Annotated in this window: 435 protein-coding genes, 3 tRNA genes and 10 pseudogenes (2 of these 448 only partly in view); 201 read left to right on the top strand and 247 right to left on the bottom strand. The window is 63.6% G+C overall.

What is annotated here, in order from left to right; genetic code table 11:
- Positions 1-1,292, bottom strand: partial view of an alkaline phosphatase family protein gene (locus tag ACSMXN_RS05825; RefSeq protein WP_196811407.1) — the 5' portion only. 352 nt of this gene lie to the left of the window's left edge; only the first 1,292 of its 1,644 coding nucleotides appear in the window; its start codon is at positions 1,290-1,292; the stop codon falls past the left edge of the window.
- A gap of 81 nt (positions 1,293-1,373) precedes the next feature.
- Positions 1,374-3,041: a hypothetical protein gene (locus ACSMXN_RS05820; RefSeq protein WP_022914961.1), complete on the bottom strand. Its 1,668-nt coding sequence runs from the start codon at positions 3,039-3,041 to the stop codon at positions 1,374-1,376.
- An 804-nt stretch (positions 3,042-3,845) separates the two neighbouring features.
- On the opposite strand from ACSMXN_RS05820, the gene ACSMXN_RS05815 reads away from it, so the two are divergent.
- Complete coding sequence (locus ACSMXN_RS05815) at positions 3,846-4,049, top strand: DUF1918 domain-containing protein (protein WP_081649300.1); 204 nt, start codon at positions 3,846-3,848, stop codon at positions 4,047-4,049.
- Between the two features lie 95 nt (positions 4,050-4,144).
- Here the strand turns inward: ACSMXN_RS05815 and ACSMXN_RS05810 are convergent, their stop codons facing one another.
- The 4 genes from ACSMXN_RS05810 to ACSMXN_RS05795 are packed head-to-tail and all read right to left on the bottom strand — an operon-like array spanning position 4,145 to position 8,080.
- The gene (locus tag ACSMXN_RS05810; RefSeq protein WP_022914964.1) at positions 4,145-4,897 is read right to left on the bottom strand and encodes a phosphatase PAP2 family protein; all 753 of its coding nucleotides are present in this window, start codon (positions 4,895-4,897) and stop codon (positions 4,145-4,147) included.
- A 15-nt stretch (positions 4,898-4,912) separates the two neighbouring features.
- A complete protein-coding gene (locus ACSMXN_RS05805) occupies positions 4,913-5,623 on the bottom strand; it encodes a phosphatase PAP2 family protein (protein ID WP_196811408.1) in 711 nt (236 codons plus the stop codon).
- Between the two features lie 20 nt (positions 5,624-5,643).
- Positions 5,644-7,257: a phospholipase D family protein gene (locus ACSMXN_RS05800; protein WP_022914966.1), complete on the bottom strand. Its 1,614-nt coding sequence runs from the start codon at positions 7,255-7,257 to the stop codon at positions 5,644-5,646.
- A 10-nt stretch (positions 7,258-7,267) separates the two neighbouring features.
- Positions 7,268-8,080, bottom strand: a complete 813-nt coding sequence (locus tag ACSMXN_RS05795) for a DUF1206 domain-containing protein (RefSeq protein ID WP_022914967.1) — start codon at positions 8,078-8,080, stop codon at positions 7,268-7,270.
- Positions 8,081-8,355: 275 nt separating this feature from the next.
- Between ACSMXN_RS05795 and ACSMXN_RS05790 the strand changes: the two genes are divergently transcribed.
- Entirely contained in the window at positions 8,356-8,511 is a 156-nt protein-coding gene (locus ACSMXN_RS05790) for a hypothetical protein (RefSeq protein ID WP_022914968.1), read from the top strand.
- Between the two features lie 67 nt (positions 8,512-8,578).
- A complete protein-coding gene (locus ACSMXN_RS05785) occupies positions 8,579-8,938 on the top strand; it encodes a hypothetical protein (RefSeq protein WP_022914969.1) in 360 nt (119 codons plus the stop codon).
- A gap of 31 nt (positions 8,939-8,969) precedes the next feature.
- On the opposite strand, the gene ACSMXN_RS05780 is transcribed toward ACSMXN_RS05785, so the two are convergent.
- Together ACSMXN_RS05780 and ACSMXN_RS05775 are read right to left on the bottom strand one after the other, a co-directional pair.
- Complete coding sequence (locus ACSMXN_RS05780) at positions 8,970-9,605, bottom strand: DUF1345 domain-containing protein (RefSeq protein WP_022914970.1); 636 nt, start codon at positions 9,603-9,605, stop codon at positions 8,970-8,972.
- A gap of 140 nt (positions 9,606-9,745) precedes the next feature.
- A complete protein-coding gene (locus ACSMXN_RS05775) occupies positions 9,746-10,342 on the bottom strand; it encodes a TIGR03086 family metal-binding protein (RefSeq protein ID WP_022914971.1) in 597 nt (198 codons plus the stop codon).
- A gap of 171 nt (positions 10,343-10,513) precedes the next feature.
- On the opposite strand from ACSMXN_RS05775, the gene ACSMXN_RS05770 reads away from it, so the two are divergent.
- A complete protein-coding gene (locus ACSMXN_RS05770; protein WP_022914972.1) occupies positions 10,514-10,996 on the top strand; it encodes a hypothetical protein in 483 nt (160 codons plus the stop codon).
- A 13-nt stretch (positions 10,997-11,009) separates the two neighbouring features.
- A complete protein-coding gene (locus ACSMXN_RS05765; RefSeq protein WP_022914973.1) occupies positions 11,010-12,002 on the top strand; it encodes a hypothetical protein in 993 nt (330 codons plus the stop codon).
- A 61-nt stretch (positions 12,003-12,063) separates the two neighbouring features.
- On the opposite strand, the gene ACSMXN_RS05760 is transcribed toward ACSMXN_RS05765, so the two are convergent.
- A complete protein-coding gene (locus ACSMXN_RS05760) occupies positions 12,064-14,892 on the bottom strand; it encodes a LuxR family transcriptional regulator (RefSeq protein ID WP_022914974.1) in 2,829 nt (942 codons plus the stop codon).
- Between the two features lie 444 nt (positions 14,893-15,336).
- Between ACSMXN_RS05760 and ACSMXN_RS05755 the strand changes: the two genes are divergently transcribed.
- Positions 15,337-16,002: a hypothetical protein gene (locus tag ACSMXN_RS05755; protein WP_022914976.1), complete on the top strand. Its 666-nt coding sequence runs from the start codon at positions 15,337-15,339 to the stop codon at positions 16,000-16,002.
- 99 nt (positions 16,003-16,101) lie between these two features.
- Here the strand turns inward: ACSMXN_RS05755 and ACSMXN_RS05750 are convergent, their stop codons facing one another.
- Positions 16,102-17,055 (bottom strand): HAD family hydrolase, encoded by a 954-nt coding sequence (locus ACSMXN_RS05750; protein ID WP_035944521.1) that lies wholly within the window; start codon positions 17,053-17,055, stop codon positions 16,102-16,104.
- Between the two features lie 507 nt (positions 17,056-17,562).
- Between ACSMXN_RS05750 and ACSMXN_RS05745 the strand changes: the two genes are divergently transcribed.
- The 9 genes from ACSMXN_RS05745 (at position 17,563) to ACSMXN_RS05705 (ending at position 23,198) form a co-directional block, all read left to right on the top strand.
- Complete coding sequence (locus ACSMXN_RS05745) at positions 17,563-18,261, top strand: YhjD/YihY/BrkB family envelope integrity protein (RefSeq protein WP_455407709.1); 699 nt, start codon at positions 17,563-17,565, stop codon at positions 18,259-18,261.
- A 248-nt stretch (positions 18,262-18,509) separates the two neighbouring features.
- Entirely contained in the window at positions 18,510-18,968 is a 459-nt protein-coding gene (locus ACSMXN_RS05740; protein ID WP_022914979.1) for a DUF6325 family protein, read from the top strand.
- A 2-nt stretch (positions 18,969-18,970) separates the two neighbouring features.
- Positions 18,971-19,129: a hypothetical protein gene (locus tag ACSMXN_RS05735; protein ID WP_196811409.1), complete on the top strand. Its 159-nt coding sequence runs from the start codon at positions 18,971-18,973 to the stop codon at positions 19,127-19,129.
- A 49-nt stretch (positions 19,130-19,178) separates the two neighbouring features.
- Entirely contained in the window at positions 19,179-19,502 is a 324-nt protein-coding gene (locus tag ACSMXN_RS05730) for a hypothetical protein (RefSeq protein WP_155958507.1), read from the top strand.
- Between the two features lie 507 nt (positions 19,503-20,009).
- A complete protein-coding gene (locus ACSMXN_RS05725; RefSeq protein ID WP_022914981.1) occupies positions 20,010-20,951 on the top strand; it encodes a protein NO VEIN domain-containing protein in 942 nt (313 codons plus the stop codon).
- A gap of 568 nt (positions 20,952-21,519) precedes the next feature.
- A complete protein-coding gene (locus ACSMXN_RS05720; RefSeq protein ID WP_081649303.1) occupies positions 21,520-21,855 on the top strand; it encodes a metallophosphoesterase family protein in 336 nt (111 codons plus the stop codon).
- On the top strand, positions 21,830-22,129 hold the full coding sequence (locus ACSMXN_RS05715) for a hypothetical protein (protein ID WP_022914984.1): 300 nt from the start codon (positions 21,830-21,832) through the stop codon (positions 22,127-22,129). The genes ACSMXN_RS05720 and ACSMXN_RS05715 overlap by 26 nt, the downstream gene beginning before the upstream one ends.
- Entirely contained in the window at positions 22,117-22,488 is a 372-nt protein-coding gene (locus tag ACSMXN_RS05710; RefSeq protein WP_455407708.1) for a hypothetical protein, read from the top strand. Before ACSMXN_RS05715 ends, ACSMXN_RS05710 begins: the two co-directional genes overlap by 13 nt.
- The gene (locus ACSMXN_RS05705) at positions 22,485-23,198 is read left to right on the top strand and encodes a DUF4386 domain-containing protein (protein ID WP_455407707.1); all 714 of its coding nucleotides are present in this window, start codon (positions 22,485-22,487) and stop codon (positions 23,196-23,198) included. The genes ACSMXN_RS05710 and ACSMXN_RS05705 overlap by 4 nt, the downstream gene beginning before the upstream one ends.
- 480 nt (positions 23,199-23,678) lie before the next feature.
- Here ACSMXN_RS05705 and ACSMXN_RS05700 read toward each other — a convergent pair whose 3' ends face one another.
- Complete coding sequence (locus tag ACSMXN_RS05700; RefSeq protein ID WP_022916032.1) at positions 23,679-23,834, bottom strand: hypothetical protein; 156 nt, start codon at positions 23,832-23,834, stop codon at positions 23,679-23,681.
- A gap of 174 nt (positions 23,835-24,008) precedes the next feature.
- Here ACSMXN_RS05700 and ACSMXN_RS05695 point away from each other — a divergent pair, with 174 nt between their 5' ends.
- The 4 genes from ACSMXN_RS05695 (at position 24,009) to ACSMXN_RS05680 (ending at position 26,370) form a co-directional block, all read left to right on the top strand.
- Positions 24,009-24,317, top strand: a complete 309-nt coding sequence (locus ACSMXN_RS05695) for a hypothetical protein (RefSeq protein WP_155958613.1) — start codon at positions 24,009-24,011, stop codon at positions 24,315-24,317.
- A 348-nt stretch (positions 24,318-24,665) separates the two neighbouring features.
- Positions 24,666-25,370 carry a GAF and ANTAR domain-containing protein gene (locus ACSMXN_RS05690; protein ID WP_081649413.1) on the top strand — a complete coding sequence of 235 codons (705 nt, stop codon included), beginning with the start codon at positions 24,666-24,668 and terminating at the stop codon, positions 25,368-25,370.
- Between the two features lie 114 nt (positions 25,371-25,484).
- The gene (locus ACSMXN_RS05685) at positions 25,485-25,796 is read left to right on the top strand and encodes a hypothetical protein (protein WP_022916035.1); all 312 of its coding nucleotides are present in this window, start codon (positions 25,485-25,487) and stop codon (positions 25,794-25,796) included.
- 382 nt (positions 25,797-26,178) lie between these two features.
- Entirely contained in the window at positions 26,179-26,370 is a 192-nt protein-coding gene (locus ACSMXN_RS05680; protein WP_022916036.1) for a hypothetical protein, read from the top strand.
- A 242-nt stretch (positions 26,371-26,612) separates the two neighbouring features.
- Here the strand turns inward: ACSMXN_RS05680 and ACSMXN_RS05675 are convergent.
- Both ACSMXN_RS05675 and ACSMXN_RS05670 read right to left on the bottom strand, forming a co-directional pair.
- A pseudogene (locus ACSMXN_RS05675) lies at positions 26,613-27,766 on the bottom strand (IS30 family transposase).
- A gap of 220 nt (positions 27,767-27,986) precedes the next feature.
- Positions 27,987-28,244, bottom strand: coding sequence for a MerR family transcriptional regulator (locus tag ACSMXN_RS05670; protein WP_196811486.1), 258 nt, complete (start codon positions 28,242-28,244; stop codon positions 27,987-27,989).
- A gap of 285 nt (positions 28,245-28,529) precedes the next feature.
- On the opposite strand from ACSMXN_RS05670, the gene ACSMXN_RS05665 reads away from it, so the two are divergent.
- Entirely contained in the window at positions 28,530-28,730 is a 201-nt protein-coding gene (locus tag ACSMXN_RS05665; RefSeq protein WP_022916038.1) for a hypothetical protein, read from the top strand.
- Between the two features lie 1,114 nt (positions 28,731-29,844).
- A complete protein-coding gene (locus ACSMXN_RS05660) occupies positions 29,845-30,066 on the top strand; it encodes a hypothetical protein (protein ID WP_022916040.1) in 222 nt (73 codons plus the stop codon).
- A 391-nt stretch (positions 30,067-30,457) separates the two neighbouring features.
- Here the strand turns inward: ACSMXN_RS05660 and ACSMXN_RS05655 are convergent, their stop codons facing one another.
- Positions 30,458-30,628 carry a hypothetical protein gene (locus tag ACSMXN_RS05655; RefSeq protein ID WP_155958615.1) on the bottom strand — a complete coding sequence of 57 codons (171 nt, stop codon included), beginning with the start codon at positions 30,626-30,628 and terminating at the stop codon, positions 30,458-30,460.
- 281 nt (positions 30,629-30,909) lie between these two features.
- On the opposite strand from ACSMXN_RS05655, the gene ACSMXN_RS05650 reads away from it, so the two are divergent.
- On the top strand, positions 30,910-31,089 hold the full coding sequence (locus tag ACSMXN_RS05650; protein ID WP_455407706.1) for a helix-turn-helix domain-containing protein: 180 nt from the start codon (positions 30,910-30,912) through the stop codon (positions 31,087-31,089).
- A gap of 273 nt (positions 31,090-31,362) precedes the next feature.
- Here the strand turns inward: ACSMXN_RS05650 and ACSMXN_RS05645 are convergent, their stop codons facing one another.
- The 3 genes from ACSMXN_RS05645 to ACSMXN_RS05635 all read right to left on the bottom strand — a co-directional run bounded on the left by ACSMXN_RS05645 (position 31,363) and on the right by ACSMXN_RS05635 (position 32,702).
- Entirely contained in the window at positions 31,363-31,503 is a 141-nt protein-coding gene (locus ACSMXN_RS05645; protein ID WP_022915956.1) for a hypothetical protein, read from the bottom strand.
- Between the two features lie 230 nt (positions 31,504-31,733).
- Positions 31,734-31,916, bottom strand: a complete 183-nt coding sequence (locus tag ACSMXN_RS05640; RefSeq protein WP_022915954.1) for a hypothetical protein — start codon at positions 31,914-31,916, stop codon at positions 31,734-31,736.
- 477 nt (positions 31,917-32,393) lie between these two features.
- Positions 32,394-32,702, bottom strand: coding sequence for a hypothetical protein (locus ACSMXN_RS05635; RefSeq protein ID WP_022915760.1), 309 nt, complete (start codon positions 32,700-32,702; stop codon positions 32,394-32,396).
- Between the two features lie 232 nt (positions 32,703-32,934).
- On the opposite strand from ACSMXN_RS05635, the pseudogene ACSMXN_RS05630 reads away from it, so the two are divergent.
- The 3 genes and pseudogenes from ACSMXN_RS05630 to ACSMXN_RS05620 all read left to right on the top strand — a co-directional run.
- Positions 32,935-33,248, top strand: a pseudogene (locus ACSMXN_RS05630) (DUF1345 domain-containing protein); the annotation flags it as partial.
- Positions 33,249-34,017: 769 nt separating this feature from the next.
- Entirely contained in the window at positions 34,018-35,664 is a 1,647-nt protein-coding gene (locus ACSMXN_RS05625; RefSeq protein ID WP_155958581.1) for a hypothetical protein, read from the top strand.
- A 4-nt stretch (positions 35,665-35,668) separates the two neighbouring features.
- Positions 35,669-37,279, top strand: a complete 1,611-nt coding sequence (locus tag ACSMXN_RS05620; RefSeq protein WP_155958582.1) for a hypothetical protein — start codon at positions 35,669-35,671, stop codon at positions 37,277-37,279.
- A 341-nt stretch (positions 37,280-37,620) separates the two neighbouring features.
- On the opposite strand, the gene ACSMXN_RS05615 is transcribed toward ACSMXN_RS05620, so the two are convergent.
- Positions 37,621-38,556, bottom strand: a complete 936-nt coding sequence (locus tag ACSMXN_RS05615; RefSeq protein WP_022915765.1) for a DUF1254 domain-containing protein — start codon at positions 38,554-38,556, stop codon at positions 37,621-37,623.
- 166 nt (positions 38,557-38,722) lie between these two features.
- Between ACSMXN_RS05615 and ACSMXN_RS05610 the strand changes: the two genes are divergently transcribed.
- Positions 38,723-38,986: a hypothetical protein gene (locus ACSMXN_RS05610; RefSeq protein ID WP_022915766.1), complete on the top strand. Its 264-nt coding sequence runs from the start codon at positions 38,723-38,725 to the stop codon at positions 38,984-38,986.
- Between the two features lie 611 nt (positions 38,987-39,597).
- Here the strand turns inward: ACSMXN_RS05610 and ACSMXN_RS05605 are convergent.
- Entirely contained in the window at positions 39,598-40,107 is a 510-nt protein-coding gene (locus tag ACSMXN_RS05605; RefSeq protein ID WP_027140043.1) for a cupin domain-containing protein, read from the bottom strand.
- Positions 40,108-40,185: 78 nt separating this feature from the next.
- Between ACSMXN_RS05605 and ACSMXN_RS05600 the strand changes: the two genes are divergently transcribed.
- The 8 genes from ACSMXN_RS05600 to ACSMXN_RS05565 all read left to right on the top strand — a co-directional run bounded on the left by ACSMXN_RS05600 (position 40,186) and on the right by ACSMXN_RS05565 (position 49,941).
- A complete protein-coding gene (locus ACSMXN_RS05600; RefSeq protein WP_022915768.1) occupies positions 40,186-40,800 on the top strand; it encodes a TetR/AcrR family transcriptional regulator in 615 nt (204 codons plus the stop codon).
- A 323-nt stretch (positions 40,801-41,123) separates the two neighbouring features.
- Positions 41,124-43,619: a hypothetical protein gene (locus ACSMXN_RS05595; protein ID WP_022915769.1), complete on the top strand. Its 2,496-nt coding sequence runs from the start codon at positions 41,124-41,126 to the stop codon at positions 43,617-43,619.
- A 592-nt stretch (positions 43,620-44,211) separates the two neighbouring features.
- Positions 44,212-44,433 carry a hypothetical protein gene (locus ACSMXN_RS05590; RefSeq protein WP_022915770.1) on the top strand — a complete coding sequence of 74 codons (222 nt, stop codon included), beginning with the start codon at positions 44,212-44,214 and terminating at the stop codon, positions 44,431-44,433.
- A 452-nt stretch (positions 44,434-44,885) separates the two neighbouring features.
- Positions 44,886-45,350 (top strand): response regulator transcription factor, encoded by a 465-nt coding sequence (locus ACSMXN_RS05585; protein WP_022915772.1) that lies wholly within the window; start codon positions 44,886-44,888, stop codon positions 45,348-45,350.
- A 60-nt stretch (positions 45,351-45,410) separates the two neighbouring features.
- Complete coding sequence (locus tag ACSMXN_RS05580) at positions 45,411-45,881, top strand: excalibur calcium-binding domain-containing protein (protein WP_022915773.1); 471 nt, start codon at positions 45,411-45,413, stop codon at positions 45,879-45,881.
- A gap of 280 nt (positions 45,882-46,161) precedes the next feature.
- A complete protein-coding gene (locus ACSMXN_RS05575; RefSeq protein ID WP_022915774.1) occupies positions 46,162-46,449 on the top strand; it encodes a hypothetical protein in 288 nt (95 codons plus the stop codon).
- 225 nt (positions 46,450-46,674) lie between these two features.
- A complete protein-coding gene (locus ACSMXN_RS05570; RefSeq protein WP_022915775.1) occupies positions 46,675-49,002 on the top strand; it encodes an arylsulfatase in 2,328 nt (775 codons plus the stop codon).
- A gap of 258 nt (positions 49,003-49,260) precedes the next feature.
- A complete protein-coding gene (locus tag ACSMXN_RS05565; RefSeq protein ID WP_022915776.1) occupies positions 49,261-49,941 on the top strand; it encodes a GAP family protein in 681 nt (226 codons plus the stop codon).
- A 231-nt stretch (positions 49,942-50,172) separates the two neighbouring features.
- On the opposite strand, the gene ACSMXN_RS05560 is transcribed toward ACSMXN_RS05565, so the two are convergent.
- Both ACSMXN_RS05560 and ACSMXN_RS05555 read right to left on the bottom strand, forming a co-directional pair.
- Positions 50,173-50,673 carry a hypothetical protein gene (locus tag ACSMXN_RS05560; RefSeq protein ID WP_022915777.1) on the bottom strand — a complete coding sequence of 167 codons (501 nt, stop codon included), beginning with the start codon at positions 50,671-50,673 and terminating at the stop codon, positions 50,173-50,175.
- Between the two features lie 158 nt (positions 50,674-50,831).
- Positions 50,832-51,611, bottom strand: a complete 780-nt coding sequence (locus tag ACSMXN_RS05555) for an alpha/beta fold hydrolase (protein ID WP_022915778.1) — start codon at positions 51,609-51,611, stop codon at positions 50,832-50,834.
- Positions 51,612-51,765: 154 nt separating this feature from the next.
- Here ACSMXN_RS05555 and ACSMXN_RS05550 point away from each other — a divergent pair.
- Together ACSMXN_RS05550 and ACSMXN_RS05545 are read left to right on the top strand one after the other, a co-directional pair.
- Positions 51,766-51,945: pseudogene (locus ACSMXN_RS05550) on the top strand (site-specific integrase); the annotation flags it as partial.
- A gap of 449 nt (positions 51,946-52,394) precedes the next feature.
- Positions 52,395-52,601 carry a helix-turn-helix domain-containing protein gene (locus ACSMXN_RS05545; protein WP_081649389.1) on the top strand — a complete coding sequence of 69 codons (207 nt, stop codon included), beginning with the start codon at positions 52,395-52,397 and terminating at the stop codon, positions 52,599-52,601.
- 699 nt (positions 52,602-53,300) lie between these two features.
- Here ACSMXN_RS05545 and ACSMXN_RS05540 read toward each other — a convergent pair.
- The 3 genes and pseudogenes from ACSMXN_RS05540 to ACSMXN_RS05530 all read right to left on the bottom strand — a co-directional run.
- Positions 53,301-53,363 (bottom strand): annotated as a pseudogene (locus ACSMXN_RS05540) (hypothetical protein); the annotation flags it as partial.
- A gap of 2 nt (positions 53,364-53,365) precedes the next feature.
- The gene (locus ACSMXN_RS05535) at positions 53,366-54,301 is read right to left on the bottom strand and encodes an ANTAR domain-containing protein (protein WP_022915781.1); all 936 of its coding nucleotides are present in this window, start codon (positions 54,299-54,301) and stop codon (positions 53,366-53,368) included.
- 945 nt (positions 54,302-55,246) lie between these two features.
- Positions 55,247-55,423, bottom strand: coding sequence for a hypothetical protein (locus ACSMXN_RS05530; RefSeq protein WP_155958583.1), 177 nt, complete (start codon positions 55,421-55,423; stop codon positions 55,247-55,249).
- Between the two features lie 136 nt (positions 55,424-55,559).
- Here ACSMXN_RS05530 and ACSMXN_RS05525 point away from each other — a divergent pair, with 136 nt between their 5' ends.
- Complete coding sequence (locus tag ACSMXN_RS05525; RefSeq protein ID WP_022915784.1) at positions 55,560-55,784, top strand: hypothetical protein; 225 nt, start codon at positions 55,560-55,562, stop codon at positions 55,782-55,784.
- Positions 55,785-55,917: 133 nt separating this feature from the next.
- On the opposite strand, the gene ACSMXN_RS05520 is transcribed toward ACSMXN_RS05525, so the two are convergent.
- A complete protein-coding gene (locus ACSMXN_RS05520; protein ID WP_455407705.1) occupies positions 55,918-56,652 on the bottom strand; it encodes a GAF and ANTAR domain-containing protein in 735 nt (244 codons plus the stop codon).
- A gap of 144 nt (positions 56,653-56,796) precedes the next feature.
- On the opposite strand from ACSMXN_RS05520, the gene ACSMXN_RS05515 reads away from it, so the two are divergent.
- Complete coding sequence (locus ACSMXN_RS05515) at positions 56,797-57,270, top strand: MarR family winged helix-turn-helix transcriptional regulator (protein WP_455407704.1); 474 nt, start codon at positions 56,797-56,799, stop codon at positions 57,268-57,270.
- Positions 57,271-58,035: 765 nt separating this feature from the next.
- Positions 58,036-58,134, top strand: coding sequence for a helix-turn-helix domain-containing protein (locus tag ACSMXN_RS05510; protein WP_455407769.1), 99 nt, complete (start codon positions 58,036-58,038; stop codon positions 58,132-58,134).
- Positions 58,135-58,776: 642 nt separating this feature from the next.
- On the opposite strand, the gene ACSMXN_RS05505 is transcribed toward ACSMXN_RS05510, so the two are convergent.
- From ACSMXN_RS05505 to ACSMXN_RS05485, 5 genes are all read right to left on the bottom strand, one after another.
- On the bottom strand, positions 58,777-58,959 hold the full coding sequence (locus ACSMXN_RS05505) for a hypothetical protein (RefSeq protein WP_022915954.1): 183 nt from the start codon (positions 58,957-58,959) through the stop codon (positions 58,777-58,779).
- A gap of 822 nt (positions 58,960-59,781) precedes the next feature.
- A complete protein-coding gene (locus ACSMXN_RS05500) occupies positions 59,782-60,234 on the bottom strand; it encodes a Mov34/MPN/PAD-1 family protein (protein ID WP_022915953.1) in 453 nt (150 codons plus the stop codon).
- Between the two features lie 11 nt (positions 60,235-60,245).
- The gene (locus ACSMXN_RS05495) at positions 60,246-61,394 is read right to left on the bottom strand and encodes a hypothetical protein (RefSeq protein WP_022915952.1); all 1,149 of its coding nucleotides are present in this window, start codon (positions 61,392-61,394) and stop codon (positions 60,246-60,248) included.
- Complete coding sequence (locus tag ACSMXN_RS05490) at positions 61,391-62,992, bottom strand: hypothetical protein (RefSeq protein WP_022915951.1); 1,602 nt, start codon at positions 62,990-62,992, stop codon at positions 61,391-61,393. The genes ACSMXN_RS05495 and ACSMXN_RS05490 overlap by 4 nt, the downstream gene beginning before the upstream one ends.
- Positions 62,993-63,482: 490 nt before the next feature.
- Positions 63,483-64,358 carry an SDR family NAD(P)-dependent oxidoreductase gene (locus ACSMXN_RS05485; protein ID WP_027140071.1) on the bottom strand — a complete coding sequence of 292 codons (876 nt, stop codon included), beginning with the start codon at positions 64,356-64,358 and terminating at the stop codon, positions 63,483-63,485.
- Between the two features lie 664 nt (positions 64,359-65,022).
- Here ACSMXN_RS05485 and ACSMXN_RS05480 point away from each other — a divergent pair.
- Complete coding sequence (locus ACSMXN_RS05480) at positions 65,023-65,322, top strand: hypothetical protein (protein ID WP_155958607.1); 300 nt, start codon at positions 65,023-65,025, stop codon at positions 65,320-65,322.
- Between the two features lie 171 nt (positions 65,323-65,493).
- On the opposite strand, the gene ACSMXN_RS05475 is transcribed toward ACSMXN_RS05480, so the two are convergent.
- Positions 65,494-65,745 carry a hypothetical protein gene (locus tag ACSMXN_RS05475; protein ID WP_155958606.1) on the bottom strand — a complete coding sequence of 84 codons (252 nt, stop codon included), beginning with the start codon at positions 65,743-65,745 and terminating at the stop codon, positions 65,494-65,496.
- 279 nt (positions 65,746-66,024) lie between these two features.
- Between ACSMXN_RS05475 and ACSMXN_RS05470 the strand changes: the two genes are divergently transcribed.
- Positions 66,025-66,234 carry a hypothetical protein gene (locus tag ACSMXN_RS05470; protein WP_022915946.1) on the top strand — a complete coding sequence of 70 codons (210 nt, stop codon included), beginning with the start codon at positions 66,025-66,027 and terminating at the stop codon, positions 66,232-66,234.
- Between the two features lie 415 nt (positions 66,235-66,649).
- Positions 66,650-66,874: a hypothetical protein gene (locus ACSMXN_RS05465; protein WP_155958605.1), complete on the top strand. Its 225-nt coding sequence runs from the start codon at positions 66,650-66,652 to the stop codon at positions 66,872-66,874.
- A gap of 571 nt (positions 66,875-67,445) precedes the next feature.
- Here the strand turns inward: ACSMXN_RS05465 and ACSMXN_RS05460 are convergent.
- The 3 genes from ACSMXN_RS05460 to ACSMXN_RS05450 form a co-directional block, all read right to left on the bottom strand.
- Positions 67,446-67,637, bottom strand: a complete 192-nt coding sequence (locus tag ACSMXN_RS05460; RefSeq protein WP_155958604.1) for a hypothetical protein — start codon at positions 67,635-67,637, stop codon at positions 67,446-67,448.
- A 9-nt stretch (positions 67,638-67,646) separates the two neighbouring features.
- Positions 67,647-67,859, bottom strand: a complete 213-nt coding sequence (locus ACSMXN_RS05455) for a hypothetical protein (protein WP_027140070.1) — start codon at positions 67,857-67,859, stop codon at positions 67,647-67,649.
- Positions 67,860-68,295: 436 nt separating this feature from the next.
- A complete protein-coding gene (locus tag ACSMXN_RS05450) occupies positions 68,296-68,469 on the bottom strand; it encodes a hypothetical protein (RefSeq protein WP_022915942.1) in 174 nt (57 codons plus the stop codon).
- A 1,010-nt stretch (positions 68,470-69,479) separates the two neighbouring features.
- On the opposite strand from ACSMXN_RS05450, the gene ACSMXN_RS05445 reads away from it, so the two are divergent.
- Positions 69,480-69,614 (top strand): DUF6221 family protein, encoded by a 135-nt coding sequence (locus tag ACSMXN_RS05445; protein ID WP_455407703.1) that lies wholly within the window; start codon positions 69,480-69,482, stop codon positions 69,612-69,614.
- Positions 69,615-70,624: 1,010 nt separating this feature from the next.
- Here the strand turns inward: ACSMXN_RS05445 and ACSMXN_RS05440 are convergent.
- From ACSMXN_RS05440 to ACSMXN_RS05375, 14 genes are all read right to left on the bottom strand, one after another.
- Positions 70,625-72,277: a thiamine pyrophosphate-binding protein gene (locus ACSMXN_RS05440; protein ID WP_022915936.1), complete on the bottom strand. Its 1,653-nt coding sequence runs from the start codon at positions 72,275-72,277 to the stop codon at positions 70,625-70,627.
- Positions 72,278-72,291: 14 nt separating this feature from the next.
- Positions 72,292-74,517 (bottom strand): CoA transferase, encoded by a 2,226-nt coding sequence (locus tag ACSMXN_RS05435; RefSeq protein ID WP_455407702.1) that lies wholly within the window; start codon positions 74,515-74,517, stop codon positions 72,292-72,294.
- 90 nt (positions 74,518-74,607) lie between these two features.
- Positions 74,608-76,026: an aldehyde dehydrogenase family protein gene (locus tag ACSMXN_RS05430; protein ID WP_022916048.1), complete on the bottom strand. Its 1,419-nt coding sequence runs from the start codon at positions 76,024-76,026 to the stop codon at positions 74,608-74,610.
- Between the two features lie 147 nt (positions 76,027-76,173).
- The gene (locus ACSMXN_RS05425; protein ID WP_022916047.1) at positions 76,174-76,920 is read right to left on the bottom strand and encodes a GntR family transcriptional regulator; all 747 of its coding nucleotides are present in this window, start codon (positions 76,918-76,920) and stop codon (positions 76,174-76,176) included.
- Positions 76,921-77,055: 135 nt separating this feature from the next.
- Complete coding sequence (locus tag ACSMXN_RS05420) at positions 77,056-78,456, bottom strand: MmgE/PrpD family protein (RefSeq protein WP_022916046.1); 1,401 nt, start codon at positions 78,454-78,456, stop codon at positions 77,056-77,058.
- Positions 78,456-79,757 carry a hydroxyacid-oxoacid transhydrogenase gene (locus tag ACSMXN_RS05415; RefSeq protein WP_022916045.1) on the bottom strand — a complete coding sequence of 434 codons (1,302 nt, stop codon included), beginning with the start codon at positions 79,755-79,757 and terminating at the stop codon, positions 78,456-78,458. The genes ACSMXN_RS05420 and ACSMXN_RS05415 overlap by 1 nt, the downstream gene beginning before the upstream one ends.
- Entirely contained in the window at positions 79,754-81,142 is a 1,389-nt protein-coding gene (locus tag ACSMXN_RS05410) for an MFS transporter (RefSeq protein WP_022916044.1), read from the bottom strand. Before ACSMXN_RS05410 ends, ACSMXN_RS05415 begins: the two co-directional genes overlap by 4 nt.
- On the bottom strand, positions 81,142-81,996 hold the full coding sequence (locus tag ACSMXN_RS05405) for a hypothetical protein (RefSeq protein WP_022916043.1): 855 nt from the start codon (positions 81,994-81,996) through the stop codon (positions 81,142-81,144). The genes ACSMXN_RS05410 and ACSMXN_RS05405 overlap by 1 nt, the downstream gene beginning before the upstream one ends.
- A gap of 56 nt (positions 81,997-82,052) precedes the next feature.
- Positions 82,053-84,257, bottom strand: coding sequence for a CoA transferase (locus tag ACSMXN_RS05400; protein WP_455407701.1), 2,205 nt, complete (start codon positions 84,255-84,257; stop codon positions 82,053-82,055).
- Positions 84,258-84,283: 26 nt separating this feature from the next.
- Complete coding sequence (locus tag ACSMXN_RS05395) at positions 84,284-86,464, bottom strand: CoA transferase (RefSeq protein WP_022915807.1); 2,181 nt, start codon at positions 86,462-86,464, stop codon at positions 84,284-84,286.
- A complete protein-coding gene (locus tag ACSMXN_RS05390) occupies positions 86,461-87,618 on the bottom strand; it encodes an acyl-CoA dehydrogenase family protein (RefSeq protein WP_022915808.1) in 1,158 nt (385 codons plus the stop codon). The genes ACSMXN_RS05395 and ACSMXN_RS05390 overlap by 4 nt, the downstream gene beginning before the upstream one ends.
- A gap of 36 nt (positions 87,619-87,654) precedes the next feature.
- On the bottom strand, positions 87,655-88,848 hold the full coding sequence (locus ACSMXN_RS05385; RefSeq protein WP_022915809.1) for a CaiB/BaiF CoA transferase family protein: 1,194 nt from the start codon (positions 88,846-88,848) through the stop codon (positions 87,655-87,657).
- Positions 88,832-90,079: an MmgE/PrpD family protein gene (locus ACSMXN_RS05380; RefSeq protein ID WP_035944952.1), complete on the bottom strand. Its 1,248-nt coding sequence runs from the start codon at positions 90,077-90,079 to the stop codon at positions 88,832-88,834. Before ACSMXN_RS05380 ends, ACSMXN_RS05385 begins: the two co-directional genes overlap by 17 nt.
- The gene (locus ACSMXN_RS05375; protein WP_022915811.1) at positions 90,076-91,524 is read right to left on the bottom strand and encodes an aldehyde dehydrogenase family protein; all 1,449 of its coding nucleotides are present in this window, start codon (positions 91,522-91,524) and stop codon (positions 90,076-90,078) included. The genes ACSMXN_RS05380 and ACSMXN_RS05375 overlap by 4 nt, the downstream gene beginning before the upstream one ends.
- A 411-nt stretch (positions 91,525-91,935) precedes the next feature.
- On the opposite strand from ACSMXN_RS05375, the gene ACSMXN_RS05370 reads away from it, so the two are divergent.
- The 8 genes from ACSMXN_RS05370 to ACSMXN_RS05335 all read left to right on the top strand — a co-directional run bounded on the left by ACSMXN_RS05370 (position 91,936) and on the right by ACSMXN_RS05335 (position 98,142).
- Positions 91,936-92,718, top strand: a complete 783-nt coding sequence (locus tag ACSMXN_RS05370; RefSeq protein WP_027140051.1) for an SDR family oxidoreductase — start codon at positions 91,936-91,938, stop codon at positions 92,716-92,718.
- Complete coding sequence (locus tag ACSMXN_RS05365; RefSeq protein ID WP_022915814.1) at positions 92,708-93,847, top strand: hypothetical protein; 1,140 nt, start codon at positions 92,708-92,710, stop codon at positions 93,845-93,847. Before ACSMXN_RS05370 ends, ACSMXN_RS05365 begins: the two co-directional genes overlap by 11 nt.
- Before the next feature lie 103 nt (positions 93,848-93,950).
- Positions 93,951-94,328, top strand: coding sequence for a cupin domain-containing protein (locus ACSMXN_RS05360; RefSeq protein ID WP_022915815.1), 378 nt, complete (start codon positions 93,951-93,953; stop codon positions 94,326-94,328).
- The gene (locus ACSMXN_RS05355; protein ID WP_022915816.1) at positions 94,325-94,936 is read left to right on the top strand and encodes an SRPBCC family protein; all 612 of its coding nucleotides are present in this window, start codon (positions 94,325-94,327) and stop codon (positions 94,934-94,936) included. The genes ACSMXN_RS05360 and ACSMXN_RS05355 overlap by 4 nt, the downstream gene beginning before the upstream one ends.
- Position 94,937: 1 nt before the next feature.
- A complete protein-coding gene (locus ACSMXN_RS05350; protein ID WP_022915817.1) occupies positions 94,938-95,684 on the top strand; it encodes an aldolase/citrate lyase family protein in 747 nt (248 codons plus the stop codon).
- Positions 95,681-96,508 (top strand): alpha/beta hydrolase, encoded by an 828-nt coding sequence (locus tag ACSMXN_RS05345; RefSeq protein WP_022915818.1) that lies wholly within the window; start codon positions 95,681-95,683, stop codon positions 96,506-96,508. Before ACSMXN_RS05350 ends, ACSMXN_RS05345 begins: the two co-directional genes overlap by 4 nt.
- Positions 96,505-97,335 carry a hypothetical protein gene (locus tag ACSMXN_RS05340; protein WP_022915819.1) on the top strand — a complete coding sequence of 277 codons (831 nt, stop codon included), beginning with the start codon at positions 96,505-96,507 and terminating at the stop codon, positions 97,333-97,335. Before ACSMXN_RS05345 ends, ACSMXN_RS05340 begins: the two co-directional genes overlap by 4 nt.
- Before the next feature lie 78 nt (positions 97,336-97,413).
- Positions 97,414-98,142, top strand: coding sequence for a YoaK family protein (locus ACSMXN_RS05335; protein ID WP_022915820.1), 729 nt, complete (start codon positions 97,414-97,416; stop codon positions 98,140-98,142).
- Positions 98,143-98,145: 3 nt separating this feature from the next.
- On the opposite strand, the pseudogene ACSMXN_RS05330 reads toward ACSMXN_RS05335, so the two are convergent.
- Positions 98,146-98,406: pseudogene (locus tag ACSMXN_RS05330) on the bottom strand (transposase); the annotation flags it as partial.
- Positions 98,407-98,802: 396 nt separating this feature from the next.
- Entirely contained in the window at positions 98,803-101,094 is a 2,292-nt protein-coding gene (locus tag ACSMXN_RS05325) for a tripartite tricarboxylate transporter permease (protein ID WP_155958588.1), read from the bottom strand.
- A gap of 273 nt (positions 101,095-101,367) precedes the next feature.
- Here ACSMXN_RS05325 and ACSMXN_RS05320 point away from each other — a divergent pair, with 273 nt between their 5' ends.
- From ACSMXN_RS05320 to ACSMXN_RS05300, 5 genes are all read left to right on the top strand, one after another.
- Entirely contained in the window at positions 101,368-101,973 is a 606-nt protein-coding gene (locus ACSMXN_RS05320; protein ID WP_196811469.1) for an RraA family protein, read from the top strand.
- Complete coding sequence (locus tag ACSMXN_RS05315) at positions 101,970-103,559, top strand: thiamine pyrophosphate-dependent enzyme (RefSeq protein WP_022915826.1); 1,590 nt, start codon at positions 101,970-101,972, stop codon at positions 103,557-103,559. The genes ACSMXN_RS05320 and ACSMXN_RS05315 overlap by 4 nt, the downstream gene beginning before the upstream one ends.
- A 5-nt stretch (positions 103,560-103,564) precedes the next feature.
- A complete protein-coding gene (locus tag ACSMXN_RS05310) occupies positions 103,565-104,485 on the top strand; it encodes an HpcH/HpaI aldolase/citrate lyase family protein (RefSeq protein WP_022915827.1) in 921 nt (306 codons plus the stop codon).
- Positions 104,486-104,611, top strand: coding sequence for a hypothetical protein (locus tag ACSMXN_RS05305; RefSeq protein WP_022915828.1), 126 nt, complete (start codon positions 104,486-104,488; stop codon positions 104,609-104,611). It begins immediately after the preceding gene.
- An 83-nt stretch (positions 104,612-104,694) separates the two neighbouring features.
- Complete coding sequence (locus ACSMXN_RS05300) at positions 104,695-104,985, top strand: hypothetical protein (RefSeq protein WP_155958589.1); 291 nt, start codon at positions 104,695-104,697, stop codon at positions 104,983-104,985.
- A gap of 37 nt (positions 104,986-105,022) precedes the next feature.
- Here ACSMXN_RS05300 and ACSMXN_RS05295 read toward each other — a convergent pair whose 3' ends face one another.
- A complete protein-coding gene (locus tag ACSMXN_RS05295) occupies positions 105,023-105,565 on the bottom strand; it encodes a hypothetical protein (protein ID WP_022915830.1) in 543 nt (180 codons plus the stop codon).
- Positions 105,566-106,105: 540 nt separating this feature from the next.
- Between ACSMXN_RS05295 and ACSMXN_RS05290 the strand changes: the two genes are divergently transcribed.
- From ACSMXN_RS05290 to ACSMXN_RS05275, 4 genes are all read left to right on the top strand, one after another.
- On the top strand, positions 106,106-106,228 hold the full coding sequence (locus ACSMXN_RS05290; protein WP_022916094.1) for a hypothetical protein: 123 nt from the start codon (positions 106,106-106,108) through the stop codon (positions 106,226-106,228).
- 463 nt (positions 106,229-106,691) lie between these two features.
- Positions 106,692-107,588, top strand: a complete 897-nt coding sequence (locus ACSMXN_RS05285) for a hypothetical protein (RefSeq protein WP_022916096.1) — start codon at positions 106,692-106,694, stop codon at positions 107,586-107,588.
- Between the two features lie 115 nt (positions 107,589-107,703).
- Positions 107,704-107,958 (top strand): hypothetical protein, encoded by a 255-nt coding sequence (locus ACSMXN_RS05280; protein ID WP_022916097.1) that lies wholly within the window; start codon positions 107,704-107,706, stop codon positions 107,956-107,958.
- Positions 107,955-108,311: a hypothetical protein gene (locus ACSMXN_RS05275; RefSeq protein WP_022916098.1), complete on the top strand. Its 357-nt coding sequence runs from the start codon at positions 107,955-107,957 to the stop codon at positions 108,309-108,311. Before ACSMXN_RS05280 ends, ACSMXN_RS05275 begins: the two co-directional genes overlap by 4 nt.
- Positions 108,312-109,640: 1,329 nt before the next feature.
- Here the strand turns inward: ACSMXN_RS05275 and ACSMXN_RS05270 are convergent.
- Together ACSMXN_RS05270 and ACSMXN_RS05265 are read right to left on the bottom strand one after the other, a co-directional pair.
- Positions 109,641-109,961 (bottom strand): hypothetical protein, encoded by a 321-nt coding sequence (locus tag ACSMXN_RS05270; RefSeq protein WP_022916099.1) that lies wholly within the window; start codon positions 109,959-109,961, stop codon positions 109,641-109,643.
- 765 nt (positions 109,962-110,726) lie between these two features.
- A complete protein-coding gene (locus ACSMXN_RS05265) occupies positions 110,727-110,978 on the bottom strand; it encodes a hypothetical protein (protein ID WP_022916101.1) in 252 nt (83 codons plus the stop codon).
- 671 nt (positions 110,979-111,649) lie between these two features.
- On the opposite strand from ACSMXN_RS05265, the gene ACSMXN_RS05260 reads away from it, so the two are divergent.
- The 13 genes from ACSMXN_RS05260 (at position 111,650) to ACSMXN_RS05200 (ending at position 123,159) form a co-directional block, all read left to right on the top strand.
- Positions 111,650-112,126, top strand: a complete 477-nt coding sequence (locus ACSMXN_RS05260; RefSeq protein WP_196811294.1) for a hypothetical protein — start codon at positions 111,650-111,652, stop codon at positions 112,124-112,126.
- Positions 112,123-112,878: a DUF5677 domain-containing protein gene (locus tag ACSMXN_RS05255; protein ID WP_022913532.1), complete on the top strand. Its 756-nt coding sequence runs from the start codon at positions 112,123-112,125 to the stop codon at positions 112,876-112,878. Before ACSMXN_RS05260 ends, ACSMXN_RS05255 begins: the two co-directional genes overlap by 4 nt.
- A gap of 12 nt (positions 112,879-112,890) precedes the next feature.
- A complete protein-coding gene (locus ACSMXN_RS05250) occupies positions 112,891-113,178 on the top strand; it encodes a hypothetical protein (protein WP_022913531.1) in 288 nt (95 codons plus the stop codon).
- Between the two features lie 227 nt (positions 113,179-113,405).
- A complete protein-coding gene (locus tag ACSMXN_RS05245) occupies positions 113,406-114,206 on the top strand; it encodes a hypothetical protein (RefSeq protein WP_155958382.1) in 801 nt (266 codons plus the stop codon).
- Positions 114,207-114,346: 140 nt separating this feature from the next.
- Entirely contained in the window at positions 114,347-115,108 is a 762-nt protein-coding gene (locus ACSMXN_RS05240) for a YfbU family protein (protein ID WP_196811287.1), read from the top strand.
- Positions 115,109-115,154: 46 nt separating this feature from the next.
- Positions 115,155-115,826 (top strand): hypothetical protein, encoded by a 672-nt coding sequence (locus ACSMXN_RS05235; protein WP_155958381.1) that lies wholly within the window; start codon positions 115,155-115,157, stop codon positions 115,824-115,826.
- 73 nt (positions 115,827-115,899) lie between these two features.
- The gene (locus tag ACSMXN_RS05230; RefSeq protein WP_022913527.1) at positions 115,900-116,628 is read left to right on the top strand and encodes a hypothetical protein; all 729 of its coding nucleotides are present in this window, start codon (positions 115,900-115,902) and stop codon (positions 116,626-116,628) included.
- Positions 116,625-117,080: a hypothetical protein gene (locus ACSMXN_RS05225; protein ID WP_022913526.1), complete on the top strand. Its 456-nt coding sequence runs from the start codon at positions 116,625-116,627 to the stop codon at positions 117,078-117,080. The genes ACSMXN_RS05230 and ACSMXN_RS05225 overlap by 4 nt, the downstream gene beginning before the upstream one ends.
- 339 nt (positions 117,081-117,419) lie before the next feature.
- On the top strand, positions 117,420-118,340 hold the full coding sequence (locus tag ACSMXN_RS05220; RefSeq protein ID WP_022913525.1) for a tyrosine-type recombinase/integrase: 921 nt from the start codon (positions 117,420-117,422) through the stop codon (positions 118,338-118,340).
- 163 nt (positions 118,341-118,503) lie between these two features.
- Positions 118,504-119,094, top strand: a complete 591-nt coding sequence (locus ACSMXN_RS05215; protein ID WP_022913524.1) for a hypothetical protein — start codon at positions 118,504-118,506, stop codon at positions 119,092-119,094.
- Positions 119,095-120,326: 1,232 nt separating this feature from the next.
- The gene (locus tag ACSMXN_RS05210; protein ID WP_455407700.1) at positions 120,327-120,995 is read left to right on the top strand and encodes a DUF5677 domain-containing protein; all 669 of its coding nucleotides are present in this window, start codon (positions 120,327-120,329) and stop codon (positions 120,993-120,995) included.
- A 155-nt stretch (positions 120,996-121,150) separates the two neighbouring features.
- On the top strand, positions 121,151-121,906 hold the full coding sequence (locus ACSMXN_RS05205; RefSeq protein ID WP_027139492.1) for a DUF429 domain-containing protein: 756 nt from the start codon (positions 121,151-121,153) through the stop codon (positions 121,904-121,906).
- Positions 121,907-122,079: 173 nt separating this feature from the next.
- A complete protein-coding gene (locus tag ACSMXN_RS05200) occupies positions 122,080-123,159 on the top strand; it encodes a hypothetical protein (RefSeq protein WP_022913520.1) in 1,080 nt (359 codons plus the stop codon).
- 195 nt (positions 123,160-123,354) lie between these two features.
- Here ACSMXN_RS05200 and ACSMXN_RS05195 read toward each other — a convergent pair.
- The 8 genes and pseudogenes from ACSMXN_RS05195 to ACSMXN_RS05160 all read right to left on the bottom strand — a co-directional run.
- Positions 123,355-123,660: pseudogene (locus ACSMXN_RS05195) on the bottom strand (hypothetical protein); the annotation flags it as partial.
- A 2-nt stretch (positions 123,661-123,662) separates the two neighbouring features.
- Complete coding sequence (brxL, locus tag ACSMXN_RS05190) at positions 123,663-125,798, bottom strand: BREX system Lon protease-like protein BrxL (RefSeq protein ID WP_022913518.1); 2,136 nt, start codon at positions 125,796-125,798, stop codon at positions 123,663-123,665.
- Positions 125,799-125,815: 17 nt separating this feature from the next.
- Positions 125,816-128,323, bottom strand: coding sequence for a BREX-1 system phosphatase PglZ type A (pglZ, locus tag ACSMXN_RS05185; RefSeq protein ID WP_022913517.1), 2,508 nt, complete (start codon positions 128,321-128,323; stop codon positions 125,816-125,818).
- Entirely contained in the window at positions 128,316-131,807 is a 3,492-nt protein-coding gene (pglX, locus tag ACSMXN_RS05180) for a BREX-1 system adenine-specific DNA-methyltransferase PglX (RefSeq protein WP_022913516.1), read from the bottom strand. Before pglX ends, pglZ begins: the two co-directional genes overlap by 8 nt.
- Complete coding sequence (gene brxC / locus ACSMXN_RS05175; protein WP_027139491.1) at positions 131,807-135,292, bottom strand: BREX system P-loop protein BrxC; 3,486 nt, start codon at positions 135,290-135,292, stop codon at positions 131,807-131,809. Before brxC ends, pglX begins: the two co-directional genes overlap by 1 nt.
- A gap of 5 nt (positions 135,293-135,297) precedes the next feature.
- Positions 135,298-135,897 (bottom strand): DUF1788 domain-containing protein, encoded by a 600-nt coding sequence (locus ACSMXN_RS05170; protein ID WP_022913514.1) that lies wholly within the window; start codon positions 135,895-135,897, stop codon positions 135,298-135,300.
- Positions 135,894-136,514, bottom strand: coding sequence for a DUF1819 family protein (locus ACSMXN_RS05165; protein ID WP_027139490.1), 621 nt, complete (start codon positions 136,512-136,514; stop codon positions 135,894-135,896). The genes ACSMXN_RS05170 and ACSMXN_RS05165 overlap by 4 nt, the downstream gene beginning before the upstream one ends.
- 65 nt (positions 136,515-136,579) lie before the next feature.
- Entirely contained in the window at positions 136,580-136,786 is a 207-nt protein-coding gene (locus ACSMXN_RS05160; protein ID WP_027139489.1) for a helix-turn-helix domain-containing protein, read from the bottom strand.
- Positions 136,787-137,145: 359 nt separating this feature from the next.
- Here ACSMXN_RS05160 and ACSMXN_RS05155 point away from each other — a divergent pair, with 359 nt between their 5' ends.
- The 5 genes and pseudogenes from ACSMXN_RS05155 to ACSMXN_RS05135 form a co-directional block, all read left to right on the top strand.
- Positions 137,146-137,730: a hypothetical protein gene (locus tag ACSMXN_RS05155; RefSeq protein WP_196811286.1), complete on the top strand. Its 585-nt coding sequence runs from the start codon at positions 137,146-137,148 to the stop codon at positions 137,728-137,730.
- Positions 137,731-137,877: 147 nt separating this feature from the next.
- A complete protein-coding gene (locus ACSMXN_RS05150) occupies positions 137,878-138,132 on the top strand; it encodes a prevent-host-death protein (RefSeq protein ID WP_022913511.1) in 255 nt (84 codons plus the stop codon).
- The gene (locus ACSMXN_RS05145) at positions 138,125-138,529 is read left to right on the top strand and encodes a type II toxin-antitoxin system VapC family toxin (RefSeq protein WP_022913510.1); all 405 of its coding nucleotides are present in this window, start codon (positions 138,125-138,127) and stop codon (positions 138,527-138,529) included. The genes ACSMXN_RS05150 and ACSMXN_RS05145 overlap by 8 nt, the downstream gene beginning before the upstream one ends.
- 165 nt (positions 138,530-138,694) lie before the next feature.
- The gene (locus ACSMXN_RS05140) at positions 138,695-139,003 is read left to right on the top strand and encodes a helix-turn-helix domain-containing protein (protein WP_022913509.1); all 309 of its coding nucleotides are present in this window, start codon (positions 138,695-138,697) and stop codon (positions 139,001-139,003) included.
- 58 nt (positions 139,004-139,061) lie between these two features.
- Positions 139,062-140,090: pseudogene (locus ACSMXN_RS05135) on the top strand (tyrosine-type recombinase/integrase); the annotation flags it as partial.
- 197 nt (positions 140,091-140,287) lie between these two features.
- Here the strand turns inward: ACSMXN_RS05135 and ACSMXN_RS05130 are convergent.
- Positions 140,288-140,360 (bottom strand) — tRNA-Ala (locus tag ACSMXN_RS05130).
- A gap of 267 nt (positions 140,361-140,627) precedes the next feature.
- On the opposite strand from ACSMXN_RS05130, the gene ACSMXN_RS05125 reads away from it, so the two are divergent.
- Positions 140,628-140,903 carry an HU family DNA-binding protein gene (locus ACSMXN_RS05125; protein WP_022913508.1) on the top strand — a complete coding sequence of 92 codons (276 nt, stop codon included), beginning with the start codon at positions 140,628-140,630 and terminating at the stop codon, positions 140,901-140,903.
- Between the two features lie 113 nt (positions 140,904-141,016).
- Here the strand turns inward: ACSMXN_RS05125 and ACSMXN_RS05120 are convergent, their stop codons facing one another.
- The 6 genes from ACSMXN_RS05120 to ACSMXN_RS05095 are packed head-to-tail and all read right to left on the bottom strand — an operon-like array spanning position 141,017 to position 146,932.
- A complete protein-coding gene (locus ACSMXN_RS05120) occupies positions 141,017-142,399 on the bottom strand; it encodes a MauE/DoxX family redox-associated membrane protein (protein ID WP_022913507.1) in 1,383 nt (460 codons plus the stop codon).
- Positions 142,400-142,409: 10 nt separating this feature from the next.
- On the bottom strand, positions 142,410-143,045 hold the full coding sequence (locus ACSMXN_RS05115; RefSeq protein WP_455407699.1) for an SCO family protein: 636 nt from the start codon (positions 143,043-143,045) through the stop codon (positions 142,410-142,412).
- Between the two features lie 53 nt (positions 143,046-143,098).
- Positions 143,099-143,605: a copper chaperone PCu(A)C gene (locus tag ACSMXN_RS05110; protein WP_022913505.1), complete on the bottom strand. Its 507-nt coding sequence runs from the start codon at positions 143,603-143,605 to the stop codon at positions 143,099-143,101.
- Positions 143,602-144,330 (bottom strand): YcnI family protein, encoded by a 729-nt coding sequence (locus tag ACSMXN_RS05105; protein ID WP_035943934.1) that lies wholly within the window; start codon positions 144,328-144,330, stop codon positions 143,602-143,604. Before ACSMXN_RS05105 ends, ACSMXN_RS05110 begins: the two co-directional genes overlap by 4 nt.
- 11 nt (positions 144,331-144,341) lie before the next feature.
- Positions 144,342-146,264, bottom strand: coding sequence for a copper resistance protein CopC (locus ACSMXN_RS05100; RefSeq protein ID WP_022913503.1), 1,923 nt, complete (start codon positions 146,262-146,264; stop codon positions 144,342-144,344).
- Complete coding sequence (locus tag ACSMXN_RS05095; protein WP_051148880.1) at positions 146,261-146,932, bottom strand: zf-HC2 domain-containing protein; 672 nt, start codon at positions 146,930-146,932, stop codon at positions 146,261-146,263. The genes ACSMXN_RS05100 and ACSMXN_RS05095 overlap by 4 nt, the downstream gene beginning before the upstream one ends.
- A gap of 178 nt (positions 146,933-147,110) precedes the next feature.
- Between ACSMXN_RS05095 and ACSMXN_RS05090 the strand changes: the two genes are divergently transcribed.
- On the top strand, positions 147,111-147,623 hold the full coding sequence (locus tag ACSMXN_RS05090) for a sigma-70 family RNA polymerase sigma factor (protein WP_035943931.1): 513 nt from the start codon (positions 147,111-147,113) through the stop codon (positions 147,621-147,623).
- On the opposite strand, the gene ACSMXN_RS05085 is transcribed toward ACSMXN_RS05090, so the two are convergent.
- Positions 147,615-147,974, bottom strand: a complete 360-nt coding sequence (locus ACSMXN_RS05085; protein WP_022913500.1) for a DUF3817 domain-containing protein — start codon at positions 147,972-147,974, stop codon at positions 147,615-147,617. The two genes, ACSMXN_RS05090 and ACSMXN_RS05085, sit on opposite strands and share 9 nt — an antisense overlap.
- On the bottom strand, positions 147,971-148,375 hold the full coding sequence (locus ACSMXN_RS05080; protein ID WP_022913499.1) for a metalloprotease: 405 nt from the start codon (positions 148,373-148,375) through the stop codon (positions 147,971-147,973). The genes ACSMXN_RS05085 and ACSMXN_RS05080 overlap by 4 nt, the downstream gene beginning before the upstream one ends.
- Positions 148,376-148,569: 194 nt before the next feature.
- On the opposite strand from ACSMXN_RS05080, the gene ACSMXN_RS05075 reads away from it, so the two are divergent.
- Together ACSMXN_RS05075 and ACSMXN_RS05070 are read left to right on the top strand one after the other, a co-directional pair.
- On the top strand, positions 148,570-149,151 hold the full coding sequence (locus tag ACSMXN_RS05075) for a class I SAM-dependent methyltransferase (RefSeq protein WP_027139485.1): 582 nt from the start codon (positions 148,570-148,572) through the stop codon (positions 149,149-149,151).
- A gap of 27 nt (positions 149,152-149,178) precedes the next feature.
- Complete coding sequence (locus ACSMXN_RS05070; RefSeq protein ID WP_022913497.1) at positions 149,179-149,850, top strand: DUF1345 domain-containing protein; 672 nt, start codon at positions 149,179-149,181, stop codon at positions 149,848-149,850.
- An 11-nt stretch (positions 149,851-149,861) separates the two neighbouring features.
- Here ACSMXN_RS05070 and ACSMXN_RS05065 read toward each other — a convergent pair whose 3' ends face one another.
- Positions 149,862-151,187 (bottom strand): aspartate aminotransferase family protein, encoded by a 1,326-nt coding sequence (locus tag ACSMXN_RS05065; protein ID WP_022913496.1) that lies wholly within the window; start codon positions 151,185-151,187, stop codon positions 149,862-149,864.
- A 103-nt stretch (positions 151,188-151,290) separates the two neighbouring features.
- Between ACSMXN_RS05065 and ACSMXN_RS05060 the strand changes: the two genes are divergently transcribed.
- A complete protein-coding gene (locus ACSMXN_RS05060) occupies positions 151,291-152,460 on the top strand; it encodes an MFS transporter (RefSeq protein ID WP_196811285.1) in 1,170 nt (389 codons plus the stop codon).
- 143 nt (positions 152,461-152,603) lie between these two features.
- A complete protein-coding gene (gene aqpZ / locus ACSMXN_RS05055) occupies positions 152,604-153,374 on the top strand; it encodes an aquaporin Z (protein ID WP_027139483.1) in 771 nt (256 codons plus the stop codon).
- Between the two features lie 128 nt (positions 153,375-153,502).
- Here the strand turns inward: aqpZ and ACSMXN_RS05050 are convergent, their stop codons facing one another.
- On the bottom strand, positions 153,503-154,426 hold the full coding sequence (locus ACSMXN_RS05050; RefSeq protein WP_022913493.1) for an EamA family transporter: 924 nt from the start codon (positions 154,424-154,426) through the stop codon (positions 153,503-153,505).
- Between the two features lie 71 nt (positions 154,427-154,497).
- On the opposite strand from ACSMXN_RS05050, the gene ACSMXN_RS05045 reads away from it, so the two are divergent.
- The gene (locus tag ACSMXN_RS05045) at positions 154,498-155,865 is read left to right on the top strand and encodes a magnesium transporter MgtE N-terminal domain-containing protein (protein ID WP_022913492.1); all 1,368 of its coding nucleotides are present in this window, start codon (positions 154,498-154,500) and stop codon (positions 155,863-155,865) included.
- Positions 155,858-156,538: a DUF1003 domain-containing protein gene (locus ACSMXN_RS05040; RefSeq protein ID WP_051148879.1), complete on the top strand. Its 681-nt coding sequence runs from the start codon at positions 155,858-155,860 to the stop codon at positions 156,536-156,538. The genes ACSMXN_RS05045 and ACSMXN_RS05040 overlap by 8 nt, the downstream gene beginning before the upstream one ends.
- Before the next feature lie 34 nt (positions 156,539-156,572).
- On the opposite strand, the gene ACSMXN_RS05035 is transcribed toward ACSMXN_RS05040, so the two are convergent.
- The 3 genes from ACSMXN_RS05035 to ACSMXN_RS05025 are packed head-to-tail and all read right to left on the bottom strand — an operon-like array spanning position 156,573 to position 158,120.
- The gene (locus ACSMXN_RS05035) at positions 156,573-156,899 is read right to left on the bottom strand and encodes an AzlD domain-containing protein (RefSeq protein ID WP_022913491.1); all 327 of its coding nucleotides are present in this window, start codon (positions 156,897-156,899) and stop codon (positions 156,573-156,575) included.
- Positions 156,896-157,639: an AzlC family ABC transporter permease gene (locus ACSMXN_RS05030; RefSeq protein WP_022913490.1), complete on the bottom strand. Its 744-nt coding sequence runs from the start codon at positions 157,637-157,639 to the stop codon at positions 156,896-156,898. Before ACSMXN_RS05030 ends, ACSMXN_RS05035 begins: the two co-directional genes overlap by 4 nt.
- 4 nt (positions 157,640-157,643) lie before the next feature.
- Entirely contained in the window at positions 157,644-158,120 is a 477-nt protein-coding gene (locus ACSMXN_RS05025; RefSeq protein ID WP_455407698.1) for a MarR family winged helix-turn-helix transcriptional regulator, read from the bottom strand.
- 180 nt (positions 158,121-158,300) lie between these two features.
- Between ACSMXN_RS05025 and ACSMXN_RS05020 the strand changes: the two genes are divergently transcribed.
- The gene (locus tag ACSMXN_RS05020; RefSeq protein WP_035943922.1) at positions 158,301-159,455 is read left to right on the top strand and encodes an Mrp/NBP35 family ATP-binding protein; all 1,155 of its coding nucleotides are present in this window, start codon (positions 158,301-158,303) and stop codon (positions 159,453-159,455) included.
- 50 nt (positions 159,456-159,505) lie between these two features.
- Here the strand turns inward: ACSMXN_RS05020 and ACSMXN_RS05015 are convergent, their stop codons facing one another.
- From ACSMXN_RS05015 to sigE, 4 genes are all read right to left on the bottom strand, one after another.
- The gene (locus tag ACSMXN_RS05015; protein WP_022913487.1) at positions 159,506-159,928 is read right to left on the bottom strand and encodes a sec-independent translocase; all 423 of its coding nucleotides are present in this window, start codon (positions 159,926-159,928) and stop codon (positions 159,506-159,508) included.
- 21 nt (positions 159,929-159,949) lie between these two features.
- Positions 159,950-161,521 (bottom strand): trypsin-like peptidase domain-containing protein, encoded by a 1,572-nt coding sequence (locus ACSMXN_RS05010; protein WP_022913486.1) that lies wholly within the window; start codon positions 161,519-161,521, stop codon positions 159,950-159,952.
- 271 nt (positions 161,522-161,792) lie between these two features.
- Entirely contained in the window at positions 161,793-162,686 is an 894-nt protein-coding gene (locus ACSMXN_RS05005; RefSeq protein ID WP_022913484.1) for a hypothetical protein, read from the bottom strand.
- Positions 162,687-162,689: 3 nt separating this feature from the next.
- Positions 162,690-163,394: an RNA polymerase sigma factor SigE gene (gene sigE, locus ACSMXN_RS05000; protein WP_455407697.1), complete on the bottom strand. Its 705-nt coding sequence runs from the start codon at positions 163,392-163,394 to the stop codon at positions 162,690-162,692.
- 169 nt (positions 163,395-163,563) lie between these two features.
- Between sigE and ACSMXN_RS04995 the strand changes: the two genes are divergently transcribed.
- Complete coding sequence (locus tag ACSMXN_RS04995) at positions 163,564-164,934, top strand: aminotransferase class V-fold PLP-dependent enzyme (protein ID WP_022913482.1); 1,371 nt, start codon at positions 163,564-163,566, stop codon at positions 164,932-164,934.
- 36 nt (positions 164,935-164,970) lie between these two features.
- On the top strand, positions 164,971-165,609 hold the full coding sequence (locus ACSMXN_RS04990) for an O-methyltransferase (protein WP_022913481.1): 639 nt from the start codon (positions 164,971-164,973) through the stop codon (positions 165,607-165,609).
- 79 nt (positions 165,610-165,688) lie between these two features.
- Here the strand turns inward: ACSMXN_RS04990 and ACSMXN_RS04985 are convergent, their stop codons facing one another.
- Entirely contained in the window at positions 165,689-166,663 is a 975-nt protein-coding gene (locus ACSMXN_RS04985) for a LysR family transcriptional regulator (protein WP_022913480.1), read from the bottom strand.
- Between the two features lie 185 nt (positions 166,664-166,848).
- Here ACSMXN_RS04985 and ACSMXN_RS04980 point away from each other — a divergent pair.
- Together ACSMXN_RS04980 and amaB are read left to right on the top strand one after the other, a co-directional pair.
- Positions 166,849-167,951: pseudogene (locus ACSMXN_RS04980) on the top strand (saccharopine dehydrogenase family protein).
- Positions 167,948-169,522: an L-piperidine-6-carboxylate dehydrogenase gene (gene amaB / locus ACSMXN_RS04975; protein ID WP_022913478.1), complete on the top strand. Its 1,575-nt coding sequence runs from the start codon at positions 167,948-167,950 to the stop codon at positions 169,520-169,522. Before ACSMXN_RS04980 ends, amaB begins: the two are co-directional and overlap by 4 nt.
- A 74-nt stretch (positions 169,523-169,596) precedes the next feature.
- On the opposite strand, the gene ACSMXN_RS04970 is transcribed toward amaB, so the two are convergent.
- The 7 genes from ACSMXN_RS04970 to glgC form a co-directional block, all read right to left on the bottom strand.
- Complete coding sequence (locus ACSMXN_RS04970) at positions 169,597-170,688, bottom strand: aminotransferase class I/II-fold pyridoxal phosphate-dependent enzyme (RefSeq protein WP_022913477.1); 1,092 nt, start codon at positions 170,686-170,688, stop codon at positions 169,597-169,599.
- 67 nt (positions 170,689-170,755) lie between these two features.
- Positions 170,756-173,605 carry an FAD-binding and (Fe-S)-binding domain-containing protein gene (locus ACSMXN_RS04965; RefSeq protein ID WP_022913476.1) on the bottom strand — a complete coding sequence of 950 codons (2,850 nt, stop codon included), beginning with the start codon at positions 173,603-173,605 and terminating at the stop codon, positions 170,756-170,758.
- 84 nt (positions 173,606-173,689) lie between these two features.
- Positions 173,690-174,862, bottom strand: coding sequence for an FAD-dependent oxidoreductase (locus ACSMXN_RS04960; protein WP_022913475.1), 1,173 nt, complete (start codon positions 174,860-174,862; stop codon positions 173,690-173,692).
- Positions 174,859-175,611, bottom strand: a complete 753-nt coding sequence (locus ACSMXN_RS04955) for an amino acid ABC transporter ATP-binding protein (protein ID WP_035943913.1) — start codon at positions 175,609-175,611, stop codon at positions 174,859-174,861. Before ACSMXN_RS04955 ends, ACSMXN_RS04960 begins: the two co-directional genes overlap by 4 nt.
- 23 nt (positions 175,612-175,634) lie before the next feature.
- Entirely contained in the window at positions 175,635-176,579 is a 945-nt protein-coding gene (locus ACSMXN_RS04950; RefSeq protein ID WP_022913473.1) for an amino acid ABC transporter permease, read from the bottom strand.
- Positions 176,580-176,585: 6 nt separating this feature from the next.
- The gene (locus tag ACSMXN_RS04945; protein ID WP_027139475.1) at positions 176,586-177,473 is read right to left on the bottom strand and encodes an ABC transporter substrate-binding protein; all 888 of its coding nucleotides are present in this window, start codon (positions 177,471-177,473) and stop codon (positions 176,586-176,588) included.
- Between the two features lie 229 nt (positions 177,474-177,702).
- A complete protein-coding gene (glgC, locus tag ACSMXN_RS04940; protein ID WP_027139474.1) occupies positions 177,703-178,920 on the bottom strand; it encodes a glucose-1-phosphate adenylyltransferase in 1,218 nt (405 codons plus the stop codon).
- Between the two features lie 76 nt (positions 178,921-178,996).
- Between glgC and glgA the strand changes: the two genes are divergently transcribed.
- The gene (gene glgA, locus ACSMXN_RS04935; RefSeq protein WP_022913470.1) at positions 178,997-180,163 is read left to right on the top strand and encodes a glycogen synthase; all 1,167 of its coding nucleotides are present in this window, start codon (positions 178,997-178,999) and stop codon (positions 180,161-180,163) included.
- A 40-nt stretch (positions 180,164-180,203) separates the two neighbouring features.
- On the opposite strand, the gene ACSMXN_RS04930 is transcribed toward glgA, so the two are convergent.
- Both ACSMXN_RS04930 and ACSMXN_RS04925 read right to left on the bottom strand, forming a co-directional pair.
- On the bottom strand, positions 180,204-181,658 hold the full coding sequence (locus ACSMXN_RS04930) for a M17 family metallopeptidase (RefSeq protein WP_022913469.1): 1,455 nt from the start codon (positions 181,656-181,658) through the stop codon (positions 180,204-180,206).
- A gap of 178 nt (positions 181,659-181,836) precedes the next feature.
- Positions 181,837-182,004: a DUF3117 domain-containing protein gene (locus tag ACSMXN_RS04925; RefSeq protein WP_022913468.1), complete on the bottom strand. Its 168-nt coding sequence runs from the start codon at positions 182,002-182,004 to the stop codon at positions 181,837-181,839.
- A gap of 247 nt (positions 182,005-182,251) precedes the next feature.
- Here ACSMXN_RS04925 and ACSMXN_RS04920 point away from each other — a divergent pair, with 247 nt between their 5' ends.
- Positions 182,252-183,040 (top strand): enoyl-CoA hydratase-related protein, encoded by a 789-nt coding sequence (locus tag ACSMXN_RS04920; RefSeq protein ID WP_022913467.1) that lies wholly within the window; start codon positions 182,252-182,254, stop codon positions 183,038-183,040.
- A gap of 35 nt (positions 183,041-183,075) precedes the next feature.
- On the opposite strand, the gene ACSMXN_RS04915 is transcribed toward ACSMXN_RS04920, so the two are convergent.
- From ACSMXN_RS04915 to dapE, 8 genes are all read right to left on the bottom strand, one after another.
- A complete protein-coding gene (locus tag ACSMXN_RS04915) occupies positions 183,076-183,636 on the bottom strand; it encodes a GNAT family N-acetyltransferase (protein ID WP_035943911.1) in 561 nt (186 codons plus the stop codon).
- A 78-nt stretch (positions 183,637-183,714) separates the two neighbouring features.
- The gene (locus tag ACSMXN_RS04910; RefSeq protein WP_022913465.1) at positions 183,715-184,149 is read right to left on the bottom strand and encodes a MarR family transcriptional regulator; all 435 of its coding nucleotides are present in this window, start codon (positions 184,147-184,149) and stop codon (positions 183,715-183,717) included.
- Positions 184,146-184,577, bottom strand: coding sequence for a polyketide cyclase (locus tag ACSMXN_RS04905; RefSeq protein ID WP_022913464.1), 432 nt, complete (start codon positions 184,575-184,577; stop codon positions 184,146-184,148). The genes ACSMXN_RS04910 and ACSMXN_RS04905 overlap by 4 nt, the downstream gene beginning before the upstream one ends.
- 70 nt (positions 184,578-184,647) lie before the next feature.
- Positions 184,648-185,241 carry a DNA-3-methyladenine glycosylase I gene (locus ACSMXN_RS04900; RefSeq protein WP_022913463.1) on the bottom strand — a complete coding sequence of 198 codons (594 nt, stop codon included), beginning with the start codon at positions 185,239-185,241 and terminating at the stop codon, positions 184,648-184,650.
- Positions 185,242-185,694 carry a hypothetical protein gene (locus ACSMXN_RS04895; RefSeq protein WP_022913462.1) on the bottom strand — a complete coding sequence of 151 codons (453 nt, stop codon included), beginning with the start codon at positions 185,692-185,694 and terminating at the stop codon, positions 185,242-185,244.
- 1 nt (position 185,695) lies between these two features.
- On the bottom strand, positions 185,696-186,247 hold the full coding sequence (locus ACSMXN_RS04890) for a TIGR00730 family Rossman fold protein (protein WP_022913461.1): 552 nt from the start codon (positions 186,245-186,247) through the stop codon (positions 185,696-185,698).
- Positions 186,248-186,320: 73 nt separating this feature from the next.
- A complete protein-coding gene (locus ACSMXN_RS04885; protein ID WP_455407768.1) occupies positions 186,321-187,079 on the bottom strand; it encodes an LOG family protein in 759 nt (252 codons plus the stop codon).
- 197 nt (positions 187,080-187,276) lie between these two features.
- Complete coding sequence (gene dapE / locus ACSMXN_RS04880; protein WP_022913459.1) at positions 187,277-188,359, bottom strand: succinyl-diaminopimelate desuccinylase; 1,083 nt, start codon at positions 188,357-188,359, stop codon at positions 187,277-187,279.
- Positions 188,360-188,434: 75 nt separating this feature from the next.
- On the opposite strand from dapE, the gene dapD reads away from it, so the two are divergent.
- Positions 188,435-189,385 (top strand): 2,3,4,5-tetrahydropyridine-2,6-dicarboxylate N-succinyltransferase, encoded by a 951-nt coding sequence (gene dapD, locus ACSMXN_RS04875; RefSeq protein WP_022913458.1) that lies wholly within the window; start codon positions 188,435-188,437, stop codon positions 189,383-189,385.
- A gap of 63 nt (positions 189,386-189,448) precedes the next feature.
- Positions 189,449-190,267, top strand: a complete 819-nt coding sequence (locus ACSMXN_RS04870; RefSeq protein WP_022913457.1) for a hypothetical protein — start codon at positions 189,449-189,451, stop codon at positions 190,265-190,267.
- Between the two features lie 85 nt (positions 190,268-190,352).
- On the opposite strand, the gene ACSMXN_RS04865 is transcribed toward ACSMXN_RS04870, so the two are convergent.
- Positions 190,353-190,916 (bottom strand): histidine phosphatase family protein, encoded by a 564-nt coding sequence (locus ACSMXN_RS04865; protein WP_035943838.1) that lies wholly within the window; start codon positions 190,914-190,916, stop codon positions 190,353-190,355.
- A gap of 6 nt (positions 190,917-190,922) precedes the next feature.
- On the bottom strand, positions 190,923-191,249 hold the full coding sequence (gene fdxA, locus ACSMXN_RS04860) for a ferredoxin (protein WP_022913455.1): 327 nt from the start codon (positions 191,247-191,249) through the stop codon (positions 190,923-190,925).
- A 47-nt stretch (positions 191,250-191,296) separates the two neighbouring features.
- On the opposite strand from fdxA, the gene ACSMXN_RS04855 reads away from it, so the two are divergent.
- Positions 191,297-192,289 carry a GNAT family N-acetyltransferase gene (locus ACSMXN_RS04855; RefSeq protein WP_196811282.1) on the top strand — a complete coding sequence of 331 codons (993 nt, stop codon included), beginning with the start codon at positions 191,297-191,299 and terminating at the stop codon, positions 192,287-192,289.
- Here ACSMXN_RS04855 and ACSMXN_RS04850 read toward each other — a convergent pair.
- From ACSMXN_RS04850 to ACSMXN_RS04800, 11 genes are all read right to left on the bottom strand, one after another.
- Complete coding sequence (locus ACSMXN_RS04850; protein ID WP_022913453.1) at positions 192,286-192,780, bottom strand: DUF6113 family protein; 495 nt, start codon at positions 192,778-192,780, stop codon at positions 192,286-192,288. The genes ACSMXN_RS04855 and ACSMXN_RS04850 overlap by 4 nt on opposite strands.
- Positions 192,777-193,682, bottom strand: coding sequence for an N-acetyl-1-D-myo-inositol-2-amino-2-deoxy-alpha-D-glucopyranoside deacetylase (gene mshB / locus ACSMXN_RS04845; RefSeq protein ID WP_027139470.1), 906 nt, complete (start codon positions 193,680-193,682; stop codon positions 192,777-192,779). The genes ACSMXN_RS04850 and mshB overlap by 4 nt, the downstream gene beginning before the upstream one ends.
- Before the next feature lie 162 nt (positions 193,683-193,844).
- Positions 193,845-194,954 (bottom strand): dipeptide ABC transporter ATP-binding protein, encoded by a 1,110-nt coding sequence (locus tag ACSMXN_RS04840; RefSeq protein WP_081649128.1) that lies wholly within the window; start codon positions 194,952-194,954, stop codon positions 193,845-193,847.
- A 14-nt stretch (positions 194,955-194,968) separates the two neighbouring features.
- Positions 194,969-195,994: an ABC transporter ATP-binding protein gene (locus ACSMXN_RS04835; protein WP_035943904.1), complete on the bottom strand. Its 1,026-nt coding sequence runs from the start codon at positions 195,992-195,994 to the stop codon at positions 194,969-194,971.
- Between the two features lie 66 nt (positions 195,995-196,060).
- The gene (locus ACSMXN_RS04830; protein ID WP_022913449.1) at positions 196,061-197,074 is read right to left on the bottom strand and encodes an ABC transporter permease; all 1,014 of its coding nucleotides are present in this window, start codon (positions 197,072-197,074) and stop codon (positions 196,061-196,063) included.
- A gap of 130 nt (positions 197,075-197,204) precedes the next feature.
- Positions 197,205-198,941 (bottom strand): ABC transporter substrate-binding protein, encoded by a 1,737-nt coding sequence (locus ACSMXN_RS04825; RefSeq protein ID WP_022913448.1) that lies wholly within the window; start codon positions 198,939-198,941, stop codon positions 197,205-197,207.
- A gap of 80 nt (positions 198,942-199,021) precedes the next feature.
- The gene (locus tag ACSMXN_RS04820) at positions 199,022-200,029 is read right to left on the bottom strand and encodes an ABC transporter permease (protein WP_022913447.1); all 1,008 of its coding nucleotides are present in this window, start codon (positions 200,027-200,029) and stop codon (positions 199,022-199,024) included.
- 322 nt (positions 200,030-200,351) lie between these two features.
- A complete protein-coding gene (locus tag ACSMXN_RS04815) occupies positions 200,352-200,804 on the bottom strand; it encodes an NUDIX domain-containing protein (RefSeq protein ID WP_081649126.1) in 453 nt (150 codons plus the stop codon).
- A gap of 173 nt (positions 200,805-200,977) precedes the next feature.
- Positions 200,978-201,766 carry a carbon-nitrogen family hydrolase gene (locus ACSMXN_RS04810; protein WP_022913445.1) on the bottom strand — a complete coding sequence of 263 codons (789 nt, stop codon included), beginning with the start codon at positions 201,764-201,766 and terminating at the stop codon, positions 200,978-200,980.
- Positions 201,763-202,947: a pyridoxal phosphate-dependent aminotransferase gene (locus ACSMXN_RS04805; protein ID WP_022913444.1), complete on the bottom strand. Its 1,185-nt coding sequence runs from the start codon at positions 202,945-202,947 to the stop codon at positions 201,763-201,765. The genes ACSMXN_RS04810 and ACSMXN_RS04805 overlap by 4 nt, the downstream gene beginning before the upstream one ends.
- Before the next feature lie 53 nt (positions 202,948-203,000).
- Positions 203,001-203,483: a hypothetical protein gene (locus ACSMXN_RS04800; protein WP_155958379.1), complete on the bottom strand. Its 483-nt coding sequence runs from the start codon at positions 203,481-203,483 to the stop codon at positions 203,001-203,003.
- 243 nt (positions 203,484-203,726) lie between these two features.
- Between ACSMXN_RS04800 and ACSMXN_RS04795 the strand changes: the two genes are divergently transcribed.
- From ACSMXN_RS04795 to ACSMXN_RS04785, 3 genes and pseudogenes are all read left to right on the top strand, one after another.
- Positions 203,727-204,431: a hypothetical protein gene (locus ACSMXN_RS04795; protein WP_455407696.1), complete on the top strand. Its 705-nt coding sequence runs from the start codon at positions 203,727-203,729 to the stop codon at positions 204,429-204,431.
- A gap of 166 nt (positions 204,432-204,597) precedes the next feature.
- A pseudogene (locus tag ACSMXN_RS04790) lies at positions 204,598-204,738 on the top strand (type IV toxin-antitoxin system AbiEi family antitoxin domain-containing protein); the annotation flags it as partial.
- 264 nt (positions 204,739-205,002) lie between these two features.
- Positions 205,003-205,551, top strand: coding sequence for a hypothetical protein (locus ACSMXN_RS04785; protein WP_455407800.1), 549 nt, complete (start codon positions 205,003-205,005; stop codon positions 205,549-205,551).
- A gap of 68 nt (positions 205,552-205,619) precedes the next feature.
- On the opposite strand, the gene typA is transcribed toward ACSMXN_RS04785, so the two are convergent.
- From typA to ACSMXN_RS04740, 9 genes are all read right to left on the bottom strand, one after another.
- Positions 205,620-207,503: a translational GTPase TypA gene (typA, locus tag ACSMXN_RS04780; RefSeq protein ID WP_022913439.1), complete on the bottom strand. Its 1,884-nt coding sequence runs from the start codon at positions 207,501-207,503 to the stop codon at positions 205,620-205,622.
- 77 nt (positions 207,504-207,580) lie between these two features.
- Complete coding sequence (locus ACSMXN_RS04775) at positions 207,581-208,162, bottom strand: hypothetical protein (RefSeq protein ID WP_022913438.1); 582 nt, start codon at positions 208,160-208,162, stop codon at positions 207,581-207,583.
- 21 nt (positions 208,163-208,183) lie between these two features.
- The gene (locus ACSMXN_RS04770) at positions 208,184-209,602 is read right to left on the bottom strand and encodes a DEAD/DEAH box helicase (RefSeq protein WP_022913437.1); all 1,419 of its coding nucleotides are present in this window, start codon (positions 209,600-209,602) and stop codon (positions 208,184-208,186) included.
- Between the two features lie 314 nt (positions 209,603-209,916).
- Positions 209,917-210,336, bottom strand: a complete 420-nt coding sequence (locus ACSMXN_RS04765) for a DUF6941 family protein (RefSeq protein WP_022913436.1) — start codon at positions 210,334-210,336, stop codon at positions 209,917-209,919.
- 57 nt (positions 210,337-210,393) lie between these two features.
- On the bottom strand, positions 210,394-211,692 hold the full coding sequence (locus ACSMXN_RS04760; protein WP_022913435.1) for a UDP-glucose dehydrogenase family protein: 1,299 nt from the start codon (positions 211,690-211,692) through the stop codon (positions 210,394-210,396).
- A 3-nt stretch (positions 211,693-211,695) separates the two neighbouring features.
- Positions 211,696-213,282 carry a glycosyl hydrolase gene (locus tag ACSMXN_RS04755; protein WP_081649115.1) on the bottom strand — a complete coding sequence of 529 codons (1,587 nt, stop codon included), beginning with the start codon at positions 213,280-213,282 and terminating at the stop codon, positions 211,696-211,698.
- The gene (locus tag ACSMXN_RS04750) at positions 213,266-214,846 is read right to left on the bottom strand and encodes a glycosyltransferase family 2 protein (RefSeq protein WP_022913433.1); all 1,581 of its coding nucleotides are present in this window, start codon (positions 214,844-214,846) and stop codon (positions 213,266-213,268) included. Before ACSMXN_RS04750 ends, ACSMXN_RS04755 begins: the two co-directional genes overlap by 17 nt.
- Positions 214,847-214,907: 61 nt before the next feature.
- A complete protein-coding gene (locus ACSMXN_RS04745; protein WP_022913432.1) occupies positions 214,908-217,010 on the bottom strand; it encodes an acyltransferase family protein in 2,103 nt (700 codons plus the stop codon).
- On the bottom strand, positions 217,007-217,207 hold the full coding sequence (locus ACSMXN_RS04740; protein WP_022913431.1) for a hypothetical protein: 201 nt from the start codon (positions 217,205-217,207) through the stop codon (positions 217,007-217,009). Before ACSMXN_RS04740 ends, ACSMXN_RS04745 begins: the two co-directional genes overlap by 4 nt.
- A gap of 142 nt (positions 217,208-217,349) precedes the next feature.
- Between ACSMXN_RS04740 and ACSMXN_RS04735 the strand changes: the two genes are divergently transcribed.
- Positions 217,350-218,363: a glycoside hydrolase gene (locus tag ACSMXN_RS04735; RefSeq protein ID WP_022913430.1), complete on the top strand. Its 1,014-nt coding sequence runs from the start codon at positions 217,350-217,352 to the stop codon at positions 218,361-218,363.
- 186 nt (positions 218,364-218,549) lie between these two features.
- Positions 218,550-219,419 (top strand): LLM class F420-dependent oxidoreductase, encoded by an 870-nt coding sequence (locus ACSMXN_RS04730; RefSeq protein WP_022913429.1) that lies wholly within the window; start codon positions 218,550-218,552, stop codon positions 219,417-219,419.
- A 3-nt stretch (positions 219,420-219,422) separates the two neighbouring features.
- On the opposite strand, the gene ACSMXN_RS04725 is transcribed toward ACSMXN_RS04730, so the two are convergent.
- The 4 genes from ACSMXN_RS04725 to ACSMXN_RS04710 form a co-directional block, all read right to left on the bottom strand.
- Positions 219,423-220,487 carry a TIGR03617 family F420-dependent LLM class oxidoreductase gene (locus tag ACSMXN_RS04725; protein ID WP_022913428.1) on the bottom strand — a complete coding sequence of 355 codons (1,065 nt, stop codon included), beginning with the start codon at positions 220,485-220,487 and terminating at the stop codon, positions 219,423-219,425.
- 2 nt (positions 220,488-220,489) lie between these two features.
- On the bottom strand, positions 220,490-221,371 hold the full coding sequence (locus ACSMXN_RS04720; protein WP_035943893.1) for an aldo/keto reductase: 882 nt from the start codon (positions 221,369-221,371) through the stop codon (positions 220,490-220,492).
- Between the two features lie 96 nt (positions 221,372-221,467).
- The gene (locus ACSMXN_RS04715; RefSeq protein WP_027139467.1) at positions 221,468-223,039 is read right to left on the bottom strand and encodes an AMP-binding protein; all 1,572 of its coding nucleotides are present in this window, start codon (positions 223,037-223,039) and stop codon (positions 221,468-221,470) included.
- 199 nt (positions 223,040-223,238) lie between these two features.
- Positions 223,239-224,093, bottom strand: coding sequence for a MaoC/PaaZ C-terminal domain-containing protein (locus tag ACSMXN_RS04710; RefSeq protein ID WP_196811281.1), 855 nt, complete (start codon positions 224,091-224,093; stop codon positions 223,239-223,241).
- A gap of 74 nt (positions 224,094-224,167) precedes the next feature.
- On the opposite strand from ACSMXN_RS04710, the gene ACSMXN_RS04705 reads away from it, so the two are divergent.
- The gene (locus tag ACSMXN_RS04705; RefSeq protein ID WP_022913424.1) at positions 224,168-225,034 is read left to right on the top strand and encodes an isocitrate lyase/PEP mutase family protein; all 867 of its coding nucleotides are present in this window, start codon (positions 224,168-224,170) and stop codon (positions 225,032-225,034) included.
- Between the two features lie 142 nt (positions 225,035-225,176).
- The gene (locus ACSMXN_RS04700) at positions 225,177-225,959 is read left to right on the top strand and encodes an SDR family NAD(P)-dependent oxidoreductase (protein WP_022913423.1); all 783 of its coding nucleotides are present in this window, start codon (positions 225,177-225,179) and stop codon (positions 225,957-225,959) included.
- A gap of 59 nt (positions 225,960-226,018) precedes the next feature.
- On the opposite strand, the gene ACSMXN_RS04695 is transcribed toward ACSMXN_RS04700, so the two are convergent.
- A complete protein-coding gene (locus ACSMXN_RS04695) occupies positions 226,019-226,315 on the bottom strand; it encodes a YciI family protein (protein ID WP_022913422.1) in 297 nt (98 codons plus the stop codon).
- Between the two features lie 94 nt (positions 226,316-226,409).
- On the opposite strand from ACSMXN_RS04695, the gene ACSMXN_RS04690 reads away from it, so the two are divergent.
- Positions 226,410-226,802 carry a pyridoxamine 5'-phosphate oxidase family protein gene (locus tag ACSMXN_RS04690; protein ID WP_022913421.1) on the top strand — a complete coding sequence of 131 codons (393 nt, stop codon included), beginning with the start codon at positions 226,410-226,412 and terminating at the stop codon, positions 226,800-226,802.
- A 1-nt stretch (position 226,803) separates the two neighbouring features.
- Here the strand turns inward: ACSMXN_RS04690 and ACSMXN_RS04685 are convergent, their stop codons facing one another.
- Complete coding sequence (locus ACSMXN_RS04685) at positions 226,804-227,271, bottom strand: nucleoside deaminase (RefSeq protein ID WP_027139466.1); 468 nt, start codon at positions 227,269-227,271, stop codon at positions 226,804-226,806.
- 38 nt (positions 227,272-227,309) lie between these two features.
- Positions 227,310-228,647: an ATP-dependent 6-phosphofructokinase gene (locus ACSMXN_RS04680; protein WP_022913419.1), complete on the bottom strand. Its 1,338-nt coding sequence runs from the start codon at positions 228,645-228,647 to the stop codon at positions 227,310-227,312.
- Positions 228,648-228,680: 33 nt separating this feature from the next.
- Here ACSMXN_RS04680 and ACSMXN_RS04675 point away from each other — a divergent pair, with 33 nt between their 5' ends.
- Entirely contained in the window at positions 228,681-228,842 is a 162-nt protein-coding gene (locus ACSMXN_RS04675; protein WP_155958378.1) for a hypothetical protein, read from the top strand.
- Between the two features lie 21 nt (positions 228,843-228,863).
- Positions 228,864-229,388 carry a hypothetical protein gene (locus ACSMXN_RS04670; RefSeq protein ID WP_022913417.1) on the top strand — a complete coding sequence of 175 codons (525 nt, stop codon included), beginning with the start codon at positions 228,864-228,866 and terminating at the stop codon, positions 229,386-229,388.
- An 18-nt stretch (positions 229,389-229,406) separates the two neighbouring features.
- Here ACSMXN_RS04670 and ACSMXN_RS04665 read toward each other — a convergent pair whose 3' ends face one another.
- Complete coding sequence (locus ACSMXN_RS04665; RefSeq protein WP_022913416.1) at positions 229,407-230,828, bottom strand: DUF2252 domain-containing protein; 1,422 nt, start codon at positions 230,826-230,828, stop codon at positions 229,407-229,409.
- A gap of 127 nt (positions 230,829-230,955) precedes the next feature.
- Here ACSMXN_RS04665 and ACSMXN_RS04660 point away from each other — a divergent pair, with 127 nt between their 5' ends.
- A complete protein-coding gene (locus ACSMXN_RS04660; RefSeq protein WP_022913415.1) occupies positions 230,956-231,600 on the top strand; it encodes an ion channel in 645 nt (214 codons plus the stop codon).
- Between the two features lie 65 nt (positions 231,601-231,665).
- On the opposite strand, the gene ACSMXN_RS04655 is transcribed toward ACSMXN_RS04660, so the two are convergent.
- The 4 genes and pseudogenes from ACSMXN_RS04655 to ACSMXN_RS04640 all read right to left on the bottom strand — a co-directional run bounded on the left by ACSMXN_RS04655 (position 231,666) and on the right by ACSMXN_RS04640 (position 233,572).
- Positions 231,666-232,019: an SHOCT domain-containing protein gene (locus ACSMXN_RS04655; RefSeq protein ID WP_051148886.1), complete on the bottom strand. Its 354-nt coding sequence runs from the start codon at positions 232,017-232,019 to the stop codon at positions 231,666-231,668.
- Between the two features lie 206 nt (positions 232,020-232,225).
- On the bottom strand, positions 232,226-233,128 hold the full coding sequence (locus tag ACSMXN_RS04650; protein WP_022913413.1) for a YhjD/YihY/BrkB family envelope integrity protein: 903 nt from the start codon (positions 233,126-233,128) through the stop codon (positions 232,226-232,228).
- A gap of 143 nt (positions 233,129-233,271) precedes the next feature.
- Positions 233,272-233,373 (bottom strand): annotated as a pseudogene (locus tag ACSMXN_RS04645) (SHOCT domain-containing protein); the annotation flags it as partial.
- Positions 233,372-233,572 (bottom strand): DUF6325 family protein, encoded by a 201-nt coding sequence (locus tag ACSMXN_RS04640; RefSeq protein ID WP_022913411.1) that lies wholly within the window; start codon positions 233,570-233,572, stop codon positions 233,372-233,374. The pseudogene ACSMXN_RS04645 and the gene ACSMXN_RS04640, both read right to left, overlap by 2 nt.
- A 328-nt stretch (positions 233,573-233,900) precedes the next feature.
- Between ACSMXN_RS04640 and ACSMXN_RS04635 the strand changes: the two genes are divergently transcribed.
- Positions 233,901-236,111 (top strand): MMPL family transporter, encoded by a 2,211-nt coding sequence (locus ACSMXN_RS04635; RefSeq protein ID WP_022913410.1) that lies wholly within the window; start codon positions 233,901-233,903, stop codon positions 236,109-236,111.
- Positions 236,112-236,253: 142 nt separating this feature from the next.
- Here ACSMXN_RS04635 and ACSMXN_RS04630 read toward each other — a convergent pair whose 3' ends face one another.
- The 3 genes from ACSMXN_RS04630 to ychF form a co-directional block, all read right to left on the bottom strand.
- The gene (locus ACSMXN_RS04630) at positions 236,254-236,655 is read right to left on the bottom strand and encodes a PIN-like domain-containing protein (protein WP_022913409.1); all 402 of its coding nucleotides are present in this window, start codon (positions 236,653-236,655) and stop codon (positions 236,254-236,256) included.
- A gap of 7 nt (positions 236,656-236,662) precedes the next feature.
- On the bottom strand, positions 236,663-237,367 hold the full coding sequence (locus tag ACSMXN_RS04625) for a DUF433 domain-containing protein (RefSeq protein ID WP_022913408.1): 705 nt from the start codon (positions 237,365-237,367) through the stop codon (positions 236,663-236,665).
- A 142-nt stretch (positions 237,368-237,509) separates the two neighbouring features.
- The gene (ychF, locus tag ACSMXN_RS04620) at positions 237,510-238,583 is read right to left on the bottom strand and encodes a redox-regulated ATPase YchF (RefSeq protein WP_022913407.1); all 1,074 of its coding nucleotides are present in this window, start codon (positions 238,581-238,583) and stop codon (positions 237,510-237,512) included.
- 108 nt (positions 238,584-238,691) lie between these two features.
- On the opposite strand from ychF, the gene ACSMXN_RS04615 reads away from it, so the two are divergent.
- Positions 238,692-239,849: a DNA recombination protein RmuC gene (locus ACSMXN_RS04615; RefSeq protein ID WP_022913406.1), complete on the top strand. Its 1,158-nt coding sequence runs from the start codon at positions 238,692-238,694 to the stop codon at positions 239,847-239,849.
- 33 nt (positions 239,850-239,882) lie between these two features.
- Positions 239,883-240,389, top strand: coding sequence for a DUF6542 domain-containing protein (locus tag ACSMXN_RS04610; RefSeq protein ID WP_022913405.1), 507 nt, complete (start codon positions 239,883-239,885; stop codon positions 240,387-240,389).
- 40 nt (positions 240,390-240,429) lie between these two features.
- On the opposite strand, the gene ACSMXN_RS04605 is transcribed toward ACSMXN_RS04610, so the two are convergent.
- Positions 240,430-241,410, bottom strand: a complete 981-nt coding sequence (locus tag ACSMXN_RS04605; protein WP_022913404.1) for a 4-hydroxy-3-methylbut-2-enyl diphosphate reductase — start codon at positions 241,408-241,410, stop codon at positions 240,430-240,432.
- Positions 241,411-241,509: 99 nt separating this feature from the next.
- Here ACSMXN_RS04605 and ACSMXN_RS04600 point away from each other — a divergent pair, with 99 nt between their 5' ends.
- The 3 genes from ACSMXN_RS04600 to ACSMXN_RS04590 all read left to right on the top strand — a co-directional run bounded on the left by ACSMXN_RS04600 (position 241,510) and on the right by ACSMXN_RS04590 (position 243,645).
- A complete protein-coding gene (locus ACSMXN_RS04600; protein ID WP_155958377.1) occupies positions 241,510-242,142 on the top strand; it encodes a hypothetical protein in 633 nt (210 codons plus the stop codon).
- Positions 242,139-243,353: an exodeoxyribonuclease VII large subunit gene (xseA, locus tag ACSMXN_RS04595; protein ID WP_022913402.1), complete on the top strand. Its 1,215-nt coding sequence runs from the start codon at positions 242,139-242,141 to the stop codon at positions 243,351-243,353. Before ACSMXN_RS04600 ends, xseA begins: the two co-directional genes overlap by 4 nt.
- Positions 243,354-243,417: 64 nt before the next feature.
- Complete coding sequence (locus ACSMXN_RS04590; protein WP_027139462.1) at positions 243,418-243,645, top strand: exodeoxyribonuclease VII small subunit; 228 nt, start codon at positions 243,418-243,420, stop codon at positions 243,643-243,645.
- A 31-nt stretch (positions 243,646-243,676) separates the two neighbouring features.
- On the opposite strand, the gene ACSMXN_RS04585 is transcribed toward ACSMXN_RS04590, so the two are convergent.
- The 5 genes from ACSMXN_RS04585 to ACSMXN_RS04565 form a co-directional block, all read right to left on the bottom strand.
- Positions 243,677-244,210, bottom strand: coding sequence for a DUF4245 domain-containing protein (locus tag ACSMXN_RS04585; RefSeq protein WP_196811280.1), 534 nt, complete (start codon positions 244,208-244,210; stop codon positions 243,677-243,679).
- A gap of 80 nt (positions 244,211-244,290) precedes the next feature.
- Positions 244,291-245,517, bottom strand: coding sequence for an MFS transporter (locus ACSMXN_RS04580; RefSeq protein ID WP_022913399.1), 1,227 nt, complete (start codon positions 245,515-245,517; stop codon positions 244,291-244,293).
- Positions 245,518-245,523: 6 nt separating this feature from the next.
- Positions 245,524-246,750, bottom strand: coding sequence for a hypothetical protein (locus tag ACSMXN_RS04575; protein ID WP_022913398.1), 1,227 nt, complete (start codon positions 246,748-246,750; stop codon positions 245,524-245,526).
- Positions 246,747-247,949 (bottom strand): GNAT family N-acetyltransferase, encoded by a 1,203-nt coding sequence (locus ACSMXN_RS04570; protein WP_022913397.1) that lies wholly within the window; start codon positions 247,947-247,949, stop codon positions 246,747-246,749. The genes ACSMXN_RS04575 and ACSMXN_RS04570 overlap by 4 nt, the downstream gene beginning before the upstream one ends.
- A gap of 163 nt (positions 247,950-248,112) precedes the next feature.
- Positions 248,113-249,084: a DMT family transporter gene (locus tag ACSMXN_RS04565; RefSeq protein WP_022913396.1), complete on the bottom strand. Its 972-nt coding sequence runs from the start codon at positions 249,082-249,084 to the stop codon at positions 248,113-248,115.
- 368 nt (positions 249,085-249,452) lie between these two features.
- Between ACSMXN_RS04565 and glpX the strand changes: the two genes are divergently transcribed.
- The 4 genes from glpX (at position 249,453) to ACSMXN_RS04545 (ending at position 253,080) form a co-directional block, all read left to right on the top strand.
- Positions 249,453-250,469 (top strand): class II fructose-bisphosphatase, encoded by a 1,017-nt coding sequence (gene glpX / locus ACSMXN_RS04560; RefSeq protein WP_155958376.1) that lies wholly within the window; start codon positions 249,453-249,455, stop codon positions 250,467-250,469.
- Between the two features lie 25 nt (positions 250,470-250,494).
- Positions 250,495-250,944, top strand: coding sequence for a YbjQ family protein (locus ACSMXN_RS04555; protein ID WP_022913394.1), 450 nt, complete (start codon positions 250,495-250,497; stop codon positions 250,942-250,944).
- A 131-nt stretch (positions 250,945-251,075) separates the two neighbouring features.
- Positions 251,076-252,515, top strand: coding sequence for a class II fumarate hydratase (locus ACSMXN_RS04550; protein WP_022913393.1), 1,440 nt, complete (start codon positions 251,076-251,078; stop codon positions 252,513-252,515).
- A 10-nt stretch (positions 252,516-252,525) separates the two neighbouring features.
- Positions 252,526-253,080 (top strand): pyridoxamine 5'-phosphate oxidase family protein, encoded by a 555-nt coding sequence (locus tag ACSMXN_RS04545; RefSeq protein WP_022913392.1) that lies wholly within the window; start codon positions 252,526-252,528, stop codon positions 253,078-253,080.
- On the opposite strand, the gene ACSMXN_RS04540 is transcribed toward ACSMXN_RS04545, so the two are convergent.
- Together ACSMXN_RS04540 and ACSMXN_RS04535 are read right to left on the bottom strand one after the other, a co-directional pair.
- The gene (locus tag ACSMXN_RS04540; protein WP_455407695.1) at positions 253,077-254,456 is read right to left on the bottom strand and encodes a PhoH family protein; all 1,380 of its coding nucleotides are present in this window, start codon (positions 254,454-254,456) and stop codon (positions 253,077-253,079) included. The genes ACSMXN_RS04545 and ACSMXN_RS04540 overlap by 4 nt on opposite strands.
- A 333-nt stretch (positions 254,457-254,789) precedes the next feature.
- Positions 254,790-255,557 (bottom strand): isoprenyl transferase, encoded by a 768-nt coding sequence (locus tag ACSMXN_RS04535; protein WP_022913390.1) that lies wholly within the window; start codon positions 255,555-255,557, stop codon positions 254,790-254,792.
- 95 nt (positions 255,558-255,652) lie between these two features.
- Between ACSMXN_RS04535 and trhA the strand changes: the two genes are divergently transcribed.
- A complete protein-coding gene (gene trhA / locus ACSMXN_RS04530) occupies positions 255,653-256,345 on the top strand; it encodes a PAQR family membrane homeostasis protein TrhA (protein ID WP_051148877.1) in 693 nt (230 codons plus the stop codon).
- A gap of 299 nt (positions 256,346-256,644) precedes the next feature.
- Positions 256,645-257,784, top strand: coding sequence for a hypothetical protein (locus tag ACSMXN_RS04525; RefSeq protein ID WP_022913387.1), 1,140 nt, complete (start codon positions 256,645-256,647; stop codon positions 257,782-257,784).
- Here the strand turns inward: ACSMXN_RS04525 and ACSMXN_RS04520 are convergent.
- From ACSMXN_RS04520 to ACSMXN_RS04510, 3 genes are all read right to left on the bottom strand, one after another.
- On the bottom strand, positions 257,781-258,866 hold the full coding sequence (locus tag ACSMXN_RS04520) for a Gfo/Idh/MocA family protein (protein WP_027139456.1): 1,086 nt from the start codon (positions 258,864-258,866) through the stop codon (positions 257,781-257,783). The genes ACSMXN_RS04525 and ACSMXN_RS04520 overlap by 4 nt on opposite strands.
- Before the next feature lie 132 nt (positions 258,867-258,998).
- A complete protein-coding gene (locus tag ACSMXN_RS04515; protein ID WP_022913385.1) occupies positions 258,999-260,999 on the bottom strand; it encodes a thioredoxin domain-containing protein in 2,001 nt (666 codons plus the stop codon).
- Positions 261,000-261,032: 33 nt separating this feature from the next.
- A complete protein-coding gene (locus ACSMXN_RS04510) occupies positions 261,033-261,578 on the bottom strand; it encodes an anthrone oxygenase family protein (RefSeq protein ID WP_022913384.1) in 546 nt (181 codons plus the stop codon).
- 110 nt (positions 261,579-261,688) lie between these two features.
- Here ACSMXN_RS04510 and ACSMXN_RS04505 point away from each other — a divergent pair, with 110 nt between their 5' ends.
- The 3 genes from ACSMXN_RS04505 (at position 261,689) to ACSMXN_RS04495 (ending at position 263,498) form a co-directional block, all read left to right on the top strand.
- Entirely contained in the window at positions 261,689-262,621 is a 933-nt protein-coding gene (locus tag ACSMXN_RS04505; RefSeq protein WP_027139455.1) for an AraC family transcriptional regulator, read from the top strand.
- A gap of 77 nt (positions 262,622-262,698) precedes the next feature.
- Positions 262,699-262,962 carry a type II toxin -antitoxin system TacA 1-like antitoxin gene (locus ACSMXN_RS04500; protein ID WP_196811279.1) on the top strand — a complete coding sequence of 88 codons (264 nt, stop codon included), beginning with the start codon at positions 262,699-262,701 and terminating at the stop codon, positions 262,960-262,962.
- Complete coding sequence (locus ACSMXN_RS04495; RefSeq protein ID WP_022913381.1) at positions 262,959-263,498, top strand: hypothetical protein; 540 nt, start codon at positions 262,959-262,961, stop codon at positions 263,496-263,498. The genes ACSMXN_RS04500 and ACSMXN_RS04495 overlap by 4 nt, the downstream gene beginning before the upstream one ends.
- A 43-nt stretch (positions 263,499-263,541) precedes the next feature.
- Here ACSMXN_RS04495 and ACSMXN_RS04490 read toward each other — a convergent pair whose 3' ends face one another.
- The 4 genes from ACSMXN_RS04490 to ACSMXN_RS04475 form a co-directional block, all read right to left on the bottom strand.
- Positions 263,542-264,162 carry a dihydrofolate reductase family protein gene (locus ACSMXN_RS04490; RefSeq protein ID WP_022913380.1) on the bottom strand — a complete coding sequence of 207 codons (621 nt, stop codon included), beginning with the start codon at positions 264,160-264,162 and terminating at the stop codon, positions 263,542-263,544.
- On the bottom strand, positions 264,162-264,665 hold the full coding sequence (locus ACSMXN_RS04485) for an SRPBCC family protein (protein WP_022913379.1): 504 nt from the start codon (positions 264,663-264,665) through the stop codon (positions 264,162-264,164). The genes ACSMXN_RS04490 and ACSMXN_RS04485 overlap by 1 nt, the downstream gene beginning before the upstream one ends.
- A 4-nt stretch (positions 264,666-264,669) precedes the next feature.
- The gene (locus tag ACSMXN_RS04480; protein ID WP_027139453.1) at positions 264,670-265,011 is read right to left on the bottom strand and encodes a metalloregulator ArsR/SmtB family transcription factor; all 342 of its coding nucleotides are present in this window, start codon (positions 265,009-265,011) and stop codon (positions 264,670-264,672) included.
- A gap of 108 nt (positions 265,012-265,119) precedes the next feature.
- A complete protein-coding gene (locus tag ACSMXN_RS04475; RefSeq protein ID WP_022913377.1) occupies positions 265,120-265,983 on the bottom strand; it encodes a VOC family protein in 864 nt (287 codons plus the stop codon).
- A gap of 170 nt (positions 265,984-266,153) precedes the next feature.
- Between ACSMXN_RS04475 and ACSMXN_RS04470 the strand changes: the two genes are divergently transcribed.
- Together ACSMXN_RS04470 and ACSMXN_RS04465 are read left to right on the top strand one after the other, a co-directional pair.
- The gene (locus tag ACSMXN_RS04470) at positions 266,154-266,894 is read left to right on the top strand and encodes a dienelactone hydrolase family protein (RefSeq protein WP_027139452.1); all 741 of its coding nucleotides are present in this window, start codon (positions 266,154-266,156) and stop codon (positions 266,892-266,894) included.
- 52 nt (positions 266,895-266,946) lie between these two features.
- Positions 266,947-267,387 carry a VOC family protein gene (locus ACSMXN_RS04465; protein WP_022913375.1) on the top strand — a complete coding sequence of 147 codons (441 nt, stop codon included), beginning with the start codon at positions 266,947-266,949 and terminating at the stop codon, positions 267,385-267,387.
- Here the strand turns inward: ACSMXN_RS04465 and ACSMXN_RS04460 are convergent.
- Entirely contained in the window at positions 267,356-268,027 is a 672-nt protein-coding gene (locus tag ACSMXN_RS04460) for a TetR/AcrR family transcriptional regulator (RefSeq protein ID WP_022913374.1), read from the bottom strand. The two genes, ACSMXN_RS04465 and ACSMXN_RS04460, sit on opposite strands and share 32 nt — an antisense overlap.
- 82 nt (positions 268,028-268,109) lie before the next feature.
- Here ACSMXN_RS04460 and ACSMXN_RS04455 point away from each other — a divergent pair, with 82 nt between their 5' ends.
- Positions 268,110-268,889 (top strand): maleylpyruvate isomerase family mycothiol-dependent enzyme, encoded by a 780-nt coding sequence (locus ACSMXN_RS04455; RefSeq protein ID WP_022913373.1) that lies wholly within the window; start codon positions 268,110-268,112, stop codon positions 268,887-268,889.
- A gap of 26 nt (positions 268,890-268,915) precedes the next feature.
- On the opposite strand, the gene ACSMXN_RS04450 is transcribed toward ACSMXN_RS04455, so the two are convergent.
- The 11 genes from ACSMXN_RS04450 to ACSMXN_RS04400 all read right to left on the bottom strand — a co-directional run bounded on the left by ACSMXN_RS04450 (position 268,916) and on the right by ACSMXN_RS04400 (position 280,217).
- Positions 268,916-269,551, bottom strand: a complete 636-nt coding sequence (locus tag ACSMXN_RS04450) for a hypothetical protein (protein ID WP_196811278.1) — start codon at positions 269,549-269,551, stop codon at positions 268,916-268,918.
- Positions 269,552-269,575: 24 nt separating this feature from the next.
- Positions 269,576-270,859: an Nramp family divalent metal transporter gene (locus ACSMXN_RS04445; protein WP_022913371.1), complete on the bottom strand. Its 1,284-nt coding sequence runs from the start codon at positions 270,857-270,859 to the stop codon at positions 269,576-269,578.
- A complete protein-coding gene (gene groL / locus ACSMXN_RS04440; protein ID WP_022913370.1) occupies positions 270,856-272,547 on the bottom strand; it encodes a chaperonin GroEL in 1,692 nt (563 codons plus the stop codon). The genes ACSMXN_RS04445 and groL overlap by 4 nt, the downstream gene beginning before the upstream one ends.
- 62 nt (positions 272,548-272,609) lie before the next feature.
- Complete coding sequence (locus ACSMXN_RS04435; RefSeq protein WP_022913369.1) at positions 272,610-273,635, bottom strand: NAD(P)-dependent alcohol dehydrogenase; 1,026 nt, start codon at positions 273,633-273,635, stop codon at positions 272,610-272,612.
- A complete protein-coding gene (locus ACSMXN_RS04430) occupies positions 273,632-274,342 on the bottom strand; it encodes an iron-sulfur cluster assembly protein (protein ID WP_022913368.1) in 711 nt (236 codons plus the stop codon). The genes ACSMXN_RS04435 and ACSMXN_RS04430 overlap by 4 nt, the downstream gene beginning before the upstream one ends.
- Positions 274,339-275,397 carry an amidohydrolase family protein gene (locus ACSMXN_RS04425; protein WP_022913367.1) on the bottom strand — a complete coding sequence of 353 codons (1,059 nt, stop codon included), beginning with the start codon at positions 275,395-275,397 and terminating at the stop codon, positions 274,339-274,341. Before ACSMXN_RS04425 ends, ACSMXN_RS04430 begins: the two co-directional genes overlap by 4 nt.
- A gap of 19 nt (positions 275,398-275,416) precedes the next feature.
- Positions 275,417-275,788: a propane 2-monooxygenase effector subunit MimD gene (gene mimD / locus ACSMXN_RS04420; protein WP_022913366.1), complete on the bottom strand. Its 372-nt coding sequence runs from the start codon at positions 275,786-275,788 to the stop codon at positions 275,417-275,419.
- Positions 275,785-276,951, bottom strand: a complete 1,167-nt coding sequence (locus tag ACSMXN_RS04415) for a toluene hydroxylase (RefSeq protein WP_022913365.1) — start codon at positions 276,949-276,951, stop codon at positions 275,785-275,787. The genes mimD and ACSMXN_RS04415 overlap by 4 nt, the downstream gene beginning before the upstream one ends.
- Positions 276,952-276,981: 30 nt before the next feature.
- Positions 276,982-278,022 carry a 2Fe-2S iron-sulfur cluster binding domain-containing protein gene (locus ACSMXN_RS04410; protein ID WP_022913364.1) on the bottom strand — a complete coding sequence of 347 codons (1,041 nt, stop codon included), beginning with the start codon at positions 278,020-278,022 and terminating at the stop codon, positions 276,982-276,984.
- 220 nt (positions 278,023-278,242) lie between these two features.
- Positions 278,243-279,895, bottom strand: a complete 1,653-nt coding sequence (locus ACSMXN_RS04405) for a methane monooxygenase (RefSeq protein WP_022913363.1) — start codon at positions 279,893-279,895, stop codon at positions 278,243-278,245.
- 82 nt (positions 279,896-279,977) lie between these two features.
- Complete coding sequence (locus ACSMXN_RS04400) at positions 279,978-280,217, bottom strand: hypothetical protein (protein ID WP_027139450.1); 240 nt, start codon at positions 280,215-280,217, stop codon at positions 279,978-279,980.
- A gap of 274 nt (positions 280,218-280,491) precedes the next feature.
- Here ACSMXN_RS04400 and ACSMXN_RS04395 point away from each other — a divergent pair, with 274 nt between their 5' ends.
- A complete protein-coding gene (locus ACSMXN_RS04395; RefSeq protein WP_022913361.1) occupies positions 280,492-282,282 on the top strand; it encodes a GAF domain-containing protein in 1,791 nt (596 codons plus the stop codon).
- Positions 282,283-282,325: 43 nt separating this feature from the next.
- Here the strand turns inward: ACSMXN_RS04395 and ACSMXN_RS04390 are convergent, their stop codons facing one another.
- Together ACSMXN_RS04390 and ACSMXN_RS04385 are read right to left on the bottom strand one after the other, a co-directional pair.
- On the bottom strand, positions 282,326-283,000 hold the full coding sequence (locus tag ACSMXN_RS04390; protein WP_022913360.1) for a GPR1/FUN34/YaaH family transporter: 675 nt from the start codon (positions 282,998-283,000) through the stop codon (positions 282,326-282,328).
- A gap of 218 nt (positions 283,001-283,218) precedes the next feature.
- The gene (locus ACSMXN_RS04385) at positions 283,219-283,440 is read right to left on the bottom strand and encodes a hypothetical protein (protein WP_022913359.1); all 222 of its coding nucleotides are present in this window, start codon (positions 283,438-283,440) and stop codon (positions 283,219-283,221) included.
- A 250-nt stretch (positions 283,441-283,690) separates the two neighbouring features.
- On the opposite strand from ACSMXN_RS04385, the gene ACSMXN_RS04380 reads away from it, so the two are divergent.
- Complete coding sequence (locus ACSMXN_RS04380; protein WP_022913358.1) at positions 283,691-284,023, top strand: putative quinol monooxygenase; 333 nt, start codon at positions 283,691-283,693, stop codon at positions 284,021-284,023.
- A 62-nt stretch (positions 284,024-284,085) separates the two neighbouring features.
- Here the strand turns inward: ACSMXN_RS04380 and ACSMXN_RS04375 are convergent, their stop codons facing one another.
- The 3 genes from ACSMXN_RS04375 to ACSMXN_RS04365 are packed head-to-tail and all read right to left on the bottom strand — an operon-like array spanning position 284,086 to position 287,802.
- Complete coding sequence (locus tag ACSMXN_RS04375) at positions 284,086-284,622, bottom strand: glutathione peroxidase (protein ID WP_022913357.1); 537 nt, start codon at positions 284,620-284,622, stop codon at positions 284,086-284,088.
- A gap of 54 nt (positions 284,623-284,676) precedes the next feature.
- Positions 284,677-285,552, bottom strand: a complete 876-nt coding sequence (locus ACSMXN_RS04370; RefSeq protein WP_022913356.1) for a metallophosphoesterase — start codon at positions 285,550-285,552, stop codon at positions 284,677-284,679.
- Between the two features lie 3 nt (positions 285,553-285,555).
- Positions 285,556-287,802, bottom strand: a complete 2,247-nt coding sequence (locus ACSMXN_RS04365) for an AAA family ATPase (RefSeq protein ID WP_022913355.1) — start codon at positions 287,800-287,802, stop codon at positions 285,556-285,558.
- A 150-nt stretch (positions 287,803-287,952) separates the two neighbouring features.
- On the opposite strand from ACSMXN_RS04365, the gene ACSMXN_RS04360 reads away from it, so the two are divergent.
- Positions 287,953-289,803: a DNA polymerase gene (locus ACSMXN_RS04360; RefSeq protein WP_022913354.1), complete on the top strand. Its 1,851-nt coding sequence runs from the start codon at positions 287,953-287,955 to the stop codon at positions 289,801-289,803.
- 7 nt (positions 289,804-289,810) lie between these two features.
- On the opposite strand, the gene ACSMXN_RS04355 is transcribed toward ACSMXN_RS04360, so the two are convergent.
- Positions 289,811-291,106: an EAL domain-containing protein gene (locus ACSMXN_RS04355; protein WP_022913353.1), complete on the bottom strand. Its 1,296-nt coding sequence runs from the start codon at positions 291,104-291,106 to the stop codon at positions 289,811-289,813.
- A 313-nt stretch (positions 291,107-291,419) separates the two neighbouring features.
- Between ACSMXN_RS04355 and ACSMXN_RS04350 the strand changes: the two genes are divergently transcribed.
- From ACSMXN_RS04350 to arfB, 4 genes are read left to right on the top strand one after another with little or no spacing between them, the layout of a single operon-like run.
- Positions 291,420-292,976: an aminopeptidase P family protein gene (locus tag ACSMXN_RS04350; RefSeq protein ID WP_022913352.1), complete on the top strand. Its 1,557-nt coding sequence runs from the start codon at positions 291,420-291,422 to the stop codon at positions 292,974-292,976.
- Entirely contained in the window at positions 292,973-293,542 is a 570-nt protein-coding gene (locus ACSMXN_RS04345; protein ID WP_022913351.1) for a MarR family transcriptional regulator, read from the top strand. Before ACSMXN_RS04350 ends, ACSMXN_RS04345 begins: the two co-directional genes overlap by 4 nt.
- Before the next feature lie 58 nt (positions 293,543-293,600).
- Positions 293,601-294,611, top strand: a complete 1,011-nt coding sequence (locus ACSMXN_RS04340; RefSeq protein ID WP_022913350.1) for a DMT family transporter — start codon at positions 293,601-293,603, stop codon at positions 294,609-294,611.
- Positions 294,596-295,009, top strand: a complete 414-nt coding sequence (gene arfB, locus ACSMXN_RS04335; RefSeq protein WP_081649122.1) for an alternative ribosome rescue aminoacyl-tRNA hydrolase ArfB — start codon at positions 294,596-294,598, stop codon at positions 295,007-295,009. Before ACSMXN_RS04340 ends, arfB begins: the two co-directional genes overlap by 16 nt.
- Here arfB and ACSMXN_RS04330 read toward each other — a convergent pair.
- Together ACSMXN_RS04330 and mca are read right to left on the bottom strand one after the other, a co-directional pair.
- Positions 294,972-295,307 carry a hypothetical protein gene (locus ACSMXN_RS04330; RefSeq protein WP_022913348.1) on the bottom strand — a complete coding sequence of 112 codons (336 nt, stop codon included), beginning with the start codon at positions 295,305-295,307 and terminating at the stop codon, positions 294,972-294,974. The two genes, arfB and ACSMXN_RS04330, sit on opposite strands and share 38 nt — an antisense overlap.
- On the bottom strand, positions 295,304-296,173 hold the full coding sequence (mca, locus tag ACSMXN_RS04325) for a mycothiol conjugate amidase Mca (RefSeq protein ID WP_035943866.1): 870 nt from the start codon (positions 296,171-296,173) through the stop codon (positions 295,304-295,306). Before mca ends, ACSMXN_RS04330 begins: the two co-directional genes overlap by 4 nt.
- A gap of 296 nt (positions 296,174-296,469) precedes the next feature.
- Between mca and greA the strand changes: the two genes are divergently transcribed.
- From greA to ACSMXN_RS04280, 9 genes are all read left to right on the top strand, one after another.
- Entirely contained in the window at positions 296,470-296,961 is a 492-nt protein-coding gene (greA, locus tag ACSMXN_RS04320; RefSeq protein WP_022913346.1) for a transcription elongation factor GreA, read from the top strand.
- A 65-nt stretch (positions 296,962-297,026) separates the two neighbouring features.
- Positions 297,027-298,499, top strand: coding sequence for a sigma 54-interacting transcriptional regulator (locus tag ACSMXN_RS04315; protein WP_051148884.1), 1,473 nt, complete (start codon positions 297,027-297,029; stop codon positions 298,497-298,499).
- Between the two features lie 38 nt (positions 298,500-298,537).
- On the top strand, positions 298,538-300,502 hold the full coding sequence (locus ACSMXN_RS04310) for a VWA domain-containing protein (RefSeq protein ID WP_022913344.1): 1,965 nt from the start codon (positions 298,538-298,540) through the stop codon (positions 300,500-300,502).
- A gap of 23 nt (positions 300,503-300,525) precedes the next feature.
- Positions 300,526-300,957: a DUF2269 family protein gene (locus tag ACSMXN_RS04305; RefSeq protein ID WP_022913343.1), complete on the top strand. Its 432-nt coding sequence runs from the start codon at positions 300,526-300,528 to the stop codon at positions 300,955-300,957.
- Positions 300,954-301,415: a GNAT family N-acetyltransferase gene (locus ACSMXN_RS04300; protein ID WP_022913342.1), complete on the top strand. Its 462-nt coding sequence runs from the start codon at positions 300,954-300,956 to the stop codon at positions 301,413-301,415. Before ACSMXN_RS04305 ends, ACSMXN_RS04300 begins: the two co-directional genes overlap by 4 nt.
- A gap of 48 nt (positions 301,416-301,463) precedes the next feature.
- Positions 301,464-302,219 (top strand): hypothetical protein, encoded by a 756-nt coding sequence (locus tag ACSMXN_RS04295; protein WP_155958374.1) that lies wholly within the window; start codon positions 301,464-301,466, stop codon positions 302,217-302,219.
- Between the two features lie 209 nt (positions 302,220-302,428).
- A complete protein-coding gene (locus ACSMXN_RS04290; protein ID WP_455407767.1) occupies positions 302,429-302,995 on the top strand; it encodes a class I SAM-dependent methyltransferase in 567 nt (188 codons plus the stop codon).
- Between the two features lie 390 nt (positions 302,996-303,385).
- Positions 303,386-305,029, top strand: a complete 1,644-nt coding sequence (locus tag ACSMXN_RS04285; RefSeq protein WP_035943833.1) for an esterase-like activity of phytase family protein — start codon at positions 303,386-303,388, stop codon at positions 305,027-305,029.
- 47 nt (positions 305,030-305,076) lie between these two features.
- Positions 305,077-305,745 (top strand): NAD(P)H-dependent oxidoreductase, encoded by a 669-nt coding sequence (locus tag ACSMXN_RS04280; protein WP_022913338.1) that lies wholly within the window; start codon positions 305,077-305,079, stop codon positions 305,743-305,745.
- Here the strand turns inward: ACSMXN_RS04280 and ACSMXN_RS04275 are convergent.
- Positions 305,742-306,344, bottom strand: a complete 603-nt coding sequence (locus ACSMXN_RS04275) for a universal stress protein (protein WP_081649111.1) — start codon at positions 306,342-306,344, stop codon at positions 305,742-305,744. The two genes, ACSMXN_RS04280 and ACSMXN_RS04275, sit on opposite strands and share 4 nt — an antisense overlap.
- Before the next feature lie 109 nt (positions 306,345-306,453).
- Positions 306,454-310,323 (bottom strand): Ig-like domain-containing protein, encoded by a 3,870-nt coding sequence (locus tag ACSMXN_RS04270; RefSeq protein ID WP_022913336.1) that lies wholly within the window; start codon positions 310,321-310,323, stop codon positions 306,454-306,456.
- 339 nt (positions 310,324-310,662) lie between these two features.
- Here ACSMXN_RS04270 and ACSMXN_RS04265 point away from each other — a divergent pair, with 339 nt between their 5' ends.
- Both ACSMXN_RS04265 and ACSMXN_RS04260 read left to right on the top strand, forming a co-directional pair.
- Positions 310,663-311,541, top strand: coding sequence for a patatin-like phospholipase family protein (locus ACSMXN_RS04265; protein ID WP_196811276.1), 879 nt, complete (start codon positions 310,663-310,665; stop codon positions 311,539-311,541).
- Positions 311,542-311,596: 55 nt separating this feature from the next.
- The gene (locus ACSMXN_RS04260; protein WP_022913334.1) at positions 311,597-312,379 is read left to right on the top strand and encodes an NRDE family protein; all 783 of its coding nucleotides are present in this window, start codon (positions 311,597-311,599) and stop codon (positions 312,377-312,379) included.
- Between the two features lie 12 nt (positions 312,380-312,391).
- Here the strand turns inward: ACSMXN_RS04260 and ACSMXN_RS04255 are convergent, their stop codons facing one another.
- Together ACSMXN_RS04255 and ACSMXN_RS04250 are read right to left on the bottom strand one after the other, a co-directional pair.
- Positions 312,392-313,375, bottom strand: a complete 984-nt coding sequence (locus tag ACSMXN_RS04255; RefSeq protein ID WP_035943831.1) for a MerR family transcriptional regulator — start codon at positions 313,373-313,375, stop codon at positions 312,392-312,394.
- 75 nt (positions 313,376-313,450) lie between these two features.
- Positions 313,451-314,449 (bottom strand): MerR family transcriptional regulator, encoded by a 999-nt coding sequence (locus ACSMXN_RS04250; RefSeq protein ID WP_155958373.1) that lies wholly within the window; start codon positions 314,447-314,449, stop codon positions 313,451-313,453.
- A gap of 274 nt (positions 314,450-314,723) precedes the next feature.
- Here ACSMXN_RS04250 and ACSMXN_RS04245 point away from each other — a divergent pair, with 274 nt between their 5' ends.
- Positions 314,724-315,566: an ANTAR domain-containing protein gene (locus ACSMXN_RS04245; RefSeq protein ID WP_081649108.1), complete on the top strand. Its 843-nt coding sequence runs from the start codon at positions 314,724-314,726 to the stop codon at positions 315,564-315,566.
- Between the two features lie 21 nt (positions 315,567-315,587).
- Here the strand turns inward: ACSMXN_RS04245 and ACSMXN_RS04240 are convergent, their stop codons facing one another.
- Both ACSMXN_RS04240 and ACSMXN_RS04235 read right to left on the bottom strand, forming a co-directional pair.
- Positions 315,588-318,236, bottom strand: coding sequence for a bifunctional acetate--CoA ligase family protein/GNAT family N-acetyltransferase (locus ACSMXN_RS04240; RefSeq protein ID WP_455407766.1), 2,649 nt, complete (start codon positions 318,234-318,236; stop codon positions 315,588-315,590).
- 74 nt (positions 318,237-318,310) lie between these two features.
- Positions 318,311-319,507 carry an acetoin utilization protein AcuC gene (locus ACSMXN_RS04235; RefSeq protein ID WP_022913329.1) on the bottom strand — a complete coding sequence of 399 codons (1,197 nt, stop codon included), beginning with the start codon at positions 319,505-319,507 and terminating at the stop codon, positions 318,311-318,313.
- 385 nt (positions 319,508-319,892) lie between these two features.
- On the opposite strand from ACSMXN_RS04235, the gene ACSMXN_RS04230 reads away from it, so the two are divergent.
- The 6 genes from ACSMXN_RS04230 (at position 319,893) to ACSMXN_RS04205 (ending at position 324,848) form a co-directional block, all read left to right on the top strand.
- Positions 319,893-320,198, top strand: a complete 306-nt coding sequence (locus tag ACSMXN_RS04230; RefSeq protein WP_022913328.1) for a hypothetical protein — start codon at positions 319,893-319,895, stop codon at positions 320,196-320,198.
- Positions 320,195-321,052 carry a hypothetical protein gene (locus ACSMXN_RS04225; protein ID WP_022913327.1) on the top strand — a complete coding sequence of 286 codons (858 nt, stop codon included), beginning with the start codon at positions 320,195-320,197 and terminating at the stop codon, positions 321,050-321,052. Before ACSMXN_RS04230 ends, ACSMXN_RS04225 begins: the two co-directional genes overlap by 4 nt.
- Positions 321,053-321,143: 91 nt before the next feature.
- Complete coding sequence (locus ACSMXN_RS04220; protein ID WP_022913326.1) at positions 321,144-323,123, top strand: fumarate reductase/succinate dehydrogenase flavoprotein subunit; 1,980 nt, start codon at positions 321,144-321,146, stop codon at positions 323,121-323,123.
- Positions 323,120-323,869, top strand: a complete 750-nt coding sequence (locus tag ACSMXN_RS04215) for a succinate dehydrogenase/fumarate reductase iron-sulfur subunit (RefSeq protein ID WP_022913325.1) — start codon at positions 323,120-323,122, stop codon at positions 323,867-323,869. Before ACSMXN_RS04220 ends, ACSMXN_RS04215 begins: the two co-directional genes overlap by 4 nt.
- A 61-nt stretch (positions 323,870-323,930) precedes the next feature.
- Entirely contained in the window at positions 323,931-324,431 is a 501-nt protein-coding gene (locus tag ACSMXN_RS04210) for a histidine phosphatase family protein (RefSeq protein ID WP_022913324.1), read from the top strand.
- A gap of 15 nt (positions 324,432-324,446) precedes the next feature.
- Complete coding sequence (locus ACSMXN_RS04205; protein ID WP_022913323.1) at positions 324,447-324,848, top strand: DUF2237 domain-containing protein; 402 nt, start codon at positions 324,447-324,449, stop codon at positions 324,846-324,848.
- A 267-nt stretch (positions 324,849-325,115) separates the two neighbouring features.
- Here the strand turns inward: ACSMXN_RS04205 and ACSMXN_RS04200 are convergent, their stop codons facing one another.
- Positions 325,116-325,628 (bottom strand): hypothetical protein, encoded by a 513-nt coding sequence (locus ACSMXN_RS04200; RefSeq protein ID WP_155958372.1) that lies wholly within the window; start codon positions 325,626-325,628, stop codon positions 325,116-325,118.
- 16 nt (positions 325,629-325,644) lie between these two features.
- On the opposite strand from ACSMXN_RS04200, the gene ACSMXN_RS04195 reads away from it, so the two are divergent.
- Positions 325,645-326,427 (top strand): aggregation-promoting factor C-terminal-like domain-containing protein, encoded by a 783-nt coding sequence (locus tag ACSMXN_RS04195; RefSeq protein WP_196811273.1) that lies wholly within the window; start codon positions 325,645-325,647, stop codon positions 326,425-326,427.
- Between the two features lie 118 nt (positions 326,428-326,545).
- On the opposite strand, the gene ACSMXN_RS04190 is transcribed toward ACSMXN_RS04195, so the two are convergent.
- The 3 genes from ACSMXN_RS04190 to ACSMXN_RS04180 form a co-directional block, all read right to left on the bottom strand.
- Positions 326,546-326,731 (bottom strand): hypothetical protein, encoded by a 186-nt coding sequence (locus ACSMXN_RS04190; RefSeq protein WP_022913320.1) that lies wholly within the window; start codon positions 326,729-326,731, stop codon positions 326,546-326,548.
- Positions 326,732-326,861: 130 nt separating this feature from the next.
- A complete protein-coding gene (locus ACSMXN_RS04185; RefSeq protein ID WP_022913319.1) occupies positions 326,862-328,019 on the bottom strand; it encodes a cystathionine gamma-synthase in 1,158 nt (385 codons plus the stop codon).
- Positions 328,020-328,197: 178 nt separating this feature from the next.
- Positions 328,198-329,586 (bottom strand): cystathionine beta-synthase, encoded by a 1,389-nt coding sequence (locus ACSMXN_RS04180; protein ID WP_027139442.1) that lies wholly within the window; start codon positions 329,584-329,586, stop codon positions 328,198-328,200.
- 186 nt (positions 329,587-329,772) lie between these two features.
- On the opposite strand from ACSMXN_RS04180, the gene ACSMXN_RS04175 reads away from it, so the two are divergent.
- The gene (locus ACSMXN_RS04175) at positions 329,773-330,870 is read left to right on the top strand and encodes an SGNH/GDSL hydrolase family protein (RefSeq protein ID WP_022913317.1); all 1,098 of its coding nucleotides are present in this window, start codon (positions 329,773-329,775) and stop codon (positions 330,868-330,870) included.
- Between the two features lie 109 nt (positions 330,871-330,979).
- Positions 330,980-332,200, top strand: coding sequence for an acetyl-CoA C-acetyltransferase (locus ACSMXN_RS04170; protein ID WP_022913316.1), 1,221 nt, complete (start codon positions 330,980-330,982; stop codon positions 332,198-332,200).
- A gap of 104 nt (positions 332,201-332,304) precedes the next feature.
- On the opposite strand, the gene ACSMXN_RS04165 is transcribed toward ACSMXN_RS04170, so the two are convergent.
- On the bottom strand, positions 332,305-333,192 hold the full coding sequence (locus tag ACSMXN_RS04165; RefSeq protein ID WP_022913315.1) for a Bax inhibitor-1/YccA family protein: 888 nt from the start codon (positions 333,190-333,192) through the stop codon (positions 332,305-332,307).
- Between the two features lie 294 nt (positions 333,193-333,486).
- Here ACSMXN_RS04165 and ACSMXN_RS04160 point away from each other — a divergent pair, with 294 nt between their 5' ends.
- Positions 333,487-333,669 carry a hypothetical protein gene (locus ACSMXN_RS04160; protein ID WP_022913314.1) on the top strand — a complete coding sequence of 61 codons (183 nt, stop codon included), beginning with the start codon at positions 333,487-333,489 and terminating at the stop codon, positions 333,667-333,669.
- Positions 333,670-333,739: 70 nt separating this feature from the next.
- On the opposite strand, the gene ACSMXN_RS04155 is transcribed toward ACSMXN_RS04160, so the two are convergent.
- The 4 genes from ACSMXN_RS04155 to ACSMXN_RS04140 all read right to left on the bottom strand — a co-directional run bounded on the left by ACSMXN_RS04155 (position 333,740) and on the right by ACSMXN_RS04140 (position 339,010).
- The gene (locus tag ACSMXN_RS04155; protein ID WP_022913313.1) at positions 333,740-335,251 is read right to left on the bottom strand and encodes an MFS transporter; all 1,512 of its coding nucleotides are present in this window, start codon (positions 335,249-335,251) and stop codon (positions 333,740-333,742) included.
- 66 nt (positions 335,252-335,317) lie between these two features.
- Positions 335,318-336,031, bottom strand: coding sequence for a TetR/AcrR family transcriptional regulator (locus tag ACSMXN_RS04150; protein WP_022913312.1), 714 nt, complete (start codon positions 336,029-336,031; stop codon positions 335,318-335,320).
- A 111-nt stretch (positions 336,032-336,142) separates the two neighbouring features.
- The gene (locus tag ACSMXN_RS04145; protein WP_455407694.1) at positions 336,143-336,958 is read right to left on the bottom strand and encodes a winged helix-turn-helix domain-containing protein; all 816 of its coding nucleotides are present in this window, start codon (positions 336,956-336,958) and stop codon (positions 336,143-336,145) included.
- Between the two features lie 165 nt (positions 336,959-337,123).
- Positions 337,124-339,010, bottom strand: a complete 1,887-nt coding sequence (locus ACSMXN_RS04140; protein WP_455407693.1) for an aminotransferase class I/II-fold pyridoxal phosphate-dependent enzyme — start codon at positions 339,008-339,010, stop codon at positions 337,124-337,126.
- Between ACSMXN_RS04140 and ACSMXN_RS04135 the strand changes: the two genes are divergently transcribed.
- Entirely contained in the window at positions 338,942-339,481 is a 540-nt protein-coding gene (locus tag ACSMXN_RS04135; protein WP_022913309.1) for an ABATE domain-containing protein, read from the top strand. The genes ACSMXN_RS04140 and ACSMXN_RS04135 overlap by 69 nt on opposite strands.
- Before the next feature lie 440 nt (positions 339,482-339,921).
- Here ACSMXN_RS04135 and ACSMXN_RS04130 read toward each other — a convergent pair whose 3' ends face one another.
- Complete coding sequence (locus ACSMXN_RS04130) at positions 339,922-340,788, bottom strand: acyl-CoA thioesterase domain-containing protein (protein ID WP_155958371.1); 867 nt, start codon at positions 340,786-340,788, stop codon at positions 339,922-339,924.
- 199 nt (positions 340,789-340,987) lie between these two features.
- Between ACSMXN_RS04130 and ACSMXN_RS04125 the strand changes: the two genes are divergently transcribed.
- Positions 340,988-341,263, top strand: a complete 276-nt coding sequence (locus ACSMXN_RS04125; RefSeq protein ID WP_155958370.1) for a hypothetical protein — start codon at positions 340,988-340,990, stop codon at positions 341,261-341,263.
- 6 nt (positions 341,264-341,269) lie between these two features.
- On the opposite strand, the gene ACSMXN_RS04120 is transcribed toward ACSMXN_RS04125, so the two are convergent.
- Both ACSMXN_RS04120 and ACSMXN_RS04115 read right to left on the bottom strand, forming a co-directional pair.
- Positions 341,270-341,342, bottom strand: a tRNA-Leu gene (locus tag ACSMXN_RS04120).
- A gap of 98 nt (positions 341,343-341,440) precedes the next feature.
- Positions 341,441-342,883, bottom strand: a complete 1,443-nt coding sequence (locus ACSMXN_RS04115; protein ID WP_022913305.1) for an FAD-dependent oxidoreductase — start codon at positions 342,881-342,883, stop codon at positions 341,441-341,443.
- Between the two features lie 226 nt (positions 342,884-343,109).
- Here ACSMXN_RS04115 and ACSMXN_RS04110 point away from each other — a divergent pair, with 226 nt between their 5' ends.
- On the top strand, positions 343,110-343,436 hold the full coding sequence (locus tag ACSMXN_RS04110; protein ID WP_022913304.1) for a DUF4235 domain-containing protein: 327 nt from the start codon (positions 343,110-343,112) through the stop codon (positions 343,434-343,436).
- A 51-nt stretch (positions 343,437-343,487) separates the two neighbouring features.
- On the opposite strand, the gene ACSMXN_RS04105 is transcribed toward ACSMXN_RS04110, so the two are convergent.
- The 7 genes from ACSMXN_RS04105 to ACSMXN_RS04075 form a co-directional block, all read right to left on the bottom strand.
- Positions 343,488-344,519, bottom strand: a complete 1,032-nt coding sequence (locus ACSMXN_RS04105) for a Ppx/GppA phosphatase family protein (RefSeq protein ID WP_022913303.1) — start codon at positions 344,517-344,519, stop codon at positions 343,488-343,490.
- Positions 344,509-345,093, bottom strand: a complete 585-nt coding sequence (locus tag ACSMXN_RS04100; protein WP_022913302.1) for a DUF501 domain-containing protein — start codon at positions 345,091-345,093, stop codon at positions 344,509-344,511. The genes ACSMXN_RS04105 and ACSMXN_RS04100 overlap by 11 nt, the downstream gene beginning before the upstream one ends.
- On the bottom strand, positions 345,090-345,584 hold the full coding sequence (locus tag ACSMXN_RS04095) for a septum formation initiator family protein (protein ID WP_155958369.1): 495 nt from the start codon (positions 345,582-345,584) through the stop codon (positions 345,090-345,092). The genes ACSMXN_RS04100 and ACSMXN_RS04095 overlap by 4 nt, the downstream gene beginning before the upstream one ends.
- A 7-nt stretch (positions 345,585-345,591) precedes the next feature.
- Positions 345,592-346,878, bottom strand: a complete 1,287-nt coding sequence (gene eno, locus ACSMXN_RS04090; RefSeq protein ID WP_022913300.1) for a phosphopyruvate hydratase — start codon at positions 346,876-346,878, stop codon at positions 345,592-345,594.
- A gap of 93 nt (positions 346,879-346,971) precedes the next feature.
- A complete protein-coding gene (locus ACSMXN_RS04085) occupies positions 346,972-347,478 on the bottom strand; it encodes a DinB family protein (RefSeq protein ID WP_022913299.1) in 507 nt (168 codons plus the stop codon).
- Positions 347,479-347,507: 29 nt separating this feature from the next.
- Entirely contained in the window at positions 347,508-348,251 is a 744-nt protein-coding gene (locus tag ACSMXN_RS04080) for a MazG family protein (RefSeq protein WP_022913298.1), read from the bottom strand.
- A gap of 12 nt (positions 348,252-348,263) precedes the next feature.
- On the bottom strand, positions 348,264-348,893 hold the full coding sequence (locus ACSMXN_RS04075) for a hypothetical protein (protein WP_155958368.1): 630 nt from the start codon (positions 348,891-348,893) through the stop codon (positions 348,264-348,266).
- A gap of 131 nt (positions 348,894-349,024) precedes the next feature.
- On the opposite strand from ACSMXN_RS04075, the gene ACSMXN_RS04070 reads away from it, so the two are divergent.
- The gene (locus ACSMXN_RS04070; RefSeq protein ID WP_022913296.1) at positions 349,025-349,387 is read left to right on the top strand and encodes an MmcQ/YjbR family DNA-binding protein; all 363 of its coding nucleotides are present in this window, start codon (positions 349,025-349,027) and stop codon (positions 349,385-349,387) included.
- Between the two features lie 46 nt (positions 349,388-349,433).
- Here ACSMXN_RS04070 and ACSMXN_RS04065 read toward each other — a convergent pair whose 3' ends face one another.
- Entirely contained in the window at positions 349,434-350,030 is a 597-nt protein-coding gene (locus ACSMXN_RS04065; RefSeq protein WP_022913295.1) for a YdeI/OmpD-associated family protein, read from the bottom strand.
- Positions 350,031-350,078: 48 nt separating this feature from the next.
- Positions 350,079-353,666 carry a transcription-repair coupling factor gene (mfd, locus tag ACSMXN_RS04060; RefSeq protein WP_022913294.1) on the bottom strand — a complete coding sequence of 1,196 codons (3,588 nt, stop codon included), beginning with the start codon at positions 353,664-353,666 and terminating at the stop codon, positions 350,079-350,081.
- A 190-nt stretch (positions 353,667-353,856) separates the two neighbouring features.
- Here mfd and ACSMXN_RS04055 point away from each other — a divergent pair, with 190 nt between their 5' ends.
- Entirely contained in the window at positions 353,857-354,528 is a 672-nt protein-coding gene (locus ACSMXN_RS04055; RefSeq protein ID WP_022913293.1) for a hypothetical protein, read from the top strand.
- 43 nt (positions 354,529-354,571) lie between these two features.
- On the opposite strand, the gene ACSMXN_RS04050 is transcribed toward ACSMXN_RS04055, so the two are convergent.
- Positions 354,572-354,835 (bottom strand): hypothetical protein, encoded by a 264-nt coding sequence (locus tag ACSMXN_RS04050; protein ID WP_022913292.1) that lies wholly within the window; start codon positions 354,833-354,835, stop codon positions 354,572-354,574.
- On the opposite strand from ACSMXN_RS04050, the gene ACSMXN_RS04045 reads away from it, so the two are divergent.
- The gene (locus ACSMXN_RS04045; protein WP_022913291.1) at positions 354,822-355,250 is read left to right on the top strand and encodes a hypothetical protein; all 429 of its coding nucleotides are present in this window, start codon (positions 354,822-354,824) and stop codon (positions 355,248-355,250) included. The two genes, ACSMXN_RS04050 and ACSMXN_RS04045, sit on opposite strands and share 14 nt — an antisense overlap.
- A 173-nt stretch (positions 355,251-355,423) precedes the next feature.
- On the opposite strand, the gene ACSMXN_RS04040 is transcribed toward ACSMXN_RS04045, so the two are convergent.
- Both ACSMXN_RS04040 and ACSMXN_RS04035 read right to left on the bottom strand, forming a co-directional pair.
- The gene (locus ACSMXN_RS04040; RefSeq protein ID WP_155958365.1) at positions 355,424-355,981 is read right to left on the bottom strand and encodes a hypothetical protein; all 558 of its coding nucleotides are present in this window, start codon (positions 355,979-355,981) and stop codon (positions 355,424-355,426) included.
- 3 nt (positions 355,982-355,984) lie between these two features.
- Entirely contained in the window at positions 355,985-356,644 is a 660-nt protein-coding gene (locus tag ACSMXN_RS04035) for a polysaccharide deacetylase family protein (protein ID WP_022913289.1), read from the bottom strand.
- Positions 356,645-356,700: 56 nt separating this feature from the next.
- On the opposite strand from ACSMXN_RS04035, the gene ACSMXN_RS04030 reads away from it, so the two are divergent.
- From ACSMXN_RS04030 to ACSMXN_RS04010, 5 genes are all read left to right on the top strand, one after another.
- Complete coding sequence (locus ACSMXN_RS04030) at positions 356,701-357,633, top strand: glycosyltransferase family 2 protein (protein ID WP_022913288.1); 933 nt, start codon at positions 356,701-356,703, stop codon at positions 357,631-357,633.
- A gap of 73 nt (positions 357,634-357,706) precedes the next feature.
- A complete protein-coding gene (locus ACSMXN_RS04025; RefSeq protein ID WP_022913287.1) occupies positions 357,707-358,579 on the top strand; it encodes a hypothetical protein in 873 nt (290 codons plus the stop codon).
- 29 nt (positions 358,580-358,608) lie between these two features.
- The gene (locus tag ACSMXN_RS04020; protein WP_022913286.1) at positions 358,609-360,183 is read left to right on the top strand and encodes an acyl-CoA ligase (AMP-forming), exosortase A system-associated; all 1,575 of its coding nucleotides are present in this window, start codon (positions 358,609-358,611) and stop codon (positions 360,181-360,183) included.
- On the top strand, positions 360,180-361,406 hold the full coding sequence (locus tag ACSMXN_RS04015) for a pyridoxal-dependent decarboxylase, exosortase A system-associated (RefSeq protein WP_022913285.1): 1,227 nt from the start codon (positions 360,180-360,182) through the stop codon (positions 361,404-361,406). The genes ACSMXN_RS04020 and ACSMXN_RS04015 overlap by 4 nt, the downstream gene beginning before the upstream one ends.
- 47 nt (positions 361,407-361,453) lie before the next feature.
- A complete protein-coding gene (locus tag ACSMXN_RS04010) occupies positions 361,454-361,699 on the top strand; it encodes an acyl carrier protein (protein ID WP_196811271.1) in 246 nt (81 codons plus the stop codon).
- 49 nt (positions 361,700-361,748) lie between these two features.
- Here ACSMXN_RS04010 and ACSMXN_RS04005 read toward each other — a convergent pair whose 3' ends face one another.
- Positions 361,749-362,924 carry a hypothetical protein gene (locus ACSMXN_RS04005; protein WP_022913283.1) on the bottom strand — a complete coding sequence of 392 codons (1,176 nt, stop codon included), beginning with the start codon at positions 362,922-362,924 and terminating at the stop codon, positions 361,749-361,751.
- 137 nt (positions 362,925-363,061) lie between these two features.
- Between ACSMXN_RS04005 and ACSMXN_RS04000 the strand changes: the two genes are divergently transcribed.
- From ACSMXN_RS04000 to ACSMXN_RS03980, 5 genes are all read left to right on the top strand, one after another.
- On the top strand, positions 363,062-364,402 hold the full coding sequence (locus ACSMXN_RS04000) for an MFS transporter (protein ID WP_022913282.1): 1,341 nt from the start codon (positions 363,062-363,064) through the stop codon (positions 364,400-364,402).
- Positions 364,399-365,415 carry a PD40 domain-containing protein gene (locus ACSMXN_RS03995; protein ID WP_022913281.1) on the top strand — a complete coding sequence of 339 codons (1,017 nt, stop codon included), beginning with the start codon at positions 364,399-364,401 and terminating at the stop codon, positions 365,413-365,415. Before ACSMXN_RS04000 ends, ACSMXN_RS03995 begins: the two co-directional genes overlap by 4 nt.
- A 72-nt stretch (positions 365,416-365,487) precedes the next feature.
- Positions 365,488-365,796, top strand: coding sequence for a hypothetical protein (locus tag ACSMXN_RS03990; protein WP_155958364.1), 309 nt, complete (start codon positions 365,488-365,490; stop codon positions 365,794-365,796).
- Between the two features lie 294 nt (positions 365,797-366,090).
- On the top strand, positions 366,091-366,483 hold the full coding sequence (locus ACSMXN_RS03985; protein WP_455407692.1) for a PqqD family protein: 393 nt from the start codon (positions 366,091-366,093) through the stop codon (positions 366,481-366,483).
- Positions 366,480-367,289: a hypothetical protein gene (locus ACSMXN_RS03980; protein ID WP_022913278.1), complete on the top strand. Its 810-nt coding sequence runs from the start codon at positions 366,480-366,482 to the stop codon at positions 367,287-367,289. The genes ACSMXN_RS03985 and ACSMXN_RS03980 overlap by 4 nt, the downstream gene beginning before the upstream one ends.
- A gap of 41 nt (positions 367,290-367,330) precedes the next feature.
- Here ACSMXN_RS03980 and ACSMXN_RS03975 read toward each other — a convergent pair whose 3' ends face one another.
- Entirely contained in the window at positions 367,331-368,143 is an 813-nt protein-coding gene (locus tag ACSMXN_RS03975; RefSeq protein WP_081649107.1) for a polysaccharide deacetylase family protein, read from the bottom strand.
- A gap of 546 nt (positions 368,144-368,689) precedes the next feature.
- Here ACSMXN_RS03975 and ACSMXN_RS03970 point away from each other — a divergent pair.
- The 8 genes from ACSMXN_RS03970 (at position 368,690) to ACSMXN_RS03935 (ending at position 379,893) form a co-directional block, all read left to right on the top strand.
- Positions 368,690-370,180: a DUF4082 domain-containing protein gene (locus tag ACSMXN_RS03970; RefSeq protein WP_455407691.1), complete on the top strand. Its 1,491-nt coding sequence runs from the start codon at positions 368,690-368,692 to the stop codon at positions 370,178-370,180.
- Positions 370,181-370,419: 239 nt separating this feature from the next.
- A complete protein-coding gene (locus ACSMXN_RS03965; RefSeq protein WP_455407690.1) occupies positions 370,420-371,979 on the top strand; it encodes a DUF4082 domain-containing protein in 1,560 nt (519 codons plus the stop codon).
- A gap of 187 nt (positions 371,980-372,166) precedes the next feature.
- Complete coding sequence (locus tag ACSMXN_RS03960) at positions 372,167-373,162, top strand: glycosyltransferase family 4 protein (protein ID WP_455407689.1); 996 nt, start codon at positions 372,167-372,169, stop codon at positions 373,160-373,162.
- A gap of 68 nt (positions 373,163-373,230) precedes the next feature.
- Positions 373,231-374,550 (top strand): glycosyltransferase family 4 protein, encoded by a 1,320-nt coding sequence (locus ACSMXN_RS03955; RefSeq protein ID WP_081649326.1) that lies wholly within the window; start codon positions 373,231-373,233, stop codon positions 374,548-374,550.
- A gap of 4 nt (positions 374,551-374,554) precedes the next feature.
- A complete protein-coding gene (locus ACSMXN_RS03950; protein ID WP_022915250.1) occupies positions 374,555-375,724 on the top strand; it encodes a nucleotidyltransferase family protein in 1,170 nt (389 codons plus the stop codon).
- 166 nt (positions 375,725-375,890) lie between these two features.
- A complete protein-coding gene (locus tag ACSMXN_RS03945) occupies positions 375,891-376,709 on the top strand; it encodes a hypothetical protein (protein ID WP_155958535.1) in 819 nt (272 codons plus the stop codon).
- Complete coding sequence (locus ACSMXN_RS03940) at positions 376,706-378,679, top strand: O-antigen ligase family protein (RefSeq protein ID WP_022915248.1); 1,974 nt, start codon at positions 376,706-376,708, stop codon at positions 378,677-378,679. Before ACSMXN_RS03945 ends, ACSMXN_RS03940 begins: the two co-directional genes overlap by 4 nt.
- Entirely contained in the window at positions 378,676-379,893 is a 1,218-nt protein-coding gene (locus ACSMXN_RS03935) for a glycosyltransferase (RefSeq protein WP_022915247.1), read from the top strand. Before ACSMXN_RS03940 ends, ACSMXN_RS03935 begins: the two co-directional genes overlap by 4 nt.
- Here ACSMXN_RS03935 and ACSMXN_RS03930 read toward each other — a convergent pair whose 3' ends face one another.
- The 8 genes from ACSMXN_RS03930 to ACSMXN_RS03895 form a co-directional block, all read right to left on the bottom strand.
- Positions 379,894-381,528, bottom strand: coding sequence for a lipopolysaccharide biosynthesis protein (locus tag ACSMXN_RS03930; RefSeq protein WP_022915246.1), 1,635 nt, complete (start codon positions 381,526-381,528; stop codon positions 379,894-379,896).
- A 19-nt stretch (positions 381,529-381,547) separates the two neighbouring features.
- A complete protein-coding gene (locus tag ACSMXN_RS03925) occupies positions 381,548-382,663 on the bottom strand; it encodes a DegT/DnrJ/EryC1/StrS family aminotransferase (protein WP_022915245.1) in 1,116 nt (371 codons plus the stop codon).
- Between the two features lie 2 nt (positions 382,664-382,665).
- On the bottom strand, positions 382,666-383,922 hold the full coding sequence (locus ACSMXN_RS03920; protein ID WP_022915244.1) for a glycosyltransferase family 4 protein: 1,257 nt from the start codon (positions 383,920-383,922) through the stop codon (positions 382,666-382,668).
- On the bottom strand, positions 383,919-384,560 hold the full coding sequence (locus tag ACSMXN_RS03915) for a NeuD/PglB/VioB family sugar acetyltransferase (RefSeq protein ID WP_022915243.1): 642 nt from the start codon (positions 384,558-384,560) through the stop codon (positions 383,919-383,921). The genes ACSMXN_RS03920 and ACSMXN_RS03915 overlap by 4 nt, the downstream gene beginning before the upstream one ends.
- A 12-nt stretch (positions 384,561-384,572) precedes the next feature.
- Complete coding sequence (locus ACSMXN_RS03910) at positions 384,573-385,715, bottom strand: DegT/DnrJ/EryC1/StrS aminotransferase family protein (RefSeq protein ID WP_022915242.1); 1,143 nt, start codon at positions 385,713-385,715, stop codon at positions 384,573-384,575.
- Positions 385,712-386,704, bottom strand: coding sequence for an NAD-dependent epimerase/dehydratase family protein (locus tag ACSMXN_RS03905; RefSeq protein ID WP_022915241.1), 993 nt, complete (start codon positions 386,702-386,704; stop codon positions 385,712-385,714). Before ACSMXN_RS03905 ends, ACSMXN_RS03910 begins: the two co-directional genes overlap by 4 nt.
- Entirely contained in the window at positions 386,701-387,759 is a 1,059-nt protein-coding gene (locus tag ACSMXN_RS03900) for a Gfo/Idh/MocA family protein (protein WP_022915240.1), read from the bottom strand. The genes ACSMXN_RS03905 and ACSMXN_RS03900 overlap by 4 nt, the downstream gene beginning before the upstream one ends.
- Positions 387,760-387,931: 172 nt before the next feature.
- Positions 387,932-394,234, bottom strand: coding sequence for a DUF4082 domain-containing protein (locus ACSMXN_RS03895; RefSeq protein WP_081649325.1), 6,303 nt, complete (start codon positions 394,232-394,234; stop codon positions 387,932-387,934).
- Between the two features lie 236 nt (positions 394,235-394,470).
- Here ACSMXN_RS03895 and ACSMXN_RS03890 point away from each other — a divergent pair, with 236 nt between their 5' ends.
- Entirely contained in the window at positions 394,471-395,028 is a 558-nt protein-coding gene (locus ACSMXN_RS03890) for an N-acetyltransferase (RefSeq protein WP_022915238.1), read from the top strand.
- 47 nt (positions 395,029-395,075) lie between these two features.
- On the opposite strand, the gene ACSMXN_RS03885 is transcribed toward ACSMXN_RS03890, so the two are convergent.
- A complete protein-coding gene (locus tag ACSMXN_RS03885; protein ID WP_196811430.1) occupies positions 395,076-396,626 on the bottom strand; it encodes a sugar transferase in 1,551 nt (516 codons plus the stop codon).
- A 562-nt stretch (positions 396,627-397,188) separates the two neighbouring features.
- Between ACSMXN_RS03885 and ppc the strand changes: the two genes are divergently transcribed.
- Complete coding sequence (gene ppc, locus ACSMXN_RS03880; RefSeq protein WP_035944621.1) at positions 397,189-400,026, top strand: phosphoenolpyruvate carboxylase; 2,838 nt, start codon at positions 397,189-397,191, stop codon at positions 400,024-400,026.
- Between the two features lie 51 nt (positions 400,027-400,077).
- Here the strand turns inward: ppc and ACSMXN_RS03875 are convergent, their stop codons facing one another.
- From ACSMXN_RS03875 to ACSMXN_RS03865, 3 genes are all read right to left on the bottom strand, one after another.
- Positions 400,078-401,115 carry a L,D-transpeptidase family protein gene (locus tag ACSMXN_RS03875; protein WP_155958534.1) on the bottom strand — a complete coding sequence of 346 codons (1,038 nt, stop codon included), beginning with the start codon at positions 401,113-401,115 and terminating at the stop codon, positions 400,078-400,080.
- Between the two features lie 97 nt (positions 401,116-401,212).
- Positions 401,213-401,794 carry an aminoacyl-tRNA hydrolase gene (gene pth / locus ACSMXN_RS03870; protein WP_022915234.1) on the bottom strand — a complete coding sequence of 194 codons (582 nt, stop codon included), beginning with the start codon at positions 401,792-401,794 and terminating at the stop codon, positions 401,213-401,215.
- 42 nt (positions 401,795-401,836) lie between these two features.
- Positions 401,837-402,469: a 50S ribosomal protein L25/general stress protein Ctc gene (locus tag ACSMXN_RS03865; RefSeq protein WP_022915233.1), complete on the bottom strand. Its 633-nt coding sequence runs from the start codon at positions 402,467-402,469 to the stop codon at positions 401,837-401,839.
- 276 nt (positions 402,470-402,745) lie between these two features.
- Between ACSMXN_RS03865 and ACSMXN_RS03860 the strand changes: the two genes are divergently transcribed.
- The 3 genes from ACSMXN_RS03860 (at position 402,746) to ACSMXN_RS03850 (ending at position 406,066) form a co-directional block, all read left to right on the top strand.
- Positions 402,746-403,720 carry a 4-(cytidine 5'-diphospho)-2-C-methyl-D-erythritol kinase gene (locus ACSMXN_RS03860; protein ID WP_051149050.1) on the top strand — a complete coding sequence of 325 codons (975 nt, stop codon included), beginning with the start codon at positions 402,746-402,748 and terminating at the stop codon, positions 403,718-403,720.
- 71 nt (positions 403,721-403,791) lie between these two features.
- Positions 403,792-405,612 (top strand): ABC-F family ATP-binding cassette domain-containing protein, encoded by a 1,821-nt coding sequence (locus tag ACSMXN_RS03855; protein WP_022915231.1) that lies wholly within the window; start codon positions 403,792-403,794, stop codon positions 405,610-405,612.
- A 58-nt stretch (positions 405,613-405,670) separates the two neighbouring features.
- Positions 405,671-406,066 carry a hypothetical protein gene (locus tag ACSMXN_RS03850; RefSeq protein WP_196811429.1) on the top strand — a complete coding sequence of 132 codons (396 nt, stop codon included), beginning with the start codon at positions 405,671-405,673 and terminating at the stop codon, positions 406,064-406,066.
- Positions 406,067-406,162: 96 nt separating this feature from the next.
- Here the strand turns inward: ACSMXN_RS03850 and ACSMXN_RS03845 are convergent, their stop codons facing one another.
- The 19 genes from ACSMXN_RS03845 to ACSMXN_RS03755 form a co-directional block, all read right to left on the bottom strand.
- Positions 406,163-406,654 carry a hypothetical protein gene (locus tag ACSMXN_RS03845; RefSeq protein ID WP_022915229.1) on the bottom strand — a complete coding sequence of 164 codons (492 nt, stop codon included), beginning with the start codon at positions 406,652-406,654 and terminating at the stop codon, positions 406,163-406,165.
- Positions 406,655-406,755: 101 nt separating this feature from the next.
- Positions 406,756-407,229, bottom strand: a complete 474-nt coding sequence (locus ACSMXN_RS03840) for a hypothetical protein (RefSeq protein ID WP_022915228.1) — start codon at positions 407,227-407,229, stop codon at positions 406,756-406,758.
- Between the two features lie 128 nt (positions 407,230-407,357).
- Positions 407,358-408,323, bottom strand: a complete 966-nt coding sequence (locus ACSMXN_RS03835; protein ID WP_196811428.1) for an FKBP-type peptidyl-prolyl cis-trans isomerase — start codon at positions 408,321-408,323, stop codon at positions 407,358-407,360.
- A 30-nt stretch (positions 408,324-408,353) separates the two neighbouring features.
- Positions 408,354-408,656: a hypothetical protein gene (locus tag ACSMXN_RS03830; protein WP_455407688.1), complete on the bottom strand. Its 303-nt coding sequence runs from the start codon at positions 408,654-408,656 to the stop codon at positions 408,354-408,356.
- Positions 408,657-408,783: 127 nt separating this feature from the next.
- The gene (locus tag ACSMXN_RS03825) at positions 408,784-411,654 is read right to left on the bottom strand and encodes an Ig-like domain-containing protein (RefSeq protein ID WP_022915225.1); all 2,871 of its coding nucleotides are present in this window, start codon (positions 411,652-411,654) and stop codon (positions 408,784-408,786) included.
- 166 nt (positions 411,655-411,820) lie between these two features.
- Entirely contained in the window at positions 411,821-412,708 is an 888-nt protein-coding gene (locus ACSMXN_RS03820) for a hypothetical protein (protein ID WP_022915224.1), read from the bottom strand.
- The gene (locus tag ACSMXN_RS03815) at positions 412,705-413,979 is read right to left on the bottom strand and encodes a hypothetical protein (protein WP_155958533.1); all 1,275 of its coding nucleotides are present in this window, start codon (positions 413,977-413,979) and stop codon (positions 412,705-412,707) included. The genes ACSMXN_RS03820 and ACSMXN_RS03815 overlap by 4 nt, the downstream gene beginning before the upstream one ends.
- Before the next feature lie 148 nt (positions 413,980-414,127).
- Positions 414,128-415,906 (bottom strand): Ig-like domain repeat protein, encoded by a 1,779-nt coding sequence (locus ACSMXN_RS03810; protein WP_027139911.1) that lies wholly within the window; start codon positions 415,904-415,906, stop codon positions 414,128-414,130.
- Positions 415,907-416,032: 126 nt separating this feature from the next.
- Positions 416,033-417,316: a substrate-binding domain-containing protein gene (locus ACSMXN_RS03805; RefSeq protein WP_155958532.1), complete on the bottom strand. Its 1,284-nt coding sequence runs from the start codon at positions 417,314-417,316 to the stop codon at positions 416,033-416,035.
- A gap of 184 nt (positions 417,317-417,500) precedes the next feature.
- Complete coding sequence (locus tag ACSMXN_RS03800) at positions 417,501-418,487, bottom strand: sortase domain-containing protein (protein ID WP_081649324.1); 987 nt, start codon at positions 418,485-418,487, stop codon at positions 417,501-417,503.
- On the bottom strand, positions 418,484-421,288 hold the full coding sequence (locus ACSMXN_RS03795) for a hypothetical protein (protein WP_022915219.1): 2,805 nt from the start codon (positions 421,286-421,288) through the stop codon (positions 418,484-418,486). Before ACSMXN_RS03795 ends, ACSMXN_RS03800 begins: the two co-directional genes overlap by 4 nt.
- Positions 421,285-422,961, bottom strand: a complete 1,677-nt coding sequence (locus ACSMXN_RS03790; protein WP_022915218.1) for a substrate-binding domain-containing protein — start codon at positions 422,959-422,961, stop codon at positions 421,285-421,287. The genes ACSMXN_RS03795 and ACSMXN_RS03790 overlap by 4 nt, the downstream gene beginning before the upstream one ends.
- Positions 422,958-424,100, bottom strand: coding sequence for a phosphate ABC transporter permease PstA (gene pstA / locus ACSMXN_RS03785; protein ID WP_022915217.1), 1,143 nt, complete (start codon positions 424,098-424,100; stop codon positions 422,958-422,960). The genes ACSMXN_RS03790 and pstA overlap by 4 nt, the downstream gene beginning before the upstream one ends.
- 19 nt (positions 424,101-424,119) lie before the next feature.
- Positions 424,120-425,163, bottom strand: coding sequence for a phosphate ABC transporter permease subunit PstC (gene pstC / locus ACSMXN_RS03780; RefSeq protein WP_022915216.1), 1,044 nt, complete (start codon positions 425,161-425,163; stop codon positions 424,120-424,122).
- Positions 425,160-425,924, bottom strand: a complete 765-nt coding sequence (locus ACSMXN_RS03775; protein WP_455407765.1) for a phosphate ABC transporter ATP-binding protein — start codon at positions 425,922-425,924, stop codon at positions 425,160-425,162. The genes pstC and ACSMXN_RS03775 overlap by 4 nt, the downstream gene beginning before the upstream one ends.
- Positions 425,925-426,164: 240 nt before the next feature.
- Complete coding sequence (locus ACSMXN_RS03770) at positions 426,165-426,659, bottom strand: hypothetical protein (protein ID WP_022915214.1); 495 nt, start codon at positions 426,657-426,659, stop codon at positions 426,165-426,167.
- Positions 426,656-427,180, bottom strand: coding sequence for a hypothetical protein (locus ACSMXN_RS03765; protein WP_022915213.1), 525 nt, complete (start codon positions 427,178-427,180; stop codon positions 426,656-426,658). Before ACSMXN_RS03765 ends, ACSMXN_RS03770 begins: the two co-directional genes overlap by 4 nt.
- A 155-nt stretch (positions 427,181-427,335) precedes the next feature.
- Complete coding sequence (locus ACSMXN_RS03760) at positions 427,336-427,734, bottom strand: hypothetical protein (RefSeq protein ID WP_022915212.1); 399 nt, start codon at positions 427,732-427,734, stop codon at positions 427,336-427,338.
- 138 nt (positions 427,735-427,872) lie between these two features.
- A complete protein-coding gene (locus ACSMXN_RS03755; RefSeq protein ID WP_081649323.1) occupies positions 427,873-428,532 on the bottom strand; it encodes a TetR/AcrR family transcriptional regulator in 660 nt (219 codons plus the stop codon).
- Positions 428,533-428,620: 88 nt separating this feature from the next.
- On the opposite strand from ACSMXN_RS03755, the gene ACSMXN_RS03750 reads away from it, so the two are divergent.
- A complete protein-coding gene (locus tag ACSMXN_RS03750) occupies positions 428,621-429,490 on the top strand; it encodes an NAD(P)-dependent oxidoreductase (protein WP_022915210.1) in 870 nt (289 codons plus the stop codon).
- 27 nt (positions 429,491-429,517) lie between these two features.
- Here the strand turns inward: ACSMXN_RS03750 and ACSMXN_RS03745 are convergent, their stop codons facing one another.
- Positions 429,518-429,961, bottom strand: a complete 444-nt coding sequence (locus tag ACSMXN_RS03745) for an Lrp/AsnC family transcriptional regulator (RefSeq protein WP_022915209.1) — start codon at positions 429,959-429,961, stop codon at positions 429,518-429,520.
- Positions 429,962-430,079: 118 nt separating this feature from the next.
- On the opposite strand from ACSMXN_RS03745, the gene ACSMXN_RS03740 reads away from it, so the two are divergent.
- From ACSMXN_RS03740 to ACSMXN_RS03730, 3 genes are all read left to right on the top strand, one after another.
- Positions 430,080-430,901: a tryptophan 2,3-dioxygenase family protein gene (locus tag ACSMXN_RS03740; RefSeq protein ID WP_022915208.1), complete on the top strand. Its 822-nt coding sequence runs from the start codon at positions 430,080-430,082 to the stop codon at positions 430,899-430,901.
- Positions 430,891-432,204: a kynureninase gene (gene kynU / locus ACSMXN_RS03735; protein ID WP_022915207.1), complete on the top strand. Its 1,314-nt coding sequence runs from the start codon at positions 430,891-430,893 to the stop codon at positions 432,202-432,204. The genes ACSMXN_RS03740 and kynU overlap by 11 nt, the downstream gene beginning before the upstream one ends.
- A gap of 218 nt (positions 432,205-432,422) precedes the next feature.
- On the top strand, positions 432,423-434,315 hold the full coding sequence (locus ACSMXN_RS03730; RefSeq protein ID WP_022915206.1) for a hypothetical protein: 1,893 nt from the start codon (positions 432,423-432,425) through the stop codon (positions 434,313-434,315).
- A gap of 7 nt (positions 434,316-434,322) precedes the next feature.
- Here ACSMXN_RS03730 and ACSMXN_RS03725 read toward each other — a convergent pair whose 3' ends face one another.
- Positions 434,323-435,390 (bottom strand): acyl-CoA desaturase, encoded by a 1,068-nt coding sequence (locus ACSMXN_RS03725; RefSeq protein ID WP_022915205.1) that lies wholly within the window; start codon positions 435,388-435,390, stop codon positions 434,323-434,325.
- Positions 435,391-435,639: 249 nt separating this feature from the next.
- Here ACSMXN_RS03725 and ACSMXN_RS03720 point away from each other — a divergent pair.
- From ACSMXN_RS03720 to ACSMXN_RS03710, 3 genes are all read left to right on the top strand, one after another.
- Positions 435,640-435,715 (top strand) — tRNA-Gln (locus tag ACSMXN_RS03720).
- Positions 435,716-435,831: 116 nt separating this feature from the next.
- Entirely contained in the window at positions 435,832-437,376 is a 1,545-nt protein-coding gene (gene glmU, locus ACSMXN_RS03715; RefSeq protein WP_455407687.1) for a bifunctional UDP-N-acetylglucosamine diphosphorylase/glucosamine-1-phosphate N-acetyltransferase GlmU, read from the top strand.
- Positions 437,376-438,353, top strand: coding sequence for a ribose-phosphate diphosphokinase (locus tag ACSMXN_RS03710; protein ID WP_022915203.1), 978 nt, complete (start codon positions 437,376-437,378; stop codon positions 438,351-438,353). The genes glmU and ACSMXN_RS03710 overlap by 1 nt, the downstream gene beginning before the upstream one ends.
- Positions 438,354-438,359: 6 nt before the next feature.
- Here the strand turns inward: ACSMXN_RS03710 and ACSMXN_RS03705 are convergent, their stop codons facing one another.
- The gene (locus ACSMXN_RS03705; protein ID WP_196811427.1) at positions 438,360-439,556 is read right to left on the bottom strand and encodes a phosphotransferase; all 1,197 of its coding nucleotides are present in this window, start codon (positions 439,554-439,556) and stop codon (positions 438,360-438,362) included.
- A gap of 59 nt (positions 439,557-439,615) precedes the next feature.
- Between ACSMXN_RS03705 and ACSMXN_RS03700 the strand changes: the two genes are divergently transcribed.
- Entirely contained in the window at positions 439,616-440,098 is a 483-nt protein-coding gene (locus tag ACSMXN_RS03700) for a MarR family transcriptional regulator (RefSeq protein WP_022915201.1), read from the top strand.
- A 22-nt stretch (positions 440,099-440,120) separates the two neighbouring features.
- Here the strand turns inward: ACSMXN_RS03700 and rsmA are convergent, their stop codons facing one another.
- The 6 genes from rsmA to rsmI all read right to left on the bottom strand — a co-directional run bounded on the left by rsmA (position 440,121) and on the right by rsmI (position 447,348).
- The gene (rsmA, locus tag ACSMXN_RS03695) at positions 440,121-441,005 is read right to left on the bottom strand and encodes a 16S rRNA (adenine(1518)-N(6)/adenine(1519)-N(6))-dimethyltransferase RsmA (RefSeq protein ID WP_022915200.1); all 885 of its coding nucleotides are present in this window, start codon (positions 441,003-441,005) and stop codon (positions 440,121-440,123) included.
- Positions 441,006-441,119: 114 nt separating this feature from the next.
- A complete protein-coding gene (locus ACSMXN_RS03690; protein ID WP_027139907.1) occupies positions 441,120-442,265 on the bottom strand; it encodes an aggregation-promoting factor C-terminal-like domain-containing protein in 1,146 nt (381 codons plus the stop codon).
- Positions 442,266-442,347: 82 nt separating this feature from the next.
- Positions 442,348-443,496, bottom strand: a complete 1,149-nt coding sequence (locus ACSMXN_RS03685; protein ID WP_022915198.1) for a resuscitation-promoting factor — start codon at positions 443,494-443,496, stop codon at positions 442,348-442,350.
- 159 nt (positions 443,497-443,655) lie between these two features.
- On the bottom strand, positions 443,656-444,507 hold the full coding sequence (locus ACSMXN_RS03680) for a TatD family hydrolase (protein WP_022915197.1): 852 nt from the start codon (positions 444,505-444,507) through the stop codon (positions 443,656-443,658).
- Positions 444,508-444,595: 88 nt separating this feature from the next.
- On the bottom strand, positions 444,596-446,401 hold the full coding sequence (gene metG / locus ACSMXN_RS03675) for a methionine--tRNA ligase (protein ID WP_022915196.1): 1,806 nt from the start codon (positions 446,399-446,401) through the stop codon (positions 444,596-444,598).
- Positions 446,402-446,439: 38 nt separating this feature from the next.
- On the bottom strand, positions 446,440-447,348 hold the full coding sequence (gene rsmI, locus ACSMXN_RS03670) for a 16S rRNA (cytidine(1402)-2'-O)-methyltransferase (RefSeq protein ID WP_051149043.1): 909 nt from the start codon (positions 447,346-447,348) through the stop codon (positions 446,440-446,442).
- Positions 447,349-447,633: 285 nt separating this feature from the next.
- Here rsmI and ACSMXN_RS03665 point away from each other — a divergent pair, with 285 nt between their 5' ends.
- The 3 genes from ACSMXN_RS03665 (at position 447,634) to ddaH (ending at position 450,933) form a co-directional block, all read left to right on the top strand.
- Complete coding sequence (locus ACSMXN_RS03665; RefSeq protein ID WP_022915616.1) at positions 447,634-449,385, top strand: phospholipid carrier-dependent glycosyltransferase; 1,752 nt, start codon at positions 447,634-447,636, stop codon at positions 449,383-449,385.
- Between the two features lie 206 nt (positions 449,386-449,591).
- Positions 449,592-450,095: a general stress protein gene (locus tag ACSMXN_RS03660; RefSeq protein WP_022915617.1), complete on the top strand. Its 504-nt coding sequence runs from the start codon at positions 449,592-449,594 to the stop codon at positions 450,093-450,095.
- Positions 450,096-450,156: 61 nt separating this feature from the next.
- A complete protein-coding gene (ddaH, locus tag ACSMXN_RS03655; protein WP_027140006.1) occupies positions 450,157-450,933 on the top strand; it encodes a dimethylargininase in 777 nt (258 codons plus the stop codon).
- Positions 450,934-450,948: 15 nt separating this feature from the next.
- On the opposite strand, the gene ACSMXN_RS03650 is transcribed toward ddaH, so the two are convergent.
- The gene (locus tag ACSMXN_RS03650; protein WP_022915619.1) at positions 450,949-451,560 is read right to left on the bottom strand and encodes a TetR/AcrR family transcriptional regulator; all 612 of its coding nucleotides are present in this window, start codon (positions 451,558-451,560) and stop codon (positions 450,949-450,951) included.
- 161 nt (positions 451,561-451,721) lie between these two features.
- Here ACSMXN_RS03650 and ACSMXN_RS03645 point away from each other — a divergent pair, with 161 nt between their 5' ends.
- The 4 genes from ACSMXN_RS03645 to ACSMXN_RS03630 all read left to right on the top strand — a co-directional run bounded on the left by ACSMXN_RS03645 (position 451,722) and on the right by ACSMXN_RS03630 (position 456,339).
- Positions 451,722-452,753 carry an aldo/keto reductase gene (locus ACSMXN_RS03645; protein ID WP_022915620.1) on the top strand — a complete coding sequence of 344 codons (1,032 nt, stop codon included), beginning with the start codon at positions 451,722-451,724 and terminating at the stop codon, positions 452,751-452,753.
- Positions 452,753-453,706: an aldo/keto reductase gene (locus ACSMXN_RS03640; protein ID WP_022915621.1), complete on the top strand. Its 954-nt coding sequence runs from the start codon at positions 452,753-452,755 to the stop codon at positions 453,704-453,706. The genes ACSMXN_RS03645 and ACSMXN_RS03640 overlap by 1 nt, the downstream gene beginning before the upstream one ends.
- A 29-nt stretch (positions 453,707-453,735) precedes the next feature.
- Positions 453,736-454,617 (top strand): LLM class F420-dependent oxidoreductase, encoded by an 882-nt coding sequence (locus ACSMXN_RS03635; RefSeq protein WP_022915622.1) that lies wholly within the window; start codon positions 453,736-453,738, stop codon positions 454,615-454,617.
- Positions 454,618-454,743: 126 nt separating this feature from the next.
- The gene (locus ACSMXN_RS03630; RefSeq protein WP_035944841.1) at positions 454,744-456,339 is read left to right on the top strand and encodes an MFS transporter; all 1,596 of its coding nucleotides are present in this window, start codon (positions 454,744-454,746) and stop codon (positions 456,337-456,339) included.
- 47 nt (positions 456,340-456,386) lie between these two features.
- Here the strand turns inward: ACSMXN_RS03630 and ACSMXN_RS03625 are convergent, their stop codons facing one another.
- Positions 456,387-456,983 carry a TetR/AcrR family transcriptional regulator gene (locus ACSMXN_RS03625; protein ID WP_022915624.1) on the bottom strand — a complete coding sequence of 199 codons (597 nt, stop codon included), beginning with the start codon at positions 456,981-456,983 and terminating at the stop codon, positions 456,387-456,389.
- Between the two features lie 36 nt (positions 456,984-457,019).
- Positions 457,020-458,279: an amidohydrolase gene (locus tag ACSMXN_RS03620; RefSeq protein WP_022915625.1), complete on the bottom strand. Its 1,260-nt coding sequence runs from the start codon at positions 458,277-458,279 to the stop codon at positions 457,020-457,022.
- Between the two features lie 104 nt (positions 458,280-458,383).
- On the opposite strand from ACSMXN_RS03620, the gene ACSMXN_RS03615 reads away from it, so the two are divergent.
- Positions 458,384-458,752 carry a VOC family protein gene (locus ACSMXN_RS03615; protein ID WP_022915626.1) on the top strand — a complete coding sequence of 123 codons (369 nt, stop codon included), beginning with the start codon at positions 458,384-458,386 and terminating at the stop codon, positions 458,750-458,752.
- Here the strand turns inward: ACSMXN_RS03615 and ACSMXN_RS03610 are convergent.
- Positions 458,683-459,105 (bottom strand): antibiotic biosynthesis monooxygenase family protein, encoded by a 423-nt coding sequence (locus tag ACSMXN_RS03610; protein ID WP_022915627.1) that lies wholly within the window; start codon positions 459,103-459,105, stop codon positions 458,683-458,685. The genes ACSMXN_RS03615 and ACSMXN_RS03610 overlap by 70 nt on opposite strands.
- 42 nt (positions 459,106-459,147) lie before the next feature.
- Between ACSMXN_RS03610 and ACSMXN_RS03605 the strand changes: the two genes are divergently transcribed.
- Positions 459,148-459,864 (top strand): TetR/AcrR family transcriptional regulator, encoded by a 717-nt coding sequence (locus tag ACSMXN_RS03605; protein ID WP_081649368.1) that lies wholly within the window; start codon positions 459,148-459,150, stop codon positions 459,862-459,864.
- Between the two features lie 45 nt (positions 459,865-459,909).
- A complete protein-coding gene (locus ACSMXN_RS03600) occupies positions 459,910-460,491 on the top strand; it encodes a GtrA family protein (RefSeq protein WP_022915629.1) in 582 nt (193 codons plus the stop codon).
- 52 nt (positions 460,492-460,543) lie between these two features.
- Here the strand turns inward: ACSMXN_RS03600 and ACSMXN_RS03595 are convergent, their stop codons facing one another.
- Both ACSMXN_RS03595 and ACSMXN_RS03590 read right to left on the bottom strand, forming a co-directional pair.
- Positions 460,544-461,317: an SDR family NAD(P)-dependent oxidoreductase gene (locus ACSMXN_RS03595; RefSeq protein WP_022915630.1), complete on the bottom strand. Its 774-nt coding sequence runs from the start codon at positions 461,315-461,317 to the stop codon at positions 460,544-460,546.
- 51 nt (positions 461,318-461,368) lie between these two features.
- Positions 461,369-461,373, bottom strand: partial view of an NAD(P)-dependent oxidoreductase gene (locus ACSMXN_RS03590; RefSeq protein ID WP_022915631.1) — the 3' end only. Its footprint extends 826 nt past the window's final position; only the last 5 of its 831 coding nucleotides appear in the window; the start codon falls outside the window, past its right edge; the stop codon is at positions 461,369-461,371.

Below are 461,373 nucleotides of genomic sequence, written 5' to 3'. Positions count from 1 at the left end.
GGCGGCGACCAGGCATCCCTCGCAGTCAGCGGAGACGCGTCCGGCGCGAACAGAGCACGCAGGGTCGACGGCACGCTCGCATGATCGTGGATCCGGCTCACCAGCGTGCCAGCCGGAATAAGCGGAGAGACGAGAACGGTCGGTACCCGTGGGCCGAGCAGGGTGAAGTCGAACGGATGCACCGAGCGATGCCACAGTGCGTGCAGCAGTCGACCCAGTCCGCTGCGCCCGTCACCGGGTGCTGGCACGCCGTCCGGCGGTGGGACGTGGTCGAACAACCCGCCGTGCTCGTCGTAGGTGATGACGAGCAGCGTGCGTGCAAAGAGGTCCGGATTGCCGCGCAGGGCTTCGTAGACGTTGGCGATCAGGCTTTCACCGCGGGCAAAGTCGGTATCGGTAGCAGGATCGAACTCGTCGTAGGCCGCATTGGACACCAGGTTGTTCTCAGGGTGTTGGCTCGTGCTCACGTCTGGGCCCTCGCCGAGCAACGGCTGATGATCCAGAGTGTGAAACGGGGGCCGGTGGTTGGGCTCGATGAAGGAATACGCGGCCAGTTGGCCCGCCGCGACATGCTCGGCGAACCGGTTGCTGGGATACCACTTCGCGTGGCGCTCGGGGGTATCCCACAGTTTGGGGAAGGCCCACACCTGGGGCGTGTCGTCGTGATAGATGTGCCAGGTGTGGCCATGTTCCTCGAGCAGTTCAAAGATGGTCGGGTTGAGATAGGGGCGTGGCTCGATGTCGGTCTCGCCATCAGAAGTGGCCGCGTGCAGGTAGTTTCGGTTGGGCCATGTCTCGCCAGGCACCGAGCAGAACCAGTGATCGCACACCGCGAAGTCGAGCGCAAGGCGGCTGAGCACCGGTACGTTCTGCATTGGCTGGCAGAGCATCGCGAGCGGTCCGCGTCCGCTCCCCGTCGCCTGGCTCTTGACCTTGAGGGCCGAGAGCCGATTGAGGATCGGGGCGAAGATGCCGCTCATCCTTGGCGGGGCGAGGCCGCGGGCCTTGCGCTCATAGCTCGTCACGAAACCCTGGTTGGTCGGGCGCCACTCCGGCCCGGACCGATTCACCGAGAGCTGCTCCATGACGGCGTCGTGCGAGTGGTCCGGCCCGAACGGGAGCACCTTCTTGGCATCGGGAGAAGCGGCCACCCGCGGCCCGCCGTCCCACCCCGGGTTGTCATAGCTGCCTAGAAGTCCCTCGAAATCGGGCGATGGATGATCGAGATAACCGAGCATGTGGTCGAAAGACCGGTTCTCAAGACATAGGACGACTACATGATCGATTACCACGCCCCGACTCAATCACCGAACCCCGCCAGCCGCCAGCCCTGACTCGCTAGCGGATGACGCGGACGGTGTGAGCCTGCACGGCTAACGGACGCGGCAGGGGTTGGCCTTGTCGCCGCTATTGAAGTTGTTGTATCGGGTGACCGTCGTGAATCCAGCCGCCGGGTAGACGGTTTTCAGCAGCGGTCCGTATTCGGTCTTTGAGCTTCCGCCGAAGGTGTTGGTGGTGCCAGGGATGAAGGCGCCGCCCTGCTGCCAGGTGCACGTCCCGAGGACGTTGCGCGTCGTAAAGAGCGGATAGAACTTCGCGCCGTTGGGCGGGTTAACGCAGTTGGCTCCGGTGGACGTGTCGCAGAACGGCGGGTTGTCCTGCGAGTCGGCCGCCTCGATTCGAGGTAGATCAGTCTCGAACGCGATCGTCGAGAAGTTCGTTCGTCCGTTCGCCAGCGGGCTGGTAAACAGTACTGGCGACGGGTGCAGTAACCGGTCGCGCAACACGTTCCGATCTGTGCCAGGCCAATCCTTCTGATAGGACTGGCCGTCGAAATCCTCATCTGAGCTAAGGCAACCGTTGATCTTTATGAGCGTAGAATCCTCAGCGGGGACACAGAAATTGTTTCCATCATCTTCGTCCAGCCCGCCACGATCCTGCGCGCCGGGCACCGCACAATTGAAATCCGCATCGAGTTGCAAGCAATTCTCGAAGTGCCCGATCTCATCTGACATCGCCACGTTGTAGGTGTGCGCCGACCAGGTGTTACCTCGCGGGTTGGCCGTCGAGTACTCGGGGTGGAACGCATAGGGGCTCTGCTGACAGGTGCTGGCTCCAGGCGTGTAGAGGATGTGTCCGAACCCGTTAGCGATCGATGCGGTCATCGATCCGCGCTGGCCGGTCGACAAATCATTCAGGTCGATGCGCAAGCCGGCTCGGGTGTCATACATGTGTATGCGAACCCGGTCTCCGGGGCTCATCAGCAGGTCCTTGTTCAGATCCGGATTCACTGCGCTCAGGTTAGGACTCGAGAGGGTTCCGGTGAACAACGGGTTCGCCGGTGCCTGCGACTGACCATTCTTGGTGATGTAGGCCCAGTTGATCGGTTCAGGGCCGCCGAGGACGTAGTTGTTGCAGGCGGCGGTGTTTTCCGTACCCGTATTTTGGTTGACCGTACGGCTGTCGATGGTCATGGCCGCGCAGTACTGATGGGCGGTGCAGCCGAATCCCTCGAACTGCGGAACGTAGCCGGGGCCGTAGAACTGCAATTCCATGAAGGCGTTTCCCGGATGCTTTCCGATGTAGTCCGCCGCGGCCGGGTTGGTCCCGACCAGGTCGTTGGCATCGGAATCAGGCACGCAAGTCTTGCTGAACTCCGGTGCGGACTCGCTGTCGCAGAGCGTCAGGCCGAACCAAAATGTCGGCCTGAGCTGGAAGTTCCATGTGCCACCGCCCGCGCCGCTCGGGGTGGGTTTAACCACAGGTTCAGTAGGCAGTGTCATGGTGTAAGTGATGTCGTTGCCCGAGCCTCGCACGCCGGACTTGAACTCGATCGATGGCTCATCATGTCCGACATACTCACCGCCCGGGCTGTCGTAAGGGTCGGCGCACAGTGACGAGTGTCCGACACACAGGGGATCTTCCACAGCCTGCGAGACAGGCGCGGACCTCTGCGCAACGTGCGCCGTCACGGTGCTCTTCATCGCATTTGCGGGCAACGCGATGGCAGTCGCAGCCAACGCGCAGGAAACACCAACCATCAACCTCGCGACACGTTTCAACGACCTGCCCTTTCGTCCATTCGCGGGCCTCGGTTACCGAACCAGCGCCCGCACGAGGGCTGACAGGTCGAACAATTGGCCTGAAACTCAGCCCAGGCTTCAAGAAATTGTGTGGAGCAGATACCCCCTCACCGACATGCCTCAGTGCGGACTCCGCGGTGGCCTTGGCGCTCGTCGATCGCGCCGGGTCAGACGCAAGCCCAGCTACCTGGATTGGATTCTCGCTGCTGCGCAACAGAAAAGCATACGCTGCACGGCCAGAGTCGCAAGACCTGCTCGGCGCCGCGTGAGGTGCTGTGATTCATGCGGCCGGCCGGCGAGACTCGGCTGCCTCAAGGAGGCGCTCCGCCTCGTTCAGCTCGAGCACCGCGTCGTGCAGGCGATCAGATGCCGCCGAGATCCAGAAGTCAACGCCAGTCTGGTGCGCAATATGGAGGGCGCATTCAGCGTCATACAGATGTCGAGCAGCGTCGCACACACGTTGAGCCGGGCTCAGGCTAGATGCATCGGTTAGGGATTCGTACGTTTTGTTACCTGTCTGGTTGGCCATGATGTGCTCGCTAGGGAAGGTGGATTGGCTCTACCTAGTGTTGGCGATTCAGCTCGTGTGCGGATCCGTAGATCTACGCAGCTGTGTGCGTAACTCGCACACTGTTTACGCGTACGGGCTAGTCGAGCCTCCTCGGCGGGTGGTGTGGCGAGACGGTGCCAGACTGGCCCGCTGAAGCCAGGTATCAACCGGGGCCGTGGCGCGCATACTGGTTGGTGTCGCTGGAGGTGGCTATGAGGGCACACGTGGGAGACCGGCTGCATGTACATGGGCGCGTTGTGGGCGAGGCTGAACATTCTGTTCAGATAGTTGAGATCCGTGATTTTGGGGCTGAGCAATCGATCTTCACCGTCCGCTACGCAGACGGCAGAGAAACAGAGATCTGTCCTGGGCCGGGCGCTGTCGTCGAACACCAGGCCGACTGCCCAGCGAGCTAATCGCCCCCATGGTTGGCTGAGAACCGGTCAGCTAAGGGCGGACTCTCGGTGAGCCCTGAGCAGCTCCACCACGCCGCACGGGCGTGCTGCGGTGGTCATGGCGAATCGGGTTTCAACCGTTCGGAGTTTTCTGGCTCAAGGCCGTCGGCGGGCGTGACGGGCGGCAACTGCCGGTCGCGGCGCCAGGCCGAAAACGCTGCAGTCATGGCGAGCAGCCAGGCGGCTCCGATGATGATCCCACCGACTACATCGGAGACGTAGTGCACGCCGAGCGCGACTCGAGAGAAGCCGATCAGGCCGACCATGATCGACGCAACGACGATGATGAGAGGTCGCCAGCGTCGGCTTACAACCGGCAGGAAGACCAGCAGCAGAATCCCATAATTCACCATCGCTGACTGGGTATGCCCGCTTGGAAAGGATTTGCCAGTCGCGGTGGCGATCGGATTTACGAGCACCGGGCGCGTGCGGCCCACTGCCTGTTTGATGGCGCCGTTCAGCAATGAACCGCCGATCGCGGTAACCGCGAGGAATGCGGTGAGCCGGTAGAGCTTTCGGTATAGCAGCCACAGCCCGGCAAGGGTCAAGACGATCAGCCAGACCAGTGAGGACCCCGAGTTCGTGATCACTTTCATCGTGGTCACAAAACCGGGGTGTCGCTCGTCGAAGTCGTGCAGGTTCGCTGCGGCGGTCAAGTCAATCCTGCGCAACCAGGCGACTTTCTGCCGCAACAGAAGGACCAGCGTGCCGAATGGCACTGCTATCAGAAAGACAGCAGTGAAGGCCAGCAAACCCCGGACGCCGAACCGTCGGGCTGCATCGTCGCTCTGAAGGCCTGGCTGGTTCATTGGGGCACGTCGACGTCAGCCACGATGTTCAGTGGTGTTTGTCGGTAGCAGGACCAGCGATGTCGCAGCGGCCCAGAGCAAGCCCAGCATCACACCGCCGAGTACATCGCTCGGGTAGTGCATTCCTCTATAGAGGCGAGACAGTCCGATCGACAGCACGATAAACGCGGCCAGGGCGACGGCGAGCGCGCGCCAGGCTGCCCGCGTAGTGCAGGTGAAGACCACGATGACCAGCACTGTGTAGAGCGTTGTGGATGCGGCGGTATGGCCAGAGGGGAAGCTCGACGTCGGTGGGGATCCGTCCAGGTGGGCGACGGCTGGGCGGTTGCGCCCGACGACGATGGTCGTACTGGAAAAGATGCACACCTCCCCGATCATCGCCACCGCAAGCAGGATTGCCTCCGCCCATCGGTGCAGCAGCAGGCGCAATGTGATAAACGCGAGAACCGTTATGCCGATCGCTGCGGGCGTGTCACCAGCCAGGCTGGCGAAGTTGGTGATGCTGTTCCAGGTGGCGCTGCGATGATGGGCGAACCAACGGTCCGCGCCCCCCTCCCAATTGGTGAATCCGGCACGGGTCAACGGATGCACTAGCAGATAACCGACGCTGCACATCACGAGCCAGACCAGAACCGCTGCCGGCACCAACCGAAATGCGGCCCTTCTGACGTCGGGCCAGCTGCGCCTGCTGCCGTCTCTCGTGCGGTTGACCGGTGGTGCGGTCATCGGTACCTCCAGGCCAAATGTCAGGGACGGCGACGGACGCGGTCGCGAATCGACCGCCCGTCCGGGTCGTACAGCCATCGATAGACGGGGACCGCCCACGGTCGATGTCGCGCTGGCAGACGCTCGGGGACGTGCGGTCGCAGCCGCCCAGGTGGACGAGGTCCCACACTGCCAGCGTCGTACCAGGCTTGCAGTGTCTCCGCGCTGTGCTGCATGACCGCGAATGCCTTTGCCGGGTCGAGCACATCGTCGAGTTCGTCGTGCGCCTCGCGATCCAGGTGCTCGCGCCACAGGCTCAACCTGAGCTCGCGCGCGAACTTTCGTGCTCGGTCGCCGAGGCCGCCAGGATCGTGCGGTTCTCGAGGGTCGTATTCGCTGTCCAGTACCGCGCAAGACAATTCGCTGTCGTGAGTCCAAGACCGCCGGTTGAGGTTGTCCGATCCGATCATGGCCCAGGTGTCGTCGATGACAACGACTTTCGCGTGCACATACACGGGATTTCCGCTCGGGTTCTCCACATCGAAGATCGCGAACCTCTCATGTCCCGCTGCGCGGCAGAGCTTGATGGCCTGTTCGCGGCCGACCAGGCTGGGTAACCTGGCGGCGCCGGCCTTGTCGGGATATCGGGGAACTACCGCGATCAGGTGCAAGTCGGGGTTGTTCCGCAGCGCCGAGGCGAGCAGCTCGGCAACGAACGGAGCCCACAGATACTGATCCTCGATATAGATCAGCCGCTTCGCGCGCGCGAACACCTTTCGGTACGCATGGGCGATGCTCCTTTCACCCAATGGAGCAAAGGGATATCGACGAAGACGGGCTGGGTAGGTGCGGAGGACTTGAACCGCGTGTGATCCCGCGGACGGCGGGTCGGGTAGCTGTGCGGGCAACTCACGGCCGACGAGTTTGCCGGCGTGGTAGGCCCGGTCGATGAGCATCCGAAGCGGGCTGGACAGGTCAAGGGCGGTGCTGCCGTACCACCGTTCACGAAACGTATGTTCAACATCATTGACGGCCGGCCCGTGGATCGCTGCCTGAACGTCATGCCAGGGCGGCCGATCGCCGTACACTTCAGGAAATGCCATGACTTGCGGGTCACCCCCGTGCTCACGGCTGTCGTGGCGACTGAAGCCCAAATCGATCCCACCGATGAACGCCACATCGCCCGTGGGCGTATCGGGATGGCGAATGATCACGAACTTCTGGTGATGGGACCCGGCCCGTCTCGTCCTCGAGTCGAGCAGCATCTCTCCGCCCGCGTCAGACACAACCCGGACGAGTTCGGCATTAGCGCCCTCGCTCTGATCGAGCCAATCGGGCTGAGAGCGCCAGATCAGGCCAAACACCAGCGCCCCGCGTCTGGCCAGTTGAGAGAGCACGAACCCGACAGCGGTCCCGGGGCCGTTCAGCCGCTCAGCCGTATCCCCGCGGAAGTCGGCCACATAGACATGATCCGCACGCCCAGCCGTGGACAATTCCTGGTACAGCCGCGCAAAGTACGTTGCCCCATCTACGAGTGGCTCGACCAGATTTCCGGTCGTCCACGGCCTGATATCAGAGGCGTCGTTGCGCCGCTCGCCGTCTGTCAGAAACCATTTGGGCAATGCATGGTCGCTGGTGTGGCTATCCGTCGACATTCGTGCCCGCTCAGACTTTCGCGAATCGCGCAGCGGCCAGGCCGTACACGCCGAAGGCGATGAGGCCGATCGCAAGCGCACCGAGAATCCACGGCCCGTAGGCTTGATCAGCCAGCGTCCGCAAAGCGCCGTCCAATCCCGTCGACTCCTGAGGTTCGTAATTCACCGCGGCTTCAACGACGAGGCCACCGGCGACCGCGAACACGATGCCTCGCGCAGTCGTGCCGATCGTCCCGAGGGCAACCACAGCTGTTCGGCCCATCCCGTGAAGTTCACCCATCCGAAGCTGCTTCTGGAACTTCTGCCGCAACCCTTCTACGACCATGCCGAGTCCGATGATCACCACTACCAGACCGATCGCGCCGACCAGCCACCGGCCGACGTCGTGTTTCATCAGCTTCGCGGTTTCGGTCACTTGCTGCTGTCGCTGCGTCTGGTGGGAATTGCCGGCAATGAACGCGAAAGTCGTGACCGCGAAGGTGGCGTAAATGATTGCCCTGACAAGGGATTGCAACCGCGGCCCGGCCTTTCGCCCTTCGCTCGCGGTCCCAAATGCCGCCTCGCTCAGCCTCCACAACGCGTACGCCGCAAAACCGAACCCGAGGAGCCACAGCAGGACGCGTCCGGCAGGCTGATGGGCGACAGTCGCCAACGCGCCCCGTTGATTTGCCTCCTGCGAATGGCGCCCGCGCGCGATCTGCACAGCCAGCCAACCGATGACAAGGTAGACAATTCCGCGTACGGCGAGTCCGAAACGAGCTAACCACTCCATCGCTCGACTGTCGCTGGCCTGCTTGACGGAAAACTCAATCTGGTCGGTCACGCCGTCGCTCCTTCCGCGCGCCGTCGAGTAGGCAACGCAGCGAGAAGGTGGTTGTTCACCGTCCAATGGACCCTAGCGCAGATTCTGCGCGACTCCTACGGCTATCGTAGTAGACGCCATGGTGTGCAAGACTGCCGACGGTCGATCCTACTTTCCGATTTTCGCGGTAAAGCCCATTTGGGTATGGCGCATCCGCCGTAGTAGTGGTTATGTTTGGACGTCGTGCGTCGCACCCACAACAACCGGGTTGCCCGCCGTTGCCGCCGGAGATCCTCATGATCGTTCTCGGACTCATCCTGCTCATCATCGGTTTCGTGGCCGGAATCCCGATCCTCTGGACCATCGGGATCGTCCTTGTCGTCATCGGTGTGATTCTTGCGCTACTCGGCATGGCCGGACGCGAGATCGGCGGCCGCCGCTACTGGTACTAAGCGCGGCCCACATCGAAGATACGGCTCACGTCGAGGAGCCAACACTCCGAAGCAAGAAGGAGTAACTATGAAGATCGTAATCATCGTCATTGTCGTTGTCATTGTGGTTCTGGCCATCGGTGCGCTCGTTCTGCTGCCACGGATGCGAGCGCGTACCACCGAACGCAACCAGGCCCAAGCCCAGGAGCACTTAGCGGAATCCGAGCAGCGGGCCGTCAAGGCGCGCGCGGCCCACGCGGCCGCCGACGAGCAAGTCGCTCTAGCGCAACGCGAACGGGCCGAAGCCGAATTGCGTGCCGCCGACAGGGAGCAGGAGGCCCGCGAACGCCTGTCCGAAGCCGAGACTGAGAACGCGGAAGCCCAACGGCTGCATGAACGCGCCGCCGACCTCGACCCACGACTGCAAGGCCCTGCCAGCGATTCGTGAAAGCTGGCTGCCATCGCCCAAGGGGTGCTGGTCAGCCGCCACTGCTGCTGGCTAGGCCTGCGACAAGGTTGATGGTGGTGGCGAGGATGACTGCGCCGAACAGGTAGGACAGCAACGCCTGGCGCAGGACGGTGGCGCGGATGGCCGGAGTTTTCAGGTCGGTGTCAGACACTTGGAACGTCATGCCGATGGTGAACGCCAGGTAGGCGAAGTCGCTGTAGCAAGGCTGCGCCTGTTGATTGAAGTCCACGCCACCGTCTCTGCCGGTGTAATACAACATCGCGTAGCGCAGCGTGAAAACAGTGTGGACGACAAGCCAAGACAACGCGACCGTGAGGACCCCTACCCCCGCGAGGAAATCCTGAGACGCCCCTTTCGCCGAACCGGCTTGCAGGAGGAAGAAGCCGACGGCAGCCAGGCTCACGACCGCGGCACCGAGCAGAAGAGGATCGCTGACGGCGCGGCTGGGGTCCTCCCGAGTGGCGTTCGCCGCTGTCTGCTCACTGCCCATCGGCCACACGGTGAACCACACCCACGCCAGCAACGTGAGTGCGGCGGCATCCCATCCGACCGCGGGAGCGTATTTGGCCGAGCCAGCAAGCAACACGATCACAGCGATCGCCAAACCGACTGCGACCGATATGCCCAGCCGGAACCCGGTGCTCACACCGCTGAGCGAATGTCGCCTCGTCCTCCCCGGACCCGGTGCAGCCATCTCGTCACTGTCCACCACCAGAAGCGATGCAAGGACACGGCGCGCCGACTCGGCGACGCCGGAGCCGCAAGACCTCGTCGCCGGTTGGCCCTTCAGCAGGGTGCCCAGGCGGGGTCTCGTCCCAGCATCCCTAACGTTTCATCCAGCATCGAGGCGTCGTTGGGCACCGGCACTGCCGGTTGGAAGGCTGGCCCGCGTGCCGCCGGGTCCGATGCCGGGCCGAAGACCTGACAGATCAGGTCGTGGAGAGGCACCAACGTGGCCGCGTCGACGTCGAACGCCAATCCGGCGCCGCGCGACAAGTCCCAGCCGTGCACGACCAGTTCGCCGAGCAGGATGATTCCGGTTATGTCTCCTGGCTGTTCCTGACCGCCGACCCGAGCCGTCCCGGTCCATGCTTCGCTATTGCGCCACGCTGTGGCCAGGTCCCGCAGCTGCTGCGGTAGCACCGTGCGCCAATCCGGATCGAGGTGCGACGCATCGCCCCAAGGCGCCATCGTCGAGGACTCACCGCTCGACTTGACCGCGGCACCGCCGAAGGCGACCGTGACCCCGGCGAGATGGTCAAGCAGATCACCGACCGTGTACTCGGTGCACGGCGTCGGCCGGCTGAGATCCTGCTCGGGCAGATCCTCGATGAGCGTGCACAGCCGCTCAGTCGTCGGATCGAGATCGGTCATCGTGGTCATCGCTACCTGCCTTACGCTTGGTCGCTAGCGCGACACCGCTACGACGATAGTCGCGATAGCTGGTCCGGCGAGAACTCCTTGCTGAGGTGCGTCGGTCCGAGACATTGCGTTGAGCAACCGGTGCCGCGCATACTTCCGGTAACTGACTGATCGTGTTCGAAGGGGCGCCGTATGGACGGCAACAGCCAATTCTCGCAGGAGGTTAGCCGGTTACGTGCCATCGTCGAGCAGAACGGTGACGCCCGACTGTCCGCCCTGCTTGTGGCCGTTAGCGATGAGACAGTGAGCGAGCTGCTCGTCCGGCGAGCGGGTGAGGGACACGAATACGGCGGCGCGCTGATCAGCAACCGCGGTGACTTGGTCGACGTCGTATTCACCTTCAGCCGAAAGGCGGGCGTGTTCGGGATTCTGCCGCTATCGATCCTGGTTCGGGTCAATCGAAGCGAGCAGAGCGTGACCGAACTAGTTGACGGGTATTTGCCACCGCCTCCGCCGGACCCCACGCAGGTACAGGCCGACCTTGAGATCCGTGCCGCGGACTTCGAAGAAGAAGGTTTCGGTGACGAGCAGATCACTGCCGAGGATGAGGACGGGGACGGCGCTGATGCAGCCCCCAAGGTCGCGCCTCCTCCCAAGAAAAGCCTCTGGATCTAACTCCCCACGCCAGGTGTCTGCGGAGGAGAACTGGGACCGCGCGATCGACAACTTCACGCAATACCTCCCACCCGGAATCACCCGGTGGCTCGTCGCACTGGAACTGCCCGCCCATCGCACTATGCGTCGTCGGCTCCTGCCGAAACTGGGTTCGACCCAACTTTTCGTTCTCGGCCAAACCTCACCGGCACTTGTGGAGAAAGCTGGACTGGCATTACGCACCGATCCAAGCGTCGGCTTCCTCGAGTTCGCGGTCCACGATGGGCGCGCCGACCACCAGGGCGTCGACTACCAAACGGCTCTGATGGCGTACGCACGCTGGCCGAGTTCACGGTTGCGTATCTGCTTCGACGTGTGGGACGACACGTTTCCCGTCCTGTTCGCCGAGGCGCCCGCTGACGTCAAACTCAGGTGCCAGCGAACGCGATACACGGTCGCTAGCGCCGAGATGCTGACCTACCGGTCCCGTCCTGAATCGGCTGCTGAGCTGATGATCGACTGCGCCAACAGTCGATGGGTCGAGTACAGCGGATTGGAGGACTACGACTACATGCTGCCCAGCGGCGAAGTCGCCTGCCGACCCCGATCGGTCGATGGCGTCCTTGACCTCGACGGTTGGCTCATCGGGACGCTGCCCTTCGGCCTGAAGTACGGCCGCATCCGCCCCGGGGAACTTCAACTCACCTTCAACAACGGCCGACTGGACGAGGTCGAAGGCGCACGGCGCGAGCTCGTCGCCGATCTACGAGCCGTCATCACCGCCGTGCCGGCGCTCAGGACCGTAATCGAAACCGGGCTCGGCCAGTCGATGGCGGTGCCGGCAGCCGTACCACTCTGCCAACCGGGCTACCAATGGCACGAACGTCACTACGGCCTACATCTCGGTCTCGGCGCCGAACTACCGGAGACGCTCGGCCGAAAGCGCCGACCCACCAACCACCATCTCGACATCGTTCTGGCCTCCGGCAGACTTGACCTCGACGGACACCATTGGCGACGTTGGTGATCCAGCAATTCGCTGCAGGTGTTGCGAGCCGTTGCCATCCGGTCAGAATGATCATCCGTGGCTATTGCGGCGGGTCGACGCCCCGCTCGTCGGACACCAATCCTCCAGCGAAGCGCGGTCCCACTCCTGATTGTGCAAGCGCGTCCTGAAGCTCTCGGCGAGAGGCGATACCGAGCTTGGTGAACACCTTGCCGAGGTGCCATTCGATGGTGCGGGGGCTGAGAAACAGGCGCTCACCGATCTGCGGGTTGGAGAGCCCGTCACGAGCGTAGCGAGCGATCTGTATCTCCTGCGGCGTCAGTTTGCCCTGAGGCTCGGCGCGTCGGTTGGGCACCTTTTCGCCGGTCGCACGCAACTCGCGTACAGCCCGAACGGCGAAGGCGTCGATCCCCTGGTCGGTCATCATGGCGGCGGCAATGCGCAACTGTTCGCGGGCCGGGGTGCGTCGCTGCTGCCGTCGTAACCACTCGCCGTAGACGAGGTGGCCCCTGGCGAGCTCGGCCCGCATCCGGGTCCGGCCTAGCCGGTCGATCGCCTCGCGATAGGCATCTTCGGAGTCCGTGACAAGCGCGCGGGAACGCGCCTCGATCCCGAGCGCCCAATCGCTCTGCACGCTCTGCGTCACGCTCGACAACCGCTCCAACGCTTCGCGGGCTTGTTCGACCGACCCGCAACGAACCGCCGCCTCGATGAGCTCGACGAGTCCCCAGCAGCTCGAGCTCAGCTCAGCGGGATACGCGGTCGAGAGCTCGGCCGCGGCTTGCGCCTCCTCGTAGCGGCCAAGTCCGTTGTTCAACAGGGCGAGCGCCCAATACGCGACCGTCAGTCGGCTACCCTCCCCGTGTTCTCCGTGCTCTGCGACGTCGGCGATGCAGGTCGCAGCGATGGCCCGCGTCTGCTCCTCGCGACCCTGCCACGCCGCAAGCGCCGCCCGCGCGGCGTCCGGCGTGAGCAAGCTCCCCGTCGCCTCGATGATCGCCGTTGCCTCATCGATGAGTTCTGCTGCGGTCGTCAACTCGCCGGCGAACGCGAGGACAACGCTGCGGTGATGCAGGCAGAACGGAAGGTCGCTGAGCGCGCCGCTGTCCCGGACGACGTCGACGTAGCGCGCGGTGTCCTGATACCACCCTTCGTCGTCCCATAGCTCCATACTCGCGGTGCAGGAGATGGGTAACCATCGCACTTGCTCCTCGTGCGGAAGCTCGGGATCGCGGACGGCCTTGATCGCGCGTTGCAGCACAGGTCGGGCCGCCGCGTGTCCTTCGGTGAACAAGCGCGCCATGCCGTCGAGCAGTAGGTCCGCGGGACGTGGGGAGGATGGCCGGGGCAGTTGGGCGGCGGCGCTCGCGACCTCGACGACTCCGGCGCCCACCGCAAGGCGGCCGGCGAACAGGCCGGCCATGAGCGCCTCGAGATAGGTCTCGCGGGCGGCGAGGGCGTCGAGCGGCTCGAACCGCCGAGCGGCCGCGAGTAGCAGCGAGGCCGCCTCGCTGCCGCGTTTCGTCGCGAAGGCGATGTGCCCGAGGAGCAACTGGGATCGAGCCTGTAACAAGTCGTCGTCCGGGCCGGTGTTGACGACGGCCAACAACCTTGCTGCGTCCTTGAGTGCACCGGCCTGAACCTTCATCTCCGCGGCGCTGAGCGCCCGGTCGCGACGCCTGAGCGGGTCGAGGGAGAGCGTGGCTGCCCGCTCCAGGAACGCTGCCGCAGCAGCGACCCCGCCGCGTGCCCGCGCTCGGCTCGCCGATCGCTCGAGCTCGTCCGCAACCTGGTCGTCCGGACCGTCGGCGGCGTTCGCGCGGTGCCACGCTCGCCGGTCGGCGTCGGTCTCGCCGTCGGTCGCGTCCGCGAGGGCGCGGTGCACCCTGCGCCGCGCCTCGGGCGAGGCCGCCTGATAGATCGTTGAGCGGACAAGGGGATGGCGGAACTGGACGCGCGCTTCGACCTCCAAGAGTCCTTCCGTCTGGGCGGGTCGAAGAGCATCGACCTCGACGCCGAGTGCGTCGGCGGCACGCATCAGCACCTGCACGTCACCGACCGGTTCGGCAGCGGCTGCCAGTACCAGCAGCTGTGAGTCGTCGGACAACGAGTGGAGGCGGCGCAGAAAGCTTCGCTCGATCGCGAGTGATGTCGGTCGGACATCGGGCACGGCAAAGCCGCCGGCGAAATCGGCCGGCATCAGCGCCCGAGGCAGTTCCATCAATGCGAGTGGGTTGCCCCGCGCTTCGGCGATGATGCGCTGCTGCACTTGCTCGTCGAGACGCCCATGCATTGTGGACAACAGGACTCGGCGGGCGTCACCGTCGCCTAGTGGGGATAACCGCAACGTCTGCAGATCAGTCAGGTCGAGATGGCCTTCCATACCGTCCCGCCAGGCGAGGACGACCGCAATCGGCTCGGCCACCAGGCGGCGCGCGGCGAAGGTCAGTACCTCCAATGACGCACGGTCGAGCCATTGGGCATCGTCGACCAGGCAAAGCAGCGGCAGCTGCTCGTCGGCGGCGTCGGCGAGCAACGTGAGGACGGCGAGCCCGGTCAGGAACCGATCGGGCGCCGCCTCGTCGCGCAGGCCGAACGTCACTTCCAACGCTCTTCTTTGCGGCGGTGGCAACCGCTCGAGCCGATCAAACAGCGGCGCGCACAGCTGCTGCAGACCAGCAAAAGGGAGCTCCATCTCCGACTGCACACCTGCGAACCCGACGGTTCGAAAGTCGCTCACGTTCTCGCGGGCATAGCGCAGAAGCGCCGTTTTGCCGCAACCCGCGTCGCCTCGCAGCACCAGCACCCCGCTGCGGCTGGCCCGAGCCTCGTCCAGCAGGCCCAGCACAGCGGCGCACTCGCGGTCACGACCGAACAACCGCGTGCTCTCCGAGCCGCTTGCCGAAGCCATGCTGGATCGTAACCCGGGTAGGACGCGACTAGCAGGCTCGCTATCGGAGCTGCTCGTGTCTAAGTCGCGTTGCTCGCGGACGGATGTGGCGGGAAGACCGTCGCCCAGTCGTTCTTCATACTGAGGACGGTCCAGTCGTCGGTTTAGGCGAAGGTGCTGCTGCTGCCGATGACCCGCTCACGCGGGATGCCGTACATGTCTTGGGTAATGGGGCGCATGAAGTCGCGGCCCCCAATCGTGAAGGCCGGCTGCGATCGCCCAAGAGGCGCAAGTCAGCCGTCACCGCTGTTGCCTAGGCCTGCGACAAGGTCGATGCTGGTGGCGAGGATGACCACGCCGAACAGGTACGACAGTAACGCCTGACACCCGAACGCCTCAGCACGGCGGCGCTGAGGACTCGGCCAAACGATCTGCCAGAGACCTAGCAACCAGCAGGAGGGCATCGTGAACGCGCACACCCGCAAGACTTACGAAGCCATCACCGAAGGCCGCGCACCCCGAGCGTTGGAATGGACCGAGTTCGTCACCTTCTGGAACGACGTCGCTGACGACGTGGAAAGGGAGAGCGGCGACCGTCTTGTCGTCCACCTCAACGGACGCCGCGAGGTGTTCCGGCGCCAACATGACGGGCGCGTCTCGCTCGAGGACATCGAACGCGCGCGACACCTGCTTGCCGAGACCCCGCCTGCACGCGATACCGGCGAGATTGTCGTCGTGGCCATCGACGACGAACAAGCCCGCATCATCACCTACGAGCTGGGCGACGGCCCCACCACCGAGCGGCAATCGCGCACGATCCACGACACCGAGCCGACCGCGCGACGCCTGCGCACCGTCGAACGCCGTCGTGGGCGGGACGACGTTCACGACCTCACCGGCTTCTTCGATGACGTCGCCACCGAACTTGTGTCCTTTCCCGCTGAGCTGCCCCTAGTGGTGTTGGGTGCCGGCCACGGGAAGTCGGCCGCGGCAGAGGGGTTCGCCCAACGACTGCGCACCCACCACAGCGTGCTCAGAGATCGCCTGCGCGGAGTCGGCCGCATCGACCTCAGCGCCGCCACCGACACTGACCTCGAAGCCGCCGCGCTGGCGGTGTTGGAAGACGATTGACCCGCGCGGAGACGATGCGTCGTCCCGGTCCATAGCCATGCTGGATCGTAGCCCGGCCAGAACCCGACTCGCAGGCTCGCTATCGGGAGCTGCTCGTGTCTAAGTCGCGTTGCTCGCGGACGGTCGTGGCGGGAAGACCGTCGCCCAGTCGTTCTTCATGCTGAGGACGGTCCAGTCGTCGGTTTCGGCTTGCTTGAGTGCCTGTTCCGCGCCGCCAGTGTAGGCAAACTCGCGTTCCGCGTCATCGTGCAGGACCAGCAGGCGTAAGGACGCTTTGTCGGGGTGATACGTGAAGTCGAGCATCGGCAGGTCGCCGTTGGAGTTCCCAGCCGCAAGCAGCGGGCGCCGTCCCGTGCGGTTCCAGATGCGCACGGGCTTCTCCGGTCCGTCGTCGAGATAATCGGCCTCAGGCTGGTGGGTAATCGTGCCGCCTCTCACGTCCCCGCTGTAGGCGAAGGTGCTGCTGCTGCCGATGACCCGCTCACGCGGGATGCCGTACATGTCTTGGGTAATGGGCCGCATGAAGTCGCGGCCCCCACCGGAAACGATGTAGTTGGAGAACCCGTTCGCCTCCAGATAGGCGAGGAGTTCGACCATCGGTAGGTAGGCGCATTCCAGATAGCCCCGGTCAAGGGTCGGGTGCTGAGCGCCTCGTATGAAGGCGTCAGATTGCTTCTCGAAATCTTCGACGCTGATCCCGGCGTAGGCGGCGAGGATGCCACCGGCCAAGGTCTTGACGTTGGTGTCATTGCCGGCGTAATGCTCCGTCATCAATGCACCCAGCCACACGTAGTCGCGGTCGTAGGCGGCCTTCCAGGGCTGCCGCTCACGCAACTCCGGTTGCGCCTGGGCCATCTCCACAAAGCGGCGCAGGATGAAATCAAGCTGGATAGGCATCGGCTTCTCACACCAAAGCGTGCCGTCGTTGTCGAACACGGCCACCCGCTCCTCGACCGGCACAGCATCCGACCCGTCAGCTCCAGTAACACGTTCGACGAACTCGACAATTGCCCTCTTTGCCGACCCATCCCGCCAGCTCGACATCGATTCCATGCTTATCCAATCGCCCTTCGTCGCGCCCAGGAGCTGCCCGTACCCGACAAATATCCGATTCGACGTCGAAGCTGTCATCGTCCCCGGAGGATGACGAGAACCGATGCGACGCCGAGGGCGCCACATCGACGGACCGGGACTGTCACAGGCAGCCCGCGGATCATTCGTTCTGAGTCATGCCCCGCCGCCGCTTCACGATTAGCGTCAGATCACGTCAGGTCAGCCCTGACGGCTGATGGTGGCGGCACAAGCTCGGGGAGGCAAAGTTATGACCGAGACGCCGACCGGTGACGAAATCGGAGGCTCGACAGACCGCTCAGCGGCTGGCGACAGATTGAGCATCGCAGACTTCGACAGCAGTCGATTGCCACGCTTCGCGCAGGGCCCGGCTCGCCACGTTCAGCGGTTTCTCGTCCGCTATCAAGATCACACGGTCGTCGCGATTGCCCAACGATTCTCGGCAATTCTGGGTACTGACAGAGCCCTTTCGATGGTGCACATGCCTTTGTGGCCGTCGTACCCCTGGTCTTACTGCTTACCAGCAAGGTCAACGTGCAGGGCGATTCGCTCCTGGCGCACCGCTTCATAACGACGTACCACCTCACCGGTGACTCCGCGGCCGCGATGCGGGCGCTGTTCGACACCCCTGCAGCCACGAGCAAGCAAGGCTGGGTCGCGTTCATCCTGTCGATCCTCGCGGCCGTGGTGACGGCGTTGGCCCTTACGCAGGCTATGCAACGCACATTCGAGGCCGCCTGGGGCCTGAAATCGATCGGCCTGAAGGGACGTGTCTTCGGGCTGGGCGGCCTCGCGGCGATCCTGACAGAAATAGTCCTGCTGTCGCTAGTGGGGACGGTTGTCAAGGGCGTCGGCGGCGGCATACTCCACCTGCTACTTCGGCTGGTGGTCGCGTCCCTCTTCTGGTTGATCCTCTCGTGGATGTTGCTCGGGCGCCGGATAAGTTTGCGGCGGCTCGTACCTGGCGCGATCGTGTCCGGCGTGGGGGGTGTCCTCGTCCACTTCGGCTCGGGCATATACATGCCGCGGGTCATCGCCACGAACGCGGCTCGCTACGGAGCGATTGGCATTACCTTTGCGATCATGACGTGGCTCTACGTTCTGGGACTCGTCCTCGTCATCGGTGCCGTGACCGGCGCCCAACTCGGTGGCGCTCGGCTGGTCCGGCGCAGCGAATCCAACGACTGAGCGGGTTAAGGGCGGAGACATCCGAATTGTGTTAGAGGCACCCGGAATTGGTCCTTCATGCGGTAAGGATGACCTCGGGTCGGCGAAATTTTGCGAGGCTCGGTCGGCGGGCATCGTAGATCTCGGGCGCAGCGCAGGTACATCATCGAGCCGGGCGCATCACCTTCAAACGACCGCGCGCTGAATGTTTCTGGTGTGTCGTTGATGTGCCCATCGAGCAATCCTTGTGCACGGACGGGAGAGACTCCATGACCGCTGTATCGCTCGACGAACTAGGTCCAATTGACTACGTCATCGTCGAGTTCCCGGCAGGAGCCAGCAACTTCACCGGCGAGATGGCCGCTGAACTGTTGGCACTGGTCGATGCCGGAACCATCCGGGTGATCGACATCCTGATCTTGACCAAGAACGCTGACGGCAGCGTCGACGCCGTGGACCTTTCCGAACTCGATGACCTCGGCGAATTGGAGGTCCTGGCGGCCGATTTAGCCGAACTGCTCGCTGCAGAGGACGTCGATAACCTCGCCGCCGCGATGGAGCCGGGCAGCACCGCTGGCGTGCTGGTCTGGGAAAACCTCTGGGCCGCTCCGTTCGCCGCAGCCGCGCGCCGCTCGGGTGGCCAGCTCATCGCTGACGGACGGATACCCCTCCAAGCGATCATCGCCTCCATTGAGGCCGACGAAACAAGCGAAACCGAAGGAGACTGACAATGCGACCAGGACGGGTAGGACGGGTCGGCGTCATTCGAGCGCCAGTTGCCAAGACGGCCGTTGTTGCGTCAGCCGTGACACCGGGTAGGGGTGCCCCGATCGCCAAGACGGCGGTGGTTGCGGCCGCGGTCAGGCCCGGTAGGCGCCGACGGATCTGACTGCAACCTCGGCGGGCTCCAACGGTTCTACGTCGAAGTCGAATCCACGGTGCCAGCCGGAACCCACCAGGTACGAATGGAATTCGCCTACGACGGCGGCGGGTTGGCCAAGGGCGGAACGACGACGCTATACCTCGACGGCACGAAGATCGGCGAAGCCCGCATCGGGTCCACCGTGCCGATGATCTACTCCGGAGACGAAACCTGCGACATCGGCTACGACACCGGCACGCCCGTCAGCGAGGACTACCCCCTGAAGACCGCACCCTTTACCGGACGGGTGAAATGGGTTCAACTCGACGCCGGCGTCGATGAGGTGGACCACCTCATCACCCCCGAAGAACGCCTCCGCGTCGCCACCGCCATCCCGTAGCCTCCATTCGGCCAGCGTCTTTTCGGCCGCCAGTATCACGGGATTCGTGGCCGACCGTCCTTGCTGAATCACTCTGGTTGAGTCTGTCCGTATATTTTCGACGTGCGGGAGGGTTCGCGAGTTTCCTATCTCCGAGACAGGACGAGGGTGGAGCTGGGTGGACTCCACCCCAATCTGCCAGGCCCGTTCTGAGGCATATACAGGGCCCCGGAAACCGAGGCTCGTTAGCCTCCAGGCCCAAATTTGCTGGCTTCATGCGCTGGTAGACGATCGCAGAACCAACGCGTCGCAACTTTAGGTCGCGAAGCGACGGCTCATTACCCCGACTTGTTGGGGGCTGAACGACAATGCGTGCTGTGGCATCGTGTCTCGTGAAACAGTGACTGTCCAACAGGACTGGGCATACTGCGCCAGCGGACGACAATCGAACTGTCGAACCCATCGAATAGGCTCTGGCTCATAAGGTTGACCGATCGAGTCGACCCGATCGAAATAACTGGAGACCCAATGGCACAGGCAATAACGGACGAAAACTTCGGCGCGTGGCTCTTGAAGTGCAATCCGAAAGTGTGGGGTCTGCAGGCTTTCTTGGACGACGGAAACGACTGGATTGACAACTGGTCCGTACAGGACAACTACCGCTCCGAACGCATGGCACCCAATGATCCAGTGGTTCTCTGGGTAACCGGATCTAAAGGATCAACTCCAGAACCGGGCATCTGGGGCGTTGGCCGTGTAACAGATTATCTGGACATAGAGGCTTCGACACCTGGTATTGACGGTTCCGAAGACGGCGACACCGGCTATTGGCTTGACGAAGATGCGTATGCCCAAGCACGGTTTTTCATTCCGCTCGGCCTAGGTGTACTAGAGACTCCCATTCCCCGCGATCTTGTTCTCTCCACGCCAGGCTTAGCAGGCATGGAGGTTTTTCGGGCGCCGCAGAACGGAAACCCGAACTGGCTAACCGCGGACGAGTGGTCGATAATTTCAAATCTGCTTGGTGAGCAAGCGATCGAGCCGCTCCGTGACGGCGAGATCTCCGCATCAGAGCAGCGTCCGCAGGCGCAGGACACTGACCCGTTGATCCGATTGGCCGTTGAATTGGCTGCGGTCGAGGCCGTGATTTCCACTCTGGAAGGCGACGGCTGGAAGATTCTCGACCTCCAGGCGGAGAAGGTTGGTTGGGATTTGACCGCGACGCGCGCAGACGAAGTGCGACACGTTGAAATCAAGGGCAGAGGAACATCACGTCGGATTGTCAACGTGACTGCGAACGAACTGCGAGCTGCCGCTCAAGATCCCGACTGGGTCCTAGCTGTCGTGACATCGGCGCTGAAGAAGCCCGAACTCACGTGGCATCGTGCGTCGACAGTCGTTGCGTTAGCCCTACCAATCACGTACAGGGTTGAGCTAGCCGAGGGAGAAGAATTCCATCGACTCCCCTGACCTCGCTGTTGCGCACTAGGGTCTCAGGCCGAAACCCACAGCGCTCGAATGGGCGTCCTCAGTGACGCATGATTGACGTGTCAGGTTGAGCGCTCTCAACAGTGACCCCCACACTGCCAGCACCGCAAAGCCCGGTTCGCGACGAGTCGCTCCAGGTCGAAAATCCCGTAAAACAAGGGGCACGAGTAGTTGAGTGAACCTACGGAATCCGCAGCGAACGACCGCGAATGACGACGTTGGCAACCAAGCTGGCAACCAGAACGTTGATCTTGTTGGCGGTAAATCTGACCGTCTGCATCCGGGAAGGGTTCACCGTCAGAACGAGATCCGGATGAGGATTCTCAGCATGATAAGGGCGATTCTGGGAATGATGCGACCTTGATGTCCTTCCACGGACAGCGGCGAACGCCTACGGACCGGACCAGACCAGCTCGAGGGTGGTCCGAGCTCGCGTCCGCCCGAAAATGCCCACGGTACAAACAGATTCACCTTATAGAACAGGAGTATTGGCCACTGCAAAATGTGTATATAGGCTTGCGGACCGCCGCGGAGTCGCTGTTCTGGAGCGATCCCGGGTGGACCGGGTCCGCAAACCCAACATGAGTTCTCCCCCCATTGCGATACTGGAGAGACGAGCCCGCAGAGCCCCCTCGTCATCGCGATCGCCGGCGACTGGCACGGCAACTCCTGGTGGGCGCTTCGAATGCTCCCGATCATCAAGGAAGTCGAAGCTGACGTCATCGTCCAGCTCGGTGACTTCGGCTACTGGCGCGACGATCCATCAACGCGCAAGTACCTCCGTCGGCTCGAGCGTGCACTTGCCGCCCTCGAGCTGCCACTGTTCTGGATCGACGGCAATCATGAAAGACCATGCCCGCATGCAGTCCCTGCCGCGCGACAATGATGGCTCCCGGGCGATCACTGACCACATCACCCACCTTCCCAGCGGACACCGCTGGATCTGGCCGGACCTCGACGGCTCGTCCCGAACCTGGCTCGCACTCGGTGGCGTTGCGTGTGCCATGTGCTTCTTCGCGCTACTTGGCTTGGCGGGTATCTATGCGCGGCAGGCCGTGAAGTCCGGCTGGCTGGGACTCGCGGGATATGTCTTGTTGAGCCTCTGGCTGGTGCTCATCACGGCTTCAGCTTTGTCGAGGCTTTCATCTTGCCGCATCTGACGAAAGCCGCGCCGACGCTTGCCGACGGTTGGATGAAGATGTTCAACGGCGGCACCAGCCAGATCGACCTCGGTGTCCTCCCGACGTTGTGGACGCTGTCTGGACCCCTATACATCGGCGGCGGTGTCCTGTTTGGCATCGCCACGTTCCGAGCCCGTATCTTGCCGCGAGGCGCAGCGGTGCTGCTCGTCCTCGGCACGGCGCTAGCTCCTGTCGGTGCGTTGCTCTCCCTTGCGGCGCAGCCGAAAACTGCCATCCCAACAGGACTGGCCATTGCGTGGTTGGGTTACGCGCTGATGACCGAGCGGCACGAGCCGGCCGTAGCGCGTATTGAGCAACCGGTCGCGGCAGCCCTATGAGCAGTGAGGGCGAGTGGCCACATCGACGGATAGCGCTCGCGGCGGGGATCGCTTACGTGCTGACCTTCGTCTCGATACCGACCCTTGCTCTATACACATCCGTGAAGGGCGCGAACTACATTCTCGGCTCCGGCTCCGACACGGCCGCGATCGTCGGGGCACTCCTAGAGATCGTTGTAGCGCTCGCAGGAATCGCCACCGCCGTCATCCTGTTTCCGATGCTCAAGAAACAGAACGAGACCTTCGCGCTCGGTCTCGTCGCCGCCCGCATCCTCGAATCCGGCACCATCTTCGTCGGCGTCGCCTTCATCCTGTCGATCGTGACTCTCCGGCAGGACGGCGCCGGAGCTGGTGCGCTGATTACCAGCCACACGCTCGTCACGCTTTACGATCGCATTTTCCTACTCGGACAAAGCTTCATGCCAGCAATCTGCGATCTGCTCCTGGGATACATGCTGTATCGGTCGCGGCTGGTGCCGCGACGTTTGTCGATCATCGGTTTGGTCGGGGCGCCCCTTCTCGTTGTTGGCTACCTCGCCATCCTGTTCGGCGGGATCGAACAGCACGGCGCTCTTGCTGGTCTGTCCGCCCTTCTTGTCGCCGTTTTCGAGTTCTCCCTCGGCATCTGGCTCATCGTCAAAGGATTCAACCCGGCGGCCGTCGCCGACCTTGAACGCAACGCCAGTCACAACGAGACGGTCAACGCCTGAGCAGCGACACAAAGGCGATGAGATCCGACCACGCGGCCGACCCGTGATCAGCGCGAACCTCCCGCTCCTGCCGCTGACGTGATCGTTTCCGACGCCCTTATCTGTCGATGACAGTGCGGCAAGCGACCACCGGGGTGAGTAGCGGCGATGCTCGACGAAGGCCTCGCAGCGGCGTTAACGTATCCCCGGAACACCCTCGTTGGCCCGGGCATCATGGATGGATGCTCGAGCCGAACCATGTTTCAGGGCGCTGAGGCGTACTTCATTCTGTTAGGACGAGGTCAGCGGATGTATTCCGGGAGTTAACTCGGTGTATGCCTAACCATGCTGTTCGCCAAACGTGGGTCTGCCGCCACTGCCGCGAGCTTTGTAAGCACCACATAGACCGTAGGACGTGTGAACCGTGCGCGGCCGGGTGCAAGCTGGACGGCCAGATACCGCTGGGCCAGATCCCCCGGGTGTCGCAATGAACCGCGGCAGTCAGCCGGCCGCAATTGTGGACAGCTCAGGGCAAAAACAGCCGATCGAGTCTCTGACCGACTTGCCGGCGATGCCGCTGAGCGTCGATCCGAACGGGATATCGCCCTCGAACGGGAACGGCAGATCGACCTTCGCGCAGCTGAGGCCCTCGCCCATGGCCGCCTACAGGCGTGGAATCAAGATCACCCAGATGAGTGACGCCCTAGGTGGGTAACGACTGTTTCCGTTCGAGAGGTCTCCGAGCCTAGCCACGTGCTGGCCCTCTCGACTTCGGTACAAACCGGTCACAGAGCGATCATTTTCCCCGGCGCCGCGAATACGATGCGCAGCATGACGGATGATCCGATTTGGTATCTCACGCCGGTTCGCGATCACGTCTACGCCCTCGTGAACAACACCGGCAGTGCGGCCTTCGCCATCGAGGTGACGGCGCACGGTACGACCCTGATCGGACCCAACCGGCATGCAGTACACAGACGGGACCGCGTCGACGCAGGCGAGCAAATTGAGTTCCCGATTCGAACCGAGATATGGGGAGCGAACCCGATCGATCAGGGCGTCAACGTGGGCTGGAACGACGACGAGACCAACCCTCAGTTCCGCAAACATGCTGTCTGTCTGATAGCACGTACTGTCTGATAGCACGTGTTTAGCGGGCCGAACCACGTTATGACGGAAGGCCGGAGGGTCAGTTGACCGCGACTCACAGTGTGTTCATTGCACAATTGCGCAAAACGGAGCAGTGTGGAACACGCGGCGCTTCGGGCCTTAGACAGCCAGGGAGTCCGCTAAACAGCCAGCGTCTCGGAGTGTCCCCCAAAGCAAGGCGCCAATCCCTCGGGTTCACCGCGCAACGGGCGACATCTAGCTCTTTTCAACGAACGAGGTACAGTCGCCGTACTCGATATCGCAGCCTCAAACAGGTGGGCCTCGATTCGCCCAGAGCGCGAAGCAGAGGTCTGTCATGGTCAAGATAGTTGGTGTGTGATGCCGTATCGCGGTATGGCCGACGACTTCGCTGAGATCGCCCGGACCATCGCCCGGCAACCCAACCTCCCCGCGACCTTGAACGCAATCGTCGCCCACGCCGCCCACACGATCCCGGGCGCAGAAGAAGCGGCCATCACCATCAAGCCAGGCCGAGGCAGATACCAAACCGTGGCGTCAACCGGAGAACTACCCAACACGGTCGACGCCATCCAGTACGAGACAGACGAAGGCCCGTGCGTCGACAGCCTCCGCGAGCACCAGGTCTTTCACACCGACGATCTAGCACTCGATGCCCGCTGGCCGGTCTTCAGTCGTCTCGCCGCGCGACAGACCCCGGTGATGAGCATGCTGTGTCACCCGTTGTACCTCGAAGACGATGACACCCTGGGCGCATTAAACCTGTACTCCACCAAACCGGCCGCGTTCACCGCACCCAGCGTCCAGGTCCTCAACACCTTCGCCACCCACAGCGCGATCGCCTTGGCCAAAGCGAACGCCGAGCAACAAAGCGAACACCTCCAGGTCGCGCTCGCCACCAGCCGCACCATCGGCACCGCGATCGGCATCCTGATGGCGACCTACAAAATGACCGAACAACAGTCGTTCGACATCCTGCGGATGGCCAGCCAAAACAACCACCGCAAACTCCGTGATGTTGCCATGGACGTGGTCGAAACCGGGACCCTCGACCTTCGGCCCTGAAGCGTTTAGGCATTCAGCCGTCCAACGGCGTCTATCGCCTGTGGATCGCCTGTGCCGTCAACACCCATCCCGAGCTGTGGCTACGGCTGACCGGCCAGTGAGAGGGACGACAAGATGGCGACGGTGAACGGAACGCTTTCTAAGCCTCTGGAGGCCGCGAGCATCGCGATTCGAAAGGCCGCCGCCGCCCAGGGTTGGTCCCTCGCTGAGGGCGACAGCGCGCCGCCAGCCGCATTGGTCTTCAAAAAGGGACTGACCGTGTTCAGCTGGGGCAGCCGCCTCCGTGTGCGGCTGTCACCCAGATCTGTCGCCGAGACCGAGGTAACGATTAGGACCGCGGAGAGGTACGCGTTCACCAGTTGGGGACGTGGTAAGAGGGCCGCCCAGAAGCTCCTCGCACAAGCAGGCGCGCACACAACTCCGTAGGCGCCAGCGATTGGGCGCCCCTCGCGCGAACGCACCAGGTTGCATAGGTTCACGGAGGCGGTCGCGGCCCGGCGTGCGTCCCGGCTCGCTAACATTCGCGTATGCCTAGTCGCGCTGTGCGACGCACTGAGGTGTGCCGCCATTGTCGAGAGTTGTGCAAGCACCGCAACGGCAGTAGGACGTGTGAACCCTGCGCCGATGGGGCAAGCTGCGCCATGAGCCGCTAGCGCGTTCCAGCAAGGTGCTGTGGGGACGATCCAAGCACGAGCGGTTGAATTCAACCGGTTAAGAGATCTGCTTGGGAAGGGTTCCGGACATCGGCCGGCGTTCCGCGACCGGGTCGCCAGTCGATAATACCTATACCCAACAACGGGAGTACGTCATGTCTGCGACAACCACCAGCGCCGCGGAAATCGCGATCGCGGCGATGACGGGCGTCATAACCAGTGCGCTCGCGGACAGGAATCCGAACATCGTCGTCACCCGCGACCGGCAGCCCCTCGACACCGTCCTTGTCGATCTTGGCGATCCCGGACAGGTCTTCCTGATCACCGTCACCGCGGAACTCAGATAGGCGTTCATTTCCACCGAGTGTGATCTTGAGAGTCGTCGGTGTGCGGTGGCCGGAACCAGACAGCTCCGCATTCGACACAGATGACCGTACGGTGGCCGTTCCTGTCAGGGGTGCAACTACATGGCACCCAGCCGAGCCGGTGGGTGCCTCGGGTCAGCCGGTGACCGTTCACGCAGATGTTCGGCAGCCACTCCGTCACGCGCGAAGCGTTGACATCCGCTCATGTCTGCGGGTTCAGGCGGTCAACGCAACACTTCGGCTAGTGCTTGGGATGGTGTCTTGAAGTCGAGTGTTTGTCGAGGCCTGTCGTTGAGTTCGGCTGCGATGGTGTCGAAGTCGGCTTGGGTGAGCCGGCGGAAGTCCAGGCGTCGGGGCAGGTATTGGCGCAGCAGGCCGTTGGTGTTCTCGTTGCTGCCGCGCTGCCACGGGATTTTGGATCGCAGAAGTAGACGGTCATTCCGGTCTGCCCGCTGATGCGTTGGTGCTGGGCCATCTCGTGGCCCAGATCCCACGTCAGTGACTTGGCCAGATGGCTCGGAAGTGTCTGCACCGCCGTCGCGAGCGCATCGGCGACGGCATCGGCTTTGTGGTTGCCCTCGGGCAGCGCGACCAGCATCAGGTAGCGGGTCGAGCGCTCAACCAGCGTCGCGACTGGACTCATCCCCTTACCGAACACGAGATCCCCCTCCCAATGACCCGGGACCGCCCGGTCCTGAGCCTCGGCCGGCCGTTCGGAGATATGCAATGTGTTCGGGCGGCCACCGCGGCCGTCGGGCAGCCGCACCCCCTTTGGGCGGCGCAGCACTCGACCGGTCCGCAAATACTGGGTCAGCTCCTGCTTCAGAGCACCACGCGACTGCACGAACAAGGTGCGGTAGATGCTCTCATGCGACACCTGCATCTCCGGGTCGTTGGGGTAGGTGCGTTTGAGCCACCCGCTGATCTGCTGCGGCGACCACCGTCGGCGAAGCTTCACCTCCACGATGTCACGCAGCTCCCCACGCTCAGCCAGCCTGCACCGCTTCGGACGGGTGGCTGATTGCCAGGCCGGCACGTCAGCACGTGCGGCCCGATAGGACTTCCGCCCGCCGTGCGCCGCCACCTCCCGACTGATCGTCGAGGGAGCGCGGCCCAACCCGGCCGCAATCACCCGCAGCGACAGCCCGGCGGCCAACCCTCGAGAGATTTCCTCCCGCTCGAGCAGGCTGAGTCGTCCGATAGCACGCCGACGGGCGACCGGCGCGATGCCACCACACCGGATCAGATAGCTGCGGATTGTCCCGGTCGACAGACCCAACTCACGAGCAGTCGGCTTCGCCGCCTGCCCAGCCTTCAGCCGCACCCATATCGCCTCGACCTCCGCCGGCGTCAAAGCCGAATACGCCACACGACCCACCGCAACCTCCTCCAGTCAACGGAAGTGTTGCGCTGACACATTGAGACCGCCGGGACGCCCGGATGTTGCGCTTCATCGCGATACCTGGGGGATGTGCCCCAGCGGTAGCCGGCCATCCAGCTTGCACCCGACCGTGCACGGTTCACACGTTCTACCGTCTATGTGGTGTTTACACAGCTCGCGGCAGTGGCGGCAGAGCCAGGTTCGGCGGATTGCGCGGTTAGGCATCCTTGGACGCTTCCCTGAGCCGCTCGCGGGTTCGTCGATAGTCGCTGTCGCGACTGTGCGCGTCATTCGCTGCGCGCAGGACGTCGATGAGCCTGTAGACGTGGACGCGGCGACCGTTCCGGATGTCGATGCCCGCTGATGTAAGGTATCCGCGGTGAACCCAGTTGCTCACTCCAGAAAGGCTCACACCGCAGCGCTTTGCGGCTTCGGTGTTTGTCAGCATTGAGCCGAGATGTTCGGGAAGGTTCATCTGTCGCCGCCCTGGTTCGCGTGCGTCGCCACGTGACACACAGGTGATACTAAGCGGCCAGGTAGGCGCATCGGCTCGCCCTAACAGGATGACCTTGTGCATTGCGCCCTTCAACGTGGTTCGGCCCGTCTATCGTTGAACGGTTGCGCTCCAGATCAGCGTGTGCCGCGGTAACCAACCAGGTAAGGGTGGATCGTCCCTGTTGCCGACCATTCGTACCTACGGTAACTGTAAGATTACGCTGCGTTTATGAGACGCAGGTCTCATCGGGCGTACGTTCGTCTCGTGACATTAGGACACTACGAAATTTCAGTCGCAGGCCAGATCGACACAGCCATCATCGGAGCGCCCTGGATTGATAGCGTTGAGGGAACCCAAGCTGTCACGCACTTCGTCACCTCGAGCATCGAATCTGGACTCCTCTACGAACTACTCGACCACCTGGCAGCGAATAGCGTGGACGTCATCCGCCTTCACCGCCTTTGACTTCATCTGAAGCCACCCAACCGCTTCCTGCGGATGAGTGCGGGTCAGTGGCATGAAGGGACCCATCTTGGCGGTCGCGTGTCGTGATGGATGCTCGCGATGGTCGCTTCGAAAGTGGCCTCCCGTGAGCAGATCCGCAGACTTGGATCAGCGAAATGATCTCACCCGCCCTGCGGGTATCCCTCACCAGCGAAAGCGCCCACACTATGGGCGAACCAACCGGGGAACGGAATGAGGATCAACAGAATCGAAACCGTCATTGGATGCGCAGCGTGCGCGGATGCTCACCAACACCTCTGCCGTGGAGCACGCGTGTGAATATTGCGGCGCGACCATCGGCGAGAAAACGCAACGGGCTCTTGAGTCAGAGATCCGTCGCCTCGTCTGGTGAGTTCCTGGACGAGCCCTGGCGCGCCGCGACTCACAAGATCACATGTACAAGATCACATGTGTTGGAAATGACGATGGCCAGGCGGCCTTGGCGACCGCGGCGGGCTTCCAGTTTCCGTCTAGCGCCTCGTGCTTGGGCTAGTAGCGGCGGACGCAGGGATATTGAGAAACGTGATCGCAGGCACGCGCATCGGCGCATACCTGACTTCCCTGACGTTGATGATTGACGGCGGGTCAAATCCATCAACACCACGGATACAGGTAGACCTACCCTTCAATTGCGATCGCGGCTAGCTCGTCTGCTTCGTCCACTTGGGCACGGGCTCTGCTAAGACTAGGTCTGCAACAATACTGACCCCTCCCGCCATGACGTCTGCTTGTTCCTGCCCCTAGTCAAGTGTGGCGTGCTTACTTGCGCGAGCGCGAGTAGCCCCGACCATCCTCGGGGCGCCCTGGATAGATAGCACCGAGGGCACCGAGGTGGTCACACACTTCCTCACCGCGAATATCGAGGAACCCGTCCTCTACGAACTACTCGACCACATGTCGGCCCGACACGTCACACTCATTCGCCTATATCGGCTCGATCCCCGTCACCCTTCGCGTAGCTGATACACGCCGCCTGACCTGCCCGCCCGAGCCCCCGAGGGAGACCAGGCGGGCATCCAACCTCAACCTCGCCGCATCCTGTTCTCGGCGCCGCGAAATTGGTACAACAGGAACTATGCCGCTCATCGAGACACCAAACGCCGACGCCGCGTACCCGATCGTGACGGCCGCGCTCAGGGCGGACGGCAGCTTCGACGATGAGACCAAGAACGTTCTACTGCGAGCGCTCGAACTCCAGGCCCTGGGCCGACTTGACCAGGACCTCTTCAGGAACACAAACCCACGCACACGCAATGAGGTAAGCCGCGTGTTGGACGAGATGGGAACGCAGGGTTAGTTGACAGGCTCAAGGCGTTCGCCCGACAGCGGTGTGCCGTTTCTGCCGCGAGTGACCATCCGTTTCTGCCGCTGTCGTGTTCGTTTCTGACGGCACGGCGTCGCGTCTCGGGATTCGTCGAGCTAGCCCTTCGTTCATGGACCAAACAGCCGATCCAGTCTCAGACCGATTAACCCGTGATGCCGCTGAACGCCGAGCCGAACGTGACGCCGCCTTCGCGCGGGACCACCTGACGGATCAAGACCAACTAGATCAGTGATTGCCCCGGGGGCGCTACGGGATCGGCGGCTGGGGCATCCCGAGCAATATCTATCCGGCCTCAACGCTGGGCGCGACGAACCGATAGGTCCACTCACGTTTCGGTGTGGGATACATCGACCGTTGGTGCCTTTCAGTATTCGGGCGCGCTCGGCACGCCGATGGCATGGGTGTCCGGTAACACGTTTACCTTGACGACGGTGACGGTCGGAATCACACCGCAGGCCGCCTTGCCCTGAACTACGCCGCCCACCGTCTCACGGAGAGTTGGTGGGCGGAGTTCTGTCTTTCGAAACCCCGACACCTAGCCACCTTTGGCCTTCATCTAGCCATTCCGCTTCAAAGTCCGCAGGGTCTCTTTCCGGCAGAGGCCTGACGACGAAGTAGCGTCCCATACCCTTTACGCCGCCCGGATCGATGAACCCATCGCTCGGCACTGAATCGAAGGTTCGGATTTCGTTTTTCCAGGGGCCTCTCACAAATCGGATTCGGGTCACCCGTTCAGTGTGCCGAAAACGGGTAGCGTTGAGTCCGGGCGACGATTCAGGGGCTACTTGCTGAAGCATCGACGAACGGCGACGAACGATGGCGGTCACATACAGCAAGGGCCTTGACGGCAAGTCTCGGCCAACCCGGCGATTCGACACCTCGGAGCGAGATGACCGCATCCGAGAGTGTCGAGCGGCAGGAATGAGCTACCGAGCAATAGCCACTGAGGTGCGCTGTTCGGTAGGCACCGTTTATCGCGTAATGAACAAGACCTGACGAAACCACCCCGCACCGGGCATCGGTGCCGGGTGGTTTCGTTCCTCGGTGCTACCTGCCTCTACCGGCGCCGTTCTTTGCGGTCCATCCATCACGTACGTCTGACCAGACTTCGGCGTCGGTGGGAGTGGCCCGCCCTGCACAACGGTACGTTTGCTTGCTCGTTGCGCCCCCGTACAGCAAACCTGAGGGAACGCCGAAGTACGCTTTGCGGCCCGATTTGCGCGGGGTCGCTTTCCTCATGGACCAATAGTCGATCCAATCGCAGACCGATTAACCCGCGATGCTGCCGAGCGCCGAGCTGAACGTGATGCCGCCCTCGCGCGGGACCGAATTAGCGATATCCCTGTGAGCGAGGCGCTCGCTCAAGCTGCCGACCGACGCCGGATCAAGTCCACCTAGATCAGTACTCACCAGGCGATGCGACGGATCTCTGACTCAAGCGCGCGTTGCGCTTTCTCCCCGATGGTCACGCCGCAATATTCGCAGGCACGTTCTACGGCTGAGGTGTTCGTCAGCATCCGCGCACAGGCCGCGCACCCGATGACGGTTTCAATTCTATTGATCCTCATTCGTTCCCCCGATTGGTTCGCCCACAGTGTCGGCGCTTTCGCCGGTGAGGGATACCCGCAGGGCGGATGAGATCATTTCGCTGATCCAAGTCCGCGGATCTGGTCGCGAGTGAGGCCGGTAGCGCGGGCCACGTCGTCCAGGCTCACCCCACGTGCGAGCGCTTCGAGGATGGCCAATGCTAGCTCGGTGCGGGTCTGCTCAAGTCGGTTGAGCGCGCGTTCGTGCGCGGCGACAGCGCTGCCCAGTCTTCGCATCGAAGCTCCGGCGTAAATGACCTCGCGCGCAGGGTGGTATTGATCCGACGTCGCGGGGGGCGTGATCAGGGCGTCCCGTGACGTCAGGTTCGATCTTGGCGCCACGGAAACGCTGACCTGCAGCGCGGCTCCCTGCTTTCTAAGGCCCGCAACGATCCGGATGCAGTCTCGCACGGTTGCACCGCATTGAACCGAGCCGAGGCCGAATCAGTTCACGGACTGTCCACGCTTAACGGTGAGGGATTCTTGGAGGCCGTTCTATGAGGGGTCCCGGTGCATTACCGTGTCGATAGTTCATCGAGGTGTCGCGGCTCGCGCTGGACTGAAACTTGAGGTTTGCGCTCCCCGAGGACGGAACCCCGAGGTATCACGACGTCGGGGAGCACGCAAAGCCTGCGGTTGTCGCCGGAGACAGAACAGGCCCGCCATTCGAATCACCGAATGGCGGGCCTCTTCTATGGTCGGTGCGGTTCAGCGCTAGGCCTTGCCCTCCGCGATGTCACACAGCCGCAGTAACGCCAGGCCCAAGATCCGCGCCTGATCGACCTTCATCGCGCACTCACCGCTGCCGAGCACGATGTCATCGGTCACCGTGACGACCTCACCCGTGTCGCCGTCGTACACGTGCCGAGATAGATAGGGCGCGAGGTCGTCAGACTCGATCGTGGTCACCTCGACATCTGTGCGATAACTCCAGAAGCCGTTGACGTACTCCCCTGGCCCGTAGTGGTCAGGCTGTGTTCTGTGGCCCAGCTCGGTCGGGGTGTGCTCGAAACGCTCCGGCACATCGGCGAGGTTCGGGTGGCGCTGAATTCGACGGTCATGGTCATGATGATTTCCTGTCTGGCAGTGCCCACCGGATCGCACGTGCATCGCACGCCTCAGGAGTGACCCTCTGAGAACAGAACGGCGGCCCCGTATTCCGGGGCCTCCGATGGTGGGCGTTACTGGGATTGAACCAGTTTGGCAGTCAAGCTCGCGAGTCCCGGAAACATTGATGTAGGACCGTCTGTGGACGCTATTCGTTGTCGCCCTCTCCTGGCTGGTGGTGCACACTACCTACACTCTGCGCTACGCCAACTTGTATTGCACAGGCAAGGACGGCGGCGTGAGCTTCAATCAGCCGACCCCGCCGCGGTACAGCGATTTCGCCTATCTCGCGTTTACGATCGGCATGACCTTCCAGGTCTCAGACACCGACCTGGAGACACCGGCGATCCGAGCCACGCCTTGCGGCACGCGATCTTGTCCTGCCTGTTCGGGGCAGTCATCCTCGCCACCACCATCAACCTGGTCGCCGGTCTGGCCAACAGCAGCGGCAGGGGCGGCTGAGTGCCGATGATCCTGCGCTGGCTCCGTGGTCAGCTGCAGCGCCGGGCCGGGTCGGCGTGAATCGCCCCCGGCGTGGTGACTGGCTCTCGATTGAGGCTTTTTCGTTGGTGCGCCTTTTTTCGAAGCTTCGATATCGAGAAAGGGAAGAGTTTTTACCTGGATAGCACTCCGGGAGCATGCCTACCGCCACGAAGAACGGGACACTTCAAGATCATTTAGAGGGTAGGAGACGCTCACCAGATGTGGGACGGCTCAGGTGGCTCGGGTGGCTCATCGGTACGACGCGGGCACCAATCGTTAGCTCAATTCGGAAACTTCGAGCGACCAACTTCTCGCTGCGGCAGTTAATGAAGACGTTCCGTTGTGGTGCGACCGCACTCCGGCGTGGACCTGAGCGCGATGATCATCGTAGGGAGCCAGATGCGATCCGCGAGCTCCGACAGCGGGGCTAAGGTTGACTATGGCTCCTCGCCAGCGTGTGCCGACTGTGCCGCGCAACCGCCCAGCAGGGTCCTCAACTCGTCGCGGGCGGCGAGGCTCTGGCGGCGATGCCCCGCTCGTGGGCGCGGAGACAGTGCCAAGTTGGGATGGGTTCGTCGCCGTGCGCATGGCGAGTGTAGTCAGCGACCAATGCCAGGCAGGCAACATCTGCGGTGTCGCCAGGACCGCCGGTGCAGGCCCAGCGGCGAGGACACTCCGGTTTCCGGTGGGCATGTCCGAGGACCACGGCAGCGAGGGGAAGCGTCAGGGCCAAGGCCAGCCTGCCGGAATGGAGCAGCAGCCACAGGCTGACATCGTCAACACATCTTCGGCGACTACCGGTGGAGCCGTGCGACTCGGCTGGGCGTATCGGGCGCCGATCAAGGGTGAGTTGCAGCGACACGGCCCGCTGATTGCGGCACTCATTGGCATAGCCGTCGTGGCGTTTCTACACCTGCCGGTGGCCGATTTGCAGGCCGCGAACGCTCGCGCCACCGCGTACGGACTCGGTGCGAGAACATACTGGTTCTCTTGGTTCGGCGGTGATTCACCCGGCAAGTACTCGATGTTTGCTCAGGCGATCACGTCCTGGCTGGGAGTGATGACCAGTGGGTGCGTGGCTGTGCTGGTGATCGCGGTCGCTGCCCGAGCACTTTTGAAAGGCGTTAGGAAGTCAACTTCTACGCATTACTTGATCGTTAGTGCTGCCCTGGCTAATCTCGTGTCAGGCCGGATCGCGTTCTGTCTCGCTGCAGCTGTCGCGTTGGCGGCCATTGCTTCGCTGCGTGAAGGTCATCCACTGATCGGTGGCCTGATGAACGCGTTCGCCGCGCTCGTTTCACCGCTTGCGACCGGCTTCGCCCTGCTGGCGCTGGTCGGCTTCTTCCTCACGGGCTCGTCTCGAAAAGCGATCGGCGCGTTCGCCGGAGTGAGCCTGCTTGGTCCTGCCGCGAGCGTCGCCCTATTCGGTGCGCCAGGGCCGATGTCCTTCGATGCTTTCACATTACTGCGACTGGCTATCGTCTACAGCGCGCTCCTGTTGGTTGCCCGCTTACCAGCTGCTCGCGTCGCAGTGGTGCTCGCTGCGATCGTCAGTGGCGCGCTCTTCGTTATCGATAGTGGCGTCGGCGCGAACATCGACCGTTACGTGTTCTATGTCCTGGTGCCGCTGGTGTGGGCGCTGACCCCGGCGCGCCGGGTTACCTTGTGTCTGGCCATGGTGCCGGCAGTGACTTTCAGCGGCGCGCAACTCGTTCGAGAGGTACGTGCAGCTGAGAGACCGTCTGCGCGAGCCTCCTACTTTGCCTCGCTGGTCGGCGAGCTCCGATCACTTCCAGAGGTGCGAAACCATCGAGTCGAGGTACTGGATACTCCGACACATCGCGCGTCGGCCGAACTCGCGACAAGTGTGGCGTTGGCTCGCGGCTGGGAATCGCAGACCGATCGAGCTGATAACCCGCTCTTCTTCCTTCCGAATCAGCTAACGGCGGTCAGCTACCGGAATTGGCTGGACCAACGGGGTGTCGGCTGGGTCGCGGTGCCTGATGACCTGAATTCCGCGAACACCAACGAGGCCGCGCTCATCGCCGGTTCACTTCCGTATCTTAAAGTGTTGGACCGACAGGTGCACTGGACGATCTATGCGGTGGTCAGACCTCAGGAGATCGTTGAACCCCCTGCGCAGCTGGTACGAGCGAGCCCTGCGGCACTGGAGCTGGTAATGCCGGCAAGAACCTACGTGTTGATCAGGGTTCGGCCCTCGCCATACCTTCAGCTTCAGTCTGGCGGTGCGAAAGTCTCTGGCGGCTCCGGGGCCGATGGAGTCGTTGTCGCTGCTGGTACGACGGCGATCCGGGTCTGGGCGCCCGTCGCAGGTACCTACCGGCTGTCCGGTCGATTCAGTATGGCGGCAATGACAAAACGTGTGGAGGGCTGACGTCTTGGCCGAAGCAAGGTCGCACCGGCCCGCGCCTGGGTTCCGGGTGCTGCTGCGAAACCCATCGGCGGTCGCACTCGTCACCGCTGGCCTGCTTTCCGCGTTTTATCTTTGGCTTCAGCCACGTGCCCCGGACTTGGCCGCGCAACTGGCTCGTGCCGATGCGGTCCGCTACGGCGGCGTCAGTTCTTGGTGGACGGGGTGGTTCGGCGGCCTATCGCTGCCTAGTTACAGCTTCTTTGTGCCGTGGCTGATGGCGGCGCTAGGCGCCCAGACGGCTGGCATCGTCGCAGTGTTTATCGGCTCAGTTGGGGTTGCTCAGTTGTCGCACGCTGCGCTGCGTCCCCGCGCGACAGCAATCGCCTTTGCCGCGGCCGCTGCCGCCGATCTCGCGGACGGCCGGGTGACCTTCACTGTTGGCCTGTCGATGGGAGTCTGCGCCCTCCTCGCCTTGCGGCCAGGGCACCGAATACTCGGGGCCGGTCTCACCGTTCTCACGTACGCTGCAAGCCCGCTTGCCGGACTGTTCCTCGGGATTGTGCTGCTCGCCTGCCTTTATTGCGATCGCGCCCGGCTAGGACAGCTGGCGCCCAGCGTGTTGCTCCTGCTTGTGACCGCCGGTGCGACAGCGATTCTCTTCCCCGGAACCGGCACCATGCCATACTCGCTGCTGACCGACTGGCCAGCCGTAATGAGTTGCGTTGGCCTGATCGCGGTGTGCCGCTGCCGCGAGATCCGCGCCACCGCGGCGCTGCTGCTAGTAGCGATGCTGATCTTGCTGGTTTATCCGGGAGCCGTCGGCGACAACATCACTCGACTGGCCTGGGCATGCGCCGTGCCGGCCACGGTAGCATCGGTTCCGATGCGGGCTCGCACCGTCGGCCTGATCGCTGTATTGCTCTCGATCTGGCCTCTCACTGATCTTGGCGGGCAGTTGCGGGCGGCGAGCGGTCCCTCCGCGCAAGCTGCGTTCTATCAATCGGTCGCGGCCGAAGTCAGGGTGCAGCAACGACTGGCTGGGTCGGTGGCCGTCGGAGGACGAACTGAGGTAATCGACTCCACGGATCACTACGCCTCGGTTTACTTGGCCCCGTTGGGACTCGCCCGCGGGTGGGACCGTCAGGCCGACCGCGCCAACAACCCAATCTTCTACCTGCCCGGTCAACTGACGACCGGCAGCTATCGAGCTTGGCTTTCGCAACTGGCAGTTCGTTGGATCGCGCTACCTGATCGCCCGCTCGATTACGCATCGCAGGCAGAGGCCCGATTGGTCCGGGCGGGACTGCCATATCTTCATTTGATCTGGTCCAGCCACAGGTGGCGCCTCTATGAAGTGATCGACCCGACGCCATTGGTCAGCGGCGCGATGGTGAAATCGGTTAGCAGCGGCACGATCGCCATAGCCGTCGTCGCCGGTGTGACTGCCACCGTCCGAACGCGATGGTCTCCGTATCTGTTGACAGTCGATCCAATCACACATCAGCCCGTGTCGTCCTGCCTTACCAACGTATATGGATGGGTGCAGCTCATCCCTGAACGCAGCGGCATCATCGAAGTAACGAGTCACTTTCTCCCCGCCCGGCGCTGGACACCGATCGACTCGGACTGCGGTTGAGAGCACTGAGCCTCGATTAAAGCTGCTCGAGTACCACTCCGTTGTCCAGCGTGGGCTACCAATCTACGATCCGTCCTCAGCCGACCATCCGCCCAGAGCAGGCCGGCGGTTCCAGCCGCGGCCCGGCAGACTACACCGCGTTCGTGGTCTGGATCGACAACGAGCAGGTGCGAAGCAGTCGTCCGCAGCTAGTCGCCGACTTCTCAGACCCGCCGCACTATTCGATGTCGGTCCAGGCTTCTTCCGATGTCGGTCCGCCCTACTTCGCATCGCTACAACGCATCCGCACATGCTGCCGACAGGGCTCGTTCGACATTGGGAGATGCCGACGGGCAGCTGACTCAGACCTTGATGGGTGGAAAGGTCCAGTCGCCGTTGAGGACCTCTGGCCGGGGCCGGTAGAGGCGGACGAGATAGTTCCAGCCGTCCATGATGGGCAGCAGGTTCGGTGTGCCAGGTTCGCCGCCGAAGTTCACGGTGACTGAGCCGTCGGGCTCGCGTTCGGCGCTCAGGTTGTTGACGCTGACCGGTTGACCGTTGTCGGCGAGGTAGCCCCCGGCGTTGTAGAGCGAGATCGACCAGAAGCCGTCGACTGGGACGTCGCGCACGGTCAGCTCGTAGTGGCCAACCGGAAGGTCGGGCGCGACGTTGATGTAGTAGGCCTCCTGTTCGGGCAGGCCGCCCCACCCGGCTGCGCTCGCGATCAGGTGTCGTACCTGGTTAACGTCCTCCTTCCGCCCAAAGGCGTGGTCGAAACCGCCGAGTCCCTTGGCGAGGTCGAGTAAGGCGGTGCGGGTCGCGGACAGACTGGCCTGGTCGTAGGCGGGCGGCCGGAATTCGTTGGCCGATTTCGCCGTAAGCCCAATCTGATTCTGCAACGCGTTGACGGTGGCCACGTCGCCGTCGCGGGCCGGGTCGACCAAGATCCGAACGCCGACCAGGACATAGGGGGTGTCGAACTTGGCGACCGACAGCTCGTGATCCCCGGCCTTGTGGAAGACCTCGTTGATGTAGTGGTCCTCGTTCACGATCATCGCCGAGACGTAACGGTCACCGCCATCGGGCAGCGTCAGCGTCGCGCCTTCACTGAGGTCGACCACGGTGGCGCTGTAGAGGGTGTCCCGGTTCATCCGGATCACCGGCTGATGATCCAGCGGCGTCGGCACCCGGTTATGCATCCACTGATTCACCCCACCGCCGTCCTGCAGGATCGCCTCAAACATCCGGTCGGTCTCCGCGCGGACAAAGTTGTCAACGTTCACCGGTACATCGCTCATACGCCCACATTGGCTCGACGCCGCCTCCGAGGCCTCACCCGCCGCGAGTGAACATCCGCTTCTGCCGCCGCAGAGCATCCTCATCTGCCGCGATCTGCTTGAGAAGGCGTATACAGCGTAAGGGCGACGATAAGCGTAGATTGAGACCTGGATCACAGGAGGAGTCATGGCCGCGGACTTCGTCAAAATACGCCAGCTGGCAGAACTTATTCAGGCGGCGGCGCCGCTGGCCGCCGAGATCAACTCGGGCTACTACACGCCCGAACAGCGCTCGGAGCTGCGCCGACTCGTCGGCAAGGCAACGTTTCTCCATTTGACCGACGACCTCGGGCAGCTCTACGTCGGCCACGAGCGTACACGGGCAGCCGACGACGTCATCGACATGATCGAGTGGCGCCGCGAAAATCCGACGCAACACTACGATAGATGACTATCCGCGACAAAATGATCGTAAGGGATGATCGTGCAGGGTCACCCGGGGGGCCGCGGTCCACGAAAGTGCGCCACAGCGCGTGTCGCGATGCCGAGCGAGGATCCAACCTGATCGGAGAATCAGCGCGAGCACGCCTTGAGCGAATATCCGCGCCCCAAGGACTCGGATGAAGGCAACTATCTAAGGGACACGCATATGAAGCCTTCGGCGTCGCTCCTGGTCTCTGTGGGTCTGTCTCGCTAATGGGTGTTTGAGGCGGTCCCATCGCGAAGTCAAGCTCAGCGGGTGCGCAACGCCCTCGGAGGATCGCTGACGAGGTCGCGAGCTGCTGGGTGGCTCTTGGCGTGCGCCGTGTGGGCTGGTCCGCGAACTCTGCGCATCGGGCGGGCGAACGCAAGAACTTCCGTGTGAGGTCGCTGAATCGAACTGCTCGGCGTCAAGTTGGACCCACCAAGCGCTGGCAGGTGCGTGGGTGCGGGGCCGAGACCGGGCCCCCGCGCGTCGCTCCACGGATCAGTGCGAGCGAGCCCGACCGGGCACCGCCGCATTCGAACCAGCCACTGAGTCGATCTGTGGCGCTCTGGTTGTCTGAGGCAGTGGGGAGCCGTTCAGCGTGGCGGGGTCAGGTTGTAGCGCGAGATCAGTGAGGGCAGCCAGTCGGGTTCCCCGAACTGCAGGCCGTAGCGGTCAGCGAGGGCGGGTATCTGCGCAGACTCAGGCTGCGCGGCGGCCAACAGCTCAGCCAGCTCGCGGAAGAAGTTCTCGAACCCGGCCGGGCTGATGATCTCGATCATCCTGGCCGGCACAAGTCCCGCATTCCACATCGTATGCAGCTCGCCCCGCGGCTTGGTTACGTAGCCACCAGGGCCGAGTACGACCTCGCGGTCACCGGAACGGAACCCGATCTCGCCCTGCGTGACGATGGAGTACTCATCCTCGCGGGTGTGCAGATGCGGTGGCACCAGCGCACCGACCGGGAAGGGGTGCTCGACCACTGAAAGCGCGCCGCCGGTGTCTTGTCCCCAGAGCTTGAACTCCACACCGATTGAGCCAAGATCACCGCTATGGCCCTCCCCGGGTTGCACGACCGTCAGAGGTGGGGGGCTGGTCATAGTCATTCGGTTTGCCTGCTCTCGAATATGAGTGAACATGCATGTACGCTGAAAGATCCACCCCCGACAGCAGGATGTCAACAGTTGAGTGAACACACTCGTTCTTCCAATGTTCGGGACTACCGGATGAGCAAGCGCGCCGACGACATCGCCGAGACCCGGCGGCGAATCGTCAAGGCGGCTGTCCGACTGCACGGCAGCATCGGACCCGCGGCGACCACGATCTCCGCGCTTGCCGAAGAAGCGGGCGTCACTCGGCTCACCGTCTACCGACACTTCCCCGATGATGAATCGCTGTTCGCGGCCTGCAGCGCACACTGGGGCGCCGACCAAGTCATGCCTGACCCGGCGGCATGGGGCCGCATCGCCGACCCGCTAGAGCGGCTGCGCACCGCGCTGGCCGACCTCTACCGCTTCTACCGAAGCGCCGAACCGATGCTGACCAACGTCAACCGCGACCGGGCGGCATTACCCACCGCCATCCGGAAACGCAACGAAGCTACCGACGTCCGCTACCGCGACCTGCTCCTGCAGCCATTCACCGTTCGCGGCCGAGCCCGCGCGCGGCTCCGCGCCGTCCTCGGCCACGCCGTCGCGTTCAGCACCTGGCGCTCGCTGTGCGTGGACCAGCGCCTCTCCGACCGCGACGCTGCCCAAGCGATGACCGCCATGGCGCGAGCCACCGCCGATCCCGAGTAGGCCACCGCCAGGTTGCAGTTGGCCAGACCCCGAAGACAGCGCTGAGGTCTGTGAAACGCCGCATCAGCAACCCAACCTCGCCCGCGCTGACCGAGCGTTGACATCTCGCACGTTGAGGATCAGGCTGTCGCGGGGGCAGCGGCCTGACAATGCTTTTGTTCTGTCGGGCATTGCTCTTGACCTCGACCCGAGACGCGAGCGCTTGCTGTCGCGCGTGGCAGCTTGAAGGTGGCCGCCCGCGCCCCGCCGCCGGCCGATCCGGAGCGTTCGAGGATGGCAGACTCGGGTCGAGACCGGTTGGCCCGGTAGGGAGTCCACGTCCTATGGCTAAGCTAGCTGGCTTCGATGTCATTGGCGAAGTGTCGCTGGACACGGTCCGCGACTTGGTTAATCAACGGCCTGTTCTGGTGGATGGACAGTGGATCTACCTGCTCGGCGGTCCCTTCCAGCTGAGCCTGACGGTGCCGCTGCGCCTTCTGGGCAGCGGGTCGGTTCAGCTGGTTTGTCTGATGACGTTGGACGCGGTCCCCCGCACCTCGACCTGCGTGCTGACGGTCAACTTGTCGGCGGGTGGGGCCACATTCGGTGGGCGCGGCGTCTATCACCTGGGCGGTACGGGTTCGGTGACCGCGGCTATCGCTTTCGTGCCCGACTCCTCACCCACCGCGCCGGCGGGTCAAGTCATTCCCGGCGTGCTGCTGGGTTCAGCCGCGGCTGCAGTCGCGTTGGATAGCGACACGAAGTCACGGGTCGACGGCACGTTCGGCGCGGGCACCGGGCGTGACCTGGAGGTCGGGCTGCAAGCGGCGCTGCAGGACTTCATCCAGGCCCAAGGCACCCAGCCGGTGTCGGCGTTCGGCTTCCAGGTGGTTCCGGGCCGAGACAGCGTCACCCCGACGGTGGTGTCAGCCACCCCGCAGGTGATGTGGATCGACCAGAACACCCTGGGGGTCTTCGGTTACTACCGCGCCTCGGCGACCGGCGGAACCGCAGACGGTAAGCAAGACAGCGACATCGTGCAAGCCACTCAGGAGTTCCTCTACAACCAACCCGGGCTGTTCAGCGTCGTTCAGGCACGCCGGATCGCGGTGTTGCTGTCGCCGGAGGCGTTTCACCTGGTCGTGGGCTGCCCGCTGATCCGCCAGGCCATCGTCACGCCGCTCCTGCACGATGCCCTGATCGGCGGTTACCGCAGCCTGGTGCACGCCGCCTTTTATACCGCCTTCTACAACCAGGAGTCCGGCGCGCATCTGATCGACTTCATCGGGCAGGAACTACAACACAATCCCACCGAAGCGTTCATCGACGCGTACAACCACGCGCTGCAGAAAATCACGGATCTCGCCAACAACGACGTGAACGCCGAAGCCGAGAAGCAGCTTTCCGGCTGGTTGGCCACCCCACCAGGGCAGGCCGCGATCACCGCCGCGACACCGCCGTCCTGCGGGACGGGCACTGTGCAGGTGAACCGGCAACACATGCCAAACCCGTTCGGCGACGTCATCACCATGCTCAGAACCCTGACGATCGACCTCGATCTTGGGCACGTCACCATTCAACTCTCCGCGGGCGGCGATTTGCCGGTGTGCGGCTCGTTCACCGTCACCCAGCAGGGTCGACTCACGTTGGGCGTCACCGTCAACGGCGCGATCGTGCCGAGCTACTCCCTCGACCAGCCCCACGTCGATATCAACACCGACCTGCTGTGCAAGGTCGCTCTGGATCTGATCATTGCCTTCTTCGCCGGGATCACCTGGGGAACCAGCATCGCGTTCGGCGCGTTCGCGTTCGCCGAATCTATCGGCGAAAGCGTCGCCGCCGGCATCATCTTCAACCAAGAACAACAGCAGCTGCCGCCGGCGATCTCGGTCACGCCGCCCTTGCCGGCAAACGCGCAACTCAAAGACATCGTCGTTGATCCGACCGGCATCACCACGATCGCTCTCATCGCCCGCGAGCAACGCTTCAACGACTTCCGTCCCCGCTTCCAGATCGACGTGCAACCGGTCAGCAGGCAGTCGATCCGCAACGACGACGTTGGCCGCTTCCACGTTAACGCGACGAAGTGGGGCTGTCCCGCCGCCGACTTCACCTACACCCGCCGATATTTCGAATCCGCCTACGCCATCCAACTGACAGCAATCGACATACCGCTTCCGGTCACCGTCACCGGCTGGCAGATCGAACTCGGCAACTTCAGCTACGTCATGCCCGGCGTGCGCGACCCACGCCCGATCTGGAGCCTCGAGCCCCAAACCCTCACCACCCCTGGTGTCACGCTAGCGGGTCGAACCTGGACCCCGATCCCTTTGATGTATGGGCAATTCCAACACAGCGACACCGTGATCATCGCCGTCACCGGCCAACCGGACGGAAGTTGGCAGCTCACGGCACGAAGCCAAGACGGCAACTACTACCTCCAAGTCAGCGTCGAAGCCACTGACGGTGACGGCAACACCTACACGACATCGACCTTCTTCACCGTCTCCGGCGACGAGATCGAATTCGACACCGACTACCTAATCTGGAAGCAGGACTGCGATCGTCGCTACGCCCACTGGTGGTCCGAGATGTACCACGCGCTGCCACCATTAGTGACCAGTACGCCAGTGGCACCGGGCGTCGCCGTGGAGAACGAACAAGAAGCCATCGCCGTCCTCGTCGCCCAAGCCATCCGGTCGAGGGACCCCGCAGCCCACGCCCAACTACAGGCCGCCGTCGCCAGATACGGCCAAGGCATCATCACGACCATCGCGAACCTGCCCCCCATCCCGTCAACCACGACCGGAGCAGCCTTAGCAAACCAAAACCAGCGGTGAAACCCAGGCTCCCCGCGGCAGCCCCAGCAATCACGCGCACAAACTCTGTCTCTGACGGGTTGTCGTATCGCGGATAGCCGGCGACGTCGAGCAGCTGCCCGTTGGAGCGGATGCGGTCGATCACTTCGTTGTAGTTCGGCGGTGTGGCTGCACCGTAGCAGAGGTCGCGCATCGCTCATGTTCGACGCGCAGTTGGCTCGCGTGACACCAATCGGGGTTGCACGCCCCGCAGCCACCGAAACCTCCGCTGCTCGTCGCCCGCGTGCGCTCGTCCACGCCTACAACGGCCGCCAACACGCTAGACCGCCTGGGACCTGGACGCAGGACGGCTCACAGAGCAGGACTGAAGGCTTGGGCCACCGCCGTCGGGCCACATCGGGGCCACACCGGAACCATCGCCAGCCAACGCAACCAACGCTCACGTGGCCCCAGAACGGCCCGAGACATCCGTGGAAATAGCTGAACCCCCGGAATCCGGGGGGTTCATTGGTGGACGCTACGCGACGGTATTCCAACCTAGAGAAACGCCTTGAACAGATACGAATCACCGGCAGCGCGAGGCGGACAAAGCAGGCGAAGCGACGAACGAGAGATGCCCAGACGTGCGCATCGGATCGCCCAGCGGCTCGACGAGACCGTCATTGCGGAGCTCGTGCAGACCTACCGGGACGGTATTCCAACCACTCAGTTGACGGGCCGCTATGGGCTCGCTAAGGGCAGCGTGCTGAAGTTGCTACGCGCCCACGACGTGCAGATGCGTGGGCCAAGCAAAAGAGTGTCCGAGGCTGAGTCCGACCCAGCTGATCGGCGCTAGAACCGGTTGGTGCACGTGCTGCCGACAGCGGTCGGCATCGGGTCAGACTGTTCGCCGAACCGGCTGAGCGCCAGGGGCTGGCCGCCCGCGCGAAGTGATGGACGAACGTCGAGGATGGCGTCATATGTGAGCAAAATTCGAGCAGTTCGACTGCACGGCCCACCCATCAAGCCGGGTAGTCCTCGACAACTCCTCGACAATAAGGTGATCGCTGTGCAATGCGTGCGACGCTGGAGTAAGGATCCTCAGATGTGCCTCGTTGTCGTCGAGGGCGGCGAGCGCACGGGGGTGCTGCTCCGGAAGTGGGCCGCCAGGCGGTCGACTTCGCATCTGATGGGCGGCAGGCGCTCTGAATAGGACCGGAGAACGACGACAACGTGCGCCCGACATTGCAAGTTTTTCAACGCCGTGTACGCCCGCGACGGAGCGGTGAAGCTGATGGACGACGCGCCGTGAACCACCTTCTCATCGTCGAGGATGACGTGACCATCGGCGCTTCGCTACAAGCGGGACTTGTAGCACAGCGCTACTCGGTTGACTGGGCCAAAACTGGCGGCGAGGCGATCGCCCTCGCCAGCAAGAGTTTCTACGATCTCATTTTGCTGGACCTGGGGCTCCCCGACGTCGACGGTGTCGAGGTATGCCGAAGCGTGCGCGTCAGCCAAGCCGCCAGCGTCATCGTCATATTGACCGCCCGTGATGGGGAGATCGACGTCGTCGTCGGCCTCGAGGCCGGCGCTGATGACTACCTCACCAAGCCGTTCCGGCTCACCGAGTTGCTGGCTCGCGTCCGAGCGCACCTCCGGCGAGCAACCGCGAGGCCCTCAACACCGAGGTGGCTCCTCGGTGAGCTACTGGTCGACGTCGCCGCGCGTCGAGCCTGGCTAGGCGAGGAGGAACTAACACTCCGCTTTTGACCGCCAGGAGAACGCCTGGATCGTTGGCGAACATTTCGCGCTGTGGGTAGCTGAGTTGCTGTGCACCGGTCTGCCACGCGTCAAGGATCTCTCAACGAGCAAAAGGGCGACGCCGACGCCGCGTCCTGGCTGCCGCCGAACAAGTCCTACCGCTGCGCCTACGTCGCCCGCCAAGTCGCCATCAAGATCAAATACCGGCTGTGGATGACGACCGCCGAGAACCAGACCATCAGCCGGATCCTGGACGGATGCGGTAACGAGCCGCTGCCAGCGATCGGCAGCCAGCTCACGCCCGCAGCGCGAAGCACCACCCCCGCGCCGACCAGCCAGCCGCGCGTCGCCAGTCCACCGACTACATCGAAGCCCGCACCGCCAGTGCAACCAACGACAGCCGCTCCGCCGCCCACCGACGTCTACTACGCCAACTGCGCCGCCGTGCGGGCCGCCGGAAAAGCGCCGCTGCACACGGGCGATCCTGGCTACCGCTCCGGGCTAGACCGCGACAGCGACGGCGTCGCCTGCGAGAACTAACCAACGGAACGCCGGCCAAGCCACGCCAGAATCAGCCGAGCCGACACTATTTGCGGATCTTCGGGCCGTAAGGCAGGCGGTTACCGACCGCATTCAGCCATACAGGACAGGCGACGGGCGAGAGGCAAGCGCCTCCCAACGTTCGGTAGATCCATGCGCTGTGAAACGAGCATCATCGCTGCATGAGCCTGGCTGCAACGGAGTGGGGCGCCATACTCGACCGTGGGTAAGCACGGCGAGGCGGTATCCGAATCGGCACCGCGCAGGTCTGGAGGTAAGCGTGGGAGCGAGAGCCGACCGTTCGCGCGATTTGATGCTGTCGCTGATCGAATCGGCCTCGGCCTACTTGCCTGCCGACGTCGTGGTCTCGGTGGAGGAGCAGGGCGGCAGAAGCTGGTTAGTGGCCCGATACGAGCCGAAGCAAGGATCGACTCGGTCGGCGTTTGCGAACCACAACAGCGGCATGTCGCGAACGACCCTCGAGCTGGGCACTTGGGTTCCCTTCCTGCCCGCCAAGCGCAAACGTCATCTCAAGTTTACGGGCACCCTCCCGCTAACCCTGTTCTAGATCGAACCACCCGACGCCGGTTCGCCCTAACGAGCGTCATCGCGGCATGTGAGGATGTCCGGCCACCCCGGACCTTGGCTCGCATGTGTTGCGCTGGCTTAGTAGACGGCGAACCGTCCGCTTTGGATGAGTCGTCCGTCGTTGAGGGGGTGAAGGATCTGGCTATCTGACCTGCTAGACGGAGGTGTTGGCGTGGCGCGTTCTGAATTTCGCGGCGTGGTGAATATGGATATTCGGGACTCGGTTCCGGACTGGGCCCCGTATGAGCAACCGAAAGTGAAACCGGGCACGCCTAACGTCGTCTACATCGTCGTCGACGATGTTGGGTTCGCCGGGTTGGGCTGCTACGGAGGCCCGATCGAGACGCCAAACATTGATCGGATCGCCGCGCAGGGGCTGCGCTACACGCAATGGCATACGACCGCGCTGTGCTCACCGACCCGGTCGTGTCTGCTGACTGGGCGTAACCACACGACGAACGGAATGGCATGCATCACTGAGTGCGCGGCGGGTTTCCCGAACGGCAACGGACACATCCCGCCCGAATGCGCCACGGTCGCGGAGATGCTCGTCGAACGCGGATTCTCCACCTCAAGCGTGGGCAAGTGGCACCTGTGTCCGGAGGACGAGATGAACGTGGCCTCGACCAAACGGGATTGGCCACTCGGACGAGGTTTCGAAAGGTTCTACGGCTTCCTCGGTGCCGAGAGTAACCAGTGGTATCCAGACCTGTTCCATGACAACCATCCCGTCGACCCGCCAGCGACCCCGGAAGAGGGGTACCACCTCAGCGTTGACCTGACCGACCGGGCGATCGAGTTCATTGATGACGTTAAAGCGATCGCCCCGGACCGTCCGGTGTTCCTGTACTACGCGCTAGGCGCGGCGCACGCGCCGCATCACGTGCCGAAAGAGTGGGCCGACCGCTACAGCGGCAAGTTCGATATGGGGTACGAGCAAGCCCGCGTGCAGATCCTGGCCAGGCAGAAGCAGATGGGGATCGTTCCAGCCGACACCGAACTGCCGCCGCTCAACCCGCTCGGAACGCCGGAGAACCGGACAGGTCCGGACGGCAAGCCGTGGCCCCCTCTGGACTACACCAAGCCCTGGGACGGCCTGTCGGCAGATGAGAAGCGGTTGTTCGCACGAATGGCGGAGGTCTACGCCGGATTCCTGTCACACGCCGACCATCAAATCGGGCGGCTACTCGACTACCTGGAAGACACCGAACAGCTGGACAACACGATCATCGTCGTGGTGTCAGACAACGGCGCCAGCGGTGAGGGCGGCCCGGACGGCTCGGTGAATGAATGCAAGATCGCCAACGGCATCCCCGACGACCTGGCCCAAAACCTCTCGATGATCGACGAACTCGGCGGACCGAAGACGTATAACCATTACCCGACGGGGTGGGCAATGGCGTTCAACACCCCGTTCAAGATGTGGAAGCGTTACAGCCACAACGGCGGTACCTGCGACCCGTGCATCATCTCCTGGCCGGCCGGGATAGCGGCTCGCGGTGAGATCCGCGACCAGTACCACCACGCGACCGACATCGTGCCGACGCTGCTGGACTGCCTGGGCGTCGACGAGCCAGCGGTCGTGCGCGGGGTCACTCAGATCCCGGTGCAGGGCGTCAGCATGCGTTACAGCTTTGACGCGGCTTCCATCCCGACGGCAAAGCAGACTCAGTTCTTCTCGATGTTGGGTACGAGAGGCATCTGGCACGAGGGCTGGAAGGCCGTCACCACCCACCCCGCGCTCAGCGGTTGGAGTCACTTCGAGCAGGACACCTGGGAGCTATACCACACCGAGACCGATCGGTCTGAGCTACGTGACCTCGCCGCTGAAGAACCCGAGAGACTAAGCGAGATGATCGGGTTGTGGTTCTACGAGGCCGGGGTGAACCACGCATTCCCGCTGGATGATCGCGGGCCTATCGAGATCCTCACTACGCCACGGCCGCAGCTGGTCTCGCCACGAAACCGGTACCTCTACCGTCCCTCCGGCGCGGAAGTGCCCGAATCAGTGGCGGTGAATGTCCGCAACCGCTCCTACTCCATCGCTGCGGTGGTCGATATCGCCGGTCCCGGCGCACAAGGCGTGCTGTTCTCCCACGGAAGCCGGTTCGGCGGGCACGCTCTCTACGTCAAAGACAACCGCCTGCACTACGTCAACAACTTCGTCGGCATCACCGAACAGCACGTGTCCTCCACCGAGGACGTCCCCACCGGTGACAACGTCGTCCTGTCGGCCAGCTTCGACAAGGACGGCGAGGACCCGCCCGGCGTCGCGACGGGCACCCTAAGCCTTTACTACGGCGACAAGAAGGTCGGCGATGGCCGGATCAAGACCCAGCCCGGCAAATTCTCCATCGCAGGTGAGGGCCTCAATGTAGCCTGCGATCGCGGCGAGCCCGTGACCGACGACTACCCCGGCGGCCAGCCCTGGGCGTTCACCGGCGGCACCGTCAAGCGCATCGCCATCGATGTCTCCGGCGAACCCTACGTCGACCTCGAACGCGAAGCCGCCGCCATGCTGTCCCGCGAGTGAGCGGGTAGCTCGCGCACTGACGGTCGCTCCATTGCGGCAAAGGGAACCAGCGCGCGCTCACCTGAGCCATACGAGCGCGCGCTGGTTCAGCATCTCCGACAATCGATCAAGATCCTTTGCGATGACCGCAAATCGACAATTGCGGATGTATGCCAGGGTGGGCGTTGTCCGTTCCGGGCCGTGCCTCATCCATATCGGGTGAGTCCGCCGGCGGTCACTCCTGACAGCGTGGTCCGGTGAGAATCTCAGGAGGACCACGTGGGTAATGCGATCGGTCAGATTCTGCCCAGCGCTGTCGTCGTGGCCCTCACTCCGACGGGGATCATCGCTTTGGTTTTGATGCTCGTCAGTGCCCGTGGGCGGATCAACGGACCGGCATTTCTCTTAAGCTGGATGGCATCAGTCGCCCTGGTTGGCACGGTCGTGTTGTTGTTGGCCGGGAGTATCGGCTCGACAAGCAACAGCAGCCCCGCCACCTGGGTTGGCATACTCGAACTGGCCCTCGGTGCGCTCCTGTTATTGTTCGCAGCTAAGCAGTGGCAAGGTCGTCCGCGTCCCGATGCGCCCGCGGAACCACCACCTAAATGGATGAGCGCCCTGGACGAGTTCAGTCCGGTAAAGGCGGGCGGCATAGCTACGCTGTTTGGCGGGTTCAACCCCAAGAATCTGTTGATCACCGCGGCCGCCGCACTTGCGGTCGCCCAGACCGGGATCGCAGGCGGCGAACAGGCGCTGTCAATGCTGATCTTCGTGGTGATCGCCTCGCTGGGCGTCGGTACACCGGTAGTGCTCTATTACGTTCTGGGCGACCGTTCGAGGAAGATGCTGAACAGCCTCAAAATCTGGATGACCGACAACGCAACGGTGATCGTCGTCGTCATTCTGCTCGTCATAGGCGTGAAGATCCTCGGCGACGGGGTCAGCGCGCTCAGCAACTAAGGCAACGAAACGCCTCGCCGCGCAGTTGCGGTGCGGACGTCGATCAGACAACGTTCATCAGCAACGACAATGAACACCGGACGCACCAGCCGGGCATCCGCAATTCGACATGAGCGGGCGCTAGATCACTTCAGGCTTATTTCTTCGATTCCTTCGCGGCCTGCTCGGTAAGCGATGCGACGACGCGGTCATCACGTCGCCGAACCGGTTCTTCGCGAAAGCGGGCGAGCTTTAGTTGAGCAGCCTGGGGGTGTGGGTTCGCCACCATCGCCCGAAGCCCCAGTAGTTCGAGACGTGTAGCCACATCAGCAGGAAGATCACGAGACCGAAGGTGACGTGTTCGCCGTCGATGATGGGGTTGGTGGACGGCGGGAATGTCGAGAGCCAGAGCAGCAGGTTCAGCAGCAGCCCGCCCCAGCCGGCCACCACGGAAAAGATTCCGACGGTGAGCGCGACGCCGAGGCCGCCGAGCGCGATCATCCACCCGAGGTCGTCGAGTCCGGTGGGGAGCTTCTGCGGGATGAACGCCAGCGGGCCGTGCAGATTGTTGTTGACGAAGCCCGCGGTCGGTGAGTGTTGGAATCCTGAGGTGATCCAGCCTTTGCTGCTGTCTACCGTGAAAGTCCACACGTAGTGCGCCTTGACCGGGTCGGCGCTGTCTGGGGGCGGTGTTGCCTTGTTGGTGTAGCTGATGCCGAATCCCGCCGAAATGAACGCCCAAAGATAAACCAAGCCCAGCTCAACTGCGCAGGAAAGCGGCCGTGATCGCAGCGATCCTCGGGATCTGGATACGTCCCTGTAGGTCCATCACATAGCCCTGACCGCCGATCGAGACATCGGCACCTGAAGCAATACTCATCGCAACCCCTGGTGATGGTGGCCAAGAAGCCCTAGATCGTGGCGTGGAACGTTCGGAATGCGGTCGCAATATGTTCTGGTTGCTCGATCGGGGTGAAGTGGCCGGAATGAGGAATTTCGGTATACGGGGCCTGGGGAAGCATGGCGTGGATCGCGCGTCCCATCTCGAGGACCGCGATGGGATCTTCGGCGGCCCACGCGATCTGGAGCGGAGTTCGTTCGTTCTTCAGCGCGCCGATCCAGCGGTCCTGCATCAGGTAGCGTTCGCGGACGTAGCTGTAGATGTTGGTGAGTCTGCTGTTGCCGTGCTGGTAGGCCATCACCTCGGTCATGACTATCGCGTCCTCATCGGTGATGGCTTCCGGACGCACGATGGCGTCCTTGATCCGATCCACGTAATCGGGCATCAGGTTGTCACAGATTTGCTGGGCGCGGTCGAGCTGGGACGGGACTTCGAGCATCTTTTGAAAGTCGGTCAGGTGCGCCATCCTCTTGAGCATGCTTCCGTTGAGGAAGGTTGAGGAAAGCAGCTCGAAACGAAGCCGCCCCTCTTGATTTCGGGCGAGTAGCTCCGTGTGCAGGCTGGTGCCGACGTCATGGCTAATGACGTGTGCACCAGCGAAGCCGAGTGCGCTCGCGACACCCTCGACGACGTCGGCTTGCTGGAACAGCGAGTAGCTGTAGGCCCTGGGCTTATCCGACAGGCCGTAGCCGGGCAGGTCCACCGCGGCGCAGCAGAAACGGTCGGCTAGTAGCTCGGTGACCCGTTGCCAGTCATGCGACGACGTCGGGAACCCGTGGATGAGCAGCACCTTCGGCCCAGTCTCAGGGCCGGCCCCGGTGGACGAAGATCCGCTTACCCTCGATCTGGTGATATGTGCCGGTCCGTTCCCAACGAAGCGTGGCCTCAGAGAAGGTTTCTGTTGGTGCGTTCATGACGCCGCTCCCCGACCTGCGCGTAAGGCTTGGCACGACTTACGCCACACGGGCGCGGTACTCGCCGCGTCCACAGGCCCCACGCTCGCTGAGCTGATGAGCCGACTCGGACACTCGACACCGGCCGCCGCACTTAGATACCAGCACGCGGCTCAGGGCCGCGACACCGAAATCGCCAAGGCACTCTCAGACCTCGCCAGGAAGGGCTAAGCGCGGCTGATCGACACGCCGAAATTCTTGCGCTTACGCAAGGCTACGTTTGAGTTCTTGGCCACAAATACGGGCACCATACGAGAAAGCCCTTGCGTATACGCAAGAATCGCGATCGGAAAGGTTGCAACGTCGGTACTCGCTACCTTAAGTTCGTCCGTGTGGAGATGCGACAGAAAACAGCTCGAAGATCCGTCCAGTGGCGTTCTAGGCGGTTTTTTTGTGGGACCCGCACAGTAGACTAATGACACAGCTAGAAACGCTCGGAAGTAACCTGCCGTTAGGGTTAAGGCGCCCTTCTCGGTTTGACCGATCGGTTGCTCCGCGGTCGGAGTTACAACGCCCTCCCCAGGCACATGGGGGCGGTCGCACGGTAAAGGCAGCTCGCTACTGGACGGGCCGCGGACGCCGAGCCCCACTCGTCAAATCAGACACCCCGGAGTTGTGCTGTGCCACCAAATCGCCCATCCCCAAAACATGAATTCCTCGCGCTCGATGATGCCGCCAGTTATGCAGGCGTTCATCCGCGCACCATCCGCCGCCACGTTTCCTCAGGCAGGATAAGGGGATACCGATGCGGGCCTCGACTAATCCGCATCGACCGTTTCGAACTCGACGCCATGATCACCTCAATTCCGACAGCGGCAGCCGCATGAGGTTTAACCAGCCTTCGCGCATTGGTTGTACCGACTGGATTGCGCACGCTTTAACGAGACTGTGCGGCATGTCCAGGCCGTGGCCGACGAGGTCCTAGACACCGCTGGGCACCCAGATATCCCTGATCTCGCGGCCCGCCTTGACGCTGACGAGCGTGACATCCGGCGGACCGTTGCCGTTCTAAAACAACGAGGCTTTGTCCGCGATGCAGATGGCGGGCGCCTGCGCCGATCGATTCCGTTCGTCCCAATCGGTCGCAGATCTACGAGCGGTGCGATTTGAGACCCGTAACGCGTGCGAGAGCCGGGGGGTTACCCCGTATGCCCCTTGCGGGTCACCTATTCGTCATCGCACCTTCGACCACGTACGGGTTTCCATGCTTCGTACACCCCTGGTGTTTACCTACTGTTCATGACTGGTCCAGGTGTTTCGAGTCGGACCGCTGTGCCGGTGGCGGATGGTCGGGCTATGGGACACGTGCTGGCTGGCCTAGCAAGCGCCGCCGTTTTTCGTCTTAGTCGCTCGCTCGATAGGCAGGCTGTCGGGGAGGGCGACGAAGTCCATGCACAACCACCCTGCTCAGTATGGCGATGCTGGACGAAGGCATGCCAGCGGCGTTACTTCTCGCCGATGAGTCCAAGTTCTTGAGCGTGGGTAACAGCTTCAGCACGTGAGTGCGCGTCGAGCTTGCGGTAGATGGACTCAACGTGAGTCTTGATAGTGCTTCGAGATAGGTTGTGGCGGGCCGCTACCTGAGCCAAAGTTAGGTGTGTGTGGAGAGCAGCGGAAGGGTGCGCAATTCGGCCGCCGTCAGCGTCGATGGTCCGAAGGTATGCATCGGTTGCCCGTTCCGGCGGGCCCGCAGGTTTTCTACCCTAGGGACGAGGCTCCCGAGTCGTGGACGTCGATGGAGCATCAAGTCGATCTCATTCAGTATGGCGCTGGCGGCCGGTCGATCGTCCAGCTCGCCGTGGTCGATGACGTCGAGTGCGACGTCGAGTGCGACGTCGAGTGCGACGTCGAGTGCGACGTCGAGTGCGACGTCGCGGAGTTTTCGGTGGCTGTTTTGGCTGAGGACGCGCAGCAGATCGAAGGCTTGGTCTTTAGGGATCAGTAAGCCCTTCATGACGATACCGATCGCGACGCCGATGTCGCGGTTGGTGGCTAAGGCTTCCTGGAGGTTTGCGGTCTGATCTTCAGCGGCGGCCTTGGTTAGGGCGATGGCGGAGAGAGTGGCGAGCAGGTCGAGGGTGCTGAGATCGAGGGATGCGAACGCGGCGAGTTGTCGTGAGTAGAGGTTGAGTGTTCCGAGGGTGTCGTCATCTTCTAGGTACAGGCGGTGGGCCATCATGCTGAGCACTTCGGTGCTGGCTACTGCTTTCGGCCCGAACAGGGGCCACCGTGCATCGGTGGTGAGATCGTCGGAGCGAAACACGTGGTGGAGCTGCTGGGCATCGACACAGGGTCCTTCGCCCACCTCATACTGGATCGCGTCGACCTGCATGGGCAGGTCGCCGGTGGATGCGATGGTCCAGAAATGCCCGTTCGGTGCCTTGAGGGTGATACTGGCCTCTTGGGCGCCCTCGATGGTGGCGACGGCGTACTCCACGACGGCGTTGAGTGTGGATTCAAGGGTGGGTTGTCTGCCCAGTTCGCGGCCTAGCGTGGCGACGTTATCGGCGATCTTTCGGTACGGCATGAGACACCCGGTTTCCCTGAAAGCGAGACGGCGCGTGCGCCACCAGACCCACCTTCCGGAGCCGGGGCAAATGCTGACGAGGGTCAACGTTGAAGGCCAGGAACGGGTCTCCATACCTGGAGCATGGCGAGCGACGACGGTGCTGGCTGTTCAACTCCTCGCCGCGCGGCATCGAACCATTCGGCCGGCGACGACACCCCAACAGGCGAGCAGCGCAACAAGAATCCTGATCCTCACCACACGGTAGACCATCCCGATTGAATTAACCTGCTGTGAATCCCATGGGGGGCCATACCGTCTAAACCCACACAGCGGGAAGGACATAAGGCCTAAACCCACACAGCGGGAAGGACATAAGGCAGAGCGAGTCCGCCATGCCTTGGACAACGACCGCCCCAACGATGTAGGACGTCGCCATCGCGGCGAGGACAGGTGTCATGACGAGCTCGCTGGCGGATCGACGCCCCAGCATCCGCATCATCCGCGACCAATAGCCCGCCAACACAGTCCTTGTCGACCGTGGCGATCCCGATCGGGTCTTCGGCATCGCGACCACTGCAGAGCCCAGGTAGGCGTACTTCCACCGGCCGCACGGTCATCCATTCCGGATGAGGCGGCGCCGTCGATCTCAACCCTAATCTCTCATCCATATCGCCCCGTCGCGGTCGAGAGCAGGGCATATGAATGTTCCCGATCATCTCGGCTCCCTGGCGACAAAGGCCGAAGCGGCGACGCAGTGTGGGTTGAGCCGTTCCGGAGTGGGTACCTGGGTCCACCGCGGATACCTTCAGCGCGCTGGCGTCGGCTGCCGTAATGGTCGGGCCGTTCCCGTGTACTGTCTCGGTGACGTTCTGCGTGTGGCCCGCAACGCCCGCGCTCGCGATCCCTATCGACGTCGAACCACATGAGCGGCTGTGTCCATGTTCGTCGCCTGACGGCAGGACGCTACAAGTTTTCCGTAGAGGGCCAGATAGACCCGACCATTCTCGGGGCGCCTGGATTGACACCATCGAGGGCACCGAGGTAGTGACGCACTTCCTCACCGCGAGCATCGAGGACGGTGTCGTCTACGAGCTGCTCGACCACATGGCAGCTCAACACGTCGAACTCATTCGCGTTCATAGTCTTGATGCCCGATCACACGCTTAGCTGGCTAACGCCGCTTGACCTGCCCGCCTGGGCCCCGGGGAGTCCGGGCGGGCATCCAACCTCGACCGCATCACGTTCGCAGCGCCGCGAACTTGGTACAACAGGACCTATGTCGCTCATCGAGACACCAAACGCCGACGCCGCTTATCCGATCGTGACGGCCGCGCTCAGGGCAGACGACAGCTTCGACGATGAGACCAAGAACGTTTTGCTGCGAGCGCTCGAACTCCAGGCCCTGGGCCGATTTGACCAGGACCTATTCAGGAACACCAACCCACGCACACGCGATGAGATAAGCCGCGTGTTGGACGAGATCGAAGGCAGGCTTAGCTGACAATCTGAAAGCGTTCGCCCGACAGCGGTGTGCCGTCTCGGCCGCCGATGTGCTCGTTCCGACGTTCTGCACTGCCGATGAGCGAACGGTCTATAGCTTCCGGTCGCGTGTCAGGCGGACTGGCGGAGCAGGTTTATGCCGCGGAGATGGCGTGGGCTGAGGCGGGTTCGGGCACGAGACCGGTGAAGATGACTTCTTCGGCGACGTCGCGGAGCTTGCGGTGTGTGGTCTGGGATGCCTTCCGCAGCAGGGCGAAGGCCTGCTCGTCGGTGCAGCGGTCCTGACACATGATGACGCCGAGGGCGATGCCGATGCGCCGGTTCGAGCCGAGTGCTAATTCCATGTTCGCGGCCCTCTCGCCGGACGAGGCGGCGCTGAGGCTGAGCCCGGCGTGATCAGCCAGGATCGAGCCGATCGTTAGTAGCTCGTGGGTGAAGAACCCGGACTGAGCGGAACCAAGCACGAGGGCGTAGACGCCCGCGTCGGTGAGTAGCGGGAACGCCGTCATGGACAAAGCGGGCATGCCTAAGCCGAGCTGCGCCGCGCAGTAGTCCGGCCAGCGGCGTTCGGATCGAAGATCGTCGACTCGCACGGCCGATGATAGGTGCAGGCAGTCCCATTCGACGCCGGACCGCGAAGCACTCACGACTTCGTTGGTGTGCTCGGCCGCCTCCGGGTCTGTTGCGGCCCTCAGCCGCATCTGGTCGCCTGGTTCCAGCGTCCACAGCGCGGCCGAGTCGCAGCCGGTGATTGTCTTGGCCAACTCGACGATCCGCTGGCCTGCGGCGCTCAGGTCGGTCGCCGCCGACATTTCCTGAGCGATCCTCGCGAAAGTACGCGCGGCTTCGAATTCGTCTCTCATTCCCATCGCCTCAAGTTTCCCGGATGACGAGTGCGGCCTTTTTCTAGACCGGTCTTGCTGCGCTGCATGCCGAGAGAACCACTAATCAGCTCGATCGTCAAGTCAAGCGATCATCGAGCTTCTCGACGGGCGTTCTGGTAGTTTGCCGGAATGGAGCGTCACAATGCGGAAGAGCTGAAGAAGGCCACCGATGGGCTCCGCGAGCTCATCCTCGCCGCCGAGCACTACCGCCACGTCGTCGCCGACGACCTCGGGGTCGGTACCACCGAGTCGCAAGCCGTCAGCTACCTCTTCGTCCGCGGCCCCATGGGACAAGGCGAGCTGGGCGCTCTCTTGGCCTTGAACACGTCGAGCATGACCGCCCTCGTCGACCGGCTCGAACGCAGCGGCATCGCCGAGCGGCAGCCACACCCGTCCGACCGGCGCCGCTTCATCATCCGACTCACCGCCTCGGGACGGCAACGCGTGACCAGGACCAGCGATTGGCTCAGCAACGCCTTCAAGAGCATCCCGCCGGCACGCCTTGCCGAGGTCACCGCATCGCTGCACACCATCACCGACGACCTACGCAACAAGGCCATGCCAAACGCCGCATCCACCGAACGACGCCGAACCCAACAATGACCGTGATGCCGCTCTCCAGCGGGACCGTCTGATAGATCTCCGCCTGCCCCGGGGCCCTCACCCAGGCCGCCGAGCGACGCAAAGCCAAGACCACCTAGATCAGTGATTGCCCCGGGCGTTACGGGATCGGCGCCCGGGGCGTCACGGCCAAACGCCTAGCCAGCGTCAACGTTGGGCGGGCCGAGTCGATACATCCATTCGCGTCTTGGTGTCGGATACATGAACCGCTGGCGTCTTCAGCATTCGGGCCGCACTCGGCACGCCGCTCGCCTGGGTGTGCGGTAACACCCTAACCACGCTGACGGTCGGAATCACAGCTCATGCCGCCTAGCTCGCGCTGAACTCCGCCCACCATCTCACGCCGAGTTGGTGGGCGGAGTTTTGTCTTTCGGAACCTCGACACCTAGCCACGTTTGGCCTTCATCTAGCCATTCCGCTTCAAAGTCCGCAGGGTCTCTTTCCGGCAGAGGCCTGACGACGAAGTAGCGTCCCATACCCTTTACGCCGCCCGGATCGATGAACCCATCGCTCGGCACTGAATCGAAGGTTCGGATTTCGTTTTTCCAGGGGCCTCTCACAAATCGGATTCGGGTCACCCGTTCAGTGTGCCGAACACGGGTAGCGTTGAGTCCGGGCGACGATTCAGGGGCTACTTGCTGAAGCATCGACGAACGGCGACGAACGATGGCGGTCACATAAAGGAAGGGCCTTGACGGCAAGTCTCGGCCAACCCGGCGATTCGACACCTCGGAGCGAGATGACCGCATCCGAGAGTGTCGAGCGGCAGGAATGAGCTACCGAGCAATAGCCACTGAGTTGGGCTGTTCGGTAGGCACCGTTTATCGCGTAATGAACAAGACCTGACGAGACACTCCGCACCGGGCATCGGTGCCGGGTGGTTTCGTTCCTCGGTGCCACTTGCATCTACCACGCCGTTCTTTGCCGGTCGATCCATCACGTACGTCTGACCAGACTTCGGCGTCGGTGGGAGTGGCCCGCCCTGCACAACGGTACGTTTGCTTGCTCGTTGCGCCACCGTACAGCAAACCTGAGGGAATGCCGAAGTACGCTTTGCGGCCCGATTTGCGCGGGGTCGCTTTCCTCATGGACCAATAGTCGATCCAATCGCAGACCGATTAACCCGCGATGCTGCCGAGCGCCGAGCTGAACGTGATGCCGCCCTCGTGCGGACCGAATTAGCGATATCCGTGTGAGCGAGGCGCTCGCTCAAGCTGCCGATCGACGCCGGATCAAGGCCACGTAGATCAGTACTCACCAGGCGATGCGACGGATCTCTGACTCAAGCGCGCGTTGCGCTTTCTCCCCGATGGTCACGCCGCAATATTCGCAGGCACGTTCTACGGCTGAGGTGTTCGTCAGCATCCGCGCACAGGCCGCGCACCCGATGACGGTTTCAATTCTATTGATCCTCATTCGTTCCCCCGATTGGTTCGCCCACAGTGTCGGCGCTTTCGCCGGTGAGGGATACCCGCAGGGCGGATGAGATCATTTCGCTGATCCAAGTCCGCGGATCTGGTCGCGAGTGAGGCCGGTAGCGCGGGCCACGTCGTCCAGGCTCACCCCACGTGCGAGCGCTTCGAGGATGGCCAATGCTAGCTCGGTGCGGGTCTGCTCAAGTCGGTTGAGCGCGCGTTCGTGCGCGGCGACAGCGCTGCCCAGTCTTCGCATCGAAGCTCCGGCGTAAATGACCTCGCGCGCAGTGCATGACCAGCGGTATGCCCTGACCTCGCTGGTTGGCGCGCCGAAAAGGCACGCACACGATCTGGGGCGGTGACCGCCGAGCCGTGCTCAGCAGGACCTCGGCCGTGAGCGACGGACACGCCGGGCGGTGGCCTGCTCGTTCGGGTTCTGCTCGTGGCTGAATGGCTTAGTCGATCGGCAGAACGTTCGGCGCCTGCGGCGCTAGCTCGGACCGCTGCGCGGCCCACAGACGAACTCTTCGAAGCTCTCGTTCTGGCCTGCGGGATCAACGTGGCCGAGTCGACCCCCTCGATGCGCGGTGCCGTACTCGGAATAGTGCCGTTCCGCCTTTCCGACCTAACCGGCGCGGATGCCGGCCGGGACGCATGTGGTTCAGGCCACGGATTCGCTTACGCGCTTCGCGGTGCCGTACTGATAAGTCCAGGGATTGCGCACGATGAGGGTAGCGTTGCGGCGCGGCGGCTGCTAATAGTCTGCCAGTGGTCGAGTTTCCACTTATACAGTAGTGGGAAACGGCGGGCCACCAGATCCGGACTCAGGTCGACCAGTAGCGGTCGAGAAACCGCCTGCGCTCGATGACACCGCATAGGGCGCTGCTAGGACAGCCGTGCAGACGCTGCCTCGGCGCTATCCAGGCGTCGTCGGACGCTGCGTTGCTGGCGAGTGGCGCGGTGGAGTGCTGCTCGAACTGCGCCACCTCCCGTTGAAGATCACATCCCGCCTCCCTGCCCCCGCTCGCTGGATAGCGGGCATTCTCCTGCGGGAGAGTCAGGGGGCGGCTGTTTGGGCTTACTCCGGCGCATTGGTGACCTTCGGATTTGCATCGTCGGTAAATGTGAATCGCCAATCAACGCGGCAGGGCAGTCGTGCCGCATCACCAGGCTGGTAGGCAGCGAACTCTATGCCGGTCCGACTCACTCGCGTGACAACGCTCCACGGCCAGTCGGAATAACGCAGCGCCGCCTGGTCGGTCTCGCTCAGCCGGCTGTCGCCGCTGGGATGGGAGTGGACGAGCGCGACGATGTGCAGCCGCCGGTCCTGCGCCCAGGCCTGGATGCGGCTCACTTCATGGTCGGGGATGTCGAACTCGCCGCGCCCCCCGGCCGCACCCCGCGCGAGCACGAACTCGCTCGCCGCCATGTCGTCGCCGTGCCGAGCGCCTACCAGGAAACCGACGACCTCCAGCGGGAACGCCTGCTCGCAGGCCGCCGCCAGGGCATCTGCGGCCGAGCGCGCCACCACGAGCGTGCCACTCAGGGCGGCACCCCCCCAGGGTGGAAATCCGGGAAGATCTGCTCAGCCATGTTGGGGATCTCATTGAGGAGGAGCACCAACGCCACGCATCCGATAAACGCAACTGCCACCCCGTCGATGAAGAAGATGAGCGCGAGGGCTCCCAACACCATGAGGGCGAGGAAGACCATCACTCCGCCGGCCGTGCAGAGCCAATCGGGCTGCTCGACGGGTCCGGTGCTGTCGCAGAGTTCCAGGATGATCGTGCCCACCAGTGCGAGATAGATTCCGATCACCAGCAGGGCCACGATGAAGGAGAGGGGGTCATTGCCTTCGTAGGTGGCTAGCCCGGTGTCCTCGAGCTTACGCACATGCTCGGTCATATGCTGGCGTGCGGCGACGACACCGAAGGCGACAAGGTCGGGAGCTTGGTAGGCCGCGATGCCGGCGGCCGGCACGGCCTCGATATAGGTCGGCTGGCCAGTGGTCAGAGCCGCCATGACAGCGTCGAATTGGGAGTGGCGCAGCAGCTGCGACAGGTCCGCGGGCCGTGCGGCCAGCCCGAGCGCGACCCTCCGTGGCTCGCTCTCGCCGGCGACCTGCGTCTGGATGGTCACCTTGCCCTCGCGCACGGACACCGTGGCGTCCAACTTGCTCATGGCGTCGGTGATGGTTCCAGCGATCTCCGGTGACACGCCGTGGGTCGCCAGCGCAGTCCTGATCTGCTCGCTTCCCGTCAGTTCGGCCCACGTCGCTGCGGGCGTGGTCGGACCAGTGTCCGGCAACGATTGCGCGGCGCCGGCGAGCGTGCGGCTCCACAGGTCGGTCTGGTTCACCTGCTGGGTCATGCGTAACGCCGCTGCGGTGAAGGCGTCGAGGTCCTGGCGCGCCTGGCGCGCCTGGGCCAGCACGCTGCGCTCGAACGAGACCGAGGCACCCTTGCGCCTGCCCTTGACCGCCCGCGCAGCGGCCAGATAGCGCTGGTAAGAGAGCAGATTGCTGGCTTTGTCTACCACCACGTCTCGATCGACGGCGAACGCGGCGCCGTTGATCGGATCGAGATGCGGATGCGGGCCACCGGCGCCTGCCTTAGCAAAGGCCTCGACCAGCCCCGTCTTGGTCCGCCTCGTGGTGCGCGGTGCGGCTGCAGGCGTTGCTTTCTTCGTCATGAGTTTCCTAGGACTGCCGCAGGGGGAGGCGCGATGACATCGTCCCGCCAGGTCCGCAGCGTCCATCGCACCAGCAGCGTCTTCACGGCGGCCGAGCAGTAGCCCGAGACGCTCTGCATCCGGGCCGGGAAGGGCTCGAGCGTGGGAAACACCTGGATGGCCATTAGCTTGAGCAGGAGATCCCGGAAGTTCGGGTTGAGCGCGTCTGGCGTCCCACCATCGGTCTCGAACACGTTGATGGGCAGGATCGTCGTTTCATCGACCGGATTGGCCAGGTCGCCGACGTCGGTGATCTGGTTGCCGGCATGGTCCCACAGGCTCAGGAGTTGGACGTGCTGTTGGACCAGCAGCCTGACGGCATCGCCGTGCCCGGCTGTCGTCGCCTTGATCGATACGTCGTCGAGGGCATCGGCGAAGCTGGTCGATAACTGCGCCCGGCCGGTCGCCGTCACGTTCGGGTCATCGCCCACCGGCAACTCGACCGGCGTCTGGCCGACAAAGGCCACGCCGCTGGCGACAACGGTCCAGCACACCTGGTAGGCAAGCCGCAGCACGGCCTCGGAGACGGCATAGGCGAAGTCCTGGTCCGCCAGGAGAGCTGGGACCAGCCGCAAGACTCCGCCGGTCGAGCCCTCGAGCTGCGCGCACAGGCTGAGCACGAGATCGCCGCGCTGGTCGACAATAAGCGCATCGTTGACCGTGAAGCCCCGCAGATCGGCGCGTACGACCGACGCCGCCGCCAGCGCGCCAGCGGGCGCGATCGCCGGCGAAAGACGAACGCCGAATGCAGCCCGAAGCGGCGCAAGCGCCTGAACCAGGAGCGCCTTGCCGGCATCGGCTTGCAGGAACTCGAGGACACCTGTGGCCTCCGAGCTCACCGCCGCGACCGTATCGCCAAAGTCGAGGGTCAGGCCGAATCGCCAACGGCCGGCGGGAGCGTCGAGCGCAACCTTTGCCTCTGTTATCGCCTGACCCAATCCGAGGGTCAGTCGGTCCCAGGAGCCCTCGTCGCCGGCCGGTGGGTACTGTCCCGTTATCGCAACACCCGGTGCCGCAGCACCAGCGGTCCCTGCCATGTTGATCGGCGGACCGCCAGCAACCGGCAGCGTCGTCGATCGGTCAACCGCGGCGATGTCGGGACGCTGGCTTAGTAGATTGATCTCGACCCGCCAGCCGATGCCCGCCGTGCGCTGGTGAGTGCTCCCCGCGGTGAGGGTCGCCTTCATTGTCGAAACTCCGCCGCCGGGGCCACCACCCGTCATGTCGGTCGGCCACCGAAGCGTCGTTAGATAAGGTTGGGTCAGCCTTACCTCCAGCCGCGCCGGCATGGCCGAGAGCACGCCACGCAGGTGCTGGGGAAGCTGGGCCACGAGCGACGCCGGAAGTGCCGTGGTACCCCACGGCAGGTAGGCACGAAGGCCCGCGACGCCATGCTGGGCGAGTGAGCGTCGGACCTGCAGGTTCAGAAGACCATAACTGAACTGCGCCACGACGTCGAAGCCGGCAAGGGCATCGACCGGCGGGTCCTGGGCGAGCACGCCGCCCGTTCCGACCAGGATGTCGCCGATGGAGCCGATTCTCGTCCCCGAGGCCAGCATGGCTGAGATCTTCCTCGCATAGCCCGATCACGGCAACCCCGCCATGCGCGAGCCGACTTCGTCAATGGCTCTCAGCCGCAGTTCGACGTCCACGATGTGGCGTTATGGCCGCAGGCTGCTACCGGTTGCGGCACTTCTGGGTCGCGGTCGGCGAAGGTGTAGGGGTTTCGTCTTGGTCGGGCGACGGAATACGTTTCGTCACATCCAACCGTGCCCGTAATCGGGCGGGCATGACTCCGACTGAGCAAGGGCGATGTCAGTCTCGTAGCTGTCGCCCACGCCGCCGGTGTGAACCAGACCGGCGCTCGATGTTGTGACCGTAGACGGAATTGCTGTATGACCGGATGGCCTCGATGAGTCCATGGCCCTCCTCCGGGGTGACGAACATGCGACACGCGAGTGCTAGCTGCACCTGGACACCGACCGGGCAAGCGTGCTGGCCCGGTGCGGCCGCCGATCGACATAGTCAGCCGACTGCTCGATCCGCTGGTCAATGAGGCTGACTCGACAACCCAACGAGGTCGGCGCTGACGCGCCATAGCCGAGCGGCGACCTCGGTGTCGTGGCTGCGTTTGGACGATGGCCACGCCTTGCCGTTGGCGTAGTACTGACCCGAAGCCTGTTCGAAATCGCCCGAGCTGGCCAGACTGATGGCCATCGCGGCGCCTTGCGCCGGGCTCTTCAGAAACGGTTTCAGAACAGGAACGAACACCCGCTGCGCGCGCCCGGGATCCTCCGCGCCGAAGCTGCTGCGCACCACACCGGGATGCAACGCGGTTGCCGTGACGCCGCTCCCGCGATGCCTGCGGGCCAACTCGTAGGTGAACATGACGTTCGCGAGCTTGGATTGGTTGTACGCGCGAGCGCCGGAGTAGGACACGGCCCCCTGCAGGTCGGCGAAGTCGATGCGGCCTAACCGCTGCGCATTGGACGACACGGTGACAACCCGTGCCGGCGGTCCGAGGGTTGACCGGTCCAGGAGCAGGTTGGTCAGCAGGAACGGGGCCAGGTGATTGACCGCGAACGTACGTTCCAGCCCGTCGGCGGTGACATGACGAGAATTCCAGTACCCGCCGACGTTGTTCACCAACACGTCGATGCCGCCCAAACGGTGGCGTAAGTCCGCGGCCAACCCGCGAACCTCTGCCTGCGAAGACAGGTCGGCCAGAAACACAACCACCTCGCCATGGCGACCAACCTCGCGCGCTGCGTCCTCGGCCCGGACCGCGTCGCGGCCCGTGATGGCCACCCGCGCCCCCAGCCTGGCCAGGCCCACCGCGCATGCTCGGCCAATACCGCCGGTGCCCCCCGTCACGACCACCGTTTTGCCCGCCATCGGACCGGGAGGCGTCTGCTTGATATTCATGAGCCGAACCCTCCAGCAAGACAAGCGGAAAAACAACGAAGCGCTGACCACAAGCACTTGGTGCAGGTGGGCCATCGCAACACCGGAGACGTCGAAGGATGCCGGTTCGGCTGCCCAACAGGTTCAGACTCAACGTTGCCAGACGAGATATTCGGATGGATCGGCGACCATGTAACGGTGGCCGTAGGTCGACCTCGGCTGGACACCGTCGCCGGGTCGTCAGCGGGTAACCGGGAACGGATGCTGATGAGCTCCACTGCGTGGTGCTCGAAGACAGCTCGTCAAGTGACGTGGGTACAGCGACCGACCAACTCGTGCGGCCGCGCATATCGGCCCAGGCCGGCGGCTCGAGCCTTCAAACCAGCGACACCTACTCGGCGATCTGTACCGCTTCGGCGGAGCGCGGCAGGTCGCGTCCCTAGCTGGAAGTTGACCGAGACGACGACATCGGATTGGTTCTCCGATGCGCATGAAGAGCGCCGGAGAGTCAATCGAGGTCTCGGCTTGAGCGCTCGAACCGCAGGGACTCCGGGAGCGCCAGGCGCGCGAGAGGTGCGCGTTTACGGGCATATGGGTCACCGTGTCCCGAGAGCCGGGTGCAACGGGTGCGTCGGGGATACCGTCGAAGTGGACAGGCCCAGCCATTGGAGTGAAGGTGAGGCAGATGGCCAGACACGTAGTGCATCGCGGCAATGGTGAGGTCGGTGAGTACCAGGAACTGGATCATGCCGAGCATCTCGAGCCCGACTCGGTGACAGTGACGTTTCCTGACGGATCGCTGCGCACCTATCATGCCGAGGCCGGACTCGGTGGTATCGGCTTCGAATTCGCTGACGCAGGTATCTTGGTGCTCCGCTTTGAGGGCAGTGACCGTTTGCTGAGCGCCTTCGCGCCTTCGGCCTGGACCGCTGTCAGCGGTAGCGCGCTCGGGGACCGAGGGCGCAGATCTTCGACCGGTCGCTGAGGTCAGAGCACGTCTCGTTGGCCGGCGCATCCTGAGCCAGCCGGAGCCAAATCAGATGACCACACTCACTGAGCCATGTTTCGTGGTGCGAGATAGCTCGGACCCTCGGCCACGGGTACACGCTGCCGTGCACCCCCTGATGGAATCATGTCCGCGCCTCCCCGAAGATGATCAGTCGTCCGGATTAACCTCGTCCATCAAGGCAGCCGCGGCATCGGTGTCGCTCGGGTAATCGATCGGGCCGGCCATCTCCTCATATCGTTGCCGATCAGCTGCGGTCTCACCGGACAGGCGTTCCCGGATCAGGTGCCACGGCACCCCAGCCTCATGCGCCGCCGTCATGGCGAAGATGATCGCCAACTCCGCGTTGCGTTTCGCTTGGACCGCTTCGTCGATGGCTCTCAGCTCCGGTTCGAGGTCCATGACGTGACGATATCGCGACGCCAGCATCAGCGACCACGCGTCATTTCCGCCAGGCCTGGTGCAGAGCGAACGCGGTTACGCTCGAGGTTGACCCGGTCGCGGGCGGAGCCGGCCACTCTTACCGCCGCGGCCGGTTCCTGCGATCGTGGCATCCGTGCGAATGCGCCGGCGGCGACGGGCGACGCACCCACGGCTGCCGAGTCTGCGGCGGCACCCGCTACACCCCACCGGACACGCTGGGCGCTGGATTCTGGGAATCGACGGGCTAGCCTGACGGGTATGAGTCAACCCGGCTCGCTGGCTGACTTTCTCGAGGAGCGCGCCTTTGATCGGGACGTCAGCGAGGAAGACCGCGGGCGGGCGATCATGGCCGTGGTGGGCTACTACCTATCGCGTTCGCCAGTTGCGGCACAGGAAATGCGATCGGTCGCTGAACTGTTCAAAGCTCACCCGGACTATCGGCCCGAGTTCGGGAGGCAGAGTGAGTGAGAAACCCACTTATGACATAAGCCCGAATGTCAGATGCATCGTCGGCAAGACCTAGCTCGAGCGCGGCCTCCCGGTCGGTCATCACGCCTACCGGATCGTGGTGCGATCGGACCCGATTTCCTGCCAGGTGGTGGGTCACCGCCCGACCTGAAACAGGCATTCCGGGGGCTGAATGACAAGTCCCGGCCCGTACCCGCTAGATGGGTGCGGGCCGGTTCTTCTGCCAAACGATGCCCCGCCCGAGTCCCGGTGACAGCAACGACGTTGTCGCCACGGACGAAAGGAGGCTCACCTGACCCATCTCACGATACGCCGGTTCGGTTCAGGCGGAGGTCACGATCAGCCTGTCGGCATGGCCGCTGAGTGCTGAAATTAGAGCGACCACCTCCGCTCCCGGCGGGACTAAACTCCAGAGATGCGGCACATCTCGTTTTCCGAGATTCGAGCTGGCGACGTCATCGAACTCCCGGCCGAGGAAGGCGACTACGCCGGCGATCTTGCCGAGGTCGAATCCGTCCTCACCAACAGGGGCGGTAAGCACCGCATAGCGGTAACACAGCGCCACCGCACCCCAACCGGCTCGGCGGACTTCCACCGGATCATTCTGTTGCCCGCTAACGGATCCCTCCGTCGCCTTTAGCGCCTCGGGACCATCGGCGCACCGCTGGGCGGGCCGGAGCTCTTCCTGTTGTCCAGCTCGGCCGCGGTGACCGGAACAAGTTCCGAGTGAGTCAGCAATCGGCCGCTGGCTTGTCAGCCGTCACACTTCGGGCAAACGTCGGTGACGTTCCACAGCATCTCGCCGTTATTGCCGGAAGCATCGCCAATTGGCGCCTTGAACCTCTCGCGCGTGCCCCCGCATTGAAGGCATGCAGCCAGCCGAGGTATTCCGCTCGTCACGTAGTCCCTGCGGGTCAGACATCGCCGACATGCACGGTCTGCCTGTAGGCCTTGCCGGTAATGACCTCGTTGCCACCGATGATCGCCACCACCTACCCGTCGGGGAGCGTCACATGCTCTCCGACCCTCGAGAGGTCGTTCGGATTCGAAGGTCCTCAGCATTTCGCCACCGTCATCGGTGACCATAGCGACGTCTCGGCCATTCGTCCGTCGCGCACGGTGACCTCGATTCCGCTCAGGGGCCGAGACATTAGCGCGGCCGAACGCGATGACCGAGCGGGCATAGGCCGAACCATGTTCGAAGCCTCCGCTCAGATTGTCGCCCGGTATCTGCGTGCATCGATGGCATACTCAAAGGAAACCTGCCAGGAATCGTCTCGCCGCTGTATGAGCGCTTCGATGCTCATTTCGGCAACCGGTTCGGCTGAGATTTTGAAGTCCTTCGCTGGGCTCATGCCGATGGCGATGAATAGCGATGTCTGACCGCCGAAGCTGACGGGCATGCCAGCGGTTTAGACAATCGTCAGTAACGCCTCGGTCGGCGTCCCATCAATGATGGACCCGAAGCGCCAGGCCGAGCTCACAAAGGGATCTTGATCGGGCTGCTGGTGAACGACAGAAACGAGGGAGTGCGCCCGCTTGGTCTCATGCACATCCGCGATGGCTACGCTCAGCCGGTAGGGGTCCTCTCCTGGCACCGGGAGGAGCCAGGTTTTCGCGGGCACGAGTGTGCCTTGCTGCGCGCAGGACGTGATTCGGTCGGATGTCACCGGCCGTGTGGCCGCTGAAACGGTCTGCCACCTTGCTGACGGACAACGGCGCGTCGATCGCTGGCTCTCCGTAGGCATCGATGAGCGCCGACAGTTGCTCTCGAACGAAATCACTGGGCATCAGCGGAGAGTAGCCCGCCGATCCCGTCCACCGGACGTGATCCTGACTGTCGTCAAGGTGCGGTGCCCGGTAACCAGGTCGCGCCGCAGGTCGGAACCCGCCGGGTGGACTGTCTTGCCCGTTAACATTGGCACCGTGCCCAGCGGAGCGATCCGGTGAACGACAGCCTGTCGGCACTGTCGCGAGCTCTGCAAACACCACACCGCCGGCTGGAGATGCGCGGCCTGCGCCGGGGTGCGAGCTCCTAAGCGAGGCGGCCAGCCCAGCCGATCAAGAGCTTTGGGGAAAATCCAACGACTGGGCCGGCGGCGTTTCCCAGCGGATCACGGTGTCGATGATGGCCTCCAGATGGCGGATGGCTCGATCCCGTTGGGACCGCTCCTCATACGGGTCGCGCCCGATAGCGTCCAGCAATGATTCGACGCTGTCATCCGGATCGGACATGGGAACCACGGTACGAGTGCCAGACGAATTCGGCAGCGATCTGGCCTTGAACCCATGTGCGTTTCTTGTGAGAGATTCGGCGTGGCTTCCTACCATAAGCGACGTTGGTGACCGAAAGTAACCGTATGGCTACCAAACGTCGATCGAGCTGCGCCAACTGTGGGCGTCGGATCGCTAATGTCAGCATGACCAGCGACGCCTACCCGATCATCGTGCAGCGCCACGCCGATCACGCAGACCTCGGCCCCGACCCGGTCAATGACCGCTGCGCGCGCGAACCTGTCATCGAGTAGCCCAAGCACGACGGCCGGCGCTGGTCACGTCACATGGTCCTGCTTGCACGACAGGCGCCTCGGCCAGCGCGGTGTTAGCCACGATCCCGCTGAGAGGCGTTCGCCCTGGACGGACGGACGGACGAGCGATGATGGGTAGTGGGTCGACGTGTGCGCCTGGCGTGCTGGCATCGCACCCACGGAGATGGCAGAACGTCGATGAGCAAGATTCTCGGGCATCCAGTAATGGCTCGTTGTGAGGGCGATGGCCATTTGACCGTCTGGTGCGCCTGCGGTTGGCAGGTATGCACGGTGTCCTTGCAGGCCTTGAGCGACGCTGTGGGCCAGCACCTATTCGATGTGATCGAGGATCGTCATACGTCCAGCCGGTCGGCGCCCGATGGCGCGCGCAACCCTCGAATCGAGCAGCACTGCGCCTGAGCCTTCAGGCTGACGTTAGCTGAGATCGCGAAGTTCAGGGGGTTCGATCGGCCACTCTGCTGTCAGGCGAAGTGCTTGCTCGCGACACCGCGAGCGGGCTATCGATCGCCTGTAGGCGCCGATAGCCTCAAGCCCATGACACTGGCCGAATTCCTGCTCGCGCGAGTAGCCGAGCGGGAGTCTGCCGAGCGTGCGTACCTGGACATTCGACCTTCATGCGTTCGCTGAGATGGACGCGACGCGGCGCCTGATCGCGTTGTGGGCCGGCCAGGAAACACACGCACCCGAGGTCGATGGATGGCGGGAACGCTTGCGGGACGCCACCCTGGCCGGCGCTGCCCGTTCTATATGGCCGTCCTCGCCCAGCCCTACGCCGATCATCCTGACCACCGCGCAGAGTGGCGACCCCAACCAGCCCGCAGGACCCGCTAACCCGGTTGGTTTCCACCGCGTGCGGTCCTGCGTGTCGTCGATATGCGGCGGCCGGAAGCAGGTCGTCGCCGCATTCGACACACGTCACCGAGGCAGAGCTCGACATCTTGATCACTGCTCAGGCGGTTTACATGACTCCAAATGCACCAGTTCCAAACCGGACACAAGGCAGGCAAGTCACCACGGGGTTCCTATCTCCTGAGACAGGACATTTGGTGCGCTCGGAGGTGCCTGGGTTCACGAGATCGGGCCGCGAAGCCGTTGCCGATCCTACGTAGCGATTCTTGATTGGTCTCGTCCGTCTCGGCCTGCGCGGCGACAGGCTGAGGCACGGTGCGAACAAGCCGTTCATGCACCGCCTCCCAGTCCGGCAGTTTCAAGAACATCGTTGGTGCATGTGACGATGCCAAACCTGCAACGAGCATTTGTTAGTCCTCTGTCGACGGTGGTTGTCCGCGCTCTCTAACGAGAACCGCCGCCACCTTGATTGATGAAACCACCGACTCACGATGGATCCGGAAATCTGGCTGGCCGCGTCCGACATCAGAAACACCACCTCATTCGCGACATCATCGGCACTCACTGGACGCCCGGCAGCCGCATTGCTCCCACCGGCCTGCCAACAGACAACGAAGTGAGCGCCGAACTGCCCACGCGAAAGTTCAGAGTCTTGAGAAGCTGTACGGGTGCACGCCGGAGATCTTCGACGAAGATCCTCTCGCGACGCTGAAGCGCTCCCTCTACTTCGATCCTCTTTTATAAGAGGACGTGTTGGCCCTGGTCGACCTGGTGGGCGCCGACGATGCCGTGTTGGTTCTGACCATCCGCATCCCGAAGCAATGTTCGACCGGGTTACTTTCGTCGACGATCGCGAGGACCTGCAAACTGGCGATCGGGCCAAGATCATGGGCGGATACCTCACCCGGGCCGCCGGTGTAGACCCGACGGCCAAGGCGCTGAGCTCGTGCGAAGCCGCCCGCGACGTTGCGGCGGTCAGATCCGCGATCAGCTCAGATTTCCTGGTCGCCGTACCAGAGCCGCCGATACTGCACGGCGACAACCTTTTGCGAAACCCGGGCATCGATGATCATTGGTCGCGGCGAGGCTAGGTACTCTTCAATCGCCTTGGCCAGATCTTCCGGCGTCCGCACGAGTCGACCATCGCCACCCAACGCGACACCGACGGTGCCGAGATCGGGTGTGCTGATCTTGCCGAGGTTCTCGTCGAGCCCTTTCACGCGGGCCTTCTGAACCTCCATGCCGAGCGCCTGGTCGTTCAGCACGATCACCAGAATCGGAATCCCATAGCGCACTGCTGTCTCGAACTCACCGACATGCATCATGAACGCACCGTCACCCTCGACGATCAGCGTCGGCCTGTTGCCCGCCGCGAGCGCCGCGCCGATACCGGTGGTCAACGACTGCCCGATACAGCTGAAGAACTTGTTGAGCACATGAAACGGGCGTGCTTTCACGCATTGCATAGTCGGGAAGTGCGAGTAATGACCCGTACCGATCACCAGGCCCAGTGACGATGGAACATTCTCGTCGATCACCCGGCAGACATCGCGCGGATCCATCAAGCCGGGCTCGATGTCATAGGTCAGCGGATCGAACAGCGCGCCCGCCAGCTTTTCCTTCACCTCGACAGTGCGAAAGCCCGTCTGGCTGAAACCACGCTTGATCAGTACCGAGTCGAGCAGTTCCACCGCCACCTTGGCGTCGGCTTGAACGACGTAGTCCGCCGGTCGCCCGTCACCCATCACGACGTTAGGGCGGACATCGAAGTGGACGAACTTTGCCGACGGATACAGATATCCCTGCTCGGTCGTGTAGTGGTTCAGCGTCGCGCCGACGCCGATCACGCAGTCTGCCTCCTGCAGCAGCTCCATCGCACTCTTGGTCGAGTACAGGCCGGAAATACCAGCGTGATAGTCGTAACTGTCGCGCAGGTAGTTCATCGCGAGCAACGAAGTGGCCACCAGCGCACCGGTTCTGGTCGCAAGCTTGACGATCGCCTCCCCGGCGCCCGACGCCATCGCGCCGCGGCCGACGATGATGACCGGTCGCTGACTCGAGGTGACCAGGTCAGCGATCCTTTCTATCGCCTCGGGGTCCGGGTACAGCCGAGGTGCGACGAGAAGGTCGGTCGAAGTCCGGTACTCGTCGAGCTCGTCGAACTCCTCTTGCTGCACATTGGACGCGGCCGTGAGCATGATGGGACGCTGCTCGGTGCGCGCGAGGTAGAAGGCCTTTTGAACGCCCTCGAAGGTGTTCTCGGCGGAAGTCACCCGCACGTAGCCACATTCGATCGCGGCGGCAAAGCGCTCGGAGTTCATTGCCTGCGGCGATTCCTTGCCCCACGCCGAGTCACCGCAGAACGCGACGAGCGGCGTCTGCGCCCGGCTTGCGACGATCATTGTGGTGGCGAGCTGGGCAGTCCCCGGCCCGCTCGTGGTCGTGACCACCCCGGGCTGGCCACTGACTCGCGCGAAACCGTCAGCCATCGCCAGGCCGGCGCCCTCGTGTCGTACGTCGTAGAGCCGCACCCCGCGCTGCGAGATTGCGTTCATCCAGTACTGGTTGGCGTCACCCATGATGCCAAAGACGGCGGTGGTGCCCTCGTCGACGAATGCCTTTGCCAGTGCGTCGTAAACCTTCATGCTTGATTCCCTTCTCAGCTAACGGACGAAGAATTGGCCGCCGCGGACTCCGGCGCCTCCATGAATAGGGGGATTCGGTTGGCGGCGATGCCGCGGTCGATGAGGTCGGCGATCTGGGCGGGGCTACGGCCGAGGGCGGTGAGGATCGCGGTGGTGTTGTCGCCGGGATCCGGTGCCGGCCAGCGGGGTTCGTGGTTGACCAGGCTGGACTCGCCATGGGCCAGGGCCGTGGTCATCGCTCCCCAATGTGGGTGATCCCAGTCCACGAGCAGCCCGGCCTTACGGACCCAGTCCAGCTCGGCGACCTCGGTCGTGGAACGGGCCACCCCAGCCGGGATGCCCTGACCCAGCAACTGATCGACCAGTTGCTGGCGGCCACCCGAACTGTCCGGCCACGGACCGTCACCGGAACGCACGACCCAGCCATCGGCGCAGCGCACAAAGGAGATGTCCTCCCGCCGCCACTCAGCGGCCCGGCCGTCGAGGCTGGCGTCAAAGCACTCGCGCTGCAGGAACGTAGCGGTACGGGCCAGACTGGCCCGCACATGCTGGGAACGCCCCGTCGCCCGAGCCTGCGTCACGGCCAGCACCGCACCGAAGGCACCCAGCAACCCGGTGCAGTAATCATTCGGCGCCAACGGAATCCGCGACGGCCGGCCGTTCACCGGCCGCGCCATCTGCATTCCAGTGGCCGCCTGAGCGTTAGGTTCCCAGCCCGGCCAGGTATCGAACTCACCGCCGACGTCGTAGGCGTTCAGAGAGATGTAGGTAATACCGGGACGGGCCCTGGACACCGCCTCGAACCCGAACCCGAGCGCATCGGCCTTACCCTCACGCATATTCTCCAACACCACATCAGCGCCCGCGATCAACTCCCACAACAACGCCCGACCCTCATCGGTACTCACATCCAGCAACACACTGCGCTTACCGCGATTGACATCCATCCACCCATACGGGCTGCGATACGGAAACACCGCCCGCCGCGGCGCATCCACCTTGATCACCTCAGCACCCAACTCCGCCAACAACCGACCACACGTCGGACCAGCCAACACAATCGCCAGATCCAACACCCGCAAACCCGCCAACGGACCCACACCCACCGAACCCCGCGGCGACCAACCCTCACCAGGCCCACCCAGACCAGGCCCATCCGCCGCGACCGGGCCGCCCGCATCAGCAAACACCCGCACCGCCGGACCCACCCGCAAACTCGGCCCCACTACCTCAACACCCAACCGCGCCGCCGCCTCAACCGCCGGCACAAAAATCTCCGACGCCACCGCATGCGGCTCCGCCCGCCACTCATCACGCGTCCGACACACCGCCGCCGCTCCACCCTCAACAGCAATCGACCGCTCAATCTCAAAAGCCGGCCTTGACCCGAACACCGCCCCAAACCGCTCCAACCACTCCGCCCGACCCACATCCGTAGCCCCATAAATCGAAGCCACCGCCTCATCCACCCACTCCGGATGGCCCAGGCCCCGCATGATCGCAGCAGTGAGTTCAGGGGTCCGTCCGTGCGGCTGGACGTAGCGCCCGTCGCCGGCGCGGTGCATCAAGCCAATCGGAAAGCCTTGCGAGTCACGGGTGTCGGAGTGGTAGGTGGAGCGCGGCTCGACCCATTTCGGGCCGACCGTCTGCATCTCACCGTCCAAGCTCAAGAAGCCGGCGCCGAACAACGACACCGTCAACTCACCACCGACCCCGCTACGCCGAACCCGCGGCAACACCGCCGCCACATACAAACCCACCAACACGGCCGCATACGAACTCGCCACCGAAAAACCTTCAACCATCGGCTCCACCGCCGACCCCACCCGGAACAACCCCAGCTCCGCCGCCACAACCCAATCCACACACTCACCCAAACCCGAACCCGCAACCCCAGGAAACGGCACCACCGAACACACCAACACCCCAGGCGACACCGCCAACAACCCCGGCCCACCCAAACCCACACCCGCCAACACACCCACCGGACCCGCATCCACCACCACATCCGCGCCCGCAAACACCGCCGCCAAACCCGCCACACCAGCCGCATCACCCAAATCCCACTCCTGCCACACCACCCCCGCAGCAGAACCACCAACCGCCCCACCCACACCACACACAAACGACACCGACGCACCCTGATCAGCCAACAACCACCCCACCAAACCACCCACCAACGACCGCCCAAACACCACAACCCGCACACCAACCAACGGCAACTCACGAACAGCAGTCATGACGGATTTCCCTTTCGGCGTCGCCGATCGGCGGCGTGTCGGTCAGTAGTCGGTGGGCGGACTCGCGGTCGAGAACCGGCGAGCGATTGGTCAACGCAGCAGCGATTTGACCTCGAGGAAGTCCTCGATGCCGTAGCGGCCGATCTCGCGGCCGAGGCCGGACTGTTTGTATCCACCGAACGGCGAGTACGGGTTCCAAGCACCGCCGTTGATGATCACGCGTCCGGTGCGGATCTTCCGGCCCACCTGCACAGCCTGGTCAGCGTCGCGACCCCAGACCGCGCCGCCGAGGCCGTAAGGCGAGTCGTTGGCAATCGCGACGGCCTCGTCCTCAGTGTCATAGGCGAGGATCGACAGCACCGGCCCGAAGATCTCCTCTTGCGCGATCGTCATCGTGTTCGTGACATCGGAGAAGACCGTGGGCTGCACGTAGTAGCCGAGATCGAAACCGTCCGGCGCCTCGGCGCCCCCGGTTACCAGCCGGGCACCCTCGGCAACACCCTTCTCGATGTAGCCACGGACCCGGTCCTGCTGCGCCTTCGACGCCAACGGTCCGAGCGTGGTGGTCTCGCTATCCGGGTCACCGGGTATGTACGTTGCTGCCTGCTCGGCCGCGATCCGTTCGACCTCCGGCAAGTGGGAGCGGGGCACGACCAGCCGGGTGAGGCCGGCGCACACCTGTCCCGAGTTGCGGAAACAGTCATCGACCGTGTGCCGCACCGCTCGGTCGATCGGCGCGCCCTCCAGTAGGACGGCGGCGGACTTTCCGCCGAGTTCAAGGCCGACGCGCTTGATACTGCCGGCGGCCAGCTCCATCACGCGGCGCCCTGCTCGCGTCGACCCGGTCAAGGAGACCATGTCGACATTCGGGTGCGCAGCGAGCGCCTCGCCGACGATCGGCCCCGTGCCCGACACCAGGTTGAAGACACCGGCCGGTAGTCCGATGGACTCGATGACCTCGGTGAAGATGTAGCCGGTCAACGGCGCCACCTCGCTCGGCTTGAGCACGACGGTGCAGCCTGCAGCGAGGGCGGCGCCAACCTTGACGCTGATCTGGTGCAGCGGGAAGTTCCAAGGTGTGATTGCAGCAACCACACCAACCGGCTCACGGACGACGAGCGCGTTGGCAATCTCCTCTTGCCAGGCATAGCTGCGGGTGACCTCGGCCAGTGCCATGAGATCAGCGATCGCCATCGTTAGCTGGCTCGTCTGCGCCAGATGGACGGGGTGGCCCACCTCACGGCTAATCGATGTCGCTGCCTCCAACGAGCGCTCTTTGAGTCCCGCGGCCAGTGCAACGAGGAAGTCCGCGCGTGCGTCGGGCGATGTCTGGGACCAGGCGGGAAAGGCTGCGACGGCTGCCGCGACTGCCCTGTCTACGTCTTCCGCCGTTCCGTCGGGCACAGTGGCCAGCACCTTTTCGCTGGTGCTGTCGATCACCTCGATGACACTCGCACCAGTCGATGGGACCCGAGCTCCGTTGATCAAGAGCCAGTCGCGCTGCTGCATGCTGAAACAACTCCTTGTGGTCGTCGACTGTTATCCAGTAGTGGGCCGCAGGCAGTCCCGAGGTCAAGATGTAGTCGTTTCGGGATTTGGCCTTACATTTACCGCTGACAGATTATCACCCAAGCGAGGGGCCTGGGAGGGCGTCTTTCAGGGAGTGTTGCGACGCAGCCGAACGCGGTAGGTGTAGCGGCTGGGCACGAAATGACTGGTAGCCAATTCAACCGGGTGACCCGCGGTGTCGACGTACATACGGTCTATACGCAACAGTGGGATTCCGACGCCACAGTCCAGCGCTTGCGCGATCTCCTCGGTGGCTGTCGCCACTGAAACACTCTGATCGGCCTCCGCGATCGGACGCTCAAGCCTCGCATCGAGTAGGCCGATGATAGTGACGTGGCTCCGAGCTGCCGATGCAGACAGCTCGGGAACGTCGGTGAGCTTCAGGCCGATCTCCGGCGGAACGAACACGGTGGTTACGCAGAATGGCAAGTCGTCGTGCAACCGACGGAAGGTGAGCGAGAGGACGACGTCGGACTCTAGCCGGAGTCGGCCGGCAGCCTGCACGTTGACCCCACGGCGCGGCGGATCGAGCAGCTCGAAGGAGGTGTCCTGCGACAGCCCCATGAGATCGTCGACCGAGCCGAACTGGCGTAGGTACTTTCCCCCGGGTGCGGTGGCGAAGGTACCCCGCCCGCGCACCCGATAGACCATCCCTTCGGCGACCAGGTCTTGGAAGGCCCGGCGGGCGGTCTGCCGGCTCACCCCGTGGGCGATTGCCAGAGAGGTTTCGGTCGGCAGTGGTTTGCCGTCGGCGAACTGGCCTTGCAAGATCTTCGCCCGTAGTTCCCGGGCGAGGGTCTCGTAGGCAGGGCGACGCTCGCCTTGCGTTGTCACTGCGTGCCTCCCACCGAATCGAGCTGACCTGTCGGCTACGTCCTACCACAACTACGGTCGGATTTGTATGTTCATTAGCTTCGCCACGACTTTCGCTGTTGTACTCGGACCGCGCGCGGCTCATCCAAGCGGCGGTCAGGACCCCAGCAGTATGGGGATCTCTGCTACATCTTCGAGGTCGACAGCCCGCCATAATTGCGCCAGGACGTGACCGCGCTGGTCTGCGTTGAATCGGTCAGCAGTCAGCCCCGCGAATTTCGCATCGATCTCTGCGCGGTCCTTTGCCGCGGACAGGCCAGCATCGAGCTCGTCGCACACCCCGACCATGCTTGTACCGTCGATGAACTCAACACGCACCCGGGCCCGATGCTCGGTGGGCGTCCGCTCGTAGGCTCGGGTGAACTCGTCGTCGGCGAGTACATCGAGCCGGCTGAGCAGTTCTGTGAGTCGTCGATCGGTCAGGCGGTCCGCGGCGAAGCTGGCGGGGGTCACCGTGCCGTCGACGAGCGCCGCGGCCACGACGTACGGTACGGAGTGATCCGCGGCCTCACGAGTTAGCGGCCGCCAGGCCGAGTCGCCATAGGCTGCGAGGCGTTGGACAGCCTTCGCGTACACGTGAACCACGACGCGCTCGATACCCGGCGGTGCTGGCATGCCCCTGACTGCACGCTCGGCCGCGATTGCCGGGGCGATGGTCGATGCCGCCGATGGGCGGTACTTCAGCAGCGTGTCAGCAATCGCGAGACCCTCCCGCCCAGCGAGCTGTCCGGCCGTAAGCGCAGTGCGAGGGATCGTGTCCAGCCAGCCCGACGCGCCGACGAACGGCAGCGTTGGGCCCTGCGCACCGTCGGCGGCCAACAGCGCGGCGAATACCCCCTGGCGCCCGGCAGCACCCGTGGCCATCGCTTTCCACATCGTCAGCTGACCGGTGCGAGCAACGTTAAGGAAGTTTCCGCTGGACACCGAGATCGCCACCGCCTCACCGATCGAAGCATCGCCGAGACCGAGCAGCCAGGCGCCGGCCGCCGACACCGCCAGTGAGGCGAAGGTGGCCGCATCGAAGCCGGGAATGCTCGTGGCGTCAGCAAAGCGCAGATAGATCTCGTAGGCAATCGCCACCGCAGCCAAGAGGTCCCGACCGGACGCGTGTGCGTACTCACCTATCGCCGTCAAGGGCAAAATCACGTCGCTCGGATGGCCCCCTTGCACTCCGGCGCGGTGATAGATGTCGTTCATCTCTACATAGCGAGCGGCCGTACCGTTGGCGAACGCGGCGAGTTCAGGCGCAACCACGATGTGCGTCCCGAGCAGCGTGGCACCTGAATGAGCCGGTTGCCTCGCTGCATACCGCGCCGCGAGTATGGACGGCTGCCCCGACAGGCCAGCCAACGCGACGCCGATCGTGTCGACCGACAGCGCGGCAGCCAACGTAAGCACCGTGTCGTCCTGCTGGGCCGACGCCCCGAACGACCTAGTGAAGCTGACGATCCAGTCTTGGATCGGGTCATCGGCGGCGCCCGCACGAGTGAATCCCATCAGACCCGACTCTTCGTAAACGACGAGCGCATCACGCCCGCAAGATCCTCGACCGTCACGCGTCGTGGCGAACAGGCGAGGATGCGTTGCTGTGTGATCGCGCTTGCGGCCAACTCCGGGATGTCCGCCTCCGTAAAGCCGACTGCATCGAGACCGGCCGGGCCGTCGGTGTCACGGACTAGGCGATGCAGCCACTCGGTGATTGCCCGGCTCGGCTCATCGTCACCGTCGATACCGAGCAGCCGCGCCGCCTCACCGTGCCGCTGGGGCGCTGCCGGGTAGGAGAACGCGAACGATTCGGGCGCGGCAACGATAACCGAGAAGCCATGCGGGACCAGGGGCTCGTCGACGAGATAGCCGGCGGGCCGGTAGTCCTTGGCGAGGTTGGCCACCGCATAGCCGATCGCGTGGGGAAGGTGCACACCCGAATTGCCCAGGCGCGAGAACAGAGCGGCAAGCGCCATCCCGGTCCGAGCCTCGAGGTCGTCGCCGTTGAAGACTGCCCGGCGAAGGAACCGTCCGCCCAGGCTGATCGCCCGCTCCGACCAGACGTCACTGAGCGGGTTCGGACCGGTGTACACCGGACGGTCCTGCGGCGCGGCTGCTGCCGGGCGGCGGTCGTACGGCAGTGAGGTGAATGACTCCAGCGCCTGGACCAGCGCGTCGTAGCCGGCCGAGGCGGTGACCTCGGGCGGTGCGGAGATGACGTTGAGTGGGTCGATGATGGCCACCCGCGGACGCAGCCGCTCGTCGGATACCGCTGCCTTGACGTGACTCGCGCCGATACCAAGCAGCGCCATCGGCGTGCACTCTGAGCCTGTGCCCGAAGTGGTGGGCAGCCCGATCATGGGTCGCAGCGGGCCCGGAATCCGCTGGCCATCCCCGTGTGGTTTGGCCAGGTAGGTGGAGATCTCAGCCGGGTGACTCTGGTAGAGGTTGAGGAACTTTGCCGTGTCGATGCAACTACCGCCACCAACGCCGACATAGCTGTCTGCGCCGAGGTCTGCGAGCTCGGACAGACCACGGCGCAGGGACTCTTCAGTCGGCTCGGTATGGCTGCCTGACCAGACGGTGACGTCCATGCCCTCGGCGCGCAGCAGTCCCGAGACCCGGTCGGGTAGGCCGGTGGCGACGAGGTTGCCGTCGGTGACGATCAGAACCCGCTTCATGTCGAGGCGCATGGCCTCGAAGCCAATCTCTCGGGTCGCGCCGACGCCGAAGCGAAGGGGCAGCGCCTGCCACGCAAAGATAGACTCGGGTTGCCATGCCGCAGCGGCGGACGATGCTTGGAATTGACTCACGGGAACTTCTCCTTGTTGATGGGTCCTTCAGAAATTTCGGGTTGTTCGTCCTGATCGGTAGCGGTGGCGTACATCAGATCCTCGTCAGCCACATCCGGGATCGGTGACTGCACATTGCGATCGGCGCGAATTCGTCGCGCGGCGACGGCTCCGACAGCGGACGCAAGGAATGCGCCCGCTGCCCCCATTGCCAGTCCCGCGCGGGCACCCAGGTGTTGCGCGGCGGCGCCGACGATGGGGCCACCGATCGGAGTGGTTCCCATCGTGGCCACCGAGAACAGTGCCATCACCCGACCGCGCATGTGTTCGTCGGCGCCGAGCTGCAGCGTCGTGTTCCCGCGCGCAGAGACGGTGACGCTGCCGGCGCCGACGAACAGCATGAGGATGAGTGCGCAATATAGATTTGGCGCCACCGTGGCCAGGGTCAATGCAATACCGAACAGGGCCGCCGACATCGCCAACGGTCGTATCCCCATTCGCCCGTGTCCGGCGGCGAAGATCCCCCCCAGCACGGCGCCAATGCCCATCGCGGCGGTGATGAACCCGTAGGCCTGCGAACCACCGTGGAAGGTGTCCTTGGCGATCACCGGCAGCGTCACCTGGAATTCGAACGCGAATACTCCGATGATTGTCATCATCAGCAACGGGACGCCGAGCGAAGGCCTACTTCGGACGTAGCTGAAGCCAGCGCGCAGCTGGCCCTTCTCCCGGGGGGTCGGAAGTGCCGGCGTCAGCCTTGAGCGGTCCATCCGTAGCAACGAGGCGACGACCGCCACATAGCTCAATGCATTGACCATGAAGCAGACCGACGTCCCACCCACGCCGATTATCACGCCCGCGATGCCGGGACCGATCGCGCGGGCCGCGTTGTTCAGCACCGAGTTGAGGCTCACGGCGTTACGCAACGCGTCCCGACCGACCATATCGTGGACGAAGGTCTGCCGCGCCGGGAGTTCGAAGGCGTTGAGCAGTCCAAGGCAGAACGCCAGGATGTAGACCTGCCAGAGTCGTACCTCGTGGGTGGCAGTAAGGACACCAAGGACGAGTGCCAACCCACCCATAGCCGATTCGAGCCACACCAACAGACGCAGCCGGTCCATTCGGTCGGCGATGACGCCACCGTAGGGTCCCAGCAGTAGCACCGGCAGCGTCTGGCAGGCAATCACAAGCCCGAGCGCGGTACCGGAACCAGTGAGTTGCAATACCAGCCAGCCTTGCGCGGTGGTCTGCATCCAGGTGCCGATGCGAGAGATCGCCTGCCCGAAGAAGAACTTGCGGTAGTTGGGATTCGAAAGCGAGACGAACGCGCCGGACGAGCCTCGACGGCTACGGGCTCGGTTGCCCCTCTCGACCGGAGTTGCGCCGCGTTCCCTAGCGTCCGCCACTAGAAGGTCGGGAGCTTTACCAAGAACAGCTTCGTGTCCTCCGTGGCCTGTAGCGTCTGCGCCGATTCGGTGCTCGTGGTCGAGAAGGCGGTAAGCGCTCCGTACTCGTCGGTGCCGTACCGGACCCCGCCGGAGATTACATAGCAGACCTCGACGGACGGCTCGGCGCCTATGCGAACCTCGGCGCCCGGGTTCAGTCGGACGAAGCTGATGCGGATGTCCCGCTCGGTAAAGGTGCCGAGATGGCGGCGCGCGACGCCTGGCTCGGACGGGTCCTCCGTCCAGCCGAAGTGTTCCGGGTTCATCAGGATGATGTCGCGGAAACGCGGCTGCGGGTATGTCACCGGCTCGCCCATCACCTGCTCCCAGCAGGCTTCGAAGGCATCTTTGTTGTGGTGGCGACCGTCCTCGTCAACCCACTTGTAGATTCCGTCTTCGAACGTGCCGCCCTTGGCCAGCAATTCGTCCCGCCCCTGCTTGCGCTGTTGCACGCTGAGGTAGCCCAGACCGCTTGGACCGCCGAACTGAAGCATCAGCATGGTCAGGTTCTCGGTCATCACCTGCGGGCCGTAGTAGGCGGCCTCCGGGAAGTAGCCGACCCAGCCAGCGGGCAGCACGTCGTTCTTGCCGATCGAGTAGTCGCCATCAAGCGGCAGGCGGATCTGTTCGAAATTGTGGTGATGACGCGGCGTCGACCAGGTAGAGCCAGAGACACCCTCGCCGTAATAGAGGCGGTAGTTGTCCTTGCTGTCCTCCTCGCCGGTCAGCAGCACACGAGTGTTGCGAGTACCCGAGCGGATGTTGCCGGCTTGGTCGTAGTAGTTCGGCGCGGTGGTGGGGTTGTTGATCTGCACCTTTGGACGCTCCTTTATAGGTGATTCGTGGGCGATTTGCGGCGACGCGGACTACGTCAGGCCGTGGTCTCAAACGCTGCGGCGAATAGGGGGATTCGGTTGGCGGCGATGCCGCGGTCGATGAGGTCGGCGATCTGGGCGGGGCTACGGCCGAGGGCGGTGAGGATCGCGGTGGTGTTGTCGCCGGGATCCGGTGCCGGCCAGCGGGGTTCGTGGTTGACCAGGCTGGACTCGCCATGGGCCAGGGCCGTGGTCATCGCTCCCCAATGTGGGTGATCCCAGTCCACGAGCAGCCCGGCCTTACGGACCCAGTCCAGCTCGGCGACCTCGGTCGTGGAACGGGCCACCCCAGCCGGGATGCCCTGACCCAGCAACTGATCGACCAGTTGCTGGCGGCCACCCGAACTGTCCGGCCACGGACCGTCACCGGAACGCACGACCCAGCCATCGGCGCAGCGCACAAAGGAGATGTCCTCCCGCCGCCACTCAGCGGCCCGGCCGTCGAGGCTGGCGTCAAAGCACTCGCGCTGCAGGAACGTAGCGGTACGGGCCAGACTGGCCCGCACATGCTGGGAACGCCCCGTCGCCCGAGCCTGCGTCACGGCCAGCACCGCACCGAAGGCACCCAGCAACCCGGTGCAGTAATCATTCGGCGCCAACGGAATCCGCGACGGCCGGCCGTTCACCGGCCGCGCCATCTGCATTCCAGTGGCCGCCTGAGCGTTAGGTTCCCAGCCCGGCCAGGTATCGAACTCACCGCCGACGTCGTAGGCGTTCAGAGAGATGTAGGTAATACCGGGACGGGCCCTGGACACCGCCTCGAACCCGAACCCGAGCGCATCGGCCTTACCCTCACGCATATTCTCCAACACCACATCAGCGCCCGCGATCAACTCCCACAACAACGCCCGACCCTCATCGGTACTCACATCCAGCAACACACTGCGCTTACCGCGATTGACATCCATCCACCCATACGGGCTGCGATACGGAAACACCGCCCGCCGCGGCGCATCCACCTTGATCACCTCAGCACCCAACTCCGCCAACAACCGACCACACGTCGGACCAGCCAACACAATCGCCAGATCCAACACCCGCAAACCCGCCAACGGACCCACACCCACCGAACCCCGCGGCGACCAACCCTCACCAGGCCCACCCAGACCAGGCCCATCCGCCGCGACCGGGCCGCCCGCATCAGCAAACACCCGCACCGCCGGACCCACCCGCAAACTCGGCCCCACTACCTCAACACCCAACCGCGCCGCCGCCTCAACCGCCGGCACAAAAATCTCCGACGCCACCGCATGCGGCTCCGCCCGCCACTCATCACGCGTCCGACACACCGCCGCCGCTCCACCCTCAACAGCAATCGACCGCTCAATCTCAAAAGCCGGCCTTGACCCGAACACCGCCCCAAACCGCTCCAACCACTCCGCCCGACCCACATCCGTAGCCCCATAAATCGAAGCCACCGCCTCATCCACCCACTCCGGATGGCCCAGGCCCCGCATGATCGATGCACTTACCTCAGGAATTGGACCGAACGGGTGAATGAATCGGCCGTCCACACATTCATGGATGACCCCGATCGGAAAGTTCTTGTCCTTGCGAATGTCCGGGTGCGCATTCGAACGTGGCTCCGCAAAACTCGGATCGATCCGCTGCATGGAGCCGTCGAGGCAGAGGAAGCCGGCGCCGAACAACGACACCGTCAACTCACCACCGACCCCGCTACGCCGAACCCGCGGCAACACCGCCGCCACATACAAACCCACCAACACGGCCGCATACGAACTCGCCACCGAAAAACCTTCAACCATCGGCTCCACCGCCGACCCCACCCGGAACAACCCCAGCTCCGCCGCCACAACCCAATCCACACACTCACCCAAACCCGAACCCGCAACCCCAGGAAACGGCACCACCGAACACACCAACACCCCAGGCGACACCGCCAACAACCCCGGCCCACCCAAACCCACACCCGCCAACACACCCACCGGACCCGCATCCACCACCACATCCGCGCCCGCAAACACCGCCGCCAAACCCGCCACACCAGCCGCATCACCCAAATCCCACTCCTGCCACACCACCCCCGCAGCAGAACCACCAACCGCCCCACCCACACCACACACAAACGACACCGACGCACCCTGATCAGCCAACAACCACCCCACCAAACCACCCACCAACGACCGCCCAAACACCACAACCCGCACACCAACCAACGGCAACTCACGAACAGCAGTCATGACATCTCCTAGCGAGCGACGTAGGGTCACTGGTTGTCGAACAAGGGAACTCGTTCAGCCACCGCGCCGACCGCGACGAGTCGATCGGCCTCGTCCGGGGGGTAGCCGATGTCTGCGAGGATGGCGCGGCCGTTCTCACCAGGGTCAGGTGCGGGCCACCGCGCACCGTGGACGAACAGCGACGAAGTGCCGCGCGCGACGGCGCTGGTCAAGCGTCCCCAATGCGGGTGCTCCCAGGACTTCACCAGACCGGCTTGGCGCACCCATTTGAGGTCACGCACTTGGTGGGTGGTGCGGACACGCGCCGCCACGATCCCGTCCCGGCTTAGCGCCTCGATCACCTCAGTCACGGTCCTGTCGCACCGATCAGCCGCGGGGTCTCCGCTGCCGGCCTCTCTAACCACCCAGCCGTCGACGCACTCGATGAAGTGCAGTTGGGGGCCGGCCTTCTGGGCCGCCTGGCCATCCAGCGAGGCGTCGAAGTACTCGCGCTGCAAGAAGGTCGCGGTGCGCGCCAGGCTGCCGCGCACGTGCTGCGCACGGCCGGTGCGGCGCGCATTCGCCAATGCCATCACCGCGCCGAATGCACCGAGCTGCCCTGTGCCGTAGTCGTTGGGCGCCAGCGACAGCCGCACCGGCTTGCCGCCGTTCGCTGCCGCGACCTGCATGCCGCACATGGCCTGCGCATTCGGCTCCCAGGCCGGACGGGGCGTGAAATCACCGCCGAAGTCGAAGGCGTTGAGCGACACGTACGTGATACCCGGACGCACCCGCGCGACGTCCCCGAAGCCGAAACCGAGCTGCTCAATCTTGCCCGCGCGGTAGTTCTCGAGGATCAGGTCCGCCTCGCCGATCAACTTCCACATCACGGCCTTGCCTTCTGCGGACTTGAGGTCCAGCAAGATGCTGCGCTTGCCTCGGTTAACGTCGAGCCATCCGTAGGGGCTGCGGTAGGGGTATATCGCCCGTTCGGGTGCGTCGATCTTGATCACGTCGGCACCGAGCTCGGAGAGGATACGCCCGCAAGTCGGACCGGCCAGCACGATCGCCAGATCCAGCACACGCAGCCCGGCCAGCGGACCAGCACCGGGATCGACACCCGCACCCCGCGACCGCCAGCCGAGCGGCTGATGCGGTGCCACGTCCTCGGGGCCGGCCAGAGGGCCCGCGAACACACGCACCGCCGGACCCACCATCAGCGACGGGCCGCCTGCACCGGTTGCGGCGGGAACGAAGATCTCTGTGTCCCGAGCGTGCTGCTCAGCCCGCCACTCGTCCCGGCTGCGGCAGATCGCACCCGCACCACCCTCGGCGGCGATTGCCGCTTCGAGCTCGAGGCCAGGTTGAGCGGCGAATGCCTCAGTGAAACGCGCGGCCCACTCTGCCTTGCTGACGGTGCCCGTCCCCATGATGGAGTCGACCGCCTCGTCCGCCCACTCGGGGTGACCGAGCGCGCGGATCGTCGCCGAGGTGACCCGGGGGGAGCGACCATGCGGCTGAAGGTAGCGGCCGTCGGCGCAACGGAACCGGGCGCTGAGCCCAAAGCCGTGGTCGTTGTTCACGTCGGCGTGATAGGTCGCCCGTGCATCGCTGAATCCGTCGGAAAGGCTCTGCAGTTCGGAGTCAATCGCGAGCGTGGCCGCGCCGAAGAGCGACACGTCGACGCGGCCACCGATACCGCTCTCGCGCGCAAGCGGTATCGCGGCGCAGGCGTAGGTCGCGGCCTGCACGGCGGCATAGCTGCTCGCCACTGGAAGCAGTTCGATCGACGGCTCAGTGGCGTTGCCGACCTGGTAGAGGCCGAGCTCAGCCGCGACGACCCAGTCGCGGCACTCGACGTGCTCGGAGTCCGCCGCTGTGGGAAACGGCGTGACCCGAATGTGTACCAGCTGGGGTACGGCGGCCAGCAGCGCGTCGGCCCGTAGCGCGACGGCCTGCATTGCCTCCGGCGTGCTGTCGAAAACTACGTCGGCAGCCTGGATAGTTGCACGGGCCTGCGCGACCGCGGCCGGATCGTCGAGGTCAAGCTCATCCCAGTCCACCCCGGTCGGGCCGGGAAGCACACTCGACACGGCCAGGCAAGTGACTGTGCCACCCTGCTGGCGCAGCAACACCGCGATCAGCCCGCTCACGACCGAGCGGCCGAGCACCACGGCGCGAACGTCTTCGAGTGGCAGTGTGCGCACACCAAGGTCGGTAGCGGTCATGCGACCACGCCCCCGCGACGGATCAGTTGATTGACGATCACGTTTCGCTGCACCTCATTGGTGCCCTCCCCAACGATCATCAGAGGCGCGTCGCGGAAGTACCGTTCGACGTCGAACTCGGTCGAATAGCCGTACCCGCCATGGATGCGCACTGCATCCATGGCGCAGCGCATCGCCATCTCCGAGGCGAACAGCTTAGCCATCCCTGCCTCCATGTCAGCCCGCACGCCACGGTCGACTTGGGCCGCCGCGTAGTGCACGAGCTGGCGAGCCGCCAGGTAGTTCGTAGCCATGTCCGCGAGGTAGTTGCCGATCGACTGGTGCTGCCAAATCGGCTTGCCGAACGACTCACGCTCCTGGGAATACCGCAGCGAGTCGTCGAAGGCGGCCCGCGCAACGCCCAGCGCCCGGGACGCGACCTGGATGCGGCCCAGTTCGAGGCCACGCATCATCTGCACGAATCCCTCACCCTCCTCCACGCCGAGCAAAGCGTCAGTGCCGCATCGGTAGTCCTCGAAAGTCAGCTCACAGCTCTCGACACCCTTGTAGCCGAGCTTGGGCAGATCGCGCGAAACCGTGAAGCCCTCTCCGGGCTCGACGAGCAGGATGCTGAAGCGGCGGTGCGACGGCTCTGCCGCGGCATCGGTCCTACAAAGCAGCGCGATCAGCTTGCTACGCCGGGAGTTCGAGATCCAGGTCTTCGATCCGTTGACGACGTACTCGTCACCTGCCCGCCTCGCGAACGTGCGCATGGATTGCAGGTCAGAGCCGCCCGACGGTTCCGTGAGGGCCATCGTCGCGCGTAGTTCACCGGTGGCCAGGCGAGGCAGGTACGACTCGCGCTGCTCCTCGGTACCGAACATCGTGATCAGCTTGCAGACCACCGAGTGACCACCCATCGCGCCGGCCAGGCTCATCCAGCCGCGCGCCAACTCCTCGGTCACCTGGCTGTAGCAGGCGGTGCTCACCTTGGCGCCGCCGTATTCCTCCGGCACCGAAAGCCCGTAGATGCCGAGATCCTTCATCTTCTCGATGAGCGCCTCAGGGTAGGTATTCGCATGCTCCAACTCGCGGACGACCGGTCGCACATCCCGATCGACGAACCGCCTCACGATCTCGACGAACTCGGCTTCAACGGCACTCAACTCAGTCATCTGCCCTATCTCTCTCTTCAAGCTTTCGCTTGTCGGTCACACACAGCCATCGGCACGCAGAGACGCGATCGAGTCGTCGTCGTATCCCAGACCCGAAAGCACCGCATGGGTGTGCTGACCAAGTGCGGGTACCGGCCCCATCAGCGGCTCCATGCCAGTGAGAGTGGTTGGCGGCAACATCGCGGCAATCGGGCCGCCGGGGCTTTCCACGGTGACCCAGCGCCCGCGTTCGCTCAGGACGGCGTGTTCGATCAGCCCCGATATCGGGTTGACCATGCCGTAGGCAATCCCGGCCTCGTCCAACTGGCCGGCGACGGTGGTGGCGGGCTCGCCGGCCAGGCGCAACGCAATTATCTCGTCGAGCTGGCTGCGATTGGCCACACGGGCCGAGTTATCCACGAAGCGAGGGTCGTCAGCCAGTTCCGGCCGCACGAGGATGCACTCGCAGAACGTGCGCCACTCCCGATTGTTCTGCACCGCAACGATCATCAGGCGATCGGCGGTTGCGAAGGCGCCGTACGGCGCAATGGTCGAGTGCGCGGCGCCGATCCGACGGGGCTGCTGGCCGGAGTACTTCGCGTAGTACATCGGGGCCGACATCCACTCGGCGAGCGAGTCAAACAGCGAGACCTCAACTGCCTTCACCTCCTTTGTCCTCAGCCGGTGTAGCAGGGCTGACAACACGCCGGAAAACGCGTACATGCCGGCCGCAATGTCGGCCACCGAGATGCCGACGCGCGCCGGCTCATCGGGCGTGCCGGTGATCGACAACAGGCCCGCCTCAGCCTGCACGATCAGGTCGTAGGCCTTGCGGTCGTGCCACGACCCTGAAGAGCCGTAGCCAGAGACCACGCAGTCGATCACGTTCGGGTACCTGGCAGCGAGCACGTCGCGCCCGTAGCCGAGCCGGCTCATCGCACCAGGCGCCAGGTTGTGCACGAAGACGTCGGCACCGGCCAGCAGTTGGTTCAGGATTGTACGAGCGCCGGGGGTCTTCAGATCAAGTGTCATCGACTCCTTGGCGCGATTGAGCCAGGCGAAGTAGCTCGAGCTGCCACCGACCGTGCCGTCGTAGCCGCGGGCGAAGTCGCCACCATCCGGACGCTCGATCTTGATGACGCGGGCGCCGAGATCGGCCAGCTGTCTGGTGGCAAACGGAGCGGCGACGGCCTGCTCGATGCTGATAACCGTGAAGCCGGACAACGGCCCCACGTCAGCGCCGCCCAGCATGCTGCTCGGTCACTGGCAGGGCCTCCTCAAGCAGCGCACGGCCGCCGACCCAGTCCAGTGTGGCCAGCCGATCGCTGAACTCGGGGCTGCAGTCGGCCAGCTTCGCGAAGAATTCCTCGGCGTTCGGTGGCCGGTCCGGCGCACCGGGCGGCAGCTGGGAGACGAACGAGTGCAACGAGCCATCAGCGACCTCGACCGCGAGGGTCGCCTCCCCGGCCAACAGCCCATCGCCGACGTCGGTAAGCGTCACCTCGATGCGCTCCATGAGGCGGTTGATCTCGGTTCGCTGAGCGGCGGCGTCGGTGAACTCGGCAAATCCCGGGAACGGGGTCAGCAGTGCGGACGCGATCGAGTACTCAAGACTGAATTTCGCTTCCAGCCCGGTGGTCGGGTTGCTGTAGATGAGTGGCTTCACCGTGGCCCGTGGTGTCGAGAACCGAATCGCGACGATGTTGCCGACCGCGATACCGGCGTCCAAGACCTTGCGGGTGACATCGATCGGGCGCTGCATCGCGTAACAGCACGGGGCCAACTTGATGGCCAGCCCGCCGGGCACCGTCGGCCCATCGATGACCAGCTTCTCTGGCTCGCCACCCATCAAATCAAGCCATTGGTCCACCGCACCGGCACTCGCGGTGGCGCCTGCCGCGGCGAGGCGGGCGGCGCGGATCCCCGCCTCGACCGCAAAGCCGACCTGTAGCGCCTTAGCCTGCGTTCCGAAGGCTCGCTGTACACCACCGGCGGCGGGGACGCTCAACGCGATCGCGTGTGCGATCTGCTCTGCGGACAACCCGAGGGCTACCGCTGCTGCTACGGCCGCTCCAGGAGCGCCGATCGTACAAGTCGCATGCCAGCCACGCGTGTAGTGCGACCACCCAAGCACAGTTCCCAGCCGAGCCATTACCCCGGCTCCGGCCAGATACGCACGGGCGTCACCGTTAACCGCGAGGGTCGCGGGCACGCACACCGCGCTGATGTGCGTCGTCGACGGCACATGCAAGTCGTCGAAGTCCAGTATGTGAGCCATCGTTGCCCAGTAGCCTCCCGGGGTCAGCAGCTGTGCGATCGGGTTGATTTCGTCGGCGAGCGCCGGCGCGGCCACTGCGACCGCAACGGTGTCGGCCAGCGCACGCTGAGCCAACTCAAGGTCGCCCGGCGTCGGGCTGAATGAGGCGGCCCAGTTCGCGAGCTGACCCAGTACGGTCTGGGTGGGGGTAATAACGTCTGTCATCCGAGAAACACGCACACATTCTTGATCTGGGTGTATTCGAGGGCGCCGTCAATCCCTTTGAGGCGGCCGAATCCACTTCGTTTGCTTCCACCGAAGGGCAGTTCGACCCCTCCGCCTACGCCGTAGTTGTTTATGAACACCTGGCCGGCACGGATGTCGTATGACAAGCGATGGGCACGGTTGATGTCGTGCGTCCAGACTCCAGCCACGAGGCCAAGATCGTTGCCGTTGGCGATCTCGAGTGCCTCGGCGTCCGAACCGAACTCCAACACCGTGACGACCGGGCCGAAGATCTCCTCCTTCGCCGAGTAGACCTCGGGGTTCTTGGCCGCCAGCACCGTCGGCTCGACGAAGTAGCCCTCGGTGGGCCACTGCCGGTCCGTGCGGCTGATCCGCACGGCTCCCTCGTCGATGCTTCGTTGCACGGCGGCACTGATCCTGTCGCGCTGCACCGCGCTGATAACCGGCCCGACGTCGGGGTTGTCAGCGGCCGGCCCGACGGTCAGTGCATCAGCTGCGACCACCAGACGCCTCGTGAGCTCATCGGCACAGGAACGCTCGACGAGTACGCGGGTACCGGCCGAGCATGCCTGCCCGGCCGTCCGCAGGGCAGAGCCGACGATCGCGGTCGCGGCAGCCTCGAGATCGGCATCGGCGAACACTAGTTGCGGTGACTTGCCGCCGAGCTCGATGAGCGTCGGCTTCATCGACGCCGCAGCGGCCGTCATCACCCGTGTGCCGGTCGCCAGCGACCCGGTGAAAGTCACGTGATCGACTCGTGGATCGCGGATCAGTGGGTCGCCGATCTCCGATCCCAGGCCGGCAAGCGCGGTGACGACGCCGGACGGTGCGCCGGCGTCGATACAGATTTGGCACAGCGCGAGCGGCGCAAACGGCGCCCACTCGGCCGGCTTGAGCACCACCGTGTTGCCGCTCAGGAGGGCGGGGGCGATACTGCGCGCAGCCATTTGCAGGGGGACGTTGAACGGCAGGATGACCGCGCAAACACCACGCGGCTCGCGGATCGTGTAGTCGACGAACTGCCTCCCCAGCGGGATCGTGGCGCCGAAAAGCTTGTCGGCCAAACCGGCGTAGTACTCGAAGTACCGCGCCGCGGCCTCTACGTCGCGGCGTGCCAGCCATCGCGGCAGGCCCGCGTCAGCCACGACCAGCTCTGCAAGCCGGTCACCTTGCGCCTCGATCGATCGCGCCACCCGCTGCAGCAACCGGCCCCGCTCAAGCGGAGTCCAGTCGCGCCATGGCCCGCACAATGCGGCGCTCGCATCGCCGACGACCGCTGAGACATCTTCAGCCGTCGCAACGGCCAACTCGTCGAGCGCTTCGCCGGTGGACGGCTCGAAGATGGTGAACGATTGTCCCGAGCCCGTCCTCGCGCCTTCCGCGCCGAATACAGCCGGCAAGCCAGCCGACAGGCCGTTGTGCATCCGCACTCCCTCGTCTACTCGCGACCTGTAGAACCGGCGCAGATTGGCCGGTCGGGGCGAGACCCGTTAGCAACTTTGTACGGACAATACTATGAAGGTCCGTACATCGAGATGTCAAACATCATGATCGTGCCAATTTTGGCCGTTGACATATCGGAAAACAGGCGGCAGTCTTCCTGTGACATCTGGCCGTACATTTAGCCTCCCTCGGTGCAGCCCTTGCGGCGACGCCGGGCGGGCATGTCGAAACAGCAGGGAGTTACACCGCGTTCGGACTTCACCGGCGCCGAAACGCAACAGCTTGAGACAGACCACAATTCTGGTCCACGACCCGGACGGAGCATTTCGAACGATGTCCCACTACAACGACTCTCGCCCGCAATCGAGCCGGCGCCCGCAATCGAGCCGCCGATGACCTCGCAGCCAACCGGACTAAGCGGGCGGGTCGCGCTGGTTGCAGGCGGGACACAAGGCCTGGGCTTAGCAGCAGGGCGGGCTCTAGCGGCGGCGGGCGCCTCCGTCGTGCTAGGCGGCCGACGCGCCGATGTCGCCGCCCAAGAGGCACAGACGCTGGGCGGGGCGATCGGTGTGCGCCTCGACATCACCGACCAGACCAGCATCCGCGCCGCCGCGGAGCTGGCCCGCAGCCAGTTCGGAAAGATCGACATAGTCATCCTCAACGGCGGCGGTCCCCCGCGGGCCAACGCGGCAACAGTCAAGCTGGACGACGCACGGTCGGCCGCCGAGCTGCTTCTCTACGGGCCAATCGCTCTCGCACAGCTGGCACTCGGGGAGATGGGCGAGCGTGGCTGGGGCCGAATCGTCGCGGTCGGCTCGAGTTCGGTACAGCAGCCAGTTGCCGGGCTGGTTAGCTCCGGCATGTTCCGTGCAGCGCTCGCCAATTACCTCAAGACGCTGGCTGGCGAAGTCGCGCGCGGCGGAATCACTGTGAACATGGTCGTCCCGGGACGGATCGCGACCGACCGGGTCGCGTATCTCGACGCGGCGATGGCGCAGAGCCTCGGCCGCGAGGCTGGGGAAGTGGAACGAGAGTCGCAAGCTGCAATACCGGCCGGCCGCTATGGCCGTCCGGAGGAATTCGCTGATGTCGTGGCGTTTCTCTGCTCCGACGCAGCCCAATATGTCAATGGCTCACAGATCCGAGTCGATGGAGGAATGATCCGTGGTATCTAACGAAAGCCCGGCCACGCCCACGGGGGGCGGAAAGCGCTCGTACTGCAATCGGCGTATCGCCACTGTCGCTGCGCTCGGTTCGCTCGTGTTGGCGGTAGCGGCCTGCTCGAGCACGACCGGAGCCAAGAGCACGAAGGATCAGGGCGGCGACAGCGGGAGCTCCGGCTCAAGCAGTAGTTCATTCTACAAGGGAAAGACGATTACCTGGGTGCTACCGGTCGCCGCCAACAGCAGCTTCTATCAGCAGGCCACGATTCTCGTTCCCGAGATGCAGAAGATCCTCGGCGCCACGATCAACCTGACGTCGAACGCGAGCGGCGCTGGCATCCCGGGACAGGACATCGTCGCCTCAGCGCCTTCGAACGGCCTGATGATGGGCACGCTCTCGCTCAACAACGACGTGCTGGAGAAGATCGCCGGGCAGCCGAGCGTAAACTTCGACGTAGCTAAGATGCAGATGCTCGGATGTGTCCCCCTCGGGCCGAACATTATGCTGGCCTCGCCGGGTTCGTCATATAGGACGTTCGACGACCTACGCTCAGCCACCTCGCAGGTCAAGGTGATCACTCACTCCGGCACGTCGGACGTCAACGTTCGGGTGATCCTGGGCGCCTACGGGGTCAACGCCAAGTTCATCACTGGCTACAACACCGGTGCTGACGCCTCAGCTGGGTTCCTTCGGGGCGACGCACCGATCTATCAGGACGCCATTGGCTCCTCGGGCCCCGTAGTCGTCGCCGGCAAGGGAACTCCGCTGCTCGTGTCTCGGGTCCCACCGGCCGGGGCACAGGGCTACGAGCAGCTGAAGAACACGCCGACGTTCAACGAATACGCCGCATCGAACCAGCCGCCCACCGCGGCCGGCCAGGCAGCGATGAAGACGCTGGATCTGCTCAACGGTTCCTCGGCTCCGAACGGCTGCCCGTTCCTGCCTGCAAACGCACCAGCTGAGGCGGTCAGTGAGCTGACCAACGCCTTCAAGACAGCGCTGAACGACCCTGCAAACACCCAGGCGCAGCTGAAGCAGGCACTCATTCCCGGCTACTACTCCCCGGACCAGGTCCGGCAGGTGCTCGCCAGCGTCACAACGAATGCAGACACGATCAAGCCCTACCTGGCGAAGAGCTAAATCGCTCGACCCGAAATGATCCTTCGGCGGTGGTCTCCCGTAACGATTTCGGGGGCCCCACCGCCGAACGGCCGGCTCTTTGCCCACGACAAAACAGGGATTCATGAGTACAACGAAATCTGGATTTATCCGCACCATCGACGCGGCGGCATTCGACGCGGCCGCGTGTGACAGCCGACGCATTTCCGAAAAGCTCACCGATCCTGGCCGGGACCAGTGTGTAATTGGATTGGTTCAGGTGCCGGCACTGGGAATCCCGAACAAGCCCGCGCACACGCATGATTTCGAGCAAGCCTACTTCGTCGTTGAAGGGTCCATGACAGTCGAGATCGACGGGGTCGTCAGTCAGATCGGACCCAATTACCTTGTCGTCTTCCCGCCGAATGTGCCGCATCGGAATTGGAATGATGGTCCCGAACCCGTCACCTACCTCTCCGTGAATTCACCGTCGACCACAACCAAGGACAGCGCTGTTTCATGATCGAGATCGTTGAGCAATTCACCGTCCCGGCTTCGGCCAAACGCACTTGGGATGTCATGTCCGACCCGCGCGCTGTCGTCGAGTGCATCCCTGGTGCCTCGCTCGATGAGGATCTTGGCGACGGATCATACAAAGGCTCGGTCGCCGTTCGGTTCGGCCCACTGCGGGTCTCGTTCGCCGGTACCGCCGCTCTCGAAGTCGACGAGACCGAGCTGACCGGCCAGCTGACCGGGCAAGGTCGCGATGGGCAAGGCAGTACCAAGTTCCGCGCCAAGGCTGAATACCACATCACGCCGATCGAAGAGGACGCCTCGCTTGTCGTTATGACCGGCACCGTGACGATCTCCGGCAAGCTCGCCTCAGCGATCGAGGGCGGCGCCAATGTGGTCGTCTCGCAGATGGTCGCCGACTTCGCCGTCCAGCTCGCCGCTCTGTGCCGACCGCCAACGTCCGACGCCGTCGTTGCTCCTAAGCCTCAGAACGCCGTGCCGATGCGGGTCTGGATCAAGGGAGTCGCAGCCGCAGTGTGGAGCCTGATTCGCGGCGTCGGCCGTCGCAAGCCGCGCTCGAGCGTCAGCGAAAGCGAAAGCGAAAGCGAGGCTAACTGATATGCCTGCCGCAGAGCTCAAGCGTCGCTGGCAAGCCGGTGAAACCACCTATGGTGCGGTCGTCCGCCTCGGGCTGAGTTGGACGGCCGAGGTATTCGCGCACGCCGGACTCGATTTCGTCTGGCTCGATCTGCAGCACAGCCTCACGTCCGATACCACGCTCATCCCGATGCTCCAGGCAACGAACGGCTCGGGCGCAACAACCCTCGCGCGGGTTCCGGCTGGTGATCCGTGGATCATCGGTCGCACACTGGACGCAGGCGCAGAGGGCGTGATCGTGCCGATGATCGAGACGCGCGAAGCTGCCGAACAGGCCGTTGCTGCCTGCCGGTTCAGCCCCGAGGGGATCCGCAGCTTCAGCTCGTTCCGCACCAAGCTGCTACCGGGCGGTCCGATGCGCAAGGCCCTGTGCCTAGTGATGATCGAGACCCAAGAGGGTGTCGACAACGTCGAGGAGATAGCCCGGGTCGATGGCGTCGACGGCGTGTTCATAGGCCCGTCCGACCTTGCGTTGAGCCTTGGCTTGGAGCCGAGCGCGACGATCCAGCCCGGCCCGCACAGTGACGCTGTCGACCGCATCAGGCTCGCGTGCGACCGGGCCGGCATCGTCACGATGATCACCGGCGCCCCCACCGAGATGCGCGAGCGCGGCTTCCGCGCTATCTCCCTCGGCTCAGACGATGGCTTCTTCTTGAGCGGCTTCAGAGCGGTGCTCGAGGCGCGAAATCTGGACGGATCGGCGTCGTGAGGGCGCCCGGCGTCGAGGACATCACCCTCCGCGACGACGACAGCGAGCAACTGATAGGTCGGATCTACCGACCGAACAGCCGTGGGCCGTTCCCCGCGGTCGTCGACGTCCACGGAGGCGCATGGGTCAACGGCGACTATCGCAACGACGAGGCCCTGTGCACCGATCTGGCCGCCGGCGGGGTGCTCTGCCTCTCGGTGGGCTTCAGGCGGCCGCCCGTCGCCCGCTATCCCGAACCGGTCGCGGATATCCACTTCGCCATTCGCTGGCTGAAGGCGCACGCCACCGAACTCAACATCGACGGTGATCGCCTGGGCGGGATAGGGCTGTCCAGCGGTGGTCACCAATTGATGCTTGCGGCTATGCGACCCTGGGACCCTCGCTACAGCCGCCTGACCGCGGCGGGCGTGGGCTCGAACGCCCGGCTTGCGTTCGCAGTGCTTGTCTACCCCATCCTCGATCCGCTCGCGCGCTACGCCTTCGCCGCGCAAACCGGCCGCGATGGCCTGGTCGCCGGCCATGACGCCTACTTCGGCGATACCCGAGTGATGGAAGAGGCCAACCCGCAGCTGGCACTCGACCGTCGCGAGCAGCTGGAAACGCCCCCTGTGCTGCTGATCCAGGGCGACGGTGACACTAACGTCACCATGTCGATGGCGGAACGCTTCGTGACTGCCTACCGCGAGGCGGGCGGCACGATCGAACTGGCGCGCTACCCACGCGCGCCGCATGGATTCATCCGCGACCCAGCGCCGGACGCGGAGGCGCTTGAGGCAAGAGCCCGCGCACTCAGCTTCATCTTCGAGTACAGCAGGCCCGCATGAGTGCCTCGTCCAACGAACGTAGTGAGTTCATCGACGCGACACCGGCCAGGGCTTTGGCCGCCCTCCTCGACGCAAGGGTGCCGGACCTCGACGCGCCCCTGCCGCCGCTATGGCACTGGCTTTATCTGCTCGAACGGCCGGCTACGGCTGAGCTAGGCGTCGACGGCCACCCGGCGATGGGCATTCCCACCCCGCCGGCACCGGGCATGCGTCGCATGATCGCCGGCGGCCGGATTACCCAACATGCCGGCCTACGCGTCGGCTCCGTCGCTTCCCGAACTTCGCGGGTCGTCGCCGAGCGCTCGACCGTGGGACGATCCGGGCCGCTCAGCTTCGTGACGGTGCGCCATGACATCGAGCAGTCGGGGCGGCTGGCGCTGAGCGAGGAACTCGACATCGTCTATCGCGCCGCAGGCAGAGCCGACGCCACGGCGGCGGCCAACCGTTCGGTCGTGGTCCCGGATCCTGTCGCCGAGCCGCGCACAGAGCGTTTCTACGACATCGGTCCGGCCATGTTGTTTCGCTTCTCCGCGTTGACCTATAACGCACACCGCATTCACTACGACCTCCAATACGTGACGGAGATCGAGCGCTATCCCGGTCTGGTGGTGCACGGACCTTTGCAGGCGTTGTTGATGAGCGAGCTCCTACGGCTGCAGGGTAATCCCGCCGGCGTCCTGCACTACCAGCTTCGATCACCGCTGTTCGCGGGGCCCGGCATTCGCGTCCTGGCCGGCACGAGCCCGGACGGCGACGCCGCGGTCGTGTACGACCGCGACGGTTCGGTTACTGCCACCGCGCATCGGATGCCCGCAGCCACACCGTAGCGATCAAATCCCAATTGGACGGTCGGCAACGCGCGGTTCTACCGCCCGGCCTAACAACCACCCAAGAAAGGCACCGGCGTGAGTACCCCATCTCCCATCGCAGAGCCGCATCGTCCCGATGCCAGCGCTCGCGAGATCGAGGCCGACACCAGGCGACGGCAATCACTACTCGTCCTGCTAGCAATCAACAGCGGTGCCACCGACGCGATCGGCTTCGTCAGCCTCGGCGGTGCATTCACCAGCGTCATGACCGGCAACATGATCCTGCTCGGGATTGCGGCCACCGACTCGGACGGGAGCGTCGCGCTCCGCTCCGGACTGGCGATCGTGCTTTTCATGGTCGGCTGCTTCCTCGGAGCGCGGATCGCGCAGACTCCGGATCCGGGGGATTCGATCTGGCCGAAGCAGGTCACCGTCGCGCTCTGGGCAGAGCTTTTAGCTCTCGCGGTCTATGCCGTCGGGTGGTCGGCCAGTGGCGGCCATCCGTCCGCTAGCCTTCAGCCGGTGCTTCTCGGAGCGAACGCAGTCGCGCTTGGCATTCAGAGCAGCGCCATCATGCGATTCGGCGTCTCTGGCCTGTCCACCACGTACATGACGGGCACTCTGACGACCGTCGTCGCAGCGCTTGCACGCGGCCAGCACCCTCGCAATGTGCTCCCAAGCGCGAAAATCCTCGTCGGCCTGATCGCCGGGGCTGCTGCCGCGGCGCTACTAGCCGAGCACGCAGCGCTTGCCGTCCCATTGGTGCAGCTCGTGCCGGTGGTCATCGCGATCATAGGATCACGCACGATGCACCGGCACGACTGACCCAACAGCGCCGACGTGCTGTGGGGAGATGCTCAGGTCGCTTCCATCGGAAAGTAGTCCAGCAACAGCGCGTTGGCGTTCTCGTTTGAGCCGCGCTGCTGCCAGGGTAGGCGGGAATCGCAGAAGTTGACCGGCATGCCGAGAGATCGGGCGATCGTGAGGCTACGGGCCATTTCGGTGCCCTGGTCACAGGTGATCGACCGCAGCAGACTCCGGCAGGTCGCGCGTCCGGGCTGTCAACGCGTCGTGCCGAGTGTCGCAGTCGCAGTCGCAGTCGCAGTCGCAGTCGCAGTGAGGAAGGCGAACACCGCTGGGTCAGCAGCGCGCCTACCGCCCTGCCGAATCTCGAGGTTCATCTCGATACGGCGCCGATGAGTGTGGGCACGACGGACGGTCGCGGCGGTACGCCTCGAACAGACGGCCACCCCGACTGGTGGCCGCGTTGCCGGGCAACTCAAGCGAGATCGTCGAGGTGCCCACACCAGCCACTTCGCGATCTGTCGCAGGCTCAGCCCGGCATAGTGCAGATCGACGAACTCGATCCGCTCGCCCTACGACAGAAACCTCAGGCACTGATCTCGCGGACCGCCGACCTCCCCGCCGCGGCCACGGTGCTCCACCATCTAGGAGGTGTTGCGATCGCCGGTATAAACCACCCGATCAGATATTGAGCAGCGGGTAGAACACGAGATACAGCGCGTGGAACATCCCGTAGGTGGCACCCCAGAGAACTGCCGCAGAGATCGCGCAGTAGGCAAGCCACGAGAACCGGGTCTTGAAGTAGTGCCTGGTACACGTCAGCCCGTAGACCATCACGAAGATCGGCGTGGCCCACACAAAACCCACGAGATAGCACGCGAAGATGAAGCCGATCAACCAGGCGAACGCACCGATCTCACGTAGGTACTGACCGTTCCAACCCCACGACTTATCCTTGACACGGCTGAGGATCTGGGGCTCGATCACGGCTGCAGGCGGTTCCATCACGGTGAGCAGCAGTCCGCCGCCTGAGCCCGCGGCCGCGCTCAGCGTTGCGGCGGCGGCACGGCGATCTTCGCCGGGCAGCGATACCGGCAGGTCATCCGGCGGTAGACCACCGAGGCCCCCGCTGTCTGTATCTGTCTGGAGGTCCGCGAGCGTGGGGCGTAACTTGCGCACCCGAAGATACCTACGGATATCACCAGGCAGCTGCAGCATCGCCGGCACAGCGATGAAGATGCCGCTGATCACGGGCATGATCGCCGTGGCGAAGTTGTATCGGGTCGCGCCGTAGATGACGAACCAGGTCGATATCGCAAACAAGCAAACGGTGGTGACGATCGACAGGACAGGAAATGGCACCCGGCGCAACTGCTGCAGTCGCTCGATGGAGGCCCGTGCCGCTGGCGTCGGAGCGGCCTCGGCCTCGTTCAGGTCGATCAAGCGTGCGGCCGCACGCTCCCGCCGGATCTGTAGGTACTTCAGTACAACGATGCCAATTGCAATCAGGAAAAGCAGGTCGGCCAGCGGGCGCTCCCTCAGGAAGGTGATTCCCGGGTAGAGATTGCGGGTCAGGGCAACGTTCGTCTCCAGCGTCGGGCCAAGCACCAGCCCGACGGCGAACGAAGAGAGGGAGTAACGCAGCCGCCGCAGGATCAGACCGATCAGCGCGAACACCACGAGCTCGATGACCGAGAAGAACGAGACGGTCGAGACGAACTGGCCGGTGACCGCAAGGCCCATGATGATCGGCAGTAGCAGCGGTCCGGGCACCTTGGTCATCCGCGCCAACGAAGGTGCGATCAGCGCACCGGCCACCGTGCCAATGAGCCCTGAAAGGGCGAGGATCCAAACAATCTCGTACGGCACCGTGGGGTAGGACGTGGAGAATCCATAACCAGCGGCCACACCCTTCAAGCTGAGCGCTGCGATGAACAGAGCGCCGCCGACGCCACCAGGGATTCCAAGACCAAGAATTGGGATCATCGACCCCGCCTCCTTGGCCAGCGACGAACCCTCCGGGGCGATGATTCCCTCGGCTATGCCGGTTCCGAACAGTTTCCGCCGCCGATGCGTCTGTTGCGCGATCCCATAGGACAGGAAGTTGGCAGCGAAGCCACCAATGCCGGGGATGATGCCCGCGAGCGCGCCGACGATGCCGGACTGGATGTTCAGCGCCCAGTGACGAAATGTCTCGAGCACCCCGCCGAGCACCTGACGAGCGCGGCCGTCGCCAAGTTCGATGGGCGCCGCGTCGCCGACTTCGCGGCCGGTCATATCCTGTTTCGCCGTTGACGTGCCGGTGCCGAACACCATGACCAACTGGGGTATCGCGAACGACCCGAGCGCCACGGCTACGAGCGAAACGCCGGCGTAGAGGTCGACTGAGCCGAACGTGTAGCGGAATGTACCCGTCACCGAAGAGGGACCGATCGTTGCCAAGCCCAGCCCGATTCCCGCGGAGATCAGCGCCTTCGAAACAGACTCAGCACCGAGCGTTCCTACCAGCAGCATCGCGATGACGACCAGCGCGATGTATTCGGGCGGATGGAACAGGTTCGGAAGCTTGTCCATCACCGGAATGAACGCCAGCAGCACAGCGCAGCCTACGAATCCTCCCAAGCAAGTCGCCGCCGCCGAGATCCCCAGGGCCCGACCCGCCTCTCCCCTCCGCGCCATGGGGAAGCCGTCAAACGTGACGGCAAATGCTTCGGGGTGGGCGGGCGTGTTCAACAGAATCGACGTGACCGACGCGGCGAAGTACGAGCCCGCGTGGACACCGAGGAACAAGCACAGCGTGGCGGTGAGGTTGAAGTGGTGGACGAACGGCAGGATGAGGCTGAGAACAACCGCGCCACCGAGCCCCGGGATCGCCCCGACAACCATGCCGATAAGCGCCCCGATCACCAAATACAGGATCGCCTGCGGACTACCGAGCGCGGTGAGCCCGTGGACCATATTCTGAACTACCAAGGTGCTGCCAACCTTCCATGAAAACGTCCCACGCTCGTCGACGGACAGCGAGGCGTCGCGACCGGACTGCAGCCAATGGAATGTCCGGCCAAATTAGCAGGTGGTTCCCGTCACAGCAAGGTTTTAGCGAAAGCTCTTCACTGCTCGCTCCCGTCCGAAGCACCTGCTGATCCAACTTCAATCGTTGGATTCTCTGAGGATTCTGGCCAGGCACGGTATCGCGCCCACGTCGCTTGACCCCCACTTCCCTCATACTCTATGTTGGCCGTACTTATGTGCACACCATCCAATGAAGCCGAGTTCAACACGTCGGCTGTTTCAGACGCGCTCGACGAGACCGGTCGACCCGGCGCGGTGCTCGACGGACTCGTTCGGGTAGTCCCCACCGCAGCCATCGTGGTCGGTCGTGCACGCACCGCGACGGTCGTGCCGGGCACCGGTCCCGGGATAGTCGGGCTGGCGGACTTCGTCGCGGACACGCAGGTCGGTGACGTCATGGTGCTCGGTTGGGCGGCGTCTGGACCCATCTCGACGTGGGGAGGAATCGCGGCGCAGCGGGCGCGCGCGAACGGCGTGCTCGGCCTCGTCACCGACGGCTGGGTGCGCGATGTCGAAGAAATCGATAGGCACGACTTCGTCGTCTATGCCGCAGGCACTACCCCGCGAAGCGGTAAGGGGCGTATCGCTATCACCCGTATCGGCGAGCCCACCACCGTCGGTGGCGTACTGGTGGAGCAGGGTGACACGGTCGTCGCCGACGCGAGCGGCGTCTGCGTACTCGCTGCCTCGGCGAGCGACGCAGTGCTGGCCCGAGCACGCGAATTGCACACCATCAATGACGTTCTCCCGTCGTCACATCCTCCGGAGGAGCAGCAGTGAGCCAGGCCCTTGACGACATCGCCAGCGCTATAGCCGAAACCGGAATCACCCGGGTCTACGGACTTCCTGGAGGTGGAACGTCGCGTCTGCTTGGGGCGCTGCGCCGTGCCGGCATCGAGTTCGTGCTTTCCCACAGTGAGACGGGCGCGGTATTCATGGCAGCCACGGAGGCAGAACAGCTACACAGACCGGCTGTCGCCCTCACCTCGCTGGGCCCGGGGACGTCCGCGGCGGTCAACGGCTTGGCGCACTGCCTGCTCGATCGAGTGCCCGTCATCCTGATCAGCGACCGCCTGGGCGACAGCGGCAACCGCCCCGACTTTCATCAATACCTCGACCACTCCAAGCTGCTCGGCGGTGTCGTCAAGACGTCGATCACTGCAACCGTCGACCTGACCGGTGCTGCCTTCCGGCAGGCGGTCGCCGCAGCCACAGACGGTGTGCCTGGTCCGGTACACCTCGACCTGCCAGGCAATGCAGCCTCGTGGCCCTCGGTCGTGGCAAGTGCGGAGGTCGCCAGCGGCAGCGCCGGAATGTCGGTGACGCCCGAGGTGTACGGCTTCGTAGCCGCGGCGACGCGCCCGGTCATCCTCGCCGGACTCGGTGCCACGGCACTGCCGGCCGGCGCGCTCGATGCGGTGGCCGTCGCCCTCCGGGCGCCCGTACTCACCACGTACAAAGGCAAAGGCGCGATTTCGGAATTCGACGACTGGTCGGCCGGCATCGTCACCGGCGGGGTCGCCGAGGCCCCACTTCTGGAGCAGGCGGACCTATTGATCACCATCGGCCTGGATGCCATCGAACTCCTGCCCGCCGCCAACGCCCTGAGCGCCCCGCGCGTGGACATTTCCACCTACCCGCTGCGCAACGGAGCGATGTCCGCAGCCAAGCACGTGGTCGTCGACGATCTCGCGGCCGCGCTCGCGGCGCTCCCGCGCCATGGTGCCTCGACGTGGGAGAGCAAGCACGCCCGCGAGCAGCGCGCCTCGGTCAACGAACGCTTCGCGGCTACTGCCGGATCCGGCGAGGGCCTGCATCCATGGGAGATCGTTTCGGTCGCCCATGAAGTGTTAGGGGACGAGGCACGGCTGACCGTCGACGCTGGGGCGCACATGTTGCCGGTCTGCCAGGGCTGGCTAGCTCGCTCGCCAGGCAGCGTGTCGATCTCCAACGGGCTGGCAACCATGGCCTATGCGCTGCCCGCCGCGGTAGCGCGTTCGATCATCGACCCGGCCCACCCGGTCGTCTGCTTCACAGGCGACGGCGGTCTGCTGATGGCCGCAGCCGAACTCGCAACCGCCGCCCGGCTCGGGGGACGCATCGTGATTGTGGTATTCGACGACGGTGCGCTGAGCCTCATCGAAATCAAGCAGACGCGGGACGACGCAGGACTCGGCGTACGGTTCGCGCGACCACGTTGGACGGGGCTGACCCAGTTCCTAGGCTTGCGGACTGTCGAGGTGGACAGTGTCGATGACCTCCGTGCCGCTCTTGAGTCAACTCGCGACGAGACTCGGCCCGTCGTCATCGCGGTCCGAACCGATCCGGCTCCATACAAGGAGATGCTCGAAATCCTGCGTGGCTGAGTGTGATGGTGCAAATTGGTCCGACGAATCCGGCGCAGCTCAGGTCACTGCTTTCGGCCCCAGCCTCGAATGCGCGCATGCTCGAACGCGCGCTGGAGTCAGCCGCCGATAGCGTGATCCTCGACCTCGAGGACGCCGTAGCAGTCGAAGCGAAGGCTGCGGCGCGGGCCGCGATCATCGGACGGACCTGGTACCGGACGCCAGACAGCCCTGCCGTGACGGTCCGGGTAAACGCGCCGCGGACGCCGTGGTGTCACCTTGACCTGCTCGCCCTATGTCCGCCAGAGCTGCCGATCGCCTCAATACTGGTCCCGAAGGTCGAGTCGGCCGGCGATCTCGCGTTCGTCGAGCGGTTGCTCGACGGCGCTGAACTCGCGGCGGGCAGGACGACACCGATCCGTATCGACGCGCTGATCGAGAGCGCCGCGGGGCTAGCCAACGTTGAACGCATCGCTCGCAGCTCAACTCGGCTCCGGGCGCTGATTATTGGCTACGCAGACCTGAGCGCGTCGCTGGGGCGCGACCCTGCCGGTGATCCGAGCCTCTGGCTCGGGCCGCAGGACGCGGTGCTGACTGCGGCCCGCGCCAATGGACTATTCGCCGTCGACGGGCCGTACCTTGGCACACACGTCGACCAAACGTTCCGTGCGGCCGTCGACCGAGCTGCTGCGTTGGGATTCGACGGCAAATGGGTAATCCACCCCCGCCAGCTCGAGGTGGTGCTCGAGCGATTCACACCGTCGCCCGAACAGTGCGCTCAAGCGCAGAGGGTCATCGACGCACTCGACGAAGGGTTGCGAACCGGGCGGGGCGCGGTAGCACTCGACGGCAGGATGATCGACGAAGCCGTCGCGATCGCTGCACACCGCACGCTTGAGTATGTCGCCGCAAGGTCACTCCCGCCGGCGCCCGGCACCGGTTCTTGAGTGCGAGTCTTCAGCCTCCGGCTGCTCCCTGGCGCTGTCGTGCTCAAGGGGCGCCCTGCCGTCGTTGCCACGAAGTACGGCGTCTCGAAGTCCAGCCTCGATGCCAGGGCCGCCACCATCGCCTAGACCTAAAGCATAACCACCAGTAAGAGCATCCATCGCAACCGTCGCCCCGACCCTGACCGGCAGTGCTGATCACCTCAGCCCCGATGAAACGCGCCAGGGTCTCCTACAACCGCTTCCAAGCCGGCCTGCCCAATGAGACCTCGCATCAGACTTTCACCCGCTACCGCATCGCCGACCGCACCGAGGCCGAGATCATCACCTGGCTCGACGACCAGTCCCGCTACATCCTGCGCTGCTCAGCCCGCCGACCCGTCACCGACAAGGTAGCGCAGGCCACCTTCCGCGCAACCGTTGCCACATATGCAATCCCGCCCTCGACTCCGGCAGCTCAACGGCATGCTCTATACCGTCCGCTTCCCACCGGCCGGGGTTAACGCACTGGCCTGGAAGCCGAACTCCAGCGTCTGCACGTCACGCAGAAGAACTCCGGGCTGAATCACCCCACCACCCTGCGGCAAGGTGCAGCGGCCTACTCCTCTGAGCCGGGTTCTGAGCTGTGATCCACAGGGCCGGATCGTAGTCCTGACCATCGCGCGGACTCGGCATGACCGCGCACGGACGGCGGCAGTTCCAGTCGAGCTCGCGCAGTGCGAGCCCTGGCATGCAAATACCGGACGTCGGGCGCCCGACCGGATGGCCCCGCGCTGCGCTACGGGCGATCGGTTGATCATGAGGAGGTTGGGGTGTGTCGCGGATGGTGCGTCGTACCGCGTACGCGATCGCGGCTGCCACCTGTGCTTGCCTAGCCGCGTGTTCCTCTGGTGGTTTTGGTGCCTCTGCCTCGGCCTCTCCACCAGCGCCGCCGCGTCTGGCAGCAGCCGCACCGGTACCTGCCGCGGTCCCGCCGTCAGCGCCGCCTGGGCCCGTGCCGGCACCACCAGCGCCGCCTCGCACGTCGATCACTTCGATCGTCGCGGATCGTTTGTGCGGGTCCATCCCGATGATCACGCCCATCGGTGTCCTCCTCATTCATCGCAGTGATGGTGAGCAAGGAGGGCACCGCTACTTCGAGCAGGACAAACCCCTTTCCAGCCTCTCCTCGCGCGGTGCCCGACGAGACCGCATGCCATGAGAGAGCCACACCAAAGACCCGATGGGCAGCCGCAGAAGTGAGCGTCTCGCCGAGCACCTAGACCGAGTCTGGCCAGACCCTGGTCCTGAGCCAAGTCGCTAAGTAGCCGCGAACAGCCTGCGTTGGCCAGTGCGATACCCGTCGATATCGAGCACACGCCACTCGCAGGGTGGGTGCGCATATCGATCGCTAGGTACCGACCGCACACTCTCGTGGCCGAATAGCGAATGCTCTTCGCCCTCATATGCGAGACTATCGAGCCATGACCGCGAGTGGCCGGAGCCGTCGGCGACACGGACCGCACTGTGCGGGGTTGGCAGGGCGACCCGAAGTTCCGGCGCGGCTTCGGCGGCGGGACCGGTGAGTGCTGCGGCTAAACCCCGACGCGATCGTTGGTATCAGCGGTTGCGGCTAGGAGGAACGTGGCGTTCGTTGAACTTGATCGGGCGGTCGAAATGGCCGCCGCGGTGTTCCCGGCGCGCTTGACGAGGTTGCAACAGTTGAGCTACGCGCACGGCGGCAACTTCAACGAAGCGGTACCGTAACCCGGCTGCGCTGAACTTTGACAACTACAAAGAGTTGCCAAAGCCGAAGTCCCTCCTGCCTGACCATGTGGGTCGGGACGACACACAGATAGTGAGAGCCGGCCCGCGTCTGTCGAACCCTCACCAACGGCAATTCGAACGGAATGATTATGGGGATTCGGGGACGGTACGCAAACACAAGGGACAAGGCGAAAGCGCATAAAGCAACGATTCAGCGGAATCGGTCGCAAGCCTTGGCGTCCTTCGACATCGACCCAAGTCAGGAGTGGGGTCGATGGAGGAAGGCGTGGCTCGATCAACAATTTCGACCGTTGCTTACGTTCCGCGATTACGGGCGTCGCATCGTCAGGTCGATCGTGCTCGTGACCGTGGCCGCCGTGTTGATCGGCGTATATGCGTCGACTGGTGGTAAAGCGATCGATCAAATGCCACATCACAGACGCTCAACGCAGGACTCCTTTTCGTGATTTTAATCTTCCTCGCGGCAATTGTGGTGGTCCTGTTTTTCGGCATCCTGTCCTTGCCCGTAGAGGCATTAATTTTCTTCGCGCTCTTGGCCAGCCAGCATGACTCCGCAGGAACTGCCTTACTTGTCACCATCGCGGCGTCGATTCCGCTCGCGTGGGCGGCTGCACGCTGCGAGCGAGAAGCTATAGCGAACTGGGCGTCGAACGTCTGGCATCGAGTCCGAGACGTGCGGTCACTCTGGCGAGCGGTAAAACAGGCGGCCCTCGACAACTTCAACGCCGATCCCAACCTCCGTCCTACGCCCGGGTTCCGGGACACCAAGGAACCGACGCTCCGGCAAACACTTCGGTTCCCTCCAATAAAATTCTTCGGGCTGTTTTTCGTTTCCATTTGGGTACCTCTCGCGGCAGCAGCAGTCCTCGGCAGCATCGGGGCGGGCATCGCCAGCGGGCTCAGCCATATTCATAAGGCCGATCCGGAGTACGTCGAAGTGGTTGTCATCTGCGCAATGTTCGTCGGAGCGATCGGAGCGGCAGATCACTGGCTCGCACGTCCAATCGTCGAGCACGCGTCGGTGGCGGGTTCCTACGAGCAGGAGTATTGGAAAGACTTCAGGGATCGCCGGGAACTTATGGTCGAAGGAGGCTGGGCGCTGCTCGTCGCTGCGATTGCGTTCGTCCCGGCCGCTCTGGGATCAAGCTGGCTCCCTTTCGTAGCCTTCACAGCGATCTCCTGCGCGCTCATCGTGCCGCGCTATCGCCTCTGGAAGAAGCGCCGAGAACCAGAAACGACCGGAATGTCCGAAGTCGTAGTGATTTCGGAGAACATCGATGTAACAGTGACAGTTGAGAGGCCAGCACCGGCCGATCACTCCCCTCCCAACTTGCGGTGATGTTCGGGCAAAAGTCACTGTTCATCCGATTTCTGGCGGCGCCGAGGAAAGGCTAGCGGCAACACTTCAATCTCAGGCACACTCTCAACGTCTAGAAAAGATTTAGGGAGCGCCGATGACCAACCCGCCGCAGCAAGTTTCCAGTTTCACGGTGCCCTCATCCGGCCCGCCGCAGGCCACGGTGTCCATCGTGGGCGACGCGTACGACAATCTGCAAACTCTCAAGGCCCAGCTCATCAACGCGAGCTCGGACGCAGAAGTCGTGATGTTGGCGCTAGGCCTTTTACAGCTGGCACAAGGCAAGCAAATCAACATCATCGATGGCAACGGTCGGACACAGGTGGTCGAGCTCTGGAAGAACCGATCATGACCACTATCCCAGCGCACAGTGAAATCAGCCAGTTCAGGCAACCGGTTCCAAAGAACTTCGATGAAGCACAGCTTCTTGCGCACGCCGACGCCCGACACTCCATCGCAAAGTGGCTCGTTCTGGCCTACCTCGCGGTGCTTGCCGTCAACATCGGCGGCCCGTTCATTCTCTACGTGACGACGAGCCACCACGCGCCGATGACCGTGGATGACTTCAAGAACTTAGTGCTCACGCTTGGCACTGTAACGACTGGTCTGACCGGCATTCTCGGCTTTGTGATGGGCTACTACTTCAAATCAGAAGCGGATAACAAAACAACACAGAAGAAACGAGGCAAGACGAACGACGGCTAGGAACGCGGGTGACGCTCGGTATGGCCGCTGCCCGGTCAACATGCGCCTACTCCATACGACGCCATCGGGCTGCACGCCGAGATTGAGACCCGGGCCGTACGTGCCTTTCCCCGCCTATGAGGAAGTATCCCAGGCCTCGTGACAGTCAGCCCGACGACCGGTGAACGCCGCCTCCGTCACCGGCGAGTCCGGGCAACGTACGGGCGTGTCGCCGCCCGCCCCGGCCCGCTCCCGGAACGCAGTCACCTGCGCGCGCTCCACCTAAGGACGACTGGTTTGCGGGCGAGCTGCCGAGGGTGCCATTGGCTGCCGATTGGACTTCGCGCGTCGTAGGAAGACAAACCTCAACCACACGCGAACAGAGCTTTCCGCGTGTCTGGAACCTGGCGTAGGCATCTCAGCGGTTGCCGCAGTCCTGCAGCAGCAGACGATCGCTGTCCGAGTCGGTGCTACGCCACGTGGGTCAGGGGCGGGATTTGGCTCGCAACTGCGGAGTCCACAGTTCAGCGCATATCGACGACGCAAGACGCCGAGGGCTACCGATGAGCCCACTCCGGATCGGCGATAGGTGCGCGCCCAAGCGACACGCACGACATCTGTTTCGCGACGGTTAGTGTCGCGGCGCTATGGGGTCATTGCGCCGGCTGCATTGTCGTTCGCCGTCGTTCGCGTGCGTTCGCTGGCGTCCACACTGCCAGCACCGCAAAGCCCAGTTCGCGACGAGTCACTCCAGTTCGAAAATCCCGTAAAACCTGGGTCTCAGGCACCTGAGTGAACCTACGGAATCCGCATTGAACGAACCCGAACGCCGTCGTTGGCAACCAGCCTGGCAACCAGAATGTTGATCTTGAGCCGTGGCGGGGATGCTGCTTCAGCGAATCGTTCCGGTTGGATAGTTCAGACTTTCCGCTTCGGAATAAGGGGAAACCCGGCTAGGGCCCAGATGGACGTGCGTCCACGCGGAGAGCGAACGCGGCACCACGACAGCTGCACACCTGACCATAGTGTTGCCGTCGAGGACCGCGCCCGAGCAATTCCTCTATGTAGCAGGGCTTTCCCCACTTGGAAGAGACCCAAAAATGTAAGAGGTCGTTCCGCTGACGACTCCGCGACGCCAACTGAGCGCCGTGGGACCGCGCGCGGGGACGTCGACTCCTCTGCCCATAGCCCGCATACGGAGGGGGCCATGTATCCAGGGAGGTCATCGGGGGTGAGGACGCCGGCGTCCCGCGAGAATGGCCGGTAGACACCGGTGAAACCGAAATCCCGTGGACCGCTGAGGTAAGTCCGTCGGCTGAGCCCCTCGTTCATCTGCTTCGCCCGGGCGGCCTAGTGGTTACCCGGCAGTCCCTCAGTTTGACTCTCGCCTGGGTGCCGGGCCATCGCCTCGAGCACGATCCACTCGAAGGCGATGTCGACGGTGGTCTTGCCCTCGTCGGCGGTGAGCTCACGAAGCATTTGATACGCCGTGGCACCCACAGCGGTGAGTGTCACGAAGCGAGGCTGGCTCATCCGAGCACGCACGCCTGGTGCCAGAACCTCAGCGATTCGGTCAGCAACCGCCGAGAGCCCGAGCGGGTCGAGGCCGCCTTCGCCCGCCGCGCCCGGGTCGTAGGCGGACAGCCGCGGAAGCTGATCCAGCAATGTCATAGCGCCATCTCCTACCGCACCGTCGGGGCGCAGTGCATGCACCGCTCGAGGCCTCGACGCCTGGCCGTGGCGATCGGGATCATGACGGCGCCGTCGCGCGATTCGATGATGTGGCAGTCGCGACGGTGGTAACTCTGACCGGTCCTGAACGCCCAGACCCTCTTACTTTGGGCGTCGGGATCTTGCGAGAAGCGCACGCCGGAGTCGTAGTCCGGAAGTGGACTGACGGAAGTCTGCTTCTTTGGCTTCGTCTGCGTGTTCTTTGGCTGAACTTGGCTGCCTTTCGACTTCCTCCGTTTCGGGGAGTTGCGAACTACAGCCTTGCCCACCACCGGCGGGACCTTCTTTGCTGCTCGCTTCCGGGCACGCCGAGCGGCCTTTGCCGCCTTACAGGTGGCGCACTGACCGCCCAGCATCCCATGGGCGCACCGCCCGGGTTCTGTCATTGCCCTCCCTCGGCAGCCGGTCCGGCACGCAAGCTGATTGGGGCAACCCTGATAGCTGGCGGTACCGGCGTCCGGCGACGACCCCTGACCCTGAAACCCTAACGCGGGGCGGAACATTCGAAATGGCTAGGCCGTCGCGATGCCTTCTGCTCGTCAAACCTGGTTGAGGTCGGGCTACGCAACAGCGCTCGAGACCTGAAGCTGTGGAAGCCGGTCCGAGGATCGGGCCTAGCAGAGGTCCAACCGGTCCTGTTCCTGTGGGGGGCACCGGCGTGACCAAGCCGACACGTCCCCGCCGAATAGAAGGAGTCGACGTCGTTTACGGCATCGAAGCGGCAGAAGTGTGGCGATCAGCCATCAGCCGGCCCGATGCCGATGGAACGATCCGCCGGAAACAATCGACGATCTGTGGCTGGCGATCAGCGCGCACATCGATGACCGAGACGTTCACAGACACTGGTGCTGAGGCACGCGTTACCCAGCTTCCCTCGGACAACACACCTCCGCGCACGTCGATGACTTCGATCGTCGCGGATCGTTTGTGCGGGTCCATCCCGATGATCGCGCCCATCGGTGTCCTCCTCATTCATCGCAGTGATGGTGAGCAAGGAGGGGCACCGCTACTTCGAGCAGGACAAACCCCTTTCCAGCCTCTCCTCGCGCGGTGCCCGACGAGACCGCATGCCATGAGAGAGCCACACCAAAGACCCGATGGGCAGCCGCAGAAGTGAGCGTCTCGCCGAGCACCTAGTCCGAGTCTGGCCAGACCCTGGTCCTAAGCCAAGTCTCTAAGTAGCCGCAGACAGCGCACGCCTACCCGTCGATCTGCGCAGATCCGATCCACGGTGCCTTGGGCGCATATCGATCGCTATCGACCCACCACTGGAAGACGGCGGTCCCGAGTTGCAGGGCGCGAACTTGAGTCGATCACGTCGGGTGACCGCAGCATGTTTCCCGACACTGCTACGCGGCTCGCTTATTTGTCCACAGTGGCGCGTACTCTGCTGCCGACGCATCGTGAACTGGAGTACGGGTGAAGGTCTTTATCAGCTGGTCGGGGCCGCGCAGCAGCACATGCGCCAGGGCGCTGAACGATTGGCTGCCGAACGTCATCCAGAGCGTCAAGCCGTTCTACTCGCCTGAGATGGATCGCGGCATCAACTGGATCAACCGCATCCTTCGAGAGCTGTCGGACTCAAGTTTCGGGATCATCTGCGTCACCCCAAGCAACGAAGATTCCCGTTGGATCAACTTCGAGGCTGGCGCCATCGCCAAGGGGATTCACTCGGTCATCTTGAGTCGAAGTTCTACCTCGGCTGGGTCGAGCCCAACCAAACCTCGGTGATCGTCCCCAACGAGATTTGGCTTGACGGCCAGCTCCTCAACAGCTTCCAAGCCCTCTTCGGGCAACATGTCCCTGGTGAGATCACGTTCCGCGGTGAGGGCACTGCGGTTGCCGACATGCTCTCGAATCTTGAGATCATCAAGGAAACGCTTAAGCGGACGCTGACACTCTTCGGGCTGCCGGACGTGGCGCTGCGGGCGTCCCACTTCAACGAGGACAAGATCGAGATCATCGAGCCCCACTCGCTGAGCGTGTCAGTCCAAGCGAAGGTTGCCGAAAACCTGTTCGCGGTCTTCCCCACGGTGAAGCTCATCAAGATCGTCCGGAGTGACGGCGCGCCGGTCGATCAGGTCGAGCGGCCAGAGCCCGAGTGACTGACGCCAACGAGGGCTTCGTACCGATCCTCAACAAAGTCTTGCCGCTCTATCCGGCGCTGCTGGCTACCGGCAACACGCCGCCCATGAAGCTCGGCTACCGCAAGGTGCCCCACCTCGCACATGGTTGGTTCATGCGAGTGCAGCGCGGCGTTGAGGCGATCCTGGCCTTGGACAGCCTCGGCTATGCAGAGGAAGCGGTTGGCATCTCCCGCTCTGTCATCGAACACATCGTGGCGCTGCAGTGGCTTCGGGTCGAGGGCGACAAGATCGTGGACACCGTCGCCCTCGGGCATAAGTCGGGCGCCGAGAAGCTGTTGAAGGCCACCAAGGACGCTCAGTGGACGACCATCAACCTGGACAAGATCGAGAGCGCCATCGAATCGGTTGAGGCAGACCGCCGCGATCCGACCAACAACGTCTTGCTCCAGTTCTACGAGCGGAACAAGCGCTACGGCGACGTTGGGACGTTGCCGCTCTACTACGCCTCGGTTGCACGGGTTCACCCCACGTACGAGTCGGCCATGTGTTACGTCGATCAGGTTCCGCAACGCGTACGCACCGAGTCGAAGGACTCGATGTGGCAGGTACCGTTCTGCACCGGCCGGCTGATGGAAGCGATCTTGGTGGTCCGTGACGTCTTCGAGCCGGAACCGTGGAAGGACGAGCTAACCGAGCTACTGGCTCAGTACAAAATTGCGGTCAACGCCGTGCGAGCTGAGAACGGTCAACTGCCGATCCCAGACGTGTAGCTAGGAGCAGTCGTGACCCCAGCTGTAGTGGAGTCGAGCAACCACGTCATGACCGGCGTCCATGACTTCCGCGGGCGGCTCGGGATTGAATCCGGTCGCCAGGCATCCGACGCGAAGAGCTGGGTCGACGCGGCCACAGAGGTGACGCACAAGGTGCGCGAAACAGGAGTAGACGGGGTCGATAGTGCAAGGCGTTTCCGTAACGACGCCCGCATCCGGGTCAGACCTGGCAAGGACAAGATCGCCGAAGAAATCATCGGGCGGATACCTCGCCGACGCGGGCACGACGAGGAAGACTGACTGCGCGCGAACCTCAGTCCACGTGCGCCTCTCGGGCCGAACTGCACCGTTGGGCCTGCAAGGCCGCGGCGACGTCTAAACCGCGACGCAGCGGTGGCGCTCCGATTCCCGACACATTTTGCGGTTTGTCGAGGACACGCACCGAGCCGTCGATACGCGCGTCTTCGACACACGGCCCCAGGCACGCATAGGAATACCTAGCGCGCAGCGGCCCCGGGAGATTCGCCTTGCTGGCTACGCGGCAATCACCAGGTGATGTCTGTCCCTTCGAACTCGCCGTCGTGGTGGACGTTGCCGAACGCATCCATGACCGGCAGCTCGCCGACGCCCTATGCCGTTCGGTGTTGGGCGCCTTGCGATACCGGCTCACGCTAGCCGAGGTCGATGCCTTCACCGATTTCCGACGGGAGCGGACATACGAGGCCCGTGCCGCTGAAGAAGGGCTTTGGTCGCTCGCGGCGCAACAGACGACGCGCAAGCGGGCCTCGGGTATGGGCATTCGGCTCGACCCGGCGATCGCAGATGAGTGGGAGCTGTTGTGCTCCTACGCCGGCTGGTCCATCAATGTGGACCTCTTTGATGCGGAGAAGGCCGACATCGGGACCTTCCACGACTGCGGACACAGCATCGTGGCTCTCCTGACGATCGAGGAGGCGGGCACGGGTTCTGGCACCGATCGCTTGGCCACCGGTCTGAATCCCGTCATCCACGAGCACGACCCGCTGACCGGCGTACAGATGATCGCGCCTCGCACCGAGCAGAAGGTTGCGGTCCCGGTAGTCCGGTGGGGTACGTGCCACGGCCGTTACTGGGACAAGTTGTATCTGATGCGTAACCGGATTGTTCACGGAGGCTACTTACCGAACGGTGGTGACGCCGAGCGAGCCGACATTACATTTGCCGAATTTGCCGGCTTCCTCGATGACCGGCTGATGGCGCGAGCGCGGACGAATCCGAAGGCAGTGCGCTGGCGCTTCAGTCGACTGGATGAAGTCACGCATGAGGACCCCGGCCGCGAGGACACCTAGCCCCGCATCACATGAACCGGGGCCGACACAAGATATTCAAAATGTCCCCTCACTGCGGACGCCGAAATCCCCTCAGAACCTTGAAAATCATGTAGTGTCGTACGCATATTCACGTCGCGCGTGACAGGGAGGGCTGCAGCGTGGCTACGACATTGACGGTGAGGCTTAGTGACCGCCTCTATGCGGAGCTATCGGCGCTCGCTGCTGCTCAAGGAACGACCTTGAGCGATCTCGCGCGACGAACCCTGAACGCCCTTGTCACGGCGCCAGCCGCAGAGGACGTATCTGATTGGATCGACCCCGCGAAGACTCCGACCAGCCTGACCACGATCAAGCGCCATGAGCTAGCACTGCTCCATCAAATCGCTGCCCGGCTATACAGGGGCGATCCAAGCGGTCTCGACGAGTACCACGATCGCGCAGCTGCAGTCTTCACGAATGGTTACGTGATCGAGTATCCCGAAGTTCTTGAACCGATCGACGCGGAGCTCTCCCGACGTGAGGCAAGCCTGGTGATGGACATCCTTGACATGTTCACGCAGCTCGAGTCGTCCTTTGGGCAACTTGCGCTCGCCGAGCGGGAAGCCCTTGGCCCGCGCGCGGAGCACGCTCTTAGGTTCTTTGGCTTCGACCTCAACAGCCGGTTTGAGAGCCGGCTACTGCGCTACGCCAGGCACCTGATCGCCCAGGATCGATGGTCGAACCTCGCTGCCTATTTCGACAAGAAGCATGAACGCGGAAACTCACACATGCCCTCGGTGCCAATCTACGAGCGAATGCTCGCCGAGTTCGACCCGATATGGCGGCGGAAGCTCCGGAACATGGGCGACTACAGCCTCAGCGCATCGGAGATCAAGCAGGTCCTCGAGGCGAAGACCCATCCTGACAATCGACCGTCGTGACCGTTACATGCCGAGCAGCCGGCCTCGTCGGGAGGGGCGGGCCGGGGTGACGCTCCAAATCTTTGGCGCTGACGAGGCCTGGCCTACCGAAAGCTTGCCCTCTCACTTTCGCAAGCCGATGCAACAAGCACAGGCGGCGGGTTGGTCGCTCCACTACCAGGGCGCCGATCACTGGTACGGCACCTTGGTGTGCCCGGCTGGCGAGAGCGACCCACACGTGCACACATTCAAGATCGACAAGACGGCGCGCGGCAGCGGTTTCTTTGCGGCCGAAGCGAGCAAGAAAGTCACCCGCAATTGTCGTCACGGAGAGTCAGGCGACGGCTCGAAGGTCAAAGACCGAGATGCCGAGTGCGCCCAGCTGCTTGACGCTGCCGAGCGACTGCTGGACAAGGTTGAGACGGGACTCGATCAGGCAGAGGCTCATCAAGCGGCAGGCAGGACGCTAGATCAGATTGAGGCGCAGCTGGATGCGGCTGATGCCACGGTGGAGCAGGCGCTTTCGGACGTGTACGAGACTCAGGACGCTCCCAGCCCGGACGATCTGTCCGACGAGTTGGACGCCGCGGAAGCCTCGGCTGTAGAAGCAAACTGCACAGCGTTACGCCTAAGCCGTGGCCGACCACGTCTCGCCAAACCCCATCAGGAGCGGGCGAGGCTGTGCCGAGAACGCGTTGCCGCCTTGCGGTCGCGCTTGGATCCGCTGCTGCCTAAGTGACAGCTGAATAGGATGTGTTGGAACTTCCCAACAAGGCGTGTAGAGTGTTACTCGACAACCGGGAGTCAGCAGCATGTACACCAAAATTTCCCTGCGCCTTAGCGGAATCGACCTACGCGACCCAGACGCCTACAGCCTCGTTCCCGAAGAGCTCTCCGATCTAGGTTTCGAGGCAAACGGCGGCGTCAGTTCAGCCGTCTTCGTCGCCGAAGACGATGCCAGCCCGATCGGAGCTGCCCTAGATGCTGCGCGTTGCATCGCAAAGCACATGCGTGGAGTGGTCGTCACAGAGGTCTACGACGAGCTTGTCTCAACCGCCGACATCGCTGCACGGTGCGAGGTAGGTGCCGAAGCGGTACGCCTGTGGGTGACTGGACAGCGCCGGCGTGCGTCCCGTCCATTCCCAGCTCCCCGGCAGGTGGTCGGCAGTGGGTCAAAGCCGATGAGTTTGTGGGCCTGGCGCGATGTCCTCGCTTGGACTCGTGAGGTGATCGGCCTAGATCCAGACGAAGATGTCACCTACCTGGACGACTCCCAGCTGGCGGAGCTGAACGCAGAGTTGGCGACCCTCGGAGACACACCCCCAGCAGACTCATGGCACGCCATCGAGTCTGGCTCATGGCACGCCATCGAGTCTGGCAGAGTCAGCGTCGTCAGCATCAGGACAGAAACCCTCCATGCGGGGTCCTCACTAACGACAAGTACGGAACGCCTCGACAGATCCATGCAACGCATTGACGCAGCCTTGTACAGCCCGAAGGTGACATCCGATGGGCCGTACAAGCGCGTCGCTCGGCGATGACGGAACCCGTGGCCGCGGCCCACAGCGGCGTGCCGGAGGTAGATCCTGCGCAGTTCAACGAGTTCGTTGAGAGTCTCTCACTCGACGACGTCGCCTTGCTGTCCCAAAGCTCCAAACGCACCGGCGCCGGCGAGGCTGCGACAACCAATTTCGAGCTGGACGCCGCGTACCAAGTCGATCCGGATCGCATCCAGTACCGATTCAATGCGCGCGCGACGATGCACTCGCACGACGAGACTGAGATTGGCAGCGTCTACGTCGCTGTCGTGGTCATCATTGGCTGCCCGACGCCGCCGCCCTCGACGGATGCCGTCGAGTTGTTCGGAAGTACATCGGTCCCGATGATGGTGCATCCGTATGTGCGAGAAGCGATCTCGGCGGCTGCCGGCCGCGTCGGATTCCACGGGATCACGCTGCCCGTGCTGGTCCACTCCCCCATCCAGACCTCTTGAAGAGTCTCGGGCTGTCCAAGATCACGAAGTAGCTGCCCGCCAGGATCAGCTGGGCCGACGGTGCAACGCCACACTGGGCATCGCTACTGGCAGTCGTCTGGCCCGCATCCTGATCAGGATCAGAGCAGTTCCAACACCTGGCGTTTGAGCTCTGGTGGGCACGCACCCGACGCCACACATATGGACGTTGGGCGACGCAGCCCAAGAGGCGCAGAATCGGCGGTTCAGTGGCCGCCGGATTGCGCGACCGCCGGGGCGCATGCTGAGAGCTCCATCCATCTTCTGGGGCTGCGACGCTCCACGGGACGCCCGGCCTCAGTCTGAGTTCCGGAGGTCGCCATGACCACCACCAACCCGTCGACTGAGGTCGTCGTGTCGGTCGAGCCGCTGTTCACTGATGCCGAACGGATCGCATTGGCCGGGTTTATCGCTGGCTACAGCGGGCTGACCCGAGACGCCTACTCGTTGGACCTGCGCATGTTCGTCGCGTGGTGCCAGCAGCACGGGCTGCACCTGTTCCAGGCCCGCCGGGCCGACATCGAATGCTTCGGGCGTGATATGGAGACCCGCGGCCGAGCACGCGCCACGATCGCGCGACGACTATGCACGATCTCCGGTTTCTACCGCTACGCCGTCGAGGAGGAGCTGCTTGAGCACTCACCGGCCGTGCACGTGCGGCGCCCGCGGCTGGACTATGAGTCACACGCCATCGCCCTGGACCGCAACGAGCTCGGATCGCTGCTGGTCGCGGCCGGGCTCGGAGCCCCGAACGAGCATGCACTAATCTCACTGCTGGCCATCAATGGACTGCGGATCTCCGAAGCCCTCGGCGCCGACATCGACAGACTCGGCATCGAACGCGGCCACCGCACGCTCACGATCATGCGCAAGGGCGGCAAGATCGTCACCATCCCGCTAGCCCCGCGCACCGCCCGGGCGATCGATCTCGCCATCGGCGAACGCCTCGACGGGCCGATCTTTCTGCGACCCGACGGCCAGCGGATGGACCGCCACTGCGCCAGCCGCATCGTGCGACGAATCGCTCGCCGAGCCGGAGTCGACAAGGCCATCGGACCCCACACCCTGCGACACGCATTCATCACCGCTGCGCTCGACGCCGGCGTCCCTCTGCGCGACGTCCAAGAAGCCGCCTCCCACGCCGACCCGAGAACCACGATGCGCTACGACCGCGCCCGCGTCTCTCTTGATCGCCACGCCACCTACATCGTCGCCGCCTACCTCGCCGGAGCCGCCCGCTGAACCCAGTCCGGGCCGTGGCCGACCGGTAACCTGCCGGTCGGGCGCGGCCGAATACCGTACGGAGGCCTCGATATGCACGCTGCCGGGGTTCACGATCTGGGACGCAGATTGACCCCTATCGCGCGCACCGTGAACGACGGCGCGCGCCGGTTATGGTGTAGCTGTGCCGTCGATCGCGTTGCGAAGTTGGGAGACTGACCGGCGCTCTCGTGTTGACGAGTTATTTGGAGCGCACGCCACTGTCGGGGGGACGGGCCCGGGTCGAAGGACCGCTACGAAGCAGATCAATTGGGCCCTGACCCTTTGTCTGGCGGCTGAATTTCAGGGGTACGTCAGAGACCTCCACGATGAAGCCACCGATGTGTTCATCGACCGCTCTCGTGCGCCAACTGCCGCTGTCGAGTCGGTGCTAACCAATCTACTGACCTTGAATCGGCAGATCTCCGTGAAAAATGCGACCGCCTCGACCCTCCAACAGGACTTCGCGCGATTCGGGTTCAAGGTGCTCGATGAAGTAAGAGTGCGCTATGTTCGCGGCGCCCGATGGCTCGCAGCGCTGGACGCGATCAACGGCGCCCGCAACGGCATCGCTCACAGTGACCACGACAAGATCCTCATAGCAGCGGGGGGTAAACCCATCACTTTGTCGGCCGTTAAGAACTGGGACGCAACCTTGAGGGCATTGGCACGAGCCATTGACAGAGTCACCGCAGAGAAGCTGGCGGCGATCACGGCAGGTGACCGTCCGTGGTAGCTAGGGGTATCCACGCATTGCCACGCCCCGGAGATGAGGTCCGCGTCGCGTGGGGTTTGGGAACCGTTCACGGGCGAGTGCTCGAGTCCTACCGCGGCGCTCGGCCTCGGGTCGTCGTCGAGATCGATTCCGGAGAGGTCGACTCTGAACCAACGACGGTCACGGTGCCAACGAGCGCGGTGGAGCCAACGGATTCAGCCAATTCACCCTGGGCTGAGAGCGCACGTTACGAAAGGATATTTGCGCGATCGCTTGCGGCACTCCTGGCGAACCGACTGGCGAGTATCGAGCTGGACACTATAGTCGGCGACCGTGAGGTCGACGTCTTAGCAAGATTTCGTGACGATAGGGTTCTTGTCATTGAGACGAAGCTGCGACATCACCCGCTGCCTGCAAGCGAAATCCGCGGAGCGCTCACACGTCTTCGCGGTCTTGTCGATCACGAATCGACCTGGTTCGGATTGCTCGTTACCAATCAGCAACTACCTGACGCGATCTACAATATGTTCCGACCACGCACGGCGGCGATCCGCTGGCGGGGCGAACAAGACAACAGTGCGGTAGTCCGCGTCCTCGCCGACCTGGTGAACTGACGTAGCACCCAGCTTGCAGCATGTAGGCCAGTGCGGACGTCTCTGTCTTCGTGGCGGTACCGCCCGGATGTACCGGTTTCATGCGCACTCAAGCTGCCGATAGGTGTGCCGGCGGCCGTGCCCGTACGACGTGCGGAGGAGACTGTGCCTCAGTCAACGGCTGCGACAGCCAGTTGACACGAAGCGCACCACCAAGGCGCGTCCTTTACTTCGACCCACCTTCGATACAGGAAGGCCTTGGCCGTTGTCAAACCACCGCGGTTTCGCGCGAGAGCGCGTCGAGGCCGTAGACGATGTGAAGCGGATTCTTCGGGAATCTAGGTGCGTTCTCTGTCGACATGTTGCGGACTCTGGACGAAGCGACTGCCTAGCATCCACCGCTGCCTCCGACGCAAGCTTGCGAATCGTGACCCTACCCGTCGATCTGCGCGGGCTCGACGACGAGAGCATCGGACCGCTGCCCGCACATATGAAGAAGTAGGGACTGCGTTACCGGATCTGCAGATGAGGTTCGCGCCGCTGCGACCGACATAGCGACATGCCAGCAGCGCATAGCGGACCCAATCGGGACGGCGCGACATGATGTGTGAATGACTAGCGTCGCCCGCGAGGCCGACATCGGTTGCGTGGAGTTGGCCTGTGCTGCTCGACGCCCTAGAGGAGTACGGCGTCGCAGACGGCGACGTTCCCGGTCTGCTCGTGCTGCACGGGCTCGCGATGTACGCGCGCGACACTGCGCGAGCCGTTTTAGCGCTTCTCGGCGGTGGCCATACGCAAGCGGCGGCCGCGCTGACACGCGTGGTCATCGAGCACGCAGTGCTCGCCCGGTGGCTGAAGGTCGACCCGGAGGCACGCGGTGGCCTCTTCCTCCAGCAGAGCGCGGTCGAGGAGTATCGCTGGTCCGACGTGGTCCGCGCAGCAGACATTGAGGTGACCGACCGTGCGGATGGCGCGCGCAGAGGCAACGGTCGGAAGCTCAAGAATGTGGCCGAGGTGTTCAACACGGTCAAGAATCTGTTCGGCGGCTCCGAGCCCGGCAAGCAGATGTACCTCACCTATCGCAATCTCAGCCAGTTCGTGCATCCATCCGCGGTGACATTTGCTCGGTACATGAGAACGCTGCCCCGCGGTCAGCTCCTCGCGACCAAGATCCAGGTAGAACAGGACGCCGAAGCCGTCGCATACTTCCTCGTTTCGGCCACGACGTTGTGCGCGCTGCCCTACCTGGACGTGTTGGGCAAAGCCGACGAAGCAGCTTTGCTGAGGGCGTCAGCGCACGCCAACGAGATACCCACTGCTCTTGACTAAATCTGGCTGCGCCCCGGTCACGCGTCCGGTAGACGCGGTCCGCGCGCGAGCCGTCGCTATGCGCGACCGGTTGCCTTCTTGACAGGCGTGCAGATGATTCGATACCGATTGCCCGACCGCACTCAGCACGTGTCGTGAGCGCGATATTGTTTGGCGTGATCACAGTTGGAATCGATCTTGCTGCCGAGCCGACAAAGACTGCTGGAGCGGTAATCGAATGGTCGACCGAACACGCAACCGTCCATTCCGTCGAAGTCTTCGCAGACAACCGGAGGCTGCTAGAACTCATCAAACTCGCCGACAAAGTCGGCATCGATTGCCCGTTGGGATGGCCCTCTGCCTTCGTAGACTTCATCGTCGCGCACCGTGACCGCAGGGTCGCGCCAGGATCTGCTGCCGGCATCGCCGATCGCGATGCACTTGCGTTTCGTGTCACCGATCGTCGGGTGCGAGAGGACCACCTAGGACTCCCGCTCAGCGTGTCCACGGACCGGATCGGTCGAGCAGCAATGCGATTGGCCGGTCTGCTAGCGAAGATTGAGGAAGATTCGGGCGAACCTATCGATCGGGCGGGAAGGGGCCGCATCGTTGAGGTCTATCCGGCAGCTGCGCTGCGTGCCTGGAATTTTAGGCCGGGTGCCTACAAGCGGGACGCTGAGGTTCGCCTCACGCTTGTACGTGCACTCGCCGATCGTACGAAGGAATGGCTGACGTATCCAGCGGCGCTCCAAGAACTCTCCGCACAATCGGACGACGCGCTCGATGCCATTATCGCGGGGCTCAACGCGAGAGCGGCAACAATCTCGGGCGCGACCTTCGAACCAGTGACGCCAGAGGAGATCGATGCCGCCGAAATTGAAGGTTGGATCGCCGTACCGACTGGCCCTCTCGAAGATCTGCGCCCGAGGTAATTCTGTCATCTCCGGCTATCACGCGAGGGTCACCAGGATGCTTCAGGCCGGACACAACATCTCTGTCGACAGGCGCGCCCAACCGTCGATAGGCGCGCGTCCGTTGACACGCAGCTGTAGCTAGTGGGCCGATCAGAAGGATCGATCGGCGCTGGCCTGTCAGTCTCTCTCGTATGGCGGACACGGTAGACGACTGGACCTTTCGGTACCGGATGGTGTTGGGCGAACATGTACGGATCAACTGCCCCGAGTGGGAGATGTACCTCACGGAGCCGGACGCAGCGCAGCCAGTAGTTCTGCGCGCACCAGCAGGTGATCAGCCAGCGATCCAGGACACCACCGACTTGGTTCTGCGCGGCTGGGGTTACGAGACAGCTGAGGCAGCGGAGCAGGCGGCGCTGCGCTGGCGATCGGCCGTGTCGATCGGTCTTGCGGCGAACAATGTGATGGCCGACTTCGGCCAGCGTTCCCCGGCATTCTGGATCCATCCTGACGTCCTGTCTGCGGACAACGCACAGATGGATCTGCATGAGCTGATGATCTTCCCGACGAACCTGCGGGGTCACTTCATGGGGATGCAGCCGATCCAGTACTGGGCTGGTAAGCCTATGGACGACGTCCGGGGCGCGATCTGGATGTCGCTCGAAAACGGGACAGAGCTTACGGCGCGTCAACACCTCGCGTACGGCACCTACTGTTCGTCGGCGGGTATGAAGCCAGACGCGAGGCTAGTCACGCTTATCTCAGCGGTCGAGCTTTTGATCGCGCCGGAGAATCGGAGCGGAGAGGCCCAAGCTGTCGTCGATTCACTGGTCGCCACGGTCAAGGCCTCGGGTCTGCCGCAAGCGGAGAAGGGCTCGATGCTCGGCGCGTTGTCGTGGTTGCGTCAGCAGTCCGTCGGCCAAGCGGTCCGCGCGCTGGCAACGCAGCTCGGCGATCGCCGTTACCTGCAAGAGAAGGAACTAGCGCCGAAGTTCCTGACCCGGTGTTACTCGCTGCGGAGCGACCTGGTGCACGGCAACGAGATCCCCGACTTCGACGAGGTGAACCGATGCGGCGGAGAGCTGGAACGGTTGGTCGGTGACCTGATTGCAATCTCAATCGTCCACGACGCCAACGTTGAGTTAGGGAAGGCATGGACGGGTGCCCATTCGGCTGCCGACTGGGACGGCAACCCCGACTTGGTCCCGTTGGAGGGTGACTACCTGAACTACAGGCATCTACTTGAAAGTGGTGACGAGCCAAGCGAGTAATCGGCCCAGACCCTGCTCGCGACGCTATCCCGGCGGGCCGGCCAGAACCGATCTTCGGTCTCCGATCGCGACCGCCGTTGAACCATCGGACATGAGGCGGACAGCGCGCTCGTAGCCGTCGATCTGCGCGAGTGGGGATCCTGCCGGCGCGCACATATGGATCGTTATGGCGCCGACCGGTGCGCATGAATCGAGCACGCTATGGTCGCTCTTCGTCGCGGTCGGCAGGCGCAACTCGATATTCGGGAAGATGACGCCCACGTCCGGGAGTCGACCTGCTACCTGGAAGTCGCGCACCTTCTCGTACTCATCAATGCTGCAGTAGTCGGTGATGCCGAGGGCTTCGATCCGTGGCTCGGACTGCTCGATCCGCGTTAGATAGTTATCCCAGGAATCCTTGCCGAATTGGTTGTTCATCGCGGTGCCGGGCGTGTGGATGTACGGATCCCAGCGGCGCCAGGCAGATCCGCGCGGGTCCGCCTGCGACTGAATCGGGTACATCGTCATTCGCTGGGCTCGCGGAGGTAGGTAATCCCGAATCCCTTCACCTCGCGGTACTTCTGGTACTTCGTTGCGAGGTCGAAGGGGCTGTCGACCATCCGCTGGAAGATGTCGAGACCACGTCCGAGCAGGATCTTCCAGCCGGTGTCGGTGGTGATCGATCGGTCGTGAATGGCCTGGGGTTCGACCAGCTCGACGTCGAAGACGATGCCGAGCACCCCGGCGCTCTTCTTGATCTGCAACAAGAACTCCAGCTGCCGTTGAACCTTCTCGGGACCGTCCTGGTTCTCGACCGTGACGAGCTTCAGAGCTACTTCATCCGCCGGGTCCTTGGCGCGTGCGATCCCCTCGACCAGCTCCATGAGGTTCCTGGCCTGGTGGAACATCCGCACGTAGGGGTCAACGATCGTGATCTGCGCGGCGCCGCGGAGGTACGGCACGAGCAGCGAGTCGAACGAGACCCCGCGCTGTCCTTCTTGGTAGTCCCGGTGTCCCTGGAACAGCTCAGGTTCAGGCTTGGCGTCCGCCGGCTCTTCACCGTCTCCAGCATCGGCTGCCTCGGCCCTGCCGCGGAGTGGGTCGGCGTCTGCGGTCGCGTCCTCGCAGTCGTCCTCCGCTTCGCGCGCAACGCGGTAGTACGTCGGGTACTGGTCTTCTTCCAGCGTGGTGACGGCATGCCAGGTGCCGTCGGTGTCTAGGTAGCCGAACTTGACGTCGGGCATGGTGGAGTCGATGCGCAGGATCTGGTCCTTGACGCGCTTGCGGCCCTCGATGGCAAACCGGAGGATCTCCTCGATCTCCTCCTTGGTGGCCTGACCGTCCGGATAGAGGATCTTCATCAGGCCGGAGAAGGTCTTGTGGATGCCGTCGCGGTCGCGGGTGGAGATGTCCGGCGAGAGCGTGAAGTGCTGCTGATAGCGGTCGGAGTAGTCCTGCGAGCGCATCGACTTGAGGACTTCCGCGATGTAGTCGACGACAAAGCCGTAGCCGTCGGAAAACATCTCGCCGCGGATGATGTCGACTTCCCAGCCGGGGATGTAGTGGTGCAGGCGGTCGAGGAAGGCGGGGTCGTGGTAGGACTCGGGCAGTTCGTCAAACAGGTCAGAGTTCTTGAGCATGAACGGCACGGTGTGCGAGGTGTTGCCGATAAAGACCATCGAAGCTTCCGCGCCGAGGGTCTCCACACCTCGGGAGAACGACTTATTCGCCATGTAGTTCTTCATGATGTCGACGAGCGCCTTGTCCGTGCGCTTCTTCTTGCCGGCGAACTCGTCGAAGGCGACGACGTCCCAGTACCCCACCAGGCCCAGCCGCCCGTTGGAGTTGTTGACGAACAGCTTCGGCACGGTCACCTCCCCGCCGGAGATCAACATCCCGTGCGGCGAGAACTCCGAGAAGATGTGGGATTTCCCGGTTCCCTTCGGGCCGAGTTCGACGAGGTTGTAATTGCGCTCGACGAACGGGATGAGGCGCACTAGCTGGAAGAATTTGCCGCGCTTGCTGAACATCTCGGGGTTGAACCCGATGGACTGCATCACGAGGTCGATCCACTCCTCCGTCGTGAACCCGCGACGGGCTGAGAGGTACTGCTCGACATCGAACTTCGACAGCTGGATCGGTTTGATCGAGCCGAGGATCCACGGCACGGTGCGTTGGTCTTCGTTGTGGAAGTACTCGATGTCGCAGATGCACCAGACGCCGCCGACCAGCAGCTTGGGATGAGCCTTGATGATCGGCGAGTCGACGATCACGCCCTTGATGCCGAGGTTGGCGAACTCCGCCTCGTAGACGTCAGCCTTCTCGTTGAGGGAGACCGTGACCTTGTCGATGACCCTGTGTCGACCGCGTTCCTTAATCGTGGACTTAACCAGCTCCGACTCGCTGCGGTGCACATAGTGCTCGGCGAGGATATTGCGAACGGTGTCGATGCCGGCCTGGATGGTGGCATCATCATCGGAGGCGGCGTACTGCCCGAGCAGGTACTCCAAGACATACGAGGGCACGATGGCGTTGCCCTTGACGGCTTTGACCAGGTCCTTACGAACGACGACCCCGCCGAACAGCAGGTTGATCTTGTAGTCGAGGTCGCTCTGCTGCGGCGTACTCGCCTCGGGCGTCTCGTTCTCGATTTCGCTCATCGTGCCTCCCGTCCTCTCTAGAAGTCGAAGTCCGACGTAAACGAACGCTTCAGCGTGTAGACCGCCTTGGCGAAGACCCGCCACTGGTTGGTGTTCGGGATCTGCTCCTCCAAGCGGAACTCAACGGCGCGGTTGTTGTAGTCGCTCGACTCCTGGCTCAGCAGCATCCGCGCGCTCTGGTACCGGTCACGTTTGTCGGCGGAGGTCTGATCGAAGGTCAGGTTCTCGATGTTCGAGATGAGGGACTCGCCGACGTATAGCCCAGCCCGGAGAGTGCGGGGCTGGACCTTGTCGTTGACCTGCTCGGTCTGGAACAGCCGAACGACCACCTGTCCGGTGGTGATCTTGTCGGACTCCGGCCAGACCTCGACGTTGACCAGCCTGGTGTCACTCTTGCGCTTCTTGTTGACCACGAGCACTGGAACGATGACCTCTTGGAGTGTCGCCCCGCCGTGTACGAAGCGTGAGCCGCCGCCCGCAAGGCGCAAGCGGTGAATGGATTTGGGGACCTGTACTTCCAAGTCACTCTCTAGGCCGAGCTGGGCGGCCTCGAAGGTGGCGAAGGCGTTGTCGACCTTGAGGCCCTTACCCAGGACGAAGCGTCGGTTGACGACCTTGATGTCGTCGCCCTGCGGCTGGGTCGACAGGAAGAAGGTGCCGGCTAGGGCTTCGTCCTGGAAGAGGAAGCCGTGGTCGGCCGTGATGAAGATGTTGGTGGCGTTGGCGCTGGCCAGCTTCTTCACGAGGTCAACAATGTCGCGCAGCGTGTCCTCGACGGCCTCGAAGACCTGGCGTTCGGTGCCTGGCTTATCCCCCGTGGCGTCGATCCGGTTGTGGTAGACGTACAAGACACGGTTGGCCTTGTAGAGCTCGCGTCGCTCGTCAGCGTTCAGGGCTTTGAAGTCCTCGGCCTGGATCGCCGAGCCACCCACGCCCTCCAGGATCTTGCTGCGGGAGGCAGTGGTGTTGGTCGGTTGGCCGTCAGCCAGAACTGTCTTGGCATCCGCCGAATGCCGAAGCGTCGAGTGCGGCAGCAGCGCCGCCATGCCGAGCTGGGTGTAGCTGGGCAGCACCCCAAGCACGGCCTCCAGGTTGGCGTCGAAGCGGTCCTCCTGCCGGATGAGCGAGCCAAGCTCATCGGCCACCTCGTACCGCATGGCATCGGAGATGATGACGACGGCCTTCCTGTCGCCGTCGCGTACCAGCGGCTCGATGTATCGCGAGTAGAAGGCCGTCTGCGACCGTAGCGCTGTCGAGCGCCACTTCTCGACCGCGTCGACTTGCTGCTGCCAGGCGTTGCCCAGCTCGTAGACGTACTTGTTGGTGTAGCGCTTCTCGACCAACTCCCGCAATGGCTCCAGTGGCCTTGGGTACTCTGCGGTTCGCGTGGCGTAGACGAACTGCCGGTAGAGCTGATCGATGCGGAACCACTCGCGCCGGTACCGCTCCAGCCCGTCGTCGAACGACTGCATGCCAACGTTGAGGGTGGCCAGCTCGCCCAGTAACTCCGAGGCGCTGACAACGGCAGTGTAGAGCTGCTTGTATCCGTCGATCCAGACGCTGCTCTGCCGGGCCCGCACTACCTCGGCCACGTCGCGCGGGGTGACGGTCTGTTCGGATACTGCCCGTGCCAGGTCGCTGAGGATTTTCTGGTCGGTCTCCTCGAACAGGTCGTCCGGGACACTCGCCACCAGGTCGCGGAAGCTCGCATCCTCGATCGTCGACTTGTAGTCCAGGTCGCGGGCTGCCCGCTTAGCGAGCGTTGCCATGGCCTCTTGACTGCGCCGGTCGTTGCGCATACTGGCGAAGTCGAGCTGGATGTTCTGCAGCCCGCCGGGCCGGTCAGACTTGAAGCCCTCGATGGCCTTGCGGAAGATCCACAGCACCAGGTCATCGATGCTCGGCGAGGACGACTCGTAGCCGTAGATGTTCGCGACGCCGCCCCAGTAGAAGTCGTCCAGGCCATAGTCGACAAGGGCGTCGTACTTGGTCCGAGCCCCCTTGGCGTTCTCGGTTAGTAGCGTCCTCGTGATTTCCAGGAGGCTGTGCTCGCGCTGGCCAAGTACGACGGCGCTGATCTTGGCTCGCAGCCTGGCGGCATCGTCCGCAGCACTCAGCAGGGCTTTCAGGCTCTGGACGCGCTTAGCAGCGTTGAAGAACTTCTCGTGCGCCTCAACGACCTCGTCGATCCCGTTGCCCTTTGCCAGACCGAGATCCTGCGAGACGAGCGCGGTGCGGTCGGCCGTGAAGACCCCGTAGGCCAACTCCAGGTCGAGCAGCCAATCATCGATGCCGCTCGGCATCGGGCCACTGCGGTAGACCAGGAATTTGCCTTCCGGTTCGTCGTGCAGAAGCCGGTTCTTGATGGCGAACTCGTCGTTGCCGACCCGGATCGTCTCGATGCCAGCCAGATCGAGGCCGTCGAGATCCGCGGCGTACTGGCCATCCGGGTCGTGCCAGAAGACGATCCGTCGACTGTCGAACCAGCGCAGCAGGTGCGGGCGGACCGTGGCGGTGTCACTCATCGCTGGCCTCAAGTCCGGAGATCTTCTTCAGAGCGGGACCGAACTTCGGATAGTTCGCCTTCACCCCGTCGTCCAGGTCGATCGCCAACTGACGGGACGCCAGCGGGTACAGCACGTCGTGCTCGTACTCCTCAAGCTCCAGCAATACCTTGCGCAGTCGATCAGCCTCCTTCTGGGCGGCCGCCTGCTGACGCGGCGTCCCACCTTCGGCCGCCAGGCGCTCCTGCTGCTGCAGGCTCGAAGTCAGCTTGACTGTGAACTCACGCAGGTACTCATTGAGGACCGTCGAGACCGTGGACGGCGTGTAGCGGTGCAAATAGATCAGAGCGTTGAACGAACCCTTGGGGCTGGAGAACAGCCAGTAGATCGGGCGCTTCTTGTACCGCTGTACGTGGTCCTTGTAGAACGACCTCACGAAGTAGTCGCGGATGTCCTTGACGCCGAGCGACTCGGTAACGAAGCGCAGGTTCTCCTCGAAGTGCCGCTCCCCGAAGGCCGCACGAAGGAAGGTGCGGAAGCGCGCAACGATGTCGTCCTCGAACCAGTCGCCATCCACGATCGGGATGACGTTGTCTGCGTCCGGTAGGAAGCTCGGTGTCGGCACCTTCAGCAGGTACTCCCGCAACGTTGCGCCCTGGTCCGCGAGGATAAGTCCCGGCTCGTCGATGCTGTACCGGCCGAACATGCATCCGACGGCATAGGACAGCAGCTCAATCGCCAGATCGGTCCGCTCGAGCGCGGAGTATTCCTCGGCTGATCTACCGGGCCCGTACCGGAACTCGACGTTCCTCGTCAGTGACACCCGGTGAAGAGGCACATCGATAGGCACGTCGCCGTCCACACCATAGGCTTTAGCGACGATACTGTTGTTCTCCGTCTCCCGGGCTTGTTGATCCTTTGCGACGACCGACGATTCGGCCGAGAAGGCTTGGACTACATCAGCGAGGTTGGCCGAGCGCCCATCGAGGAGAGGGCTCGCTTCGAAGTCCCAGGAGGTCTCATACGAGTCCCAGTCCGCCCTGAAGGTCGCTATTCCTCGACGAACAATTACGTCGATCGTTTCCGATTCAATCCGGCGCAGAGGAAGGTCCGCGATATTTCCTGCCTGGAAGTGCATTGTGGGATTGAGGACGTTAAGCATTTCGGAACCGAGCGAGGAGCAGAGGAATGCCAGGGCGGAGGGAAGTACCGCCTTATCGCCGTAGCATGCAGATCCACTATTATCGCACAGAAAGCCGGGCGGTAAGTAGCGCGCTCCGAAGCTGCCCGAGCCTACATCGGTCCAAGTTATCCCCTCGTGAAAGTAGAATCCCTGGTTGCGGAGCGTCCCTCTGGCACGCACCCTGCGGCCATTATCCTCCCAGTCAACTACGAGATCAAAGTTTCCGTACCACTTCCGAAACGGACCGCCCTTGTTATAGGGAAACCAGCGACGACCGCTGCGCTCAGCCTCTTCTGTCGATCGACTTCCGAAGGAGATCGTGGACCTGGAGACCTCCCACACTTGGCGCAAGAATCGACCGTTGTCCCCTGTGTCATTGCCCTTCCTGGGCGTGAAGCCATCGCGAAAAGTACCAGATCCCTGAAATGCTTTCGTGATCGCGTCAGAAAGCCAATAGGCGATCGGTGCTCCCGGAATCTTCTTGAAGGCCGCTGCGGCGGCTTCGTACCGATACCCGAGGGACCGATCTGCGATTGCCGCGAGGAGGGATTGTCGCTTCTCCTCCCCGTCGAGGGCAGTAAGGCGAATAAAGGTGCCAACGCCAGTATTCGCCTTAGCGTTTGTTAGGGAGAATGCGGAATTCGCGCCAAACTTATCGGCGTGGTAGGCGGAATCCCGCAGGTAGAGCAACGAGTGGACACGCGTCGCGTCAAGAACGACGTCGCGCAGATCCGAGAATGTCCGAATGAACATCCAGGTATCACCCGTGATCATAGCGATCCGCCCGGACTCCATCGCTAGACTGCGAGCCCGTTCGACGAATGCTCCGTAAAGGTCCTGCTTTCCGTCAGGGATGTTGGACTCGATGAATCCAGCAAGGCTTGGAGTCATATTCTTGACGCCCATATACGGTGGGTTCGCCACCACAACGTGGTACCGCACGCTAAGCGCCTCGGCCTGAGCAGTGACCTTCTCGGCCCGATGGAACACGTCGGCCAGAAGGATGTCGCCACCGTCGTCGAGCGTGGCGAGATGCTGCTTCAGACGGATCGTTAGCCCTCGGTCCGGCTGGATGAGTGACCCGAACGTTTCGGCGTGCTCGAACTGGTTCCAGAAGGAGGCCTCGGCGTGCTTGTCGCCACGGGGCGTCAGCAGGAAGTCGATCTCGTCCGGGGTGAAGTGGATCGCGTCGAGGACGCAGACGTTGGGCTCGATCTGCTTGTTGAAGAACGTCCGCTGCTTGGCCCTCGCCTTCATGGTCAACGCGAAGGCCGACAGTGCCCCGGCTCGGGGGTCGATCTCGACGCCGTAGAGGTTGTTGCCGAGGATGAGCCCAGGGATCTCGGTCGGGGCGTATCCCTCTTCTTCGTAGATGGCGTACAGGAGTTCAAAGGCATACGTGAGCATGTGCCCAGACCCGCAGGCCGGGTCGATGACTTTGACCTCCTTGGGGCTGGTGATCTTGAGGTAGTCGGTCTCCTCGTCTACCGGGGCGATGTAGTACTGCATGTGGTCAACCAGGCGCGACGAAGGCCGGTTGAGCATCCACAAGCGCCCGAGGGAATTCTCGACGAGGTAGCGGACGATCCAGTGGGGCGTGAAGAGCTGGGTGGCTGCGGGGATCTCGTCGGCGCCGGCCTTCTTGTTCTTCTTGAACCCCGCGAAGACTTGGTCGTGGCGTTCTGAGATGTAGAACTGGTACAGCCAGCCGATGACCTCGACGTCTTGGCAGACATCCTTTGTGAGCACCTTCAGGGCGCGGCTTGGCACCGAGTCGTCGGCCAGCAGGTTGGCGGGGATGAGCAGCTCGGTGAAGTCGCCTTCTCGCTCGAACATGAACGGCATGGCGCGGTTCCAGTATCGGCAGTAGTCCGCGAGCAGCAGCGCGTAAGCCTCGCCTTGCGCGTCGTCGCTGCGCCGCGTGCCGTCGAGCAGGCCCGTGACCGTCTCACGGGTCCTTCCCCCGACCACCGCGGCGTCGATGTTGCCTCGCTTGGCTTCGGCAAGGATCTCGGGCTGACCTGCCTCGACGCCGACTTGTGGTGAGACGACCCCGATGCCGTTGTAACCGTTGGCGTCCATGAACCTCAGGGCGATGATGCGGTTGAACCAGGTGTACGCGACCCGGTCGGCGACCGCCGCTATACCCTTCTCGCCTCCACCCGCCGCGCTGACGGCCTTCTCCAGGGCTGCGACCGCCGTGGGCTGCTCTACCCGCACGGCTGATGCCGGGGCTAGGACGACAGCGATACGTGCGGTCACTTCGCGGATCAGCGCTATACGTGCCCTGGTGGCGAACGTCTTCAGCGGTGCGGTTTCCATCAGAGAGAGATTCGCTTTCCGGCGTTCAGGGTCTGGACGAGCGCCGTACGCAGGGCGTGCAGGTAGCGGTCGATGTCCTGCTCTGTCTCCAAAACGCCAGAGACGCCGGTGGCGGAGACTGTCCTTACGGACACGGTCTGCTTCGACGGTGGTTTCGTGCCGCCATCGCCATCGCCATCGCCGGCGTCGGGCTGCGCATCGGCCAGCTGGTCGAGCAAACCTGGGTAGATGGTCTCCTCGAAGCTCGATCCGGTCTCGCGAATGAGAGCGACCTGGTTCTGGGCGCGGACACGGGAAATCGCCTGGTCGACCCGGCGCAGCACACTCTCTTGGGCGACCGAGGTCGCCTTGGCATAGAAGGCGCTCGCTTCGATCTCGGCCTTGCGACCCTCGATCGCTTCGACGACGTCGGTTCGGTTTCTGGCAACGACGCCATCGATCAGAGTGCGCAGCTGGTCAGTGGCTTGCTTGAGCTGCGCCATCTTGTTGCCGCGGAAGGCGTTCGGATCTTCCAACGCTGACCTCACGGTGGCGTCGATTTCGGGCGGCAGGTAGCCGAGGTTGCTGCTATGGGTGGTGAGAAGATCGGTGGCCTCGTCGTAGATGACCTTCTGGCCTCCGCTGAGGAACGCCCGGATCGGGTCGATCGTGCTCTCTTTGGCGTCGAGCAGGTCGTCGCCAAGGTCGAAGTCGGTCAGGTACCAGTCGTCGGGCTTGCCCACCGCCCGGTCTAGCAAGTCGATCGCGGCGGAGAGCTGGCTGACGAACGGGTACTTGGAACCCGTCATTGTCGCCGTGATCTCGTCGCGCTTTGCCTTCAGCTTGTCCGCCCCGTGCCGGGCCAGCTCCAACGGATCTTTCGGGGTGTTGCCTTCGTCGAAGAAGTCGGTACAGAACTTGCGGAAGGCCGCCACCTTGCGCTCGTCGAAGGTCTTCTGCGGTGCCACCACGACATGGGCATGCTTCTGCGTGTTGCGCAGAACCGTCGCGACCTCAGAGCGCTTGAGGACGTTGCCATCGACCGTGAGCGTGACCTTTGAGGTACCGATCAGGAATGCAATCAGAACCTCGATCGAGGCGAGGTCCCAGCCGTAGGGCTTGGCGGTGAAGCTGTCGACGATGGTCTTGACAGCGACCTGCTCACCTAGGGTCTCCTTGCGCAAAACAAACGACAGCACTTCCTCCGACGGGGCAAAGAGCTTGCTGCCGGTTTCGGCGTCGAACAGCCCGCCGTCCGGGTTCGCGGCTCCGGCAACCTGCTGCTCGCTATAGGTCGTACCTCCAAGCAGCTTGAGCTGCGTGTAGGTACGGCTGACGAGATCCTGGAAGCCATCCGTCACCCGGACCAGCGCGTCCTGGGAGCTAGAGGTGATATCGGCCGCGTTGATGATCAGGGCGGCCTTGCCGACCGAGGTCTTGACGCGCTGGACGAGTTCCTTCTCGCGGTCGATGTTCTGCGCACCCTTGGTCTGCAGGATTTGGCCCTCGATGGCGGAGTTCGAGGTGCCCTGCTTGCGCTTGATATACTTCTCGGTCTTGATGAGCAGCCGTAGGTCCGCGAGCACCCGGGCGTCCGGTTCGAGGACGACACGCAGCTCGTCCTTGCCCGCGCTGTGCATGCGGATCTCCTCGGGCGTGTATGAGTACTCGGGCGAGATGAAGTGGACCGCAAGTTCTCGTTGCTGGCCGTGGGCCTGGTCGTCGAGCTTGAAGCCGAACGGGAAGTCCTGCGCGTTCTTGGCGTAGCGGATCTTGTTGGTCTTGATGACATCGCCCGAGAGGATCTTGAACAGTCGACCGCCTACCTCGGAGGCGTCAATGTCGACGTTCTTGATCTCTTCCTCGATGACCTGCTCTTCGTTGGTCAGGTATTCGTAGGTGGTGCCGCTTCTCTGGATGTAGGTCTGGATCTCCAGAACGGTCAACGCTTCCTTGACCTGCTCGGATAGCGCCGGAAGGTCGAGGCCGAAACGGTCGTAGACCAGCACCGTGAGGTTGCGCGGAGTCGCCGGGAAGCTCTCGACGTACTTCACGAGGAACAACGCCTTGAGAAGACGAACCGCCAACGGGTTGTCGAGGTTGCGCTCGGCGACGTCGATCGAACGCTGGGCGGCTGACTTCAGGGAGGCGCGGATGCCGGCGAACATGCTGTCGAAGGTTGCGAGCTTGCCGACCTCGACGTTGCCGATGTCCTTGGCGACGTGCTGGACCACGCCGAGCATCGAACGCTCACCGACCGAGCTGTTGCGGCCCTCGAAGACGTTGTGGTCGGAGATGCCCTCGATGGCGGCTTGGAACAGTGGGAACTGGTAGCTGACGAACGGGTAGGTCCCGACGAAGTGCGCCTCGTCGGTGTAGTTGCGGTAGGTCTTGGCCCCGTCGACGAATTCGAACAGCGTCTTGAAGTTGGCGTGCTGGTCGGCATAGATCGTGCCGAGCGCACTCACGCCTACGTCGTTCTTGTCCAGCAGACGCTTGCGGATGACTTCCTCGACGTCGGCGCTCGTCAACTTGAGCCGCGTCTTGAACCGGGCCTGGATCTTGGAGAAGTCGTTGCCCTGCTGCCGTGTCCTGTCGCCAATGACCTTGTCCATGTCCTCCTGCGAGGTCACGAACACCCACGAACGGCCAGCGCACTTAGTGTTGAGCGACTCGGCGATGGTCTGCAGGTTGAGCATCAGCTTGGTGTCGCTGCCAATGAACTGGCCGACCTCGTCGACAAAGAAGTTCAGCCGGAAGGTCGGGTCGCCCTGGTTGTCGAGCCAGGCTTGGACCTCGTCGGCGAAGTCCTCGATCGAAACCGAGTATGAGGCGCTGTACTGCTTGATGATGCCGTCAGCGGTTCCGCCATTTACCTCGGCGAAGGCCCGGTCGATGCTCGGCCCTTCCAGGGCACTTTGCTCGCGCCCCTGCGTCCAGGAGACGCCAGCGATGCGTTCGAAGGACTCTTGGAATGCCTCGTACTGGCCGCGGTTGTCCAGGTCGCGCTCGAAGCGAGCAACGTGACCCTGGTTGCCGTAGTAGCCACGGCTCTCGTCGAAGACCTTGACGAAGACCTTCAGAAGGGCGTCCGTCTGGTCCTTGCTGATCAAGGTGGCCTTTTGGTCGATATTGAACAGCAGGCTCTTGCCAGGGATGTGGTCGGCCTTGTTCAGCAGGCCGGGCAGGAACGCGTCGAGCGTCTTGGCGCGGAAGCTGTCAGAGACGTTCTGGCGCGGATAGTCCTGCCCTTCGACGTCACCCAGCAGGTGAGCCAGCATCTTGAGCATGTGCGACTTACCGGAGCCGAAGAATCCGGAGATCCACACGCCGTTGGCATTGGTGTAGGAGGTGTACTCCTCGAGGAGGATCTCCAAGCCTTTGGCGGCCTCGTTGGTCAGGACGTACTCGTCGACCTCGGTGCCCAGGTGCGCAGCGTCATCAGCCTTGATGACGCCCTCGATCGGACGCTGGATGTCCTTGGCGAAAATCTGGTCGAGCTTCATCGAGCTCACGCCTCCTGTTCCAGGATGTTCTTGGCTCGGTAGTACTGGTCGTCCTTGAGCCGGCCGAACAACACGAGCGATGAGCCCAACGTGTCCGACTGCTCGTAGCGGCCCGGGAAGAACATGAGCATCGGCCCGCCGGTCACCACCGACTGGAGGTTGTTCAACACGTTGTGCGAGCGGATGTACGGAAAGACCTCACCGATCCCGGTGAGGAAGAGGATGTCGAAGGACTCGGCCGCAAGGCGGTCGCGGATGGCCGGGGCGATGTGCAACTGCGGGTCGAGCATCCCCTGGAGCATTTCGCGGAAGTCGGCCTTGTCTTGGTCCGGCTCAATGGCTTGGACCCGGTCCCATACCTTCCGCTCCTTGAGCAGCTCAACCGATAGGTCGTAGAGGTTGATCTCAATGACCTTGACCCCGGCGCCAGCCAGCCGATTCTTGACCCGCTTTTTGGCGGCCGCTACGGCCAGAGTGTCCTCGGGCGGATACGGGTAGATAAAGAACGGGACCTCGTTGCCGAGGCCCTCCATCTGCAGGAAGCGCCGTCCGCTAAGCACCGTGAATAGGTGTTCTTCCTGCTCCGGCAGAGCCTTGGGCTTCATTGGCCAGCCCCTTGCTGGCTCGGGAAGAAGCGCACGTCACTCGGTGTGCGGGCACTCAACCTGGCCGCAACTCGCTCAGATAGCACCGCAGGCACAATCCTTCCCGCGTCAGACAGAAGCTCCGCCTCACGCAGCATCTTGAACACGTTCGATCGCAGCTTCTGCAGCGTCGAATCCTTGAGAGCGGCTAGCTCTTCGTGCCACAACCCCTTGGCCCGAACGAAACTGTCGAACTCCTCGTAGCCGAGGGTCTGGACGAGCAATAGGAACCGCTCCCGGAGCACCTCTTCGGCAAACTCCCCGATCAGCTCATAGCAGCGGCACGCTGCCACCCACATGAGATGCCCACGCTCCGAGGCGGTCGCCTCGACCAGCAACGCAACCTCGTGGTCGGTCAACACCGATAGACGCTTAACCGTCTCGCGGACAAGCCGGACGCCCGTGCTGTGCGTCCGGGCCTGCAAGAGGTTGCCTTCGACAGCGTCGTCCCGGAGCTTCTCCCAACCTCGCCCGTCGATGAACAGCGGAGCTAGGAGCGCGCCCTCGCGCGTGAGGAGAGCACCCGTCGTGAACGACAGCGCGTAACGACGAGGCGACATCGTCGGTGCGTCATTCATGGCTCCCCCTCTCTCGATCGCAAAGTTCCTCAGGCTATCGACGGCTACCGACAGATTCCGGCCCGTCACGAGACACCAGGGGCGACGTCATCACCCGGCGAGGCGGCGCTGCCGCTCCGTACCCATTCGTCGACTTCGCTGGCTTGGAACTTCCAGAGGCGGCCCACCTTGTGGGCAGGCATGCCCTTTTCAGCGATCCACGCGTAGACCGTGTCTTTCGTGACTCCAAGGTGTGTCGCGATGCCATCGGCAGAAAGCCAAGGTTCGGCCACTAAGGAACCTCTCAGGTACTGATCGAAGCGGGTACAGACTCTTCGGACCCGCACCTTACAGGAAGTAGCCGGTTGTCACCTGCTTTGACCGGGTTCTTATGGCTCAAGTGTGGAGAGCTCGATCAATGCGCCATCGGCCCGTCCCGACCGGCGATGATCCTTGTGTCGTTTGTCCGCCCGGACGCATGAACGCGAGTGCCGAGCTGGGCGACATCCCGCCTCCAGAAGCTCACGCCACGGTGCGCTCAACAACACTCGCTTGGACATCGCAAGATCCTTCGCAACTTACGTCTGGACGTCGCCAGTTTCGACTGGACGCGACACCCCCGATCTGAAGCGCAACCATGTGAACCGAAGCCTTGAAAGTCGACACACCTCATGCACCCTGGCGCTATATTCGTCGTGACGTAATGGTGGAGGCTGCCGTGGTTCGCAAGTCCGTCCGGCAACAGGAGGCGCTGCGCCGCGCGCGCGAGCGCCAGCGCGCCAAGGACGCCGCCGAGACGCTTCCGCCGGAGGACGTCCGCCGCCTGGAGGCGATGCCCTTCCGCCGCCCCACCGAGACAGACCGGCGACGTCTCGCGGCGTCGACCTGTGGCTGGTGCGGCGGCCCCATTGAGTACAAGGCCCGCGGGCGGATTCCGAAGTGGTGCTCCGCCAGTTGTCGGCAGCGAGCGTGGGAGCAGACCCGGGCGGCCAGCTCAGGTCGATCCGCGGTCCAGATCGTCGAACGCCGCATCGAGATCCCGACCCAGCAGCCCATGCCGTCTCCCTCACGGCCTCGGCATCAGGAGTGGGTCGCCATGTTGGGTGACCTGGCGACCCAACTGGACGCAGGGGCGGTGTACGACAGGGACCTGCCTGCCCTGACGTCGGCACTCACCGGGGTGCTGGACGCATTCAGCCGGCGTACCCACGGCCTTGCGCAGCCGCGCCGTCGCTAGAGGGCGGCTCGCCTGGCGCTTGTTAACCCGCAGTCGGACAGGGTTAACACGGTCTGACGGGGCGCGCCTGGCGCACTCGACCCCGGCCCGCCACCCACGAACTGATGAAACCCCAGACACTGTAGCACCCAGTGCTACAGTGGAGTCATGAGTGAGCAGATCAGTCAGCGCGAGCTACGCAACGACAGCGGCCGCATCATGCGCGCCTTGGGCGAGGGCAAGACGTTCGTCGTAACGAGTAGCGGGCACCCCGTCGGTGAGTTGCGCCCGCTGCGACGTGACCGCTTCATCGATGCCGTCGTGGCGGTAGAAGTGTTCCGCAACGCCCCCGCCGTGGACTGGGAGCAGATGCGCGACGACCTTGATGTCCTGGTCGACCAGGACGTGACGCCGCATGCCTGACCGTCTGCGGCAGGCCCTGCTCGACACGTCGGTGGTCATTGACCTCGACCGCATCCTCGCCGACGCGTTGCCCGAACAGGTCGCGATCTCAGCCGTGACGATGGCCGAGCTCGCCGCCGGTCCCGCTGCGGCGAAAGACCCTGCTGAGCGGGCGCGACGACAAGATCGTCTGCAACGGGCCGAAGCGTCCTTCGATCCGTTGCCCCTCGATATCGAAGCAGCCCGGGCCTACGGCCGCGTCTATGCCGCCGTTGTCGCCCACGGGCGCAATCCACGCCGGCGTTTGGCCGATCTGCTCATTGCCGCGGTTGCCGTGGCCAACGGGTTGCCGCTGGTCACCCGCAACGCAGCCGACTTCGCTGGGCTCAGCGCCCTGTTACACCTCGTCGAGATCTGAGGCGTCCGTCGTCGGCCGCGCCCGCTGTCCCCGGTTCGCTCACGGTCATGCTCATGCAAATTTCTTGGCCGAAAGTGGCACTAACGGCCCTGAAATTTCACCTGTCCCTACTGAGAGGCCGTGTCACCGCGACGCCCGTCGCACCCGGCGTCGCAGGAGAGAACCATGGACGATCACGACGCGCCGCGTACCTGGACCGACGAGCAACTACTGCTCACCGCGGAGGAAGCGGCGCGAGCACTCCACGTCGGCCGCACGACGCTGTTCGCTCTCATCAAGAACGGCGAACTGCATGCAGTCCACATCGGCCGCAGCTGCCGCCTCACCCGCGCCGAGCTGCTCCGGTACGTCGCCCGACTCGATCACCCGAACCCACCGCGCCGCGACCGAATGGCAGCGAGGCGAGGCGGTCGAACGGTGACGAACCAGGGCGAACTGTTCGACCTCGACCCGACACCCCCAGAAGCCGCCTGAGCGCTTGCGGCGTGTGAGACCCCCGGCGGACGATCGAGGCAGTCGAAAGGAGCCAGCGATGGCACAGCGAGCAACCGCCGGCGAGGCATCGATCTTCAAAGACGAGTTCGGCCGTTGGCATGGCTGGATCACGGTCGGGCTGAAGACCAACGGTCAGCGCGATCGACGGCATCGCAGCGGCAAGACCCGCAAAGAGGTCGCCCAAAAGATCCGCGACCTCGAGGTGAAGCGCGAGACCGGCCAGATGTCCGCGGTCACCTCCGACACCGTCACCGGTTGGCTCGAACATTGGCTGACCAACATCGCGGCCCGGCGCGTACGACCGCGAACCCTGGAGAGCTACGAGTCGATGGTGCGGATGCACATCTCGCCCGGTATCGGCCGGCACCGCCTCGACCGACTCCAACCCGAGCACCTTGAACACTTCTACAGCGACCTGCTTGAGGAAGGACTCTCCGCAGCCACCGTGCTGCGCGCCCACCGGATCATCTCCCGAGCGCTGAAGGTCGCCATGCAGCGCGGACGGGTGCACCGCAACGTCGCGATGTTGGTCGACCCACCCGCTCAGCGGCGCAGCGAAGCGGCCACCGCGCTCGACCTCGACGAGTCGCGCGCCGTGCTCGCCGCTGCGGCCGGACTACGCAACTCTGCCCGCTGGACCGTCGCCCTCGCCCTGGGCCTACGTCAGTCCGAGGCGCTCGCGCTGCAGTGGCGCGACATCGACCTACTCAACAACTCACTGTCCGTGCGCCGCACCATCCACCGAGTCAAGGGTGGCGGGCTGGTCTACGAGGCGCCCAAGACCAAGCGAAGCGAGCGCACCCTGGCCCTCCCGCTGCCGCTCGTCGCCGCATTGCACGTGCACAAGGCGGCCCAAATGGGCGAGCGGATGCTGGCCGGATCGGACTGGCAAAACGACGACGACCTCGTCTTCGCCCAGGCCAACGGTCGCCCGATCGACAAGAAAAGCGACTACGACGACTGGTGCCGGCTGCTCGAACGAGCTGGCGTCCGCCACGTTCGGCTGCACGACGGCCGGCACACCGCCGCGACCCTGCTGCTGTCCGAAGGAGTCCATCCGAGGGTCGTCATGGAGCTGCTCGGGCACTCTCAGATGCGGACAACGATGGACATCTATAGCCACGTCATGCCCGCGCTTGCGCGGGAAGCGGCCGACCGGATGGGGGCCGTCCTGCTGAGCCCGCTGGCTACCAATGGCAACCAAACTGGCAACCAGGATTTTTTAGAACTAGGGCCAAGTGCCTCTAGCCCTTTAGAAATGGGTGGAGCTGAGGGGACTCGAACCCCTGACCCCCACACTGCCAGTGTGGTGCGCTACCAGCTGCGCCACAGCCCCCAACCAAACTCGACTCCCGCACGCGGTGAGCCGAAGCGAAAGTCTACACATCACAAACCCGCCGCCCGAACCGGCCCGACCAGAAGAAAACTCACCAGCCTCATCTGTCACAGGAGCCGTCTCCCACACCGTTTCGCCACGCCGACAACCCCCGGATTCGTTGACTCGCAGTAGCCTCAGCCATACTTGGTGTGAGCCGCACAGGCCACGCGCCGCCCGTAGTGGTAACCACCCGGCGCGGCGAGAACAACTCATAAGGAGACATCCGTGAACCGCAAGGAACTGGTGACCGCGGTCGCCGAGCACGCAGATCTCGAGCAGAAGACCGTCGACGCGGTGCTGCGCAGCCTGCAGTCCACCCTGGAAGGCGCCGTTGCCAAGGGCGAGAAGGTCAGCGTCCCGGGCTTTTTCGCTGTCTCAGTAGGCGACCGTGCAGCCCGCGAAGGCCGTAACCCCGCCACCGGCGCGACCATCAAGATCGCCGCGGCAAAGACCGTCAAGTTCTCCGCTGGTAGCGCCCTGAAGGAAGCTGCCAACAAGTAAGACCGCACCACCAAAGCAAAAACCAAAAGATTCAAAACAGCTCGTAGCAAGAACCAGAAAGGGCCGGTACCCACGGGTACCGGCCCTTTCTGTCACAACCAAGCGAAGCAGAGCTACGAACCGGCCGCCGCAGGGCTGGTCGGCGTAACGGGTGCCTCAGCACCACCCGCCGGGCTCGTGGCCGCACCCGACGCCGTAGGAGTCGCGCTGGGCGTCGGAGGCGGCGCCGCGGTGGACTTGGCGTGGCCAAGCGCTGCCGTGATCTCAGCGTCGATGTCAGCGACCGTAGCCACCTGGTCGTTGGTGCCGACCCGAATGCCTTCGACGAAGACTGTCGGCGTGCCGGTCACCTTCGACTTGCTCGCTGCATCAGTCACGCCCTCGACCAGATCCTTGTGCTGGTCCGACGTCACACAGGTCGAATAGTCAGCACTCGTGATCCCCGCCTGTTTACCCCACGCCAGCAAGGTCGAATCAGGCACGCCGTTCGTGTTCTCCGCCGGCTGATTGTTCTTGCCGCCCGTCTTGCCGTACATGATGTCGTGCAGCTTCACGAACGCATCCGGGCTGGTATCCGACGCGCAATACAGCGCATTCGCCGCCCGGGACGAGTACTTGTTGCCGTTCGAGGACGAATCCAGGAACGACATGATGTGGTAGTTGACCTTGATCGTCGTCGCCTTGATCTTGGCGGCGAAGTCCGTCCCCAAACCGCTCTGTTCGAGCTGGTTGCAGATCGGGCACTGCGGGTCTTCATACAGGTCGACCGTGACCGGCGCCTGCTGGTTACCGACCCGCACCCCGGTCGTCACCGAGGCGTTCGCCGTACTCGCCGATGGGTCGATCTTGGCCCGCCCGCCCTGCACGCCGATCGCGATGAGCGTCACCAGCAACACCGCAACGGCCGTCCCTGCGCCCACGTAACGCTGCTTGTGCTTCAGCTCGACCTCAGCCGCCGCCCGTGCCGCGCGGTAACGCCGCACGTTCTTGTCGCTCTTGGCCTGCTTCGCCGACAGCATCGGCACCATCTCGGACTTGATGAGAGCCTCGTCCAGCGACCACTTCGTCAGCGGCCAGATGATCAGATAGGCCGCGAGTATCAGCAACCCGACGTCTCGCAAGATGTCGAGGGTGTAGCTGGTCGTGGTCGATGCACCGCCGCCGCCGAAGCAGCCGCATTCGAGCTTGATGCCGCGTGCCGAAGCCTGCGCGATGCCGATGATGAACACCACCAGCAAGACCGCACTGACCACCGCCGCGTAGCGCGTGATCAGGCCGACCAGCAGCAGAACTGCGATCGCTAGCTCGAGAACCGGCAGGCCGTAGCCGATGGCCTTGCTGAGCCACTCAGGGGTCGCGTCATACGCCCGGACGGCCTGGACGAACCGGCGTGGATCACCGATCTTCGACAGACCTGCCCAAGCCCACACACCGGCCAGCACCAGCCTGACGACCAAGCCCACCCAGCCACGGATGGTCGCATTGCCGAACTTCACTCCAAGACTCCTATTTCTCGCCGCCGACAACTTTCAGATCATGCTCGATCTGGCCGCTCTCGTTGTCGCTCTGCAAAAAGGACACGTGTGCATAGTCGTCAGAACCGTAGAGCAAAACCTGCGCCGAGTGGGTCTGACCGTCATCTTCGGCGATTGTCACATGCGCCGCGGCCTGAGCTGCATCGATCTGGGGCTGCGTGCCGTAAAGGCCGATGAACTTGTTGGGAAGATCGGTGTCGAACTTGCTCAAATAGGCCGCAAGTACCGGCCCGGTGTCGTGTTTGACGTCCGTCGTCACGAAGACCACCTGGGTCTGAGCTCGCAACGAGGACGGGACGGCAAGCAACGCGTTGGTGATGTCGGCCAGCGTCTGCGGGCAGACATCCGGGCAGTTCGTGTACCCGAAGTACAGCAGCGTCGGCTTGCCCGCGGTCGCCGTCGTGAAGTTGTAACTCTGGCCGGCCGAGTTCTTGAGGGTGAAATGCGGTCGCGGCTGCGGCGGAATCAACCCCACGCCCTGGTACGGGCTGCCCGTGTCGTGATCGTTCAGTTCCGAGGCCGCGGACGTCGGGTCGGCGGACTTGGACGAACCCCCGCACGCTGTGAGCAGGGAAGCAGCCAACAGCACCGACGCCAGCGCAGCCACGATCGCGATCGGCTTTCTCGCTAACGTCGGCAGCCGAAGGTGTTTCAGCGACATCACTTCGGACCAGCAGCGGTCGGTGCGGGCGCCAGCAGCCCGATCACCGGCGCGGTCACCAGAATCTGGCCCGCATGCAGAAAAGTCAGCTGCAGGTTCACGGTCTGCCCCGGCTTGAGCGGGCCGTACAACTTCTCGATCATCACGTGTCCCTTGCCGGGTGAGAGCGACACACTGCTCTTCGCCGGAATCGTCAATCCTGCTGGGGTAATCGTCATTCCGCCGCTGGCCGTCTCACTGTGCAGGCTCGCCGCCGCGCCGGCACCGGTCACCACCGAGGTCAGCACGTCGGGAGTGTCGCCGGTGTTGTAGACGGTGAAATACACCGCCGCGTTCAGATCTGTCGCGGGTTCGCGCACATACGCACCACCGACCACGATCGACGAAGCGGGCGCGGGAGCCGCCGGGCTGGCGGTTGTCTGTGGGATCGAACCGCGCACCAAACCGGCCATACCGAGCAAAACGGCAAGGGCGGCCGCGATGAGCGACAGCGGCGGACGAATCACGGCGTCAATGATCCCTTACTCAGATTTTTGCGAACTGTGAACAAGCCAAGCAACGCCAAGGCGCCGAATACGAAGCCGATCACGCCGATGACCAGCGCCACGACACTGAGGGTGCTCAGCCCGCCGTCTCCGCTCGACGGCGGGATCGCGACAGCGTCGGTCGTGTTCGCAGCGGCCAGCGTGATGCTCGGCGCCGGATGATCCAACGCGACATCGCTACCCGCCGCAGGCGTGTCGATCCAACTCACCTTCGACCCGTCCGAATAGCTCTGAATCGCCTTGAAGGTGATCGTCGGAACATCCGGCATCGGCCCGGCGCTGATCACGAACTGGTCGAACTCCCCCGGTTTGATGCCGACGTTGCCGGGCGCAGCCTGCCAGGAGACCTCGGTGACGACTTCGGTCACCTGTCCGTCATCGCTCATGTGCGGGATCGCGGGTTTGCCCTTTATCACGCTGTACGTCCACCCAGCTTTGGGTTGAATCGACACCGACGCGGTCGGGGCGTCGGCGGGCATCGCCACCCGCAGCCCGATCGTGTTTGCCGTTGCGCTTTCGGTCGGAACCTTGAACGTCACCGTCGCGTAGCCACCCTGCGTCGCGCCCGGCGCGCTCGCCGTGACATGCGCCAGCGCCGGTGCGGCCACAATCACCCCGAGCAGGACGAGCGCACCCGCGATGGTCGCCGCCGTTGCTATCGCTGAATGCCAGCGACGTTGAAACATCAAGGTTCCCCTCACGACAGATGGAGTTTCGCGATTGCGGTGGTCGAATCGAATTCAGACGTCTGGACGGTGAGAGTGATCTGCCACTCCCCCGACGAAGGCAGAATCACGCCACTGGCGGTGTAGCTCTTCGGGCCTGCCGCCTGCAACGGAACGGCAATCGGCCCGAGCTCTTTCGACGGCAAGCTCGCGGTCGCGGTGACCTGGGTCGGTGTCGTCGGGCTGGTCAGGTCGATCTCGATCTGCACGCTGCCATGCACCCCGGGCGTGATCTCGACCCGAGCGGATGACGTGCTCGACAACGCCACGTTGGTGAACTGCGGTTTCGCGCGTTGCGCGGCCAGCGCGACCTTTCCGGGCGGCTGCGCGATGAGCACCCCGGTCACGCCGAGCACGGTCGCCCCGACGATGACCTCGACCAGCAGCGTCCGGCGCATCCGGGTCAGCGGACCGCCCTTGTTCGTCCAATCCCTTCGCTGCACGATGCCTCTGGCCACATAACCAAGCCCGATCAGGACGATGAACAGCACGACCTTCGCTGTCACCAGCCGGCCATACCAAGTCGTCGTGATCGCATCGACCGTGCCGACCTCGCGCCACGCCTGGATCGTGCCGGTCACCGCCAGCGTGGCCACTGCGGCCAGCGCGACCCGGGAGAAGATCGGCAATCCGGCGGCCAACTCAACCGCGTCCGGGTCATCGTCGTTTCCGGTTGGGGTGTCGTCGGTCGGTGTTTCGTCCGTTGGCCCGTCGCCGGTGGCCGCTCCGCCGCCCGTCGCCAGCCGCTCAGCCGTAACCGTCGCGGCGCGGGTGCCAGTGCCGGCGACCGCGGCGATTCCGCCCGCGCCCACGAACTCGGGGGCGTACTCCGGCTCGTCCACGGTGGCGAGATCCGTCGCGTAGTAGTCGTCGTCGCGGCGCTTGGTGAATGCCGCGATGACCAGAATCGCCAGGCCGCCCAGCCAGACGATCATCGAGGTCAGGTGCATCGCGTCGACCAACACGGCGAACCAGCGCGGATTGGCCGCCTGAGTATGCCCCGAAGCTGCGAAGGTCACCACGATGCCGACCCCGACGATGGCCGCGGCCTCGGGACCCCAACTGGGCTTTCGCCGATCGTCATCGCTGAGCAACGCCGTCAGCACCGCGCCAAGCACGCCGAGCAGGACGAGCCGCAGCGACAGCAACTGGCCCGAATTGACATGCAGAGTGGCGTCGAGCAGTTCTCCGTGCCAGGCGGTCGCCAGCGAGCTGCCCGCGGCATAGGGCCCCTGCAGCAGGAATTCGCCGATCGCGCCGAGGGCTGCGAACGCCCAGCCCGTCCAGATTGCCCGCCTGATCGAGCGCCGCCGTTGCCCGGCCGGCCACACCGAGAAGATCAGCCAGCTGCCACCGACCAAGCCGACACCGGCGAAACTCAGCCAGTGGGCGACGGCCAGGCTGGTGGCGACGGTCGCGCTGACGGGTGTCGAGCCGGACGGTCCGCCGCCGAGGCCGAGCGGGCCGTTGCCGACCACGAACCGGATCGATCCCGCGATGGGGTGCGAATCGGCCGACACGACCCGGTAGCTGGCCAGGAAGCTTCCGTCACCGAGGCCGCTCTTGAGACCCACGGTGACCTTCGAACCGTCGCCTCCCGGGTGCGTCGCGGTGCCGGTGTCGACCCGCCGGCCCGCGGTATCGACGACCCGCAGGTAGCCGAGATTCAGGCCCACCGCCTCGTCGAACTGGATCGTCACCGACGACGGCGCCGTAGCCAGCCGTGAACCGTCGGCCGGCGTCGAACCCACCACGACGGCGTGCGCGGAGGCCTGCGGAGCCAGCGCCAGCAGCAGGGCGAACGCGAACGAGACGATCAGTCCGGCCAGCAGCGCCGTCCGTCCTCGATTCGGCTTCTCGGCTTTGCTTGCGAAGTTGGCTAGCGCAGTGCTCACGCGGCACCGCGCTTGCGGGCAAACGGATGGCCACTGTTCGCAGCACCCTGCTGCCCATCTCGTCCGGCCAGTTCGGCCACCGGCGGCAACAGCCGCTGCGACCGCGACATCAGCACCACGAGCAGCAACCCGAGCACGACGCCGGCATGGCTGGCCAGCCGCTCGGGGGCAACATCACCCGCGGCCACATCGGGAATGCTGAAAGCGGTGAGCACGGCCACGAAGGTCGCCAGAATCGGCAGCGTCCCCGCTGCCCGGATCGGTTTGATGGCCACAGCTAGAAATGATGCTCCGAGCGCGAGATTCCAGGCGGCGCTCTCGTGCGAGGCGTGCATGCTCATCGCCATGCCGACGTCATCGCCGAACAGCGCCGGCATCGCCAAAGCCCACTGCACGAAGCCCAGAATCGCCAACCCGAGCCGCAGGCGGCGCCGGTAACGGCCGACCCGGGCAGCGGGCAGCACCACCTGGCCGAGAATCGCGTCGGTCAGATCGGGCGGGGTGTGACCGGTGACCCGAAGGGACCTACCAAGGCGCGAGGCCGTCTCCAGCCATGCGGCACAATCAACGCAGGTCGCAAGGTGATGTTCGAGCGCGGTAGCGGACACCCCCAGGGGTTCGCCGTCCAGTCGGGCGGACGCCGCCTCCCGATATCGCTCACAGGTCACGACTATGAATGTCGGCTTGATTGGTGCGGCGGTTCCCGGCGAGCAATCTTTGTGGCTCAGGTCACCGAATAACGAACGCCTCGATTGTTTGAGGCCCAACACGGTTCAACACAGTTCAACACGGCTCAGCGGAGAGGAGGCAGTCAGCGTGGATGCGCCTGATTTCGACGACATCACGATGGCCGCCCTCCGAGCCCGCGCCGGCGATTCAGCCGCCGCGGCCGACTTCGTCCGGCGCACCCAGACCGACGTGTGGCGGCTGTGCTCGCACCTCGGCAGCCCGCGGGACGCCGAAGATCTGACCCAAGAGACGTTCGCCCGGGCCTTCGCCTCGCTGCATCGGTTCGCCGCCCGCTCATCGGCGCGGACGTGGCTGCTCTCCATCGCCCGCCGGGTCTGTGCCGACGCGATCAGGTCACGCAAACCGGTCGTTCCGATGCGCGAGGTCGAGCCGAACGATCGGGCCGCAGATCCCGCCGACACCGTTGGCCTTCGAATGCTGCTCGACTCGTTGGATGCACCATTTCGCGAGGCCTTCGTCCTGACCCAGGTGCTCGGACTGTCTTACCCCGAGGCCGCCGATGTGATGGGCTGCCCGATCGGCACCATCCGCTCACGGGTGGCCCGAGCCCGGACGGCCCTGGTGCGTGGCCTCGATTCCGGGTGGCAGAAGGCCAGCGGCTCAGACTGAGTTCGGTTGTGCGGCCTGCGCCCGACGAGCCAGCAACGGCTTCATCTCTTCGTGGATCTTGTGCTCGGCGAAGAACGAGGCGAACGGCACAGTGCCGGCAACCATGACCAGCGCGAGCTTGATGAGGTTCCATCTACGCCGGACGCCAAGGTCGAGAGCGGTCACCAGATAGACCATGAACAGAAAGCCGTGGGCGGTGCCGATGACGGCCACCGGACCGTGATTGTGGCCGATATACCGGATCGGTATCGCCACGAAGACCAGTAGCACGAGCAACGTACCGGTTACGAATGCCATTACTCGATAACGCAAAAATGAATTGCGCGTCCCGGCATCCTTCTTGTCGTTCAACGAGTTTCCTCTCGATCCTTGGCATTCAATCTCGCGAGATAGGCGTTGAACCGCGCCCGCTCCGGATCATCGTCGACCTCCGTCGACACCGGCGGTGAATAGGCAACATAGCGCGGGCCCTCTAGAGCTGCCTGAGTAAGTGCCTCGTGCTCGGCTTCTTGATCCGATTCGCGCCGTCGCCAGTCGCGGACCACCCGGAACCACATCAGGATCGCGAAGCCGACAAATGCCCACCACTGAAACGCGTACGAATAGTTCTGGATGGCGCCGTGGTGGCGATGCGCCACGATCCACTGCCAGTGCCCGAGCCGGATCATCGCGTAGCAGGACGCGATCACGAAGACGTGCAGCAACAGCCACTTGGGAAGCAGCAGTCGCCACAAGCTCGGACCAGAGGGCACACCATGACGGTACGTTCCCCCGCGAATCGTGTAACGCTCGGCATCTATGCGGTGCCGAGCGTTACACGATTCGCCGGTGGGGTGGCCGCGAAAGGCTAAAAGTAGGCCGCTTGGGCGGAGACGGTCACGGCTTGATGGGCGTACGAATGTCGCATGACAACTCTCAGCCAAGTATTGCGGCCGATCGGCCTCCGATGAACACCGGCCACCTGGCCTATCTTGCCAGCCCGGAATGGGCCAAAGCCCTGCAGACCGAGCTCGTACCGTGGCTCGAAGAGGTCGCTGACCTCGGCGACGATGTGCTCGAGATCGGTCCCGGACCCGGCCTGACCACCGATCTGCTGCGCCAGCGGGCGGCCCACCTCACGGCGGTCGAGATCGACCCCGCGCTGGCCACCGCACTCAAATCGCGGCTAGCCAACACCAACGTCGAGGTCATTGAAGGCGACGCCAGCACGCTCGACCTCGCCACGGACCGCTTCTCGGCAGTGACCTGCTTCTCGATGCTGCATCACATGCCGTCAGCCGCCGACCAGGACAGGCTGTTCGCACAGCTGCATCGCGCGCTGCGCGCCGGCGCCTGTCTGCTCGCCGTCGACTCGGTCGAGAGCGAAAGGATCCGCCAGGCCCACGTCGATGACACCTTCGTGCCGCTGGACGCCGACACGCTAGGTCAACGGCTCGAGACGGCCGGCTTCACCGACGTGGCGATCTCACGGGCGGGCGAATATCAAATCCGGTTCAGCGCCAAGAAAGCCGCGCCGTCAGCCCATTGACGACGAGCGCTGTATGACAATGCAGCCATGTCGCAAGCAATCACACCGGCCTGGCGTCGACGCACCGAAGGTGAGCAGCATTGGTGGGCAGCGCTGGCGATGCTGTCCGCCATCCTGCTGCAAGGCCTGATACCGACCCTGTTCGTCGTGCACCCGAAATACCTGCTGCAGGGCGTCGAACTGGTCGCCCTCATCATCATCGTGGCGATCCAGCCGAAGCGAATCACCGATCGCTCGACGAGACTGCGCATTGCCACCCAGATCGTGCTCGGGCTGATCGCCGCCACGAACGCCACCTCAGCCGTGCTGTTGGTTCGCGAGATCACCTCCGGCGACCACCTGCCCGCGGTTCAATTGCTACTGGGTGGCGCCGAGATCTGGTTCACCAACGTGATCGTTTTCGCCCTCTGGTACTGGGAATACGATCGCGGCGGGCCGGCCAGCCGCGCACTCGGCAACGAGGGCACCATCGATCTGCTCTACCCCCAGATGACCGACCCAAGACTGGACATGGACTTCGAACCGATCTTCATCGATTACCTCTATGTCGCCTACACAAACGCGACCGCGTTTTCGCCGACCGACACAATGCCCCTATCGCGCTGGTCAAAAGTGCTGTTCATGGTGCAATCGGCGATCTCGCTCGTCCTCGTTGCTCTCATTGCCGCCCGTGCCGTGAACATCCTGCCCGGCAGCTAGCTTGTCGAGCCCTAACTGCCCACGTAGTAATGCCCAACGGCGGTAAGCGCTTTGTCGATCGCGGCCAGGCCCTCGCGAGCCTCGTCCGCGGTGACGATGCACGGCGGTACCACGTGCAGCCGGTGATAGTTCGTGAACGGCAACACCCCGTTCGCCTTGAGTGCGCCGACCAATTCGCTCATCGCCGGCGACGTGCCGCCGTAGGGCGCCAGTGGCTCTTTGGTCGCCCGGTCGGTGACCAGATCGAGCGCCCAGAAGACTCCGAGACCGCGTACCTCGCCGATGACGTGATGCCGTTCGGCCAGTTCGCGCAGGCCGGGCCCGAGCACGGTCTCGCCGATCTGTGCCGCATTCTCGACGATGCCTTCATCGGTCATCGCATTGAGCGTGGCGACCGCCGCGGCACACGCCAGCGGGTGACCCGAGTACGTCAGCCCACCAGGAAACACCCGGTCGGCAAAGGTATCGGCGATCTGCTGCGAGATGATCACGCCACCGAGGGGGACGTAGCCGGAGTTGACGCCTTTGGCAAAGGTGATCAGATCAGGTTCGACACCATAATGATCGAGCGCGAACCACTTACCGGTACGGCCGAAACCGCACATCACCTCATCAGCGATGAAGACGATGCCGTACTTGTCGCACAACGCACGCACGCCCGCGAGGTAGCCCGGTGGCGGCGGCATGATGCCCGCGGTACCCGGAATGGTTTCGAGGATGATGGCCGCGATCGTCTGTGGGCCTTCGAAGCCGACCACCTGCTCGAGGTGCTCCAGGGCGCGCTCGCACTCCTCGGCCTCCGACGTGGCGTGAAAGGCCGACCGGTAGAGGAACGGTCCGAAGAAGTGCACGGTGCCGGTCGTCCCGAGATCGTTAGCCCAGCGCCGGGTATCACCGGTGAGGTTGACCGCGGTGTTCGTGCCGCCGTGGTAGCTGCGATACGTCGACAGGACCTTGTGACGGCCGGTGTGCAACCGGGCCATCCGCACGGCGTACTCGACCGCCTCGGCGCCCGCGTTGGTGAAGAAGACCTTCGCCATGTTCTGCGGGGCCCGTTCGATGATGAGCTTCGCCGCCTCACCCCGGGCAGCGTTGGCATGCTGGGGCGCCACCGTGCACAGCACATCGGCCTGCGCCTTGATCGCCGCGACCACCTTCGGGTGCTGATGCCCGATGTTGGTGTTGACTAGTTGCGAGCTCAGGTCGAGCAGTCGGTTACCGTCGCCATCGGTGATGTAACTGCCCTGGGCAGATTCGATAACCAGCGGTTTGAGCGCAGCTTGGGCTGACCAGGAGTGAAAGACGTACTGCCGGTCGAGGTCGTAGGTGGTGCCCATTATCGATTCCTGACTGGCCAGCGAGGCCACGAAGGTAAGACCGTGAACAGATCGTAGAAGATCCGTCCGGCCGGACGCGAAGGGAGCAGAGGTGAACCTGTCGGTGACCGAGTCCGTCACCCCGGCATTGCGGCGCGCACGGCTGGCCACGGCGCTGACCTTCGCGTTCAACGGCTTTCTCTACGCCGCGTGGGTTCCGCACATCCCAGAGGTCAAATCGAAACTCGGCCTCTCCGATGCCGCCCTCGGTTTCGCCCTGTTGGGCCCGGCGGTCGGCTCCGTGATCGCGATGGCGCTGGTCGGCAAGGCCACCACCCGCTGGGGCAGCGGCGCCGTCACCAGCGCGATGGCCTTCGGCACCTACGCGGTCATCGCCGGCCCTGGTCTGGCCGTCAACCTGCCGACGCTGTTTCTGGCCCTGGTCGCGTGGGGCGTGGTCACCGGCGGGCTGGATGTGGCGATGAACGCCCAAGCCGTGCAGATCGAGATCAGCTACGGCCGTCCGATCATGTCGAGCTTTCATGCCTGCTGGAGTGTCGGCACGGTTGCCGGGGCCGTCATCGGAAGCATCGGCGCCGGTCTGCATATCCACCTCGCGGCACAGCAGGCCGTACTCGCGATCATCCTCGCGGTTATCACGCTCTGGAGCATGCGCCAGTTCATCAGCGACCACGTCTCCGACGATTACGCCACCGGCGGGCGGGTCTTCGAACTCAGGCTCGTCCTGCTGGGGTTGGCCGGCGTCTGCGCGTTGCTGGCCGAAGGCAGTTCGGCCGACTGGTCACCGGTCTACCTGCGCGATGACCTGCACGTTGCCGCCGGCCATACCGGCATCGCCTTCGGTGCGTTCACCGTGATGATGACGATCGGACGGATGCTGGGCGATCGAATCGTCCTGCGCCTCGGGCGAACCCGAAGCCTCGCGATGCTGTCAGCGATCGGCGCGGTCGGCCTGTCAGCTGGCCTGATCGCGAATACCGTTGTCGGCGCGGCGGTTGGATTCGGCTGCCTCGGCATCGGGTTGTCGATCCTCGTGCCGGTCTTCTTCTCCACAGCCGCGGACGGGCCGGGCGCGCCGGGGCCGAAGCTGGCAGTCGTTTCCAGTTTCAGCTACCTGGGATTTCTGATCGGTCCCGCCGCGCTCGGGCCACTGGCCAGTGCGACCTCGGTGCATGCAGCACTCTGGGTATTGCCCGTTTTCGCTGCGCTGGCAGGGATTCTCGGCGTGATCGCGGTTCGGATGACCGTGCGCGTCGCAGTACCACGCCTCTGATCGGGTAGCACGAGTCTCGACCTCTTCGGTGATTCGGCACCACGTAACGCGTTCGTATCACTACGGTGTGTGCTGGAGGAAACCGCATACCGCTCGACTCAAGCTCGGCCGGATCAGGGCACCGAGCACAGGAAGGAAATGTCATGGAGTACTCCCTCAACAAACGGTTGGCTGCCGAGTTCATCGGCACCTTCTGGCTGGTCTTCGGAGGTTGCGGTTCGGCCGTGATCGCCGCCGTCTTTATCAAGGGCGGTCAGACCACCAACCTCGGCATCGGATTCGTCGGCGTAGCGCTGGCATTCGGGCTCACCGTCATGACGATGGCCTTCGCCGTGGGGCATGTCTCCGGCGGCCACTTCAACCCGGCCGTGACTCTCGGCCTCGCGGCGGCGAAACGCTTTCCGTGGCGCGACGCGCTGTCATACATCGTCACCCAGGTCGTCGCCGGAATCGTCGCAGCCGCTGTCCTGTTCGTAGTCGCCAACGGCAAGAAGGGCTTCTCGGCAAAGGCTTCCGGGTTCGCGTCGAACGGTTACGGCAGCCACTCCCCCGGCGGATACAACCTGGGCGCAGCACTCGTCATCGAAATCGTGTTGACTGCCGTTTTCCTTTACATCATCTTGGGTTCAACGCACGGCAGGGCACCGGTAGGTTTCGCGCCGATCGCGATTGGCCTCGGATTGACGCTGATTCACCTGATCTCGATTCCGGTAACCAACACGTCGGTGAACCCGGCCCGTTCGACCGGCGTCGCGATCTTCCAGCACGGGTGGGCACTCGGCCAACTCTGGTTGTTCTGGGTGGCGCCGATCGTCGGTGGGCTCATAGCCGGCCTGAGCTACCACTTCGTACTCGGCGACGACTCGCGCATCGCACCTGACGTGGTCGGCGAGAAAGGCCGCCGCGTCGCGTAACCGCCGCCGCGTCGCGTAACCGCCGCCGCGTCGCGTAAAGGCCGCACATCGAGGCCAAACGCCGAGATTGGTATACCGCTGGGTCGCCATGACCGCTCAGCGGTATACCAACCCCGTAACGGCAGGGGTCAGTCCACGTCTGCCACAGACCGCGAGGACGATCGCACGACGATGATCAGGCCCACGAACAGCAGGACCAGGCCCGGTAAAGCCCAGATCGGCGGCGTCTGATTCAGCCACACCGCAGCAATCAAGGCTGCGCCCGGCGTCTCGACCAGGATGGCCAGACTCACGAGGGTGGCGCTCACCGAGCGAAGTACGACATTGATCAAGGTATGGCCGAGGATCTGGGCGCACAGCGTGACCAGCACGATCAGCGTCCACGCCCGCGCCGAATAGCCGCTAAGCGACTGCCCCCCGATCAGGCACGCGAGCAGCAGCCCAACCGCGCACACCGCGTAGCAGATGGTCGTGTACGCCGGGGCCGACATCGTCTTGCGAGCAGCCGCGCCGGCCGTCACGTACCCCGCGGCGAAAAAGCCGCCAGCCAGCGCGAGCCCATCGCCGATGAGCGCCCGCGTTGACACCCCGAAATCGGCTCCGGCGATCAGGGCGGTGCCCAGCAACGCCAATGCCATCCCGATCCACGCGGCACGGGGCAACCGCCGGCCCATGAACGCCGCGATCACGCCGGCAAACACCGACTGGGTCGCGACCAACGCCGTCGCCGACGCCACCGACGTGAACTTCACCGAGGGCACCCATGTCCCGAAGTGCAGCGCGAGCAGCACGCCTGCGAAAGTCGCGATCTGCCAATCTCGCCGCTGCAGCGCACGCATCTCGGCCCGGTGCCGCGACAAAGTCACCACGCCGGTGAGCCCGGCACCGAAAAGATTTCGCCAGAACGCGATCGCCAGGGCCGGGGCCGCGGTGGCTGCCATGATCGGACCCGAGGCCGAGACGCCGGCCAGCGCAATGATCAACAAGCCAGCGTCCTTGGCCGGTGGCAACGCCAGAGATTCCTCCGACGTCGACTGAGTCACCACCGGCACATCTTGTCAGCCTCCGTCGTGTGAGGATCGCGTCGTTCCACACTGAAGCTTGACACCACTAGGCTGCCGATGTGAGTACGGCGACTCGAGTCTTCATCGCCCGGCTAGCTGGCCTGGGCGTGTTCGACCCAAACGGCGATCTGCTCGGTCGCGTCCGGGACGCGGTGGCAACCCTCCGGATCGATCGACAGCCGCCGCGCGTCCTCGGACTGGTCGTCGAGGTCCAGCATCGCCGCCGGATCTTCGTCCCGATGGGCCGGGTCAATCGGATCGAACCTGACGCGGTGGTGTTGACCACCGGCAGCGTGAACATGAAGCGCTTCGAACAGCGATCGCACGAACTGCTCGTGTTGGGCGAGGTGCTCGACCGAACCGTCCGCCGCATCGAAGACGGCGCCCAAGTTGTTGTCGTCGACGCCGCGATGGAGCAGAACCGGACTCGCGACTGGGTGATCACGCGCCTCGCGGTCCGGTCCAGCCAGCGACTCGGGCGGCGGCGCGGGCAGCTCATTCAGCTCGACTGGAACGAGGTCGACGGCCTGTCCGCGGTCGAGACGGTCCAGGGAACCGAGGCCCTGCTCGCGCTGTTGTCGGCGTTACGCCCCGCCGACATGGCCGCGCAGCTGCAAGACATGCCCGAGAAGCGTCAGCAAGAGATTGCCGAAGCGCTCGATGACAATCGTCTCGCGGACCTGCTGGAGGAGCTGCCCGACGACGACCGGGTGCACATCATGCGCAGCCTCAACGACGAGCGCGCCGCCGACGTGCTCGAGGCGATGAACGACGACGATGCGGCCGACCTGTTGCGTGAGCTGCCCGCTGAGGAGCAGGAACGGCTGCTGGAGATCATGGAGCCCGACGAGGCAGCGCCCGTCCGGCGACTGATGAGCTACGGCGACTACAGCGCCGGCGGCATGATGACCTCCGAGCCGGTGATCCTGCTGCCCGACGCGACGGTTGCCGAGGCGCTGGCCATGGTGCGCAACCCCGACCTCTCCCCCGCACTCGCGGCCCAGGTCTTCGTGGTGCGGCCGCCGCAGTCCACCCCGACCGGCCGCTACCTCGGCACTGCCCACCTGCAGCGGCTACTTCGCGAACCGCCTTCGGCGCTGGTCAGCGGCATCGCCGAGAAGGATCCGGCGGCAATCTCGCCGGACACGCCAATCGCGGCGGTCACTCGCCACCTCGCGACCTACAACCTGGTCGCGGTAGCCGTCGTGGACGATAACGAACGGCTGCTCGGCGCGGTCTCGGTCGACGACGTCCTCGACCACTTGCTGCCCGAGGACTGGCGCGATGTCGACGTCGAGGCCGACAGCGACGCTCCCGCCCGCCGAACCGGTCGGGCCGCTGCCCCCAGCCGAACGCCTGCACCGGGCAAAACTGCGGCACCCGGCCGAACGGCGGCACCGGGCCGGACGGGACGAGCCCGTGGCTGACCGGCGACCGCGGCTCGATCAGCCCAATCTGCCTCGCCGCGGCGTCCGAGTCAGCTATGACCCCGAAGCCTTCGGCAGGCTGACCGAACGGATCGCCCGGTTTCTCGGTACCGGGCGTTACCTGGTCGCGCAGTCGTTCATCATCCTGGTGTGGCTGGTCTCCAACCTGGTCCCCGGATTGCCGCACTTCGATCCGTACCCGCTGGGCTTTCTCACCCTGATCCTGTCGTTGCAGGCCGCATACGCCGCTCCCCTGATCCTGCTCGCGCAGAACCGCCAGGACGACCGCGATCGGGTGAATCTCGAGGAGGATCGTGACCAGGCCCGCAAGGCCACCGCGGACGCGGAGTACCTGGCTCGCGAGATCGCCTCGATCCGGATCGCGCTCGGCGAGGTGGCAACCCGCGACTTCCTGCGCTCGGAGCTGAGCCGGTTGGAACGCATCGAGGATCGGGACGCCCAGCGGGATCGGGAGAAGGTCAAGGAGAAGGCCGCGAAGGACAAGGCCCGGGAGAAGGAGCGGTCGCAAGCCAAAAAGGCTGCCGCCGAAGCCTCCAGCGCAGCCGCGACGAGCGAACCCGAGACCAGCGCACCCGAGACCAGCGCGCCCGAGCCTGATCCGCAGGCCGACCCGACCGCAAACGAACCAACGCCCACCGAACGTCAGGACTAAAGCCGATCGAGCGTCAGGACTAGAGCCGCCAGAACTAAACGAGTCGGATCAACGCGGCCACCGCCGCCGCGAGCACGACCACCACGATGAATGGCGCCCGGCGCCAAATCGCCACTGCGCCAACCGAAAACCCGATCAGCCGAGCGCTGTCGAAGTCGTAGTGCCGCCCGTCCGCGATCGCCTCCACCACGATCAACGCGGCGAGCACCGCGACCGGCATCAGTTCGATGAGCCGGCGCAGCCCGGGACGGTCGAACCACCGTTGCGGCATGGCATACCCGGCGTATTTCAAGGCGTAGCAGCCAAAACCGGAGGCCAGGACGATCCACCAGCCGGTCGCTGTCGTCAACGGCTCGGTCATCGGTTCACTCGAGGCAATCGCAGCAGTCTGATCAGCCGAGAATCGCTGGCCAGCGCTAGGGCCGCACACGCAGCCAACACCGGAACACCAGGCGGGGTAAGAGGAATCAGCACCGCGGCGATGACGGCGCCGCCGATCGCAACCCGACGGGGCAGCCACCCGGACCGCAATCGTGGTGCGAGCAACGCGAGAAACGCGGTCGGGATGGCCGCGTCGAGCCCGAACCGTTTCGGATCGCCGAGCGCCTGGGCACCGACCGCGCCGACGATGGTGGCGATGTTCCAGAACACGTACACCGAGGCCGCGGTCCACCAGAACGCCACCCGCGACAGCCTCGGTTCGGACTGACCCAGCGCCATTGCCGTCGATTCGTCGATCGTGACCAGGGCCGCCAGCGGTCGACGCCAGCCGCGAACCCCGAGGAGCGGGTCGAGGCGCAAGGCGTAGAGCGTGTTGCGGGCACCGAGCAGGTAGCCGCTGCCCAACGCTGCGGCCGCCGTCCCACCGCCGGCGATGACCCCAGCGATCGCGAACTGGGTGCCACCGGTGAAGGTCAGCAAGGACGAGACCGCGGACTGGGCCGGCGTGAAGCCGGCTGCGACCGACGCCGCCCCGAACGCCACCCCGTAGGCGCCGACCGCGACACCCACGCTCAGCGAGTCGCGCACCACCCGTTTGCGCTCAGAGCCCGGGTCGCTCGTCCAATCGCTTGTCGGATCGCTGGTGGAATCGCTGCTCAACTGGCTAGCCGTCGCCCGGCAGACCCTCGTCCGTACGAGGCACGATGGGCACCGGATCGAGTTTCGTCATCAGCCGCTGCAGTTCGCGCAGCTCGTCGTCGGTCAGCTTCGTCACCACCAGGTTCGACACCCCGGCCAGATGGATCACCGCAGCGTCGCGCAGGGCAGCGCGGCCCTTTTCTGTCATGACCGTGAACAGGCCTCGGGCATCTCCGGGATCGGGCTGGCGCTCGACCAGGCCCTCGCGCTGCAAACGGTCGACGAGCCGGGTCAAACCGCTGCGCGAGAGCAGCACGGCGTTGGCGAGTTCGGACATCCGCAACCGATACTCGGGCGCCTCGGCGAGCTGGACGAGCACGTCGTAGCTGGCCAGGGCAATCTTATGATTGACCTGCAGGTCCTGCTCGAGTTGCCGCACGATGTGGGTGTAGGAGCGCAGAAAGCTCCGCCAGGCGGCCAGCCGCCAGTCATCGGCCCGCAAGGTTGGCCTGCGGGGCCGATCAGGCCGATCGGGCAGGCCAAGGGTCGGCGGGAGCGTCGTTTCGAGGCCGCTTGGCAACAAACGAGCTCGCGAAATGGGCGTCGGCTGGGGTTCAGGTGAGACAGGCATTACCGCAGATCGTAGTGACGGCCACCACGAACGTACGATCGCGTAGTGGCAATTGATGCAGCACGATCTGATAACACCACTTTGCAGGCCGCCGTGCTGGCGGTCCTCGAGGGCGTGAACGACCCGGAAATCCGGCGGCCGATCACCGAACTCGGCATGGTTGAAGGTGTCGCAGTAGATGCCGACGGCGGGGCGAATATTCGGGTACTGCTCACCGTTGCCGGCTGCCCGATGCGCGAGAAACTGACCACCGACGTAACGGCAGCGGTGCAGACCGTCCCCGGCGTGACCTCGGTCAGAGTCGATCTCGGCGTCATGGACGACAACCAGCGCACCGAGCTCCGCACCAAACTGCGTGGCGACAACCCGGTCAACGAAATCCCGTTCGCTCAACCCAACTCGCGGACCCGCGTCTACGCGGTGGCCTCGGGTAAAGGTGGGGTCGGCAAGAGCTCGGTGACGGTCAACCTGGCGGTGGCACTGGCCCGCCGAGGCCTGCAGGTCGGGGTCCTGGACGCCGACATCTACGGCTTCTCGGTCCCGCGGATGCTCGGCGTCACCGGCAAGCCGACCCAGGTCGAGAAGATGATCATGCCGCCGCAGTCCCACGATGTGCGGGTCATCTCGATCGGCATGTTCACCCCCGGCAACACCGCCGTGGTGTGGCGCGGGCCGATGTTGCATCGCGCGCTGCAGCAGTTTCTCGCCGACGTGTTCTGGGGCGACCTGGACGTGCTGCTGATGGATCTGCCGCCCGGCACCGGTGACATCGCGATCTCACTCGCCCAGCTGGTGCCCTCCGCCGAACTGCTCGTCGTGACGACGCCACAGCTGGCCGCGCGTGAGGTGGCCGAACGGGCCGGGTCGATCGCGCTTCAGACCAACCAGCAGATCGTCGGCGTCGTGGAGAACATGAGCTGGCTGGACATGCCAGATGGTTCTCGGATGGAACTGTTCGGCTCAGGTGGCGGCGAGGCCGTTGCCACCTCGCTGACCGAGCTGACCGGGACGAAGGTCGGTTTGCTGGGTCAGGTGCCGATCGATGTCGCTGTGCGCGAAGGCGGCGACGACGGCACGCCGATCGTGATCAGCCACCCGGATTCGGCGGCCGCGAAGGCGTTCGAGAACATCGCGGACACGCTGGCCGCCCGCCAACGCAGTCTGGTGGGACGACCGTTGGGATTGTCCGCGACCGCCAAACGCTGACCCCAGCGCGAGACCAGCCGTTCAGCTGGCTCTTCGTCAGCGGGCGCGCGTCAGGTGGCGTCGGAGTCGTACGGGGCCGCTTCGCCGGCGGCCAGCGGGGTTTCGCTCGGCCTCGCCACGGGGGCGCCAGGCTGCCCACCCGCAGGCTGCCCACCGACAGGCTTGGCGGGCTCGTCCTCGCCGCGAAGAGCGCGCTGAAGGACTTCTTTCGGGTTCAAGGCGGCAATGTCGGCGTCATCTGACAGCAGCGCGTTGCGGATCGCCGTTTTCGGGTTGAGCGAGTTCAAATCGAAATTGGCGAATTCCGGACCGAGTTCGTTGGTGAGTTGCGACCGTGCGCCCTGCGCCATGTCGCGCATGGTGCGCAGCATTCGAGCCGCGTCCTTGGTCAGCTGAGGCAGCTTGTCAGGTCCGAAGACCATCAGGGCCACGGCGGCTAGGACCACGAACTCGAAGGGTCCGATGTTGAACACGTTGTCAGCCTATGCCCGTTGTCAGCTCGATCCCAATGTGACTTTGGCCTGAGCGGTTACACCGGCCCGTACGTAGCTGATGTTCACCTGCTGGCCTGGTTGCGATTCCGAGACGGCAACCGTGAGGGCATCACCGGAATCGATCAGCGTCTTGTTGAACAGCGTGATGACGTCCCCCTCTTTCAGACCGGCCTTGTCGGCTGGCCCACCGGGCACGACCTGCACCAGATAGGCCCCGTCCCGGCTGCCGTCGGTAACGCTTCGACTGCTCACACCGAGGTCGGCGTGCACCACTTTGCCGGTCTTGATCAGCTGGGTGGCGATATCGCGGGCCGAGTTGATGGGGATTGCGAAACCGACCCCGATACTGCCCGCCTGGCCGCCGCTGGCTGATTGCCCCAGCGACAGGATCGCGGTGTTGATCCCCACGACTGCGCCGGACCCATCGACCAGCGCGCCACCGGAGTTGCCCGGGTTGATCGGAGCGTCGGTCTGGATGGCGTCGATGACCGCGTCCGGGTTGCCGTTCTCGCCGCTCAACGCCAGCGGTCGCTTAAGGGCGGACACGATGCCGGCCGTTACGGTGCCGCGCAGGCCCAACGGGTCACCGATCGCCACCACCGGGTCGCCCACCGCGAGCAGGTCAGAGTTGCCCAGGGTCGCGACGGTGAGCGACGTCTTGTCGACCTTGATGACGGCGAGGTCGTTCTGCGGGTCCAGGCCGACGATCCGGCCCGGGGCTGACGACTTGTCGGAGAAAATCACCCGGATGGTGGGCTTGTCGGCTCCGAAGTTGACGACGTGGTTGTTCGTGAGGATGTAACCGCCCTTGTCGATCACGACACCGGAACCTGAGCCGGCCAGGTCGGCGGTACGGACATCGATGGACACGACCGCCGGGCTCACCCGCTTGGCGATGTCGGCTACCGAGCCAGGGGGCCGGTTCACCGGCTGCTGGACCTGGGCGATGTTGATATTGGGGTCGGTCACCAGCCGGTGTGCGCGCTGAGACAGCCAGTACCCGACGCCACCGCCGACCACTCCGGCTACCAGACCCGCCACCAGGACGATGGCCAGCGTCGACAGGCCAAAGCCGCGACGCCCGCCCTTGCCGGCTTTCTTGGCCTTCGGGTCCTCGTCCTGGTCATCTTCGGCGGGCTCGCCGATGCCGACCACTTCGTCGTCCTGGTAGACCGGCGGGCCGGCGATCCAGTACGGCGACAGCGGGTCACGCCAAGGATCGGTGGCCGCGCCTTCTTTCCACCACGGTGAACCAGGCCCCGGCTTGGTGGGCCTCAGCCGCGTCCCCGGTGCTGGATCGAACGGCTCGCCGGACCCATCGCTGCCGAAGGCGTCGACGAGCGCCGGCGCCACCGGTTGGTGCAGCCCGGCATGGCGAGGCGGCAGCCGATCGCCGGTCGCCGGCGCGAAGGGAACGTCTGGTGCCGGACCGCTGAAAGTCGCATGATCGTGCGGCGAGACCGGCGGCGGCGGCTTGGACGGCAGGCGACTGGCACCTTCCGGACGGTCGGCGAACGACCCCGGAGTGCCCGTCGGGCGCCCGAACGGCGAACCGTCGTCTTCGTCGCTCACATACTCTCCCAAGAGGCTGACGCCCGCTGACCATCGCTGACACTGTCGCTGGTACCGAGGCCGACTGACGCCGTCGGCCGCAGTGTCAGCATCATCCGATAGTGCACGACATCGCTAAGTACCGCAGTTGAAGTCAGTACGAATCGGTTGCTCGGTGTTGAGTCTGCCCGAGCGGCCGAACCGGTCAGCTCGTTGGGGTTGCCGTCAGGCTCGCTTGGTGTAGGCATGGTGGCTCGAGAACGGCCCAGCTGCTCTGGCGGCGGGCCAGCTGTCAGGGAGAGCTGGGTGTAGCGGTCGGCGAGGCGCTGGCCGACGGCAACCCGAAACCTGGGTGCAGGAACGGTGCGGGCGCATTCGGGTGGGCAGCAAGCGAGGAAAACGCGGCGGTCGCGCTGAAGAATGCTCCGGCGGCGGTCGAGGTCGCTCCAGCGGCCGGAACGCTGTTCGACGAGGTGCTCGAGGTCGAACGCACGGTCTGGAAAGCGGGCACGCCGGACGCGGGCGCCCGGCTGGTGTGAACGGCGCCCACGATGCTTGCCGCAGGTGCGTCCTGCCGGCCGTTGTTGGCCAGGCTCTGCACCTGACCACTCAAGGTTCCGACGGCGACAACAGCGGCGGCCGACGCGATCAGGCCCATCGGCAACGCGGCACGGCGGAACGGGTTGTGACCACCGCGACCAGAGGTCGAGGCGCGCGGCTCCGTTGGCCCGTCGGCGGCTGCTGGCGGGCTTTGGACAGCCGTCGAGGCCTGGACGGACTGTGCGGCCTGATCGGAGCGGCCGGACGACTCATCGGCGTCGGGTTCGCTCGACCCGCGCGGGTCGCCGATGGTGGCCGTCATACCACTATTTGCACTGAAAGAGACGAAGACCGGAACGCCGTCGGCGCCCAGGGTCGTCGGTAATCCACGCGACGGCGGCAACGGGGCCGACATCGGCAGGCCGGCCAACCGGTCGAGCAAGCCGGTCGGCAGGCTCGGCGCGGCGGCCGATCGCAGCATCATTGCGGTTTCGCGCTGACCCCGGACCGCGTCAGCGCACTCGCGGCATTCAGCACAGTGTCGCGCGGCCCGGGAGGCAGCAGCAGGAGCGAGTACGCCATCAGCGAAGGCGGCCACGGCATCTTCTGAAAGATGCGGCAGTCCGAAGACGCTTGGCACGGACATCGACTAGTTCACTCCTGCGGATATTGGTTCGGCTTCTGACAGACGACCTAATTCGGACGGACGACCGGCTTCGACCGGCCGGACGCCTGGTGCACGGTGCGCCAAGGCCTCGCGAAGGAGCACGCGGCCACGGTGAATGCGCGATCGCACCGTCCCGACCTTGATGTCGAGGGTCAGCGCGATCTCTTCGTAGGTCAGACCCTCGAGGTCACACAGCACCACGGCGGCCCGAAAGTCGGCCGGCAATGCGTCCAGCGCGCGCTGGATCTCGGGATCGAGGTTGTTCTGTTCGAAAGCTCGTTCGGGGCCAGGGTCCTCGGAGGCGAGCCGGTCACCGGCGTCCTCGGCCAGCGCGTCGAAGCGAATCTTCTGACGGCGGCGGACCATGTCGAGAAAGAGGTTGGTCGTGATGCGGTGCAGCCAGCCTTCGAAGGTTCCGGGGGTGTAGTCGGCCAGTGACCGGAAAACCCGGACGAATGTCTCTTGGGTGAGGTCCTCGGCATCAGAGCGATTACCTGACAGCCGGTACGCCAGCCGGTAAACCCGGTCTGCGTGGTTGCGGACAATCTCGTCCCAAGTGGGCGCGACCCAGTCCGAAGCTGGCGCTGCTGAAGACTCAGCGACACTCGCCGGCTCGGTGGACACACCCGTATCGCGGGCTGTGCGCCCGCCCATCGAACTAGCCACACCCAGGTTCAGCGTGGTCATCGACAAGATCACCCATTTCTGCAGCTGTACCCCGGCCGCTTTGGCTGGAGAACAAGAACCCTCCCAGGTTCGACTGTGTATCGTCTAAACGCCTCAGCAGGCTCTCACGTTCCCGAAAGCCGCGACGTTTTTTCCCGATCGACGTCCGCGCTGTTTAGGCTCTGCCCCCGTGCACACCAATACCGATGCCGGCACCGCGATGGCGCGCTCGCTGGCCGAACTATGCCTCGATCGGCTCCGCATGCAGGCGCCCTTGGACGAATCCAGGACACCTGAGCAATTGCAGGCCAGCGCAGGCGACACGGTCACGCCGGACGGCCTTGGCGCCGAGCGCGCAACCGAGTTGTGGGAGCACGTGCTGGCACCGGCGTGCCTGTCGGTCGATCACCCCCGCTACCTCTCGTTCATCCCCGGTGCGCCGACCAAGGCGGCGGCCGCGTTCGACATGCTGGTCGGCGCGTCCAGCGTCTACGGCGGCTCGTGGCTGGAAGGCTCCGGCGCCGTTTACGCCGAGAACCAGGCCCTGCGCTGGATAGCGGACCTGGTGGGCCTGCCGGACACCTCCGGTGGGGTATTCGTCCAGGGCGGCACCATCGGCAACCTGTCCGCGCTGGTTGCCGCCCGGGCCGCGGCGCGACACCGCCGACACGAGCAGGGCATCGCGCTGCCCGCGCGGTGGTCGGTCGTGCTCACCGGCGAAACGCACTCCTCGGTCAAGCACGCGCTGCAAGAGGTCATGGACGTCGACATCGTGACGGTTCCCGGTGACGCCCGCGGCCGCCTGACCGGCGAGGCGATCACCGCCACCCTCGGCGAACTCGACGCGGCGACCGCAGACGGTATTTTCGCGGTCGTCGCGACCGCCGGATCGACCAACCTCGGTGTCGTCGACGACATCGCCGGCATCGCCGCCGTCGCTGGCGAGCAGGGCTGGTGGCTGCACGTCGACGGCGCGTACGGGGGCGCCGGGCTCGCCGCGCCCTCCGTCCGAGCGCTGTATGACGGCGTGCAGCTGGCTGACTCGTTCATCGTCGACCCGCACAAATGGCTGTTCGCGCCCTATGACTGCTGCGCCTTGCTCTACCGCGATCCGGTGCTCGCCCGCGCCGCCCACACCCAGCGCGCCGGCTACCTCGATCCGGTGAACGTCGAGGGCGAGTGGAATCCCAGCGACTTCTCGATCCAGCTGACCCGGCGCGCACGCGGGCTGCCGTTCTGGTTTTCGCTGGCCGTGCATGGCACCGCGGCCTACACCGAGGCGATCGAGCAGACGCTGACGATCACCCGGGCCGGTCGCGAGCTCATCGATGCCGCCGAGCACGTCCAACTGCTCGTCGAGCCCGACCTGTCAGTGCTGATCTTCGAACGCATCGGTTGGACCGAGAACGACTACGCCGACTGGACGGCGCGACTGCTCGCGGCCGGCTTCGCCTTCGTGACACCCAGCCGGCACAACGGCAAGATCTGCACCCGCTTCGCCATCGTCAACCCGCGGACGACGGTTGCGGATCTGCAGCACATTCTCGACTCGATGCGCTGACTGCGGGTAGGTGCGGTTGTCGGTAGAGTCCCGGCCATGGCCGACGCGTACCTCTCAGTCAGCAGCCTGAGCTATGTCGAGAATTTCATCGCCGAGGACGAGGTGACCGCCGCTGCGCGATCGCGCGGTCGCGAACTCGGTTGCGTTCCGATCAGCCCGGCAGGTGGCGCGACGCTCCGAGTGCTCGCCGCCCTCGTTGGCGCCCGATCGGTCGTCGAACTCGGCACCGGCGCAGGAGTATCCGGGCTGTGGCTGCTGGGTGGGATGCGCCCGGACGGCGTGCTGACCACTGTCGACACCGAGTCCGAACATCAGCGCGCCGCCAAACAGTCCTTTACCGACGGGGGAATCGCCGGCAGCCGTTACCGGCTCATCAACGGTACGGCCAGTGAGGTACTGCCGCGGCTGACCGATGGTGCCTATGACCTCGTGTACGTCGATGCCGACAAGACCGGTTACGGCGACTACCTCGAACAGGCCGTCCGACTGCTGCGAAGCGGTGGCGTGGTTGCCTTCGACAATGCGTTGTGGCACGACCGGGTTGCCGATCCTGCCAGTCGCGACGCCGAGACGGTTGCCTTGCGGGAGCTGGGCAAAGCCGTCCGCGACGACGAGCGCCTGATCGCCGCGCTGTTGCCCGTCGGCGACGGCCTGCTGGTTGCCGCCAAACGCTGACTTTTCTTTTCGCATTGTGCGGCCCGAAGTTTCGGTCTCGGTGCCGCCAACCGAAACGTCGGGCCGCACAATGCGGGGCTCAGACCTGAGCGTTGACTGCTGCCAGGACGGCTTGGATCACCGGACGGTCTTGGCTGCTGCTGCGCGTCAATGCGAGCAGGCGGCGATTCATGGCCGGCTCGATCAAGGGGCGGACCTCGACAGCAGCGACCGCATCGGCCACCGCGAGCCGGGGCAGCACCGCCACCCCGTGCCCGGCAGCAACCGCCCGGACGAGCAGCAGCATGTCATCGGTCTCCCAGCGGACCCGCGGCTCGAACCCCGCGGCCCGGCAGGCGTAGCGCACGGCGCGACCGCACGCCGCCTCGATCGGCGGCATCACCCAATCGGCGTCGTCCAGATCGGCCAGCCTGACACCGGCTGTGGCCGATGCCGTGGCTGCTTTGCCTGTCCTGCCCTTCGGCGACGCTTCGGACGACGCTTCGGACGATCTAGCGGCGGTCACGAATACCAGCGGCTCGGTGCACAGTTCGGTCGCGCTGAGATAGTCCGGCATCGGCACCGGAACCCCGTCATAGACGTCGACCACCGCCACATCGATATCGCCGTGCAACAGTGCCTCGATGCTGCGGTCAGGTTCGGTGACCATCACGCTCAGTTCGAGGGCTGGATGATCAATCGCCAGTTGCAGAGTGGCATCGCTGAGCAATGCCGCTGCTGCCGAAGCGACGGCGCCGATCCGTACCTGGCCGGCGAGTTCATCGCCGAGCCGATCGAGGTCGGCACGAGCCTCTTCGAGCAATTCGAGAATCGCGCGCGCCCGCTCGACCAACGCCTGACCGGCGCCGGTCAGCAGAACGCCACGCGGTGACCGATCGAGCAGGGCGGCACCGGCCTCGCGCTCAAGAATCGTGAGCTGCTGCGACACCGCGGAAGGCGTCAAACCGACGGCCCGCGCTGCCGCCGCGATCGAGCCACGGATGGCCACCTCGCGCAGCAGACGCAGCCGCGTCACCTCGAGCGGAGGCCGTTGTTGCACGGCTTCTGGTAGCACCGCTGCCCGCCTTCTGTGTGTCTGTGGGGTCGGATCGGATCGAAAGTTTCGCGTGCGCTCACGGTAGCTGAGCATCAATTTCTCTAACGGCTACTATAAGCCTCACATAAGCACAACTGCTGAGGGTGACTCCCGATGATCTCGGGGGTGCGAATCAGCACTCACGCGATCGAAAGGATCTGCAGATGGCGCGCTCGATCAATGAGGTTCGAGTCGTCGGCTTGGGAAAGGTCGGTGAGCTGGTTGCGACCCTGCTGGCCGACTCCGGATTCACGGTCACGGCCTACGACGCCCGGGAACGCAGCGAACTGCCGTTCGCGACCAAAGCCCTCGACGTGCGCGACAAAGCCGCGCTGCAGGCAGCGCTGGACGGTGCCGACGCGGTCGTCTCCTGCTTGCCGTACAACCTGAATCTGGGCGTCGCCGAGGCGGCTCACAGCGCCGGTGTGCACTACTTCGACCTGACCGAAGACGTCCCGACCACGAACCGGGTGCTGGAACTTGCCGCCGAGAGCAATCCCAATCCCCGCTCGGCTACGTCCCGCAGTGCGGCCTGGCGCCCGGCCTGATCGGCATCGTCGGCTCCTCGCTCACGAAGCAGTTCGACGAGATCCGCTCGATCGAGCTCAAGGTGGGCGCACTGCCGCGCCACCCCGCCGGGCTGCTCGGCTACGCCTTCAACTGGTCGGCCGAGGGCGTGGTGAACGAGTACCTCAATGACTGCGAGGTGTTGCGATCGGGCCATCGCCAGATGGTGCCGGCCATGACCGAGCACGAACGGGTCGTCATCGGCGGCATCGAACTCGAGGCGTCGCTGACCTCAGGTGGCCTGGGCACGATGTGCGAAACCTACGAGGGACGAGTCCAGCGGCTTGACTACAAGACGATGCGCTACCCGGGCCACTTCGAACTGATGCGTTTCTTCTTCGACGAACTCGGCCTTCGCGACCGACGCGAGCTCGCCGGCGAGATCCTCGTCCAGGCCAAGCCACCGGTCGATGACGATGTGGTCTACCTGCACGCCGCGGTCGAGGGTAAGTCCCACGAATCCGCCGGCACCCAGCTCTACCGCAAGCAGTACGTCCGGGCGTACCAGCCGCTGGAGATCAACGGCCGCAAGTGGCGCGCGATCTCCTGGACGACTGCCGCTTCCGCTGCCGCCGTCGTGGAACTCGTGGCCGACGGGCGGCTCCCCCAGACCGGCTTCATCAAGCAGGAGGACATCGCCTTTGCCGACCTGCTCTCCACCAAGAACGGCGCCCTGTTCGGCGACCTCGGAAAGGTATGACCATGACCACCTTGAATACACAGGGCGAACTCGGTAGCGAACTCGACCATGAGGAACTGAGGGCACGCACCCTGGCGATCCTCGCGCGTCTGGGCGTGACCGATCCCTTTACCGATTCGGGCGATCTGGTCAGCCGTACGCCGATCACCGGTGGCGAGCTCGGGCGGCTCAAGTCGCACAGCGCCGCAGAGGTGACCGACATCGTCTCGCGCGCGCAGGCTGCGTTCGAGCTATGGCGCGTGGTGCCCGCACCCGTACGCGGCAAGCTGGTCCGCGAGCTAGGCGAATTGCTTCGTGAGCACAAGGACGATCTCGGCGCGCTGGTATCGATCGAAGTCGGCAAGATCACTTCCGAAGGCCTCGGCGAGGTTCAAGAGATGATCGATATCTGCGATCTCGGTGTCGGGCTTTCGCGCCAGCTGTACGGCCAAACCATCGCCACTGAACGTCCCGGCCACCGGATGATGGAGCAGTGGCACCCGCTCGGCGTCATCGGTGTCATCTCGGCGTTCAACTTTCCGGTGGCGGTGTGGTCGTGGAACTCCGCACTGGCTTTCGTGTGCGGCGATTCCGTCGTCTGGAAGCCATCGGAGAAGACCCTGCTGACCGGGCTTGCCTGTCAGGCCCTGGTCACCGAGGCGGCGCGGCGGGCCGGCGCTCCGGCCGACATCTCACAACTCGTGCTCGGCGGCGTCGCCACCGGCGAGGCCCTCGTCGACGATCCGCGGGTTGCCCTCATCTCCGCGACCGGTTCTACCCGAATGGGCAAGGCCGTCGCACCCCGGGTCGCCGGTCGGTTCGGCAAGCTGCTGCTCGAACTCGGTGGCAACAATGCCGCCATCGTTGCGCCCTCGGCCGATCTCGACCTCGCCGTCCGCGGCATTGTGTTCTCCGCAGCTGGGACGGCCGGGCAACGTTGCACGTCGCTGCGGCGCGTCATCGCCCATTCCTCCATCGTGGACGAGCTGATCGAGCGATTGAAGAACGCCTACAGCACGTTGCCGATCGGGTCCCCACTGGCAGATGGCACGCTGGTCGGTCCGCTGATCGACGGCGCGTCCTTCGAAGGCTTTGAAAAGGCCCTGCAGGCTGCGCAGTCCGACGGTGGCGAGCTGGTCGTCGGCGGTGAGCGGGTGGTGCTCGGCCCTGAGGGGAGCAGCGCAGACCAGGCGTTTTACGTCCAGCCGGCAATCATGAAGATGCCCGCGCAGTCCGACATCGTGAAGGCCGAGACCTTCTCGCCGATCTTGTACGTGCTGAGCTACGACACCTTCGACGAGGCACTCGCCCTGCAAAACGACGTCGTTCAGGGGCTGTCGTCGTCGGTGTTCACCCTCAACGTCCGCGAGGCGGAGCTGTTCCTGTCAGCCACCGGTTCCGATTGCGGTATCGCGAACGTCAACATCGGCCCGTCCGGTGCGGAAATCGGTGGCGCGTTCGGCGGCGAGAAAGAGACCGGTGGTGGCCGCGAATCGGGCTCGGACTCGTGGAAGGCCTACATGCGCCGCAGCACCAACACGATCAACTACTCGACCGAACTACCACTGGCCCAAGGCGTCGAATTCGTCTAACCGCTGGCGAATCGTGTAACGCTCGGCACCGTATAGATGCCGAGCGTTACACGATTCGCAGGTTTGAGGGCGGGTTAGAGGCCGGCGCGGGCGGCGACCAGTTCGATCCGGTCGTCGGGTTGCACGGCGGCGAGCCGCAAGAATCCCGCGGAGGCGTCGCCGTAGAACTCACCGGGCGAAGCTACGATCCCAGCGCGCTCGGCCAAATCCCTGGCACAGGCCCACGCGTCACCATCGGGAGCAGCGAACCACAGGTAGAACGCCCCGGCCGGCATCTCCGCGGTGAGCCCCAAGGCCGCCAGCACCTCGCGAAGCCGTTCCAGCCGTCGCCAATAGATCTTGCGTTGCGCTTCGACGTGCACATCGTCATCGAGTGCGACGATGGCAGCGTTCTGCACGGGACCAGGCGGCATCAGCCCGGCGTGCTTGCGGACCTCGCGGAGGTAATGCACCAGTTCGGCGTCGCCGGCGTAGAAACCGATCCGCGCGCCGGCGAAGTTGTCCCGTTTGGACAGTGAGTGCAGGGCGATCAACCCATCGGTGCCTTCGCGCAGGATCGTGGTCGCCGGCGCGGCGAACGTGAACTCGGCGTAGCACTCGTCCGACAGCACCGGTATGCCGCGTTCACGACCCCAAGCGGCCGCACGCGGTAGATCGATCAGCTCGCCCGTCGGATTGCTGGGAGAGTTCACCCAGATACACAAAGCCCGTTGGGCATCGGCCGGATCGATCTCGTCCAGCGCGAGGTAAGGTACCGCACGCAATCCCGCGAGTATCGCGCCCATCTCATACGTCGGGTAGCTGATCGCCGGGTAGAGCACGGTGTCCTTATCCGGCGTCCGCAGTTTCAGATACTGCGGGACGGACGCGACGAACTCCTTGGTGCCAACACAGGCAGCCAATTGTGTTGCCGGGTCAACCTCGGCACCGAGCCGGCGAGAGATCCAGCGGGACGCGGCCTGGCGTAAAGCAAGCGTGCCGATGGACGGCGGATACCCCTGTGCGAGCGACGCATCAGCCAGCGCTGCAATCACATTGGCAGGCGGCGGGTCGCAGGGAGTACCGATCGACAGGTCGACGGCGCCACCGTCGAACTTAGCCGCGATCGCGATGATCTCGTCGAGCCGGTCGTACGGGTACGGCGGCGGCACGAAACCCTGGGTCATGAGAGAGCCTTCATCATCAGAGAACCTGTGTTCATCAGAGAACCTGTGTTCATCAGAGAACCTGTGTTCATGAGAGAACCTGTGTGTTTCGCTTGGCAGTGTCAGTGGTGAGTCGTTCGGCCAGCAATTCGGCGAGGTGCTGGCCTGAGCGATCAGCCAACTGATCGAGCTGGGTTCGGCACGAGAATCCATCGGCAAGAATGACGGTTTCGCGATTCGCTGCACGCACGGCTGGCAGCAGATCGTGCTCGGCCACTGCAACCGACACTTCGTAGTGTCCCTTCTCCACTCCGAAGTTGCCGGCCAGGCCGCAGCAGCCGCCGACGGTGCTGACCTCGGCTCCCGCATCGGTCAGCAGCGCCCGGTCGGCGCCGAACCCCATCACCGCGTGCTGATGGCAGTGTGGCTGAGCCAAGGCGGTGACCCCGGCCAGATCAGGCGGCACCCAGCCCCGCTCGGTCAACAGCTCGGCCAGCGTCCGGATGGCTTGCTTGGCCTTGATCGCGCGCGGATCGTCGGGTAGCAACTCCACCGCATCTGACCGGAACACCGCAGTACACGACGGCTCGAGCCCAACGATCGGGATTCCTGAATTCAGCGCAGGTTCCAGGGCGTCAAGGCTTGCCCGCAGCTGCTTTCGGGCGCCATCGAGCTGACCGGTAGAGATCCAAGTCAGGCCACAGCAAACCTGTCGCTCGGGGATGCGCACCGAGAAGCCGGCGGCCTCGAGCACTTGTACGGCGGCGATTCCGACCTCTGGGGAGAAGCCGTTGGTGAAGGTGTCCAGCCAGAGCATGACCGGATCACCCGTGGTCACCGGGTGATTGGCGAACCAGCGCCGGAACGACTCGCGAGCGAACTGCGGTAACGGACGCCGTGGGTCGATACCACCGACCTGCTTGGCTAATGACGCCAACGGTTTCGGCTTCAACGATGCATTCGCCATACGTGCTGTGGCGTTCGTTCGGGTCGCAAGCTTGGCCCATCGTGGCAACCAGCCGAGCAGATAGTGCGAGGCCGGCCGCAGCCGCCTGCGGTAGCGGTGGAAGAGCGCTTCAGCCTTGTAGGTGGCCATATCGACGCCAGCAGGGCAATCGGAACTGCAACCCTTGCACGACAAGCACAGATCGAGCGCTTCGGTGACTTCGGGGGACTTCCAGCCTTCGGTGACGAGGCTGCCGTTGGCCATCTCCTGCAAGACCCGGGCCCGTCCACGGGTCGAGTGGGTTTCGTCTTTGGTGGCCAGGTAGGACGGGCACATCACACCACCCGTCGCGGTCGTGTCAGCCCGGCACTTGCCGACCCCGACGCAGCGGTGCACCGCCGTCGTGAACGACCCGCCGTCGTGTGGGTAACTGAACCCGAGCGGACCGGTCAGCGGTACTGCCTGCGGCAACCGCAGATCAGCATCAACCGGCGCGGGATCGACGAGCACCCCCGGGTTGAGCAGGTTCGCCGGATCAAAGATGGCCTTGACCGACGAGAAGAGCCTTATCGCCTCGGCCGAATACATCAGCGGCAGCAGCTCGCTGCGCGCCCGCCCGTCGCCGTGCTCACCTGACATCGAGCCACCATAAGAAGCAACAAGCTCGGCGGCGGCGAACATGAATTCCCGAAACGATTTGGGACGATCCGCCAGCGGGAAATCCAACCGGACGTGCACGCAACCGTCACCGAGGTGCCCGTAGATCAGCCCGTCCAGGTGATGTTCGGCCAGCAGGGTCGTGAATTCGCGAAGGTATTTGCCGATGTGCTCCGGCGGGACGGCCGCGTCCTCCCAACCTGGCCAGGCTGGTGCGTTGGCCGGGGTGCGGCCACCGAGACCCGCACCGTCTTCTCGGATTCGCCAGAGCCGGCGGGCGTCTTCACCGATGACGACGGTCGAATCGGTTGAGCCGTCCAGCGCAGCGGCCCGAGCGAATTCCTCCGCCGCGGCAACGGCTTCTGCCTGGGTCTGGCCACCGGTCTCGACGAAGAGCCAGCCCCCGCCCCGTGGCAACGGTGGCGCAGCGCTTGGCCCACGCCGATCGATCAAGACCTGAATGAGACGAGAGTCCATGCCTTCCAGGGCAAGCGGCTTCAACGGGAGTAACGCAGGCACCGCGTCGGCAGCGGTTGCCATGTCCGGGTAGGCGAGCACAGCCAAGGCGGTGAACGGCGCCGCCTGGACCAAGACGACCTCAGCCTCCGTGATCGTTGCCAGGGTGCCTTCGGTGCCACCGAAGAAGCGCGCCAGGTTGGCGCCGTTCTCGGGCAGCAGGTGCTCGAGCGAATAACCCGATGTCTGCCGGGAGAACCGGCCGAACTCCGTCCGGATCAGTGCCAGATTGTCCCCGACCAGCCTGCTCAGCGCGGCGGCTTCCGGATCGATCGAGTCTCCTAGCGTCGTGGCCCGCATTGCGCGCCCATCCGGCAGTAGGAGCGAGAGCGCTGCCACGTTGTGCGCCGTCTTGCCGTAGGCCAGCGCGTGCGCACCGCAGGCATTGTTGCCGATCATGCCGCCGATGGTGCAACGAGCCTGAGTCGAGGGGTCGGGACCGAACCGGAGACCATGCTGACCGGCCGCTCGTTGCAGATCGGCGAGAATGACCCCTGGTTGGACGGTCGCTCGCCGCGATTCCGGGTCGATGGCGATGATCTTGTTGAGGTGGCGGGAGAAGTCCAGCACGATGCCCGGGCCGACAGCATTTCCGGCGCAGGAAGTGCCCGCGCCGCGAGCGGTGAACGGCGTGCCAGTTGCGCGGGCGACCTCGAGGGCCAGCGCCACCTCGTCGGCGTGCCGGGGGAACACCACCGCGTTCGGGACGACCCGGTAGTTCGAGGCATCAGTCGAATATTCAGCCCGCCGACGGGTCGACACATCCACCTCGGCGACACCTGCAAACCGAAGGGCGGCGGCGAGATCGTCCGGGGTCACCCCACCATTCTCCCCCGAACCCCGAAGCCCCGGCTGGGCCGGGTCCGCCCCTTGCCGTTACGGCCGATCGGATCGTTACGGGGGTCACATTGCGAAGTAACCGGCGGGCTTCGTGCCTTCAAGGCCGAGGGCGACGGCCGCGCGCGCTGCGATCGGGCCGACCAGATTGCCGGTACCGCAATATCCGCCACATGCGACGACACCTGGTTTCACCTGGGTGACCAGTGGCCGGGCGTCGGCCGTGTAGCCGACCGAGGCTGCCCAGCGGTGCGTCACGCCGATCGGCTGCCCGGCGAAACGGACCGCGGCCTGCTCGATCCACGCCTGGACGTTCGACGTGGGTTCGGCGTCGGTCGTCCATTCCTCCGCAACGAAGCGATCGCGGCCGCCGCCGATGAACATCCGGCCGGACGCGTCCTGCTGGGCATATTCGTAGCCCCATCTCGCATAGACCGGGCACGGCAGCCGCCCGGGTTGGATGGGAGCCGTCGCCAGCATCTGCAGCCTGGCGGTGCGGACCCGCCCCGCCAACTCGGGGAGCAGCACGTCGAGCTTGCCGTCGACGGCAACGACGATGAGCCCCGCGGTCACCGAGCCGTCCGCAGTGACCACCCGGCCTGGCTCAAGGGCGAGCACCGGGGAGTTCTCGTACAGCGATGCGCCTGCCATCCGCGCATAGTGCTCAGCCAGGCCTAATGCCCGCCGGGCCGGGTTCATCGCCGCGTCATCGGGCAGGTAGAGACCGACGCCCAGCGGGCCGTCGTAGTGTTCAACCGCGATGCCGTGCCCGGTGAGCACCCGGTGCTGCTCAGCGCAGTCGGCGAGTTCCGCTGCTTGATCGAGAACTTCGGCAGCGTTGCCTGCCGGGCCCGGCAGGCCCGCGAGCCGGATCGACCCAGTTCGACGGATCACGTCGGTGCCCAGCAGCGTTTCGAGGTTGGCGATCTCTTTGAGCGTCTCCCGGTAGAGCGCCAACGCGTCTACCAGGCCGTCCGGGCCCCAGTTCGCCGCGGCCTGATGCACGGCAATCGCTGGCCCGCCGAGTAGAAACCCGCCGTTGCGGCCCGCTGCCCCCGCCGCCACCCGGCCGGCATCCAGGCCGACGACGGACAGGCCGCGGGCAAGGGCCTCGCCTACTGCCGCCAGACCGCTGCCACCAAGGCCCACGACACAGACGTCTGCGGTGACATCGCTTGCCAGCGCAGGTCGGCCTGGCGTCGATGTCACGACCGGATCGGCGTCCCAGCCGACGCTCACAGCACCTTCGACAAGAAGGCCTTCGTCCGTTCCTGCTGCGGATTGCTGAGCACATCTCGCGGCTTTCCGGCTTCGACGACAACGCCGCTGTCCATGAAGACGAGTTGATCGCCGACCTCGCGCGCAAAACCCATCTCGTGCGTCACGACGATCATGGTCATGCCACCGCTGGCGAGATTGCGCATGACGTCGAGGACTTCGCCCACCAGCTCTGGATCCAGGGCCGAGGTCGGCTCGTCGAAGAGCATGAGCTTGGGCTGCATGGCCAAGGCCCGCGCGATCGCCACGCGCTGTTGCTGACCACCAGACAGCTGGGCGGGATAAGCCTTCTCCTTGCTCGACAAACCGACCTGTTCGAGTAACGCCCGGCCGCGCTCGGTCGCTGCCGCCTTGTTCTCGCCCTTGACCCGAATCGGCGCCTCGATAACATTTTCGAGAGCGTTCATATGGGGAAACAGGTTGAACCGCTGAAAGACCATGCCGATGTCACGACGCTGCTGCGCCGCCTTCTTCGGGTGCAGCTCGTGCAACTTGTTGCCGCGCTCCTCGTAGCCGACGAGCACGCCGTCCACGTACAGCCGGCCGGCGGTCACCTTCTCCAAGTGGTTGATGCAGCGCAGAAACGTCGACTTACCCGAGCCGGACGGCCCGACCAGGCACATCACCTCGCGGGGTTTGACCTGCAGGGTAATACCCTTTAGTACCTGCAGGGCGCCGAAGTGTTTCTGCACGCTGCGCGCGTCGACCATGAGGTTCGCAGCCCCCGGCTCGCTCACGGCCTGCCTCCGTCCGCAGTTTCAGCTGCCTGCGCAGTCGCAAGTGCCTGCAACTGCTTCGTGGTCAGCACCCTGGAAGCGCCACGGGAGTAGCGCTTCTCCAGAAAATACTGCCCGACCATGAGCACGCTGGTGATCGCCAGGTACCAGGCCGATGCGACCAGCAGCAGCGGGATCGGACGATAGAGCACGCCGCCGATCTGCCGGCTGACTGAGTACAGGTCGGCCGTGTAAGGCACGCCGATGACCAGCGAGGTGGTCTTCAACATGCTGATGACCTCGTTGCCGGTCGGCGGGATGATCACCCGCATCGCCTGCGGCAAGATGATCCGGCGCATGGTTTGTGGCCAGGTCATGGCGAGGGCCACGGCAGCTTCATTCTGACCCTCATCAACCGAACCGATGCCGGCCCGAACGATTTCGGCCATGTAGGCCGCCTCGTTCAGGCCGAGGCCCAGAAACGCCATGACGAACGGCGTGAGCCACGACCCGGTATCGAGATGGACGAACTGGTACATGAACGGCACACCGAGGTCGATGTGCTTGTAGATCGTGGTGATCAGGCCCCAGAACACCAATTGCACGTAGATCGGGGTGCCGCGGAAAATCCACAGGTACAACCAGGCGACGCTCTTGAGAACCGGATTGTCCGACATCCGCATAACCGCGAGGAACACCCCGAGCACGATGGCGATGGCCATCGAGATCACGGTGAGTTCCAGGGTTATGAGCGCGGCTGTCGAGATCCGCTGATCGAAGAGGTAGTCAAAGAAGGTCGACCATTGGTACGCGTCGTTCGTGGCTGCGCCATAAACAAACAGCGCGAGCAGAACGACGAGTACAACGGCGACGATGATGCGCCCGGGTCGGCGCAACGGGACAGCCTTGATCAGATCATCCGGAGGGATGTCACTCTCTGGAGCGTCCGCCTGGTGAACCATCCTCGATCAGCTCGTGGCGCCGTTGATCTTGGCTTCGGTCACTGCGCCAGAATCATCGCCCCACTTGGAGACAATCGTCTTGTAGGTACCGTCGGTGATCAACGCCTGCAGCGCTGTCTGGATCGGCTTGACGAGGTCGCTGCCCTTCTTCATCGGGTAGCCGTACGGAGCGGCGTCATAGATCTGACCAGCGAGCTGAAGCTTGCCTGCACTCTGCTTCACGCCGTAGGCGGTGATCGGCGAGTCAGCGATCATCGCGTCTGCCTTGCCGAGGATGACCGCGGTCGTGGCGTCGTCCTGCTTGTCGTACTTGAGCTTGATGATCGGCTTCTTCCCGGCGGCGACGCAGGCCTTGCTGCGCGCTGGTTCGTCGTCGGTGTCCTGGATGGTGCCGGTCTGCACCGCCACCTTGAGTCCACAAGCGTTGTTCGGATCGACAGTTTTGCCCGCGCCTGATGCCCACTGGCTGCCGGCGTTGAAGTACGTCACGAAATCGACCGTCTTCTCACGCGTCTTGTTGTCGGTAAAGGACGAGACACCGATGTCGTACTTGCCGCCCGTGATGCCGGGAATGATGTTGTCGAAAGTCGATTCGACGTAAACGGTCTTCAGCCCGAGCTCACCGGCTATCGCGTCCATCAGGTCGACGTCGAAGCCGATGATCTTTCCGTTCGCGTCCTTGTATTCGTTCGGCGCGTACGTCGGGTCGATGCCGATCGTCAGCGACCCTTTGGTGACCAGATCGGCTGGGACGAGCTTGCTCAGATCGTTTTGCGCAGAGACGCTCACCGATCCGGTTGGCGTCGAAGAGCTCTCGTTGTTCTTCGCACAGCCAGCCAGGGCAAGGGAGCCGACAACAGCCAACCCCATGACGGCCACTACAGATCGTCGCATCAACACAGCTTTCGAACCTCCGGATCGGATCATTCACATCATTTGTCGAAGGGACTCTAAGCCCTTCATACGGCATCGTGCTCCATTCGCCTTTGCCGCAACGGAACCGTAACCGGGAAGCGCGTGATTGTTAAGAACCGATTGTCTCGAATCGGTAACTCGCCGAATCCCCTCAAGACGGTCAACCATGTCAAATAGCACCGAAATGTTCGGTCACGCGTATGGCAAGTCACGCACCCGCACGCTCCGCCTTGCCCAGGACGACCACACCACCCTCGGAGACGTGATATCGCTGCCGATCGAGCTCGAGGTCCACCCCGATGTGCGCGCCAGGCTGAACGACAACGTTCTTGTCGAGAATCGCTCGGCGCACCACTGCGCCTTCGCCGATCACGACGTTGTCCATCAACACCGAGCCTTCGACGTAGGCACCGTTACGAACCTTGACGTTCGGCGACAGGACGCTACCGCGCACCGTCGAACCCGAGATGATGGTGCCCGCGCCCACGATCGATTCCTGAGCCAGCCCGCCGTCGACGAACTTTGCCGGCGGCAGCTGCTCGTGATAGGTGTAGATCGGCCAGGCCGAGTTGTAGAGATTGAAGATCGGATGCACGCTGACGAGGTCCATGTTGGCGTCGTAGTAGGCATCCATCGTCCCGACGTCGCGCCAGTAGGCCCGATCGCGATCGGTCGAGCCGGGAACCTCGTTGTCATTGAAGTCGTAAACCCAGGCGCGATCGCGTTCAACCATCCACGGCATGATCGAACCACCCATGTCGTGCACCGAAGTCGGGTCCTGCGAGTCGGCCCGGAGTGCTTCGACCAGAGCTTCAGTGGTGAAGATGTAGTTACCCATCGATGCATAACTGACGTCAGGTTTGTTCGGCAGACCAGGCGGATCCGCAGGCTTCTCCAGGAACTGCAGAACGCGACCGTCGGCAGCAGCATCGATGACTCCGAATTGATCGGCCTGTTCGCGGGGCACCTGGATTCCGGCGACCGTGACGTCGGCGCCAGAGGAGAGGTGCTGTTCGAGCATCTGCCGGGGGTCCATCCGGTAGACGTGGTCGGCCCCGAACACCACGATGTGCGTGGGGTTGTCGTCGGTGATCAGGTTCATCGATTGCAAGATGGCATCGGCACTGCCCGTGTACCAGCGGGGCCCGAGGCGCTGTTGGGCAGGCACCGGCGTCACGTAGTTGCCCAGCAGCTGAGACATCCGCCAGGTCTGGGTAATGTGTCTGTCGAGCGAATGCGATTTGTACTGGGTCAGCACGCAGATTCGCAGGAATCCCGCGTTGACCATGTTCGACAGCACGAAGTCGATCAACCGATAGTTACCTCCGAAGGGCACCGACGGCTTGGCCCGGTCCGCCGTGAGTGGCCATAGCCGCTTGCCTTCGCCGCCTGCCAGGACAATTCCAAGTACCCGCACGCCCGCCATGATCGTCACCATAGCCTCATCACGATCGGCGACACAGCGTTTCCGCGCGGCAACCCAGGCGATAGGGTCAGAAGCTATGCGAGCAGCGCTGATCAGCCGTGAGTACCCGCCCGAGGTCTACGGCGGCGCTGGGGTGCACATCGAATTCTTGGCCCGCGAACTACGGCACCTCATCGACGTCGAGGTGCACTGTTTCGGTGCGCCACGCGACGAACTCGGAGTGCACTCCTACCAGGTGCCACCGAGCCTGGCATCGGCCAACGCGGCACTCGGGACGATCGGCGTGGATGTGGAGATGACCGCGGCGCTTTCGGGAGTCGATGTCGCGCACTCGCACACCTGGTATGCGAACCTCGCCGGCCACCTGGCGAGCCTGCTGTACGACATTCCCCATGTGTTGACGGCTCATTCTCTCGAGCCGCTGCGACCCTGGAAGGCCGAGCAACTCGGTGGTGGCTATCGGCTGTCGTCATGGGTGGAGCGCAGTGCCTACGAAGCGGCCGCGGCGATCGTCGCGGTTAGCACGGCCATGGCTGCCGACATTCGGGCCGCCTACCCGTCTGTCGACCCGGCGAAGGTGCACATCATTCCGAACGGGATCGACACCTCGCTGTATGCGCCCGTCCCGGAGCGAGACGTCCTGGCCCGGTACCGGCTCGATGACCAATCGCCGATCGTCTTGTTCATCGGGCGAATCACCCGCCAGAAGGGTGTTGCCCATCTGCTGAGGGCCGCGCAGAGATTTCCGGACGGCGTGCAGTTGGCTTTGTGCGCCGGCGCCCCGGACACCCCTGAACTCAGCGCCGAGATCACCGCGATTGTGGCTGAGCTACAAGCAGAACGCGACGGGATCGTCTGGATTCAGGAGATGCTTCCGCGCGACCAGCTCATGCAATTGCTGACGGCCGCCGATATTTTCATCTGCCCGTCCATCTATGAGCCGCAGGGCATCGTAAATCTTGAGGCGATGGCGTGCGAAACAGCGGTAGTCGCCTCGCGGGTCGGCGGAATCCCCGATGTGGTGGTCGAGGGTCAGACCGGGCTACTTGTCGACTACCACGGCGAGTCGGCGCAGCAGGCGTCGGAGTTTCAGGGCGGCCTAGCGGCAGCGGTGAACGCCCTCATCGATGATCCGGCGCTGACCAGGGCCATGGGCGACGCGGGGCGAACCCGAGCCGTGACCGAGTATGGCTGGGACGCGATCGCCGCCCGCACGGTCGAGTTGTACCGCTCGCTGCTGTAGGCGCTGCTCTTCTGGGTTCTTGCCAGGCTCTTACTACTCGCTACTGATTCTCGAGGTATCGAGCCAGGAGCCGGACGCCGTAGCCCGTCGCGCCGCGGGAGAAGATCGGGCCTTCTTCAGCCGCCCTCGCCGGACCGGCAATGTCCAGATGTGCCCACGCAACCGAGCCGGCAAAGGGCTGCAGGAACAGGGCGGCGGTAATTCCACCCGGGTTGCCCGGGTCATTGCGAGCATCGGCGACGGAAGAGTCCAGCAGCGACGAATACTCGTGCTCCAACGGCATCCGCCAGACCTGCTCGCCGGAATCGATCGCCGCACCTTCCAGGCCTGCGGCCAGCTCATCGTCGTTGGCGAAGTACCCAGCGACCTCAAGCCCTAGCGCCACCTTCATGGCGCCGGTCAAGGTCGCGATATCGATCACGACATCGGGCTTCAATCTTGCGACTGCATAGGCGATCGCGTCCGCCAGCACCAATCTGCCTTCGGCGTCGGTGTTGCCGATCTCGGTGGTGCGGCCGCCGAAATGGGTGATCACGTCCGACGGTCGCATCGACGTGGCCGACACCGAGTTCTCAGCGGACGGAACCAGCGCGGTAACCCGGATCGGCAATTTCTGCATCGCTGCGTACTGAATCGCGCCGAGCACCGCGGCGCCGCCGCACATGTCAGTGTGCATCATCCGCATGCCGCCCGCGCGCTTGAGGTTGAGCCCGCCGGTGTCGAAGGTTATGCCTTTTCCGACCAGCACGACGTGCTTCAGTGGCGCCGCTCCGCGAGCCCGACGCGGCTGGTAGCTGACTTCGATCAGCCGAGGCCCGGAGGCCGAACCGCCGCCGACCGCGAGGACTCCCCCGAAACCTTGCTCGCTCAGCCAGTCCTCGGCCCGTACTGCCACTGTGCAGCCCGCGGCTACGAGTTGTGATTCCGCCAATTCACCCAAGTGCGCAGGTGTGAGGACTGAAGCGGGCGTATTGCCCAGGTCCCGGGCCCAGCCCGCTGCATCAGCAGCCTCGTCGCCGGCAGTCAGGCCAGCTTCGTCCAGCTCCCCGATCAGATCCACCACGTGAAGTTTGTCGTCGGCCGCAGCGCCGATCCCGAATTCGTAGCTGCCGAGCACGAGGCCTTCGGCGAGGGCCCGGCTGTGCTCGTAGGTGTCTGCATCGATGGCGACGGAGACGGTCTTGGCCTCGTCGAGATCACGCACGGCCCGTCCGACGGCGACGGCAGCCTGCCGCAGATCATCAGCGCCACCGTCGCCCAGACCGACGATCAGGACGTTTGACGGCACGTGGCCAGGTAGCGGAACCGAATGCAGCGCACCAGCGTCAGCTGACGGTCGCTCGGCTGAAACGAACAATGCTGCAGCTTCAGCCGCTGGGACCGGCAACGACGTGTCGCTGGTTTTGGCCAACTGGGGGCCGCTGCCGTTGTCGAATGCGCCGACCACGACGACATCGCAGATCTGGGGCTCTTCGGGAACCTGCAGCAGAATCAAGGTCTACCTTTTCTAGGCTGACAGCTCTGGGCCGATAACTTCTGGGCTAGCAACTTCTGCGGAATTTATGGGCTTGCGACTTTGGAGATGAATCAACCCCAGCCGTTCGCGAAGCGGTCCTCGCTGATCAAAGGGATCTGCGAGCCGAAGTCCGCGTACGACTGGGGTTGGTATGCCACTAGCTGACTGCGGCCGACAACGCTTCAGAAAGCGCAGATGCCTCGTCGGCAGACAGCTCGACGACCAGACGCCCGCCGCCTTCCAGTGGAACGCGCATCACCAAGCCGCGCCCCTCTTTGGTGACTTCCAGCGGACCATCACCCGTCCGCGGCTTCATCGCCGCCATGCCTGCCTCCTATTGTGATCAGAACTGCGTCAATCCAACCCGACCCAAGACAGCAGAACGGCATCGGACCGGGTAGTGCTGGTCACATTGTCCCGCATGGGAGGTGATCAAGCCAAAACGGGATCACCCTCGGGTTCGGTATGCAAACTCACTCTCGGCTACGGCACCGAGGATGACGCCGCGAGCCTGGCCCTAAACGTGGGTATTTTTACGCCCGGACGAGGGTCGGGCCGGTTATGGTGTGGGGATGGCTGATGTGCTGTTGATCGACCGTGCTGACGGGGTCGCGACCCTGACCTTGAATCGGCCGGAATCCATGAATTCGCTGTCGGTCGAGCTCAAGGACGCTCTCGTTGAGGCGCTTGCCGCGGTCGGCGCGGATGATTCGGTCCGCGCGGTCGTGTTGACCGGCACCGGGCGAGGCTTCTGTGTCGGGCAGGATCTTGGCGAGCACACCCTTTTACTCGAGAGCGACGATCCAACACCGCTGCGGACAGTGCGAGATCACTACAACCCGATCACCCAATCGCTGGCCAGCATGCCCAAGCCGGTGATCGCTGCCGTGAACGGGACGGCGGCGGGAGCAGGAGCGTCCTTCGCTTTCGCCTGCGATTTCCGCATTGTCTCCACCGCGGCGAAGTTCTTGCTGGCCTTCGCGAATGTCGGCCTCGGTTTGGACAGCGGCGTCTCCTGGACACTCCCCCGACTGGTCGGCAGCGGCCGCGCGTTGGAGCTGGCGTTGCTGGCACAGCCGATCACCGCCCAGATCGCGGCCGACTACGGTCTGGTCACCGAGCTCACCCCGCCCGACGACGTGCTGCCAACCGCCCAGGCACTTGCCGCGAGGCTTGCTGCCGGGCCCACAGCGGCGTATGCGGCGATCAAGCAAGCGGTTCATTTCGCCGCTTCCCACGACCTGGCCGCATCGCTGGAGAACGAGGCTGTTCAGCAAGAGAAAGCTGGATCGACGATTGATCACAAGGCGGCAGTCGCTGCCTTTGTAAAGAAGGAAAAGCCGGTTTTCGTCGGTCACTGACATCCGGCACATCGGGCCAGCTCCAATCGGGCCGGCTACATCGGGCCGGATAGGTCTGTCCGCAGCAGGCTAGCTATCCATAAGTCAGCCGGGACCCCGTTGTGTTTGGCGCGACTGCGCAGGATGCCTTCGTGGCGGAATCCGCAGTGTTCGGCGACTTTTCGGGACGCTTCATTACCGACCAAAGCCTGCCATTCGATTCGTTCGATGCCCGGCTGGGCGAACGTCCATTGGCACAGCTGACCGACAGCCGCCGTCGCGACGCCACGTCCGCGCGCCCACGGACTGACCCAGTAGCCGATCTCGAGGACGCCTTCACCTGGGCTGCGCGGAAAGCCGATGGAGCCCAGCAGCTGGTTTCCGGCAGGGTCGACGATGGCGAAGGACGGCAAGCCGGCTGCCCACCGCTCGGCTGTGCTGTTGACGAAGCCTTCGGCATCATCGCGGCCGTACGGTGATGGCACCTGCGTCCAGCGCTGAATTTCTGAGTCCTGGCAGGCCAGGTACACCTCATCTGCATCCTCGGGAGCCCAGTTGCGCAGCACCGTCAGCGGACCGCGCAGGATCGTCGCCGGGTCAAAGACAGTCGCAGTCATACCTGGCACCATCGCACAGCTTCTGGCGTACGGGCCAGCGGTTAAACGCCACCGTGCGCGCCTCGGGATGCGGTCCGGCTACCGGCTCGTGCCAGCGATCCGCTGCAGGATCGCGACCAGGGCTGGAGCCTCGGCGCCGAAGACCTCAGCGTCGGCGGTTTCGACGACCACGATCGCACTGCGAGCAAGGTCCGCCCCTTCCTCGGTGACGTGCAAATGCCTGGCCCGGTTGTCACTCGGTGCGATCGCACGTTCCAGAAGACCTTTTGCCTCGAGCTTGCGTAAAACCTGAGACGTCATCTTGACGTCCGTCCCGGCCTGGCGTGCGAGGTCTTGTTGGTTCGGCGTATCTCCTCTGCTTTCGAGCCACCAGGCACATGCCAGCAGGACGAACTGCACGTGCGTGAGATCGAGTGGTTGCAGCGCCGCGGTGATGGTGCGCTGCCAGAGCAGGGTCGTGTGCCAGAGCAGAAAGCCCGGGCTATCGGCCGGACCTCCGGCGAATCGGGTCACGGTGCGGGCAGCGATGCCTGGGCAGCTGCGATCAGATCCTGCATCGCGGCCGGAAAGTCCGCGCTGATCTGGGCGCCGAGTTCGGGGCCAGCCTGATCGGCACCCGCACCATCGATCTCGAGCTGGTGCGTGATCCGGGTACCGCCGTTGCCGAGGTCGCGCAAGGTGTGCCGGAACAGCAACGTCACATCGCCGAAGCTGGTCTGATCGGCATAAACCTCATTCTCGACGAGTTCGGTAATCCGCGATTGAAAAGTGTCTTGGCCTTGGGGCGTCACCGAAATCTCGGTGCCCACCGCAAACGGGCCGTGAATCTCGAATCGATCGCTCGCCTCGCTCAGCGCCGTACCGGTGTGCAACGCGCGTAGCGCCGACCAGATCTGCTGCGGTGAGACGGCCGTGTCGGTGCTGTACTCAGTGCTCCACATGATCTTCTCCCTCGACTGGTATTAGTCTGCGCAAAGATTATCTTCGCGCAGACTAACCGTCAAGGGTGGCTTATGAGGCCTCTTTGGCTCGCCAGCAGTAGGAAACGTGGTCATCGACAATTCCGGTGGCCTGCATCAGCGCGTAGGCCGTGGTGGGGCCGACGAATGCGAAACCGCGGCGCTTCAACTCTTTGGCCATGGCCTTCGATTCAGGCGTCGTAGCGACCAGATCAGCCATCGTCTTCGGCCGAATGTGCTTGGCTGGGGCGAAAGACCACAGAAACTGATCGAGACCTTCCGGAACCGCGGTCGAGATGACCCGAGCATTGTTGATCGCCGCGTCGACCTTTGCGCGATTACGAACGATGCCGGCGTCGGCGAGCAGCCGTTCACGATCAGCACCGTCGAACTCAGCCACGGCGGCGATGTCGAACTTCGCGAACGCAGCACGGAAGTTTTCTCTCTTGCGCAGAATCGTCAACCAGGACAAGCCGGATTGGAACGCTTCAAGGCAAAGCCGTTCGAACAGCGCGTCCTCGTCATGAACAGGGACACCCCATTCGTTGTCGTGATAATCCAGATACTCCGGCGCGCTATCGCCCCAATCGCAGCGACGTCGTTCCACGCGTTGTTCGGCCGGTTGTTCGGCCGGTTGCTGAGCCATTCAGACGTCCCGCTGGCTCTGGACAGGTTCAGTGCTCGCTGCCGGACCGGCGTTTTCACGTTGCGTCGCCGGCCGAACCGCTGTGTGGTCAGTGGCATTTGTGCCGGTGTCAGTTCCGGCATCCGTTGCGGCGTACGTTTCGGAATCGCCGGTGGCGGTTGGGTCACCGATACCGCGTAGACGCGCAATCTCTTCATCCCGCACAACGATCTCGGCGGCGAGGCGGTCAATCAGATCGTCGGTCTCAGCGAAACGGTAGCCGCGAACCGTCACCGGAATGCGAATGACGTCGAGATCTTCCCGCACCATCCGTCGATCAGCGGGCAGCTCGAAGGGACGGCGGTCTGACTGCGGTTTGAACGAAAGCCCGTCGGGCAGCAACGCCACCACGGCATAAAAGAGCAACGCCGCCACCACCACTGCGATGAGCCCGTACCCGATGAAGACTGCCACTCTAAGATCCTGACACTGATTGCGCGATCACCGCAAAAGCATCGTCCGCGGACTTCACTCGATGCAGCTGGTCAAAGGCAGCCTGCCGAGCGAAGCCGCGTTCGACGAGGACCTCGATGAAGGCCCACAACGGGGCGTAGAAGCCGTCCAGATCAAGGACGATTACCGGCTTGGGGTGCATACCGAGAGAACCGGCCGTCCACACCTCGAAAAACTCCTCCATAGTGCCGATGCCGCCGGGGAGCACGAGAAAGCAGTCGGCGTGGGCGTCCATGATCGCCTTACGTTCTCGCATGGTGTCAACGACCACGAGCTCGTCGGCGTCGTTGTCTGCTACCTCATACGGAATCAGATGTTGCGGTATGACCCCGAGCGTGTGGGCGCCGTGCTCGCGTGCTGCGCGTGCGACCGCACCCATCATCGAGACCCGGCCGCCGCCGGACACGAGTCGGTGACCGCCGCGCCCGATCCGCTCGCCGACTTCGGCAGCGAGGTCCAGATATCTGGACTCGATATTCGTGGCGGACGCACAGAAAACGCAAATACTAGCCATGGTTTGGGATCAGCCCTCGAGGTCAGCAGCGTTGGTCTTAGCGGTGTTCGGCCCCGCGGTGTTCGGTCCAACGCTATTCGGCATCGTGCGCGCCAGCCGCCTTGGCTTCGGCGAGCGCGGCCCGCTCGCTGAGATCCTGCGCCGACCGATCATGATCAGACTGGACGATCAGGTGGACGGCCTCCTCGACACTGCTGGTCACCTGGATCAGGTCGAGGTCAGCGGCAGCAACCTTGCCCTCGGCCAGCATCGTGTTGCGAATCCAGTCGAGTAGACCCGACCAGTACTCCGCGCCGTACAGGATCACCGGAAACTTGGTGACCTTTCGAGTCTGTACCAACGTCAGCGCCTCAAACGTCTCATCGAGGGTGCCGAAACCACCCGGCATGATCACGAAGGCCTGCGCGTATTTGACGAACATCGTCTTGCGCGCAAAGAAGTAGCGAAAGTTGATACCGATGTTGACCCAGTCGTTGAGCCGCTGTTCGAACGGCAATTCGATGCCCAGTCCGACCGACTTTCCGCCGGCTTCGTTGGCACCACGGTTCGCAGCCTCCATCGCACCCGGGCCACCGCCGGTAATGACGGCGTAGCCGGCCTGAACCAGGGCCGATCCGAGTTGGCGTGCCTCGGCATAGTTCGGATGATCAATCGCCGTTCGCGCCGAACCGAAAACCGAGACGGCTGGGCCGAGGTCAGCAAGCAGTCCGAAACCCTCGACGAACTCGGCCTGAATCCGCATCACCCGCCAGGCGTCGCTGACCCGTTCTTGCAGTAGCCGCTGGTCGGCGGTGACCCGATAATCCAGGCTTGGTGGCTCGTTGCTGGCCAGTTCTTGGCCACGCCGATAGGGGCCACGCTTCTCCCGCTGAAAGTGATCGGTCACACGGCGAGCTTACGGTGGGACGCCCCTGGGCCGCCCTCACACCCTGCGAACCGGTATACCCACGGGCGGTCATGACGACGCCTACGTATACCAACCTCGCGCGCGCAGGACGATCGCCCAACCGAAACCGCCCGCACCAACCATCAGCCTCGCAAAAACGTGCTGAGCGCGCGCTCCGAGGCCCCGATGGTGGCTAGGTCGACCGACTCGTCCGTCTTGTGTGCGAGGTTCGGGTCGCCGGGGCCGAAGTTCAACGCGGGAATGCCGAGTCCGGCGAATCTTGCTACATCGGTCCAGCCGAGCTTGGCGACCGCGGGTTGACCGATCGCTGACACGAACTGTTGAGCCAGCGGCTGATCCAGCCCCGGACGCGCAGCGGGTGCGGAGTCGGTGACCTTGACATCGAAGTCAGCGAATACCGAACGCAAATGGCCTTCGGCGTCGTCCTCGGACAGATCGGGTGCGAACCGGTAGTTGATGGTCACCTCGCAGCTGTCGGGCACCACGTTGCCGGCAACCCCGCCAGAAATGAAGACCGCGTTGAGCCCCTCGTGAAAACGCAGGCCGTCCACGTCGACCTCGCGGGCTTGGTACTCGGCAAGTCGCTGCAACACCGGCGCTGCGCCGTGGATGGCGTTGACCCCCAACCAGGATCGGGCACTGTGCGCACGCTGCCCCTTGGTGCTCACAACGATCCGCATGGTGCCCTGGCAGCCGCCCTCGACCAGCCCGCTCGTCGGCTCGAGCAACACCGCCAGGTCGGCCGCCAACAGCTCCGGCCGTTGCGCTGCGACCCGGTTCAATCCATTGCGGTCAGCCGTTACCTCTTCACAGTCATAGAAGAGCCACGTGACGTCGAAGGCGGGCACAAGCTCACCGCTACTGATCAGCTGCGCGGCCCGCAGTTGCAGGGCCACCCCCGACTTCATATCGGAGGTGCCACAGCCGTAGAGCCTGCCGTCTACAACCCTGGAAGGCAGATTGTCGGCGATCGGCACTGTGTCCAGATGCCCTGCTAGGACGATCCGCCGTGCGCGGCCCAGCTCAGTCCGCGCGACCACCACATTGCCCAGCCGTTGCACAGCAAGCCCTGTGCAGCCGTTCAGCGCCCGCTCGACGGCGTCGGTTATCGCCGCCTCGTTGCCGGAGACAGACTCGATGTCGACGAGCGCCGCAGTGAGCTGTTCAGCGGAGGCGGACAGGTCGAGTTGAGCGTCGGCTACCACGCCTGCCCACTTTAGTGGTTACCCAGATTCTTGACCGGTATCTCGCAGCACAGCTGAGGTCGTTAGGGTTGTCGCGTGACGAACCCCTCAGCCAAGCGCATCGCCCACGGATTCGGCCTCGCAAGTATCGCCACTGTGTCCGACGGCACCGAACTCACCCTCGATGTCTACTACCCAGAACCGGTCCTCGGCGAGCCAGCAGCCGATGTGAAGGCCTCACCCGACCTCGCGGCGCTGACCGGTACCGATTCTGTACGCGGGGTTCGTACCGAGGTCGTGCACACCGTCAGCGACCTCGACGCCGAACCGAGCGACGCCGCCGACATCTACCTGCGGTTGCACCTGCTCTCCCACCGGATCGTCCGGCCGCATGAACAGAACCTGACTGGGATATTCGGCCTGCTCAACAACGTCGTCTGGACGAACTTCGGCCCATGCGCCGTGCCGGACTTCGAGAAGGTACGGACGAAGCTTCGCGCGCGGGGTCAGGTCACCGTATACGGGGTGGACAAATTCCCGCGGATGGTCGATTACGTGCTGCCCGCCGGCGTACGTATCGCGGACGCTGACCGAGTGCGCCTCGGTGCACACCTCGCGAGCGGAACGACTGTCATGCACGAGGGATTCGTGAACTACAACGCCGGCACCCTTGGCAGCTCGATGGTCGAGGGTCGCATCTCCGCCGGGGTGATCGTCGATGACGGCTCCGACGTCGGTGGCGGCGCATCGATCATGGGCACCCTTTCCGGTGGTGGCAAAGAGGTGATCTCGGTCGGCAAGCGCTGCCTGATCGGCGCCAACGCCGGCATTGGCATCTCACTGGGCGATGACTGCGTCGTCGCCGCCGGCACCTACGTGACGGCGGGCTCGAAGGTCGTCCTACCGGACGGCAGCACGCGCAAGGCCGCCGAGTTCTCGGGTCAATCCGGTCTGCTGTTCTGGCACAACTCGGTTTCGGGCGCGCTGGAGGTACGCCAGCGCACCGGGCAAGGCATCGAGCTGAATGCGGCGCTGCACGCGAACTGAGGCCCCGCGAACCGAGCGCGGGTCAGGCATCGTCAGATCGTTCAAGCAGGGGTGAATTCAGCAGTGGCAGCAGGTAGTGCACGGCGGGGCGGCATCGCTCTCGTCATGGTGCTGGCTGTCGTCGCCGCGCTGGCGGTTGGCGGCCGAGCCCTGTGGAACGCGGCAAAGGGGGCCGTCAGCTCTGATGGCTGCGATTTCGGCAGCTACAACCTCACGCTCAGCCGAGCGCAGAACGCCTCGACGATGGTGTCCGTGGTGATCAAGCGTGAACTTCCCGAACGGGCCGCGGTACTCGTGCTCGGTGCTGCGATGCAGGAATCGAAGCTCGACAACATCCCGTCGGGGCAAGGCGATCGCGACTCGGTTGGGGTCTTGCAGCAACGGCCGTCGCAAGGCTGGGGTACCGCCGAGCAGCTGAGCGATATCTCTTACGCGACCGGCAAATTCCTCGACGCGATGGTCAAAGTGCCCAATTGGGAAAGCGATTCGCTCGCCACCGTGGTGCAGGCGGTGCAGATCTCGGCTGATGGCAGCGCCTACGCCAGGCACGAGCCGCAGGCCCAAGCCGTCGCTGACGCGCTGGTCGGCAAGACACCAGCCGGTGTTGCCTGCACGTTCGACAAGCCGACGGACACCGCGCAGCTGACGGCCGTCGCGACCCAGCTGAGCACTGATCTACCCGTGCAGCCCCCCGCGGTGGCGGGTAACACGATCTCGGTGCCCGGCGCCTCGTGGGCCACCGCGGCCTGGTTCGTCAGTCACGCCAACGCCTTCGGGATCACTGAGGTGACGTACTCAGGCAAGCACTGGCGACGCTCAAAGGGGTGGGCTGATGACGCCTCGATTACCGCCGCCCAGGTCCGGGCAACGCTGCCCAGTTGAGCGCAGTGCTCGTCAGTTGAGCGCACTGCCCAGCTGAACCGATCAGAACCGATCAGTCTCAGGACCGATGCCTCTCAGGACCGCGCTACGCGAGGTCTTCGAAGCTACGCCAACCTTCGAGGATTGCGCGGCTGGCGGCATCGAAGCTGAAATGGCTGCCTTGGCCGGGCTGATCGACGAGTCGCTGGATGGGCGTGCCGTTCAGGTGACACAGCAGCAGCGCACCGACGCCGCCGTGTGAGACCAGCGCAATCTCCCCATCGGCGGCCGCCAGCAACGAATCCACAGTCGCGACAATCCGGCGTTGCGCCGACTCGGCTGTCTCCCACCCGCGAGCGCTGTACGACGGCCGATCCAGGAACTGCTGGTAGTTGGCCCAGAACTCAGGTTCCGGTAAGTAACCAGTGGCGGCCCGATCAACCTCGGCCAGGCCGCCCACCAGCGTCACCGTGAGACCCAGGGGCTCACCGATCAAGCGAGCGGTCTGCTCCGCTTTGACCTCTGGGCTGCTGTAGATGGCTGAAAGGGCCGGAAGCTTGGACCCTGCCAGCCGGGCGCGCTGCCGACCCCGGTCGTTCAGACCCCATTCCGTGACCGGCACCTCAGGTGCGATGTCGACCTCGGGATGAGTGAGAAAGTGCACCCGCACGATAGGTCAGTGCTCAGCTGCCTGCGGTGGCAATGCGGCTATGAAAGTCGGATCGAACTCCGTCTTACCAACCTTGGATGCGCCACCCGGCGAGCCGAGGTCGTCAAAGAAGTCGACATTCGCCTGCGTGTAGTCGCGCCACTTATCGGGCAGGTCGTCCTCGTAGAAGATCGCCTCAACGGGACAAACCGGCTCACAGGCGCCGCAGTCGACACATTCGTCGGGGTGGATGTAGAGCATCCGACCACCCTCGTAAATGCAATCAACTGGACATTCCTCAATGCAGGCTTTGTCCAAAAGGTCGACGCAGGGTTCTGCGATCACATAGGTCACTTCGAGTCCTCCCGAAACGAGTGCTGCCGACGCCTAGTATGCCGGTCGTGATCGATGAAACTTCGCTGGGTATGCGGGTCGTGGTCAGATACCGCCGCTCGGGCGATGCCGGACCGCAGCCGTTGAGCGATGTCGTCGGAGATCTGGTGTCGATTGACGCCGCTTCGCTGACGGTAGTTGGCTCCCGTGGACCGGTCACCATCGATCTTGACGCGATCCAGATCGCCCGTGTCGTCACGCCCGATCGACGTCGGGTGCTCGCGCTGGAGGAGGTCGCCAGCCGCGGCTGGCGACCCGCAGAGGCGCTCGTGCAGGACGGCTGGCTGCTGCGGGCCACCTCGGGGTGGACGTCGCGCGGCAACTCCGCGCTCCCGTTGGCAACGCCGACCCGGCCGATCGGTGACGTGCTTGCCGACGTGGTGGCCTTCTACTCGAGCCGATCGCTGCCCGTCCTGATTCATGTTCCGCTGCCAGCCCGCGGGTTGCTCGACGCCGAACTCGCCCGCCAATGTTGGACGATCGTCAAACCGGCCATCGTGCTCACGAAGCGACTGAGCGGTACTGCGACCTACGAGCGCTCAGCGGCGCGAAGCCCGATGTCGCTGGAGCTGGCGCCCTCCGCCGACTGGCAAGCCGCGTACCGCGCTGCGGACGGCCCGCTGCCTGCTGCCGGCGTGGCGCTGCTCGCACGGCACGACACCGTCCGCTTCGTCTCCGCCCGGGCGGACGGACCAACGGGCGGCACTACGGTCGCGATCGGTCGCGGGGTCGTCGATCCGAGTTCGGACGGGCAACGCTGGCTTGGGATCAGTGCCGTCGAGGTGGCTCCGAGCGCGCGACGGCAGGGCTGGGCATCTCGCCTAGTGCGGGAGTTGGAGCACTGGGCTGTCGCCGAGGGCGCCTCGCGCGCATACCTACAGGTCGAGGCTGCCAACGTCGGCGCGCTCGCGCTTTACCGCGCGCTCGGTTACACCGAGCACCACCGGTATCACTACCGGCTCCGCCCCAGCAGCCCACCAGCCCAGCCGCTTGACGGCTAGCGCCGAGGGGGAAACTGACGGCGTCGTCCGGCTGGCGCATAGAGCAGGGATACCGTGATGAGGCCGGTCAGCACGCCAAGCCCGGGCACGCCGTAGGACACCCACTGAACGGTTCCGCCGCCCGGCAGGAAGTAATCACCTTCGGGACGGGTGCTGGTCAGCATGACGTTGACGAGGATCCAGGTGATCACCGGGACAATCGAGCCGACCGGCGACTCGGTGAGGTTGCGGGCCAATCGAGGTAGCGCGATGTTGCTCGCGATGGCCAGCACAAGAGCGATCGGAACGAGGACCGACCCGATCCGGAATGGAATCAGCAGGATCTCGAAAACGGCGGACATCGCACCGGCAATCGCATATAGCACCAGTCCCAGCGCCTTCAACGACGTAGGCAACTCGCCGGACAGGACGGACCGCCGTTTCGTCCCATCGACAGCTCCTGCGGCAGCATCGCGATCCTCCTGGGTGCTGTCGAGCGGAATCTCAGTCATGCCTCGAGCCCTCCGAACAGGTCGGTCTCTCGGTCGTTGGCATCCCGCTCGGCAGCGAGCTCGCCCGCGACCAACCGGAAGTACTCGGTTCCCCAGGTCTTCTGACCAAGATTGTTCGACAGCGCGAAGAACGGACCGTCGCTGGCGATCTGGGTGGCATGTGCAGCCAGCGCCTCGGCCTTGGCGGCTATGAACGCGTCACCGTCGATGCAGGTGGTCACCAACTCGTCCGCGACGACACCCGGAACATCGTCAACCGAGTTCGCGCCTGCGAACGGGGAGTTCTTGGCGTTACGCATCGCCTCCAGGCCCTCAGCCATCACCGATCGGGGCATCGCCGTCCAGTAGGTCTTGCTGACCTGCCACGGCTGACCTCCGACGCTGACATAGCCACCGTGGGCGGCCGCGGTAACCGCGGCCGTGGCGACCCGGTGCGCCATGATGTGATCGGGATGGCCGTAGCCACCGAAATCGTCGTAGGTCACCAGCACCTGGGGTCGAACCTCCCGAATGACCTCGACCAGCGCAAGCACGGCGTCATAGAAGACCGAACGATCGGTATCGGCTCGCCAAAAAGCCCGGGGCTTCTGATTGGCCGGCGTGCCCATCATGCCGCTGTCGCGAAAGCGCCCGGCTCCGCCGAGAAAGCGGTGATCGGTCACCCCGATGGCGGCCATCGCATTGGCCAACTCCGTTATGCGCCAGCCACCGAGCTGATCTGCTTGGTCTGCCGCGAGCTGGGACATGGCCGGCACCAGAATCTCGCCCTCCTCGCCCAGCGTGCAGGTCACCAGAGTGACGTGGGCGCCCTCGGCAACATATTTTGCCATGGTCGCGCCGGTGCCGATGGACTCGTCGTCCGGATGCGCGTGGACCAGCAACAGCCGACGCTGTGCGGTGATGCCGCCATCCCCATCAGGCACGGCCGCATCAGGCACTGCCGCATCAGGCAGTGGCGCATCAGAGGGTGCCGAATCAGGCACCGGCACCCCAGGCGCTGTCACCCCGGGCGTCGGCGCATCAGGCACTGTCACATCGCCAAACCTACCGCCGCCCTGACAAGGTCAGGCGACGGGCAGGGCAGCGTCCTCGATGCCGGCAACGTCGGCCCGAACTTCCGGAAAGTGGCAGGCCGCGAAGTGTCCGGGTTCCTTGAGCTCGAACGCCGGCACCTCACTGGTGCAACGCTGCTTGTCGGAGTCGGACAGGACGGAGCGGAACTTCGGGCAGCGGGTATGGAAGACACAGCCGCTCGGCGGGTTGATCGGGCTGGGCAGGTCGCCGGTGAGCAGAATCCGATTCCGCTTGTTCTCCTTCTTCGGATCGGGGATCGGCACCGCAGACATCAGCGAGTGGGTATATGGGTGCATTGGCGCCGCATACAGGACATCGCGGTCTGCCAGCTCCATGAACTTGCCGAGGTACATCACCGCGACCCGATCCGAGATATGACGGACGACCGAAAGGTCGTGCGCGACGAAGATATAGGCCAGATCGAACTCGTTCTGCAGGTCTTCCAGCAGGTTCACGACCTGCGCCTGGATCGAGACGTCGAGCGCGGACACCGGCTCGTCGCAGACGATCAGCTTCGGCCGCAATGCCACTGCTCGCGCAATCCCGATGCGCTGGCGCTGGCCGCCTGAGAACTCGTGCGGGTAGCGGTTGTAGTGCTCAGGGTTCAGGCCGACCCGCTCCATGAGCTCCTGGACCTCGACCTTGACACCCTTGGCCGGCTTGGCCTTCTGGATGATGAACGGCGCACCGATGATCGTTCCGATGGTGTGCCGCGGGTTCAGAGAGCCGTATGGGTCCTGGAAGACCATCTGCATGTCCGAGCGAAGCTGACGTAACCGGTCGCGATCGGCACCGGTAACGTCCTCGCCGCGAAAGGTGATCTTCCCACCGGTGGGGGCGAGTAACTGCAGCACGGTCCGTCCGGCGGTGGACTTCCCGCAACCCGATTCCCCAACCAGGCCAAGGGTTTCACCCGCGTCGAGATCGAAGGTGATGCCGTCGACTGCCTTGACGGGCGCCGAGACGTGCCGAATGAATCCCTGAGTTTTGAGCGGAAAGTACTTCTGCAAGTTCTCGACCTGCAGCAGGGCATTGCTGTTCGAGGCACCCGCGGGTGCGCTCGTTTCAGCCACCGCTGCCGGGACTGTCGACTCGGTCATGGAGTCGGCTCCTTTCACAGACGGGGCTTGATTGTGGACTCGAATATTTCTTTGCGGCGAGCAGTCTCGATGTGGCATCGCACCGGATGCAATTGCTCAGGATCGAAGAGCGGCACCTCGGTCGAGCAACGTTTGGGATCGTCCACCTCGTGCTGGAAATCGCATCGTGGGTTGAAGGCGCACCCGGGTGGTGGGTTGATCAGTGACGGCGGATTGCCCCGGATCGGGTTCAGCCGCTGCTCGCGGACTCGATCGATGCGCGGCATGGACGAGAGCAGACCCCAGGTGTATGGCATCTGCGGCGTGTAGAAAACCTCGTTGACCGGGCCACGCTCGACGGATTTACCTGCGTACATAACGAGAATGTCGTTGGCCATCTCAGCGACGACACCCAGGTCGTGGGTGATGATGATGATGGCGGAACCGAATTCCTTCTGCAGATCGAGGATGAGATCGAGGATCTGAGCCTGCACGGTGACGTCGAGCGCGGTCGTCGGCTCGTCGGCGATGAGCAGTTTCGGATCATTGATCAGCGCCATCGCGATCATCGCGCGCTGACGCATACCGCCAGAGAACTCGTGCGGATATTGATCAATGCGTCGCTGCGGGTTCGGAATCCCGACGCGGTCTAGCATCTCGACCACCCGCTGGCGCGCTACCGATTTCTTCACGGCGTGGTGGACTTGATATGCCTCCACGATCTGGTTACCGATCGTGTAGTACGGGTGCAGCGCCGACAGTGGGTCCTGAAAGACCATGGCGATGTCGTTACCACGCAGTTTGCGCAGCCGTTCGTCCGACACCTGCAGCAGGTCTTCACCATCAAGCAGGATCTGACCGGTCACCTGGGCACGGGTCTTGCGGTGCAGTCCCATGATCGCCTGGCTGGTAACGGACTTACCGGACCCGGACTCACCCACGATACCTAGTGTCTGACCACGATCGAGATCGAAGCTCAAGCCATCGACCGCGTTGACGATGCCGTCCTCGGTGGGAAAATGCACCTTCAGGTCTTCGACCTGCAAAAAGGTGCCGCCCATTGCGTGCGGTCGGTCCGAAGCCAATTCGGCCACCGTGATTCCCTCGCTCATAGGTTCCACACCGCCTTACGCGTACCGGACTCGTGGGTCGATATATGCATACAGTACGTCGACCACGACGTTAGCCACGATGATGAACGCGGCAGCGATCAAAACGATCGCGGTGAGCGTGGGCAGATCACCTGCGACCGCGGACTGGACGGTGAGCTTGCCGAGCCCGTTGAAGTTGAAGACAGTCTCGGTGATCGCGGCGCCGGCCAGCAACGCACCGAGGTCGAGACCGGCAATCGTCGTAATCGGGGTCAAGGCTGCGCGAAGCGTGTGTTTGAAGACGATCCGGCGTTCGGTCAAACCCTTGGCCCGGGCCGTCCGCAGGTAGTCCTCCCCCATCGCCTCCAGCACGTAGGCGCGGGTCAACCGGACATACGCGGCGATGTACAACAGCGAGAGCGTCACCGCAGGCAGAATCGCGCCGCGAATGAACCCGATCGGATCGGACAAAGGCGAAATGTATTCAGGGATCGGGACAAGTTTCCATTGCAGGGCCACGTACTGATACAAAATCAAGCCGATGAAGAACGTCGGGAATGAATACCCGATCAGGGCAACGCCGACGAGCAATTTATCCGGCCATCGCCCTCGGGTAAGCGCGGCTACCACGCCGCTCAAGATCCCCAAGACCATCCAGAGGACGAAGGCAAACAGCGCTACCCACACCGAAACCGGTAATCGCTCCTTGATCAGTGTGGACACCAGCGATGTCTGGGCCTTGGAATACCCGAGACACGGGGCGGCACAATGCACGATCGTTTGGGGTGCGTTCTTCTTGGTCTCAGGGTCATCGGGAAAGTCCCGGCCGACGACGAGACCCTTCATAAGCAAGCCGTACTGAACATAGATCGGCTTGTCGTAACCAAGTGAATGTCGAACATCCTCGACCTGCTGCGGTGAACAGTTCTTGCCGCAGGCCGTTCGCGCCGGATCGTTGGGAATAGCGCTGAACAGCACGAAGGTCACGATGCTCATCACGAACAGCAGCACCACTGCCGCGAGTAGGCGTCGAATCGTGTAGGCAATCATCGTCGTGACCCCAAGTTTCTGGGGTTACAGTCCTCTCTCTTCGACTCTCTTCGACTGTCTTAGAGCCAATGTTGCGTGGGCAGAATGGTGGCGGGGAACAACGCGTTCCCCGCCACCACCGGCCTATGCCTTACTGAACTCCGAGCACACCCAGATCTGGGTACATGCTGACGCTCGGGTTGTTGATGTAGTTCTTGATGCCAGAACCTTGAACCATGATGAACTTCAGCACCAGCAGCGGGATGTACGCGACATCCTTGGCCAGCGTCTGATCGATACCCGCCCAGGCGTTGGACTGCGACGTCAGGTCGGACTGGTTCAGTGCCTCGTCGATCATCTTGTTCACGGTGTCTGAGGCGTACAGACCGTAGTCCTGGCCGTTGGACGCCGCGCTCAGGTTGATCCGGCTGTCGAACAGTGCCGGGATGACCGTCGATCCGCTCGGCCAGTCAGCACCCCAGCCGCCCCACGTCACGTCATAGGTGGCAGCCTTCGCCGGGTTCTGAATGACGTCGTAGTACGTGTCGGTCAGCTCGTTGAGCGTGACCTTGAAGCCGGCCTTCTCCCAAGCTGCCTTCTCGACAGCCGCTTCCTTCTCAGTAGTGGGGGTACCACCGGAGTAGGTGAACGTAATGGGGTACGGCAACGGAACACCAGCCTGCTGCAGCAACGCCTTGGCCTTGGCCGGATCACCAGCATCCGGAACGTTGTAGACGTTGGCGTCCTTGTAGCCAAGAAGTGCCGGGCTCATGATCGACTTCGCGACAGTGCCGTTGGTCGGGCCACCCAATGCGGTGATCCAGCCACTGCGGTCGGTTGCCATGTTGAGAGCCTGCCGAACCAACGGGTTGGTCAGCTTCTTGAAGTTCGGCACCAGGTAGTAGACGTAAGGCGAAACCGGGTTCTCGACCCGGCCCTTGGCCTGGCTGAATGCCTGTGCCTGGTATGCCGGCACGATCGAGCGGTCAGAGACGGCGAACTTGTCGTTACCGCTGTCTGCGATCAGTCGCTGGGCGATGACCTCATCGGTCAAGCCCTCGGTGAACACCATCTTGTCAGGCAGCGCCTTGCGGACGGTGTCGGTCGACGGGTCGTACTGCGGGTTACGCACGAAGGTGTTCGTGCCGCCCTTGGCCCACGTTCCCTGCAGCTCGTACGGGCCGTCGGAGAAGATCGCGAAGTTGCTCTTGTCGCCCTGGTCCTGACTCTGCTTGAACGGAGCGAACGCGGTCAGCGTCGTCGCGTACGGGAAGTCTGCCCATGGCTTGTTGAACTGGAAGGTGATCGTCTGCCCAGAGCAGCTCACAGCCTTGTCGTACGCAGCCTGGCCGGTCTTCTTGTATGGGCCGAGGTACGTCGAACCACCCTTGGCGTCCTTGGGGACGTCGAGGTACTGGAGGATGTAGTTCGGACCACCAGTGATCACATCGGTGGCGAAGGTGCGCGAGATGCCGTACTTGACGTCCTCACACGTGACGGGCGAGCCGTCCTGCCACTTGATGCCGGTCTTGAGGGTGAACTTCCACGTCTTGGCGCCGTTGGACGAAGTACCAAGGTCAGTCGCCAGGTCAGGCTGCAGCTTCAACGCGGCCTGCGGGTCGGCAGTCGCCGGGAACTGAACCAGCGTCCGGGTGAACATACGGGCGGCGTCATAAATGTCGCGGCCGATGTACACGCGCTGTGGATCCCAGTGTTCGACCGGACGCTTCGTGAGGTAGTAGAGCGTTCCGCCCTTTGCACTCGTCGTCGCAGCCGAACTGCTGTTATCGCTCTTCTTTGTTCCCGCGCTACCGCCACATGCCGTGACGACGAGCGCGGTCACGGTGACAAGGGCACCTAGCGCGATTGCCCTCTTCTTGTGAGACATCCGCTCTCCTTTAAACGAGACACCGCGGTAGCGATGCACTCCCTCTTCAGCGGTTGCTGAAGAAAGTCTCTTTGGGTGGGTCATCTTCGGGACTTGGGATCGAGCGCGTCGCGCAGCCCGTCGCCGAAGAGATTGAAGCTGATCACCAGGATGAAAATGATGATTCCTGGTGCCAAGAAATAAACCGGATCTGATCCGCTGTAGGTCGCGGCATCGGTCAGCACGTTGCCCAGCGTGGGTGTGGGCGCTTGCACACCGACGCCGAGGTAGCTCAGGGCCGCCTCAGCGCTGATGTTGACCGGCACGTTCAAAGTGAAGTAGATCAGGATCGGCGCCCACAGGTTGGGCAACAGTTCCTTGAAGTAGATGCGACGGTTTGAAGCGCCGACACTTCGGGCAGCCTCAATGAATTCCCGCTCGCGCAGTGACAACACCTGGCCGCGAATGATGCGCGCAAAATATGGCCAACCGAAAAAGCCGAGCACAAAGATCAAATAAACGATGTGCGACGGGTTGCCGGCCGGCACGCCCAGGGCAGTGATGCGGTCGGTGATGACCGGTGACAGGGCGAGCAGCATGAGCAGCTGCGGGAATGCCAGCACCAAATCCATCGAACGGCTGATCCAGAAGTCGGGCCACAGGCCGAGGTAGCCGCTGATCAGGCCCGCGATCGTCCCCAGAATCAGGCTGAACAACGTCGCGGACACGGCAATGAGCAGGGACAAGGTGATGCCGAGAATGACCCGCGACAGAACGTCGTTGCCGGTACCGGGCACGACTCCAAGCCAGTGACTTGAGCTGATGCCGCCGAATCGACCGGTCGGCAGCGAGCCGAGACCGGTTACGAGATCTTGATGATTCTCGTACGGCGTGAGAATGCCTGCGGCGGAAAGAATGGGTGCCGCGAGCGCAATGACGGTCGCGACGCAGAGGACGACAAAGGCGATACTCGTCGTCCGATCCTTGCGGATTCGGGCCCTTGCAAGCTGCCAAGGGGTGCGTCCAGCGATTTTCGTCTCGTCGACAGCCGTCTCGTCGACAAACGCTTCGGTTTGAACAAGATCTGTCCCGGTCGGTGTCACCGACATATAACCGTTTGCCTCCCTAAACAACGCAGCACTGCTGATGGACAGTAGCCGCAAACCCGAAAAGAAGGGTAGATCTTCTCGATTACGCCTTGGTATCGGGGACCGTCCCGCGACCAGATCGTGATCTAAGTGCGGCCCGCGGTTTGGAACCGTAGCCGATGATGTCCGCACCGCCATAAAAAAGATGCCGCCGAGCCTTCAATCGTTATGGAACGCGCGTGATTGACACCGATTTCAGGCCAAACCGTTAAGGAATCGTTAAATACCCCGTCGTTGGCGGAAAGTCACTGAAGATGGCCGCGGGTTTTTGTGAAGTTCGGTGCTACGGCCTTCGTGCCTGCATTTGTAATGCGCGGGACACATATTCGAGAAATGTCCAGTTGGCAGACAGCCACTCGACATCCTCGAGCTGAGCGGCCGCGAGCCAGCGTAGTTCTCGGTGCTCCAAGGCAGTCGGCTGAGCCTGCGGGTCGATCAGATGCGCTTCCAGCAAAACCAGCAGTGCACCGTCATCCAGGTGTTTTCTTGCCAGTTCGCCATCGATGACGACTTCAATATCGAGTTCCTCAGCGCATTCACGGATTAGCGCTCGCGCGTGTGACTCACCCTTCTCGACTTTGCCACCGGGAAACTCCCATTTGCCAGCCAGCTCGGCAGGGTGATTTCGCTGTGCAGCCAGCACCCGCCCGTACGAAAAGATCGCGGCTGCCACTACTACCGTCGTCTCTGTTGCCCGGATCCTGTCCAGCACCCGTTGCAGAGCGGCAAGAGCCATGCCACGAGGACGCCGATCCCACCAGGTACGGCGAAGCTCGAGCGTCACCAGCACTCCCGGCGTCAGCTCGGCGAGAGCAACGCTGACCCGACGAGGCAATGGTGCCGCGGCCTGCCTGACCTCAGCTTCAGTCGTCCGAATCAGATCGGTGACCCGGAGTATCCGCGGGTATTTCACCGGCGATCAGGCAGAAACGGGAACCGGTCGCGGACCCGGCGTGCCTCTGCTGGATCAACCTCGGCCGACAGGATCGTTTCGGCAACCGTCGCTTCGACTAGTACGCGACCGAGCGGATCGATGATCGCCGAGTCCCCGGAGTGGTTGAGGCCATCGGCCTTGCCGACCCGATTACAGCCTATGACGTAAGCCTGATTCTCGATCGCTCTCGCTCGCAAGAGTGCCCGCCAGTGCTCGCGGCGAGGTTCGGGCCAGTTCGCAGGAACCACGTAGACATCGGTGCCAGCAGCGAGTTGCCAGAACTCGTCGGCAAACCGCAGGTCGTAACAGATGAAGACGGTGACACGCACGCCCTCGACCGTCACGGTCAGAAATTCGGTCCCAGCGTCGTAGCGCTCATGTTCGCCTGCGTAGCTGAACGGATGGATCTTGCGGTATCGATGGGTCTGGCCCGTCGGACCTGCCAGCACCGCAATATTCACCGCGCGACGCGTGCCGTTGTCAGAAACGTCGCGGCTATCTAGTGCTCGAGCCCACTGGGCAATCGATCCGAGCACCCAGACGCCGTGCAGGCTGGCCTGATCAAGCAGAAATTGCTCGTTCTCACCGCCGGGTTCTTCGGCAACCCGATCTGGATCCATCGAGAAGCCGGTCGCGTACATCTCGCTGAGCACGATGAGTCGCGCGCCGCCGGCCGCCGCATCAGCGATCATCGGTGCCACCCGCGCTCTGGTCGCCGCACCGTCTTCCCACACGATGTCGTGCTGAATCGCTGCAACCTTCATCGGCTACGCTCCCCCGTTTCGCCCGAGGCTACTTTGCTCAGCCGGCTCAGGGCCTCTTCGAGCACTTCGATCTTCTTGCAAAATGCGAACCGGACGTAGCGATCTATGTCGGAGTCATAGAAAACCCGCGACGGGATGGCTACGACGGCCGCACGCTCGGGGAGGGCTCTGCACCATGCCTCGGCATTGTTGCCGAGATCAATGGTGGCGAAGTAGGTCGCCTGTGGTGTCAAGGTCGAGAACCCTTGTTGGATAAGGCCATTCGTCAACGTATCGCGTTTGGCTCGCAGGTCCGCAGCCAGGCCGACGTAGTAGCTCGCGGGCGCTTGGAGGGCCGTTGCGATCGCGTACTGGAAGGGCCCTGATCCGACGTAGGTGAGGAACTGCTTTACGGCTCGGACCTTGCCGAGCAGTTCGGGACGAGCGCACACCCAGCCAACCTTCCAGCCAGTGACGCTGAAGGTCTTGCCGGCACTGGAGATCGTGACGGTGCGATCGGCCATCCCGGGGAGCGTCGCCATCGGGATGTGTTGCCCGTCGAAGATCAGGTGCTCGTAGACCTCATCGGTGATCACGACGAGGTCATGCTCGATCGCCAACTCAGAGATCAGGTTCAGCTCGGATCTGGTGAACACCGTGCCGGTAGGATTATGCGGACTGTTGACCAGGATCACCCTAGTTTTGCTGGTGATGCACGCTTTGAGCTCGTCCGGGTCGAAGGTCCACCTGTTGTTGTCCGGTCGGAGTGTGACCACCCGCCGGGCGGCGCCGGCGAGGGCGATGCAGGCCGCGTAGGAGTCGTAATAGGGCTCGAAGGTAACTACCTCGTCGCCGGGATTGGTCAGCCCCATGATCGCGGCGGCAATTGCCTCGGTGGCGCCAACCGTGACGAGGACTTCAGTCTCGGGATCGAAGCTCAGGTCGTACCAAGATCGTTGATGCGCGGCGATGGCCTGCCGCAGTTCGGGAATGCCTGGGCCGGGCGGATATTGATTACCCCGCCCGGCCCGTATGGCATCGATAGCCGCTTGTAAGACCCAGTCGGGCCCGTCTGTGTCCGGAAAACCTTGCCCAAGATTCACGCTGCCGGTTTTGATCGCCAGCGCAGACATCTCCGCGAAGATCGTCGTCCCGAAGGCATCAAGACGTCCGGGCGCTATCGTCGGGCGAAGGTCATCCACCCGGCCAGCTTATTGGCTCTGACCACCAGCTTTCGGTGCCAGTGCCCGTCCCGTCAGAATCTGAACACGTGGTGCGCGGTGTCGCACTGCATACCTTGGTAGCAGGTGAGTGCGGTGACACGACCGACGGGCCCGGGAGTCGGGAAGCTGAGGTGGGTCTCTGATAACAGAGGCACGACGGCGGCGGTATAGGTCTGAACCCCGGCCGGATCGGGCAATGTCACGGTAATCGAACAGCTCTTGATTGACGACCGCGCGTTGTAGCAATTGTTGACCTTGTTCGAATTTGCGCCGGGACGCGAAAGCAGGCCCCCGATGGAGAAGTCACCCATGACCGGGGCGCTCTGACAAGTCAAGACAAAGACCGCCTGCACCGTGTTGCCGACCTTTTCCACCTGCTTGGTGTACGCCGTGCAGCCGTCGCTGACCGTACCCGGGCCATGCGTAGCCCCTGCCTGGGAGGCCGTAGCCACCGCGCCGACAGCGAGGGCTCCCATCAGAGCCAGGCTCGCGACCGTTCGTTTCATTGTTCTCACAAAGTCCTCCATTGGGCAGAACTCGGCGTCCGTTCGCCGAGCGTGCTGGTATTAGACCGAGGATTTCGAGCCCGCGAAGGCCTTTTGAGAATTCTTTGCGTTCGATTTTTCGCTTGATTACACAGCGGAAAGTCGATTTGCCACAGAGCCTGAGAGTGGGTGTAGACACCCTCACGGAATGAAACGTCTTGCCGTTCGGTTGTATCGGTGTAATCATGTAAGTGATGAATGAAGGAGTACAACATGTTTTCAGAAACTGAGGGCCAACCTGGCCCAGAAGAGTCCGACTCAGCAGAAGATCGCGGCCATCGAGGTCATCGAGGTGGCCCGGGCGGTCGCGGGCGCGGCGGTGCGCGAGGCGGGCCAGGCGGTCGCGGGCATCGCGGCGGTGGGCGTGGCTTCGGTCGTCCCGGAGGCTGGCAGCAAGCCGATCTCCCTTCGGCCGACGACGCGGTGGCGTGGTTCACCGGGCGACTTCCGTCCGATTGGTTCACCGGCGCCGCTGACGTCAGTGTCGACCGCGAAGAAATCATCGTGACCGGTGAGCTTCCTCCCGTAGAGGTCGCCGCCGGCGAGACGGCTGCTGAAGAAGCAGCCGCGGCAGCGGACGGTCGGATCAGCCGGTTCCGCGAGGAGACGCGTTCAGAGCGGATTCAGATCGCGCTTGAGGCCGAGGCACGTTATGGCCGCAAGGTCGCCTGGGGCGCCAGCATCGGCGACAACCGAGTGCTGTTCACCCATCTGTCCGTCCCCGTAATGACCCGGTTGCGCCAGCCCGAGCGGCAGGTGCTCGACACCCTCGTCGACGCCGGCGTCGCCCGCTCGCGTTCCGAGGCGCTGGCGTGGGCAGTGAACCTCGTCGGACAACACACCGACGAGTGGCTGAGCAGCTTGCGTGAGGCCATGGAGGAAGTGGACAAGCTCCGCACCCAAGGCCCCAACCTCTAACCCCACCCGGTCTGCATCAGAACTGCATTGTGCGGCCCGAGATTTCGGTTGGCGACAACCAGACCGAAACTTCGGGCCGCACAATGCGTTTGGTGAGGTTGGGGATGACGGCGCCGGGTTCCACAGGGGGTCGGACGTCAGTTGGCAGATCGTTGATCATTTTGCGATGCGGCAGACGATTCCACCCCAGGCGAGCTCTCAGTTCGGTGTTTTCACGACCGAGCAGGCCTATGAATCTGGTTGGTCGCGCGCAGCGTTGTCTCGGGCAGTGGCATCCGGACGCCTGATCAGTCCACGTCGGGGAACGTTCGCGGTGCCGCCACGCTGCCCAACATCACCGCAAGCGTCGCGGGACTTGCTAGGAAAACGCGGGGCGGCCGCGGCGCTGAGAATCGCTGGGTCAACGGTCAGTCATGCCGCCGCAGCGGCGTTGCACGGTCTTGCATTGTTGGAAACTCCCCCGATTCCCTGCGTCACCTTGCGGCCGGAATTTCGCACCCGGCCGGCTGCCGTTCATGTGCACCGTCAACCGATCCCGCCCGAGCAGCTGATGCGAGATCGACGAGTCTTGATGACCACCGTTGCTCGGACCTGTATTGATCTGACCAGGGAGTCGGGCCTAGCCGCGGGAGTGGTGACGACCGATGACGCATTGCATCGTGGTCTCACCACAGTGGAGGAACTCTCGGACCTCTATCACAGCCTCCGAGGTCGGGCCGGACTGTCCAGTGGAAGCGCACTCCTGGACGAGGTCAGCCCTCTCAGCGAATCGCCCCTCGAATCGTTGAGCCGGCTGGCTATGCGGCGGCTGTCAGTAAGGCCCGAACAGCAGATCACCCTGCTGGCGCCGGACGGCCGTTTTCTGGCACGCGCCGACTTCTTCTGGCGGGCCTTCGGCGTCGTGGGCGAGGCCGATGGTCGATCGAAATACACCGACGATGAGTTGTGGAATGAGAAGGTGCGCGAGGCCCGACTCTGCGATGCCGGGCTGCTCGTCGTGCGGTGGGACTGGTCGGTGGCCCGCCGGCCACCAGAGCTGTGCCGACGCATCGAACGAACCATTGAGCACGCCCGGCGCCTCCGCCTCGCCGGCCATATCCCCCAGTTCAGAACTGCATAGTGCGGCCCGAGTTTCCGGTTTTCTTGTCGCCAACCGGAAATTCGGGCCGCACTATGCGGAACGTAAACCTAGGATTTGGCTCTGCGGCCCCTGCTCTTCTCGCGATCGGTCTGGGACAGCAGCACCTTGCGGATCCGCACAGTCGACGGCGTCACCTCGACGCACTCGTCCTCGCGGCAGAATTCCAGGGACTGCTCGAGTGACAGCTTGCGTGGCGGGACGAGATGCTGAAAGTCGTCGCCGGTGGACGAGCGCATGTTCGTGAGCTTCTTCTCCTTGGTGATGTTGACGTCCATGTCATCAGCCCGGGAGTTCTCACCGACCAGCATGCCTTCGTACACCTCGGTCGTCGGCTCGACGAACATGGTGCCGCGTTCCTGCAGGTTGATCATCGCGAACGGCGTCGCGACGCCGGCCCGATCGGCGACCAGCGAGCCGGAGGCGCGGGTACGCAACTCGCCGACCCATGGCTCGTAGCCCTCGAAGACGTGATGCAGAATGCCTGTTCCGCGGGTATCGGTGAGGAATTCGGTCCGGAAGCCGATGAGTCCCCGCGACGGCACTAGAAACTCCATCCGGATCCATCCGGTGCCGTGGTTGGTCATGGTTTCCATCCGCCCCTTGCGAACCGCGAGCAGCTGGGTGATCGTGCCGAGGTATTCCTCGGGGCAGTCGACAGTCAGTCGCTCTACCGGCTCGTGAACCTTGCCGTTGATCGTCTGGGTGACAACCTGCGGCTTGCCGACGGTTAGCTCGAAGCCCTCACGCCGCATCTGCTCGACCAGGATCGCCAGCGCCAATTCGCCACGTCCCTGAACTTCCCATGCGTCTGGACGCTCGGTGGGCAGCACCCGCAATGACACGTTGCCGACGAGCTCGCGATCCAAACGGTCCTTGACCAACCGGGCGGTGACCTTCGAGCCCTTTTCTCGTCCGGCCAACGGTGACGTGTTCGTCCCGATGGTCATGGAGATCGCCGGCTCGTCGACCGTGATCAACGGCAACGGCACCGGATTCTCGAGGTCCGCGAGGGTGTCACCGATCATGATCTCGGGGATACCGGCAATCGCGATGATGTCGCCCGGGCCAGCTGATTCGGCCGGCTTGCGCTCCAAAGCCTCGGTCATGAGCAACTCGGTGATCTTGACCTGCTGAATCGTGCCGTCGTGACGGCACCAGGCAACCTGCTGGCCCTTGCGGATCGTTCCCTGAAAGACCCGGCAGAGGGCAATTCGTCCGAGGAACGGCGAGGCGTCCAAGTTGGTGACGTGGGCCTGCAACTCCGCGCCCTCGCGATAAGCGGGGGCAGGAATGGTCGAGAGGATGGTCGAGAACAGCGGCTGCAGGTTCTCCGAGTCAGGCATCGTGCCGTCTGCCGGACGCACCAGCGAAGCCTTGCCGTCTCGCGCGCAGGCGTAGACGATCGGAAAGTCGATCTGCTCCTCATCGGCGTCCAGATCGAGGAAGAGTTCATACGTCTCGTCCACGACCTCGGCGATTCGCGAGTCCGGACGGTCGACCTTGTTGATGACGAGAATGACCGGCATCTTCGCGGCCAGCGCCTTGCGAAGCACGAACCGGGTCTGCGGCAGCGGGCCCTCGGAGGCGTCGACAAGCAGGACGATGCCGTCCACCATCGAGAGCCCGCGCTCGACCTCGCCACCGAAGTCGGCGTGGCCTGGGGTGTCGATGATGTTGATGATCATCTTCTCGCCGTCGGGGGCGACGTATTTAACGGCCGTGTTCTTGGCCAGGATGGTGATGCCCTTTTCGCGTTCGAGATCGTTGGAGTCCATCGCGCGCTCGTCGATGTGATCGTGGGCGCCGAAGGCACCGGACTGCCACAACATCGCATCGACCAACGTGGTCTTGCCGTGGTCGACGTGGGCGACGATCGCGACGTTGCGGATCGACGTACGAACGGAATCGTTCGCGAGCGTGTGCTTAGACATAACTCTTCTCTCGTATTCGTGGCTCAGACAAGTGGTGCAAACTCAGATTGCTCACTCGGATTGCTCAGTCGGATTGCTCAGTCGGAATGGTCTTCGTCAGGTTGCTTCATCAGGGCTGCGGGAGTGGATCGACGGCGACCCGCCAGGACGATGTACCCGACCACTCCTAGGTAGGTCACCCCACCCAGCCCAGCCAGGACCGATGGGGTCGGATCCCACTGGGAAAGGCCGATGACCTCGACGCTGGTGCGGTCATAGACGACCCGATGCTCGGTACCGCTGGCCCACCGCGGATCGCCGAGCAACGAAGTGACTTTGAGCTGCCCGTCGTCACTGGTGAATGTTCCAGCGACCAGACAAATTCCGCGTGAACACGTCCGGCTGGCGACGTACGTGCCGCGCACACCGTTGGGTTGATCACCGATGTGCCCGACGATCGTGGTGACAGCCGAGATGAGCGCGAGGAAGCAGACCAGCGGGAAGACGACCCAGAAGAGCCAGCCAGCCAGGCGTCGGGCACCCGGAAACGACATCGCAACGAGGTCACCGGAGGCCTCCGCCTGGTAGGCGCCCTGCATTGCGGAGCCGGCGGCCGGTACTGCCGGCTCGGAGCCGACAGACTGGTGCGCCGACGCGACGGCAGGCTGTTCGGTGGTCATCACCGCACATCATCACATCCGTTATCCCAGCGGACGACCCGGCGCGGAGTGCGCGCCGTTGCCGCGGGACACCGGGCGCGCTGAGCGGCCCTCGCTGCGCTGATAACTCGGCTTGTCTGACCGAGGCTTTCCAGCGGCCGGACGATCATGGCTCGAGCGAGCGAACTTGTCGCGGCCCCGATCGTAGGAGGTACGGTCGCGGCGGCCATTGCGATCGCCGACGGAAGCCGAACGGGCATGCTCGACGATCGGTACGCCGGACGGCTCCCGGGCGCCGACCAGGGCGAACATCTCGGGTTCACCGGGATATACGTCAAGGTAGGTCGGCTGCACACCGGCACCGTGCATCAGACTGCGCACGGCGCGCTCCTCGTTCGGAGTGGCGATCGTCACGACCATGCCGGATTCACCCGCGCGCGCCGTACGACCTGAACGGTGCAGGTAGTCCTTGGGGTCCGCCGGCGGGTCCACGTGCAGCACGAGCGAGATGTCATCGACGTGAATCCCGCGAGCGGCCACATCGGTCGCGACCAGCGCCGTCACGGTGCCGTTCTTGAAGCCATTGAGCGCTTTCGTCCGCTGGGCCTGGGTGCGTCCGCCGTGGAGCGCGCTGGCAGAGACCCCCGCCCGCATCAGGTTGTCGGCCAGTCGCTCGGCACCGAACTTGGTACGCACGAACAGGATCGTCCGACCCTCGCGGGCCGCGATCTGCGTGATGACCTGCCATTTGTTGCCCATTGCGACCCGAAACACGAAGTGCGCCATCGTGTCTACGGTGGCCGCGGCCGGCGCGAGCGCCTTGATGGCCGGGTCGACGAGGTACTGGGTGACGAGGGTCGCGACGTCACCGTCCAACGTGGCGGAGAACAGCAGGCGCTGACCGCCGGACGGAATCATGTCGAGCAACCGTCGGACGACCGGCAGGAAGCCGAGGTCGGCCATGTGATCGGCCTCGTCGAGCACAGTGATCTTCACGTTGGACAGGTCACACGCGCGCCGCTCGATCAGGTCGATCAGGCGGCCCGGCGTGGCGACCACGATATCGGTACCACGTACCAAACCCTGGATCTGCTTGTGGATCGGCAATCCACCAGCGACGAGTCGCAGCGAAAGGTCACTGGCCTGTGCCAGCGGAGCGAGGCTATCGACGACCTGCATCGCCAGCTCGCGAGTTGGTACGAGGATGAGCGCGTGCGGCTTGCGAGGTGAGGTCGGCGATCCGGCGAGACGCGTGATGATCGGCAACCCGAAGGCGAGAGTCTTGCCCGCTCCGGTCGCAGCGCGACCGAGCACATCGCGGCCGGTGAGGGCGTCGGGGATCGTCGCCGCTTGGATCGGGAACGGGGTGGTGATGCCGGCCCGGGTCAGACCTTGGACGAGGCTGCGCGGCAAACCGAGCTCAGCGAAGGTGGGCAGGTTGTCGGTATCGATCACGGTCATCGGCAGATCGTCGAACGGGCCACGGGCGGCGCGAGGAGCGAAGGACTTAGCCGGACGACCCCGGCGGGACGAATTACGGTCAGAGAAATTGCGGGCAGCAGCGGATGGCCGCTGGGCATACGAAGACAAGAGAATTCCCTCGAGACGGTGGCGCGTCTCGGCGATCGGCCCGGTTCGTGACGTTTTCGTCGGGGCAGGCGATCTTGATGAAACGAGCCCAGCGCACTTCTCTTAGGCGAAGGTGCGCCGACATGAATAGCTCAAGTCTACCGGGTTCAGCCGGTCTCCCACACCACGCCGTAACGCCAGCTGGCTCAGCTGACCTGAAAGCTGGTGGCGATGACGTCCCCAGCGATATCGAGTCGCCAGGTGTAGCGACCCGGCGCGAGCGGCAGCGGCTGAACGTTGACGGTGAAGCTCGAGTCGATCGGCGTTCCGGCGGTCAACCCGGGCGGCCGACCGACCTCGATCGTCGCGTTGAACTCGATGTATTGGTCTGCAGAGCCGTCCGGCCCGGCAAGGGCAATGGGCTGCCCGTCAGCGTTGACAAGCTGCAGGTGCAGCGGGAGCTGCTCGTTTGCACGATCCCAAGGGACCTTGATCAGGCCCACCACAGCCTGCGGAGCGGTCGGAGTGCCGGTAACCGACCACCCCGCCCCGAGCATGCTTACCTTGCCGCCAACAGCCTGAGCCGCGTCGGCAAGGATGACTTGAGCTTCGATCGGGGATGCCATGCGACCATCCTGCCAGCCCCAAGCGAACAGCGGGTGACGTTTGCTCCAGTCAACCGTTTACTGACGGCCGAGCGCCCGATACAGCCAGCCCTCAGCGCGCCACAGTTCCCGGTCGAGCGCATTTCGTCCGTCAACGATCTTGTGCTGACGAACGACATCGGCAAGGACGGACGGGTGCATGGTACGAAACTCTGCCCACTCGGTGAGATGCAGCACGACGTCTGCATCGGCACACGCATCCACCGCGCTGGGTGAGTACGCGAGCATCGGAAACTTCTGGCGCGCATTGTCCATCGCATGCGGGTCATAGACCCGAACGGCGGCGCCCTCTCGTTGGATCGCGACGGCGACATCAAGAGCTGGCGAATCCCGGATGTCGTCGCTGTTCGGTTTGAACGCCGCGCCGAGAACCCCCACCCGCATACCGGCGAGCGAGCCGTCGCACAGCTCACGAGCCAGATCGACCATCCGGGACCGGCGACGCATGTTGATCGCGTCGATCTCCTTGAGGAACATCACGGCCTGGTCAACGCCGAGCTCCTCGGCGCGAGCCATGAACGCCCGGATGTCCTTGGGCAGGCAGCCGCCTCCGAAGCCCAACCCGGCGTGAAGGAACTTCCCACCGATGCGAGCGTCATAGGACAGCGCTGCCGATAGTTGGGTCACGTCGGCACCGGTGTTCTCGCAGATCTCAGCCATCGCGTTGATGAATGAGATCTTGGTTGCCAGAAACGAGTTGGCCGCCACCTTCACGAGTTCCGCGGTTGCGAAGTCCGTCACGATCAGTGGTGTTCCGGTGGCAAGGATCTTCTCGTAAACCTCGCTCATCACCTTGGCGGCGCGATCATCTGCCACCCCCATGACGATCCGATCCGGCTTCAGGGTGTCTTCGACGGCGAAACCTTCGCGCAGGAATTCCGGGTTCCACACGAGGTCACCGCCGGCAGCTTCCACCGAGACCGACAGCCTCGCGGCGGTGCCCGCCGGCACGGTTGACTTGCCGACCACGAGCGACCCCGACTTCATCACCGGCAGCAGCGACTGCACCGCGCTGTCCACGTAGCTGACATCGGCGGCGAACTCGCCGGCCTTCTGCGGCGTGCCGACGCACACGAAGTGCACGTCGCCGAATGCACCGATCTCATCGTAGGAAGTCGTGAACCGCAGCCTGCCTGTTGCGAGGTTGCGTTGTAACAATTCCGGCAGGCCGGGTTCGTAGAACGGCACGTCGCCGGCATTGAGCCGATCGACCTTGCTCGGGTCCACATCGATTCCGAGAACGTCGTGGCCGAGTTCGGCCATTGCTGCAGCATGGGTCGCACCGAGGTACCCGGTGCCGATAACAGTGAGTTTCATGGGCTACCCCTTCGGGGAATCGGGCATGACACCCGACGAGAACCGGGTATCGGAGATCGCTGACTTGAAGGCGGCCAGCGCCGGTGGCGACGAGTCGTACCGCCAGTTGTTCGTGGTCGGTTGGCCGTCTGAGTTGGTAGTCGCGATGTTGTTGAACCACACGAACCCGACGACGCTCGGATCCGCGAGGAATCCGGCAATCGTATTGGCGATCCATTGCGTCTTCATTACGGTCACGTCAGTAGTTCCGTCCGTCTGGATCGCACCAATCTCTGCGAAGAACAGCGGCTTGGCCGTGAACGTCCTGATCTTGTTGATCGTCGCCCCGAAGCTGGTCTGGTAATCGGTGGTGGTCTTCGAGGTCCGCAGGTAAACCGAAGCGCCTACCCAGTCCACGTAGGCATCGCCCGGGTAGTCCGCCGCGATGTCGCTGTTGCCGGTGGTAGTGGGCTTGACGTTGTCGATCCGGCCTGGTGACCACAACCAGATCACATCAGCGTTCGCACCGACCTTCTGGAAGATGTTCCAGACGTACTGCCACATCTGGACGTACTTGGCGGGCGAATTGTTCCACGCTGTCTGGCCGGCCGCCCAGGGGTACCAGTTGCCGTTCATCTCGTGATCGAAACGGATCACGACCGGCAAGTTGGTTCGGACGATATCGCCAGCGAACTTGTAGAGGTAGGCGTCCCATTTACCACTGAGAATGTTGCTCAAACTGTACTGACTGGCGGGAATCGTCGAAGCCGGATCTTCCTGCATCGAGGTCCAGGTCATCACCGGTAGCGCACCCCGGCTCCACGCGTCCTGCACTCGGGACGGCGCGAAGTCGGTGTCCCAGCCGGTGAACCATTCGACCGCACTCGGCGCCTTGCCCAACTGCGTATCCACCGTGTTGTACAGCGGAGTCGAGGTGGGCAGGCCGTCCTGTGCGACGCCGAAGTAGTTGAGTTTCGGCGAGGCCAACAGCGCCTTTGCAGCAGGTGTTGGCGCGGGCGGCACGTAGGCTGCGATCGGCGTGGAGGCCGCCCGGTTCGGGTCACTCGGCAGATCGGTGCACGCCAAGCCATCGCCGTTGTACGGACCGGCATCACCGTCGAGCGCATTCGGGTCTGACAAGTTGGCCACATAGGCGGCCTGAGCGTCCTGCTGCCACTTGAAGTCCCAGCAGTGCTTGGCGCTGTCTGGTTTGGCCGCGGCCGTAGTTGCTGCCTTCGTGCTACTCGACGATGAGTTCGCACTCGAGCCGGAGCCACCGATGTACTCCCGGATGATCTCGGTCTTGGTGGGCGTCCGGTTGATATTGGCGCTGCTCGGACGGGTGATTGTCTTTGTCGCCTTGGCTGTCGGCTTCTTCGACGAAGACGTCGACGCCGAGCTCGACACCAGACCTGGATCTGAGCCGGCGCTCGGGCTGGCCGAAAGGGAGGCACCGCCTATCTCGGCGGCGGCGGCCTTACCTCCCTTGGCGCCGCTGGGCGAGAGGTATACGGCCGTCGAAATGGCCACCAGTGCCAACACCAACGCCGGCGCTAGCAGTCGGGCCGAGGGCGAGGCCACCCATAGCCGGAAATCAGAAGAGAAGCGCATCGTAGCCAACTCCAAGTGCAAGGATCACGATCGCGATCACATAGGGAATGAGGCCGCGCGGGTCGCCATCGGCCGAACTTTCATGTGCTACCGCAGCGGTCGTTGCCACCGGGGTGGTGACCACTGAACCGTGTTCGTGCTGCTCACGGGTCGAATCCATACCTGCTATTTCCTCACCAGCTAATGCGTTACCAGCTAACGCGTTACCAGCTAATTCATTACGAGCTGATTCCTTACGAGCAAGGTGATACCCGCCCGAGGCAACGGGGTCTCCGTGGGTACCTGTGGACGGGCCGCTGGCGGCACCCGCCGAACCCGGTGCCGTGAAAGCATTTTTCCGAGTTCCCCAACCGCCTACGTGGCCGAGCCTGAGGAAGCCGTACATTCTGATCGGCATCAGGACCAGCGTGCTGAAGAGAATGAACAGCGGCATTCGGAAGAGGTCTCCGGGTGCCTCATATAGGTGTCTCAGCTGTCGAAGGCACATCGACAACGTCGAGGCCAGCACAGTGAGAGTGATGACCGCTATGAGTGGATGACTGCGCCCGTTGAGGTGCAACATTCCGGTATATAGGTCCGTCCCCGTGTGGCTGGTCGCCCGGAGAACCCAGGCGATCACTGACGAAAGCCAGAGGAACGGCAACAGGATGTCGGCAACAAAGAAGAACGCGAGCAGCGGGGCGTGGCCGAGCATCCAGGGCAACATCCGAAGGGTGTTGTACTGGCTCCCTCGGGCCCACCGAAACTGCTGCTTGATCAGCTTCTTCAACTGAGTCGGCGCATCGGTGTAGACCAGGCTGGTCGACTGGTAGACGGTGCGGAAGCCCATCTTCAGCGTGAGATTGGTCAGTGTTCGATCGTCGGAGACTTCGAGAAAGACGCCGAGGAACTTCTGCGTCATGAAGTCGTGCATCGCCTCCTCGAGAACCCGTCGCCTGAAGGCGATCGTCCGACCCGGGAGGCAGCCGACCGTACCGAGGACGCTCTGGGCCGGCATCGCGTACAACGCCCGGCTGTTCTCCAGCCAGTCGGCCCAGCGGGTCAGGAATCCCCTTTGGGGTTCAAGGATCCGCTGCCGCGTGGTCACACCACCGATTGTCGGATCGGCGAACGGCTTCACCAGTTCTGTGAGAGTTCCCGGTGTCCAGATCGTGTCACTGTCCACGAGCAGCACGACGTCGCCGATGGCTCGATCAGTTCCTACCCGTACGGCATTGCGCTTACCTGCCACCGGTGTCCAGAGCCATTCGATCTCCGAATGGAACTCTTCGCACACCTCCTCGAGGACGGGGTTGCGGCGACCATTGATGATCACCAGTACCTGCGTCGGGCCCTGGTCAACAATCCGTTGCAGAACATCGCGAAACAGCTCGACCGGCTCGTCCACCACCGGTATCACGACGCTGGTCGTGGTCGAGTACGGCTCCGTCCACGGCCGGTAGCGACGGGACAGACCCACCTTCACCAGCCAGATGGCCCAGGTGAGCAGGACGAAAACGGTGAACAAATAGAGATGTGCGTGTTGCTGCAGGGTTTCTCGAATCTCGAGCAGTCCGACTAGCATTGCGGGCTCCTCTTGGTAGCGGCGACGCGGTGACGGGCGGGTTGAATGGGTCTCATCAGGCTCACCGAGCGCTGCTCAACAACGGCGCGATCAAGGGTTCGAGAAATTCGACATACTCCTTGCTGACATGGCTTTCGTCGCGATACACGAGGTAGTTACCGATGATCGGCGGGCAGCCGGTGGCAGAACACAGCCACGGCTGCGGATCGATGTAGGGGTAGCCCGCACCGGTGATTGCCGGTTGCATCGCCTTGTGCCGGTCCGGGTAGGTGTAGTCGTGTGAAAGGTCGGTCGTGCAGGGGCGCACATCGTCGATATGCGCCGATACACAATCCGATGTCGTCACCCGCGGGACCGGGGTGTCGCCCATGAACACGATCTTGGCGTGGGTTTCGTCCCGCAACGTGTTCAACGTCTGGAGCGTGGCGTTCGTCCATTCCTGGGGGGTGAACTTGTGATCGCCCTTGGTGTTCTCGGATTCACCCACGAAGATGATCGCGGGTTTGAGTGCAACGATGCGAGCGATCGTCTGCGTCCGCCAGGTATTGCACTCGGCGTAGTCGCGGTTCAGGCTCGGCGAGATGACGGTCAGGTTGGCGGCCGGGCAGGCGGACTTCGTCCAGTTGACGATCTTCCAGTGTTCCTGCTTGCCCGCCGCACCGAAGGCGGGCTCCCACTGCTCCATGTGGGAGTCGCCGAACAGCACTGCCGTTCTTGTCGCCGTCGTGTCACCAAACTCGCAAGCCGCCTGAGTGATCACCAGAAAGTCGAGGTGGCAACCGTTCTTCGAAGCATCCGGAGTATCGCCCGCCGCATGTTCGGGATTAGGCGTCAGGTTGCTCGGCGCGGCCGTCGTTGCCATCGCCGAACTGACATATTGCTTGACCGTGTCGAGAAACTTCGGCGCGGACTGGGTGGTGCCCGAGGCCAGCGTCACAGCTGCACCGTGCCCTTGCACTGACGGCAGGTTCATGAGCACGAGCGCGCCCACGCAGATGATCGCGCCGGAGATCACCACACCACCGAAGAGCCATTGCAGGGTGCCCATGGCGATCCTGCGGCCAGGTTCCTCAACGATGAAGAACGACAGCAAGGCTGCGATGATTGCCAATACGACGACGGTGCATCGGTTCACGACGGTCAGCGGGTGACCGAGGGCCATCGGCGCGATGATGAGCATCGGCCAGTGCCACAGGTACAGCGAGTACGACAACCGGCCGAAACACTGCAGCACCGGTTCGGAGAACACCCTTTCAATGCCACGGCGAGCGCCGCAACCTGCCGCAATGATGAGGGCGGCCGCACCAACCGGTACGGCGGCCGCCGAGCCGGGGTAGGCGGTGGCATCGCTGATCCAGAAGGCGGAGGCGATCATCACGATCAGACCCACCCAGCCGAGCAGGCCCGCGAGGCGAGCAGGCATCCGAGCCAACCGGTCTGCGCTGATCGCGACGAGCGCGCCGGTGGCGAGCTCCCACGCCCGCGTCTGCAACGAGAAGTACGCCCAGGACGAGTTACCCGCGGTCATGACGATCGACCAGTGAAAGGACAGGGCGGTAAGCGCCAGCAAGGCGACTGCTAGTAGCGGTCCGCGGATTCGGCGATGGGTGAAGCCGACGGTGATGATCAGGATTGGCCAGACGACATAGAACTGTTCTTCGACGCCGAGAGACCAGAAGTGCTGCAGCGGAGAGACCGCATCGCCCTGATGCAGGTACTGCGTGCCCTCGATGGCGAGCCGGTAGTTCAGGCCGTAGAACGTGGTGAAGAGACCATCGACGGTAATCGCGTGCACCTGCGTTGGTGGCGCCCAGATTCGCGCGGCAACAATCGTGGAGACGACAACGACGGCTGAGGCCGGAAGCAGTCGCTTGATCCGCCGCGAATAGAAGCCCGGCAGGGCTTTGAGACCGGTGACGCCAACCATCCGGGTGAGCTGCCGGGTGATGAGAAAGCCGGAGATCACGAAGAAGACGTCTACGCCGATATATCCGCCGCGAACCCCGAGATGCGCGTGATAGAGAACTACCGACAGCACGGCAAAGGCTCGGACGCCCTCGATATCTGGCCTGAACTTTCGGCTCAGAGGTGCATCTGGCGTGCGCTTGGGGCTGGGAGCGACAACATCGGCCGGCGGCTCGGGGCGCTGCAGTAACTGGGTCATGAGGATCGCACCCTGATGCTGAAGCGCTGGGTACCGAAGCTTCGGGTGCCGAAGAGGTGGGTGCCGGAGAGCTCGGAACGGCAGAACTGATAGAACAACATCTGCGTGGGTCCTCCGAAGTTGTCGGGTTCGGTGTTCGCTCCACGCTGCGGACGACGAAGCGATTCGTGTCCAGCAAGCCGGACGAGACTAAGCATGACCACTCTGTGTTACCGGAATCTAGGTGTCTTGTGTACGCAGAGTTACATCTAGACGCCAGAAAGCTCGATAAATCACCATTCAGTTGAAGTTTGTGTGTACCGGGCGTGATTGACTTAAAACTGCGATTACTCTCAGTAGGTGGCTAAACCTTCCCCTAAAGCTGTCGTCATCAGCGCGGTCGCAGCCCTGGCCGTGCTGATCGGGGCAGGTCTAGTGCTTTATCGGCCGAGCGGCACAAAATGTGAGGTCACCGAAGCGTCCAGCCCGACTTGTGGTAGTTGGTGGGGTTCTGCGCTACCCGATCTGCAATCGCAGCTCGTCACCGCGGTGGCCACTGAGGAACAAACGACCCAGCGGCGCTTGGACATCGTGCACACCTATCACCGCTGGTTCGACGTCTTCCCGACTGCGAGCGAGAAGACACTTGCCAGTCAGGGCCACCTTTTACTGCTCAATTGGGAACCGAACGACCGTATGAACACGCCGATGTCCTGGGCGAGCATTGCCGCAGGTAAGCAGGACGCCGTGATCGACGCCGAAGCCAAACGACTGGCCGCTCTCAAGACGCCCGTACTCGTCTCGTTCTCCCATGAACCAGAGCTGCAATTTCATCAGCATGGCAGTGCCGCCGATTTCGCGGCTGCCTTCCAGCATGTTGTCAAGCGATCACGGCAGAGCGGTGCCAGCAACGTCAAATGGGTCTGGGACATGATGGGGCTGTCCGATCCGGTCTGGCAGGCGCGCTACAAGCAGATGTGGCCGGGTGACAACGTTGTCGATTGGGTTGCGTGGGATCCATACAATTTCGCGTCCTGCCGGAACAAGCCCTGGCTGAGCTTCACTCAAACCATCAGCCCGTTCTACCAATGGCTGCAGAGCAATGGCTTCGGGGACAAGCCGTTCATGCTTGCCGAATACGGCACGATTGAACGTCCGGGCCAGCCGCAGGCGAAAGCAGACTGGCTCGCTTCGATACCTGACGCCCTAAAGAAGCTGCCGAATCTACGCGCACTGGTGTATTTCAACCTTCCCGCGCCGCCGGCGAACTGCGATTGGCAGATCACAACGTCGGCGACGGCGGGAACGGCCTTCACCGCCCTGGCCAAGAGCAAGCAATTCGGTTGGCCGGCCAAGCAATCGCCACTCAGCTAGTCCCCCAACTTTTTGCGAATCATGTAACTCTCGGCATCGATACGGTGCCGAGAGTTACACGATTCGGAAGATGCGGGGCGAAGAAGCCACGATAGGGTGAAATCGTTCGTCCGTGAAATCGTTCGTCCGGGCTCGCCCCGGGCACGCACGCCGGGCGCGCACCGAGGCCAATGAAGGAGCCGAATCGTGAAGCTTGGTCTACATGTCAGTGATTTCACCTGGCCCGACGGAACCGCGCAGCTCGGTCCGTCCCTCGCCCAGATCGCGAGCACCGCTGAAGATGTGGGCTTCGCCCGCCTGACGGTGATGGATCATTTCTGGCAGATCGCCCACATCGGCCCCAAGGAACACGAGATGCTCGAGGCTTACACCGCCTTGGGTTTCATCGCCGGCCATACGAAGACCATCGAGCTGTTCACCCTCGTCTCCGGAGTCACCTATCGTGCGCCCGGTCTGCTGGCGAAGGCCGTGACCACGCTGGATGTGTTGTCCGGCGGACGGGCGTGGCTCGGGCTCGGCGCAGGGTGGAACGAAGAGGAAGCCACCGGCCTCGGTCTCGGGTACGCACCGACCTCCGAGCGGTTCGAGAGGCTGGAGGAGGCTCTGCAGATCTGCCTCCAGATGTGGAGCGATGACGACGGCCCCTACAACGGCGTGCACTACCAGCTCGGCAGCACTCTGAACTCGCCGCAATCGCTATCTCGCCCGCACCCGCGCATCATGATCGGCGGCGGCGGCGAGAAGAAGACCCTCCGGTTGGTCGCGAAGTACGCCGATGCCTGCAACCTCTTCGGTGGTCCTGACGCGAGCCGGAAGCTCGATATCCTTCGCGAGCACTGCGAGCGCGAGGGCCGCGACTACAACGCGATCGAGAAGACCGCGACCACCTCGCTCAGTCTCGATTCCGACGGCGGAGTGAAGAAGCTCCTCGATCGGCTGCGTGAATTGCACGAACTCGGATTTGTGACTGCGCACGGTTCGGTAGCCAACGTTTCGAGCATCGCGCCGCTCGAGGTGATCGGGCGCGACGTGATCCCGGAGATCGCTACCTGGTAGCGGTCATCGCGACTGGATCTCTCGGACGCTGCGCGCAACCTCAATGGCGAAGTTCGGGTCGTCGGTGCCTCCTGAGCTGACAGCACACCGAGTGATCAGCTTGCCGAACCGGTCCACCAAGAGGCGGCCGATGGATCCGGGTTCGCCCACCACCGCAAAGGCATTCAGGACGTCATCGTCGATCAATCGGCCCATCTGCTGCCATTTGCCAGGGTCGTCGATCTTCGACAGTCGGTTGAGCTCATCGGCCAGCTCTGCCCAACCGTGCAGTTCAAGAACCGGTTTGTACGCAGGAGTCGAACCGTAGAACGCGATCCGCTCCCGGACCCGCATGGTGCACCGCGCGAACTCTTCTTCGGTTCGACCGGTAACCACGAACGGGCTATGGACGATCTCGAAACCGTCGCCGCCCGTCGCCTGCAATGGCACGTTGTCAGCGGTACCCTCAGCCCGCTGCCTGCCGCGTGCGAGTGCGGGCAACGTTACCTCCCGCAGGTAACGCTCGGTCGTGTAGCCGTGCACGAGCAACCCATCGGCGACGGCGCCGGCCGCCTCGGTCATCACCGTCCCGACGGCAGCCAAAAAGACTTTCGGCGCCGGGTACGTGACCTTCGGGACGAACATCGGCGTCATCAAGGTGTGGGTGTAGAAATCCCCACGAAAATCGAGCCGGTCGCCGGTCTGCCATGAGTGCCAGATCGCACGCATGGCCGAGATGTATTCGACCATCCGAGGAGCAGGTGCGCTCCACGGCATCGAGAAACGCCTTTCGATATGCGGCTTGATCTGACTGCCCAGGCCAAGGATCAGCCGTCCCTTCGAATAGTCCTGGACGGCGCTGCCCTGTTCGGCAAGAGTCATCGGCGAACGTCCGAAGGCAACGATGATGTTGGTGAGCAGGTCGACGCGCGAGGTCACCCCGGCGGCAACCGCGAGATGGAGAAGGGGATCTGACGTGGTCTCGCCGTAGGTGATGCCATCGAAACCAGTTTCTTCAGCGGCCCGTGCCAAGTCGGGAACAGCGGCCAGCGCCCCGTCGGGAACTGAGAGCGGTAGGTCAAGTTTCATGTTCAGGGCGCGGCAGGCACGTTGGTAGCGTTCAGCCGCTCGATGTCGGCATCACTCAGTTGGACCCAAGCTGCATCGACGTTGACGTCGAGGTGATCGATGCTCGAGGTGCCCGGAATCGGCAACATGACGGGCGATCGCTGCAACACCCAGGCCAGGGCAACCTGTTCGACTGTCGCGCCGTGCGAGGCCGCAACCTCGGCAACCGCCGCCTGTGCCGCGGTACCGACCACGATCGGCTGCCAGGGAATGAACGGGATTCCGTCCCGCTCGCAGACGGCTAGGACACCGTCAGAGTTCCGCTCGCCGGCGTTGTATTTGTTCTGCACGCTGACGACCTCGCAGAGCGAGCGCGCCACCGCCAACTGTTCGAGCGTGACGTTGGAAACTCCGATGTGACGAACCTTGCCCGCCTGCTGGAGCTCGACGAAGGCACCGACGGTGTCTTCGTACGGCACTGTGGGATCCGGCACGTGCACCTGGTAGAGATCGATGTGATCCAAGCCCAGGCGCGCGAGACTCTTATCGCATTGGGCTTTAATGTGATCGGGATTGCCCATGGGCGGCAGGCTGGTCTCGCCCGGGAGAAACTTGCGGGGCTCGAATCCGGCTTTGGTGGCGATCAGCAGCTCAGCTGCGTACGGCTTGAGGGCCTCGGCGATGATCTCTTCAGATTGGCCGTAGCCATAGATATCAGCGGTGTCGATGAACGTGACACCGCGCTCCACCACCCGTCGAACCAGGTCTCGAGCCACCTCACGATCTCGCACACCTTCGGCGTTGCGCGCGCCAGACACCCGCATCGCACCGAAACCCAGCCGACGGACGGTGAGATCGCCACCAATCGTGATCGTCCCGACCGTTGAATCCTGCAAGACCTTCATCGCCGCCACGGCGACCTCCTTTTATTCATTGCACCGACACCGTCATTGCACCGACACCGTCATTGCACCGACACCGTCATTGCGCCGGCACTGTCATCACGCCGACGGTGCCGGATCAAACGTGTCCCGAACTCGGCGCCGCAACAGTTTGCCGCTCGGCAACCGCGGTAGCTCATCGACGAAGATGATCTCGCGCGGACACTTGAAGGACGCCAGATGGCCACGGCAGTGCTCGATGAGTTGAGCGGCCAAGGCAGGACCGGTTTCGGCCCCGGGTTCGGCTTGCACCACCGCGAGGACGCGTTGGCCCATGTCCTCGTCTCGAACCCCGATCACCGCAGCGTCGAGGACCAACGGATGCAGTGTGAGGGCGTTCTCGATCTCCTGCGGATAGATGTTCACGCCGCCAGACAGGATCAGATCTACCCGCCGGTCGGAAAGGTAAAGGTAACCGTCGTCATCGAGATGGCCCACGTCTCCCAAGGTGCTCCACCCGCGATCGTTGAAGGCACCTGCGGTTTTCACCGGATCCTTGTGGTAGGCGAACGGAGCCGTGCCTGCGAACCAGATCGTGCCGACCTCGCCACTCGGCAGCTCGTGACCATCGTCATCGAGAATGTGGGTCTGTCCGAGCATCGATCGGCCTACTGACCCCGGATGTGCCAGCCAGTCGGTGGAATCGATCGCGAAATAACCGTTGCCCTCGCTACCGGCGTAGTACTCCCAGACAATCGGCCCGAACCAGTCGATGATGCGGCGCTTGACATCAACCGGGCAAGGCGCGGCCGCATGAATGACTGTCCGCAGGCTGCTGAGATCAAATCGATTCCGATCAGCTTCTGACAGCCGCAGCAGGCGATTCATCATCGTGGGCACGAACTGCACGTGGGTCACCCGGTAGCGTTCGATCAACTCCAGTGTCTGCAGTGCATCGAACTTCTCCATGACGACCGCAGTGCCGCCGATGCGTTGCGTCGCAGTCGACCAGCCGAGCGGCGCGGCGTGATACAGCGGCCCAGTTGAGAGATAGACCGTGTCCGATGCCAGGCCGTAGAGCTCGCGCATCAGCACGTCTATCGGTCCTACCAAGCCGAGCGGTTGCCGGACGGCTTCGCGCAGAATGCCCTTCGGGAAGCCGGTGGTGCCGGAGGAGTAAAACATCGCGAAGCCTTGCCACAGCTCGGGCATCGGGGTCTCCGACAGGTCGCCGAGCTTGGCAAGTTCGGCCTCCGCACTAACGATGTCGATACCCGCGGCGGTCGCTTCGGCCGGAGTAACCAGATCGTCACCCCCGAACAGCATGATCTTCAGACCAGGGACGGCAGCACCAATGGTCTGCACGAGATCACGGTGGGCGGCCGAGGCGATCAGCACCCGAGCATCGCAGTCAGCGACCACGTAACTGGCCTCTTCAGCTGTCAGGTGCCAGTTGATCGGCGTGAAGTACAGCCCGGTTCGCTGAGCAGCCCACACGACAGGAAACAAGTCCGCTTCATTGCTGAAGAGAACGGCGATGTGGTCGCCGAATCCGAGCCCCCACGCCGCCAGCAATCGCGACATGTCATCGGTGCGCCGGCGCAGGGTGGCGAAGTCCATCTCCACGCCGCTGGTCCCGATCACGAGCGCCAGCTTGTCGCCGGGGGCCTCGCCTCCCAACGGTTGGCTCAACAGGGCACCTCCACTATCGACGGGCAAGACAAAACAACGCGCGCGGCGCGTACCGCTTGATGATGGCCGACCGCGGTCAGGGCGTCCACGAGCAGTGACCAGGGTTTCACCGTCGCGGCTCAGAGTGCTGCTCAATTCGGGTTGCAGCTCGCTCCGTGATGCAGCTCGCTCCGCGATGCGGCTCGCTCCGTGATGCAGTTCAGCTCGGACGCAGGTCGGCTCGACCGTGCTTGATCACCGCGACTCCGCCGGAGGTGGCCTCGAACGCGATCACCCGGCCGCCGTCATCGGCCCTGCCCGCGTCGTACACCTCGACGGTGAGGTTCGCATTCGCCAGAACTGGGGCTGACATCCGACAGGCAAGGCGTCGCAGCCGGTCCGGGTCGCCGTCGGCGGCAAGTTTCACGACCGCGCCGCTGCACATCGCCATCGTGCAGAGGCCCTGGAGAATTCGCCCCGGGAAACCCTCAGCGCGAGCCGCTTCGCCGTCCACCGCATGAGCGACGTGATCGCCGGAGACGCCAGCGTAGCGATAGACCTGATCTGCACTGAGCTCGAACTCGTGGCTGCCGATCAAGTTCGCACGAGCTTCTGACGGAAACGCATGACCGGCCAGATCAGGCCCTGACTCGGCGTTCACGGTGCCGCCGAGGTGCACGTTCGACCAGAAGTGCTCCACCACCGGGACACCATTCGCATCGGTCACAACGGCCTTTTGGGTGACGACAACGCCGGGCCGGGTCTGCCGCACGCTGTACGTCGTGGTGTTCCATCGCAGCGTCGCGCCAGGTTCGATCGCCTTGAGAAAATACACATCCTGCTCGCCATGGACGGCATGCCGCGCGCCGGTGATCGCGCCTGACTCGATCAAGCGTTGCCCACCGAGCACGCTCGCGAGCCGGATCATGGCTCCGGTGTACAGCGGCGGTACGGCCGAGCCATCGAGGCAGGCATGGTTGGGATCGTTGGTCGCCAGGGCGAAGGCGACCGCGGCGTCCGGGTCGACCCTCGCCTCGTGGCCGTCGAAGGTCGTCCCCAGCCACTCGGTGGTCATGTTCATAACGTCAATCTCTCATGAATCGAAATAAGGTGTCAGTTACGTTCGACTAGGGAGAGGAAACGCATCCCATGCTCAGCCCGAGCCAGGTATTCAGATCGCTCATCGCTCAGAACTCCCCGTTCATCGTAGGAGACTGCTACAGCGCGGTAACTGCCCGTGTGGTTCAGCACGTCGGCTTCGAGGCCGCCTACATGGGTGGTCATGCCACCGGAATCAACCACTACGCCATCCCCGACCTCGGCGTGCTCACGCCGACCGAAATGATCGATCAGGCCGGCCGAGTGGCTGAAGCGATCAGCATCCCGCTCATCGTGGATGCCGACCAGGCCGGAGAGGCGGTCGGCGATGTGTACCGCACGATCCGTCGCTTTCAGCGCGTCGGCGTAGCTGGCGTACACATCGAGGACAACCTGACTCCGAAGCACACGACCTTCGACAGCCCACTGATGTCGATCAAGGACATGCAGGCCCGGATCGGCGCAGCCGTCGATGCGAAGGTGGACCCGGACTTCGTGCTGATCGCTCGATCGGACGAATTTCACACCGTCGTGGGAGCGGGCGGTGGTTCGCTGGAGGAGACCATTCGGCGTGGAATCGCCTATGCCGAAGCGGGCGCCGACGTGTTTCTGCCGACCTCGGCCCCGGACGAGGTCGTTGCTCGCATTGCCGCCGAGGTACCGATCCCGACCGCCATCTTCGGTCCACTGGTCAACGGCGCAGCCTTCAGCCTGTACACCGGCTGGGGTGCGGCCTCAGCCGTCCGCGCCCACTATCAGTGGGCCAGCCACCTCCGCGAATACGGTGTGCTTCCAGCAGAAGCGTTCGAGATGCCGGAGAAGGACGAATTGATCGATCAGGCGATTTACGACGCCATCGTCACCACCTGGGCCGAGCGCACCGGACGTCCGACCAGGCCACGACTGCGTTCCGAGTAGTCAGAATTTCTGACCAATTTCTGACCAATTGATGGCCAGCGCTGGATCACGAAGTTCGGCAGCGCTGTGATGAGCTCGTCATGCACCGAGCGCTCGGTGCATGAGAGAGTGGCCAGAAAGTACTCACTGAGGAGACCTAGACATGATCATCGATGGCGCAGTAGCTCTCATCGCCGGTGGCGGCGGCGGGTTCGGTGCAGCGACCGCACGGCGGCTGCACGCTGCCGGGGCGAGCGTTGTGGTGTGCGATTTCGACAAGGACAAGGGCCAAGCAGTTGCGGACGACCTTGGTGAGCGGGCGTTGTTCGTCCACACCGACGTCACCGACGAGGCCAGCGTCCAGGCTGCGATCGACCAGGCCGTAACGCTTGGCCCACTCCGGATCACGGTCGTCGCGCACGGCGGCATGGGTGGCGGCGGACGCACCCTGGACCGCGATAGCAATGCCGTCGCCCAGAAGGACTTTGTCGGCGTCGTCAACATCTTTCTCAATGCCACCTATAACGTGGACCGTCTTGCGGCGGCGGCCATCGCCAAGACCGAACCCCTTGAGGACGGTGAGCGCGGCGTCATCATCAACACCGCCTCCATCGCCGGTTACGAGGGCACGATCGGCCAAGCTGCATACGGCGCAGCCAAGGGTGGCATCATCGGCCTGACGTTGCCGATGGCGCGCGACCTGTCCCCGGTCGGTATTCGGGTCGTGACGATCGCTCCGGGTACCTTCCTTACGCCCGCGTTCCGCAACGCGGACCCGGTCGAACTCGATGCGATGTGGGGCGCGGCCGTACCGTTCCCGAAGCGGATGGGTCGCCCGAAGGAATACGCCCAGCTCGCACAGGCGATCTGCGAGAACGTCTACCTCAACGGCGAGATCATCCGCCTCGACGGTGCGTTGCGGTTCACGCCTCGCGGAGCACGCTGACCCGAGATCCAGTCTGCCCATCGGTCATGGTCCTGGCACGTCGCCGGGACCATGACCGATCAGTCTTTGCGCAACAACGAAACCCGGAATGGCCGGAGCTCGGCCCGAAGGTAGCCACCCTCGACGACCGGATCGGCCGCGACGATCTGCTGTGCTGCATGTTCATCAGGCGCCTCGAAGACGGCGATGCCGGTATTGATCTCACCCAGCGTCGGACCGGCCAGAATCAGCGTCCCCTGTTCCAGAAGCTGCTGCAGGTGTTCGAAGTGGCGGCTGAAGGCGCGCCCCTCCTCGTCCGTCATCGTAGCGGCGAAGTTGTCCCGGGGCGGATGTAGAAAATAGATCCATTGAGCCACGGCGCCAGTATCGTCGCGACGCCGCCCGCGCGCCAGCGGCCCGCATTTCGCCAATAGTGCTGCTATCTCCGTCGGCGCTACCTAGAATCGCGCTATGGCTATCACCGATGAGAAGTTCGTGTCTGTCTCGACGTTCCGCAAATCTGGTGCTGAAGTGACGACGACGACTTGGATCATCCCGCTCGACGGCGGCAAGGTCGGCTTCTGGACGTCTTCGGCGAGCGGTAAGGCGAAGCGGCTGCGCAACGATCCGCGACTGACGATTCAGCCCAGCGATTCGCGGGGCCGGACCAAGCCCGGCAGTGAGCAGATGACGGGCACCGCGACCCTCGCCGATTCTGGTCCGGAGTTCGACGAGGTACAAGCCAAGATCAGAGCGAAGTACGGGATGATGGTTCCGATTTCGCGAATGTTCAACAAGATTGGCCATATTGGTAAAGGCAGTTTTCCGTATGGCGACCTGGCCGTCGTGGTGACCGTGGACTGAGCTAGTCGACCCCGATGTCTTCGTTCCACAGCTCGGGGTTAGCGGTGATGAAATCGGTCATCATCGCGATGCATTCGGCATCATCGAGCACCACGACCTCGACGCCGTTCTCAGCGAGCCAGTCGTGGCCGCCATAGAAGGTCTGTGCCTCACCGATAACGACACGCGAAATGCCGAACTGTCGAATCAGCCCGCTGCAGTACCAGCAGGGTGACAGCGTGGTCACCATCGTCGTGCCTCGATAGCTGCGTTGCCGGCCGGCGTTGCGAAAGGCCGCGGTCTCGCCATGAAGCGACGGATCATGGTCCTGGATGCGCCGGTTGTGACCGCGTCCGAGAACGGTGCCATCGGCCGAGATCAGCGCACCGCCGATGGGGATTCCGCCTTCGGCCAGTCCGAGCTTGGCCTCCGCAACCGCGACACTCAGCCAGGCGCCTGGAGCAAAGCTCGCGTCGAGATCATGGCTCATGTTGCCGATCATATGCGTCGATTCCTCCACAGCTGGCCTCATGCGAACCGTTCCGGTTGGCCGGTCGCCTCAAGCACCGACATCCACAAATCACCGTTGGGGTCCACTTCGTTGCGGCTGCCGGTAGCGAGCGAGATCGGCAGGTGGATGAAGCGTCCATGCCAGCGGCCGACCACCATCGCTGTCCTGCCGGCCAGCGCAGCATGTACGGCGGTCTGAGCAAGTCGCGCGCAATACACCGCGTCATAGGCGTTTGCGGGCACGCTGCGAATTGCGTAGCCGGGATCGACGTATCTCAGACTCAGCTCCATACCCACCTGTCGAAAGTCATGGGCGATCCGATCACGGAGCAATTGTCCGATGTCAGCCAGGCGCACGTTGCCTGAGGCATCTCGAGAGTCATCGCGTTGCAAGAGGTGTTGTCCGGCGCCTTCGGCAACTACGACCACCGCATGTCCCTGCACATCCACCCGGTTGCGCAGACTCGCTAGAAGTCCACCATTTCCCTCGAGTTTGAAATGAACTTCAGGAATCAGGACGAAGTCGGCATCATGATTTGCCAGTGCTGCGTAACACGCGATGAAGCCTGAATGCCTACCCATCAGCTTTACCAGGCCGACGCCATTGGGCGTTGAACTCGCCTCGGTATGCGCGGCCCGAATGGACTCCGCGGCGCGAGAGAATGCGGTCTGAAAGCCAAAACTGTGATCTATGAACGGAATGTCGTTGTCGATCGTCTTCGGAACTCCGATGACAGCCAGGTCCAATCCGCGAGACTCCGCTTCGTCGGCTATCTTCTGTGCGCCCCTCAGGGTGCCGTCACCGCCGATCACGAACAGCACCGAGATTGCGTGCCGTTCGAGGGTGTCGACCATTTGCTCAGAACTCTGATCGCCTCGGGAGGTGCCCAGAATGCTCCCGCCTCGACCATGGATCTCGGCCACACTCTTCGGCGTGAGCCGTGTCGGGTCCTCAGCCGCCGCCAACCCCCGAAAGCCGTTGGTAAACCCGACAACGTCGGCGACCCCGTAGCGTTGACAGAGCTCCAGCACCAAGCCGCGGATGACATTGTTCATGCCCGGGCAAAGACCGCCGCACGTCACGATGGCGACACGCAGCGCCGTTGGCTCGAAATACACGAACTCCCTTGGTCCGCCGGGCTCGAACGATGGCAGCTCGCCGGCCGGAACATTTCGTGCGACCGCCGTTGCGACAGTGTCGTCCAGCAACACCCGATCACTTTCATGAACATAGTGAATCGATGAGCCGCGAGCACGCAGCATGGCCGCCAGCGGCGAGGTCAGTTTCGCCTCGCCAACACGACGGATGCTGAGATCGGCCGCAGAGATCGCCGACTGATCGCCTGTAGTGACCACTCAATGAGCCTCGACCAACCAGATTTCGGTTGTGTGACATGGACCGAACAGGAAGCGACTGCTGCCGAGGTGAGACGTCGAGTCGTCCTGCCCCGCCCAGATCGGACGGGGCAGGACGACTTTGCCATCGAACTTCGCTTCCAAACCGGGCGTGGCAGTGACAGGCTGGACCTCACCTACCCGGAAGGCGAATGAGGCAATGAACAGAGCGCGGCAATGAACAAGGCAATGCTGGCCGTATTGAACGACAGCGAACGGCTGCTCGTCGCGGAGACCGCGTCAGATGCCCTTGCCCAGCTGGACGAAGACGCCACCGTGGCATTGCACGAACGGATCCGTAGGGCCCGCGGAAAGTTCGTCGGCCTCTACCGCCGAGGAGCGAGTGCCAAGGTGGCCGAGCAGGGCGGGCGCGGAATGGCTCGGCCGAAAAACACCACCGCAGCCACCAAAGCCGAGGTGTTCGAGGACGCCTTGGCGCGGGTAAGCGCCCGGCTGGCCGTGCTGGCCCGAGCAACTGCCGCCGAGTTGCGATCCGAACGCATCGCGGCAGCTCGCACGGCAAAGGCGGGGCAGACTTCGGGTAGTGCTACCGCTGGCGGCAAGCAGGCTCGTGGGGGTCGTGCCGGTGTCGCTGCGAACCCCGATGCGAAGGCGAGCTTGCGCACACCGGCGAGTGAGAAGCGGCGGGCAAGCACACAGGCCTCAGGGGCCCGACGTCAAGCCAAACGTGACAGCCGCTGAGTCGGGACTGGCCAAAGATCAGACGCCTTCAATCGCTTCGAGCGCGCCCGACCGGATGGCCTTGGTGAAAGCTTCATAGTCCTTCTCGTTCTGATCCGCATAGCGCTGTGAGAAGTCGGCTATCCCTCGATCGAATCGGTCACTCTTACCTAGGTAAGCGGCAATCGCGATCGGGTCACCGGAACGTGCGTGCGCGCGGGCCAGAGTCCAACCGCATGCTTGGGCGTAGAGCGTCAAACCAGAGGGAATCATGGCCTCGACGACGGCCGAGCCCTTCATATCGCGCAGCTGACGCCAGTAGAAGTGGCGGTTGACATCGGCACCGACAGTCCAGCCCAGGAAGATATCGCTCGCAGCCTGCATGATTCGCTGTCCAATCACGACGCGCTGCCCGTGATTTGCATATTGGCTCTTGGGCAGATGATCCTCGAGCACCGAGGGCGAGGCTTCTTTGACCTGCAGAAAGAGCGGATCGTACTCGTCGCGCCCCTGCAGCAGCCCTATGAACGCGCGCGTTCCAACGCTGCCGACACCGACCACCTTGCGCGCGACATCGACAAGCTCGAAGCGTTCGAGGAGTTGCCGCCGATCCTCAGGCAACGTCTCGCGATAGGCCCGCAATTGGTTACGCACGAGCTCCTCGATGTGTTCTGCTGAGCCGAACTGTTCGCTCAGCTCGCGTGCCGGGATCACGACCGGTGGTTGACTGACGATCCGATACTGACCGTCAACCATTTCGGCAAGTTTGGACAGCGCCTGCAAGCTGTCGCGGGTGTGCGCTTTGTCGATCTGCTTCTGCGCAGACCGCAGGAGCTGCTTTCGATCCTGCTTGCGGCCTCGATCACGCCCGCCGCCGATGAGCGCGAGCAACTGGTCCGCCGACATACCCGCGTACCAGGTGTCGAGAACCCCCATCGAGGCGAATTCCAACATCGTCTCGCGGTAGGTCGAAGCGCAGGTCAACGTCGCCGTCCGACTGTCCGCCTTGCTGAAGCCGTTGTTGCGGGCGGCAATTGTGAAGCTCGCCGCCAGACGTTTGACGTCGTATTCGAAGGGCCCGGGCAGCGTCTCGTCGAAGTCGTTCAGATCGAAGACCAGTTCTCGTTCAGGCGAAGCGAAGCCCCCGAAGTTCGAAAGATGCGCATCGCCGCACAGTTGGACGGTAAGACCGGCTGTCGGTGTGCCGTTGAGGTCCGAGGCCATGATCTTGGCCGAGCCTCGATAGAAAGTGAACGGCGAAGCCATCATTCGCCCATGCCGCACAGGTACCAGGTCCTCTTCGCGGGTGGCATCTTGCGCCGTGAGCAACGCGATCGGATCGGCCCGATCAGGTGACGGTCGCCATCCGGCATGGGCGTCCGGGGCGGCATTGGTGCGCGCCTGTTTGCCCGCGGCGCGGCGTTCGTCCACGCTTGGGTGCTCTACCTTGGTCGCGGTCATCAGCGCCCCCAATCACGGTCGTCAGGTTGTCTGAGGCTGGAGTTCATCCTCATCCCGTGGCCGGTACGAGGGCATCATCCCGGCGGGATGACCCGACTGACATCGCGCGGCGGTAATTTACTGAGTTGTGACGTCGCTTCCGGTCGCACTGCGGCGTGGCACGGATCGCTACGACGTGCTGCTGATCCTTGTAGCCAGCGTCTTCTTCGTCGCGCCGTTCGAGGGTCAGTTGATCCGGGTATTCATTGTCGCTCTGCTGGTCTTGATTTTCCTGTTCGCCTTGTGGACTGCCGGCGTGCCGCGACGCCTGTTCGTTATGTCCGGCGCGCTGTCGACCATCGCAATGGCTGCCGGAATCCTGGCCGAGTTCGGTGCCGGCGCTGGCCCGCGAGCGGTATTCGCCGGGACAAGCGTCGTGCTTTGCGCGTTAACGATCGCAGCAATCGTGGTTCGGTTGACGCCGCGATTGCGGGTGACTAGCCGAACGCTAGCTGCTTCGGTGTCCATTTATTTGCTGTTAGGGATGCTTTTCGCCTATGTCTACTCGCTTATTGGGACGGTTCGCGATGGGGGATTCTTCGCCCAGCCGGGGCCCCACGACGCCGTCTCATACCTCTATTACAGCTTCGTCACTCTGGCCACGGTCGGTTTCGGCGACCTGACGTCGAACAACGACAGCGGGCGAATGCTGACCGTGCTTGAGGCGCTGAGTGGCCAGTTGTATCTCGTGACAGTTGTTGCCGTGGTCGTCAGCAATCGCGGGCGAAAGTAAACCCTTAGTGTGCCGCGTCCGGCTCACCCCGACAGCCAGGCCGGGATGAGCTGGAGCGGAAATGCTCAGGAAAGGATCTTTGCCTTCTGAGCATTGAATTCCTCTTCGGTTAGTACGCCCTGATCGCGGAGTGTGCCGAGCTTGGTGAGCTCGTCGGTAGTACTCGAGCTGCTGACCGCCGCCTGCTGGACGTAACTGCGAAATGCGTCCTCGCTCGCGCGCTGTTGTTCCGCATCGCGCTCGTGCATCTTCGTGCCGCGAGCGATCAGATACACAAGTACGCCTAGGAAAGGCAGGATTAATACGAACAATGACCAGCCGGCTTTGCCCCACCCATTGAGGTCAGAACTGCGGAAGATGTCGGTCACAATCCGAATCAGCAGGAACAACCACATGATCCAGAGAAAGAACCACAGCATCGTCCAGAACAGGTTGAGCAAGGGATAGTCTTGCTCAGCCAGGATTACCTGATGGTTGGACACGAGTTGTTCCCTTCGTTAGTGGGCGTCACGACCTGTCGATCGCAGGGTTCGCTCGTCCAGCGAATTGGCACAGCACGCGATCGCTCACATTTAATACCCTGTCGTCGCCGCATTGGCCATGCCTCGCCCAAGGAGCATGACTTTTAGCGCTGCCTACCCGTTCGATAATCGAGCACGACTACATTCACGAGCGCGGCCGAAACTATGAGCTGGCCGATCAGCAGCAGCCAGAGCAGCATCACCGAGGCAATGCCGAGCGAGCCGTACATGGCCGACGAATGCGCGAAGCGAGCTGGCAGATATAACCGACCCACGGTGTTCATGATGGCCAGCCCGAAGCCGAGCAGCAACGACCCGGGAATGAGGTCGGTCCATCGTTCGCGCCGGTCCGGCAGCCGCAACGAGAGGTAGAGCCAGACTGCACTGACGGCGGCGCCCTGCAACACAATCGCCAGCACTACGCCGCCTGGCCCGAGCTTGGAGAGTTGGTGCACTCCGGCCGCGAAGGCGAACACCAGAATCCAGGCGCCCGCGAAGATCAGCGTAGAGACCAGCACTTGCTTCTGACGCGGCTTCGGAACGGGCGCAGCCCAGGCGTGGGCGTTGACGACGGTCAGATTCCGCATCATCGTACGGGTGGCCCACAGAAACAGGATCGAGCCGGTGATGACCGCCACGACCCATGACTTGTGCGCGCCGTCGAGCGCGGTGACCACCTGCTGGCTGGCCGCGCCGGTTAGGCCGGCGGTCTTGCTGGCAGATTCGACATCGCCGGTCTTTCCATGCGCCACCGCAGCCACGACCCCGGCGAGGAGCAGGGCGAGCGGAAGCAGCCAGAGGAATAATCGAAAGGCCGCAGCGCTCGCGAGCAGGACGCCTTGACGTGCGGTGTATCGGGCCAGAAAGGCCAGGGGTAGACCGAGCAGCGGCTGAGTCTGCGCCCGCTTCTGGTACCTGTCAGCGGCCTGTTCGGCCCTGCCACGCCAACGATCGAGACGGCCGAGTTCGTCGTCGTCCGACGCTGACTCGTCCGTCAATTCAGTCACAACGCCCTCGGTCGATAGCTAGGACTCGTCCTCCCACCATAATCGCCGCCGCGACGCCGTAACCCGGGTGACAGCAGCCGTAACCAGGGCACCATGCGTACCGATCACGCTCGAGCGGCCGTTACGGTGGTGCAAGAGCGTTATCAGCCGGCGAGAACTTTGGCCTTCTCCGCCGCGAATTCGTCCTCGGTCAAGATGCCTTGGTCCTTCAGCGCGCCAAGCTCCTTGAGCTTGGAGATCTTGTCATCGGTCCTCCGCCTGTACAACGACTAACGCACCATCAATGCCCTTTTGCACAAACGACATGACGATGATGCGCACGACGCCGCTGTCAGCCAACTCGGCCAGTGCAGGCGCGACATCGCCGTTGAATCGGTTGCCGTCGACGAGAATCACGGCAACGTCCACTGGGCCCACGTCGTCGGACTGCAGACTCGTTGACATGCCTACCCCAAGTCGTCGGACCCGCCTGCACTGAGCCTCGGGCTGGAGACGAAAGCATCCAAAGCGCACGTTGGCACAGCGGTACCGACCATGTCTCATTCGGCGTCTCATTCGGCACGAATGATCCCGGCAGGCGACCCCTGAGTCAGCATTTGCGCAGGCACCAGCGAACCGGGCCACCATTCAGGATGAAGCTAATTTGCATAGATTTGATGGGCCAATGTGCGACTACTGACTCGTCACCGCGCAACGCTCAGCGGCCAACCGGCCGCCGGCCCGGCCTATTGTTGACCATGAGCACGGGGACCGGGAGCAACGGAGATCCGCCATGTCGAGCTACCTGTACCGCCTCGCTACCGTCGCGTTCCGGCACCGGCGAGTAGTTCTGGCCCTGTGGCTGGCCGCAGCTATCGCCGCCATCGCGATAGCCCAGATCAGCGGCGGCAAGACGAATGACAACTTCACCATCCCCGGTACCGAGGCTCAGAACGCCTCGGATGTCCTGACGGAGAAGCTTCCTGCCTTCAGCGGTGGCCAGACAACCATCGTCTTCGCCACGGTCAACGGCACCGGAAAGGTCACCGATCCGACTCGAATGGCCGCGATCCAGGCGGCCATGTCACAGCTGAAGTCGGTGCCACAAGTCTCTTCGTCCATTGATCCCTTTCAAGCAAAGCTGGTATCTCAAAACGGCGAGGTCGCGCTCGGCCAGGTGCAGTGGTCTGCCAAGCCCACCGACGTGAAGGATTCAAGCCTGGATGCGGTCAAAGCGGCGATGGCGCCCGTGCAGGCGACGGGCGTTCAGGTCGAGTACAACGGCAGTGTCTACCCCGGTTGGCAGGTCGCGATCTCAGAGCTGCCCGAGCTGATTGGGCTGGTCATCGCCTTCGTGATCCTGATGATCACGTTTGGTGCCTTCGCTGCCGCTGGCATGCCCATCCTCGGCGCGATCGTCGGTGTAGTCACCACTCTGATGGGAATCACGGCCGTTGCCTCCGTGGTGACGATCGCCTCCGCCTCGACCACGGTCGCGTTGATGCTCGGCCTATCGTGCGGTATCGACTACGGCCTGTTCATCCTGTCCAGGCACCGAACCAACCTGCTCAACGGCCTCAGCCCGGAAGAGTCGGTACCACTGGCCATGGGTACGGCCGGCAGCTCAGTCGTGTTCGCAGCGCTCACTGTGATCATCGCGCTCTGTGGTCTCACCGTGGTCGGCATCCCCTTCCTGTCCGTCATGGGCTTGGCCGCCGCGGCCTCCGTCGCCGTGGCGCTACTGATTGCGCTGACACTGCTGCCGGCAATGCTTGGGTTCGCCGGTACAAAGGTTGAACAGTTCACTCGGTTGCCCTTCATCGGTGCGCGCGCGGAGCGGGTCGCTCGCCGCTCCGCCGCTGATCCGGACAGCCCCGCTGGCGCCACCTGGGCTCGGTTCGTGGTCCGCCATCGGGTTGTCGTACTCATCGGCGGTGTCCTACTGCTGGGCGTACTCGCACTTCCGGCGCTCAAGATCCAGCTCGGGCTGCCTAGCGGCGGCTCACAGGCCAAGGACACTACCCAACGCAAGGCTTACGACCTCACGACCGAAGGCTTCGGGCCGGGCTTCAATGGGCCGCTACTCATCGTCGCGCAGAACATCGACAGCCAGGCGAGCACTCAGCAAATCGTTTCTGCCCTGACCAAACTGCCCGATGTCGCGCAGGTGAGCCCGGTGGCCCTGCAGAATGACATCGCCCTTATCCAGGTGATTCCGCAGTCTGGCCCAAACGACTCAGCGACCGCAGATCTCGTTCACACGATTCGCGACAACCGCGGTGTCGTCGAGGGCCAAACCGGCGCGCACATACTCGTTGGTGGAACGACGGCGTCCAACATCGACGTCTCATCGAAGCTGTCGTCCGCACTTCCGGTCTTCCTGGTCGTCGTCATAGGTTTAGCCTTCATCCTGCTGACATTCGCATTCCGAACGATCCTGGTGCCGATCAAATCGATCCTCGGCTTCCTGCTTTCGATGTCCGCAGCGCTCGGTCTCCAGGTCGCGCTGTTCCAGTGGGGTTGGGGAAAGCACATCTTCGGTATCACCCCGTCGGAGACGATCAGCTTCCTTCCGATCATCATGTTGGCCATCATCTTCGGCCTCTCCAGTGACTACGAGGTATTCGTCGTATCGCGGATCAAGGAGGAATACACCAAGCACGGCCACGCGCAGCGGGCCGTGCAGCGAGGCACAGCCTTGTCAGCCCGTGTCGTAACCGCGGCGGCTCTGATCATGTTCTTCATCTTCGTAGCCTTCATGTTCACCGATGACCCGACGATCAAGGTGATCGGCTTCAGCTTCGCGGCGGGCGTGTTCCTCGACGCGTTCGTCGTGCGCCTGACCCTCGTGCCGGCTGTAATGGCGATCGTTCGATCAAAGCTTTGGTATCACCCGCAGTGGTTCTCGAAGTACATTCCGAATCCGGATATCGAAGGGCAGCGTCTCGAGCAGAAGCTCGCTGATGGCGAACTCGCAACCGCTGGCGCAGCAAGCGAATCCTGAATTCCAGCCCACTCTTGGCTCACCGGTGGAAACGTCGACACCGGCGTTCGCGTTAGTACTGAACACCAATTGCACTGGCTGCTACTAGTCGCGATGCACGCGCGACTTCGGGCCGCGATGTGTTAGCCGTTGTTTGCACAGGTTAAAGGACGTCAAGCCGAACAATTCCGCGAAGCCGAACCGAGTACAAGAACGGACCGGGGATCGCGCTCGCTTCGACTATTGCCCGCCAGTTCGTGAGGTAACGGTGGGCCATTTCTGCGAAGCCGATGTTCCCGTCGGACAGACAGAAGCATCGCGCCCGGCTGCTGATGATCGCCTCTTTCTCTGCCGGACGACGCCGGATCCGAGCATCCTTCATGAACAGAATCCAGTCTTCTTGAGAGGCGTCTGTGATCCAGGTTGGATCATTGACATCCTCGTCAAGTGGACGACCGTAGTGTTCGGCAAGGGTCACCAACTTTATGCCGCCAGCACGCAGCAGCTCCGGGACCTTGATACGGCCCAGGCTCCGATCGATGAATACGAAGGGCTCCTCGGGCACGTCGGGACTACGCAGCCGCCCGCGACGCAACGCGCAACGCGTCTTCGAGCTGAGCCTCAGGTATGCCGTACTCGTGCGCCACGGTGCGCAGCGATTCGCCGGCCCAGAACGCACCAAGTACGTCCTCTAGGCGCGCACCTCCGCGCTCGAATGTTGGCTGCCCGAACCCACGCTTCGGAGTCACGACAACCTCGGCGCTCTCGTAGCTCGGCAGCCGGATGGCCTCGGCGTACCCGTCTGACGCGAAGTCGATCCGCTTGAGGTATTGCTGGACGATGTCTGTGAACACGTGCTGGCCATTGCGCACCACCACGAGCCGCATCACTGCGGCGCTGTCTTCGGAGTCCTGGCCGAAGTCGTATAGCACCTCAGCGCCGTCTGTGTAGAGCCGCTTCGACGCTAAGACGTAGTCGAGACCAAACTCATCCTTCAAGCGATCGAGCGCCGGGCGGACGCGTTGGAGCGGAACGCCCGACCTGCGAATGCCCGCCAACACCAAACCCTCCGCAAGACCTACGAATGGAATAACTGGGTCACCCTTAGCCTGACCAGCGATCGTTGTCACGATTGCGTCGCCCTGGACCTCGTTGCGATCCGACGACCGACGCTTGTACCCCTTGGCCCAAGAGCGGAAGGTCGAGTCGCTCACACCGAGGTAACGCGACGCCTCAGCAACGCTGTAAAGCGGAGTACCGAACCTATCCACTGTCACTGCGCTTACCCCCTGAAGCCGGGAACCACGTCGTTGTAGTCCGATACAGACACTAGCGAGCGGCGGTGACAGTTTGCGGCACCGCCGCGTGGCTTCCCGTGATGTGGCCACGGCGGTGCATCACACGTCGAATAAGAAGGTCTCAGACGTTGAAGCGGAACTCCACGACGTCTCCGTCGGCCATAACGTAGTCCTTGCCTTCGATCCGGACCTTGCCCTTCGCCTTGGCCTCGGCCATCGAGCCGGTCGCGACCAGGTCGTCGAAGGACACCACTTCGGCCTTGATGAAGCCGCGTTCGAAATCGGTGTGGATGACTCCGGCTGCCTGCGGGGCGGTGGCGCCCTTACGGATCGTCCAGGCGCGCGCCTCTTTCGGCCCGGCCGTCAGGTAGGTCTGCAGCCCGAGGGTGTCAAAGCCCAGGTGCGCCAGCTGGTCCAGACCCGATTCCTCAACCCCCATCGACTGCAAGAGTTCCAGTGCCTCGTCCGGTTCGAGTTCAGACAACTCAGCTTCCGTTTTCGCGTCAAGGAAAACTGCATCGGCCGGAGCGACGAGGTCTCGCAAGCCACCGATGAAATCTGAGTTGGCAAGCTCACCGGGATCGACATTGAAGACGTACAAGAACGGTTTCGCCGTCATCAGGTGAAGCTCACGCAATGGCTCCGGGTCAAGACCGGCAGCGAATACGGTCTGACCTTCTTCGAGTACCTTCTGAGCCTCTTCGACGGCCGCGACGACGGCCAGCTTGTCCTTCTGGACGCGGGCTTCTTTCTGCAGGCGTGGCAGAGCCTTTTCGATGGTCTGCATATCGGCGAGAATCAGTTCGGTGTTGATCGTTTCGATGTCATCGGCCGGCGACACCTTGCCATCGACATGGACGACGTCCGGATCGGTGAACGCGCGGATCACCTGACAGATGGCGTCAGCCTCGCGAATGTTGGCGAGAAACTTGTTGCCTAGTCCCGCACCTTCAGAGGCGCCACGGACGATACCGGCGATATCCACGAAACTCACCGTCGCTGGCAGGATCTTGACGGAGTTAAAGATTTTGGCCAACACGTTCAGACGGTCATCGGGAACGCCCACGACGCCAACATTTGGTTCGATCGTGGCGAATGGGTAGTTCGCGGCAAGGACGTCGTTACGGGTGAGAGCGTTGAAAAGGGTGGACTTGCCAACGTTGGGCAGTCCGACGATTCCGATAGTGAGGGCCACGGACGGCCAGTCTACGGCTCGTCTGGCAGGCGGCGCGCCTTCGCCCGACCACGAACGGCGCGAAGCGCTTACCCGAAACTGTCGGTGCTGTAGTCGAGACTGATCACCATGACCTCCGTTGCGTTCAGCCTCCTGGTGATCGGCCTGCTCGCGGGCGCCGCCGTCGGCTATCTATACGGCAGAAGTCGTGCGGCGTTGTCCGCGCTCGCACAGTCTCAGGTTGAGTCAGTCCGTAACTCCGCCGCATACGAGTCGTCCGAGCGACATCAAGCGATCGAGTCGCTGGTCGCGCCGATGCGTGATGCGCTCGCCCGCGTCCAGTACCAGTTGCACGAGTCCGAACGAGATCGGCTAGCCGCCTCGGCCGCGCTCGACGAGCACCTTGCAGCTATGCGGATCTCGTCAGAGGGCCTGCGCAGCCAAACGAGCCAGCTCGTGACGGCGTTGCGTGCACCACAAATCAGGGGCCGATGGGGCGAGCTGCAGCTCGAGCGGACGGTCGAGGCGGCTGGGATGGTCGAGCACATCGACTACGTGACCCAGGCGAGCACGTCCACGGCTGCCGGCAGGGACGGCAGCGCCGCCATCGACGGGTCACCCGGCACAGTGCGGCCGGATCTGATCGTCAAGCTGTCCGGGGGCAAGCACATCGTTGTCGACTCGAAAGTGGCCTTCTCCGGCTACCTGGAGGCGATGGAGGCTACCGACGAACGGTTTCGAAGCGCCAGATTGCGGGCCCATGCCCGCCAGCTGCGTACGCACGTCGACCAGTTGGCGGCGAAGGCGTACTGGGACCATTTCGATCCGAGCCCAGAATTCGTTGTTTGTTTCGTCCCGGCCGACGCCTTTCTCGACGCTGCACTCCGCGAAGATCCTGCGTTGCTGGAACACGCTTTCGCGCGCAACGTCGTCCTGGCTACCCCGACGACCCTCGTGGCTCTGTTACGCACGATCGGCTACAGCTGGCGTCAGGACGCACTGGCCCGAAATACCGCCGAGGTCAGCAAACTCGGGCGCGACCTGTACCAGCGACTGACGACGATGTCGGGCCACCTCGACAAGCTAGGTCGATCGCTGTCCGCTGCGGTCACGTCGTTCAATTCGAGCGTGGGCACCCTGGAGACCAGAGTCCTCGTCAGCGCGCGACGCCTGGCAGACCTGTCCGTCGTAGATCCACAGGTCGACGGCCGGTTACCGGGCACCGACCAGATCTTGGCGACGACTCGGTCGGTTACAGCCGAGGCAGAGGTGAGCCGGGTACCGTAACTATCCGTGCCACCCTCGAACGGAGCTACTTACGTGCCCGAGCCGCCAGGTGAGTCGGATTATTCCGGCACCCGCGGCCACCGGTACGAGAGCGTCGAGCCTCGACAATCGCCGAGCTCGACCCGCAGTTCGCGATCGGCTTCGCAGCGCTCAGCTCGCGAACGGCTTACACCGGAACGTGGCCTGCCCGGGTGGGCTGCCCTACTCGTGCTGCTCGTGATTGCGGGCGTCGGAGGCGCGGTCGATCAAATCAGCGGTGCATCGATTCAGGGGATCTTCAGCTGGGCGCTCATCCTCGGCTCACTTGTCGCGATCCTTATCGTCCGACGCAGCGAGATGTTCCCCGTCGTGATCGCTCCGCCGCTCGTCTACTTCATCGCTTCAGCAGTAAAGCTCTACGTGAGCTCGAATGGCTTGAAAGACCGCGCTGCGCTCACCGACGCGGCAGCGAACTGGCTGGTCTACGGGTTTCCCGCGATCGCCGGAGCTACGGCCGTCGTACTCGTCATCGCCGGAATCCGGATGATCGCGCGCCGTTAGCTACGAATCGATCACCGGGTACGAAACCGTCAACCGTCGCTCAGGACTTGGGGCTCAGTTTCATGTCCCGGCGCAGTTCTTGTGGCAGCGCGAAAACCAACCGCTCTTCGATATGGCTGACCTCTTCAATGTCGGAATAGCCTCGCTCGGCGAGCCATGCCGCCACCTCTTGGACGAGGATCTCAGGTACCGATGCACCTGAGGACAGCCCGACCGAGGTGACGCCGTCCAACCAGTCCGCACGCAGCGAACCCGCATTTTCGACCAGATAGGCCTCTGGAGCGCCGGCAGCCTTCGCCACTTCGACCATGCGGACCGAATTCGAGGAGTTCGCCGATCCGACCACGAGAAACACCTCGACCTGTGGCGCGATCGCCTTGACGGCCGCCTGCCGATTCTGGGTCGCGTAACAGATGTCGTCGCTCGGCGGCGACTCAAGATTCGGAAACTTCACCTTCAGCGCGTCAACCGTATGAAGCGTCTCATCGACCGACAACGTGGTCTGTGACAGCCACACCACTCGGTTCTCATCGCGCACCTGCACCGAGGAGACAGCGTCAGGCCCGTCCACCAACCGGATGTTGGCCGGTGCCTGCCCCGTCGTACCGATGACTTCTTCATGCCCCTCATGGCCGATGAGAACGATGTCGTAGTCGTCAGCCGCGTACCGGCGCGCCTCGTTGTGGACCTTCGTCACCAGCGGGCACGTTGCGTCAATCGACCGCAGCTTGCGGGTGGCTGCCTCCTCATGCACCTCGGGCGCTACCCCGTGGGCAGAGAACACTACGACCGAGCCGACCGGAACCTCGTCGGTCTCCTCGACGAAGATCGCTCCCCGCGCCTCCAACGTGCGCACCACATGCTGGTTGTGAACGATCTGCTTGCGCACATAGACGGGCGCACCGTAGTGGTCCAGCGCATGCTCGACCGTCTGAACGGCACGATCTACCCCGGCGCAATAACCGCGGGGTTTGGCCAGTAGGACGCGCTTCGGCCGGGCGGCTTCTGGGTCACTCGGCATCGTCCGGGAGGGTAGGACGGAGTCAGGCATGACTCAATCCTACGTACCGATCACCGGCTACCACTCGCGAAGCGATGCATAGTGAGGCAGGCTGGTGGCATGCCAAGTGTGCCGACCTCGTTGAAAGTCGTTCTGGGCCTGGCCGCAACCGCGGCGGACGAGGCACGCAAGTTGCCCACCACCCTGCCGACCGTGGTGGCCGAAGCGCCCATGCTTGCCGTGTCAACAGCTCTTCAGGCGTCAATGAAAGTGCAACAGCACATCGCGGCACTTGCGGCTCGTGGCGATGAGGTGATTTCGCAGATCCGCGGCACGACGGAGGAAGCGCCGGCCTGGGCAACGTTCGACGAATCGCCAACCGACGATGCCGGCGAACACGCTCCGCGCCGCGCCGCCTTCGATCGAATCGATTACGAGGCCGGCAGCCACCCAGCCAACGAATCGGCCGAAGGCGACGCGCACGCAGCGCCGGACGCTGACACAGAGGCGCAGGCGCCAGCAAAGAAGGCGCCCGCCAAGAAGGCGAGCAGCAGGCCGCGGGCAGCGAAGCCCGCGCCGCCTGGCACCGCGGTGGCACAGGAGGCCGCGATCACGGCCGCTGAGATAAACGCTGCCGCACTCGCGGCGGACGAGGCCGAAGCCACAGCGCAGGACGCGACTGCGCACGACAACACGACCGGAGACAACACAGCCGTCGAAAAAACAACCGACGAGGACACAGCAAGCGAGTGAGCAAGCTCGAATCATCGCCTGAACGCCCACTCCCGCTACGACGTGTCAGCCAGGCCCTTGCCGATTGGATCGGACGGCTGGGCGAGGTCTGGGTCGAAGGCCAGGTCGCACAGTTCATCCAACGACCCGGCGTGCAGACCTGCTTTCTGACACTGCGCGACGTCGACGCCAACCTTTCGATGCAGGTGACCTGCAGCCGTACCGTCATCTCCGAGCCGTTGGCCGAAGGTGCCCGGGTCGTGATCAGGGCCAGGCCGGATTTCTACGCCGAGCGCGGAACGCTCAGCCTGCGGGCCACCGAGATCAGGCAGGTCGGTCTCGGCGAACTGCTCGCTCGGATCGAACGACTCAAGCAGCTCCTAGCCGCTGAAGGCCTGTTCGCGGCTGGTCGCAAGCGAGCCCTGCCGTTTCTGCCGGACACGATCGGCCTGATAACCGGACGGGCGAGTGCCGCCGAACGCGATGTTGTCGAGAACACCCGACGCCGATTGCCGGGCGCACGATTTGCCATCGAGAACACCGCAACACAGGGAACCACCGCAGTCACCGAGATCATCGCCGCTCTCAAACGCCTGGACGCGCGGCCGGAGATCCACGTCATCGTCATTGCCCGCGGTGGCGGCAGTGTCGAGGACCTCTTACCGTTCTCGAACGAAGCTTTGCTGCGCGCCGTCTCGGCCTGCCGCACCCCGGTTGTCTCCGCAATCGGGCACGAATCAGATCAGCCCTTGCTCGACTTGGTCGCAGATCTGGCCGCCTCCACGCCGACCGACGCCGCGAAGCAGATCGTGCCGGACCTGTCCGATGAGCTCCGTCGGCTGGCTGAATCGAGGGCGAGGCTGCGGGCTGCGATCCACCGGCGACTCGATACCGAGAACGAGTTGATGGCGGGACTTCCGCAGCGGTTGCGCCGCAGTATCGCCAACCTCATCACCTCCGGTGAGCAGGAGAACCGTCGCGCAGTGGAACGGATCCGCGGGCGCCTGACCACGATGCTCGATACTGCCGAAGCCGACAACCGTCAGTTACTCGCCCGGGTGGTGAGCCTGTCCCCGCAGGCCGTCCTCAACCGCGGCTACGCGGTGCTGTGGGATTCCGAAGGCGACCTCGTGCGCGACGCCGAAGACACCTTCGACGGCGAACCGCTGCGCGTCCGGGTGGCGCGAGGCGAATTCAGCGTGATCGTGGGAGCCGGTGATCCGACTGACTAAGGTAGGCGCGGTGAGTACCAAGCCCGCCCCCGAAAACACCGCCGAAAATGCTGGCGGGAACACCGTGGAGGACACGGCTGGGGGTAGTCCGGAAATCAGCTACGAACAGGCCAGGGCCGACCTGCGAGATATCGTCTCGAAGCTCGAGTCAGGCGGCCAGCCACTGGAACAGTCGCTCGCACTGTGGCAGCGTGGCGAGGTGTTGGCCGGCATCTGTCAGCAATGGCTGGACGGTGCCCGTTCACGACTGGACGCGGCGATCGCCGCCGCCTCATCAGATGACGGCGATTGAGTCGACTGCTTCGAGCGGCACGGCGAATGCGTCAGTGCAGCGAAGCAGCAAGGGCCGACAGTTCGGCCTGATCAGCTGAGCCGGTGACGACCACCGTGACTGGCCCGATGCTTCGCTGCAGCACCTGTCGACCGTCGCTGCGCTCGAGCCCAGCCCAAGAGACACCGTCGATCGTGACCGTCTTGTCGCTGGTGAGCGGCCCGTACTGAGCGGCAACCGAGGCATCGTTGCTTTCGAGAAATTCGGCGTACTTACCGCTCGGTGACACGTAGCCGATCCGGAACGACGCACCACTCGAGGGGCCCGCAGGATCGAACTCGGTACTCGTGGGGCGCCACTTGGGGTCAAGAGCGACCGGAACGACCAAGGTGAACCCGGCTGCCGTTCGCGCGGAGGCGATCGGGCCGGTCACATTCACGACGTGGATGCCGTCAGAGTGCGGCGCGCGCGGCCACGCGAAGATCACGGCAAGACCCACTACCACCAACACGACGAGCAGCCCCCGCCAAAGATTTGCCGAGGTGCGGAGCCGCTGCCGTTCAGACGGGGTAAGCGGTCGTGTCACCACACCATGGTGGCTGGTGCTTCGCTCCGCTCGCCACCGGGGGCAGGACGCCGCGGCGTAGCGCACAGTGCCCGCCACGGTCAGCCGCTCTCGAGGTTGCGTACCTCCTGCACCAGCAGTGGGGCGCTCACCGAAAGTAGCGTCAACAATCCAGCGGCGATGAGCGCCTGACGGACACCGATGGCGCTGGCGATCGGGCCGATGCAGAGCATCCCGATCGGCCGCAGTGCCATGGATCCGAACCGGTTGACGGAATCGACGCGGGCCAGCATCTCGCTGGGGACGCGCTTGGCAATTGCCGATGCTTCCATGGCACCGAAATAGGCCACCGCGATGCCGGAGATGAACTCGGTGAACGCCAATACCGGTGTGGTGGCCGGGACGGCGAGTAGCAAAAGTGTTGGTCCGCAACCGAGGACGAGCAGCGAGTACCCCACGAGCAACGGGCGTCCAGGTCGGCTGACCATGGCCAGCGAGCTGCCCAGCATGCCGCCGGCGCCGAGCGCGGCCGAGATCGCGGCCCAGGAGCTCGACCCGCCAAGCCTGCTCAGAGCGACGACAGGCCCGAGGACGCTGAGGGTCGCCAGCAGAAAGACCTGGAACGCACTTGCGCTCGCGATGACAGCGCTCAACCATCGGCTTGCGCGGACGTACCCGAGTCCGGACCTCAGCTCCGATCGCAGGCCTCGCTTCGTCGTTGCGCCGGTCGGCGAGCCCAGGGCGCCGGCCCGGCCGATGAGCATCGCGCCGAGCAGAAAGGTCGCGGCATCGAACACGAGGATCCAGCCTGGGTTGAGCGCGAGAAGCAGGACTCCGGCGAGACTGGGACCAGCCACCTCTGCGGTATTGCCGGCGATCGTGAATAGGGCGAAGGTCGCCTGTCGCCGCTCTGCCGGAGCGACATAAGCGATGGCTGCCGTTGATGTCGGGTTGAAGAACGCGCTTGTCGCGCCCCGAACTGCGACGAACGCGGCAATGCTCCACGTGGCGGCGGACCCGGTAACCAGCAGCAGCCCGATGAGTAGCTGCGTCGCGCACGCGACGCTGCTGCTAAGGAGGAGGACAGTACGGCGTGGGTACCGATCGCCGACGACTCCGCCGAGCAGGAGCAGAACGACACTGGGCACCGCCCGAGCCGCCAGAATGAAGCCGAGACCGCTCGCGCCGCCGCCGAAATCCAGCACCGCGAAGGCCAACGCAACCGGAACCAGCATGTCGCCAAGCACCGAAATCGTCCGGGCAAGAAACAGATACCGCAGTGCCGGGATCCGCAACAATGAGACAGGTGCCGCCGTCTCGGTAGTCACTTGCAGCTAGGCGACTTCGAGCCGAAATGTCTCCTGCACTGCCCGCACGATTTCCTCGGGATCCTGCGTTGACTTGAGGCGTACAAACACATAGCCACTGACGCTGGAGGAATCCATCAGGCCGCCGATGGTGTCACCGCGCTCGTAGTTGAGTCGGGCTTCGATCAGTCCCGGAATGTGCTCGAAATCCTGCGCGTCGCTGATGTCGCGAATTGTGCCGCGGGCAGCGGGCAACATGAGCTGCAGGATGGACTCGTCGGACGAGGTGTCCACCCGATCAGGTTCGTAGTGCTCGCCCAGGGACGCGGCGATGTGGGCATCCCAGAGGTCGAAGCCGGACGCGAGTTGCAGCATGCGACGGATTCCGCCGCCGCCGGGGCGGCAAGCAATCTCCCCCGCGTAGACAGCATCCTCGGTGCGTAGAGCCTCGAAGTGGGTGACGCCGTCCTCGAGTCCGACCGCGCGAACTGCGACATCGTGAAGGTCGCGAACCGTCGAGGCGAGGGCATCATCCTCTGCGAGCAGGTGCGATCCGAACACTCCGTTGTCGTATTGAAGGACTGGTCGGAGGTAGCGCGACACCCTTGCGAACTCGATGTTCCCATCGCGAACGTAACCGTCGCAGTGCAGCTCCTCGATGACTGGTAGGTATTGCTCGACAATGACTGGAAAGCACTTCTCCGAGGTCGTGCGCGGTGACGTGAGAATCTCGGTGCTAGTACGTACCTCGGTAGAAGCAAGTTCATCGGAGTTCTGGATGACGAACGTTGCGTCGACGCCGGCGCCGATAACTGGTTTGACGATGACGGGGAATCCCAGTCGTTCAACGGCTCCTGCTAACTGGTCAGCGGATCCCGCGATCTCGTAGGGTGCCGAGGCAAGCGAAGCCCGTTCGAAGGACCTCTTCATGGCGTACTTGTTGGTGCACTTGAGGATCGGATCGAATGCGAGACCGGACAGGCCAAGGTAGCTGCGAAGGTAGCCAGCGACCGGCATAGCTCGTTCCGACAGTGAAACGACGTGAGTGAAGGTCGAGAGGTCACGCTGCCTGGCTGCCTGCTCGACCGCAGCCGTCGGGTCGTTCAGACTGCGGACAAGAACGAAGTCAGTCCCGGCGGGGTATTGGTCGACAAAGCGCGGCTCCGTACCGAAGACGACGACGAGATCGTCGCGTGCGGCGAGTTCGGCGGCATGCGCAGTGTCACCGGTGTTGGTGACGAGGACTGACTTCATGGCACTTGTGCCCCTTCCAACATCGATGGATCCTGGGATTGCACCGCTTGGCAGCGATCGTCGTTCCAAGCCGCGAACCGTTCGTTAAGGAGCGGCGACGCGGCAGACCGTGAAGCAGATATTCCCCATAGCGGCTCGAGTCGAGCGCCTCGTGCGAGCTTGGCGCGATAGGTCGCCATGCCGAACTCGAGTCTGCGATAACCGTGTTCGATCGCGAACCGGATCGTCTCGTAGTAAGCGAGGTTGAAATACTCGAACGCCCTTTTCGTCGCGGCGTAGTTGAACCCCGCACTGCGTCCGTAGACGACGCCGTCCCACATGAACAACAAGACGGTGCCGATGATTTCTTTTCCATCGCGGACGGCGAGGATCTGGCTGTGATCATCGGCGCATTCGGCGAGGATGCGCAGTTCAACTGCTTCGGCGGCCGCTGTGGCCGTGTGCCCATAGCGTTGCTCAAGCTGTGCAAACAGGTGGGCAGCGACATCGATCCAATCGCTCAAGCGGCCACCGTCAATCGCGTAACCCTGCTGCGCAAAGATCCGCATCTCCCGGCGGATGTTGCGGGACTGGTGGCCCATCGCCTCGACGTACTCGTCCATGGATGACCAGTGCAAGTCGAGCACGGAGTTGGCGCCCGCGAGGTAGTACCCGTGCTCGGGATCCAAGACCTCCCTCAGCTGACCCATCCCCCGCTGATTGAGGTACATCGCCGAGACCGACGCCGCGTCGACTTCTACCGCGTGGGCCGAGGCAGCCTCCAGTAGCAACGAGAGAACCTCGCGCTGTTGCTGCGGTTCGATTGTGGTGTCCAGTAGGAATTCGCAGCAGTATGCGGCCCGTGAACCGACCGCGTAGGCCGGTGACCAATCATCGCGATTGAACGTCGCTCCTGACCGATGAAAAAAGTGTCCGAACGGGTCGTAGTAACCCCGCGAGCTTGGTTTGCCCCAGTAGACCGGACACGCTCCCCGCAGAACACCATCATTGTCACGACAGACGATGTAGGCGGTTCGATCGCCCCGCTGCCGTTCCACGGCCGACAACCAGGGCCGGCTGACGTAGAAAGATCGCCCCGTTGTCAACGGGGCGATCTCCTGATCACTGATGGCCCCGAGCGTTGTAACGATATCGAGCCGGTACCGAGTACGGTCCACGTCTGCGAGCTGTTTCGCTGAAGCCAGCACCATGTTCGCCATCAGACACTCAGCTCCCCGCCACATGAATCTCGGCCAATCTAGGCCCAAGTGTCTGGCTAGCTCTCAGACATACGACGCAGCATAGGCACAAGAACGTAGTCAGAACTGCCAAATGACGAAATTGGATTTCGACGGGCTACCAATGCGAACGCGGGCTACCGAGTCACCCAGCGACTACGGCGGGTGCTTCGCTTCGATCGCCAGCGGGGGCGGGCGGAGCGGCATACAGCACAGCGATGGCGATCAGCATCAGAAGGGCCCCGGCCCAGCCCGCAAGCGGCAACCGTTCGTGCACAAGTGCGACTGCGAGCAACGTGGCGGCGAGCGGTTCAAGCAGAGTCAGGACGGAGGCGACCTCGGGTGGCGTGGTGCGCAGACCGTGAAAGAACAGCGCATAGGCAAGCGCTGTCGCGACGATTCCCATATATCCCAGCGACAACACTGTCGCGGGTGTCGCCTGGAACCCGAGACCAGCCACCGCGGCCAGCGGAAGCAAGGTGATCGCACCGACCACGCTGGCGACCGTCGTCAGGATCAGCGGCGTGAGGACCAGCCTTCCGGCCGTCGCGTGTAGCCGGCGGCTGACCAGCGTCGACCCGGCGTAACCGAGACCTGAACCAACTGATTCCAGCACCCCGAGCACAGCGTGTGGGGCGTCCGAGCCACTACCAGCCGACAACGAGATGAGACCGAGCCCGACCACCGCGAGCGCCAGGACCATCGACGAGCGCGGGGATGGAAACCGGCGCGCTCGCACGGCCTGGAGCACCGTGATGGCCAGCGGGGCCACTGCGAGGCTGACCAGCGTCGAGACGCTGACCCCCACGTTGCCGATCGCGGCAAAATACAGCGCCTGATAGAGCCCGAGAAGCACGCCGCTGAGCAGCAGCAGCCAGCGTTGAGCGGCCGTGGCAGCCCGCCAGAGTCGGATGCTGGGCAGCCCGGCGACCGCGATCAGCACTGCTGAGGAGAACAGCAAGCGGTAGAAGCCGATGGATACCGCGTCCAGACCGCTGTGGTCGGAGACGTAGTGAACCAGGACGCCGTTCGTACCCCAGAGCACTGCCCCGGTACTTACAGCAAGCAGGCCCTCGCGGGCCCGAAAAGCAGAGATATCGACAGAAATGGCAGTCATTAAGAGATGCTTCCTGAGAGAGCCAACGGAGGAGATGTTGGATCCGGGAGCACCACGTGACGACCGAGCGGCGGAATCAACCGATGCCGGTCGGCGTGCGGAGAACTGCTCCCGCCCCTAGTTCAGGACTGGAGGCGGAAGGACACCGAACCGGAGGGAGAACCGGCGAGATTCGCTCATGTGGCCACCTTAGCGGGTATCGCCAGCGACTTATGCGACAAATCATCGGACGGCGGAGGAAGCCGTAACAGCGAGCCGATAAGGTCATCCCATCGAGAGAGAGGCCAGCGGAAATGACCGGATCAACCGCTCCTGAGTCCCCACCAACAATCGACAGTTCCAGCATTGACACGCAGGAGCACCGCAACATGGTTCCACCGGAGTTGGCCGTCGACCGACAGGCGCCGGACCGAAACCTGGCGTTGGAGCTGGTGCGCGTCACCGAGGCCGCCGCGATGGCCGCCGCCCGCTGGGTCGGGCGAGGCGAGAAGAACGACGGTGACGGCGCCGCGGTCGACGCCATGCGAACGCTGATCGGCACCGTGTCCATGCGGGGTGTCGTGGTGATCGGCGAGGGCGAGAAGGACGAAGCCCCGATGCTGTTCAACGGTGAAGAGGTCGGCAACGGCACCGGGCCAGAATGCGATGTCGCAGTCGATCCGATTGACGGCACCACGCTGATGGCCAAAGGCATGCCGAACGCGATCGCGGTGATCGCGGTCTCCGAGCGAGGCTCGATGTTCGACCCGTCCGCTGTGTTCTACATGGAGAAGATCGCAACCGGGCCCGAGGCCGCGAACGTGATCGACATCAACGCTCCGGTGGCAACGAACATCGCGCGGGTGGCCAAGGCCAAGAGCGGCAAGCCGTCCGATGTGACCGTGGTGATCCTGGATCGCCCGCGGCACGCTGATCTGGTCCGAGCCGTCCGCGACGCCGGCGCCCGCATCAAGTTCATCTCCGACGGCGATGTCGCTGGCGCGATCATGGCAGCGCGGCCCGGCACCGGCGTCGACCTGCTGCTCGGCATCGGCGGCACCCCCGAAGGCATCATCGCCGCCGCGGCGATCAAGTGCATGGGCGGCGCGATCCAGGCCAAGCTCTGGCCGCGAGACGCTGCCGAACGGGAAAAGGCCCAGGCTGCGGGCCACGACCTGACCCGCGTCCTGCACACGAACGACCTGGTCAACGGCGAAGACGTGTTTTTCTGCGCCACCGGCATCACCGACGGCGAGCTGGTTCGCGGCGTTCGCTATGACCGAGGCGCCGTCGCCACTTCGTCCATCGTCATGCGCTCCAAATCCGGGACGATTCGGGTCGTTGATTCGTTGCATCAGTTGTCCAAGCTGCGCGCATACTCGTCAGTTGACTTCGACCGCAACTGACGAGTGAATCGATTGGAGAACGACCGTGCTCTGCGTTACTAGCAATGACATCCCGGGTTGGGACATCCAGCGTGTCTGCGGCGAGGTGTTCGGGGTCACTGTGCGCTCGCGCAACGCCTTCTCACAGATGGGCGCGGGCTTCAAGTCCATCGTCGGTGGCGAACTCGGCGGCATGACCAAACAGGTCATCGAGAGCCGAAACGAGGCCATGGGGCGGCTGTTCGCAGAGGCCCAGGCACGTGGCGGCAACGCCATCACCGCGATGCGTTTCGACACCACCGAACTCGGCGGCAACTGGAGTGAGATCTGCGCCTACGGAACGGCCGTCGTCGCCATTCCGGTGACTGACGAGGCCAAGCAGACCGCCATCCAGCTCGGCTACGGCCGACCTGCGGCGGCGGCGCAACAGCCGTCCACGCAGCCACCGCCACCGTACGAGCAGCCCTCCCAGTACCCCGCCGGCAACCCCGGCTGAGCCTAGGGCCGAGAAGGGCCAAGAAGGGGCCGAACCGGGGTTAGCCGGGACACAGGGCGGCTCCGGGTGACCAGTGTGCTCGATATCCTCATGACATCAAGTCCACCCGCCTGCAGGGAGCAGACAAGACCATGCCCGACCAGCTGACCACCACCCCGTCCGCCTCATCGACCGAAGACGACTTCCGTATCGAGAAAGATTCGATGGGTGACGTCAAGGTCCCCCGCGAGGCGAGGTGGCGGGCCCAGACCCAACGGGCCGTCGAGAACTTCCCGATCTCCGGGCAGCCGATCGAGCGGGAACTGATCGCCGCGCTGGCTGTCATCAAGGGTGCCGGCGCGCGAATTCGCGCCAAGCGCGGCCTGCTCGATGGGGCCAAGGCTGAAGCGATTGCTGCTGCCGCCGTCGAGGTTGCTCGCGGCGACTGGGACGCCGAATTCCCGATCGACGTATTTCAGACCGGCTCGGGCACGTCTTCGAACATGAACGCCAACGAGGTGCTTGCCTCGCTGGCCGCGGAGAAGCTCCCGTCCCAGGTCACCGTGCACCCCAACGACGACGTCAACGACCCGTTGTCGTCCAACGATCAGTTTCCTTCGGCGATCCACGTCGCTGCAACCAAAGCCGTCGTCATCGACCTTGTCCCCGCTCTGGAGCACCTGGCCGCAGCACTCGAGGCCAAGTCAGAAGAATTCGCCACCGTAGTGAAGTCCGGCCGCACGCATCTGATGGACGCAACCCCGGTAACCCTCGGCCAAGAGTTCGGCGGCTATGCCGCTCAGGTCCGCTACGGTGTCGAGCGTCTGCAGGCCACCGTGCCACGCGTCGCTGAGCTCCCCCTCGGCGGAACCGCCGTGGGCACCGGCATCAATGCCCCAGCCGGTTTTGCCGCGGAGGTCATCGCGTTGATGGCCGCCGAGACCGGCTTGCCGTTGACCGAGGCGCGTAATCACTTCGAGGCCCAAGGCGCACAGGACGCTCTCGTCGAGGTCTCGGGAGCACTTCGCAACGTTGCGGTAAGCCTGAACAAGATCAGCAACGACATCCGCTGGATGGGTTCGGGCCCGCGGACGGGGCTGACCGAGCTGTTCCTGCCCGACCTACAGCCGGGTTCGTCGATCATGCCGGGCAAGGTGAATCCGGTGCTGTGCGAGGCCGTTTGCCAGGTCGTCGCGCAGGTCATCGGCAACGACGCTGCGGTCGCCTTCGGTGGCGCGAGCGGTAACTTCGAGCTCAACGTGATGCTGCCGGTTATCGCACGCAACGTGCTCGAGTCGATCAGGCTGATCGCCAACGTGAGTCGAGTCTTCGCGGACCGCTGCATCGTCGGCATCGAGGCCAACGTCGACCGTTGCCGGGAGTACGCCGAGTCCTCGCCTTCGATCGTCACCCCGCTGAATCACTACGTGGGCTATGACGAGGCCGCGAAGATCGCCAAGCAGGCACTCGCCGAGCGCAAGACGATCCGCGCGGTCGTCATTGAACGCGGTCATGTCGAATCAGGTGCCATCACCGAGAGCAAGTTGGACGAGGTACTCGATGTCCTCTCGATGACGAGGCCTGCTACCTAGGATTGCGCATATGAAGGTGCATGAAACGATCACAGACCGGCTGCACAAGTGGATCATGGTCCAACCGATGTTCTTCGTCGGCACCGCTCCTTCCGGTGCCGACGGGCATCTGAACATCTCGCCGAAGGGCATGCCCGGGTCGTTCGCGATTCTCGACCCGCTTCGGGTCGCGTACCTCGATTACACCGGCTCAGGTGCGGAAACTGCCGCTCACCTGCGGGACAACGGCCGGATCGTCTTGATGTTCTGCGCGTTCCAGGGTCCACCCCAGATCGTGAGACTGCACGGCCGTGGCCGAGCCGTGTTACCGGACGACGCTGACTTCGCTGACCTGAGGTCCGCATTCGGACGAGACGGCGACCACGCGATCAGGTCGATCATCGACGTTGCGGTAACCCGGGTTTCGGACTCGTGCGGCTACACCGTGCCGCTCATGCAATTTCAGTCCGACCGGCAGCTGCTCGATCAATGGTCAGACCGCAAGACTCCAGAAGAGCTCGCCGACTACTGGGCAAACCGCAATGCCACCAGCATTGACGGCTTGCCCAGTATCGGTTCCCGTTAAGACAGCCCGACGTCTTCGAGCATTTCGGTGACGAGCGCGGCGATCGGTGACCGCTCGGACCGGGTCAAGGTCACGTGGGCGAACAACGGATGCCCACGCAGTGCCTCAATCACAGCGGCTACGCCGTCATGGCGGCCGACCCGCAAGTTGTCGCGCTGAGCGACATCATGGGTGAGCACTACCCTCGACCCTTGGCCGATCCTGGAGAGCACCGTCAACAGGACGTTGCGCTCCAGGGACTGCGCCTCATCGACGATGACGAAGGCGTCGTGCAGCGAGCGGCCACGGATATGCGTCAACGGCAGCACTTCGACCATTCCGCGGTCCATGATCTCGTCCATGACCTCTTTGCTGACGAGCGCTCCGAGCGTGTCGAATACCGCTTGGGCCCACGGCGCCATCTTCTCGTTCTCGCTGCCGGGCAGGTAGCCGAGCTCCTGGCCGCCGACTGCATACAGCGGACGGAACACCACAACCTTCTTATGTGCCCGGCGCTCCATAACGGCCTCGAGTCCGGCGCACAGGGCCAGCGCGGACTTACCGGTGCCGGCCCTACCGCCGAGTGACACGATGCCGATCTCGGGATCGAGCAGCAGGTCAAGAGCTATGCGCTGCTCAGCCGATCTGCCGTGCAGCCCGAACGCCTCCCGATCGCCGCGAACAAGCTTCATCTGCTTCTCGGGGGTCACCCTGGCCAGCGCAGAACCCCGTGCTGAGTGCAGGACGAGACCGGTGTGGCATGGCATGTCGGCGACTGCGAGCAACTCGTCCCGCTCGGAGATATCGATTCGATCGCCGTCGTACAAGGCGTCGATGACCTCGGTCGAGACGTCGATTTCGGCCAGCCCGGTCCAGCCGGAATCGACTGCCGGATGCACCCGATACTCATCTGCCGGCAGGCCCACGGACGCCGCCTTGACACGCATCGGCATGTCCTTGGAGACGAGGGTGACATCCCGGCCTTCCTTGGCCAGATTCAAAGCCACCGCGAGGATGCGCGAATCGTTGTTGTCAACCCGGAAGCCAGCCGGCAGCGATGACAAATCAGAGTGGTTCAGCTCGACGTGCAGGGTGCCACCGTCTTCCCCGACGGGCACCGGTGCGTCCAACCGACCGTGTTTTATCCGCAGATCGTCCAACGTCCGCAAGGTCTGACGGGCGAACCAGCCGAGTTCCGGGTGGTGCCGTTTGCCTTCGAGCTCACCAATGACCACCAGCGGCAGGGTTACCTCATGCTCGCCGAAACGCCCTATCGCCCCCGGGTCCGAAAGCAGAACCGAAGTATCGAGGACGAAGGTCTTCACTCGAGGGTGGCTTTGCTCGGCAGTCGAACTGCCTGGCGTAGCCGTGGTGGATCGTGCGCGGGCTGGGGTCACTAGACGCTCCTGGGCGCTGAAGCGCGGCAAGACCAAGGTCTATGCCACGGGCGAACGAGGCATCACCGTTCACCGTTATTGAGGGTTCCGGTCGCTCCCCTGAGTAGGGGGCGATGCCGTTCCCCCTCTGGCTTACACAGCTGGCTTTCACCACCGTCAGGGACCTCCCGGGTGGTCCGGGAATTCTCCGGTCCACCTGGTTAGCACGCTACGTTGACTCGCTGGTGTGTTGCCACGCCACGCCGGAACTCCTGGTTTCCACCATGTGAACAGTTAGCACCGTGTGAAGCGGCTCTCAGAGGCCTACCGCGGACGGCAGCATTCGGAAAGGCCCTAACTACCGAAGCGACGCTGCCGCTCACTGAAGTCTCGTAGCGCTCGCAGGAAGTCGATCTTGCGGAAATCGGGCCACAAGGCGTCGCAGAAATAGAACTCCGAATGTGCTGATTGCCACAGTAGGAAGCCGGACAGCCGCTGCTCGCCCGAGGTGCGGATCACCAGATCGGGGTCGGGCTGACCCTTGGTATAGAGGTGGTCGGCGATGTGCTCGACGTCGATGATCTCAGCGAGCTCCTCGATCGACGTGCCGGCCTCGGCGTGCTCGTGCAACAGCGACCGGACGGCATCGGCGATCTCGCGACGGCCACCGTAACCGACCGCCAAATTTACCGTCATACCGGTCTTTCCCGACGATCGCTCAGCCGCGTTCTTCAGCGCTTCGGCGGTGCTCGCGGGCAGCGTGTCCAGCGCTCCGACGACGTTGACCTGCCAGGGCTGGTCCGCGGCAGCAAGGCCGTCTGCCACGCTCTCGATGATGCGCAGCAGCGGCAGCAGTTCGGACGGGTCGCGATGCAGGTTGTCGGTCGAGAGAAGCCAGAGAGTGACGTGCTCGACGCCGGCATCAGCACACCAGTCGAGCAGGTTGTCGATGTGATGGCCGCCGACGACATGACCGTCGTTGACGTCTTCGAGACCGGCGGCACGAGCCCAGCGCCGGTTGCCGTCCAACATGACCGCGACATGTCGCGGCACCGGGCGGCCTACAAGTTGTTGAGCAAGCCTCCGCTCGTAGACGGAGTACACCGCACCACGCAAGTCCACGAAGTGAAACGTTAGACCTGTTCGTCCTTCACGTCCCGCCCAGCTCGCGCGACACCTCGAACGCGATACACAGGATTGTGGCGTAAGTTACCAAGATGACAAGTATTCCCTCGAGCTCAGATCTGAGCACGACCGAATACCTAATCGATGTGTTCAAGCCCCGCATGCGCGGCTGGCTACACACTTACGCGGCAGTCATCTCGATCGTGTCGGGCGCCACCCTCATAGCGGTGGCGGCGTCGATGCGCGGCGGAAACGCAGGCTGGTCGACGGCCATCTACGCCGCGACCGTGACCGGGCTGTTCGGCACCTCGGCGCTGTATCACCGGCTGCCATGGGGCCCAACCGGCCACGGTGTGATGAAGAGGCTCGATCACTCGATGATCTTCATCTTCATCGCCGGCACGTACACGCCGTTCGCGGCCCTCACGCTACCTAGAACGTCATCCATTGCCGTCCTGGCCGTGGTCTGGTCGGGCGCTATCTTCGGCGTCGCGTTGAAGAGCACCTGGCCCGATGCGCCGCGGTGGATTTCCGTCCCGCTTTACATCGCCCTCGGCTGGGTCGCGGTGTTCGTGCTGCCCGAGTTACTGCACAACTACGGTGTCGCCACTTTGGTTCTGGTGGGGCTCGGGGGCGTGATTTACACGGTTGGAGCCCTCGCCTACGCGTTCAAGAAGCCGAACCCGTACCCGGGCACCTTCGGCTTTCACGAGGTATTTCATGTCTGCACGCTCGTAGCGGCTATTTGCCATTACATCGCCATCTGGCTGGCGGTTTTCGCCTAACCGCGTAATAGCGAGCACCTTTCTGCGTCATATCTACGCCCGTCGACGAAACGCGGGCATAGACATCAGTAGAGAGGTCACCGAGCCGTGTCCCCAAAGCCGTCCACACCGTCAATTGCGTCGCCGCGCGTGCAAGCAGCGAAGCCTGAGCCGCTCCGCCCGCCTCGGGACTCGGCGGTAGACCCTCGGGTCGATCGGCTGTACGTACCGCGGCACGCAGCGGCCACGCCGCCGCCTTCCGCGCCGCCAGCACGGCCGGTATCCCCGGCCAGGTTGCCGAGCAAGGCTGCTACCGGGTCGTGACCTACCCGATTCCGCCGCAGGCCGCGTCAGACACCGCTCCCCCGCCGATCAGCCCCGCCGAACCTGACGTCTCCTTTCCGGCGTCACCGGCAGCACTATCCGCACCGCCACCAGCGCCGCTTCCGGTTTTCGATGTGCCTCCACATTCGGACACCGACTGGATCTACCACGCTCGCCAGGCCGCGGCGCGACCGAAGCAACCTCCGGCCGAATGGGGCTGGCGCGCGAAGCTTCAGGGCGCCTCAGGCGGTCTCATCAAGGTCAGGCCGGGCACGGCTGAGCTGGCTCAGCGCGATGCCATCGAGCGCATCCGGGGGACACTTCCCGGCACCCGCACCGTCGTGGTCGCCAATGAGAAGGGCGGGGCGGGCAAGACGCCGACCGCGCTGATCCTGTCCGCTCTGCTCGCCGACTATCGCCGCGAAGCGGTTGTCGCCTGGGATGTCAATGAGCTGCGCGGGACGCTCGGCAGACGGGCTGAAATCACGGACCCTCCCAGCACAGTCATCGATGTGTTGTCAGCGGCTGAGGGACTTGCCCGGTCGGAATCCGAAATCGGCCTGATGGCCTCTTACCTGCGGCGCCAGCCGGAAGGCAATCTCGTGTTGGCCTCGAGCGAAGACGGCAACGCGATGCGCCAGATCGGTCACGCCGAGTGCGATATTGTCCGTCAACTGCTGTTACGCCGGTTCGGCCTTCTGGTTTGCGATACAGGTAACAATGCCGCCGCGCCGAACTTTCTGTACACAGTGGATTCTGCCGACGTGCTGGTTGTGCCGACTGCGCCGTCGGACGTGCACCTCGAGATTGCGCGGGCGATGCTGCGAATGCTGGCCGGTCGCGAGACCACAAAACCGCTGACCGCCCGGGCGGTTCTCGTAGTCACTTCGTCAACCGGCGCCAGGCTTACCGCTGAGGAGGAGCGGTGGTTCTCACAGCGGGTCGCGCGGGTAGTCCACGTACCCGCAGACCCCGTGATTGCCACCGGCGGAAAGCTTCCGATCTCGGCTCTCTCCGTTGATTCGCGGCGCGCATGGACTCAGGTCGCCGGCGCGGTGATTGATGCAGCGAAGGCCCCGTCGCCACGTGATCGTCCGCCGGGTCGACGTCGCGCTCCGGAGGGTGATGCGAACTAGCCGACGACCTCGGCGCGGCCCGACTGCGCCGAGCGCTGAGCGGCAGCGATCACGTGCAATCCGGCCAGCGAATCGGCCGGATCAACCGGTACCGGCGACCCGTCCTGAATCGCCGCTGCCAGTTGACGATAGAAGTCGGCGTAGTCACCGCGCTTCGATTCGACGGTCCTCCAGGAATCGCCGGCACCGATTCGGCCGTACGTCTCCTTCGGCTCAGCGCCCCATTCCGGCGACGACCCCAAAGGCGCGCCGACTGGGCGTTGGCCGGCCAGCAATGCGTTTTCTTGCGGATCCATACCGGACTTCACGAACCCACCCTCGGTGCCCAGCAGCCGAAAGCGAGGCCCAGCGTCGGCCGCGACCGCGCTCATCCAGAGGTGGCCGATGATCGGATTCGCGTCATTGCCCGTGCTGGTCAAGCTCAGAAAGACATCGTCATCGACGGCCGCGCCTGGTCGCCGCTTATGCACTTCGGCGTAGACGGATTGCGGCACGCCGAACAGCACAATGAACTGGTCGATGAGATGCGCACCGAGATCGAACAGGAGGCCGCCGGCCTCCGCTGGGTCGCCAGACTCGCGCCAGTTCGGCTGTACCGCTGGTCGCCAACGTTCGTAACGCGATTCGAAGCGGAACAGCTGCCCAAGGTCGCCACTGTCGAGTACCGATCGAACGGTGCGAAAGTCTGAGTCGTAGCGTCGCGACTGGAACACGCTGAGGATGCCGCCGGTATTTTCCGCAGTGTTGATGATCAGTTCCGCCTCGGCCACCGTCGGGGCGAAGGGTTTGTCGACAACGACATCGTGGCCCGACTCCAGGGCGGCGACGGCCAATTCGGTATGACTGGAATTCGGGGTCGCGACCACGATCAGATCGATATCTTCGCGGCCGAGAATCTCTTGCGCTGACGCCACGACCTCCGCTTCGGGGTATTCCTTGCTGGCCTGCGCGGCCCGCTCGGCGTTCGAGGTAGAGATCGCGGCAACATCAATGCCCGCCGCGGCGAGAAATGGTGCATGAAAGATCCGGCCGGCGAAGCCAAACCCGAGGACGGCAGCCCGAAGCTGCGCCGGTGTGCTCATGACGACCACGGTAGTGGAGGGCCTCAGAATCGGCAGTCGCCGGCGGGCGGTCGTCGGTGGCCACCGGTGGACCGTCGTCGGTGGGTAGACCTAGGCCCGAACGGCGCCGATCCAGCAAACTTCAGCGAACGGCTAGGACCCGATGGAAGTACGCGTCAGCGACTTCTGCAGCTCGGCGACATCGACGACTGGACGATCGCAGACTAAGCCACGACAGACGTACGCTGCCGAACGTCCGTCCACAAGCGGTCGGTCTGCGAGCAACGGTATCCCTGGTGCGTCAGGGATACCGGCCGTCAACACCAGACCGGGAGAGGTGCTCAGGCGAGCCAGCGCAACCATCGCCACAGCCGAGGCATCATCGCTGCCATCGGCTGACACGACCGCGACCTGCAACGGCCCGGCGATCGCCGCTTCGGCTACCGCCAGCGTCCACCCTGCGAACCGCGGCTCGCGCGCTGCCAACTCGCCGGCCGCTGCGATCGCGCTGTCGGCGGCCTGCCGATGAGGTACCGAACCGGTCAGTGCGGAATAGGTCAACAGCGCTCCAGCGAGGGCTGACTGCCCGCCAGGCGCCGCATTGTCCCCCGGGTCGCGAGGACGCACGAAGAGCGCCTCAGCATCATCGGCAGTGTCGAAGAAGCCACCATCGTCAGCAGCGAAATGGTCCAACGCCACCGCAAGCAATTCCCCTGCGGCAGTTAGCCAATGTCGATCGCCCGTAGCCTGATGAAGCGCGAGAAGGCCCTCTGCAACATCGCCGTAGTCCTCCGCGACACCAACAGCAGCGCTGACAATGCCAGCGCGCGACGAGCGCCGAAGCCGACCATCAACAATCTGCTCGTCAAGCAGGAAGGTAGCGCAATCGATGGCGGCCGCAAGGTAACTCGGCTCGTCCAAGAGCGCTCCGGCCTCAGCCAGGGCGGCAATCGCCAGACCGTTCCAAGCCGCGACAACCTTATCGTCGCGCGCTGGTTGCGGCCGTCGGGCGCGAGCCACGTGCAGCCGATCGCGCACTGACGTGAACCAGGCAGAATCGGTCGGCTCCGCGAGCAGTTGCAGTACGGAAGACCCGTGTTCGAAGGTCCCCGCCGGTGTGACCTCGAAGATGCGAGCGGCCGCCGCGCCATCGGCTTCGCCGAGAACCTCGATCAACTGCGCCGGAGTCCAACCGTAGGTCAATCCCTCGACACCCTCGGTGTCCGCATCGAGAGCGGAGGCAAAACCGCCCGATGGTGTCCGAAGGTCGTTGAGTAAGAACTCCGCGGTCTCGGTAACAATCCTCTTCGCAAGACCCGATGCCGTCGCACGCCACAAGTGCAGGTAGATGCGCAGCAGTTGTGCATTGTCGTACAGCATCTTCTCGAAGTGAGGGACGACCCAGCCAGCGTCGACGGAGTATCGGGCGAACCCACCGCCGAGCTGGTCATAGATCCCACCTCGTGCCATCGCCTCGCAGGTATGCCGAACCATCTCGAGGGGCCGTGATTCGCCCGTACGCGCATGCTGCCTCAGCAGAAACTCCAACACCATGGACGGCGGGAACTTTGGCGCGGACCCGAAGCCACCGTTGTGCGCGTCGTACTGCCGGGCGAGGCCCAGCTCGGCCTCGGCCAACTCGGCAACACCCAGTGGAGCGGCCGAGAAGCGGTTCACGACACCCTGGAGGGCTGCCACGATCCGCCCACCAGACTGCACGACGTCCTCGCGGCGGGTCGTCCACGCCTCAGTCGCTGCATCGAGCAGTTGCAGGAACCCTTCCTTGGGCAGGTACGTTCCCGCGAAGAACGGCTCGCCGGCCGGTGTGAGCAGGCAAGTCATCGGCCAACCACCTTGACCGGTGAGGGCCGTCGTCGCCGACATGTAAATCGCGTCGACGTCCGGCCGTTCCTCACGATCGACCTTGATCGACACATACCCGCGGTTGAGTACGCCGGCCACGGTGTCGTCCTCGAACGATTCATGGGCCATCACATGGCACCAGTGGCAGGCGGCGTAACCGACTGACAGGAGAACTGGCCTGTCGAGGCGCTTGGCCTCAGCGAACGCCTCCGGACTCCACTCCCACCAATCCACCGGATTCTGGGCGTGTTGCAGCAGGTAGGGACTGGTCGAGGAGGCGAGCCTGTTCATGGGTCGATTGTTGACCCTCGGCAGGTGTTCCTCTCACCGCACCCAGGCTGCCAAGGCCCGAGAGGGGCCGTCGCCTGCCAACGCCGTCGTGTCTGTGCGGGGTGAGACGAGGGCGATGATGTAGAGAGTCGCCGCGATGATGCCGGCTGCAGCCCGAACATGATTGCCAGCCGTCCACGCAGTGAGGTAGGTACGCCATTGCGACACCGACGACGCCGCGTTGGGATCGAGCTTCGCGAGAGCATCGTTACGCGGCACATGAAAGCCTGCCGTCATGATGATGCAGCCGACGACGTAGATGACGGCCGCGGCCAGGATAAACACCTCGCGGCGGTCTCCGAGGTTGAACACCGCGTGGATCCCTAAGGCAACGCTGGCGGCCGCCGTACCGAATAGCAGGATCATGAGCGGAGCGCGCACCGCGGTGACGTTGATGGACTGCATCGCGGCGATCCCCTGTGCGGCCGGCAACCGCCGCAGGGCCGGCATGACGAAGGCCGAAAAGGTGAAGAAGACACCGCCGGCTGTCGCGGCGCCAACGGCGGTGATCACGGTGAGCGTTCGCCATAACGGGTTCATGACGTGTTCCTTTCAAGCGGCTGATCGATGGTCACCAGCTAAGCCGATCGCATCGCGCGTATCCATGGCTATATCTCGCATATTCATACGTGAACGTCTACATTTGGCGGATGGACGCTCTCAACGGCTTGCTGGACGGACCGCGGGCCCACCGCGCGTTCGTGGTCCGGTCGCTGCTCGACGCGCCGTGGTCACTGCGAATCGAGGACGGGGCTCCGCTCACCGTGATGGCGGTCGTGCGCGGCTCGGCCTGGGTCTGGTCGGACTCCGTCGCGTCCGTCGAACTGGCGGCCGGCGACGTTGCCATCGCCCGAGGGCCGCGGCCGTACCTCGTCGCCGACAACCCCAGGACGCCGATGCAGGTGGTCATCCACCCCGGGCAGATCTGCACCACCCCGGACGGGATCGAAGTGCCCCCGATCGGAACGTGGGGGGTACGCACCTGGGGCAACAGCCCGACCGGCGCCACCGAACTCATTACGGGCACCTACCTGCACGAGAACGAGGCCAGCCAACGACTGCTCGCCGCCTTGCCCGAGATCGCGATCCTTCGGGCGGGTGCGTGGGATGACCAGCTCGTCGCCTATCTGACCGAGCAGAGCGGCCGTGATGAAGCCGGTCAAGAGGCGGTGCTCGATCGACTGCTCGATCTGTTACTGATCGCCGCCCTGCGTGCGTGGTTCGCCCGTCCCGAAGCGGAGACGCCCGGCTGGTACCGCGCGCAGAGCGACCCTGCGGTCGGCACCGCGATTCGGCTGATGGAATCCGATCCGGCGGGCAACTGGACCGTCGCCAATCTGGCATCAGCGGCGGGTATGTCCCGCGCTGGACTCGCTCGCCGATTCACCCACCTGGTCGGGGAACCCCCGATGACCTATCTGACCACCCTGCGGTTGGGTCTGGCGGCCGACCTGCTCCGCGAACCCAGGGCCACCGTCACGTCAGTCGCGCGCCGCGTCGGCTACAGCAGTCCCTACGCATTCAGCGCGGCCTTCAAACGCAACCGCGGCATCAGCCCCCGAATCTGGGCCACCAACCACTGAGTGCGACGATCGGCGCACCATCGGCCGTACAATTGCCGTACGCTGAGGTTTGGGTCGAGAGAGGGAAAATCATGGCAGTGACCAAGACGCGACGCCTCGAGCTTCGCACCGATGAGGACACGGAGAAGCTCATTACCGACGCCGCGGCGCTGCTACACGTATCCAAGACGGCGTTCGTCGAGGACGCTGTACGCGCTGCTGCCCGCCGAGTGATCGCGCGCTCGGACGTCACTCTGATAGATCCCGCCGTGTTCGACTCGATGATGACTGCGCTGGACCGGCCCGACGAGTCCACCGGGCTGGCTGAATTGGCGAAGCTGCCGAAGCTGATCGATCGGTGAGCTCCGCGAGCTATCGCGTCGCCAAGCTGGCCCCTGGGTTCGACCTGGGGGCCTTTGACTGCGGCGAACCGCTCTACAACGAGTGGCTGGCCAACGACGCGACGCGCGCGGTCGAATCGGGCTCCGCGGCGGTGCACTTGCTCGTCGAGACCCCTGCGGAAGCAGGCGACCAATCCACCGGCGACCGCGTCGTCGGGTACTTCGCGATTTGCCCGACCCTGATCGTCCGTGATGATGCTCCGAAGCGCGTCCGGCGCGGCTTGCTGCGCTCGGCGCCCGGCTGGCTACTCGCCAAGCTCGCCCTGGATCAGTCCCTTCGCGGTAATCCCGAACGTCAGTGGGGACGACAGCTCCTCCGCGAAGCACTGCTGACCATCATCGCCGCGGCCGAACTTGGTGCCGGGCAGGTGATCGTCGTCGACCCTGACAACGCCGGTCTCGTCGCCTGGTATGCCGCCAACGGATTCCTCGGCACCGGCGGACCGGACCTGCGGATGTACCTGAAGGTCGCGACCGCCCGTGCCTACCTCCAATGAGGGCGTAGACCTGATGGCCGGCCCATCGAGCCGGATCGCGTGGTCATCGCTCGCGGACTGCGTAGGTCAGGTGGGTCACTCGCTGCGTCGGCTCCCCGCGGACCTGCTCCAGGGCCACGCGGCCCGCGTCCACGCCCTCGAACAGGCGGATTCCCGAGCCGAACAGCACGGGTGACAGCGCGATCGAGAACACGTCGATCAGTCCCGCGTTCACGTACTCCAGAATCGTTGCACCGCCGCCCGCGATGCGGACGTCGCGGTTGCCGGCGGCGTCGCGGGCCTGGCCGAGCGCGGTCTCGATGCCGTCGTTGACGAAGTGGAAGGTGGTCCCGCCCGCCCGCTCCCAGGGGTCACGCCTCTCGTGCGTCACGACGAAGACCGGCGTGTGGAACGGTGCGTCTTCCGGCCACGACTTCTCGCCGGCGTCGAACATTCGTTTGCCCATCACACTCGCGCCGGTGCGCTCGAACGTCTCCCGCAAGATGTCGTTGTCGCGCCCCTCCTCGCCGCCCTCGCCAAAGTTCAGGTTCTCCCGGAAGAACCGCTGCGGGAAGACCCACTGCTGCAGCTCCATCCACTGCTGCCCCATCAAGTCCTCGAGGGACTCGGGCGCGATGAACCCGTCCAGCGACATCGACACGCTGAAGAACACCTTCCCGGCCATCAGCCCTCCACTCCGTTCCGGACGATCTCGGCGACGTAGGCAGCCAGGTTGCTCAGGGTCTGCTCTCCGCCCTCGATCGCGTGGTACTTCTCGGCCGCCTCGTCGCGCAGCTCCTTGGTGGGAAACAGCGTGCGCATCTCGATCCGGGTCGCCGCACCCACGACCCCGAACGTCAAGACCGACTCGAAGGCGTTCGGGTCCCCGAGGGACTCACCGTGCAGCAGCTCGAGGCGCTCCGGCGGGACGATCTCGGTCCAGGTGATCCACTCCTGGTAGTCCGTCCCGTCCGGTCCGTGCATCACGAAGTCCCATTCCCCGCCAACGCGAAACTCGAACGCCCGCGTGGTGGTCGTGAAGCCCTCCGGCCCCCACCACCGCGACAGGTGCCGCACCTCGGTGAACGCCTTGAACACCAGCTCCCGTGGGGCACTGATGACCCGGGAGATCACGATCTCCCGATCGGCCGTGGCGGACTGCGCCGTCCCTTGTCCTGACCCGCTCATTCAGCTACTCCTCTTGCGTTACCTGATTCAGTTCCTGCACAAGCGCGTCCAGCCGGTCGAAGCTCTCGTTCCAGAACCCCTCGAACCCGCCGGTCCACTCGTGGACCGGTCGCAGCCCGCCTGCCTCAAGGCCGTACACGCGCTGTTTGCCCGCCTTGCGGTCCCGCACCAGCCCGACCTCCCGGAGCACCCGCAGGTGTTTGGACGCCCCAGGCTGGGTCATGCCCAGCTCCTGGGCCAGCTCGGTCACCGGCCGCTCACCCGCGCGCAGCAGAACCAGAATCTCGCGGCGCTGCGGCTCGGCGATCGCGTTGAAGACGTCCGACGTCGTCGCTGCTCTGGCCATGGGCGCCATCATATGCCCATATCGGCAAGCGTCAAGCCGGAGGTTGTTCAGCTCTACTGACTTCAATCTCTTGAGAAGTGGCGGATGCGGTTTCGCGGGACTCGAAGGTCAGGTCTGCTTCAGCTTGATCCGGAGCCCACGCATCGCTAGTGGATCAATCAGTGCTCCGCCAGCGGTCTGCTCTACTGGGACTCCGATCGCTTGCAACCGTGCCGACTCCGCAGCAACGTCCGAACAGGCAATAGCGAATGAATACAAGCCCTCGCCCCGCGTTGCGATACGTGTTGCAACATCGGAGTCATCTTCGATGGAGGCGACGAGCACCAGTTTCTGCTCCACATCCATGCCCGAGAGGGCGAACGCGGCACCACGGGTTCCTGGCGGGTCGTTCTCGAAAAACTCCGGCGCCCCGAACTCGAAGATCCGCTGGTAATCCGACACCGCCTTATCGAGGTCCTGGACCGCGATGGTGAACTCGGCCAGCCCAAGGTATCGGGGATTCGCGCCCTGCCCTAGGAGCATTCCATCGATGACCTGGTAGAGGACTCCATGGGTCTGGCGAGGTCCAGCGAACAGCAAACCGCCCCCTTCCCATTGGCGGTGGTCCACGCCCTCCGCGACAAACGTCGCCACGGCAAGGCCGACGTCACCGACGTCGATGCTCATTCCGTAGAGCCCATCACCGAACTTGGTGAGGAACTGACCGATCTGCGACTGATCACCGGCCGGAGTGACAACCCCGAGAAATCCGTCGCCGATAGCAAACTCGGCGTTACTGAAGCTCGACGCGCCTTGACCCGCGCCCTCCAGCATCCGACCAGGCTCCAAAGCCAAGATCCGTTGAATGAGAGAAATCCACTCAGTCCGGTCACGCACCGCCACAATCACATGGTCCAAACGCTTGACCAGCGCCATCGGCGTCACCCTTTCAAGGTTGGCGCAGCCCGCGTTGGCCGCGTTGGCCGCATCCATATTCGGCTGCACTGATGATGCGGCCAGCGCTGCCAACTGACAAGCGCACACCGCGGCTCTGCGAGCCGGGCCAATAGGGTGTCAACCAACTCAGTGAGAGGTTTGGTGTTGTCCCCGTTGAACGTGTCCTGCAGGGTGGCATGGGACCGAGCCATCAGAAAGGAACCGTCGTGACACGTCGAGCGGCACAGATCGAGACGCCAGATGGGAGCTGCCCGGCCTCGCTGAGCGTGCCTGAAGGAGCGGGGCAATGGCCAGCCGTGATTATGTTCGCTGATGCCGCGGGAATGCGCGACACCGTGCGTCAGATGGGCGAGCGGCTCGCCGGCCTGGGGTATGTCGTATTGGTTCCCGACTTCTACTACCGTAACGGTCCCTACGAACCTGTCGGCCCCCGAATGGCGTTTGGCAGTCAGGAGGCGTTGGAGCGGACGATGGCGTGGATGCGCGGCTACACCTCCGACAAGGTGGCCACGGACGTGACCGCATTCGCCGATTGCTTGGAATCCCTACCCGAAAAGAGGCCCGGCGCCATTGGTGTGGTCGGGTACTGCCTAGGCGGCTGGATATCGCTTCACGCCGCTGCGACGTTGGGCGAACGTGTAGCGGCGGCGGCATCTTTCCACGGGCCAAACCTGGCGAAGGTGAGTTACCGCGATAGTCCGCACCACAAGGCCGGCGACATCCGGGCGAGGGTTCTGGTGGTTGGAGCCACCGATGACGACGTGTTTCCCGATGAGCAAAAAGAGCAATTGAAGCGGACGTTGACCGAGGCTGGTGTCACCCACACGGTCGAGACGTATCCGGCGCATCACGGCTTTGCCATTCCCGATAACGCGAAATATGACGAAGCCGCTGCTGAGCGTCATTGGAAAGCTATCGAGGAGCTTTTCGCATCCGCGCTTGGGTGAGCACATCGTCCCAGCATCGAATCGGCAAGAGAACTAGTGGAGGACAGATCCGATGGCCCACGTACAACGGTTCGACCACATCGGCATCACCGTCGCGGACCTCGCCTCGGTCACGGCGTTCTTCGTCGGACTGGGTCTCGAGGTCGAGGGCACGGGGTCGGTGGAGGGCGAGTTCGTGGACACCGTCTGCGGTATCCCGGGCGCGCATTGTGAGATCGCAATGCTGCGGCCGCCCGACGGAGGGACCAGGCTGGAGCTCGCGAGCTTCGTCACGCCCGACCACGTGGCCGGATCGCCCACAGCGATGGCCAACGAGCTCGGACTGCGCAATGTGTCATTCGAGGTCGACAACCTCGGGGCGATCATCGATGAGTTGGCTACAGATGGGTACGGGCTCGTCGGCGGCATCGGCGAGTTCGAAGGCAGCGTGCGCATGGCCTACGTGCGTGGGCCAGAAGGGATCATCGTGTCCCTGTTCGAGCAGATCGGCTGACGCGCGCGCGCCGACCCGGGTCCTGAGATTGAACCGCTGCGGTGGCGAGGAACGCGAGAGCGGCGCGGTCGACAAGTTGCACCCATCGTTGGCCACCGGGTTCATTGCTGACCTGCTGTGTCGCCAGGCCGGTGAGGGTCGCGGTCCAGAGGTCCGCGGCGGCGCCATCGGTGATGCCGAGCTGGTACAGGTTTTCCGTGAGCAGCTCGGTGATCTGCATTGCCAGCGCGTAAGAGTCCTGCGACGGGATGAAGGTCGGTATCACTCGCAGGAACAGCAGCTGCAGTCGTGCCGGGTCGGCGACCGCGAACTCGAGGAATACGCGTGAGCCGTCGCGGAACTGCTCGGTCGGTGTCTTGCCTTCATCCACCACCCGGCGAAGCAGGTCGAGCAACTCACGGCAGCCTTGCGCGAACAGCTCGTCATAGATGGCGTCCTTGTTGGCGAAATAGACGTAGAGCGAGGGTGCTCGCATGCCGACGGCGGCGCCGAGCTCGCTGAGCGACCAGCCCATCAGGCCACGCTCACGAGCAAGCTCCCAGGCCGCATAGAGAATCCTTTCCCGAGCCGCGCGATGGCGCTGCTCGCGGCGCTCTTCGCGGCGCGCGGCTGCAGACGGTCTTGGCTGCTGCGTGGACACGGTGCTCCGTTCGTGCGTACTTGACTTCGATCACTGCACAGACGACGCTACCTAACGTCGTTAGGAAAATACGGAGGCCGCCATGAACGTGATCGATCCGGTGTCGGGGATCGAGCCGATCCGTCGTCGAACCGATGCCAGCGATGTTGCGCTGGCCGTCTACCGACAGTTGTTCGATCTGCTCGAGGATCTGTCGCCGGCTGATTGGATGGCCCCGACCGAGTGCGCCGGCTGGACGGTGCGCGACATGGTCGGTCACCTGCTCGGCGCGGCGCGCGCCAACGCGTCCCTGCGCGAGAACGTGCGTCAACAGCTCTGGGGATTGCGGCATCGCCGCCGGTACGGCGGTAACCCGCTCGATGCGGTCAACGCGCTGCAGATAGCCGATAACGCCAAGCTGGATACCAAGGATCTCCTCAGCGCGCTGCGGGAAGCTGCGCCCGCGGCCGTCAGCGGACGCGTGCGCATGCCGGCGCCGATGCGCGCAGTCACCGTCCCCCTCGCGGCGAGCGGCTCGACCGCGAGCGGGATGCCACGCAGCGTGAACCTCGGCCACCTGGCCGACGTCGTCTACACCCGCGACGTCTGGATGCACACCATTGATATCGCTCGCGCGCTCGAGCGTCCTCTGGACGTGTCCGGGCCAGTCAACCGCCGCATCGTCGCCGATGTCGTCGTCGAATGGACCGTCCGCCACGGCCAACCCGTCGACCTGACCCTTACCGGGCCAGCCGGCGGCCACTACCGCTCGCCAGACTCCGCCGGCGAAACCCCCATCGGGTACGACGCGATCGAGTTCTGCCGAACCCTGTCCGGCCGCGCAGCTGGGGAAGGACTCACCGCCACACGCGTCCTCTTCTGAGAACAACGCGAGGGTGAGCACCGAGCTCACCAGCCCGCGTGAACCACCTCGAACCGAGCGAGTTTGTCCAGCTCGTCCTTGGAACTACTCCTGACCTCGGCAAAGATCTGCTCCTGCTGGGCTGAGATGCGCGCATCGATTTGGCGGCTCAGCGCAAAGGCGATCGCCCCCGTCTGACGCACTGTGACGTCATCGACCAGCGGCTGTCGAACGGAGGTCACGGCGACACCGCTGGCCGACCCGTCGGCGTCGCGCGCGACACCGACGGAGAACTGCTCTCGCGGGTTCGTTTTGCGGTCTGCGTAGTGATCACGTAATTGCAAAAGAACCCGATGCCAATTGGTGAGGTCACCCTTCAATCCAGTCGCGGTCAGGTCTTCGGTTGTCAGCGCCACACCTTTCTCGCCGGGACGGAAACAGCGCGCATACCCAAGCAACGCCATCGTCCACAGTCCCTCGATCAGGACGTCGTCCGGTTCCCCCGCATTCGAGGCTGCCAACGCCGTCATGAGCCGATCACAGCACCGCAGTACCGTCTGCAGATCCTCGAAGGTTGCCATCAACTCGCTCAGAGCCGCGGCGCCAGGGCTCACTATCTTTCGCAACTCCTCCGGTGGCTCCGCAACACCTCCGTTGGTTGCAGTAGGGGAATCACTCGTCATCATCGACCTCATCTCTCGGTGCCATCAGCTAAAGAACGTCTGGTACAGCAATACCGCGTTCAAAGCGGTGATCGCCGACGCGATGCACGCCATCGCCGCGGTCGTGATACGTCGATTCACCAGCACCCCCATGACGTCGCGACGCCGGGCAATCAACACCAGTGGCACCAGCGCAAAGGGAATACCGAACGACAACAACACCTGGGAGACGACGAGGCTGTCGGTCGTCGGCAGACCCAGCGCCAGCACGATCAAGGCGGGCAACATCGTCAGCGCGCGACGTAGAAACAGCGGGATCCGGCGGCGAATGAAGCCCTGCATGACCACCTGACCGGCGTAGGTGCCGACGCTGGAGGACGATAGGCCCGAGGCGAGCAACGCCACCGCGAATGCAAGCGCAGCGCCCCCACCGGCAAGTCTGGCCAAACCGGCATGAGCGGCTTCGATCGAGTCCACACCGGCGTAGTCACCACGATGAAACAGCGAGGCGGCGACGAACATCATGGAGAGATTTATCGCGCCCGCCACGCCGAGCGCGACGACGACGTCCAGCCGTTGAAAGCGCAACAGCTCCCTTCGCTCGCCGTCGTCGCGACAGGCCACCCGGCGTTTGGTCAACGCTGAATGGAGATACACCACATGTGGCATCACCGTTGCGCCAACGATGCCGGCGGTCAGCAGAACACTGTCCGAACCCTGGAAACGCGGCGCCAGCCCAGAAATGGCTCCCGATGGGTCCACGCCGACCATCACCAAGTCATAGGCAAAACCGAGCAGGACGATACCGAGCAGCCCGACGATGGCTAGTTCGAAACGTCGATGACCGCGTTGCTCGAGCGCCAGAATCACGAACGCAACCACGGCGGTAATCACGCCGGCCGGAAACATCGGTACGCCGAAGAGCAGATTCAGACCGATGGCGGCACCGACGAACTCGGCGAGGTCGGTCGCCATCGCCACGATTTCCGCCTGTATCCACAGACCTATCGAGGCGCGGCGGGGGAACAGTTCGCGACAGAGTTCGGGCAGATCTCGACCTGTCACGACGCCGACCTTCGCCGACTGGTATTGCACCAGCATCGCCATCAGGTTCGCGCCCACCACCACCCAGACCAGGGCATACCCGAAGTGCGCACCGGCAGAGAAGTTCGTGGCAAAGTTACCTGGATCGATGTAGGCAACCGCGGCTACGAAGGCCGGCCCGAGCAGGGCAACGACACCGCGTACCCGACCACGTGCGCGGTACAGGTCAAGAGCGCTCGGGTCTACCGGTGGGGTAACAGGCCCGAGCGACTCGTCGACACTCACCCGACCGAGGGCCCAAGTCCCAGGGATTGGGGCGTGCTCGAATCCGGCGACGGCTGCCGGATGCCGTTGTCGAGCTCCCCGAATTCTGTCATCATCGAGCGGCTACCACCCCACGGCGTTTGCTCCTCGGCGATAAGGGTGTTGGTCGTCAGTAACAGGCCCGCCACCGAGGCGCCGTTCTGTAGTGCTGACCTGCATACCCGCAGCGGATCGATGATGCCCATCTCGATCATGTTCCCGTAGCGGCCGGCCAGTGCATCGAAGCCGTCGTCCACACCGAGCTTCGACACCTCAGCGACCACCTCTTGACCTGAGTACCCGGCGTTGGCTGCGATCAGGTAAGTCGGCTCAGTGAGCGCCCGGCGGACGATCTCGACGCCTACGGCGTAGTCGCTAGCCACGTTCAGGTCATCGAGGGCGCTGGCTGCGTGCATGAGAGCCACACCACCGCCCGCCACGATCCCCTCGGCCATAGCAGCTCTCGTTGCCGACAGAGCATCTTCCACTCGATGCTGGAGTTCGGTCAATTCGGCGTTCGTGGGGGCACCGACTCTGATGACGGCAACCCGGCCAGACAACGCACCGATCCGCTCGGTCAGCACGTCCTCGTCGATCCCGAACGTCGCGCGCTCGAGTTCAGCTCGCAGCTGTGCGAGCCTGAATTCGACCTCATCGCCAGATCCGCCGCCGTCGATGATGGCCGTGCGGTCAGCGGTGACGCGCACCTGCCGCGCACGGCCCAACTGGTCAAGCGTCATGTTCTCCAGGCTGAATCCCGAATGCTTGCTGAAGACCTCGCCACCAGTTATCGCCGCAATGTCCTCGAGCTTGCGGAGCCGACGGTCGCCGAACCCTGGCGCCTTGGTCGCAACGCACTGGAAGACCCCGTTGACGTGGTTGTGTACGAGCATGCTCAGCGCTGAACCCTCGATAGTTTCCGCGATGATCACCAGGGGTCGTGGTGCCCGCATGACCTTGTCCAGCAGCGGCATCAGCTGCTGTACCTGAGTGATCTTCTCGCTGCAGAGCAGTATGTAGGGATCGTCGAGGATCGCCTCGAGGCTTGCCGGGTGCGTTACCAGATAAGGGGAGACGTAGCCATTGTCATATTCGAACCCCTCGACGAACTCGACGCTCATGCCGTTGAGGATCGAGTCTTCGACGGTCACGATCCCGCCGTCGCCGACCGTGTACAGAGCCTTCGCCAGGACGGCCCCCACCGTGTCGTCGTCGTTGGCCGAGATAGCGGCCACCCGAGCGTAGTCCGCCTCGGTCTCAACCGGATGCGCGACGCTTCGCAGCTGCTCGACCAGCCTGCCCACCGCCAGGTCCACACCGCGCTTGACCAGAACTGGGTTTCCGCCTTCGCCGATAGCCTTCATCCCCTCGCGAATGATGGCCTGCGCGATCACGGTCGCGGTTGTAGTGCCATCACCGACGATGTCGTTGGTTTTGATCGCGGCCTCTTTGACGAGCTGGGCACCCATGTTCTCGAACTGGTCGCTGAGGTGGATCTCCCGGGCGATCGTGACCCCGTCATTGGTCACCACGGGCGAGCCGGTCAGTTTCTCAAGGATCACGTTGCGACCCTTGGGCCCAAGCGTCGACTTCACCGCCTCGGCGAGCTGGTCAACTCCCGACAGCAGTAAAGTTCTTGCCTCTTCGCCGAATCGCAGCTCCTTGGCCATTGGTCCTCCCGGTGTTTGTTCTAACGGATATGGTCGGCGGTCTGGTGGCGACGGGCTTCTTCTTACGGCACGAGAATCGCCCTCCCGCGCACTTGCCCGGTGTCAAGGTCGTGCAACGCTTCTTGGGCGGCATCCAGCGGATACGTCCTCGTGTGCAGGGTTACCTCTCCGCTCTGCGCCAGCACCATCAATTCCGCCAGCTCGTTGTAGGTTCCGACTATGTTGCCGATGATGTTGCGTTCAGTGGAGATGATGTCGAGCGTTGGCATGGTCAACGTGCCGCCGTAGCCGATGATGAAGCAAGACCCGGCCGGACGAGTCATGGCAAAGCCTTCGTTCTCAGCGCCCTCCTCGGCGACGAAGTCCAGCACTACCTCGGCGCCGGCGCCGTCGGTCAGATCCTTGACCACACCTACCTGGCCGCCATCGGCCACGACCGTCTGGTTTGCCCCAAGCTGCTCGGCAAGCTTGAGGGCGGCCGGATTGCGATCAACGACGATGATGTTCGCAGCCGTAAGTGCGCTCAGGCATTGGATGCCGATGTGTCCCAGACCGCCGGCCCCGATCACCACGCAGGTCGTCCCCGGATACAGCAACGGAATCGCCTTACGCACTGCGTGATACGCGGTGATGCCCGCATCGGCGAGCGCCGCAACGTCTTGGGGTTGAGTATCGGAATCGAGCTTCACGCAGGCCCGCGCAGACGTCAGCAACAGCTCAGCCATCCCGCCGTCACTGTCGAGACCCGGGAATGAACTGTTGACGCAATGCATATCCTGGCCGGCGCGACACGCTCGACACAGCCCACACGTCGGCGTCGGGTGCAGGATGACGGTGTCACCGACCGCTACGTTCGTGACGGCCGAGCCGATTTCGTGTACCCACCCGGCGTTCTCGTGCCCGATCGTATAAGGCAACGCGACGTTCATCGCCTGCGCCCACTGGCCATCGATGATGTGCAAGTCCGTGCGGCAGACTCCCGCGCCGCCAACCTTGACGACGACATCGAGCGGGCCCTTCACCCTGGGTTCGGGCACCTCCTCCACCACCGGCTGTTCGTGATACGCGTGTAGCCGTACTGCCTTCATGCCGAATCCTCCTGATCATTCGCGGTCTCTTCAGCAATGCCGTAGCGATCACGCAACAGGCCACGACAGACTCCACTGTTGGCTTCGACGCTGACCCTGGTCAGCCGCGCGCGCCTCAGATGCATTTCCAGCGATGGCCCAGCCACTGCCTCGCCGGTGCCGGCATCAATGATCAATGCCGCCTCGTCCGAGGCCGGCAGGCCGAGCTCGGCGCGCCGGGATCGCAGCCGTTCTCGGTCCACCGACTCCGGTACCTCACCGAGGGTCAGATCAGTGAGCTCCTCGGCAGTCTTGCCCGCCGCCAGCAGGGGACGGCACACCCGGTCAGTTCCGGCCAGTACCGCCTTACGCAGAAAGTCGGCTCGTAGCTCGTCCAGTTCAGCGGCGGCGAGACCATCGAAGGACTGGACGAATCCCGAGCGCGCCGCCACCCCGCCATTGATCGCATCCGAGGCGAAATGATCGTCAAGGACGACCTCCGCGCGCGTAACACCTTCGACGCCACTGACCGCGTCATAGGCGTCTGCAACCATGAGAAAGGCGAAGTTCGGTGCACAGAAATAGGTGGGTAGCCGGAGATGAACTCCGGCTACCCCCTCAGCGGAAACGGTGCACGACGCGACGAAACCCAACGAGGTGACGGGTTCGTCGAGTTCGGGGTCGCGCACCGCCTCCAGCGCGGCCAGCACGGCGGCCGCGTCAGTCACACCACGGCTCCATCGTCTACCAGGACCGCATCGTCCTTTGCGGCCGGCCGGCCCGCTTCGGCCGGAAGTTGCGCCTCCGCGGGCACCTCGATGCCATACAGCCGCGCCGCGTTCAGGCCGAGAATCTTCTTCTTCGTTGCGGTGGTCACTCTCGGGTAGTCGGAGAACTCGTCGCTGGGGTAGTCCCAATCGACGAACCCTTCGATCTGCCATTTCGGTTCCCAGATGCCGTAGTCGCTGCCGAAGGTCATCTTGTCCTCGCCAACCCAGAACAGCAGCTCGCCCATCACCTTCGCGAAGAACTTGGGCCGGGCGTGCATGAGGCCGCCTATGACAACCGAAAGGCCGGCGTACACGTTGGGTTCCTGCGTTGCCATGAAGCAGAAGTCCTCGATGCGAGGCAATCCGACATGCTCGACGATGAAGTTCAAATCGGGAAAGTCCGTTGCGGCATGGTCAACGTCAGCGACGTCGAAGGCATCCTTGTCCAGCGGCCAGATCGTTGGGCCCTTGTGTACGTGAATGTTCTTGATGCCGAGTTCCTGGCACTTGTCGAAATACCGATATGCTTCCGGGTCTTTCAACGTCCAGCCTCGCGAGCCGTCTCGCCACTCGGCGGTGTAGAGCTTGACGCCTTTGGAACCCCAACGCGCAACATTGCGCTCGAGCTCGGCGAATCCGGCGTCACCCTCACGCGGATCGAAGCGCGTGTTGACGATGAACTTGCCCGGATGCTTGTCCGACAATGCGCCGTTTCGCTCTGTGGTGTTGAACCCCTCCGCGTACCACTCCTTCAGATACGTCGGCTGAAAGATCGCAACGTCGACGTAGCCGTCCTCGAAGACATCTTTCATCAGGTCCTGCTCGGAGTATTTCTGAAAGTGCTCGATGGTCCAATGGGTCTCAACCGGCCCCAACGACTGGTAGGCGTGGAAGCATTCGATCCAGCCCTTGGCGAACTGCTCTTGACCAGCCACCCAGTTCTGCGGGCTGGCGTCCCAGAAATGCATGTGGCTGTCGACGATGAAGTACTTTTCGCCATCCTTTTCGTACACGAGTCCTCCTCTTCCGGGATCAGTTCGAAGCGAGAAGATCGAAACCGAGATATTCGGCGGCATCCTCGGGATTGGCGAACATGATCGTGCGATCGTCCAAGTGGATCATCCGGCCGTAGTGGGTGGACATGTTCTCTTCGAACTCAGCCGAATCGAAGAATCCGGGTTCTTCGCCAAGGGCCTCTGAGATCTCGTCGTAGACGAAGTCCATGCGCCGCTCTGCGTCCACTCGGATCATGGACGGCAGTGGCATCACCCGCACCCCAGGCTTGTCCTTCATCACCGAGGCGACAACAACGCCCACCTGGTTGTTCATCAGCGTCACGCCGCACATGTTCGATGAGGTGTTGTCCGACTTGAATGGGCTTTCCGCCGTCGTGAACGCGCTCACTGGGTCAACTCCTTCGGGTCGCGCAGGCTCAGCTCGTTGAGGATTCCGCGGAAGCGGTTCTTCGCGCGGTCCAGGCCGTCCTCGAATCGCGGTGGCTTGGAATCCGGCTGCGACCACAGCGGTTGCAGTTCCCGGGCTGCCGTGATGCAGCGCGGCACCCAATCCGACATCCAGCCGTCCATGATCGCGGTGTTGTAAGCGGCGAACTCCTTGTCATTGGTCAGCAATTCGAACATCGCCTTGGTGTAGCGAAGGTCGCGCTCGGCGTAGTCGTACTCCCCCGCACCTACGACCGTCGGGGTAACGAAGTCACCGTTCTTCGGAGCTGCCTGCTGGACCAGGTTGCTACGGAAGAGCTCACCGACCAGCGGCTCGAAGATGATATTCGCGACGAAGATGGCCTCGGCCCAGTCATCGATCGTCGTCATCTGTTCAGAGACGCGCCGCACACCCTGCCAGGCGGGGTCGCTGTTCCAGGTCTCGATGTGTGCGGCTCCGTCGAATCCGTCGATCTCCTCGGTCAAGGTCAGGTTGTACAAGGCCAGATCCTGAGCGAACCTGATCCGGTGCATGCTGTTCACCGAGATGGCGTTGTTGTGCATGTTCGTCGGAGCGCGCCGGTTCGCGTTGGCGAACAAGTAGAGGCCCAGTCCGTGCTCGACGTGCATCCACGCGCCGACGTTGCGCTCTACGAAGTGCACCCAGTTCGGATTCCACTGCTCGAAGGCCTTCGTCTGGCGTGCGGTCTCGACGTTCTGATTTATCTGGCGAACCACATTGGAGTTGTACCGGTAGAACGTCAGTTCCCATTCCTCATTGGGGTCGCGGAACTCATGCCAGCCGTGAGCCGGCCAGTCGTAGCCCTTGCCGCCCGAACCGGGAAAGCGTTCTGGTTCGGGTCGGTCGACGCCCCAGGCCTTCAGGACGGTCCAGTCCAGCGGATATCCGCCGCGCCCGTCTGAGAATCCGTAGAGCCAACCCTGGCTGAGGTAGTGCCTCGGGTCAGGCTGGACCTCGACCGTGACGTCCTCGTAGTGGGACTGCCGCCGCTTCTGCGGCGTGTAGTAGTTGTAGTTACGCGACGTCGAATCCGGAAAAACCTTCGCGCCCGCCTCGGCGTCGGTAAAGACGGGTTTGGGGGCACTGCGTTCCATGGTGGTCATGTCAGATCTGCCTCGCTTTCCCTTTTGCGGTCAGGACGAGCCGGTAGTGGTGAACTTGTCGTAGTAGATGTTCTTCTCGGGCGCGCCCAGTGAAATGAGCAACTCCATGGCCGCTTCGACCATCGGCGGCGGGCCACACAGGTATGAATCGGTACCGCTCAGATCAGATTCATAGCGCTTCACAACGTCGGTGATGAGGCCGACCTCGCCCTCCCACTCGTCCTCGTCAGTAGGTTCGGAGAGCGCGGGGACGAAGCGAAAGTTGGGTAGTGCATTTTCGATATCGCGGAGATCCTTCTCAAAGCACAGATCGCGCCGCCGTCGAGCACCGTAGTAGTAGGTCGCCTTGCGGTTGCTGCCCTTCTCGGCCAGCGACCGCAGGACGGACAGGATCGGCGCCATGCCGGCCCCACCGCCGATGAAGACCAGATCTGAGTCGCGCCCGTCGCGCAACGTGAAAACCCCGAACGGACCGGTCAGATCGAGCCGGTCGCCGACCGCGAGGTCGGCGTCCAAGAACTGCGAGAAGAGTCCGTCCGGATAGACCTTGATCACGAACTCGAGGTGCCCGGACTCCTTGCTCGAGGTGTTGGCCATCGAGAAGGACCTGCTTGCCTCGCTCTCCGGAATTGCAATGTCGACGTACTGTCCGGGGAAGTAGGCGATCTCGTTCGGTTCAACGAGCTTGAGCACCAGGTGTCGCATGTCGTGGGTGACCGACTCGTTGGAGACCACCTCGGCAACCGCCTTGAGGATCGGATGCCCGGAGCGGATCATCTCTTCGTCATAGTTGAGCAGTTCGATGGTCACGTCCTCATAGACATGTGCACGGCACAGCAGCGTGAAGCCTTCTTCCTTTTCGAAGTCGGGCAGAGCGAAGGTGGAGTACTTCTCCAGCTCGATGTCTTCACCGTCGAGGACGAAGGATTTGCACGCTGCGCACTGGCCCTCTTTGCAGCCGTGCATGAGCATGATGCCCTGCTCGAAGGCCGCACGCAGGACCGTTTGGCTTTCATCGACGTCGATTTCGATACCGACCGGCTCGAAACGCACCACATGCTTGCTGTCCATGACTCCCTTCCGCACTTCAATACCTTGGAAGCAGAAACGCCTGCCGCCAGAACTCCTACGGCCGAACGACCCTGCAGACGAACGACCCTTCAGACGAGCGCCCCTGCAGCCGAACGACCCTGCAGCCGAAGGCGGAGACCCGACGGACGTTCGTCGGGTCTCCGCAGTCCGTCAGACCAGTGCCGACATCAAGCGGTGCCGATATCAGGCGGTGTCGACATCAGGCGGTGGCCGTCGACGGACGTCCGGCCGGGCCTTGGCGGATGTAGTCGGCGTGGAACTCTTCGCGCTCGGCCGGCGACATCTCGTTGAGCAGGACGTTCGGGCTCAACAGCGGTGGACACCGACGCAGGTGATCCAGCGTCCACATCTTCTTCGGGTCGAGGTTCAGGTGCGGTTGGGCGACGAGCGTCTTGCCGTCGTCGCGGACGTAACCCATATCCGACACCACGTCGGCCCAGTTCCAGCCGTGGTAGAGCGTCTCCCACTCGCGCTTGCCGATCAGCTGACCCATGTTGGGCGTCTCACGCCCCTGGTAAGTAGGACGGAACGCCACTGTGTCCGTCCACCGGCACGCTTCGTGGCAGTACGTCCGGACCTGGCCGTCGACCTCAGCCATCACCATGTCCTCACGAACCAGACAGGGCACCATGCAGGTCCAGCAACGACTCGGGTAGACGTAGTTCACGTCCTCGAGCGCGATTGGGTTATGGCCGTTCGCCACCGATAGGCGGGCGTAGTTCTCCCACCAGGCGCCGTATTTGTCGTACCAACCTGGGTATTTGTACTCGAACCACTCGAAGTCCTCATCGGTCATCGGGTCGATCCGCCAGTAGTTGGCAAGCCAGCCGGTCGCGAAGAACTGTGCGACCTCATGGACGTAGCCCTTGTTCCAGATCTGGTTCCAGGCTTCCTCGATCAGGTCATGTGGGATGACCAAGCCGTACTTCTCCAGCGGCACTAGGTAGCTGCGGTAGTAGTCGTCATAAATCCAGCGGCGCCACATCTCGGCGTAACTCTCGCGGTCCTTGCGACGGTCCTTTGTGCCGTATTCGATGAACGTCCCGATTGCCGCGTCTACCACCCGGTGGTTGTTCCACCAGGCGTAACGCAGATCGCGCTCGAGCAGCTGGTGGTTGCCTTCGTCGGCCAGAGCCATCAGCAATGTGGCGTAGCCATTGCTGATATGCCGGGACTCATCCGACTGCACCGAGTGGAAGACCGTCGGCAACAAGTAGTCGCCATTGGCCGCTGCTTCTGCTGGCATCGCCACGAACAGCGTATTGGTGAATGCGGTTTCTGCCACGATTGTCAGGTAGATGCTCGCGGCCGTAATGGCGTCACCAGTGATGAAACCCTCGGCAAACTGCCGCCCGATCGTCCCGCAGTAGTCGTTCTGGAAGTTTCGCAGACTGCTGTTGAAGCCTGCCGGGTCGATGTAGTTGTTCATGTACAGGCGCTTGAGGTTCTGCTGGATCGTTGAGTGCCTGACCTCGTCGATCATCTGGATGGCCTGACCGTTGTGCAGTTCCGGATTGGGAACGGTGTTGAACAGCAAGGGCATCGCACGGGCAGCGGAAATCTCCGGCAGTGGGATGATGCTCAGGAACAGCTTCTGCCATTCCAGCCACCTCTCCTGAACCTGTCGGAACATGTTGCCGCGGATGGCTCCATCGGCGGCTCCGTAGACACGGTGATCCTTCTCTTCCTGCATGGGGAAGTAGGAACGAAGAACCTGCTTCAGCGGATCCTTCTTCCGTGCCTTCTGGAACGTGTAGTCGGTGCCGTATTGGGAAACCGGCTTGTGGTAAAGGGGTTCCCAAGCCAGCTCCTGGATCTTCTCGTGAGCCTTGGCCACGCTTTGGCGACTCATTGCCACACTCCTCGGATCGGCTGGTCGGTCAATGGCAATCTCACTCGCCGCAAGGCCGCCGGCAGGTCTCAGAATGAGACGATCAATCGCTTTCGAAGACAGCAGCCCGAATCTCTGCCAGGTGCGCGTGCACGTCCCGCATGATCTCGCGATTGCCTTCTGGTGTCGGCTCGATCCCTAGCGCCAGCAGCAACGCTCGCGCGGGTGGCCCCGGATCCCCGCTCTCGCCGAGGATCGGGTGCAGGCCATCCTTGGCAAGCTGTGTGAAAACCAGGTTTACAACAGTCCACGGGTTGTAGGTCTCCTGCTCCAGACTGCTCATCTCGCGATCTCCCTCGCTGAACCAACGTCGCCGCACGCCGCACACCGAGGTTGGTTTCGGCGGGGAGCGCAGCCGGTGAGTCGGCCGATAGCTGCCGGTATATACCGATACTGCTGGATCAGTGCGTCTCAATATGAGACGAACCTGGACTGGCGGGGAAGGCTATCGTAGGGCTGTTCGACGCTACGCCCATTCTTGCGCGCGCAAGCTCTGAGGACTCTCGGTGGCTGCCGCGGGAGGCAGCAGGAAATCGCGGCGAAAGGTGGTAACAGGCATGGCGCCCCTGAAGGACGATCTCGCAGACACGCGAGTGCGCTTCCTGACGGCAGAACCGACCGAGGCGAGCCGCGTTCGACCCGCCATCCTCGCCTCCTGGCGACGCTCCCGCGACCTGAAGGTGGCCGCGGACAAGATCGAGCTTCCTTACATCCGCGACCCAAACCTCGACACTCGGCTCACTCGCAGTGCTGAAGGCGTCCTCCGGCGGCTGCATGAACAACTGGATGGGCAACCGGTCAGCATCATCCTCACAGACGCCACGGGTCTGGTTCTCAGTCGCCGTTCGGCCGATCCCGATCTCGACCGCCATCTCGACCGGGTCTTGCTGGCGCCAGGCTTCAGCTATGCCGAGCAGTTCGTCGGGACCAACGGCATCGGAACCGCGCTGGAAGCCGGCACCGCGACGCACGTCTTCGGTCACGAACACTATGCCGAAAACCTCGAGGACCTCGCGTGCGCCGGGGTTCCCATCCACCACCCGATTTCCGGGCGTACGGTCGGCGCGATCGACCTCACCTGTTGGCGCAAGGACGCCGAGTCGCTGTTGCTAACCCTCGCCAAGACCACGGCGGACCAGATTCAGCAGGCGCTGCTGGCCGATTCCGGTTTGCACGAGCTCGAACTGTTGCAGGCCTACCGCCGGACCTGTCGCCGGCTGACCGGAATCGTGTTCGCGCTGACCAGCGACGCGGTCATGTTGAACGATCATGCCCGCGCCGTACTCGACCCCGTCGATCAGGCGGCATTGTTCGCCCAGGCCGCGCAGGCCACCGAATCCCTCGCCTCGGGGGAACGCTGGTCAGCCGGATTGCGGTTGCCCACCGGCGCTGCCGCGCGAATGTATTACCAGCAGGTCCGGGTAGGTGAGCAGCTTGCCGGCGTCGTCGTCCACGTCAAACTCGGCGAATCAGAGAACCAGCCGGCTTCAAGTAAGGATCCGACCGTCCGGATGACACTTCCCGGGCTGGTTGGCAATGCCCCACTGTGGTTGCGTGCCTGTCACCAGGTTGAAGCAGCGTTCCTGTCCGGCGAATGGCTCGCGGTCGAGGGCGAGTCCGGGGTCGGCAAACTGGCGGTGCTGCGCGCGGTGCAACTTCGCCGCCAGCCATCTGTCAGGTTCGCGGTCATAGATGCTGCCGAGGCAGACTCTGATTCGGATTGGCTTGCCAATACCCGCAAGACGTTGACTACCGAGGCCGACAGCGTCGTCCTGAGGCACGTCGACCTACTAGACGCCCATCGGTTGCGAGCACTGTCGGCCTCGCTTCGAGACGCACAGGCTGCCGAACGTGCTCATCCCTTGTGGGCCGCGGTCACTCTCACGAATCACGGCGACGGCAAGGACCTCAGCAACCTGCTCAGACACTTTCCCACGACCGTCGCACTCCCGCCGCTACGCCTACATCTTGAAGATCTGCAGCAACTCGTCTCCTTCTTTCTTGCCAGGCTCGGCCATGGCGGCCAGGTGGCCTGCTCGCCCGAGGCGATGCGCCTGCTGATGCGTTCGTCCTGGCCTGGCAACGTTGAACAGGTACATCAGTTGTTGCACGAGGTTCTGCAACACCGGCGAGCAGGCTTCATTCAGCCCGATGACCTGCCTCCGGCGGCGCGAACCGTAAGCAGGCGATTGCTCAGTCCGCTCGAATCGATGGAACGCGACGCTATCGTGAAGAGCCTGTCGGACGCGCACGGTAACAAGGTCAAAGCGGCGCGATCACTCGGAATGTCACGGGCGACGATCTACCGCAAGATTCACGAGTACGGCATCGTCCTCGGCACTGATTAGGCCTCAGCCGACGACTGGTCGGCTCAGCTGATGACTGGGCGGCTCAGCCGATGACTGGGCGGCCTAGCGGAACCGTCGGGCCGCCGGTTTCGGTTGAGGCCAGCGCCAGGTAGATGTAGACGCCGACTGCGGCGAACGCGAACACCAGCACGCCACCGACCTTCGTCAGGTTTGACGAGCCGTTGATAGTTGCTGCTATCAAGACCGCCAGGGCTGCGTCGATCAGGACGAACAACACGGTAAACGCCAACGGAAGCCTTACCGTCGCAAGCGTCAACATCACCAAGATCACCAGCCAGGTGATCAGGTACAGGCCCTGGGTATGGACCGCTGCGGACGCCGAGATGGCGAACCAGTTGTGGGTCAGTCCGAGTACGAGCGCGGCGTAGCTGAGCCAGAAACCGGCGAAGATACCGAACACGCTGGCCACCATCGTCTGCCCAACCGCCGCGGCCCAGACCGTGCTGATGACCAGGCCGACTCCGGTGGCGGCGCCGATGATCGGGATCGAGGCGCCGACAGCGCTCGGCGGCACGTACCCGATGAGCACCAGTCCGAGAGCAACCGAGCCGGCAACGAAAACGGGAACTCCCACAGATCCCGGATTGCCGGCGAAGAAGGCGGCGGACGGGGCAGTGCTGAGGTCGACGGGTACCGGCGTGGACGGCACCGCCTGGGCGGACCCACGTTCGGTGAGGACTGCGGTGTGGCTCGTCATTGCAACTCCCTCGATTCGTCGCACGAACCGTGCAACTTCCAACGTCGGTTGCCACCTGCCAGATGTGGCAAATGTGGTGTGCTGATATGGCGAGATGCTGCCCGGTAGGTGGCCCGATCGGTGTCTCAATCTGATATTCGCCAACCCCGGGGGCAGAATTGAACCCGGACGCGGAATGGTGACCGAGGGTCAGCTGAGCGAGGCACCGATCGAACCACTCAGGTGATGGAGGCACCGATCTGAACCGAAGTGGCCAAGACCGCAACGAAGGCGCAGCACAGCTGAACGTAGATCGCATTTGCCTGCCACCAGCGAACCCGCCGGCGACAATGGGCCGGCAAGACTTGGACATCGGCCAGCCGGGCGCCGAGCATCGCCAGCCACAGTCCCAACGAAACGAGCACTGCACCCGCAAGGATCGCCATCGCTGACTCAGACATCAGCTGACTCAGACATCAGGTGCCACCTCCGTCGGTGCGACCGGGCAAGGTCTCGCTCGGCTCAGTCCCCGGCTATGCGCCCCTGAAATGTCTGCCTCAACGAGGCCGTTCGTCGTCTCAATTTGAGATTTACCGGCCTGGCCTTCGGCCATAAGCTGAGTTCACCGTCGGGCGGCGGCAGGTCCACCGGCCGAAGCGCTGCTGACTGCCTGAACGAGCGCTGAACGAGCGGCCGAGAGGAAACGCCAGGATGATCTTCATCGTCGTCAAGTGGCCAATTCGTCCCGAGCGCAGCGACAAATGGCTGTCGCTGGTCGAAGACTTCACCGCGGCCACCAGAGCCGAGCCCGGCAACCTGTTCTTCGAATGGTCCCGAAGCACCGAGGACCGCAACGTGTTCTACGTGGTGGAGGCCTTCTCAGATAGTGAGGCCGGCGCGGCACACGTCAATTCCGACCACTTCAAGACGGCGATGTCATGGATGCCTGATGAGGTGTCGGCAACGCCGCAGATCGTCAATGTCGAGGTGCCGAGTAGCGGCTGGTCGACGATGGCCGAAGTACAACCCCGGTCGGCTACCTGACCGGCGAACTTTGCCGTTAAAGGAATGCGAATCGACGAGAGCGGAAAGGGTGAAGCCGTCCGTCAGGAAAGTAGCGCGTCCAGATCGGGACGAATGACCTCAGGAGTGACCGTCGGCTCGTAGCGGCGGATGACCTCGCCGTCGCGACCAATCAGGAACTTGGTGAAGTTCCACTTGACCTCGTCGGTACCGATGGCCTCGGGTCGGGATTTGCTGATGTGGTCGTACAAAGGGCCACTCTCCGGACCGAAATCACCCGGGGCCTCGCCGCGCAGGTAATCGAAGAGCGGATCAGCATCGGGCCCGTTGACCTCGACCTTGCTGAAGATCGGGAAGGTGACGTCGAAGTTCGTTGAACAGAACTCCTGAATCTCTTCGTCAGTGCCGGGTTCCTGGCCGCCGAACTGATTGCACGGAAAGCCTAGGATCTCCAGGCCACGGTCTTTCTCGTCGCGATAAAGCGCTTCGAGCGCCTCGTATTGCGGCGTCAAGCCGCACTTACTCGCAACGTTGACGATCAGCAGTACGCGGCCGGAATAGTCACTCAGCTTCTGGGTCGAACCGTCGGTCGTGGCGACAGCGAAGTCATGGGCGCTCATGTCGTTGAACGCTACACCGAATGGATCTTCGGCGAATCCCCACCGAAAGAGGATTCACGTCACACCCTCGTCGGTGACGACGACCGCCGATCCCAGTACCAGCGGTGCCCATTTGACGCCTGCCCGCGCGCCGAGCACCGGGTCAATACCGACAATCTGGCGATCGCCGAAGCGGGTTGTGCTGTGCCTGCGATCGAAGTCGAAGTCGGTGTCGCCCAGCGCATTCGGGCTGGCGTACCGCCGACCAGATCGCCAATCGAGAACGGTCGAATGACCGTGCACCTGTGAGAAAGGCATGCTCACGTGCTGCCAGGATGGCAGCAGCTCGGTACCGGCAGCAGCCCACAACGGACCGGCCGCTAGATCGATCACTCCGTTTAGCATCTCGCCGGCCCGCAGCACCGCGGGTTCGGTCGCGGTACCGACCATCGCATTCAGGCGACGAGCGGCTTCGGCAGCCGAGATCGGAGAATCGAGATAGCAACGCCAGAACCCCTCGGTCAGGCCCGCGTGGGTCACCAACCATTCCCCCGCTGGTGTTGCGACAGCGACCGCCGGGGTCATGGCACCGGTGAACCACCAGTGCCGCAGGAGGTTCGCGCTCTCGTCGTCGAGAGTCTCGGGCCACTCGAACCGCGGACGCGGCTCCAGATATTGCGCCTCATGGTTGCCCGCCAACTGGAACCATCGTCCGGGCTGCGCTGTCCGTATCTGGTGCACCAGTTGAACGGTGCCGGCTGAATCAGGACCACGGTGAACGAGGTCACCGAGCTGCACGACCGTGAGATCGGCCGGCAGTATCAGCGAGTCGGGGTCGGCGCCTAGTTTTACCAGCTGCGAATACAGCTCGTCGACGTGCCCGCCGACATCGCCGAACACCGCAACCCGTCCGCCGACCGAGCCTCGGTCAGAAAGGCTTGGTCCACCCATCGACTACTGCTCGCCCATCCCTGCGGGCAGCGGCGAACCATAGAGCACCCGCAGGCGTTGGGTAGGACGGGTGATTGCGACATACAAGTCGTTGATGCCCTGGCTCGATTCACCCACTATTTCCGCGGGTTCGACGACGATCACCACGTCGAATTCCAGCCCCTTGGCCTGGCGGGCGGTGAGGACGGAGAGCCCGACCGCCGCCGCGGCGGCCGGATCGGCGAAGTCGTCGCTCTTGGCGAAGTCCGAAAGCGCAGGCACCACCTGGGCGCTGAGGGATTGCGGCACCACGACGGCGATCCGACCAGAGGTGAGTCGCTCGAATTCCTCGGCCACAGCGTCCCGAACTGCACGTACGTCGTGGTAATCGATCCTTTCCAGCGACGGCGGGAAGTCGCCGGTCCGCGCCGATTCGGTAACAGATGCCTCGATCCCCGCGTGCTGCAGCAACCGCTCGGCCATGGCCATCACCAGGCCGGGCGTGCGGTAATTGACCGTCAGTTCTTCACTCCGCCACCGGTTGCCGACGTACGGGTCGAGCATCTGTCCCCACGATCGGGCGCCGGCCGGTGAACCGGTTTGAGCCACGTCGCCCACCACGGTCATGGACCGCGACGGACAACGGCGCATCAGCATTCGCCATTGCATCGCCGACAATTCCTGCGCCTCGTCCACGACCACGTGGGCGTAGACCCAGGCTCGTTCCTCCCACGCGCGATCGGCTATCGAGCGGCGCCGGCCGGTACCGCCGAGATACCGCTCGGCGAGCGCGTCCGCGGTAACGACCGCCTCGGACTCGCCGGCAAGATCGAGAACTCCGCTTGCATAGTCGACCTCGTACCCCCGCTCGACGGCAGCCTGCGCCGCTGCAACCTTGCCGGGCTCATCGTCCTCGCCCAACAGCTCCGCGAGTTCGTCGAGCAGCGCCACGTCCTCTGGCGTCCAGGGCGCACTGCGATCGCGCTGAAGGCGCTGCCGGTCCTGTCGTGAGAGTTGCGGCGCCGCCGCGTTCAATCGCGCCGGATCGGCATAGAGGTCGCGTAACACGAGCTCGGGTGTCAGCGGCATCCAGCAGAGATTCACCTCGCGGCGTACCGCTGGGGAATCACGCAAGGCGTTGATGAACTCGTCGCGGTTCTCCGGGCCGAGTTCGGTCTGCAATGCCTCGGCCAACCGCCGTGCGAGCGATTCGAGCATGGCCTTGACGAAAGTCACCCGGGCCACATTGTGGGGCTTGCGGGTACCGCGGGCCCGATAGCGCGCGGCGGCGACATCCTCCGGGGTCAGGCTGATACGGGTTCCGTCGAGGTTGATCTCGCGAGCCGCATCGGGCACTCGCTCGCGCTGGGCGACGGCGCGAGCGAGGACTTTTACCATGTCCGCCCGGCCCTTCGTCACGCTGACAGCCGGTTGCTCCTCGGCGACGGCGTCGACGCCCGGATACAGCTGACCGGTGGTTGCCATCAGCACGCCGGTCTCACCCAAGCTTGGCAACACCTGTTCTATGTAGCGCAGAAAGCGGTGGTTGGGCCCCACCAGAAGTACGCCGGAGGACGCGATGCGCTCGCGGTGTTCGTACAGCAGATAGGCCAGCCGGTGTAGCGCCACCGCAGTTTTCCCGGTTCCCGGGCCGCCCTGCACCACGAGTATCCCGGGCATCGGAGCGCGGATGATCCGATCCTGTTCGGCCTGAATCGTTGCGACAATGTCCTGCATCCGACCGGTGCGGGTGGCATTCATGGCCAACATCAAGGCGCCGTCGCTGTCGAGCGTCGTCCGGGTGAGGCCCGCCTTGCTGAAGGCGTCCAGATCCAGGATTTCGTCGTGCAGATCGGTGACTCGACGGCCTACGGTGATCAGATGCCGACGGCTGATCGCGCCGTGCGGATCAGCCGTGGTCGCCCGATAGAACGCCTGCGCGGCCGGAGCACGCCAGTCCAGCAACAGGCGGGTGCCTGACTCATCGGCCAAACCGACCCGACCGACGTAGCGTCGTGAATCATCGGCCATGTCCAGGCGCCCGAAGCAAAGGCGGTCCTCGACTGCGTTCAGGCGCTCTACCCGTTCACTATGCATCGCAATGAACGCATCGCGCTCGGTCAGCGCCGCCGGCGTGCGTGCCGTCGTCGAGGTGCGCGCATTCTGCAAGGCAGCCGCAACCTCGGCGCGCAAACTGTCCAGTCGCTCGTAGAAGCCGGAGACGGTCTGCTGTTCGTGCGCCAGCTCCGCGGAGACGCTGGGGTCGGTCAAGGTTCCCCCCTATTACAGCTTGCCCGGCTTGCGACCAGTTGCTGGACGGCCGCCCGACGGACGTCCAACCCCGATGGACATCCAACATAGTCTTCGCCCCCACCGGGCTGAGCCGTCGGGCAGTCGGTCGCTGTTGCCTACACTCACACGATGGGCTGCTCCGCGGACGAGCAGAACCACAGCGACGCGGGCCCCTCGGTTGATGAGCTACTGGACGAGTTGTCCCGGCAGGGTCTGCAGCGCGGCGCTTTTCTAGCCGCTGCGATCTGCGCGGGTGGTGTCGGCCTCGCTTTCACCGGCAGGAATCACACGACACAGCCAGCGGCAACTCACCTGGGCGCACCTCAAGGGCCTTCCACGCAACGACAGGCCACGCTGACTACGGCCGATCCGATCGCGGCGATCGGTGCGATCGAGAATCGGTTCCGCCCGCGGTGGATCTGGTGGAGCAACGACACTCCGAAAGCACTGGCCGGCCCGGCGGGCGAGCTTGGCGTGCGGCTGGCGACCTGCTGGGATCTGTCGGCCGTGCACCGGTTGCTCTTCGGGGGGTGGCGGGCCGATCCGGGTCGGATCTGGGCTGCGCTGCAGGGCTTGAGTGAGCATTCGCTGCCGACCACAGGGCAACTGGATCTGCTCGGCGCGACCGGCGACGAAGGCGGCGACACGGCCGATCCGGTTCAGCCTGACGGGCATTTGCGTCCGGAGTGGACGACGGGCGGCTGGGCGCGCTCCCCGCAGAGCTGGTCGCGATGGGCGGCTATCGCCGCGGTGGCTTGTCAACAACAGCTACTGCTACTCAATGCCGCTGATCGCCCCGCGGGGCGAAACGGTCGCGCCGAGGCGACAGCACGGTCCGAGTCTGCTGCGGAATTGCTTTGCGCTGAAATGGGATTAGCTGGACTACCGATGGACGTCGAACGCGCCGAGTCGCTGCTGTCGGCGTATATCGGCGGCCGGCCGAGCGACGCCGAGGACGTGCTACGAATCCGGCATCGCCGCGACGACGAGGTCAAACGGCATGTCCCTGGCATCGAAGTCGATTTGCGCAGTCCGGCACAGGTCAAAGCCATGCTCGCACGAGTCGGCATCGATGTTGCGAACACCAGATCCTGGCGCCTCGAGGTATTCCGCGGGGCGCACCCGGTGGTCGATGCGCTGCTCACTTGGCGGCGGGCGGAGCGATTCGCCACAACCTATGGCTATGACTGGCTGGACAAGAACGTCGGAGCGGACGGGCGCCTACGGGGCATCTGGACGGGTTGCGACGGCGGGGCCGGGCGGATGACCGCCTCTGCAGGTCTGCACAGCATGCCCGCCGAACTGCGTCCTGCGGTCGCGGCGACCGCGGGCAATGTCTTCGTGCGTGCCGATCTCGGCCAGATCGAGCCGCGGGTGCTGGCAGCCGTTTCAGGCGATCCGGCGCTCGCGGCGACCACGCAGGACGACGATCTGTACGCTCCGGTCGCTGACCGGCTGCGGGTCGAGCGCTCGGTGGCCAAGGTTGCTGTACTCGCGGCGATGTATGGCCAAACGTCAGGAGCGGCGGGCGAGGCGCTCAAGGGTTTGGAATCGGCCTATCCAGTGGCGATGCGATATCTGAAGACCGCCTACGAGTCCGGACGGGCTGGACGAGCCGTTTACACACACGGCGGACGCTTGATCAGAATGTGGCCGACTCCGCCCGATCTCGATGAGCTTGCAGAGCGGGCGAATCTGGCCGCGCGCGGCCGCTATGCGCGCAACGCCGTGATTCAGGGTGCTGCCGCGGAATTCTTCAAGGCCTGGGCGGTCACGGTTCGTTCTCGGGGTGCGGTTCTCGGCGCCCGGATTGTGCTGTGTTTGCACGACGAACTGCTGGTCCAGGCCCCTGAGGACAACGCCGCGGCGGTGGCCCAACTCGTCGACGATTGCCTGGCCGAAGCCGCACTCGGGTGGTCCCCGGTGCGTTTCGTTGCCGATGTGAGCGTGATCCAGCGCTGGTCCGAGGCGAAGGGCTGAAGGTTGCTCAGCCGGCCTTGGCGATGGAGCCGTTGCTGGGCATCCGCTGGAGAACACTGGCGATGTGCTCGGCCAGGATTCGCGCTTGCGCCATATCGTGGCTGCTCCAACGGCGGTGCGTGCGGTGCCGGAATTCGAGCAGGCCCAGGCGCTTACCGCGCGAGATCACCGGCGTCAGCAGCAGGCTTTCGATGCCATCTGCCTGCATCACGAACCGTTCGGCCGCGTCGGACAGCGGGTCCTGCAAATGGGCCTCGGTCATGACACCGGTGTCGAGCGCGCTTCTCGAGGCGGGAAAATCTGCGAGCGCGTAGAGCCCCGAGTCGACTTCGTCGCCAGCGCAGCTGATCTCGCGCAGGACGTCGCCGCCGTCCAACGTGGACAGCGCGATGATGTCGATGCCCAGGTTGTCCGAAGCCGCCACCAACGCGGCTTCCAGGTCTGCAGGCTGCACGCTGGCGGCCAGGGCGGCTGTCACGCTGCGGATGCCGCCGCCCGGTGATATGGCCGCGACCGCGAGTTGCTTGCGCATCAGCTCGCCACGGGCGATCCGGCAGGACTCCATGGCGTTCGGCATCTCCCAGGGCAGCGTTGCCGCTGGTGCACCGATGTAGTAGCCCTGGGCGTAGTCGACATCGAGTTCGGCGAGCGCGATCAGGTCTTCGAGGCTTTCGACACCTTCGCCGAGCACCTTGGCACCGATGCGACGGGACAGGCTCACGAGGGCTTCAATGACCGCGCTCTGCTCGACGCTGGACCGAGCACCGGTCACGAGGCCGCGGTCAAGCTTGACGTAGTCCGGTCGCAGAGCGGTCAGACGAAGCAGGCCAGCGTAACCGGTACTGGCGTCATCGATGGCAATCTTTGCGCCCCGGTCGCGCAGCTCGTCGAGAGCCATCCGCAAGGCGGTCAGATCGACAGAGGCATGCTCTGTGATTTCGATCACGATGCCGGTCAAATCGCCCATCAAGGCCGCCTGAACGGCCACATGTTCGAGCGCGTCGGGGCTGACGTTGACCGTCATCGTGATATTGCCCGGAAGCTCGAGGCGCGCCTTTCGAAGGGCGGCGCGTAGACACGCCGCTTCGAGTTCTGGACCTCGCCCAGCAGCGTGCGCGAGCGCGAACGTCTCCTCGACCGGGGTGTGCGGCTGTGAGGGAAAGCGGGCCAAAGCCTCTGCTGCTACAAGGGTTCCGCTGGAAACGTCGACGATGGGCTGCAGCACCATCTCTACTGCACCGAACAAGCTGCTGCGTCGCGCCGCGGTGGCGCTGAGACGACTCGGCGGGCGTCTGAGATACATGGTCGACCTCTCAACTTGATCGTCAGACCCCCGACTGACTATCTGGCCCCAGCTGGGCTAACAGAGAATATACACACGTGTTGGCTAGGTAAGGAAGCTTGTTTTAACGACGTGAACATACTGCGGGATCCACCCAGCCGCGACATGAAACCAAAACCGCCGATCCGCGCCATATCTGTCCCTCCGTTCGCTGCGCGAGACAAACGCCGCTAGCCGCGTCATCAAGCGAGACGACGAACCTCAACCTCAACCAATGGTTGACGGTATGAGTTTTACTCATGCCCTGCCCCCTCCCGCTGCCTAGACTTAGGACATGAATAACGACGAGCAAGCCGCGCAAAGCGAGCAGGACGGATCGACGTCCTACGACATCCCACTGCCGGACGGCTTGCGAAAGGCCATTGCCGAGAATTGGGAGCCTGCGCCGCGGATGCCGCACCCTGCTAACCGGGACGGAGTTACCTCGTCCGGGGCGGCTAGCTTCGCCCGCAATCGGGCCGCGTTGTCTGCTCGGTTGCCGCGCGAGTTGATCGTGGTGCCGGCCGGCGTCCTCAAGGTCCGGGCAAACGACACCGAATACCCCTTCCGCGCATCGTCCGCCTTCACCTGGCTGACCGGTGAAACCGTAGAAGGCGCGGTCCTGGTCATGGTGCCCAGCGGCCCGACCTCCCAGGCCGCGACCGGCACCGCAACCCACACGGCACCGGGTAGTCATCAGGCGACGCTCTACGTCCGCGAGTACTCCGGCGCAGGCGAGGTCGGCTACTTCACCAACCGCATGTTCGGCGCGCTCTGGGTCGGCAACGTGCCCACGGTTTCTGAAACCCAAAGCGTGCTCGACATCAGGGTCCGGCCGCTCAGCGAACTGGCGTCGGATCTGCGCGGCGCACCCGGCCATCCGGTCTTGAGCTTTCCGGGCGTTGACGCAACCGTCGATGCCCTGTTGCCGGGCACCACTGGCAGCACCCGAAATGCGAAGCTGGCCGAGGCGATCGACGAACTGCGACTGACCAAGGACGACTGGGAGGTCAGCCAACTACAGCTCGCCTGCGATGCCACAGCGCGCGGTTTTGCCGACGTAGTCGCCGAATTGCCGGCGGTGCTTGCTGGCGGAGGCAAGCGCGGCGAACGCTGGCTGGAGGGCAGCTTCTGGCGCCGGGCCCGGATGGAGGGCAACGAAGTCGGCTACACCTCGATCGTCGGCGCGGGCCAGCATGCCACGACGCTGCACTGGTGGCGCAACGACGGTGATATCGCGCCTGGGCAGCTGCTGCTGGCTGACATGGGCGTTGAGGTGGATTCCTTGTTCACCGCCGATGTGACGCGCACGCTACCTGTCTCGGGCGAGTGGACTCCGGTTCAGCGCCAGCTGTACTCGGCGGTGCTGGAGGCGCAAGAAGCCGGTATCGCCGAGGTCAAGGCGGGCGCAGACTTCCTGGCGGCACACAAGGCTGCCATGTGGGTGCTGGCCGATCACCTGCACTCGTGGGGGATCCTGCCGGTCAGCGCAGCGGTCTCTTGCGCCGAGGACGTCGAAGCGCCCGGAGCAGGACTGCACCGGCGATACACGTTGCACGGAGTCAGCCACATGCTCGGAATCGACGTGCATGACTGCGCTGCCGCTCGTGACGAGACCTACCGCAACGGCGCCTTGGGTTCGGGCTACGTGCTAACCGTCGAGCCGGGCCTGTACTTCCAGCCCAACGATCTGTCCGTGCCGGCCGAATGGCGAGGCATCGGCATCCGGATCGAGGACGACATCCTCGTGACCGACGGGGCCGCCCGCAACCTGTCTGGCGCGCTCCCGCGCGAGCCCGAGGACGTCATCGAGTGGATGCGTGACGCGCAGTCTCGGCCCGCCACGCCGTGATCCAGGATCTGAACCAAGAGGGTCTGACCCAACAGGATCTGACCCAACAGGATTCGGGCGTAAGCAGATCCGAGCAGCTGAGCGGCGACAGCGTGTCGGTGATCCGGGCGCAGTGGGCGAGTGAGCGTCCGGAGCTCGAGACCACGCCGATGGGCATCTTCGGCCGGATCGCCAAGTTGTACCGGGCGCAGATCGAGGCCAGCGAGATGGCGCACCGCCATCTGGGAATCTCCCAGGCCGATGTGGACGTGCTGGCGACGCTTCGGAGGTCGGGGCCTCCCTACCGCTTGACGCCTTCGCAGCTGACTGCGCAGATGATGATCTCGTCAGGTGGGGTCACCCAGCGGGTAGACAGGCTGGCGCGCTTGGGTCTGGTCGAGCGGTTCCCACACGAATCCGATCGCAGATCGGTGTCGGTGGGCCTGACTGCTGAGGGCGCGGACCGCATCGATCAAGCGATGCCGCTGCATCTGGAAGCTGAGCGAGCGATGCTCGCCGGTCTGGATTCGGCCGAAATCACGGAGCTAGGCATCCTGCTAGCGAAATTACTCGCCAGCGTGGAATGACAACGGGCACTCCCTGAGTTACCTTAGTACTAAGATACTTAGCGCTAAGGAGCTTTCCATGCCGACTTTCGCGGGCAACGTCGCCCTTACGGCGCTCGGTCCGGCCATCTGGGGCACGACTTACTACGCGACCACGAACTGGTTGCCCAGCGGCTATCCGATCCTGGACGGCGCCGTGCGCGCGTTGCCAGCCGGGTTGGTCCTGCTCGCCGTGCGTCCGCAACTGCCGTCTGGAAAGTGGCTGTGGCGGATAGCGGCGCTCGGCATGCTGAATGTCGGCCTGTTCTTCCCACTGCTATTCGTCGCGGCCGAACGCTTACCCGGCGGCATAGTCGGGGCGATCGGCGCGGCACAGCCGCTCCTGGGGCTCGTACTCACCCGCGCAATGATCGGAACCTCGATTTCAGCCGCGTCGCTGGCTGCGGGGGTGACCGGAGTCCTGGGGGTGAGCCTGCTCGTACTCAGAGCCACTGGAAGGGTGGATCCGATCGGTCTGCTGGCCGGCGTGCTCGGCACCGTGTTGATGGCGACCGCCATCGTGCTGGCCAAGCGCTGGGGACCACCGCCGATGTCACCGATCACGCTGACCGGCTGGATGCTCGCGGCCGGCGGCATCGTCCTTGCCCCTGCTGGACTTGCAACTGAAGGCTGGCCCGCGCAGCTGAGCGCAACCAACTGGTTCGGTTTGGCTTACACCGCAGCGATCTCCGGTGCGCTGTCCTACTACCTCTGGATGCGTGGCGTCACCGTGCTGCCAGCGTCGGCAGTAAGTTTCCTGACGCTTGTGGTGTCTGTCGTCGCCGCGACGATCGGCTGGGTCGCCCTCGGCCAGTCGCTCAATGCGCTGCAGTTGCTCGGACTTCTCATCGCCTTGGGCTCTCTGGTCGCCGGCCAGCTCGCCAGCTCTGCGACCCAGTCGAGAATGCGTTCGACGGCCGCGAGCGGGTCGGCGACAATGGATGAGTGGCCGCCACCAATCAAACAAGCTCGGCTCGAACGAGCTCCGAGCGAATCAGCTCAACTGGCGACCTCGTCGTTCCGGCCGGTCCCGGCCTGCCGACTGGATTAGTCATCCCGGCCGCTGAGCTGGTCGAACGGTTCTCGCGGTCCTCCGGGCCAGGCGGTCAATCGGTAAATACCACCGACAGCCGGGTCGAACTCCGCTTCGACGTGGCCGGTTCGGCGGCTTTCAGCGACTTGCAGCGTGCCCGCGCCCTGCACGGCCTGTCTGAACGGCTGACCGATGGCGTACTGAACATCTTCGCCTCGGAGCAGCGTTCTCAACTACAGAACAGACTCGCGGCTCGGGCGCGGCTGATCAACTACCTGCGCGACGCGCTCGCACCGCCACCGCCAACCCGGCGACCAACGCGACCTTCTCGAGGCGCGCGTCAGCGGCGCCTTGATGGCAAGAAGCGCCGCGCTGTGGTCAAGGCCGGTCGGGGTCGGGTCCGCGAGCATCCTTAGGTTTTTCTTGTGCCTGCGATTCAGCCGGTGCTGCTGACCCCGCCGCTGCGGCCGGTTTGGCAGTCGTGCTCATTGATGTCGGGTCAACGCCGCTCACGGGCACGCGAGCGGCCGGATCACCAGTCGGCGGCGGGTCGAACGATTCCGGAACCCGCTTGATGTGGCGGTTGAGTGACTTCCACAAGAAGTAGACGGCAATACAGAGGATGAGGACGACGAAGAGGCCGATCGGGCTCCCTCGGTCCTTGTCGTCATCGGCCAGCAAGACCTGCGCCGCCGCAAAACCCGCCGTGCTCATTCCGCGGTCGCCTTCTCTCTGATTCCAGCGAACAGATCGTCCTCAGGAAGTTCGGTGTCGACCAGCGACCGGGCGAGTTCGAACTGCTCCCAGGGAAATACCCGACGCTGAACGTCCAGCGGAACCTTGAAGAAAGTGCCTTCTGGGTCAACCTGAGTCGCGTGGGCGAGCAGCGCAGCGTCGCGCCGTTCGAACTGGTCGGCGCAATACACCCGGGTGGTCACATTCGGAGTGCGCCGGCCAGCGCTGCGCTCTTCCCACTTCTCCAGCCACTCTTTGAACGGGGACTCGAGTCCGAGCTCGGTCATCGCGGCGGTCAACGCCTCGAACCGCTCCCGTGTGAACGTCACGTCGTAATAGAGCTTCAACGGCTGCCACGGCTCACCTGCGTCGGGGAAGCGGTCGGGATCACCGGCCGCCTCGAAGGCCGCGACCGACACGTTGTGGCACATGATGTGATCCGGGTGCGGGTAACCACCCTTCTCGTCATAGGTGGTCATCACGTGTGGGCGGAACCTGCGCACGATCCTGACTAGCGCCTCGGTGGATACCTCGAGCGGTGTCAGACCGAAGCAGCCCTCCGGCAGCGGTGGCGGCGGATCACCCTCGGGAAGGCCAGAGTCGACGAAACCCAGCCATTCGTGGTCGACACCGAGAATGGCCTGGGCCCGGGCCATCTCAGCACGGCGAACCGCGCTCATGTTGGCCTCGATGTCGGCCCTGCCCTTGAGCGCCGGATTGAGGACATCGCCTCGCTCGCCACCGGTGCAGCTGACCACCAGAACTTCGCTGCCCTCGTCGATGTAGCGGGCCATCGTCGCCGCACCCTTGCTCGATTCGTCATCAGGGTGCGCGTGCACGCACATCAATCGCAGCGTCTCGGGACCAGCCGACGGCAGGTTGCCGGCCGCATCGCCGGTCTCGCTCGCTGGCTTGGTTTGCTCGTTGGTGGTGGACACGGCCTCCATTCTCCCCGATCCTGGAGCAAAGCCCACACAGGCCGGGTGGATGGGGCCGAAAACACCATTGGCGTTGCTTTCAGTCGGTGATTTTCGCCTAAGTACGGGGTCCAGTGTTACGTTTTACAGCTTCGGGCAGTCCACGCGACCGCTATCAGCACGATCCGCAACTCTTCAATGTCGAGCCTTACAGGAGTAACACCGTGACCAGCACCGACGCCGTCACCTGGCTGACTCAGGACGCCTACGACCGCCTGTCGAAGGAACTGGCCGAGCTCATCGCCCACCGGCCAGCGATGGCACAGGAGATCAACGATCGCCGCGAAGAGGGCGACCTCAAGGAGAATGGCGGCTATCACGCTGCCCGCGAGGAACAGGGCAAGCAGGAGGGCCGCATCCTCCAGCTGCAGCAACTGCTTCGAACGGCCCAGGTCGGCGAAGCGCCCACGACGGACGGCAAGGCCGGCCCAGGCATGGTCGTCACCGTTCGCTTCGACGGCGAGGACGACCACGAGACCTTCCTGATCGGGTCCCGCGAGGAATCGGAGACGACCGATCTTGACGTGTACTCATCGGCTTCTCCGTTGGGCAAAGCACTGACCGGTGCATCTCAGGGCCAAACGGTGTCCTACGAGACGCCGAACGGCAAGACGCTCAAGGTCACCTTGATCGAGGCAAAGCCGTTTTCGGGCTGAGCCGCTATTCGGGAATTTCGCGCTCAGCGATAAACCAACGTGTGCTTGCAGGCACTCCATGGCCGATTCGGCCTCGACCACGTAGCGTCGAACGGGTGACCGATGCCCCCAATATTTCCACTGTTGCCGCCCTGCGCTCGTCCGGACATGTCCACCGGGGAGTCAAGGCGGAACTCCGTCAGAACCTGATTGCCCGGCTCGCGGCCGGCGAGCCCACGCTCCCCGGAATCGTCGGCTTCGACGACACCGTCGTCCCCGAGGTCGAGCGTGCACTGCTGGCCGGACACGACATGGTGCTGCTCGGCGAGCGCGGTCAGGGCAAGACGCGCCTGATTCGCACCCTCATCGGCCTGCTTGACGAGTGGACGCCCGTCATTGCCGGATCAGAGCTCAACGAGCACCCGTACCTGCCGATCACGCCGGCCTCGATCCGTCGGGCCGCCGAACTCGGCGACGACCTGCCGATCACCTGGCGACACCGCAGCGAGCGCTACGGCGAGAAGCTTGCGACCCCGGACACCTCGGTGGGTGACCTGATCGGTGATATCGATCCGATCAAGGTCGCAGAGGGCCGTTCACTCGGGGATCCAGAGACGGTGCATTACGGGTTGGTGCCGCGCACCAACCGCGGCATCTTCGCCATCAACGAGCTCCCGGACCTCGCCGAGCGCATCCAGGTGGCGATGCTGAACGTGCTCGAAGAGCGAGACATCCAGGTACGCGGCTACCAGCTCCGGCTGCCGCTCGACCTGCTTCTCGTGGCCAGCGCCAACCCCGAGGACTACACCAACCGCGGCCGGATCATCACGCCGCTCAAGGACCGCTTCGGTGCTGAGATCCGGACGCACTACCCGATCGATCTGGACGACGAACTCAGGTTGATCGCCCAGGAATCGGCAGTGCTGTGGGATTCGCCCGACTCTGAAGACACTGCACACGCCGCGCCGCTGGTCCCCTCGCACCTACTCGAAGTCGTAGCGCGTTTCGCCCGGGCCGTCCGCGAAGCGCCGCAGGTCGACCAGCGCTCCGGCGTTTCGGCGCGGTTTGCGATCGCCGCGGTCGAGACGATGGCGGCCTCCGCGGTCCGCCGGGCCGCCATCACCGGCGAAGCAGTCGCGGTCAGCAGGGTGTCTGACCTGCCCTCGATCGTGCCCGCATCGCGAGGCAAGGTGGAGTTCGACGACGCCGACTCCGGCCGCGAATTCGAGGTGCTGGAACACTTGCTGCGACGAGCTGTCGCCGAGACCTCACGGGCCCGGCTGGCCGGACTCGACCTGCGCCCGTTGCAGGCGAAGTTCGACGAGGGTTTGCTCGTCCAGTCCGGTGACACGGTCTCTGCCGATGCGCTGCTCGAACAGCTGGGCACGATCCCGGGCCTGTCCGAACTCCTCGAACGACTTGAGCCCGACAGCGTCCACGAGGGTCCGGCGACCGTCGGCATCGCCGCCGCCGCCGTGGAGTTCGCACTCGAGGGGTTGTATCTGAACAAGCGGCTGGCCAAGGAATCGGGCGGCGGCCGCACGGTTTACGGCGCGTGAGCCGACATTAACTCGACGCAAGAGGGGGTGAGTCAGCGATGAGCTATCGCTACGGAGCATGGCACGGCGGACCGGATCCACTCGAGGCGCCGTTCGACATTCGCCAGGCGCTGGATGAGATCGGCGATGACGTTCTCGCCGGCATGTCACCCCGCAGCGCCCTGCAGCGACTCATGCGCATGGGCAGCAACGGTCGCGACGGGCTGGACGCGCTGCGCCAGAAGGCCCGCCGCAAAGCCCGCCAGCTGAGGGATTCATCGCGCCTGGACGGCACGCTGGATCAGGTTCGCCAGTTGCTCGATGAAGCCCTCGAGGCCGAGCGGGCCGCGCTGTTCCCGGACCCGAACGACTCAGCCCGGCTCGCCGAGGCCGAGTTGGATGCCCTGCCGTCAGACACCTCGCGGGCGGTACGCGAACTCGCCGATTACCAGTGGCGCTCCCCCGAGGCCGCGGCGAAGTACCAGGAGATTTCCGACCTGCTGCGCTCAGAGGTACTCGACGCTCAATTCGCAGGTATGCGCGATGCAATGTCGAATCCGAGTCCGGAGGCGATGGCCGCGATCAAGGCCATGCTGTCCGATCTCAACGACATGCTCGATGCAGACGCCCGAGGCGAACACACCCCGGAGCAGTTCGCGGAGTTCATGGCCAAACATGGCGAGTTCTTCCCGGACAATCCACAGAATCTGGAGGAGCTCGTCGACGCGCTGGCCCGGCGAGCCGCGGCAGCCGAGCGGCTGATGAATTCGTTGACGCCCGAGCAGCGAGCAGAACTGAGCGCGTTGATCGAGCAGGCGATGAGCGATGCCGGGTTGGCCGACGAAATGGCTCGGTTGCAGGGATCGCTTCGCTCTGCTCGACCAGACCTGCGGTGGTCAGGCCGGGAGCGGATGAATGGCGATCAGCCGATGGGCTATGCCGATGGCACCCAGGCGCTGGACGAGCTTGCCGACCTCGACGAGCTGTCCGAACTGTCACTGCAGGATTATCCAGGGGCAAGTCTGGACGATATCGACGAAGAACTCGTCGAACGGGCCCTTGGCCGTCAGGCTGTGGACGACATGGCGCGGCTGCGCGAAATCGAGCGGGAACTGAAGCGACAGGGCTACCTCGAATCCGGCAGCGAGGGCCTCGAATTGAGCCCGAAAGCCTTGCGCCGGTTGGGTTCCACCGCGCTCCGACGGGTCTTTGCAACCCTGGAATCGGGCGGTCGTGGTGATCATGACGTGCGCGACGCCGGCGCGGCGGGCGAGATAACCGGCGCGAGCCGGGAATGGCGCTTCGGCGACGAGCAGCCCCTCGACGTTGTCCGCACGGTCCGCAATGCCGTGCTGCGCGGGGAAGGCCGGGACGCCCGCCGGATCCGGCTTTCCCCCGATGACTTCGAGGTCGTCGAGACCGAGCGTCGCTCATCTGCCGCAGTCGCACTGCTGGTGGACATGTCGTACTCGATGGAACTTCGCGGTTTCTGGGGAGAAGCCAAGACGACCGCACTTGCGCTGCACTCACTCGTGACCATGAAATACCCCCAGGACGCGATCGAAATCATCGGTTTCGCCGACTACGCCCGACCGATGACACCGCGCGACCTGGTGAATCACGATTGGCAGGCCGTTCAGGGCACCAACTTGCAGCACGCCTTGATGCTTGCACGCCGACATCTGGACCGGCATCGTGACGCCGAGCCGGTCATTCTGGTCATCACCGACGGTGAGCCGACCGCGCACCTCGCCTCTGACGGCTTCTCGGAGTTCAGCTGGCCGCCCTCGGACGAGACGATCGCGGCAACCCTCGCCGAGGTCGAACGATGCACCCGCCGCGGTGCCACCATCAACGTGTTCATGCTCGATGACGAGCCGCGCCTGGTGAACTTCATGCACGCGGTAGGCCGACGCAACGGCGGTCGAGTCTTCCTGCCCAAGACCGGGGCGCTCGGTGAGTACGTGGTGGCTGATTATCTGAAGGCACGGGGCGGCGCCAGGCGCTCGAAACGAGCGGGCTGAACCACGTCCGATAGCCTCCGAGCATGCGTCATACGCTCGAATTCATTCATGTCCTGCTCGCGATCTTTGCCATCGGCCCGCTGGTTCATGCGGCAACCACGGCGGCCCGGGGGGTCAAGGCCGGCGACGCCGCGGCCGTAGCCAGCTCGGCTCGCACGGTGAAGATCTACGGTTACCTGTCGCTGCTGGTGGTGGTGTTCGGCTTCGGCCTCGTCCAGTCGAAATATCACCACGAGTTCTCAGACACCTGGATCTGGCTCTCGATCGTGCTCTACGCAATCGCTCTGGCGCTCGTCCTGATGCTGTTGCTGCCGTCTTTGCAGGGCGCCGCCACGGCTCTTGCGCATGGCGCATCGGCCGAGTCGCTCACCGCACGGATTGCGGCCTCGGGTGGTGTGGTGGCGCTGCTCTTCGCGGGCATCGTGTACCTCATGGTCTTCAAACCCGGCTCGTGACCGAATCGGCGGCCATCGTCGCCCGGATCATCGACGCCGACACCAGCCGGGAGCTTCGGCGTGCGGTCTTGCGCCCGAAACTCGCCGTCGGCGCCGAACTGCCCGGTGATCACGAGCCAGGGGTCGTCCATGTCGGGTCGTTCAGCGGCGGCCAGTTGCTCAGTGCTTGCCTCATCTTTCCCGCCGTCTGCCCGTGGCGCCCTGAGCTGCCCGCGTGGCAACTGCGCGGTATGGCGACCGAACCAGCAGCGCAAGGTCGCGGCGCCGGAACCGCCGTGGTGGTTGAAGCCCACCTCGTCGCCGCGCGCAACGGCGCCAAGCTGCTCTGGTGTCTGGCTCGTGCGACTGCCGTCAGCTTCTACGAACGCAATGGGTGGACGGTGGTCGGCGATGAATTCGAGGCAATCGGAATTCCGCATAGAAACATGGAGCGCGACTTAACTGGGCCAGTAAGTTAGGCTAGGCTAACTTAACCAATGTCGGCGATCATCGCGAAGGAGAACCGCATGTCGCTGCCCAGTGAGTCGCCCGCCGAGCTCGCGATGCAAGCCCGTGAGGCGTTGGCGGCCTCCGAGACAATGACCCTGCTGATCCAGGGCGTCGGTCGAGTTGACGCCTCGTCACCGATCCTGATGCACGACGACCGCGGTCGGCCAACCTTCATCTGTCCACGGGACTCAGCTATCGCATGCTCCGTCGGGCGCCTGGCACTGCTGAGCGTTCCGGTCAATCCCAGACGCGCTGAGCAGTCGGGTCTGCGCGTGGTCGTGATCGCCGGCGCGCTCACCCTGCAGCCTGGCACTCAGCTGGTCGCGAACACTCCGACGCACGAGGCGGACTCTGCCCTTGATCAACCACGGGCCCTGACCAACTCCGATCTGCCGGTTTCGGTCGTACTTTCGGTAACCCATGTTGTTGTCGAACGTGACGAGCCCGGTGCGAATACGATCACTCAACATGAAATCCCGGTCGACCTTTACACCCGCAGCGATCCAGATGCCCTGTTGGCCTATGCAGATTCCGTTCTGGCTCACACGAACAATGGCCATCGCGAAGAGCTGACGATGCTGGCAGCCCAGCAGCGTGGCATTGCCACGACCCAGATCGTCAGCGCGTGGCTGGCCGCGTTGGACCGGCACGGCGCCGAACTGCGGTGGATCGATGTCGACGGCGCCCACCGACTGCCGATCATCTTCGATCAACCAGCTCAGTGCCCAAGGACTTTGGGACGGATGCTGCGCGAGCAACTGACCCGGACTTAGCAGACCCGTAAGGAGCAGACCCGTAAGGAGCAGACCCGTCCTTGGCAGACGAGAAAAGCGCTCTCGCGCTCCTGCGGTCGTAGAATCATCTGACGGCCAGCGGCGGTATTCCGTCCCTAAGGAGGCCAGCGATCATGGCTGTAGAGCAGAGAATCACCGGGTTCTACGGGGAGCAGGTTCTACCGCGGATCATCAACGTTGCCTGCGGGATGAAGGTAACCCGGCCCCTGCGCCAACGCGTCTGCGAGGGCCTTTCCGGAGAACTCATCGAGATTGGCTTCGGTTCTGGGCTGAACGTGCCGTTCTACCCATCAGCAGTGAACCGAGTCGTGGCCGTCGAGCCTGCGGACACGGGCTGGGGATTGGCTACCAAGCGACTCGATGCCTCCCCGGTTCCGGTCGAACGCTCCGCGCTCGATGGCCAGTTGCTGCCGTTCGCAGACAACAGTTTCGACGCGGCACTTTCGACGTGGACGTTGTGCACGATTCCCGATGTGCACGCCGCATTGGCCGAGATCCGAAGAGTGCTCAAGCCAGGGGCCAGCTTGCACTTTCTTGAACATGGGCTCGCTCCCGACGAAGAAGTCCGGCGCTGGCAACACCGACTCGAGCCGATCCAGAAACGCCTTTTCGGGGGTTGCCATCTGACCCGGCCGATCGTGGACCTGCTGGTCGACGCCGGATTCACGATCACCGATGTCGATACCTTCTACGAAAAGGGCGCACCGAAGTTCGGTGGCGCAGACTCGCTGGGAATTGCGCGATCACCAGCCTGAGCTGTTGCCTTCCTATCAAGCTAGCTACCGCCTGCCAACCCGGCGGCTCAGCTGTTGAACGGTCCAGAAATTACGCAGCTGATGCCCGGATACTGAACGTTGGCAAAGAGATACTTTCCGAACGTCGAGCACCTCCCCGACGCGCTGGCCTGTTGCGGTGTCATATTCGCGATCACCGGAGACTGCCAGCATCTGCAGCTGCCCTCCAACGCCTGGGGCGTTAACAGTGGTTGATTGCCCGACCTCGGCTCCATGAACAGGAGAACAACAGCCGCCTCCTCGCGGCGTTCACCTTCTGGTTGCTAGGTCGGCTCACGTCCACCGGAGCACACGAGACTTGGCGGCGTCACGGGTCACGGGGACCCGCAGGCCCTCACAAAGGAGCAATACATGACAGGACGTCGCACTTACGTGGCGGCGGCGGTTGCAGGAGCAGCCGTACTCGCGCTGTTGCCCGCGGCGGTTGCGCAGGCAAACAACGGAAACCAGGCGCTGCTCGCGCGCTCGGATGCTTACCTGATCAGCCAGGGCAAGACCCTCAACGCCACCCACGGCGGCGACAGCGTGTTCGACAACGACAGCGGCAACATCACTGCGTTGATCTCGCACACCGATCCGGCACACGGCTCGTTGACGATGAACGACGACGGCACCTTCCGCTACACGCCGGCGCCGGGATTCAGCGGCGTTGACACCTTCACCTACACGGCCAGCGACGCCGTCAAGCTCTACAAGACGAACTTGCCGCCGTTGGCCACCATCGGCGGCGTGAAAATCACCGGCGGCGCTTACGGCTCCTCGCTCTACCCCGTACCGGGTTCCAAGGACGAGTTCTACGGCCTGACCGACCGCGGACCCAACGTAGACGGCGCGGACGGCTCGAAGGTCGAAGCCATCCCGACCTTCGACCCGGCGATCGGCAAGTTCAAGCTCACCGGAACGCAGGCGAAGCTCGAAAAGACCATCCCCTTGCGTGCCGGTGACGGAACCCCTTTCAACGGCTTGGTGAACACACAGGCCAACACGGGCGAGACGATCGAGAACCTTGCCGGTGTGGTGCAGGCTCCTTCACCATATGGTTACGACTCCGAGGGGCTGGTCGCGCTGCCAGACGGTTCGTTCTGGGTGTCTGACGAGTACGGCCCATTCATCACGCACTTCGACAAGAACGGCCGCCAGATCGGTCGCCTGTCACCCTTCGACGCCTCGTTGCCGGCCGAACTCGCCAATCGTGTTCCCAACAAGGGCATGGAAGGCCTCACCATCACGCCCGATGGCAAGACTCTGGTCGGCATGATGCAATCGGCCCTTCAGCAACCCGACCTGCCCGCGAGCGTCAAGCCTGCCAACGTCACAACGTTGCGGATCGTGACCTATGACCTGAAGTCACACGCGACGCATGAATACCTGTACTTGTTGGACAATCCGAAGACCAACGCCGGAGCTGTCAGTGAGATCACGGCGCTGTCCAACACCACGTTCGTCGTCGACGAGCGTGACGGCAAGTTCGAGCCGAACGCCTTCAAGAAGCTCTTCAAGATCGACATCTCAGGCGCAACGGATGTCGGACCGAAGGCCACCGTCCCTGCAGCGACCTACAACGCCAGCCTGGGCGGCCTGCTCGTCGGACCGACGCCGCAGTCCATCGATGCCTTCGTCGGAGCGAGTGACACGGCGACCGCAACGACCGCCTTGGCGAGCGTCGGTATCAAGCCGGTCAGCAAGGTCGTCGACGTCGACCTCGGCGGACTGCTCAGCAAACTCGACCCCACCGGCGGTTTCTTCGGTCACGACAAGGTCGAGGGCGTCGCAACCACCGACAAGGGTAAGACGCTGGTGGTCAGCAACGACAACGACTTCGGCATCGACGGTGTCGCCAACACCGCCGCACCTTGGACACTTCACGAGAAGGTGCTGCCGAACGGTCAGCAGGACGACGGCGAGTACCTGGCCATCGACACCACGAAGTTGAGCAACCCGGTCAGCACCGCCACCGTCTCGATCTTCGTCACGCCTCCGGGTATTCACAAGTAACAGCCTGCTGATGTGCAAACGGCTCGCGACAGGGCAAGATCATTGCCATGCCGCATCTCTTGCACCTCGACTCGTCTGCCGATCTGGCTCGGTCACGTTCACGCGCGGTCACCGCGACCTTCGCCGACGCGTGGCGTGGCTGTAGCCCGACCCACACGGTGACGTACCGCGATCTGCACCGTGACCCGCTACCGCATCTCGCGGACGCATCGCTGCACTGGGCGCCGCGATTGCGACCGGCCGACGCCACACCGTTCCCCGAAGCCGAAGCCCTTCAGCTTGCACTGCTCACCGAGTTGACCGCTGCTGATGTCGTGCTCATCGGCGCCCCGCTCTACAACTACTCGCTGCCGTCCAGTCTCAAAGCCTGGATCGATCACATCCACGTTCCGGGGACCACTGCTCCCTTCGACGTCGCTTCCCAACCGATGGCAGGACGGCCAGCCGTGATCGTTGCCAGTCAGGGTGCTTCTTACGATGCCGGTACGCCGACCGAGGGCTGGGATCACGCGGTTCCCGTCTTAGAACTCATCCTCGGCACGTCCCTGGGCATGCAGGTGTCGGTGATCACCACGAGCCTGACGTTGGCAGAAGACGTTCCAGCGCTGGCCGAGCAGATCCCGCGCAGCCAGGCCGAGCTCGCCAAAGCTCACGCGGACGCTGCGACTGCCGCCAAGGAACTCGGCAACCGGCCCGTTGAGGAGCCGAGCGTTTAGCGGGCCAACGCGGAGACATCGGGCTCGCGCCAGCGCAGCCCGCGCCACTCCCGCAGCAACGGCGGCGGCGGGACGGCAAGGACTGGGCATTCGGCATGCGTGAGGCAGTAACGCGCAACGGATCCGCGGAGCGCGCGAAACCGGCCTCGAGACCCAGAGCCCACGACCAGCCGGTCGGATGGATGACTGGCTGCGGCAACCAACGCGGGGCCAGCATCTGCTCGTACTAGGTGCGCTTCGGCGGCAACGCCGGAACGCTGCCCCGCGAAGGCGGCATCGAAGACGTCGCGCAAGCGCTCGCGTGCTGCTGCGTGCTCCATTTCGAGCAGATACAAGCTAGGGCCGCGTCGGTAGGAGATCTCACCGCCTCGCGGAGTCCACGCCATCAATGCGATCAACAGCGCCCCGGTTCGGCGCGCCTCTGCGAAACCCGCGTGCAGCGCGGCCACGCTGCCCAGCGAACCGCTGACGCCCACGATCACCAGCGGTGATCGGGGCTGCTGAGACTCGGCGAGTGCCGACTCAGCTCGCCCGAAGTCAGACGGCAAAAGTTCTGGCGGCTCTGGGTCAGGCGGTTCGGGAAGGGGAGGTTCGGCCATGAATCCAGCGTGCACCGCCCCCGGCCCGGCTCGAAACCGTCCTCACGCCTTCACTACGCGCACTGACCAGACCCTAGTGCCAGCCCTGCGGAACGCTCATGCCAGCGACTCAACCGAGTGCAGGCGGAATCTCCACCGCGGTGAGGCTCCAGAAATCCCAGAGCGGCCCACTTGCCTTCAGCGTGACCGGATGTTTCTTCGCATCCGTTGCCCCATCGACCCGCTGAGTCCAGAACGTGTCGCCGACCCGGCGATCGACGAACTGATGGACGATGCTCTGACCGGCAGCCGCAGTCACCGGACGTGCCGATGACCAGTTGTGTCCGGCCGCCCAGATCAGCGAGTTGCGACTGTTGGGCTTGACAGTGGCCCGGGGCGATTCCCAGAATCCCGAATCGGAGTCACTAGCACCGATCGCAGTCGCCGCATCGCTGAACGCGGCGACCGTTATCGAGCCGTCAAAGTTCGACTTGGCCAATCTCGCGGTGATGGCCTCGTCGCTCAATTGCTTTGGTGCATAAGCCTGCCAGACTTCGGTCGTCCCCCAGCTCGCCGTCGATCTGGCAGCCCGAGTCCAGGTCAGACCGGCCCCCGACACCGCCGTCACGTGCTGGTTGGCGAACAACGGCCCGTCGGCGGTGACGAAGGCCAGCACCAGTTCACCATCGTGCGCCGTGCTGAGTTCTGGTGAGACCAGTCGCGCGATCCGTCCCGGGCTGTCACCGGATACCACAGTGTCGAGGGTTGGCGGCGGCGTTGTGCAATCGACTGGTACCGGCACGCTCACGGTGATCGACACCGTCGCCGAAGACGAACGCAATGCCCCGTCGCTGGTCCGGAAACTGAAGTGGTCGGCCCCGTGGAAGTAGGCATTCGGCGTGTAGGTCAGGTTCGGCGCCGATCCGGTCAGCTTGCCGTGAGCCGGCCGCGAAACCAGGTACGTGAGCCGATCGCCATCGGGGTCTGTACCGACCAGAGTCACCGGAACCGATTTACCCTGCAGCGTTGTCACGGTTTGGCTGTTAGCCGTCGGTCGATGATTTACCGGTGCCACCGGGGTAATCGAGATCGACACCGTGGCTTGCGCGGAACTCAGGGTGCCGTCACTGGTCGTGAACGTGAAGCTGTCGGACCCGCTGTAACCGGCGTCCGGCGTGTAGGTGAGGTTCGGCGCGGTGCCGGAAAGCGTCCCGTGCCCCGGGTCTGACGCTGTGTAGGTGATCGGGTCACCGTCGGCATCTGAGCCCACCAGAGTGACGGCCACCGGCTGATCCTGCTGCGTTGTAACCGCTTGGTCGGCCGCTGTCGGCGCGTGATTGACCGGTGGTGCCGGAACAACCGTGATCGAGACCGTCGCCGGCGCTGAGCTCAGGGTGCCGTCACTGGTCGTGAACGTGAAGCTGTCAGCGCCGCTGAACCCGGCGTCCGGCGTGTAGGTGAGCTCCGGTGCGATACCGGAAAGCGTGCCGTGCGAGGGAGTCGATACGACATAGTTGATTGCGTCACCGTCTGGGTCAGCGCCGGCCAAGGTGACGGCGACGGCCGCGTCCTGTGGCGTCGAGACTGCCTTGTCGGACGCCGTCGGTGGGTGATTGACAGCCGTCACCGTGATCGACACTGTCGCCGGCGGCGAAGTCAGCGATCCGTCATTGGTTGTGAAGGTAAAGGCATCTGGTCCACTGAAGCCGGCATCCGGCGTGTAGGTCAGATTGGGCGCCGTTCCGGAAAGTGTTCCGTGCGCTGGTTGTGTTGCGGCGTAGCTGATGGCATCGCCGTCGGGATCTGCGCCGGTCAAGGTCAGCGAGGTCGCGGTGTCCTGCAGAGTCGACACCGACTGATTCGTCGCGGTGGGAGCGTGATTCACCGGCGGAGCAGCAGTGACGGTGATTGCGATCGTCGCCGGCGCTGACGGCAGCTTTCCGTCATTGGTCGTAAAGGTGAAGCTGTCCGCACCGCTGTATCCGGCATCCGGCGTGTACGTGAGCTGAGGAGCTGTGCCCGACAGCGTCCCGTGCGCGGGATTGGACACGGAGTAGGTGATGGCGTCGCCGTCTGGATCATCGCCGGCCAAGATCACCGGGACAGCAACGTCCTGCGCGGTAGTGACTGCTTGACCGGCTGCGGTAGGCGGGTGATTCACCGGCGTGACGGTGATCGACACCGTAGCTGGGGACGAGGTCAGATCGCCGTCGTTTGTGGTGAAGGTGAAGCTGTCGGGGCCGCGGTAACCGGGGTTGGGCGTGTAGATCAGATTCGGTGCGGTACCCGACAAGGCCCCATGAGCGGGGCTGGACACCGCGTAGTTCAGGGCATCGCCGTCCGGATCCGTGCCGGTCAAGGTCACCGACGCCGGCGTGTCCTGCAAGGTCGACAGCGACTGACCGGCGGCGGTCGGCGGGTGGTTGACCGGCGTCACCGTGATCGACACCGTGGCTGGCGGTGACGTCAACTTTCCGTCGTTGGTCGTGAACGTGAAGCTGTCCGCGCCCCGATAGCCGGCGTCCGGCGTGTACGTGAGGTTCGGTGCGGTGCCCGACAGCGTGCCGTGCGCTGGATCAGACACGTTGTAGGTGATCGCGTCGCCATCGCGGTCGTCCCCGACGAGGGTCACGGGCGCCGACGTGTCCTGCAGCATCGAGAGTGACTGGTCAGCCGCGGTGGGCGCATGGTTGACCGGTGTAACCGTGATAGAAACCGTCGCGGTCGGTGAACTCAGCTTTCCGTCGTTGGTCGTGAACGTGAAGCTGTCGGTGCCGCTGAATCCAGCGCTCGGGGTGTAGGTGAGGTTCGGCGCCGTGCCCGACAGGCTGCCATGAGCCGGGTTGGAGGCCGCGTAGGTGATCGCGTCGCCATCGGGGTCCGCACCGGCCAACGTCACGGGCACTGCTGTGTCCTGCGGGGTCGACACCGACTGGCTCGCTGCCGTGGGCGCGAGGTTGCAATCCGGATCAGCCTTGTCGATCAGGCCGTCACCGTCGTCGTCGATATCGTTGTCACACACCTCGGTGGTGACCGATGCGCGCGCGGTCACCGAGATGACAGCGAGGAACAGATTGTCATCACCGGACGGATTGGCCGTTTGTACGACCATCGACTTGTCCCCGGTGTGGATGAACGGCGTCAGGTTGTAGAGCTCATCATCGGTACCGGTCTGCGAGTTCGGGTCGGTTGGGTTGTCGAGGCTGTCACCCACGCCGCCGACGGTGATGAGGGCACCGTTCGCGGCGACGCCGTCGTCATAGTTACCAGCGCAACTGGTCAATCGGCTGCCGTTGACGTCGACCGTCGAGAATTGCTGCCCGCCGCATTCATGGACCTCGTCCGGTCCCTGGAAGCTGAAGCCGCTGCCGAGCGAGAGCTGCGCGGCGAAGCCCGCGCTCGAAGTGTCGACGGGCGAGTCGAAGTTAAGCGTGACCCGGTCGCCGGCCTGCTTCGAACCACCGTCGAGAACGGCGACCGTCACCAGGGGCAGTGCGGGGTTGGAGTAGATGACGACGAGCGCGACGCCGTCCAGCTCGTCCGGATCGGTATTGACCGCGAAGTTCGTGATACCGCCGCCGCTGCCCACCTTTGCCGCGACCTGGTCGGTCACTGTCGCTCGTGCCGTGATCAGACCGGTCATTGCCGGTTCGGAGTTGGCCAGGGTGGTGAGCACTACTGTGCTGCCGTCGAAATCAAAAGTGCGCTCGTCCAGCGGAAGGTCGAGCGGCGCCGAGGAGTAGCTGCCGTAGAGGTACGCCTGAACGACTGTCGAGCCGGCGGGCACTTCGGCCTGAATTGTGCCGCCGGTGCCGTCCTGGCCGAGGCCATCCGCGGAATAGCCGCCGTGGCCGATGAACGTCGACGGGGTCGCTGCGTCGGGCGTCAGAACGTGCAGGGTCGCGTTTGCAACTCCGGGCAGGCCGAGCAGCAGACCAGCCATGACCACCAGCAGCGCAACGGTCTTGGTTACTCGACTACGGCCGCGCGTCGCCGTCACGGGAGCTCGATGCCGCCCAGGGCGAGACGTACGGCGGTTGAACATCGTGCGTTCCCCCTGTGATTTTCATAGCGGACGGGGCGATCATCTTCGGGGAATCCGTGCTCGTGCGATGAGGCCGGACACACCTGGCCCATCAGGTCGAACTGTAATACTTGTGTGAAGGTGTGGCAATACACGGATCTTATTTCGTGATGCTTTTTGTCACAGCCCGTAATCATCAAATACGCACTTTTCGGATCTATCACTCGTTGCTGATTGCGGACAGCAATCATCTCGGAGACACGGTGAACCGCGCTTTCGATAGCTGGCGAACCCCAACCGCTAGTGTCAGCAACCGTGACCGATGCAACCGTGAGCAGGACGACTTCTGGTAGCAGAACTAAGGCCTTGGTTCTCGGTGGCGGCGGTTCCGTCGGCACGGCCTGGCAGACCGGCCTGATCGCCGGCTGGAACCAGCACGGCATCGATCTGACCGACGCAGACCTGATCGTCGGGACCTCCGCAGGCGCCGCGGTGGGTGTGCAGGTGGCGCTCGGCCACGAACTCGACCGCCAGCTCGATCGCTATCGCGCCGCGCGTGCTCGCCATGAGGCAGGCCAAGCAACCGCCGTCCTCAACTTCGACCCGGAACAGACGCGCCGGGTCAACGAGCTCTTCCTACGTGGTCACGATATCGGACGTTTCGACAAGGGCGTGCGGGAGGAGATCTGCCGCGCAGCAAGGGAAGCCTCGACCATCTCCGAAGAACAGTTTCTGACCACCTTCAAATACCTCAAAGGCGCGCAATGGCCGGCGAACTACGTCTGCACGACCGTCGACGTGGACTCGGCTGAGTTCGTCGCTCTGGACCACTCGATCGGCGGTGAACTCGATCACGGCGTTGCGGCCGCGGTCGCGGTCCCGGCGGTCTACCCGCCGATCACGGTCGCCGGCAGACGCTACATCGACGGTGGATGTCTCTCACCCACGCACCTCGATCTGGCGGCGGGCTACGACCGGATCCTGTTCGTCCAGATGACGGAGGTTCCGCAGTTCGAGCTGGACGCGGTAAAGCAGTCCGGCGCAGTGCTGCATGCAATCGAGCCTGATGCCGCCTCGGTGGCGGCGTTCGGCGGCAACCTGATGAACGCTGGCGCAGCCTTCGACGCCGCCGAACGGGGTTTGGAGCAGGGCCTCAGCTCGGCTGAGCAGATCGCCACGTTCTGGCGGAGCTGAGCCACTCGGCTGCTCGGGGGGCCGAGGCCGCGGTCGGCTGGCTAGAGTTGGCACCGTGTGCACCGTTGTTTGCCGTTCGGCCCCGGGCGAACTCGCACCGGTACAGATGCTGGCGCTGCGCGATGAGGTAGCCAGCCGAGCGTTCGATCTTCCCAATGCGTGGTGGCCGGGACAACCGCAGGTCGTCGGTGGCAGAGACCAGCTCAGAGGTGGCACCTGGTGTGCGGCTGACGTGCGCTCGGGCGTTGTTGCTGTGGTGCTGAACCAGCCCGATCGTCCGAAGGGTGAGGACGGCGCGCCTAGTCGCGGGGCGCTGCCTCTGCTTGCCGTCACCGAGCTTGACCAGTGGCCACAACACATCGACGTTGCGGCAATGGCTGGCTTCAATCTCATTCTCGCTACGCCCGATTCGCTGACCTGGTGGTTCTCCGACGGCAACGGTCTGGTGCGACACGTTTTGGACGCCGGCACCTACCTGTTCAATCCGCGGGGCATGGCGGTGCCGATCCCCGACGAGCGGTTCAGCAAGGGATCGGCGCATTTCGAAGACGAATCCGGCAACCTGTCGAGCGCATTCGGCGGCGTCACCGATGCGGTCTGGGCGGATTGGCTTCCAGTCATCGAGGAGCGTGAGCCCAGCGAGGATCCGCTGGCGATGCTGGTTCGTGTCCCTCGCGACGGCGACATCTTCGAGACCGTGTTCGGCCAGTTCATCGCTATCCGGCCAGGGGCATTGCGGCTCGACTACGCGATCAGGCCGCACAACAGCCAGCCGTGGACTCTCGCGCAGTGGCGGCTCGCCGCTGACTCCACCGCAACACACGCAGCGGCGTCATAGCCGCCGAGCTTGTTACTCGGACTTAGTCAATGCGAATTCGATGAGATCGCAGGCACCTTGCAAGCGGCTACCCAGGTACCTGCCCGGGATATTTCGTCGGCTGCGGGGCGAATTGAAAGCATTGCCGGCGTAGAAAAGGCTCGCGCCAAGTTCGTCGACGGACTGTAGCGACTGCACGGCCCGGCGCCGGCTGCTGTTCATGTGAGAGACAACCACGACCCCACCGGCATCGCTGGCCAGCGTCGCCGTCCGCAGCGCCACCTCAGAGGTGCGAGCACCCAACAGTCGGCACGGCCAGTACCGATAGCGCAGAAGTACCCCGAGCGCCTCCAAACCGATCGTGTGCAGATCGGTCGGCCCGCACGCCAGCACGATCCGATGACCATGCCGTGGCGCGGGGGCAAATGCGTTCAGCCCTTCGAGCCACCCGCGTGCAGCCTCGGTAGCAAGATGCTCCTGTGCTACGTCGCAGCGCCCGGTCTGCCACCAGAAGCCGACCTGCTGCATCGCGGGCAGGAGCACGTCGTCCAGACAGGATCCCAGGCCCAGTTCGAGCCTGGCATCGGACAGCGCGTCGCGGATCGCGATCGGGTCCGAATGCTTCGCCGCGTCAAGGACATCTGTAACGAAGACGGTGGCAGGCCCGGACAGACCCAGCATCGCGCGTACCGATTCCGCGGCCAGACTCGCTCGCTTGCCTCTGGCGATCTCGTCGCGCATCAACGCCAGGGTCTGAAGCTCCGTCGTTGAGTACCGGCGGTGCTTGCGACCAGTCCGGGTACTTTCCGGGATGCCGTATCTCAGTTCCCAGGACCGCAGGGTGGGTATCGGTACGCCCAGCTGTGCCGAGACCTCCCCGATCGGCGTGCCGCGGGCCGCATCACGCTCGGGGTCTTGCTCGACCTCTTGCTCGACCTCTTGCTCGAACTCGTCACGAACCTCTTGACCAGCGTGACGGCCAGCGTCTGCGCTGTCATCAGTCTCGCTTGCTGACATGATCTCACCGCCCGATCCGACTGCCCGGTTAAAGCTTGGCACTCGAGAGGCGAGCGTGCATAGGTTAACGTCGCGTCAGGTTACCTGCACACCGCCGCGAGCCAACGTCGTCTCGATCGTGGCGGCCGCGCGCTGGAGGCGGGTACCGAGATAGGTTCCGGGCAGCCCTGCGCGATCACGGCTGCGAACAAAAGCATTTCCTGCATAGAACAAGGGCGCGCTGAATTCTGCCGCAGCCAATACTGATTCAACGGCGCGATTCCGTGCCGCTCGCAGGTGGCTGGCGATCACGATGCCCGCGGCGGCGTTGGCGCGCAGTGCGGTCCTGAGCGAACGGACGGATGTCGGCGAACCCAGCAGCCAACAGCTCCGTGCCCGATACCGAAGCAACACGGCGAGCGCTTCGAGACCGAGCGAGTGCCGATCTGCTGGCCCGCAGGCGAGCACTACGGGCGCCGTCTGGTTGGGTGCGGGCGCGAAGGCCGCCAGCCCCTCCAGCCACCCACGCGCCACTTCCGTCGTGAGCCGCTCTTCTTCCACCTCACATTCGCCGGTGCGCCACCGAAGACCGACTTCGCGCATGGCGGGAAACATCACGTCGTCGATGCAGGCGCCGATTCCGAGCGTTCGCTCAGCCCGGGTCAACAATTCGGTGACTCCGCGTGGATCCGAACGATGCGAAGCCACCAGAAACTCCTCGACGAAACCACTCGCCAACCCGGCAACACCCAGTACGTCGCGTGCGGATTGCGCCGCGACTCGGGCTCGTTTGCCAGCAGCGATCTCATCGCGCATCAGCCGCAGGGCCTGCAGCTCGCGTGCCGTATAGCGCCGGTGTCGACCGGGCGTTCGGGAGCTTTGGGTTATGGCGTAACGCAATTCCCACGATCGAAGCGTCGGGATCGGAACACCCAACTGATCCGCGGCGTGAGCAATCGGCACGCCGGTCTCTGTCTGGCCTGCGAGAACGTCGCTGGCAAGCTGTTCACTCGCAGGCTCATCGTTGGCAGGCTCATGGTTGGCAGGCTCATGGTTGGCAGGCTCATGGTTGGCAGGCTCATCGTTGGCAGGCATCGCGTGAATCACTGCCTTCTCGTCACGTACCGCGGGACCGGCTGGTACGTCATCATCTTGGCCAGATCAGCGCACGCTATACAAGCTCTTCGGACGCAGATCCACTTTGCATAGCTTTGCTACTGGTGGTGCGCACCGGTTTCAGGAACTATTCACCCGGGCTCAACCCGGCAGCCCAGTATCAACCGGACGCGGCTCGCTGCAATCAGCATGCGAGCGCAGCTGACCGCGCGGGCAACCACCCAAGCTGCCCGCGCCGAACCCCGGAGCTACCATGACAGACCTGTGTATCCCGCTGAGCGATGCAGCACCTGGGCCGGAACAGCCAGTACATATTGCCGATGTACTCCAGGCGATGGACCAGATTGTGGCCTCTGCGGAACCATTGATCGTGTTCACCAGTGTCGCCGAAGCTTGCGTGCCGCTCGTCTGCGACGCCGTGACGGTGTCCTTGGTCGGCGCGGGCGAGAAGACCCAGCGAATCACTTGGCCACGTTCACCGGATGACCCGGCTGACAGTGCGGGTCGCGTGCTGATCCCGATCACGTCAGACGCGATCGGCCCAAACGGGGTGGCCGGCGCACGCTGCCCCGATTTCGGCGATCTCGCGCTGGAATATCGCGGGACCCTCGAGCTCCGGTTCCACCCGCCTCGTACAGTTTGGAGCACCGACCTCATCGGCCACCTGATTGTCGAACGTGCCCAGGCAATCATTCATCAGGAGCATCGGGCCGAATGCCTGCGCGCCGCCGAGGCGCGGATCGACAACCTCGATCGCGCTCTTACCAGCAATCGAGAAATTGGAATCGCCGTCGGTATCCTGATGGCAGCCCATCGATTCACGGCCGAACAGGCCTTCGATCTCCTACGCCGGGTCAGCCAGCACACTCACCGCAAGGTGCGCGAGGTCGCGCTGGACGTAGCCGAGGCAGGCTCCCTCGAATTGCCGTCGGGTGTGCCGCTGATCAGCAGCACCCGATCGAACAGCACCGGATCCACGTATAGCCAACGGCAGAAGGCCGATCTTGTCGGTGGGCCCGCCCGTAGCCGGTCCTACGTCCGCTGCCGCCCCACTCCTGGGCCCTCTGACCACAATGACGGCCTGCCGACGAGCTGAGTATTTAGAGGTTTGCTCGCCTCAGAGGCCGGGCAAGCGCCGAGCGCCGAGGTCACTGCGCGCCAGCGGTCGGGCCACCCGAATGCTCGCGCTGAGGACGTGCGCACCGTCCGGCGCGGCCACCACCGGGGTGAGGGCGCACTCCACGACCTCCGGCAGATCATCAGCCAGTCGCGACAGTCGCAAAGCCATCTCCGCCAGGGACGGAATGTCTGCCGGTTCAGCCCCGCCGTAACCAGTTAGCAGCGGGAAGGCCTTTGGCGCACTGATCAATTCGACCGCGTCCAGCGAAGTCAGGGGCACCACGGCGTATGCGCGATCATCCAACAACTCCGTCGCCACGCCGCCGACGCCGAACGAGACCAACGCACCGAACGAGCGGTCATCGTGCACCTCGAGAACCGTGTCAACGCCGCGCGGAGCCATTGGCTGGACAATTGCCACACCATCGACGGCGAGACCGAGCGAGTGCCAGGCGGTCTTGAGATCATGAGCGTCAGCCAGGTGCAACCGAACCGCTGTCGGGGTCTTGAGCGCAACCGGCCAGCCGAGTTGCTCGGCTGCCGTTTTCGCCGCCTTGATACCGGAGACGGTCACGCACGGAACCATCTCGATGCCGTAATGGCCCAACAGTTGTTGTGATTCCGCGATCGAAAGCAACCGTCCGTTCGGTGCCGCGGTCATGACTGATGTGATCAGCAAGCGGGCCGCGTCCAGGTCGACACCGCCGAGCTCGGGCACCCGCCCGGCATCGCGCCGTCGCCACGCCGCGTACCGAATGACGTGAGCGAGCGCGGCCACCGCCCGCTCCGGTGACGAAAACGACGGTATCGAACCTCGCATGGGCGCGAACTCGCCTGCGACGGCGAGCTCTGCCGGCACGCCGTCGAAACCGAGAAAGGTGCTCAAGACCGGCTTTGTCTGTCCGACAACCGCCTCGCGTAACTGTTGTGCGGCCGCGATCTCCTGACCTCGACGCATCGGCGGCACGAAGATGCTGACCACCGCGTCTACGTCATCGGCCTCGAGGGCTTCGCGCACCGCAGTGGCGAATACCTCGGTTGCGGCGTCCACCCCCACGTCGACCAGACGGGTCATCGACAGGCCAGCCGTGCTGAGCGCATCGGCCACCAGCACCGCAAGCGCAGTCGAATGACCAACCACCGCAACACGATCTCCGCTGGGCAGCGGTTGGGTAGTGAGCAGGATCGCCACATCGAACAGCTCGGCGAGAGTCTCCGTTCTGATCACACCCGATGCTTCGAACAGCGCCTGGACACTCGACTCCGGCACTTCGACAGTCGTGTGTTGCAGACCGGCAACAACCGAGCCCCGACCACTCTTGACCGCAACGATCGGTTTACGCCGAGCGAACCGACGAGCGAGGCGGGCGAACTTTCGAGGATTACCGAAACTCTCCAGGTACAGCAGGGCAATCTCGGTGCCAGGGTCGGCTTCCCAATATTGCAGAAGGTCATTACCTGATACATCAGCCCGGTTGCCAGCCGAGACGAATGTCGATACACCCAGACCGCGGCGGGCCGCCTCCCCCAATACCGCGACGCCGAGCGCTCCGGACTGGCAGAAGAATCCCGCGCGGCCACGCAGCGGCGCAACCGTGGCCAGCGATGCGTTCAGAGACACCTCGGGATCGGTGTTGATCACGCCGAGGCAATTTGGCCCGACCACCCGCATCCCGTTTGCCCGCGCATCGTTGATCAGATGCCGTTGCGCTTGCAGGCCTTCGGCCCGGGTGTCGTCATCACCGGACTCTCCGAAGCCGGATGAGATCACTACCAGACCGCGGACGCCCCGGGCACTGCAATCGGCGATGACATCGCCGACCGCCTCGGCGGGGATGGCCAGCACAGCAAGATCAACCGAGTTCGGGACGTCGGCCATGCTCGGGTACGCCAGCACGCCGTTGATCGAGCGCGAGTGCGGGTTGACGGGAAAGATCGGTCCGGTGAAGCCAGAACGTTGCAGATTCTCAAAGACGAGGTTGCCGATCTTGTTCTCGTCGGTGCTCGCTCCGATGACTGCCACCGAGGTCGGAAAGAGCAACCGCTCGATAGATCGGGATTCGGCCCGTTGCTCGCGCTCCAGCATGACCTTTTCGGTCAGTGCGGTAGCGGCGATGTCGAATTCCATGGTGACCTCGTTACCGTCGAACTGGCGGGTGGGCTGGTAGCCAGCGTCGAGAAATACCCGCATCATCTGGGCGTTCTCTGCCAATACCAGGGCCTCGAAGCGCTTGATACCGACCTCACGAGCCGCCGCCGCGAGGTGCTCGAGCAGTACCGATCCGATCCCGCGGCCTTGGTGGGCGTCTGCGACCACGAAGGCAACCTCAGCGGTCGTACTCGGCGCGGCACCCGGATTGCCCGCGGATAACCCCTCAAATCGTCCGATCGCAATCATCTCGCTGCCCAACCAGGCCGCGAGGGCAACCCGATCCCGATGGTTCACCCGGCTGAAGCGCAGTAAATCGCGCGGCGGGATCGTTGGGTAGGCCGAGAAATATCGAAGATAGCGGGTCCGGACGGACAGATTCCGGTGGAATTCGACGATGGCGTCGGCGTCGTCGGGTGTTATCGGCCGCAAGTGGACGGTGCCCCCGTCCGAGGCGACCACATCTGCTTCCCAATGCGGTGGGTAGTTGAAGCTCAATGACAGATCGGGCTGCTCGTCCGTCTTCTTCTTGGTGGTCTCGCTCGCGTCCGACCCCGACTCGGTCACCGGCGTCAGTCCCGCGGATCGTTCGGATCGAGGCCCAGCAACGGAAAACTTGCATCCCGGGTGGCCCAGATGGATCGATCGAGCCAACTCTCACCGCCGGGCAACCACTGCTGTGGCCGCGGATCACGGCCTTCGCCCATCAATTCCGGGAGTTTGGCGGTGACCCCACGCCGGCGCAGGTCATCAATCCAGTCATACGGAATCTCCAACCGCGGATCCAGTCGTTGTCCGGATACTTCCGCGATCAGATGCGTCCAGGTGCGCGGAACGCAGCGCAGCACACCATAACCTCCGCCGCCGAGGGCCAGCCACTTGCCGTGGCAGCTCTCGTGAGCCAGCCGGTGCAACTGCCCGTACGCGGCGCGCTGGCCATCGACGGTCAGGGAAAGATCGGCCAATGGATCTTCATGATGGGTGTCGCAACCGCATTGCGTCACCAGAATGTCGGGCTTGAAGGCTGCGACGGCCCCCGGCACGATCGCCGCGAACGCCTTTAACCACCCGTCATCGGCGGTCGCCGGCGGCAAGGCCAGGTTTATCGAGGTGCCCTCGGCGATACCGTGCCCGGTTTCGGTGGCAACGCCGGTGCCGGGATACAGCGTGCGGGGGTCCTGATGCATTGAGATCGTCAGCACCCGAGGATCGTCGTAGAACGCCGCCTGAACGCCGTCGCCGTGATGAACATCGATGTCTACATAGGCAACGCGCTGGGCGCCTGCGTCCAGCAGGGCGCGGATGGCGACCACGACGTCGTTGAGAACGCAGAACCCCGCGGCGGAATCGCGCATCGCGTGGTGCAGACCGCCGGCAATGTTGACCGCGTGCTGGGCGTGGCCCTGCCAGACCTGCATCGCCGCCAGCCGTGAGCCGCCGGCGATCAAGGCCGCCGCGTCGAACATGCCGGGAAAGACCGGGTTGTCGTCGCTGCCGAGACCATGCCCTAGGTACGACGGGTCCTTGCTCGCCCGGCGCACCGCGTCGAGATAATCCGCCGAATGCACGCCTAGCAACTGCTCGTCCGTCGCGGTGATCGGCTCTATGACGTTCAGCCGCTCCAGAACGCCAAGGCTTCGCGACAACGAGACGGTCAGATCGAGTCTGATCGGGGACATCGGGTGCTCGCCGAAGTCGTAGTGCAGATAGTCCGTACCCCAAACCAGGGTTGCGTCACACCCCTCGGCGGGCAGGAAATCTGGTCCCATAGCCCCCACCGTAATCGCCAGCGGCTGCGGGTGGGGACGGCGCCGTCTAGGGCCTGCCGGACGCGCCACCGCAATGCCGGGTGGGGCGCCGGGTGGGGAGCCGGGTGGGGGCCGGGTGGGGAGCTGTGTGGGCGGCCCCTTGGGAAGCCGGTTGGAGGGCCGTCTGCGCAAGCGCTGCGCGATGGGTCGCCGGGCGCTGTCATACGCGTCACGTAGTGACGTGTTCCGCAACGTCCGACCACGGAAATGCTTGGAATCTTGGGTGATCTTGGACATACTCACGGATGGACTCCGACAAACGCACCATGATTTGCAATGTTCTGGGCGGCTCCATTGCCTTTCCAATGCCTTTCACGACCTCACCCGTCGAGCGAGAGGGGCTTCGATGCCCACGTCCGTTGAACTCAGGACGCTGAACCACGTCGTGGACGAGCTACGCGGCGCAGTTCAGTCCCTACAGAACAAGTACGGCCAGGTCGCTGCGGTAAGCAGGCTCCGCAATGATCTGGAAAGGTTGGAACTCGACGTCAGCGATGTCGGACGACTTCCATCAGTGACCACAGCCAGCGATCTCGAGGGGCAGATGCAACCACTAACGGACGAGCCGTATGACCCAGCCATGTGGGCCGACGACGCAGACGACGAAGGCCTGGGCGGATTTCACGGCGGTTCCACTGGAACCGCCCGATGAGCCAAACGTCCCAAACCTCGGCAAACCAGACGCCGCCAGCGAGCCCACCAGGGCCTGGCGCATCAGGAACTGGGGTATTTTCGTCCACCCGCGCCCGTATCTCCGCTCGCACACTGCGCACTGACCGGTGGTGGGTACAGCAGCTGGTCACCGGTTCCATCCTCGGCCTGTTCGCCGTCTACGCAACGGTCCGGGCGTTCTCGAATTCGCACTACTACTCGTCGCCCTACCTGACGCCGCTGTACTCCCCGTGCTTGAGTACGAAGTGCGTCCCGGACTCGTCTGACTTCGGGACACCCATCGGGCACTGGTTCCCACTGTCGCCGGCGATCATCATCTTGATCTTCCCGCTCGGTTTCCGACTGACCTGCTACTACTACCGCAAGGCCTACTACCGCGCGTTCTGGTTTTCTCCGCCCGCCTGCGCCGTCGCCGAGCCGCACTCGAAGTACACCGGCGAAACCAAGTTTCCGCTGATCCTGCAGAACATCCACCGCTACTTCTGGTACGTCGCGATGATCTTCTCGGTCATCCTCACCTACGACGCGATTCTCGGTTTCCGCGACGGACACGGCAATTGGGGCCATATGGGCCTGGGTACCGTGGTGCTGCTGATCAATGCTGCCCTCATCTGGGCGTACACCTTGTCGTGTCACTCCTGCCGACACATCACCGGTGGCCGGTTGAAGCACTTTTCCAAGCACCCGACGAGGTACTGGGCGTGGACGCAGGTTTCCAAGCTCAACGCCAAGCACATGCAACTGGCCTGGGCATCGTTGGTCTGGCTCGTCGTGGCAGACTTCTACATTTTCCTGTTGGCAAGCAACGCGTTCAACGATCCCCGCTTCTTCTAACTCGCGTCCTGCCTGAGCAACCTGGCTCACCAGGCGGGCGTTCCCAGCACGATCACCCTCTACCCCGTACCTATCGGAGGCAACCGACCAGATGTCCGACTTCGAGGAACACAACTACGACGTCGTGATCATCGGCGCCGGCGGAGCGGGCCTCCGCGCCGCCATCGCCGCACGAGAAGCCGGTCTGCGCACCGCGATCATCTGCAAGTCCCTGTTCGGCAAGGCACACACGGTGATGGCCGAAGGTGGCATCGCTGCATCGATGGGCAACGCAAACTCGCACGACAACTGGCAGGTCCACTTTCGCGACACGATGCGAGGTGGCAAGTTCCTGAACAACCCCCGGATGGCCGAGCTGCACGCCAAGGAAGCACCGGACCGCGTGTGGGAGCTGGAAACGTACGGCGCCCTGTTCGACCGGACCGCCGACGGACGCATCAGCCAGCGAAACTTCGGCGGCCACGAGTACCCGCGGCTCGCCCACGTCGGTGACCGCACCGGCCTCGAGCTGATCCGAACCTTGCAGCAGAAGATCGTGTCGCTGCAGCAGGCTGACGGTCGCGAGGCCGGCACCACATCGGCAACGGCCGCTGATGGAAGTTCGAGTTCGGCAGCGCCGTTCAGTGACGAGAAGCTACGCGTTTTCCAAGAACTGACCATCACCGAACTGCTTCGCGATCCGTCCGGGGCGATCTCGGGGGCGTTCGGCTACTGGCGTGAATCAGGCCGCTTCGTGGTGTTCCGTACCCCCGCCGTCGTGCTCGCCACCGGTGGCATCGGCAAGTCCTTCAAGGTCACGTCGAACTCGTGGGAATACACCGGCGACGGCCATGCGCTCGCGCTGCGCGCCGGATCGACCTTGTTGAATATGGAGTTCGTGCAGTTTCATCCGACCGGCATGGTGTGGCCGCCCTCGGTGAAGGGCATTCTGGTCACCGAGTCGGTTCGCGGTGACGGCGGAGTGCTGCGCAACTCCGAGGGCAAGCGATTCATGTTCGACTACGTTCCTGATGTGTTCCGCAAGCAATACGCAGACAACGAGGCCGAAGCCGACCGCTGGTATCAGGATCCGGAGAACAACAAGCGGACGCCTGATCTCCTGCCTCGCGATGAGGTCGCCCGGGCGATCAACTCAGAGGTCAAGGCGGGCCGCGGTTCACCGCACGGCGGTGTCTTCCTCGATGTCTCAACCCGGCTGCCGAAGGAAGAGATCATCCGGCGGCTTCCGTCGATGCATCACCAATTCAAGGAGCTGGCCGATGTCGACATCACGGCCGAGCCGATGGAGGTCGGGCCCACCTGTCACTACGTGATGGGCGGGGTCGAGGTCGATCCCGATTCCGCTGCGGCGTCTAGAGTTCCTGGTTTGTTCGCGGCCGGCGAGGTCGCGGGTGGAATGCACGGGTCGAACCGGCTGGGTGGCAACTCGCTGTCGGACCTGCTGGTCTTCGGTCGACGCGCGGGAATCGGCGCCGCCGAGTACGTTGCCAGCCTCGGTGGCACGTACCCCGAAGCCTCCGAAGAGGCGGTCGCGGCGGCATCGACGGCCGCACTCGCGCCGTTCAAGATCGAAGGTGGCGAGAATCCCTATACCGTTCATCAAGAATTGCAGCAGACGATGAACGATCTGGTCGGCATCATCCGCAAGGCGTCCGAGGTACAAGAGGCGCTGGACAAGCTGGTCGAACTCAAGGCGCGAGCGCGCAACGTGAGTGTCGAGGGCCATCGTCAGTTCAATCCGGGCTGGCACCTCGCGCTGGATCTGCAGAACATGGTCGCGGTCAGCGAATGCATCGCCCGAGCGGCACTCATTCGCGAAGAGAGCCGGGGCGGGCATACTCGGGACGACTTCCCCGGTATGAGCGCTGAGTGGCGCCAGAAGAACCTGATCTGTTCGGCGACGTTCACCGCGGCCGGGCTGAACGCTATCGATGTCGTCGAGCAGCCGATTCCCGATATTCGCGAGGACCTGCTGGCGTTGTTCGACCGCGATGAATTGGCGAAGTACCTGACCGAAGCTGAGCTACCTCCCGAGACGGCAGCAGCTCCGACAGAGGGAGAACAAGCATGACGTACCAGGCGAAATTCAGGGTTTGGCGCGGTGACACCGATGGCGGCGACCTGCAAGATTTCAGCGTCGAGGTGAACGAGGGCGAGGTCGTCCTCGACATCATTCACCGGTTGCAGGCCACTCAGGCCTCTGATCTGGCGGTGCGCTGGAACTGCAAGGCCGGCAAGTGCGGCTCGTGCAGCGCGGAGATCAACGGACGGCCCCGGTTGCTGTGTATGACCCGCATGTCGACGTTCACCGAGGCTGAGACGATCACGGTCACGCCGATGCGGGCGTTCCCGGTGATTCGCGATCTGGTTACGGACGTGTCGTTCAACTACCAGAAAGCGCGAGAGGTGCCGGCTTTCGCGCCGCCAGCCAACCTCGCGCCAGGCGAATACCGGATGCAGCAGGTCGATGTGCAGCGCTCACAGGAGTTCCGCAAGTGCATCGAATGCTTCCTGTGCCAGGACACGTGCCATGTGGTGCGCGATCACGAAGACAACAAAGAGGCATTCTCCGGGCCGCGCTTCCTCATGCGCGTTGCCGAGCTCGATATGCACCCGCTTGATGCTCTGGACCGCAAGGATCAGGCTCAGGAAGACTTCGGTTTGGGCATGTGCAACATCACCAAGTGCTGCACCGAAGTCTGCCCGGAACACATCAAGATCACGGACAATGCCCTTATTCCAATGAAGGAACGCGTTGCCGACCGCAAGTACGATCCGCTGGTTTGGCTCGGCAACAAGATCATGCGCCGCCCGTAGCGAACTCGCCGACAATCGGTCAGCTCACCCAGGTGTGAGCTGGCCGATCTAGGCTGTGCGCATGGCGATCGAGCACACTCTGGTCATCCTGCGGCACGCCAAGGCGACCGAGCACGTCTCGGAGGGCGGCGCCTTTCGTGACCTTGATCGGCCGCTCGCGCCTCGCGGCCTGCGAGATGCTCAAGAAGCCGGCCGATGGCTGCGGGACAACCTCGGCGAGCTCGAACTGGTGGTGTGTTCGCCCGCGGTCCGAGCGCAGCAGACCTGGGAGTCAGCCTCGACGGCACTCGGCTACGCGCCTGAGTTGCGGGAGGAGGACGTGCTGTACGCCGAGCCGGTAGAAGATCTAATCGATCTCATTCACGAACTGCCCGCCTGGATGCGAACGGTGGCCTTCGTCGGCCACAATCCCGAGCTGAGCCAGTTGGCCTCGGCGTTGTCGGGCACCGAAACGGAGTTGAGCACTGCGTCCATCGCGGTGCTGGACTTCGAGATGCCGTGGACAGCCGTCGCTGAAGGCGCTGCCCGGCTGCGGGCGAGTGTGACGGCGCGGGCTCACTAGTGCGAGACTGAGCTCGTGACCGAGCAACGCACTGAGCTCAACGTGTTGGGTGGTCCCCTTGAAGAGTGCGGGACGGACCCAGTCACTGGATTCTTTCGCGATGGTTGTTGCTCGAGCGGTCCTGAAGATCTCGGCAGTCACACCGTGTGCGCCGTTGTGACGGCAGAATTCTTGGCTCATCAACTGCGCACCGGCAACGACCTGACTACACCGCGGCCAGAATATGGGTTCGTCGGTCTGCAGCCCGGCGACCGCTGGTGCGTGGTCGCGTCGCGATGGTTGCAGGCCTATGAGTCGGGCGTCGCTAGTCCGGTGGTGTTGGCGGCGACGAACGAGCGCGCGCTTGAAATCGTGCCGTTGCAGGCTCTTCGCGAGAACGCGGTGGATGTGCCGGCGGATCCGGGCTCGATCGTCTGACTTTTCCTACCTCTGAGGCACGCGTTTCCGAAGCGTTTGGAGCAGAACGGATCAATATCCCCACACTGGGCGAAGGGGACTGAAGAACACCTCGACTGAACTGCGGGGGTCCCTGGCGTGAACGACCGGTGAACGGCTGGAATTTGTGAGATGGATTACCTAGCACATCCTTGAGTGTTGTTGACTCCAAGATCGCCAGCGTGGTAGCGGACCCCAGTAAGACTGGTGGATGGAGCATGTTGACTGTGCAACAAAATCACGTATTTCCTAGCTACTGAGTAGACAATCTTCGGTTTGGAAAACTCCGGACTCATCCGAACACTCGAAACACGTGCATAGAGAAAACGATTCGACTCGCTCCGTTTCAAAGACGGCGCGACGCCTGTCCGTGTTGGCAGTGAGCGGCTTGCTGCTCACCGGCGCGGCTACCGCCACCGCGGTGGCCAGCCACGCCGACACCCCACCGACCGCTAGCTCGAGCCCCGACTCGACCACCACCAGTTCCAGCGCAGCCGCTCCCGCCACCAGCTCCAGCGCCGCCGCGCCCAGCACCAGCTCCAGCCCGGCCGCGCCCACCACCAGCTCCAGCGCCGCCGCGCCCAGCACCAGCTCCAGCCCGGCTGCGCCCGCCACCAGCTCCAGCGCCGCCGCGCCCAGCGTCATCTCCAACGCCGCCGCGCCCACCGTCAACCAGGCCGCACGCAACCCGCGCGGCAACCTGGTCGTTCGCGTCCTCGGCCCCCGCGTGTACATCCGCGGCAGCGCCGTTGACCCCGACACGACGAGGGCCATCAGGGTGGCTCTGTCGATCAACGGCAAGGGCCGGGTGATCGTGACCGCAAACCACACTGGTCACATCTACCTGGGGACCCTCACCCTGGGCTATGGGCGATACACGGTCAGCGCTCGGGCGCTGAACGTCGGCGCCGGGACAGCCAGCCCAGTGCTTGGCAGCCGGCTGGTCACGCTGTACAACCCAGCCACCCGCAACCCGCGCGGGACCGGCTACCTCACCCGGTACGGATCGGTTCTGCGGCTCAGCGGGCGGGTCAGCGACCCCGACGGACCGAACAGCCCGCTGGCCGTGCGCGTTTACGACAACGGGCGTCTGATCGCGGCTGGCCGCACCAACGGTCGGACCCACGCCTACGCGATCCGCGCCCAGTTGGGCTACGGCGTCAACCAGCTCAGCGTGGTCGCCCTCAACATCGGAATCGGTAACCGCAACCCGTCCATCGGGCGGTTCACCCTGAACCGTCCGCGACCCTGGGTCGACTCCTATCAGGGCGCTCAGCACATCGCTGCGACGATGGTCGCAGCGCACGGCTGGGGTGCTGGACAGATGGCTGACTTGGTCAAGCTCTGGAACAAGGAGTCTGGCTGGAGAGTCTCGGCGGCTAACCCGTCCGGCGCGTACGGCATCCCACAGGCGCTACCCGGCAGCAAGATGGCCGCCGCCGGCCCGAACTGGCAATCCGACGCCCGCACCCAGATCGCCTGGGGCCTGAGTTACATCGCCGGCCGCTACGGATCGCCGTCGGCGGCGTGGGCCCACTCGGTCGCCACCAACTGGTACTAATCGATACCCGGTGGCGTACCGGCCTGCACCCACTCGCAATCGGCAACGGTGACCACGGTCATGATGATGCCGATGAACGCGAGGCCAAGCAGGCCGGACGCTGCCGGGCACCACACACTCAGGCCTCGACCGCCGTCTCAGTATGCGACTGGTCGCCGTCACCGGAGTTGTCACCCGAGGCCAGTTCCAACCGGGTCGCCGCTAGGTCGAGCTCCGCGGCAGCTGCGGTAAACCCGATGCCGAGCAGTCTCTTCGCACGCAACCGCGCCTGCGCGGCGATCTCTGCGTTCAGAATCTGGCTCACCGATATAGCTAATCAGTGCATGATGAACAGCAGGTTCCCACCAGATCGCCAGTACTAGTCAGACGAGCGCAGTCAGACGAGCGCAGTCAGACGAGCGCAGTCAGGCGAGCGCCGGTCAGGCGAGCGCCGGTCAGGCGAGCGCCGTCGAGAGGTCGGCCAACAGGTCCTCGACGTTCTCGATGCCGACGCTGAGCCGGACGAGATCGGGCGGGACTTCGAGTGGCGAACCTGCAACGCTCATATGGGTCATCCGTCCCGGATGCTCGATGAGCGATTCCACCCCACCGAGTGACTCGCCCAGCGTGAAGACCTGGGCACGTTCGCAGACTTTGAGCGCCGCGCCCTCGCCCTCACGCATCCGGAACGACACCATGCCACCGAAGCCGCTCATCTGCCGCGCTGCAACGGCATGATCGGGGTGCTCCGGCAGCCCTGGATACAGCACGCTCGCCACCGCTGAATGACGGGTTAGGAATTCAACGACCGCGGCCGCATTCGAACAATGCCGATCCATCCGCACGCCGAGAGTCTTGACGCCGCGTAGTACCAACCAGGCGTCGAACGGCCCGCTGATCGCACCCATCGCGTTCTGATGAAAGGCGATCTCATCACCCAGGCTCGCATCAGCGGTCACGGCTGCGCCGCCTACGACATCGGAGTGGCCACCGAGATACTTGGTCGTCGAATGGATGACGACATCGGCACCGAGCCCCAGGGGCTGCTGCAGATAGGGCGAGGCGAAAGTATTGTCCACGACGAGTTTCGCGTTATTTTGCAACGAAATCTCGGCCAACGCGGCGATATCGGCCACGTTCAGAAGGGGGTTGGTGGGTGTCTCTACCCAGATGACGCGCGTGGTGGGCCTGACCGCGGCGGCAACCGCTGCCGCGTCATGCATCGCCACCGGCGTGTAGTCGACGCCCCAGCGTCCGAGGACTCGTGCGATCAAGCGAAACGTGCCGCCGTACGCGTCGTCGGGAAGTAGCACGTGATCGCCCGGTCGGCAGAGCGTACGAAGCACGGTGTCCTCGGCCGCGAGACCGGAAGCGAACGCAAGACCGCGGGCACCGGACTCGAGCGCTGCAAGGCATTCCTCCAGCGCCGTCCTCGTCGGATTCGCGCTTCGGGAGTATTCGTAACCCGAACGCAGTCCACCCACGCCATCCTGCTTGTATGTCGACGTCTGGTAGATCGGGACCGCCACTGATCCCGTCAACGAATCGGGTTCCTGGCCGGCATGGATCGCCCGGGTGTTGAACCCGGCAGCTGCATAAGCGTCGTTGCTCATGCGAGCAACCGTACTTGGCCGGCTCTCTTCGTCTGCTCACGGGTTCGTCCAAGCGGGCGCACGGAATACCGGACGAGGGTCAGCATTGTTGAACCCGAGACCACTCCTCCTGACGCCTCATGCTGGCTACATCCGGGCCAGCATGAGGCGCCGTCCATTAGCGAAACACGTAACACAGCTAGCCCGCGAGGTGCCCGAGCAGATCCTGACGGGTGAGCACGCCGGTCGGCTTACCGTCGACGTGTACCAGCAGTGCATCGGCTGAACTGAGAGCCGCCACCGCCGCGCGAACCGGCTCACCCGAGCCGATGATGGGCAGCGCCGCCGACATGTGCTTCTCGAGAGGATCGGCGAGCGAGGCCGAACCGGCAAACAAAGCGTCGAGCAACGCCTTCTCCGATACCGAACCAACTACCTCGCCGGCGGTGATCGGAGGTTCAGCCTTCACGACCGGCATCTGCGACACCGAGTACTCCCGCAGAATGTCGATGGCCTCGCGAACCGTCTCGTTCGGATGTGCGTGCACCAGCGCTGGCGTCTCACCGTTCTTGGCGATCAAAACATCACCGATGGTGTCTTCGCCTGCCGCCTCGATGAAGCCGTAGTCGCTCATCCAGGTGTCAGAGAAGATCTTGGCCAGATAGCCACGCCCACCGTCGGGCAGCAACACGACGATGATGTCGTCCTTGTTCGCCGTGGCGGCGACCTTGAGCGCAGCGGCCACGGCCATACCGCATGATCCGCCCACCAGCAGGCCTTCCTCGCGCGCGAGCCGGCGAGTGATCTCAAATGATTCCCGGTCCGAGATGGCGATGATGTCGTCGGTCACCGAGCGGTCGAAAGCGTCCGGCCAGAAGTCCTCGCCGACGCCCTCAACCAGATAGGGACGACCCGTCCCACCCGAATACACCGATCCCTCGGGATCGGCGCCGATGATCTTCACGCCGCCGTCAGGGCGCTGCGCCGAGACCTCCTTCAGATAGCGTCCGGCACCTGAGATCGTCCCGCCGGTACCGACTCCGGCAACGAAATGAGTAACCCGTCCGTCGGTGTGGTCCCAGATCTCGGGGCCGGTGGTCTCGTAGTGGGAGCGCGGGTTGTTCGGGTTGGCATACTGATCGGGTTTCCACGCGCCGGGAATTTCACGGGTCAGGCGGTCCGAGACCTGGTAATAGGACCGTGGATCTTCCGGCGCCACTGCTGTCGGGCACACGTGAACCTCGGCGCCGAAGGCCTTGAGCGTGTTGATCTTGTCGGCAGCCACCTTGTCGGGTAACACGAAGACGCAGTTGTAGCCGCGCTGTTGGGCCACGATGGCCAGACCCACACCGGTGTTGCCAGACGTGGGCTCCACGATCGTGCCGCCCGGTTTCAAGGCGCCCGAAGCCTCAGCAGCGTCGATCATCCGGACGGCGATGCGGTCCTTCACCGACCCCCCGGGATTGAAGTACTCGACCTTGGCCAGCACCAGCGGCGCGGTTGCCGGATCGAGATGACTTGTGACGCTGCGTAGCTGAACGAGCGGGGTGTTGCCGATCAGGTCCACCAGCGATGTGTAGTAGCGCATGGCGCAAAGGCTAACCTCGACAGCAAGGTCCGGGGCACGAAATCGCGGAATGCGGTGCCTGCCGGCCAGGGCGACAGCAGCATCGAGCACGAAACCAGACGAGGGAAGCGGGCAGGCAGGCAATAGACAGGCCGTAAGCAGAGCAGAGGACGAAAGCAACCGATCAGTACGGGACGGGAGTCATGAATGAGTCGGGCTTCACGTGCGCGCCGGGTTGTGACCGCGGCGGCATACGGCGGTGGCAGCATCGGCGCCCTAGGCGCAGCCGCGTTCGGGATCATCTACGGCGAGTCGAAACTGGCACGTCGCCGAATTCAACCGGCCGAGACCGACCCGCCTAGGGCTGACGGCATCTGGTCAGCGCCTGGTGTCCGGCTCAAGAAGCCCCCACTCGTCCTCGCCATGCTGGGCGACTCCTCGGCGGCCGGCTACGGCACCCACACCGACTCAGACACGCCGGCAGCACGTATCGCCGTGGGCCTGTCTGCCCTGTCACGCCGGCCGGTGCGCCTCGTGAACGTCGCCGTAGTCGGGGCCGAGTCGGCGGCTCTGCTACCGCAGGTAGAACGTGTGCTCCCCGAGAAGCCGGACCTCGCAGTCATCATGATCGGCGCGAACGACGTAACCCATCGCATCAAGCCAGGCGAATCGGTGCGTCACCTGAGCGCCGCCTTGAATGCGCTCCGAGACGAGAACATCGAAGTGGTCGTGGGTACCTGCCCCGATCTCGGCACCATCCGCCCGATCGCCCAACCGCTGCGTTGGCTGGCCCGGCGCCTATCGCGGACGCTGGCGGCCTCCCAGGCCGTTGCCGTGGTCGCCGCAGGTGGCCGCGCGGTGAGTCTCGGCGACATCCTGGGGCCCGAATTCGCGACCCAACGGGAGTTCTTCTCGGAAGATCAGTTTCATCCGTCCGCGGTCGGGTACGCCCGTGCGGCCGAAGTGATCCTGCCGTCTGCCGCGGCGGCTCTCGGACTGACCACGATGTCGCAGCCAGCCGGTCCGTTTACCTCAACCCGGGCTCGTCCGGTCGCCCAGGCGGCAGCGCGTGCAGCAAGCCGGCCCGGAACCGAAGTGGCAGCCGCGTCGGTTCGCGGCGAGTCGACCGGGCGCCGCGGTCCCTGGGCGAGGCTGATCAGACGGCGCGCCTCGGGAGTGATACCCGCCGCCGCGGAGGCCGAGCCTGACCCGCTCTCCCCGAGTACGGCTCCGTTACCGTCCGTGACCGAAGATCATTCGCAGCCAGTTTCGATTGGGACTGCGGAAACGACTACCGAGCCGTAACCTTCGGTATCGTAAATGCCGGAATCCAGATCCGAATGGACGCACGAACCGGCTTGATCGACAGCTTAGGTCGATTCGCCCTTGGCGAATTGCCTGCGAAGGAGCCCACGTGCCTGAAGCCGTTATTGTTGCCACCGCCCGATCACCAATCGGCCGAGCCGGCAAAGGCTCACTCGCCGACGTCCGCCCGGACGATCTGACAGCCCAGATCATTGCGGCCGCGCTGGCAAAGGTGCCTGCTCTGCAGCCGAGCGACATCGACGATCTGATGCTGGGCTGCGGCAGGCCCGGCGGCGAGCAGGGCAACAACATGGCTCGAATCGTCGCCGTTCAGCTCGGGTACGACTCGCTTCCCGGTACGACCATCACCCGATACTGCTCGTCTTCGCTACAGACGACCCGGATGGCCATGCACGCGATCAAGGCGGGCGAGGGCGATGTCTTCATCTCCGCGGGCGTCGAGACGGTCTCCCGGTTCGTGAAAGGGTCCTCGGACAGTTTGCCCGACACGAAGAACCCCTTGTTCGACGAAGCTCAAGCGAGAACGGCGGAGGTCGCCTCCGGCGGTACGACCGACTGGCATGATCCGCGGCGCGACGGCTTGTTGCCGGACGCCTACATTGCGATGGGTCAGACCGCGGAGAATCTGGCCTTGCTCAAAGGCGTGACTCGCGAGGAGATGGACCACTTCGCGGTCCGGTCGCAGAACCTGGCCGAGGCGGCTATTGCCAGCGGCTTCTGGGCCAACGAGATCACGCCTGTCACGACTCCCTCAGGAACGGTCGTTTCTTCAGACGACGGGCCGCGATCAGGAGTCACCTACGAGGCCGTATCGGGACTCAAGCCAGTATTCCGGCCGGACGGTCGCATCACGGCCGGTAACTGCTGCGCCCTCAACGACGGCGCAGCTGCACTGATAGTGATGAGCGATACCAAAGCGAGCGAGCTCGGGCTCACACCGTTGGCGCGGGTGGTCTCAACCGGTCTGACGGCCCTCTCGCCGGAGATTATGGGGTTCGGGCCGGTTGAGGCATCGAGGCAGGCGCTACGACGGGCTGGCCTGTCGATCGACGACATCGACCTGGTCGAGATGAACGAGGCCTTTGCGGCTCAGGTGATTCCGTCCTATCGCGAACTCGGGGTCGACCTCGACCGGCTCAACGTGCACGGTGGCGCCATCGCGGTCGGCCACCCGTTCGGGATGACGGGCGCGAGAATCACTACGACATTGATCAACGCATTGCAAGCCGGTGACAAGCAATTCGGGCTGGAGACGATGTGCGTCGGCGGTGGCCAGGGCATGGCCATGATCATCGAGCGGCTCTCCTGACTGGCGGTAGAGCCTGCGCTCAAAGGGATTCGAACAAAAAGCGGCCCGCCCCTCGACATTGAAGGACGGGCCGTTTTCGGTTCAACGATCGCGGGTGCGCACCGCTAGTTGCGGTTGCCTCCGGCGAAGTAGCTCAGTAGCCGCAGAATCTCGAGGTACAGCCAGACCAGCGTCACCAGGATGCCCCAGGACAGGTACCAGCCGAACTTCTCATCTACCCCACGACGCACGGACTGCTCGACCATGTCGAAGTCGACGATCAGGTTCGAGGCCGCGATGACGATACAGAGCAAACTGAACCCGATGGCCAGGACGGGACTGTTGTTGCCGTCACGCAAACCCAAGCCGCCGGGAGTGAAGATGCTGGCGAGGACGTTGACCAACATCAAGCCGACTGCGCCCAGCGTCGCGGCGAAAACGATTTTGGTGAACTTCGGCGTGACCCGAACCGCGCCCGTCTTGTAGACAATCAGAACGCCACCGGCGACCATCACGGTGCCAGTGACGGCCTGGATGACGATTCCGTTGAACTGGTCATTGAAAACTTCGCTGATAGCACCGAGCGCGAGACCTTCGAGAGCGGCGTACGCCGTCGTGGTCAAGGCGTTCGCCTTGCCGGAGAAGCCCATGTAGAGGCCTAGCCCCAACGCGCCGAAGACGCCCAGGATTGCCACGCCCCCAGCGGCCGAATCAGGAACTACGAACCACGCGATTCCCGCGGCGACGATGAGCGTGCCGAGGAGGACGACGCAGCGCGTGATGACGTCATCGAGCGTGAGGTAACGCGAGGGCGCGGCTGGCACCTGCGGGGGGAACCCAGCCTGACCGGCCTGCTGGCCATACGCCGGTTGGGCGTACCACTGGTTCAACTGATCCGGTGACGGTGGCGGAGGGACGACTCGTCCAGGCCCGGCTGGACTGTTACCGGCCTGGTTGTTGACACCGGGCCGTCCGGTTCTCTCGAAACCCCGCAATACAGGGTTGCTGGCCACTGTTGCCCCTCTCTCACGTTCTCAGCGCTCGCGGCCAATGCCGTCGCGTCTACACCTATCCAACGTTCAGACTGGCCCAGCTAGTTCCCGAACAGAGGTCACCGAGCACGTAGTTCCCGAACAGAGTCCACCGATCACGTGAATCGGTATACCGCTGGGTCGTCATGGCGACCCAGCGGTATACCGATCTTGAAACAGCCACTTGAAACAGCCTCAGGTGCGTGGCCCACCTGCCGAAGAGAACTAGGTGGGCAGAATGCTGCCCGCCGGCGCCCCCGAACCTGAGGAGTAGAGATGTCTGAGCAGGATCGGCGTCCACAGCTCGCGCCCTCCGAAGCGCGCTGTGAGAAGTGCGGCGAGACCTTCGCACTGGCTGATGGCGCGGACCGGATGCACATCCAGCGTCGCGACGGTGAACTCTGCGGCGGCGAGGGCAGTCCGTTCCGCAAGTACGTGATCCGCAGATCGAACCGCTAACCGATCCGACAAGCACCCCCGCCGGACAAGCACCCCGCCCGACAAACACCCCCGCCGGACAAGCACTGCGTCAGACGACGGCTGGCTGACCTTCGACCACGTGGACGTCGTCGCGGTGGGCGTTGACCAGCAGCACGACCGTGACCAGCGCACCCAACAGCAGCACCGCACCAACGGCGAAAGCAACCCGGTAACCGTGAATGTAGGCCTGCAATTGCAGCTGCTGCTCTCCTCCGACGGCGGCCACGTGGGAGGCAAGGAATCCAGTCACGGCGCTCGCGTACAGGGTGTTCAGCAAGGCGGTGCCCAGCGAGCCACCTATCTGCTGCGTCGTGTTGAGCATCGCGCTCGCAACGCCGGCATCGTGCTCAGGGACTCCCAGCAAGGCCAAGCTCGACAGCGGCACGAAGACCAATGCCAGGCCGACGCTCATCAGGATCTCCGAGGGCAGCACGTGCGTCAGCCAACTCGAGCTGTCGGAAAGCCTGGTGAGGTACAGCAGGCCCACGGTGCCCATTGCCAGACCCAACACCATCGGCGGCTTGGGACCGGTGCGCGGCAAGATATTCGAGACCAGTCCGGCAGTCACGATGATCCCGATGCTGAACGGCAGGAATGCGAAACCTGACTTCAGTGCGCTGTAGCCGAGGTTGAGCTGGAAGTAGTACGTCAGGAACAGGAACATCGCGAACAGCCCAGCGCCAACCAGCAACGAGGCGATGAAGGACCCACCGCGGTTGCGATCGAGCACAACTCGCATCGGAAGCAGCGGGTGCGGCGTCCGCAGCTCAAGCACGACGAAGGCAACGAGCAGCACGAGCGCTGCGACGAGGAACCCCAGAGTCGATGTGGCCAACCAGCCGACGCCTGGCTTTGCCGCCTCGGTGAACCCGTAAACCAGCGACACCAGCCCGGTGGTCACCAGGATCGCGCCAGGGATGTCGTAGTGACGGTCGCCTTCAGCCCGGCTCTCGTGCACGACACTTACGGCCGCGATCGCAGCAAGAATGGCGATCGGAACGTTGACCAGCAAGCACCAGCGCCAGCTGGCATATTCGGTGAGAACGCCACCGAGGATCAGCCCGATCGCCGCGCCACCGCCGGAGATCGCGCCATAGACGCCGAAGGCGCGGGCACGTTCCTTGGGCTCGGTAAAGGTGATCGTCACCAAGGACAGCGCGGCCGGTGCCAACAGCGCGGCGAAGCCGCCCTGCAACGCCCGGGCGCCGAAGAGCATGCCGCCACTCTGCGCGATGCCGCCAAGAGCCGAGGCCGCCGCGAAGCCCAGTAGGCCGACGATGAACATACGTTTGCGTCCGACGAAATCGGCGATTCGACCGCCCAGCAACAACAAACCGCCGAAGGCGAGCGTGTAGGCAGTGATCACCCATTGCCGGTTGGCGTCGGTGATGCCGAGGTCATGTTGGGCCGACGGTAGCGCGATCGTCACGATGGATGCGTCGAGCACCACCATCAACTGCGCAACGGCAATCACCGCGAGGGCAAGCCAACGTTTGGGATCTGGAACGCTAGACGCGCCCGTTCGGACACCGTCGCCGACGGCGTCGACCTGTGAACTCATGAGTGGTGCGTCCTCTCGCTTCTTACTGATAACTGCTTGTTGATTACGTTGGAGCGTGTTGATGGACTAGCTGCCGACTGGCTCCGATGTACCGGCCTCGAGCAATGGGATAAGCACACGATCCACCACGTGTGTTACGTAAGACCGATCGATCGGTTGACGGAACATGAGCATTCGGCCGAAAAACATGTCGGTGACGATCTCTTGCAGAAGATCGGCGTCGGGCTGCCCGACGAGCTGTCCCCGTTCAAGCGCGCGGTCCACCCAGGTATGCCAGGCAACGCGCTTGTGAAGGATCATTTGCTGGTGAACCAGCTCTGCGAGTTCGGCGTCGGATTGCATTGCCGTGAGCAGCCCGCTCATCAATCCACACTCGATCGCGCCGAGTTTGTCGGCCATCACGCTCAAGCCCTCGATCAGGTCTGAGCGAAGTTCACCGGTGTCGGGCAAAGCTTCGATATCGAGGTCCCGCTCGCTCATCGCGTCGAAGACCAGCTCGGCCTTACTCGTCCAGCGGCGATACAAAGTCGCCTTGCCCGCCCGAGCCCGGATGGCGACGGCCTCGATCGTCAGCCGGTCATAACCCACTTCGCAGATCAGCTCACGCGTTGCGGCCATGATTGCCAGGTCGCGGGTGCGATCGACCGGGCGACCGACTCGACCGCTGGCCGCATCGACGCCCTGCTCAGCGACTGCACTGCCAGCTGCGGTGGCCCCAGCCTGCGCACAGGAGACAGGCGCATCGGACGAGCCGTTGAGTCGGTGCTTCTGGGTGGACATCAAAAAATCTCGTTCGCTTGGTGGACCTGCGGGCGGTCAGCTGACAGCCCTCTTAGTTTCGGAACGCGTCCGTTCAGTTTCGCATTCCACCTCAGCGAATAATTTTTTAGGTCATCCGGCGTGCTGCCGTACAGCCGGGCGCCTGGCCTCACCAGAATGCCGATGTGCTGCGACAGTCTCAGCCGAGCGGGAGGCAGTCGAGCGGGAGGCCGAGCTCCGGCCGAATTGGTGCCTGGTGGGTGCGCCACTCCATCGATACCCCACGCCTCGCACGGTCTGCACCTGACCGCGGTGCCGTCCCAACGCGGCGCGCAGGCCGCGGATGGCCAAGGTAAGCGTCTGGGCGGTCGGGGCTTTGCGGCTGTGATCCCAGGCTTTGGTCAGCAGATGTTCGCGGGTGAACGCCCGGTCGGGACGACCCACCAGAATCGACAACAGCCGAAGCTGGACGTAGGTGAGCTCGATCCGGTCGCCGTCTATCGTGCAGCTCGATTCGCTGGCGTCGATCTCGACCTCGACGTGCAGTGCGTCGGCCGCGACGGTGTCGTGGCCGGCCTCGCCGCGGTCTGATCCGGCCTGGCCGCCGCGACCCATTCCGGCGTGTCGTTGCAGCGCCACCCGCAATCGTGCTTCGACCTCAGCTGGCCCGGCGGTCTCGAGAATCAAGTCAGAAATCGCCCATTCTCGGGAGAGAGTGACCAAACCACCCTCGGTAAAGACCGCGACCACCGGAACGGACACGTCCATGATCCGTAACGCGTCGAGATACGCCCGATTTTCGCGAGCCCGATCGCGGGCGTCGACGATCAGGACGTCAAAGGCGCTGCCGTTGAAGAGTGCGTTTATGTCGTAGTCGACACTTCTGACCGAATGGTGAAGATCCAGCAGGGCAGGCACCACGTTGAAACCAGATGTTGCGGTCGTCACGACAACCAGCTTCACGACACTCCAACTCCTGAGCAAAGCACATCGTCGGGTTCCGCCGTCCAGCCCTCATTTCGCAAGCGGCCCGCCGGTGGCCGGCGGGCGTTGTCATACGGACTAGCCACATCGCTGACTACCGAGCGTAAGTCTATTCCATCATATGACTACCTAGCGTGATAGACGTTCATCTTGGAGTACGGCGGCCATTCGATCAAGCATCGTTTGCAACAACGGCTGGCTCGTAGCGAAGTTCAGCCGGGCGCGACCCTCACCGCCGGGTCCGAAATCTAAGCCGCGGCTGAACTCGAGCCCGGCGTGATCACGAAAATACTGAGCCGGCTCGACCGGCATGCCAGTGGCGCGAAAGTCCAGCCAAGCAAGATAGCTCGCCTGTGGCGGCAGGTACCGCACGCTCTCAAACTCGTTGATCCGAGCCGTCACATAGTCGCGTTGGTGCAGCAGGTGCTCACGGAGCTCGGCGAGCCAGCGGTCGCCGTGATTCCAGGCCGCGAGCGTCGCCGCAACTCCGATCACATTCGTGGCACCGAACAGATCCGGCGGCTGAGCATCCCACGCTCGACGGAGCGCGGCCGGACCTATGTGAGCGACTGCGGTCCGAAGTCCGGCGAGGTTGAAAGCCTTGGTCGCCGACGTGATCGTGACCGTGCGATCGGCCACATCTGCGCTGAGCGAGGCAAACGGGATGTGCGGTGCACCGGTGAGCGCGAGATCGGCGTGGATCTCGTCGCTGATCACGATCAGATCCCGACGCGTGGCCAGATCTGCAATGGCTGCCAACTCGGTGCGGTTGAACACCCGCCCGGTGGGGTTATGCGGGTTCACCAGCAGCAGCAGCTTCGCATCGGCGGCTACCACCTCGGCTTCGAGCCGCTCGTGGTCCCACCGCCACGATCCCTGCGCGGGCTCGAGTTGGGCGGCTACCAGCGTGCGGTTCATGCTGGCAACCGTTGCCAGGAACGGCGGGTAGTTAGGGGTGTGCGCGACCACAGCCTGCCCGGGCTTGGTAGCAAGCTGGACGACGATTTGCACGCCTTGGATCAAGTCGGTCAACCCGCGGACGTGCCCAGGATCGGCACGCCAACCAAAACGCTCATACATTCGGGCGGAGAAGGCCTCGGCCAGCGGGTGGATCGTCCAATCCGGATAACCCAGATCCCCTTGATCGACGGTCTCTTGGATCGCGGTTCGAATAGGCGGAGCAACAGCAAAGTCCATATCGGCAACCCAGGCAGGGATCAATGTCGGCCCTGGACGCGCCCACTTGACGCCCCTCTTCTGTCGGAGCCAGCGAAGTTCCGGGGCGAACTGGCCGCCACTTGAAGCCTCCGTCGCGTCGGACCCAGGCGGGAGTGAGTCGGTTGATTGACCAGTCACGGCCGCGCGAATGCAGTCGCGCAGGATCTGCATCTGCCCATGATGTTGGGATACTTCCTCGAACAGGTGCAGCAATGCGGCACCCTGATCGAGCGGGCGATCTGGGCCAAGCGCCCACTCGGCAGGCTCGGCCGACAGCGGCTGTTGGGATCGCGCTAGCGCCACATCGCCTGCAAGTTCGTACAAAACGCGTTCGAGTTGGTCAAGGAGCTCGGCAACGGAACCACTCGCATCGAATTCCGAGTCGCGGTCGCGACCAACCGAACGACCAGCCACCAACGTCCCGCCCCAGTACTGCACGACACCGAGGCAATGCGTGAGAAGCCCGTATGGCGTGTTGGCACCAGGAAGTTCTGGCCGGGTACAAGCAAGATCATTGCCGAGCTCGAGGACGATCGAAGCCATGCCACGCACCGCGCGCTCGACGAAATAAAGGTAGTCGGCGAGCTGGACGTTCACTGTTCGTTGGGTCGTCATCTGCGGCATCTCCTCAGCGAGTCGGCAGCCACGCGGTGACTTACGGCTGTAACCGTTCAAGTCGGTTACGACGACGAGGTTGCCATATCCGAGGTAACCAGTCAAGATAGTTACATGGCCTTTGTGTTCGTCAGCGGCAGAGCGAGCCTCGATTTCGTCGGCACGCTGAAGTGGCGCCGACACACGCCCGCCGAGCAGCTCCAATCCCCTGCAAATCTCGCAGATTGGGCACAAGAGGCTGAGCTCGTGCAGACATCGGTCGAGGTGACTTTGTCCGAGTTCGACGCGGCGGTGGAACTTCGAGAGGCGATCTATCGTACTTTCTCCCGGCGCTTACAAGGCAAAAGGCCAATGGTGGCAGACATTGCGACGTTGAATCTCGCCGCCGGTGATCAGCCCGTCGGCCTCGTGCTCAAAGCCAGCGGCTCGGTGATCAAAACCGGCACCAGCTCGCAGCTGCTGAGCACCCTCGCACGTGATGGGCTTGATTTACTCGGCAGCGAGCTCGCCGACCAGGTTCGCGAATGCGACCAAGCGGAGTGCACGCGCCTGTACGTCGATACGTCACGCACGCGAAATCGTCGATGGTGCGGCATGAACGAGTGTGGCAACAAGGCGAAAGTGCAGGCGTTCCGGCAACGCCAGCGCGCCTAGGGGTCGCGCTGGCGGCGAGGCTGCCGACTACGCAACGCGTACGAGTCGTCACCCAAACTGAGGCTTGTTTATGCCTGAGATGCGGGTCACCATGGGTGCACCGCTCGGAAGACCGAGCTAGTTGGAGGGCGTCCCGCCGAACCAGCGGGCAGTACGGGGGGACTGCGTAGGGTGGGGCGGGAACGCTCTTCCAGCTTAGCTCGGGTCATCGTCAAATGCCGACAAGACGTTGCAACGAATCCGTTACAGCCGTGTCCCTGAAAGGGAATCGCGACCGCTTAGGGCGAATTGTGGACTTGCATCGCCGAATTCACGACTTCGCGTGGTTGGGGCTCGGGCCATGATCCGGCGCCGTCTTCCTGATTGGTATCGGCGCGATTGGTATCGGCGCGCGCCTTGCCTTTGCCGGTGAGCACGACGCTTAGGGTTCGGGCCGAGCGTCAATCATCCTGCTGGATAAGCAATTCCTGAGTAAAGGATGCCAGGTGGGTGCCAGCTCGGTCGTGTAACGAGCCGCGGATCAGACCTCGCGACTCCGATGTCGAGATGGGAACCGAGTTGACCAGCAGCCAATCATCGCATCGACCCGGGCGATGAAACCACATCGCATGATCAAGGCTCGTGGTTCGCACTGACCCCGCCCCGTGACGGTCCGGGCCGCCGGCCACGAGTCCGATCGAGGTGGCCGCGATGCCGTTGGCCCGCATGTCGGAGAGGTAGGCCATGATGCAGGCGTGCAGGACGCGGTCCGACGGGAGTGCACCCTGGCTGCGAACCCAGGAAAGGTATTCCGGCCGCGTCGGCAGAACCGTCGGGATGCTCTCATCGATGAAATCCAGGCCTGTGCTCAGCTGTGACACCGCAGCGGCCGACAACGACTCAGCCTTCGGCGGCGGCGGAACGTCGTGGGCCGGGGTCTGAAACTCCGCGCTTGATGCCCCTCGATGAAACGATGCCGTCATCGTGAAGAGGGTGCGATCACCCTGGCGCGCGGTGACCTGACGAGTACAGAAGTTACGACCGTCCCGCGTTCGCTCGACCTGGACGTACAGGTCCTCAGCCGCCAGGCCGGCGCGCAGGAAGTAGGCGTGCAATGAGTGGGGGAACATGCCCTCGGCGGTCGTCGCCGCGGCTGCGCGAAGCGATTGGGCCATGACCTGGCCGCCGAACAGGGTTCGACGTTCTGTCGTCGCCGCGGCGTTGGCACGGTACAAGTCCGAGCCGAGTGATTCCACGTCCAAGAGCGAGACCAACTGCTCGACACCGGTCGGGGTTTCTTCGGCGGCGGCCATTTCCTCTTGAGTCACGACCCTAGCTTGCCGGAAGCGCGATTGCGCCCGCCGACCGCCTAGCAATCAGCCGGCAAATCCACCCGCAAATCAGCCCTAAAGGATGATGCGCCACGGCTGCGTGGACGTTGATGATGTCTAGTGACGGCGAGCGAGCAGCGAACGATTCTTGGTGTCGGCGTCACGCGATGACAGGGTGCTGATAGGAGTTGGGGCAATGTTCGTTAACAGTGACCGCCACGCCAGCCCGCGAGAGGTCTACCTACCGTCGGTCCCCACCTCCGTCCCGACGTCAGCGTTGCTCGCGGACGAGCGGCTCCGAAAGCTCGCGGTCGAGGACGCGTGCTGGGCCTTTGCCTTCGAGGACTGGCAGAGCCGCCGGCCTAGCTGCTGGAACTTCCGCATGCGGCGCGCTTGGCGTCGCGAGGAGGACCACCTCGAGGACGCTCGCGAGGCACTCAGGGCTTTAGCCGACCAGTGCGGGTGCCCTTAATTCCGGTGCCCCCGGTCGGACTCGAACCGACACTGTGCGGATTTTAAGTCCGCTGCCTCTGCCATTGGGCTACGGGGGCGCCCATCAACTGCAGCCCACAGACTACGGATCGACTCGGTCGCAGCCGAGTGCCACCCACCCCAGCCCCACTGCATCACCGCGCCGCCGTGCCCGGTGTCAGGCGCTCTCGGCGGGCGCGCCAGCAGCCAATCCAGGATCTCGCGCGGCCTGCACTTTCTCGGCTGAGGGACCGCCGCCAGCGGCCGTTTCGCTCTCGATCGGCGTGATGGCGGACGTCCATTCGTGGCGCGGCATTTGCAGTTGACCGAGGGACACGACCTCGCGGGGAAAGAACAGGGCCTCCGTCCAGTCGGCAAGTACCCGAACCTTGCGGTTGAAGGTCGGCATCCGGGAAACGTGATACGTACGGTGCACGAACCAGGCAAGGATTCCCTTTACCTTCACCCCATAAAGCTCTGCAACGCCGCGGTAGAGGCCGAGCGAGGCGACCGAGCCGACGTAGGCGTGCTTGTAATCTTTGAGTTCTTGACCGTTGATCGCGCGAGCGAGGTTTTCTCCGAGCACACCGGCTTGGCGGACGGCGTGTTGGGCAGATGGTCCGCAGAGGGCGTTCGGGTCGTCTTTGGACAGGTCAGGAACAGCCGCACAATCCCCCGCCGAATACACGCCCGTGACCCCGACCGCGCTGAGGTTCGCGTGACAGATCAGGCGGCCCTTGTCGTCGCTGGGCAGATCCGACTTGGCGATCAGCGGATGCGCCTTTACGCCTGCAGTCCAGACCAGCGTGTCGGCGTCGAACTCGTCGCCGTCGGACAACACGATATGACCGCCGACCGCGGACTCCAGCCGGGTGCTGAGCCGAACGTCGATATTGCGCTCGAGCAATCGGTCCACCGTGTACGAGGCCAACGACACCGACACCTCGGGCATGACCCGATCGGCGGCTTCGACCATCACCCAATGCATCTCGCTCGCCTCGATCGTCGGGTAGTACCGGCACGCGTACCGAGCCATGTCCTGCAACTCGGCAATGGCCTCGATACCCGCGTAACCGCCCCCTACAAAGACGAAACTGAGTGCCCGGCGACGGATCACCGGGTCCTCGGTGGATGCCGCGAAATCGAGACGTGAGAGGACGAAGTTTCGCAGGTAAATGGCCTCGCCGATGGTGCGGAACCCCACCCCCTGCTCGGCCAAGCCGGGGATTGGCAAGGTTCGGGCCACCGAGCCCGCCGCGACCACCAGCATGTCGTAGTGCAGGTCGTAGGCCGGGCCTTCGATAGGAGCGATCGTGACAGTGCGGGTGCTATGCCTGATGTCGGTCACGGACCCGGTGATCACTCGGCACTTCTTCAGGACCCGCCGCAGAGACACTACGACGTGGCGCGGCTCGACGCTGCCCGCAGCAGCCTCGGGCAAGAACGGTTGATAGGTCATGTTGGGCTGTGGATCGATCACCACAATCTCGGCGCGGCCGCCCGACAATTTCTTCTGCGCCTTGAGTGCGGTGTACATGCCGACATAGCCGCCGCCGACAATCACGATGCGCTTCGGTCCACCATTCATCATGCCCGTCCCCTGCACGTCGCGTTCGACCATCGGTGCGCCAGGTTGGCGGCGATTGCCACGACACTTCGCGCTTCACGTTACTGACCAGTACAACGTGAATCCATAGCCGGGGCATTCCGCACGCATGGGTCTCACGCCTGCTTGAATTGGCTGGTTAGATGGTCGAGCGAGCTCAGACAGCAGCTCCTAGAGTCAGCTGGGGACAGACGGCTGAGACGAACGGCCGGAATATGCGGCTGAGACAACCGGAGGACACATGGCTGGTGGCGCGAGCAGGTTCGCATTCAAGATGCTGTCGACTGCGATCGCCGTCCCGGTTAGCCGGCTGATCGCCAAAGGAACCGCCAAGGTGTGGCGGGCCGCGCGGCCGGGCAATCCCCCGCACAACCCCAAAGAGGTCCAGACAAGTTGGCCGGATGCGCTGATCTTTGCGGTCGTGGCCGGCTTGGGCGCCTCGATCGCCCAGTTGCTGTCGACCAAGGGGGCCGACACCATCTGGCGCGCGGTCACCGGGCGGCCGTCGCCGCGCCCGGAGGAGCCGAAGGCCGGGACGAAGGCAGCGCAGGAGACTGCGACCGTCTAAGCCGCGCCGAAGCGGCAGGCGCCGCTGCCCTCGCGGTCAGAGGTCGCAGCGCTAGACGAGGCTGAGGGCGATGCCGTCCAAGATGTCGTGCTCGCTCGCGATGACCTTGTCAGCTTTGATGAACTCCATGACCGTTCGCAACACCAGCGCACCGCCCCCGATCACGTCGACCCGGCCGGGGTGCATGACAGGTAGTGCGGCTCGTTCGACTCGACTCATGCCGAGCAGCCTGTCCGTCACCTCGGCAACCTGGTCAAAACTGATCTCGGAGCCGTGAATCGTATCGGCGTCATACGCGCTCAAGCCAAGCGCGATGGCTACGATCGTCGTTACCGTCCCGGCGACGCCGACGAACGCAGCCGCGTCCGCTACCGGCACGGCCTCGGCGGCCAACCGCAATGCTTGGCGCAAGTCGGACACGGTCGCTGCGACCTGTGCGGCGGTTGGAGGGTCATCGTGCAGATGACGTTCGGTCATCCGCACGCAGCCGACGTCCATACTGAAGGACGCGATCACCTTACGATCGTTGGGTGATCCAAGTACGAGTTCGGTGGAGCCGCCGCCAATGTCAGCCACGAGGAGCGGGTCGGCCACACCGGGCAGGCCGCCAATCGCGCCCGTGAAAGAGAGTGCGGCCTCGGCGATGCCGCTGATGACCTCGGGTTCAATGCCGAGTACGTCGCGCACCATCGACGTGAATTCGGCGGCGTTTGCAGCATCCCTGGAGGCCGAGGTCGCCACCATCCGTACTGCCGAGACGCCCAAGGAGTTGATCGTCTTCGCGTAGTCGACCAGGGCGAGACGGGTTCTCTCGATGGCTGCAGGTGAAAGCCGACCGGTGCGATCGACGCCTTCGCCCAACCTGACGACCCGCATCTCGCGGTGCACATCAGTGAGCGACGGCGCCCCGCCAACAAGGCCCACGGTCGGGTCTGCGATCAGCAATCGGATCGAGTTAGTGCCGCAGTCAATACCGGCAACTCGGTTCGACCCCGGGGCCGGACCAGCGGGCGCGCCCGTCCCGCCGTTTGCCAACTCGGTTGCCGACCCGGCCCCCGAGGCGGCGCTTGAATCAATCCCCATTGCTGTCCTCGCGATTCACGCACGGGCCGTTGGACCACCAGGGTGACAGCATCGCCAAGGCCTCGTCGCCCAACGGGTTGACACCAGGACCGACCGCAAGCGAGTGACCGACCAACACGTGCAGGCATTTGACCCTGTTCGGCATGCCGCCAGCAGAGACTCCGGTTATTTCTTCAACATGTCCGTGACTCTCCCGGCGGGCGAGATAGGCCTCGTGCGCGCGGCGGTAGGCCGCGGCCAAGCTCTGGTCGACCTTGAGCCGATCGGTCATCTCACTCATCAGCCCAGACGCCTCAAGCGTTCCGATCGCCGAGGTCGCTCGCGGGCAGGTCAAGTAGTAAAGCGTCGGAAAAGGCGTGCCATCGGGCAACCGCGGGGAGGTCTCGACCACGTCAGGATTGCCGCACGGGCAGCGGTGTGCCACCGAGCGAATTGCCCGCGGGCTGCGGCCGAGCTGCTCGGCAACCACCGCTCGGTCGATATCGTCTACGGCGTCGACTTCAACCGAAGTCCCATCCGTCCGTGGCTGCCTGCCTGCCTCTGCCTGGCCGCCACCGTTCGCGGCCGATGTCATTTCGCGTGGTCGGCGTTCTGAACACTCGTCCAGAGCATGGAGTTCCAGCTCGGTATGTGCCCAGACCGCGGAACCGAGTCGGCTGCGGCTGAGGTGTCGGCCTTCGGTGTGCCGTCCGGGTTCAAAACCGTGTACAAGGTGTCGCCGGGCCGAACGTATTGCAATCGGGTACGGGCCTGCCTCTCGACGAATGCTGGATTCTGCCACTGGTCTGATTCGTGTTGCAGCTGCGCTACGTGGTCTCGCAGCTCCTGCTGCTGATGTTGCGTCGCGGCAACGCCATCGCGCCGATTCAGGTAGGTCTGAAGCGGCGAGGCCAGCACCACCACTAGAAAGAGCGCCATCCCGATGATCATCATCGACCGGCCCGTCAGTTGTGGCCGCTTGAGGTGCATGGCGTTCAACGGTCGAAGCTTCACGGCCTCGGCGTTACCGAGCTTCGGCCCCCGACCGGTTGGACCCGGCCGCGTGTCGGTCGGAGCAGCAACCATCGTCAGCTCAACGCCCTGTCGGCTTGTACCGAGGGAACGCTCCGGCACCGGCGTAGCGGGCCGCGTCGTCCAGCTCCTCCTCGATACGCAACAACTGGTTGTACTTGGCGACCCGCTCCGAGCGCGCGGGAGCACCGGTCTTGATCTGCCCGCAGTTGGTGGCCACGGCCAGGTCCGCGATCGTCGTGTCCTCGGTCTCACCCGAGCGGTGACTCATCATGCATCGGTAGCCGGACCGATGTGCCAGGTCCACCGCGTCGAGGGTTTCTGTCAACGTGCCGATCTGATTCACCTTCACCAGCAGGGCATTCGCGGCTCCGGTCGAGATGCCTTTGGCCAATCGCTGCGGGTTCGTGACGAACAGGTCGTCACCGACGATCTGGGTGAGTCCACCCAGCTCGTTGGTCATGGCGATCCAGCCGTCCCAGTCCTCTTCTGACATCGGGTCTTCGATCGACACGATCGGATAGTTGGCGACAAGGTCTTTGTAGTACGCGATCAACTGGTCCGAAGTCTTCGCCGCACCCTCGAACTGATATGCGCCGTCGGAGTAGAACTCAGTTGCTGCGACGTCCATCGCGAAGACGATGTCACTGCCGAGTTTCAGACCGGCCTTGTCGACCGCTTCTGCAATCACGTCCAGCGCCGTGCGGTTGGACTCGAGGCTCGGCGCGAAGCCGCCCTCATCGCCGAGCCCGGTGGACAGCCCCTTCGCCTTCAGCACTGCCTTGAGCGCGTGGTAGACCTCCGCACCCTGACGCAGGCCTTCGGCGAAGGTTGGAGCGCCGATCGGCGCGATCATGAACTCCTGGACGTCGACGTTGGAATCGGCGTGCGCGCCGCCATTGAGGATATTCAACATCGGGACAGGTAACAGATAGGCGTTCGGGCCGCCGAGATACCGGAAGAGTGGCAGATCGGCCGACGACGCCGCGGCCTTGGCCACTGCGAGCGAAACGCCGAGGATCGCGTTCGCGCCGAACTTCGACTTGTCCAGGGTGCCGTCCAGGTCGATCAGGGCTGCGTCGACCAGACGCTGCTCGCTGGCTTCGAAACCGAGTAGTTCCGGACCGATGTCATCGAGCACGGCGTTGACGGCCTTCTGCACGCCTTTGCCGTTGTACCGGTCGCCGCCATCACGCAGTTCCACTGCTTCGAACGCGCCCGTCGACGCACCGCTCGGGACGGCCGCGCGCGCGAGGGTGCCGTCATCAAGCGCCACCTCGACCTCAACGGTCGGATTGCCGCGCGAATCCAGGATCTCGCGGGCGCCTACAGCCTCAATGGTGGCCACTTCGAATGTCCTCTCGCTGACGCGTCTGCTGTCTACCGGCTAACACTTGTCGGCTTCGGGCCAGCCTATCGGGCGTCGACTCTGAAGCCACGCTCACTCGCCGGTCGCACCGTCGATTGACTGCCGAATGAGATCGGCATGACCGTTGTGGCGGGCGTATTCCTCGATCAGATGCACCAAGATCCACCGTAAGCTCGGCCGCTCGCCCTGACGAGTCGGCTTGAGCGCGATCGCATCCAACGAGTGCGAGGCAGTGATCTCACGCGAGATGGCGAGCTGCGCGTCGAAGGTCGCCCACACGGCCGCCACCGAGGCGTCGTCGGCCTCGGTTACTTCCAGGTCGCCATCGCCTGGACCGTAGAGATAGCTGACCGGGCCGCCGGCGAGGCGTTCGGCGAGCCATGAACGCTCCACATCGGCCAGGTGCCGGAGTAGGCCGAGCAGGCACAGGTCCGATGGCGGCACAGCGCGAACCAGAAGCTGGGCCGGGGTCAGCCCCTGGCACTTCTGTCTGAGGGTTTCGCGGTGATAGTCGAGAAATGCGGTCAGCGTCATGCGCTCGTCCGCTGCCATCGGTGGGTCAACGCGTTCGATCGGCACGGTTCTCCTCAGACACGGTTCTCCTCAGATCAGTCTCGGTGTCCCTCCGCGCTGCGGATGGTTGAGCGGTAGCGCCGGGCACTAGCGCGCAGAGCCAACTCGGGATCGACACCAGCTTGCACGGCCTCGGCGACGATGGCGAACAGTTTGTCGCCGATCGCCCGAGCGGCGGCGTCGGCGCCTTCGATCTCATCCGGCAGGTCAACCGCGGCGACGATGCCGGCCTTCTGCGACCGGCTGATCAACTTGGCCGCCAGCGCCAGTGCTGGCTGGCCGAGCGGTATTCCGTCGGTCGCGGACTGCCGCTGCTTTTCCGCCTTCTTTATGGCGTCCCAATTGGAATTGACCTGCGCGGCGGAGTCGACGGAAACATCGGCAAAGACGTGCGGGTGGCGCCTGACCAGCTTGGCGACCAGATCATCGGCGACCTGGTCGATGGTGAATGGCTCGGGCGCCTCCTCGGCCAGCCGAGCGTGGAAGAGGATCTGTAACAGCAGGTCACCGAGCTCTTCTCGAAGTGCCGTCAGATCCTCGTCCTCGATCGCTTCGAGGGTCTCGTACGCCTCTTCGAGCAAGTACGGAGCGAGCGAGCTGTGCGTCTGCTCCGCATCCCAGGGGCACCCACCGGGTGAGCGGAGCCGATCCATGACGGCTACTGCCCGAAGTAGTGCCGCGCCTGGCACGGCCTCGCTCGCTGGCCCAGTCGAGTTAGCGACCCCGCTCGCTGGCTCAGTCGGCGCTACGGACTCGGTGGGTTCTGCGGGTTCGGGCATGGGTTCGAAAGGTCAGGGGGCCGCAGTCGGCGGCGGAGAAACATCGCCCGGCAAGGTGGCATCGATCGTCACCACACCCGGCAGCTGCGCCTTGCCGAGTTCGGTGAGAGCCAGCTTGGTCGGATCCCAGCTGCCGTAGCGGGGGCTGACTGAGATGCCGGTCGAGATCTTCTTCAGCGCCGCATTCAGCCCTGCCTGATCTGAGCCATAGGTCTGAGTGATGATCGCCGACAGCTCCTGGTTGTAGATCAGGTTTTGTTCGAACTTGGGTTCCAGACCCGCCTTGGTCACCTGGTCGGTGAGCGCTTGCTCTGGGTTACCTGCGAGGACGGTGGTCTTCGCCTTCTCCAGATCGGCAGGTGTCGGGGTGACGCCCTTCTCGGCAAGCAGGCGCTCGAAGGCCTCAGTCTGGATCAAGATCTCCAGAACCAGCGTCTTGGGCGCGGTCTGGGTGCCGTCAGAGTTGGTGATCGGCTCTGCACCCTCCTGCACGTAGTCGTTGAGATCGGTCTCGGAGAGTTTCTGACCGTAAATATCGGCCGCATCGCCAGCCTTGGAATCGCAGGCCGACAGCCCGATACCAGCAGCCGCAATTATGGGCAGCATGACCAGGGCGCGGATCTTCACAGCACGGACTTTCACAAGCGATCTCCGACTTCTCAGCGTTTGCGCCGCCATTCGATCGTTGCGGCGAACGCAAGTTTCTCACGTCAGCCTGTGCACTATCGGCGGCGGCCCACTCAGGGCACGCCAAAAGGTGGTACAAATCGGTCATGGATCGTGATGAGGTCATGAACTATGCGCTCGCCAAGCCAGGCGCCTGGCCGGACAGCCCGTGGGGGGAGGACCACGATGTGGCCAAGGTCGGCGACAAGATCTTTCTGTTCCCCTCGAGCGACGAGGCCGAGCCCTCGATCAGCGTCAAGAACACCGCTGAGGTAATCGAAGAACTCAAACAGCGCTATCCCGACCACGTCGGGCCGGCGCCGTATTTGAACAAGCGGCTTTGGGCCCGGGTGCTCATCGAGCAGCTACCCACCGAGGAGATACGTGAACTGATTGACGACTCCTACGAACTCGTAGTCGCCAGCCTGCCTAAATCGAAGCGGCCGCAGGGCACTGATCAAGTCCGCTGACCAACCCTAGTCGTTCTCGTCCCAGCCATCGATTCGAACACAAGAGTCAGGTGGGCCGTTTCGGTTGCGGGTGCGGCGTCTCACCCCTGGCCAACATGGCGACGAACTGCTCGATGCGCGAGGCTCGCGTTGCTGGCCGCTTGGCCTCGTTTACTCGATAGTACAAGGCGAAACGGTTCGCAGAGTTCAGCACGTCATACATCGATTGGGCGGCGGGTACGGCCGCGATCGCGGCCATCAGATCGGCTGGCATTTCGGCGGTCGACTGCGGCGCGTAGGCCTGTTCCCACCGCCCGTCGGCCTTCGCGGCGTCGACCGCGGCCTGCCCCGCCGGGGTCATCAGCCCGGCCTCGAGGAGCCGCGAAACGTGGCTGACGTTGCGCGCCGACCAGGGACTCTTCGTTCGCCGTGGCGTGAACCGCTGACGGTAGCTGCCGTCGTCGCGCTTGTGCACCTGGCCGTCGATCCAACCGAAACACAGCGCCTCGTCCAACGCGTCGTCGTAGGTCAGGTCAGTGACTGTGCCGCCCTTCTTGTGCAGTACCAACCACACCCCGGCCGAATCGTCGTGGTTGGCGACCAGCCATTTCCGCCACGCCGGAGCGTCAGGCAAGAGCAGTTCTGGGAGCTCGGCAGCGGCCATGCACGAAGCCTAGCGAGCCGAAGTTTGAGGACTCGCTATGAATTCCCGCTAGTTCGTCAGGACAGCTTCCAGAACCGGGCCCAGGACGGTGTCGAGCAACTCGACGCACCACTGCAGCAGCGCCTGATCCCGCAACGGTTCGCCACCGAATTTTGCGACCGTCCAGGTGCCGTCCGGGTTGGTGATGCCCTTCGGGCGGGTGGCGGCCATCGTCGATACCGGAGCTTTGTACAGCGTTTTCTCGAACATCCGTTGCAACCGGATCTGGGCAGATTCCGGGAGTTGCACCGGTGAGAACCGGACGGACTGGCCTTGCAGCGACACTTCCGTGACGCCGTACTTGCGACACACGACCTTGAACTTCGCAACTGCCAGGAGATTTTCGACCTCCAATGGCAGCGGCCCGAACCGGTCGAGCAGTTCCAACCGGACAGATTCGACCGCCTCGTCGGTCGTGGCCGAGGCAAGAGCCCGGTACGCCTCCAGCCGAAGCCGCTCCCCCGGAAGGTAGTCCTGCGGCAGGTTGGCATTGACCGGCAGATCGACCTTGACGTCGATGAACTGCTCCTGCTGTTCACCGCGGAAGTCTGCGACCGCCTCACCGACAAGACGGACGTAGAGATCGAAGCCGACGCCAGCGATATGACCCGACTGCTCGCCGCCGAGCAGATTGCCCGCGCCGCGAATCTCGAGGTCCTTCATGGCAACTTGCATACCCGCGCCCAGTTCGGTGTGCTGGGCGATCGTCGCCAATCGATCATGGGCGGTCTCAGTGAGAGGCTTTTCCGGCGGGTACAGAAAGTAGGCATAGCCGCGTTCGCGAGAACGCCCGACGCGCCCGCGCATCTGGTGCAGTTGCGAGAGGCCGAAGTTGTCCGCGCGTTCGATGATCAAGGTGTTCGCGTTGGGGATATCAAGACCGGACTCCACGATCGTGGTGGACACCAACACGTCATAGTCGTTCTGCCAGAAGCCGACCATGATCTTTTCGAGGGCGTCCTGGCCCATCTGCCCGTGCGCCACAGCGATCCGAGCCTCGGGTACTAGTTCGGCCAGCTTCGCCGCGGCACGATTGATCGATTCGACCCGGTTGTGAATGTAGAACACTTGCCCGTCACGCAGCAGTTCACGTCGTATCGCGGCCGAGATCTGGCGTGAGTCGTAGGCACCGACGAAGGTGAGAATCGGATGCCGATCCTCCGGTGGTGTCAAGATGGTGGTCATCTCTCTGATGCCGGTCAGCGACATCTCGAGGGTACGCGGGATCGGCGTTGCCGACATCGTGAGCACGTCGACCGAGGTTCGCATCGACTTCAAATACTCCTTGTGCTCGACGCCGAAACGCTGCTCTTCGTCGATGATCACCAGGCCGAGATCTTTGAAGCGGACAGTCTGCTGAAGCAGGCGGTGCGTACCGATGACGATATCGACGCTGCCGTCGGCGATACCGGCCATCGTGGCAGCCGCCTGCGCGTCACCGGTGAACCGAGAAAGCTCTTTCACAACAACGGGGAACTGGCTCATCCGACCGGAGAACGTCTGAATGTGCTGATGAGCCAGCAGCGTCGTTGGAACGAGCACCGCCACCTGCTTGCCGTCCTGAACTGCTTTGAAGGCGGCACGAACCGCGACCTCGGTCTTGCCGTAGCCGACATCACCGCAAATCACGCGGTCCATCGGCAGCGACTTCTCCATGTCGCCCTTGACCTCTTCGATGGCTGCTAGCTGATCGGGGGTTTCGATGAAAGGAAAGGCATCTTCGAGTTCGCGCTGCCAGGGCGTGTCGGGCCCGAACGCATAGCCCTTGGTCGCCATTCGGGCGGAATAGAGCCGGATGAGTTCGGCCGCGATTTCTTTGACGGCCTTGCGGGCGCGGCCCTTGGTCTTGGCCCAGTCGGCACCACCGAGTCGGGACAGCGAAGGCGCCTCGCCACCGACATACTTGGTTACCTGGTCGAGGGAATCCGTCGGTACGAAAAGGCGATCGCCCGGCTGACCCTTCTTGGCGGCGGCGTACTCGATGATCAGGTATTCACGTTCACCGCCGTTGATGGTGCGGCGCACCATCTCGACATAGCGGCCCACGCCGTGCTGTTCGTGCACCACCAGATCACCAGCGGCGAGCTGAATGGGGTCGATCGCGTTGCGCCGTCGGGACGGCATTCTCGATCGGTCGAGGGTTATCGAGCCTCGCTGGCCGGTCAGGTCGGATTCGGCCAGGATCGCCAGTTTGAGATCAGGCGATATCAATCCTGATTCAAGGTGCCCGCAGGCGACGATGGCAACGCCGGGTTGCAGTTCGTCGATCGTGGTCACCATTCGCACCGCGATATCGGCGCCGACCAGTCGCTCGCTGGCACGCTCAGCGCTGCCCTTGCCGTCGAACACGATCGCCAGACGCCAGCCGTCACGTGCCCAGCCGCCGACATCACCGAGCACGGCATCGGTGTCACCGCGATAGGTGGGCGCTGCCTCCAAGGCGGATGCGAAGGCAGTCTGGCCAGCGGCTTCGGCCAGTTCGGTGTCGGTGGTGAACGGTGACAGCGTCCACCAAGGCAGCGCGAGCGCCTCGGCCGTCTCGCGGACTTCGCCCAAAGACCGCAGCGATGCTGCCCCAAGATCGACCGGAGCCTTGCCGCCACCGGCCGCGGCCGCCCAGGACGCGGCCAGAAACTCCTCCGAGGTTCGCACCAAGTCGTCGGCCCTGGATCGGATGCGCTCGGGGTCGCACACCACGACATGGGTACCGGCTGGGAACTCGGCCAATACGAGCTCGAGCCGGTCGACCAGGACGGGGGCTAGAGATTCCATGCCCTCGACCGCGTTGCCAAGGCTGATGGGCTCGAGCAGTTCGCCGAGCTCGGGATATTCGCCGAGGAGCTTCGAGGCTCGCGCCCGAACATCGTCGGTGAGCATCAATTCGCGGCAGGGCGGCGCCCAGACGCCGTTCGGCGCGATCTCGAGCGACCGTTGATCGGCCACTTTGAAGTAGCGCACCTCTTCGATCTCGTCGCCCCAGAATTCCACCCGGAGCGGATGCTCTTCAGTGGGAGGGAACACGTCGAGGATGCCGCCGCGAACGGCGAACTCGCCACGGTTTGCCACCAGCTCCGTCCGGGCATAGCCGGCCCCGACCAGGGCCGCCACAATGTCTTCCAGTTCCCGGCCCGAATCGCCAGCCTTGAGTTTCACCGGCTCGAGGTCACCCAAACCCGGCACCTGCGGTTGCAGGAGCGATCGGACGGGAGCGACGACGATCTTCAACGGCCCGGTACCGGGATCATCGGCAGACGGGTGGCGGAGCCTGCGCAGCACTGCCAGTCGCCGACCGACCGTATCTGCGCGCGGCGACAATCTTTCGTGCGGCAACGTCTCCCAACCCGGATACAGCGCGACATCGTCCGGTGGGAGGAGGCAGCGCAGGGAGTCGACGAGATCTTCGGCTTCGCGGCCGGTGGACGTCACCGCGAGGACGGTGATATCAGCCCGCGCGGATCGCTGGGCCAGGGCGGCGATGGCGAGCGGACGAAGGGCTCCCGGTCCGGAAAGCGAGACTTCGTCCGTGCCTGCAGCCGCGACAAAGGACCGCAGAGCTGGATCGGCCAGGGCAGCGTCAATCAGTCCGGCCAGGCTCATGTCTCCAGCGTACGGGGGGCTTGCGACACGATTGTCAGGCCTTCGCAACGCCGGAATTGAGCAGTGCTCATTCGTGCAATACCTCACGGTCACCTAAAACGTGTCAAGTGATTGTCAAGTTTGGGAAATCCTCGCTAGACTTCGAGAGCTGAATCGGGGGCAGTACATGTTTGTGCATTTTTCTTCTTTTGTGCACGGCGATTTGAGCCGCGCATCACCATCGCATCAGCGATGGAAACAGGGTGCGGCGCACCGCCGCTGCACAGCGCTGCTGCTTCTGGTCGCGGTCCTGCTGGTGGGCCCGGGTGCCACCGGCCTGGCCTTTGCAGGCACCGCGTCCACTGATACTGGCCTTGCCGACACAACCGCTGTCAACACCGTGAACGTCCCCGACACCGCGATCTTGACCAGCGTAACTTTCCTCGAAGGCGTTCCGACCCGATGCGCCGTGACGACCGATGTATCGAATCCGGCCGCCGGCCTGACCGTTACCGGGGCCGGGTTTCGACCGAAGGAACGGTTCACGATCTATCTCCAACCCCAAGTGGTCGCCAAACCGGTCACCACTGCCGCAGGAGCTTTTTCAGTCCGAATCCCTTTGCCAGCCGGCATCACCGGCCCGGCGGTACTACAAGTCGAAGGTGCCGGCTGCGCCGTCGAGGTGACATTTCAATCCGGCCAGCCAGACAGCATCACCAACCCGCCGCCGCTGGAAACCGTCGCCCCGGTCATGCCCCACCGGATGGCCGCCCTGCCCGTGTCAACCGGGCTGTCGGTCGCGATCATCGCGGTCGTAGCTGCCGCCGGCGTCGGTGTGTTTCTGCTGGCCAGCCGGGCCGGTCACCGGGGAACTCCGCGGTAGCAGCCGAGCCAAACCCGTGGCGGGCAGGCACGCCCGATCGCCGTCAGAACTTCGCAACCACCGTCTTGGCCAGACCGATCGCCGCCGATTGAACCGCCGCCGACGGCTGAGCTGGTTGGCTCACCGGTCGTGTCACCTGTATGGACCCGCCGGTCTGACCGGCGATGAACTGAAGCGTGCCGGCCGTCGACGTGTAGTACGCGCTGTCGCCAACGCCAGAGACAGCGGTGGCTCCGAGTTTGACCGCGGCAACTTTGCCTTGGCCGAACGAGGCAGGCGAGGTTGGCCGGTGGATGCTCACCGTCACGGTGGCACCGGGCCCGGCCACCGACGTCCGCATGACGAATTGGCAGAGAGGACTGCCCGTACCCGTTGTAGTACCTCGTACCGCACTGACCTCACCGGCGAATGATGTCGCGACGGCAGCTGACGAGGCGATTGTGCACGTCGGCACCGTCGGTGAGGTCGATTTGGCACCGCCGCGCGTGGGTTGCGGCGGCACCGACGGGTTCGAGGCAGCAGTCGACGAGCGCGTCGACGGAGTCGTACCAGTGCTCGGCTCGGACCCGCCACCTTGTTTGCTTGCACTGCTGGCAGTCGATCTGCCGGCAGTCGGTTTGTGGGTCACCGCGCCACTGGAGCCCGTGGCTGAACCGGATGCCAGCGGACTCGAGGCACCCGACGCGCGGTCGGACGCTGCGTCCTCAGCCGCGTTCCGATGACCACCGCTGCAGCCCGCAAGTGGGATCGCAGCGACAGTAGCCGCGGCGATCGCAAGCTTGAGCGGTGCTTTCATCATGGTTGAGCCGGCCCCGTTAGCAAGTAGGTTGTTAACAGGATCCTAACTTACCGCGGCGGTTGGGCTCCGAAAGAAGCTGACACCCGAGATCGGTTACTACAACTGCTTCGCCACGGCCCGAGCCAGCGAGATCGTGTCCGCGCGTACGGTGGCCGGTTTCGGCTGGACGCCGGCCGGAATCTTGAGACGCGCCTGGACGGTCACCGAAGACCGAGCCTTCAGCATTTGCAAGGTCGTCTGGGTCGCGACATAAAACGCGCGATCACCAACGTCCGGCACGGGTTCGCCGCCTGTTGCAACGCGGGCAGCTTCGAAGTCGGCGGCCGTGGCTGTGCGGTCGAGCGTGAGTAGAACGCTGCCTGGAAGTCCGACGTTCGAACTCGCTAGCGCGAATTGGCAGGTCGAGTTACCCGTCGCAGTCGTTCCGATAGTGACTGCGCCCACCTTGGCCCCGAACGCGGCCTCAACCATGGCGGTGGTCGCGATCTTGCACCCGGTCGGCGGCGGCGTCGCAGCCTCAGCCCCGCCCGAAACCTGCCCGCTATGGACCGGGACGGCGGATGGGGTCGGATTTGCGTCCTTGTGTGAAGAGGTGCATCCAGCGATCACCAGCGCCGAAAGGCACAACGCTCCTAGAGCCGGACGAGAGGTCATTCGCTATCGCAACCGCTTGATGGTGATTCGCCCTGATGACTGAAGGCGGCTGCGCCCACTCGGTTCGTGATCGAAAATGGCTCGCATCGTCGCAGCGTCGTCGTTTTCGCGGATGCTGTATCGCGGCTGCAACCAAGAATCCGAGCGGGCTCGTGCACGATCGCTCGTGAAGACCCTGCGATAACCGAGTTTGCGAAGTCGGCCCAGCACTCGACGGTCGTAGCGACCAAGGGGGCATGCCGCGGTCTCTATAGCAACGCCCGCCGCGTCGGAAATAACGGCCCTGGCAGCGACGAGCTCATCATCGAGTTCTCGTTCGCTCATGTTCGGCCACGGGAGGTGTCGCATACCGTGTGTCCCGATCGTCATTCCAGCGTCAACCATGTCGCGCAAGTGCTCACCGGTTGTGCTGCCCGGCTGATCAATGCGCTGGGACAGTGGAAAGAACGATCCCTTCAACCCACGCGCAAGCAGTGCGGGAAGCCCTATCTCGAAATCGGAGGCATTGCCGTCGTCAAAGCTGATCCTCACCTGCGGACGATCGGCCACGAGATCGAGAACGTCACTGAACACCGACTCGGTGATCCAGTACGCACCTTCGCCAGGCTCAAGGTCGCGCTGCGGCACGCCAATACCGTGAAAGCAGAGATTGACTGCGCTCATACCCCACCAACGGTCTCGTGATCATCGCAGGACGACTGCAGTATAGGGTCCAGCGCATGAACGCAGCGGGCGATATGGTCGCCGTCGTCGTTGTGACATACAACAGCGCCGCGTTGCTCGAGGACCTGATCGCGTCATTGCCGACCGGTATGGGTGAGCTGAGCTGGCATCTGACGGTCGCGGACAACGACTCGGCGGACGACAGTGTCGCCGAAGTGCGGCGTCTCGCGCCGGAGGCCACCGTCGTGCAGACAGGGCGTAACGCCGGGTACGCCGCAGGGATCAACGCGGGTGTCGCGGCTGCCGCGGAACACACATGTGTCCTGGTCCTGAACCCGGACGTCCGCTTGTTGCCCGGGTGCGTGCCTGCGCTCATTGCCGCGTTGAACAAACCCGGAACAGGATTGGCGGTGCCTTGGCTCTTCGACGCACACGGAGCGCGCATCGACACCCTGCGACGCGAACCCGCGATCAGGCGGACACTCGCCGACGCCCTCCTTGGGGCGCGTCGTGCCGGCAAGATCGACGGGCTGGGCGAAGTCGTTACAGATCCCAACCGCTACCAGGACGAGTGCCTGACGGATTGGGCAGAAGGTTCCACCTTGCTGATCAGCAACGCTTGCTGGGGAGCATGCGCTCCGTGGGACGAGTCGTTCTTCCTGTATTCGGAAGAAACAGACTTCGCGCTGCGCGCCCGGGATGCGGGATTCGGCACCCGCTATACGCCGGCCGCCCGGGCGATCCACCTCGAAGGAGATTCGGGTCAGTCCCCCGCACTTTGGGCTCTCTTGACTATGAACAAGGCACGCCTCTATCGGCGCCGTCACCACAGCCTGGCCGCGGCGATTTACTGGTCCATTCTGGTATTACGCGAGGGCAGCCGCGCTCTATTGGGCAAACGGACCAGCCGGGCCGCTTTCCGGGCCCTGCTCAGCCCAACGAAGATGCGAGCAGCCCCGGGCCCTGACCTAGTGAGCAACCTGCGCTGACAGCGTGGCAACTTCGATTTTCTTCCAGGCCATGTCGGATATATAGTTCTCGTTAATTCATTCGGGGGCACACATGTCGGTCGCAGTTCGCGCCATCAGCGACTCTGACCTGCCCGCGGTGGGCGAGTTCCTGCACACCTATCTCAACCCCAGAGTGAGCGCTGAGGCATGGGCCAGGGCCCCGATGGTTCCGTGGCCTGACGACGGCCCGAACCACGGTTTCTTGCTCACGGACGAGGACGCGATAGTCGGCGTGTATCTCGCCTTGTATGCCACCCGAACCATCGACGGCGTCGACGAGCGGTTTTGCAACCTTGGCGCTTGGTGCGTGCGGGAAGACTACCGCTCTCATAGCGTTCGGCTTATCAGGTCGCTCCTGGCTCAGAAGGACTACACCTTCACCGATCTCTCACCGAGCGGCACCGTCGTCCCGCTGAACGAACGACTCAAGTTCGAACACCTAGACACCGCAACGGTCCTTATCCCAGGCGTCCCCTTGCCCAGTCGTCCGTTCTCGAGCGCACCTGACCGCATACACATCAGGACCGACCGCCGCCAAATCGAGGCTGCGCTAACCGGCACCGAGCTCAAGCTTTACCGGGACCACGCCGCCGCCGCCGCGGCACATCACCTGCTCATCACCAGAGGATCAGACGCCTGCTACGTCATCTACCGACGCGACCGACGCAAGAACCTTCCTGTGTTCGCTTCGATCTTGTATGTCAGCAATCCCGAGATCTTCCGCGCCGGTGTCCCACGCCTGTCCAGCCACCTTCTCCTGCGCCACGGCGTTCTCGCTACGCTTGCCGAACTGCGCGTGGTATCACACCGTCCGAGACTGTCGAAGTTACTGTCCGACCCACGACGAAAGATGTTCAAGAGTTCGCACCTGAGCCCGTCCCAGATCGACTATCTCTACAGCGAACTCGTGTGCGTCGCCTGGTAGGCGTCCAATCCATCGTTAGGAAAGCGAAAATGCGGCGTTATCTGCATGATCTGGTTAGGCAGTCAGCGCAGTCTCAGGGCAAGTCCCCGGCCCTGACATTCGGCGAGGTCACGCTGCGTTATGACGAGCTGTGGAGTCAGGTGTCAGCCGCCGGTGCCGGGCTACGACAGCTCGGCGTCGTTCGCGGTGACCGAGTCGCCGTCTTCCTCGACAAGCGCATCGAAACCGTCACGGCTGTCTTCGGCACCTCAGTGGCGAGCGGGGTCTTCGTGCCGATCAACCCGCTTCTGCGGCCCCGCCAAGTCGGATACATCCTCGCCGATTGCGATGTCCGCGTCCTGATTACCAGCAAGGAACGCTACGAACAGCTCCGCGCTGACCTGGCGACGCTGGAGGCACTGGAGTTCGTGGTGCTGACCAATGGAGTGGACGGAGTAGAGCCCGCGCCAGGTCACGCGCTGAGCGCCTGGCCTGACCTGCTCAATTCCGTGAGGGACGCCAGCGGCGACGAGACCGCCGTGATTGATCTCGACATGGCGGCGATTCTGTACACGTCCGGCAGTACCGGCAGCCCGAAGGGCGTGGTCATCAGTCATCGGAACCTGATCAGCGGCGCTGAAAGCGTAGCGAGCTATCTCGGCAACTGCTCGTCTGACGTTCTGCTGGCGGCCTTGCCGCTGAGCTTCGATGCCGGATTCAGCCAGCTCACTACGGGGTTCAGCTCCGGGGCGCACGTCGTTCTGATCAACTATTTGCTGCCGTCGGACATCGTGAAGACCTGCGCGAAGCATGGCGTCACGGGTTTGACGTGCGTCCCCCCGTTATGGATTCAGATTGCTGACCAGAAGTGGCCGGAGGAGGCGGCGCGAAGCTTGCGGTACTTCGCCAACACGGGCGGCCGGATGCCCCGCTCCACGCTCGACAAGCTGCGGGCCATTTTTCCAGATGCCGCGCCGTACCTCATGTACGGCCTGACCGAGGCCTTCCGCTCGACTTACTTGGATCCCGCGGAAGTCGATCGCCGTCCCAACTCGATCGGCAAAGCGATACCAAACGCCGAGATCTTGGTCGTCCGGCCCGACGGTTCGATCTGTGAGGCCAACGAGGAAGGCGAGCTCGTCCATCGCGGCGCATTGGTCGCGCTTGGTTACTGGAACGACCCGGAGCGCACCGCCGCCAGGTTCCGGCCAGCCCCGGGACGGCCGGACGGCATAAAGACCACCGAGCTGGCAGTCTTCTCAGGAGACGCCGTGGTACGCGACGAAGAGGGCTTCTTGTATTTTGTCGGCCGCAAGGACGAGATGATCAAGACCTCCGGATACCGCGTTAGCCCGGCCGAGATCGAAGAGGTCGTCTATGACACCGGCATGGTCCGAGACGCTGTCGCGTTCGGCGTCGACGATGAGGCCATCGGTCAGGCAGTCGTGATCGCGGTCAGCCCAGCCGAGGCAGGCAAACTGGACGAAGCTGCGCTGCTCGCCGCGTTGCGCAAGGAACTGCCGTTGTACATGGTGCCCCGGAGAATTGTGGTGCACGCCGAACTCCCTCGGTCGCCCAACGGGAAATTCGATCGAAATCTGTTGCGTCAGGAGATCACACCGTGAGTTCTGCAGACACCATCGCGGCTTTCGAGGTTATCGATGGCAAGCTTGCCGTCGGCGGCATTCCCGTGGACCGACTTGCCGAACGGGTGGGTGTGACGCCTTTCTTTGCCTACGATCGGCGATTGCTCTCCGAGCGGATCGCCTTGCTACGAACTACGCTGCCAAACCAGATCAGTCTGAGCTACGCGGTCAAAGCCAATCCGATGCCAGCGGTTGTGCAGCATCTAAGCGGTCTGGTCGATTCGTTTGATGTTGCTTCGGCCGGCGAGATGCAGACTGCTCTCGACACCACGATGCCAGTCAACCGCATCAGTTTCGCAGGCCCTGCAAAGACCGTTGGCGAACTTACCCAAGCTGTCGCGGCTGGCATAACCATCGAGTTGGAATCGGCAACTGAAGCGCGGCGCGTGATCGCGATCGGAGACCGTCTGGGCCTCCGGCCGCAAGTCGCGATCCGGGTGAATCCGGACTTCTCCATCAAGGGATCGGGCATGCGGATGGGCGGCGGCCCGCAACAGTTCGGCGTTGACGCTGAGGTTGTGCCGGAGTTGCTCGCTGAGCTGAGCGCCGCCGATCTCGACATCCACGGGTTTCACGTATTCGGTGGTTCGCAGAATCTGCGGGCCGAAATTCTGTGCGAGGCACAGCGGAAAACCGTCGAACTCGTGACGAAATTGGCCCAGTCGCTGCCAACTCCGGTGCGTTACCTCAACCTCGGCGGTGGCTTCGGAATCCCGTACACGGACAAGGATGAATCGCTCGACCTGGCGGCAATCGGCGCAAACCTCACCGAGCTAGTAGGCGGCCCGATCGCCACCCATTTCCCAGATGCGCGAGTCGTCATCGAACTTGGTCGCTACATCGTCGGCGAGTGCGGCGTGTACGTGACGCGGGTCATCGACCGAAAGACCTCCCGCGGCAAAGAGTTCGTCATGGTGGACGGCGGGTTGCACCATCAACTCGCTGCCTCCGGCAACTTCGGACAGGTGATCCGCCGCAACTACCCAGTACGCATCGGCAACAGAATGGACTCCGTTGCTACCGAAACAGCCACGATCGTCGGATGCCTCTGCACTCCGTTGGATCTGCTCGGCGACAACCTTGCTGTTCCCGACGTACAACTCGATGATCTTGTCGTCATATTTCAAGCTGGCGCCTACGGCTTGACGGCGAGTCCCACCGCGTTTCTCGGACACCCGGCGCCCGTCGAGATTCTGGCCTGAACACCGTCAAATTACCAATTCGAAAAGGGACCATTGTGGAAAGTACCGTGCAGTTCAAACAGGTCAAGGATGTCATCGTCGAGATTCTCGGCATCGAGGATCGTGCCGATGATTTCGAGCCGTCAACACCACTTCTGGGCAGTGTCGCCGAACTGGATTCGATGGCCGTCATCGAGCTGGTTGTCGCCCTCGAGCACCGGTTCGGGATTGAAGTCGATGATTCCGAAATGACCGGTGACCTCTTCGAGACCTTCGGCAGCCTCGCGGACTTCGTCGTCTCACACCAGGCTTAGAGGCCGTTCGGCGCCCTGGCCGGCTCGCCGGCAGGCTCAGCCGCCAGGCTTACGTGGGGAGAGCATCGATGGCTTCGGCCAGTTGACGTCCGCGAGCCTGCCACGAGTCGCTGGCCACTGCCGCCCGTCGGAGCTGTCGGTCACCTGGGTCAGTCGCGGCGACCTGGCAAAGTTTAATAAATGATTCCCGATTCGCTGCTATGTCAACGATCTCTGCGTAGCGACGCACCTCCGGAAAGTCGATCGTCACGATCCGCAGCCCTAGCGCCAGGTATTCCTTCAGCTTTACGGGATTGCAGTTGCGGATCCAGTCGTTGTCGAGCCACGGCATCAGCGCGACGTCGAATCCACGTCCGAACGACGGAATCGCCTCGTGTGGCTGCGGACCAAACCAGAAAACGTTGCCGCGGCTGAGCAGCGAGTCCATGTCAACCGTGGACGGACCCACTAACACGATCGAGGCTTGCGGCATGGCATCGGCGAGCTCAGCAATCAAGTCCAGGTCGAGCACGACGTCCCGCAGTGCGCCGAAGAACCCCAAACGGGGGTGCGGCACCGCGCTCAACGCCTCGGCTACCGGGCCATCCACAGTAAATTTCTCGAAGTCAACGCCGTGGTCGAGGAAGAACGCCCGGCTACCGGCGTCGGCTACATCTTCGTCCATCAAGGCGTGACTGACGTAGAGCACGAGGTCGGAGTTTCGCAGCAGGGCGCGTTCGAGCGCGGCGACCTGGACCTGATCCACCTCGGCCCACGCTGAATGCTTGTCCGATCGGTTGAAGGTCAGGCTGCGTCGACGCATACGCCGCACGACCTCCCAAGCGGTCGGCGGTGTGACGATCACATCCGGACGTCCAAGTCGCAGGTACCAGCGCACTACCCCGACCTGCGCCAACAGCAAGACGGTATTGAATCGGCGCCCGATCGCTGATTGGTAGAGAGGCACACTGAGCGGCGAGTAGACGTAGAAATTCGGCAGTTCCGGGACGGGCTGCTTGACTCCCCGCAGGATGCTCTTCAGCTTTCTGGCTAGCCGTTGCCGTACGTCCGTGCTCTTACCCGGCATCGGCATCCGGGTGCCGATGCTGTTGATCAATAACACGCGCCGTCCAGCGGCTAACTGCAGTGCCAACTGCATGTCTGAATGCGCGCGGTTGTGATACCACCAATCCTGGCCAGCAAAGAAGACAACACCGCGGTCGGATGGTCCTGGTCGAGAGAGCATGCGCGAATGGTATCGAGCAAATCAGGTTGCTGTGAGATGTCTGCTCTGTGCGGCAGCATGGGTGCTCGGCGTTTAGACTAAGTAAACTCCGACAAACCGGGGCGGGGATAACGGCGCGGTAGGACGAAGGGACGCAGATGTATTTGACGCTGCGCGACCGTCCGCTGCGGGACCGCACCAAGACGGTACGAGAGCGAGTCGCCGGCACGGTCATCCTGCTCGGCATCGTCAGCATGTTCACCGATATGGCGACAGAGTCGGTAAACGCGATCTTGCCGAAATATCTGATCGTCGTGGTTGGCCTGAGTCCGCAAGCTTTTGGTTTTGTCAACGGTCTGTACAACGGAATCAGCGCCGTGATCAGAATTTTCGGCGGGTGGATATCTGACCGCACCGATCATCCAAAGTGGGTCGCCTTCGTCGGATACTTTGGGTCCGCAATTGCCCGGACGGGCCTGCTTTTCGCAACCGGGCTCGGGGCAATCAGCACGATCATCACCGCCGATCGACTGGGCAAGGGCCTGCGCACCGCACCACGCGATGCCTTGATCGCCGCTGCTTCACCGCCTGAGTCCCTCGGTCGCGCCTACGGTGTTCACCGAAGCCTGGACAGCGTCGGAGCGGCCATCGGCCCCCTGATCGCGTTCTGGATCCTCACCGTCGTCGAGAACGATTTTCATGCCGTATTCGTGGCCTCGTCGGCACTCTCCATAGTCGGAGTGGCGATCCTTGTGCTGATCGTCCCAGATCTGCGCCCACGGCGCGCGCGGGCCAATCGGGGCGCAAAGGTCGGCAAAACGTCGCGCGACACGGACGTGCCAGCGGCCGCCGTGTCGGCCAAGGCTCCCTTCGTCAAGACTGCAAAGCCGGGGCGCGTTACCCTTGCTCACTTGGCGAATCCCTACATGGCACGGCTGCTCACGGCGGCGACTATGCTCGGATTGCTCACCGTGGGAGACGCCTTCCTCTATCTACAGCTGCAGCTTCGAGACAACCTCGCCAACAACTATTACGCCTTGCTGATGGTCGGAATGAACGTCGCCTACCTTTGCCTGGCGATTCCACTCGGGCGGCTGGCCGACCGGGTCGGGCGAGCACGGATCTTCATTGGCGGCCATGTCGCGCTGCTGTTCTGCTACCTCTGCGCCGCTGGTCCGTTCGCTGGGCCGGCCATGTCGATCGGAACGCTAATTTTGTTGGGTACTTACTACGCGGCCACCGATGGAACACTCGCCGCTCTCTCGGGACGCATCGTTGATCCAGACGTGCGTACCAGCGGCATCGCCACCGCGCAGACCTTCATGGCCATCGCTGGCTTCGGTTCGTCGCTTGTAGTCGGCGTGCTGTGGGCGAGGCTAGGTCTGGGGACGGCCATTCTCTGGTACTGCCCGGTGCTGCTCGTCGCCATCCCGGTAGCAGCCTTCATCCTGCTACGCCTCGATCGCGAGTCTGGGGCACGCGTGGGGCTCACTGTATGAAGACGATGCGTTCGCGGGTGATTGCGCTCGCGGTAATTTGTGTGCTCGCGATTGGCGTCGCCATCGTTTATCTCGCCTCATCCCGAGCCAAGCGAAATTCCCTCGCCGACAAGGTGCCATCAGTGGCGACAACGAGTCTAGGATCACTGGACGGCCAGCCACGGATCGTTTTTCGCAACACAGCATTGGGCGATCAGAATGGCTTCGTAGCTGAGGTGCCGATCGGCGACCCTGGCGGCCCGCGCGCAATCACCACGACCGAGTGCGATCGGGTATACGCAGCCAATCAAAAGGTGCTCTGCCTATCGTCGACGCGCGGCATCGTCACGCGCTATGCAGCCAGAGTGCTCACCCAGTCCATGCAGCCCGTGCAGTCGCTGCCACTGACGGGTGTGCCCAGTCGTGCACGACTGTCTCATGACGCAACGTACGCCTCAACGACCAGTTTTACTGCCGGGGACTCGTATGCGGCCACCTCCTTCTCGACTCGAACCGTAATAAGCAAGGTCGGCGGCCAGACGGTGGGCAACCTCGAGGATTTCACCCTCATACACGACGGAAAGTCGATCAAGCCGCTCGACCGAAACTACTGGGGAGTCACGTTCGCATCGGATAACAACACCTTCTACGCGACGGTGGAATTCTCCAGTCACACCTGGCTGGTCCGTGGCGATCTCTCGACGAAGACGATGACGACCCTGCATGAGGACGCCGAGTGTCCGTCCCTCTCGCCCGACGGAAAGTCGATTGTCTTCAAACAACGGGGCAACCTGCCGCCAGGCAAATGGCGACTCGTCAGGTACGACGTGGCGACTGCCAAAGTGACACCGCTCGCCGAGACCAGGAGCGTCGACGATCAGGTCGATTGGCTTGACAACAGCACGGTCATCTACGGGATCCCACGCAGCGGCACTGCGGCGGCCATCGACGACGTGTGGGCGGTCCCGGACGACGGAACGGGTCAACCGCGGCTACTCATACCTCAGGCGTGGTCGCCCGCGGTGATCCACTAAAGAGGCGAATCCCTCGGCCCGTTGATGGGACCGAGGGACTGCGCTTATCGTCAGGAGGTTGTGGGCGGGGCCGTGTCGTCTTCACCCTTGCGACGGCCAAGCGCGGTGGCAGCAGCGACCGCTCCCGCGCCGACCGCGATCGCAGCTGCGCCTAAGGCAACACTCGATCCGACAGGGACCGTAGGACCTGTGGATGCGAGCGCGCTCGATCCCGCGGCTGCCTTTACCGGACCTGCCGGGTCAGTAGCTGGCTTGCGACTGGGGCCAGGCTTTGGCTGGTTTGCCCCTGATGGTGGCGTCGGCGGGTTGACTACCGAGTTCGGTGGCGTCTGCGGTGCGCTTGGTGACGCCGCGCTCGCGGGTGTCATCGCGACCATCTGAATAACCGGCACGCTCCATGCCGCGGCGACGCCGACGACCGCTCCGCGCTTCAAGAGGTCGCGTCTGCTCACGCCTCTGCCAGCGTTTGATAGGCCTTCCATTTTTCCCCCGTTTTATGGCTTGTACCGAAGTCGAACGCCTTGGAACAAGCCGTAGATGCCGTAAAACTAAGGTAAGGTTAGACGATGTTGATCGTCTGCGCCATGACTATCTTGTAACAACTCGGTTCATCGCTCTTGTGGCGAGTGCGCGGCGCGCACTACGACCCCGCACCACGTCTCTCGGATGGAGCAAATGCTACCAACAAGTGCGCAATCAGACCCTACTGGAGCTGGCAGTTTTCCCTTGCACACTGCCGATATCGACGTCCAAGACCTAGACGACGAGGTCTGCCTCTATCGGGCCGACATTGACGAAGTGCTGGTGTTGAACGGCACTGCGGGAGACATCTGGCGGCTGGCAGATGGCACAGCGAGTGTGGCGCAGATCATCACGCTACTCGCCCAGGCGTACCAAACCTCAACGGCAGCCATCGACGCCGATGTCGTTGGCGTGCTGACTGACCTGGCAGAGCGCGGATTCCTAGAGTGGACTCCTTCAGCGGACCCGAAGCTAGAAACCACGCCGGAGGACGTGCTCAGCCACGGTTCCCGTCCCTCTGACCAGACCAACACCCTGCGTCCGTGACGGCCGCTCCGACACTTGGTTTCACTGCCGACCTTCTCGGGCTCTCACTTACCGTCCATGCTCCGCGTTCCCTCGGCTCACGCATGCTGCACGAGTTTGAGGCGTTACTCCCGGCGGCGAAAGTAACCCGTGATGACGTGCGGCTCGGGCAGATCCATTCCCTAGTCTTCGGCGACGATGGCAGATTGGCCGGCAGCACGCTGCCGCCGGGCGGCGAGGATCCGATCTTGGTTGCATTAGCCGAGTTGACGGGCTACGTCGTAACGCGCTCTCCGCTCCTGTGCATCCACGCAGGCGTCGTCACCGGCCGCGACGGGGCCGTTGTACTTCCAGGCGTCAGCGGACACGGAAAGACAACGCTTACGGCGGCTATGACACAGGCGGGCTTCGGATACCTCTCGGACGAGGTGCTCGCGATCGATCGCACGACCCTTGCCCTCACTCCATTTCCACGCCCGCTCGCGGTTGATTCCCGCTCATGGCAGCTGCTCGGCTTCAAAGCTGATGAGGGTCCGACTCCGGACCGCGAGGCGCTCTTGCCACCCGCAGCAATCGGACAGGTAGGCAACCCGGCGCGGGTAACTGACATCGTGCTGGCGCAACGTATCGACATCGATTGCTCGCTCGAGAGGGTGTCTCGAGGGGCGGCAGTCCGCGAGCTCCTGGTCAACTCTTTCAATCACTATCAGGATGGTCACAACAGCTTCGAGGTCGCCGTAGAGACCGTTCGGTCTGCGAGGGTGTGGCGGCTGGCCTACCGTGACGCGCCACTGGCTGCCTCCCGACTTGCACTCAGCTTGCTGTGACGCCGTCCGCGCCCTGCGCGCGGCACCACCGCACTTAGCCGTCAGGGGCGGATCCATGCCGTCGATCTCATCGCGCCCGTCCGAGCCAGGTCGCCGACCCGGCATGGCTGTAACCCGTCCACGCGAGCACCAGCGACGATTTCGCCAACTACGGCGACGCGGTCGAACGTTGTAACAGGCGCCGAGCGATCCGGGTCCGGGTGCCGAGGATCCGGCTCGAGCCGCTCATGGAACAGCAGTACTCCCCCTGGCTTGCAGGCAGCAATTGCAGCTGCGGCCACCTCGGAGGCGTTCCGGTCTTCCCAATCCGCGGCATCGCCATTCCACACCACCACCTGCAGACCGGCCCGCTTTGCGGCCCGTATGCTCGCCACCGACTGCGAGCCGTACGGCGGCCGGAACATCGACACCGACTGTCCGGCAACCTGTTCGAGGCGTCGACGTGCATCCGTCAGATATGCCTCGGCGTTTGTACGGGACATAGTCGATACCCGCCGATGATCAAGGCCGTGCAACCCAATCTCGTGCCCCGCGCCAACGAGTGCCTCGACGAGCCGCGGATGTTGTTCAGCACGCAAGGTGAGCAGGAAAAACGTCGCATGGACATCGAGTTCGGCCAGGCGGTCGATCAGCGCGGGAGTTACGTCAGGGTCTGGTCCATCGTCGAGCGTCAAAGCGACCGAGCCGGCCGCAGTGCTCGAATTCCACGAACCGAGCAGCGGCGCGAGCAAGACGTCTACACCTGCACGTAGCTTGACCCGTAAACGGGGACTCAAACGCGAGCGGACCGCCCAGATTGCAGTAGCGGACCTTCCCGCGTCGGATGAAGAACGGTCAGTACGAGGCTCGGACACGCGATGAGCCTAGTGCTGCACCAACGCCGAAGGAACTGCAACGGAAGCGTCGGCATGTCCTTTTAGGGAGGTATGCGACGTTAGACATCTAGCTGAAACATTGCCGCAAACGGCTCCTCGGATTGGAAACATTTGGCGAATCTAATGCCAACACTTAGCGCACGCTATATCACCGTTATGCGAGCGTGATGTGTTTGGCGCCAATTTTATTATTTGAATTCACCCGCAACCCCCGTGATCTGGGGCCTCTACAGGTTGATGATCTTGCTAGCACGAATCTCACGCCCGATGGATTAGTTGGTCATTGCGCCTTGGGTTAGTCTTTGGTCGAGTTCGAAGAGACACGAGATTTGTCTCGGAGAGATCAAAGCTAGAATCCATTGCAAATGTAGTCGGTGCGTGAAGTTCTTTTGGGGGGCGAACAACGCGATGCCGAAATACGAGCCCATGCGCGACGCGCATTTGAGGAGTACAGCTGTGTCAGAACACGCAAGATCGCGGTCGATACTGCCGCCGCGAAACTTGATCAAGGTAGTTGCCCCCCTCATGGCACTCGGACTAATAGCAGCCGTCGTCGCGATGGTTGCTTCCAACGGACATAAAGCGGATGCCTCGCAGACAGGGCTAATCACCGTATATTCCGCGGGCACGATACCGTCTGTTGCGGCGGAGAATGACCCGAAGTCTGTTGAACTGGGCGTGCGTTTCGCGGCCAGTCAGCCTGGAAACATCGTCGGCATTCGATACTTCAAAAGCGCTCAAAATGGCGCCACTCATGTGGGCACGTTGTGGAGCGCGTCTGGAGCGAAACTGGCCAGCGCGACCTTCACCAGCGAGTCCAGCACCGGCTGGCAAGAGGTGCGCTTCGCCGCACCCGTCGCTATCTCGGCGAACACGTCATACGTTGCCTCCTACCACACGACCACCGGCTATTACGCCCAACAACAAGGGGCGTTCAGCAACGGTGCGACTCTCGGTGTGAACCCCGCGCTGAAGGCGTCGTCAGGTGTATACGCCTATGGCAGCGGAGCGTTCCCGCAGGCGACTTGGCACAATTCTGCTTACTACGTTGACGTGCTCTTCCAGCCGAACGGCGCGGCAAGCACCGCGACCCCAAGTCTGTCAACGAGCGCCACTCCGACCCCGACGGTTACGAAGCCGGGTCACAAGCCGACCAAGTCCGGAACTACTTCGGCCTCTACGGGCGCAACTGGATCCACGTCGACGACCAAGCCGGCCAACCCGCCTTCAACCTCCTCGTCGACACCCAAACCACCAAGTCAGACCCCGCCGAGCCAGGCCCCACCTGCGAACAGCGGTGGCCTGACGGCTCATCCGCTGGCTGGGGTGCCTGCTGGCACCGCCTTGACCGCGTACACCGGGCCGACCACGATCACCAAAGACGGCACCGTCATCGACGCCAAGACCATCACCCAAAGCCTGGAAATCTCAGCCAAGAACGTCGTGATCAGCCGGTCGGTGTTCCACAGCGGCGATGGTGAAGCAATCCACGTCAGCGGATCAGCCACCATCACCGACACCACCGTCAGCGGCGGAGAGAACGGCATCGGCGGCGACAACTACACCGCAACCCGCGTCGAAGTCACCAACCTCTCCGATGACGGCTTCAAACTCGGCAACAACGTCCACGTCGATCAGTCCTGGTGCCACGACATGACCCCCACCACCCAGGCACACGCAGACTGCGGCCAGATGCAAGCCGGCGTCACCAACATGTCCGTGACCAACTCCTGGTTCGACGGCGGACGCAACTCCGCCCTGTTCCTCGCCCCCGACCTCGGACCGAGCAGCAACGGACCAGTCCTGATCAACAACAACGTCCTCGGTAACGGCAACTACAGCCTCTACTGCGTCGACGGCAACAACGGCGAATACATCGTCAAGAACATCACCATCACCAACAACAAGTTCCTGCGGACCGCACAGTACGGACCCGCCACGGTCAACGTGCCTGTCACGGCCAGTAACAACACCTGGTTCGACACCGGCAAGTCGATCGGGTCCCCGCTGAACTAGCGCCCGCTCGAACCTGCGCGTAGCGAAGGGCCAGCCCACGGTGTGGGCTGGCCCTTTGCTTGCCGTTTCTCGCAAATTTTACTGAACTTGTAGATACGTTAAATCTATGTATTGCGCTGTTGGTTATCACTCGGCTACTCTATGTAATCAGTAAGAGGAGCAGTGCCAGGAAACCCTGGTCATGGATGAGGCCAAGCGAACCACCCGCGCCGATTCCACGTCCCTGTAGAGGAGTCCGCGTGTCCACGAGAAGCGCTTCCCGCCACTCAAGGGAACGGCCCATCGCCGCTGTAGCCGTCTGCGCAGCCGTCGCCATATCGGCAGCCGTAGTTATCGCGACCGGCGCTGGCTGGGCCGGTGCCGCAGGCAACGGCGCTCCGACTGACGCCGCCGCTACGGCCAGTATCTATCCGGCCTCCACCGTGCCAGCCGTGAGCGCCGATAAGGATTCTCGCTCTGTCGAGGTCGGCGTGCGATTCAGCGCCACCGTACCGGGAGTGATCACGCAAATCCGTTACTACAAGGCCAAGTCGAACACAGGGACACATGTCGGCACCCTTTGGAGTAGCACCGGGCAGCGACTGGCCACGACCAAGTTCACCTCAGAGTCGGCCACCGGCTGGCAGACGGCATCGCTTTCACAGCCCGTGACTGTCGTTCCAGGAACCACCTACGTGGCTTCATATCACGCGGATAACGGTCACTACGCCTCTCGCGAGAATGCGTTCGCCCCGGGCAAAACCGTTGGACAAAGTTACGTAAAGGCTTCGGCTGGCGTCTACAGCTACGGCGCAACCTCGTTCCCTGGTGTGATCTGGCACGGCAGTGAGTACTACGTCGATATCTCCTTCCGGAGTACGCCCGGTCCGGTCCTAGGCGGTGCGGCCGCGACGCCGCCACCTACTTCGACACCTTCCTCGCCCGCTCCCAAGCCCACGACATCGGCGCCGACCGCGAAGCCGTCCACCAGTAAGCCCAGCACGACAACGCCGACGACGACCACGACGAGCACCGCGGCACCGACCACAACCGCGCCATCGACCACGACGCCCACCAGCACTCCGCCTGCCACCACCGGCAACTTCACTACCCATCCGCAGGCTGGGGTGCCGGCTGGAACCGCCTTGACCGCGTACACCGGGCCGACCACGATCACCAAAGACGGCACCGTCATCGACGCCAAGACCATCACCCAAAGCCTGGAAATCTCAGCCAAGAACGTCGTGATCAGCCGGTCGGTGTTCCACAGCGGCGGCGGTGAAGCAATCCACGTCAGCGGATCAGCCACCATCACCGACACCACCGTCAGCGGCGGAGAGAACGGCATCGGCGGCGACAACTACACCGCAACCCGCGTCGAAGTCACCAACCTCTCCGATGACGGCTTCAAACTCGGCAACAACGTCCACGTCGATCAGTCCTGGTGCCACGACATGACCCCCACCACCCAGGCACACGCAGACTGCGGCCAGATGCAAGCCGGCGTCACCAACATGTCCGTGACCAACTCCTGGTTCGACGGCGGACGCAACTCCGCCCTGTTCCTCGCCCCCGACCTCGGACCGAGCAGCAACGGACCAGTCCTGATCAACAACAACGTCCTCGGTAACGGCAACTACAGCCTCTACTGCGTCGACGGCAACAACGGCGAATACATCGTCAAGAACATCACCATCACCAACAACCGATTCCTACGCTTGTCCAACTACGGGCCAGCCACGGTGAACGTGCCTGTCACGGCCAGCAACAACACCTGGTTCGACACCGGCAAGTCGATCGGCTCGAATCTCAACCCGTAGCTACAGCGGGGGCACCGCGAACTCGTGCTGAGGTAATCTCGGGCATGAATTCAGCCGCGGAAGGATCTTGATGGGCCCGATCGGATTCGCCTGCAGTTGGGGGGCTGATCGCCAAAGTACGTGGTCAGGAACTCCGTGGCGACTCCACACTGCGCTGTCGCAACGAGTCGAGCTAGTCGACATCGACGTGACCATCCCGCCAGCGATCGCTAAGCCGCTGCGGTTGGCCCACGCCCGACGCTCGAACGGACAGTGGCGTTCAATGTGGCAGCACGGCCAGCTCGCTACCAAGCTGGTCGAGCGACGATTGCAATCTCGAGCGCTTGGCGCGCGCCCTTCGACGGTCTTAGAGGTACAAGATCTAGGCGTCATCGACCAGCCCTATTACGTCCTCCAAGACCTGAGCTATGACCTGTTGCTCGACCATTTCGGTGAAGGAGGGGTGCCGCACTTCCGCAATCTCGGGCACCGCCGGATAACGCAGTTGCGTGACCGTCAGCTAGGTATCTACGAACACGCTGCCGGACTGCTGCCGATGAGCAGTTGGCTCGCGGAGCGTTCAATCCGCAGCGGGGTCGACCGTGCCCGGGTTCACGTCATCAATCCCGGCGTAAATGCACCCTTGGACGATCAATCGCCTATACCGGAGCGCCGAAGGGCGCAGGTGAAACGTCTCCTGTTCATCGGCCGCGACTTCGAGACCAAGGCCGGCGACCAAGTGGTGGCCGCCTTCATGATGCTGCGCAAGGAACTCGGATCGGACATCACGCTCACCATCGCCGGACCCAAGCTCTGGCCGCTACGGTCGCCGATCCCCGACGGCGTCGAGTTTCTCGGGCCGGTTCCCGTCGCGACGGTCCAAACTCTCTACGACACCCACGATCTTTTCGTCATGCCATCACGTTTTGAGGGTTTCGGCATCGCCTTCGTGGAGGCGCTGGTCAGGGGACTGCCCTGCATCGGGCGCCGCGCCTGCGCCATGCCTGAGATCATTGATGCCGATAGCGGCGGATTCTTGGTAGACGGCGATTCCCCGGCGGAACTCGCGGAATTGATCGTCTCCGCCCTGTCCGACGACGTTCTGTACGAAGCGTGCGCCAAAGCGGCGCCAGCCCGCCGCCGCTTCTACACGTGGGACCGGGCCGCCGAAGAGGTCATTCTCGCGCTAGGGTCGGCGTCCTAGCCATACGGAGAACGTCATCCCATCCCGGCCCTCGCCCACCTGACCTGCACTCGCCCCCGGAGGAATCAATGTCACGTCGTTCGCGCCGCGTGCTGATCATCGTCCAGAACCTGCCGGTGCCACTGGACAGGCGCGTGTGGCTGGAGTGCCAGGCCCTCGTCGCCAACGGGATCGGCGTATCGGTTATCTGCCCGAAGGGGCCGGGCGACCCTTGGCGGCAAGAGATCGACACCGTTCGGATTTACAAGTACCCGCCACCTCCGGCTGCTCGCGGCGTGCTCGGATACGCGTTCGAGTTCGGCTACTGCTGGATCATCACTGCGCTGCTTTCGGTGCTCGTCGCCGCTCGCGACGGGTTTGCGGCCATCCAGGCGTGCAACCCACCGGACACCTACTGGGCACTTGGCCGTTTGTGGAAGGTGTTCGGCAAGAAATTCGTCTACGACCAGCATGACCTGAACCCGGAAGTCTTCCTGTCGCGCTTCGGCGAGCCGACCGGACTCAGCGGCCGGCTGCAGCTTCGAATCCTGCGTTTCTTGGAGCGGATGACCTACCGCACCGCCGACCGTGTGTTCTCGACGAACGAGTCCTACCGCAAGATCGCGATGACGAGGGGCTCGCGGTCCTCCGACGATGTGACCGTCGTGCGTAGCGGGCCGGACACGACCGTCATGCGTCCGGTCAAACCCCAGCCCGATCTGCGGAAGGGACGCCGATACATTGCGGCGTACCTCGGAATCATGGGGCCGCAGGACGGTGTCGATGTCACGCTGCGAGCGCTCGACAAACTCGTACACAATCACGGACGTACCGACTGCGGGCTTGCCCTGCTGGGTTTTGGAGACTGTCTCGATGAATTGAAGGAGTTGTCTACACAGCTCGGACTGGATGACTACGTAACGTTTACCGGCAGAGTCGGTCCCGCTGAGATCGCGAGCTACTTGTCGACGTCGGATATCGGCCTGTGCCCCGACCCGAAGAGCCCGCTCAACGATGTCTCGACGATGAACAAGACCATGGAATACATGGCATTCGCCCTACCAGTGCTTACCTTCGATCTCGTCGAAACGAGGGTTTCGGCCGGAGACGCTGCGCGCTACATTGCGCCGGGCGACATAGCTGCCTTCGCTGCCGCGTGGAATGAGCTTCTCGACGATCCGGAAAGCCGTGTCCGGCTCGGGGTAATCGGACGCGAACGGGTCGTGGCAGAACTCGACTGGGCTCCCCAGGCGGCGAAGTACGTGGGCGTCTGGCAAGAGCTGCTCGGTGTGCAGGACCATTCACCAACGTCGATCGGCGGCGGTGCGCGCAAGGTCGGCAACGCCGATTACATCGACCTCGACGACGCGTCGTCCTTGGCTGCTTTCATCAGAGATCGAGGCCGCTGACCGGATGGCTGGTACCACCACCGCGGCCGCCTATTCGGCGTTGGATGCATTGGTGTCGATGACAGCAACCAATGACCTCGAAGTAAGCCGGGGCAGACTCGCCCGCGTCGACGCGGATCGAGTGCCTAGTCTGATCCGAACGGCGCGAGCCCACGGGATGGAAGCGTGGCTTGCCGCCGTTGCGCCTTCGGCGACGGGTCCGTGGGCCGATCTTGCGATCCAGCGCGCTCGATTTCTGGCGGCAGGGTCCCGAACGCGCGCTACTGTCCGGGCGATCTCCTCGCAGTTGGCCGAGCAAGGTCACGCCTGGGCCCTGCTCAAGGGTCTGAGCATCGCGGAAAGCAGCTACCCCCGATCGGACCTTCGGCATTCGCTCGACATCGACGTATTGGTCGATCGCACCGCATTCAAGGCTGTCCTCGACCTGCTCGTCACCAAGGGGTATTTGTTACTCGACGTGAATTGGCCACTGATCGCCGAACTCGAGCCGGGCCAGCTACGTCTGCGGGCTCCGAATGGCACGCTCATCGACCTGCACTGGAGTCTTTTCAATCAGCGGCCCTTGCGGCGTTACTTCCGCCTGCCAGCCGAGGTACTGCTGTCTCGGACTCGAACGCTCGGCGACGATCTGATCCCTGTCTTGGACCCAGTCGACCTGACAACGCATATTGGCGTTCACGCCGCGCTCGGAGGTGCCGCCAAACTGAGTTGGCTGGTCGACATCGACGGCTTCGTTCGCCAGCACAAGCTCGACTGGCAGCAACTGATCGACGTCGCAGTTGCCTCGGGTGCGGCCCCCGCCCTCGCCATCTCGTTCAGCAGGGCCCAGATGGTTCTCGATACTCCGATTCCCGAGAACGTCATGCGCAAACTTGCCGGGGGGCGATTTCGATTGGCAACGACTCGAGCCGTCCTGCAGAGATCGCGTATACCCGAAGACCCCGAACAGCCCTCGTTCGCGAGGGCATACGCACGTAGTGCGAGGAACAGCATGCCGGCCTCTGCCCTCGAGCTCGTCAGGCACGGATCCGGATGGTTGGGTTCAAAACTCGCTCGTTCGAACGATCACCAAAGCTGGCTCGACCCCACTAACCACACCAGCGCGCTCTTCCCGGTGCCCGATGAGGACGCGCGGCACGCATACTTCACAGCGATCGTCCGAGATCACGGGTGATTTGACCGAATTTCGGGCAGTTCACAGCCTCAAGAGTTCGCTCGTTGTGGTCCGGCAGGTTAAAGTTGTGCGAAGACTCGCGGTTTTCGCGGGGTAATCATGTCAGAACGGGACCGCCTCAATGCTTATCGAATGCGCGCGCATGTTGTGGAAGCGCCGGATTTGGGTGGCTATTGCGCTCGTTCTGTCGCTTGCCGTGGGTATCGGCGCGTATCAGGTCGTCAAGCCGAAGCAGGAAAGCAAGGCGCAGGTACTTGTCATCGGCTCGATCAAGCAGCCTGGTGTCAAAGACCCGACGAACCCGTGGATGAACCTGGGTGGCTCGCTCGGGGTTGTAGCGAATGCCGTTCAAGTCGTGGTTAGTGACGAACAGGTTGCTACCGATCTATACGAACAGGGCGCGCGGGCGACCTACACCGTCGAGCCGAACCTGACCGAGAATGCTGGCCCGACGCTGCTGGTCAGCGCGGACGACGTGGATCCAGTGGTCGCTCAGAAGACCCTGATTGCCGTAGTCAATCGCATTCAAACCGAGCTCGTAAAACTGCAAACCGAGCAGGGTGTAGAGCGGGATCTCTTCATCAACACCGTCGTGCTGACCGAGTCGCCGCACCCGCTGCCAGTCCGAAAGGCGCAGGTCCAAAAGGCGATCGAGGCCGCCATCGGCGTTGCCGCCTTGCTCATCGTCTTGATCCTGATCTTCGAGCGCCAGCGAATCGTGCGAGCGCGTAGGCGCGCGCTCCGGAGCACGGCTGGCGCTGGGGAGGATCGTTCGGCCTCCGCTGCAGATTCCGATGACCAGGCCCCACGCCGTCCGCGCCGCAAGCGAGGACGCCGGCGGTCCGGTGACTCGCAAGACGCGGACGAACCCGACGACGATGCCGCGACGCTCGACCGGTTCATGATCGACGATGATTCGCGGCCGCTTCCGGTCGGCGCCAGGGCGACGGACCAGGATTCGACGAACGAACCCTTCTCGCATTGAACGCCAGGGCCGAGGGCGCAACCGGCCTCGGTCGAGGTGGTGCTCTGCCGATACTGATTGCCTATGTGATCGTCCTGATGGGCATCCCGAGCGAGTTGATCCTTAAACCGCTTGGTGCAGCAGGAACGCCGGCACAAATCATCGGAATTGGCTTGTTCGGCTGGTGGCTCAGCAGTCGGCTGGTCGGACGCGCGGAGTCCCGGGTTCCGAACCCGGTCAAGTTGCTGCTACTGCTTTTCGTATTGTCGCTGCTTGCGTCGTATATCGCAGGGATGAGTCGCGCGATCACCTTCAGTGAGGAAGTCAATTCCTCAGACCGCGCCCTACTGTCGCTGTGCGCGTGGTGCGGTGTCACGCTGGTAACCATCGAGGGGATCACGAGCCGACGCAATCTTGATTCGCTGCTGAAGGTCGTGGCAGGCGGGGCTACCTTTATCGCGGTTCTGGGTCTCTGCCAGTTCTTCTTCAAGATCGACCTGGCTCATTACATCCGAGTTCCTGGCTTGCAGCCCAACCACGCCTTCGGGCAGCTGCTCGCGCGTTCATCGTTTCAGCGAGTCACCGGTACCACGTCCCATCCGATCGAGTTCGGCGTGGTGCTGTCATGTGCTCTGCCGCTCGTCATCCATTACGCGAGGTTCTCCGAGACGTTAGCCTCGCGCCGTAGGTGGTGGATCGCTACTTCAATTGTTGCGGCGGTGCTGCCGATGTCGGTAGCTCGAAGCGCAATTCTTGGTGCGGCCATCGTCTTCGTCTACCTCTTCTATACCTGGCCCCACTGGTTGAAGACTCGGATAGCCATCGCAATCAGCATCGGCGCAATCGGAATGTCTTTCGCGGTGCCCGGTCTGCTCGGGACGATTCGTGGACTCTTCCTCAACGCATCGTCGGACCCGAGCACGGCTGGCCGCACCGCGGACTATGCGCCGGTGATCCGTTACGTCTCCGAGCGGCCGTGGTTTGGACGTGGCATCGGCACCTTCATCCCAAGCATCTATCGCACGTTGGACAATCAGTACCTCGGCATCGCGGTTGAGGCCGGCATCGTTGGCCTAGTAATGGTTCTCCTCTTGTTCATAGGCACAAACTGCGTCGCCGGCTCGGTCCGTCGTCGCACGAGCGACGAGTCGACGCGAGACCTGGCTCAGAGTCTGAAGGCCGGTATCGCCGTTCTCGCGATCAATTCGGCAACCTTTGACACCTTTGGGTTCTCGATGGCCTCGGGGATGATCTTTTTGCTCATAGGCGCTGTCGGCGCGCTGTGGTCGATCCAACCGCGCCGCGCCCCGCGCCCATACTTCAGCGCCGCCCAGTACCGCCGAGTTACCGCGAGCGCCGCCGCCTGTATTTTGTTGCTCGCGGCGGCGGCTGGCTACTCTGTCCAGAGCGCAAAACCGCAGTACCAGGCCTACGGCACGATCTTGCTCGTTCCGCCTGCCGTCGGCCAGAATACGGCCTATGCAGCTACCGGGCGAGCGGATTACGCAGCTAGCGTCCTTCACGACGTCATGACCAGCCAGCCCATTCGCGCACAGATTGGCGACGCCACGACGGGCTATCAGGTCGCGCTGGAAGGCGGAAGCCTTGCTGGCGGAACGGACGTGATCGGTACCGGCGGCCCGTCGCTGCGGATTGTCGCGACAGGGACTGACGCTGAGTCCACGAACGCCGTGCTCGCGAAGGTAATCCTGCAAAGCCAACTCGAGATGCACGACCTGCAGACGAATTATGGCATCGACGCCGCCACTGCGATAAAAGTCGAGGTATTGCAACAGACTGGGGCGTTTCCCGTTTATGGCAAGCCAAAACGTGCGAAGTTGGGGCTTCTCCTACTGTTTGCCACCTTGGCTCTCGCCACTCGAAGTCTCATAAACCTGAGGCGGCCAGCGTCTGCGTTTACATCTGTGGGCGGCGAACCACCGCCTAGGCGTGAATTGGTCGGCGCATCCGGCGGCGAGCAAAGCCGGTGAACCACGGAATGAGCGTCGACGGCAAGGACGATGCGCAGCGCCCCTGGCGCCCGAACGCCGCCGACTGGCGCGGACTGATCGTGATCTGCTCCGGGATGTCCTGGGACGGCCCATGGATGTCTCACAAACACATCGCCATGCAGCTATCGCAGCACGCACCGGTGCTCTTCGTAGACCCCCCGACCTCAGTGTTACGCACGGCACAAGCAGAGGGGCTTCGTTCGACGCTGCGCAAGCCTCGGCTCGTCCAGGTGGGGCCACAGATTGCCAGGCTCACTCCACTGGCCACGCCCGGAGTCAGCCGACCGGGCTTGCGTGAACTCGCTCAGCTGACCACCCGGCGGGCGGTCGGGCGGGCGGCGAATCGTCTTGGCGGGGACGTGCGCGCGGTCATCGTTGGGTCGTTCGACAATCTGTTTGGTGCTGCGGGCGAGGACCTTCGAGTCATGTACGGCACCGATGATTTCGTTGCCGGCGGTGCCCTGATGGACCTGCCGTCAGATTGGCTGACCAAGCAAGAATCGGCCCAGCTGAATCGGGCGAACCGCATCATCGCGGTCTCCGAAGGTTTGGTGAATCGCTGGAGCGCCATGGGGCACGCGGTGACATTCGTTCCGAACGGCTGCGACGCGGAAAGATATGTCGACGTCGAGAGCGCCCCGTTGCCCGACGATGTTCGGTTGCCGCCACCCATTGCTGGCATCGTGGGACACCTGTCCGAGCGCCTCGACATCGACTACCTCGAGGCGATCGCCGGCACCGGTCATTCCGTGCTGCTGGTGGGACCTCGGCAGGAGTCGTTTGAACCGGATCGAATGACGAGGTTGTTAGCCCGAGAGAACGTTCAATGGGTAGGCCCCAAACCGTTCGAGGCGATGCCTTCATATCTGCACGCGATGAAGGTCGGGCTGACGCCGTATGCGAACTCGAGCTTCAATCGCGCCAGTTTCCCACTCAAGACGTTGGAATACATTGCCGCCGGGCGCCCGGTAGTCAGTACCGACCTACCTGCGAGCCGCTGGCTGGCCACCGACCTCATCAGCATCGCGGTGACCCCTGGCGAGTTTGCCGCTGCCACCGTTAAGGCGCTGAATGCCGACGAGACCGATGACCTCGTGATACAGCGTCGAGAATTTGCCGCGCAACACAGCTGGCAAGCTCGCGTTCGAGACTATTTCTTGCCGCTCTTGGGCCTGACTGAACCGATGCCCTGATCAACCGGCCATGTTCCACATCGCGCGCGCCGTATGGCGCATTGGCAAGATCGCTATGAGGTAGACGACCGAACAGACGCCGATGCCAATAGTCAGCAACAGCAAGGTGCCGTGCAACACCTGCAACACGCCCAGCATCACCACGATAGTGAGGGCCGCACCGATGAGGACCGGCGCCATCGTGCGCAGTGTCCCCGTCAAGGACACACCTGCCCGATGCAACATCACGGCAAGCATCGGAAGCAACACCACCACGACGACAGCCGCATGCCCAGCTGCCACTCCCGTGATGCCATCCACCTTGGCTCCTACGGTCAGTGCGGGGATCAGTGCAGCGAGCCAGATTGCATGTAACCACAGGCTCGAGCGCGTTCTGCCGATAGCCGCCAAATAGTCGTACGTGAGCTCGACCGCAACCCGCCCCGCGCTCAGTACGGCCAGGAACCGCAGGGGTTCCGCGGCGGCAGACCACTTGCTGCCGTACAGGAAGTCGATCACCGGCATTGCGAAACCTGCCAGCAGCACGCAAAGCGGCAAGGTCATTGCCATCACGAGGCCCACGCTTCGTTCGAAGCCGCGGCTACCCTCGTCGCCGTTTTCGTGCATCCGGGAGAATGCCGCGAGACTAACTCGCCGGATCGCAGTCGAAATCACGGTAATCGGCCAAGAACAGAGATTGAATGCCAGCAGATACAGTCCCAGCTGCTCAGCCCCGAGCAAGTGGCCGACAATGATGTAGTCGACATTCAGCATCAAGAACAACAACAAACTGGCACCGGCCAGCGGCATCCCAAATTTCAGCACTTCACGTGCGGCCTCGCGGTTCCATCCAGGCCAATAGTGAGCGGGCGCCCAGGCGATCGCTAACGCCCCGGTGACTACGTTACCGACGATCGCGCCCCAGCCAAGGCTCCAAGCTCCATAACCAGCCAACGCCAGTCCGATAGTGACGGGAGTGCCGGTCACGAAGGCGATCAAATCGATCTTCAGTCTTGTCCGTTGTTGGAATGCTCTGGTGATCAGCGCATTCGGAACCGAGACGATCCCGTCTATGACAACTCCGAGTACAAGCAACCGGATCAGACCGACCGCTTCCGGCGCATCCATGGTCGAAGCAACGGCTGGAGCTGCGAAGAACGCGACTGCCGCGAGGATCAGGCTGGACAGAATGGAGAGGGTCGCTACCGTTGGCGCAATTCCTTCGACGGAACCCTTTCGTTGGACTACGGCCACGCTGACCCCGAGCTCATTCATGCTGAGGACTACCGCGAGGACGACCATTCCGACCGCATAGGTTCCGTAGTCCTCCGGGCTCAAAATCCGGACGATGATGATGCCCGACAGAAAGTTGCCGAGGCGCCCGATTGCATTGTTCAGAAGGCTCCAGGCCAGACCCTTGCCCATGGTCTTTCCAAGGGGGGCGGAGAGCTCGCCACCCTCAACTGACGAGCCGGGCTGCTCAACCTCGTCCACCGCCACCGGACGCGTGGGCTCGATGGCCTGGATCGGCTGTACCGGATGCAGCGGAAGATCCTCGATAAGCAGATCCCCGGAACTGCTTTCTGGCTCAGCGCTGTCCGGTAGGACGGACTTCGTCCTACCGGTTGCTCGGTGACGGCTGACGTGCCTTGCCATCAGTTATCGATCCCTCAGATCAGACGCGGTTGAGAGCATTGCGCAGCGACGAGGCGACCCGCTCTTGCTGCTCGGCGGTGATGTGGCCATAGATCGGAAGCGACAGCAACGAATTTGCGGCGTTCTCACTGACCGGGAAGTCGCCCTTGCCGTACCCGAGATGAGCGAACGCAGGCGACAGGTGCACAGGTGTGGGGTAGTGGATCGCAGCGCCGATGCCGTCTTCGTTGAGCAATTGGAGCACCTTGTCGCGTTCCGGAACCCGGACCGGGTAGATGTGCCACACGTGCACGTTTCCTTCGAGGGTTGCAGGCAATCGGATCTCGCTGACGTCGGCGAGAAGATCGTGGTAGCGCGAGGCTGCCTCACGGCGGACGCTGTTCCACCGATCGAGCCGCGCGAGTTTTGCAAGCAGTACTACAGCCTGGATAGCATCCAGCCGGGAGTTGAACCCCGATATTTCGTGAACGTACTTGGTCGCGCTGCCGTGGGCAGAAAGCAGTCTGCATACCCGGGCCAGCTCATCATCGCTCGTCATAACTGCACCCGCGTCGCCAGCCGCGCCGAGGTTCTTGCCCGGATAGAAGCTGGTCGCAGCAATGTCGCCCAGGGAGCCTGCCGGGGCACCGAACCTGGATGCGCCCTGGGACTGTGCAGCATCTTCGAGGATGATCGAGCTCTCTGGGCGGCTGATCGAAGCGATCTGTTCGACCGGCGCCGCCTGACCGTAAAGGTGCACCGGCACGACGGCTCCGGTGCGCTCGCTGATAGCTGCCTGTATCAGCGTTGGGTCCATCAGCATGGCGTCTACGTCCGCATCGACCAATACGGTGCGGGCGCCTATCCGTTCGACCGCTTCAGCAGTCGCAATAAAGGTGTTGGCCGGCAACACAACTTCGTGCTCACTCGTCACACCGGCGGCGCGAAGCGCTATCTCAAGCCCATCGGTGCCATTGGCGACCCCAATACAGTGGTCAACACCGATCAGATTGGCGAACGCCTCCTCGAAACGCGCGACATGCCTGCCCCCGATGAAGGCGCCGGTAACCAGAATCTCGTCAATCTCAGGCCGGATCTCGTCGATTATCTCGCGCTGCTGGGCAGCGATGTCGACGAGTGGGACGTTCTGGGTCATTGCTAGTGCCTTTCCTCGGACTTCGGCGTGGGTGCGCCGGGCTGCATCTTCAACGCATTGAAATCATCGCTTACCGCGGTCCCGCGAGCTCTGGCCCAACGGCGCTGGACCTCATATGCCATCACTTGACCCGCTGGGCGGACAAAGGACGGCAGTATCCCGATCCGGCCACGTTGGTCGCTTACGGCCTGTCGGTAGACCTCTTCTTGAAGCTGTGCGGCTCGGTCGAGGCTGAAGCGGTCAACGACAAGTTGACGCGCGAAGCGGGCCAGCTCAGCACGGGCCTCCGGGTTCTTGTAAAGATCACGGACTATGAGCTCGAAGGCGTGCGAGCCGTCGCGGCCGTCGCCAATGCCGTACCAGCCCTGTTCTAGGAATGTCGCTTCGCTCTCAGGCGTGAGCAGCATCCAGAAACCGCGTTCACCCTGCACGATAAGCGGTTTGGCGAATGCCATCGCCCGCAACGCTGAGCTGCCCATCCCGAATGCCACGTCGGCGGCAGCATAGGCCGGACGGGGATCACTCAATGCGCCGAGCAAGACCACGACTTGCCGCCCAGCTTGGACGTTGGCTGCCGCTGCTCGCTCCTCGATCTCAGCGCGCGCCGGCCCATCTCCGACGATGACCATCCGGATGGGTAGGTCGCCTGCCATTCGGGCCGCAGCGTTGATCGCCTCGAGGATGCCCTCGCGTTTTAGCTCGCGAGCCAATCTCGATACGACAACGACGAGAAACTCTTCAGTCGTCGCGCCCAACTGAGCGCGCGCGTCGGCATTGTCGACCATCGGACGGTCCGCGTCGGTGTCGACAGGTGGTTCGATGAGCCAGGTATTAGACCGACGGACGCGCTCCGCTGCCGCAATCTGCGCGGTACCGACAACCAAATGCAAATGTTGCGGTATGAACGGTGCCACGCCCATCGACATTATCGTTCCGACTGGAACGACGTTGTGCCGCAGAAAAGGCCCATAGACGGCCTCGAGTATCGGCGGCCACTCGTAGCCGTGTACGACCTCGATGTCTCTGGTCGCCACCGCCTGGTTCAGCTTCGAGATGACGTGTGGCGACGGGCGCACCTTCGGTCGAGCCGGGGCCGGGATGAAAGGCAAACCAAGGGCCGATATCTCATCACACAACGGCCCTTCAGGACCGAAGATCGATACGTCGTGCCCGCGCTTACTGATTGCCCCGGCGAGTTGAACAGCGTTGAGCTGGCTGCCACCGAGGTTCAACGAGGCCGGGAAAACGAGAATCCTCATACCGGCGCTGCCTTGTTGCTTGCAGGACTGCCAAACCACGTTTGGCCGACAGGCACGTCGGACAGTACAACGGAACCCATACCAACCAACGCGTCTCGGCCGATGACGCGATTTTCCCGAACCGAAGTATGCATGCCGATGTATGCGCGCGTCCCAATATGAACGGATCCACCGAGTGTCACGCCCGCACAGAGGGTCGCGAAGTCTTCGACCTGATCGTCATGAGTCAAGGTGACGTTCGGCATGCATACGACATGGCGTCCGAGCGTCACGTCAGCGGTCAGGACGCATCCGCCAAGAATCACGCTACCCACGCCTACGCTGCAGGAGACAGGTAACGCGACGTTCGGATGAACCACCGTCGCATACCTCCCTTCGTCAACCCCCTCGGCGGTCAACCGGTCGGCGATCGCCTGCCGCGATTTACCCTTGCCTGCACAGAGAATCAGCGCGGCGTCCGGAAACGAAGCCACCGAACTGACGTCACCGAGGACTTTGAGCCCGGCGAGCGTCGAGCCCCAACGGTCCTCGTTGTCGTCCACAAACCCGATCGGTTCGTATTTCCCGTCGGCGCGCACCGCCTCAGCAGCCTCGCGCGCGAGGCCGCTGGCAGCAACAAGGATCAGCGGGAGGGCCATTATGGAGCCGCGTCAGGCCGCGATCTGCCCGGAGGCCGAGCGCACAGCGTCAATGACCCGTTGTTGCTCCTCTTCGGTCATCTGGTGATAGACCGGCAAAATCAGCGTGCGATCGGTCAGCCGCTCGGTGACTGGCAAAGGCGCTGACGGATGCCCGGCGTACGCGGGCTGGAGGTGTGCCGCCATGATCCCACGCCGACCCGAGATGTCACGCGCGGCCAGATGTTCCAACACCGATTCGCGATCAAGAGCGAAGTTGTTGTCGAGTTCGACCCAGAAGGATTGGAAGTTCGACTCCCCGTCGGCCGGATCCGTTACGCAGCGAAGGCCAGGAATTGCAGCGAATGCACGCTGATAGCGCGCGACGATCTCGCGCCGACGAGCAACGATCGCCGGGAGCCGATCAAGCTGCACGATACCGATAGCAGCTTGCACGTCGGTCATCCGATAGTTGTAACCGACCTCGAGGTATTCCTCGGCCGCAGGGAGCACCGACTTGTGCCGATCTGCAGCACTCAAGCTCATCGCGTGCTCGCGCAAGCGACGGGCACGAGCCGCCCATTCAGCATTGTCGGTTGTGAGCATGCCGCCCTCCCCGGTAGTGATCAGCTTGCGGGGGTGAAAAGACCAAGCCGCAATTGCTGCTCCAGCGCCGACTGGACGCCCTCGATAGGTGGAGCCCGCCGCGCAGGCGGCGTCTTCGATCACGACGATGCCGCGCGCGTCGCAGAATTCCCGCACCGACTTGGCGTCGGCCGGAATGCCGCCCTGGTGGACGAGGATCACGGCTCGGGTTGCTGGCGTGAGGACCGCTTCGATGGTCTGGGCGGTGAGGTTGCCGGTCGCAGCGTCGACATCTGCGAATACTGGGTTGGCACCGACATAGACCGGCGCGTTCGTCGTGGCAATAAAGGAGAAGGACGGCACGATCACGTCGTCGCCGGCGCCGATGCCAGCCACCACCAAGGACAGATGCAGGGCGGTGGTGCAGTTGGACAACGCAACTGCGTGTTCACTATTCACGAGGTGGGCGAACTTGGCCTCGAACTCCGCTACCCGCGGGCCCTGGGCAACCCAGCCCGACTCGATCGCTTGTGCGGCCGCGGCCGCTTCTTCAGCACCGAGCCAGGGTTTGGCTACGTTGATGCGGGTCATGCCGGCACGCTTCCGGGTGCGGCGAGCGTCGAGTTTTCCGCTTGCCACCAAGCAACAAGCCGCCTCAAACCTTCGTCCAGGCCGATCTCGGCGGTGAATCCCAGGTCCCTGGTTGCCGCTGAGGTATCGGCCAGGCGCCGGGTCACACCGTTGACCGCGCGCTCCGGCCCAAACTCGACATCGAGATCGGAGTCCATCGCTCGCAGTGTGGCGTGGGCGAGATCGAGCAGGCTGGTCTCGACGCCACTGGCCACGTTGTAGAAGCCCTCGACCACGTCGCTTTCGATGGCGAGAATATTCGCCCGAGCAATGTCTTCGGTGTAGACGAAGTCCATGGTTTGCAGGCCATCGCCGAAGATGAGCGGGGGCTTGCCCCCTGCGATCCGCTCCATCCAGCGAACCAGGACCTCTGTGTAAACGCCGTACACATCCATCCGCGGGCCATAGACATTGAACGGGAGCAAACCGACGTAGTTGAGGCCGTACATAGCCCGGAAGCTCTTCATCATGCCCTGGTTGAAGGACTTCGCGGCACCGTAGAAGGTGTCGTTGTTGTGGTGATGATGGCGCTCGGTGGTCGGGAATTCCTCGGCCAACCCGTACGCCGAAGCGCTCGATGCCGAGACCAGCTTGTCCACGCGGTGCTCCGCGGCCGCTTCAAGCACGGTGAAGGTGCCGTCGACGAGAACCTCAAGGGCCAGCCGCGGTTCTTCTGCGCACTGGGTGATCCGGATTGCCGCCTGGTGGCAGACAACATCCTTGCCCTTGGTCAGATCATGGACCAGATCGCGATTGCGGAGGTCGCCCTCAACGAGATTGACCCGCCCTGATTCGAAGGCCTTGGCAAGGTTGGCGCGGCGACCACGGACCAGGTTGTCCAGAATATCGACATGCGCCGCTCCGGCCTCGATCAATTGATCGACCAGTGTGGATCCGATCGTGCCCGCACCACCGGTGACCAGGACGTTGGCCCCATTGAGATTCGTCATGCGCTGCCTCCAGAAAGTACCGGATCTGAGGTGAGGTCGACGAGCGCGCCGTTGGCCGCCAGACTCCGGTTGGTCGCTTCGAGAACTTCGAGCACTCGCAAGCCGGAGCCGCCGTCGGTGCGCGGTGCACGCTTCTCCGAGATGGCGGCGGCGAACTCGGTAGCGACGTTGGCCAGGGCCTCCCGCTCGGGTAACGCGGGTGCGTGCATGTCGCCCAGGCGATACGAGACGGCCGCCTGAGACCTTTCGTTGGCGTCAAAGGAACTTGCGGCGAAGTCAACGCCGCGGTCGTAGATCGCCAACCGCTGCTGCGGATTCAGGTCGTCCCAAACCAAGGTCCGCCGGCTGCCGCCGATAACCATCTGCCGGATCTTGGTCGGGCTGAGCCAGTTCACGTGCACGTGTGCAATGGCGCCCCCCGGAAGCGGCATCGTCAGGTAGCCGACGCAGGCCTTTCCCGACTGAAGCGGGTCTGCGCCGTGCGCCCCAACCGAAAGCGGGCGAAGGCCTCCAGGGATCACATAGTCGAGAATCGACAGGTCATGCGGTGCGAGATCCCAAAAAACGTTCACATCTGGCTGGATGAGTCCGAGGTTGATACGGACAGAATCAATGAAGAGAATCTCGCCGAGCGTGCCATCGCCGATGATTCTGGCGATCTCGCTCACCACCGGGGTGTAACAGAAGGTGTGGTCGGTCATCAACACCAGATCGCGTTCAGCGGCGGCCGTAACCATCTGCTGTCCAACCTCATGGCTGTCCGCCAGCGGCTTCTCGACCAGGACGTGCTTGCCAGCGGCGAGTGCCGCCAAGGCGATCGGGCTGTGGGTCCGCGCCGGAGTGGCGATGGCGACTGCTTCGATGTCATCTCGGGCCAGCAGGCGCTCTAGCGAAGGCTCGACCTCGACTGTGCTGCGCGAGCCGATGACCTTGCGCGCCTTCGCCTCGTCGAGATCACAGACCGCGACCAGATCCCAGTCAGGGCTGCCCCGAAAGTTACGTACGAGGTTGGGACCCCAATAGCCAGCCCCAATGACTGCTATGCCTCTGCTCATTTGAAATTCCCTCATTGAAATTTGCTAAAACTCAGACACGGGGCTGCGGCGGACTCCGGATAAGGAGAGTCACTCGCGGGCGCGCTGATACCCCGTGTGATTCCTGTAAAGAATGCTACACGTAGTCGGCAGCGACCACTACCCTCTGCGCCGCAAAGAACGCTGGTTGTGCCTAGATGTGGAATGCAGCCTGTACCGAGCGGATCGTCGGCGTCACGTACCTGGTGCCCGTTGATGTGAGGGTGAGTTGGTACTGAAGGTAGCGACTGGTCTTGCTCACGAGACCACCCGAAGCCGCAATAGTGGCGTAGGCGCTCCACGTTCCGTCCGGTGTCGCGGTGTTACCCGTACGAACCTTGACCACCAGCGTGGTGCCGGTCGGCACGGTCGCATCCCAGGTCAAGCCGTCCCATGCAACCGAAGCCGAGGCATCCAGCACTCGCGAGGTGAAGGTTCCGCTCGCCGTGTACGGGCCAACCCGAACCCAATCGACGCTGAGCGCGGCATCTGCCACGGTCGTGTCCGACAACACCGGGCGCATGCTCGAAGTGAGCAGAGCCGAGACTGCATGGGTGTACTTGGACACATCATCGAGGTAGAAGGTTACCGAGCTGGCGCTCCACTCGATTCGGAACTTGTGCGGAGCCACCGTCCAGGCTGCGACGACAACTGAACTCGCGTTGTTGACCAAGCCATCGTTCACCGATGCGACCAACTGGTTCGAGGCGTTCACGCTGAACGCGAACTTCGTTGTCGACGTTGCACTTGCGGCCCATCCGATGCTGTCGCCCTTGTTCAGCGTGGCTTGTGCCTCGAGCGACTTCGAGCTCGAGTACGTGGCCGTAGTGGCCAGGTTCGCGCCCTTTATCGTGACCGTACCTCCGGCGACAACCGAGGTGCCGCCGGTCGCCGTCGCGGTAGAGGCCCATCCGGTCGGCAGCGTGGTGCCAGTGAATTCCGCCACCGTGGTCGGCGCGAGCACGACCCCGCCATCGGCGTCTGAACTCGCGTACGTCGAGGCCACGGTTCCGGCCGCGAAGTTAGCCGTGGTGCTATCCGTGAGTGGTGCAACCGCAGGCGCGTACGTAGCCGCTGCGGCTGGCGAGGCCGGCGAAGTCGCCGAGTTTCCGGAGGCGTCGGCAGAGGTGACACGGTAGTAGTAGCGGGTGTTAACCGCCAACCCGCTGAGCGTCACCGAGTGGGTGGTAGCGAGACCGGCCACGGTGGTGTTCAAGTTCAGGCTCGTTGCGGACGTGCCGTAGTCAACCCGGCTTGTGGACGCTTCGTTCGTCGTCCACGCTATCGTCGCCGAAGTCGCCGACGCCTGGGCAGCTGTGACGGTCGCGATCACCGGCGCGGTCGTGTCAGCGATCGTGAAGCTTGCCGCCGGGTCGGTGGCCGCGGGAGCGGTCGTCGAGTTGCCGGAGGTGTCCGCTGAGGTGACCCGGTAGTAGTACGTGGTCGCTGACGCCAGTCCGGTGAGGTTCACCGAATGACTGGTGGCGAACCCTGCGATCGTCGCATTCGACGTGAGTGCGGTCGGTGAAGTGCCGTAGTCGACCTGGGTAGTCGCCGCTTCGTCCGTCGTCCAGCTGATCGTCGCCGACGCCGTTGAAGGTGCTGCTGCCACGGCGGAGATCACCGGTGCCGTTGTATCTGGCGCGGCGATGTTGAACACCGGCTGCACCCAGTAGTTGGTATCGGACACGGTTGTCGGGAAGGCGCTGTTTCCATAGAGATAACGGCCAGCGTGCGTGGCAATGTGCAACGGCGAGTTGTCAACGCCGTGGCTGCTGAAGTACACGTCGTTCGAGGAGAACGCACCGGTCGTCGTGTGATACGACACGATGTAGGTCGTGTTGGCGGCAATGAACACCGGGTTGGCAAAGGTAACGGTCTGCCAGCCCTGGGTGGATTCGGCGCCGAAGGTCGCGGTGGCGATCTGCTGTCCCGCGGCATTCCACAGGGTTCCCGTGTGGGTGCCCACGTTGTTCGGACCCTTGTAGAAACTCAGGCCCGTTACCTGTCCGGTCGTGTCGGCGCTGAAGGCAACGCCGAGCTCGATCGCCCGAGTATCTGGATCCGAGATCGCGCCAGGCGTAGTGGCGTCGTTCCACACACTGCAGGGGCACACACCCGGATTCGGTGCCGGCTGCGCGGAGGTAAACGACCAGGTGTACGGAGCGGCCATCGCGTTGCCACTGGTATCACTCGCTGAGACAGACGCGGTGTACTTGACCGCGTTGCTCAACGCCGCAGACGGCGTGAAGGTCACTGTCTTAGACGTCGCGTCGTAGCTCGTGGCTCCAGGCACCGGGTTGTTCGCGGCATCCTTCACCGTCAGGGCCACCGACGATGCGTCCAGAGGCTCCGTGAAGGTGGCGGCGGGCGCCGCAGCGGTCGGCACGCTGGTGGCGCCGTTGATCGGCGAGGCCGAAGTAACTGACGGAGCCGTAGTGTCGCTGCCGACGGTCGTGGCGAACACCGCGTCGACCCAGTAGTTGGTGTTGTTATAGCTATCGGCGGGGAATGCATCGCCGCCGTAGCGGTAAACACCGTTGCCAGGACCGGGAACACTTAGCTGCGCGGTGGTGTACGTGCTGTCGAAGTAGTGCGGCGAGGCCGAGTAGTGACCATTCGGCGCGTAATAGCTAACTACGTACGTAGCCCCACCGGTCACGGCAACGGGCTGGCTGAAGTTCGCCTGCTGCCAGCCGCTGGCGGTCTCGTTCGTGAACGTCACCGTGGCCAGCCGTGTCCCGCTTGAGTTCCACAGCGAGCCCGTGTGGCTGCCTACGTTCGATCCCGCCTTGTAGAAGCGGACGCCCGTTATATAGCCCGACGTTGCAGGCACGATCTGCGTTCCGACCGAAAGGGCCGACGCGTCGCCGGAATCTGCCGCTGCGGGCGTGTCATTCGAGGCGAAGAGCCGACACGGGCAGCTCGAGCCACCGCCTGTGCTGAACTGGATCGTTGTCGGCGAGGCCATCGGGGTGCCAGCTAGCGTGCGAGCACCGGAGATGGACAAGGTGTAGTTCGTCCCAGCAGCCAGGGCAGCAGCCGGGGTAAAGGTGAGCACCTGGTGCGCGGCATCAAGCGTAGTGGTGCCGGAACCGGCAGCGCCGCCTTGAGGAGTTAGCGTCACCGTCGGCGTTCCGCTGATCACTGCGGTGTTGAAGTTCGCCGTGATCACCGACGAGGTGCCTATTGCAGAATCGCCATCGGCCGGGCTCGACGAGGTTACCGACGGCACAGTGCTTGCCGGCACGGTGAATACGACGTCGACACCATAGTCAGCATCCGAGCCCTGCGTTGGGAAGCCGGTCGCATAGTTGTACACACTGGCGTGCGCCGGCGTCTGAAGCGGGAAGTTGTCGATGCCAGAGGTGGCGTAAGCACCATTCGTCGCCGAGTAGAAGCCCACACTCGCGTGGTACGACACGATGTAGGTCGTCCCAGCTGTGATCGCGACAGGAGAGGCAAAGGTCACGGTCTGCCAGCCGCTCGACGATTCTCCGGCGAACGTCGCGGTCGCGAGCTGCGTGCCTGTCGAGGACCACAGAGTCCCCGTGTGGATGCCGGTGTTCTGTGGGCCCTTGTAGAAGCGCACACCGGTCACGAGACCATCGGTGTCAGATGAGAACTTGATACCGAGCTCAACGGATCCGGTGTCGTTGACCGTAACCGTCGTCGGCACAGCCGAATCAGGGAACAAAGAGCACGGACATCCCCCGCCGGTCTGGCCGGCATATGCGGTACGGAAGTTCCAAGTCACGGGCGCCGGTAGCGGATTGCCGTTGGTGTCGTTACCGGTCACCGTCACGGTGTACAAGGTGCCGTCGGCAAGAGCAGCCGACGGTGTGAATGTCGCAACCTTGGCTGTCGCGTCGTAGCTGACCGCTCCCGCCACCGTGTTGTTCGAAGGATCCTTAACGCTGAAGGCGATGGTCGTCGCATTCATCGCCTTCGAGAAGGTCGCGGTCGGCTTGACCGCGGTCGAGATGCTGGACGCTCCTGGTGTCGGCGTCTGGCCGATCACTGACGGCGGCACGGCGCTACTGGCCGAGAAAGAGACGTCGACGTAGTAGTTGCCGGCCTTGAAGGTGTCGGACGGGAAGCCGTGGCTGCCGGCGAACACACCGTTGACGGAGCTGCCATCGGGCAGAGTTGTCCCAGCATGCAGGGGCGCGGCGTTGTAGTTCTTGTAGTAGAAGAACGATCCATCGGCCGAGTAGTGACCGTTCGGCGCGTAGTAGCTGGCCACGTAGGTCGTGTTCGCCGTTACCGCGACCGGTGAGGCGAACTGCAGCGTCTGCCACCCGGTGGCAGTTTCACTGGTGAACGTGCCGGTCGCGAGCAGCGATCCGGATGAGGTCCAGAGCGAGCCGATGTGGGTGCCGGTGTTACCAGCGGCCTTGTAGAAACGAACGCCCGAGATGTAGCCATCGGTGTCAGAGTTGAAGCGCACTCCCAGCTCGACTCCCGAGGTATCGCCTGCATCGACGGTCTTGGGGACCGCTGTGCCGAAGAGCGAGCACGGGCAGTTAGAAGTGGCCGAGGCCAACTTCGGCGTCTCGGTGTTCGCGCTGTCGTCGGTTGCCCGTACCCGGATGTTGCCGGTGCCGGTGCCGTGTAGAACTCCGGTGTAGCTCCACGAGGTCGTGCCCGTCGCAGGGTGCCACCTGTTACCGCCATCGACCGAAACCTCGACGCCGGCCACTATGCCGCCGCCATTGTCAACCGAGGTGCCGGTAACGGTGACCGTCGCGCCGTTGGCGATGCTCGCACCTGCCGCAGGCGATGTAATCGTGGAGGTCGGCGCTTGGGTATCGGTGGACGCCGTGGCTGCAACCATGCCCGGCATCAGAGTCGTCGGGAGTGCGTGCATGTCGGCCAGCATGTTGATCGTGGCCTGCTGCATCCGGCTGTCAGCCGGGTTCGAGTTGTCACCGTCGTGGTCCTGGCTCAGGCCCCAGCCCCATTGAATCGTTCCCGCGCCGAATACCAACGCGCCGCTTGCAGCGCGGTACAGCGTGAGGTGATGAGTCGTCGTGCCCGGCACCACTGTGCTGCCGAAGTCCGTCAGGTACTGAGGCGTCGACCCAGTTGTGGTCGATAGGTCAATCAGTCCGGCCGGACGGTAGCCGTTGTCGATATCCTCGTCGGACTCGTAGCCGATGGTGTGCGGAGCGAGCGTGGTCTTGGCGGTGTTCGCGACCGAACCAAGTGCGGTGTTTCGCCACAACCGCAACTTGCCCTCAGCGCCGGAAACCTGGATTGCCAGGTCGTCGGAGTTCGACATGAACATCGTTCCGGTTAGGGCGTTCTCCGGGTAACCACCAGCGACTCCGGTAGCAAACCGCGGATCTCGGAAGGTGGATGTCGAGGCACCGGTCGGATCTGTCGGAGAGTCGTCCCAGGTTTCTTTGTAGCAAACCAACGTTCGATAATTTGTATTGCTGCCATCGATACTGGGTTCGAACCGCGTACGCCAATAGACCTCATTGCCAGACAGGAACATGAGGCTGACGCCGGCGTCGCGGGCGTTCTCGACGTTCATCCGCTGCTGCTGCGTCCAGTACTCATCGTGGCCGACTGACATGAAGACCTTGTGGTGAGTCAGCTGGGTGGCGCCAAAGCGATCGGTGTCGATGCCGGAGATGTAGCTGACGTCATAACCGTTCTGCTCCATGAACCGGATCGTCGGGTACTCGTTGCTGAACAGGAAGTCCCGGCCGTCGTTGGAACCGCGAGTGGCAAACGGACGGTTGTAGCTGATCTTGAAGGCGCGAGCCTGGGATGCGGTCAGCTGGTCGGTGCCTTGGTAGAAGTCTGATCCGCCGTACATGTTGTAGGCCTGCCACGTCTCATCAGACGTCTGGTAAACGATGTCTGACGTGCTCGCGTCGTTGCGGACGACGAAGGTGATGTGGCTGGCATCGCCGTTCGTAGCGGTCAGGCGCGCGATGTACACGCCAGACACGGCATTCGAGGGGACGTTCCAGGTACCGGAAAGCGACCAGTTGCCGCAGTCATACAGGAGTGTTGACGGGTCGGTGAGGCAAGCGGGCTGGTGCTTGGGCGCGACGTGAGCGACGTTGCTGGCCCACAGCCTGGCTCCCGCACCGCCGTAGTAGCCCAAGCGGTACACATCGATGTTGTACGTCAAAGTGGTGTCGATCTTGAAGCCGATCGAGCCGCCCGCGTTGACGCTGATGTCCGTGGAGAATCCCTGGATGTCGTCGTCGCCGGCGCCATCGATGTCCCACTGCGATTGATCGGTCACGCCTGCGGTCTGCGAGTTCTCGCAGGCCACCGGGTTGACGGTCGGCCCACAGGGCGAGGACGCCGCCGCAGCCTTCGGTGCTGTGACCGTAACGACGAACAACGCAGCCACCAGCGCCGCAACAACGATCAACACCAACGAACGTGATGGTCGTCTGTGCGCGCGGACACCAAGCTGAATGACACCCATCAGAGTTGCTCCCCCGTTACAACCACACCGCGCGCTCCGCACAGTGGTGAAAGCTTAACGCGAACCGAACATATAACCAAGCCCAAACCGACCCCTATTTGGACCAGTTTTCGCCTTATTTGATCGAGCGAAACCCGATTATCTACAGCGTGTAATCGAGCCGTCACTAACGGTATGTTGTCATCAGAAAATGCGCGCACTCTACGATCGGGCCACACCCGAGTGGAGGCAGAACGATGATCCCCGACAGCAACGCTCACAGCAGCACAGAGATCGACCCGGCTGCGCAGATACATCCGAGTGCCGAAATTGAGCCCGGCGTCACTATCGGCGCCGGTACTCGAGTCTGGCGCAATGCCCATGTTCGCGCGGGCGCGGTAATCGGCAACGACTGCAACATCGGCGCCAACGTTTTCGTCGACGTGGACGTCCACATCGGCGATCGCGTGAAGATCCAGAACAATGTCTCGGTCTATGAAGGCGTCACGCTGTCCGACGATTGTTTCGTAGGCCCCGCCGCTGTGTTCACCAATGATCTGAATCCGCGGGCGAGCGGTGAGTGGGATCTGACGCCGACCTTGGTTGGCATCGGCGCGTCGATCGGCGCGAACGCCACCGTGATCTGTGGCAACGCGCTCGGCAACTACTGCCTGGTCGGCGCGGGCGCGGTAGTGACGAAGCCGGTTGCCGACCACCAGCTGGTGATCGGCAATCCGGCTCGTCCGGCCGGCTGGGTGGACAGGGGCGGCCGGGTCATTTCCAAGGCTGAGCTGCGTCCGTCCGAACTGGACTGACTGCACGACATCTCCTTGGGTTTTCAATGTTGCTCAGTAGCGGTTGCTCAGTAGGCTCCGGTACCTCGTACGACCGTGAACACGGTCTTCCACAGGATTTGCAGGTCACCTGCGATGGACCAGTTCTCGACGTAGCGAAGGTCAAGTCGAACCGACTCGTCCCACGCCAGCTCGCTGCGTCCGCTGATCTGCCAGAGGCCAGTCAGACCGGGCTTGACCAGCAAGCGGCGGTGCACGTGGTCTTCGTATCGCGCGACCTCGCGAGGTAACGGCGGCCGCGGGCCAACCAGAGACATGCTGCCGTTGACGACGTTGATCAGCTGTGGCAGCTCGTCCAGCGAGAACTTGCGCAGCAAACGCCCGACCTTGGTAACGCGCGGATCGTTGCGCATCTTGAACAGAACGCCATCGCCGTGCTGGCTCTGGCTGGTGAGTTCGGCCAGTCGGGCTTCGGCATCGACGTACATCGAGCGGAACTTGATCATGGTGAACGTGCGGCCGTTGTGACCGACGCGGGTCTGCTTGAACAGGGCTGGCCCGGAGCTGGTCAACCGGATCATCAACACCAGACCGAAGAAGATCGGTGAGAGGAACAGCAGCGCCGCGCCTGCGACCGTGCGGTCGAAGCCGCTCTTGAGCACCCGACGGAAGCCCGTGAACTCGGGTTCTTCCACGTGCAGCAAGGGCAGACCGGCAACCGGCTGAATGTGCAGGCGGGGCCCCGCGACCTCGATCAGACCCGGTGAGACGACGAGGTCCGTCGAGCTACCTTCAAGCTGCCACGAGATCCACCGCAGCTTCTCCGAACCGATCATGCCCGAAGACACAACGGCCACCGTGTCGGTGGAGCTGAGGTTGACCGCGCTGCGGATGGAGTCGATATCGCCGAGCAACGGGACTTCGAGCTCGTCCAGAGTCTGAATGGTGAACGGGTCCAGTACCAGCTCCGATGGAACGCACGCGCCGACAACGCGCATGCCGGCGTATTGATCGCGGCGCAGCAACGTGGTGAATTCCGAGATTGCGTTCGGGTCGCCCACAGCGAGCACCGCGGTCATGGCCCGGCCATGTGAACGCTGCTTGTGCAGCCACTTGCGGGCCATGAAACGGAAAGAAAGATCAAGGGCCAACGCGAGCGGCAGCGCCACCAGGACGAAGCCACGAGCGATGTCAGCCCTCGTCACGAACGACGTGAAGGCGACCAGAGCCGTGATGTGCAGGAAGGCATGGAAGATTCGCTGAAATTCGGCCGAACCGACGCCGACGAATCGACCCTCGTAGGCGCGATTCATGCCGATCAGGGCGACCCACACGAAGGGCAGCGTGATGGCCAGCACCGCATCGTAGCGGCCACCGGCCGCGCCCTCGAAGCGAAGTGCGAACGATGCGCTGATCGCGATCACCGCAGCGAGCACATCAAGCAAGACCAACCCGACCTGGTAACGGTGGACCCAACTGGCCTTGGCCTTCTTACCGATCGGTGCGTCAACCGGATCGCGCAACGGTCGCGCCGGCGTTACGGCCGGCGTCGGTTCGGCTATCGGCAGCGGCGCGGTGACCGGCACGCGAACCAGCGACGTCGGTTCGAAGCGAGTCAAGCCCGAATCGCTGCCGAGGCTTGGAGATGATGTCGATGTGCTGTGGTCCACCGGAGCCGAAGGCGAAGGTGCGCTCATGGTTGAGCCGGGCGCATCTTCGACCTTCGCTGCGGTGGCCCGAAGGCCCCCCGTGAACATAATTCCCCCGTTTTCGCCGCGCGAGCGAACTCGTGCGACGTGTCCCCCGTTTACCGGTGGGACAACTGTCCTCGCCGGTACTCCCCGTTGCAGTCGCTGATCGAAATCGGCGACCTTCGTGCCTGTCTGAAGTGCTCTCAACCGCGTGGATACCGATCGAAAGGTCGTTTCCGCGCCGTTCCCCCGTTAGAACGTTCGGTCCTACAAGAGGGAGGCCGTTGAGGTCTTCCAGATACAACCGATGCTCTGACAGCTACGTTTATAGCGGGTGAGGTGGGTGTTTGGGAAGCGCTAAGTTCCCTTATTTTTCCTAGATATTCGATCGCTTCGTGTTCGCTCACCAGAGCGTGACAGCGCGTTTCCGGAGAGTCACGAAAGCGACTTAACAGCACTGAAACAACGGCGCTCATCCCACTATGCGGACATGAGGGAGGATTGCGGGGTGACCGAACCCACACTCCTCGACACGCCCGACTCGCAGCCCGACGACGACACCGCGCTGCGCCGCGATGTCCGTCGAGTCGGCGAGCTATTGGGCGACACGCTGGTCCGCCAACACGGCCAGGAGCTGCTGGATCTCGTCGAACAGGTCCGCGCCCTCACCAAACAGAGCAAGGACGCATCGCAGGCGAGCGAACGCGACGCTGCCCGTGCTGAAGTCCGGGCGCTACTCGCCGGCCTGGCCACCGATACCGTCGCCGCGCTCGTCCGCGCGTTCTCGGCCTACTTCCATCTGGCCAACGTCGCTGAGCAGGTCCATCGGGTCCGCGCCCTGGCTGTGCGCCCCGCAGCGGAGGGCTGGCTGGCGACCTCGGTCGAGGCCGTCGCGGAGAAATACGGCGCCGCCGGGCTGGCGGACGCTGTCGCCTCGCTGGCAGTGCGCCCGGTCTTCACAGCACATCCGACGGAGGCTAGCCGGCGATCGATTCTCACCAAGCTGCGACGCCTCGCTGACGTGCTCGCGGTCAACACCCAGTCCAACTCGTCCGCCCGCGTTCGCCAGGACCGTGACCTTGCAGAGATCATCGACTTGATCTGGCAGACCGACGAGCTACGACAGCACCGTCCGACGCCCGTGGATGAAGCGCGCAACGCGGTGTACTACCTGCAGGAGCTGATCGAGGAGACGCTGCCGGGAATGACCGTCGATCTGGCGGCCGAACTTACCCAGCGTGGCGCCACCCTGCCGACCGATGCACGTCCGCTGACGTTCGGATCATGGATCGGCGGCGACCGGGACGGCAACCCGAATGTCACCGCGGACGTCACCCGCGAGGTGTTGCGCATGCACCATCACGTCGCAGTCCGCTGCGCGCTGAGCGCAATCGACACGTTGATCGCCGAACTGTCGTCCTCGAGCTCAGTCGTCGGGGTCTCAGAACAGCTCCTCGATTCGATCGCCATCGATCTTGCCGCCCTGGTGGACCTGGACCCGCGGGTGATCACGGTCAACGCCACAGAGCCATACCGGCTAAAGCTTTCCTGTATTCGACAGAAGATTGTCAACACCCAACGACGAGTCGACGGCGGCAGCAGCCACGTTGCGGGGCGGGACTATCTCGGCCGGGCAGAGTTACTCTCCGAACTGGATCTGCTGGCTGAATCGCTACGAGCGAACGCCGGTGGCCTCGTGGCCGACGGTGTGCTGGCACGCGCTCAGCGCACCATCTCTGTCTACGGGTTGCACTTGGCCACGTTGGACATTCGCGAACATGCCGAGGCTCATCACCATGCCGTCGGCCAACTCGTCGACCGACTCGTCGAGCAAACCTGGCTCTATGCCGATCTACCCCGCGACTATCGAGCAAAGCTACTTTCCAAAGAACTCGCCTCGCGACGGCCGCTGGCCCAGACGCCGCCCCCGCTGGACGCCGACGGAGCAAAGACGTTCGCAGTTTTCACCGAGATTCGCGAGGCTTTGGACACCTACGGTTCCGAGGTGATCGAGAGTTACATCGTATCGATGACGATGGGCGCCGATGATGTGTTCGCTGCGGTCGTACTGGCTCGCGAGGCGGGCCTGATCGACGTGCACGGTGCCGCTCCGATAGCTCGGATTGGCTTTGTCCCGCTCCTCGAAACCGTCGACGAGCTTCGTAAGAGCGGTCAGGTACTGGACGATCTTCTTTCCGACCCGACCTATCGTCTCATCGTGCGCCTTCGAGGCGACGTGCAGGAAGTCATGCTCGGCTACTCCGATTCCAACAAGGATGCCGGCATCACCACGTCGCAATGGGAGATCCACAAAACCCAGCGCACACTCCGCGATGTGGCGGCGCGCCACGGTGTTCGGCTCCGGCTGTTTCACGGCCGGGGCGGCACTGTGGGCCGAGGCGGTGGCCCCACCTACGACTCGATCCTGGCGCAACCGTGGGGGGTGCTCGCCGGCGAGATCAAGTTCACCGAGCAGGGTGAGGTGATCAGTGACAAATACTCGTTACCCGCGCTGGCGCGGGAGAATCTCGAACTGACGGTCGCAGCCGTGCTACAGGCTTCGGCGTTGCACGTCACCGCGCGGCAAGGCCCGGAACAGCTTGCCACCTGGGATCGCACGATGGACGTGGTGAGCGACGCCGCGTTCGCGACCTACCGCCGCTTCGTTGATGACCCTGGGTTGCCAGAGTACTTTCTGACGTCGACGCCAGTGGAACAACTCGGTTCGCTCAACATCGGCTCCCGGCCATCGCGCCGTCCCGACTCGGGTGGCGGAATCTCAGGATTGCGTGCGATTCCCTGGGTATTCGGCTGGACGCAGTCACGCCAGATCGTCCCGGGCTGGTTCGGCGTCGGGTCCGGGCTGCAGGCGGCACGCGAGGCGGGCATGGGCGAGGCCCTGGCCGAGATGCACGGCGAATGGCATTTCTTCCGTACCTTCATCTCCAACGTCGAGATGACCTTGGCCAAGACCGATCTCGACATCTCAGAACACTACGTCGCAACCTTGGTCCCCAAGCAGCTGCGCCGGCTCTTCGACGAGGTCAGGGCCGAACACGACCGGACGATGACCGAGGTTCTCAAGCTAACCGGCGAGCATGAGCTGCTGGACAACCAGCCTGGTTTGCAAAGGACATTGGGCGTGCGCGATGCCTACCTCGACCCGATCTCTTACGCTCAGGTCGACCTGCTGGCCCGGGTTCGCGGCATTACCGACGGCGCCACCCAGAACGACGCCAGCGCAGCGACCACGCAACAGGCTGCGTTGAACCGGGCGCTCTTGCTCACCATCAACGGCGTCGCCGCCGGCCTCCGCAACACCGGCTGAAACGTTGCTCCAGCGGTGAGTCGGCACGGTTGGTTTACAACGCTCAAGCCTTCACCGCACCGTGATGTACTTGCACCCGAGGCGGGAGTTGGCGTTGCCGATGCCGATGTTGACCGCATAGGTGCAAACCTGATGAGCGCCCGGTTTCAGCGTGATCAGCTGTGAATACCCGGGATTCGGCCCGGTATGGCGAGTCCGAACCACATCCGGACGGGGAACACCTGTGGCGTATGCCCCGTAGCCGAGGTTGTCGATGTAGATCTTGACAGTCAGGCGCGCGTTGAGGTTATCGGGATCAGCCGCCCAACCCACGACGCGTGCGACACGTCCACCCGTCGGTGTCACCGAGTCGAGCGAGCCGAACGGGTTTCGCTTGGTTGCCACCCCGTTGTTGGTCCTCGTGATCAGCGTGGTCGCGGCAGCACCAACACCGATGCTGATCACCGGATGCTGTTTCGGATCAAGCAGATACATCACCTGGTCGAGCAGGTTGGCAGGCATCGAGACACAGCCGGCGGTGGGCTGACCGTTGGACACGTGCAGGAAGAAGGCCGAGCCGGCACCCTTGACCACAGGTGAAGTGTTGTAGTTGATCACGACGGCGCGCGAGTACACGACCCCTGCCCTGTACAGGTTTTCACTGTTCGGCCCCGGTGACGCTGCCTGCCGCACGTGCGTGTTGTAGGCCGGCGAATTGTCTTCGCCATTCCACCAGTCGCTCGGCCCGGCCAGGAAGTAAGGCAACCTGGTTCCACGGTTCGGCTGGTTGCCGAACGCCTGAGTCAGCGTGAAGACGCCGGCGGGGGTTCGCGCGATGTTGTCGGCGGTCCTGCCGACTCCGAGTTCGCCAACGAAGCCCGGTGCTGAGCCCCAGATATGGACGAATTGACCGATCGAATTGCGCTGCCACAGGTCGATCTTGGCTGTTGTCGCTGTCGGGCTTGCCGTCTGAACCGTCAGTACCTGATTCGCGGTGGCTTCACCCGCGGCTGCAGCAGGTTTGACGTGCAGGAAGACCGTGACACCAACTGCGGTGGCGGCCACGGCCAAGGCGAGCAATCCAGCCAGAAATTGTGGTCTGCGAGGCATACTGACCTTCCAGTCTTACGGCTGTGGACGTACCCCCGTGCGGTCTTTCGTCACATAGGTATACCGCAGCACCACCCGATGGGGCGAACTGAAACGCTCAAGCGTTGAAGGTGTTCTGGGCACCCTCGAGCCCAGCCGAAAGGATTGCCTCCACCGAGTCGGCTGCGCGGTCGACGAGAAAGGCCAGCTCCTTTCGTTCGGCAGCGGAGAACTCGCGCAGTACGTACTCAGCGGGATCCTGCCGCCCCGGAGGCCGCCCGATACCGAAGCGGACGCGCGCGTATTCCTTGGAACCGAGCGAGGCGCTGGTCGATTTGAGGCCGTTGTGCCCGCCTTCGCCGCCGCCGCGCTTGAGTCGAAGAGCGCCGAAGGGCAGATCGAGCTCGTCGTGAACGACGATGATGTTTTCGACCTCGATCTTGTAGAACCGGCTTACCGTCGCGATCGGACCACCCGACTCGTTCATGAACGACTTCGGTTTGGCGATGACGACCGGGTGACCTGCTAGTCGGCCCTCGAGTATGTCCGCGCGCCCGCTGAGCGCCTTGGGAGCCTTGAACTGGCCGCCCACCCGCGCAGCCAGGTCGTCGGCAACGAAGAAACCCGCATTGTGACGGGTAGCGGCATAGCGCGGGCCAGGATTGCCGAGCCCGACGACGAGATACCGATCGTCAGGCATTGCCCAGCTCCGCTCAAGCCGTGTCCGGGGGTTGGAAGTGCGCTACTCGGCGTCGGCGCTCTCGGCGGGCTTGTCTTCCACGATGCCCAACTCGGTAGCGCCAGCGGCGATGTCTTCTTCGATGTCTTCGGCGGTCGGAGCACCATTGACCTGCAGGATGAGAGCGTCCGCGTCGGTCACCAGCACGCTGCCCTCAGGCAGGACCAGATCGCCGGCGTTGATGACGACGCCAACCTCGAGGCCCTCGATCACCACAACGATTTCGGTCGGCAGGTGGGTGGCTTCAGCTTCGACAGCGACCGTCGTGTGGTCCTGAGCGAGGAGGCCACCGGGGGCGATGTCACCCTGCAACACCAGCGGAACCTCGACGGTGACCTTCTCGCCACTGCGTACGGCGATCAGGTCGACGTGCTCGTAGTCGCCCTTGATCGGGTGACGCTGAATGGCCTTGGGGAGGGCGAGTTCGTCCTTGCCGTCGACCGAGAGCGTCAGTAGCACGTTTGCGCCGTTTCGCTTGATGGCAAGGCTGAATTCGCGCGCCGGAAGGGAAACGTGGCGTGGGTCTGCTCCGTGGCCGTAGATGACGGCCGGGATCTTGCCGGCGCGGCGGGTGCGACGGGCACCACCCTTGCCGAACTCGGTGCGGGTCTCGGCGGCAAGGCGAATTTCGGGCACGGCGGCACTCCTGGTTACTCAACGACGAATGGCTGTTGCTTTTAGCGGAACATCTGCACGGCGTCGCCACGGCACGCGACCGACGGCAGAGTCGACCGATTCGATACCGGCAAACACCGCGTCGATCACGAAGCCCGCTCGCGTACCGGCAAACTCAGGTACTGAATCTGCTGGTAAGGCGCGCGCTCCCTCGCCGAGGCAACCCGTCAAGACTACAAGCCAAACCGCCGTTGGGTGAAATCGGGGGTGCGCGCACGCACTAATATCGCCGGAGTGGTGGACGGAACAGTCAGCGACGAACCCAGCGACAAGCTCGGCGGTGATCACGTCCACGTCCGCGTTCCGGCAAAGATCAATCTGCACCTCGGAGTCGGCCCGCTTCGTCCTGACGGCTTTCACGAGCTGACCACTGTTTTTCAGGCCGTCGGCCTCTATGACGACATCACAGCGTCAGCTGGCACCCCCGGTCCGGCGATCGGCTTGTCGCTGTCTGGCCCGGAGGCCGCCGGTGTGCCTGCGGATGAGCGCAATCTGGCCTGGCGGGCAGCCGACCTGTTAGCCAAGCACCGGCGCGGGTCTAGGGCCGGAGTTGCCTTGAGTGTCTCCAAGGCGATACCTGTGGCGGCCGGGCTGGCGGGCGGCTCTGCTGATGCCGCCGGTGCGTTACTAGCGTGCAAGGAGCTCTGGAAGCTCGACATCGACGAGGCCGAGCTGGACCTGTTGGCGGCCGAACTCGGTAGCGATGTGACCTTCGCACTGCACGGTCGGACGGCCCTCGGCACCGGCCGCGGCGAGCGGCTGAGGCCTATTGACACTCCGCACGAGTTTCATTGGGTCCTTGCGGCTGCCTCAGCCGGTCTCAGCACCCCTGCGGTGTACCGCGAACTAGACAGACAGCGTGCGGCTGGTTCCGAGAGGACGACCGCAGCTACCTCTGCGGGGGAGGTTGCTCCGCTGCTCGCCGCACTCGTCGCCGGCGATTACGGTGCGCTCGGCGAGCTGTTGATCAACGACCTGCAACCGGCCGCGCTGGCGCTGGCGCCTCAACTAAGCCGTACCTTGAAGGCAGGAACCGAGGCTGGCGCCCTGGCGGGCCTGGTTTCGGGTTCAGGCCCTACGTGTGCCTTTCTCGCTCCAAACCGGATCGCCGCAGCGGCCATCGCAACGGAGCTGAAGGCATCAGCAACCTGCCGCCTTGCCATTCCCGTCGTCGGGAACGTTCATGGCGCGCGGGTGCTTGCCAGCCCGTAGCCGTCTGAACGAACGGGAACGGCCGTCAGAGCAAATTCAGCGAGATCACAGCAATCAGGAGATGGCTTAGCTTGGCGAATCTGGTGAACTTGGAGAACGTTTCCAAGGGCTACGGCACCACGGTCGTGCTCTCGGGCGTGTCACTCGGGGTGAGCCATGCCGACCGGATCGGAGTGGTCGGTCGCAACGGCGGCGGAAAGTCGACCCTGCTGAACATGATCACGGCGGCTGAGCCGCCGGATTCGGGCCGCGTGACCCAGACCGGTGGCGCGCGGATTGCGGTGGTCGACCAGGCCGGGACTCTCATCGCGGGGTCGAGCGTTCGCGAGACCGTTGTCGGTGATGCCGCTGAGCACACCTGGGCCGGTGACGCCGCCGTGCGAGAGGTGCTCACCGGCCTCGGGCTGGCGACGCTGGGCCTCGACACTCAGGTCGATCGACTCTCCGGCGGCGAACGGCGCCGAGTTTCCCTCGCGGCAGCGCTGGTCACCGACGCGGACCTGCTGGTGCTGGACGAGCCGACCAACCATCTCGACATCGAAGGTGTGACCTGGCTGGCCGGCTACCTCAACCGGCGTCGCGGCGCTCTGCTCGCGGTCACCCACGACCGCTGGTTTCTCGACGAGGTCTGCACCCGGACGTGGGAAGTCATCGACGGTGGCGTTCGCAGCTTCGACGGTGGTTACGCCGCCTACATTCTGGCCAGGGCCGAGCGGGACCGACAGGCCAGCGCGAGCGAGGCCAGACGGCAGAACCTGTTGCGCAAAGAGCTGGCCTGGCTCCGTCGCGGGCCACCGGCCCGGACATCGAAACCGCAGTTCCGGATCGACGCCGCCGAAGCCCTCATCGCCGACGTGCCACCGCCACGCAGTACCACGCAGTTGAAGGCACTCGCGGCGAAGAGACTTGGGCGCAGTGTGTACGACGTCGAGGACGTGTCACTGACGGTCGGCGCCGGTGAACAGCAAAAGGTCTTGCTGGACAACGTCGAATGGCACGTCGGTCCAGGTGATCGGATCGGAATAATCGGCGTCAACGGATCCGGCAAGACCCACCTGCTTCGCCTGCTGGCCGGGGAACTGCAGCCAGACAGCGGAAAAGTTGTTATCGGGCAAACCGTTCGCGCTGGGCATCTCTCCCAGAACGTCACCGAATTACCTGCCAATTTAAGGGTGATCGAGGCCGTGACGGAGGTTCGTACGACCGCCGAGCTCAACGGTGTGGAGCTTTCCGCCAGTCAGCTGGCCGAGAGCTTCGGCTTCGCCAACGATCGCCAGTGGACGCCCGTCGCCGATCTCTCGGGCGGGGAGAAGCGCCGGCTGCAGCTATTACGGCTGTTGCTCACTCAGCCCAACGTGCTGCTGCTGGACGAGCCGACCAACGATCTCGATACCGACACCCTTGCTGCGCTGGAAGATTTGCTCGACTCATGGGTCGGCACGCTGATCGTGGTCAGCCACGACCGGTACCTCATCGAGCGGGTGACTGACTCGACCGTCGCCCTTCTGGGTGATGGCTCGGTCAAAGCATTGCCGGGAGGTATAGACGAGTATCTGAAACGGCGAGCCGAAGCCATCGCCGCCGAGAACGCCAGCACCTCCCTCACCGGCCCCGCCGCCACCGGTTCGGGTGGTACAAATCCGGTCTCCGCAGCGGAGGCCGCTGCACAGCGTGCCCGCAAAGTCGATTCCCGTGCCGCGCGAAAGGAACTGTCCCGGCTCGAGCGCGAAATCGCCAAGCTCGATACCCGCGAGAGCGCGCTGCACGTTGCGCTGTCAGAACACGCAACCGACTACACACGAATCAGTGAACTCGACAGCGAGCTTCGCGAGGTCGTTGCTGCGAAAGAGGCTGCTGAGCACGCGTGGTTGGAGCTGTCCGACGAGCTCTGACCGCGGCAACCGGTCTACGCTGACACCGTTGCGTTTTCTGCACAGAATGGACAACGCGGTGGATTCGATCAGGGCAGCAATCTCCGAACACTGGCACGCCTCCGAACGTGGCGATTCGGAGACCGAACACGCCATCTACGCCATCGACGCGATCCTCGACTATCCGCAATCAGGTGAACGCTTTCGAGGCCGCACAACGATCGCGGCGCAACGTGGCGGGCACCCTGCCGATCGGCACTTCACGGTGCTGCGAATCGTTGGCAGCGGCAATGTGTGGGTGAGCGAGTGCATCATCACCTACGACGGTGTGCCCACCTACTCAGTCTCGGTCATGGAGTTCGTTGACGAGGAGGTGGCGCATGAGACGCAGTACTTCGCTGAGACGTTCAGCGCACCTGCCTGGCGAGCAGATCTTGCCGAGCCGATGCCCGGCCGGCAGATCGACAGGGCATGAGCCCGACCGCTGGCTCGTACGCTAGTGGCGCACTCCTAACTGGTGGCGCACTCCCCAACTGGTGGCGCACTCCCCAACTAGTGGCGCGCTCCCCAACTAGTGGCGCGAGACGGAGAAGTTCAAGACGGCGAACCGAGGCACCGTCACTTCCAGATTCGCGGTGGCGGCGGCAGCGTTGGCCGTAGCTGTCGATGCCGCTGCTGATGTCGTGCCGAGGCCGACCATCGTGATGACATCGGCGCCGGTTGGTGTTGATGGGGCCAGGACGATCTGATAGCGAACGGCTCCTGCGGCGTCAGCGGCGGCACGCACTACCTGCTTGGTGTTGCGGCGACGGACCTCGACCAGCTCGTGCCCCTTGAAGTTGCGACCGACGAACGCGACGCACTGACCGGGTCGGACGATGGCAGAGTGCAACGGCCGGCCCCCGCAGTCCGTCATGCTGGTAGTTGGGCGTCGTTCTACCGGCAGCGGCTTCAGAGGTGCCCAATGCGCCGCGAGCGTCATGGGCACGGCAGCCGCAACCGCTCCCACCGCGACGACCGCTAGTGCGGCGGAGCGCAGGGAGCGAATATGTGTGCGAGCCATGTCTAGAAATCCTCCGCGTGTCGACTAATCAACACATCGGCAGCTTCAGCCCCCGCTCAAAGGCTTCAGCCGAGATTTCGACTGTTCACCTGCAGCTCATCTCAATGCCGGCCTCTGACCGTGAAAGGGACGATTGCGAACCGAGGGACGGCCACGATGAGGTTCGCCGACTCGTTGTGCGTGCCAGCGGTGCTACCAGTCGCCCGGCCGAGACCCACGAGGGTCAGCACGTCCGCGCGCCGATTTGCTGGCTCGCGCACCACCATGCGGTAGCGAACGACCCCAGCTCTGTCAGCCCGCACGAGCACCGGCGTATCCGGCGCGCTTTGTAGTCTCGTCTTTATGGATTCCGCGGGCTTGAAGCCCCCGGCGACGACGATGATGCAGTCCCCGGACCTAAGTTCCGGTCGCATCGGCCTCTGGTGCCGGCAATCCAGGATCTTGGCCTTAGCGGCCGGCGAGGAGTCCCTCGATACCAGCATCGTGGCGGCGACCGGGCTCGTTGCGACGATCAGGCCGAGACCGGCGACACCGGCCGAAACGGGGTTAAGGGTTCGAAATGGCATTACGGACATGACAGGCCCTTCGTAGAGAAAGTACTGATCAGTCCATAGTTGCCCGATTTTTCACACCCGAGAAGGTGATTTGCCGACCCGCCGGGCGATGTTCGCCTGCGTGACACCCGGTGCTGTCGGCCAGCCGGTCACTCGGTGGCCATCGCCTTCGCAGTCGTGAGTTGCGCCAAAATATCTACGACAACCGCAGCGCTGCTGGTCCCCGTCGGTTGGCCGGCAGGCGCGGGCGCGACGATCAGGACCCGGCTGCCGACCGGGATGCCGACAAGCGAGTCGAACAGGCCGCCCGTCGAATCAGCCGCCGCGCCAACCGGAACCGACGTCGGAGCACCGTTCTGCCAGGTAGAGCCGGCAACCTCACCGACCCAGTCGACGCCCTGATACTGGATTATCGCGGTGCCCTGGGTGACGAGAGCGCCATGACCCCTCGCAAGCACGTAGGTGCTCTTCTTTACCGGCGGGGCCAGCCCGGTCGGAATCGTGATCGTCGGCCCGACCGACAGAGCGCCGGTCACGATCGGCGCTGCTGGTGGCTCAGGCTGTGCCGTCGCGGACGGATCAACGCTCGAATGACCGTTGTAGGACTTGGCAATGTCGACAACGAAGACGAGGGTGTCGGTGGCGGTGATACCTGCGGCCTTGTTGCCGTCGGCTCCGTAACCCAACGCGGGCGGAACTGACAGCATGACCCGACTACCGACTTTGAGACCGACGAGACCGGTGTCCCAACCCGTCACCACGCTGCCGATGCCAATCTGCACGGCCTCAGCAGAATGACGGTCATAGGAATTGTCAAAGACCTTGCCGTTCCAGATCTGACCAAGGTAATCCACGGCGAGCAGATCCCCTTTGGCGATCGTTGCACCGCTACCGGCGCGGATAACCTTGCGCTGCAGGGCGGTGGACGGCTTGCTCCCTGGGTTGAACGTCAGGGCAGGTTTGTCACCGAAACTCCCCGTCGCAGTTGGGAACGGCCCTGACTGCGCTACGCCATTGGCATTGCTCGGCGGGACGGGAGTCGCCTTCGAGCTTGTTCCAGTACAACCAACCAGCAACAACGATAGGCCTATCAAGATCGCGCAGAGGCGCCGCATCAGCATTCTCCATACAAATATTGGTTGTTTCTACATCCGACTCAGGATCACCCAGCTAGCCACGACGATGTCGAGGGCGAAAAAGAGTACGAAGCCGAGCCAGATGAACCGGTGGAATCGAGAAATCCGTTCATCGACCAGGTCATTCTCGATGAGCTTCTGCTCGATCTCCCATCTTCGACGAAGGGCCGGATCATTGAGGTTCACCCCGGAAGTCACCGTCGGTGGCGGTGTGGATGGCGATGTCAATGGCGGTGTCGGTTCTGGATTGCGGTGGCGGCCATGGCACGAATCGGCAGACGAACTTTCCGATCCACTGCCGGAAACTGCCACCGGGCCCACCTCCTAGGCCGTTCGTGATCGTATCGTCAGGCCTTGAAGATCCGGGGCCAACGATTGAGTCCCCGGTTCTGAAAGAACCAGAACCGGGGACTCGATCATCTCGCTAAGAAGTCAACGGTCAGCGCTCGTTGGAGCGTCGCCGGCGACCGCCAGTCAATAGAACGAAGCCGCCGCCGATGAGCAACAGCGCTAGCACCGCCGCAGGTATTACCTTCGTACCGGTGCTGGCCAGCAGGCCGCCCGATGAATCCGAGCCCGGATCTCCCGCCGCAGCTGCGGAGTCAGTCGGCGTGGAGCCGACCGGAGTCGTGACCGCGGCGATCACGAACGCGAAGCTCGGTGCGTCGAGTGAACCCTGCAGAACGAGCGTGTGATTGCCGGGTGCGAGGTTCGTCGGCAGCGTGATCGTCGTGGTGACATTGCCGGATGCGTCTGCGTGTGTCGTACCGATCGTCACCGGAGCCGAATGGACAACCTCGGTCACCGTTTCGTTCGGTACAAAGCCACTTGCCGCCAGGGTGATGACCTGGCCGGGTTTCAACGTCATGCCGGGCGTCAAGATCTGGCCGTCAGACCCGGTCGCGTCGCCCATCATCGCATCTGCCTTCACCGTGAGGGTTACTGCAGATGAGGTGGATGCCCCGAACTTCGCTACATCGGTCGGCGCGAACACGGCCGTCAGGGTGTGGGTGTCTTCGGTCAGCGATGACGTCGAGAAGGTGGCGGAACCGGCCACGACTGGTGCCGACCCGATTACCGTTTGACCGTCGAGGAATTGCACACCGCCAACCGCGCCTGCCGGCGACACGGTCGCCTTGAGTTTGACGGGTGAGCCCAGCGAGACCAGATCGGCCGGCGTTGCCGCCAACGCGATAGTGGTCGCCGTCGCGTTCACCGTGAACGGTGTCGGTGACGTCGTGGCGCTGTTGGTGAAGTTGTGGACATCGGTCGCGGTGAACGCGGCGCTCAGTGAATGAACACCGGAACCCAGGGTGCTTACGGTGATCGCGGCCGTGCCGTTGGTAACCGTAGCCGGGCTGCCGGTTGCGGTTGCCCCATCGGTGAACACCACGCTACCGACGGCGTCCGCCGGGGTCACCGTCGCGGTGAGCGTCACCGAAGTCCCTGGATCCACCGGGCTCGTCGGTGAAACCGCGAGGCTGACCGCCGTAGCCGTTGCTGGCGGGATGGAATTAACACTCAACGGGGCCGAGATTGCATCTTTGAATACCGTCAGGTCCGATGAGGTAAACGCCGCTGTTATCGAGTGAGTAGCAGCGGTGCTAAACGACGTCGTGACAGTTGCCGTGCCGTCGGTCACCGTGACAGGTGAACCAATCGGCGTGCTCCCATCAGAAAACTGCACGGTGCCAGTGGCCACGGTCGGGTTGAACGTCGCAGTGAACGTGACGTCCGTGTCGGTGACGATTGGGCTGACCGGGCTCGAAGTGACTGTGACTACCGGTGTGATCGCTGGTGCTTTGACGACCAGCGGTACCGCAGACGATGACGAGGCACCGAACAGGGTTGAGTCGCTAGGGACGAATTTCGCCACGAGGCTCAAGGTTCCCACTGGCAGCGACGTGGGGCTGAAGCTTGCCGCACCCGCAACGACGGGTGAGGAGCCGAGCTGAACCGCGCCGTTGAAGAAGTTCACCGATCCCACGGCACTTGTGGGCGAAACCGTTGCGTCCAGCGTCACGTTATCGCCCTGAGTGATCGGCCCGGCTGGTGTCACGGCCAGCGTCGTGGTCGTTGGGTTCGCCGGCAGGGGATCGATCTCGTATGCCACCACAGGGGACGGCGGAGAGGTCGCGAAGACGGCGGAATCGGTGGGAACGAAGACGGCTGTCAACTGGTGGTTGCCGAGCGTCAACGTTGTCGTACTGGTCGTGGCGGTTCCCGCAGACACGGGCATCGCGCTGCCGATCATCGTGGCGCCGTCGAGGAACTTGACTGTTCCGACGGCGTTCGCCGGCGTGACCGTCGCGGTTAGTTCCACTGAATCGCCCACGACTGCAAGCCCGGCAGGTGACGCTGTCAGTGCAGTCGTTGTCTGCGTCACGGCGTTCACGGTGTAGCTCAAGACCGCCGACGAGGCGCCGCTGTAAGTGGCAGTGTCAGTGGGCGTAAAGACGAACTTGTAATTGTGCGCACCGTCGGTCGGCGTGACGGTCTTCGACACCGCTCCGGTCGCAGCTGTGAAGGTAGCCGCACCGACAGCAGTGGCGCCGTCGAACAGTTGCACGGTGCCGGCCGGGCTGGACGAGTCAGCAGCGCTCAGCGTCGAGGTCAGTGTCACCGTTGAGCCGTGCACAGCAGGCGAAACCGGGCTGGCCGTGATGGCGGTCAGGCTGGTCACGGTCTTGGCTGGCGGAGGCGTCGGGAACAGCTGGGTCCAGGTGTTGGCCACCGTGTCGATGAGGACGTCGGCCTGCCAGAACGGAATCTGGGCCGGCTTGCCCGGTCCTGAATCTTCCAGACGGATCTGGACGATGTGGTCGAAGCCAGCTGTCGGGTCGTTGACCGAACCCGCGAAGAAACCAGCCAGGGAGCCGTCACCAGCGCCGACGTGAACAACCGGAACGCCGGCACCCTCGAGGGCGACCAGGTTGGCCGGGGCGCCTGCAGCGGTCGTCAGGGGCCAGTTGGAGGCTGCGGTCAAGCCCGCGGCGTTCCACAACGACGAATCAGCCTTGGTGTGATCGGGGCTGGCGGCGAACAGCGAGGCCTTGGTCGTCCCGACCCGGGCCGTGGCCGACGATGCCATGAAGTAGTTGCCGCCCAGATCGTCAAGCGAGCCGGACGAGATCTGGTCTCCGTTGCTGTCGTAGATAGAAAGTGTGCCCTGCGCATTCGCATCACCGGTAACAGCCGGATCCACCGTCCCGGGCGCCGCGTGCGCACCAGTTGCCGTCACCACGATGGCGGTCGTTAGGCCGACAACGCCAGTGAGGGCCGCGGTGGCCCAACGTCTACTTAGCTTCACGGATGATCTCCCCGAGTTGATTGACGAATGTCGCAGCGCGCGACGCACGGGCACACACTGGCGGTGCCAAGCAAAGGACTGGTCTTCTGTGTAAGACGTTTAGATGAACGAGGCACGAACCGCAGACTTTTCGCTGTCTGGAGGGCTGCTTCGGCAACTCTGCCTGTCAAACCTCACCAACCTTGCGACGACGCCACCACAGTGCGCCGCCTCCGATCGCGACGAGTGCAACCGCGCAGATTCCGGCGATCAAGCCCGCGGCGGAACCACCGTGCTTGGCGCTGGCCGACGCGTTGTCCGCAGCCGCGGCGGTCGACGAGGCGGCGCTTGCACCTGGCTTCGAGGCCGAACTCGACTCGGCAGGTCGGCCCGACGAGGCTGCCGAAGTCGCCGTGGTGCCAGCTGGCTTGGTGCTCGACGCTGTGGGCTTTGGTGGCGCCTTCGTGAAGGTCGAGGAGGGTAGATACATCGTCTCTGCAGAGACAGCTTTGCCCGCGTCGCACGCCGCCGTGCCGCCGTCCACCGTGGCCCACTTCGTACCGGTCACCTTGACGACTGTTGCCGGGTAGGTATCGGTGTGTGCCACGTGGTTGGGAGCGGTATAGATCATCCGCAGCTCGACGAGCCCTTGCCAATTTGCCGGATACGCTTCCAGGAACGCTGCCAGCGACGGGTCAAGTGTCGTTGCCTGAGCCATGGGGTGCGCGTCGCTCGTGTACGCCGAGCCCGCAGTCATCTGGTAGCCCGTCCACTCCCCCGGATCGACGCCTTGTCGTGGTTGGAACGCATACAGCGTCGCCTTGCCTTGGACTTTCGTACCCATTCCGCTCGGCGCGGGCTGAGAAGAAACCGCCGTCCAGATATAGGGAAGGTCAGCGAGATTCCCAGAGGTGACCTGTTGGCCGTTCTTGTCGCACAAGCCGATGTAGCCGTTGACGTTCTCGTCGTTGAACGGCAGCGCCGCGGCGTGCGCGGGTAGGGCCAGAACCGCCGTACCGATCGCCGCCAGTGATAAGGCGGCAACCGTCTTACCAAGACGATGAATGATGTTCATGAACCAACCCTTTGCGTCGCAGTTTCCGTCTCGACCTCAACCGGGCCGTCGGGTTGAGGAGGACCAGTGGGCTTGCGGCGCCGGCCGCGGCCTGAACCACCTGCAGGGGGCGTCCGCTTATGCCTTCTACGGAAGAACCAGCCGGCGACCAGCAGGATCAACACGAGCAGGACGGCACCGAACAGGTTCCATGGCACCGCGTAGAAGGACTGCGAAGCGGCCGCAGTGGGAACCGGCATCGGCTTCTGGTCCTGGAAGAGCAGCGGAGTAACCGTCACACGCGCTTTCTGCAGCACAGTCGGCAGAACGCCCTTGATGTTCACGGTGACGACCTGGCTGGATCGGGGGAACAGCAGCTGCACGTTAGGCGGTGAAACAGGCTTCGCCTTCGTTCCTAACAAACCCGTGATCGCGACAAGTTGACCGGCTGCCAGTCGGACATTGCCCGTGTTGTGAACGGTGTAGGTGACCGTCGCCGTTCCGCGACCGATCGGGTTTTGGGTGCCGTGATATTTGACCTTGACGTTCTCGACGACCAGCGACGGGTGCAGCGGGCCGGCGACCCGCAGGTACATCCGGGTGGCGATCCGCTGGTCCAACCGGACGTTCTCGCCCTTCGGGTTCTTGCCCAATGTGGAGAGCGTTGCGACGATCGCGGCACCGTGGTCGCCCGGAATCGCATTGTTGGGAACCACAATGCGGAACGGCAGGACTACCTTTCCCGGGCCGCTCTTCTTGGTCTGCGGCGGCACCGTGACGGCGACGACGTTCGAACTCAACTTGACCCAACTGCCCGCATCGTTCGTCGGCGCTCCTTGAAGGCCAACCGCGATGTCACCGTTGTCACCGTTTTCGAGGTCGGCCGCGAAGACCGTGAGTTTCAGGGTCGTTGCGCCATAGTTGAAAACTGCGACGTGGTCGGCGTAGGTGCCGCCGACGCCCATGTCGTAGGAGAAGTAACCGCGGGCGTTGGTCGCCCCCAGCGTCGTGGGACCGATGCCGAAGGTCGCGCGTGCCGGTGCTTTCGCGCCGCCCTTCACGGCACCGGTCGACGGCGAGCCGGTCGTCGAAGGTGCCGACGATCCTGAGCTCACCGAAGGTGCTGCGGGGCTGGAGGAATTGGTCGCCGCAGACACGCCAGGACCAGTCAACGCGCTGAGTGCGACAGACCCCGTCAGGAGCAGCAATCCTGTGACCGCGACGCCAACAACACGAATGAGGCCGGACCGCAGCGGACGTCCTGGCGTCCGGTTGGGCATTGATACAGGCATGGGAGTAGCAGACTCACTCTCAACGTCTTACGGATGAACTAGGTCTTAACGAACTGGGCAGGGCGGGCGAATACGTCGCCCGCCCTGCCGTTTTCGATTCAGCTTGTCCGTAAAGGTGCTTACGGGATCGTGCTTCCCGCGGGCCGAACTAGACGATCGTGAAGGTCACGGTCGCGGTGTACAGGCCGGGCAGGGTGGAGGTCGGCGCGGTGAGGCCGAGGGTGCCGTAGATGTTCACGGTGCCGGGGCCCTGCGTCGTGGTAGCGAAAGGCTTCTTCGCCGTCTTGAATGCGGTGATGTCGGACGGCGTGACCGAGCCAGCCTGCAGGTGGTTGCCCGTGATGTACTTCGGGGTCACACCGGTGAAGCTGAGGTTGTTGCCGTCGATCGGGGTGGTGTTACCGGCCGGGCCAGTGAAGTCCGTGGTCTGGGCCGAGGCGGTCCAGCCGGTGCTTCCCGGACGGGTGTCGGTGATCGTGACACCGTTGGTGACCGACGCGGTCGGGCTGGCGTCGAGGGTGCCCGGGTCAGTTCCGGCCGGCGCGTTGCTGCCGAACGGAGCAGAGGTCGACAAGCCGGTGCCATCGGCGCTCAACTGCAGGGTGCCGAGGTTGAACGGGTTGGCAGCGGTGTACGGGGTGCTGATGACCAAAGTACCGGTCGGCACCGTGACAACGACGGTCTGCGGGTCAGGGTTGAACGACGGCGCGGTGGTGATCACCGTGACACCCGCGGTGTCGGTTGACGTGGTGAAGTTCTGACCTGCAGCGGGGGTGAAGGTGCCCGTGACGGTCGCCGAACCGGTGGCCGTCGGGTTGTAGGAGAAGTCCGCACCGGTCGCGGTAACGAGAACCGGGGTGCCAACGTTGGTGCCGTTGACGACGAACTGTACCGAGCCAGCACCGGCAGGGACGGCAGTTGCGCCGACCTTGACGTCTGCGTGCAAGGTGATCGCGCTACCGAGGGTGGTCGAGGTCGGGCCGCTCACCGTGGTTGCGGTGACAGCTGCCGGACCCTGAACCGTGTAGGCCAGCGCCGAGGACGTCGACGCGTTGTACCCACTGGCCGGGCTGTAGGCGAGGGTGAAGCTGTAGGTGGTGCTGTTGGCAACGGTCGCCGTCGCGGTGATGGCTCCGGTGGCAGCGTTCAGCGTTGCCGGGCCGAGGTCGGTGGCACCGTTGAAGAGTTCGACGGAACCGGCCGGGTGGGTCGAGTCAGCGGCCGTCAAGGTCGAAGACAGTGCAACCGAGGTCGTACCGGCGGGAGCCGGGCTGGTCGGGGTTGCAACCGGCGTCGAGATGGACGTGTTCACGAGGACGGGGGCCGCCGGGAAGACCTGGGTCCAGGTGTTGGCCACCGTGTCGATGAGGACGTCGGCCTGCCAGAAAGGAAGCTGAGCGGGCTTGCCCGGTCCGGAATCCTCGAGGCGAACCTGAACGATGTGGTCGAATCCAGCGGTCGGGTCGTTGACCGAACCGGCGAAGAAGCCGGCCAGCGAACCGTCACCCGCACCGACGTGAACAACGGGAACGCCAGCGCCCTCAGCAGCGACCAGGCTGGCAGGAGCACCACCAGCGGTGGTCAACGGCCAGTTGGAGGCTGCGGTGAGGCCCGCGGCGTTCCACAACGATGAATCGGCCTTGGTGTGGTCGGGGCTGGCGGCGAACAGCGACGCCTTGTTGGTGCCCGTACGCGTGGTGGCCGAGGAGGCCATTAGGTAGTCGCCACCGAGATCGCTCAGCGAACCGCTGAAGATCTGGGTACCAGTGGCGTTGAAGAAAGAGACCGTGCCCTGAGCGTTGGCGTCACCGGTGATAGCCGGATCCACCGTGCCCGCGGCGTGTGCGGAGCTTGCTGCAAGGAGCAGGCCACCGCCCACAATCGCGCAGGACGCCAGTCCCGCGACTGCCCTTTTGACAGACTTCATGAATACTTGCCTTTCTCACTGAGTTGGGTGAGTGCAGTGGGGCGGGCGGGGGCCCGCCCGCCCCACGATCTATTGGGCCGAGCTGAAAGTGCTTTGCTGAAGAAACTTGTTGCTAGCTACTGCAGGTCACGGACCAGCAGCGGTGTACACGCAAGCGGGGACGATGCCAGCGGCCGAGATGTTGGCCTGGCCGGCTGCGCTGCAGAAGTAAGGCGTACCGGTGCCGCCCGGGTTGAACAGCATGGTGCGAACCCAGTTCAGGGTGCTACCTGGCTCGAACTTCTTGGTGCTGGTGATGTCCGCGTGACGGAAGTAGATGAACAGCGGACGGGTTGGGTTGAACAGTGCGCCGCTGTCACTCGGTGCCGGCAGGCCGGCAGCCGTGTTCCAGAGGGTCACGTTCGGGGCGAGGGTGTTCGTGGCACAAGCGGCCGGAGTGGTCGCGAGGCCGACGCAGGACGGGTCGTGGAAGTATCCACCGAGGCCGTTGGGGGATCCGTCAGAAAGCTTGCCCTGGAAGAGGAAAAGGCGGCTCTGTGACATCGGCTCGATCGCGTTGGCGGGGTCGCCGCTGCCATCGATGGCTTCGGGGTCGTTCTCTTCAACGTTCTGCACGCAGCTACCCGGCGTGGTGACACCGATCTGGCCGAGGAAGTACGTACGCGTGCCGGATCCAACCTGCGGGAGGAGGGGCTTGATCGTCTGGCCATTGGACGCGCCGCCGTTGGCGACACCCCAGTCAGTCAGGGTGCACTGGTAAACAGCCTTGAGCTGCGCAACCGAAAGGCCCTTGGTTTCGTGCGTCGTCGCCGTCGTGGACGTCAACATCGCGACCGGGTCGTTGCCGATTGTGAGGCTGTCGAAGAGCGCGTTGGCGCCAGCAGCCGAGGAACGGCGCGCGAAGTCGACAAGGCCGTTGATGGACTTGCCAGCGTTGGCACCGCTCGTCGCCGTGTCAGCGACGAGAAGGTTGAAGCCAGCACCGGAACCGTTCGGCCGCTGGATGGGTGACAGGCCCGCGCGCAGAACCACGGTCGGGTTCAGGGTGCACGGCGCGTCGGAGTGGTTTGCGTTGGCGTTACCGGTGCCAGCAGTAGCACCGGTTCCTGGCACACAGTTCGTGCCGTTACCGACACCGGGCGATCCGTAAGCGAGGCGGGTGTTTGCATCGGCGGTGGCGTCGATGCTGATGAAGCGGTTGAGTGCGCCGGCGGTGTTGAAGCCGGGGTCGCCGAGTGCGTCGCCATCAGCGACGAAGTCTCCGGCAGCCTGAACGGTGTCAGAACCGACACCGACTACGTCGTTTCCCGACGGACCGTAGTCCGCGAAAGCCGAGGTAGAGAATAGGCAGAGCGATGCTGCGACGGCAGCTAGCGCACCCATTCCTACCGAGAGTCTCTTTACCTGCATTTTGCAACCTTTCCGAGGCAAGGATTGTTGAACAGGCAAAGCCTCTAGGTTTCACACCTATTTCTGAAGGTCGAAATACTAACGAGGGATGAACCTGAAACCACAGGTTGGCCTTTTTCCTAAGGTTTCGTGACAGCCTGTAATCGGCTTACGGCATAAGGCGAATATTGCCCGCAGTGAACCTCTACATGAGGTTGGGCAGAAGCTGAATTGCAGTCTCGGTAACGCCCCAGAGCCCAGCAACGATGACAGGCACGCCGATGAGCCAGGTCTGCCACCGGCCCCACCGGTCCTGCGCCCACACTGCGGCCACCGCACCGAAGATCAGCAACGGCAGCCATAACACCAATGAGAAGAGCGCGCTGACGTCGCCCTTCATGGCCTGCTCTGCTGAAGGGATTGCCGTCAAACGGCCCGACGGAGTCCCGACGACCTTGCCCTGAAGCTTTGCGTCGATGTAGACGGTGCGCTGGGGCGTCCAACCATTCTTCCAGCTGCCACCTTCAGCGGTGACGAAGGTGATTCGAGATTCGTCACTCTTGAGCAAGGTCGGAAACTTGTCGCCCTTGTGCCGGACTTCCTCGACCTTGTAGGTGAAAGCGCCCTGCCCAGTGGTCATGGTGAAGGTGGCGCCCGGCTTGGCGGAGGGCAGGTCTCCGAAGATTCCCGAGAACAGCGTCTCGCGGCCGAAGATGACCGACGTTCCCGCTTGGCCGGGTAGCGGGGTGTCTCGCCGATGACCAGCACCCATGGCAAGGTCGCCGGAGGCGGTCCCCTCCAGAACGACTGAGTCTTTGATATGCATAGACGGCATAGTCATCAGTGCAACAGGCGCATCCGGAGTGATGATCCCGCCGAGCGGAGCGACCTGCAGTGAGAGTTGTTCCCTAAACTTTGCGTAGAGGTTGCTCTGGCTGTGCTGAAATTGAAGCGAACTAAGCACCAACGCGAAGAAGACGAACCACAATGCGGCGAAGCTGCAAGCGAGCAGCGTCCACGTGGTGATGATTGTCGCCGCGGTGGGCGCCTTTGTGAGCCGGCTGGGTTTGCCCCGACCGGCAAAGAAATTCCGTAGCCAGCGCATGGCTCTGCGGACGTGGCGCCACCGGTCCTCAGGATTCGACGAAGGTGCGGCGTCGGGTTGGGCGGGACGCTCCTGAACAGCCGTCATCGCCGGCCAACGCCGCTCACGTACGCCGACGCAAGCCCAGTCAGCAAGGCCAGAATGAACAATGCCGGTAGTGCGAAACCAAGCACACCAGTAGAGATACCGGCGGTCGAGCCCGCTGGGCGAGCCTCAATGGTGTTCGGTGCCGAGGACGAGACCTGCGGAGCCGCGGTCGCCGGCGGTGGCGTCGGCGCTGCATCACTTGATGCGTCGCTCTGTCCGCTGTCGGATGGTTGGCTAGCCGACGAAGGGGAACCGCCACCACCGCCTGGCACGGGGTCGACCGATCCGTCTAGGTTCGGGACGACGCCCTTTTGGTTCGCTACAGCGACCGCGGACGCTCTGGTGTAGTTCGCCAGCCTGAGCAGCCCGTTCGCCGCTGTTATGGGTAGATACCCGGGCGCGAGATCACCGTTAGCCAGTCCAGCCGTCTGTCCCGGCCCGGCCACGTAGTTGAGAAACCTCGCGTACCTGTTCGCATCGTCAGCATCGAGATACTTGGTAGGAACGTCGGTCGAAAGCAACATGATTCCCGGGTAGGCATTCTTGCCGGCCGGGTCGGTTCGCATCCTGTCGTAGGGCACGATCCAGGTCTTCTGAGACTCGTCCGGGGTGAGCATGAGTGCCGCAGCCCGCAGCGCGCCAGTGGTCGGTTGGACGAAGCTCCGATCGCTCAGGTCCGTGAAATCATCCGCGCCAGGAGCCTTTTGCGTCTGCAACGCCGCAGTGTCGAGCTGATACCGCCTCGCGTCCGCAAGGGAGACCAACCCCAGTACGAAACGGCTACCCGTCTCTTCGCGTCCTAGTGCCCCAACGCTCCGGTTTGCGGCGGTGTCTGGTAGGCCGTTCGGGACGTTGCAGGCAACCTGGGAGTTCGCAATGCCGAATTGAACATTGAACGGGATTACTGACGGGTCAGACACCGGCGCGGCAACCAACGGCAAGATCGGCGAGTGGTTGTCGCTGAGACACGGATTGCCAAGCCCGTTGTAGTAGGTGTCTAGCTGCGGCCAGCTGGAGAGCGGGAGGGCGATCCCACGATAGTTCGGGTTGACGACCATGCCCCATGGATCGGGCCGGCCGTCTAGCCAGGCCCGGGCGTCGGGATCGCTGTTGATGTAGGAGGTCAGGGCCGTCATCACGTCTGAATCGCTGGACATTGCGTAGAGCGTCGCGGTTGATTCGAGCTGGCTGATCTGAGGAAGCTTCATGCCAGGATTCAAGGCAAGGAATTCGGGGTCGACAGCCATATCCAGTGGATTGCTCGCCTGAGCGAAGTAGGGCGTCTCCATCTTCGAGCCCACCTTGACGGTGTAGCTAGCCCAGTCGTGCTTGACATCGGGGTAGGTGGGGTACGACATCGTCAACAGCTTCGCCAACAACCGCGCATTCAACCTGAGTGACTTGTACTCCCGCTTCTGGCCGTCATCCATGATGTACGCGATTGCGAATCCGCTGATTCCTGTGGGTGCCTGCACGACGGGATTAATAAACGGTGACTGGGCTGGCATTCCCTGGAAGGCCGCCTTTACCCCTATATACGTGCCGTTGGCGAGGCCGGTCTGCAGCAAGTTCTTGGCCTGAACCTCACTCGCCTGCACGTGATTGATCGGGTACAGACTCGGGTTCAGACAGAACGTCGGGGCCCACTGTTGCGTCGCGGGCAGAAGTGATTCCGATCCGTAGAAATTGATCGGTGGTCTGCTCGAGATGATGCCGCAGACGCTTGCGGATTGCGCGAACGTTAACGGAACTGTAATCCGGTTACGCCAGTTCGAAGCTGCCCACCAGAGCTGCCCGGTGACGGGCAGTTGCACGGACGCGCCAGGCCCTTGGGTGCCTGCTGCACCCGGCTCGGAGGCACCCTTCTGACTACAAGTGGCGAAGGCAGCAGCCGGATCGGTTGGCACATCGGCCGCCGGAAGTGGGGGCCCGCCCGGTAACCGAGCGGTTCCCTGCGCGTCGCAGCTGATCCCCATGATCGGGATAGCGACAATCGCGCACTTCACAGACACGGAGCAGCCCAGCGTCGCGTTCGTATCTTCAGTGTTGACAACGAATCTCGCGGATCCGTTACCCGCCACGTCCGTCGTTCCAAAGGTTGCGTTCGGAGGTGCTAGCGGCGTCTGGACGATCGACTGTTCAGGAGCCAATCCCGCACACCCCAGACCACCACCGGAGTAGACGGCGCCATTCGCACCGACGAAGGGCACCCACCGCTCGGCGTCGGTGTCCAACTCCTGGCAGGCGGGGGGAATGGGATGTGGAGCATCGACAACGAGCGCACGGTCGGCCACAGCGGCGTACCGATCGACCCTCCACGCCGGAAAGAAGCCCTGAGAGCGTGGCTGATAGCGGGTATCTGGGGTCTGGGTGTAGCACGTCTCCGGTGAGATCTGCTGGGTCGCTGGCACGCGCGTGGAGTCCACTCCACGACATTCCAGAATCACCATCGGGTATTCCTGACTCGCGGCGTATTGCGAATTGTTGTCATAGACGACGGCACCGGTTGGGTGTGCACCTGACCAGGTGACGTTGATCGTTTGTCGATCGCGTAGATCACGGGTCGTATCGACGTTCACCGTCACCTTCCGGGTGTCGACGACCTCGTCCTTGCCATCCACCAGATGATCTCTGGTGACCGTTTGCGTGTGAGTGAACCCTGCCGTCGCTCCGACGGTCGCTGCCGGGGCCGACTGCGAGAACCACAGGCCGCCAACGAGCGCCAGAAGCACGACGCTGGTGACCGCGAGCGTCTTGCTCAGGCGGCGTCGCGCCCGCGTGATCCCGTTACCGCGGCTCATGGTCGCCCTCTGCGGCGCCGCAGCACGTAGAAGTAGAACAGTGGCGGGACAATAAGCACCGCTAGCATCTCGATCGCGGCCAACGGCGCCAGGACCGGGCTCATGTCGCACTGGCGATAGGCGGCCAAGTCGGTGGGTACCCCCGTGACCTCCGAATCGGAAACACCGCTGGTATCGGTGACTTGCTCCCCCGTTGCCGGGTCGACCTTGACCGCCGCGGCCTTCGTGGGGCCCGTCGAGGGTTTCTTTGTCCCGAGTGCCAGATCACCGGTTCCGGTCGACGTTGAGCCGGACTGTCCCGAATTTGCGCCGCCGGCCGTCGATGTCGCCGCCGCGCTGGAAGTCCCTGGGTTGCCCGCGTCGGCACATGGCCCGGCTCCGGCCCGATCACAAGCTGGGATGGCTGGAGCAATCTGCGCGAGATGGTTTGCCGACAGATTGCCCGGCACAAAGGTTGGGTTGTTACACGTCGTGACGTTACGTCGCGCCAGGTCGACCTTCGGGTCGGCGGTCTTCAGCTTTGCTGTCTGGTCAAAGCTTGCCTGCACCAGGTTGAGTGGCAGCGAGGAATAGCCGACCGCACCGACCAGCGCCTGCCCTTGACATACCGAGTAGTACAGGAAGTCCGCTAGCGTCTGCCGCTTGGCGGTCGTCATGCGCGAATCCGCCGCGGACGTCGGAATGATCATGTAAGAGTAGGAGGAGAGCGGGTAGGTCCGCGGATCGCGGTCAACGTAGACCTGCGACAAGTTCTGCAGCAGGTAGTCCGGCGAAGCCTTGTTCATGTTGATCTGAGCCTTCTGCAGAGCAACCGCCACGTTGTACTGAGTCGGCAACGTGAAGTTCCCTGCGGCGTTTTCGATCTTGGCGACCGGGTAGTTCTTGGCCAGGGCATACGAGTATTCGTCGTAGCCGATCGACCCATTCGCGGCAGCTGACGTTATGTAGTTGATGATGCTGTCAGACCCGTTCTGCGCGATCCCGACCTTATGCGGGTAATACTCAGTCGAACCCGCGCCGCCTGCGTATGGTCGCCAGATATTCGGGTACTGCTGATCGAGGTACAAGGTGAACTGCGCGGTCGAACCGGATCCCTCCTGATGAGTAATGGGAATGATCGGAATCGACGGGAACTTTCTGCCGTTGTTGTCGTCCGAAATCGCCTTATCATTCCAGTTCTTGATGCCACCGGTAAAGATCTTGGCAAGGGTCTGTCCTGACAGCCGCAGGTTGCGTACAAGCTTGCCCGCAACGGTCAGGTGATACGGAAAGGACGTGCCACCAGAGACGATCGGCAGATAGGCGTAGGGGCGGCAGTCCTGTTGGCTGTTCAGCTTGCACGGTACGTCAAGCTGCCCAGTCAAAGGGTCCTTACCTAGATAACCGATGTCGCTGACAGCGAAGTCCGTCGTCTGATTACCAAAATCCTTTCGGCCCTGAGCCGAACCCGTGGAGGTGAAGACGACCTGCAGACCGCTCGAGGTAACCCCCGCGACCCACACATTGATGGCATTCGTGGCCCAGGATGAGCCGGTGCCCTGAATCAGCTGATGGCTCGCCGCACCATCGGCCGGCACGTTGGCTGTAGCGAGCAGGCCGGCGGCCAGCACGGCGACGAATGCTGGCCATCTCAGTTTCTTGCGAACCGGTCGATTTCTACGAACAAATTTCATCGGGAACCGCTCTTGTCTCGGGCCAGGAATCGGGTGGTGATGAAGAGAACGCCGACGATGACGAGCAGCAGCGTGGCCGCTCCGTAGGCTCGCTGAATGGCAAGCGGCAGGCCACTGCGCACGTTGGAATAGATGAACAGCGGTAACGAGTTCATCGGGTTGTGCAGGGGATTCCACTGGGTGAACGTGGATGCGCCGGAGACAATCAGGAGCGGCGCGGTTTCACCCGCAATGCGGGCGATTCCCAGAATGAGTGAGGTAGCCAGCCCCGATTTGGACGTCGGAATGACCACTCGGCGAACTGTCTGCCACTTCGACGCGCCCAGCGCCAGGCTCGCTTCGCGCAGCCCGCTAGGAACAACCCGCAACACCACCTCGGCCGAGCGCGCGATCGTCGGCACCATGGTCACCGCCAGCGCAAGACCCGCACAGAGCCCGTTCCGCTCCTCGCCGAGTTCGAGAATGAGCAGTGTATAGATGAACAATCCGGCGAGAATGTCCGGTAGCGCGGTCATCGCTTCCACGACGGTTCGGACCACGTTGGCGAGCCTGCCGCCGACCTCGGTCATGTACACGGCCGTACCGATACCGAGCGGCAGGGCCAGCGCGGTGGCAATCACCACCTGCACCGCCGTGCCGATGACGGCATGACGAACTCCACCTTTCGTCAACGGGTCAGTCGGCGAGACACCAGACATGTCTTTGGTATAGAAGTTCAAGTGGTGAAGGGCCGGCCAACCCTTCCAGACTATGTAGATCAGCGTCGAGGCCACTGCGATAGCGACGACAACGCCACCGCTCAGCACCACGGCCGCGACAAACCGGTCGAGCACCTCTGGTCGCGGATTCGAAAGCGCCGATACGCCGGCATAGAAGGCGAGAAACACGACCCACCAGCACAGGATGAAGCCGAGCACCCCGCTCCATAGCAGCACATGTTCGTACACGACCCAGACGAAGGCCGACGAGGCGACCGCGCTGCCGAACAGCGACATCGTGTCATCGACAGTGCGGACGTTGATGCGGCGCGGCTCATCCTCGACAGTCGCCAGCGGCTGATCAATCGGTTCGGCCGGGGTCCGTGCACTGTCACCGGGGTCGCCAACAGGTGCCAGCGGGCGTTCAGAGACGGTAGTCATGTCAGTCGTGGCATCCGTTCTAGATGTCGGTGGCTGAACCGCTACGGCTGCGGTTGACGACGATGGCGGCAAGCGTGTTGACACACAGCGTCAGGATGAAGAGCACGAATCCAGCGGTCAGCAAGGCAGTCAACTGCGTCGAGGTGGCCTCGCCGAAGTTCCCGGCGATCAGGGCGGACACTGTCTGGGTACCGTCCGTCAGCACCTTGATCTTGATATCGAAGGCCGGCACGGTGATGAGCAGAACCGCGATCGTCTCACCGAGCGCGCGTCCAAGGCCGAGCATGGTTCCACCGATCATTCCGCCGCGGCCGAACGGCAGCACCACCGATCGCACCATGCCCCACCGGGTCGAGCCGAGCGCGTACGCGGCCTCGCGTTCGCCGATCGGTGCCTGGGAGAAGACGCTGCGCATCACTGAACAAGCCAGCGGTATCACCATCATCGATACACAGAGCCCGGCGATGAAGGCTGAGCCGGTGTACTGCGTCTGCGCCCATGAGGCTGCCTTCGGATCGGTGTCGACCTTGAAGAACGGGATCCACCCAAAGTATTGGCTCAGCCAGCGCGAAACATAAATCGCCTTCGGTTCGAGTAGAAAGAAGCCCCACAGGCCATAGATGATGCTCGGCACAGCAGCCATGAGGTCGACCGCGGCCACCAGCGAACTCTTCAACCGGATCGGCGCGTACTCGCTGATATACAGGGCGGTCGCCAGCGCGAGCGGAAAGGCGACAGCGAGCGCGATCAACGCTACCTCGACCGTGCCTACCAGCACCGCCGAGATGCCGATGATGTCTCGCTCGGGAAGCCACTGGCTCTCGGTAAAGAACTTGAAGCCATAGTGCTTGAGGGTGGGAATCGCCTGGTAGCCGAGGAACAGTCCGATGGCCGACGTCAATGCCAGGACGAAAACGCCGATCGATCGCGTGACACCGTGAAAAACCCGATCCGAGAAGGGTAATCCCGGGTCGATCGAACGGGGCTGGTCGTAGTCTCCGTATTCCGATGGTGGTTCTGATGGCGGTGAAACAAGATTGCTCTCGATGAACGTATCGCTCATCCGAACCGGCCGTTCACGTAGTCCGACGTGCGCTCGTCGCGCGGGTTCCCGAACACCTGATCAGTCGGGCCGGCCTCCACGATCACGCCCGGGGTCCCTTGAGCAGCAAGGAAGAACGCGCACTGTTGCGAGACTCGCACCGCCTGCTGCATATTGTGCGTGACGATCACAATCGTCACGTCGGGGGCCAACTCGGCGATGGTCTGCTCGATCCGATAGGTCGACGTTGGGTCCAACGCCGAGCACGGCTCGTCCATCAGCAATACTTCAGGTTCGACCGCTAACGACCGGGCTATGCACAGTCGCTGCTGCTGCCCGCCGGAGAGTGCAGATCCAGGGGTGTTCAGGCGATCCTTGACCTCGTTCCACAGGCCACCACGGGTCAAGCAACGCTCGATGAGATCGGCCTTTGCGCCCCGAGAGACTTTTGTCCCGGTCAGTTTGAGACCGGCGGTCACGTTGTCGGCAATGGACATCGCCGGGAATGGGTTGGGTTTCTGGAACACCATGCCGATTCGCTTACGGGTCAGGGTGACACGCTGTCCGGGGTCGTAGATGTCCTCACCGTGCAGCAGTACCTCGCCGGCGAGCTTGGCCGATGGAATCGACTCGTGCATTCGGTTGAGGATGCGCAGAAAAGTCGATTTGCCACAGCCGGACGGGCCAATCAGCGCCGTAACGGTTCGCGGCGGCATGGTCAGCGATACGCGATCGAGAACCTTGCGGCTACCGAACCAAGCGGAGATGTTGCGGGCGTCCAGCGAGCCGTACCCACCGGCAGCACGGTAAGGCTCGCCGAGGTGTCCGTTGTCGGAAATGGACTGTCCCAAGACAGGCGACGACGACAACCGAATCCCCCTTAGTTCTGCACCCTCGCCGCATCGGCAATGTAGGTTTCTTGCTTATTTGTCAACATGATCGATGCGCACCCTCTTGAGCGCGTGCGAGTACATCTCACGCGCCCCGAGGTACGGTCAGAGGGAGCATCGGTGAACAGGGGATTAACCACGATCCACATTTGGGGATTGCGAGACTTTTAGCTGCCGGGTGATCACAGGCAGTGTGGATAGGTCACGCACAGCGAGCGACGACTCGAGCAGGCGAACCTCTCGGCCGGCCCGCCGCGCCGCTGTTCGGGTAAGAAATCCATCGATCGGCGCTGAGCGGGCGTAGTTCACGAACTGAAGCCGAGCCTGTTCGCAGCGCAACTGCCGGTCATAGTTGTGACCCGACACGGCTCGCACTATTCCGTCCACCTTCAGTGTCCAGGCCCAGCGGTTTTGCGCGGCCGGCCGCACGGAACCCCGACACTCATCGAGGTGATCCAGAAGGTCGAGGATTGCCTGTCTGCAACCATCGACGTCGGCATACAGCTCCGGACCCCGTCCGAGATCGCGGTTGTTACCGCTCAGCAATCGCCAGCCGACAACGGACGATTCCGAGGCCGCGTAGACCTGAAAGTGCGGTCCCGTCGCGATCCGCCGGACCGCGGTCATTTCAGGACCACCTCGACGGCAGGCAGGTCAGGCCTGGCAAACAGGCCGGTAACCGGGTAGCCCGCGCTGGTGACCTGAAAGTCGGCCTGTTTGTAGACACCGAGCGAGCGCGGACCAATGTGTCGTACCTCGTCCATATCCGGGACGGCAGCCGCCAGCGATTCGACGAATTGGCGCAGCCCGCGCAGGCACTCGATGCGCCGGTGATACTGATGCGCCGAAGTCGCGACCCAGGCCCCGTCGAGCATCAAGGTCCAACCCCAGCGGGACTGCTCCGAGTTGAAGACCGCGGAGTACGTCGCCGAGGCTCTACCGAGATGCAGTTCGAGCGCCGCGCTGTAGCAGTCCTCGACGCTGCCGAAAGTGATTGCCGAACGTCCCATGGCCCGGTTGTTTGCCGCTAGCAAGCGCCACGCGACCCTGCCGTCGGTTACTACCGGCCCGCGATTTGCTCTCGCTTCGACCTGATCGGTCAGGAAAACAAATCGTGGCGCGCCACGCACGACGTGCTGCAACTCCACCGTATCCGGCTCCGCCCTGTTGGGTGAATCCCCCGCGATCCCCCGCCCGGGGTAAGAGTTCGGTGTGCGGGCGAAGCTACGGTGTCCAATCAATGAACAAGAGACGGGCGGCAGGCGCTATTTAACCTAGAGCGCACCTGAGTCTGACAACGGTGTTAACGCTGGTGCGCATGTGCGATGTTGATGGCGGCGATACCGGTCCATCCGATGACCATCGCGATGATCCCGCTGAGGCCGCCGTGCGTGGTGCCGAGAGCGATCGCTGTCACCGGGATTCCGGTGATCAGCGACGCCGCGGCGATGAAGGTACGGGCTCCCGCGCGATCGCTACGTCCGCCCTGGTTGCTCTGTGCGGCCGGCTGATAGCCGTTCGCCGCGCCGGCCTGGTGTCCGGCCATCCGGGTATCGACCCGCTCGTCGATGGCCCAGCCGACGCGATCCAGGAATTCGCTGATGACGGCATCGTCGTGCTCCGGGCCGATGTCGTTGCGAACGGCGATGCTGATTGCGAGGTCTTCGTCCGAGATAGGTCGCTTGAGGCGATCATCGATCATGAGCGCGTCCTTTCCGTCCCGTCAACGGTGTCACGACCGCCCAAGCCGCAGCAATGGAGTTCTCACCTCCGGCGGTGGTGGGGTTTTGTCCACCCCCTTGATTCGCCCCTTGATCCGCGGCCGTGATCGGAGGAATGCTCAGTCGGCCACCGACAACCGAGGCTTGGCCTCCAGGCCACGCAGTCCATTCCAACCAAGATTCACCAAGTGTGCAGCGACCTCTTCGCGTTTGGGCTTTCGCACCTCGAGCCACCACTGCCCGGTCAGCGCGACCATGCCCACCAGCATCTGGGCATACATTCCGGCCAGCTTCGGATTCAGCTGCCGATCGCTGAACTCACGAACCAAGATGTACTCCACCTGGCTGGCGATGTCGTTCAGTAACGACGAGAAGGTGCCCGTGCTCGAGGCAACCGGCGAATCACGGACGAGGATCCGGAACCCGTCCGTCTCCTCCTCGATGTAGATCAGCAGCGCAAGAGCGGCTTGTTCCACCAACGCGCGGGGATTGTCACCGGTCAGTGCGGAGGTGATGCGATCCATCAGGCTCCGCATTTCGCGGTCGACTACGACGGCGTAGAGGCCTTCTTTACCCCCGAAGTGCTCGTACACGACTGGTTTGCTTACGCCGGCACGCGAGGCGATCTCTTCGATCGAAGAGGCTTCGAAGCCTTTCTCGGCGAACAACGCGCGCCCTACATCGAGCAGCTGCTCGCGCCGTTCCTTCCCGGTCATTCTGATCCGGGGCCTACCTTCGCTGTCGGTCACACTGTCCAGTGTCCCAGTAATCGCCGACATGCCCCCGAATCGTGTAACGCTCGGCATCTCCTGGATGCCGGGTGTTACACGATTCGGGGGTTTTGGGGGGCGCGGATACGGTGAGGTCATGTCACAGCAACCAACGATTGGCATCTACTCCCCCGGCGCAATGGGCAGCGGGTTGGGGCTGGCGTGGCAGCGCGGTGGGGCTCGGGTTGTGACCACCCTTGCCGGCCGCAGCGCTCGCACGCAGGAGCTGTCGCGCGGACTGGAGATTCTGCCCGACCTCGAAGCCGTCGTAGCGGTCGCCGATGTCGTCGTCAGTGTCGGGCCACCCGCACTCGCCGGCGCGTTCGCCGAAGCGATCGCGCAGGCCTGCCAGGCGACCGGCTCGCATCCCGTCGTCGCCGACGTCAACGCCATCTCACCTGAGACCCTGGCCGAGCTGGCCGCAACCCTCGCGGGAGTCGGCTGCGAGGTTCTCGACGGATCGATCAGTGGTGGACCTCCGACGGAGACCTCCGCGACCCGGCTGTACCTCTCCGGGCCCTCGGCGGATCGGATTTCTCAGTGGCCCGCGACCGGGCTGGTGTATCGGGTCGTCGGTGATCAGCTGGGAACCGCATCGGCGGTCAAGATGTGTACGGCTGCCATTTACAAGGGTTTTGCCGGGTTGCTTGCGCAATCCCTGCGCACGTCTCGTACCCATGGCGTCACCGCTGAGGTGCTTGCCGACCTCCAGAGCGCCTTCGGGCCACAGTTGACTGGTGCGGCGAGCCTGATCGCCGCCGCGGCGGCGAAGTCAGACCGCTACCCCGGCGAGATGCGCGAGATCGCCCGCACCCAGAGCGTCGCAGGTCTGCCCGCCTCCCTGTACCTGGCGTTCGCCGAGGTGTACGAGGACATGAATCGGACCGAACTCGCGACGCTGTCCCCGGAGCAGGCGGCGGCCATGACCGATCTGGACGAGGTGCTCGAAAAACTGCGAATCGTGTAACGCTCGGCATCGATGCGGTGCCGAGCGTTACACGATTCGGGTGGGTTCGACGGGCTTCCAGGCAAGCGGGCTCGCGAGCAGCAGCGATGAGGTGGGCTTGCCATAGCTGGCCAGCCGATCGACCAGATCTTGGAATTGCCCCATATCCGCGACCGCCACCCGCAGCAGCGAGCAACCGTCGCCCGTCACCCGGTGCAATTCGAGCACCTCTGGCCAATCCAGCACCGCGGGATCTTTCAGAATGCAGCGCGGGCCGTAGCAGTCGAGCTGAACGAACGCCTGCACCGGACGGCCAAGTGCTGCCGGATCCACGCGGGCGCTGTAACCACTGATCACGCCGGCGTCGACCAGTCGGCGCACCCGCTCAGCGACCGAAGGCGCCGAGAGATTGACCCGCCGCGAAAGCTCGTTCTGCGACACCCTGGCGTCGGCTTGAAGCGCCGCCAGAATTCGCCAGTCGACAGCATCCATGCCAGCACCTCATGTTCATAACGTGTGATACGAGAGCAAATACCAATCGTAACGGCTGAGGTCACAGACCAGCGAGATTGACATTCCATCGACGGCTTTGCCGTTGGATCATGATGCTATGACCACCCTGGACGCTGATGCACCCGATCTCACCTACTCCGGCCGGACTCCCTACGTTCGCTACACGGAGTCCGACGTCCTGCACGACCTGATCCACCCGGAGACCGACGAGCCGCTCGAGGTGACGTTCGTCGTCGCAACCCAGATCATGGAGCTGCATTTCAACCTGTTGATCCACGAGCTCGAACGAGCGGTAGACAGACTCGCTCAGGACGACCTGGCTGAGGCACTCGCGGCGCTTCGCCGGACGGTGGTAACGCAGAATTCCCTGATCTCGTCGTGGGATCTGCTGTCGGTTATGTCTGCTGTGCAGTACAACCGCTTTCGCGGGTCGCTCGGCAAGGCCTCGGGATTTCAGTCGTTCAGCTACCGTCAGCTCGAATTTCTCATCGGAGCCAAAGACGCGCGCATGCTCAACCCGCACGCCGGGATGCCCTCGGTGCACGCCCGACTGCAGTCAGCTTTTGAGGCACCATCGGTCTACGACGCCGCCCTGTCGTATCTGAGTCGCCGCGGACTCCCCGTGCCCGCCGAGGTACTGCACCGCGACGTCAGCCAACACTGGGTCGAACCGAACGCTGCCGTGATCGAGCTGTGGCGCCAGGTGTACCAGCGCGAGGACGAACTCACCGAGCTGGCCGATATTCTGACCGAGGTGGCCGAAAGGCATTCGACGTGGCGATTCGTGCACTACACGGCGGTACGGCGAATTCTCGGGGCCAAGCCGGGCACCGGTGGTTCGGCCGGTCTGGCGTGGCTCAAGCGCACCGTAGACACGCCCGTGTTCGTCGATCTGTGGGAGGTACGAAGTGTCCTCTGAGTTGACCGACACCGGACGGGCTGGTTCCGACGCCGAAAGGGTCGACGCCGAACGGGCTGACGCGGAAAGGGCTGACGCGGAAAGGGCTGACGCCGAACGGGCTGACGCCGCCGACGAATTGGCCTTTACCCGAGAGCGGTTCGCGCTACCACCAGGCGTCATCTATCTGGACGGAAACTCTCTCGGCGCGATGCCGACGGCCGTACCTGACGCGATGGCTGATGCCCTGACGCGGCAATGGTCGAGGGACCTGATCACCTCGTGGAATGTCAACGGTTGGTGGCAATTACCAGCCACCATCGGTGATCGGATCGGTACCTTGATCGGCGCCGCACCGGGTCAGGTGATGTGTGGCGATTCCACCTCGGTGCAGCTCTTCCAGGTCCTCGTAGCCGCCAGCAGATTACGTCCCGGCCGAACCGTCCTGCTCACTGATGGCGCGGGCTTTCCGACCGATCAGTACATCGCTGACTCGGTGGCACGCCTGTTCGATCTCGAGGTCATCAGATTGCATCCGTCCGAATTGACTGAGCATCTCGACGATCGGACCGCTGTCGTATCGCTCAGCCTCGTCGATTACCGCACCGGTGAACTCTTCGACGCAGCGAGCATCACGACGCAGGTCCGCGATGCGGGCGCGATCATGGTGTGGGATCTCTGCCACGCTGTGGGCGCGCTACCGGTCGACCTGGACTCCATTGGCGCCGATTTTGCTGTTGGATGCACGTACAAATACCTCAACGGCGGTCCAGGGTCGCCGGCCTTCGTCTACGTTGCCGAACAGCACCTCACGCCGGCCGATCTGCCGTTGACCGGCTGGCATGGGCACCGCGCGCCGTTCGATCTCGAACAGCATTACCGGCCAGCCGATTCGGTAGAGCAAGCGCGCATTGGCACTCCGCCACTGCTCTCGATGCAAGCCCTGCACGCGGGACTGTCTGCCTTCGATGGCGTTTCCCTCGTCCGGTTGAGAGAGAAGTCGCTTGCGCTGACCGATCGGGTAATCGCGTACGCCGATGAGCATCTTCGCGAGTACGGCGTCGAGGTCGTGACCCCGAGACCGCACGAGCATCGCGGTTCGCACGTTTCGCTGCGAATGCCGTATGCCTACGAGGTATGTCAAGCGCTCATCGCACGCAAGGTGATCGGTGATTTTCGAGCACCAGATCTGTTGCGCTTGGGATTCACGCCGCTGTACCTCAGTCACATCGATGTCTTGGATGCCATGCGAGCCCTGGACGATGTCCTTGCCTCCGGTGAGTACCGCGAACCGGCCTATGCCCAGCGCACAGCGGTCACCTGAGCCACTGCGTCGACGTCATCTTCTGGAAACCTCCGCGGCACGCAGCCGTGTCGTAGGCACTGTTGCATCAGAGCGGTACTAGTCTTCAACGATCGAGTCGAGGTCGGCCGCTACCGATACCCGCCATACACCGTGAGCACCATTTGGGAGCACTCGTGCGGGAATCTGTTGCATCAAAAGGAAGATCTGCTCCGGCCCGAGCGGCAACCGTACTGCTGGTGACCGCGACGAGCGTCGTTGTAGGTGGGCTCTCGGGCGCGGATCGAGCCGCGGCCGACCCGACACCCCTGTGCTCGAACACCACCTGCACCGTCGACTTTGCGCTAACCGGCAGTCCGCAGCTCTGGGTCGTTCCGGCAGGCGTCGCCAGCGTGACGGTCACGATCGCTGCCGGTGCGGGCGGCGGGTCAAATGCGGGAGCGGGTGGGTCGGGCGGACAGCAAGTCGCGACTTTGCCTGTGACCTGGGGCGAAAACCTCACGGTGGTAGTAGGGACGGCAGGGACGAAGGGAACCTCCGGCGGGACGGGCGGCTACGGCGGGGGCGGCAACGCCGGACTGCAAGTCGGCGGGTCCGGCGGAGGTGGCGGCGGATCGTTCATCTTCGATACCAGCACCGGCAACGCCGCCTTGCTCATCGCGACCGGTGGAGGTGGGGGTGCTGGGGGCGATGCCGGCGAGATTCCAGGCGTCGGCGGTGCCACCGGCGCTGGCGGTGACGCCACCTCGACTCTGAATGGCACCCTTGGCGGCGCGGGCGGGACCACCACAGCCGGCGGTGTCGGCGGTCAGGGTTCGGCAGGCCCGACGTCAAAAGGCTCACAGGGCACCGGCCCCGCCACTGACCCAAACGTCCTCGGCGTCGGCGGCTCGGGTGGCAACGACCTGCCAGCGCCGATGATCAGCTTCGGCGGCGGAGGCGGCGGCGGGGTCTTCGGCGGCGGCGGTGGCGGTGTGCAGAACCTCCCTGCGCTTGCGGTCGGAGCGGGCGGCGGTGGCGCGGGATTCCTGACGCCGACCGGCACTGCTCTGTCGAGCTCGACAAACGCCGGCGATGGTTCGGCGCACATTGCCTATTCAGCGCCGGTGACCACCACGACGTCAGGCACGCTGACCGATGCCTCGACTGGAGATCCGATCGGCAACGGTTGCGTGGTGTTCTCACCGGCGGCCTTTCCCGGCCGAACCAACTACACCGGGGTTGGCAGCAACGGCCGCTGGTCCTTCGATACGGAAGAATTTGGCCCGTTCAATCTGGCTTTCTACACGACTGCGTCGGGTGACTGCAGTCAACCGATCCTGCCGGCACCGGTGCCTTCGTGGTTCATCGATCAGCCGTTGACCGGTACCGATGAGCACATCATCCAACCACCTGCTGGCGCCGCCACCGTGACGGCAGGAACGTCCGGAATCGTTGCCTGCCTTGGCAAAACTGCGCTACCAACCAGCGCGTGCGCGCCGCCGCCGAACTTCTCCCTGTCCGGAACGGTGCATACGAGCGGCCAGATACCGCTTGCCGATGTCTGCGTGTTCGTGCTCACCGGGCACGGCGACGGCGCGGGAGTCGCGGTCACCGATGCGGCTGGCAACTGGACAGTCGCCGGTCTGCCGCGCAACGCAGGGCTGGTGCTCGCCTTCGTCCCCGACTTCGGAGCTCCCGGATCGCCTTGCGACAGCGGCAACGGACCACCGCCAGTCCCCGCTGCCGGTGCCCTGCAGCCGGTGTTTTACAACAACGTCTGGCTCAATCTTGGGGATCCTGCGCTACTCAACGACACCTACACCTGGGGGGTGAACCATGGCGCGACCCTGGTTCACGCACCGCAGCGCGGTATCGATACCTGCATCACGACCGCGCCGGGTTCTCTCGTCCCGAGACCCGGATGCGCGCCCGCTGCCGTCATGGCCAACGAGCCGCCGATCGATCCAGCAAGCGGTGACGCCCAGCCGACCGGCTCCGTTATATCGACCGGCTCCGTGGTAACGGACGGCACACTCGCCGACACCGGAACACCGCTGACCCCGCTGATCACCACCGGCGCGGTCGCGATCGCGCTCGGCTGCCTGATGAGCTGGCTGGCGGCTCGGCGGCGAGGGACTCGCGCGAGGTAGCCACGCCTCAGATGACGACTTTGTGACCGTTCTCGTTGAGCTCCGCTGCGCTTTCGGCGATCCGTCGCGCAGCGAGCTTGTCGAACCGCTCCCGCTTGGGCCATCTGACGGACGTCGCCCAGCCCATCTTCTCGAAGAACCAGATCACGCGGGCTGAGCTGTCCAACTGGCCACGGTCAACACCGTGCCGGGCCGACGTCGGGTCGGCGTGGTGACTGTTGTGCCACGACTCACCGAAGCTCAGGATCGCCAGCGGCCAGAAGTTGGCCGACTTGTCACGCGAGGAGTAAGGCCGCTCACCAACGATGTGACACACCGAGTTGATCGACCAGGTGACATGGTGCAGCAAGGCCAGCCGAACCAGCGACGCCCAGAAGAAGGCCGTTATCGCGCCCCACCAAGACCAGGTGATCAGGCCGCCGAGGATCGCCGGTGTCACCAGGGTGATCGTGACCAGCAACGGGAAGAGTCGATCGATCTTGACCAGATCATCGTCAGCGCGCAGGTCGGGTGCGTACTTGTCTTGGTTGGTGTGTTCCAGATCGAACAGCCAGCCGATGTGGGCCCACCAGAAACCCTTCATCAGGCCCGCGAAGGAATCCCCATAGCGCCACGGCGAATGCGGGTCGCCGTCCCGGTCTGAGAATGCGTGGTGGCGCCGGTGATCGGCTACCCAGCGAATGACCGGACCTTCGATGGCCAGTGACCCCGCGATGGCAAGGTAGATCTTCAGGGCTCGATTGGCCTTGAACGAACCGTGCGTGAAGTACCGGTGGAAGCCCACGGTGATGCCAGTGCCGGAGATGACGTAGAAGACCGTCGCCAGCGTAATGTCCGTCCAGCTGATACCCCAACCCCAGGCGAACGGTATGGCCGCGAGCAGGGCCAGGAAGGGCAGGATCACGACGACGTACAGAGCGGACTGCTCACCGCGAGCCTTCTGCCCGGAAACTACAGCCTTGCCCGTTGGTTGCGCCTGGCGCAGCTGCTCAACGTTCGCTTCGACCGCTTCGTCGGGATCGATGGCAAGGCCAGATCGAGCGTTGGAACCCGCAGAGTCGTCAACAACGGTCATATGGCTTTCGCCTCCCAGTAGGCTTGTCAGTCACAGGCATGTCTGTCACGGTCCGAACCGGCGTGTGGTGCCGGTTAGTGCCACTACCTACGCAAGCGTAACCTACGCAACCGTAGGTTTGGCAATGAACCGCTGAGAATTCAACATGAGTAAGCTGTCGCGGTCGAGAGAACATCGGCTGAGCACTGGCTGAATTCCTGGGATCACATCTCGGGAGGCCGTTCCAGAGCCGTCCGATGAGCCGCTCGGTGGGAGATGGGGTAATCGGCAGCCCGCCGGCCTTTGGTGCCGTGCAGTCTCGGTTCGAGTCCGAGTCTCCCAGCCACACCTCTGGCTGCCGTCAGAGCGTCCGGCTGATCGGACGCGGGCAGCAGCTTCGAACCGCTCACAATAGGGTCGTTGGGCGAGGCCCAGCGGTGCTCCGTCGGATAGGCTCCGGGTGTGACAGCTCCCGACCCGCAGTCCGTGCGTCAGTCAGTGCGTCAACCCCTCACCGTGATCATCCTGGCCGCCGGCGAAGGCACTCGGATGAAGTCCGCTGCTCTGCCGAAAGTCCTACATTCCTTTGCCGGCCGATCAATGCTGGGCCACGTCATCGCCGCGACGGAGAGCTTGAATCCTGACGTCACGGCCGTCGTGATCGGGCATCGTCGCGACGAGGTTGCGGCGCACCTGACCGAGATCGCGCCGGCCACCGTGCCGGTCGTCCAGCATGAGCAGAACGGGACGGGGCACGCAGTCCGGGTCGCGCTGGAGCAGATCACCGCGAGCGCCAATGACCTTGAGGGTGTCGTCCTCGTACTACCGGGCGACGCGCCGCTCCTTCGCAACGAGACCCTCGCAGCTGTGCTCACCGAGCACGCCGCCAGCGGCGCTGTCGCCACATTGCTCACGAGCGACCTGACCGATCCCACTGGTTACGGTCGGGTCATCAGAGCCGCCGATGGTTCGGTGGCGCGGGTTGTGGAACACAAAGACGCAGACCCGGACGAACTCGCCGTGACCGAGGTCTCCGCCCTCGTGTACGCCTTCGACGCCGCCGCGCTGCAAGACGCCGTTGGCCGACTGACGACGAACAATGCCCAGGGCGAGGAGTACCTACCCGAGGTAGTCAGCATCTTCGTCCGGGAAGGGCGTTCGGTACGAGCGGTCAAGGCCCCCGCCACCGAAACGGCCGGCGTTAACGACCGGGTGCAACTGGCCGCGGCGCACCGCACCCTCAACGCGCGGCTGATCGAAGAACACATGCTCGCCGGCGTGACCGTGATCGATCCTGCGAGTACCTGGGTCGACGTCGGTGTCCGGCTTGCCGCCGATGTCGTGCTGAAACCCAACGTGCAGCTGGAGGGATCGACCTCGGTCGACGCCGCCGCGGTTATCGGGCCGGACACGACGCTCACCGACACCGTGGTCGGTGCAGGCAGCATCGTCAACCGCGTTGTCGCCATCAAATCGTTGATCGGTGCCGGCGTCACCGTCGGCCCGTATGCCTACTTGCGACCGCTCACCGCGCTGGCCGATCAGGTACACGTCGGGACGTTTGTCGAGATCAAGAAGTCCGATGTCGGTTTCGCGACGAAAGTGCCGCACCTGACGTACGTCGGCGACGCCAGTATCGGTGAGCACAGCAATATCGGCGCCTCCACGGTGTGCGTGAACTACGACGGAGTCAACAAGCACCGCACTGTCATCGGCAGCCACGCCCGCACCGGCGCCGATAACATGTTCGTCGCTCCCGTCGAGGTCGGTGACGGTGCCTATACGGCGGCCGGCTCGGTCATCAGCGAGAACGTTCCACCCGGAGCTCTGGGAATCGGCCGCGCGAAGCAATCCAACGTGGCAGGCTGGGTACAACGCCGCCGGCCGGGAACAGCCGCTGCAAAGGCCGCCGAGCTCGCCATCGAGATCACCGCGGCCAAGGCAGAATCAGACGCCCAGGCGGCACAAGGTGAATCGCAAAACGGTGATACGGAGACCTCTGGCTGATGAGCACACTGCACCTAGCCGCCAACAAGAGCCTGATGCTCTTTTCCGGACGGGCCTTTCCCGAGCTGGGTGATGAGATTGCCAGTCATCTGGGCGTGACGGTCACGCCGCTGACCGCGCGAGACTTTGCCAATGGCGAGATCTTCGTCCGCCCTGAAGAGTCGGTCCGCGGCTGCGACGTGTTCGTGATTCAGTCGCATACGGTGCCGATTAACCACTGGGTGATGGAGACGCTGCTGCTCGTCGATGCCCTCAAACGTGCCTCGGCCAAGCGAATCACCGTCGTCGCGCCGTTCTACCCATACGCAAGGCAGGACAAAAAGCACCGAGGGCGTGAACCGATCTCGGCCCGCTTGATGGCCGACATGTTGAAGGTCGCCGGCGCTGACCGCATCATGTCGATCGACCTGCACACCGCCCAGATCCAGGGCTTCTTCGACGGCCCGGTCGATCACCTCTTCGCACTGCCTATTCTCGCCGCGCACGTCGCCGCCACCTACCCGGACGAGAACTTCACCGTGGTCTCCCCCGACACCGGCCGGGTGCGGGCGGCCGAGCAGTGGGCAGACCGCCTCGGTGGAGCGCCGATCGCCTTCATTCACAAGACCCGCGATCCCAATGTCGCGAACGAGGTAGTCGCCAACCGGGTCGTCGGTGACGTAGCTGGCCGGCTGTGCATTCTGGCCGACGACATGATCGACACCGGCAGCAGCATCACCAAGGCGGCTGATCTGTTGTTCGACGCGGGCGCCGCCGACGTGATCATCGCAGCGACGCACGGCGTCTTTTCCGATCCAGCGGCTGACCGCCTCAAGAACTGCCGCGCTCGCGAAGTCATCATCACCAACACGCTGCCAATCAATCCGGAACAGAAGTTCGACAAGCTCACCGTGCTCTCGATCGCACCGCTCGTCGCCCGGGCCATCAAGGCTGTCTTCGAGGACGGTTCGGTCACCAGTCTCTTCGAAAACGAATAACGACCGTCACAGGACGGGCGCAACCAGGTCAAGGATCGCGCGGGTAAGCCGAAGTCTGTGATCCCACCTGAGCACCAGCGCATCGGTTGGTGCTTCGTTCACATCGTCGAGCAAGACCGACGTGAAGCCCGACCGGAGCAATAGGCCCAGCCGAAAGCCCTCGCAGACCTGACGGTCCGACGTTTGCATGCCGCTGTCCGCCAAGCCAGCCAGATATGCCGCTTCGACAACGGGTGCCAACTCGAGGATCCGCTCCGGTGGCAGTTCACCGCTGTGGCAGCGCCCGACGAGTAGTTGCCCGAGGTCGTGACCAACGGGCAACGGGCTGTCGAAACCCCAATCGATCGTCACGAACGTTTCTGGATCATCAGCCGGGACAAGCAGATTCTGCGGACTGGCATCGCCGTGTGCGTAGGTCATCGGCAGCCCGTCAGTGCGGCCCAACAACTCATCGATTCGGGGGACGAGAGCACGGAGATCGCTGACCAGTTGGTGATCACCGCTCATGTTTTGAGCCGATCTCACAGCAGGTTGGGACCACAGATCCTCTCCGAGCAAGATCGGCAGCGCAAAGAGTCTCAAGCGACCATCGATCATCACCCGCAAGGTTCCGTTCGGAAAATCTGATCGTGCGGCAGCACCGAGCAACGGTGCCACCCTGCCGTACTGCCTTAGCGCCGCGAGCCTGCCCAGTGATCGCGCGGCACGTTGATAGCGGTCGGTGTCCCAATCGAGGTGTACGTACTGTTCGACGTCCTCCATCCAGATAGCTGCGAATCCGGGTTCGAGTTCATCGATCGCGTAGATCACCGGCAGGCGAAGGCCGTCCGGTATCTGTCTGTCCAGAGCGCCGGTGTAGGCCGCGATCTCGAGCCGCCACGGGAATCTCTCTATGAAACCTGGCCGAATGGCATCGGGAATGACGCGGATCATCGGCCAGTGTGAAGCGTCATGCAGAGTCTTGATGAATACCCGGGCAGTGCACTCGTCACCCGTAGGCGAGGTCATCGTGATGCGCGCACGTGTCAGTCGCTCGGTTGCGATCGTCGAGATGGTGTACTCCACCGGCAGATAGTTGGCTGACGCGAGCTGCAGGTCCTGACGACCGAGCGCCATTCGTCCTATCTCTGCGAGCTTTTCATGGCTGGCGGCTGCACGTCCCGCGTGCTCCTCGCCTCGGATGATCGGTCGCGCGACAGTCACGGTACTGTTCTCCTGATAGGAAGGTAACCTGACCATATTGAAGATAGTAAGGTGACCTTATGAGTGATGTCAATGGGATGGCGGTGCATATTCCGCGCCACATCGCTGCCTTACTGGATCAGAGCCAGCGTAGGTACCGCGAGGTGATGAACGAGCTAATCCCAGGCGTGCTCGACTCGTTGACCGATCCCGGCCTGCGGGAGATCGCCGGCAGACTCCGTGGTTCGCATTTTCGAATGCTGAGCGTGATACCGCCGGACGGAGCACGAGTCACCGATATCGCCGAATATGCCTCCATGACCAAACAGTCGGCAGGCGAGTCGCTGGGCTACCTAGGCTCTGAAGGTCTGATCGAGATTGTCGCCGACCCAACAGATCGCCGAGCCCGGCTGACCCGACGCACCGCACTTGGCGATGAGATGGTCACGATGGCCAATGACCTCGTCGCAAAAGTCGAAAAGCGCTGGCGTCGAAAGATTGGGGCCGATGACTATGACGCGATGCGCCGAGCCCTCGTGCGGATCGCCACCGAAGAGCTGTGACCGAGAGAATTCTGATCGAGGCCTACGCTCCGGCGACTCTGGCAGCGTCGGCTATTCGGACGAATCCCTCAATATCCAGCGTCTCACCTCGGGCCGTTGGATCTACCTCAGCGGCGACGAGAATAGCCTCGGCGGCGCTGGAAGATCCAGCCCAGTCCGCGAGCGCTGACCGAAGCATCTTTCGGCGCTGGGCAAACGCCGCGTCGATGACCCGAAATACCGCTTCGCGGCTCACGGCCGGTCGTGCGGCAGCCTCGACTCGGGCGAACCGCACCAGGCCTGACTCGACGTTGGGTACTGGCCAGAACACGTTGCGGGGCACCACGCCAACCCGCTTCGCCGGCCCGTACCAGGCCAGTTTGGCGCTCGGCACACCGTAAACCTTCGAGCCGGGCGCGGCGGCGAGGCGATCGGCCACCTCCAGCTGCACCAGCACCAGCCCATGGGTGATCGACGGGAACGTCGCCATCAGGTGCAACAACACCGGCACGGAAACGTTGTAGGGCAGGTTTGCGACCAGCGCGGTGGGCTCTGGCCCGGGCAGCGTCCGGATCTGGAGCGCATCCGCCTCGACTACGCTCAGCCGCTCAGCCAGAACCGGAGCGACCCGGCCAACGGTCAATGGCAGCTCTGAGGCCAATCTCGGGTCTATCTCGACGGCCGTCAGATGCTCGCTGACTGCCAACAGGCCCAAAGTGAGGGAACCGAGCCCCGGGCCGACCTCCAGGACGACGTCTGCGGCCGAGAGCTCAGCGGCTCGAACGATCCGTCTGATGGTGTTCGGATCGTGTACGAAGTTCTGACCGAGCGACTTGGTCGGACGGATACCGAGCCGTTCGGCGAGCCGGCGCACCTCGGCCGGCCCGAGCAGGGCGCTGGTCTCGATCCCGCCGGACGGTTCACTCACGCCGCACAGTCTCGCAGAGACCAATCAGGCACAGTCTCGCAGAGACCAATCCAGCACAGTCTCGCAGAGACCAATCAGGCACAGACCCGCTGACTCGCCGCGAGATCGGCGCGATCAGTACCAGTTCGTCGCTTGGGAATGGGCCCAGGCGGCGCATGGAGTGCCATAGACCCCTGAGATGTAGCCGAGGCCCCAGGTGATCTGGGTAGCCGGGTTGGTCTCCCAATCGGCGCCCGCCGAGGACATCTTCGAGCCTGGCAGTGCCTGTGGAATGCCGTACGCACCACTCGGATTGGCAGCATCGGTTCGCCAGCCGCTCTCTTTGCTCCACAAACTCACCAGGCAGCTGAACTGGTCAGCACCCCAACCGCGGGCTGCAACCATGCCCGCAGCTATCTGCTGAGCGCTGCCCGCTGGCACGGTGGAGACGAAGGACGGGGCCGGCTTGCTCCCTACCTTCGTGATCTGGTTGACCGGAGCGCGACCGGCGACCGAATTCAATACGACCTGTCCCGCGTACTTGCCGTCGATGTACAGCAGTTGGTACGTAACGGTGCTGGTGCCGTTCTGACCGGCCTGGACCACGGTGTTGGTGCCGACGTAGGTCGAGGGGTCCTTCTGCTGGACGGTGCCAAACGGCACGGCGACCGCACGCGTCGTCCGCTTGTAGGTCACCCGCTGGATCTTGATGACCTCTCGGTCCTTGATCGGCCCGGTCGCAGACAACTTGTCCTGCGGACCCAGGTAGATGCCCGCGTCCTCGATCGCCTGGTACACGGTCGGTCCAGCACTGATCACCGGGACCTTCTTGCCGTCGACGATGAACGTCACGTGCTTCGGCGAATCGATCGACAGGCTGGTGGCGCCCGAATCGAGCCGCTGAGAGCGCGACACCGAAACATATTCAGCCCCGCCGAAGCCGAGCTGGCCGAGTGCCTCGTTCACCGAATCGGCGTTGACCCAGACGTCCTTGGTCTGGCCGTTGACCTTGAGGTGTAACAGATGGCCACGTCGAACCACGATCTTGCCGCCGTCAGCGACTTGAGAGCCGAGATCGGGCGCGACGATGTCGTGCTCGCCGACCGCCACGTGAGCGGCCGCAAGCACGCCCTTCACGCTCGAGGCCGAGGTGTGAACTTGTTGATCCGTCCCGTCGATACGAACGTCGACGGTCTTGCCATTACTGACCCAGGCGGCGGTGCCTCCGATCAAGCCGGCTAACACGAGCCCATACAGGCCGAACTTCATACTGCGTCGCAAAACAGAATTCCCTTGATTTGAGTCTGGGCAGCCGTTCACCGGAGTGGCTCTGTCGCCACTCCGGTGAACGCCGGAACGCTCGCTAGAGGTTCGCGCCACAGACTGGCCAGGGGCTCGAGCCCCGGGCGTTGTACAGCGTGGTCGCTACTGCGATCTGCTGCTCGCGCGTGGCCAGGTCGGCTCGCGGAGCGTAGGCCCCACCGCCGTTGGCCAACCACGTGCCGCTGTCGAATTGCAGGCCACCATAGAAGCCGTTGCCAGTGTTGATCGACCAGTTTCCGCCCGACTCACAGGCTGCGACAGCGTCCCAGTTCAGACCACCAGTGGCGGCCGGAGGTGTGGCTCCGGTGTTGCCCCCGGTTGGCGCGGTGGCTGCGGGTGGAGCAGCCGGCGCCACCGGAGCGACCGGCTTCTGCTTGGTGCCGACCTTGACGACGGCGCTGACCGGAGCCGCCTGAACCACCGTGCGCTGGACGACCTTGCCCGCAAGCTTGCCGTCGACGTACACGAGTCGGTAGGTGACGAGGTTCTGCCCGGCCTTGCCCGCGGTAACCACTGACTGGTCACCCTCGAACTGTGTCGGGTCGTTCTGGTTGACCGTCTGGAAGGGCACAGCGACCGGTTCTGTCGCCGTCCCGTATCTCACGCGCTCGATCTTGATGACCTGGCCGTTCTTCGCCGGCGTTGCTCCGGGGACGGAGAGCCGGTCGTTCGGGCCCAGGTAGATGGTCGAGGACGCGATCGCGTCGTAGACGGTGGGGCCGCCCGTGGTGACCCCGATCCGCGTGCCGTCGACGAGGAAGATCAGCCGCTTGGGCGAGGTGATCGACAGGCTCGTAACCGCGGAATCCAGACGGGTCGAACGCGACACCGAGATGAAGTTGCTGCGGTCGTAGCCAAGCTGACTCAGGGCCTGGTCGACCGAATCGGCATTGACCCAGACGTCCTTGGACTTGCCGTCCACCATGAGGTGGAGCAGGTGACCGCGGCGAACCACGATGTCGCTGCCGTTCTTGACGTGTGCGCTCAGTTCGGGTGCCACGAGATCGTGGTCGCCGACCTGAATATGTGCTGCGGCTAGAGCACCGCGAACATCACTTGCTGAGGTGTGAATCTGCTGATCTTGCCCGTCGACCCGGAGGCCGATCGTCTTGTCGTTGTCGCCGGTCGCCCAGGCGGCGGTGCCGCCCACTAGCCCTGCGATGACAATTCCGTATAGGCCGTACTTCACGCTGCGACGCAAAAGAAGGAACTCCTCGTTCGTCGACTTTCTCGGGTACGTCGTTGTGGCCCGATCCAGCCGTTCGCGTTCTGCTTGGTCACAGCACCGTAACGGCCAAATGGACGAACAGCCAAACCTGATCATGCACAAACACGGACAAAAGCCTCGCTAGACCCCGAAAATGCGGGTTCCGGTAGCCGAAATCGTGTCGCAGACCACGGATTCAGAGGTTTCTTTAAGCTCCGCGATCTGACGAATGACATGCGGAATGAGGTAGGGCGCGTTCGGACGACCGCGGAATGGGTGCGCGGTCAGGAACGGCGCATCAGTTTCGACGAGCATCTGCTCCAGCGGGGTCAACCTTGCCGCTTCTCTGAGTCCCGGAGCATTTTTGAAGGTGATGACGCCAGGGAACGAGAGCACGTAGCCCTTCGAAACACACTCGGCGGCCATCTCGGCGTCACCGGAGAAGGCATGGAAAACCACACCAGCCTCAGGCGCACCTTCTTCATCAAGAATGCGCAGCACGTCGGCGTGGGCGTCGCGGTCGTGGATCATCAGCGGCTTGCCCACCGACTTGGACAGCCCGATGTGGCGGCGAAAATGGTGCTGCTGTTCTTCCGGCGTCGTGCGATCCCAGTAGTAATCGAGGCCCGTCTCACCGACGGCGACGATCTTCGGGTGCGCCAAAAGCCGTTCGAGCTCGGCGTAATGCGCGTCCGTGAGGCCGCGGACCTCAGTCGGGTGGACGGCGATCGCACCGTAAACAAAAGGGTGTCTTGTCGACTCGAGCGCGGACTTCCATTCACCGACCTCGCAGCCGACGTTGACCACCCGCGTCACGCCGACGCTCGCCGCTTGCCGCATTGCCGATGCGATGAAGTCAGCCGGTGCCGGCTCGTCGCGAGCGGCAACGCCGGCGCGGTGGGCCATGGCATCGAAGTGGCAGTGCGAATCGAAAACCGTGCTGGCCAGGGGCGCCGGCAGCTCCGGTGGAACCTCTCGCAGGGCGTCAGCCACTGCTGCCCTCCTCCTTCAATAACCGACAAATACCGAATCGTGTAACAACCGGCACCCCTACGATGCCGGTTGTTACACGATTCGCGGGTTACTGGGCCTTTTCTTCCAGGCGCGCGAGTTCCTCGTCGACGACCGAGACATCGAGCTTGGTGAAGACCGGTGTCGGGGCGGCCAGCGGACGCCCGACTTCGATCGGCGTGGACGCCCATTTCGCCTGGGTCTGGTACTCACCGGTCAGCACTGAATAGGAAGGTGAACCCACCGCGGTCGGCTCGTCCACCTCGACCAACTCAGGCATGGCCGACCAGATGCCGGTGCCGCCGAGTGCCTCGTGCACGCGCTGCGAACTTCCGGGCAGGAACGGCGTGATCAACGTTTTCACGTCGTCGACGACCTGCAGGGTGGTGTGCAGGACGCTGGCCATCCGGTCCGGGTTCTCGTTCTTCAACTTCCACGGCGCGGTGTCGGATAGGTACTTGTTCGCCTCCCCCACCAGCTTCATGACTTCTGCGAGCGCTGCCTTCTGCCGGTTCTTGGCCATCAGGTCGCCGATGGTGTCGAAGGACGCCACCGATGACGCCAGCAGCGTGCGGTCGATATCGGTCAGCTCACCGGCGGCGGGGATCGCACCGAGGTTCTTGGCAGTCATCGAGATGGTCCGGTTGACGAGGTTTCCCCAGCCCGCAACGAGTTCATCGTTGTTGCGCCGCACGAACTCCGACCAGGTGAAGTCGGTGTCCTGATTCTCCGGGCCTGCGCTGGTCAGGTAATAGCGGAGCGCGTCGGCGTCATAGCGCGAGAGCATGTCGCCGACGTAGATGACGACGTTGCGGGAGGAGGAGAACTTACGACCCTCCATCGTCAGGAACTCACTCGACACGACCTCATACGGACGGTTGAGCGCTCCGAGATTGCCAGGTTTGCCGCCCTTGGCGCCGATTCCTGAGTATCCGAAGAGCATCGCCGGCCAGATCTCGGCGTGAAAGACGATGTTGTCCTTGCCCATGAAGTAATAGGCCCGGGAATCTTCGGACTGCCAGAACGGACGCCACGCATCAGGGTCGCCGGTGCGGGCGGCCCACTCGATCGAAGCCGACAGATAGCCGATGACTGCGTCGAACCACACGTAGATGCGTTTGTCGTTTCGATCGCGCCAGCCGTCCAAAGGCACCGGCACGCCCCAGTCCAGGTCCCGGGTGATCGCACGCGGTTTCAAGTCATCCAGAAGGTTCAGTGAGAACTTCTGGACGTTGGGCCGCCAGTGGTCCTGCTTGCCGAGCCAGCCCGCAAGGACGTCGGTGAAAGCCGGCAGATCAAGAAAGTACTGCTCGGTCTCGACGAACTTCGGCGTCTCGCCGTTTATCCGGGATCGCGGGTTGATCAGATCGATCGGGTCCAGCTGGTTTCCGCAGTTGTCGCACTGGTCTCCGCGCGCCTCCGGGTACCCGCAGATCGGGCAGGTGCCCTCGATGTAGCGGTCGGGCAACGTGCGGCCGGTCGATGGGCTGATGGCGCCGAGCTCGGTGCGCGGAAAGATATAGCCATTGTCGAGCAGGCCGAGAAAGAGGTTCTGGACGACTTCGTAGTGATTCTTCGTCGTGGTGCGGGTGAACAGATCGTAGGAGAGCCCGAGCTTCTGCAGATCCTCGGCGATGACCTTGTTGTAGCGGTCGGCTAGTTCGCGGGCGGTCACGCCTTCTTTCTCTGCCTGCACTTGGATCGGCGTGCCGTGCTCGTCTGTTCCCGAGACCATCAAGACGTTGTTGCCCGCCATCCGCTGGTATCGGCTGAAGACATCCGACGGAACACCGAAGCCTGCGACGTGCCCGATGTGCCGCGGGCCGTTGGCATACGGCCAGGCGACAGCGGTCAGCACGTTTGTGGGGGAATTCATGGGTACCAGCCTAGTGAGGCGAGTTCACGGGCCGATGATCAAGTGCGGGGAGCGGACGGCGGCGGCCCGGCCTTGGCGGCGACCACAGCATCGAAGACGATCCGTTTCGGCACGCCAGCCTGAAGCGCGACCGCCGCGATGGCCTCTTTTCTGGTCTCGCCGGCTTGCTCTCGGACGGTCACCCGCTCGACAAGATCGCCGGCGTCAAGCCCCGCCGCGGCGCCGTCGGCACTCGGGACGAGGCCGGCAACGACGAGCGTGATCTCACCGCGAACGTCGCCCTTCGCCCAGGCCGCGAGCTCGACCAACGGACCGCGTTTGACCTCTTCATAGGTCTTGGTCAACTCCCGACAGACGGCGGCGGGGCGGTGTGCGCCCAAGCAGGTCACCAGATCGTCGAGAGCCTCGGCGAGCCGGTGCGGAGACTCGAAGAACACCATCGTCCGACGTTCGTGCGACAGCTCGGTCAGCAGCTTGCGTCGAGCGGAACCTTTTCGAGGCAGAAACCCCTCGAAACAGAACCGATCTACCGGCAAGCCCGAAACAGCGATGGCGGTGGTTACGGCCGACGGCCCGGGCAACGTTGTAACGCCAATGCCTTCGGCCACCGCCGCGGCAACCAATCGGTAACCCGGATCTGAGACTGAAGGCATCCCAGCGTCGGTGACAACAAGGACGTCCTGGCCCTGCCGCAGCAGCTCGAGCAACTGCGGCACGCGGCCCTCCTCATTGCCTTCGAAGAAGGAGAGGACCTTGCCGGTGATCCGTACGTTTAGGTCCGAGGCGAGACGGTGCAGCCGCCGGGTGTCTTCTGCGGCGATCACCGGAGCGGTTGCCAGCGCAGCAACGAGTCTGGACGAGGCGTCGCCGGCCTGTCCGAGCGGAGCCCCGGCCAGGATCACCCGACCGGTCGCGTGGTTGGCGGCGTCACCAAGTTGACTACTCAAGTACTCCGCCAATCCCTCCCGTGTCCCTGCCACGCTTACTCACGGGGCAATCATTCGCTCCGCTCCTCGCTCATACTTCGCTGCGATGCTCACTCACGAGGCTGCCAATCGCTCCGCTCCTCGCTCATACTTCGCTGCGATGCTCACTCACGAGGCTGCCAATCGCTCCGCTCCTCGCTCATACTTCGCTGCGATGCTCACTCACGAGGCTGCCAATCGCTCCGCTCCTCGCTCATACTTCGCTGCGATGCTCACTCACTTAGATGCAGACCTTACGATCGTCGCGTGCCTACCGCGACGCTGCTGCCCGAAGAGGCAGCTCCGACGACGGTAGTCGAGTCGCGGCAGAGGCCCGATTCGCTGACCCGGTGGCGCCCCGATTCGCTACTTTCAAGCTGGCTGTGGACCTTCGTGGTCACCGCAATCGCCGCCGTCACCAGGTTCTGGGCACTCGGATTTCCGCACGAGAAGAGCTTCGACGAGGTCTACTACGCGACCGAGGCTCAGGAGCTGCTGCGTTACGGCTACGAGGACAACCGCGGCTACATGTTCATCGTGCACCCGTCGGTGGGCAAATGGCTGATCGCGTTCACGTCGGCAATCTGGGGGAACAATTCCCTCGGCTGGCGGGTGGCTCCAGCGCTCGCCGGCACGATCAGCGTCCTGATCCTGACCCGGGTCGCGATGCGGATGTTTCGCTCAGTCCTGCTGGGAGTGCTCGCCGGAACGTTGCTGAGCCTCGATGGCATATCGCTGGTCATGTCCCGGGTGGCGTTGCTCGATATCTTCCTTCAGGTCTTCATCCTGGCTGGGTTCGCGGCGCTGGTGCTCGACCGCGAACAGCTGCGCGGGCGGCTGGGCGACCTTTACGCAGCCGGCGTAGATCTGAGTAACGGCGTGCCCAGCCTGGGACCGCGACCTTGGCGGCTCATCGCCGGCGTCATGTTCGGCCTGTCCTTCGGCGTCAAGTGGAGCGCGCTCTCGTTCTGGGTTGGCTTCGCGGTCATGTCGCTGTTCTGGGACCGGGGCGCGCTAAAGGCAGCCGGGGTAGAGATGCCCTGGATCGCGGCGGTAAAGCGCTCCTGGCTGGGCGCATTCTTCTCGCTCGGGGTCGCCGGCATCTCGGTGTACTTCTTGACCTGGATGGGGTGGTTTGCCGGCGAGAATTCCTGGAATCGCCACTGGGGTGACACCCACCCCGGCAACGGTCTGTTTGCGCTGCTGCCGTCTGGTTTTCGAAGCCTGCTGGACTACCACCATCAGGCCTACATCTTTCACAGCACGCTGTATTCGCCGCATGCCTACAAGGCGAACCCTTGGTCGTGGCTGGTGCTCGGACGGCCGATCTCTTTCTATTACCCCAGCGACCCGTCTGGATGTGGTGCGTTCAAAGCTGATGGAACGCCGAACTGCGCGCGAGAGATTCTACTGATCGGCACGCCCTTGATGTATTGGGCGATCCTGCCCGCGCTGGTCTGGTTGGCCTGGCATTGGGCGACCACCCGAGACTGGCGCGCGGGCGCCATCGGTATGGCCTTCATCGCGGGTTGGGGTGTCTGGCTACACGATCAGAGGCGGACGGGTTTCCTCTTCTACATGACGCCGTTGATGCCGTATCTGATGCTGGCTCTGACAATGGCGGTCGCGGCGATGCTGGCGCGCACAGCCAGCGACCGAATAGCCGTTGCGTCATCGTCATCGTCATCGGCCGAGCGGCACCGTGCAGGCGCCCGGGCTGATGCCGCCACCGATGTCGATGTCGCCCACGATCTGGAGCACGTTCAAGATGACGATGATCATGAACATGAACATGAACATGACGATGGAGAACGTGACGATGAGGTACGCACCGTAGGTCTGCGGGAGTGGATCGAGCTGCGCGGAATACCGATGGCCCGCTTGCTGCGTACGGCCGTAGTCGTCATCTGGCTCGGAGTTGTCGTCGCGGACTTCATCTGGATGTGGCCGATCTTCACCGGCGGCATGCTCACCTACGACCAGTGGTCCGCACGGATGTGGTTCCCGAGCTGGATCTGAAGTACGACGATTCTGTCCGTGCCCGCGCAAGCCGGCACCGTGACCGTCCCGTGAACGTCGCATAGGACTCGCACCGGGAACTCGCGCACCGGGGATACTCGTTGAACAGGGCACTAAGGTCGGTCAGGCTGACAAGTCATGGACACAGTTGCGACAGACAAATGGCGATAGTGTTCACGGCTCCCCGATGATGACAAGGTTGACACATGGCGATCACACCGAACATTCCCAGACCAGGTCTCGACCTCGAATACCCGATGTCACTCGGGGTCTATGACAAGTACGAACAAGCCCAGAAGGTCGTCGACTACCTTTCGGACAACGAGTTCGCCGTTCAGAACATGGTCATAGTCGGCACTGAGCTGAGATCCGTCGAGCGCGTGACGGGCCGCCTGACGCGACGCAAGGCGGCCATCGCCAGTGCCGTCTCCGGTGCTTGGATGGGCCTGTTCATCGGCCTGGCCTTCGCCCTGTTCGGCAAGGGCAACCAGGTCGGCTTCGTCATTACCGTCGTCATCTTCGGAGCAATCTTCGGGCTGGCCTGGAGCCAGATCGGATTCTCGGCGATCACCCGCGGCGGCACCAGGGATTTCTCCTCCGTGACGCAGGTGGTGGCCACGAAGTACGAGGTCCTGGTCGAACACCGGTTGGCCGACCGCGCTCGGGAACTCTTGATTGCGATGCCCGGAGCGAACTCGCAGACGTTCTGACAGCGAGTACCGATCGTCGCCATTTACCGGACGACCGGACGGTTCTGCCAGGATGCTCTCCATGACCGACTACCGGCGCGCTCTGGTGCGGCGCCCTGCCTCGACTCTTGCCGACGGCATCACGACCCACATCGAGCGGGTGCCGATCGACCTCGAGCTCGCCCGCATGCAGTGGCAGCAATACGTGGCCGCGCTGTCCGACGCCGGGTGGGACATCAGCGAGGTGGAGGCTGCCGACGACTGCCCAGACAGCGTGTTCGTCGAGGACACCGTGGTCATGTATGGGCAACTGGCCGTACTGACCGCTCCTGGCGCTGACACTCGTCGAGGCGAGATCCCCGGCACGACGGAGGCGCTCACGAGCCTGGGTTATCAGTCACTTGCCATCAACGGCACCGCAACACTCGACGGCGGCGATGTACTAAAGATCGGCAGTCGGGTCTATGTCGGGCGCGGCGGGCGGACCAACGCCGAGGGCGTCCGGCAACTTCGCGCAGCATTGGGCACCCGCGGTGCCACCGTCACCGCCGTACCGCTGACCAAGGCCTTGCATCTGAAGTCGGCAGTCACCGCATTGCCTGACGGAACCGTAATCGGCTTTGACCCGGTAGTTGACGATCGGCACTTCTTTCCGCGGTACCTGTCGATGCCCGAAGAGCCCGGTGCGCACGTCGTCGACCTCGGCGCCGGTCGACTACTGATGTCCACGGCGGCACCGAAGTCCGCGGAGTTGATTGCCGATCTCGGCTATACGCCAGTCCCAGTCGACATCTCGGAGTTTGAGAAGCTGGAAGGCTGCGTCACGTGCCTGTCCGTCCGGCTTCGGGCCGCTCCCTAAGTCAACGGCCAGCAGTCAGGGCGTCGCGGTCAGCGGCGCGACGGCCGACATCGTCGCATCGATGAGGTCGTGCAACGAGACCTTCGCGTCATTGGCAACCCACGCAACGAGGGCGGAATCGTGGCATGCCAATGCAGCGGCAACGATCGCGTACGCACGTGGATCGCCCTGCCAGGCGAACTCAGCCGCCGGCAGGTGGCGAGCCAGCGGTGGTGCGAGCAACTCCCGCCAGCGAGACTGTTTTTCCAGTTGTCCCGCCTTCAACGCGGGCGTCTCATGCAGCATCCGGTAGAGCAAGAGACTGCGTTGCGGGTCGGCGTTGTTCAACTCGACGAGGTAGTCAAAGGACCGTCGTAGCGCCAGCCAGGCAGGCTCGTCGTCCGGACGTTCGACCAGTTTTCGGGCCAGTCGCTGACCGATGCGCTCGAACCCGCCGAGCACGAGATCTTCTTTCGAGGCGAAGTAACGGAAGAAACTTCGCTTCGAGAGCCCACCCGCGCAAGCGATCTGCTCAATCGTGATTTCGTCATAGCCGTGCTCGACAAACAGGTCCATGCCGACGCTCACGAGCTCGGACTTCACAGCCCGCCTGGTGCGCTCTCGCAAACCTTCCGCGGCTTCGGCCATCCCGCGATAATACCCTACGGGCCATCCTTGACATCGGGTGTCACCTTCGGCGTAGGGTGCGTCTCGGGGCGCGCAGCGTGCGGAAAACCAGGACAGCTGTGCGCACCCCACAACGCCTCCCGCAAGCGTCCTACGTCAATGCACCCTAGGAGACAGCGACAATGCAAACTCGATCGCTAGGCGATACCGGACTGCAGATCACGCCCCTCGTGCTCGGCGCGATGATGCTCGGCAGGTGGGGTGAACCTGATCACGACAAGAGCATTGCAATCATTCATCGCGCCCTGGACGCCGGGATCAATCTGGTCGACACTGCCGACATCTATTCCTACGGTGAGTCCGAGGTGATCGTCGGCAAGGCCTTGCTCGGCCGGCGCGACGATGTCGTCCTGGCCACCAAGTTCCACAACCCGATGCACCGGACTGATCCACTTCAGCGAGGCAATTCGCGGCGATGGATCATCCGCGAGGTAGAAAACTCGCTGCGCCGGCTGCAGACGGACTGGATTGATCTCTACCAGGTGCACCGTCCAGAGCCCGGAGTCAACTTCGCCGAGACTCTCGGCACCCTCTCAGATCTCGTACAGCAGGGCAAGATTCGCTACATCGGCACCTCGACCTACCCGGCGGCGAGCATCGTTGAAGGACAGTGGATCGCCGAGCGGCACAACTACCACCGCGTGGTCTCTGAGCAGCCGCCTTATTCGATCTTCGTACGGGGAATCGAGCGCGACGTACTGGCCACGACCCAGCAGTACCAGATGGGGACGATCACCTGGAGTCCCCTCGCCGGCGGCTGGCTCAGCGGTCGCTACCGTTCCGACGCGGTCACCGAGCCAGACCCGAGTTCCCGTGCCAGCAACGGTAATCGCGCCTTCGATCCGGCATCGCCGGCGAACGCCGTCAAACTGGCGGCGGCCGATGAACTGGCCAAGCTCGCCGACGAAGCTGGCATCAGCGTCGTGGAACTTGCGCTGGCCTTCGTCCTCGAACATCCCGGCGTGACCTCGGCGATCATCGGTCCGCGAACTCTGGAGCAACTCCAGACCCAACTCGGCGCACCCGACATCACGCTGTCCAAGGACGTGCTGGATCGCATCGACGAGATCGTCGAGCCGGGAACCAACCTGTCAGGCATGGACTCCGGCTGGACGCCGCCAAGCCTCGACCCGTCAGCAAGGAGGCGGCACTGATGGAATTCGTCAACCTCGGCAACTCTGGTCTGCACGTTTCGCGAGCATGCCTCGGCGCCATGATGTTCGGCTACAGCTCGTCCGCGCCATGCAATGAAGCCGACAGCAAGGCAATCATCGACGCCTTTCTCGATGGCGGCGGCAACTTCATCGACACCGCAAACATCTATACGGCCAATGAGTCCGAAGAAGTTGTCGGCCGGGCAATCAAATCGAAGCGGGACGAAGTCGTCCTGGCCACCAAGGGATTCGGGGCGATCGGGGACGGCCCGAATGATCAGGGTCTCGGCCGCAAGTATCTCGTCCGCGCGCTCGAAGCGAGCCTGCGCCGTCTCGATACCGACTACATCGATGTCTATCAGTGTCATCGTCCTGATCCGAACACTCCGATCGAAGAGACGATGGCGACCTTGCACGGCTTCGTTCAGTCGGGCAAGGTCCGCTACCTGGGCTGCTCGAACTGGACGGGTTCGCAGATCGTCGAAGCCCAATGGGCTGCATCAAAGATCGGCGGCACGCCCTTCATCAGCTTGCAGCCCAGGTATTCACTGACGGCCCGAGGCATCGAAGAGGATGTCCTGCCGGCCTGTCAGCGACACGGCCTGGGAACCATGATCTACAGCCCACTCGGTGGCGGAGTCCTTACCGGTAAGTACAAGCGCGGCGAGGCACCGCCACCGGACAGTCGAGCGGCCCGCGGCGGCGTCTGGCGCAACATGATCGACGACCAGAGCCTGGGCACTGCCGAAGAGGTCGGCAAGGTCGCCGCTGAGCTCGGCGCAACGCCCACTGCTGTCGCGATCGCCTGGGTGCTCGCTCGGCGCGGAGTCACCTCGGTGATCATCGGCCCGCGCACGTTCGACCAATACGAACAGAACATGGCGGGATTCGAGCTTGAACTCGATTCCGCCACCATCAAGCGCCTGAGCGATGCGTCCCGCTGGGCACGGTAAGCGATGGTAAGCAACAGTAGGGATAGCGAATGAAGCTCGCACTGCACGTCAACAACTTCACCTGGGATGCCGACTCGCCCGGTGGCACCACCATGCTCGGCCCGAAGCTCGCAGAGATAGCCCAGACCGCCGAACGGGTGGGATTCGCCCGGCTTTCAGTCATGGATCACGTCTGGCAGATCCGCACGAACGGTCCCAAGGAGCACGAGATGCTGGAGGCCTACACGGCCTTGGGTTTTCTCGCTGCGCACACGACATCGGTCGATCTGCTCACGCTGGTCACCGGCGTCACCTATCGCTCACCGGGCTTGCTGGCCAAGGCCGTCACCACCCTTGACGTGTTGTCAGGCGGGCGAGCATGGCTCGGCATCGGCGCGGCGTGGAACGAAGCGGAAGCTGCCGGCCTCGGTCTCGGATACGGACCGACCGCCGAACGCTTCGAACGGCTGGAGGAGGCGATTCAGATCTGCCTGCAGATGTGGAGTGACGACAACAGCCCCTTCACTGGCAAGCATTACAACCTCACCGAGACCTTGAACTCGCCGCAACCACTTGCGAAACCGCGCCCGCGAATCATGATCGGCGGAGCTGGCGAGCGAAAGACCCTGCGCTTGGTGGCCAAGTACGCCGACGCCTGCAACATCTTCGCCGGACCCGAAGCGGCTCATAAACTCGAGGTGCTGCGCGAGCATTGCGAGCGAGAAGGACGCGACTACACCTCGATCGAGAAGACCGCGTTACTGCCCTTGGCTGTGGACGCAGAAGGCGGCGTCACCGGGCTGCTGGATCGATTGCGCGTCGCGCACGAGTTGGGCTTCACGGTCGTGCATGGCGCCGTGGCCGGCGTTGCGGCGATCACGCCGCTGGAAGTGCTGGGCAGCGAGGTCATCCCCGAGGTCGGTCGCTGGTGACCTGACAACACGTGAAACAGAACACGTATGCCGTCCACTGCCCGGCCTGTTGCGCGAGCATCAGGGTAAATAACAGCATTCCGCGGGTCATCGGCGCGCGCCGTGAGCTCGGATCGAAGGGACACCATGTCTGAAACACAGGCGGGAACTGCCACCCGCCCGTCCTCGTGGCCCCTCGTAGTGCTGTGCACGAGCCTGCTGGTCGTCACAATTCAGACAAGCATCCTCAACGTCGCGCTGCCCAGCCTGGTGCACGACCTAGGCGCCTCCGACAGCCAATTGCAGTGGTTCGTCGACGCCTACATCGTGGCCTTCGCTGGGGTGCTGCTCACCGGTTCGGCTCTGGCGGACAGGTACGGCCGACGCGGCGTGATGACGATCGGGCTCGTCATCTGCGGTGTCTCCTCGATTCTCGCCGGCGTCGCGCAGAACCCGACACAGCTCATCGTGTGGCGGACGATCATGGGCATCGGCGCCGCGCTCGTCATGCCTGCGACCTTGTCGATCCTGGTCAACGTATATACCGAGCGAGCGCAACGGACGAAGGCAATCGCGTACTGGTCCTTGATGAACGCCACCGGGTCGTTCATCGGCCCGATCACCGGTGGCCTGCTCCTGCGCTGGGCGACCTGGAACTTCTGTTTCTACGTCAACATCCCGTTCGTCATCGCCGCAGTGATCATGGGCCACTATCTGGTGCCCACCTCGAAAGATCCGTCCCAGGCCCGCTTCGATGTGCTCGGTGCGATTCTCTCCACGGGAGCACTAGCGAGCTTGGTCTGGGCGATCATCGAAGGTCCGAACAAGGGATGGACGAGCCCAGCGGTCGCCAGCACCTTCATCGTGGCGGTGGTGCTGCTGGTGGCATTCGTTGTCTGGGAGCTGCATACGCCGTCGCCGATGTTGGACCTGCCACTGTTCGCCAAGCCGCAGCTGAGTGCCGCGGCCGTTGCCCTCACGATCGCCTTCCTGGCGATGAGCGGAGCAATGTATCTCTCCAGCTTGGCTCTGCAATTCGTCAAGGGCTACACCCCACTCGCTGCGGCCGTCGCTGTCTCTGCGCCGATCACCCTGGTCAACTTCATCGTCGTTCCGCGAGCACCCTGGTTGATCCACCGTTTCGGGACGAGGGTGATGGTGAGTGGCGGCATCGCCACTATCGCGTGCTCGGCCCTGATCATCGCGACGCTGACCAGAACGTCCGGCTACTGGGTGCTGTGTCTCGGCTTTGCGATGATGGCCCTTGCGTTCAGCACGTTCGTGCCGGCCAGCACGGAGGCGATCATGACGGCGGTTCCGGCTGAGCGTTCCGGTGGCGCATCAGCCGTCAACGAACTCACTCGACAGGTCGGTCAGGCTCTTGGCATCGCCCTCGGCGGCGGAATCACCGCAATCGGTTATCACTCGCAGTTCGATGCGGCATCGGTCGGACTGACCGGCGAGAACGCAGATCACGCCCACTCATCATTGAGTGGCGCCCTGTCGGTCTCGGCGAAACTCGGGGGCGAGATCGGGCAAGCAGTGCGCGTAGCGGCCGAGAACGCCTACATTCACGGCATTCGTCTGGCACTCATGGTCGCTGCAGGCGCAGCCCTGCTCGGGGCTCTCTATGCGGCATTGGGGATACCGTCAAAGCATGAATTGTTGGCTCGCGACGACTACGAGGTCGAGTTGGACCCGACTTCGGTCGACGCGATTGGCAGCGCGTTAGAGACGAGTTAGCCCCATTCAAGTTCGGCCTATTCAAGTTCGGCCTATTCAAGTTCGGCCTATTCGAGCCCGGCCGCGTCGAGCAGGGTCGCGGCGATCGAACGTGCCGCAGTAGCCGCAGCGGGATCGCGATCCATCCGAGCCGTGATCGAGGCACCGTCGTACAGCAGGTGCAGTTGACGAGCGAGTTCCTGAGGATGCGCCGCGCCTGCCGCGGTCGCCAGCTCGAGGAAGAGGTTGCGGACCCAAGCGCGATACTCATCGACCGCTTCTTCGATCGCGCTGCCGGGACGAGCCTCCGCGCTCGCGTTGAGGAACGCGCAGCCGTGATAGTTCGGCGCCAAGAACGACTCGCCGAGCACGTCGAATACGCCGAGTAGTTTCTGCCTCGGCGTCTCGTAGCGGGCGATCGCCTCGGTGATCTGTTCGCGTCGGACGACGTGGCGCCCGATCAGGTAGGCCCGAATGAGTTCGTCCTTGCTACCGAAGGCGCTGTACAGCGTTGCCTTTGCCACACCCGCGCGCTCGATCACCCGATCGATGCCGACGGTATGCACACCTTCTTCGTAGAAGAGCTCGTTTGCCGCGGCCAGCAACCTCTCGCGTGCTGAGACTCGTTCTGGTACCCGATCAGCGCTCTTCGTCGTCGTACTCACAGAGCCAACGGTACCAGACCGGTCTGTCTAGTACCATCACTGAGCCGTCGATGGCGCCAGCCAAACCAGCGCAGCCACTGTCAGCGCCGCGACACCTCGATCGAGCGTCGGCTGCACGACCGGCGCGTAGTAGGGCGAATGATTCGACGGGATGTCGCTTTCGACTCGGCCCGCCGCCACCGCGGCCGCGTACTCCTCAGCGTCGGCACCGCCGAGCAGCCAGTACACCAGCGGTGCTCCTGCCGCTGTGGACAGGATGCTGACGTCCTCGCTGCCGGTCACCGGGCCTGGGTCAATCACGAACTGCTCACCGAATGCCTCTTGAAACGCACCGAATACCCGAGCGGTCGCCGGGACATCGTTGACCAAGACCGGAAAGGACTCCTCTCCGATGATCTCTGGTTCCTTCTCGGCGCCAGACGCCTCAGCCTCGGCGCGGATCACCCGGTGCATGGTCTCGATGACGCGGGATCGAACAGCATCGTTCACCGTTCGGATGCTGATGCCTAGCACGGCCTCGTCGGAGATGATGTTGCTCTTCGTCCCGGCCTGAAACTGCCCGACCGTCAGGACCGCCGTGTCGCCTCCGGCAACCTCTCGCGAGACGATCGCCTGCAGCCGCATGACGGTTGCCGCGCCCATCACGATCGGATCGATGGTGGTTTCGGGACGGGAGCCATGGCCGCCGCGGCCGAACATCCGAACGCGGTAAGCGTCCGTCGCCGCGAAGGCAGCTCCGGCGTGGATGCCGACAATGCCGGCCGGCGCAGGCGCAACGTGCTGCCCGAGCACGATATCTGGCCTCGGCACCCGCTCGTACAAGCCGTCGTCGATCATCGACTGCGCCCCGTTGCCTCGTTCTTCGGCAGGCTGGAAAACCAGGACGAGGGTGCCTGACCAGTCACTGGAATGCGTTGTCAGTACCTCGGCAGCGCCGAGCAAACACACGACGTGCACATCGTGGCCGCAGGCATGCATCACCGGCACATCGTTGCCGTCGGGGTCAGTGCCGCGCGCCGTGCTCGCGTAGGCCAGGCCCGTCTCTTCCTGCACCGGAAGGGCATCCATGTCGGCGCGCAGAAGTACCGTCGGCCCAGCGCCATTTCTGATGATTCCGACAACCCCGGTGCCGCCGACACCGGTCAGGACCTCGATGCCGAGCGCGGTCAACCGGTCGGCGACGATACCGGCGGTGCGATGCTCGGCGAAGGACAATTCCGGATGCTGATGCAGATCTCGGTAGATCGCCTCGAGCGGTGCAGTCACAGCAGGGAGATCGTTGAGCATCGGGTTCATAGCCGGGCGCCTTTCGTATTTGTCCTCGAACAGAAAGTACCCGGCAGCTCAGAGTCCTGTACGGGCGAGCACGAAACGTTCACCGAAGCTGGCAGAATCGGGCTATGACGACGCGCTTTCTCAGCAGCCGGATCACCCTCGGCGTGCGAGACGTGGCGGCCTCGATCCAATTCTATGAAGCAGCTCTGGGGTTCTCCGTCTTCGTCGAGATGGGCGAGCCCCCTGACTTCGCCATGGTTGGTCATGACCAGGTGAGTCTCGGCCTATACCGCGTGAAGGTTCCGGCTGTCGCAGATTTCGCTTGTTGTTACCTCGATGTCGAAGACGTGCAAGCGTTGCACGACCGGTGCGTTGAGGCGGGTGTGAGGATCACCGCACCGCTGACGCACCAGCCGTGGGGCAACTACGATTTCGTCCTCGCCGATCCTGACGGGCACTTGCTCGCATTCGGCGAGCTGCCAACTGCGTCGTAACTGGCTGCGACCTCATAGAGCGCCGGGCTCGACGGAAACTCGCGCCACGCCGGGTCGCTGACGAGCTGCCGAAATTCGTCGGCTTCATGGGCTCGGCCGAATTCGTTCGAGGAGCGCCAGACAGCAACGTTGACGTAGCGGTAGGTGGCGTCCGGGGACAGCGCGCGGTGTAGGCGCAGCCCGATGAAGCCAGGTTGGCCTCTGAAATAGGCGCTCGTCCGCGTCCAGATCTGCTCGAAGGCTCCGTCACGCTCCGCGGGTACTACGAAGGAATTGACGAGCGTGACGGGACCCTGATGGTCCGCCGGTGGCAGCGTCGCGGCTCGTTTGGCGGGATCGATCGTGGCTGACATGATTTCCTCTCCTTAATGCACAGGTGTGCAATGAGTGCGTAGATGTATCATGAGATTTTCGGGCTGCGCTGTCAAGCGCCACTTTCATCGATCAGAAATGGAGACAGCGAGTTGGCCAGTGTCGACGACCAGGCTGACGTCCACGACCAGACAGGCCGCTTCCGACAGCGCAGGCGGACGCGCGCCGCCATCGTGTCGGCGGCCATGCAGTTACTGAAGGAGGGCAAGACCCCGTCGATGTCCGATGTCGCCGAGGCCGCGGATGTCTCGAGGCGCACGGTGTATCTGTACTTCCCGACGATCGAACAGCTGCTCGTCGACGCAACCGTGGGCGCACTCAGCGCCAGCGCCGTCGAGGAGGCGATCGACGCCGCTGACGCCGGCGGTGATGCCAGCGCCCGCGTCGAGGCAATGATTGGCGTCATCGCGTCCCAATCCGCAGAGCTGCTCCCCTTGGGTCGCTCGCTGGTCAGGCTCACGGTGGACGCGGCCGCAGAGGGCGCCGACGGCGCGGTACCCAAGCGCGGTTACCGCAGGATCGCATGGATCGAGAAGGCGATCGAGCCGCTGCGCCCCCGCCTTGAACCCGAGGCTTACGAACGTCTGGTGTCAGGCCTGGCGATGGTCATCGGCTGGGAGGCGCTCATCGTGTTGCAGGATGTCCGCCGCCTGCCGGACGATGAACAGCACGAAACCATCCTCTGGGCCGCGCGGGCGCTCATCGCCGCCGCCCTCGCCACAGCCACCCCACAGCCCTGAGGTTGCATGCCGACTCAAAAACGGCGGGTAGAGTCACGAACCGACATGCAGACACCCCACGCCACCAAAACCAGCCTGCGAGATTATCTGCGGGCCTCTTGGCGCCTCCTGCTCAAAGAGGTTATGGCATTCGGCCTGGTCGGCTCGGTCGGCTTTGCTATCGACATCGTGCTGTTCAACGTGTTTTTCCACGAGGGCCAGGTCATCGCCAAGTGCATCTCGACCACCGTGGCGACGATCGTGACTTACTTCGGCAATCGCTACTTCTCGTTCTCCCATCGCGCTCGAACAAGCATCGGCCGCGAGACAAGCGTGTTCTTCGGCATCAACATCTTGACGTTGCTGTTCAGCCTGGCCGTCATCGCCATCTTCGAATACCCGCTGGGCTTCAAACACGACGTAGTCGTCATGAACGTAGTCAATCTCGGCACCATCGCGATCGGCACGATGTTCAGGTTCTGGTCGTACAAGCGCTTCGTCTTCCTGCATCCCGACAAGGCAAAGGCAAAGAACCTGGTCAAGGAGAGCGACCGGTCCCGGCCTGCTCCTCGGGTACAGGCACAACGACAGTTCTCCGCGGACCGGCCGTTGTCCACCGACCGAATCCCCGAAGTAACGGATCAGTAAGACGCCTGCAGACGCCTGCAGACGTCTGCAGGCGCCGCCCTGCGACTGCAGGTCAGATGTTGAAGCGCAGTGCGCCGTCGATGCGAATAGTGGTGCCGTTGAGGTAGTCATTCTCAGCGATCTGGAGTGCAAGTTGGGCATACTCCGACGCACGGCCCATCCGCTTCGGGTTAGGTACTCCGGGACCCCACTTGGCGTTGGCCTCTTCCTCAGTCATTCGATACGCCGGAGTGAGAAAGGTGCCCGGAGCGATGGTCATCACTCGAACGCCCGCAGGCGCCAGATCCCGCGCTGCGGTTAACGTCAGCCCGATCACGCCCGCCTTGGCCATCGAATAGGCCGTCTGCCCGACCTGGCCTTCGTAGCCAGCGATGCTCCCCGTCGTGATTACGACGCCGCGTTGGTTGTCGGCGAGTGGCTCGTTCTGCGACATAGACGCCGCGGCACGACTGGTTACCCGGTACGTGGCGATGAAGTAGTACTCGGTCGTCTGCAGGAACTGGTCCATCGGCGTGGGGGTGCCGGTTCGCGACACGATCCGCCCGGCCGATCCGCCGCCGGGGCCGCCGTTCACGACTACCGTTACCCGCAGCGGAGCCAACGACTGTGCTTGGGCGATGGCCTCGTCGACCGAGTCGTCACTGGTCACGTCGGTATAGGCAAACTGCACACTGTCACCGAGCTCCGCAGCAATCGCCTTGCCGTGCTCCTCCGCGACATCAGCGATGACCACCTTCATGCCCGCCGCGGCAAACTTGCGGACGGTTTGCTCGCCGAACCCGCCTGCTCCACCGACGACCAGGGCTGATGCTCCAGTGAGATCCATCTGTACGACCTTTCAGTAAGTTGTCTGAGCGCTAGCGACAGTCACCTGCGCTCAGC

The sequence above is a fragment of the Parajatrophihabitans canadensis genome (genome assembly GCF_053764775.1).
The sequence above is the reverse complement of the archived record's forward strand: the minus strand, read 5'-3'. Positions and strand labels throughout refer to the sequence as shown.

What these genes read in the sequence shown, in the direction of transcription:
- ACSMXN_RS05820 (WP_022914961.1), bottom strand. Translation starts at nt 3,041, where the DNA reads ATGGTTGGTGTTTCCTGCGCGTTGGCTGCGACTGCCATCGCGTTGCCC.
- ACSMXN_RS05815 (WP_081649300.1), top strand. Translation starts at nt 3,846, where the DNA reads ATGAGGGCACACGTGGGAGACCGGCTGCATGTACATGGGCGCGTTGTG.
- ACSMXN_RS05810 (WP_022914964.1), bottom strand. Translation starts at nt 4,897, where the DNA reads ATGAACCAGCCAGGCCTTCAGAGCGACGATGCAGCCCGACGGTTCGGC.
- ACSMXN_RS05805 (WP_196811408.1), bottom strand. Translation starts at nt 5,623, where the DNA reads ATGACCGCACCACCGGTCAACCGCACGAGAGACGGCAGCAGGCGCAGC.
- ACSMXN_RS05800 (WP_022914966.1), bottom strand. Translation starts at nt 7,257, where the DNA reads ATGTCGACGGATAGCCACACCAGCGACCATGCATTGCCCAAATGGTTT.
- ACSMXN_RS05790 (WP_022914968.1), top strand. Translation starts at nt 8,356, where the DNA reads ATGATCGTTCTCGGACTCATCCTGCTCATCATCGGTTTCGTGGCCGGA.
- ACSMXN_RS05785 (WP_022914969.1), top strand. Translation starts at nt 8,579, where the DNA reads ATGAAGATCGTAATCATCGTCATTGTCGTTGTCATTGTGGTTCTGGCC.
- ACSMXN_RS05775 (WP_022914971.1), bottom strand. Translation starts at nt 10,342, where the DNA reads ATGACCACGATGACCGATCTCGATCCGACGACTGAGCGGCTGTGCACG.
- ACSMXN_RS05770 (WP_022914972.1), top strand. Translation starts at nt 10,514, where the DNA reads ATGGACGGCAACAGCCAATTCTCGCAGGAGGTTAGCCGGTTACGTGCC.
- ACSMXN_RS05760 (WP_022914974.1), bottom strand. Translation starts at nt 14,892, where the DNA reads ATGGCTTCGGCAAGCGGCTCGGAGAGCACGCGGTTGTTCGGTCGTGAC.
- ACSMXN_RS05750 (WP_035944521.1), bottom strand. Translation starts at nt 17,055, where the DNA reads ATGGAATCGATGTCGAGCTGGCGGGATGGGTCGGCAAAGAGGGCAATT.
- ACSMXN_RS05740 (WP_022914979.1), top strand. Translation starts at nt 18,510, where the DNA reads ATGACCGCTGTATCGCTCGACGAACTAGGTCCAATTGACTACGTCATC.
- ACSMXN_RS05735 (WP_196811409.1), top strand. Translation starts at nt 18,971, where the DNA reads ATGCGACCAGGACGGGTAGGACGGGTCGGCGTCATTCGAGCGCCAGTT.
- ACSMXN_RS05725 (WP_022914981.1), top strand. Translation starts at nt 20,010, where the DNA reads ATGGCACAGGCAATAACGGACGAAAACTTCGGCGCGTGGCTCTTGAAG.
- ACSMXN_RS05715 (WP_022914984.1), top strand. Translation starts at nt 21,830, where the DNA reads ATGCAGTCCCTGCCGCGCGACAATGATGGCTCCCGGGCGATCACTGAC.
- ACSMXN_RS05705 (WP_455407707.1), top strand. Translation starts at nt 22,485, where the DNA reads ATGAGCAGTGAGGGCGAGTGGCCACATCGACGGATAGCGCTCGCGGCG.
- ACSMXN_RS05700 (WP_022916032.1), bottom strand. Translation starts at nt 23,834, where the DNA reads ATGGGCGAGGGCCTCAGCTGCGCGAAGGTCGATCTGCCGTTCCCGTTC.
- ACSMXN_RS05695 (WP_155958613.1), top strand. Translation starts at nt 24,009, where the DNA reads ATGACGGATGATCCGATTTGGTATCTCACGCCGGTTCGCGATCACGTC.
- ACSMXN_RS05690 (WP_081649413.1), top strand. Translation starts at nt 24,666, where the DNA reads ATGCCGTATCGCGGTATGGCCGACGACTTCGCTGAGATCGCCCGGACC.
- ACSMXN_RS05685 (WP_022916035.1), top strand. Translation starts at nt 25,485, where the DNA reads ATGGCGACGGTGAACGGAACGCTTTCTAAGCCTCTGGAGGCCGCGAGC.
- ACSMXN_RS05680 (WP_022916036.1), top strand. Translation starts at nt 26,179, where the DNA reads ATGTCTGCGACAACCACCAGCGCCGCGGAAATCGCGATCGCGGCGATG.
- ACSMXN_RS05670 (WP_196811486.1), bottom strand. Translation starts at nt 28,244, where the DNA reads ATGAACCTTCCCGAACATCTCGGCTCAATGCTGACAAACACCGAAGCC.
- ACSMXN_RS05660 (WP_022916040.1), top strand. Translation starts at nt 29,845, where the DNA reads ATGCCGCTCATCGAGACACCAAACGCCGACGCCGCGTACCCGATCGTG.
- ACSMXN_RS05650 (WP_455407706.1), top strand. Translation starts at nt 30,910, where the DNA reads ATGGCGGTCACATACAGCAAGGGCCTTGACGGCAAGTCTCGGCCAACC.
- ACSMXN_RS05640 (WP_022915954.1), bottom strand. Translation starts at nt 31,916, where the DNA reads ATGCGAAGACTGGGCAGCGCTGTCGCCGCGCACGAACGCGCGCTCAAC.
- ACSMXN_RS05625 (WP_155958581.1), top strand. Translation starts at nt 34,018, where the DNA reads ATGGAGCAGCAGCCACAGGCTGACATCGTCAACACATCTTCGGCGACT.
- ACSMXN_RS05615 (WP_022915765.1), bottom strand. Translation starts at nt 38,556, where the DNA reads ATGAGCGATGTACCGGTGAACGTTGACAACTTTGTCCGCGCGGAGACC.
- ACSMXN_RS05610 (WP_022915766.1), top strand. Translation starts at nt 38,723, where the DNA reads ATGGCCGCGGACTTCGTCAAAATACGCCAGCTGGCAGAACTTATTCAG.
- ACSMXN_RS05605 (WP_027140043.1), bottom strand. Translation starts at nt 40,107, where the DNA reads ATGACTATGACCAGCCCCCCACCTCTGACGGTCGTGCAACCCGGGGAG.
- ACSMXN_RS05595 (WP_022915769.1), top strand. Translation starts at nt 41,124, where the DNA reads ATGGCTAAGCTAGCTGGCTTCGATGTCATTGGCGAAGTGTCGCTGGAC.
- ACSMXN_RS05590 (WP_022915770.1), top strand. Translation starts at nt 44,212, where the DNA reads ATGCCCAGACGTGCGCATCGGATCGCCCAGCGGCTCGACGAGACCGTC.
- ACSMXN_RS05570 (WP_022915775.1), top strand. Translation starts at nt 46,675, where the DNA reads ATGGATATTCGGGACTCGGTTCCGGACTGGGCCCCGTATGAGCAACCG.
- ACSMXN_RS05535 (WP_022915781.1), bottom strand. Translation starts at nt 54,301, where the DNA reads ATGCCGTACCGAAAGATCGCCGATAACGTCGCCACGCTAGGCCGCGAA.
- ACSMXN_RS05530 (WP_155958583.1), bottom strand. Translation starts at nt 55,423, where the DNA reads ATGAACGCGAATGAGTTCGACGTGTTGAGCTGCCATGTGGTCGAGCAG.
- ACSMXN_RS05525 (WP_022915784.1), top strand. Translation starts at nt 55,560, where the DNA reads ATGTCGCTCATCGAGACACCAAACGCCGACGCCGCTTATCCGATCGTG.
- ACSMXN_RS05520 (WP_455407705.1), bottom strand. Translation starts at nt 56,652, where the DNA reads ATGGGAATGAGAGACGAATTCGAAGCCGCGCGTACTTTCGCGAGGATC.
- ACSMXN_RS05515 (WP_455407704.1), top strand. Translation starts at nt 56,797, where the DNA reads ATGGAGCGTCACAATGCGGAAGAGCTGAAGAAGGCCACCGATGGGCTC.
- ACSMXN_RS05505 (WP_022915954.1), bottom strand. Translation starts at nt 58,959, where the DNA reads ATGCGAAGACTGGGCAGCGCTGTCGCCGCGCACGAACGCGCGCTCAAC.
- ACSMXN_RS05495 (WP_022915952.1), bottom strand. Translation starts at nt 61,394, where the DNA reads ATGACGAAGAAAGCAACGCCTGCAGCCGCACCGCGCACCACGAGGCGG.
- ACSMXN_RS05490 (WP_022915951.1), bottom strand. Translation starts at nt 62,992, where the DNA reads ATGCTGGCCTCGGGGACGAGAATCGGCTCCATCGGCGACATCCTGGTC.
- ACSMXN_RS05485 (WP_027140071.1), bottom strand. Translation starts at nt 64,358, where the DNA reads ATGAATATCAAGCAGACGCCTCCCGGTCCGATGGCGGGCAAAACGGTG.
- ACSMXN_RS05480 (WP_155958607.1), top strand. Translation starts at nt 65,023, where the DNA reads ATGGCCAGACACGTAGTGCATCGCGGCAATGGTGAGGTCGGTGAGTAC.
- ACSMXN_RS05475 (WP_155958606.1), bottom strand. Translation starts at nt 65,745, where the DNA reads ATGGACCTCGAACCGGAGCTGAGAGCCATCGACGAAGCGGTCCAAGCG.
- ACSMXN_RS05470 (WP_022915946.1), top strand. Translation starts at nt 66,025, where the DNA reads ATGAGTCAACCCGGCTCGCTGGCTGACTTTCTCGAGGAGCGCGCCTTT.
- ACSMXN_RS05465 (WP_155958605.1), top strand. Translation starts at nt 66,650, where the DNA reads ATGCGGCACATCTCGTTTTCCGAGATTCGAGCTGGCGACGTCATCGAA.
- ACSMXN_RS05460 (WP_155958604.1), bottom strand. Translation starts at nt 67,637, where the DNA reads ATGCCCGTCAGCTTCGGCGGTCAGACATCGCTATTCATCGCCATCGGC.
- ACSMXN_RS05450 (WP_022915942.1), bottom strand. Translation starts at nt 68,469, where the DNA reads ATGTCCGATCCGGATGACAGCGTCGAATCATTGCTGGACGCTATCGGG.
- ACSMXN_RS05445 (WP_455407703.1), top strand. Translation starts at nt 69,480, where the DNA reads ATGGCGGGAACGCTTGCGGGACGCCACCCTGGCCGGCGCTGCCCGTTC.
- ACSMXN_RS05440 (WP_022915936.1), bottom strand. Translation starts at nt 72,277, where the DNA reads ATGAAGGTTTACGACGCACTGGCAAAGGCATTCGTCGACGAGGGCACC.
- ACSMXN_RS05435 (WP_455407702.1), bottom strand. Translation starts at nt 74,517, where the DNA reads ATGACTGCTGTTCGTGAGTTGCCGTTGGTTGGTGTGCGGGTTGTGGTG.
- ACSMXN_RS05430 (WP_022916048.1), bottom strand. Translation starts at nt 76,026, where the DNA reads ATGCAGCAGCGCGACTGGCTCTTGATCAACGGAGCTCGGGTCCCATCG.
- ACSMXN_RS05420 (WP_022916046.1), bottom strand. Translation starts at nt 78,456, where the DNA reads ATGGGATTCACTCGTGCGGGCGCCGCCGATGACCCGATCCAAGACTGG.
- ACSMXN_RS05400 (WP_455407701.1), bottom strand. Translation starts at nt 84,257, where the DNA reads ATGACTGCTGTTCGTGAGTTGCCGTTGGTTGGTGTGCGGGTTGTGGTG.
- ACSMXN_RS05395 (WP_022915807.1), bottom strand. Translation starts at nt 86,464, where the DNA reads ATGACCGCTACCGACCTTGGTGTGCGCACACTGCCACTCGAAGACGTT.
- ACSMXN_RS05390 (WP_022915808.1), bottom strand. Translation starts at nt 87,618, where the DNA reads ATGACTGAGTTGAGTGCCGTTGAAGCCGAGTTCGTCGAGATCGTGAGG.
- ACSMXN_RS05385 (WP_022915809.1), bottom strand. Translation starts at nt 88,848, where the DNA reads ATGCTGGGCGGCGCTGACGTGGGGCCGTTGTCCGGCTTCACGGTTATC.
- ACSMXN_RS05380 (WP_035944952.1), bottom strand. Translation starts at nt 90,079, where the DNA reads ATGACAGACGTTATTACCCCCACCCAGACCGTACTGGGTCAGCTCGCG.
- ACSMXN_RS05375 (WP_022915811.1), bottom strand. Translation starts at nt 91,524, where the DNA reads ATGCACAACGGCCTGTCGGCTGGCTTGCCGGCTGTATTCGGCGCGGAA.
- ACSMXN_RS05370 (WP_027140051.1), top strand. Translation starts at nt 91,936, where the DNA reads ATGACCTCGCAGCCAACCGGACTAAGCGGGCGGGTCGCGCTGGTTGCA.
- ACSMXN_RS05360 (WP_022915815.1), top strand. Translation starts at nt 93,951, where the DNA reads ATGAGTACAACGAAATCTGGATTTATCCGCACCATCGACGCGGCGGCA.
- ACSMXN_RS05355 (WP_022915816.1), top strand. Translation starts at nt 94,325, where the DNA reads ATGATCGAGATCGTTGAGCAATTCACCGTCCCGGCTTCGGCCAAACGC.
- ACSMXN_RS05350 (WP_022915817.1), top strand. Translation starts at nt 94,938, where the DNA reads ATGCCTGCCGCAGAGCTCAAGCGTCGCTGGCAAGCCGGTGAAACCACC.
- ACSMXN_RS05340 (WP_022915819.1), top strand. Translation starts at nt 96,505, where the DNA reads ATGAGTGCCTCGTCCAACGAACGTAGTGAGTTCATCGACGCGACACCG.
- ACSMXN_RS05320 (WP_196811469.1), top strand. Translation starts at nt 101,368, where the DNA reads ATGTGCACACCATCCAATGAAGCCGAGTTCAACACGTCGGCTGTTTCA.
- ACSMXN_RS05310 (WP_022915827.1), top strand. Translation starts at nt 103,565, where the DNA reads ATGGTGCAAATTGGTCCGACGAATCCGGCGCAGCTCAGGTCACTGCTT.
- ACSMXN_RS05300 (WP_155958589.1), top strand. Translation starts at nt 104,695, where the DNA reads ATGAAACGCGCCAGGGTCTCCTACAACCGCTTCCAAGCCGGCCTGCCC.
- ACSMXN_RS05295 (WP_022915830.1), bottom strand. Translation starts at nt 105,565, where the DNA reads ATGGGCGTGATCATCGGGATGGACCCGCACAAACGATCCGCGACGATC.
- ACSMXN_RS05280 (WP_022916097.1), top strand. Translation starts at nt 107,704, where the DNA reads ATGACCAACCCGCCGCAGCAAGTTTCCAGTTTCACGGTGCCCTCATCC.
- ACSMXN_RS05275 (WP_022916098.1), top strand. Translation starts at nt 107,955, where the DNA reads ATGACCACTATCCCAGCGCACAGTGAAATCAGCCAGTTCAGGCAACCG.
- ACSMXN_RS05270 (WP_022916099.1), bottom strand. Translation starts at nt 109,961, where the DNA reads ATGACATTGCTGGATCAGCTTCCGCGGCTGTCCGCCTACGACCCGGGC.
- ACSMXN_RS05265 (WP_022916101.1), bottom strand. Translation starts at nt 110,978, where the DNA reads ATGGGCGCGATCATCGGGATGGACCCGCACAAACGATCCGCGACGATC.
- ACSMXN_RS05230 (WP_022913527.1), top strand. Translation starts at nt 115,900, where the DNA reads ATGTACACCAAAATTTCCCTGCGCCTTAGCGGAATCGACCTACGCGAC.
- ACSMXN_RS05225 (WP_022913526.1), top strand. Translation starts at nt 116,625, where the DNA reads ATGACGGAACCCGTGGCCGCGGCCCACAGCGGCGTGCCGGAGGTAGAT.
- ACSMXN_RS05220 (WP_022913525.1), top strand. Translation starts at nt 117,420, where the DNA reads ATGACCACCACCAACCCGTCGACTGAGGTCGTCGTGTCGGTCGAGCCG.
- ACSMXN_RS05200 (WP_022913520.1), top strand. Translation starts at nt 122,080, where the DNA reads ATGGCGGACACGGTAGACGACTGGACCTTTCGGTACCGGATGGTGTTG.
- brxL (WP_022913518.1), bottom strand. Translation starts at nt 125,798, where the DNA reads ATGAGCGAAATCGAGAACGAGACGCCCGAGGCGAGTACGCCGCAGCAG.
- pglZ (WP_022913517.1), bottom strand. Translation starts at nt 128,323, where the DNA reads ATGAGTGACACCGCCACGGTCCGCCCGCACCTGCTGCGCTGGTTCGAC.
- pglX (WP_022913516.1), bottom strand. Translation starts at nt 131,807, where the DNA reads ATGGAAACCGCACCGCTGAAGACGTTCGCCACCAGGGCACGTATAGCG.
- brxC (WP_027139491.1), bottom strand. Translation starts at nt 135,292, where the DNA reads ATGAAGCTCGACCAGATTTTCGCCAAGGACATCCAGCGTCCGATCGAG.
- ACSMXN_RS05170 (WP_022913514.1), bottom strand. Translation starts at nt 135,897, where the DNA reads ATGAAGCCCAAGGCTCTGCCGGAGCAGGAAGAACACCTATTCACGGTG.
- ACSMXN_RS05165 (WP_027139490.1), bottom strand. Translation starts at nt 136,514, where the DNA reads ATGAATGACGCACCGACGATGTCGCCTCGTCGTTACGCGCTGTCGTTC.
- ACSMXN_RS05150 (WP_022913511.1), top strand. Translation starts at nt 137,878, where the DNA reads ATGAGTGAGCAGATCAGTCAGCGCGAGCTACGCAACGACAGCGGCCGC.
- ACSMXN_RS05145 (WP_022913510.1), top strand. Translation starts at nt 138,125, where the DNA reads ATGCCTGACCGTCTGCGGCAGGCCCTGCTCGACACGTCGGTGGTCATT.
- ACSMXN_RS05140 (WP_022913509.1), top strand. Translation starts at nt 138,695, where the DNA reads ATGGACGATCACGACGCGCCGCGTACCTGGACCGACGAGCAACTACTG.
- ACSMXN_RS05105 (WP_035943934.1), bottom strand. Translation starts at nt 144,330, where the DNA reads ATGTTTCAACGTCGCTGGCATTCAGCGATAGCAACGGCGGCGACCATC.
- ACSMXN_RS05090 (WP_035943931.1), top strand. Translation starts at nt 147,111, where the DNA reads ATGGCCGCCCTCCGAGCCCGCGCCGGCGATTCAGCCGCCGCGGCCGAC.
- ACSMXN_RS05075 (WP_027139485.1), top strand. Translation starts at nt 148,570, where the DNA reads ATGAACACCGGCCACCTGGCCTATCTTGCCAGCCCGGAATGGGCCAAA.
- ACSMXN_RS05070 (WP_022913497.1), top strand. Translation starts at nt 149,179, where the DNA reads ATGTCGCAAGCAATCACACCGGCCTGGCGTCGACGCACCGAAGGTGAG.
- ACSMXN_RS05065 (WP_022913496.1), bottom strand. Translation starts at nt 151,187, where the DNA reads ATGGGCACCACCTACGACCTCGACCGGCAGTACGTCTTTCACTCCTGG.
- aqpZ (WP_027139483.1), top strand. Translation starts at nt 152,604, where the DNA reads ATGGAGTACTCCCTCAACAAACGGTTGGCTGCCGAGTTCATCGGCACC.
- ACSMXN_RS05035 (WP_022913491.1), bottom strand. Translation starts at nt 156,899, where the DNA reads ATGACCGAGCCGTTGACGACAGCGACCGGCTGGTGGATCGTCCTGGCC.
- ACSMXN_RS05005 (WP_022913484.1), bottom strand. Translation starts at nt 162,686, where the DNA reads ATGTCCGTGCCAAGCGTCTTCGGACTGCCGCATCTTTCAGAAGATGCC.
- sigE (WP_455407697.1), bottom strand. Translation starts at nt 163,394, where the DNA reads ATGACCACGCTGAACCTGGGTGTGGCTAGTTCGATGGGCGGGCGCACA.
- ACSMXN_RS04990 (WP_022913481.1), top strand. Translation starts at nt 164,971, where the DNA reads ATGGCCGACGCGTACCTCTCAGTCAGCAGCCTGAGCTATGTCGAGAAT.
- amaB (WP_022913478.1), top strand. Translation starts at nt 167,948, where the DNA reads ATGACCATGACCACCTTGAATACACAGGGCGAACTCGGTAGCGAACTC.
- ACSMXN_RS04970 (WP_022913477.1), bottom strand. Translation starts at nt 170,688, where the DNA reads ATGACCCAGGGTTTCGTGCCGCCGCCGTACCCGTACGACCGGCTCGAC.
- ACSMXN_RS04955 (WP_035943913.1), bottom strand. Translation starts at nt 175,611, where the DNA reads ATGGTCGACGCGCGCAGCGTGCAGAAACACTTCGGCGCCCTGCAGGTA.
- ACSMXN_RS04950 (WP_022913473.1), bottom strand. Translation starts at nt 176,579, where the DNA reads ATGGTTCACCAGGCGGACGCTCCAGAGAGTGACATCCCTCCGGATGAT.
- ACSMXN_RS04945 (WP_027139475.1), bottom strand. Translation starts at nt 177,473, where the DNA reads ATGCGACGATCTGTAGTGGCCGTCATGGGGTTGGCTGTTGTCGGCTCC.
- glgC (WP_027139474.1), bottom strand. Translation starts at nt 178,920, where the DNA reads ATGGCGGGCGTGCGGGTACTTGGAATTGTCCTGGCAGGCGGCGAAGGC.
- glgA (WP_022913470.1), top strand. Translation starts at nt 178,997, where the DNA reads ATGCGAGCAGCGCTGATCAGCCGTGAGTACCCGCCCGAGGTCTACGGC.
- ACSMXN_RS04925 (WP_022913468.1), bottom strand. Translation starts at nt 182,004, where the DNA reads ATGGCGGCGATGAAGCCGCGGACGGGTGATGGTCCGCTGGAAGTCACC.
- ACSMXN_RS04920 (WP_022913467.1), top strand. Translation starts at nt 182,252, where the DNA reads ATGGCTGATGTGCTGTTGATCGACCGTGCTGACGGGGTCGCGACCCTG.
- ACSMXN_RS04915 (WP_035943911.1), bottom strand. Translation starts at nt 183,636, where the DNA reads ATGACTGCGACTGTCTTTGACCCGGCGACGATCCTGCGCGGTCCGCTG.
- ACSMXN_RS04905 (WP_022913464.1), bottom strand. Translation starts at nt 184,577, where the DNA reads ATGTGGAGCACTGAGTACAGCACCGACACGGCCGTCTCACCGCAGCAG.
- ACSMXN_RS04900 (WP_022913463.1), bottom strand. Translation starts at nt 185,241, where the DNA reads ATGGCTCAGCAACCGGCCGAACAACCGGCCGAACAACGCGTGGAACGA.
- ACSMXN_RS04890 (WP_022913461.1), bottom strand. Translation starts at nt 186,247, where the DNA reads ATGGCTAGTATTTGCGTTTTCTGTGCGTCCGCCACGAATATCGAGTCC.
- ACSMXN_RS04850 (WP_022913453.1), bottom strand. Translation starts at nt 192,780, where the DNA reads ATGACTGAGATTCCGCTCGACAGCACCCAGGAGGATCGCGATGCTGCC.
- ACSMXN_RS04840 (WP_081649128.1), bottom strand. Translation starts at nt 194,954, where the DNA reads ATGACCGAGTCGACAGTCCCGGCAGCGGTGGCTGAAACGAGCGCACCC.
- ACSMXN_RS04835 (WP_035943904.1), bottom strand. Translation starts at nt 195,994, where the DNA reads ATGGGCGGCACCTTTTTGCAGGTCGAAGACCTGAAGGTGCATTTTCCC.
- ACSMXN_RS04830 (WP_022913449.1), bottom strand. Translation starts at nt 197,074, where the DNA reads ATGATTGCCTACACGATTCGACGCCTACTCGCGGCAGTGGTGCTGCTG.
- ACSMXN_RS04825 (WP_022913448.1), bottom strand. Translation starts at nt 198,941, where the DNA reads ATGTCTCACAAGAAGAGGGCAATCGCGCTAGGTGCCCTTGTCACCGTG.
- ACSMXN_RS04820 (WP_022913447.1), bottom strand. Translation starts at nt 200,029, where the DNA reads ATGTCGGTGACACCGACCGGGACAGATCTTGTTCAAACCGAAGCGTTT.
- ACSMXN_RS04815 (WP_081649126.1), bottom strand. Translation starts at nt 200,804, where the DNA reads ATGGCTCTTGCCGCTCTGCAACGGGTGCTGGACAGGATCCGGGCAACA.
- ACSMXN_RS04810 (WP_022913445.1), bottom strand. Translation starts at nt 201,766, where the DNA reads ATGAAGGTTGCAGCGATTCAGCACGACATCGTGTGGGAAGACGGTGCG.
- ACSMXN_RS04795 (WP_455407696.1), top strand. Translation starts at nt 203,727, where the DNA reads ATGTTTTCAGAAACTGAGGGCCAACCTGGCCCAGAAGAGTCCGACTCA.
- ACSMXN_RS04785 (WP_455407800.1), top strand. Translation starts at nt 205,003, where the DNA reads ATGACCACCGTTGCTCGGACCTGTATTGATCTGACCAGGGAGTCGGGC.
- typA (WP_022913439.1), bottom strand. Translation starts at nt 207,503, where the DNA reads ATGTCTAAGCACACGCTCGCGAACGATTCCGTTCGTACGTCGATCCGC.
- ACSMXN_RS04775 (WP_022913438.1), bottom strand. Translation starts at nt 208,162, where the DNA reads ATGACCACCGAACAGCCTGCCGTCGCGTCGGCGCACCAGTCTGTCGGC.
- ACSMXN_RS04770 (WP_022913437.1), bottom strand. Translation starts at nt 209,602, where the DNA reads ATGACCGTGATCGATACCGACAACCTGCCCACCTTCGCTGAGCTCGGT.
- ACSMXN_RS04765 (WP_022913436.1), bottom strand. Translation starts at nt 210,336, where the DNA reads ATGGCATCCCCGATCGAAGCTCAAGTCATCCTTGCCGACGCGGCTCAG.
- ACSMXN_RS04760 (WP_022913435.1), bottom strand. Translation starts at nt 211,692, where the DNA reads ATGAAACTCACTGTTATCGGCACCGGGTACCTCGGTGCGACCCATGCT.
- ACSMXN_RS04755 (WP_081649115.1), bottom strand. Translation starts at nt 213,282, where the DNA reads ATGCGCTTCTCTTCTGATTTCCGGCTATGGGTGGCCTCGCCCTCGGCC.
- ACSMXN_RS04750 (WP_022913433.1), bottom strand. Translation starts at nt 214,846, where the DNA reads ATGCTAGTCGGACTGCTCGAGATTCGAGAAACCCTGCAGCAACACGCA.
- ACSMXN_RS04745 (WP_022913432.1), bottom strand. Translation starts at nt 217,010, where the DNA reads ATGACCCAGTTACTGCAGCGCCCCGAGCCGCCGGCCGATGTTGTCGCT.
- ACSMXN_RS04740 (WP_022913431.1), bottom strand. Translation starts at nt 217,207, where the DNA reads ATGCTTAGTCTCGTCCGGCTTGCTGGACACGAATCGCTTCGTCGTCCG.
- ACSMXN_RS04725 (WP_022913428.1), bottom strand. Translation starts at nt 220,487, where the DNA reads ATGAAACTTGACCTACCGCTCTCAGTTCCCGACGGGGCGCTGGCCGCT.
- ACSMXN_RS04720 (WP_035943893.1), bottom strand. Translation starts at nt 221,371, where the DNA reads ATGAAGGTCTTGCAGGATTCAACGGTCGGGACGATCACGATTGGTGGC.
- ACSMXN_RS04710 (WP_196811281.1), bottom strand. Translation starts at nt 224,093, where the DNA reads ATGACCACCGAGTGGCTGGGGACGACCTTCGACGGCCACGAGGCGAGG.
- ACSMXN_RS04705 (WP_022913424.1), top strand. Translation starts at nt 224,168, where the DNA reads ATGCTCAGCCCGAGCCAGGTATTCAGATCGCTCATCGCTCAGAACTCC.
- ACSMXN_RS04700 (WP_022913423.1), top strand. Translation starts at nt 225,177, where the DNA reads ATGATCATCGATGGCGCAGTAGCTCTCATCGCCGGTGGCGGCGGCGGG.
- ACSMXN_RS04690 (WP_022913421.1), top strand. Translation starts at nt 226,410, where the DNA reads ATGGCTATCACCGATGAGAAGTTCGTGTCTGTCTCGACGTTCCGCAAA.
- ACSMXN_RS04685 (WP_027139466.1), bottom strand. Translation starts at nt 227,271, where the DNA reads ATGAGCCATGATCTCGACGCGAGCTTTGCTCCAGGCGCCTGGCTGAGT.
- ACSMXN_RS04670 (WP_022913417.1), top strand. Translation starts at nt 228,864, where the DNA reads ATGAACAAGGCAATGCTGGCCGTATTGAACGACAGCGAACGGCTGCTC.
- ACSMXN_RS04665 (WP_022913416.1), bottom strand. Translation starts at nt 230,828, where the DNA reads ATGACCGCGACCAAGGTAGAGCACCCAAGCGTGGACGAACGCCGCGCC.
- ACSMXN_RS04655 (WP_051148886.1), bottom strand. Translation starts at nt 232,019, where the DNA reads ATGCTGTGGTTCTTTCTCTGGATCATGTGGTTGTTCCTGCTGATTCGG.
- ACSMXN_RS04640 (WP_022913411.1), bottom strand. Translation starts at nt 233,572, where the DNA reads ATGTCAACGAGTCTGCAGTCCGACGACGTGGGCCCAGTGGACGTTGCC.
- ACSMXN_RS04635 (WP_022913410.1), top strand. Translation starts at nt 233,901, where the DNA reads ATGTCGAGCTACCTGTACCGCCTCGCTACCGTCGCGTTCCGGCACCGG.
- ACSMXN_RS04615 (WP_022913406.1), top strand. Translation starts at nt 238,692, where the DNA reads ATGACCTCCGTTGCGTTCAGCCTCCTGGTGATCGGCCTGCTCGCGGGC.
- ACSMXN_RS04605 (WP_022913404.1), bottom strand. Translation starts at nt 241,410, where the DNA reads ATGCCGAGTGACCCAGAAGCCGCCCGGCCGAAGCGCGTCCTACTGGCC.
- ACSMXN_RS04600 (WP_155958377.1), top strand. Translation starts at nt 241,510, where the DNA reads ATGCCAAGTGTGCCGACCTCGTTGAAAGTCGTTCTGGGCCTGGCCGCA.
- ACSMXN_RS04575 (WP_022913398.1), bottom strand. Translation starts at nt 246,750, where the DNA reads ATGAAGTCAGTCCTCGTCACCAACACCGGTGACACTGCGCATGCCGCC.
- ACSMXN_RS04570 (WP_022913397.1), bottom strand. Translation starts at nt 247,949, where the DNA reads ATGGCGAACATGGTGCTGGCTTCAGCGAAACAGCTCGCAGACGTGGAC.
- ACSMXN_RS04565 (WP_022913396.1), bottom strand. Translation starts at nt 249,084, where the DNA reads ATGACTGCCATTTCTGTCGATATCTCTGCTTTTCGGGCCCGCGAGGGC.
- glpX (WP_155958376.1), top strand. Translation starts at nt 249,453, where the DNA reads ATGGTTCCACCGGAGTTGGCCGTCGACCGACAGGCGCCGGACCGAAAC.
- ACSMXN_RS04550 (WP_022913393.1), top strand. Translation starts at nt 251,076, where the DNA reads ATGCCCGACCAGCTGACCACCACCCCGTCCGCCTCATCGACCGAAGAC.
- ACSMXN_RS04545 (WP_022913392.1), top strand. Translation starts at nt 252,526, where the DNA reads ATGAAGGTGCATGAAACGATCACAGACCGGCTGCACAAGTGGATCATG.
- trhA (WP_051148877.1), top strand. Translation starts at nt 255,653, where the DNA reads ATGACAAGTATTCCCTCGAGCTCAGATCTGAGCACGACCGAATACCTA.
- ACSMXN_RS04520 (WP_027139456.1), bottom strand. Translation starts at nt 258,866, where the DNA reads ATGAGCACACCGGCGCAGCTTCGGGCTGCCGTCCTCGGGTTTGGCTTC.
- ACSMXN_RS04515 (WP_022913385.1), bottom strand. Translation starts at nt 260,999, where the DNA reads ATGAACAGGCTCGCCTCCTCGACCAGTCCCTACCTGCTGCAACACGCC.
- ACSMXN_RS04510 (WP_022913384.1), bottom strand. Translation starts at nt 261,578, where the DNA reads ATGAACCCGTTATGGCGAACGCTCACCGTGATCACCGCCGTTGGCGCC.
- ACSMXN_RS04505 (WP_027139455.1), top strand. Translation starts at nt 261,689, where the DNA reads ATGGACGCTCTCAACGGCTTGCTGGACGGACCGCGGGCCCACCGCGCG.
- ACSMXN_RS04490 (WP_022913380.1), bottom strand. Translation starts at nt 264,162, where the DNA reads ATGGCCGGGAAGGTGTTCTTCAGCGTGTCGATGTCGCTGGACGGGTTC.
- ACSMXN_RS04485 (WP_022913379.1), bottom strand. Translation starts at nt 264,665, where the DNA reads ATGAGCGGGTCAGGACAAGGGACGGCGCAGTCCGCCACGGCCGATCGG.
- ACSMXN_RS04480 (WP_027139453.1), bottom strand. Translation starts at nt 265,011, where the DNA reads ATGGCCAGAGCAGCGACGACGTCGGACGTCTTCAACGCGATCGCCGAG.
- ACSMXN_RS04475 (WP_022913377.1), bottom strand. Translation starts at nt 265,983, where the DNA reads ATGGATGCGGCCAACGCGGCCAACGCGGGCTGCGCCAACCTTGAAAGG.
- ACSMXN_RS04465 (WP_022913375.1), top strand. Translation starts at nt 266,947, where the DNA reads ATGGCCCACGTACAACGGTTCGACCACATCGGCATCACCGTCGCGGAC.
- ACSMXN_RS04455 (WP_022913373.1), top strand. Translation starts at nt 268,110, where the DNA reads ATGAACGTGATCGATCCGGTGTCGGGGATCGAGCCGATCCGTCGTCGA.
- ACSMXN_RS04450 (WP_196811278.1), bottom strand. Translation starts at nt 269,551, where the DNA reads ATGACGAGTGATTCCCCTACTGCAACCAACGGAGGTGTTGCGGAGCCA.
- groL (WP_022913370.1), bottom strand. Translation starts at nt 272,547, where the DNA reads ATGGCCAAGGAGCTGCGATTCGGCGAAGAGGCAAGAACTTTACTGCTG.
- ACSMXN_RS04435 (WP_022913369.1), bottom strand. Translation starts at nt 273,635, where the DNA reads ATGAAGGCAGTACGGCTACACGCGTATCACGAACAGCCGGTGGTGGAG.
- ACSMXN_RS04415 (WP_022913365.1), bottom strand. Translation starts at nt 276,951, where the DNA reads ATGACCACCATGGAACGCAGTGCCCCCAAACCCGTCTTTACCGACGCC.
- ACSMXN_RS04410 (WP_022913364.1), bottom strand. Translation starts at nt 278,022, where the DNA reads ATGGACAGCAAGCATGTGGTGCGTTTCGAGCCGGTCGGTATCGAAATC.
- ACSMXN_RS04405 (WP_022913363.1), bottom strand. Translation starts at nt 279,895, where the DNA reads ATGAGTCGCCAAAGCGTGGCCAAGGCTCACGAGAAGATCCAGGAGCTG.
- ACSMXN_RS04400 (WP_027139450.1), bottom strand. Translation starts at nt 280,217, where the DNA reads ATGAGCAGTCTGGAGCAGGAGACCTACAACCCGTGGACTGTTGTAAAC.
- ACSMXN_RS04395 (WP_022913361.1), top strand. Translation starts at nt 280,492, where the DNA reads ATGGCGCCCCTGAAGGACGATCTCGCAGACACGCGAGTGCGCTTCCTG.
- ACSMXN_RS04390 (WP_022913360.1), bottom strand. Translation starts at nt 283,000, where the DNA reads ATGACGAGCCACACCGCAGTCCTCACCGAACGTGGGTCCGCCCAGGCG.
- ACSMXN_RS04385 (WP_022913359.1), bottom strand. Translation starts at nt 283,440, where the DNA reads ATGTCTGAGTCAGCGATGGCGATCCTTGCGGGTGCAGTGCTCGTTTCG.
- ACSMXN_RS04380 (WP_022913358.1), top strand. Translation starts at nt 283,691, where the DNA reads ATGATCTTCATCGTCGTCAAGTGGCCAATTCGTCCCGAGCGCAGCGAC.
- ACSMXN_RS04375 (WP_022913357.1), bottom strand. Translation starts at nt 284,622, where the DNA reads ATGAGCGCCCATGACTTCGCTGTCGCCACGACCGACGGTTCGACCCAG.
- ACSMXN_RS04370 (WP_022913356.1), bottom strand. Translation starts at nt 285,552, where the DNA reads ATGGGTGGACCAAGCCTTTCTGACCGAGGCTCGGTCGGCGGACGGGTT.
- ACSMXN_RS04360 (WP_022913354.1), top strand. Translation starts at nt 287,953, where the DNA reads ATGGGCTGCTCCGCGGACGAGCAGAACCACAGCGACGCGGGCCCCTCG.
- ACSMXN_RS04355 (WP_022913353.1), bottom strand. Translation starts at nt 291,106, where the DNA reads ATGTATCTCAGACGCCCGCCGAGTCGTCTCAGCGCCACCGCGGCGCGA.
- ACSMXN_RS04350 (WP_022913352.1), top strand. Translation starts at nt 291,420, where the DNA reads ATGAATAACGACGAGCAAGCCGCGCAAAGCGAGCAGGACGGATCGACG.
- ACSMXN_RS04340 (WP_022913350.1), top strand. Translation starts at nt 293,601, where the DNA reads ATGCCGACTTTCGCGGGCAACGTCGCCCTTACGGCGCTCGGTCCGGCC.
- ACSMXN_RS04330 (WP_022913348.1), bottom strand. Translation starts at nt 295,307, where the DNA reads ATGAGCACGGCGGGTTTTGCGGCGGCGCAGGTCTTGCTGGCCGATGAC.
- mca (WP_035943866.1), bottom strand. Translation starts at nt 296,173, where the DNA reads ATGTGCGTGCACGCGCACCCTGATGACGAATCGAGCAAGGGTGCGGCG.
- ACSMXN_RS04310 (WP_022913344.1), top strand. Translation starts at nt 298,538, where the DNA reads ATGAGCTATCGCTACGGAGCATGGCACGGCGGACCGGATCCACTCGAG.
- ACSMXN_RS04305 (WP_022913343.1), top strand. Translation starts at nt 300,526, where the DNA reads ATGCGTCATACGCTCGAATTCATTCATGTCCTGCTCGCGATCTTTGCC.
- ACSMXN_RS04295 (WP_155958374.1), top strand. Translation starts at nt 301,464, where the DNA reads ATGTCGCTGCCCAGTGAGTCGCCCGCCGAGCTCGCGATGCAAGCCCGT.
- ACSMXN_RS04290 (WP_455407767.1), top strand. Translation starts at nt 302,429, where the DNA reads ATGAAGGTAACCCGGCCCCTGCGCCAACGCGTCTGCGAGGGCCTTTCC.
- ACSMXN_RS04285 (WP_035943833.1), top strand. Translation starts at nt 303,386, where the DNA reads ATGACAGGACGTCGCACTTACGTGGCGGCGGCGGTTGCAGGAGCAGCC.
- ACSMXN_RS04280 (WP_022913338.1), top strand. Translation starts at nt 305,077, where the DNA reads ATGCCGCATCTCTTGCACCTCGACTCGTCTGCCGATCTGGCTCGGTCA.
- ACSMXN_RS04275 (WP_081649111.1), bottom strand. Translation starts at nt 306,344, where the DNA reads ATGGCCGAACCTCCCCTTCCCGAACCGCCTGACCCAGAGCCGCCAGAA.
- ACSMXN_RS04255 (WP_035943831.1), bottom strand. Translation starts at nt 313,375, where the DNA reads ATGTCAGCAAGCGAGACTGATGACAGCGCAGACGCTGGCCGTCACGCT.
- ACSMXN_RS04250 (WP_155958373.1), bottom strand. Translation starts at nt 314,449, where the DNA reads ATGCCTGCCAACGATGAGCCTGCCAACCATGAGCCTGCCAACCATGAG.
- ACSMXN_RS04245 (WP_081649108.1), top strand. Translation starts at nt 314,724, where the DNA reads ATGACAGACCTGTGTATCCCGCTGAGCGATGCAGCACCTGGGCCGGAA.
- ACSMXN_RS04235 (WP_022913329.1), bottom strand. Translation starts at nt 319,507, where the DNA reads ATGGGACCAGATTTCCTGCCCGCCGAGGGGTGTGACGCAACCCTGGTT.
- ACSMXN_RS04230 (WP_022913328.1), top strand. Translation starts at nt 319,893, where the DNA reads ATGCCCACGTCCGTTGAACTCAGGACGCTGAACCACGTCGTGGACGAG.
- ACSMXN_RS04225 (WP_022913327.1), top strand. Translation starts at nt 320,195, where the DNA reads ATGAGCCAAACGTCCCAAACCTCGGCAAACCAGACGCCGCCAGCGAGC.
- ACSMXN_RS04220 (WP_022913326.1), top strand. Translation starts at nt 321,144, where the DNA reads ATGTCCGACTTCGAGGAACACAACTACGACGTCGTGATCATCGGCGCC.
- ACSMXN_RS04215 (WP_022913325.1), top strand. Translation starts at nt 323,120, where the DNA reads ATGACGTACCAGGCGAAATTCAGGGTTTGGCGCGGTGACACCGATGGC.
- ACSMXN_RS04210 (WP_022913324.1), top strand. Translation starts at nt 323,931, where the DNA reads ATGGCGATCGAGCACACTCTGGTCATCCTGCGGCACGCCAAGGCGACC.
- ACSMXN_RS04185 (WP_022913319.1), bottom strand. Translation starts at nt 328,019, where the DNA reads ATGAGCAACGACGCTTATGCAGCTGCCGGGTTCAACACCCGGGCGATC.
- ACSMXN_RS04180 (WP_027139442.1), bottom strand. Translation starts at nt 329,586, where the DNA reads ATGCGCTACTACACATCGCTGGTGGACCTGATCGGCAACACCCCGCTC.
- ACSMXN_RS04175 (WP_022913317.1), top strand. Translation starts at nt 329,773, where the DNA reads ATGAGTCGGGCTTCACGTGCGCGCCGGGTTGTGACCGCGGCGGCATAC.
- ACSMXN_RS04160 (WP_022913314.1), top strand. Translation starts at nt 333,487, where the DNA reads ATGTCTGAGCAGGATCGGCGTCCACAGCTCGCGCCCTCCGAAGCGCGC.
- ACSMXN_RS04155 (WP_022913313.1), bottom strand. Translation starts at nt 335,251, where the DNA reads ATGAGTTCACAGGTCGACGCCGTCGGCGACGGTGTCCGAACGGGCGCG.
- ACSMXN_RS04150 (WP_022913312.1), bottom strand. Translation starts at nt 336,031, where the DNA reads ATGTCCACCCAGAAGCACCGACTCAACGGCTCGTCCGATGCGCCTGTC.
- ACSMXN_RS04135 (WP_022913309.1), top strand. Translation starts at nt 338,942, where the DNA reads ATGGCCTTTGTGTTCGTCAGCGGCAGAGCGAGCCTCGATTTCGTCGGC.
- ACSMXN_RS04125 (WP_155958370.1), top strand. Translation starts at nt 340,988, where the DNA reads ATGTTCGTTAACAGTGACCGCCACGCCAGCCCGCGAGAGGTCTACCTA.
- ACSMXN_RS04115 (WP_022913305.1), bottom strand. Translation starts at nt 342,883, where the DNA reads ATGGTCGAACGCGACGTGCAGGGGACGGGCATGATGAATGGTGGACCG.
- ACSMXN_RS04110 (WP_022913304.1), top strand. Translation starts at nt 343,110, where the DNA reads ATGGCTGGTGGCGCGAGCAGGTTCGCATTCAAGATGCTGTCGACTGCG.
- ACSMXN_RS04105 (WP_022913303.1), bottom strand. Translation starts at nt 344,519, where the DNA reads ATGGGGATTGATTCAAGCGCCGCCTCGGGGGCCGGGTCGGCAACCGAG.
- ACSMXN_RS04100 (WP_022913302.1), bottom strand. Translation starts at nt 345,093, where the DNA reads ATGACATCGGCCGCGAACGGTGGCGGCCAGGCAGAGGCAGGCAGGCAG.
- ACSMXN_RS04095 (WP_155958369.1), bottom strand. Translation starts at nt 345,584, where the DNA reads ATGGTTGCTGCTCCGACCGACACGCGGCCGGGTCCAACCGGTCGGGGG.
- ACSMXN_RS04080 (WP_022913298.1), bottom strand. Translation starts at nt 348,251, where the DNA reads ATGCCCGAACCCGCAGAACCCACCGAGTCCGTAGCGCCGACTGAGCCA.
- ACSMXN_RS04070 (WP_022913296.1), top strand. Translation starts at nt 349,025, where the DNA reads ATGGATCGTGATGAGGTCATGAACTATGCGCTCGCCAAGCCAGGCGCC.
- ACSMXN_RS04065 (WP_022913295.1), bottom strand. Translation starts at nt 350,030, where the DNA reads ATGGCCGCTGCCGAGCTCCCAGAACTGCTCTTGCCTGACGCTCCGGCG.
- mfd (WP_022913294.1), bottom strand. Translation starts at nt 353,666, where the DNA reads ATGAGCCTGGCCGGACTGATTGACGCTGCCCTGGCCGATCCAGCTCTG.
- ACSMXN_RS04045 (WP_022913291.1), top strand. Translation starts at nt 354,822, where the DNA reads ATGCTCACCGTCACGGTGGCACCGGGCCCGGCCACCGACGTCCGCATG.
- ACSMXN_RS04040 (WP_155958365.1), bottom strand. Translation starts at nt 355,981, where the DNA reads ATGACCTCTCGTCCGGCTCTAGGAGCGTTGTGCCTTTCGGCGCTGGTG.
- ACSMXN_RS04035 (WP_022913289.1), bottom strand. Translation starts at nt 356,644, where the DNA reads ATGAGCGCAGTCAATCTCTGCTTTCACGGTATTGGCGTGCCGCAGCGC.
- ACSMXN_RS04030 (WP_022913288.1), top strand. Translation starts at nt 356,701, where the DNA reads ATGAACGCAGCGGGCGATATGGTCGCCGTCGTCGTTGTGACATACAAC.
- ACSMXN_RS04025 (WP_022913287.1), top strand. Translation starts at nt 357,707, where the DNA reads ATGTCGGTCGCAGTTCGCGCCATCAGCGACTCTGACCTGCCCGCGGTG.
- ACSMXN_RS04020 (WP_022913286.1), top strand. Translation starts at nt 358,609, where the DNA reads ATGCGGCGTTATCTGCATGATCTGGTTAGGCAGTCAGCGCAGTCTCAG.
- ACSMXN_RS04005 (WP_022913283.1), bottom strand. Translation starts at nt 362,924, where the DNA reads ATGCTCTCTCGACCAGGACCATCCGACCGCGGTGTTGTCTTCTTTGCT.
- ACSMXN_RS04000 (WP_022913282.1), top strand. Translation starts at nt 363,062, where the DNA reads ATGTATTTGACGCTGCGCGACCGTCCGCTGCGGGACCGCACCAAGACG.
- ACSMXN_RS03995 (WP_022913281.1), top strand. Translation starts at nt 364,399, where the DNA reads ATGAAGACGATGCGTTCGCGGGTGATTGCGCTCGCGGTAATTTGTGTG.
- ACSMXN_RS03985 (WP_455407692.1), top strand. Translation starts at nt 366,091, where the DNA reads ATGCTACCAACAAGTGCGCAATCAGACCCTACTGGAGCTGGCAGTTTT.
- ACSMXN_RS03970 (WP_455407691.1), top strand. Translation starts at nt 368,690, where the DNA reads ATGGCACTCGGACTAATAGCAGCCGTCGTCGCGATGGTTGCTTCCAAC.
- ACSMXN_RS03955 (WP_081649326.1), top strand. Translation starts at nt 373,231, where the DNA reads ATGTCACGTCGTTCGCGCCGCGTGCTGATCATCGTCCAGAACCTGCCG.
- ACSMXN_RS03950 (WP_022915250.1), top strand. Translation starts at nt 374,555, where the DNA reads ATGGCTGGTACCACCACCGCGGCCGCCTATTCGGCGTTGGATGCATTG.
- ACSMXN_RS03930 (WP_022915246.1), bottom strand. Translation starts at nt 381,528, where the DNA reads ATGGCAAGGCACGTCAGCCGTCACCGAGCAACCGGTAGGACGAAGTCC.
- ACSMXN_RS03925 (WP_022915245.1), bottom strand. Translation starts at nt 382,663, where the DNA reads ATGACCCAGAACGTCCCACTCGTCGACATCGCTGCCCAGCAGCGCGAG.
- ACSMXN_RS03920 (WP_022915244.1), bottom strand. Translation starts at nt 383,922, where the DNA reads ATGAGGATTCTCGTTTTCCCGGCCTCGTTGAACCTCGGTGGCAGCCAG.
- ACSMXN_RS03915 (WP_022915243.1), bottom strand. Translation starts at nt 384,560, where the DNA reads ATGGCCCTCCCGCTGATCCTTGTTGCTGCCAGCGGCCTCGCGCGCGAG.
- ACSMXN_RS03910 (WP_022915242.1), bottom strand. Translation starts at nt 385,715, where the DNA reads ATGACCCGCATCAACGTAGCCAAACCCTGGCTCGGTGCTGAAGAAGCG.
- ACSMXN_RS03905 (WP_022915241.1), bottom strand. Translation starts at nt 386,704, where the DNA reads ATGACGAATCTCAATGGGGCCAACGTCCTGGTCACCGGTGGTGCGGGC.
- ACSMXN_RS03900 (WP_022915240.1), bottom strand. Translation starts at nt 387,759, where the DNA reads ATGAGCAGAGGCATAGCAGTCATTGGGGCTGGCTATTGGGGTCCCAAC.
- ACSMXN_RS03895 (WP_081649325.1), bottom strand. Translation starts at nt 394,234, where the DNA reads ATGGGTGTCATTCAGCTTGGTGTCCGCGCGCACAGACGACCATCACGT.
- ACSMXN_RS03890 (WP_022915238.1), top strand. Translation starts at nt 394,471, where the DNA reads ATGATCCCCGACAGCAACGCTCACAGCAGCACAGAGATCGACCCGGCT.
- ppc (WP_035944621.1), top strand. Translation starts at nt 397,189, where the DNA reads ATGAGGGAGGATTGCGGGGTGACCGAACCCACACTCCTCGACACGCCC.
- ACSMXN_RS03875 (WP_155958534.1), bottom strand. Translation starts at nt 401,115, where the DNA reads ATGCCTCGCAGACCACAATTTCTGGCTGGATTGCTCGCCTTGGCCGTG.
- pth (WP_022915234.1), bottom strand. Translation starts at nt 401,794, where the DNA reads ATGCCTGACGATCGGTATCTCGTCGTCGGGCTCGGCAATCCTGGCCCG.
- ACSMXN_RS03845 (WP_022915229.1), bottom strand. Translation starts at nt 406,654, where the DNA reads ATGGCTCGCACACATATTCGCTCCCTGCGCTCCGCCGCACTAGCGGTC.
- ACSMXN_RS03840 (WP_022915228.1), bottom strand. Translation starts at nt 407,229, where the DNA reads ATGTCCGTAATGCCATTTCGAACCCTTAACCCCGTTTCGGCCGGTGTC.
- ACSMXN_RS03835 (WP_196811428.1), bottom strand. Translation starts at nt 408,323, where the DNA reads ATGCGGCGCCTCTGCGCGATCTTGATAGGCCTATCGTTGTTGCTGGTT.
- ACSMXN_RS03820 (WP_022915224.1), bottom strand. Translation starts at nt 412,708, where the DNA reads ATGAACATCATTCATCGTCTTGGTAAGACGGTTGCCGCCTTATCACTG.
- ACSMXN_RS03815 (WP_155958533.1), bottom strand. Translation starts at nt 413,979, where the DNA reads ATGCCTGTATCAATGCCCAACCGGACGCCAGGACGTCCGCTGCGGTCC.
- ACSMXN_RS03810 (WP_027139911.1), bottom strand. Translation starts at nt 415,906, where the DNA reads ATGAAGTCTGTCAAAAGGGCAGTCGCGGGACTGGCGTCCTGCGCGATT.
- ACSMXN_RS03805 (WP_155958532.1), bottom strand. Translation starts at nt 417,316, where the DNA reads ATGCAGGTAAAGAGACTCTCGGTAGGAATGGGTGCGCTAGCTGCCGTC.
- ACSMXN_RS03800 (WP_081649324.1), bottom strand. Translation starts at nt 418,487, where the DNA reads ATGACGGCTGTTCAGGAGCGTCCCGCCCAACCCGACGCCGCACCTTCG.
- ACSMXN_RS03795 (WP_022915219.1), bottom strand. Translation starts at nt 421,288, where the DNA reads ATGAGCCGCGGTAACGGGATCACGCGGGCGCGACGCCGCCTGAGCAAG.
- ACSMXN_RS03790 (WP_022915218.1), bottom strand. Translation starts at nt 422,961, where the DNA reads ATGAAATTTGTTCGTAGAAATCGACCGGTTCGCAAGAAACTGAGATGG.
- pstA (WP_022915217.1), bottom strand. Translation starts at nt 424,100, where the DNA reads ATGACTACCGTCTCTGAACGCCCGCTGGCACCTGTTGGCGACCCCGGT.
- pstC (WP_022915216.1), bottom strand. Translation starts at nt 425,163, where the DNA reads ATGAGCGATACGTTCATCGAGAGCAATCTTGTTTCACCGCCATCAGAA.
- ACSMXN_RS03770 (WP_022915214.1), bottom strand. Translation starts at nt 426,659, where the DNA reads ATGACCGCGGTCCGGCGGATCGCGACGGGACCGCACTTTCAGGTCTAC.
- ACSMXN_RS03760 (WP_022915212.1), bottom strand. Translation starts at nt 427,734, where the DNA reads ATGATCGATGATCGCCTCAAGCGACCTATCTCGGACGAAGACCTCGCA.
- ACSMXN_RS03755 (WP_081649323.1), bottom strand. Translation starts at nt 428,532, where the DNA reads ATGTCGGCGATTACTGGGACACTGGACAGTGTGACCGACAGCGAAGGT.
- ACSMXN_RS03750 (WP_022915210.1), top strand. Translation starts at nt 428,621, where the DNA reads ATGTCACAGCAACCAACGATTGGCATCTACTCCCCCGGCGCAATGGGC.
- ACSMXN_RS03745 (WP_022915209.1), bottom strand. Translation starts at nt 429,961, where the DNA reads ATGGATGCTGTCGACTGGCGAATTCTGGCGGCGCTTCAAGCCGACGCC.
- ACSMXN_RS03740 (WP_022915208.1), top strand. Translation starts at nt 430,080, where the DNA reads ATGACCACCCTGGACGCTGATGCACCCGATCTCACCTACTCCGGCCGG.
- ACSMXN_RS03725 (WP_022915205.1), bottom strand. Translation starts at nt 435,390, where the DNA reads ATGACCGTTGTTGACGACTCTGCGGGTTCCAACGCTCGATCTGGCCTT.
- ACSMXN_RS03710 (WP_022915203.1), top strand. Translation starts at nt 437,376, where the DNA reads ATGAGCACACTGCACCTAGCCGCCAACAAGAGCCTGATGCTCTTTTCC.
- ACSMXN_RS03700 (WP_022915201.1), top strand. Translation starts at nt 439,616, where the DNA reads ATGAGTGATGTCAATGGGATGGCGGTGCATATTCCGCGCCACATCGCT.
- metG (WP_022915196.1), bottom strand. Translation starts at nt 446,401, where the DNA reads ATGAATTCCCCCACAAACGTGCTGACCGCTGTCGCCTGGCCGTATGCC.
- ACSMXN_RS03660 (WP_022915617.1), top strand. Translation starts at nt 449,592, where the DNA reads ATGGCGATCACACCGAACATTCCCAGACCAGGTCTCGACCTCGAATAC.
- ddaH (WP_027140006.1), top strand. Translation starts at nt 450,157, where the DNA reads ATGACCGACTACCGGCGCGCTCTGGTGCGGCGCCCTGCCTCGACTCTT.
- ACSMXN_RS03650 (WP_022915619.1), bottom strand. Translation starts at nt 451,560, where the DNA reads ATGGCCGAAGCCGCGGAAGGTTTGCGAGAGCGCACCAGGCGGGCTGTG.
- ACSMXN_RS03645 (WP_022915620.1), top strand. Translation starts at nt 451,722, where the DNA reads ATGCAAACTCGATCGCTAGGCGATACCGGACTGCAGATCACGCCCCTC.
- ACSMXN_RS03640 (WP_022915621.1), top strand. Translation starts at nt 452,753, where the DNA reads ATGGAATTCGTCAACCTCGGCAACTCTGGTCTGCACGTTTCGCGAGCA.
- ACSMXN_RS03635 (WP_022915622.1), top strand. Translation starts at nt 453,736, where the DNA reads ATGAAGCTCGCACTGCACGTCAACAACTTCACCTGGGATGCCGACTCG.
- ACSMXN_RS03630 (WP_035944841.1), top strand. Translation starts at nt 454,744, where the DNA reads ATGTCTGAAACACAGGCGGGAACTGCCACCCGCCCGTCCTCGTGGCCC.
- ACSMXN_RS03620 (WP_022915625.1), bottom strand. Translation starts at nt 458,279, where the DNA reads ATGAACCCGATGCTCAACGATCTCCCTGCTGTGACTGCACCGCTCGAG.
- ACSMXN_RS03615 (WP_022915626.1), top strand. Translation starts at nt 458,384, where the DNA reads ATGACGACGCGCTTTCTCAGCAGCCGGATCACCCTCGGCGTGCGAGAC.
- ACSMXN_RS03610 (WP_022915627.1), bottom strand. Translation starts at nt 459,105, where the DNA reads ATGTCAGCCACGATCGATCCCGCCAAACGAGCCGCGACGCTGCCACCG.
- ACSMXN_RS03605 (WP_081649368.1), top strand. Translation starts at nt 459,148, where the DNA reads ATGTATCATGAGATTTTCGGGCTGCGCTGTCAAGCGCCACTTTCATCG.
- ACSMXN_RS03600 (WP_022915629.1), top strand. Translation starts at nt 459,910, where the DNA reads ATGCAGACACCCCACGCCACCAAAACCAGCCTGCGAGATTATCTGCGG.
- ACSMXN_RS03595 (WP_022915630.1), bottom strand. Translation starts at nt 461,317, where the DNA reads ATGGATCTCACTGGAGCATCAGCCCTGGTCGTCGGTGGAGCAGGCGGG.